Source organism: Winogradskyella psychrotolerans, from assembly GCF_018860565.1.
In the GTDB taxonomy this organism is placed as follows: domain Bacteria; phylum Bacteroidota; class Bacteroidia; order Flavobacteriales; family Flavobacteriaceae; genus Winogradskyella; species Winogradskyella damuponensis.
Window position 1 is genome coordinate 57,672 of the sequence record NZ_JAHKPS010000018.1, and the last position, 455,718, is coordinate 513,389.

The following is a 455,718-nucleotide window of genomic DNA, read 5'->3' on the forward strand; positions in this document are numbered from 1 at the left end:
GAAGTTCGCCTTTAGAAGTCTTGCGTAAAGAAGGATAGTTGCTTTAAATATTGATTTTTGCTTGAAGTAGGAATGTCACTTCAGAATAATGAACTTCTGTAGCGATTTTTTAAGGCTTACTTTTATTAAAGTCTTTTCTGGTTTATACTGTTACTCTAAAAAAATAGGTATATTTAGAGCATCCTAACCTATTGATAATTAATGTTTAAGTATTACGCATCACTATTGCTTTTGTGCAGTATAGGCATACCACAGTTATGGTCTCAAGGCACAGCAATTACTAGTGAATTAGCTTTTAAGGAGTACCAACAGATTAGCGACTCTATGTCTTTTGTATTTCCAGAAGATGATATAAAAACATACCGACGCGCTTCATTTTCTGATGTCCAAATGCAAAGGTATTTATCTCTTCACTTTAAGCGTTTAGACATATTAAATCATATTGAAGGACACGTTAAATTTGTTTTAGATAGTTATCTACATTCGGGAAATTGGTTTAGAGAAGTAGGATTTCCTAAAGAGTCTATTAAATCTTATCTCAACTTTTTTAATTACTACGAAGATCATGAAAATGAATTAGATATAGCTGAGCGCAATAAATATATAGAAATGCGAAGTTATGCGCGAAGCATGCTTGCAGAGAGTTATGCAAAGCTTGGTTTATTAGATAGCGCAGCATTTCAACATAAAGCAAATATGGCGTTTACTAAGAATCTAAATTATATTTACCATCCGTCTTCAATAAACAATTATGGCCTTTTTTTTTATTGGCATAAAAAAGACCTTGATTCTGCGATGTATTTCTTTGAACGTGCCTATGCGCTTACAAAGTCTAAATTTCCAAAGCATACTTTAAATGGAAGTATACGCGATAATATTGCAGATATTTATATAGACCAGCAAGATTATAAAAAGGCACAGCCATTATATCAGCAAAATTTCGAGTATTTCAAAACAGCCATTAATGAAGCAACCTTAGCTAAAGATATTCCTCGGTTAATTAGTGCAGGATCACAATTAGTAACTACTAATACGCAATTAAGTCGGTTAGACGCAGCACAACGGATTTTTAAAGAGTTAGAAACCGTTGTAAAGCTTCAAGAATTGAATAATAATATAACGTCTAGTTCTAAATTAGAATTTTTAAGAGCTAAAGAACGTTTATTAAGTGCTCAAAACAATATTTTAGAAGCCTATGCTACAGTAAAGACGATAGAACGTTTTTCGGATAGTCTTCAAACCATATCTAATCATGCTGATAAAAAATGGCAAGAAGAATTGAATGATATTACGATAGACAAAATTGAATTAAATTTTAAAATAGATCGTATTCAAAAAGATAATATGATTAAAAATCAGCGTGCTAAACTTTGGTTTATTGGGCTTTTATCGTCTATTTTCATTATTCTATTAATGACGCTTATTATTAGTAGAAGGCAACACCTTATCAATGCAAAAAATAAACAATTATTAGCTGAACAGAAACTAGAAAACTCAGCCTTAAAGGTCGTGCAGCTTAATTCAGAGATTAAATCTAAAGAACGTGATTTGTCTGATTTTGCTATAAAACTTACCCAAGATCAAGATTGGGCAAAAGAATTAGCAGCGCAATTAGAGGCCATAAAGCAGACTTCATCAGAAGAACGCGAATCCTTAATAAAAACCTTAGATCACGCTATTGCCAATAAAATTAATGTAGATAGTGATACGCAAGATTTCTTTGAACGCTTAGACAAATTAAGTCATACCTTTTATAGTAAACTCACACACAGTTATCCAAATTTGAGTAAAAATGAAATTAGACTTTGCTCATTAATTCGCTTAAAAATTGAAAGTCGTAGTATTGCTACTCTTCAAAATATAACTTTAGCGTCACTAAATACGAGCCGTTACCGTTTAAGAAAAAAACTCAATCTCTCAGAAGATGTCGATTTAGACTTTTTTATTCAAAATTTATAAAACACTCATTAGCAGTATTTTAGTTTAGTTTTTATTCCGTTGTCTATTAATTGTCTATTGCTTGTTCATTAGCAGTCTATCTCAAATTTATGGTTAGAAGTATCATGTCTAGTAACTTCGTCATGTCCTAATATCTTATTAAGTATAGCCTGTTTATAAAACATCATTAATAATAAGTATAACCCATAAAATTGTATCACTCATGAAAAAATTTCTTCTTGGTTTATGTATTTTAGGTTTAACCAACCTTATCTCTGCACAGAATGACTTAGCTATGGCAACGGCTAATGATAACGACATTACTATTAAAACTTCAAAAATCAAAAATGAATCGTATGTAATGAATAATAGTAATGAAACTATGCATTTGGCTACACGTATTAAAAAATTACAAAAAATAGCCGCTACTTATGATATTTCTAAGGAGTCTATTTACAGTAATAATAAATCGGTTACTTATGATGTTGTATTTGAAGCCAACGAAAATTATATTAAAGCTGTTTATGACCATAATGGTGAGATTATAAAATCAGAGGAGTATTATGAAGATGTAAGAATACCTTATGATTTAACAAGTCAATTGGCTAAAGATTATCCAGGATGGTCTTTTAATAAGAGCAATTGCAAGATTTTTTATTCTAAGGAAAAAGCATCAAAATTCACCTATACAATAGTACTTAAAAAAGGAAATAAATCTAAATTAGTTACAAGATAACCTTAACCGTTATTAATAACTTGCTAAGAAGGCAACATCTTTTAAGGTGTTGCTTTTGTTTTGTTAATTCTCAAGAATGATATACCTATCTTTGTCCGATAATTCAGAAAGTTCTACGTCAGACAATTCTAAAACAAACAAAAAATAGCAATGGCTAATAGCATTAAAGATCAACAAGATATTCTCGAGAAATTAAACATATACGCACTCAATGCAATGCAAGAATCTGCTATTGAGGCGATTGAAAAAAACACAAACACTATTCTCTTATCTCCAACAGGAACTGGAAAAACATTAGCCTTTTTATTGCCTTTATTGGATGCTTTAGACCCAACCATTGAAGAAGAAGTCCAAGCTTTAATTATTGTGCCTTCTCGTGAATTAGCAATTCAAATTGAAACCGTAATTAGAAATATGGGCTCTGGTTATAAAGCTAATGCTATATACGGAGGACGTGCTATTTCAAAGGATAAAATAGAATTAAAACACACACCTACCATATTAATTGGAACACCAGGACGTTTAGCCGATCATTTTGAGCAAGCTCGATTTACTACTAAATTTATAAAAACTTTGGTGATAGATGAGTTTGATATTTCAATTGAAGTTGGAGCAGGAGGTGAGATGAAGTTTATAATGGGCTATTTGGCAAATGTTAACAAGCGAATTTTAACTTCTGCAACAGAGGGAGCATCAATTCCTGCCTATCTTAAAATGGATGGTGCCAAAACTTTAAATTTCTTAAAAGATAAATCAAGTCCAAAATTAACGGTAAAAACAGTGTTGTCACCATCGGCTAATAAACATAATACTTTAGTTGACTTATTATACCATTTAGGTAATGCGCCTGGTATTGTATTTTGTAATAAAAAGGAACGTTTAGAAGATTTAAGTCGTTTTTTAGACAAACGAAAAATTGCACATACATGCTTTCATGGAGGTATGGAGCAGCGCGATCGTGAACGTGCTTTAATTAAGTTAAGAAATGGAAGTGTAAATATTTTAGTGGCGAGTGATTTGGCTGCTAGAGGTATTGATATTCCTGAAATGAGTTATATTATTCACTATGAAATTCCTGAAGCTATTCAAGAATATACCCATAGAAATGGTAGAACAGCTCGAGTAAATGCTAAAGGAACAGCTTATCTTATTAAAGGAGATAGAGAAGTATTTCCTGAGTTTGTAGAAAAATCTAAAATACTAACGCTTAAAAAATCTGGGGAAATAAAACCTTCATTTTGGACCACATTATTTATTTCTGGAGGTAGAAAAGATAAAATATCTAAAGGAGATATTGCTGGTTTATTCTTTAAACAAGGAGGTATTAGTAAAGATCAATTAGGTGTTATTGAGTTAAAACAAGACTGTGCTTTTGTCGCTGTTCCCAAGTCAATTTCTGATGATTTAGTCAATAAGCTTAATAATGTACGCTTAAAGAAGAAAAAGGTTAGAGTTTATCCTATTTAATTGAATCTAAATATAAAATCTGACCATGCCAAAACCTAGCTCTAAATCTTTAATTATTATAGCGTTTATTGCTATTTACATTATTTGGGGTTCTACCTATTTGCTAAATAAAATTTCTGTAACAGAATTACCTCCTTTATTTCTAGCTGCTGTACGCTTTTCTGTTGCGAGTATCTTAATTTTTGGTATCGCTAAAGTCTTAAAATTTAGTCTTAAAATCACGAAAAAACAGTTCCTAAATTCAGCACTTGTTGGCTTTTTGTTTTTGGTATATGGTAATGGTGTTTTTGTATGGGCTTTAAAATATGTTGATAGTGGGTTTGGCGCGTTATTAGCCGCTACCCAACCACTGTTTGTGTTATTATTAATGCGATTAATAGATCATAAAAAAATGAGACCAAAATCCTTAATAGGAGTTGGCCTTGGTATTCTTGGCATGTATTTGCTAGTGAGTCAAAAAGAACTGGTAACAAACGAAGAAACCCTATTAGGTATTTTTATGATTTTTACTTGTGTTTTAAGTTGGAGTTATGGTAGTGTATATGTCGCCAAAGCAGACGTGCCTAAAAATTATTTTGTAAGTACAGGCTACCAAATGGGCATTGCTAGTATTATGCTAGCTTGCGGAAGTCTAACCTTGGGAGAGGATTGGACCTCTCCATTAGTTTGGAGTCCTAAAGTGCAACTCGCTATGTTGGCTCTTATTACATTTGGAAGTATTGCTGCTTTTACGGCTTTTAATTACCTATTAAAACAAGTCTCTACAGAAAAAGTGGCAACTTCAGCTTATATAAATCCTATTGTTGCTATGATTTTAGGATGGTATGTTTTAGATGAAACCTTGAGTACACAATCTATAATTGCTGCTGTAGTATTACTTACAGGTGTTTATTTTATTACAACTAGAAAGAAAGATATTGTTTAGAAATTGCAGAGATCTTCTTTTATATTGATGCTATTTAGTTTTTCCCATACGCGCTCAGTATAAGCTTTGCTTGAAATTTTAAATATGATGATGGATTTTCCTGTGGTATCGCAATGCTCTTGTTGACCTAAAATATAAACTGTTGTTAGTTTGCCAGTATGAAAGCCATCAAAAAAAAACATTTTCCCTTTAAAAATGAATCCGTTTTCTGTTGTTTCAGGCTCAAAGAATTCTACTTTTGGTTCAGGAAACTCATTAGCCCAATGATTAGGTTTCATTAATCCATCGAAATAATGTGTAAAATTAAATTGTAGTTCATAAAGAGGTAGCTCTGTCTCGGTTTTTACATTCCAAGACATCACAAGCGTCCAAAATTCTTCACTTGTTTTATCAGCCCAATTTGGTGCAAATCTGAGTTCCTCATAACCTTCAATAGTTAATTTGGAAGCCCAATCTATCGGGAATTCTATAATCTCTTTTCCCCAAGTACTATCAACTCTTACAATACTTAATTCATCTGTGTTTTGGGCAATAGCTGTTGATGAAATACCTAATAGAAACACTATTAGAAACATTACTTTTAAATCGAATTTTATCATAATTCATTTTCTTGGTACTAAAATTAATTAGCGCATTGGTATGCCGTATCAAAACCATGTCAAAATGGTGTAAAATGTTTCCTGAAATACTAGATTTCCATCAAACGTGATCGTAATATCTTCTGAATATCAATACTGTTTTTCTGTGGAATGAGGAAAGCGTTTAAATCATCAATATGGCTGATTTGTTCTTCCTTATCAACAAATCCGTAGCCTAAATATTCACCACCTTTTATCATTACAAAGGCTTCCTCATTGCTGTGTCGGCCTTTTTCTCTCATAATAACATCTTCTTTTTGGTTAGACATAGCGTGTATGGCTTCTAAAACTCTATTATTATAAGCTTCTACAGATTCTTCGTCTCTACAAACACCTTTACAATTTGTGATACTATAATGCGAACACTCAGAGACAGATTCTTGCAAATGACAATATTTTGGACACAAGTTGTATTGTGCACAAAGCTTTTCCATGTACGTACGCACATCTCTTAGATTAAAAAGCGTAATGATAGGATTTGGTGTCAGTCGTGCTTTATTACTAGCTAAATGTAGAATTCCATTTCGGTCTTCATAAGAAAAAATGGCAAAGGATTGAATGGTGCGTTTAGCGACTTTATTATACACAGGAAAGTGGTGCTTTATAGCAGCGTCTTCCATGAGTAATGCTATTAATTCACTTCCAGAGTTTTCAAAATCGATATCGCGTATTTCTCTTACCATATCTTGTGCCTTTTTAGTCTTGCTATAAAAATGGCTGAGGACTCTTTTTTTGATGTTTATGGCTTTGCCCACATAAATGACTGTTCCTTTTTTGTCCTTAAAATAATAGATACCAGCCGTATCTGGCAAGGCTTCAAAAGTTTCTTTAGGTAGGTTAGGAGGTAAGGTGGCTTCTTTAGAATTCTTGTTTAAAAATTCTTTAAATACTTCTGTCGCTTCTGGTTGTTGTAGTAATAACTCAAATAGAATGACTGTAGCTTGTACATCACCTCTGGCTCTGTGTCTATTTTGCAGATCTATATTAAGCGCCTTACATAGCTTTCCTAAACTGTAGGAACGATGGCCTGGCAATAGCTTTCTAGACAAACGTACTGTACATAGTTTCTTTCTGGTAAACTCTATACCAATACGTTCAAATTCTCCGCTAATCACTTTGTAATCAAAGTTAACGTTGTGGGCTACAAATATGGTACCTTCTGTAATATTAAGAATGTCTTGTGCTATATCTGCAAAACGTGGAGCATCAGCTACCATATGATCATCAATACCTGTAAGTGCTGTGATGTGCTGTGGAATGTAGGTTTCAGGATTTACCAATGATGTAAACTCATCAATTACAGTTTCACCATCGTATTTAAACACCGAAATTTCGGTCATACGATTGCTTTGTCCTGTAGTTTCAACATCAATAATAGTATACATCATGCTTGGTACTTGTACTTTTAGTGCCCACAATTTACAATATGTATGTGAGAACTTTTATAGAACCATCAAGATACTGCCTTTTAGTGGGAATTTAAAATCAAGATACAATCAACTATGCTTTTATCTTGATTGGTTTTAAACGAATAACACCAAAGGCATTAAGTAGTTTTATAATCACATAAGTCATATCTATTTCATACCATTTTACACCAAAATTAGCTCTGCTTGCAAACTTATGGTGGTTGTTATGGTAGCCTTCGCCCATCATTAGAAAATCGAAACGAAATAAGTTTTTGCTCGTGTTTTTCATCTTAAAATTAACATAGCCATAAATATGACCAAACCAATTAATAATCACGCCATGAATAGGTGCCATTAAAAAGGTTATTGGCAGTAATAGCCATTGCCACCAAGCGGTTACAAAAAGCGCAAAGAACAGTACATAGCTAGAAATCCATAAAAGTCTAGACACACGAGAACTTGCAAAAGTATCGAAGCTTTTCCATTGTGGGACATTTTTGGTAAAGCGTTCATCTACTGCAATACGTTGTTTGTTTATATCTTGATATATGGTTTTTGTTTTCCACATCATAGCAAAAAGATTGGCATCATAAGATGGAGAATGCGGATCTTTTTCGGTGTCTGTATAAGCATGATGCATACGATGCATCACTCCGTAACCATAAGCACTTAAATAACTAGAACCTTGAAAAATCCATGTTAAAATAAAGGTGATACGTTCCATGGTTTTGGACATTGTAAACACTTGGTGTGCTGCGTAGCGATGCAAAAAGAACGACTGAAAGAATAAGCCTCCATACCAAAGTACCACTACAAAAATAACTATTGTCATAATGTTTTTTTACAAAGATAAATTGATAAGAAGCACCAAACAATGAACCTAAATCAATAAAACACTATACCAATCGTTTGCGAATTCGGCTTAACGCTTGTGGTGTTACACCAATATATGAGCTCACATATTTTAAAGGAATGACTTTTAAGACTTCAGGTCGTTCTTTAAATAACTTAATATAACGTTCTTCTGCTGTGAGGTTTAGTAGGTTTTGTTCGCGCTTAGACTTTATTAAAAACAGACGTTCTGCTGTTAGCCTACCAATAAGATTTCCAATCTGTGTGGTATTATAAACGGCTTGTAAATCGTTATAGTTAATACTTAAAATGGTTGTTTCTGTTAATGCTTGTAACTCATATGCAGATGGCTGTTGGGTTAAAAACGAATCGTAAGCACTGATAAATTGGTCTTTAAAGCTAAAACCAAACGTAATCTCTTTTTCAGGATTATCTTTAGGAATAAACAAACGTACCACACCAGACTCTATAAAAGAGATGTGTTTTTCAATATCGTTACGTTTTAAAAAGATTGTTTTTTTTGGAATAACACGTCGTTCTAATTTAGACATAAAGTATTCCCAATCCGCATCAGATAATGTCGCAATTTGCTCTATATAAGCTTTAATTTGATCCACAAGTTTTGCATGTAATTATTGAAATGTAAAGATACATATTCTTCATATCTTCACTAATATTTTAAGCGATACCAGCAGACTTATTACATGTTTTTTTATTCGTGTTTGCATTAATATCTTAATGAATAGCGTTAAATAGTCCTTACGATTTCAAGTAACTTTATGGTAGTAAATCATAGTGGTTTACGTTGATAACTTAAAACTATAGAAATTATGTCTAAACCATGGCAAGATAAAGTAAAAGGCAATTGGAATATTGCAAAAGGAAAATTGAAACAAAAATGGGGAGAACTTACTGATGATGATCTGGATTACCGTGAAGGTAAAGAAGATGAAGTCTTAGGAAGAATCCAGAAACGCACCGGCGAAACAAAAGAAAGCGTTAATGCGTTTTTGAATGATTTAAAGTTTTAGGCTCATATATTTGATTGATTATGTTAAGAATCCCGCAATTGCGGGATTTTTTTATGTTGGTTACAGATCTATTCGTATTAGGCATTTTTCCATGTATCTTTTATAAACTGCAGATCTTTTTTCATATAATTAAACACTTCTTTTTTATCCATTGTGAGTTTGGAACGGCCTTTTTCGGCACCACCTAAATCGTATTCGAGGTGCAATGACACAGGTACATTAATTTTATAAGTTTTAAGTAACGAGAAATAACGTTTAAAATCTACCATACCTTCGCCAAGTGGTACATTAATAGGTTGCCATTTACCGTCTTTAATTCCCCATTTAAAATCTTTAATTACTATAGAGTTAATTAATGGTTTTATGCGTTGTAAACCGAGTTCCCAACTGCCACCACCTTCAACAACCGCATGTCTAATGTCGTATTGGCAACCTAAAAACTGACCTTTTGTAGCTTCTAAAATGGGTAGTAAATCCCAAACAGGAGCACCAACATGTTTACCCGAATGGTTTTGATAGCCACCAATAAGTCCGAATGTTTCATTAATGAGTTCTATGGCTTTGGCTTGTTTGGCAAACTGTTTCTGACTTTCTACTATAGATTGGGTTTCGGGATACTTTAACCAATCCGTACGGTAGTGGGTAATCCCTAATTGGCTTGCGGTTTTTAAAACATTAATGTTTACAGGATTATTCACATCCCAAACATTGGTAGACATTAGTTTTGGTTGCAGTCCATGGTTTTTCATAGCTTCTACAGCAATAGGTAAGTCTTGCTCAACGTTTTCTGGTAGTACGTGCCCTTTTCTTCTAACGGTAAGGTCTAAGCCATCAAAACCTAGGTTTGCTGCAGCATCTGACATGTTGTTATAATCAAGAAACTGTAAGTGTTTTGAGAATAAATGTATCTGCAGCTGCTCTTCTGTTGTTGCTGTGATTGGCGCTAATGGATTTTGAAATGATAGTAATGGTAATGCAGCAAAACCCATTGCTGAAAGTTTGGCAAAATCTCTTCTCGAATATTTGTTTGGAGGTTTAGTCATCTTGTTGTGTACTTGGTGCTAGATTATTGTGTACAACAAGTTACTGTGTTTTAGTGAGATATTGAAATTTGGGTATGGTTACTTTCTTTAATAGCTTTTGACTATTTGTAGGAATTTACCATAGCTCACCCGACGCATACCCGACGCATACCCGAAGGAGACCCGACGGAGCTCTGGCTGAGACCCGAATAAGCACTTTTAGATCTATTATCCGTTTTTACAACAAGCGTTCTGCGATTTCTAACCAGTTAGATACTCTTGTGTAGCCTGTGTCATTGACGTTATGAGGCGAATTGTAAAGCAAAGTATCTCCTTCAAATTTTTCTAAGTTGTAGGTTCTGTCGTCTATTAATAAATCTCCGTTTAAAATAAACTTATCTCCGCACATTATACGATGTTGCCATGTTATAAAGGGCATGTGCTCGTCTAACCATTCGCTTTTTTCTAATAAGGAATTAGGAAACTGTGTGGCTGCCGTTGCAATGTACACTTCATGTTTGTTGTACAAGGCTTCCATAACTTGTATGGCATCTTTAAACGGTTTTAAGTTTCTGAAAAAGCCTGGCTGTAAAGCGTGATCTTTTATGCTTTTTTTGTGTATTTCTGGAACGTTATGCCATATTTCACCAGAGGTGATTTGGTTGATATGTAAGTCTTGTTGATGTTCTTTATTATATAATTCTATGTGCTTACCGTAAGTGTCGGCTAACACATCGTCCATGTCTACAAATATTGTCATTGGGTTGTTTTTTTGCGAAGTTCTTGATTATGGATTGAAATGCCAAGGGGTGATGGGTTATTTAATATTTATTTAATGTTTTGGGTTTTAGTCTTGCTTAGATACTTCATATTGATGTATTAAAATGTGTAATATTCTATATGTTCATTTTGCCTTGATGCAAACTGCGCAGCATATCATGAGTTCCAAAATAAACAATAGATTTAGCCGAATAAACGAACCAAAAAGTACTCAATCTTCTATTTTAATACATTTGATTGCGTGAATCTTCGATTTCAAAACGATTTGTTAGGAAATTACTCATGGGTTTTTATTGTTTAGTCTGTTATTTTATATAACTTATTCCTAACGGTATTTCTTTCATTATTTATAAATCTATCAAGGCTTTTCTAGTAAAGGTTAAACCTATCTTAATTGATGCTTTTTGGTTCATAGTGGTGTTTGAAAATCGTAACTTTATACTTCAAATTAATACGAAAAAAACAGCATGAATACACAACCTTTATTAACACCCTATCATAAAAATATAACATTAAAAAACCGTATTGTTATGGCACCTATGACGCGTAGTCGTGCGGATAACAAGGAAAAAGTTGCTACTGACGATTTACAAGGCTTGTATTACGAACAGCGTGCTTCGGCAGGTTTAATTATCACCGAAGGTTCTCAGGTTTCTAAGGAAGCTGTGGGCTATATTAATACTCCTGGAATTCACTCCAAAGCGCAAGTGGAAGGGTGGAAAACGGTCACCAAACGTGTACATGATAAAGGAGGTACTATTTTTATTCAGTTATGGCATGTTGGCCGTATTTCGCATCCCGATTTTCATGATGGTGCGTTGCCTGTATCTGCGTCTGCTATCAATCCGAATGCCCAGTCTTTTACTCCAAATGGTTTTAAGGAGACTGTCACTCCAAAAGCCATGACACTTGGAGATATTAAACGCACCATTAACGATTTTAAAAATGCAGCTGCAAATGCTGTGGAAGCTGGCTTTGATGGTATTGAGTTGCATTCGTCTAATGGGTATTTGTTTCAGCAGTTTTTTAATGGCTGTTCTAACACCAGAACGGATGCGTATGGTGGCTCTATTGAAAACAGAGCGCGTTTCTTTTTTGAAGTTTTAGACGCTATGAAAACTGTGATTCCACAAGAAAAAATTGGAGTACGTTTTAATCCGTCGTTACATGGACTGTTTGGTATTACGGTAGATGAAGATACCATTCCGACCTTTGAATATATTATTAAAAAACTGAATGCCTATAATTTGGCTTATGTGCATTTGTCAGAACCGTTTACCGATGTTTCTGAGGTGCCGTTTGCTGTGACTGATATTGCTAAGCATTTTCGTCCGTTGTATAATGGAACGTTAATGATTAATACTAATTTTGATCAGGAAAAAGGGAATAAGGTGCTTGCTAATGGTGATGCAGATTTAGTGGCTTATGGTAAGCCTTTTGTTTCTAATCCGGATTTAGTGGAACGTTTTGAAAAGCATTTAGCTTTAGCAGAATGGGATAAGGATACGTTTTATACTCCTGGTAAAAAAGGGTATACGGATTATCCGTTTGCTTCTGAGTAATTTTGGTTTTTTTTGGTATTAGTATTGGCATTGTAGAGCTTTTGTTTTGCGATGCCTTTTTATTTGCTTTTAATTTATATCTGTTCATTTTAGTTCACTCGATTTCTATTTTATTAAATCGGTGTTCATAAATGCTATCGTATTTGTCTTGATGCAAACTGCACAGCGCATTATGAGATTCATAGGCGAATAAACGAACCAAAAAGTACTCAATCTTCTATTTTAATACATTTGATTGCGTGAATCTTCGATTTCAAAACGATTTATTAGAAAATTACTCATAAATTTTTATTGTTTTAAGTTTGAATTCGTGAATGCTATCGCATTTGTCTGTGCGCTATTCGCAATAGGTTGTTCTATTTTATAAAAATTTATAGATCCTTGATTTGGGTTTTTAACAGTGTTTCTTGCTCATTATTTCTGAAAATCGTTGCTTCCGACGCTGTCGGCATTTGGGTTTTGATGGTTTACTTGTGATTTATTTTGATTTCCATTAGTATTTCTATCATATGCGACAATTGATTTAACCGTTTGATTGTAAATTGGGTGTATCTATAATGAAGTATAATTTAAAAACAAAACCTTATGAAAGTACAACCATATTTAGCCTTTAAAGGCGATTGTAAAAATGCATTAGAATTCTATAAATCTGTTTTAGGTGGAAGCATTCAAAACAAACAAACCTATAACGATGTTAAAATTGATATTCCAGCTAACTACAGAGACAAATTACAGCATGCAGAATTGAAAGGAAAAGGGTTTCATATTATGGCTTATGATGCCTCACCAGATACACCATTAACCAATGGTACTAATATTAATATGAGTATTGATTTGGATTCTAAGGAAGATGCAGTGTCTATTTTTAATCAATTGAGTGCACAAGGAACCGTGCATACACCATTTCAAGAAATGTCTTGGGATGCTTTTTATGGTAGGTGTTCTGACCAATACAATGTGAGCTGGATGGTGAATTATAAAAAGTAATACACTATTGGGGTGAAAACGTTTATCATAATCGTGTTTACATACAAAAAGCACAGTGTAAAAACTGTGCTTTTTTGATGAAGAAATGTTCTAAGATTACCTTATGATCTATTAATAATGAGCTTATGATCTTTCATGTTTCAATTGTTTAGATTTATTTTTATTATGAATACGTTCGCTTTAAATAATATAAAAAAAGCAACGCTTTGAAACGTTGCTACACTAGTTGTTTATAGTTTTAGTAAGCCTTTAATTGATGCGATACTATGTTTTATCTATTGCTGCACTGTCAGGATCTAAAAACTCTAACACATTAGATGGATTTTTAATCTGCTCTGCTTTATTTGTTGTAAATACAATTGCTCCATTTAAAGCATCTGGATTTTCACGAAGGATTTTGATACAATCGTCGTCACTAAAGCTTTCTATTGCACCTTCAATTTTTTCGGAATTGATTAACGAATTCAGACTTTTGTTGAGTCGTGTAGATACTTCTGCCCACTGTGTTCCTGTTAATTTCTGATTGGATATATCGATTGGTGAAAGGCTTTTTTCTGAAGCACTTAAATAACCAAACGTTTGTTTATCTCTTTTGTCATTGGTATTATAAATAATTGTAATTTCTTTTTTATCGTCGCTTATCACTCCCATTTTAATATGTTTTAACTTGTTCTTTTCGTTTTTGTAATTGTTTTTTTAGTTCATTAATACTTTCTGAAACAGCATCTTGAAAGGTATCGTGTGAAGCTTCTGCAAATAGGCGAGGACCTGGTGCGCTTAATCTAATACCGCATTTCTTTCCTGTTTCGTCTGAACTTGTGTTTTCAGTTTTAAAAAATACATCTGCTCGATGTACAAAATCGAATCGTGTAAAAATGGTTTCTAGTTTTTCTTTTGTGAAATTTTCTAAAGTATCGCTGGCGTTAACATCATGATATTCGAAAATGATTGTGTTATTATCCATAATTTTTTTGTGTTTAAGGTTATACTTAAAATTAAGGCTAATGCTAGTGTTTGCTTAACTTATATGCGATAAATGTTCGCTTGTTTGGTTTGGGACTGTTTTTTCTAAATTCGTATTTTACAGCTGTTTAAAGTTTTATCGCTTGATGCTGGGGCTAGTTGTTTGTTTATGGATGTGTAGCTTATTTTTATACATTCAATTTTATTCGTAGATATTCATTGTATAAGAACTCATGATATACTTCGTAGTGAAGGACCAAAAACGTACCAAAACGTCCTTTGCTGTTGAAGGTATTTTTAATAGCACTTTGGTGCTATTAAAACCATAATAAAAATCCTAAATAGCTTCCAAGGCTTCAGTTATTTTTAACGAATTTTGATTGTATATGCTTTTATGGTGGTTGGCCTTGTTTAGATTTCGGTAAGACTTTTAAACTATTTGCTGTTTTCAATATCTAACTCAAGATTTTCATTATGATCGCTTCCTAGACTGTAATGTTGGTTTTCTTCATCTGCTTTGTTTAGATTAGGCAGCAATTTTGAATTTTTACTACCAGGTATATCCAAATCTTTAGCAGCAAAATCGGTTTCAGATTTTCGATTTTTTAAGAGTTCGTCATCACCATTGTCTTGTCTTAAGTTTCCGGATTTATCTCCTAGAATCTTTTCGTCTTCTTTTGTTATATCTGAATTGTACGGTGTTTTTTTGTCTTCGCTTTTCATATTTTTTTTATTTTTAAGATGTAATCAAAATTAAAGATTACAAACTCTAGGTGTTAACTGAGAAGAACAAAATCTTAATGGTTTTGCTGTAGTTAACAACTTTGCAACTTTGTTGCTTTAAAAATCAATTAGAATACAAAATCAGAAAAACTCCAATCATAATACCTGCTAAAGGCACTAATTTTTTACGTTTGTTTTGCTCTTTAAAGACTAAACCACCAACAACTACAGCTATTAATATTTGACTTCGTTTAATGGCTGACAATAGCATAATTAAGGCATCAGGATCTTGCAACGCTTTAAAATAGAAGTAATCTGCGGCTTGCAATAAAATACCAACTGCAATTATAGACCAACGGAATTTAAAAGCTTTTCGTTTTTCGGCATAGGGAAACCATGTGATGCTTAGAATGACGAGTAAAATCAGTATGGTGTATAGACAAAACCAGAATTGAAGGGTTTGTGGGTTAAGGCTTAGGTTTTGGATTAAGAATTTATCGTATAAACCACTAGAAGCGCCTAAAAACGTAGCACCAATAATAGCGAAGATCCATTTGTTGCGCTTAAAATTAATGCCTTCTTTCTTTCCAATTTTGGAGTAAAGCATGACAGAGAATATAATGAGGAAAAAGCCAAGCCATTGTAAAGTGTTTGGTTTTTCTTGGTAGATTAAAATCGCACCAATAAAGGTGAAAAACGGTCCTGCGGAACGAATAGGAGTGACAATAGTAATGGGTAAATGCTTCAACGCTTGGTAAGCTAATATCCAAGAACTTGCCATAATTACTGATTTTATAAAGATAAAACCATGAGTTTGCAACGAAATATTTTGAAAATTATAACCGTGTTCAAGTGCATAATCTGGATAAAAAACAGAGAAGCCATAAAACGCCGCTATAAATAAAAAACCACTTGAAACTGTACCTAAAAGCACAGGAAATACTTCGTTTCCTTGTACGGCATGTTTTTTACATAAGTTGTGTAATCCTAAGAAAAGAGCAGCTAATAAACCAAGATACATCCACATAATGGGCGCGAAGATAGTATTTAGTTTTATTTAAAGACTTCTAATGATACTGCTTTTTTGTTAGGATTAATTACTTTGAGCTTTCTGAATATATTAGCCAAATACTAAATGCTGATTAAATAGTTTTTTTGAAATATTTTATCGTAAACATCTTTGCTAAACATATAAAGTTGTGCGGGTTTTTTAGAAACACCCACTTGCTTTTCATCTAAGGGAATGATGTACTTTTTATTAATTAACTTTCTCCTAAAATTACGATTATCTATTTCTATACCTAATATAGATTGATACGCGTCTTGTACCTCGTTAATTGTGAATTTATCGGGTAACAATTCAAAAATAATAGGTTCAGCTAAACATTTTATTTTTAAATCTTCGTATGCTTCTTTTATAATTTGTTTGTGATCAAAACCTAGCTCTGGTAAATCATCTACTGGAAACCATTTCGCTTTAGAAGCATTATCTGTAACCTCTACATCTTCAGTTTTTAATAAAAAGTAATACGCTATTGTAATGGTTCTTAAGTTAAATTTCTGACTTTCAATCCATATTAAGTCTTTAGGGTTGGTTAATCGGTCTGGATCTCCAAAGGCTTTAAATTGTTTTTTGTATAAATTATTTAATCCAGTAAGCTCTTTAAGTACACGTTCCGCTGCCTTATCTAGTGTTTCATCTTCAAAAACATGATATCCGGTAAGGACATAATCATTGACTAGTACATCCTTTTTATCTTCAGATTCTAAATAACGCTTAATTAATAAAACGTTGAGCGATTTGGTAATAATATCATACCCAAAGACAACACAATCAACAGATAAATTAGAGATTAATTCAGACTTCATAAGCAAAATTAGATAATAATTAGTATTAAAATATATTAATAAACGTCATTTTGACATCTTTTAGGTTTTTCTTTAAAACCTTTTGTTTATAGGCTTAAAATATCAATATAGCATATTTTAAAGCTAAAATAACACATTTTTTTAAGTGAAATAGGAAAAGATATAAAAATAATTTATACATTTGAAAAATAAACGTAATAATGACGTTTAATAAAAGTAACTGATAAACTATAAAAATGGCAACGTACAAAACACTCTATTTCGTAAGGTTTGTTTTTAGAAGTATCACTTCTAAATATTTTGAGTTTCAAAACGTTAAACTACCTAAGGCCACGAGAAGCATCAGCGTAATTATTCTTATTTTTATTGCACAAGGCGGGGTCTTTGCCCAAGAGACAAAAGATGATTATACCCCTTTTGTGGTTCATGGCCATATAAAAAACATGCATACATGGCATGGCTTTTTAGTGCACCCTGGAGCTGTGTTTGCTACCAGTTTGGAATATAATTCTCGAAACACAAAGTTTACATTTGGTGTTTGGGGTGGTGCTAGTTTTTCAAGCATTGATGTAAAAAATTATAACACAGGAGAATTAACAAGCGCCAACTATAAAGAGTTTTCTATATATACTAAGTACAAATTTAACGAACGCTTTTTTATAGAAGCGGTTTCTCATAATAATTACACAGGAGTAGAGGAGCGCGGAGATAAATTACACTATTGGAGTTACGATAAAACACAAGGCTACAATTTTGTTGATCTTAATTTTGGTTACAATGTCACACCTAAGACCTTATTGTATTTTGCTACAATATTAGGAGGTGGTTCTGGGGATTATGAAGTACAAGCGGATGGCACTTTAAAAAACTCATGGACTCATTATTTTGAAGTTAAGCATAAAGTTTGGGAAAAAGACGCGACTAGCTTATCGTTATTTACAGGAGGGGCTTGGTCTTTTATTACAGATAAAACCTTTTATACAGCTGGAGTTGGAAACATTATTAATGTAGGTGCTACACTTAATAAAGAGCTTAAAATTGGTAATTACAGTGTTCCTGTAGAAGTTATGGCTATGTGGAATCCGGAACAGGAGAGAACCGTACTACAGCTAGATATAAGACTTTTTTAAATTGAGACAAAACACGATTTAACTACTAAATAATAAGACTATGAACTTTAAACACCTTGCTACCGTTTTCAATTACCGTATAGGGATTATTGCCCTTATCTTAGGTATTAATTTAATGAGTTGTGTAGAAGAATTAAACACTGTACAAGCTAACACTAATAATAGTGATGCTGCTGGAGAACTCATAGAAAGTAAAATAGACCTTACAGGAAAAAAAATAGGTTATTGTACTCCTTCGTTAAATGCTCCGTATTACCAGGCTTTGTTTCAAAGTATAAAAAGTACAACTGAAGCAAATGGCATGCAGTTTTTATCAGCAGATGGTCAAAATGACATTACAAAACAAGTCGCCGCAGTTGAGGATTTAATTACAAAAGGTATTGATGTTTTATTATTAAACCCTTTAGATCCGGATGCCTTAGTTGGAGCAACCAAAGCTGCAAAAGTAGCAAATATCCCTGTGTTTATTATTGATAGCGCTATTAATCCTTCTGCAGATTTTGTGACCATTATACAGTCTAATAATCTAGCAAATGGTGAGTTAGCGGGAGAATGGCTGGCTAAAAAATTTGGAAGATCCAATATGAATATTGCATTATTGAGCGGAAATGCAGGTAATCCTGTTGGCCGTACACGTAAACAAGGTTTATTGCAAGGCATTACTGAAGAACAGTTGAGAAGTTTAGGATATATTAATCTTAATATAAAAACACAAGCCTATACCAATTGGTCGTATGCTGGAGGATTAAAAGCTATGGAAGACATATTAGTAGCACATCCAGATATTAATGTAGTAATTACAGAATCTGATGTCTGCGTATTAGGTGCCATTAAAGCAATTGCACAAGCTGGTAAAACTGATGATATTTTAATTGTAGCGGCAGCAGATGGCCAAAAAGAAGCTATAAAATACATCATGGAAACAGATTTTTATGGATGTACAGCAATGAATAGTCCTGTGCAAATAGGAAGAAAAGCAATTAAACATGCGGTAGAATATTTAAACGGTAAGCGAGAATTTTCTAAAACTACATATACGCCACCTTTACTTATTACCAAAGAAAATGCTGCTAAGTATTATAACCCGAACGCCTTGTTTTAAAATTAATACCCGAGCAAATATGAAAGATACAGCGAACAACTACCGATTAGAAATGACTGGAATTGAAAAAAGTTTTGGTTTAGTTTCAGTATTAAAAGGGGTTAATTTAAAGGTAAAGCCAGGTGAAATACACGCATTACTTGGAGAAAATGGAGCAGGAAAGTCTACCCTAATAAAAATATTAAGTGGTGTTCATCAAAAAGATGCAGGTAACGTGCTTTTGGACGGCGAAACCATACAACCCAAAAATACACACGAAGGCCAAATGTTAGGCATTAATGTGGTATATCAGGAGTTGTCTTTAGTTAATGATTTGTCAGTTGCTGAAAATATTTATTTGCACAAACTAGGTGCTAATAAAGTTTGGATGAATTGGAAAAAGCTTATCTCTGAAGCTAAAGCGCTAGTAGATTCTTTAGGGTTTTCAATAGATGTCACTGCTAAAGTGAGAAATTTAAGTATCGTTCAGAAACAAGTGGTAGAAATTGCTAAAGCTATCGCTGAAGATACAAAGGTTTTAGTCTTAGATGAACCTACAACCGTTTTTGATCCTAATGACATTAAGAAGCTATTCAACAATCTAAGACGTTTAAAACAAGATGGAGTTTCTATCATATACATCTCTCATCATTTGGATGAAATATTTGAAATAGCAGATACCATTACGGTTTTAAGAGATGGAGTAGATACAGGTAGTGTAGCAGTTTCTGAGACTAATACCGATGCCGTAATTCATTTAATGATTGGCAGAGCCTTAGAAGATTTATATCCAATTCGTACCATAGAAATAGGAAAAAAACCAGTGCTCGTTGTTAAAAATTTAGAAGGCAAACGAGGCATTGTAAAAGATGTGTCTTTTTCGGTAAATGCAGGAGAAGTTTTAGGCATTGCAGGTTTGGGAGGAAGTGGTAGAACCGAAACAGGAAAATTAATTTTTGGTGCCCATAGAAAGAAGTCAGGCATTATAACTTTAAATGGAGTTGAAATACACGCTAAGAGCCCTGTTGATGCTGTAGGATATCAAATTGGATTTGTGTCTGAAGATCGAAAAGAAGAAGGCGTCTTTTTGCCTTTATCAATTCGTAGAAATATTAGTGTTACAAATTTTGACTCTATATCAAGCAAACTCGGTTTTATAAACACTAAAGATGAATACAAAAATATTTTAGACCTCATACAACGCTTAAATATTAAAACACCTCATTCTGAAGTTGATGTTAAGAATTTAAGTGGAGGAAATCAACAAAAAGTCGCCTTAGCCAAATGGTTAAGTATAGACAGTAAAGTTATCATTATAGATGAGCCTACACGAGGAGTTGATGTAGGTGCTAAAATTGAAATATACAACCTCATTAATGAAGTCGCTAAAAAAGGAGTTGCTGTTGTAGTCATCTCTTCAGATATGCCTGAGATTATGGGAATATCAGACCGTATTTTAGTCATGCATGAAGGTCGTAATTATGGTGAACTTTCTAAAAAAGAATTCTCAGAAGAAAATATTTTACGCTATGCCATTGGCAAACCTCTAAAACAAGAAACATTAATCTCTTAAAAAAATTAAGTTATGGCTTTATCAATTAAACAGCAACTCAATAGTCCAGGTGGTTTACTTAAGTTTTTAGTAAAGTACAATACCATATTTATTTTTGTACTACTGGTTATATTTTCAGCTATTATATCTGATGTTTTTTTTACATCTGCTAATCTCTCAAATTTATTAAAACAAGTTTCGGGTATTGGTATTATAAGTATAGGAATGCTTATTGTGATTCTTACAGGAGGTATAGATTTATCCGTAGGTTCCATGGTCGCGCTTTTAGCGGTGATATTTGCCATGTTAATCAACGTTATTATTTTACCATTAGCCATACTATTTACCATCTGTATTGGTTTTGGTTTGGGAAGTATATCGGGTTACTTAGTCGCATTTCAAAAAATGGCACCCTTTGTAGCAACCTTAGCTTTAATGACCATTGCCAGAGGATTAGGGTTTATTTACTCTAACGGTTCGCCTGTTACATTTAAAACAGCAGGTGGTGTATTTATGTCTGATTTTGCAAACAATTCTACTTTAGGATTACCAAATATTTCCATCATATTTTTCTTAGTGGTTATTATCGCCATGATCATGCTAAAATACAATGTGTTTGGTCGACTAGTAATAGCCATTGGTAGTAATGAAGAAGCAGCAAGATTATCGGGTATTAAAGTGAATAAATACAAGTTTCTGGTGTATGCCATTTCTGGTGCTTTAGCAGCAGTTGCGGCTATTGTTGTGGCTTCTAGAACCAATTTAGGCTCGCCAAATATGGGTATGGCTTGGGAACTCGACGCTATTGCAGCTGTAGTTATTGGAGGAGCGAGTTTAAATGGAGGTAGAGGTACCGCTATAAACACATTAATGGGAGTTTTAATTTTAGGTTTAATAGGCAATATTTTAAACCTTTTAAATGTGCCTTCATATCCACAGCAAGTGGTAAAAGGCGCTATTATCATTTTTGCAGTATTACTACAACGATTTGAAAGCAAATAACACAACTAAAGCATAAAAAATCATGACAACATATACACTGAATCAAGAAAATTTAAATGCTATTTCAGAACGTGTTTCTACACCTAAATACAATAGAACGCAATTAACAACAGGTATTGTACATATTGGTATTGGTGGGTTTCATCGCGCTCATGAGGCATTTTATACGGATCAATTATTACACGACACATCCATAACTAATTGGGCTATTTGTGGAGTGGCTTTATTACCGCACGACACCAAAATATACCAAACTCTTAAAGCTCAAGATGGCTTGTACACCCTTATGGTTAAGGAATTTGACGGTTCTTTAAGTAAGCGTGTTATAGGCGCAATTACAGAATTACTTTTTGCTCCAGAAGATCCTTCCAAAGTGATAGAAAAGATAGCGAGTCCAGAAGTTAAAATCGTTACTTTAACTATTACTGAAGGCGGATATAACTACAATGAAGCTACAGGTGCTTTTGATGATAAAAATCCATCTATTTTATATGATATCGCACATCCAACACAACCTAAAACGGTGTTTGGGTATTTAACTCAAGCTTTAAAGCTAAGACAGCAAAAAGGTTTAAAAGGCATCACAATTCAATCTTGTGATAATATTCAAGGTAATGGTGATATGACTAAGCAAATGTTATTGAGCTACGTAAAACTAGCAGATCCAGCATTAATCCCATGGATAGAACAGCGTGTTGCATTTCCAAATAGCATGGTAGATCGTATAACACCAGCAACAACAGCTGCAGATATAGAACAACTAAAAACAGAAGAAGGTATTGTAGATGCTTGGCCTGTTGTATGCGAACCTTTTAAGCAATGGGTTATAGAAGACCAATTTAGTAATGGAAGACCTCTTTGGGAAGTTGTAGGCGCACAATTTGTAAAAGATGTCGAACCTTATGAGAAAATGAAGTTAAGCCTTTTAAATGCAGGACATTCGGTTTTAGGGATTTTAGGAGCTTTAGTTGGATATATAACTATTGACGAAGCCGTAAATGATAAGAATATCAACGCGTTTTTAGAACATTATTTAAAACAAGAGGTCGTTCCAACGCTTAGTGATTTAGAAAATGTTGACTTAGAAGCCTATATAGCATCATTATTACAGCGTTTTGGAAATGTTAGTATTAAAGACCAAATAGATCGCATTTGTTCAGAAAGTTCTGCTAAGTTTCCAATATTTATTTTGCCTACCGTTAAAGCTAATTTAAAGTTATCTAGACAAACTGAATTAGCTGCTTTTGTTGTAGCTGCTTGGGCTATTTATAGCTTAGGTACTAATGAAAAAGATGAACATTTAAATATTAAAGATGCTCTAAAAGATACCTTGCATAAACAGGCAGAGTTGGCATCCCAAAATCATCCCGAGTATTTTCTAGAAATTGAATCTGTTTTTGGAAACTTAAAAACGTATAAACCTTTTGTAGATGCTTATGTTAAAGCGTATAAAACAATTACAAAAGAAGGTGTAATTATAGCTGTTCAAAACATTAACCTTAGCCAAATTAATTCTATATAAATGAAAAATATTGTTTGTTTTGGAGAAGTGTTATGGGATGTGTTTCCTAACCATAAAACCATTGGAGGTGCTCCATTAAATGTGGCATTGCGGCTACAGTCTTTTGGACATAAAGTGGCTATGATAACCAAAATTGGAAAAGATGCATTGGGGGAAACCATTTTTGAATACATTAAAACAAATGGAGTTGAAGTCGATTATATTCAAAAAGACGACCATTTAAAGACTGGTGAAGTTGAAGTCTCATTAAATGAAGAAGGTTCTGCAACCTATGTCATACATGCACCAAGAGCTTGGGATGCTATTGAACTAACAGAAGCGGCAAAACAAATAACTGCGACGTCAGATGCCTTTATTTTTGGAAGCTTGGTGGTAAGAACAGCAGTTTCTAAAGCAACGTTATATCGTCTTATTGATTGTGCTCCATATAAAATATTTGATGTTAATCTTAGAGCCCCTTATTACAGCTTAGAAGAATTGAATTATTTGATGCATGCTGCTGATTTTATAAAATTTAATGACGATGAAATCTTTGAAATTTGTAACAGTTTATATGGAAAAAGCATTGCTTTAGAAGAATGTATTCGACTCATATCAAAACAAACCTCAACAGCATCAATCTGCGTGACCTTGGGTGCTAAAGGAGCTGTGTTATTTGTGGATAATGAGTTCTATTATAATGCTGGTTATATCGTAAACGTCATAGATACTGTTGGAGCAGGAGATGCTTTTCTCGCTACACTAACACATAAATTATTAACAGGAAGTACACCACAGAATGCCATAAATTATGCTTGTGCAGTAGGAGCTTATGTCGCAAGCCAAGCAGGTGCAAACCCAAAATTTGAAAAAGAAGATATTGAAAAATTAATGCTTAGCATTTAAACGGAAACGCTAAGTTTACTTGGTTGTTTAATAGCACTTAAGAGCTTCACAAAAATGGTGAGGCTTTTTTGTAGTATAAGGTCTGTGTAGAGACTTAAAAGTAATCAATATCCTCATTGTTTTAAGCAATAAAAAAGCCTGCATACATATTATGTTATACAGGCTCTCTCGCTATCAATCAAATCAAAATCAAATCATTATACTAAGCCTTTTTAAGCGCTTCTATTAATTTCTCTGCAACCAAAGTTGAAGATGCAGGGTTTTGCCCTGTTATAAGGTTGCCGTCTTGCACAGCATAAGCTGCCCATTTATCAGCATTAGAATAATGTGCTCCATTTTCAATAAGCATATCTTCTAATAGTAATGGTACAACTTCAGTTAAGCCCACAGCTGCTTCTTCTAAATTTGAAAAACCAGTTACTTTCTTACCTTTTACCAATGCTGTTCCGTCTTCATTTTTTACATCTTTTAATACAGCTGGTGCATGACATACAAAAGCAATTGGTTTTTCTTGGCGATCAAACTTTTCAATCAATGCCACTGAATTAGCATCATTGGTTAAATCCCATAAAGGGCCATGTCCGCCTGGATAAAACACAGCATCAAAATCATCTGGATTTATATCTGCTAATACTTTAGTGTTTGCAATTTTATCTTTGGCTTGGGCATCTTTGTTAAAGCGCTCAGTAGCCTCGGTTGCTGCATCTGGCGAATCGCTACTTGGATCTATTGGCGCAGCACCACCTTTTGGTGTCGCAATAGTAATAGTTGCTCCTTTATCTAATAAGGTGTAATATGGACTTGCGAATTCTTCAACCCAAAATCCTGTTTTCTTTCCTGTATCTCCTAATTTATCGTGAGATGTTAATACGAATAATACGTTCATTTTCTTTTTTAATTTTTTTTATACTTCTGAAATGGTTTCAGAAGGTATGCTTACTTTTAAATCTGGTCTCAAAATCAATTGTACTGACCTTCAGTTTAAATTAATACGCCATTTTTACAATTTTCTCTACCTTATCTGGTGACAGTGATTGGTGTTCACCTAATCCCAACCATCCACGATCAGTAAAACGTTTTGCTATTTTTTCAGCAGTACCTTCATAATCTTTAGTGTAATCAGATAACTTAGTATCGATACCTAATTGATGAAAGAAAGCTGTTGTTCTTTCAATGGCTGCATAGGCCTTATCGTCTGTGCTACCTTCCGTAATATTCCAAACACGCTCTGCGTATTGTGCTAATTTTTCTTTCTTCGCTTCAAAATTAAACTTGTAATGGCTTGGTGCAATTACCGCTAAAGTACGTGCGTGGTCAATACCAAACATGGCTGTTAATTCGTGTCCCATAGCATGAACGGCCCAGTCTGAAGGTACTCCTTTTTGTATTAATCCGTTTAAGGCCATAGTACAACTCCACATAAAGTTAGATGCCGCTTGATAGTCTGTAGGATCCTCTAATACTTTTGGTGCTACCTCAATTAAGGTTTGTAGAATACTTTCCGCAAAACGATCTTGTAACAAGGCTCCAATAGGATAGGTCATGTATTGTTCTAAAACATGTGTAAACGCATCTGTTAATCCGTTTGCCAATTGACGTTGAGGAATAGACGTAATCACTTGAGGATCTAATATGGAGAACTCAGGAAATAAACCAGGTCCACCCATAGCTAATTTCTCTTGGGTTTCAGCTCTTGTAATTACAGCTCCAGAATTCATTTCAGATCCTGTAGCAGGAAGGGTTAAAACGGTTCCGAAAGGCATTCCTTTTTCAGTTCTAATATTTTGGGTTAAAATATCCCAAGGAGTCTCACCATCATACACTGCTGCAGCTGATAAAAATTTAGTGCCATCAATTACAGATCCACCACCAACGGCTAATAAATACGTAATGTTTTCGTCTTTAATTATTTTTAAAGCCTCCATTAACTTAGCGTATTCTGGATTTGCAGGAATTCCGCCAAATTCAATAACCTCTACTTTAGCTAAAGCCGTTTTTACTTGATCGTAAATACCATTTTTTTTAATGCTTCCACCACCATAAAGCATTAGTACTTTGGCGTCTTTAGGGATTTCGTTTTCTAGTTTTTCTATAGTGTCTTTACCAAATATGATTTTGGTAGGATTTTTAAATTCAAAATTATTCATCTTCTTTTCTTTTTAATTATTAATTCTTGTTATTCAACCACGCTCAATATTCCTTTAGATAGTATACACTCTAAATAGGACGATTAGAGAGCAGTATTGTCTTAAATTTTAACAACCATTTTTCCTTTATTCTTACCTTCAAATAAGTCTATAAAAGCTTGAGGTATATTATCAAAACCTTCAACTATGGTTTCAGAATAGGTGAGTTTACCTTCTGCTAACCAAGACGTTAATTGTGTCATTGCTTCTGGAAATTTCTCAGCATAATTAGAAACAATAAACCCTTGCATTAAGGCACTGTTTTTTACTAAGAACGGTTGTACGCTTAAACTTTTTGGTGCTTCTGTATTATTATAAACCGAAATAGCACCACAAACTATAATTCTGGCCAATCGGTTAATATTAACTAATACCGCATCTGAAATAGGGCCACCTACATTATCAAAATAGATATCCACTCCGTTAGGAGCCGCTTCAGCGATAGCCGCTGTCATATCTTTAGTAGTGTTGTAATTAATACCAGCATCGAAACCAAATTTCGATTTTAAGAGCTCAATTTTTTCATCTGAACCTGCAATTCCAATAACTCTTAGGCCTAATATTTTACCTATTTGTCCTACAACAGATCCTACAGCACCAGCAGCACCAGAAACCACTAAAGTTTCACCTTTTTTTGGTTGCCCTATTTCTGTTAATCCGCAATAAGCTGTTAGGCCTGTCATACCTAGAATTCCTAAATAAGCACTTAATGGAGCTTTAGAAGGATCTACTTTATTTAAGCCTTCACCATTAGACACTTGTTGTGTTTTCCAACTGAGCATACCAGAAACATAATCTCCTTCTTTAAAATTATCGTTTTTAGATGAGATAACTTTAGCAATAATTCCGGATTGTACAGGTTGGTTTAATTCAAAAGGTGGTACGTATGATTTAGCATTACTCATACGCCCTCTTAAATACGGGTCAACCGATACATATTCTGTCTCTAAGAGCAGTTCGCCCTCTTTAATTGTTAGTTCTATATCTTCAGTTTTAAATTCAAAATTAGATACAGAGGGTTTTCCTTCAGGTCTACTATTTAATAAAATGGTCTTAATCATAATGTTTTGTTTTTTTACTTCATTACAGTTACCAAATCTTCCATAGGTTTTCTTACCTTAACTAGATTTACTAACCAATCTTCATTTTCTTTTCTATAACCAATAGGCATTAAAACAGCACTGCGTAATCCTTTTTCGCGTAATCCAAGAATTTTATCTACAGCATCTGGATCAAAACCTTCAATAGGAGTGGCGTCTACACCTTCAAAAGCCGCTGCTGCTAAAGCTTGTGAGAATGCAATATAAGCTTGTTTTGCAGCGTGGTTAAAGTTCTCTTCAGCATCTTTCTGTGGATAAGAGCTCAATAACATTTGTCTATAATTTTCCCAACCTTCATTTTTAAAACCACGAATATCATTGGTTAAATCGAACATGTAATTTATACGTTCCTCGGTATAAGTATCCCAAGCCGCAAAAACGAGTAGGTGAGAGCAGTCTGTAATTACCGATTGATTCCAAGCTACTGGTTTAATCTGTTCTTTTAATTCCTTATTTTCAATAACAATAATTTCAAAAGGTTGTAAACCACTTGATGTAGGCGCCAAACGTGCTGCTTCTAAAATATTTTGAAGTTTTTCATCAGGAACAGTGTCACCATTCATTGCTTTTGCAGCGTATCTCCAATTTAATTTATCTAATAATTCCATAATTCTATTTTCTTTTTAAGCGTTGTTTCCTAATTTGTTTATGTGTTCTGAAGTGATAATCACTTCTGAATATTTGGTATTAGCTAAGCCTATCATAGCTTGCGCTATGGTCTCTGCATTCACTATTTTATACTTTTTTAGTTTCCCGATAAATAGGGGCTGAATGACTTTGAAGATCACTAATCCTATTTTTTCTAATAATCGAGTTTCTTGTCTATCACCACCAATTAAAGATGGTCTTAAAACATATGTATTTTTAATCTGCTGCTTTAAGACGCTGTTTTCCATTTCGCCTTTGGTCTTGTTGTAAAATACCGTGCTATTTTTATTCGCTCCCATTGCAGAAATGACTAAAAATGTATCAATATGGTTTTCTTTTGAAAGTTTAGCAGCCGCAACCGGAATTCCGAAATCTATTTTTTTATAAAGCGTTTTGTCTGGTGTCTTTTTCGCTGTGGTACCAATACAGCAATACACGTCGTCTGCTGTAAAATCAGTTTTAAACTGGTTAAGCTCTAAAAGATCACCAATAAACTGTTGGACTTTATCAGGTAGACCTTCAATTTTAGAGCGTGAAAACAATTTTATAGTGTCGTAACGCTCATCTTCAATTAATTTTTGAAGTACAAAACCACCCGTTAAACCAGATGCACCTAATATGATTGCTGTCTTTTTCATATTATTGACACATTTTTATACTGCTCCAAGCAGATTGATAAGCTTCTTCTAAATGTGTTTTATCTAATGTAAATGCGCCTCGTTTTTGAGTCATCATTAAAAACGATAAAGGGTTGATAGCATAAGCATACAATAGGTAATCTGAAATCGGTTTTATAATCCCTTCTTTTTTGCCACGTTCCCAAAGATCGAGTAGAGGCTGTAAGTGCTTAATACCTTCTTGTCTACTTTCCTCGTCAATCATTGGAGTATTATCACACTGTGCTAAAAACATGGCATGTTCACTTTCTTTCAGTTTAAAATCTGCAATACGTTTCCAAATCATTTTAAATCCTTCTTCAATAGGCGTAGTGGGATCATAATTAGCAAATGCATACTTGGTGTATTCTGCCTTCACATCTATGTATGTTTGATTCACTAAATCTTGTTTGTTTTCAAAGTATAAATAAATAGTTGCAGGTGATACATTAGCCATTTTAGCAATTTTACTCATAGGCGTTGCATGAAACCCATTATTGTTAACCAACTCTATAGTTGCTTTAACAAGTGCATTACGTTTATCTATACTTTTTTGAAGTTTTGCCATCGTGTTTAAATTCTGATACAAATATACATTAAAAATGAACGTTCATTCTTTTTTTAACAAAGGTTTAAACATTCAAATAAAAAAATGGTAGGGAATAACAAGAGTTAGATTGATTGGTTGATGTGTAGAAAAGGAGCGTTGTTTTTAAAAACGATGCTCCTTTTTGAATTTTATAAATAGCACTCAAAAAAAATAGCTTAAATAATCATAAAATAAAGACATAAAAAACAATAGAAATGGAAATGTATTTACCTTTGTAACTCGTAAGTAAAAAAAAGCGACTAAAGCAGTCTTAACACACTTACTTAGACCCCAATTATACAATTGATAACGTTATGAGCACTAAACATACATCATATTCTATATTAGATCTGGCTTTAGTATCAGAAGACCATACATTACAAGAAACCTATACTAACGTATTAAAACTAGCGCAACATGCAGAGGCTTATGGTTATTCACGCTATTGGTTAGCAGAACACCATAACGCAGCTAATATTGCTAGTAGTGCAACTTCTATATTAATTGGTTATGTAGCGCAAGGCACTAAAACCTTAAGAGTAGGTTCTGGTGGTATTATGTTACCTAATCATTCACCTTTAATTATTGCCGAGCAGTTCGGGACTTTAGGAACCATATATCCCAATAGAATAGATTTAGGATTAGGCAGAGCTCCTGGCACAGACAGAGAAACGGCTGAAGCTATTCGTACCGATTTTATGCAAGCCGCACACTCATTTCCAACTGAAGTAGACAAAATACAAACCTATTTTTCATCCGAAAATGACGAATCTCAAGTAAGAGCTACTGTTGCCGAAGGCGTCAACGTACCATTGTATATCTTGGGATCTAGCACAGATAGTGCGCATTTAGCAGCTAAAAAAGGACTGCCTTATGCCTTTGCAAGTCATTTTGCAACCACACATCTATGGGATGCTATAGCTATATATCGTAAAGAATTTAAACCGTCGGAAGCCTTACAAGAACCATATTTTATGGCAGGTGTTAACATCATTATTGCTGATACAGACGAAGAAGCAGAACGCTTAGCTACCTCATTAATCCGAATGATTGTTGGCATATTTACAGGAAGACGGTCTAACGTGCAACCACCAACAGAAATGACCGAAGATTTAAAGGATATCATGCGTAATCCGCAAGTCCACCAAATGCTGAAGTACAGTTTTATTGGTAGCAAAGCTACAGTTAAAGCACAGGTTAAAGAATTTTTAGCGCAATCAAACGCAGACGAACTCATTGCAGTAACGCATCTGTATGATATCAATGCCAGAATTAGATCTTACGAATTATTTTCAGAAATTATGAATGAGTTAAACTAAAAGCAAAACATATAATGCTTGCCTAAATATTTATTTAGTTTCCGAATTCGAACGCTTAAACTTATAAATTATACCAAAGTTAACACCAAAGGAAGAATACGGTACTTTTACGGCTAATTTTTTTGACGAATCGGTATTTCCACTAGGTAACTCATCAACATAAGTTGTGGTTTTATTTATACCTGCAGGTAAATTATCTAAAGAATAAAGCCCCTTTACAGCAACCGTTCCGTCAGGTAAAACAACATTAGTATTAAACTCCGTGATTTCAGAATCTTTTCGTTTTAAACTGATACCGTAATACTCAGCTTCTACAAAAACACTAAACGATGTGCTTAAGTCATGTCTATAACCTATAGCAGCAACAAAGCCTAAAGGAAACTGACCGTGAAAGTCTTCTACGTAATTGGTTTCAGAGTACGATCCTAATGGGACACCAAAAGCATCTGCTTCTGCTTGCGAAAAATTAACTTTCTGATGTACAACAGCTTCTGTTTTACCTCCTAATTTAACAAGCGCACCAATACGACCATATACATTATCGTTAAACCTGTAAACTAATGAAGCAGAAGCACCATAAGCACGAGCTCTTGCAATAGCATCTACTTCATAACCTGGCAAACGAACTTCAGAGACCGTTTGATCAGAACCATGTAAATACCCTAAACTCAAATCTGCACCAAAGCGCTCATTAAAAAAATATGTACCACGTAATTGTGTGTTAAATCCTTCTCCATAACTACCATAGGTGTTTTCGGTACCACCAGTCGTTTGTTTTTCTCCTATTTTCATTCCAGCGCTTCCAATGGCGTAACCACCACTTACCGAAATTTCAAATTGTGCATAAGATGTTGTGCTTAATAATAAGGCTGTAAATACGATAAATATCTGTTTCATAATTGAAGATTTTATAAAAATAAATTGAAGATTTGGACTTCAAATGACAATGGTTACAAAGGTACTTGTTTTTAAGTTTTATTCTGTTAACCTTAACATAATTTAAGAACCATATTATACATCAAATACAAGTGAATGCAACCAAAATTATATAGTATATTTGAAGCTGTTATAATTCCTACTCAGCTATTGAAAACGTCTTCCATCAAAAGCCTCAGCATAAGTGATATTATTCAAATTCTTGGAGATTTAGACCAAGGTGATGGGCTTTATATTCATATTTCAGAAAATAGATTTAAGCAAATCCCTAATTATGATTTTACATATTTAATAAACCATTAAATATAGAGAGAAATGATTGTTTAAATCACTGACTCTAAAAAAATGCTAAGATAATCTTCATTAACTTTTTATACATTTGTGCATGTAAACCAATACTTTGATTAACCAAAAATCTATAGCTGTATTACCCTTTGTCAATATGAGTAATAATATTGACAACGATTATTTCTGTGATGGAATTACAGAAGAAATCATTAACGCACTAACTAAAGTAAAAGGTCTTAAAGTTATAGCAAGAACGTCTTCATTTTCGTTTAAGAATAATAATGTCGATGTACGCCATATAGGCAATCAATTAGGTGTGTCCACAATTTTGGAAGGGAGTATTAGAATATTTAAAGATAGGATTCGAATTAATATTCAATTAATCAGAACAAATGATGGCTTTCAGGTATGGTCTCAAAATTTTAATCGCAAATTGGACGATATTTTTGAGCTTCAAGATGAGATAAGTTTAATAATTGCAGAACAGATAAGAGAAAATTTCGGTCACTTTGATATTTCTAATAACATTTCTATCATTGGAACCAAAAATATTAATGCCTACAAGCTCTATTTAAAAGGGAGAGCATATCAACTTAACTGGGTTTTAGAAGATTACATTGAAGCCATCAATTACTACAAACAAAGTATCGCCATAGATAAAGATTTTTATGATGCCTATTTTGCCTTATCTAGGTCTTACAGTATTTTATCGGGTTGGGGATGTATTGAAAGAAAGACCGGAGAGTATCATACGAGACAGTTTTTAAATCAAGGTTTAAAGATTAACTCTAAATCTTATTTGAGTTATTTTTCTCAATCATCACTAAGTTTTTGGCTGAATTGGAATTATACAAAAGGGATAGAATTTTTAAAAAAAACACTTTTAATAAATCCAAGTTACGCTATTGCTTATGAAGGAATAGCAGAAGTTTACATGGCTACAAATCAATTAGATAAAGCATTGCTAAATATTAATAAAGCCATAGAAATAAGCCCTTTATCACCTAATCATCTTTTTACCAAAGGCAATATTTACTTTTTAGATAAGGCGTATAATAAAGCCATAACGTATTTAGAGGAATGTTTAAGAATTGATCCTAATTTCACCTTAGCAATCGAGACAAAGTTAGCTTGTTATATGCTTCTAAATGACTCCTATAATTTTAGAGATTACATTGCTAAAATGCCTCAACTTATTGCCCCTGAGGTGTGTGAAATACTATTCTGTCTTATTAATAAAAAACCATTATCTAATCCGATTGAATCCATCACAATTAATATTGAAGAAAGTTTTAAAAGTATTTATCCTTGGCATTTCTATTTCCTTATACATATTGGAAAAACAGACCAGGCCTTACAACTATTTGAAGACAAAATAAATTTAAAAATAGGACAATTAGTTAATTTCCAATTAGATCCTTTTTTAAATCCATTACGAGAGTATAAACATTTTCAGCTAATTGAACAACAAGTTATATCGTCTGGCTTAGTAACTGTAAACAAAGGCACTGCTTATAATATACCCAAGGAAAATTCAAAACCTCTAAATACAGCCGAAATAGCTAAATATAAGTTAATTTTAGAAAATTTCATAAATAGCAGTGAACCTTATTTAAATCCAAACCTTTCTTTAAAAGATCTCGCCAAAAACATTGCTTTGCATTCTAATAAATTGTCTTGGTTATTAAATGCTGAATTCAATAAGAACTTTAACGATTATATAAATCAATTTAGATTAAACCATTTTAAAACCATCGCATTAAACCCAGATTTTAAACACATTACCATTTTAGGATTGGCTTACGATAGCGGTTTTAATTCCAAAAGTGTCTTTAATACCTACTTCAAAAAAACAGAAGGTATAACTCCTAGCCAATGGGTAAAACAAAACAGCAACTAACTGTTTTATAGCTCATTTTTTCTTTTACAATAAATAACACTTTATAGACTGCTATTCCTACCTAGCAGAACATAGCGTATCTTAAATTCAGAGGAAAGCACTAATCAATAAGAGCTTAAAAAAAACTTCAAAACCGTAATTCCGAACGTCCTAATTTATAATCTCGGACGATTGAAATCCTTTTATACAGGAACTTTGCACTATCCAATAATTATATATCAATCAAAAAATAAACAGTCATGAATACTTTTCATCCCACATCCAAAAAAGACAACTCTAGTAAACTCAAAACTATCGGTAACGGTGTTGTATTTATCTTTTTTCTAGGTATCACCACCTTAATATCCTCCTGTTCTAGTGACGATGATACTAATGCACCAAGCACTAACTATACAACTGCTGAACAACTATTAACCGATATCGACTTTCAAGGGTATGCTATTATCACTGAAAACGGAAATGATCTCGTGCGTCAGGGCTTCGGATTAGCTAATGAAAGTACAACATTGGCTCAAGATGATAATTTAGCCTACAGAATAGGATCTGTAACCAAAACCTTAACGGCAGCTGCAATTGTACAGTTAAAACGCGATGGATTAATTACAAGCTTTAATCAAACCTTAAGTGAGTTTGATGATACATTTCCTAATGGAGATCTAATTACAATTAAGCAATTATTGTCGCATCAATCTGGTATTCCTGATTATCAATTTGTAGTTGAAGATGCTTACGAACAAGGAGAAACTCTAGATGAAGCAGATATCTATGAGGTAATTATGGAAATAATTTCAGAAAACGGCCTCAATTTTACACCCGGTTCTAGTAAACAATATAGCAATTCCAACTTTCTTATCGCAGCATTATTGATTGAAGAATTAGCTCAGGTGTCTTACCACGATTATATACAACAACACATTTTAACGCCTTTAAACATGACAAACACGTACAAAGGCACCAATGTTATCGATACCAATATACATGCCGAAGGCTATAACAATGGTAGCAGTAATAGTACCTATCCTATGACTATTGCATTTGGAGTGGGTGATTTTAGTAGCACACCTAACGATATGGAAATTTGGACAAAGGCTGTTAAAAATAATTGGTTTACTGCGTCTGAAAAAGCTGAAATATTTGCCGAAGACGTCCCAAGCGGCTACGTTGATTTTGGTCTCGGTTGGTTTACCACACAAGAAGGAAACACCACAATGTATTGGCATGGAGGCGACATAAACGGCTATTGGAGCATGATTGGGTTTATACCAGAATACAATGCTACAATCGTACTATTAAGTAACCAGCAAGACGATAGTGGTGCACAACGTAGTACCATTATTCAACAATTATTAACCAATGAATTCAATTAAACATATAAACCAAACATTAAAACTTGTACACATGAAACAGTTATCAACTATACTCATTCTATTCTCACTATTAACAAATGCTGTGTTTGCACAAAGTCAGCAAGAACATCTCAAAGATCAAACACCAAATCACAAATACAGAGTTAGTTTTCCTGCTATAATTCTAGGTAATATTGGTGATGGTGGCAAAAGAACAAATACTAAACACATCGAATTGCATGTGAAGCGCGAATTAGACGCTAAAAATATTATAGGTATAAAATTTGCCACCTGGCGATTATTTCAACCTATGGGCATTCAGTGGTGGGACGGACTTTTAGACAAAATAGATTCTGAAAGTGAGTTCTATCCTGGCTACCTAAAGGAAACCGGAATAGGGGTGTCCTATCAGCGTATGTTATGGAAAGGGCTATTTGCGTCTGTAGAAGTGTTGCCACAATATAAAACCTATGTAGATCTTGATAATAAAGAAATAGCCAATGGCTTTAAATTATATACCTCTTACCATGTGGGCTATCATTTCGCTTTTGGAAAAAAGAAACAATTCTTTATAGAACCCCAATTTCATTGTCAAAATTGGATGATTGATACCAATACTCCTGATGAATTTAAACAACTAGACAATAAATGGAAATCTCATTTTCTATTTGAACCCAACCTTTATATTGGTATTAAGTTTTAAGGAAACTTATGATTTAACTAAAGCAGTCTATTATTATGAAAATCATTATTTTAACAACAGTACTAATTATTACCGGATGTCTCGGGTTTAGTCAACAAACTATAGATGAGAACATACAGAAGCTATTTACAACTGCATTAGAAACAGAACATATTAAAAGTAGCATGCTGCACGTGTATTCTGAATCTCGAGGAATTGATATACAACTGGCCAAAAGTAAAGAAGATAGTATTAATAACAACAGCCCATTTTACACCGCTAGTGTTACCAAGATGCTCACAGCAACAGCTATAGGAATTTTAAAGGATGATAATAAACTGAAGTTTGAAGACAAAATTGCTCAGTATTTACCTAAATCCTTACTGAATAATATCCATGTTTTAGATGGTGTCAAATATTCAAAAGACATTACCATTGCACACCTGTTGCAACATACTTCAGGTTTACCAGATTATTTTACCGACCACACCACAGATGGAAGTCCTAATATTATTAATCAGTTATTATTAAACCCTCACAAATCATGGTCTGCTGAGGAAATGATTGCCTTTACTAAACAAAAAATGACACCACATTTTAGCCCTGGTATAAGCTATCATTACACAGATACAGAATATGTGCTCTTAGCATTGATAATAGAAAACATAAGTGGTTTATCTTACCATCAGTTCTTGCTGCAGCATATTTTTCAGCCGTTACAAATGAATAACTCTTATATCAACTTAAAATCAGCGCCTATAGAAAATACATTTTCAATGACTGAGTTTTATGCAGGCGATATAAAGTTAGCATCGCTTAAAAGCTTAAGCGCTGATTGGGGTGGTGGCGGATTAGTTTCAACAACTAAAGACTTAATCACATTTCTTAAAGCTTTTAATACTAATCAAATTGTAACCAAAGCAACCCGTTTAGCCATGCAAAGTTGGACACACGAAACAAAAGGTATGACCTACGGATTTGGAATAAGAAAGGTTTCAATTAAAGATTTAACGGATACTAACTCAGACGTACAACTGATTGGACATCCAGGAAGTACAGCATCTTTTTTATGGTATTGCCCACAGTTAGACACCTACATATCTGGTACTTTAAATCAATTAGAAGCTTCCAAAAGCGCATTAATATTAGTTTACGACGTACTCCAAATCATAGAAAATAAAAATTAGTATAGTCTTAATTTTCATGTTAAACGTGTCGCACTAAGGCTCTATCTAAACGCTATTTTAGAGCGGCATGTTTTACAAATGATTTCTATCGTCATAAATAAACCATTCTTACGGGATTATTTCCTTTAATTATAATTTAAAATAGATGTATAATGAATATAACAAATACTCAAACCGTTTTACTTGCTGGATCTACAGGCTATTTAGGTGGTCATATAGCTAAAGCTTTAGTAGAAAATCAATATAACGCTAAACTTATCGCAAGATCAGTTCAAAAACTACAAGATTTAGAACGTAAAACTGTTAAAATTATTAAAGCAGAAGTGACACAACCCGAAACTTTAAAAGGTATTTGTGAAGGGGTCACTACTGTCATTTCTACGGTTGGCATTACAAGACAAAAAGAAGATTTAACTTATATGGATGTCGATTATCAAGCGAATCTAAACCTATTAAGAGAATCCCAAAAAGCGGGTGTAAAAAAGTTTATTTACATCTCTGCAATTAATGGTCATAAATATAGACATCTTAAAATATTTGAAGCCAAAGAGAAGTTTGTAGATGCTGTAAAAAACTCTGGATTAGATTATACCATTATTAGACCAAATGGTTTTTTTTCTGATATGAAAGACTTTTTAGACATGGCAAAACGAGGTAAAATATACCTTTTTGGTAATGGTGAGCAAAAGTTTAATCCCATTCATGGAGAGGATTTGGCAATTGTGTGTCTGCAAGCTATTAGTACAAAAAATACAGAAATAGTAGTTGGTGGTCCGGATATTTTAACATTAAATGAAATAGGTGAGATGGCTTTAGATGCTTGGCAAAAACCGTTAAAAATAATGCACCTACCAGATTGGATAAGGCGATTTGCTATATCGAGCTTACGCACCTTTACGTCGTCTAAGGTATATGGTCCAATTGAGTTCTTTTTAACCTTAATGGCAGAAGATAATATTGCACCAAGATTTGGCACAAAACGCTTGCATACGTTTTTTAAAGATGAAGTTTCATCGTTACAATAATAACCTACAACCGTCTAAAACAAATTAATACACATCACATGTTTAAAAAGTATAAAATTTTAAAATGGCTTTTATCAAGTTTAGGTATCATTATTGTACTTATAGTCGCATTAGGTCTATATATTGCAAGCCTTTTACCAGAAGAAAATACCAATATTAAAAATAGTCAAGCCAGTGACATCGCCTATATCAATGACACCATGCCATCGTATCGTGGAAAAATATTAGTAGTAGTTACCAGTACGGACACTATGGGTTTAAGTGGAAAAGCGACAGGCTTCGAGCTTACCGAATTAGCGCGAGCCTACTACGTCTTTAAAGCTAATGGTTTTGATGTCGATGTGGCAAGCCCTTTGGGAGGAAAGCCTCCTATGGTTCTAGACGATGACGATATGGGGGTATTTGATTATGCCTTTTTAAATGATAATATACCTCGTCGTAAACTTAAGCATACAATTGCATTGCAAGAGGTTAAGTCCGAAACATATGAAGCGGTCTATTTTGTTGGCGGAAAAGGAGCCATGTTCGATTTTCCAAATAACAAACACATACAGATTTTAATACAAGACTTTCATAAATCTAATAAAGTAATTGGAGCTGTCTGCCACGGACCAGCGGCATTGGTTAATGCAACCTTAGATAATGGAGAATCGTTTTTAAAAAACAAACAAGTCAGTGGATTTACCAATAAAGAAGAGCTATTGCTCATTCCTGATGCAAAATCAATTTTTCCATTCTTGTTGCAAGACAAATTAACAGAACAAGGAGCCCGATTTAATGAAGGTATTATCTATTTAGAAAAGATAAGTCATGATAATAATTTAATCACAGGTCAAAATCCATGGTCGGTTTGGGCATTAGCTGAAGCTATGGTAAAACAAATGGGCTATACACCTAAAGCACGTACCATAACAGCCGAGGAAAATGCAGTTAAAATTCTATATGCTTATGAAACGCAAGGAATTAATAAGGCTAAGGCCTTAATTAAAGAACGTATTCAAAAGAAACAAAATATCTCTAGAAGCTTATTTATAGATCATAGTGCCATCGCTGTACTTACTGGTAAATTGAATAAATTTTATGATATGTTACGTTTGGCAGCTTATACAAAAGAAATCGAAGAACATCATACGGCTTAGGTACTTATATGTAAGTTAATGAAAATGATAAACTAAAATGAAATACTTAATTGTTTCCATAATATACATCGTTGTTTTTGGATGCTTTTGTAATGCTCAAAATAGAAAGGAATGGCTAGAAGATATTGCGTATTATCAAAAGACATTAGAAGAAAAGCATATTAACCTGTATCATACAATTTCAAAAAAGGAATTGAATTCTGAAATTGAAAACTTGAAGCGTAAATTATCTAGCTTAAATGATTTTCAAGTTATAGTTGAACTCATGCGAATTACGCAAAAAGTGGGTGGAGGAAAAGGAGATGGACATACCTCAGTGCCTTTATGGAATAAGGAGCTCACAAGATATCCAATAGAGCTTTTTAATTATGATGGAGATATAAGAGTGATTAGTATTACAAAAGCACATCAACAGTTTCTTGGTAAAAAACTAAAAAGTATTAATGGTATACCTATTGAAGATATTTATAAAAAAGTCTTAAAACTAACACCATTTACCGAAAATAAGTATTCAGCAATGGATAGAACTTGTAGTTATATGCTTGTTTCTGAAATATTAAAAGCATTAAATATCATAACAAATTTAGAACAAACAGCATTTACATTTACAGATGCGCAAGGTATAGATAAGTCCATCAAATTAAAATCATACCATAAAGATGCATTGGCTAGTATTAACTATGAAAAATTAAAATATACACACCCAAATATTACTCCGCCTCAAGATGCAAAGAATAAAAACCTTTGGTTTTCTTCATTAAACGATTCCAAGACTATTTATATAAACTTTAAAGCATATCCTTCAGAAGATGAAATGAATAATTTCTCAAAACAAATTTATCAATTCATCGAAGAAAACAAGTCGGAACATCTCATCATAGATTTACGAGATAATTATGGTGGAGACTTTTTTAAAGGATTAATTCTTACTAGCTATTTAAACACTTGCGACTCTATTAATTGGAATGCTAATGTTTATGTACTAATCAATAGAAAAACATACTCTGCGGCAATGGTAAATGCGATGCAATTTAAACAAATCTTAAATGCCAAACTTGTAGGCGAAACTACAGGCGCAAACCCTAATGGATATCAAGATTTAGGTCAATTTAGTCTTCCAAATTCTAAATTATTAATAACATATTCTAAGCGTCTCTTTCGTTTTCAAGAGCCAAAAAACAAAGGGGTTCAACCAGATATAGCCATTTCTTCAAAATGGACGAATCAAAAAAACAGCATAGATGCAGTTTTAAATTGGGTTTTAAAAGACATTTCTAATGTAGATGTTACAAGAGATTAAGGTCAACATTATTGTAAAGCGTCTTCATTGCATACCATTTCTGTATACGATAAACACAATATAATCACAAATAAAAACCAACTCTTACACCGTAGGGCCGCCTTGTTCTTCAACAACAAAAACACCCCAATCTGCAATAGATTGTACTACAGGCTTTAAGGTCTTACCTAAATCGGTTAAAGAATACTCCACTTTTAAAGGTGGTTTAGGAGTATAAACCTTACGTTTTATAATCCCATCATCCTCTAATGTTTTAAGTTGAAGGCTTAAAGTACGCTCAGTAACTGTTGGCATTTTTTTTCTCAACTCGCTATATCTCAAAGCCTTATCTCTTAGGTGAAATAATATCACGGTTTTCCACTTCCCACCAATAATTCCCATAGTTAAACTGGCGCAACAGGGATATTCTTTTCCTTTAAATTGATACATATAGCGGCTATTAAATTTTAGTTCTTAGACAAAAGTAGAATACTATACTAAGTTATACAACTATATTTTTTATAGTTATTTTAACTTTTCACAAAAAGTCTTGAATACATTGACTTTAACCTTCAAATAGGTGGTTAAATTATATACTATCCTTTTTGACCGTTATTGTCAGGAATATACACTATATATATATTTGTCACTATACTTTTTATAGTATTATATAATCAATTAAAAAAAAGACATACAAATGAATTTAAAAGACATTTTAAACAGGAGATACACAACTAAGGAATACGATGCAACCAAAAAAATATCTGATGCAGATATGGCTGATATCAAAAACTTGTTAAGAATGAGTCCTTCAAGCGTCAACCTACAACCTTGGCACTTTATAGTTGCAGAAACTACAGAAGGCAAAGCACGTATGGCAAAAGGAACACAAGGCTTTTTCAGTTTTAATGAGCCAAAAGTAACCAATGCTTCAGCTGTGGTACTTTTTTGTGCAAAAACTGATGCAGATGATGCATATTACCAACATATTGCAGATACGGAAGATAAAGACGGAAGATTCCCAAATGAAGATATAAAAAACGGATTTCTCGGTGCTGTTAAAGCATTTGCAGGAATTCATAAATACGATTTAAAAGATTTACAACACTGGATGGAGAAGCAAGTATATCTTAATATTGGTAGCTTTTTATTAGGTGTTGCTAGTTTAGGAATTGATGCTACACCAATGGAGGGTATTGATGTGAAAGCTTTAGACGAAGAATTCGGATTAAGAGAAAAAGGATACACATCTTTAGTAGCTGTGTCTTTAGGATATCATGCAGAATCTGATTTTAATTCAACTGATAAAACACCAAAATCTAGATTACCAGTAAGTGAATTATTCACTGAAATATAAATTGAATCAGGTATTAAAATCAGAGTGATGAAAAAAATTATAAAGGTTGTTTTGCTACTAGCAGTAATTGGAGTCAATGCACAAACACCAACAACAGATACTATTAAGTCTGTAAACGAAGTTGTAACAGCTGACGATGTAGAATGGGGTTGGTTGAATCCATTACGAGGCGATAAAAGTCCAGCTGCCGGAAAACTTTGGGGCGACAGAACCAAAAATGAACCTGCTGGATTCCTAGTTAAATTTAAAAAAGGATTTTCTTCACCACCTCACATTCACAACATTACGTATCGTGGTGTAGTCATTAAAGGTTTATTACATAATGATGATGAAAATGCTGAAAAACAATGGTTAACACCAGGCTCTTACTGGCAACAACCTGCTGGCGAAGCGCATATTACTGCTGCTAATGCCGATGATAATTTAGCGTTTTTAGACATTCAAGAAGGGCCTTATTTGGTACAACCAACTTCTGAAGCATTTGATAATGGCGAAAGACCAATTAATGTTGATAAAACCAATTTAGTGTGGTTAAACGCTAGTGATATGGCATGGGTTTCAGAAAAAAGTAATGTAGAAACTGCTTTTTTATGGGGAAGTCACGAAAAAAATCAACTTAGTGCGTCATTAATAAAATTACCTGCCGGATTTAAAGGAAAAATAAAAAACTTAAGTCCAAACTTTAGAGCTGTGGTTATCTCTGGTAAAGTAACCCATCAATTTTCTAAAAAAGATGACGAAAATGTGTTAGAACCAGGTTCTTATTTTGGTGTAGAAGAAGGTGCTTCACCACGTTTGAAAACAGATGTTGAAACGGTTATTTACATCCGTTCTAATGGTGTATTCAAAATAAAATGAAGCTGAAACCTAATGAAATATTTAATTAAAGTTTAGTTTGATTGATTGGTTAATAGCAGAAAAAGCCACCAAATGTAATATGCATTCTGTGTGGCTTTTTCATTTTTAAAAGGTTAAATTAGTTATAATTATGGCAAGAACAATTCTTGAAAATATCGTCATTCAGCAGTACAAAGACCAAACGTTTTTTTCGTTTTGTGAATATACCAACATCCGCTTTTTCGAGATTTTATATTTTGAAAAAGGCAACGGACGCATTAAAATAAACGGGAAAACAGTTAACTATTCATCAAATAGCATTTTTGTATTTGTTCCAGATGATATTTACATCGTTGAAGCCGAAACTGCCACAAGTAGTATTGCTATTAAATTTTTGAAGAGTTTTTTCAGAAATACCAGTTTACATCACCAAGAATTACCAGTAAACGATTGGTTTCGTAAAATTGAAGAAATTTTAAATAGCGAAAGTCATCAATTGCGTGAAATGCAGTTTGAAACAACTTCAGATAGGTCGCATTTAGTGTCTTTAGTAAATATAGTCGCTACCGAATATCTAAATAAACATTCTCACGATATTTTCATCATTCAAAATTCGTTATCAATAATTCTTCATTTAATTGCCCGCAATATTCAGTTTATAAACACATCAGAAGTTAAAGAGATTAAGTCCTCTAAAATTCAGCAAATTATAAATTACATTCATTCTAATATTTATAATACTGAATTATTGACAACCAAAAGTTTAGCCAATGAATTTTACATGGCAGATAATTACATAAGTGAATATTTTAAAAAGCATACCGATGTACCCTTAAAGAAGTACATTATTAACTACAAATTAAAGTTGGTAGAAACACGCTTAAAGTACACAGATGCACAAGATTCAGAAATTGCTTTAGAGCTTGGTTTTACCGATTCTAGTCATTTAAACAAGACGTTTAAAACCTATAAAGGCATCAGTTTAAGTGTCTATAAAGCTGGTTTAGCCTAGTTTTTTATCAGAAACCTTATTTTTTACCAATACCACATTGTTTTTTACCAAAAAATAGCTTCTTATCTGGAATACCTTTGTATTGTAAATAAGAAACAATAAAAAATTTATTATGAAAACAATAGAATATACCAATGCACTGCTAGAAGCTCGTGCTTTAGAAGTGCCATCAAGAGAATTATCATTAAGACGCGACGCATCGGTTTCAAAATTTTGGAATGATAACCGAAAATTATTAGAAGAGGCTTGGGCTGAGTGGGAATTAGAGAACAAAGACAATTTACTATTGCCAAACGAATCTTTACTTGACCCTAAATTACGTAAAGCCATAAACGACGCTTGGGAAAATCCAGAAAAAGAAAATGCTGTAGCCGATTTATGGGAAGAAATTATTCCTGGCGTTTACGAAACACAGTTTTTTGATTTGGAGCGTTTAGCCGATTTTCGTCAGTATTTAGAAGACGTAGTAAATTCTGAAATTCCAAAACGTGCACCTTACGGTATTCAATTAAATCGTTACGGAATGATGCTAGATCCACGATCTGAAGGTCATTTGGCTGCACCAAGCTTTCAAGCATTTTATAACGCTATTATGGACCGTTATATGCGACCAATTTCTCGACTATTATTGGGAACTTACGGTTATGACAATCAAACTTTCGGGTTTTCAATACAGTACAATCCAGATAAAGACAAAGATTTACACGCGCATACCGATGCATCATCAGCAACCTTAAATATCAATACTAATTTACCTGATGAAACATTTACAGGCTCAGTAGTAGATTTTTATGATAAAGCTTCAGGTAAAACCGTGCAAACCAAGTTTGAACCGGGTAAAGCTATAATTCACCGTGGTAATGTCCCGCACGCAACGCACCCAATTATTAGCGGACAACGTAGTAATTTAGTAGTTTGGTTGTATGGTGATAATATGCAAATACCACGTGGAAACACAAGTAGCTACGGAAATATCAGTAGTAGCAGTAGTATTAAAGATGTTGCATTAGAAAATGTTACCGCTCGCCAACGTTGGAGTCTGCCTGATGGGCCAAAAGATACTGTTGCACCATTTTAATTATTAGAATATATTACAAATGAAGATGAACGTCAGTTCGAGTGATTAAAACGATAAGAAATTAAAAATAAAACAAATGTCACCTTGAGCGCAGTCGAAAGGTCTTAATAGTTATCGACTGTGTTCGAACTGACATATTTCAACTAAATAGCACAAAAAAATGAAAACCATATTAATTACAGGAAGTACCGACGGTATCGGGAAACTTACGGCTTTAAAACTAGCCAAAGAAGGACACGATATATACCTTCACGGTAGAAGTGAAGAAAAATTAAATGCAGTCATTAACGAACTAAAAGAAGTTTCAAACAACCCAAACATCAAAGGTTTTGTAGCTGATTTTTCAGATTTGAAAGCAGTAACACAAATGGCTAAAAACATTAAAAATGACGTTAAAAAACTAGATGTTCTTATCAATAATGCTGGTATTTATAAAACGTCATCAAGCAAAACTATAGACGGTTTAGATATAAGAATGGCTGTAAATTATTTGGCGCCATTTATCTTAACAGAAAATATTATTTCCGTTTTAGAAAAAGGATCAGAACCTAGGATTGTAAATTTAAGTTCGGCAGCACAATCTACAGTTCAAAAAGGAGTATTAACAGGCAATGCAACTGTAAACGCCAGTGAAAGCTACGCACAAAGTAAGTTGGCATTAACCATGTGGTCGTTTCATTTTGCGAAACAACACCCCAGTATTACAACCATTGCTGTAAATCCAGGGTCGTTATTAAACACCAAAATGGCTAAAGAAGCCTACGGACAACACTGGTCGCCTGCAGAAAAAGGGGTAGACATTCTTTACGATTTGGCAATGTCAGAACCACATAAAAACCAATCAGGTACATATTTTGACAACGATAAAGGAAGTTATAATAATGCACATCCCGATGCTTATAATGATGATAAAATTAAATTATTACTAACTTTAACCAAAACCATTATAAGCAATTAACGTTTTTAATACCAACCAAAAAAGCTCATGAAAAAAGTACTGATACTTTTTGCACATCCAAAGTTTGAAAAATCGAGAGTTAATGCAACACTTATAAAGCGTTTAACAAGTAAAAATCACGTGACCTTTCATGATTTATATGAAGAATATCCCAACTTTCATATAAACGTGCAGCGCGAACAAGAATTATTACTTCAGCATGATATTGTAATTTGGCACCACCCAATGTATTGGTATAGCTGTCCTGCAATTTTAAAACAGTGGAAAGATTTGGTGTTAGAATTTAATTGGGCCTATGGTCCAAACGGAAAAGTACTTCGAAACAAAACCATTTTTAACGTAATAACCACAGGTGGTTCACGTGAAGTGTATTGTAGCGAAGGTTATAACACCTACACAATTAATGAGTTTTTAAGACCATTTGAACAAACAGCGAATTTATGCGGTATGAATTATTTACCGCCATTTGCCGTCATGGGAACCCATAGTTTATCTAACGACGATTTACTAAATTACGCCAACCAATACGAACAATTAATTGATTTACTTCAAGGCAATTTTAAAGCTACGCAGTTATCCAATTGCTTTTTTCTTAACGATTTAGAAATTTTAACCGCTTAATTATGTCTGGAAGTTTATTATTCGATGCGATTGTTTTTCTTGCTGGTGCCATTATTTGTGTATCAATAGCAAAACGACTAGGATTAAGTTCGGTGATTGGTTATTTATTAGCTGGTGTACTAATTGGTCCTTATGTTTTAGGATTTATTGGAGAAGAAGGTGAGGACATTCTGCATTTTGCAGAGTTTGGTGTTGTAGTGATGTTATTTTTAATCGGATTAGAAATCGAGCCCAAAAACTTCTGGAACATGCGAAAATCTATCCTGGGTATGGGAGGCATTCAAGTCGCATTAACTGTTGGTTTCACCTATGTGTTATTCGCATTTTTAGGATACGAATGGTATGTAGCATTAGCGATAGGTATGGCTGTATCGCTATCATCTACGGCTATTGCGTTGCAAACCATTAAAGAAAAAGGTTTGATGAACACCACCTTTGGTTCAAGTGCTTTTTCAATCTTATTGTTTCAGGATATTATTGTGATATTTATGATTGGTGCATTGCCACTTTTAAGTAATTCCGAAGAACAAGTAAGTAGTACAGAGTTAGAGGCCTCGGCAACTTTAATTGAAACTTTGCCCATAGGCTTACAAACCTTAGCAATTATATTGTCGGTAGTTTTAATTATTGTAACAGGTAGATTTGTGGTGATACCAATGCTTCGAAAAGTGGCTAAAACAGGCGTTAGAGAATTATTAATTGCAGCAGCGTTTTTAATCGTTTTCGGAATTTCATACCTCATGGAATTTGTTGGTTTAAGTCCTGCATTAGGCGCTTTTTTAGGCGGAGTAGTATTATCAACGAGTGAGTTTAAACACGAACTAGAAAGCACTTTAGAACCCTTTAAAAACTTATTATTAGGGCTCTTTTTTATGGCCGTTGGTGCATCTATTAATTTTGTGGTGATTGCGAATAATCCGTTAACTATTGGCGGTATTTTACTCGCCATTATTATCATAAAAGCCTTGGTGTTGTTCATTACCGGTCGCATATTCAAATTGAAATTAGACCAAAATGTATTGCTAACCTTCAGTTTAGCCCAGGTTGGAGAATTTGCTTTTGTATTGCTGTCGTTCGCATTTCAGCTTAATATTTTAGAACAAGAACAAATGGATATGATGCTGGTAGTTACCGCTGTTTCCATGTCCTTAACACCAATTTTGGCTTTGGTAAATGAGCGCTTAATTCTTCCTAGTATTGGCACTAAAGAATCTATTAAACGACCGATGGATCATATTGCGAAATCGCAAAAAGTAATTTTGGTTGGTTTTGGTCATTTTGGTAGTACAGTAGGCCGATTTTTACGTTCTCATGGTGTTGAAGCTACGATTTTGGATTTCGATTCTAACCGTGTAGATTTTCTTCGTAAAATGGGATTTGAAGTGTATTATGGTGATGCCACGCGTGAAGATTTACTAGAATCTGCGGGTATTGCCGAAGCTAAATTATTGATTTGTGCTACCAATAAAGTATCGGTTGCCAAAGCCATTAGTAAAATTGTTAAAGAAAAACACCCACATGTTGAGCTTTTGGTACGTACCAAAAACAGATATGATGCCTATGAATTGTTAAACCTTAATGTAACTCATATTTATCGTGAAACATTAGATACTTCGTTGGCCTTAGCAAGCGATGCCTTACATAAATTAGGCTTTAGAAAATACACACTAAATCGTCAGGTTCAGAATTTTATTAAGTATGATGAGGCAAGTTTAAAACGATTGGCTGCAGAGCCAAAACGAGACGAAGACTATGTATTTATAGCTAGAAAAGAAATAGAACAACAAGAAAAATTACTCGAAAATGATTTTAAACGCGGCATTGTAACTTACGACAATCATTGGGATAGTGAGCATATTAGAAAAGTATTGAAAAATTCTAATACAAAGATGTAACACTAACGAAAACAAATAATAAAAAAAGTAAATCTTATGAATTTAGAACAAAATAAACAAAATGCCATTGCCTTTTATAAAATGGCTTACGGAGGAAATCCTGAAAAAGCCATAGCACTTTATGTAGGTGATACCTATATTCAGCATAACCCGGCAGTTGCAGATGGCACACAAGGATTTATTGATTATTTTGAGCGTATGCAAACAGAATTCCCTAATAAGTCCATAAACTTTGTACGCAGCATTGCCCAAGGAGATTTAGTCGCCTTGCACACCCATCAAATTTGGCCTGATGATGATCAATATATCACCATGGATTTTTTCAGATTTGATGAGAACGGAAAAATAGTTGAACATTGGGACGCTATCCAACAGATTCCTAAAACAGCAGCGAATGAAAACACGATGTATTAAGTTTTAAAATGTTTTATTTTTGGAGAAACTAATCGGTGCAAACGATTCTAATAAAACAAGCCGTTTTGTAAATCTTATTTTTGTAATAAGCATAGAAATAGTATATTCGAAAAAGGAATGATACACCATCTTAAATTACGCTCTGTCCCATGAAAAAAGAAAGCCTGCCGAATTCAAAACACGGTTTTAACCAATCAAAAAAAGATAAAATCATTGAAAGACAGCTGCGGTTTCAAGACTTATTAATTAGTGTATCTACAACCTATATCAATTCAGACTTATCGGATATCGATAAACTCATCAAAGAATCATTACAACAAATTGGAGAGTTTGTAGAGTGCGATCGCAGTTATATTTTCAATTACGATTTTATAAACAATACCACTTCCAATACTTATGAGTGGTGTGCTAAAGGCATAGAGCCAGAAATAAAAAACCTACAAAACATTCCTATAGATTATATCCCTCAATGGATAGCAGCGCATAAAAACGGAGAGGCTTTTTACGTAGAAGATGTCAGTGAGCTACCAAATGATGGTGAAATGGGCTTACGTGCTGTTTTAGAACCACAAGGCATTAAGAGTTTAATCACCATTCCAAAAATTAAAAACAACGAATTAATTGGATTTATAGGCTTCGATGCGGTTAAAAAAATAAACAAGTACACCGAAAACGAAAAAGATATCCTCTTTGTTTTTGCTAATATGCTGGTTAACGTGATTCAAAGAAAGGAATATGAAGAACGTATCAAAGCTCAGAAAAAGAAAAAAGAAGAACTTCTTCAAAGTTTATACCTTCAAAACGAAGAACTCAACGAATATGCACATGTGGTGTCGCACGACTTAAAAGCTCCACTCATCAATATTCACACCTTAATCGGCTGGTTTATGGAAGATCATAAAAATACCTTAAACGAAACCGATCTTAAACCATTACATCAAGTCTTATTTAACGTCGAGAAAATGGATTTTCTCATCAAAGGTATTTTAGATTATTCCACCATTGATAAATTAGAGGCAGAAGACAAACAAGTCAATTTTAATACACTTGTCGATGAGGTCTTACAAACACTTCTCGTACCAGATCATATTAGCATCACCGTACAAGACAACCTACCAAGTATTTTCGGGAATCCTTGGCGCTTTAAGCAGGTCTTTCAAAACCTCATTCAAAATGCTATTAACTATAGCGATAAAGACAAAGGCCTTATTGAAGTCGGCTACACAGAGCATAACAATCATTACGAATTCTTTATCAAAGACAACGGAGTGGGCATTAAACCTGAGTACTTCGAAAGAATCTTTAAAGTCTTTACCAAATTAGAAAGCACCAGTTCCTCATCTGGTATCGGACTCTCCATTGTAAAAAAAATCATTACCTATTACAAAGGCAATATCTGGTTAGAAAGCCAAGAAGGTAGTGGTACGACGTTCTATTTTACCTTGTTGAAGGCCTAATCCCTATCAAAATCCAAATGCCAATTCTAATGTTTCTTAATATGAACTAAAACACAGAATTAAGAAATGTATCCCAAACCATAGTCATACAATCTCCCTCATTTTTTTTCCTAAAAAAATGTTATTTATAAAACAAGGTTGAATTTTAGGCGTTATCATTACAACATCATAACCTTATCAATCAATCATCCATGCCAACTAAACCACTATCTCTTTTGTTATGCTTAATAATATCATTTGCAAAAGCCCAAAACAATCAAACAAACACCACGTCATCAGAAACTATCAAAGGTACCGTTGTAGATAAAACCGATGGCACTCCATTACCTTATGCTTATTTAAAAATAGATAAAGTAGGTTTAGGTACTGTAACAGAAGGTGATGGTAAATTTCAAATCACCATTCCCAAAAGATACGATACCTACACCATTAGCATCAGCTACTTAGGCTTTGAAGATTTAAAACTTAACATCTCAGATTTTAAGGCCCTTAATGGCACCACCTTTAATATGACGCCAGAATCTGTCTCTCTAGATGAAGTCTTTGTAGAAGAGAAAAAAGAGAAACTGCCTAGCGCCAAGGCTTTACTTAGAAAAGTGATTAAAAACATACCCTCTAATTACTCCAATGCTCCAAGCCTCGTTACAGGTTACTACCGAGAAACCATGAAAGAAAATGGGGTATACATCAAATACACTGATGCTGTTTGTGAGTATTACGAAGCTCCATACCGTAAAAAGAAATACAAATGGAGAGACTACCAAAGTCCTTACGACTTTTCCGCAAGTGTGGGCACCTTTAGTTTCGATGCTAGCTCTTTACATCGCCTTCACTTTCATTATCAAACCTTAAAAGAAGAGCAGGTCAACATTATAGATTCTAGATCTAGTGCTAGTTTGAGCAAACGCGATTTTAACGGTAATATTGAAGGTGGTCCTTTAGGGTTATTCGGCCGAAATCGCGTGAAATACCAAGAGAGTTTTTTAGGTAAAAAAGCAACACGCGATTTCAACTACACCATTTCTGAAGAACTAGACGACTCAGGCAATTGGGTATATGTCTTAGAATTTCAGACCAAAACCACTAAAGACGAACTTGATGATTTAGCGTCTCCAAACCCAAGAAATAGAAAACAATGGCGCAAGGCCAATAACCGTAAACTACTCAAAGGTAAAATCTATATCAATCCAGAAAATTACGCTGTGGTTCGTTACGAGTGTATGGTGCCTAACCAACTTAAAGAATACTTCTGCGGCTACAAATACAACCATGTCAAGCATTTTGATTACAAACTCGATGTACGCTTCAAGAAAAAAGGTGCAAAATATTACATTGATAATATGCGACATGAAGACGAATTCATCTATAAAGACAGCACCAACCAAACCACAACTTATTATTCGGCAATATCCGAATTTAAGACGTCTAAAATCAACACCACCAAAGTCAAGAAATTCCCAAGAGAAGACAATTTCGCCAATACCATGTCTAATCACTTATACGAGTTTCCATTAGACTACGATACGGCATACTGGCAAAATTACACCCTCAAGAATCCAGTAGCCATCATCGATACCATTATTAGAAAGGATATGGAATTCGAAAAACCTTTAGAACAACAATTTAGAGATAAACACATTCGTAATGATTCAATGCCACAGCCTAAAGCTGATATCATAAGCTCTAGTTTTAAAATCCATGGCGAAACCTATACCGATAATTACGCTTGGCTAAAAGATACCAAAGCTCCACAACATAATAAAGCCGTTATGGAATATCTGCGCCAAGAAAACAAATACACCGAAAACTATAACATTCCGCTCAAAAAAGCACAACGTATTATTTACAAAAATTTGGTACAAACTGTCGAGAAAAATACCAGTTCACTACCTGTTGAAAAAAATGGTTACAGCTATTACAGCAGCTACACCGAAGATGACGAATATCCCGTCTATTACAGAAAAAGTATCGACAAAGATACCCTTACAGAAGTCTTATTAGATGTCAATGCAATGGGTAAAGAGAAAGACTACTATACCGCAAGTCTCGGTTCTGTAAGTCCCAACAACCAATTCATCACCGTTTATGAAAACACCACAGGTACAGATGCCTACATGCTCAAAATAAAAGACCTTAGCAACAAAACGTTTTTAAACGATTCTATTAATAGCGTAGGTGGCACCGTTTGGTTAGATAACACCTCTTTTTTATATGTAGATGTAGAAAAAGGCACCTACCGTTCATCTCAAGTAAAACGCCACATCTTAGGCACCAATCCAAATACCGATGCCATCATCTACGTAGAAAAAGATCCAAAATTTAGTGTCTCTATCGCTAAATCAAAATCTAAAGACTATATTTTCTTAAACACATCAAGTAGCACCTCTTCCGAAAATTGGTATCTAAAAACAGATAACCCAATGGGCGAATTTAAAATCATTCGTCCACGCGAAAAGAATCATATCTATGCCATAGCACATCATAAGAACCTATTCTATATCCTCACCAATAAAAACGCGCTCAACTATAAAATAGCCACTGTGCCTGTTAATGACGTCGAATCTGGAACATGGACCGATATCATACCGCATCAAAAAGGCGTACTGATTCAGAATTTTGCGGTCTTCGATAAGTATGTCGTCATTAATGAAAAAGAAAACGCACAAGCACGACTCAAAATCATTGATCAAACCACACAAAAAAGCCATATTATTAAATTCAAAGAAGACTTTTACAACATTGGTATGGGTTATAATCCAGAGTTTGCCACAGATAGTTTACAGTTTACATACAGTTCCTTTGAAACGCCAGCAACCACCTATAAATACCACATGGCCACCAAAAAGAAACGCCTGGTAAAACAACACAGCAAACCCCTTACGCATCCGTATTACAAATATGTGGTAGAACGCAAATGGGTAACCGCTAAAGACGGACAACTAATTCCCTTAACGCTCATCAGACACAAATGGCGAACCAACAAAGGAAAAAACCACAAAGTCTACCTCACGTCGTATGGTTCTTATGGTTCTGGACAAGGTATTCCTGGTGGCGCATCCGTTCATCATTTGGTTAACGCAGGTTACGTCTATGCCATTGCACATGTTAGAGGTGGCAATGATAAGGGGAACGAATGGTACGAAGATGGTAAACTATTCAATAAGAAAAATACCTTTACCGATTTTATAGCCTGTGCAGACTACCTCATTGCAGAAAATTATGCCGCCAAAGGTAGCATAGTAGCCCAAGGTGGAAGCGCAGGCGGTTTACTCATGGGAGCCGTAATTAATGAGCGACCAGAACTTTTTAATACTGTTATCTTAGACGTCCCCTTTGTAGATGTCATTAACACCATGTTAGATGAAAACCTACCGCTTACCGTTGGCGAATTTGAAGAATGGGGTAACCCAAAAGACAAAAAAACTTACCAATACATCAAGTCTTACAGTCCTTATGATAACGTCAAAGCACAAGACTATCCTAATCTGCTATTCTTCACCGGACTCAACGATACCAGAGTAGGGTATTGGGAACCTGCTAAAATGGTCGCTAAACTAAGAGCAATAAAAACCGATGATAACATCCTCTTACTAAAAACTGATTTTGCAAATGGTCATGGTGGTGGATCCGGACGCTTTGCAGGTTTTAGAGATAGTGCTTATAAATTAGCTTTGATTTTTGAATTAGATCGTTTAAGACGCGCTGAGTAAGTTAAAGGTGCCGAAGCCTTAAAACTAATTCATCCATAATAAATCACAGTTCAGTAAGTAAGTCCCTATGTAATGCTAACCTAAATTACAATATATTTGTTTTTTTATAACAATCTAAACATGTGTCTAGTGTAGTAAATTTCAAAATTATAGAAGACACCACTATAACGGCATTTAGACCAAACTAAAAATACAGTATTAAGGTAAACATTAATCACAAGATTTCTATTTTAAATAATCGATTTTTATACCTCTTCAATTTGTTTATAGCCCTATTTTTCTTTTATTTCTAAACTTAGTTAATGATCTGCGCAACAATCTTTGGATCCCATAGTTCTAAAGTTTTAATTTTATACATTTGTGTGATTAATTCAACACTTTGATTAACGAGAAATCTATTGCTGTCCTACCTTTTGTCAATATGAGTAATGATATTGATAACGAATCTTTCTGTGATGGTATTACTGAAGAAATAATTAATGCCTTATCAAAAATAAAAGGCTTAAAGGTTATTGCAAGACGGTCTTCGTTTGCGTTTAAAAATAAAAATATTGATGTTCGACATATAGGCAATCAATTAGGTGTGGCTACTGTTTTAGAAGGAAGCGTTAGAAAATCAAACAATAGCATTCGCATAACAGGCCAATTGATAGATACAAAATACGGTACACAATATTGGTATAAAAAATTCGATAGAGAATTAATAGATATCTTCGAATTGGAAGATGTAGTGAGTCTTGCCATAGCAGATGAAGTCCGAAACAATTTTGGGCATTTTGAAGTGCAGGACCATTTAATTAAGCAACCAACAAATAATGTCGAGGCTTATCAATTATTTTTAAAAGGGCGTTCATTGCAATTAAAATGGACACCTGAAAGTCTAAATCAAGCAATATCATACTATAATCAAGCTATTAACTTAGATAAAAATTACGCTAAAGCTTATTATGCCAATTTACAATGCTATGGGTTATTGGCCATTTGGGGTTATATGCCTTACCAAGAAGCTATGGATTTAGCTGTTGGCAATCTGTTAATAGCCAAAGAAATAGAAACAGCACTACCCGAATATCCGTTATCTTTTGTAGGGAAGTTTCTTTGGGGTGAATGGGATTTTAAAAATGCATATATACATATAGAAAAAGCTTTAGATATTAATCCTAATTATATTGATGGATTAGAAGCTATGACAGAGCTTTCTATAGCGCTTGGCTTTTTTGATAAGGCTTTAACGTATGCAAACAAATTATTAGAAGTAGATCCGCTATCCGCAAATAATCATTACACATTAGCTAGCATTTACTACTACCAACGTAAGTTTAAAAAAGCATTAGAAAATGTAAACTACGCTCTAACACTTAATACTGATTTAGCATTAGCGCATCATTTGAAATGTTTCTGTTTAATATGGCTAAACAGAAGTCAACAGTTTCAATATTGTATTCAGGATACTACCTTAAAAGAGGAGAAAAATTTATTATTTCAACTTATCAACAATAAGGATGTTGAAGTTCCGGAACAAATGATGACAAAATGGTCACAATTTCAAAACGAAAAAACGATGCCAGTACCCTATGATGTGTTTATTTTAAGCAATTCAAGTTATATAGACCAAGGGTTTACACGTTTAAAAGAAATGATTGAGCAAAGACGTGGGCAAGTGATAAACTATAGGCAAGAACCTTTTTTACAACCCTTACATAATACCAAAGCATTTTCAGAGCTACACAAGTCCAATTTGTCCATTGAAGACGTTAATTACCATCAAATAGACGAAGAAAAACCATCGTCAATCATTTTAGATGCTCAACAAATAGAAACGCTTAAAGAGGAATTGTGTTCTTATTTTGAAGAGGACGAACCTTTCTTAAATCCGCAATTGAGTTTAAAATTCGTGGCTGATGTGTTTGAATTAAATACCAATAAAATGTCCTACGCAATTAATAAAGCTTTTCATCTTAATTTTAATGACTTTGTGAATTCGTATCGCTTAAATTATTTTAAATCATTAGCCATAGACCCAAAAAATTCGCATATAACTATTCTTGGCTTAGCTTATGACAGTGGTTTTAATTCTAAAAGTGTATTTAACACCTACTTCAAAAAAACAGAGGGCATTACACCTAGTAAATGGGTGAAATCTAATACTAAATAAAGAAAAGTCATAGGTCTTTTATCTCAGTAAAACTCGCTAAATTAATTTTTAGACGCTTTCCCCTTTCTTAATATTTAGATTTAAAAATTATTTTATTCCTATACGCTACTAGAGTTAGCCTAACAAATTGAAAATTCAAAAAGTTTTCATTTTAATACTTGAATTGGTTCGAGATTATAATTTCGGACGTTTACAGTCTTCTTATACCTCAAATTTGCACCATCAAATAATTATAAATCAATTAAAATGAAAACAATCAAAAAACAAATTTTATCAATACTGGCTTGTGTAGCCTTTGCATTAGTATCTGGTATGGCATACGCACAAAATACAAATTCAGAAACCACAACCCAAAGAAAAGGATTCATATTTGAATTTGTAGTTGGAGGAGGCATTATCAGTATAGAAGATAGTGCTGGTATTCAAACCTTTGACAAATCTCAGGGAACCTTTGTTTTTCCAGATCTAAAGTTTGGCTATATGTTAAACGAAAGACTTGCTATTACTGCCTCTTTGCCAGGAAATATCTACGAATTTCAGGATAATGACAGAAATTTTGGAGCGTTTATTCCGTCTTTACAATATTGGGTAAAAGACCGTTGGTGGATTCATGGCGGAATTGGTTTAGCCATAGATTCGCCTGCACTATATGATATTAAAGACGATGTCAATGACGATTGGAACTTTGGTTGTGCTGTTATGGCAAGTACAGGTTACGAGATTTATAAAAAGAAAAATTTCGCACTTAATGTTCAGTCTAAGTTAGTTTTGGGTCGTACGTCTTTAGATGGAGATGCCCATAGAGATGCAGTAATTTTTAATGTAGGGTTAGGATTTAGCTGGTTATAAGATTGAATTTATAAATTCACTTAAATCTAAAATTATTATCATGAAAAAAACTTTAATAACCTTGTTTTTTTTGTGGACTAACATTAATCGCGAAATGTCAAAATACAAGTGTAGAAAAATCAATATTCGGATTACAAACTGGAGTTTTAGGAATCTGGGCATATAATGAAGCAAAACTATCAAATACCATAGCACTGAGAACAGAACATGGTTTTTAATTTTGGTATTTGGGAATCTACTTTTTATGATGATTATGATTCACCAAAATGCTAAGTCAAAAAGCAGAATACCAATGTAAACTTGTTAAACCCTGCAATAAATAGGTGATCTGTCTTTTATATTAATTACAAAACATTAAACGGTATAAATTTGTCTATTAATATAAAAATGAATCATCATGAACTAGTTATGCCCAAGATTTTACACGACAGACTGATAGTTTAAAAAATAAAAGATGCTGATGCCTGCATTATAAAAATATTATGCAGCCTTATCACAAAAACCCTCAAAAGATACGTCCTATGAGATATTGATTCAAGTTACGCTCTTTTATGAACTGCTCAAGCTCGGGACTCTGCATTTGTTCATTTAGTAATTGCGCTCAAAAAATAATACTACCTTAAAAGCTCTCTCTATGACTCAAAATTTTTAAGTAAATGTGTAATATTTCTAATATTATGACACTATCCATTAAAAACAGAAAGAGCTAAAGTCTAATTTAGAAATAGTAACATCAATTAAAACAATCAAAAAGAACACTCATGAAATCAATTAAAATGAAAAAAATCAAACAAACTTTAATAAAAATGGCTTGTGTAGCCTTTGCATTAGTGTCTGGTATAGCATACGCACAAAACACAAATTCAGAAACCACAACCCAAAGAAAAGGATTCATATTTGAATTTGTAGTTGGAGGAGGCATTATCAGTATAGAAGATAGTGCTGGTATTCAAACCTTTGACAAATCTCAGGGAACCTTTGTTTTTCCAGATCTAAAGTTTGGCTATATGTTAAACGAAAGACTCGCTATTACTGCCTCTTTGCCAGGAAACATTTATGAATTTCAGGATAATGACAGACATTTCGGAGGTTTTATTCCATCGTTACAATATTGGGTAAAAGACCGTTGGTGGATTCATGGCGGAATTGGTTTAGCCATAGATTCGCCTGCACTATATGATATTAAAGACGATGTCAATGACGATTGGAACTTTGGTTGCGCTGTTATGGCAAGTACAGGTTACGAGATTTATAAAAAGAAAAATTTCGCACTTAATGTTCAGTCTAAATTAGTTTTAGGTCGTACGTCTTTAGATGGAGATGCCCATAGAGATGCAGTAATTTTTAATGTAGGGTTAGGGCTTAGCTGGTTATAATGAATACCACAAATCATCATTTAAAATCTGTTATGGAGCCTTATGAATTCTATATTTTTTAGGGTACCACAAGCGAAAATTTATAAAAAAATCAAAAATGAGATATCTTTTATCATTGTGTTTAGTATTGCTGCTCAATTGCACGAATAAGACCAATTTTAAAGAGTTATCGTCACTACAAACGTGGTTTGGGTAGGTATAATTATTACAGCAATATGTTTTGGTGTAATCCACTTACCATTATCAAAAAACTTTTCAAATCTCACTTTTGTAACTTTTAGCGCTACTATAGTTGGCAATCTTATTACAGAATCTTTCTTTGGTTGGGTATATTGGAGACGTGGTTTATTAGTTGCTATAATTGTTCATGTTGTTTGGGATTGGGTTTTTCATGTGGTTGGCTCACCATATTTATAGAAATTGTGTCCGCTTATAAAACACAAACCTTTATTAATTTAATTAAAATCAACTTTGCTAAAAATACAATAATTATGAAAGCAGCAATTTATACAAAATACGGTTCGCCAGAGGTTATTCAGATAATTGATGTTGAAATTCCCACACCCAAACCCAATGAGGTTTTAATAAAAATTAAAGCCTCTTCTGTAACTAGAGCAGATACAATGATGCGCCAAGGTATACCGAAATTTGGTAGATTGTTTTTAGGTTTATTTAAGCCCAAAAACACAGCTTTAGGAACTGGTTTTTCAGGTGTTGTAAAAGCTATAGGTTCGCAAATCACAAAATTTAAAGTAGGTGATGAAGTTTTTGGAGAAAAACTATTTAGTACTGGTAGTAATTCGGATTTCCTATGTATGAGCGAAAATGAACTTCTAGAAAATAAACCAAAGAATATTTCTCATATAGAAGCAGCACCAATTTGTGATGGTTTTTTAACCTCATATAACTTCTTAAAGGAGCATGCCAAACTTAAAAAAGGTCAGCATGTTTTAATTAATGGAGCTTCTGGTAGTTTAGGTTCAGCTGCAGTACAATTGGCAAAAATAATGGGTGCAAAAGTTACAGGTGTTTGCAGCACTAAAAATATTGATTTTGTACTATCGTTAGGTGCAGACGAGGTATTAGATTATACTATAATAAAAGTGAATGAGCTGCAAAGTAAATATGATGTAGTATACGATACTGTTGGTAAGCTTTCTTATAGCAACACTAAAAATGTATTAAAAGCAAATGGTATTTTTATGACACCTGTATTACGTGTTGGAGTACTATGGCAAATGTTACGGCATCCAAAAAAAGTAAAGTTTGAGGCTACTGGTATAAAGAAGACCGAAGATTTAAAACGTTTATTAAACGATTTAGTAAATTTCTTTAAACAAGGAAAATTGCATACACATATCGACAAAAAATATCACCTTATGGATATGAGATATGCACATCAACATCTTGATACAGGTCGTAAAGTAGGTAATGTAGTTATCATCAATCCATAAATCATTAATCTATACATGAAAAATAAAAGTTTTGAAAAAGCAAAAGAGCAAAGCAAGTTATTAGAAAATGATTTGTATAAGAATCCTCAAAAGTACCGCGTATTAACAGGAGATAGACCTACAGGTAATTTGCATCTTGGACACTATTTTGGCTCAATTATAAACCGATTAAAATTACAAAGCTTGGGAATTGAGACTTATATTTTAATTGCTGATTATCAAGTGTTGACAGATAGAAATGTTTTTAATGAAATTTCAAAATTCACCTATGAACTAACTTTGGACTATTTAGCCTGTGGATTAGACCCTGAAAATTATAAAACTCATATTTTTCCACATAGTCATATTCCTGAATTAAATCAACTAACTATTCCATTTCTGACATTAGTTTCCAGTTCAGAATTAAACAAAAATCCAACTGTTAAAGAAGAAATTACTGCTTCAGGACTGAGTAATATTAATGCAGGAATGTATATCTATCCAGTTCATCAAGCTGCTGACATTTTGTTTTGTAAAAGTAATGTGGTTCCTGTTGGAAAAGATCAATTGCCTCATATAGAATTAACTCGGAAAATTGCAAAGCGCTTTAATACCAAATTCAATAAAAATATTTTTACCGAACCTGTTGCATTTTTTACTGATACCCCTACTATTCTTGGGTTAGACGGTATTCAAAAAATGAGTAAAAGTCGTAACAATTCAATTATGATAAAGTCAACAGCAGACGAAACAGCAAAACTAATAAAATCTGCCAAAACTGATTCAAGTCGTTACATATCTTACGACCCCGAAAACAGACCAGAGGTTTCCAACTTACTTAAGTTAGCTTCCTTATGTTCAGATAAAAGTCCAACAGATATTGCTGATCAAATTGGCGACCAAGGTTCAGGAAAACTTAAACAGCTAACAGAAGAAGCCATAAACACATATTTTGAGCCTATTAGAAAAAAAAGAATAGAGCTTGAAAAAAATAAAGATTATGTCAGAGATATTTTGCTTAAAGGTATAAGTAAAGCGAGAGAAACAGCTATTGAAACGTTGAGTGAAGTCACTGAGGCAATGAATATGAAAATATAATAGGACTACATCCAGCAAAGAACTAAAATCGGACTCGATTCAATCTTTTTATTTTGAAAGAACAGATTTGATTTTAAATGGAATCTCGAAGAACAAATAAAGCGAACGGAAGCATTTCAAAAAAAAGAAAATAACTAAAACTATTATTTAATTCTACTTTTTCAAGAAGGTAAACTTCATACAAATATCAATCAATAATCATCATTAATCAAAAAACATCATCATGAAAAAAACTTTAATTACTATGACTTTGTGCGGACTAACATTAATCGCCAAAGCTCAAAACACAAGTGTAGAAAAATCAATATTCGGATTACAAACTGGAGTTCTAGGAGTCTGGGCATATAATGAAACAAAACTATCAAATTCTATAGCATTAAGAACAGAAATTGGTTTTGATTTTGGTATTTGGGAATCTACGTTTTATGATGATTATGATTCTCCATTTCTACTCACACCTGTAATAGTTGTGGAGCCAAGATTCTATTACAACCTTAAAAAACGGTCAGAGAACTCAAAACCAATTGATGGAAATAGTGGCAATTTTATTGCTTTAAAGATGGGTTATCATCCAGAATTGGCACTGTTCAATACTGACGATGCGCCTGTAGTAAGTGACTTTTCCATTATACCCACTTGGGGAATTAGGCGACATTTAGGGAAGCACTTTAATTTTGAAGCAGGTCTTGGCGCAGGATATAGTTACACATTTGCTAAACGTGCTGGTTATTTAAAGAATAAAAGTGAACTGGAATTAAATATGCACTTACGAATAGGGTATAGACTTTAACATAAAAAAACAATTTCAATATCAATCAAAAAACGAACAGTATATGTTTTTCAAATCAAAAGAAGGAAAAGACAAAATTTTATCCCTTTACAACCAGAAGTTAAATGAGCTCAATATTGAATATTCCGAGGAATCGGTGGAAACAAAGTTTGGCGTTACAAATGTTATTATTACAGGAAACGTAAAAAAAACACCACTACTCCTTATTCATGGCACAGGTGGTTGCTCCCCTCTAATTTTAGAATCATTCCCTAATTTATCCTCAACATACTGTGTTTACGCCATAGACGTGCTTGCGCAACCTAATAAAAGTGCTGAAAACAGGTTAGATATGAAGTCTTTAGATTATGGAGAATGGTTAACTGAAGTTATTATTTTACTAGGCTTAAAAGACGTTACTTTAGTTGGATTTTCATTTGGAGGCTTTATTTCTCTCAAGACTTTAGAATTTAACCAAAGACTCATAAAGCACGTTTTTTTAATAGCGCCAGTTTACATCGTAAATGGTAATCCTTTTGTAGGCTTATTTAAGATGTTTATGCCTTTAAAGAAATTCATAAAAACGGGTAATGATAATTATCTACAAAAAGTCATTAAAGCTCTTTTTAGTGAAGCTGATAATTTTGCCATCCAATTTATGGGAACCACTTTTCAAAATTGTAATATGGACTTTTCACCATTACCTGTAATAGCTAAAAAATCTGCTCAACAAATTGAAACACCTATTACTATTTTCGCCTGTGAAAACGATATTATGTTTCCTGGTAGAAAATTGATTAAAAGAGCCAAACGAATATTTTCTTCTATAGAAGACGTTGTTATGATTGAAGATGCTAAACACGTACCAAGTTCAAAGAATTTCAAAAAAATAGAGGATTTAATTATTGATAAAAACAGATACTAAAATGATAGCAGAAATAAAATCTTTAGAATTCCCTAGTCCTAATATAATTTCAATAAATGGAATTGAGTTAGAAGTATTTGAAGCAGGTAAAGAAAATATGGGCAATCCAATTGTCCTTTGCCATGGTTTTCCCGAACATGCCTTTTCATGGCGTCATCAAATCCCAGCACTTGCTAAAGCTGGTTATCATGTCATTGTTCCAAATCAAAGAGGATATGGTAATTCGTCATGCCCTAAAGACGTAACAGCATATGATATCACCCATTTAACAAGTGATTTGGTGGCTTTACTTGATTATTACAACTACAAAGATGCTGTTTTTGTAGGGCATGACTGGGGTGCAAATGTAGTTTGGAACCTTGCACTCTTATATCCAGAGCGTGTCAATAAAATTATAAATCTTGCATTACCTTATCAAGAACGCGGTGAAAAACCATGGATTGAGTTGATGGAAGCGTTTTTTGGAGACGATTTCTATTTTGTTCATTTTAATAAAAAACCAGGAGTTGCAGATGCTGTGTTAGAGAACCAAACAGAAAACTTTCTTCGTAATTTATTTCGTAAGAATGTACCTCTTGCACCACCAGAGCCAGGAATGTTAATGATAAATCTTGCAAAAGCAGTAAAGCCTCTTGGTGACCCTATTATGAACGACGATGATTTGTCTGTTTTTGTAAAGGCCTTTAACAATTCCGGATTTAATGGCGCTATTAATTGGTATAGAAACCTCGACCGGAACTGGCACTTATTAGCAGATATTAACCCAATCATCAAACAGCCTACACTTATGATCTATGGTAATCTAGATATGATACCAAAATTTGAAAGACTACAGGATTTTGTTCCGAATTTAGATGTGATTAGTTTAGATTGTGGCCATCACATTCAACAGGAATTACCACAAGAAACAAATGAATCGATTTTAAAATGGTTGGCAGAATTTAATAGTTAAAAAAAGAAGTAGGAACAAGAATGGTAATTTTATAGAGAGGGATCAGAATTTGCTAGAGACTATAAAACAAGCATTAATTTTTGAATCTATTTTATAAATGTAAACTCATTAATAAGTCTCTCTTCAATAACTTCAATATTTTATATTATGAATATAAACGATCAACTTAAAACCATAAAAGACTACTATTCTCCAAAAATAATAGGTGAAGTAAATGATGTTTTTATAAAACTTGTAAAAATACAGGGAAACAAAGTGCCTTGGCATCAACATAAAAATGAAGATGAATTATTTTATGTGCTTAAAGGAAGTCTTGTTTTTGAAATAGAAAACCAAGAACCATTTACAATGAAAAAAGGGGATTTGTTCATTGTAAAAAAAGGAATTAATCATAAAGTCAGTTCTAAAAAGGAAAGCCATTTAATGCTTATTGAAAATAAATCAGCTTTGCATACAGGAAATGTAACTCATGAGATTACAAAATCTATTAAATATCAATTAGATTGATTTTTCAGTTTAATTTGGATTACATAACCCTGAAACACGACTCGACTTACAAGTTAGATATGAGGTATGTTATTCAACAAGCTAAAATTGCTGATTCCTTATAAAATTCTGTTATATATCGCTTTTCATATTTTTCAAATCAAAATATGAATATTTTAGCTTTAGGTTTAACGTTATGAAAAAAATTAATACATCGCACTAACACATTAATATCAATTATGAAAGCCAAAATAAGAAGGGTTAAAGACAATTACATGACCAAAGGATTAAAAATAGTATTGACAATAGGACTCCTTATTGTCTTTCAAGAAATATCGGCACAATCGAAGTTGAATCAATCGAGTGAATTTCAAACAGAAATTATTGATTCTGTTTATTCAGAGGTATTCAAAGAATATCGAGAGTTTTGGGTTAAACTCCCTGATAATTATAACCCAAATAGTAGTGTAAAATATCCTGTTGTTTATTTGTTAGATGGATTTTCTCTGAGAGAAAATTTAGAAGAAATTTATGATAATTATTGGGGACATTATTTGCCTCATATGATTCTAATTGGAATTTCTAACAAAACTAACAGGATACGGGACTTAACTACTTCTCAGATTAAAATGAGGCGTGGGCAGGCAATGAATAAAGAAACTGGTGGTGCGGAAAACTTCACCCAAAGTATTGAAAAAGAACTAATCCCATACATTGAAAATAAATATCCAACCACGGCCTACCGTACCTTAATTGGGCATTCTTATGCCGGTTTGTTTACGGTAAATATGTTGGTTAATCATAAGCATCTCTTTCAAAACTATATAGCCATAGATCCAAGTTTGGATTGGGACGACCAAAAATTATTGAAGGAGGCAAAAGAAAAGCTGAGTTTAGAAAGTTATAAAGGTAAATCTCTTTATGTGTCTTTAGCAGCAGAACAGCTACATATGTGGAATGAAGAAATAACCATGGAGAATATTATGGACGACGCTTCAGAATTCACTTTGTTTGCACGTTCAATCATTGACTTTTCAACTTTTGCGACCTCTCAAAAACAGAATGGATTAAATTTCTCATGGAAGGTGTACAATGAAGATTTACATGGTACTGTTCCGCTCCCAACGATGAGAGATGGATTGATTTTTCTTTTTAAATGGTACCAGTTTAAATCTCCGCAAAAATATAATAATCCTGAAACAAAAGTAGAAGAATTGGTTAAGCTATTGGAAAAACAAGAAGAAATCTATTCAACGCATTTCGGTTATCCCTTCCCTCCAATGATTGAGGAAATGTTTAGTGGCTATGGCTATATGAATTTAGAAATGGGGCAACCTGAAAAAGCATTTATGTTTTTCAAATCGAATATTGATTATTACCCCAACAGCGCAAGTGCCTACAATTCAATGGCAGACTATTATGAAACTCAAAATGATATTACTAATGCACTAAGGTTTGTGAAAAAAGCTGCTGAATTAAGTAATGACGAATACTATAAAAACAGAATTCAAGAACTAAAAAACAAATAACAAAGGCTAACATTTTGTATAACCTGCATTATCACAATAAATCAGGATGTTAGATTTGAAAAGCATAGCATCGCTATGGTTAGAGAAAATAACGAAACGAAGTGGCTGATTTGCAGTATTTTTGGTTCGTAATAGATTTTCTAATTCATAATGCGGGTTTAAGTAATACCAAAGTAGAAGTAGAAGTATTATTAGGAAACTACCACGTAATCTACCACTACTCATGCAACTTACCGTTCGCACTTATTTGAGAAAAAAATGAAACGATTAAGAAAATTCATAGAAAAGAATATTTCGGGCAAAAAGGTTTTAGGACTTTTTATCTTGACCAATCTGGTTTACACCTTTATGCTCACTGTCACCATTCCCAAAACAATGGAATTCTCTAACGGAATGAAATTATTGGATATGATGCCCACAGGATATGATTTGAATTATGTCAATGAATTATTCATTTCGCTTGAAGAAAATGGCCGTTTGACGTATCTGACCAATCAAATACCTGTTGATATGATTTACCCACTGCTATTTGGACTTTCTTACTGTCTGCTTTTGGGTTATTTCTTGAAAAAATTAAACAAATTAAATTCCCCATATATTTATCTCTGCGTAATACCTATTATTGCCGGAATTGCAGATTATTTGGAAAATATCGGGATTATCACAATGTTAAAAAGCTATCCTGATTTGACAGAGATTTCAGTAGAAACGATTAGCATATTTTCAGTTATAAAAAGCATTTCAACAAGTATATTTTTTATTGCATTAATAATAATCTTAATAACACTTGGAATTAAAGTATTAAACAGAAAAAAAACTGCTGACACCGTATAAAATTAATTGCTTGTTTTAGCCTATTTACGAAAGTCCTCGCGGACTTTCTACCTGTAATTTATTTGCGAAATTAGTTGCTTAAACCACGCAACTGATCTTATACATAACCGTTACCAAACATATAAAGCAAACTATGAAAAATTTGACATTTGTAATTTTATATATTCTTCTTTCAGGAGTACAAACCATATTTGGACAGAATGAAACAGATATTATAGTAGGAAGTAAGTTCGTTATTAAATCTAATATTTTAGATGAAGAAAGAACCTGTTTAATAAGTCTTCCTGATTCATACAATAATTCATCTGAAGTTGGTAAAAAATATCCAATTATCATATTATTGGATGGATATACTCATTTTAAAACAGCATCTGGAATAGTACATTTTATGAGTTCTAATAGGAATCGAAACAATTTAATGCCTGAAAGTATTATTATAGCCATAGAGAATGTTGACCGAGAACGAGATTTTACAGTTACAAAAATTAAAACCAAACGACCGAATAATATGGGAGGTGGAAGGATTTTTTTGAATTTCATTGAGAAAGAACTAGTACCTTATATTGATAAAAAGTATAAGACAGAACCGTTTAGAAATCTTGTTGGGCACTCTTTAGGAGGACTACTTACACTAAATTCCTATATGGATGAAAATAGCGTATTCAATGCTTACATTTCTATAGACCCAAGTATTTGGTGGAATGAGGAGATGATGAAAAACAAAGTTGATTCTATTTCCTCAATATCATTAGATAAAAAACTTTATATCGCTACTGCCAATCAAGGGGAGGCTAATTACGAAAGGAATAAACAAAGACACGACTCTCTTTATACTTTAATAACAAAGAAATCGGATAAACCTCTAAATATCGAAATAGAATATTTTGAAAAAGAAAACCATCGCTCTGTACCATTAGTAGCTTTATACGAAGGGTTAAAATATATTAATAAAGAGGAATGATTTCGAAACTGGTAATATCAACAAATACATTAATTAAAAACTGCAACAGTTTAATTAATTTATAGTCTTTCAGTAAAATTTCAAAAATGAATAGAATAAAAACGCTCTTTTTTCTGACATCAATAATCGTTTTCACAAACTGTCAAAATAAAAACAATCCGACGGTAAAGTATTTGTCTGAAACAACAATAAACCAAATAGACACATTGATGGAGGTGTCATATAAACGTGGATTGTTCAATGGGAACATCCTTGTGGCACAGGGCAATAATATTATATATCAAAATGAATTTGGATATTCAGATGCCTCTAGATCAAAAAAACTTAGTAGAAACTCAATATTTAACATTGGTTCTATAGCAAAAGAATTCAACGCTGTTGCGATAATGATTTTAAATGAAAGAGGGTTACTTAATCTGGATGATAAAATCTCAAATTTTGAATTGCAATTACCAGAATGGTCAAATACCATTAGCATTAGGCATCTACTTCAATATACAAGTGGACTGCCAAGAATCAACTGGAACAATATTAAGAATGACCAAGACATCTATAATGATATAAAGAATATTAAACGTCTAAATTTTGAACCTGGTACAGATTACTTGTACAGCAACAATAATATTTTTCTGCAAAGAAGAATTGTTGAACAAGTATCTGGAATGAGTTTTAATGATTTCATTCAAAAAAACCTACTTATTCCTGGCGGTATGACAAATGCTATTATTGACGCGGATACTCAAAACCCTGAATTAGTAACCGCATTTAATAATACTTTTGTAAATGATAGAGCAATGGATATCGAATTCTCTGGCTGGGTAAACCCTACTGCAAATGATATGTATAAATGGATAATCAACTTACATTCAGGACAGTTTATATCTAATAAATCGTTAATTACTTTATTTGATTCGCATTCTAAGGAGAGTTCTTCTGCTTTAGGAATTGGGGTCATTGAGAATGACACTTTGCTAATTCATCAACATCATGGATCATCTTTCAATTATGAATCTTTTATCCATTATAATGTGAAAGAAGATTTATCAATCGTTTTAATGACAAATAATAAAAACCGCAAGCTTCGAGAAATAACTGATGCAGTCGAAAATATTTTAAAAGGCAATCCCTTTTCAATACCACAGAAGTCTATTTATTTCGCAATTAGAGAAAAATGTTATGATAATGCTAATGAGGGAATTGAGCTTTATAAAAACTTAAAAAAACAAAATTTTTCTGAATATAATTTTTCGGATGAAAATGAATTAAATCAACTTGGCTATGATTTGATTAAGAAAGGTCAAATAGAAGAGGCTATTAGCATTTTTAGATTACTTATCTCAGAATTCCCAAATTCATCAAATGCATTTGATAGTATGGGCGAAAGTTATTTCTTAAATGACCAATTTGAATTATCAAAAATAAGCTATCAAAAATCTTTAGAACACAATCCTGAAAATACAAATGCAGAAGAAATGATAAACAGAATTGAAAAAATAAATGTAAAAACAAACTAATGGCAACAACGTATAAAATTATTTGCTTGTATTAGCCAATTTACGAAAGTCCTCGCTGACTTTTGCTGCGCACAGTTCGCAAAGCTCGTGTCTATCTGTGATTTATTTGTTAAATCAGGTGCTTAAACACATAATGAATCTTATACAATCACATTAAGCGCAATGTAACAAAACTACGGACTCATCGTCTTCCATTAACAACCAATCAGAAAATTAAAATGCAAGAAAATTTAACAGAACAAAAAAAAACTTGGAATACGATCTTTCTATTTCTGGCTCTCGTATTTGCGCTTACTTCACCTTTCCATTATGCCATAGTTAATTTATATCCATCACGAATATATGTTGGAGCAATCATGTGGTGTCCTGCAATTGCCGCATTTATTACCTTAAAAATAAAAGGGCGTAAAATTTCATCTTTAAATTGGAATTGGGGAAATTGGAAATATATCCGATTGTCTTATTTCATTCCTGCCTTATATGGGGTAATCACTTATATACTAGTCTGGAGTTTCGGATTTGGAAGTTTAGCCAATGAAGAAGTCATTATAGACTGGGGAAAAGAACTTGGTTTATTTGGAATAGGATCATTAAATCCAACGGCAATAACAATAATAGCCATTATTTTAATAGGTACTGTAGAAGTAATAAGAGCCTCAGCAACAACTTTAGGAGAAGAAATTGGGTGGAGAGGTTTTTTTATCTATGAATTGAGAAAGGTACTTTCCTTTACTGGTGTATCTATTTTTAGTGGATTTATTTGGGCTGCTTGGCACTGGCCGCTGCTTGTTTACTATAGTAATAATGTATTATTGGAATTTATAACATTCTTCATCGTAATTATTTCTATGTCTTTTATTATGACGTATTACACATTTAAATCTAAAAGTCTATGGCCAGCAGTAATTTTTCACGCCGTAAGCAATGTATATATTCAAAAAATATTACCTGAATTAACCATTAAAAATGAAGGAACGGAACATTGGCTTGGCGAAAACGGAATTATGTTTGCAATTGTGACTTGTGTTTTTGGAATTTACTTTTGGAGAAAAGCAATTAAAGAAAAATTATAACTAAAAAACACAGCGGCTAATACCGTGTATAATTGCTTCGCCAGTTCGCTAAGCTCTTGTCATTGCTGGTTATAGCCTACTTACGAAAGTCCTCGCTGACTTTTGCTGCGCACAGTTCGCAAAGCTCGTGTCTATCTATGATTTGTTTGTTAAATCAGGTGATTAAACACGCAACGAATCTTATACAATCACATTAAAGCCATTATAGATCAACATATGAAAACAAAAATCACAATCTTACTATCAATACTAACTTTGATTTTGTCATGCCAACCATCAATCGAAGACACTGTTGATTTAAAGGTTCAAAATTGGATTCATGGTTCTGAAAACTGTGAAGATAATATGGACCCACCAATTCAGGTCGTTAAGTACAATAGCCATACTTATATTTTACGTCAAAACAAGTGTACAAATTATGAAGCGCCTTTTATGTTTTTGTTTTTTGGTGAGAACAAAGCGCTATTAATGGATACTGGAGCTACTCAAGAAGATGATATTTTTCCGCTTTATAAAACTATAAATAAAATTATTAACGATTGGTCTAAAAAGAATGGAGAAGTTGAATTAATTGTTGCTCATACGCATAAGCATGGAGACCATTATGCTGGCGATGGACAATTCAAAGGAAAACCAAACACTTCTGTAATCGGTCTTGAGGTTAACGATGTACAAGATTTTTTTAAGATAGCAAACTGGCCTGAAGAAGTTGTAGATTATGATTTAGGAAATCGCATGATGAAAATAATACCAATTCCTGGACACCAAGCGTCTTCAATTGCGGTTTATGATACTTCGACGAAAATTCTCTTGACTGGAGACACTTTTTATCCTGGTAGACTATACATAAATGATTGGATTGCTTTTAAAATGAGTATTGAAAGACTTGTAAAATTCACCGACATTAATGAAGTTTCAACCATACTTGGAAATCACATTGAAATGACTCAAACAGCTGGAGTTGATTATCCCATGGGAAGTATCTACCAGCCTAAAGAACACCAACTTCCGTTAAGTGTGCTCACATTAAAAGAACTTTCAAATGCTCTAACAAAATTGGGAGATACACCGACAAAACAAATACATGATAGCTTTATAATATATCCAGTCAATTAAAAATACTGACACTAACAGTGTGCAGTTTGCGTAGGTATATCAATAGACGGTAAATACCTTTTCTTTAGCAGAAATGTAGGTACAGACGATTTTGAAAATGTAGATATACTTTGGGTAAGCGCGGAGGTAATAAAAAAACTAAGGAAATAAAACAACAACTTCTGCCAACAAATATATATACATCTTACAACTAATTAGTTACATAGTTAAAGTTAAAGCATATTTGGAAAAAACAGATTTATCTTTCATTAGAATCTATAATTTCATAAAATTCTTTCTTTCCTTTTACAGTAAGATAAGGATAAAGTATACTTAATAAAGTATTTGCTTTTTTTTCTATTACACTCTCATTAATTTTCCCTCCATATAATACGGTAGAATACAACCAAGTATTACTATAAAGAATCATTTGTTCGGCAAGATTTTGGCATTCCCAATCCAGTATAGATACTTTCATTAATTTATTCTTTTTTAATTGAGTAAATAAAAAGATATAACTCTCATATCTTGAATCATATATTTTATGAAAATGAGTTTTAATATTATCATTTAAATTTAATATATTGTATAAGTCTGTCCAGAAAAATTGATAATCAATCATTCGCTTCATGGTTAACTTAATTTCAATTTTTATTTGATTTATAGAAACTTCCATCTCAGAGAAACTTGAGAGTCTATAGTCAAATTCTTTTGTCATTTCAAAATATAAAGCCTCCAAAATTTCTTCACGTTTTTTAAAATGATAATTTAAATTCCCTGAACTCATCTTTAATGTTTTTGCAATCATTCTAATAGTTACTGAACTATAAGATTGCTCATTAAATAAGTGCCTTGAATTATCCAATATTTTTTCTTTTGTTGATTTCATTAGTAAACTTGTCCTAATTTAAATTATTATTAGTAAATTTGTCCTAAAATTACATAAAAACAATTAGATGAATGATATGGAACCACAAAAGAAATCCTTTAATATTAAAATACTTGTAGAAATAACAATTGTATTCCTAACTATATTGAGCATAAAACACCTTGCGGATTATTTCGACGTAATTGGTGCTGGCTCAATAGCAATTTGGTGTGGTATTATAGTTAGTACGATTTTCATGAAACAAAAAAAAATAAACTGGAAAGAGTTTGGGCCTAAGATTCCAAAAGGTACAAAAAATTGGATGATTAATATATTGATAGCACTTGGCACTGTAATACTAGTTTTTTCAATTATGGGACTAATTGTAAAACCAATATTGGAAAGTTTTGGTCTAACGAACCCAGCAGGTGCAGCTGATAGATTTGCTTTTTTTATGGGTAAACCTCTTGTGTTTATAGGTTACCTAATTACAGTTGTTTGGTTTGGTGCAGCCTTAGGTGAAGAATTGTTATTTCGTGGATATTTACTAAATAGATTGGTTGATTGTACTGGAAATAATACATTGGGAATAATTATAGCATTAATTATACATGCTGTAATATTTGGAATGTTACACATTTACCAAGGATTAGCAGGTGTTATTGCCACTGGTTGTATTGCCCTTATATTTGGTTCAGTCTATTTTACAATTAAGCGAAAACTTTTTCCTATAATAATTGCACATGGAATTATTAACTCTCTTAGTCTTATTGGATTATATTTTAATAATGGCGTTATAAGTTAGAGATAAAGAATTGTATAAAACCTACAGCCAACAAAGATGTATATAAAAAAAAGCAATCCTCTGCTGAGACTATCATGAAGAAAGACAATATTTAAGTCATAAATTCTCTTGTCTTAAATCTGTATTTTTTTTAGCAATTAATCCAAGCCTTAAATATTCCATAGCCTAAATTCCTAAAATAAATAACAAACGCTTATCGCTTCTTATTCGCGCTCATGTATTTCTTTTTTCTATTTTTAAAGAAAATACGTTGCTTTGTTATTCATATGAGTTTAAGTTATACCAAGAAAATATCAAAAACCCGTTTGTATTGGCTTTGCCAATTGATGGGCTGGTGCTTGGTATCAACTTATTGGGCATACACAGTATATAACAGAGATAATTATGGTATTTTCTATACATTTTCAAATTATGTTTTAGATGTGGCAATTGGAATTTTCTTAACACATATGTATAGAATATATGCATTAAAAGCTAACTGGAGTCAGTTGCCAATTAAAAAGTTATTTATTCGTGTTATTCCAAGTATACTTTTGTTAGCGCTTCTATACGTGTTAATAAACAACTTAAAATGGTATACGTATTGGACTTTTATTGCAGGTGAGGATAAAAATTTCTTTGAAGCCATCATGTACTGGGATCCAATTTTACTGACAGGACTGCGACTAATGTCTATTTGGATATTGGCATATCACTTGTATCATTACTATCAAAAAGAAGTGGTTACGGCAAGAGAGAATGCGCAACTTTCCTTAATCGCAAAACAAGCCCAGTTAGATAATTTATCAGCGCAATTGAATCCTCATTTCTTATTCAACTCTTTAAATTCGATTAAATCACTAGTTATTGAAAACCCAAACGTTGCCAGAAGAGCTATTGATTTATTATCAGATTTATTGCGGTCATCATTATATGAAAAAGACAAAGATCTAATTAGGATTAAAAATGAATTGGCTTTAGTTTATGATTACATTGAATTAGAAAAGATGCGTTTTGAAGAACGACTTCAACTGAAAACTAATATTGAAGAAGACGTTATTAATTATAAGATTCCAGCGTTAAGTATTCAGTTATTGATAGAAAACGCCATTAAACATGGCATCGATTTAAAAGTTGATGGTGGCGTTATTAACTTAAAAATTAAAAAGAAGGATAGTCATATTCATATTACGGTTGAGAATCCTGGTGTACTTAGTGAAAATAAAAGTGTTGGATTAGGTCTCGAAAATTTAAAAAAACGCTTAGAAATTCAATATAAAGGTAAGGCTGGTTTTAGTTTAACAGCGACTGAACTTAACCATGTCTGCGCAGAACTCATAATTCCAATGCATATAAACGATGAAAAGATTTAAAACCATAATCATTGATGATGAACGTTTAGCAAGAGAAGAAGTAAAACGTGCATTAGAAAAACATAATGAGTTTGAAATTATAGGCGAGGCTAGTCATGTAGATGAAGCCATAACTTTAATTGAAGATTTACAACCAGACCTATTGTTTTTAGATATTCATATGCCTGGAAAATCTGGATTTGATTTACTGGAAGAACTAACAAATGTACCTGACGTCGTTTTTACAACGGCCTATGACCAATATGCTGTAAAAGCGTTTGAGATGAACGCTTTAGACTATTTGGTAAAACCTTTAAGAGATGAACGTTTTTCTAAAACTATTGAAAAGGTAAAGGAAGAACTTTCTAATAGGGTAAAATTAGAACCTACAACATTACCGATGCATCAAAAGATATTTATAAAAGATGGTGAAAAATGTCATTTTATTCCACTCACAGAGATTCATTTTATTGAATCTTTAGAAAATTATGCACGTCTTTATTTTGGTTCGGATAAAGCAATGATAAAGCGTTCTTTAAATTTATTAGCAGAAAAATTAGACCCTAAAGTCTTTTTCCGTGTGAATCGAAGTCAAATGATTAACATACATTACATCAAAGAGATTCACCCATACTTTAATAATAAATTACAAATTATATTAATCACTGGTGAAAAAGTAGAAGTGTCTAGCAGGCAGTCCGTTAAGTTTAAAAACTGGAATAGTTTATAAAGAGAAAATCGCTGAGTTTTCTAACGTTCATTGACTTTTATTTACGCTCATGTATTTTTCCTTTTTTGATAAAAATTCTCACCTTTACTTTGTACTATCATTAATTTAAAACTCTTATTATGAAGTATTTAAAAGTTGCATTCGGAATAGTAAAAATCGTGTATTTAGTTATGATTTCATTGTTGATGTCTTGTAGTGAAAACACTGATTCATTAGCAGAACAACCAACGTTAAGCGATTATGCCGTTGGTGAAACATGGACTTGGAAATATAAAGGCGTAACCACTGAAGGCGAAGTGCGTTCAGAAGGCAAAGATACAAGAGAAATAGTACATATAGCTGACGGCTTAGGTATGGTCATTGCAAAAGATACGATTCCAGTTTCGGACATTGTAAAGCCAGAAGAAAGCGAAACACCAAGATACAAATGGCCTTTAGAGGTTGGTAAAACGTGGCGATATGAAAAAAAATGGACAAGTCAAGATGGTACCACAGGAACACAAAGTCAAGATGCAAAAGTGTTATCCTACAAAGAAGAAACAGTAGACGCTGGAACCTTTATGGCGTATACCATAGAATACAAGGGAACGGTTTCAAATTCTAGAGGATACAACGCACAAACAGATGAAGTTTGGTTGTATGCACCAGAACTAAAAAACTTTATTAAAATGACGCAAACCCAAGACGGCTTTTTGTACAATGAAGAGTTAATCCATTACATAAACCCAAATAGAAAATAGTTAGTTCTTTATCAATTTTCAAACGTAAAACAATGAAAAAGTCAGTCCTTTTATTATTTCTAATTGCAATTAGTAGCACTTCTTTTGCACAAGAATTGCCATTTAAAAAGGTGAAACTATCAGATTCAATAGCGCTTGAAAACCAAATGCAGCAATTAGCCGCAATCTGTGATACTCAAAATTTATCAGAATTAGACCTGTTTAAGTTCCAGTTAATAAGAGGTGAATATGAAGACGCATTAGCTTCAATAAAAAAAAGAGTAGCAGAAACACCAATAGATCAAAGGCAGTATTTAGATGTATACATCCATTATGTAGAGGCAAAGCTATCTACGAACTTCAAAGACGCGTTTAAAAAATCTTACAACAAATACGTAAAGAATTCTGATGACATACAAGTTCTTAATTTAGATAAAGCCTTGATAGTTAGAGATCCTACAGATTATTATGTTGACAATTTTTATAATACATATAATACTATTAAATCAGAAAAAATAACACAGGCAACAGCTACGGATTTAGTAAAAAAATATTTTTTAAGCACTGTATTTTCATCAACTAGAGCTATTTATTTTGATGAAATTAAACAAGACCATAATCGTAGGTATATAATAAATGATAGTATTGTAATCCCTATGAAAGATGGTGCCGAAGTTTCCATAGTATTAATACAGCGAAAAGGACATGCAACAGCTAAAAAATCTGCCATATTAGTGTCTTCTGTTTACGCAGGAACTAATGAAGTTGGTGCGATGTTATCAGCATCTAAAGGCTATATAGGCGTGATTGCCAATACAAGAGGAAAGAGATTGAGTAATAGCGACATAAAACCACTTGAATATGAACATACTGATGTGTATGAAGTCATTGATTGGATTAGTAAACAATCTTGGTCTAATCAAAAAGTAGCCATGTTTGGAGGTAGTTACAATGGTTTTACACAATGGGCTTCTATGAAACACAACGTGCATCCTGCATTAAAAACCATTGTTCCTATGGTTGCTATTGCACCAGGTATTGATTACCCAATGGAAAATAATGTCCTACACAATTATTCGTATTCCTGGAATTTTTATGTAACCAATAACAAGTTTTTAGATTTTGAAGCTTCAAATGATTTTAAGCGTTGGAATTCTTTAAAAAACACCTGGTACAAAACAGGAGTAGCGTTTAACAAATTAGATAGTTTAGATGGTCGGGTAAATACATTATGGAATAGGTATATGCAACATCCTAGTTATGACGACTTCTGGAAAAAAATGATACCATACCAACAAGAATTTGCAAAAATTGACATTCCTGTTTTAACCATTACAGGGTATTATGATGACTCACAAAGAGGAGCCATATATTATTACAATGAACATCATAAATATGCAAAAAATCCAAATCATTATTTGTTAGTTGGGCCCTATGATCATTGGGCTGCACAAACGAAACCAGAAGAAAGTCTAAGAAATTACAAATTAGATAAAGCTGCTTTGATAAACATCGAAGAAGAACTAATTTACCAATGGTTTGATTACATTTTGAACGGAAAAGCAAAACCGAGTATTTTAAAAGATAAAGTCAACTTCCAAGTCATGGGTACCAATACATGGATGCATAAACCAAGTTTAAATGCCATGACCAATGATACCTTAACCTTTCATTTAAGCGCTGATAAAATCAACGATTTTTATGCCTTAAAATCAAAACCAACTAATTCAGAGATTCAAATGTCTGTTGATTTTAAAGATCGAAAAAATATGACCAACACAGACTATTATCCTTGGCCTTTAGAAAAGGAGAATATCAATTTAAAAGATGGATTGATTTTTAAATCTGAAGTACTAAAGAATGATGTTATTATTAACGGTTCTTTCTTGGGAAACCTTGAATTTAGTATCAATAAAAAAGATGTCGATTATTCTGTGATCGTATACCAATTAACACCAGAAGATAAATACTTTCATTTAAGCTATTATATTGGCAGAGCGAGTTATGCTAAAGATAGAGAACACAGAAATTTATTGACACCGAATCGAAAGACGCAAATATCTTTCGACAATTCAAAACTAATCAGTAAAAAATTAGAAAAAGGGAGTCGCATTGTAGTGGTGGTTAATGTCAATAAAAACAATAATGCTCAAATTAATTATGGTACTGGAAAGGATGTTAATAAAGAAAGTATTAAAGATGCTGAAATTCCATTAGAGATAATTTTTACAGGAAACAGCAGTATTTCTTTGCCAATTTGGAACTGATTTCAATAACTGTTAGAATCTCATCTCTTAAGTAAAATAAAGTTTAAATGTGCCTTTATTTAAAGGAATAAGCGCAGATGTCATAAAGATGTCATAAGCTTGGCGCAAGTGCCAGTAAGGTTTGTATTTAATTTTGTCCCATGAACATTAAAAACAAATCAATGAATAATTTTTTTACAACACTCACTTTTCTTTTCATTACATATTTTAGCGTTAGTCAGAGCTATGAATCAAAAATAGATTCCATAGTTGCTATAAGTTACAATCAAAACGAACCTGGTATTTCAATTCTGGTAGCAAAAGAAGGAGCATCTATTTATAGTAAATCTTTTGGAAAAGCTAATTTAGAATTAAATACACCTTTACAAAAGAGTAGTGTATTTCAGATTGGTTCAATTACAAAACAATTTACCGCAGTTTCAATTTTAATGCTAGCAGAGCAAGGCAAACTGAATATTGAGGATAATATTGGAAAATACATTCCTGAATATGTCGAGATTGGAAAAGATATTACCATTCACAATCTATTGAATCATACTTCGGGAATAAAAAACAGAACACCTGTTGGTGACAAGGGTTTTATTTCTAAAACTAATATGTCACCTACAGAACTTATTGCATATTTTAAAGATGAACCTTTGGAGTTTAAACCAGGAGAGCGTTTTAAATACAGCAATGCCGGCTATACCACAGAGGATCTTTTAAAATGGCAAAACGCATTACTTTCAAACACACTTTTAAAAGCTTCTAGTATAAAACAAGCTATGACACCAACCTCATTAAACAGTGGGAAAAGAGTACCTTATGGATATGGTTTTCGATTTTCGAAATTGGGGAATTCTCCTGTAATTGCCCACACAGGAAGTACGAAGGGGTTTACCAGTATTGCGCTGTTTTTACCTAAAGAGAAACTGTATATAACTGCATTAACCAACTGTAATTGTAAGAATGTAAATAACGTGGCGAAACAAGTTGCTGAATTATTTGTAAGTATACCAGATGATAAAATAACAGAGGCTAAGCATAATCAACCTGAGAGAAAATCAATTAATGTACCTTCTGAAATATTAAGTGACTATACAGGTACTTATGAGGTTAAACCAAATGTAAACCTTACTATAGGATTGGATAACACAAATCAATTATACTTATTAGCTCCAGGTCAAACTAAAAAGGTTGAATTATTTGCTGAAACTCAAAATCATTTTTTTGTAAAAATTGTAGATGCAGAAATCACGTTTAATAAAAATGAAGCGAATAATGTTATTAGCTTAACGATGAATCAATCTGGTCGTAAAATTATCGCAAAAAAGAATTAGGATGAAAAACAAGGAAAAAACAGCTTTACAGCAAGCCATTTATTATGCTAAAGCACCCATCATAATTGCATTAATTTTAACTCCAGTTAGATATGGTTTAGAATTATTGGGATTGCCTGAAAATGCTATTTTTATTATCGGGCTACTTTGGCTTACCTTAGGGATTGCTATATATCTAGGTATTAAATTAGGTAATCAAAAACAAGCTTACAAGATTCTTTTATTAAGCTTACTTATTTACTCACCTATTTCAAGGATTCCTGTTGCGATACTTTGGTGGGTAGATACAAAATGGGAAATAGGTACACATTATGGATTATATTTTGATAATTTTGGACAAGCGCTATTAAATCATGTGATTTATGGGTCGTTAGTTCAATTGGTTCCTGGATTTTTATTAGGAATAGTAACCATAACAATAATGAGGTACAGAAAAACTTTAACTAAAAACAAACCTTTAGAAAATGGATAATAACTATTTAGCTTTAAGAGTAAAAGAATTGAGAAACCAGAAAGGGATGTCACAAGAATTTCTAGCAGAAGAATCTGGTTTAAGTTTACGAACTATTCAACGCATCGAAAAAGGGGAATCAAACCCTACAGGTGAGTCATTGAAGCGATTAGCCAATGCCTTAAATGTAAGTCCAGATGAGTTGATAGATTGGTCCGTAAAAGAAGATAAAAAGTATTTAACGTATCTCAATCTCTCTGCACTGTTATTTCTGGTCTTTCCATTGCTAGGGGTTTTAATTCCATTTATACTTTGGACATCAAAAAAAGGTAAGATAAAAAATAGTAATAAGTTGGGTAAAGATTTAATCAATTTCGAAATCACGTGGACCATTCTGTTATTTTTTATCCCAATAGTATTGTTCACCATATCAAAAATTGGACTCACAGACCAAATAACGTTAAGTACATTTTTTATGGTTATTGGCTTTTTGTATGTCGCCAATTTAATTTTAATATTGATCAACACACTGAGAATAAACAATGAAAAAGAGGTGATATATAGTCCTCGATTTAAGTTTTTAAAATAAAAGGCAATGAATATCATCGTTAATCATTTACAGCCATATAGTATCAACTCAAAAAATATAAAACTATGAAATACAAATGTCCGAAGTGTGATAATACCACTTATGAAATTGGAGAAATGAAAGCCACAGGTGGTACGTTGTCGAAAATATTTGTTACCAAACATATAAAGTAAACTATGAGAACTTTTACATTTGTGATTTTATGTATTCTTCTTTTTGGAGCACAAACGACGTTCGGACAGAATAAAACGGATATTATAATTGGAAGTCAGTTCATTATTAAATCTAGTATTTTAAATGAAGAAAGAACTTGTTTAATAAGTATTCCTGATTCATATAATGATTCAACTGAAGTGGCGAAAAAATATCCAATTATCATATTATTGGATGGATATACTCATTTTAAAACAGCATCTGGAATAGTACATTTTATGAGTTCCAATAGAAACCGAAACAATTTAATTCCAGAAAGTATTATTATAGCCATAAAAAATGTTGACCGTGAACGAGATTTTACCGTTACAAAAATTAAGACATTAAATTAATTACTTCCATGCCATTTTGCCCAATCTTGCAGGTTTCCAAATAAAACGTTTTTTCCATTAGAGCCGTTGGTAAGGATAATAATACCTGATTTTGATTCAAAATCGAGCATAAAACCAGATTGCCATCCTTCATTAGAACCACCATGACCAGATAATGTAAAATCCCCAAAACGATTCATAATCATATAACCCATTCCGTAATTCCCTTTGGATAGTTCGGTAGGTTTTATCAAAAGAGCAATGCTTTCTTCTGACAAAACAGGATTTTTTGAAAATGATGCTTTTGCAAAAAGAATAAGATCATCTATTGTTGTATGCAAACCTGCTGCTGCTTGCGCATTAAAAAGGCGTAATGGGATTTCATTTCCTTCTTCATCATAGGCCTTTGCAGAATTTTTTAAAACCTTTTTACTAATATTAAAACTTGTTTGTTTCATTTTTAAAGGCTTAAAAATATGTTCTTTCATGTAATCCGCAAAAGATTTCCCACTAACGTCTTCAATAACTAATTGCAATATAGAATAACCACCACCTGAATATTTCCATTTGCTTTCTGGTTCCATAACGAGTTCTACTTTCTCATCTAGATTAGTAGTTCCGGATAACGATGCATCAATTGAAGTTAATTCATCTTTAGTTTCATAACCGTTGTAACCATGAACAGACAAACCTGCAGTATGTTGCAATAGATTCCTGATAGTTACTTTATCTGAATCAAATTCACTAGATGGTAATTTCCAATTCAAAAGATATTTTGAAGCTGGAGCATCTAAATTAAGTTTTTGGTCTTCTACCAATTTCATAATTCCCCAAGCTGTAAACATTTTTGATATAGAACCAATATTAAAGCCTGTTTTACTATTTACAATCTCGTTTTCTGATACATCAGAAAACCCATATTCTTTTTTAATAATAACGTCGCCATTTTTAATAATAGCCAATGCCAATCCAGGTACTTTATTGTCTTGCAATGCCTTTGGTGTAGTTTCATTTAAAGTTTTTAATAGTTCTTTCTCAGAACTCGTTTGAGCATTTACAAATAAGGTTGATAATGCGATTGTAATAATTGTAATTAAAGTTTTCATATGTATTTAGTTTTAAATTCGATGTAAACCTAGAGCTGAATATTCGTTAATTAGAACTATTTTGATGAAGCTAGCGTATCAAATGGCAATCAACTCATTATGATATTTAAAGTACCTTTATCATTAAATTTGATACGTTTACAATATGAAAAGAGACGTTTATAAAATAAAAGCTGTAACCTTGAATATGCAATATAGATTTGTGTCAAAATCATAAATAAATTAAAATCATGACACATAAAAAACTTTATAAAGCAGCAGCAGTTCTATCTGTAATCATTATTATTTTGATGCTAATCTTAAGAAACGCTCAAAGCGAAATATTCGCAGTGCTTTCAAGTTCATTGGGTTTAGTAGTCTTTTACACCCTTTTGAATTATCTCTTTCAAACTGAAAAAATAAAATTTGGGACTTCTAACCTTCGATTAAAATATCTCTTTTTAGGAATAAGTATTCCGCTTTTAATATTTGCTATTGATGCTACTACAGATTTAGATGGAGGCTTTCTAAAGAATAGCGTAAGAATTCTTTTAGCAATTGCAGTTGCTTATTTAATTTTCTATTGGACCCACGAATACCGAAAAAGTATTCAAAAACTTAAAAAGGATAAATTAGAAGCCGAATTGATGCTATTAAAAAATCAAATAAATCCTCATTTTTTCTTTAACACACTTAACAATTTGTATGCCTTAATAAAAAAGGATGCTGATGCAGCTCAAGACTATGTCCTAAAATTATCAGATTTAATGCGATTCACTATTTACGATAGCGGAAAGGAAAACGTGCAGTTAAAAGATGAAATAGATTATTTAATAAATTTTATTGATTTACAAACTGCCAGATACCATAAAGACATTGATGTGAATTTTGAAAAATCAATTAAAAATCCAGAAACAAAAGTGGCACCTTTGTTATTCATTATTTTGCTAGAAAATGCTTTTAAACATGGCATTGAAAAAGCAACAGATAATGCATTTGTTCATTTACAACTTATTGAAGATGAAAATAAAATAAGTTTCACAGTTAAAAACAATTATGATGCTGAAGAATCATCAGAAGACAAAGGTATTGGGCTCAAAAATTTAAAAGATCGCTTAAATTTATTATATCCAAACACACATCAATTGTATAATAAAATTGAAGAAAACACCTATTCAACAACATTAGATATATATAAGAAATGATAAAATATATAATTGTAGACGACGAAACTGCCTCTCATGATAATATTAAAGATTATGCGAGTAATTTGTCTTATCTATCATTCCAAAAAAGTTGTTATAATGCTTTTGAAGCCCTAGACTATTTAAATAAGCATTCTATTGATCTAATTTTTTTAGATATAAATATGCCAAAGCTTTCTGGTTTAGAGTTTTTAAAAACACTTTCTAATCCGCCAAAAATTATCATTACTACAGCCTACAAGGAATTTGCCTTAGAAGGTTATGAATTGAATATTGACGATTATTTATTAAAACCATTTAATTTCAGTCGTTTTGTAAAATCTGTTAGTAAAGTTTCCGATGCATTATCAATTAAAGCCAGCCCAATACAAAATACGGAAACCATAGAAGACACTAAGATTTTTATAAAGGAAGATAAAAAATACTACCAGATAAAGTTAAAGGACATTCTGTTTTTAGAAGCCTATGGAAACTATGTAAAAATTAATATGGTTGATAAAGTGATTGTTTCTCATCAAACGCTAACATCCTTTACACATAATTTACCAGAGACACAATTTATAAGGATTCACAAATCTTTTATTATCTCAATAGATAAAATAGAATTAATTGAAGGTAATAGAATACATCTAAGGAATCACAAAATTCCAATAGGGAAAATGTATAAGCTTAATGTAAATCGATTAATAAAATAAAATCAATTTTGACATTAACCTGTAATAATTCTTAATTTAAGACACTAAACAATAAAAACAACACTATTGAGTAGCGATTTTTATAAATCATCCATTTTACCATTTGCAGGAATAATTATCAAATTATGTCGAGCGTATACTAACTCGCAAGAAGATTTTGAAGATTATTACCAAGAAGTGTGTTTACAAATTTGGAGAAGTAAAGACAATTTCCGTGAAGAATCGCAATGGAGTACTTGGGTATATCGTATTTCATTAAACGTTTGTTTAACCTTACTCAAGAAAAAGAAAAATAATGTTCAGCATTTTGTGTCTGATTCTATAACTGCCGAAGAAACCGAGGACAATTACGCGTTTTCAGACGAATCTCTAAATTTATTATATGATGCCATTAGAAAACTATCGGAAATAGATAGAGCCGTTATCATGCTTTATTTGGAAGAAAAATCGCAAAAGGAAATTGCTGAAATTATAGGAACGAACCCAAATAATATTGGTGTACGTGTTAAAAGAATTAAAACTAGATTAAAAAAATTATTAGATGGAAAAATCAATTGAAAACATCTGGAAAGAAGGTTTTCTCAAGAGTGACGCACTAGTAGCCCCAAAAATAAACAATCTTTACAACCAAAAATCAATTCATATCATTGATAAATTTAAAAGAATGTTTAAAATAAATTTGATTGCCATTGTGGCATTCTCGTTTGCTTTTTTAGTCGTCGCTTTCATTATAGGAATTCCAATAACAGGTATCATATTTTTTGTTACGCTTTCAGTTCTTGTTGTTATTAATAAGAGGTTATTAAACGATTTAGAGAAAATCGATATAGGTATTAGTAGTTATCAATACTTAAAAGCATTTAACCAATGGATAAACAAACAGGTATCTATCAATAAAAGGTTTTCAAGATTTTTGTACCCAATTATATTCATGTCATTGGTTTTAGGCTTTTGGTTTAAAGATGCCGAAGGCATGCCTTTGGGAGAAAGACTTGTTGGTGAAATACTTGTTGGTTTTCCAGACACCTATTTAATATTTGGAATCCCACTCATAGGCATTGTTATCGTGGCAGTCATTTTGGTTTTGCTGTTCCTTGTTGGAGGTCGAATTTATAAATGGGATTTAAACATCGTTTATGGAAGACTATTCAAGAAACTAGAAGAACTAATGACAGACATAGAAAGTTTAAGAAGTTAAACACCTGATATTAAAGTGTTTTTTCTGTAGTTTTTTAAAATAAATAAATTTTAGGTGTAATATTTTTTGATTTGGGCCACTAACCAAGAAAACAGTAAAAATTATGACACTATTAAATGCAATTAACTTTTTTGAAAGTTTAAAAACGGAATCCTCTAAAAAATCTGAAATCAAGGTTTATACGCAATTTATTGATATTCTAAAAAAATTAGAAAATAGAGCATTCACCAATGCTGACATTCAATCTATAGAAATAGAACTGGATAGCTTAAAACTCAACTCAAATCCAGACAACAGAAAAAAATTCTTTAAAAACGCACTGCGTAAATTTGAGACTTACTTAAAGGACACCTTTTCTTTGACTTCTCAAGGCTACTATACAAACCTTAGTATAACTTTAGGAATGTTATTCGGAGTTATAGCTGGAATTCTAATAGGTGAGCGTTTTGAAAGGTCATTAGGGATATCCGTTGGCATTTCTATGGGACTATTTATTGGCGTAATAATAGGTCGCCTTAAGGATGCTCAAGCTAAAGAAGCTGGAAACGTGCTCTAATAAATCTAACTAAATCTCTCTTCAAATAGCTTCAATTACTAAATCAGTAATACTATTTTTTAATACCACAAGGCTAACGAAAATTTGGCCTAAACATCATCAATCAAAATTTAACGAACATGAAAACATTAACAATTATCATACTTATAAATTTACTCGCCATTACTAATGCACGTTCTCAAGATATTTCAGGACATTGGAACGGAACAACCAAAAGAGGCGATAAAGAAATCACTTTTGTTTTTAAAATAAAACAAGAAAACGCTACGTATGCAACGACTATGGATATTCCTACGTTTAGAATTGCTGGCATCAAACCATCAGCGACAACTTTTACAAATGGAAAGCTAATAATTGATGGCTCTAATGTTGGAATGAACTATACGGGAGTTTTTAATACTGAAGCACAACAATTTGAAGGCACTTATAAGGAAGGTGGCATAGAAATGGTTCTAAACTTAAAAAAAGGAACCATAAAAATAGAAGATTCTAGACGGCCACAAGAACCGGTAAAACCCTATCCTTATTATGAAGAAGAAGTCGTTTTTAAAAATAATGAAGCCAACATATCATTAGCAGGTACTTTAACCTTACCCAATACAAAAGGAAAATTTCCAGTAGTTATTTTAATTAGTGGAAGTGGTCCACAAGACAGAGATGAAAGTTTTATGGGGCACAAACCGTTTTTAGTGTTGTCAGATTATTTAACAAGACAAGGCATTGGCGTATTGCGTTTTGATGATCGTGGAGTTGGAGAATCTACAGGAAATTTTGGTAAAGCAACCACAGAAGATTTTTCAAAAGACGTTTTAAGTGCCATCGCATACTTAAAAACTAGAAACGATGTAGATATTAAAAATATAGGTTTGATGGGGCATAGTGAAGGTGGTATTATTGCACCTCTAGCGGCTAACAACTCTAAAGATGTTGCTTTTATGGTGTTATTGGCTTCTACCGGAATTTCAGGAACAGAACTATCTGTAATGCAATCTAAAACATTGAGAGAATTTCCTGTTAAAGATGAAGTAGCCTATGAAAAAAACACCAGAAAAGCGATTGCCATTGTAACCTCTAATAAGAGTAAAACAGAAATTAAAAACGAATTAACAACTCATTATAATGCGTTTTTAAGACCCATTTTAAAATCATTAAACGTACCAGAAAAGAATATCAATGCATTTATAGAAAGCCAACTTAAAACAAGTTTACAACCTTGGTCACGCTATTTTTTACAATACAATCCTGCTGATGAAATTGAAAAATTACAAATCCCAGTGTTGTCATTAAATGGCAGTAAAGACACGCAAGTAAATGCAAAAATTAATCAAAATGCTATAAGACAAGCACTAATCAAAGGCCAGAATAAAGATTATAAAATAGTAGAATTGGAAAACTTAAACCACTTCTTTCAAGAGTGTGAAACTGGAAAGATGGATGAATATAGAAAAATAGAACAAACATTTTCCCCAATAGCATTGAACGAAATAAAAAATTGGGTAATAGAACATCTGAAATAAGATATAAAATACTTGTAGTAACCTCTTGAATAATTCATTGCTGTACTTATCTATTCATGAAAATCCGTTAGGATTTTCATGAATAGATTATATATTGACATGGCAAAAGTAAATTACTTCAATAATTGATTAATATTTGCCTTATAGAGCTTACCAATAGGCACCATATAATCGCCAATAAAAATCCTATTTCCTTTTATACTAACGATGTGCTTTTTTGCAACCGCAAATGATTTATGAACCTGTATAAAATCATTATCAAAAAGCAGTTCAATGGTGTCCGAAATTTTTTCGCGAATACTTATAGTAGTAGTACTTGTAACAACTTTGGTATAATTGCCTGAAGCTTCAATAAATAATATGGAATCTATATCTACCTGAATATAACTATTATTTTGCTTTAAAAAAATTTGCTTTCCTTCAGGTTTTATAGTCTCTTTATGGTCTTTACCAATTGGACTAGTGCTAGGAGAGGGCACTTTATTCACAGCACTCAAAAAGCGTTCAAAACTAAAGGGTTTTAATAAGTAATCGACAACGTTTAATTCGTAGCCTTCAATCGCGAATTCACTATAGGCTGTCGTTACAATAACGTTTGGTGGTGATGAAAGCGTTTTTAAAAATTGAAATCCTTTTAATTTAGGCATGTTCAAATCTAAAAAAATAAGATCTATATCATGTTTGCTTAAGTAGTCAATAGCTTCTATAGCATCATAACAATTGGCTTTGAATTCTAAATTGGGAAGCAGATCACAATAGCCTTTTATAATATCGTGTGCAATATGCTCGTCGTCTATAATGATATATGTAATCATAAGCCTTTAATATTCAATGTAGCGTTATAGGTAGTTTCTGTTTTGGAAATTGTTAAGGTATGATTTTTTGGATATACCAATTCTAATCGCCGTTTTAAGTTTTTTAAACCTATTCCTGTTTCAGGATGATCTTGTACTTCTTCAAAATTATTTTCTATTGCAAAGGTCACTTCATTATTATGTGCTACCAAATTGACATGAACATACGCATTTTCTCTTAAATTTTCAACACCATGCTTAAAGGCATTTTCTAAAAGAATAATAAACAGAAGCGGCATGATCTCATAATCAGTAGGGTTTGTATCAATGTTGAATTGTATATCAATTGCTTTATGATAACGCATTTTATGAAGCTCAATATAATTCTCGAGATAGGTGATTTCTTCAGACAATAAAACCTTGTCTTTTTCGCCATCATAAATACTATAACGCATCATATCAGAAAGTTTAAGAATGAGCTGTTGAGCTTTCTTTGAATCTTTATCTACTAAACCATATAAGTTATTAAGCATGTTAAAAAAGAAATGTGGATTAACCTGACTTTTTAAGTGCATCAATTCTGTTTTTGCTTTTTCGTTCTTTAATCTTATAAGTGCTTTGATTTGTTTAAATAGCCAGTGTGCAATGGTGATAAATACAAGGATAAAGTACAACGCAATAAATTCTACAAACCCTTCTAATTTACCAAAAGTATCATTAAAAATGACGAGGATAAGACCAATAAGTATGAGCGCTATGTTATAAAAACGCTTTATAATTCTCTTTTTGCTGTCTGATATATTCAACTTCATAACTCAATATTACTTAAATAAAACACCTCAAGCAAATTAGTTGATAAACAGTATCTCATCAGTGACAAACCATCGCAAAGCGGTGTTAAGACGCTTTTATAACAGAGAATAATCTGTTTATCACTCAAACTTATACGTGTGTCACAAACATTTTATACAAACCAAAATCACATATATGTTTGCGTCAATCAATCAAAAAACGAACAATTATGGATCTCATTATCAATAATCTATCTAAAACCTATGCTAATGGTGTTAAGGCATTGCAAAACATTTCATTAGAAATCCCAACAGGTATGTTTGGCTTATTGGGTCCAAATGGTGCAGGTAAATCTACTTTAATGCGAACCATTGCAACATTACAAGAAGCAGACTCAGGACATATATCACTTGGAGACATCGATGTATTAAAACAAAAAAATGAGCTGAGACAAGTTTTAGGATACTTGCCACAACAGTTTGGCTTGTATCCTAAAATTTCTGCCGAAGTATTACTCAATCATTTTGCGGTTCTCAAAGGAATTACGAATAAAGGGGAACGTAAAGACCTGGTAGAGGCATTATTGCACAAAACGAATTTGTACGACGTTAAAAAACAAAATCTTAAAGGCTATTCTGGCGGAATGAAGCAACGCTTTGGTATTGCACAAGCCTTACTTAATAATCCGAAACTATTGATTGTAGATGAACCAACTGCTGGATTAGATCCTGTAGAACGTAACCGGTTTTATAACGTGTTAAGTGAACTGGGAGAGCAGACGGTGGTCATTTTATCTACACATATTGTTGACGATGTTAAAGAACTCTGCACAAATATGGCAATCATTAATCAAGGACAGGTTTGCTTAAAGGGTAAGCCACTGCAAATACTAGAAAACCTAAAAGATAGAGTCTATAAAAAAACAATTGAAAAGTCAGAATTAAAAGCATACAAACAAAATTATAACGTCATTAGTGAAAAGTTATTCCTAGGAAAACCAACCATTCACATCTTAAGTGATGCCAATCCTGGAGATGGCTTTTCACTTATTAATGCCCAATTAGAAGATGTGTATTTCGCTGAAATATTCAATACTACGAACGCTAAATCTATATAATTATGTGGTACACTATTTTTAAGTTCGAATTACAATATCGTAGTAAACGTGCAGACACGTATGTGTTCTTCCTTTTTTTATTTCTATTCTCAATTGTAGGCGTAGATTTTATTTTTCAAGGGTCTGAAATGGGGCTCATGAAAAAAAACTCACCTATAGTCATTGCTAAAACAATGGGAGCAATCACAGGATTATTCATGATTTTAGCATCCATGATTATGGGAGTTTCAGTGTTAAGAGATTTTGAATACAACATAGAATCGCTGATGTTTACAACGCCAATACACAAAAAAGACTATCTATTAGGTCGCTTTTTAGGAGCCTTTACAGTGTTACTATTTGCATTTACCGGAATTTTAATTGGGATGATGTTGGGCGAATTTATGCCATGGCACAATCCGGAAGATCTAATGGCATTTAATGCAATGCTTTATATAAAGACCTTTCTACTAATAACCTTGCCTATCTTATTTTTTGGGGCATCACTATTTTTTGTCACTGGTGCTTTAAGTAGAAACCTGGTGGTTGTCTATACACAAGGTATTATTGTCTTTGTCATTTTTATGCTAACCAAAGCCATTTCTAATGAGTTTTGGCAAGCCATAATAGATCCATTTTCTCTAACAACAACTACTTTTATTACAAAATCCTGGTCTGCTTTAGAAAAGAGTACACAAGACCTTCCGTTGTTTGGTCCATTGCTATATAACAAATTATTTTGGGCTGCTCTCGGTGTCATTGCATTGATTTATGGCTATAAAAAATTCAATTTTAATGTGGTTAAAGAAAAGCGTTCTAAAAAAACAAAGTCACAATTAGTCACTCATAAAACCGCTACAGACGCTAGTGATATTATAATACCCAAGGCTAACAAACACTATGGTTTACTGTCAAAATGGAATCAATTAAAACAATTTACCTGGTTTTATTTTACAGGCATTTTTAAACAAGCATCATTTTGGGGCATTGTGATTTGTGGTATGATTATTATCCTGATTAATTCAGTTAACCTTGGGACTGTTTATGGCGTAGATAGCTATCCAGCAACCTATTTTATAGTAGAAGAGCTTAAAGAAACATCCATGTATTTCTTTATCATCCTGTTAGTGTTTTATTCTGGAGAATTGGTATGGAAAGAACGAAGTGCCAAACTAGATCTTATCTACGACGCCACACCAATGTCTAATTTTATAAAGCTATTGGGCAAGTATATGGGATTAAACTTAATTTATGTCGTATTAATGTTGGCTTTAATGGGTTCAGGGATTATATTTCAAACCTTAAGGGGTTACTATAATTATGAATTTCAGGTGTATGTGTCTGGCTTCTTTCTAGAAATTTTACCGTTTTTAGCCTTATACACATGCATAGCCTTTTTTATTCAATCTGTTGTAAATCATAAGTTCTTAGGCATTATGTTGGTCATCGTATGCTTTATTGCCAATATCGCTTTAGGATTATTTGGGTACAATCACGATTTGTATTTCTTTGGAGGAAGTGCTCTAGGAGCCTATTCAGATATGAATGGTTATGGGCACTTTTTAAAACCTTATCTCATTATTAAATCGTATTGGTTGCTTTTCGGAATGCTGCTACTAATTATGAGTGCTTTAGTCAACGTAAGAGGTACTGAAACTAATTTGTTAAAGCGTCTTAAAGCGAGCAAATACAGAGTAAGCAAACCGCTTTTTAAACTAACAGTTATGGTCTGTTTATTATTTATAACCATCGGAAGTTTTATCTTTTACAACACCAATGTTCTAAACACTTACTGGACAAATTCTGAAGCTACAGATTTTAGAATAGCTTATGAAAAAGCACTTAAACCATTTGAATACATACCACAACCTAAAATAGTAGATGTCAACTTACAAGTTGAACTCTATCCTGAAACTAGAGATTATACCGTAGAAGGGTATTACATTTTAAAAAACAACACTAAAGAAGACATCACATCCATTCACATTCAAAAGCTTCTCGAAGAGAATGTAACATTAGATGCTATTGCTTTTGAAGGTGGATTTACAACCAATTCTAAATATAAAAAGTTTGAGTATTCCATTTTTAATCTTAACACCGCTTTACAACCTGGAGATGTGGTAAAAATGCATTTTAAACAAAGCTTTACCACAAGAGGCTTTGAATCGGGAAACTCTAATGTAAACATCAATTATAATGGCACATTTTTTAATAATTCAGATTTGCCAACCATTGGTTATAATAAAAAATATGAACTGAATGATGCTGATGAACGTAAAGATTACGGTTTGCCTGTAAGAATTCAAACGGCAAACAGAGCGGATCTAAATGAGCTTAAAAATGCAAGAAACGGAAGTGATTCTGATGGGATAAATTTTGAAATGATTATAGGAACTTCAAATAATCAAACAGCGCTAGCCCCTGGGAGTTTATTGAGAAAATGGACAGCTAATAATCGTAATTACTTTCATTATAAAATGAAAAAACCAATGATTAATTTTTATGCCATTGTTTCCGCCGAATATGAAACACAAAAAGAACAATGGAAAATATGTTACGATTCTGTAGCAAAACCAGTAGATCTTGAAATTTATTATCATAAAACACACCAGTATAACATAGACCGAATGATGATGGCTATGAAAGCCTCATTAACCTATTTCAGTACTAATTTTAGTCCTTATCAATACGAGCAATTACGTATTATGGAGTTTCCGCGTTATGCAAAATTTGCACAATCATTTCCAGGAACCATTCCATTTTCTGAAGCTATTGGTTTTGTATTAGATATCGATGATGAAAAAGATGTTGACATGGCATTTTACGTCACAGCTCACGAAATTGCACACCAATGGTTTGGCATGCAGGTAGAAGCCGCAAATGTTAAAGGACGACTAACCATTTTAGAAACCTTATCGCAATACGCAGCCATGATGGTCTTAAAACAACACTATTCCGAAGAAAAAGTATTACAGTTTATAGAAACGCAAAAAGAGGAGTATAAAAAAGGAAAAGATAAAGAAGATGCCACAGAACCATCTTTAGCTTTGGTAGAAAATCAGGACTATATCTATTATGCCAAAGGAGCCATTAATATGTATGAGTTTCAAAAAGCAATAGGAGAGGAGCAAGTAAATAAAGCATTACAACGTTTTATCGAAGACTGGAATACCACAAACGGTAAATTAAAAATGAATACAGATAGATATGCAACAACACAAGATTTATTAAGGTATTTTAAAGAAGTTACACCAAAAAATCTACAGCATATTATTGTCAATCTTTTTGAATCAGTTAAGCCTATAACCTTGTAACAACCTCCAAAGTCTTAAATATAAATAGTAAAAAATCTAATCCCAATATGCCAAGTCTAACCATCTAACCATCTAACCATCTAACCATCTAAAAATCTAGATATGCAAGAACCAAAATACCCAGCCGTCAGGTCGAGTGTTTGTTAATTCAAAGTGCAACGACGAATTAAGAAATGTATCGAAAACCAAATAAACAGCATTTTTAAATTGCAATGTTAAAAGTATTAATGAAATTAGTATTACCAATAAAAACCTGTCATTCCTGCGAAAGCAGGAATCCACTATATCAAATTGACATCTAATTATAAAATAGAGTAGTCGGTTACGGCATTATAAAAACGACTAACAGTCTAACAATCTAACAGTCTAACAATCTAGATATGCAAGAACCAAAATACCCAGCCGTCAGGTCGAGTGTTTGTTAATTCAAAGTGCAACGACGAATTAAGAAATGTATCAAGAACGAAATAAACAGCATTTTTAAATTGCAATGTTAAAAAGTATTAATGAAAATAGTATTACCAATGAAAACCTGTCATTCCTGCGAAAGCAGGAATCCACTATATCAAATTGACATCTAATTATAAAATAGAGTAGTCGGTTACGGCATTATAAAAACGACTAACAGTCTAACAGTCTAACAGTCTAACAGTCTAACAGTCTAACAATCTAGATATTCAAGAACTTAAATACCCAGCCGTCAGGTCGAGTGTTTGTTAATTCAAAGTACAACGACGAATTAAGAAATGTATCGAAAACCAAATAAACAGCATTTTTAAATTGCAATGTTAAAAGCATTAATGAAAATAGTATTACCAATGAAAACCTGTCATTCCTGCGAAAGCAGGAATCCACTATATCAAATTGACATCTAATTATAAAATAGAGTAGTCGGTTGTGTAAAAAAACGAGTAGCTGTTAAATTACCTAATCTCGAAAACAAAACATAACAAGCTCTTACAATATCAATACTTTCTTTTTTTTCATTTTTGGTTAGAAATAATAACGATGCAAAACGCTGAGCTCTTACTTTATGATTTATATCAGTACTACTTGCCAATATAGAACAAATCCATATTGCTTTTTTTAATTTAGAATAATCAAAATCTATATTTGTATTTTCAGTATAAGAAAAATGATTACTGTTTAGAAATTTTAAATTTAGAATTGAAAACATTTCTAATAGCACAGGATGATTAAAAGACTGGTTAGTTAAATTTCTATTTTCCGACATATCTTATAAAAGTTTATCATCCATTGCACCTCTAAATTTAGAGACGTCATCTACAGGAATGAGAAAGAAATCTAAAAAGGAATGCTCTAGTTTTTGTTCTATAACATGTTTATTGACTAAATCAAAAACCTCCTGCTTTCGTTTTAATCTATTAGTTAGTTCAATAGAAATCATTTCATTAAACTCTTCATAAGTTTTCGCTTTTTTCTGTATGTTTTTAATGAAAGATCTCTCGTACATTAAGATAATTGGATGAACAAGAAGCTGTTCTTTATAATCTTCAGAAGTTGGGTCTAATCTCTCATAAAGATCGTCTATATCATCAACATTGTATTTATGTATATGTTCACGAGCAATAAGAAGTTCGTGGTCTATATTATGCGCTCTTTCAGAATTATTATGATATCTATTAATTGATTCTAATGCATCAACTATAGCCCCAGACATGCTCTGCATAATCTTTGATTCACCAAATAATATTGCTTTATTTTCATTATAGTTACCAAGAAATACACCATCACTCCCTTTTATTTCATCATTAACGTTAGTCAAGTGCTTTATTTTATGAGCAACCATTTTACATTCTAAAACCCCTTCTACCAAAGCAAATAACATCAATTCACCATACTTTCCCCCAATATAGTCTTCTCCTTTCTTTTTGAAAAAAATACGGCTTTGATTAAAGATATCAATCCAAGTTTCATTTTTAACTCGTTCTTTTTCCTTAACGATTATTTCTATCAATTCATGTTCATCTAGTTCTGCATTTGATTTACGAATAGCTTTCTCATTGCGTCTCAACTGTCTTTCAATATCATCTTCAATTTCCTTTATGCTGTACACATAATGAGGAATTATTCTAGTTAAAAAATTACTTAATGAAATAAAATCCATTTGAGTGGATGAAGGTTTCACAGTATAAACCCTCATACTCACTTTATCTCCAATTTTTTCAGTAAGATGAGAGATTAACTCCTTCTCCATCCAACTTTTATCAATCTTGAATAAATCTTTATTTATCATACACTTTATAAGTAAAAACTATAACTCAATTTGTTCTTTTTCATAACAAAAACTTCAAGAAAAACAATAGCTGTTAACCTGAAACCTGAAACCAAAAACTAAAAAAATAATTATTAATTAAGGGAGTGTTTAAATATAGTAAAATTTGTAAGAATTAGATTTGAGGAAAACCGTAAAAGTTTGAAAATTATCAACTTCTAACAATTTCATATATATTAATTATACATGTTCATTGTTTAAAAGGTTCTAGATACATCCCGACGAAAAAGTCGTGACACTCGAACTGACGGTTGGGTTTTTAGGTTCTTAAATATCTAGACTGTTAGACTATTAGATGGTTAGATATTTAGATTTTAAAGTGTTAGTCGTGTTTATAATGCCGTAACCGACTACTTTATTTTAGAATTAGATGTCAGTCTAGTATTGTGGATTCCTGTCTTCGCAGGAATGACAGGTTTTTATTGGTAATACCATTTTCATTAATACTTTTAACATTGCAATTTAAAAATGCTGTTTATTTGGTTTTCGATACATTTCTTAATGCTTCGTTGCACTACTCATTAAGAACCACTTGAACTGAGGTCATTGAAAACAAGTTGAAATATCTAAATAATCAGAGTAATTTTACATGTGTAGTTGAGAGGTTTATCATAATATCTTTTCAGAAAAATGACGTAATTAGTCTGTAATGTTTGTCGGTCTTTAGAAAACGACTACCTTTATTATTCCCTTATACTTTGTACCATGACCAACCCTATTACCTCCATAAACGTTGTTAATTTAGATGGTGTTCCTGTAGATTTGATGCAAGCCTATAAACACAAGATTCTGTTGCTAATTATTTATAATAATGATTGTTTAGGCTGCACAGGACGCGCTATTCCCTTGGCCTATGAGTTTCAACAGACCTATCCAAACATACAAGTTGTAGGGATTCATGCTGATTTTCCGGGTAGAATAGGAACCAAAGCTAATATTAAAAGTATTTTTACTAGTGGCGACATTCCGTTTCCTATTTATATAGATAAAAACCACCATGTATTTGATCAATTTCAATCTGAAGGGACACCACAATGGATTTTAATTTCTGAAAATGGTGTGCTATATCGTTCAATTTTTGGTTCTCAAGCCAATGCTAAAAACCGTTTGTTCTATGCATTAGAAAGTCTTGTAGAAAAATGATACTGAATAGTATCGCTTTATCCAAAATAATATGAGGCCAGGCTAAACATTTAAACCCAGTTATTACTCATTAAGAAACACTCGAACTGACGGTTGAGTATTTAAGTTCTTGAATATCTAAATTGTTAGATTTTTAGACTGTTAGACTGTTAGTCGTTTTTATAATGCCGTAACCGAGTACAGGAATAAATGGTTCAAACCACTCAGTGAACTATGATTATGATGGTTTATTATCGTTAGAGTTAATACTACAAAGACAGAGTAAGACAATTAAAACTACTAATGGCTCTATTTTGGTTACCTCGTTTCAAAAAGGATTATGGAATGGATTAAATGATATTAATAATCTAGCTGTTTCAGCACCCACTTCGTCAGGTAAATCATTTATAATAAAACAGTATCTATCAGAAACGTTTGCTACACAAGAATTTTACAAAGCACTTTATATTGTTCCCAGTCGCGCACTAATAAACCAAGTGAGTGAGGAGTTTAGAATTGAATTGAAAGGTACTAACACCTTAATTAGAACAGCATATATTGAGGATAATGACAAAGGAGATATTAATGATTCGAGAAAAGAGATTTTTAAAGAGAAAAAAATATTATATGTATTAACACCTGAGAGATGTATAAAATTATTGACAGCAGATTTGGAGGAAAAAATACCAATGGATTTTATTTTTATTGATGAAATACAAGGTGTAGAAAATGATCAAGGAAGAGGAGCTACGTTTGAAAATGTTTTCGAAGACCTTTCATCACAGTTTTTTAAAGCAAAATTGGTTACTGCTGGACCTCATATATTAAATCCTGAAAAAACATACCAAGAACTTTTTAGTAAAAAAGCTATTCCTTTCAAAACAAAACTTTCTCCAGTTATTCAGTTTAAGAAAATAATTAGATCAGATAGTAATGGTGATTTAGAAATTGAGGTTAGGGATAATATCAATAAACCATTGTTATTAAATATTCGAACTTCTTTCAATGCAGATTCTTTAATGAAGAATCAACGAAATGGTTCGATCTTGGAAAAGGTTGTAAACTTAATTGCTCCAAATAAATCAAATTTGATTTTTAGTAATAGAGGTGATTATGCAGAAAACTGGGCAATAGAATATCAAGAGTCTATTGGTAATATCGAGATTTCCAAACGAGTAAAGGAGCTTATTGATTTTTTAAAAGATGAGTTTAATAAAGATTATTATCTTATTGATTGCCTTGAAAGAGGTGTTGCGTTTCATCATGGGAAATTACCTGATATCATAAGAAAAGAAGTAGAGGAATTGTTTCAAGATAGAGAAATAAATAATCTTTTTTGTACTTCTACATTAATTGAGGGAGTTAACCTTCCTGCTAATAACCTTTTCATTATCATTCCAAAAAAAAATATTGCGAATTTGACAGATTTTGAGTTTGGCAATCTTATAGGTAGAGCAGGAAGACTAAGCGAGTCCCTTTATGGAACTATATATTTTATTGAGAAACCAGATTATAAGGGCAAAAGTGCGATTGAATATTTTGAAGCTGATTACGAAAAAGAGATAACAACATATTCTACTGAAAATATACCTGAATATGATTTTAAACATTTAAAGAGTAATATCAATGAAATAGAAATATTTAAGGAAGATGGTAAAAGAGATATTAAATCTATTTTAAAACAAAAACAGTTAACATTATTTATTCGAAATAAATACATTAAGAATGAAAACAGTATTAAAAATTACCTAATTAAAAAAGGCATTTCTAAATCTAATGTAGAAAATTATATTATTGATTTGAAAGAGACTTTATCAGATATTACAATACCTAAAAAAATTATATTTGAAAACCAATCTATAGATCCTATACTTCAAAATGAACTCTATCGAACAATTAAAAATGGGGAAATTGAAAATTGGGTAATTACACCAAATAGTATATTAGAAAAAAGAAGAAGAAAAGAAGACGCACTAGAGAAACCTAATAGTGAAAGACCATTTTTTTGGCAATTACTCACAATTTTTCAAGGGTTAGATGAGATATTTAATATAAGTCAAGAAGCATTTGAAAAATATAAAATCCGAAGTATAAATCCTACAGTCATGGCGATTCATGCAACAACTTGGCTACAAGGACTGAGCTATAAGCAGCTAATAGAAAATGATATACGCTTTTATTCAACAGATGAACGAGTTTCTGAGGAATATAAATTAGATCCTAGAGACAAAAAAGAGGTTAACAAACTTATAAATAAAGTAATTAAAATTAATTCATCAATTGTTACTTATTTGTTGGTTAAATATGTAAAATTATTAATAGACATCCTTGATATAATATTAACAGAAGAACAAAAGGAAAAATATAAAATCACAATGGGATTACCCACTGCTTTGGAATTAGGGACAAGAGATAAAAATGTTAAAAACCTAATCTCAAGCGGAATTTCGAGATCAGTAGCTATTAGTGTAGTTAAGAAATATAAAAATAGCACAACAGAAGCTTTTAGAGAAAACAACTCTGTTTTAGATTGGTTATCCACTGAAGACGAAATTGCTGGTTTAAAACCTATATATAACAGGTATTTAAAGAGAATTAAGTTGCTAAAAACCAATTAATAATAATAATTCTCAATATACCTAAGAGCCAATTCGTCTAAAGTAAACAGTGATACATTTATATTTAAATCTCATAAAACTTTATACCAAACCCCTAAAAAAATCAAAACCATTCCATTAATTTCGCACTTTACAAACATCGCCTAAATTTAAAAGCTTGCTAGAAAAAAAACCACAACTACCCCAAGAACAGATTACAGAAACAGAGTATTTTATTTATTGCTTAGAAGGAGTAGATGATGTAGACGATACCACGGTAACCGAAGCACAACACAACTTAGAGCAATTGGCCCTAAACTATGGCATAGCAAGTATATACAAAACCTGCGATACCATTGAAGGCCTGGAAGATAGCCTAAACGCACTGGTAGTAGAGGATCATTATTTTAAGGACTATGAAATCATTTATTTAGTGATGAGGGGAGAAGCCAATACCATTTGTTTAAATGACTACTACTATAGTTTACAAGAAATTGCAGAGCTTTTTGAAGGCCAATTAAACGGAAAGATTTTACATTTTTCAAATGCCAAACTTCTAGATTTAGACGAAGAAGAAGCACAATATTTTTTAGATATCACAGGAGCCAAAGCACTTTCTGGCTATGGACATGCCTATAATGGCATAGCTAGCTCAAAACTAGATGAGGCTTTCTTTAATCTATTTAAAGAAGATGATGATATGTTTGCTGTGGTAGAAGAATTGCACCAAAAACATTATAGCGCCTGCAAATTATTGGATTTTAGATTGTATTATTAAAGCCAATAACTTCTCATAGCTCACAACTCATAACTCACAACTCACAACTCACAACTCTTGGCTCTTGGTTCTTAATTCTAATCTTCACACTTCAATCTTGCAACTCCTACAACCCCTCAATCACAGCCTTAAGCTTCAAAGTAATCTCCTCAGCAATCCCTTTTAAATCGGCATTTTCCACCGCTTGCATAGACGCCATAGGATTCACAGCAGCCACTTCAATATCCCCAGAATCTAATTCCTGCACAATAACATTACAAGGCAGCATAGTCCCAATTTTATTCTCCGCTAATAAGGCTTTATGAGCATACGGAGGATTACAAGCTCCTAAGATTTTGTAATTATTAAAATTAACATCCAGCTTCTTTTTAAGCGTGGCTTTAATATCAATTTCCGTTAACACACCAAACTGTTCCGTTTTAAGTGCAGCAGTAACCTTTTCTACGGTATCGTTAAAATTACCTTTTAAGATTTTGCTAAAATAATAGTCCATAATACGTTAATTTTTAAGATGAATAAGGATTACAAATCATAAACCATAAGTTACAAAAAACCACTGTAACATACGAAGCATTAACGTGTTAAATAAGTCCTAAAAGCGATGATGTATCCACCAACCAAACCAACACAACAACAGCTTTAGAAATTAAGATTTACATTCTAATCCTTATTTTTGTAAAAACAGAACCCATTTTAATGTTCAAATACATTCAGAAACATGCCATTTTATTTATTTCTGTGGCCATCATTTTCAGCTGTAGCATACTGGTCTTTTTTGCTACCGAAACAAGTTATAACGTTATTGATAAAGCGTCACTATGGGTCCGCAATTATTTTGGGTATTTCTATCTCTACTTAGGGTTTGCATGTGTTTTAGCATTATTGGCGATAGCATGTTCGCGTTACGGAAATATCAAACTAGGCAAACCATCTGCCAAACCTGAATATTCCCTCTGGGCATGGACGGCCATGCTGTACAGTGCAGGTATGGGATCTGGCATTTTGTTGCGTGCCGTACAAGAGCCTGTTTTTATGCAACAGAATCCGCCTTATACATCTAATTTACCAGCAAATACCTTAGCATTAGAATTTACCTTTTACCAATGGGGATTAACAGCTTGGGCGTTTTATGGCCTTTTTGCCTTAATTATTGGTTATGGCTTATACATAAGAAAAAAGAAAGTGAGTATTAGCTCCACCATAGAGGATCATATAAAAAGTAATACGGCCAGAAATGCAGTAGATATTATCACCATCATTACAACCATTTTTGGCTTAATTGCAGCCATAGGCTTGGGAACAACCCAGATAAAAGGTGGTATTAATCATATAATGGGGGCTAACTTCGGATTAATCGCAACCATTTTACTTTGTATACTCATTTCTGCTGTAGCTTGTTATTCTGCTTGGCAAGGCGTAAACAAAGGAATTCAAATGTTTTCTAAATTAAATATCATAACCACTTTTGCTATCCTGATGTTTATATTTATCACTAGCGATATGAGTGCTATTTTAATGGCTTTTGCTACAGCGACGTTTTATTATATCATAGATTTTATACCAATGAGTCTGGCCATTGGAAATTACAATCCTGGAACGGAGTTTTTAACGGGGTGGACGTTCTATTATTGGGCATTCTGGTTGGCTTGGGCGCCTTTTACGGGCATTTTTATTGCACGTATTTCCAAAGGTCGTACCATACGACAATTGCTATTAGGAGTCTTAATTATTCCTTGCTTAGGAACCTTCTTTTGGTTTTCTGTGTTTGGCACCGCTGCTTTTAATTTAATTGACGAATGGGGAGTCTACAACAATGAATTCGGTAACGTATTTTCTTCCATATTTACCTTTTTTGAACACTATCCGTATGCCACCTTTTTAAACATAACATCGGTTCTCTTATTAATCAGTTTTTTAATCACTTCTGTAGATTCTGCCGTATTTGTTTTAAGTATGTTTACGGATAATGGCGCTAAAAACCCGAGTAAAACCCATCGTGTCATTTGGTCTATTTTCATTTTATTAGCCACAATAGCTTTAGTGTTATTAGGTAATGTAAAAGCAAATATTAATGTTTTAGAGGCCGTACAGCGACTGTTAATTATAACCTCATTACCATTTGCCTTTTTTATCATCATTATGTTTGGCTATTTTATGAAAGACCTTAGAAAAAGCAAGATCGAAGAAAACAAATAACACAAATAACGAGTAGTATGAGTCAGTAAGCCTCAACATTAAGATGAAATAGTTGCTCCATGATTATGATATTAGACCTATAAATTTAACAATCAACAAGTTAACAAATAACTTTCTAAACAAAAAAATCTTATACTGTCTTAATTCTTACCTCCAGGTTCTTGTATCTTGATTCTAAAAACCTTCCCACTTTACACACTTCACACTTTACACACTTCACACTTTACACACTTCACACTTTACACTGAACCCTGAACCCAATTCTAGAAATCCAAAAAATTCCGTATTTTACTACCTCTAAAAAGCTCAAAACCAAATGTCCAGACAAAAAGGCATCCTAAAACTCGTAGGCACCTTAAATGGAAAGTGCTTTTACCAACTCAATGGCCAATACATTGTACGCAAAGCCGTTGGGCCTTCAAGAGAGCGCATTAACAACGATCCAGCCTTTGTAAACATAAAACGCAACAACCAAGAGTTTGCAGCAGCATCACAATTATCTAAAGCCATCAGAAAAGGTTTAGCAGACAAAGCCAATCAATTCAAATACAACTATATGGCGAGTCGTTTAACTGGTTGTTGTCGTAAAATCATTCAAAAGGGGAGTGGTCCCTTAGGAGAAAGAGAGGCCAATCTATTCAATAGCCCTTCAGACCTCATAGGTTTTCAACTTAATAGTAACTTAGCGTTCCACCACTTACACAACTCAAATACGAAAGTTTCAGCCAATACACAACGGACTGTAATTACAATAAAGTGTCCACAAAGCACAGCAAACCAACATCATAAAGTTCCCCAAAAAGCCACACATTATCAGCTTTCAGCAGCCATCAGTTGTGTATCTAAATGGCAATGGCATGCCAAAATAAAAGCGTATAAACCCACACATCCAAAACATAACACCTTAGGTGGCATTGTACAAAGTCAACCATTGGAACTACATACAACACACCACAATATCAGTCTGCAGTGGCAGGCACCAACACCAAGTGGCATTCCAACAGATGTGGCCATTACAGTATGGTTAGGCATCGCATATCTAAAACAGCAACACCAAGCATACCAAGCATACCAAGTATACCAAACCCCACAAGCCATGCAATGTATAGCCATAATCTAAGCTCATAAAAATAAAAACAACGCTACATAATATTATGTAAAATAGAATACAGGCCAACTAACAACGCTTAAAGCCAGTAATAGCGTGGGCGCAATAGCAATCTGTTGTCATATCAAATATGAGGTTCACCCGTAGTTCCTTCGGGTGTCATTCGGGTATGCGTCGGGTGTGCTTCAGATAACACTCGGATAAGCTGTGTATCTAGTTAAAAACGAAATCAAAACAATATAAACGGTATAACAGATGTAAGACACTACAAGTTCAAAACATATTAGACCAAACAACAAATCCATTTTACTTGCTTTTTTTATCAAACTATAAAGACACCATAAAACATCTACAAGAAACTGAAGTGTAATAATTAGAATCACAACAAACCAAAAGTTTTAATCGTCCTGAGAATCGCGTAAAAAGAAATAAACCGTACAAATACTCAAATACGTAAAATATACCGCATAGACATAAACACCTATAATCAACTAAATATCCAAATCATCACTGTATAATTCTAAAATCTATTTTGTCCTATAATTTATATTATGTAAAATAGTATTTAAAACCATTAAAGCTGTCTTACTTCTAATAAAGTATCAAGTATAACTTATGTATTCTGGGAAATAAATAAAAATAAAGGCCTATACGATTCCTATAACTTATTTAGAAATCTTGCTCACATTTACAGCAACTGGTCCTTTATCACTTTTTTCAACATTAAACGAAACCTTATTACCTTGTTTAATTCTGGTTTTAAGATCAGACTTATGTACAAAGATTTCCTCGCCAGAATCTGTAATGGTTATAAAACCAAACCCCTTTGCATAGTTGAAAAATTTAACGGTGCCTTCTTGTTGAGCCGTTTCTTTATGAGATGAAAATAATTTCTTAAGTAGTTTTAACACAGTAATTGTTTTTATTCAAAATAAGCATGAATTAGGTTACTATTCGTATCCAATTATAATACCAATGCTTCTATGTGCGGCAAAACTAACCATTTTACAGCAATTATGACAGCTATTAGAAACAAAAATGCGTTTTATAAATGTTAAGGATTATAAAAACAACATCTATAAAGACAACAAATCCTAATCCTTGCCAGTTATGTAATCTCCTGAAACATAATCATCAGCATAGGCTTTGGTAAAATGTGCACCATATAATAAAATTAAACTCGAGTAAGATACCCAAAGCATAATAAGTATAATAGAACCTGCAGCTCCGTATGTAGATCCCGGTTCCATAGTATTAAAATAAAGGGCTAACAAATATTTACCTATGAGAAAAAACAACGTTGTTAGTGCAGCTCCTACTCTTACAGACGGCCATGATATCTTGGCTGAAGGTAAATATTTGAACATCGTAGCAAATAAAATATAAATGAATCCTACCGATACTAAAAAGTCAACTACAAACACATAATCAAAGAGATTATCTGGCAAAAACCGATTCAATTGCTTGCTAAACGTACTGAGTAATGACGTTAATATAAAACTCGTCAATAATAAAAACCCTAGTATCAGAATAAAACCAAAACTCTTTACACGACTCATTAAAGTTGCAACAACATCGTTTTTATAAGAGGGTTCTTGTTCCCAAATGCTATCTAAAGCAGACTGTAACTGAAAAAACACACCTGTAGAACCGTAAAGCAACGTACCAATACCTATAACAGTAGCAAAAACAGAGGTTTTCGCGCCACTTTGATTCGCAATCATAGTTCTAATTGCATCAGCAGCATCTGGACCAATAGCTCTCGAAATTTCACTAAGCAACTCCCCTTGTACAATATCTTCACCCCAAAAACTACCAACTACTTTTAAAATAATAATCACCAAAGCCGGTAAAGATAACACCGCATAATACGCCACAATAGCACTACGCTGAAACGGTGCACCATCAAACCATGATTTACCAGCAGCTACTAATAAACGTGGCAAATGTTGAATCTTAAAATTTTGTGTTTCACTCATGAAATCCAATGTCGTTAATTTTCACCTAATCCCTAATCCCTAACACCTAATCCCTACCTCCTAATCCCTGCGACCTACTACCTAAAATCAAGCCTCACCTCTAGCCGGATAATCCTTATCCAATACAAATTTGATGGCATTAATCACATCATCCAATCCTGGTCGTGCAAAAGGCATCGTCTGTATAGAAGCACAATACAACTCCTGATTTGGTCGTATAACAAACAATCCTGGTTCTATAAATGTATCAGGCTCATCCTTAATACCTTTAGATATAAACAATCCCCATTGACGTGCTTCTGCTATAGGAAACGCATAACCTAAAGGGACATCAGCAATAGCCCATTCCTTATAGGTTTGCTTTGCTTTGGCTTCAGTATCACTACTTACAGCGATAACCTTAACTCCCAAATCTTGAAATTTAGATAGTTTGCTCTGTAACGTTTCTAAGTATGTTTTACACACCGGACAGTGAAGACCTCTGTAAACAATAAGTAATGTAAAGGCTTCGGGCTGCTGTTTACTTAGCTCCCATTCTGCTCCATTAACTAAATTAATCTTTAAGTCTGGTGTTTGCTGTCTTGGTTTTAACATCTTGTATTTGTTTTTTAATATTCAACTTAATTTTTAAGCGTCTTAATGTTATAAAATTAGAAAGAACACTAACCATACATTACCGCATTTAATAATAATCTTAATGGTATCGAAAGAAACACTTAAAACAGAACGCTTATAACGTAAAAAAGCCCATCACATAGTGATGAGCTTCCATAATTTAGGTTAAGTAATATATATTAGATAACTTTTACATTTACTGCGTTTAAACCTTTTTTGCCTTCTGTAAGATCAAATTCTACGTCATCGCCTTCACGAATTTCATCGACTAATCCAGAAATGTGGACAAAATGTTCTTTGTTTGAACCTTCTTCGGTGATAAAACCAAAACCTTTAGCATCATTGAAGAATTTTACTGTTCCTTTACTCATTGTATTATATTTAATTTTAATAATTACTTAATAGCATTCAAATATGATGCCACAAATTAAATACTGTTAATTATCGGATTTATAAGCGATTAAAAACAGCTTACCGATAAAACCAATCCCTACAACAAACAAGTTTGAGTCCAAATAGCTTTGCACATACCTTTGCTGTAGATTTCCCTCTATCTATTAAATCTAAATATTATGGAAACAAAATTCTCTTTGTTTAACCAGATTAATAGTTTATGTTACTGGTTATTAGTATCAAGCGATTACAGAACTTCAGTAAAATTAGATGCAGAAAATGACACTTATAGTGTTTGTATAAAACATTGTGGTGTAGAACTATACTCCAATACCATTAAAGGGTTTAGCAAAAGAAACGCTAACTTCTTAGAACACGAATTAGATGGTATGGTCGTTGGTTTATTACATTTAAAACAAAATGTAGAACAGAAATCTGCTTAAGTGTAGTGCAAAAAATAACGTCAGTTAGAATGAAATCCTAAAAAGGAACCGCATTCAAACTGACGTCAATATATGTATTTAATTTCTGAGCTTATACTGCCGCTAATAGTTAACTAATTACCTAGCCAACTTACGAAGCGCGACCCATTGTTTTAGCATTTCTCTAGAATCTACAGCAGGATAACCTAATACCGTTTTCCCTGCAGCAACATCATTCATGACACCAGAGCCTGCTCCTACAGTAGCTCCTGAATGAATAGTAGTATGATCTTTTATAGAAGCCGAGCCTCCAATAATAACTCCATCTCCTAAGGTTACAGAACCCGCTAGTCCTGAGCTTCCTGCCATAATACAAGAACGTCCTAGCACACAGTTATGTGCTATTTGAACCAAATTATCAATCTTACATCCGTCACCAATAATCGTAGAACTAAATTTACCACGATCTACACAAGTATTGGCACCAATCTCAACAGCATTACCAATAACCACGTTTCCAATATGTGGAATCTTTACTAAGCCTCTACCATCATCACTCGGGCGATAACCAAAGCCATCAGCTCCAATACTCACATTATTATGAAAAATACAATAGCTGCCAATTACAGAACGCTCTCTAATCACAGTACCAGACCAAACTACAGTGTGATCTCCTATGGTCGTTTCATCTAAAATAGTCACGTTAGGATAAATGATAACATTACTTCCTAAAACCACATCTTTACCAATATAAGAACCAGCACCTACTTTAGTGCCTTCCCCTATTTTAGCAGACTTATCAATAGTGGCTGAAGGATGAATTTCGGTTTCAAAATGTGGAGGTTTTGGAGTAAACGTCTCTAACAATTTAGCCATGGCCAAATCGGCATTCTTAACTTTAATAAACACACGGTTCTCTCCAGGATCAATATCTATATTATCATTAACAATGGCTAAACTGGCTTTAGAAGTAGCCCATAAACCTGCAAACTTCCGATTACCAATAAAGGTTGCTTGGTTTTCGTTTGCTTTTTGAATTTGTTCTAATCCTTTTATTTTATTGGTGGTTTCACCTATAACTTCACCTTGTACAATGGCGTTTATATCTTCTATTGAAAATGATTTCATGAGTATTAAAATTGTGTGTTAATTAATTAATTAAAGACACAATATAATACTAAAATATGAAAGTGCTGTATTATGAATTTGAAGAGTTTTAAGAACTACACTTATTTAAAACAAACCTTTGGTCCTTATGCTTTTTGATAAAATTCCATCAAAAACTAAAACTTTTGGTTTTAGTTTAAAAGTTTAGTGAACTCTATTTTTTACATTGTAAGTTCTTTAAACGTAATTCCTAAAGCTTTTTGTATCTCTAATACCTTCTGCATTTCACCAGGAATAATTAAAGCAATAGACTGCCCTGTTTTACCTGCTCTTGCAGTTCTTCCACTTCGGTGCGTGTAATAATCTAAATGCTCTGGTAATTGATGATGCAATACAAAAGCGAGATTATTAACATCAATACCTCGTGCAGAAACATCTGTAGAAATTAAAACTTGTAAACTTTCGTTTTTAAAAGCACGCATCACTTTATCGCGCTCCTTTTGTTGCATATCACCTTCTAAGGCGCCAACAGCAAAACCTTCTTGCTGTAATTGATGTGCCAATGCTTGTGTTCCCGCTTTGGTTTTACAGAAAATAATGCCTCTTTCATCTTGACGCTTGTCTAAGATGCGAATAATCATATTCAACTTATCCTTAATACTCGTATTTATAAAATGATGAGAAATGTTTTCATTAACTAAAGCATTTTTATTCACTTCTATTTTAACTGCATCTGGAGACATATACGTTTTTACAATACGCTTAATTTCTTCTGGCATCGTTGCCGAAAACAACCACGTATTACGTTTAGACGTATTGAATTTAAGGATTTTAGTTAAATCTTCTTTAAAGCCCATGCTTAGCATTTCGTCAGCTTCATCTAAGACTAAAATCTTAACTTTAGAAATATCCACATCACCACGTTCTACTAAATCAAGCAAACGCCCTGGAGTTGCTACAACAATATGTGTGGTTCTTTTTAAGGCTTTAATTTGTTTGTCAATTTTTTCACCACCATAAACACCTTCAGCAAAAATCTTTTGGTCAATATATTTTGTAAATCTAAAAAGTTGCTTTTGTATTTGTTGTACTAATTCACGTGTTGGCGCAATAATTAAAGCTTGTACATCAGAGTTATTGGTATCAATAGCGTGTAACACAGGTAAGCCAAAGGCTGCTGTTTTACCCGTTCCGGTTTGTGCTAATCCTATTAAATCGGTTTTAGATTTTAATAAAATAGGAATTACGGTTTCTTGTATCTCTGTAGGATTTACAATATTAAGTTCTTTTAAACCTTTGATGTAATTCTTATGTATTCCTAATTCTGAAAATGATGCCATAGTCTTTTATTATGTTGCAAAGGTAATTTGTACTTTGGATAATCTGAAAATTTAAGTACAAAATTAAAATTTAGATAATGTTTGAAGTGTAATTACCAACTAATAGGTCGGTAGTCTTTTAAGAATTTACCAGACCAATGTTTACCTGTATTAATACCATCAAATAAAGGATCCAGTACACGTGCTGCACCATCAACAATATCTAAAGGTGGTTGAAAATCGTGTAATTCTTGTTTTCGTTTTGCTAATTCCGCAGGATCTTCGTCAGTTACCCAACCTGTATCCACAGCGTTCATATAGATACCTTCTTTAGCTAAACTACCAGCAGCGGTATGCGTTAACATATTTAAAGCAGCTTTGGCCATATTGGTATGTGGGTGACGGTCTTCTTTAAAAAAAGAATGAAACTTTCCTTCCATAGCTGAAACATTGATAATGTGTTTCTTACCTGTGTTCTCTTTCTTCATTACTTCAGATAGACGATTACACAAAACAAATGGTGCTACAGAATTGACAAGCTGTACTTCAATCATTTCTGTGGTTTCAATTTCACCTAGTTTTAATCTCCAACTGTTGGTTTTTCTTAAATCCACTTGTTGTAAATCGGCATCTAATTTTCCTTCTGGAAAGACTTCTTGAGCTACTAAAGTATTATCAAAACTATACGGAATCTGCGATAATTTAGCAGACGCTCTTAAACCAATACCTGGTTCTGGTCCATGCCAAGTTACTGGCATATTTTTATTAGAGGATGCTCCAGAAGTTAATTGTTGTAACTCTTGTAAACATTCGGTATGATCGTTTAGTAAATCGCGTGCAAACTTAGGTAACTCTTCTATTGGGCGTTCTTCGTTTGGCATTAAATGACTGTAAAAACCTGCTGGTCGCCTTACGGTCTGTGCTGCATTATTAATAAGAATATCTAGTTTTTCGTAGCGTTGTTCTATAAAGTTACAGAAAATTTCTACACTAGGAATATGTCTTAAATCAAGACCGTGAATCTTTAAACGATGTCCCCATTCTGTAAAGTCTTCTTCTTGAGAAAAACGCAAGGCAGAATCTACAGGAAAACGTGTGGTTGCAATAACTGTGGCACCACCACGTAATAACATTAATGTGATATGGTATCCAATTTTTAAACGCGACCCTGTAATGACAGCAACTTGACCTTTAACATCTGCCGTTTGAAAACGTTTGGCATAGTTAAAATCGCCACACTCTTCACACATGGTATCATAAAAATGATGTAACTTGGTGAAAAGGGTTTTACAAACGTAGCAGTTTCTTGGGGATTCTAATTCTAACTGTTCTTTAGCTTTTAAATCGGCTTCAGGTAACAATTTAGGGGCTACAAAAATATGTGCTTCTCTTGCACTTCTGATACCTGTTACTTTTCTAGCATTTTTATCTCTAGCCGCTTGCTTACGTTTTGCTGCTTTTTTGGCGTCTTTTTTACGTCGCGAAAATTCCTCTCTACTTGGACGTGATAATTGTCCTGATGCTTTGATTAAAGCCGTACGTTGGGCTTTAGGAATTTCAAAAATTTGATTTGTATTAGCAACTAATCGTTCTAATATAGAAATACAGTTTTCAATCTCATGGATTGAAATGTCTTCTTTTGTATCGGAATTTTCGTTGCTCATAACTATATTTTATACTAAGTCTACTCTTTTCTAAGCTTCCTGAAGCTCTTTTTTAGATTTTCTGTACAAATACGAATTGAAAATACTTCGCCTTGCAAAACGCATTTGTTTATCTGAATTTAAGAATTTAATAAAAACTCCTTTAGGAACACCAAAATACTCATAAGTGCTGCCATCTAAAAATGTAATTTCTAAAAGCTGTCCTTTATGCTGAAAATCTAAAATGCTAGAATCTGTAATAGTAGCCGTATATTCTTCAAGGTTTGCAGCTTTAGTTTCTGGCGCAATGCTCACTAAGAAATGATACCCATCAATGATTTCAACACTCTTTAATTCAGCTTCTTCCTGTCCGGCGTCACCATCTTGAAATTTATCTGGATGCCATTCTTTAACTAAGTTTCTATAGGTCTTTTTTAAATCTTTAAGATTAATTGAATCTTCTACAGAAAAAAGCTTTTTGTATTGATTAATACGTTTCATTTATAGTGTTTTAAAATAAGGCGCGAAATTACGCTATTTTATAACACAAAATCATTTTAATTCTGTTTATTATAAACCTTTAATCCTCAGGAGGAAATCCGTGGATTTCTTCAAATTTCTCATCAAAATTAGTTCTTAAATACGAGTTTAATTTCTTCTGATAATCGTCTTTTAACCATTTTAAGAAGTTATAAGTACTTCTACTAATACATTTGGCATAAGTTTCAATACGTTGATTGATATCGTCCTTTAATAGTTTCGCTAATGCCAAAGCATCGTAAACATCTTCACTATTTTCTATACAAATTTTAGCGTGTTGCTCTATAGAACGTTCAAGTACTACTTTTGAAGATTCTCCACTATCTACAGCATCTTTGTACGTTTGCTTAATATCAAAATAAGTCTCTTCAGACTTAGAGAATTCTTCTTTGATTTCATCGGATAAATCGTGTTTAAAGTTTGATTCAATCGCTTCATCATCCTTAATACGATCTGCATACCAGTTTGGCGACTTAAAGATTAATTGCCAATCTAAATCTGCACCCCAAGGTCCAAATCTATACAGGTTATTTCCTAAATCTATAGTTGTAAATTTCGATTTATTATTTAAAATACGAGAGCCACGACCAATCATTTGGTAATATAATGTCAAGGATTTGGTTGCTCTGTTTAAGATAATGGTATCAATAGTTGGCTCATCAAATCCCGTAGTTAAGATACTTACCGATGTTAATATAGCATCTGGAGTTTCATGAAACCATTGTAAAATTTGCTTACGTTGTTTCTTTGTCGCGGTGTTATCCAAATGCATAATTGGTAAATCTGCTTCTTTAAATGCATAATACACACTAATAGACGTGTTAATACCATTATTAAAGATTAAGGTCTTCTTCCCTAGCGAATGTTTTTTATACGCATCAATTAGTTTTTGCAACATTGCTGGACTAGAGTATAAATCTTCAGACGATTTTACGGTATAATCACCATTAGAACCCACTTCTAAAGACGTTAATCCCATATCGTATGCATAAGTCTCTGCTCTTGCCAAAAACTCATTTTCTATAAGATTCTCAATCGTTTCACCTGTAATAAGTTCATCGTAATTATCCTTCATTGGCAAATCCTTATTTGAACTTAAAGGTGTTGCAGTTACTCCTAAAATAAACGATTTTTCAAAAAACTTAAAAAGTTTGGTAAATGAATTGTAATGCGCCTCATCAATAATGACTAAGCCAACATCAGAAATATCTAACATGTCATCGTTTAGTCTATTATTTAAGGTTTCAACCATGGCCACAAAACAAGAATAGTCTGCTTGATCATCTAAATTTGCCTTACTATTGACCACTTTATTTGTCACACCAAAACCATCCAACATCTTAGACGTTTGGTTACAAAGTTCTACTCTGTGCGTCATAATCACAACTTTCTTTTTGTGATTTTTAAGGTATTGACGTACAATTTCAGAGAAAATTACTGTTTTTCCACCACCTGTTGGTAATTGGTATAACAAGTGATAATCTTCGCGCTCTGTGTCAAACTTTTCGAAAATTTGGCTTATGGCTCCTTGTTGGTAGTCGTATAATTCTTTATCGGTTTTTTTTTCTTGAACTGCTTGATTTGTTACAGACATAAATTTAGTTTCGGGTTAACTTTTTAGAAGTTGCAAATTTACAACACTTTGGTTCACAAAAAAAGTCTCAGAACAATAGATACCTATTCAATTTTATGAAAACGATCTTTTTGTTAGAAAAATTCGCAGGACTTTCAAAAATTTAATTTTCAAATAATATTTATTATATATTTACGTTTCCAAAGTTTGTTAGATTATTTGCCCTCTATGAAATACATTGTTTTCTGTATCACATTTTTCTACTGTACAATTCAAACATTCGCCCAAGAAGATTCAATTTCTAAGTCTTTAAAGATAGAATTACAAACAACTAAATTTAAACGGGTTGTTATTGAAGCTATTGAAATACCTCTAATAACAAAAAAAGCCGAAGTTGTAGATATTAAAGCTGAACATTGGGATACGACACTTTACAATCCTTATGCCAATACCTTTCAAGAGTTTCCACTTGAATTAAGTTTTACAGATAGCACTTATGCCTCTCCTGTTCCTCATAAAAAAGTCGTTACATCACGATATGGTTGGCGCAGAGGGCGACCTCACAAAGGAATTGATATTGATTTGGTAACTGGAGATACTGTAGTTACTATACTTGATGGTATTGTGCGTTTTGCAAAATATGCAAATGGGTTTGGAAATGTAATTGTTGTACGCCATTTTAATGGCTTAGAATCTACATACGCACACTTATCACACATTGGTGTTAAAGCTAACGATACAATTTATAAGGGTCAGTATATAGGCAAAGGTGGCAATACTGGAAACTCTAGAGGTAGTCATTTACACTTAGAACTCAGTTATAAAGGTGAATACATTCATCCGGAATACCTTTTAGATTTTTCATCTAAAAATGCCATCAGATCACAACACGTTTGGGTGACACAAAAATGGACGCATGCTAGGTTTCACAACTCAAGGCGTGTCAGTAAAGTAAAAGTTATTAAATCTGCCGATGAAGCTGCATTGGTTAGTTTAATTAAGACTCCAAAAGTGTATGTGGTAAAAAAAGGAGATACGCTTTATGGTATTTCGAGACGAAATAATATGTCTGTATCACAACTTTGCAAAACCAATTCCATTAAACAATCGTCTCCATTAAAAATTGGGCAAAAATTAGTTTTAGAACTCTAAAAAAATAGCCTTTTCATTTATAAATTTCTGTATTTTCGCACTCATTAAATTCATTTTAATTGAAAGTCTGTATTGCCGAAAAACCAAGTGTTGCTAGAGAAATTGCCTCTGTACTAGGAGCTACCACAAAACGTGATGGCTACTATGAAGGCAATGGCTATGCTGTGACATACACTTTTGGGCATCTTTGTACCTTATTTGAGCCTGCCGACTATAAACCTTATTGGAAAAGTTGGGATTTAAACAACTTACCTATGCTTCCTGAAAAGTTTGAGGTTAAGGTGGCTAACAATGATGGCATAAAAAAGCAATTCAAGATTGTAAAAAGTTTATTTGATAAAGCAGATGTTGTCATTAACTGTGGTGATGCTGGCCAAGAAGGAGAATTAATTCAACGTTGGGTAATTAATAAAGCTAACTATAAAGGAAAAGTAGAACGGTTATGGATTTCGTCGTTAACTACTGAAGCTATAAAAGAAGGATTTAAGAATTTAAAGCCTTCAGAAAATTATGATAACCTGTATTATGCTGGTTTTTCGCGTTCTATTGGAGATTGGCTTTTAGGTATTAATGCCACACGCTTATATACGGTAAAACATGGAGGTTATAAGCAAGTACTATCTGTTGGACGTGTGCAAACACCAACCTTGGCAATGCTTGTAAATCGGTTTAAGGAAATTGAAAACTTTGTACCACAACCGTATTGGGAATTACAAACACTATATAGAGACACCCTTTTTAGTTATGAAGAAGGCCGTTTTCTTAAAATGGAAGATGGTGAAATTTTAGCTAATAAAGTCAAAGAACACGAGTTTGAGATTGTATCCACCACTAAAAAGAAAGGGACAGAATACGCACCAAAACTGTTTGATTTAACAGGATTGCAAGTTTATTGTAATACGAAATTTGGATTTTCGGCAGACGATACGCTTAAAATAGCTCAGAAATTATATGAAAAAAAAGCGGTGACCTACCCTAGAGTTGATACCACTTTTTTACCTGATGATGTATATCCTAAAGTAAAAAACATATTATCTAAACTAACTGATTATTCGACTCTTATAACACCTCTTTTAAATAAAAAAATAAAGAAATCTTCTCGTGTTTTTAATGATAAGAAAGTAACAGATCACCATGCTATTATTCCAACCGGAATGCAAACCCATTTGCAATACAATGAGCAACAAGTTTACGACATTATTGTAAAGCGTTTTATAGCTGTTTTTTATGACGATTGTAAAGTATCAAACACTACAGTTATAGGAAAAGCGGCTGATGTTAATTTTAAAACCACAGGAAAAGAAATTTTATCTAAAGGATGGCGTGTTGTTTTTGAGTCTGAAAAGTCCAACAAAAAAGAGGATGCCTTACTGCCTACTTTTGTAAAAGGTGAAAAAGGACCTCATGAACCTTCATTTATAGAGAAACAGACAAAAGCACCAAATCAATATACAGAAGCGACTCTCCTACGAGCAATGGAAACCGCAGGAAAGCAAGTTGAAGATGAAGAGCTTAGAGATTTAATGAAAGAAAATGGTATTGGACGTCCATCTACACGAGCCAATATTATTGAAACACTGTTTAGACGGAAATATATAAAGCGAAATAAAAAACAAATATTACCTACGGTAACAGGAATTCAACTTATTGATACAATTCAGAATGAATTGCTTAAATCTGCCGAACTTACGGGTTCTTGGGAAAAGCAATTAAAAGATATAGAAAAAGGTGAGTTTAGCGCAAGTGCTTTTATTAGGGGAATGAAACGCATGGTTGATGCCCTGGTTTATGAAGTCCGAAGTGAAAAGGTACAAACTCGAATTTCGGCGGTAAATAATAAACCTGTAGGAAAACCAAAATCGAAAGCAAAAACGAAATCAAAGTCCCAATCGTTAGTTGGTAATTCTTGTCCTAAATGTAAAACGGGTTCTTTATTAAAAGGGAAATCGGCTTATGGCTGTAACCTTTATGGTAAATCTTGCGATTTTACCTTACCATTTCGATTTGGTGACAAGAAAATTTCTGAAAAACAATTTATTAGATTATTAACTAAAGGATCTACTGTAAACTTAAAAGGCTTTAAAATTGAAGGCAGTTCTCAGGAAGGTTTATTACGCTTTGATACTGATTTTAAATTAAAATTTGAACCAAAGCAAACCGTAAAAAAATCAACAATTAAAACCGGTGATGTTTGTCCTAAGTGTAAAACAGGGAAAATACTACAAGGCAAAACAGCTTTTGGTTGTAGTAATTATAAGGTAGGTTGTGATTTTAGAGTTAATTTTTAATTCATCTTACAGGAACATAAAAGTCCTCTTCAGAATCCGGACTTCCATTTTTATACTTTTCGCCCATAATTTGAAAATGTGGTCTATTATCAATTGTGTATCCAGAATGTGGTAACCATTTCTTCATGATTTGCTCATAGGTTTTAGAAGCATCCATGCCTTTATGAAGACACAATGCGTACGCACCTTTAGGAATTGTAAACGACTTCATACCTTCTGGTATGTGATCTAAATTTTTAACTTCAACACAAGCCCAAATATCAAATGGTTTTTCTATAGTATTAAAATCATTATAAACTTGTAACGCTATAAATTCGTTATTCAACCTATTATGAATTTCTCTATGTCTTGGCATAAAACGTTTCCATAAGGCAACAATATTACCAAACTCATTATGATGCATAGCGCTTTTTATTCCAACGACTATTTTGCTTTCAATTGTTATTATTTGTGGATGCATAAAAAAGAAATATAAAAAAACCATCATAAGTATTAATTATGATGGTTCTACATATGATATTTAAGGTATACTATTTAACTAGTTTTACTCTAACGGCATTCATACCACGTTGTCCTTTCTCTAACTCGAAAGTAACCTTGTCGTTTTCTGCAATTTCATCAATAATACCACTGACGTGTGTAAAGTGCTTTTCGTTAGTTTCTGTATCTATAATAAAACCAAAACCTTTTGAACTGTCGTAGAAAGAAACTTTCCCGTTTCTGATTGGATCAAACGGATCTTCGTCAGATTCTTCTTTTGTAGGAATACCTATAACAATATTTTTTGCTTTTACTTTAACCTTCATAGAAGGATCTGGAGGTGTATCTGTAAGGTTTCCGTTATGATCTACATAAGCCAAAGGGATACCACCTGTTCCGTGTTCTTCTTTTTCGAGTTTACGCGCTTCCATTTTCTTACGCTTATCCTCTCTCTTTTTTAATCTCTTTTTTTCTTTTTCGCTTTTACTAAAAGTTTGTTGTGATTTAGCCATTCGTTGTTTTAAAAATTAATATGTGTGTGCTTATGAAAATATTGCTAATGCAGACAAGTTAATTAACTTAACAATGAATCGTATTAAAATCTAGTAAAATAACTTAAGAAAAAAGTTACTTGTGTAGTATATTTTCAATAAACTAGTTGCAAAGATACAATTTATATCCTTTCAATCTTTCCTGTTTGAGTAATATTATTAACACCAGACTTTAAGGTTAAAAATGCATTGCCATTTGCTTTAATTATAATGTGAAACTTGTCTTCTTCAACATTAAACTCAATCACAATTTGCTGTGCATCATCATTAAAAGATGTTTTATAATTTGTGATTTTATTCTTTGAGGTATCTGTTAAAAATGTGTAAGTACCTAATGAGCTTAGTGTTCCGCTAATATTATCAGACTCAATTTTTAGCGTATTAGAATCTGCTTCTAACCTTTGTCTTTCTTTATTGTTATAAACAACTAAACCTACAAATTGATATTGTTGTGCTTTAATAGCTGTTTTAGAGCTGTGATATGTTGAAGCAAATATTTCCTTTTGACTTGGTTTTGATTGCGCACTTGTAATGGTTGTTGCAGAAAAACATAGAAGTAAGGCTAAATAAATAATTTTTTTCATGATTATTTTAGGTCTAAAATTAAATTAATTCGTTCGATACCATCTCTATAATGGTATTTGGTTTCTGTGTTTACATTAGTTTTTGAAGCTGAAGTAAGCATACGCTTTACTATATTTAACTCACCTCTAACCAGAGCTCTAACATCAGACTGATTAACATTGTAATACTGTCTGCTGCGATTTGAATCTAAATCTTTGGTCATTAAATTTGCCATAGTATCTAAATACACACGCTGCAAGTTACGTCTAAAAACTGAAACATTCAATCCTGAATCTACTTCAGACCATATTCCTGAACGTAAATCTCTTAACATTTCTAAAGCCGAATAGCTATTAGCATCCATTGCATTATGATGTATTAGCCTTCCTAAACGTTCAAAATGCAATAAATTATTTAAATGTCTAGACTGTAAACTTCTTATGCGATCTGTATAACCAGCATAATTTATATTCTGAAGTATGGACTTATCAATTAGCCATGTTGGAGTTTCAAATGCGTTTTTATGCAACCATTGTATTGCCGACTTTTGATATGTTTTAGATACAGGATTATAAACCATGCCTCCTTGTGACGGATTTTTAGTTTCTTCTACTACTCCACCAACATGTGTAACCACATGACCAATATATCGACTCCATACGCTAAGCATTTCACCATAAAGCTCTTCTAAGTCTTCATAATTATCTGTTTGATCACTTGTCCAACTTGGTAAATTTTTAGCGACTATTTTTAAATTTTTAAGTCCATATGTACTCGCCTTAATACTATTGTTTCCTATATCTTCCGTTTGTGCTGTAGGATCATAACTACCGCGACCTCCAAATTTGTAAATAGGATTACCTGCCTTTTCCATCACCCAACCATTTAATATGGCTTTTTCATCGTCTGCAGATTTTGCTCCGTCAATATATCTATACCCATAATTAATTGCGTATTCATCGTAAGGTCCTAACTGTCTTACAAATCTTATATTTTCGTCACCAGGTTGCGCTATATAATTATATCGAGCATAATCCATAATGGTTGCTGCAATACCATATTTTTGCGTAAACGCACCATCTCTATAACTTTCTACATCATAGGCGTAACTTGCACTCATATTATGTGGTAAACCCAAAGTATGACCAACCTCATGAGCAATAACCATTTTCATCATTTCACCAATTTCTTCATCTGGAGTATTTAAGGTTCTTGCTAATGGATTTGCTGCACCAGTTTCTAATAAGTAACGGTTACGGTACGAACGTAAATGGTTATGATACCAAATAATATCACTTTCAATAATCTCACCACTTCTTGGATCTGAGACGCTTGGTCCTGTGGCATTTCTTGTAGTACTCGCTACATATCTTACTACAGAATATCTAATATCTTCAGGACTAAAATCCGGATCTTCTTCTTTAGTCGGTGGATCTTTTGCAATAATTGCATTTTTAAATCCAGCAGCTTCAAAAGCTTTTTGCCAAAGCTCTATACCTTCTTTCATATACGACCTAAACTTCATTGGAGTTGCTGGGTCTAAATAATAAACAATAGGTTTTACAGGTTCAACTAACTCTCCTCTATTATAAGCTTCAATATCTTTAGGGATTAATTTCCAACGTCTTAAATAAGTTTTTCTATCCGATTTTAATTCTTCGCTACTGTAGTCGTATTTACTTAAAGTAAACCAACCTACACGATCATCATAAAGTCGTGGTTGCATTGGCGTTTCTGGCAAAAGAATCATAGATTGATTCATTTGTATACTAATTGTTTCATCTCCTGTATTTACTGGAGGGTTTGAAGCGTTATAGGTAAAATCTTGTATAACTTCTATATTTTCCGGGAAGCTCTTAACCGAATTGATAAAACTTCTTGATTTATCTAAATTCTTAACTTTGTAAGTCGATCTTAATCTTGACGATAATCCACTAATGGCTTTCACATCTGATCCATAAAAGCTGGTTACATCTATAACTACAGCAGAAGAATCTTTAGAAAACGCAGCAATGTCAAAAGCATATAAGGTGGGCTCGTAATTATTAGACTTTACAGATACGTTAATAGGTAAACTATCTGCAGCAACAGCGCTAGATGATTTTTCTTTAATGAGAATTTTATCTTTAAAACGCTCCCAATTAATCATACGTGTATTGGTTTTTGTCCCAGCATTTACATAACCACCACCTAAGTTTGAAGGTAATTTAGAAAAACGACTTACCAACAACATATCTGTATTTAAATATGCCATTGGGATTTCAAAATAGTACTTCTCTCCCACTAAATACACATCAAATAGCCCTTCATCTGAAATGGCTTCTTTTGTAATGACTTTATCGTAATCTTTTATTTTTTCATTACTTTTTTTAGATGGTTGTGTTTTTACCTGTGCTGTGTTGTTTTTTGTTTTTTTCTTGCTTGCCGTTTGCGCTGTTGCACAGGACAATATAGATGAATGAACAGAGTGTTAGTGTTAGAGTTTTTCTCATGAATTAAAATGCTAATAGATTAAAGATATTGCTAAATATAAATAATAGAATTTTAGTTTTACCAAATTTCTTAAAAGCTGTTAAAATCTTCTCTTATTACTTAATTCTAAAGTATTTTTGCACAAAATTTAATATCATGCTAAAATTATTGCCTGTCTTTAGAATTGTGGCTTTACTAGAAGGTGTTTCCTATATCTTATTATTGTTTATTGCTACTCCAATAAAGTATTTATATGAAGACCCACAATATGTGAAATTATTAGGAATGCCACACGGTATTTTATTTATGGCTTATGTTGTAATAGCCGTTTTAATTAGCTCAGACATGAAATGGCCAACAAGAACACTTTGGATTATTTTATTGGCTTCTATTATTCCTTTTGGAACTTTTTATATTGAAAAAAAATACTTAAACAAGTCTAAACGTGCTTAATATTAAACACATCTTATACGATATTTTAATAGAAAATGGCTTATCTGAAGATACTGCAATGTATCTTAATATGCTTGGACTTCTCCTGGCTCTTTTAATTTTAGCCTTTATTGTTGATTATATTACCAAACGTCTACTTTGGCGGTTCTCGGCAAGTGTAGCTAAACGCACTAAAACAGATTTCGACAATATACTTATTACCAATAAGTTACCTAGAAATGTAGCACATATAATTCCTTTATTAATTTTAATTGAATTTGTACCTCAGGTATTTTCGGATTTTGAAACTGCAAATAATATAATTGAAAAAACCTTGGTAATTATTACCATTGTATTAACACTTCAAATTATAAGAAGTTTTTTAAGTTCTATTAAAGATTACCTTAAAACATTACCTAATTACAAAGACAAGCCTATTGACAGTTATGTACAAGTCTTTATGATTTTTGCTTGGCTTCTTGGCTTATTTTCAATTTTAGCCATTATAACAGGTGTCTCTTTTATTAAATTTGCGACGACATTAGGTGCTGCTTCTGCTGTTATAATCTTAATTTTTAAAGATACCATTTTAGGTTTTGTAGCCAGCATCCAAGTCTCTATAAACGATATGGTAAGGATTGGAGATTGGATTACCTTTGAGAAATATGGTGCTGATGGTGATGTTATTGAAATTAACTTAGCCACTGTAAAAGTTCAAAACTGGGATAAAACAATAACAACAATTCCTACTTATGCTTTAATTTCAGATTCGTTTAAGAACTGGAGAGGTATGATGGATTCTGGCGGACGACGAATTAAACGCTCAGTGATTATAAAGACCTCTACCATTAACTTTTTATCTGCTGAAGACATTGAACGTTTTAGCAAGATTCAATTGGTTTCAGAGTATTTAAAAACACGTTCTACAGAAATAAATACTTATAATGCACAACACAATATAGATAAGTCTGTTTTAATTAACGGACGAAACCTAACCAACTTTGGTGTGTTTAGAAAATACCTTCAAACGTATATTGAAAACCATTCTGCCATAAATAAAGATATGACATTAATGGTGCGTCAACTAGAACCCACTTCACAAGGATTTCCGTTGGAAATCTATGCCTTTAGCAGTGATCAACGATGGAAAAATTATGAGTATATATTAGGTGATATCTTTGACCATGTCCTCGCATCTGTAAACTATTTTGATTTAGAAATTTACGAGCTGTCTTTGGGTAACAAAAGTTAAGAACAGATTTATAATCTATCTTTAACATACTCCACTTGTGTTTTGCCATGTGGTGCAGGTTTTCCGTCGGCTCCCAAATTAACCATAACAATATTATCTACGGTTAGTATGGTTTCTCTGGTCATTTTATTTCTGGCTTCGCATTTTAATGTTAGCGATGTTTTACCAAATTTTAGTACTTCAATTCCTAGTTCTACAATATCTCCTTGTACCGCAGAACTCATAAAGTTGATTTCAGATATAAATTTAGTAACAATTTTTGAATTTTCGAACTGAATGATGGTATAAAGCGCAGCTTCTTCATCTATCCATGCTAAAAGTTGTCCTCCAAATAAAGAACCATTAGGATTTAAATCTTCGGGTTTCACCCATTTTCTTGTATGAAATCTCATATTTTTATTGTTGTTATTAGCCATCTTAATATGTTTTATAAAAGTTTTTGTTGTCTATCTGAATCGTCGTTTGGGATTTTTAAATGAGTCCCTAATTCGGCATTTAATTGTTTTATCAAATAAGCAGAAAGTAATGGTGATTCTTTTTCGATATTTTGATGTACAAAAAAGTCTATTTCTTCAATGCCATTAGCTTTCCATAGTTTTAAGCGTTCTACCCAATCATCTAACCTTGCGTAATCACTTTGATGATTAGCTCCAACATAACGTACAAAAGCTCTAGAGTTGGTTAAACGCATATGCATAATATCGCGTCTGCCAGCACTATCTACTATAATATTTGAAATATTATTTGCTTCTAAAAGTTGATATAAATCTTCGGCTACGGCTTTGTCGTTATACCAATTGGTATGTCTAAACTCCATAGCTAATGGAATTTCTTTTGGCCAACTCTCTGCAAAATTTACAACACGATTAAAGTCTTTTGGTGCAAAATTGTTATGCATTTGAAGAAACACACAACCCAACTTTTCTTTCAAATTTACGGCACTGTAGAGGTAATTGTCTACAATAGGCGTAATAGCGTCACTCAACCGTTTCCAATGGCTAATTTCTTGGTTTAGCTTTGGAAAGAACTTAAAATTATCAGGCGTCTTATCGTACCATTTTGCAAATTGCTCTGGAGGAAATATTCTATAAAATGTAGCGTTGAGTTCAATAGAATTAAACTGACGCGAGTAATATTCTAATTCGTCTTTAGTACCTCTAGGATAAAATCCTTTTAGATCTGCTTTATTCCATTTTGCACAACCAACAAAGACATTACACCTTTCTGATGGTTTGTTCTGCAACACTTTTAAAGTATCTGGATGATCTGCTGGTAAAGTAAAATCTATATCGCTTGGATTATCGACACTTCCGAATTTCATGAATTTACGTTTATTCAAAGATAAGTGTAATCACTTTATTTGAAAATAGAAAATCATTAGAATATTGAATACAATAATCACCATTGTTAATAACCACGTTAACAAGATAATTGCACTTCAATTAAACGAGGTAAGTTATTGAGTAAATTTAATTCCGAATTCACCTTAATAACCTCATTATGACTTCTAGAACCGAAGATTTATTAGCTATTCGTCCAAATATTACATCTGCAAAAATCTATGACACCATAGGTTCTGAAGAGTTATTTCAAAATAAAACGATACGACCAATTGTAAAACTTCAACACGATTTACTCATCGTTGTTTTTAAAAATTACATTACGAAACATAAAAACGTGTTTTATGAACTTTCTTTAGAAAAGCAATTGGCATATATAGATAATACAATTCATAAAGACACAAAATTCAGAAATGCTGTAAAAGGCATGCTTATTGGTCAGTTTACGGTTGAAGAGTACGCCTTATATATTCAGAATTCATCTTCTTTAAACAAACGTATGATGACTATTGTAAAGGAACGACTAATTGATAGTATTCAAGTATTTACTAAACCTGATGTTTTACAAGCCGTTTAAATTTACAACAACGATTCGCCGTTTAAGTTTGTTGTAAGGACATCACTCATATAGTCAAAATAAGGTCTAATTTTTTTAAAGGCATCATCAACATCATTTAGGAAACCCTCTGCTAGAACGTCTTTATCTGTGTATTTTTTAGTGAATATAAATTGTTTTTTTCTTATTAAATCTATAGCTGCATGTTCTTTATCGAAACCTTTAGGTGCTGTTTTTAGTTCATCACCAACAAAATTTCCCCAAGTCGCTTTAAAGCTTTTATTGTTAAGAATTGTTCTTATTTCGCTATCATCCATTTCAAATTCTTTTCTAATACGTAATAGATCTTCTTTGTTTGGGTCCCAAAAACCTGTAGCAATAAATGATTCGTTATTAGGCTGAATATGCAAATAGTAACCACCTCTTAATTCTGGCTTTTTTCTGGCAAATGAACCTCCAAAGTGGGTTTTATATGGCAATTTATTTTTAGAAAATCGCACATCTCTATAAATTCTGAATATCTTGATTTTTTCAATCTGATCATGTGCACTCATTAACTCACCCAAATGATTATAAGCTATTTTCATTTTAGCTTCAATCGCTTTAAATTCAGGTTTATGTGCATTAAACCAATCTCTATCGTTGTTTTTTTCTAACTTTTTAAAGAACGTAAAGACGTCTTTGGGTACAGGATAACTCTTCATATTATTTTTTTGTATAAAAATAAAAAAAGCCATCTCAATTGATGGCTTTGTTTATATAAATATCAGAAATATTACTTATTGTCGTCTACTACATCTTCAACTTCATCCGAAACATCATCTGCAGCATCATCAATAGCATCTCCTGTGTCATCTACTGCTTCTTCAATTTTATCTCCTGTAGATTTTTGCTCTCTACAGCTAGTTGTGAGTAAACTTAAACTAAATAAGGCTATAAATAAAAAACTTAATTTCTTCATCGTTCTTGGTTTTTAGTGATTAATATATAGGACAAATATCGTTATCCTTATGCCATTCCTTTTGCTCTTATCCTATCAGTTTTAACTCAATTGAATGTTTAGTACTAGTTCTTAGCAAAAGTCTCTTTGATATCAGATGTATTAACATCTAATTTACTATCAAATTGTAAGGTTCTAATTGGGAATGGAATGTTAATACCTTCTTTATCATAGGCTTTTTTAATCTCGATAATAGCCTTGGTTTTAGCTCTTAATTTTTCGAGCATATTTTCTGCATCTATCCAAAATCGGCATAGATAATTGATAGAACTATTACCAAATTCTGTATAATAAAATTCTACATTTTCAGCAGTTTCTACTTGGTCAAACGTATTAGCAATAACTTCTTTGGTAAGTTGCTCTACCTTCTCTAAGTCAGACTCATAACCTACTCCACATTCTATAAACACTCTCATTTTTGTTGTTAAAGAATAGTTTTTCAAAGGATTATCTAAAATTGTTTTATTAGGAATAATAACAATATTATTATCGGCTTCCTTAAGTGTAAAATCTTTAAGATTAATATCCATTACTTCACCTGAGTATCCTGTGGTTTCAACCCAATGCCCTATTTGTATTTTCTTTCTAAAGGATAATATAAGTCCAGCAAAGGTATTAGCCAATGTACCTTGTAATGCCAAACCAATAGCCAAACCAACAACACCTGCACCTGCAAGTAAGGAGGTTAAGGCTTTACCTAAATTTAAAACACCTAGTGCCATAAATAAACCTAAAGCCACAACAATAACAGCACTTACTCTTGAAATTGCTCCTTTAATAGACTCCTGCTCTACACGTTTATCAATAAGTCTAATAACTAATCTGCTGACGTATTTAGCCGTAAAATATGCTGCAACCATAACCAAAATAGCCAAAATTAAATTAGGAATACTTTCTATAATAGCATTAAACCAACCTATTAATTTATCTACAAGGTTGCTTAATGCTGTATTAAATTGCTCTTTCATGTTGAATATATTTATGTTGTTATTTGAAATAAATTTTGAGTATTTGAGTTCTAAATTAGAACTTTTCACTCTTAGAATTCAAATATCGGAATGATTAATGATTGTCTTTAGCTCTTATACCATAGGTTTTAACCTTATTCAAATTGCGAGTCTATTATTTTACTTTAACACAACCTACCCACTGATATCCAAGCTGTTTTATAAATAGCTTGAATTATTGAGCCTTAAAATATTGCTATACTTATTTAGTAAAGTACTGATTGTTAAACATATTTTAACAACGTGGATAACTACATTAATAAATGTTATAAAATAAACTTGTGAGTTATCATATTTTTCCCTATCATGCACTAATTTATAAACAGATATTATATTTATTATTTATGGGTAGACCAGCAACAAGACCAACAGCACTTAAAGACGGTTTTTATATTGAAATTAGAAACAAAGGCTCAAGATCAGGTGTGAAATTATACAGTGGTACTAAATTACAGATGCATCGCGCTATTAAAATGTATGAGCGCTCTAAAGAAGTGATCATTTTAGGTGAGTCTGTAAACGGAAAATTTTTAGATAAAGAGCCAAAACATCATGTGGCTGATTAATTCTTGAATTCATTTTTTTCTTATTGAAAAGAGAATGATCATAACAAATCTAAAAGAAGGCATTAAATAAAAAAATTAATGCCTTCTTTTTTTATTCAAAATCTACAGCATGTAATATTAACCCTGAAGCTGGCGCAATATAATCCATAACTTCAGTGCTTTCGTGTTTTAAAGTATTTTCTATATACTCAAGTGTTACTTCTCCTCTACCCAATTTTATTAAACATCCAAACATTAGTCGGATTTGGTTTCTCATAAACCCTTTTCCAACCACTTTAAAAACATACGATTTTTCTGGGAAAAAATTAGCCGTGTAAATATCATTATTGACTATTTCTGAGGATTCAATGGTTCTAATGTACTCACCTTTATCTGTAGCACGATAACAATAGGTTTTAAAATTATGAGTACCTTCAAATAATTTGGCACCTTGTTTCATAAGATCAACATCAAGAGGCTCTAGAATTGTAGTGAGAATTGGTGCGCAAAATGGATGATTTTTTTGACCTTCAGAAAACACATAATGGTACTCTTTTAACTTAGAGTCTTGAATAACATTAAACGTTTTATCGACTTCCTCTATTGATAAAGCACGTATATCTTGAGGTAAATTATGATTAAATAAACCTAAGAACTCCTCAAAATCTTGAATAGGTTCGTTGTAAATAAATAATTCTAAAGCTGCTTCGTTGGCCGAGACCATAGCGTCAGTTCTGCCAGCACCTAAAGTCTTAAATCGTGTATCTTGAAGAATATACTTTAATGTACGATCTATCATTAAATGAACCGTTTTTACATCAGGTTGCTTTTGCCAACCATGAAAACGATAGCCTAAATATTGTATTTTAATAAGATAATAGTAGCGTTTGTCAAACATAATGACAAGAACGTAATTTTATTGACGATTCCAAAAGCAATGCTTACTTTTATAGTTCAAAACTTGAAATTTGAAAAGACTTTACCCCTTTGATCCGATAATAAAACATCATATTATAATTAGTTTGCTATTGGCACTTTGGGTATTTATATTTTTGTACTTCACAGAACCTTTAGATGTTAGCGAATTACCAAACAATGAGAAACTAATTTATTTACCTGGTTATGGTTTAGTTGCTGGCTTTTGCTATTTGTTGTTCTTACCTTTTCAGAGCTATTTATATCGTAAGTTTCAAAATCAATGGAACATTTTTAACGAATTAACATTTATTATTACCTTTTCTATAGTTAGCATTGCGATTGCGCGATGCTATTATTTATTCATCGTGGTAGCCAATGAGCCTAATCCTAACACCTTAGGTTATATGCTTGCAACTATATTTCTTCCTGCAATTGCTACCATATTGCCTATTATATTAATTGGCCGTTTTGGATTTGGAAAATATTATGAAAAACAATTAGAAGATCAAAAAATTGAAATTAAAGGCGAAGGTAATTATGAAGGGTTACGCTTACAGCTAAATGAAGTCATTAGCATTCAATCTTCAGATAATTACATCGAAGTTTTTTATCTATCGGGACATGACTTGAAGAAAACATTAATTAGAAATAAACTTTCAGTTATTGCAAATGAATTTCCAGAATTGCGTCGTGCACACCGTTCTTATCTTATTAATCCGTTTCATTTTCAACAATGGAAAACAGAAAATGGTAAACTTTACGCCATACTAAATCACCATATAGAAGTCCCTATTTCTAAAACCTATCAAAAAGATATAAAAGCGACCATTACTTCTACCACAAACTAAGGTCATTTCACCCCAAACACCTATTATTATTGAGTTTTGAGCCATTTCATAATTAAGTTTGCTCTAAGAAAGTTTAACATCAAAAACACATTAATTATGAAAACGCTAATCACTTTTATTATCGCATTATGTATTTCAACACTAAATGTAACAGCACAAGATTCACAAAAAGAAATTTTAATTGTAGGCACAATGCATACTGTTCCAAATATTGTAAAGCGCAGTTACAAACCAATGCTAAGACGTGCCAAAAAATATAATCCTACTGCAATCTATGTCGAAAGTCCTAGAGGAAATGACACCTTAAGTTGGGAATATTTAAAAGATGGCTGGTCTAAAAACTATAAAGCTTTTTATTATTTATCTGATTCTATTCAAAAGGTATTTACACCAAATCTAAAAACATACAATTCTATTCTAGAAAAATCTTTTTCAAATATGACAACTGAAGACTTAGATTTTATGATTACTACGTTTGCCTATAATAGAGATAATGCTAATCATGAATTTTACACTTATATAAAGAAACATGGTGTTGAAGGCTCAAAAAAACCGACACAACATGAAGATGGCGACCTTACTTTTAAACTCGCATTACATCAAAATATAAAATTATTGACGTCTATGGACGACCAACGAACCAATAAAGAATATCATGAGGCTTGGACTAAATGTGGTAAAGAAGGACAATCTAACGGTAATAATGCCATTAACAACAAAATGAATAAAAAGGCATACAATTCGGCTATAATTCCTGCTATTTTTAGAGGATTAGGAAAACATACTAATAGAAGAAAATCATTAGAACAATTACATAAATCTAGTTCATTTACCTATGTCGCTGTAAAAACAGAAGGTTGTACAGAAGGTGAACGTTATTGGAATGAGCGTAATATGAGAATGGCAAAAAATATAGGAGAACAAGTTATGGCTTCAGATTCAGAACGTAATATTGTTATTGTAGGAGCTTCTCATGTTATTGGTTTAGAAAAAGAACTACAGACTAGTTATCCTGATTTAAAGATTGTGCTTGCTGGTGAATAAACTTTCTTAACAATTACCGCAAAAACAGAACAGCCATAATCTTACAATTATGGCTGTTTCTTATAAAAACATTGTTTTACAACATACAACTTGTTATCTAATTATTAGTTTTTCAATACGTCTTTCGTTTGTTTTACTATCTAATTCCATTATATAAATACCAGCACTTATATGACTAACATCTATAGTTTGTTTAGCACTATTGGTATTTAATGTATTAGTTAAAACTACACGACCATTAACATCATACAATCTGGCTTTAGTTTCACTCAATAATTGTCCGCTAATGTTAATTGTTTTATCATGAGACCAAATATTAACCGTTGTAAAGTTTGACTTATCAACACTTAGTGCATCTCCACTAAATCTAAGGTAAAAACGACCTGTACCTGTTAAATTATCATGAATAGTAAACACATAATCGTTGGTGTTTAATAAAGTAAACGAATTATTAGAGGTATCCTCTAAATATATATTGACATCTTCTGGCATATCTGTTTCAGTAATACTAAGTGTTACTTCTTGTCCTTGACTTGCATTAACTCCTAATGGTATTACAACATCATACATTGCTATTGGATTAAATGTTTGAACAGCAAGTGGAGTTCCTGAATTATCTTCAACCAAATGAGAATAAATAGAAAATGCAGGAGGATTTTCACTGAATAAAGCAGAATCATAACCAGGATCAAAACCCTGTGTTGCATTACTATTAAAATAAAAATCTGTACTAAAGTTAGACTCGCTAGACGATGATTTTAATTTTATATGTCCATGGTGTGGAGATGACGATGACCGTCCTAAAATGAAATCATCAGAAGATCCTTCACAACGCATTGTGGTCGTAAAATCAACAAGTCCGCCACCCGATTTTGATTTCACAAAAAAGGCTTGACCTGGAGCAATTAATTCATTTATTACAGGCGAATCAATACTTGCCTGGTTCCAAACTGTCCATCCATCAGATGCATCACCATCATAACCATATATGGCTTGATAAGTACCTGTATTAAATTGAGATTTATTTAATATAAAGAACGTTTCAAAATCGATATATGAAGGATAAGGGTTTCCTATTAAATTCCACGCAAAACCTGCTGATGCATCTGAAATTGAAATATCTAAAACATCATTAGTTCTAGGAATACCAGTAAAAGTTAATGTGCCTCCATCTGTTGTTGCTGCTCTATAACCTTTTCCCGCTTCAAGAAGGGTTGATGCATTTGAAAGTATACCATAGTTCTGATAAGCTCCAGCTACTGTATTATATGGAGCAAACGCTCTTATAAAACCACTATGACCTAAGTTTAAGTTTTCTGCTGCAAATTCAGGAAAGAGCTGACCAGATATTGGTGGCGAAATTAAGTCATTGATTCCTAGTTGCTCTGTATACTTATGGTAAGATATTAGCCCAACAATAGTGCCATCTGAAATTAAACTCGAATATTGCTGAGAAGTAGATTCTAAATTTAATACATCAGTCGTTAGTGTAATACCTGAAGCCACATATAATGCTGCACCAGGATCTACGGTTAAAATACTACATAGCGTATTTATTGTAATATTAGCAATACCCGACTTAATAATAATATTATCAAGTGACGTGGCTATACCCAAAGGATTACTTGGTAACCATCCATTATCATAAGTAAAGGTAATAGAGGCATTTTCGCTTTCTACAGAATTTTGATCTTGTCCTTGTACTTTTGACAAATTAAAAATGCACAACAGAAATAATAAAGTTAAAGTAGGTGTATAGTTTTTCATAAATTTGGGATTACGATTTAGTTAATAGTTTCAGTACCACAAACTTATAAAAACAATAAAATTAATCGCCAAAACACATATTTAATCGTTTAAATTACTTTTTATCCGACAAAAACAACAATTTAAACGATTAAGTGCTTTTTTTATTTTTTATTTAAAGTTGAACCTCTATTTCACTCAATAAAACACCTTAAATTAAGGATAAAAAAACAGCCCTAATCATAGATTAAGGCTGTTTTATTTTCAATTAAGTTTTTAATTAATAATTATTTTTTTTGTTTTCACTTTAATAGCATCAGAAACCTTAACAATATAAATCCCTGAAGACAAAGTAGACACATCAATATAATTTGATGCATTTGTAGTTTCTAAATTAGTATACAAAACTAATCGACCTTGTAAGTCGTAAATTTTAGCTTCTGTCTTAGTACCTAATGTACCACTGATGACTATTTCTTTTGGTTTTGAAGTCGCATAAATATGTAAATGATTAAATTCATTTGCTTTTGTACTTAATACAGCAGACGAATATCGTAAATAAAAACGACCTGTTCCATTTAATTCTGATGGCGAATTAAACGTATAAGCATTATCATTTAATAAGGTTAAACTTTTTTCAAAACTATCTTCTAAATAAATATTAACACCAACAGGTAATGCCGAAATATTGTCAATAGAAATAGTTAAGTCTTCATTAGCATTAGCCTTTATACCAAGAGGGATAATAATATCATTAAAATCATTGTAAGGTAAAGACTGTATTGTCATATTTACACCAGTATTATCTTCGACTAAATTTGAAAATATTGAAAAATCTACACTACCTGCATTATAAGAACCTGCATCATAACCAACATCTAAGCCTCTAGTGGTACCTTCAATAAAGTAAATTTGTGTTGATGCTTTTTTAGACGTGCTAGTTAAATTTAATTGAGAGGCAACAACATTTGCTGAAGAGTTTCTACCTACAATAAAATCATCAGAACTACCTGTACGACGCATTGCTTTGGTAAAATCAACCATACCACCTCCTGATTTAGATTTAACAAAAAACGCTTGTCCTGGCGCAATTAACTCGGTAACAGTTCCATCTGCTATAGTTGCTAAATTCCAAACGGTCCAACCATTAGAAACATCTCCATCATAACCATAAATGGCTTGAAACGCACTATTGGGATCAAACTCACTTGCATTAGTAGTAAAAAAGGTTTCAAAATCAATATACGAAGGATATGGATTTCCAATTAAGTTCCACGCATAACCTGCGGCTGCATCAGAAATAGGTACATCAAGTACGTCATCTGTTCTAGCAATACCTGTAAAAGTTAAATTACTTCCATCTGTTGTTGCTGCTCTGTAACCTGTTCCTGCATCAATTGTAGTTAATGCATTTGCAGCTACATCATAATTTTGATAAGCTCCAACCGATGTATTATAAGGTGCAAAAGCTCTTATTGTAATAGCAGCTGCTGCCAAGTTTGTATTTAAAGCAGCAAAAGCAGGAAACAATTGTCCTGAAATTGGTGCAGAAATTAAATCGTTTGTTCCTATTTGCGACGTATACTTATGATAATTTACAACACCCGTAATTGTACCATCAGATATTAAACTTGAAAAAAGTTGTGATGTCGAGTTTAAATCTACCGTGGCTGACGTAAGCGTAACACCTGAATCTATAGTTAAAGCCGCACCAGGATTTACAGTTAATGTATTACAATTAGTATCAGCTGAGATATTAGCAGTACCAGACTCAATTATAATGGTATCACTAGAATTAGATACACCTATTGGATCACTAGGCAGCCAACCATTATTATAAGTATAGGTAACAGGACCTCCTGGTTTTATATAAATGGTGTAATCTTCATATTGACCATAAACTAAAGAAGGAGGACATGCCGAACTTAATACCGGGAATCCATATCTGTCATCCAATTCTGTGATTAAACGTACTCTTACATATTCTCCATAAGGAATCACTGTTGGATAGGCTAAAGCAACAGAAACTGCACCATAATCTTCTATATCTTGTGAAAGATGTTGTTGCTCTGCTTCATCATCAAAATCTCCATCATCATTCCAATCTATCCATATACCAAGCTGATGAAAATTAATCCAAAGATCAACATTAATAGTATTAGAAATAGCCGTGTCAATTTCAAAATAATTATTACAATTAGCAGCATTATTAATATTACCACCATCTTCGCCTGTTGTGCTAGAACTAAATGTTACACCATTTAACTCAACATTTACGATACCTGCAGAATTGGTTAAATTTGTTGCTGTATTTATTGCACATACCGAACTTGGAGGTGTATAACTTAAATTTGGTAACTCTGAAGCTTTAGAATTAGCAATCGATGTACCTTCCATAGCAGCTCTTACTCTTGTTTTTTGATCATTAGTAAGTCTATCAGCACAATAATAATAACTCATTATATTATTTATGGTATTATTATCTACCCAAGGCGCAAGCGTACAACTATTTATAGTAGGACATGTACTTGTCTCTCTTTTGTGAGGTACTGTATCTGCACAACCATCACTATCTGTACCAACAACATTGTCTCCAGGACATGTTCCTCCTCCATCATCACCTTGAAACGTATGAAATAAGTGAAAATAATGACCTGCTTCATGCACTACAGTGCTATTATCTCTAGCAGAATGTAATGGCCAAGACGGATTCGCATTAGTAGGGTCATAACCAAAAACAGAGTACATCATTACAGAACCTTCATACGCACTTCCATAATAAAAATTCGCATAACCTTGATAACCAAAACCACCATTATTACCGTCTATTTCTGTGACAATCCAAATATTAAAATAGTCTGTTTCTGGCCAACGGCTTAAATCTTTTAAAACTCCTTCTTCTGCTCCTGCGCCTTCAAAAGAAACACCATCTGATAAATAGCCTGGCACTCCAGAAGCATCTATTCTATTTATACCTGTTGTAGCGTTGCAACTAGGGTCACTCTGTGCTAATGCAAATTGAATTTCAAAATCAATAGGGCTAGTTGGAATTTGACCTCTATAATAATCATTTAGATTATCTATACTACTTTGTATTTGAGCATCAGAAATATTAGTACCGGATCCAACAGCTTCCCCCAAATGTAAGACATGTACAACCACAGGAATTGTTATTACAGAACCAGCTGTACTTCTTGAGTAAAAGTCAGGACTCTGAATGGCGCTTTTTATTTTTTCTTCAGCGCGTCTTTCTAACTCAACAAAATTTGAATTTTGACGCTGTTGCTGTCTTATAACATCAAAAGCACATTGTTGTTCTTGAGCTTTAGACATAAAAGAAAAAAACAGTAATACAATTAGTAGGTTTATCGGTTTCATAAGATTTGGGATTCATTAAACATGTACAAAATACATTTTTTATATATAAAAAACACAAAATCCTCAACTTAATCGTTAAAAACATACATTTAACCTAGCGCATTATTACCATTAGTTATCATTTTTTATTTATAAAAAAAAGAAAACCCTAATGATATCTCAAAAGGGTTTTAATATAAATAGTGTAATTTTGTTCTACTGATTACCTAATATAATTGGCATTCCACTATCACCAGATCCTATAACAATAACTTTACTATTTGGTGATTCAGATAATTTTACTGTTGCTTCAATTCCTTTGTCTTGTAAGATTTTATCTGTTAAAGATGCGCTTAGAATTCGGTTAGCATCTGCTTTACCTTGTGCTTCAATAATTACTTTTTCAGCTTCTTTTTGCGCCGTTACCAATCTAAATTCATATTCTAAAGATTCTTGCTCTTGTTTTAATTTTCTTTCAATAGCTTCCTTTATTGTTGGTGGTAAAGTAACGTCTCTAATTAAGATATCATTTAGTTGAATAAATTGTGGCTCTACGATTTTTTTAGTTTCTTCATAAATTTCTTCTTGAATTGCATCTCTTTTACTAGAATACAACTGCTCAGGAGTATATCTTCCTACGACACTTCTAGCTGCACTTCTAATAGCAGGTTGTAAAACTCGACTCAAGTAACTTTCACCCTTTTGGTTGTGTAATCGTCCTAAATTTTTAATATCTGGTTGGTATAACACAGAAGCATCTAGTTTAATATCTAATCCATTTGAAGATAAAACAGACATCTTTTCAGGTACTTCTTGCTGACGTGTTTCATAATCAATTACACGATTCCATGGTGCTATTATATGAAAACCTGGACCTAATGGATCTCTATCAGGATCTACACCTCCATTAAGCGTTTCATATAATATACCTGCATGACCAGAATCTAAGGTTACAGCAGATTTAGCTAAAACTATAATTAAGAGTATTATCCCTATTAAAATTGGCAATCCTATTTTTGGTAATTTTTCCATTATTATTTATTTAAATTAATCCGTTATATTTTCTAATAAACCACTCAATGAAAAGGCTTAAAGCTATTAAACCAAGTAGATATTTCCAATCAATCAAAGATACGATATTTTTAGTGCTTTTCTGAATGGTTTTATAACGATTGTCACTAAGTATATTGGTTGTTAATAGCTCTAGTTGAGATATAAAATACGCTTCACCATTACTATTATTTGCTAAGGCATTTAACTTAGTAACATCTGCATTTAAAAACTGCTGTTCTACATTGTATTCTAAAATTTGAAAACTTCCAGATGCAGCAACAGATTCTAAATTATGTTTAACCGTAAAATCATACAAACCAGCATCAATACCACTTAAATCTACGCTATAATTTCCATTATTTAATAACAGCGGAACTTCTTTAACACTTTCAGTATCCTTATTTTTTAACACAACACTTAACGATGCCGAATTATCAAACTCAAAATTCTTATTAAAATACTGCGCAGAAATAATGACATCATCATTACCATTATAAAACGATTTATAATCGATATTAATTCTTTTTCGTTTCTTGTTTGAGCTTAAATACTGAACGAGTTTATTTATAAACTCATCAAATGCATTAAAACCATTGGTGTTAATAAATGATTGAGCTCTCCATCTCCAAATATCTTCTCCATTTAAAATGGCGTGTTTAGTAGCATCTGCTTCAAAAGTGGCTAATAATATATCTTCCGTTGTAATACCATTGACGGTTTTATATAATAAAGTTTCATGCGGAACTGAAATTTGAAGTGCACCAAACTCTGATTTCAAAGGAGGAAAACTATTGAAGTCTAAATTTTCAACAATAAAAGTGCCATAATTTCTATTTAAACTTGGCTGGTAATTCTCTGTTTGATTGGTGATTTTTTGTTTAAAATAATCTTGACTTTCATTTAAGATATTCCAATTGGTTGTAGCTCCAGAAATAATGAACGTATTGACTTTTTGTTCCTTAATTTCTTTTAAGACTACATTAAAGCTATTATCTGGCTGATATAATATTGCTAATTGAAAGTCATTAATTTTATTTAAATATGCTTTGGGTTTTATAAGCGTAACACTTCGCTGTTCATTACTTTCAATCGCTTTTTTTAAAGCTCCTAAATCTGGATGCAACCGATTGTAAACTACTGCAATATTTGTTTTTTGATCAATAACTTCTACACCAAAATTTTTAAAGTTATTTACGGTATTTTTTTCACTGTCTAAAGCAACTAATTCTACTCTATATGTTTTAACACCTACACTATTTGCTAACAATGCAGTAGAGATAATTTCAGACTGTTTTGAAGCGTTAAACTGCACTGTTTTTCTAAAGACTACAGTATTTCCCGACCAAATCTTAAGCTCAGTATTTATAGATGCGTTACCACTATAATTAGCAATAATTTCTACAGGAAACTTATTTTTTAAATACACATAGCGGTTAACATTGAGTTGTTTAATGCTTAAGTCTGAATGAATAGTAGAATCTCCAAGGATAATAGGATAAATGGGTTGCTTAACTCCTTTTGCTATATAACTATAATCTGAACCATAGGTTTGATTCCCATCGCTTAATACTATAATTGGAGCCGTTTGATTGGCATAAACTTCTCCAAACTGCTTTAGAGCCATTGCTAAGTTTGTTTGACGCTCCTTAAAATTTAAACTATCTAAGGTCGAAACAGATTTACCAAAGCTATAAGACTGAACATTAAAACGTTTATTTAATTCTGAATTCCCTTTTAGAGCAGCAACCACTTCCCTAGCCTTTTCATCTTGTTTTAAATATGAGACAGATTCCGAATTATCAACAGCTATAACTAAAGTTGGTTTTTCGTCGAAATAGCTAAAGGATTCAAACTTAGGGTTAATAAGCAATAACAAAATGCCAAAGATTGAAATGCTTCTAAGTGTTATAAGTATATATCTTAGATTAGACTTTAATTTCGATTTATACAAATACTGAAACAGCGCTAATAAAAGCGCTGTAATTGCAGCAATTGTTATGTATATTATTGTTAGTTTATTCATTAAAATCTCGAGAAATATCATAAGCTTCCTACTTTCGAAGGAATGACAGTTTAAGTTAACATACCACCATCTACATTAAGCGTCTGTCCTGTAACATAAGCACTTAAATCACTTGCTAAAAACACACATGCATTAGCAATATCTTCTGGTGTACCGCCTCTTTTTAAAGGAATGGCACTTCTCCAACCTTTTACAGTTTCTTCGTCTAGTTTTGCTGTCATTTCAGTTTCAATAAAACCTGGTGCAATGACGTTACTTCTAATATTACGCGATCCTAATTCTAATGCTACAGATTTAGAAAAGCCTATGATTCCTGCTTTAGATGCTGCGTAGTTAGTTTGTCCGGCATTACCTTTTACACCAACTACAGAACTCATATTAATAATTGAACCTTTTCGTTGTTTTAACATGGTACGCTGTACGGCTTTAGTCATGTTAAAAACTGATTTTAAGTTCACTTCTATTACTTTATCAAAATCTTCTTCGCCCATTCGCATTAAAAGATTGTCTTTTGTGATACCTGCATTGTTTACTAGGATATCAATAGAACCAAATTCTGCTAAAACATCTTCGGCTAGTTTTTGAGATTCATCAAAATTAGCAGCATTACTTTGGTAGCCTTTGGCTTTTATGCCCTTAGAGTTTAATTCTTTTTCTAGCGCGTTTGCCGCTTCAACTGAAGAACTATATGTAAATGCAACATTTGCTCCATGATCTGCAAAAACTTCTGCTATTCCTTTTCCAATACCTCTACTTGCTCCTGTGATTATGGCTGTTTTTCCTTCTAAAAGTTTCATAATTTAATATGTTTGGTTAGTTATTTCTAAGTTAGTCTTTTAAACGTCTTTTTCTAAATAATGTACTCTATACTATTTTCAACTTAATAAAAGTTAAAAAAAATCATTAGAACTAACGTTTATAAGAGTATTTAAACAGTTTCAAATATACCAATTACTAACTGTATGAAATAAAAAAAACCTCATATTTTAACATAAATATGAGGTTTAATTTTAATGCTAAATATATTGTTATTGCTTCAGTGCTTCAGGTTGATTGTAATTGAAAAGATAATCGATATCTAATTCTTTTATCGTTCCTAATTTACTTAAGGCATCAAAATCCATATCCTTTTTATTTCCAATAACCATGACATTATATTCTTCTCCTTTAATGTTATCGTTAAAGAATGTTTTAAGATCTTCCATGGTCATGTTTTTAATCGTGTTATAAATTTCTTCACGATTATCATTATCTATTCCACGTTTTTTTAAGCCTTCATACGTCCAGAAAATATTAGATTTAGTGATACGTTGTGAGGCAATTTTCTTTAAAGTTGCTTCTTTAGCTTGGTTAAACTGATCTTCTGCTTCTGGCATATTAGTCATTAATTCCATCATAGCACTAACGGCTTGCTCCAATTTATTGGCTTGTGTACCAACGTAAGCCATTGTATAATTTGGTTTTCCTACTTCTGCAGCATTGTTATAGCTTGAAAAAGCGGAATAAGCTAAAGACTTAGATTCTCTAATTTCTTGAAATACAATTGATGATAAACCGCTACCAAAATAAGTATTAAACAATTGTGAAGCTGCCATTTTCTCTGGGCTGAACTCCTCTCCTTTGGCTACCAATAAAATTTCACTTTGTACCATATCATAATCTACAAAGTAAACATTACCTCCTGTTTCTAAATTGGTGTATTCTACTTTTTCAGGATAATCTAATAACGTTTCAGGAATTTTATGATGTGTATTTAAAGCTACTTTTGCTTCATCTAATGCATTTCCATAATAAAAGATACGTTGTTTGTAAGCACGCATTTCTTTTATCTTGTTAACTAACTCTGTTGGACTCATTGCTTTTAATTCTGCTTGAGAATAAATATTTCTTAACCTAGAGTTTTCTCCATATTGTCCGTAACTCATTAAGCCATTCCAAAAAATATTTCCTTTTTGTGTTTTACCATCTTCTCTATTTTTTAAAATACTTTCAACATATTTATTGTAGGTTTCTTGGTTTGGTTCTGCATTATTCCATAAGTGCTCTAAAAGTGCTAAACCTGCATCTAGGTTTTCTTTAAGTCCAGAAATACCAACATAAGTTTTATCACTAGAAGAAAATACATTGTAGCTAATTCCAATTTTATAAAACTCTTGTTTTAATTGTTCTGGTGTGTATTTGTCAGTACCTAAATAATCTAAATAACCAGCTGCAAGAGAAACCATTCTATCATTATCTTGACCCATATCAAAAATAATATTTAGATTAAAAATATCATTATTAGGGTTTTCGATATACGACATTTTAAGTCCATTGTCTGTTTTAGTTTCTTTAATAGCCGTTTTGTAATCTACAAATTGAGGTTTCAAATCTGGAGACTCTATCTCGTTTAATGCTTTTAAAAACTCAGATTCTTTACCTCTATTTAATTCAATTGGAGTAATTCCTGGATTTTCAACTTTTACAATAGAAGTATCTTCTCCTTTTTGCTTATGCACTTCTACATAATTGTTACCATAAAATGAATTAGCAAAATCAACAACATCTTGCTTTGTGATTTTTTTCATTTCATCTAACATTTTAAGACGATTACTCCATTCTTGTTCACCAATAAAAGCATCTAAATAAGCATATGCTGTTGCAGATCCGTTTTCGTATTGACGAATTTGAGATAGACGCATATCATTAATCACAGCATCTAATAACCAATCTTCAAATTCTCCTTTTTTGATTTTCTCTATTTGTGACAATAATAAATCTCTTACTTCGTCTAAAGTTTGATCAGCTTTTGGTGACCCATAAAGCATATGGAAACCGTAATCATTATCAAAATTTGTAAATGACGATGCATTCTGTACCATTTGTTTTTGGTTAAGGTTTAAATCTATTAAACCTGCTTGAGAATTAGATAGCATATAATCTACTAAACTTAATATAACTTCTTGGTCAGATCCTTTTCCTTTTGATCTAAAAGCAACGTATATAGATTCTGATGTTGGACCTAATACTACTTTTTTCACAGGAGCTGTAATTGGCTCTAATTCTGGAAACGTAGGATGTGTTACTTCTTTTTTCTCATAACTTCCAAAAGCATCATTTACCTTTTTTATAGTGGTATCGAAATCTAAATCACCAACCATGATTACAGCCATATTATTTGGCACATAATACTTGTTGAAATAAGCATTAATCGCTTCCATTGATGGATTTTTTAAATGCTCTGATATACCTATTGTAGATTGTGTTCCGTAAGGATGTGTTGGGAATAAACCTTCTAGTGTTGCAAAGTATTGCTTACGACCATCACTGTCTTGTCCTCTATTAAATTCTTCATAAACAGCTTCTAATTCTGTATGAAATAAACGTAATACGAGTTTGCTAAAACGTTCACTTTCTACTTTAAGCCATTTATCAACTTCATTAGATGGTATTTTGTTAACATAAACCGTTTGCTCATTAGAGGTAAAAGCATTTGTACCTTCAGCTCCTAATGAATTTACCATTTTGTCATACTCATTAGCAATAGATAATTTTGAAGCTTCTAAAGAAATTTCATCAATCTTTTTATAAATTTCTTTTTTCTTTTCAGGATCTTGTTCTTTTTTATGCTCCTCATATAAATCAGAAATCTGTTTAATTAATTTAGATTCTTCTTCATAATTAGTTGTACCAATTTTGTCGGTACCTTTAAAAACCATGTGTTCTAAATAGTGTGCTAACCCTGTATTATCGGCTGGGTCATAAGTAGAACCAGCTCTAACAGCAATAAGCGTTTGAATTTTTGGTTCTTCTTCATTTTTACCCAAATACACTTTAAGACCATTATCTAAAGTATAAAGTCGTAAACCTGTTGGGTCATTTGCAACAGTTTCATAATTAAAACCATTAGCGTCTTGATTAGTTTCTATGGCATAAGCCATTTTTTTGTCATTGTTTTCGGTCTTACAGCCAAAAACGACTGCAATCATGGAAAGCAGCATTAGTGTTTTAGTGATTTTCATTTTTTGATTTTAGTTGATTAATTGAATAAAAAAAATCCATTAGCTAAATGTATAGCCAATGGATTAATAACGTTATGTATTTAAATATATTTTAACAGAAGTTTAGCCTAAAACTTCAGCAACTTTCTTTCCTATTTCAGCAGGAGAATCTACAACGTGAATTCCACAAGCTCTCATAATTTTCTTTTTGGCTTGTGCTGTATCATCGCTTCCACCTACAATAGCACCAGCATGTCCCATTGTACGACCAGCAGGAGCAGTTTCACCAGCAATAAAACCAACAACAGGTTTCTTACTTCCGCTTGCTTTGTACCATTGTGCTGCATCTGCTTCTAATTGACCTCCAATTTCGCCAATCATAACAACAGCTTCTGTTTCTGGGTCGTTAATTAAAAGCTCTACAGCTTCTTTAGTAGTTGTTCCAATAATTGGATCACCACCAATACCAATAGCTGTTGTAATACCTAAACCTTGTTTCACAACTTGATCAGCGGCTTCATAAGTTAATGTTCCAGATTTAGAAACGATACCTACTTTACCTGATTTGAATACAAAACCTGGCATAATTCCAACTTTAGCTTCACCTGGAGTAATAACACCTGGACAGTTAGGACCAACTAAACGACAGTCTTTATTTTTTATATAATTTGAAGCTTTAATCATATCTGCAACAGGAATACCTTCTGTAATTGTAATAATTACTTTGATACCTGCATCAGCAGCTTCCATAATGGCATCAGCAGCAAAAGCAGGTGGTACAAAAATAATGGTTGTATCTGCACCTACTTTCTCAACAGCTTCAGAAACTGTATTAAAAACAGGCTTATCTAAATGTGTTTGACCACCTTTACCAGGCGTTACTCCGCCTACAACATTTGTACCATATTCAATCATTTGCTCAGCGTGAAAAGTACCTTCACTACCTGTAAAACCTTGAACTATAATATTGGAATTTTTATTAACTAAAACGCTCATTTGATATTGTTGATTTTAAGTTTTATAATTTTGTTGTACAAAAATAAGAGATTTAATACGCAAAAGCGAGCTCTTTTTATATTTTTCTTTCAGCATAAGAATTCATGCATTCTAAATCCATTTCATTTGCTTGCTGACTTATCTCATAACCACGATAGAGTTTGTTATCCTTAACTTCCCAAATGGTTGAATAGTGTGCTAATGGTTGTTCAAAATTTGGATCCTCTATTGTATTTGCAAAGAGCGTATGCCTTGACGTTACCAATGCATCTGCCTCTATTAAATGTGTAAATTCAAAACGAATATTATGATATGATTTTCTTGTGTTCTCAAAAAAATCTTCAATGTCATTGTAATTTAATAATCTAAATCCATGACTACTATTCCAATGCATTTTACAGTCTTTATGAAAAAACCTAGGTACGATTGTAGCGTCATTAGCTAAATCGGACTCATAAAATGCTTTAACAAGCGCTTTTGCTGTCATTGTAAGTTTTTTAATTTTTGAAGAATCTCAGGAATTTTTTTTATGTAAGCCATTTCCTTAAATTGATATCTAGCTTCTTGTGCTGGCGAACCAAAATAGGTTTTGCCTTCGGCTGTAGAATGTCCCAATCCAGATTGAGCATACAAAACCGTGCCTTTTGCAATAGTAATACCACTTTTTACACCTACTTGTCCCCAAATGGTAACATTATCTTCAATGACAACACAACCTGCAATTCCTGTTTGCGATGCAATTAAACATTTTTTTCCAATTAAGGTATCATGACCAACTTGAATTTGATTATCTAATTTTGACCCCTCACCAATAGTGGTATCTCCCGTAACTCCTCTATCAATAGTACAAAGCGCTCCAATATCTACATGGTCTTTAATAATAACACGACCACCAGATTTTAGCTGGTCATAGCCTTCTGGTCTGTTTTTATAATAAAATGCACTTGCGCCTAAAACCGTACCTGAATGAATTGTGACATGATCGCCAATGATAGCGTCATCGTAAATACTAACATTGGCATGAATAATACAGTTTTTACCAATTTTTACATTATTTCCTATAAAACAATTAGGTTGTATTATAGTACCTTCACCTATTATGGCGTCATCTGCAATAGCACTATTTGAGGCTTTAAAAGGTTTAAAATGCTCTGTGATTTTATTAAAATCTCTAAAAGGATCATCTGAGATAAGAAGTGCTTTTCCTTCAGGACAGTCTACATCTTTATTAATTAAGACTATTGTAGCTGCAGATTGTAGCGCTTTATCATAGTATTTAGGATGATCTACAAAAACAATATCACCTGGTTCAACCACATGAATTTCATTAATACCTAAAATTTCAAAATCTTCTGCACCTTTGAAATTGCAATCAATTAGTGTAGCGATTTGTTTTAAGGTGTGAGGTTTTGGGAATTTCATTTATCAGTATTCAGATTAGAAGTCTACAGTTTACAGACCTCAGTAAGCACTGCTAACTGTGGACTGAAGACGGCCTACTTATTTGTTATTCTTTAATACGTTCTTTGTAAGTTCCTTTATCTGTTTCAACTTTAATTTTATCTCCTTCGTTGATAAATAATGGAACATTAACTTCTGCACCAGACTCTACCGTTGCTGGTTTAGTTGCATTAGTTGCAGTATTTCCTTTTACACCTGGCTCAGTAGCTGTAACTTCTAATATTACAGAAGCTGGTAAATCTACTGAAAGCGGCATGTTATCTTCCGTATTAATTTGAATAGTTACAATTTCTCCTTCTTTCATTAAATCTGGTCTATCTAATGCAGACTCTAATAATCTAATTTGTGTGTAATCCGATTCATTCATAAAATGATAGAATTCGCCATCATTGTATAAATATTGAAATTTATGTGTTTCAACACGTACATCTTCAATTTTATGACCAGCAGAAAATGTGTTATCTAATACTTTACCTGTAGTAACACTTTTCATTTTAGTTCTTACAAAAGCAGGACCTTTTCCTGGTTTTACATGAAGAAATTCAACAATTTTATAAATATCATTATTATATCTTATACATAATCCGTTTCTAATATCTGAAGTACTTGCCATTATTTTATTGTTAGTTGTTAATTTATAGTCTTAATTGTTTTTAGACATTCAAATAAAACTATTTGTTTATTTCTAGTTTAAAGTCTTAGTTGTTTAATTTGATTTAAAGTAGCCTTTCATAATTCCACGATGCGAATTCTTAATAAATTGAAGAATTTCGTCACGTTCTGGAGTAGCCTCCATTTCTGCTTCAATTAAATCTGAAGCTTGTGTATTGTTATAATTTTTTTGATAGAGCATTCTATAAATATTCTGAATCTCTCTAATTTTTTCTGTACTGTAACCTCTACGTCTTAACCCAACTGAATTAATTCCTACATAAGATAATGGTTCTCTACCTGCTTTAACAAATGGAGGCACGTCTTTTCTAACTAAGGATCCACCAGTTACAAAGGCATGATTTCCTATAGCACAAAATTGATGTACAGCTGTCATTCCTGCTAATACCACATAATCCCCAACAGTAATATGACCTGCTAATGTGCTATTATTTGAAAATATACAATTGTTACCAACAATACAATCGTGAGCTATATGGCAGTAAGCCATAATCAAACAATTATCACCAATTACGGTTTTCATTTTGTCTGATGTACCACGATTTATAGTTACACATTCTCTAATGGTAACGTTATCTCCTATTTCTACTGTTGTGTCTTCGTCATTATACTTTAAATCTTGAGGTACTGCTGAAATGACAGCTCCTGGAAAAATATTACAATTTTTTCCGATTCGAGCACCTTCCATAATAGTTACATTACTTCCAATCCAAGTACCTTCACCTATTTTTACATTATTATGAATCGTTGTAAAAGGCTCTATAACTACATTCTTTGCAATCTTTGCACCAGGATGTACGTATGCTAACGGTTGGTTCATTTATCTAATTTTTATTTTAATAAAGCGGCAAAAATGTGTTCGCTATTGAACTTAACATACACTTTGTCTACAATAGATTTTGCTCGGTTTATTTTTTTATTTTATAATTTGAAGTAAAACGATAATGCTTCTTAATTTCAATAGCCTTAAGCTATACCATTATTTTTTACTTAACTTTTGATATTTGTGCCATCAATTCTGCTTCTGCGCATAATTTACCATTGGCATAGGCATAACCTTGCATATGGCAAATCCCCCTTCTTATTGGGGAAATTAATGAACATTTAAATATTAATGTATCACCAGGAACAACCTTCTGTTTAAATTTCACATTATCCATTTTCATAAAGAATGTCAAATAATTTTCTGGATCTGGTACTGTACTTAATACTAAAATCCCACCTGTTTGAGCCATAGCTTCTACAATTAAAACGCCAGGCATAACTGGTGCTCCAGGGAAATGCCCTTTAAAGAACTCTTCGTTCATGGTGACATTTTTCATACCAATAACATGGTTATTAGTTAGTTCATAAACCTTATCTAATAACAAAAAGGGTTGTCTGTGTGGTAACATGTCCATAATTTGATTCACATCCATTAATGGTTCTGAATTCAAATCTATCTGAGGCACATTATTTCGTCTTTCGTTCTTTATAAGCTTAGACATCTTTTTTGCAAATTGTGTATTTACAAAATGTCCTGGTTTATTTGCTATAACTTTTCCTCTTATACGTGTACCAATTAAAGCTAAGTCACCAACAACATCTAATAGTTTATGACGTGCTGCCTCGTTAGGATGGTGCAATGTAAGATTATCTAAAATTCCATTAGGTTTAACAGCAATATTATCTTTATTAAACGCTACTCTTAATTTCTCCATAGTTTCTGGAGACAATTCTTTATCTACATAAACAATAGCATTATTTAAGTCACCACCTTTTATTAGTCCATGCTCTAAAAGCATTTCAATCTCGTGTAAAAAACTAAAGGTTCTTGCGTCTGCAATCTCTGATTTAAAATCTGAGACTTTATTTAATGTCGCATTTTGAGTACCTAAAACTTTGGTACCAAAGTCTACCATAGTTGTAATTTGATAAGTACTAGAAGGCATTAAGATTATTTCGCTTCCCGTTTCTTCATCGCAATAAGATACAACCTGTGTTACTTCATATTCTTCCCTAAAAGCATCTTGTTCTACAATACCAGCTTTTTCTATTGCCTCTACAAAGAATTTAGAAGAGCCATCCATTATTGGTGGTTCAGAAGCATTTAGTTCTATAGTAGCATTGTCTATATCTAAACCTACTAAAGCTGCTAAAACGTGCTCGCAGGTTTGTATAGTTACTCCATTTCTCTCTAAGCACGTACCACGTTGTGTATTTGTAACGTAATTAGCATCTGCTTCTATTTTAGGATTGCCTTCAAGGTCAACTCTAACAAATACAAATCCTGAATTCTCTAAACCAGGTTTAAATACTAATTTAACATCTGCACCAGTATGAAGTCCTACACCTGTTAGTGTTACTTCCTTTTCAATGGTTTTTTGTCTCGTTTCCGTTTTAATTATTGCCATCTACTTTTTTTTCTAATTCATTAATAGTTTTTACGAGTTTTGGTAAATTTTTAAAATAAACATACGATTTATTCCAATCGGAATACCCAAAAGAAGGAGAACCTTGTAAAACCTCGTTATCTTTTACATTTCTTCCTATACCAGATTGAGCTTGCACTTTAACATTATTTCCAATAATTAAATGTCCTGCAATGCCTACTTGTCCGCCAATCTGGCAATGTTCTCCAATTTTTGTAGAACCAGCCACTCCGGATTGAGCAGCTATAACCGTATTTTTTCCAATTTCTACATTATGCGCAATTTGTATTTGATTATCTAATTTAACACCTGTTCTTATAATTGTAGAACCTATTGTTGCTCTATCTATAGTTGTACCAGCACCAACATCTACATAATCTTCTAAAATAACATTACCTGTTTGTGGGATTTTAGTGTAACCACCATCTTTTGTTGGAGCAAAACCAAAACCATCGGCACCAATTATAGCGCCAGAATTGATAACACAACTATTTCCTAAAATACAGTCTGAATAAATCTTTCCACCAGGATAAACAATTGAATTGTCTCCTATTTTTACATTATCTCCAATAAATGAATGTGGATAAATTTTAACATTATCTCCAATTTCTACATTATGACCAATGTAAGCAAAAGCACCTATATATATATTATCTGGAACCTTAACGCTTTCTGAAATAAAACAAGGTTGTTCTATACCCGATTTATTTGATTTTATACGATCGTAATATTCTAACAATTTAGAAAAGCCTTCATAAGCATCTTCAACTTTAATTAGCGTCGTTGAAATAGGTTTTTCGGGTTTAAAATCTGTATTTACAATAGTAATTGATGCTTCTGTGGTATATATATAAGGTGTGTATTTAAGATTAGATAAAAAAGTTAATGAGCCTTGCGTTCCTTCTTCAATCTTAGAAAGTTTAAAAACTTCAATATTAGGGTCACCAACAACTGTTCCTTCTAAAATACCTGCGATTTGTTCTGCTGTAAATTTCAATGATTAGATTTTAAAGTCATGTTGCTTTCCGCAAAAATAGAAAAAAAGGATTACATTTTCTTTTTAGGGTAGCACATATAATATTTAGTGATGGGTTTACTCAGTGCTTTTAGGTTTAATTGGTCCGATGCTTTTACGATATCTTTTATTTTTCCTGATTTAAATAAGATATTGATTTTCTGAAAGTTATTCTGATATGCTTGGTTTGTTAACTTCCCTTGAAACACAAAATATGAGGCTTCATGATTAGTAATTTTATGTTTTTTTATTAAAGCTTCTGAGTGCATTTTTAATTCTGAAGATTTAATGGGCTTATTTTTCAGCTTTACTTTTAATAAGTTTCTATTTAATATCATTTGGCAAAGGTTACTCAATACAAAATCTTCATGGTTTTGCCAATCTTTCATAGCTGCTACAATATCATAATCGTCTAATTTTGAAAAAACAGTTAAAGTTTCATTATTAAAATTTTCGGCATTAATTTCAGAAAAAAGAAAATAAAATAAAGCATCACTACAATTTAGCTTTACTCCTTGTTGCACTAATTCTTTTGCTCGCTTTAATGTTCCCATTAATAATTGTTCGGCAACGACACCTGTTTTATGCATATATACTTGCCAATACATAAAACGTCTAGCTATTAAAAACTTTTCTACGCTTAAAATCCCTTTTTCTTCTACTACTAACTGGTCGTTAACGACGTTTAACATGGTGATTAATCGCTCACTATTTATATTACCTTCTGCAACTCCTGTATAAAAACTATCGCGCTTTAAATAATCTGCTCTATCCATATCTAATTGGCTAGAAATGAGCTCACACATAAATTGTCGTGGGTATTCTCCTTTAAAAATAGAAATAGCTAACGTTAAACTTCCGTTAAACTCTGCATTGAGTTCTTCCATAAAACGCAATGAAATTTCTTCGTGAGAAACATTATTTACGATACTATGTTCCATGGCATGAGAAAAAGGACCATGACCAATATCATGTAACAGAATGGCTATTAACAATCCGTTTTCTTCATCCTCACTAATTGTAACTCCCTTAAAACGAAGCACATTAACAGCCTTTTGCATTAAATGCATACAACCTAAAGCATGATGAAAACGCGTATGATGTGCACCTGGATAAACCAAGTAAGACAATCCCATTTGGCTAATGCGACGTAATCTCTGAAAGTATTTATGTTGAATAATATCGAAAATTAACGAATTCGGAATCGTAATAAATCCGTAAATTGGATCGTTAAAGATTTTAAGCTTATTTTTTGTAGGCAAAATTTTAAAATTCAAAAATTAATAAACAAATATACCATAACATGATAAATATTCTCTGGGTTGACGATGAAATAGATTTATTAAAGCCTCATATTATCTTTTTAGAGCAAAAAGGTTACACTGTTACCAAATGCCAAAGTGGAACTGAAGCTTTAGAAATTATAACTGACACAAACTTTGATATCGTCTTTTTAGATGAGAATATGCCTGGATTGACAGGGTTAGAAACTTTAAACGAAATAAAAGAACGACGTGCCAATTTACCTATAGTAATGATTACTAAAAGTGAAGAGGAATATATTATGGAAGAAGCCATTGGTAATAAAATTGCCGATTATTTAATAAAACCCGTAAATCCAAATCAGATATTATTGAGCTTAAAGAAAAATTTAGACCACTCTCGTTTAATATCAGAAAAAACAACCTCTAATTACCAACAAGAATTCCGAAAGATTGCTATGGATTTATCTATGGTTAATTCGTATGAGGAATGGGTAGATTTATATCAGAAATTAATTTACTGGGAACTACAATTAGAAAGTATTGAAGATGCTGGGATGACTGACATTTTAGAGTCTCAAAAAAACGAAGCCAATATGCAATTTGGTAAGTTTATTGAGAAAAACTATGAAGACTGGTTTCAACCCAACACAGATGCGCCAGTAATGTCGCATACCTTATTTAAAGATAAAATTGTTCCTGAATTAAGTGATAAACAACCAACAGTTTTAGTGGTGATAGATAATTTACGTTATGATCAATGGAAAGCGTTTGAACCTATTGTAAACAATTATTACAAAAAAACTTCTGAACTGGCATTTTATAGCATCTTACCTACAGCAACACAATACGCGCGTAATGCTATATTTTCGGGATTAATGCCTGCTGATATGGAAAGTTTATTTCCTCAATATTGGAAAAATGATACTGATGAAGGCGGAAAAAATTTACATGAAGCCGATTTTCTAAGAGAACAATTAAAACGCTTAGGATTAGGTCACTTAAAACATGAATACCATAAAATCACTAATCTTAAAGCTGGAAAAAAATTAGTTGAAAATTTTAGGTCTTTAAAAGATAATGACCTTAATGTGATTGTCTATAATTTTGTGGATATGCTTTCGCATTCTAAAACCGAAATGGAAGTCGTTAAAGAACTAGCATCTAACGACAAAGCATATCGTTCGCTAACGGTAAGTTGGTTTAAAAACTCACCATTATTAGAAATGATTCAATTATCACAACAGCTCGGTTTTAAACTAATATTGACTACAGATCATGGCACTATAAATGTAAAAGCTCCTACTAAAGTTATTGGAGATAGAGACACTAGTTTAAATCTGCGATATAAAACAGGCCGTAGTCTAACATACCAAGACAAAGATGTTTTAGCCGTTAAGAATCCTAAATCTATACATTTACCTTCGTTAACAATGAGTAGCTCGTTTATATTTGCAAAAGGAGATCTATTTTTAGCATATCCTAATAACTTTAATCATTATGTAAGCTATTACAGAAATACATATCAACATGGCGGTGTGTCTTTAGAAGAAATGGTTATTCCGTTCGTAGTAATGGATCCTAAATAATTACTATTATATACAAGATTAAGTTGTCCAACTAAAACCTGTATTTTAACGAGATACTCATATTAGACGATAACAAAAACCCCTTTAAAATGCAAAAATAACCGACGAAATGCACTTTTCTTTAGGTTTTTCAAAATTTTATACCTAATATTGTAGTATTAAATTTTTAAAAAACATTGAAAACTATAGAGTTTACATACCATATTAAAGATATTAATGCTACTGCAAGCCGTGTTTTAGGATATTTGGATGCTAAGACAGTGTTATTTAATGGCAGCATGGGAGCTGGCAAGACTACATTTATTAATGCACTTATTAAAGCAATGCAAAGTGATGATATAGCAACGAGTCCAACCTTTTCTATTGTAAACGAATATACTTTACCAAATGATAAAGTATATCATTTTGACTTCTATAGGATAGAATCTATAGATGAAGCTTATAGTTTTGGTATAGAAGACTATTTAAATAGTAATCATTGGTTATTTATGGAGTGGTCAGAACGTATTGAAGAACTCATACCAGAAGATTCACAAACCATTACCATTACTCATTTAAACGATAATATTAGATCCCTCAAATTAACTGTAAATACTAAACATTTTACCGAGAACGAAGCCATGACAGTATCAAAATTTTAAAAAAAGATTAATACTATTCCTACAAGAAGACACTAGTATTACGGAAAAACCGTAATTGAAGCCTCATAATTTATTGGACTTTAACAATTTCTCATTTGTAAGCACTATACAATGCTCTTACATTTGTTGCAATTAATTAATTAAATCCCTTAAATTATGAAGACTAAAAAAAACTTAGTATTAGCGATTGCAATCTTCGGAGGAATGTTATTTACTGTACAAGCTACTAACATTATTGACTTAGATGGACAAACAACAACACAAATTGAAAAGAAAAAATTTAAGAAGCCAAGAAGCTTATAAAGCTAGTTTCAAGAAAGGTGCTCTGCTTGCGATTATTATAGCTAGTGTACCATTCTTATTTTCTTTACATGAAAGTATTCCAAGTAAAAAAATTTGGAGTACTTTTTTGTTTACATATGACAGTAAAGTATGGGAAGATGCCAACTTGGTAATGTGGATCTTTACAGGCAAAGCCATACCTTTATTACTTTTACTAATTTGGTTTTTCACATGCCGTCACTGGTGGCACCATGCATTAATTGTTCCTATTATAATGTATACTTACCAAATTTTTGATTTATTCAATGAAGACCAAGGGTATTTTGACGAATATCAAATAGTCGTATTACTACCAATTATGGCATTTGTTGTGCCTTCCATTTATTTAATTAGAGCTAAGGCATTTAACAAAATAAATAATGCAGATAAAACACTTGAAGAACTTGAAGAAGAATTCATGATTAAGCCTAAAGGTGTTTGGAGTAAGGTTAAGCAATATTTTTAATCTTCTATTTTACATTGATTGAGATATTATTCGTAATTTGAAGTTAATTTACGTATCGTAATATTTATAGCGTTTCGTTATATTGCAATTACTATTAAAATTGACCAATTAAATGAGTAAATCTTTGTCACCATTTACAAGAGCCCAATTATTACCTCAAGAAGAGACTTTAGAAATTCTTAAACAAAAAGGAGAACTATTTATTGGAATTCCTAAAGAAGCTCATTTTCAAGAACGGCGTGTATGTTTAACACCAGATGCAGTATCTGCATTAACAGCCAATGGCCATCGTGTACTATTCGAATCTGGCGCAGGTGAAGGTGCAAATTTCAAAGATAAAGACTATAGCGAAGCAGGTGCAGAAGTTACAAAAGATACCGCGAAGGTATACTCCTGTCCTATTATTCTTAAAGTAGAACCTCCTTCTATAGATGAAATAAAACTCATTAATCCGCAAACACTTTTAATTTCTGCGCTTCAAATAAAAACACAAAACAAATCTTATTTTGAAGCTTTAGCAAAAAAACGAATTACAGCATTAGCATTTGAATATATTAAAGATGATGACGGTGCATATCCTGCCGTAAGCTCTCTTAGCGAAATTGCAGGTACGGCTTCCATATTAATCGCATCAGAGTTATTATCTAATGTTAATGGTGGTAATGGTTTAATGCTAGGTAATATTAATGGAGTACCACCTACAGAAATAGTTATTTTAGGAGCTGGTACTGTTGGAGAATTTGCAGCACGTTCTGCTATTGGCTTAGGTGCTAATATTAAAGTATTTGACAGTTCTATCACTAAACTCCGTCGACTTCAAAATAATTTGGGCCGTACTGTTTACACCTCGACTATGCAGCCTAAAAATCTTTTAAAAGCCTTAAAACGTTGTGATGTTGCCATTGGAGCTGTAAGAGGTCTTAATCGTGCACCAATTGTAGTTACAGAGAGTATGTTAAGCCATATGAAAGCAGGGTCTGTTGTTATAGATGTTAGCATAGATATGGGAGGTTGTTTTGAAACTAGCGAAGTTACTACACACGACAAACCTACTTTTGAGTATAATGGTGTAGTTCATTATTGTGTACCTAATATTCCAGCGCGATATTCTAGAACAGCCTCAGTTTCAATTAGTAATATTTTCACTCCGTACCTATTAGAAATTGGAGAATATGGCGGTATTGAAAATGCGCTTCGATTTGATCGCGGTTTAAAAAATGGGTTGTATTTTTACCACGGCATTTTAACTAACAAATCTGTTGCAGAATGGTTTGGCTTAGATTACAACGATGCCAATTTATTAATTTTTTAACCTATTCTCAACGATTAACAACCGAATAGAATTATTTGCGCTACTATGAAATTTATACATCGTTTAGGCTACTATCTTGGTGGTTTTGCTATTGGTTTAATTCTTCTAATGTTTTTTTTAAACGGAAAAGATGCTTCTTGTGATTATGGACCTAATGCTAGAACAACAAAAAACATCAGCTCTAAACCTATACAATATTCTAATAAAGCCTCTGTATTTATAGCAAACCAAGCTTTAGATTCTACAACAATAATCAATTTAGTAAAATTTGGAAGTGTTGATTTTTCTAAGAGCAAAACAAAAATAGATTCGTGTAAAATCTATTATATAGAAAACAGTTATAAAGAACAAGAATTAGCATTAGAGATTAAAAATTGTGACTCCATAGCGACACTCCTCGATATTAATTATACAAACAACTAATTTGTTGAAATTGTTTGGTGTAGAATTTAGACGTTTCATTCTAAATTCACATATTTGAAGCTATTTCCAAAACTTAAAAATCATAACATGAAAATATTAGTAACAGGTGCCGCAGGATTTATAGGGTTTTACACCTCTAAAGTTTTACTTTCTAAAGGTCATCAAGTCGTTGGTTTGGATAATATTAATGATTATTATGATGTTAATTTAAAATATGACAGATTAACTGAATTAGGTATTTCTAAAGATGAAGCTTCAGAATTTAACACACTTTGTAATAGTAAATCTGAAGATTTTTCTTTTGTAAGAATGAATCTTGAAAACAGAGATGAACTTCCTAAATTATTCAAAAACGAAAATTTTGATATTGTATGCAACCTTGCTGCACAAGCAGGAGTAAGATATAGTTTAGAAAACCCTGAAACTTATGTCGATTCTAATTTAGTTGGTTTTTTAAACATATTAGAATGTTGTAGAAACAACAATATTAAACACTTAGTTTATGCTAGTAGTTCTAGTGTATATGGTATGAATAAGAAAATACCGTTTTCAACTGATGACAATGTAGATCATCCAATAAGTTTATATGCTGCCACTAAAAAAAGTAACGAACTTATGGCACACACCTACAGTCATTTGTTTAAAATACCTACTACAGGTTTAAGATTCTTTACAGTATACGGCCCTTGGGGAAGACCAGATATGGCTATGTTTTTATTTACAGACGCCATCGTAAACGATAGACCGATTAAAGTCTTTAACCACGGTAATATGGAACGGGATTTCACTTATATAGATGATATCGTAGAAGGTGTGGTTAGAATAATTGAAAAAACACCTAAACAACGAATTGAATCTAATGAACTATACAAGATTTATAATATTGGAAACAACAATTCTGTAAAATTATTAGACTTTATCAAGGAAATAGAAGTCAACCTAGGTAAATCTGCAACTAAAAATATGATGGAAATGCAACCTGGAGATGTAGAACGCACTTGGGCAGATGTTGATGAACTTATTAAAGATTATGACTACAGACCTAACACATCTATAAAACATGGGGTTAAATCTTTTATAGATTGGTTTAAAAACTATTACAATTAAGAATAAATTTTGAACAAAAGTTCTTATTTTCGAAGCCTAAATGATACTTATCGTAAAAATATGCCATTGATATGTAATAATTACTTCAATTCAATTATTTCTATCAAATTTGCTGTCATTTACAATATTTAACTCAAATCTAAACAAACTTAAAAAACGAAGCGAGTATGTTAAGAATCTAGCATCTTGTTAGTTTAAAAAATAAAAATAAACACATGAAAATCACAAATATCTGTTGCATTGGGGCTGGCTACGTAGGAGGACCTACAATGGCGGTAATAGCAAAAAAAAATCCACACATAAAAGTTACTATTGTAGATATAAATGCAGAACGTATTGCAGCATGGAATAACAAAGACGTATCAAAACTACCAATTTACGAACCTGGATTAGCAGAAATCGTAGAAGAAACTAGAGGAAAAAATTTATTCTTCTCTACTGAAATAGATAAAACGATCGCAGCATCTGAAATGATTTTTATATCAGTAAATACACCAACCAAAACTTATGGTAAAGGAAAAGGTATGGCTGCTGATTTAAAATACGTAGAACTATGCGCAAGAAACATTGCCGAAGTAGCGACAACAGATAAAATTGTTGTAGAAAAATCAACCTTACCAGTAAGAACAGCCCAAGCTATAAAAAGTATTTTACACAATACAGGAAGTAATGTAAAATTTGATATTTTATCTAATCCTGAATTTTTAGCTGAAGGCACAGCAGTTCAAGATTTATTAAGTCCAGATCGTGTACTTATTGGAGGTGAATCTGAAGATGCTATTGAAAGTTTAGCCGCTATTTATGGAAGTTGGGTACCACAAGACAGAATTTTAAGAACTAATGTCTGGTCGTCAGAATTGTCAAAACTAACCGCTAACGCATTTTTAGCACAACGTATATCTTCTATTAACGCTATATCAGAATTATGTGAACATACAGAAGCTAATGTAAACGAAGTCGCAAAAGCAATTGGAATGGACTCTAGAATTGGACCAAAATTCTTAAATGCATCTATTGGTTTTGGAGGTTCTTGTTTTCAAAAAGACATATTAAATCTTGTTTACATTGCTCGAAGTTACAACCTTAATGCTGTAGCAGACTATTGGGAACAAGTGATTATTCTAAACGACCATCAAAAACGACGTTTTTCTGATAACCTAATCAGTACACTCTACAATACGGTTTCTGGTAAAAAAATCGCAATGTTAGGTTGGGCCTTTAAAAAAGATACCAACGATACAAGAGAATCTGCTGCTATTTATGTTGCAGACCACTTATTAAATGAACAAGCTAATATTGCCGTTTACGATCCTAAAGTAAATAGTGAAAAAGTGCAAGCAGATTTAAATTATCTTAATACAAGATCTGATGAGGAAAACAAAGATTTAGTCAAATATTATGACGATCCTTATGAAGTATCTAAAGACGCCCATGCAATTGCAATTATGACAGAATGGGATGAATTTAAGACATACGATTGGCAAAGAATATATGAGCAAATGAAAAAACCTGCTTTTATTTTTGATGGAAGAAATATTCTTAACAAAAAAGAAATGACTAAAATAGGTTTTGAATACTCCTCAATTGGCCAATAATTTATTAATTATTATATAAAAAAAGCACCAAAAAAAATTAATTTTTGGTGCTTTTTTCTTGAGGTCGTTTTATTATTCTACGATTAGTTTTTTAGTTACATCTGTTTCTTCACCAATAAATTTTACAAAGTAAACACCAGATTGAAGTGAGCTTATATCAACTTGAATCGTTGAGCTCGTACTTATATTTTCATTAGATATTTGAGTACGTTGGATTAATTTCCCTGTGACATCATAAATATGCAAATCTGAAACAACCAACACTCCAGAAAATTTTATGTTAACTTGATCATCTGCTGGATTTGGGTATAAATTAAATTTAAAGTCTTTTGGGATATCTGTTGGATCCGTTGTTTGAGCTATACAATCCGCATCTATTTCTACTCTTACTGTAGCTTCATCAAAATCTAAAGGATTGAATACAGTAACCGTATAATCTGTTGTTACATCTGGAGACACCTGAATAGTTGGAGTTGTTTCTCCTGTACTCCACACATATTCATCTCCACCTGTAGCCGTCAATGTTGTCATTTCGTTTAAACAAATTACAACGTCTTCACCTGCGTCAGCATTAACATAATCAAATACATTAACAGTGACTAGTTTTTCGTCATAACAGTCGCCTATATAACCTTTAACTTCATAAGTTGTGGTTGTAGAAGGACTCACAGCAATATTAGGTTGTGTAGCGCCATTACTCCATTCATAAGTATTTGCTCCCGAAGCTGATAAGGTTACAAAGTCACCATTTAAAATCTCAACACTATCACCATTTGCAATTACCACTTCTGGACTTGGATCTACATGAACCATAACATCGTCAGTATCTTCTTGTCCATTATTAAAAACTGTAACAGTATAAGATGTTGTAGAAAATGGACTTACAACAATACTTTGTGTTGTTTCTCCTGTACTCCATAAGTAACTATCACCTTCATTAGCTGTTAAAGTAACTTCATAAGTTTGGTTATCACAAACATAAGTATCTTCACCTGCTGAAGCTAAAAATACAGGTGTAACTGTAACCACTACCTCTACGACATCACTACTACAAGTATTTGTTGAACCTATCACTGTATATGTTGTTGTTTGAGTTGGGCTAACTACTATAGAATTAGAAGTGTCCCCTGTGCTCCATAAATAAGTTTCAGCACCATTAACAGATAAAGTTGTGCTTTCTCCTTCAACTATTGTAATATTTTCACTTGCTGTTATAACTGGTATTTCATTTACTGTAACCGTTACACTGTCTGTATCTGAATTCCCTAAATCATCAGAAACCGTAACTGTATAAGTGGTTGTTTCTGTTGGTGTAAATGTTGGATTGGCACCTGAACCACCAGTATTCCAAATATAACTTGTACCACCTGAAGCATTCAAGGTTACACTCTCTCCAATACAAATAGAAACATCGTTCCCTGCATTTGCGATAACCTCTGGTATTACGGTCACATCAACTTGTGCCGTAGTTTCACAACCATTAACTGAAAAACCAGTGACCATGTAAGTCGTAGTTTCTAATGGACTTACAACAATTGAGCTTGAAGAGTCACCTGTATTCCAAAGGTAAGTTTCTGCACCATCAGCAATTAAGTTTGCACTTTCTCCTTCAAATATGGTAATATTTTCACTTACTGTAATACTTGGTAATTCATTTACTGTAACCGTTACACTGTCTGTATCTGAATTTCCTAAATCATCAGAAACCGTAACTGTATAAGTTGTTGTTTCTATTGGAGTGAATGTTGGGTTAGCAACTGTATCACCTGTATTCCAAGAATAGTTAGAACTTCCTGATGCATTTAATGTTACACTCTCACCTATACAAATTGAAACATCGTTACCTGCATTTGCTATAACCTCTGCAGGTATTACTGTCACTACAACTTGTGCTGTAGTTTCGCAACCATTAATAGAAAAACCAGAAACCGAATAAGTTGTAGTTTCTAAAGGACTTACTAAAATTGAGCTCGATGAGTCGCCTGTACTCCAATGATAAGTTTCTGCTCCATCAGCAACTAAGTTTGTACTTTCTCCTTCAAATATCGTAATGTTTTCACTTACGACAAGGTTTGGTAATTCATGTACAGTAACTGTTACACTATCAGTGTCAGAATTACCAAAATTATCAGATACTGTAACAGTATAAGTTGCTGTTTCTGTTGGGCTAAATGTTATTGATGCACCTGTTTGCCCGGTATTCCAAGAAAAATTAGATCCTCCACCACCTGTAGCGTTTAGCGTTACACTATCACCAATACAAATAGCGACATTGCTACCTGCATTAGCGACAACTTCTGGCACTACCGTAACAGTCACTTGCACTTCTTCACTTTCACAACCATTTGAAGAAAAACCTGTAGCTGTATACGTTGTGGTTACATTTGGACTTACAGAAATAGAATTAGAATTCTGACCAGTACTCCATAGATATACATGAGCTCCACTCGCTGTTAATGTAGCGCTCTCTCCTTCTATAATTGTAATATTTTCACCAATAGTTACATCCGATAAATCAGGTACAACAACTGTAACACTATCTGAATCAATATTTCCATAATCATCACTTACAATAACCGTATATGTTGTTGTCTCTGTAGGACTAACAACGATTGAAGCACTAGTTTCGCCTGTATTCCAAGAAAAATAAGAACTACCTGAAGCAGTTAAAGTTACACTGTCGCCACTACAAATAACCACATCAGGCCCTGCATCTGCAATTACTACTGATAGTACTACAACCAATACCTCTTTAATAACTTGACAGCCATTTTCTGAAAAGCCAGTAACACTATATGTTGTTGATTCTGTAGGACTAACTGTTATTGATGCCGTTGTCTCGCCTGTTTCCCAAAGGTATGATTCAGCTCCACTTACAACTAAATTTGCGCTTTCTCCTTCTAATATGGTAATATCTTCAATTAAGGTTAAGCTAGGTAAGTCATTTACTATAACGGTAACGCTATCAGTATCAGAATTTCCGTAATCATCACTAACTGTAACCGTAAGTGTTGTAGTTTCTGTTGGACTAAATGTTATTGAAGCACTATTTTGACCGGTACTCCATAAAAAATTAGAACCTCCAGTAGCGCTTAAAATTACAAATTCACCTTGGCAGATTGCAATATCATTGCCGGCATTTGCTATAACTTCTGGTATTACAGTAACTGTAACTTGTAATGTAGTTGAACAACCATTACTTGAAAAACCTGTAACAGAATAGGTCGTTGTCTCTAAAGGGCTAACGTTAATAGAGCTAGAACTTTCTTCAGTACTCCATAGATATGTGTCCGCTCCATCAGCAATTAAATTTGTACTATCACCTTCATTAATAATAACGTTTTCACTAACAGTTAAATTTGGCAATTCATTTACTGTAACTGTAACACTATCGGAGTCAGAATTACCATAATCATCCGTTACAGTAACAGTATATGTTATTGTTTCAGTTGGACTAACAGTTATAGTACTACTTGTATCTCCAGTATCCCAAAGGTATGTTACACCTCCTGAAGCATTTAAAACAATACTTTCTCCACTACAAATAACAACATCGTCACCTGCTTCTGCAACTACTTCTGGAATTACCGTAACAGTAACTTCTGAGGTACTTTCACAACCATTTTCCATAAAAGCAGTAACAGTATATGTTGTTGTTTCTGTTGGATTTACTACTAAAGTATCTGTAGTTTCACCAGTATTCCATAAATACGAATCTCCTCCTGAAACTTCAAGTGTTGTAGAGTTACCTGTAATGATAACAGTATCTTCACTTATAATAATTTCAGGTGTTGGTAACACAGTAACCATAACATCATCAGTAGACGAACAATTATTAGCAGTTACTTCAACACTATAAGTTGTGTCTTCATTAGGGTTTACTGTAATAGATGCAGTAGTATCTCCCGTACTCCACAAATATGAATCACCACCTTCTGCTGTTAAAACAACAGATTCTCCATTACAAATTACTTGATCATCACCAGCATTAGCTATTGGTAAAGGATTAACGGTTACGGTCACTTCATCCGAATCAGAATTTCCAAATCCATCTTCAACTGTAACTGTATATGTTGTTGTTTCTAAAGGTGCAAACGTTGGAGATGAACCTGTATTTCCGGTATTCCATGTATAAGTTACACCACCTGATGCATTTAAAGTAATACTTTCTCCTAGGCATATTGAAACATCTTCGCCTGCATTAGCACTTAAAACATCCACTACAGTTACTAGTGTCTCAATAGTATTTTGACAACCATTTTCAGAAAATCCAGTTACTGAATATGTTGTATTTACTTCTGGACTTACTGTTATTTCTGCTGTTGTTTCACCTGTACTCCATAAATAAGAAACTCCACCGCTAGCTGTAAGCGTTACAGAGTTTCCAAACATAACAAACACATCTTCATTGGCTGTAATACTTGGAATTTCATTTACAAAAACCGTAACGGTATCTGTATCTGTAAAACCAAAATCATCTTCAACTGTAACAGTATAAGTTGTTGTTGTTTCTGGACTAACAACAAGATCCGAAACTTCTTCACCATTATCCCACAAATACATTGAGCCACCTGAAGCAGACAGTGTAATAGTTTCTCCACTACAAATAGTCGTATCATCACCTGCATTGGCAATAACTTCTGGCACTACAGTAACTGTAACATTTACAGTAGCTATACAACCATTAATACCAAGAGAACTAACAGAATAAGTTGCTGTAACGTCTGGTATTACTGTAATAGACTCTGTTGTTTCACCAGTATTCCATTCATAATTGTCTCCTCCATTTGCTGTAAGTGTAGTTGACTCACCTTCAACAATTACAATATCTTCAGTAACTATAATAGTTGGAGCTTGATTAACAAAAACTGTAACTTCATCTGTACTAGAACAATTATTAGAAATTACTTCTACACTATAGGTAGTTTCTAATTCGGGATTTACTTCAATTGAAGCTGTTGTTTCACCAGTACTCCATAAGTATGAAGTTCCACCTGACGCCGTAAGTATCGTTGATTCACCTTCACAAATGATTTGATCTTCACCTGCATTTGCAACAGGTAAGTCATTTACTGTAACCGTAACACTATCTTCATCTGTATTTCCTTCATCATCAGAAACGGTAACCGTATATATTTCTGTTGTAGTTGGATTAACGTCAATTGAAGCTGTGGTTTCACCTGTGCTCCATAAAAAATTTGGACCGCCTGACGCTGTTAACGTGACTGTTTCCCCGCTACAAATAACTTGATCTAAACCTGCATCTGCGACTGGAAGTAAATCAAAAAAAAAGTTTATAGAAAAATCATCAATAGCTACAACACTACCAGAACCTCCATTTCCACTATAATAGGTTACTGTAAAGTTATAAGTACCTTCTTCAACCAAGTATGGTTCGAAATTTAAACCAACGTGTCCATTTGGAAGTCCTGCATAAATAGCATCACTCTCTATCCAGCTTCCATTAGTTGGTCCAGTCCACGTAATACCTACACTTTCAACTTCTGTACTATCGTCTCCTCCTTGAGGAATACACCTAAAATTTATTCTATCCCCTTCATCTTCTAAATTAATTGCAACATCGGATTCGATATTTTGAATAATCAAATCTGTTTCTGCATTATAAAGAACATAAGTTCCATAAAACTCATCTACTACGGTAATGACTGAACTATTAGTAATACCACCATCATTTGCAGTAAATAGTATTTCTACTTCACCTTCAGAAACTGCTGAAACTAAACCGTTGTCGTTTACAATAGCAATTGATTCATCACTACTTGACCAAGTACCTGTAACATCTGAAGTGTTAGAAGGAAAAAACTCTGTTATTAATTGAACACTTTCACCGAGTTCTAAAGTCGAATTTTCGGGTGTAATTAATAAAGATTCTAATGAGATTACAACATTTGTAACTGTTAATTCTGTAGAATCTGTAAATCCACCATCCATAGATGTAAAAGTTATAGTTACTACACCTTCAGAAACAGGTGTAACTACTCCATCTGAATTTACTATAGCAACAGTTTCATCACTACTACTCCATGTACCATTTTGGTTTGTAGCTTCTTGCGGAAGTATTGTTGCAGTTAAATTAATTGTATTTGGAATATTTACTGTTGCTATTTCTGGAGTTACTTCTACTCCTGTAGCTTCAATTATCTCAATTCCATTAAGATCAATTTCATTTAAATATTCTTCTACACCAATATATCCGCTTGGCCAAACATAATTAGATATATCTTCATCTGCTGCAAAGCCTCTAGCTATTTTCCATACGTCTGGAATTCCATCGTTATTAGTATCAAAGCTTGATGGTCTTGTATTTTGAGGCACAGTTGGGTAAGGTATTGAAGTCTTGCTATCATAAAAACTACCTTCATACGTATCATTCTGAATCATTAAAATATCACTTGCATCTTTATCATCGCGATATGGGTAAATAGAACCATTTGCATTTAGCGTTTTATCGGCACCAACATCATCAAGTAAAGTATTGTAAACCTCACTAGCTGGTCTTATTGTAAAATTATGACCTGCAAGAGAAAACTGAGAACTCGTAAAATATTGTTCTGGCACTTGAGAATTTTCTGGTAAATGCGAACCAGCAAAAACTGACCACATATCTGAGTCATCTCCTAATGGTATTTCGCGCTGTTCTTCTATCAGGCTTCCTGCTGCGTAAATTAATGGGGTATAACCTGGCTGTGTCTGCAATTTCTGTAAAAACCTTGCTGTAATATCTACATTATTAAACCATCCTGGTTGTCTTATTCCATTAGCCGAACCTTTGTAGTAATTATTTACTACGTTATATGTTCCGCTACCAGTAATTCTTATTAATCTATATTTCCAATTATAAACTATATTATTTATGATATCGTAATGACCATTACCTTTTGGATTTGGAAATCTATGTGAAATATTGCTAAAAACATTGTTAACAAATGTAAAATCACCATCTTGAGTTTCTGTACCTAATATAGAACCTGTTTTGCTATCCTGAAAGAAACAATTTTGCACTGTAATATTACCCATTATAACAGTAGGATCTTGAGGTCTACCATAACCAGATGCTAAACTTCCTGATTCATCTCCACCATGACTAAATGTACAATGATCAAAAATTATGTTGTTTCCACCCGTAAACCATAATGAATCTTGTATACTATTTTCTGCATTCCTAAACCGAATATATCTTATAATTACATTACTAACCTCTCTAAACATAAATTCAGATGTTTTAATACTTATACCACCTGCAGGAGCAGATTGACCTGCTATTGTTATGTTGTCATAATCAGATCCGCTAATAATAGGTGTATAATTCCATTCGCTGGTTGCGTCAATTTCACCACTCACATCAAAAACAATGATACGAGGACCAGGTGTCTGTATCGCTTCTTTTAACCCGCCTGGCGCATCCCAATCTAAAGTTGTGACATGAATAACTTGTCCACCACGTCCACCAGTTGCGTATGCTCCTGCACCTTTAGCTGTAGGAAATGCTAACTGTTGAGCATTTAAATTAAATACTAAAAAGAATAAGAATAAAACAGGTAAATAATAAAATGATTTTAGGGTAATTTTAGGAAACTTCATAAATTCTTGGGTCATTATAACTTTAAGTAGGGATTGCAATCTATAAAAATAAAATGTTTTACTATGTTCAAATGCTTTATTATTCGACGAAATGCAGTCGAATGTATTTTTTTTCGATGAAATGTAAAAAAATGTAGGTTAAAACATACGATGAATATGAATAAATATTTTAATTCATCTATATACGGACATTTAATACAGTTTAGACGTATCTAAATGTGACATTTAACACTTTATCGGATTTTTTTACAAAAATAACTATGAAATGCAGTAACTTTTAAAGTCTTTTTCCATAGTTATACAGAGTTATTAACATATAAAACTAGTAAAATAAGATGGTCCAAATATTAATATGAAAATGACATACCTTTAGCTATAATGTAGATTGAAGCGGTAATTAAAATAACTGTATTAGCTTAAAAAATATTATTATTCCTTTAAAATTATTTAGTTTAGGTTAAAAATTGTTTTTTTGACTTTTATTAAAACAAAAATTAACAGTAACATTTTTTTCTTTTAGGTATTGATATGAAAAAACTAAGAATTGCATTAATTGTAGATCATAGAAACTATTTTGCTTGGCAGGATGCAATTGTCAAAGACTTAAAGGATTCTAAATCTGTAGAAATAGTTTTAAAAATAAATTTGGACGAAGAAATAAAGAAAGCAAAAAATTCTGAAAAAAAACTTCCTTTATTATGGAAACTGTTTTTAAAAATAGATTCAAAAATTTTTAAACCTAATCCTAATGCTACAGCAATACTTGATAACGATATAACATTAAATGATATACCTTCATATCAAATTACAGATAGCTTTATACCAAGTGATTTAGATACATATAATTTAGATATTATTTTAAACCTAACTGAAACAAATTCTAATTTAAAAATACAAGATGCGGCTAAATATGGCGTTTGGTTTTTAAATCATTGTGATTTAGATGGCATTAATAAAAGGCCATATGGAATTTGGGAAATGCTAGATCAGAAACCACAAGTCGCAGGTGTACTTAGATACCTGAAATTAGGAATGTCATCGCCAAAAACTATTGATCTCACATTTTCTTGTAAAGATGGATTAAGCTATAAAAGAAATCTCAATGAAATTTTATGGCAAACCCATTTTTTAGTTAAAAATAATGTTGAATTATTAGCAACAAACGAAGAACTTTTTAATAAAAAGCTAAATTCTAAATCTCACATCTATGAATCCAAAGCGATTAATGTTCCTTTATTACCTCCTTCTAATTTAAAAATCTTAAGTTTTGTACTCAAATTATATAAAAACAAAATATTACAACTTATTAAAAGTCAATTTTATTTTGATCAATGGGCTTTAATCTTTTTTAACAACAAAAACGCTAATGATCCATTTAACCTAAAGTCTTACACAAAAATATTACCGCCTAAAGATCGTTTCTGGGCCGATCCTTTTTTAATAAAGCATAACGACAAAACATATTTATTTATAGAAGAATTAATTTATAAAAATAAATTGGGACATTTAGCTGTAATGGAAATTGACGAGCAAGGAAATTACACTAAACCAGAAACAATTTTAGTTAAAGACTACCACCTCTCCTACCCTTTTGTTTTTGAAGATAATGGCTCTTATTATATGATTCCCGAAACTAGCGGAAACAATGACATCCAACTATACAAAGCTACAGACTTTCCATTAAAATGGGAATTTCAACAAGTACTAATGAAAGATGTAGTTGCTGTAGACACAACTATTTATAAAGAAAATGACACCTATTGGATGTTTACCAATATGAAAAAACACAAAGGTGCATCCAAACATGTAGAACTTTTTCTCTATTCTTCTAAAAGCTTATATACAGATCAATGGATTGAGCACCCTTTAAACCCAATAATCACCGATATTAAAACGGCTAGACCAGCTGGCAAACTTTTTATTAATAATGGCAAACTATATAGACCTTCTCAAAACTGCTCTAATCATTATGGATATGGATTAAATATATCTGAAATTACCTCTTTAAGTAATAATGATTTTAAAGAAACGATAATTACTGCTATTAAACCAGACTGGAGCAAATCTATTAATTGTACTCATTCTTTTAATTCTGCTGAACAATTATATATAAGTGATATTAAAATTAAGAGAAAACGATTTTAATCTGTATTCTTAAACAATTTACAATTACCTAGTTATTAGCAAATAAATGAGTTTATCCCAAAAAAAATGACGTTAATGTGATATTAAGATACAGTTTAATTTATTTTTCACATATTTGCTCAGCATATTGATTAACCCAAATCTAAATGATTAAAGTCTTAAATATTACATTATAATAAAACAGCTATTTCATTTTCTATATTTCTAGAAATCATGGAGTCACGATATAATTTTTATTTTAAAGAAGTAATATTTATAAATTTAATTTTTAGGCTTTCAAGCATTAATATTTAAACCTTTTTTTACAAGCCAACTCCCCTACCTATAATGTCCATTTTTAAATTACAATACATAAGAAATAAAATTAATGATGCCTTACACAATCCTCTTGTAAAAAACATGATGATTGTTGCTATCATAGCAATCCTTATTAAGGTTATTGCTTTTTATAAAGAAACGATCATTGCTGGTAATTTTGGTTTAGATGAGGTAATTGACACCTTTCTTGTCGCCATTTTAATACCTACATTTATACAAAGTGTCTTTGTGAGTTCTCTTAACAATCTTTTTATACCTAATTACATAGCAGAATTAAAAAGTAACGGCAATAAAGGAGGTTTTCAATCTTTAATTATAACTATTACAGTTGGCATTTCATTATTCTCTTGTTTACTAGCTTATTTGGGTACAGATATGTTTTTAAACATTGTTTATTCTGAATTCCCAGATAACTACTATGCCCTCATAAAGGAACAATTATATTTTGTTATGCCCTGTTTATTTTTTTGGGGAATCTCTATAGCACTCCGTGGACTCTTAGAAGTATCTAATCGCTTTTTAGTAGCGACACTTTCTGAAATAATACCATTACTTACCATGATTTTCTTTTTACTATTTTTAAAAGATAATTTTGGATATATGGTATTAGCCTATGGTACCTTAGCTGGGAGTATATTAGGTTTTGCTTATTTGTTGTTTTTTTCGATAAAATACAATGATTTAACACTTAGCAAACCTGTTCTAAATGATAACTCTCGTTTAATGATTAATCAGTTACCACCTAAAATATCATCTAGTTTTTTATCTGCAATGAATAATTATATTGATCAATTTTTTGTAGGTCAACTTGCAGTAGGTTCACTAGCTGCTATTAGTTATGGAAATAGATTGCCTGCTTTTGGTGTAGCTATTGTAATAATGGCTTTAGGTAGTGTTTTATTACCCCATTTTTCTCGATTAGTTAATGAAGATTTAAAAGCGGCATATCATCAACTCTTTAGAGCTCTAAAATTAATCTTAGGTATAGGCATAATAATTGTTATAATTAGTGTTTTTATGTCAGATTGGATTGTTGAACTATGGTTAGAAAGAGATCAATTCACACATAAAGACACCTTAAAAGTTTCTACTATTCAGCAGATTCTATTAATTAGTGTACCTTTTAATTTATGTACATTGATAATGGTTAAGTTCCTTACCAGTATTAACAAAAATAGATTTATGGCATGGGTTTCTTTAGCAAATTTAATTATTAATATTACGCTAAACTTTATTCTTATAAAATATTACGATGTTTATGGGCTTGTATTAAGTACCACTTTGGTATTTATATTGGGTAGTGTGTTTTATTTCTCTTATACTTACAAACAATATAAATTGATTAAGTAATGAAAATAGATTTTGTCGTCAATTCCTTAGTAGCCGGTGGTGCCGAACGCGTGCTAATTCTACTTGCAAATCATTTTGATAACAAGGGGCATGATGTTACCATTATTACATTCAATGAACCTGAAATATTTTCAGCTAATCCAACAGTTAAACGTATTAAATTACATGATGGTAAAATAAAAAATCATACGATAAGAAGTATTATAAACCTATACAAGATCTATTCAGATAAAAAAAACAGGCCTGATATTCTAATGCCTTTTATGACACAAACCAACTTTATAGGTGCACTAATAGGAAAGCTTAGAGGTATTAAAGTGGTTTCTGCTGAGCACAATAACCATTTAAGGAAAACCGATTTTATTGGAAAATTAGCTAGAAAGTATATGTATAGTAAATCTGACGCATTAACAGTACTTACCAAGTTTGATGAAGAATATTATAAAAGTAAAGGTGTTAATGCCTATATAATGCCTAATCCTTGTACGTTTGACATTTATAAAGAGACAGAAAGAAATAGAAAAAAAATAATATTAGCTGTTGGTGATTTAAATAGATATCACCATAAAGGATTTGATAACCTCATTCCGTTGATTGCACCTGTATTAAAGAAAAATAAAGATTGGAAACTAAAGCTCGTTGGTGGTGGTGATGAAGGCACAAAGTTACTAAAGAACCTAACTAAAGAACATGAAATTGAAGATCAGGTTATTTTTGAAGGTTATTCAACAAAAGTTTCTGAAATTATGGCAGAATCAGAAATCTATGTACTTTCATCAAGAACTGAAGGCTTACCTATGGTAATACTAGAAGCCTTTGCACGTGGAGCCGCTTGTATTGCTTTTGATTGCATTACTGGTCCTTCAGATATTATAGACTCTAACAAAAATGGCATTCTTATAGAGGATCAAAACTTTCAGGCAATGTCCGAAGGGTTAGATAAGTTAATAAATAATCCTCTTTTAAGAATTAAATTAGCTAATGAAGGTGCTAAATCCTTAGAAAAATATAATATAGATACTATTTATAATAATTACTTAAATATTTTTAAAAATATTCTATAATTATGAAAAAGAGTCTTCTAATTCATATTTGCTTTTTATTACCCTTTGTACTTACGGTTTTCAACCTACAAGTTTTTATTACAAGATTAGTATCTATGGCGATAGCTCAAGTTATGGCATATGGAAATTTAGGATTATTAATACTAGGCGTTGCTTTATGTATTAAAAATAAAGGTCCATTATCAAAAACTGCTCGTTTATGGATTATTTTTTATCTCTTATATTTTACTTTTGCAATTTTAGCTAGTGCTATTCATTTTAATCCAGCTAATATTTTAGTTGCAATTATTCCATTTATATATGTTTTAGCTTTCTATGTTTATTTAAGTATACCGGAAAACCGCAAGGTTTTTGGTAACATAGCTGTTTTAGCATTTGTTTTATCTGGAATTCTAAGTATCTATTTATATAGTATAAATTTTGATTTAGATCGTGGAGGCACTTATGCATATAAGGACAGATCTGGTGGTGTTTATGCAGATGCTAACAATACAGCATTAGCAGCAATAATTTCTGTTGTTTTAATTTTTAAGCTGTACAACCCTAAGAAAAGGATATTTAAACTGTTTAAATTATTAACTATAGGGATTATGGTTTACGGTTTGATTCTTACATTCTCTAACACAGGTTTTATGGTGTTTATTATTTGCTTAGCGATACTTAACCATAAGTTTTTCAGCGGATTAAGATTGATTCTAGGTCTCTCATTACTTCCTTTCGTATATTTAGCTTTAGCTAATCTAAATACATTAACTGCAGATTTAAATTTAATTGGTCAACAGCGAGCTAAAATTGATAACATTGTAAACATTGTCACTTTTAATACAGACAAGGTTGATACTTCTGGAAGAAATGAACTCTTAATGAAACTCATAACTAATTATGTATTTGAAAACCCTATATTAGGTAATGGTGTAGATTTTGCTAATTCTCAAAGCGCACATAATACAATTATTGGTGTCTGGGCAGATGCCGGGATTTTTGTTTTATTATTTTTCTTATTTATGTTAGGTAAATATTTCTTAGAAGCTATAAAAAGCCCTCCTGATATAAGATATTTTGTACTACCAATGCTATTAGTTCTATGCATATTTATGTTAAGTTTGCAAAGTGTAATAAATCAACCATATTTCATGGCTTTATTTGTGTACATGGGATATCTTGTTGATAATAAAAACATAAAAATAGCTTAAACATTAAGCTTTTTATATTTCCTCATGCCAAGTTAAAAAAGTACAACAAATAAAAAAATTACATAGACAACTGAATTTAATTTCAACAACTCATTTTCAACCGATTAAACACTTACTCTATACTGTTGTCTAGTTTACATTTAATCTCTAATTAATATTTCTAACCGTTTTTAAACACTCGAATTTATATTATTTAAAGAAATAGACGAATAATTCATCTTTCTTTTTACTAATTCATGCAGATAGTAGTATATAATGTCCATTCAAAGAATAATTTTGATACTTTTACACACTTGTGACATCTTTACATTTCGGATTTATAACCTATTATAATGAAGACCCAAATTTTAACCATATATGTTTTTTAATTCAATAGAATTTTTCATATTTCTACCTATTGTTTTTGGGCTTTATTGGCTCATTGGCGGTAAAAATATTAAAACCCAAAATCTTCTTGTTGCAACTGCTAGTTACGTTTTTTACGGCTGGTGGGATTGGAGATTTCTGTCACTCATATTATTTAGCTCTTTAGTTGACTATTCTGTAGGAATAGCACTTGGTAAAAATGAGAAACCAACTACTAGAAAAACATTACTTTGGATTAGTATCTGCGTTAATCTTGGCTTCTTAGGTTTTTTTAAATATTATAATTTCTTTGTAGATAGCTTAATTAATTCCTTCACGTTTTTTGGCTCAGAACTCAGTATAAATACACTTAACATTATATTACCAGTAGGAATTAGCTTTTATACGTTTCAAACGTTAAGTTATACTATAGATGTTTACAATAGAAAACTAGAACCAACTAAAGATTTTGTAGGTTTTATGGCTTTCGTTAGCTTTTTTCCACAATTAGTAGCTGGTCCAATTGAAAGAGCGACCAACCTATTACCTCAATTTTCAGTTGAACGAAAATTTGATTATAGAAACGCGGTCGATGGCTTAAGACAAGTACTTTGGGGATTATTTAAAAAAATAGTAATCGCAGATAATTGTGCTAAATATGCTAACCTAATATTTAATAACCATACAGATTACAATGGAAGCACACTGTTACTGGGGGCTTTTTTCTTTGCATTTCAGATTTACGGAGATTTCTCAGGATATTCTGATATTGCTATTGGTATTTCAAGATTATTTGGTTTTAATTTAAAAAGAAACTTCGCGTTTCCTTACTTCTCTAGAGATATCGCAGAGTTCTGGAGACGTTGGCATATATCACTTTCTACATGGTTTAGAGATTACTTGTATATTCCATTAGGAGGAAGTAGAGGAGGCACAAGTATGAAGGTCAGAAATACATTTATCATCTTCATTGTTAGTGGTTTTTGGCATGGAGCAAATTGGACCTTTGTAATCTGGGGAGCTCTAAACGCTATATACTTTTTACCGTTATTGCTAGCTAATAAAAATAGAGTTAACACAAATTTAGTTGCTGAAGGAAAATATTTACCTAGCATAAAAGAGCTTGGTCAGATGGGATTTACCTTTTTATTGACGTTAATAGCTTGGGTGTTTTTTAGAGCAGATAACGTTACACATGCATTTTCTTATTTAAAAGGTATCTTTTCAGAATCTCTATTTTCTTGGGTAGAAATTTTCCCGAGTACAATTTTAGGTTTAGTATTCTTTTTTATCATTACAGAATGGCTAGGAAGAAGTGGAGAATATGCTATTGAAAAAGTAGATTTTATAAACAGACCTATACGTTGGGGGTTTTATCTGCTACTAATTATATTAATGTTTGCTTTTACGGGAGAAGAACAACAATTTATCTACTTTCAATTCTAAATCATGAAGAAATTCTTAAAAAATATAATAATATTTTTTCTTCTAGCTTTAATAGTTGGAGAAATTGTTGTTAGAGTGACACACACAATGTCTGATATCCCACAAAGAGTTATTGACGAGAATGGGATACAAAAATATTACCCCAACCAAGAAGGTTACTGGAAAGGTGGTGATCATAAATGGAGTATTAATAAATTAGGTTGGCCTGGAGAATTACCAAATAGTTATGATAATCTAATCATGATTATTGGAGATTCATATATCGAAAATTTTATGAATCCTAATGATTGTCACCAATCAGCATTCTTAAAGAAAAACATGAAAACGTTTAATTTCATGGAAGCCGGTCGTTCTGGTGTATCGCTTATTGAAGCTATGGAAATTAGTAAAAACTTAGATTCTTTAAAACCTGTAAAAACATTAGTTTACGTAAACAATAATGATTTTTACGAAAGCATTAGAGACATTAAACCCCTACAAGATATAACGCAAGTTAATCTTAAAAATGGTACAATTGTTTACGGTAAAATGAAAGCACCTTTATTTAAAAAGATTTTATATAATTGGAAATTACTTTACTATTTCTATACTCGATTTCCACTAAATAATCAATCAGAAAACGCAGAAGCACCTATTGTTAATGAAGCTATTGAAGAGAATAACGATAAATTAAAATCAAAGTCCGAGGTATTTGATTTAATTAATTACATAAAAGATAATTATTCCATTAAAGATAAAGTCTTTGTATTTCACCCAAATAGTAATACAGAAATCATTAAACAATGTAAAAATCTTGGCTTCAATGTAATCGTTTTAGACTCTAGCAAAGATGATAAAAAATGGGTATTTGATCACGATAGCCACTGGACTTGTTACGGACATGAACAAGTGGCAAAGCAAATTTCTAATGCTTTATTAAAATAGAATAATCTATAATTTAGATTTCAATTAATATCAATGAGCAATCAACCCAAAATAAAAATAATGTTTATTCTTCCTTCTCTAAGTGCTGGTGGTGCAGAACGCGTTATTTCATTTGTCTCTCAAAATATAGATAAAGAAAAATTTCACCCCCTTTTAGTTATTGCTGGTTTCGAAAAAGATGCAGCTTATGATGTAAGTAATGTAGAAGTTACTTACCTTAATAAACCTAGAATTTTAACTGCATTACCTTCAATAATAGGTAGTATTAAAAACCGTAAACCGCAAATAGTAGTAAGCTCTATTTCGCATGTTAACACAGCAATGTCCATGCTCTCTCCATTTTTCAAAAAAACGAAATTTATAGGTAGAGAAGCTACAGTATTGAGTAAACGCGGCAATGAAAAGAAAATAAGACAATGGTCGCCTTTTAGATTATTACCTAATGGGTTTAAAAATTTAGATGCCTTAATTTGCCAATCTCAAGATATGGCAAAGGATATGATTACCAATTTCAATATTCCTAAAAAGAACATCTACGTCATCAACAATCCTATTTCTAATTTGCCAGAGGTAAAACAAACACAACCTACTACTAAAATTAAAAAGTTTATTACTGTAGGACGATTAACCGAAGTAAAAGGTCATCTGAGACTTTTAAATATCCTTTCTAAATTAGATCAACCATTTAGTTATACTATTATTGGTAAAGGCAATCTTAAAGATGAAATTTTCGAAAAAGCAAAAACTTTAGGAATATATGATAATATTAAGTACGTCCCTTTTACAAACAAAGTCAATGATTATATCACAGAGCACGACTTATTTTTACAAGGTTCTTATGTCGAAGGCTTTCCCAATGCCTTATTAGAAAGTTGTGTCGTTGGCACACCTGTAATCGCATTTAAAGCTCCTGGAGGAACAAAAGAAATTGTAGAAAATGGTATCAATGGTTTTTTAGTCGAAAACGAAGAAGAATATCTTCAAAAACTAAAAGACTCTAAAACATGGAATCCTAAAGATGTTAGAGCATCTGTTTATAAAAAATTCAATAAAGATGTAATTCTTCAACAGTACGAAGACTTATTTGAAAATATTGTAAAACACTAAACGCATAAATGAAACTTGGTATTTTAATATATTCATTATCCGGAGGTGGCGCAGAACGCGTCGTCTCATACCTTGTGTCTTATTGTATAAAAAACAATATAGATGTTCATTTAATTTTAATGAACCCTACCATAAAGTACGATATTCCAAAAAATACTAAGATTCATTATATTGAAAAATCCAATCCTAGCGAAAGCGGTATAAAAAAAGCTTTAAAAATACCTGTTCTAGCATATAAATATGCCAAACTCGTAAAACAACTCAAACTTACTCATAGTTTAAGCTTTTTAACCAGACCATCTTTTATTAATGTCCTTGCCAGTAAGCTAACAACATATAAGTTTAAAGTAATAACAAATGAGAGAGCCTTCCCTAGCCTACAATATAGCTACAAAGGATTTCAATCGTCTTTTAACAAAACCTTAATTAAAGCACTATACAAGAAATCAGATTTAGTAATCTCTAATTCTTATGGAAATGCGGGTGACTTGGTTGATAATTTTGAAGTCCCTTCAGAAAAAATGAAGGTCATTCATAATCCCATTGACCTAAGTAAAATTGAAAACATAGAACCAAATTTATCATTCTTTGATTCTGAAAAATTCAATATTATTACACTTGGCCGTATAGATATTGGAAAGAATTACGAAATGTTGATAAGAGCCATTCATCAACTTCAAAATCCTTTATTGCAATTATACATTTTTGGTGTTGGCGATTTACATGAAGAATTTGAACAACTTATTGAAGCACTAGAATTAAAAGAGCAAGTTTACTTAATGGGCTTTAGTCCAAACCCTTATCAATATCTTAAATCTGCAGATTTATTTATATTTGGTTCAAATCACGAAGGGTTTCCAAATGTATTATTAGAAGCTATGGCATGCAGATTACCAATATTAAGTACCAATTGCCAATCTGGACCAAGTGAAATCATGGAATTAGAAACGGTAAAAGAAGATATAATGATTACCGATTATGGCATTTTAGTACCAATTAAGAATACAGACCTAATGGCTAAAGGCATTAGCTATTTTATAGATCATAAAACTTACACTGAAACGTGTAAAACAAATAGTAAAAGTCGGATTAAAGACTTCGAAAAAGATACCATTTTAAAGAAATATATAGATCTAATAAATAGCACAAACATAGCTCATTAGATAAAACGAATTAAAGTATGTGTGGAATTAACGGCATTATAGCAAAGACCAATAGAAACAAAGACGAAATCACATCGGTTCTTAACGCAATGAATAATTTAATTATTCATAGAGGACCAGATCAAGATGGTTTATTTGCTGAAGAAAATGAGCAATTCACTGTTGGTATGGGCATGCGAAGATTATCTATTATAGATCTATCTTCTGGTAAGCAACCTATATTTTCAGACGATAAGCAAATTGTTATTGTTTTCAATGGAGAAATCTACAACTATAAGGTTTTAAAAGCTAAACTACTAGCCGATGGCGTAACATTCAACACTTCCAGTGATACCGAAGTCATCTTAAAAGCCTACGAAAAATACGGTGTAGAATCCTTTCAATGGTTAGATGGCATGTATGGTTTTAGCATTTATGACAAAAACATCAACAAACTATTTATTGCTCGTGATTTCTTTGGTGAAAAACCGCTGTATTACACACACACAGATAACGAATTTATTTGGGCATCTGAATTAAAGTCAATTATTAAAACTATTGATTTTACTCCTAATATTTCAAAAAAAGGATTGAATCTTTATTTTAGATTAACCTACATTCCTGCTCCTCACACTATATACGATAACATATATAAATTACAAGCCAATCACTATATCACATATGATTTAGCGTCACACAATACAACAATTCATAAAATCAACGCTGAACCAAAACCAAAGCCAATCAATATTTCTTTTGAAGATGCAAAAGCAAAAACAAAAGATTTAGTGTACAAAAGTGTCGATAGCAGATCTATTGCAGATGTTGGTTTAGGTACCTTTTTATCAGGAGGCGTAGACTCTTCTATCATTTCACTATGCTTAGCACAGTCTACAAACAGAAAAATAGACACCTTCTCTATAGGATTTAAAAAAGCATCTTACGATGAAACGGATAAATCTAGAGTGGTTGCAGATATGGTAAATAGTAATCATCACGAATTTATTATTGATGAAGACGATCTTAAAAACAATATTCACGAAATTCTAGTCAATTTCGACGAGCCTTTTTCAGATACAGCTGCGCTACCAACACATTTGCTTTCAGAAAAAACAAGAGAACACGTTACGGTGGCCCTAACAGGAGATGGAGGCGACGAAGTATTTGGCGGCTACAATAAGTACTACATTGGCAAAATGAACAACAGGTATACAGGCATTGTCCCTAAAGGTTTTCATAAAACTATTGCCGGATTAAGCAATAAATACCTCATTAATAAAGATGATACACGTGGAAAAAAATTCCAAATCAACAAACTGTTAAATGCTATTGATTACGATGGCGATTTTTATTGGGATATCATTTCATTAGCAAACACAAGTGCACAGCTCGAGGAAATTATGTCACCAGATTTTTATGATTCAAATATTTTTCAAGAATATAAAGATGTTTTAGGCAAACAAAAGATTGAATCTTTAACCGATTTTAGATTGGTCGATAAAATCTTAAGTCTAGAAGGCGGAATGCTAGCCAAAGTAGACAGAACAAGTATGATGACCTCTCTAGAATGTAGAGCCCCTTTCTTAAACAAAGAATTATGGGAGTTTGCTAATACACTACCAGAAAACTATTTAATGAAAGGCTGGAACAAAAAACACATTTTAAAAGAAGCCTTTAGAGATCAGTTTCCTGATGAGTTTTTAGAAAAAAGCAAAAGCGGATTTGGATCTCCAACAGGAGATTGGTTAAGACAAAGTCTTAGAAAAGAAATAGAAAGCTACATAGAACCTGAATTATTAAAGTCCCAAGGCATATTTAATGTCGAAGTAATCACTAAATTAGTTCAAGATCATTTAGACAGTAAAAAGGATAGCACGTTTAGAGTGTGGTCTTATTACTGTTTCCAAAAATGGTATAAGTTTAATTTCTTGAAGCAAAACTAAATCGAAATGAATAAAAAAAGAATTTTACTTATAGCTTCTTATGATGGTTCTCTCATTAGATTTAGAGGAGATTTTATTAAAAGCCTTGTCGATGATGGATTTGAAGTATTCACCGCAGCTCCAGATTATGCTGATGAATTTCGTCAAAACATCAAAGACCTCGGAGCAACACCTTTAGAGTTTAAATTACAACGTACAGGTCTTAACCCTTTTAAGGATTTTAAATCCATTTTAGAATTAAAATCCTTAATGAAAGAGAACAAAATAGATTTGGTTTTTCCATACACCGTAAAACCTGTAATCTATGGCTCAATGGCGGCCAATATGTGTAAAACACCTGTAATTTCATTAATCACAGGCTTGGGTTATGCGTTTACAGGCTTAACAGCAAAAGCACGATTATTACAACGCTTTAATGAAACATTATACAAACTTTCAATACGAAAGAATAAGGTTATAGTGTTTCAAAATAAAGATGATTATCAACTTTTTTTAGACCGAAAAGTGATTTCTAAAAAACAAAAAGTTGATTTCGTAAGTGGCTCTGGTGTAAACCTTAAACAGTTTTCATTTAAAGAAAAAGATGCATCAGAAAGCGTGAGCTTTCTTTTAGTAGCAAGACTAATAAAAGAAAAAGGAATTGCACTTTATATGGAAGCTGCTAAAATCTTAAAAGCCAAATACCCTAAAGCCGAATTTCATTTAATAGGCGCCCCAGAAACATCACCTTCTGCCATTAGTGAAGACGAACTAAAAGTACTACACAAAGAAGGAGTTATTATCTTTCACGGAAGTCAAAATAACATCCCAGAACATTTAAACGCTAGAGATGTTTTTGTTTTACCAAGTTATTACAGAGAAGGCCTACCAAGAACCACATTAGAAGCTTGTGCATGCGGAAACCCAATTATTACAACAGATTCTGTTGGCTGTAGAGAATCTGTAAAAGAAGGTGTAAATGGTTTTTTAATAAAACCGCAAAGCCTTGAAGCTTTAGTAGAACCTATGGAATTTTTCATTAATAACCCTGCTAAAATTAAGGAGATGGGAATAAACAGCAGAACATATGCAGAAGAACGATTTGATGTAAACATCATTAATAACGATCTCATCAACTTAATTAAAAAAGAGCTATAACAAATTGCTATAATTTTTTTTAATGAAACTCATTCTTAAAATCCTAAACAAACTTCCGATTGTAATTATACTAGTTTTAGTACTAGGTGTTTTAAGTACGTTTATGGATTTTGGCATAATATCTGTTTTTTTTAGCATCACAATGCCATTAATTTTTATTGCTAACGCCATAATAGCTCTATATGGTATATTCAAAAAAAAATACATATACCTAATTGGGGTTATCGTGTTTTTCCTTTTCAATAGCTTCTTTTATCAATTCTCTAAAACTTCTAACGTAGAAACAAAAGACTCAATTAGTCTATTAACTTACAATGTGAGATCCTTTAGCCAAGCTCTATACACTTCAAAATCAAATCAAAGTCCGTTTACTGAAATAGAAAAGTTTATTAACTCTTTAAGTCCTGATATCTTAGTTTTTCAGGAATCTTCCTATAAAGAAAGTAAGAAAATAAAAGATTACCCTTACCGCTTTATTGGCTACAAAGAAAATTCAGAAAAATCGCTTCTTACCATTTTTTCCAAGTACCCAATAGTTAATAAAGGGTATGTAGACTTTCCTAATTCAAAAAATGATGCCATTTATGCAGATATAAAAATTCAACAAGACACTATCAGAGTTTATAATACACATCTGCAATCTTATGTTATTTCACCATACATAATCGCTAATAGATTTAGTGGTTTTAACTATTGGGAAAACTTAAATAACACCATCACAAAACAAGTAAAACAGGCTAATTTAATTAAAGATCACGCGAACAAATCAAATAAAAAAACCATTATTGCAGGAGATTTTAATGCAACTCCATATAGCTTACCTTATAGAAAACTAAAAACAGGATTCAATGATTCTTACATAACCAATGGTAATGGAATTGGAAAAACATATGCTCACAGAAGGTATCCATTACGCTTAGATTACTTTCTTTATAATAATCAATTTAAAGTATTAAGTCATGATAATTTTAATTTAAAACTATCTGATCACGAACCAATATTTGTTCAATTTAAAATTAAGTAATATAGTACTAGGTTTTGCTGTAACAATATCTTCAAAAAGATATTAATATAGACAATAGATATTTGGAAAGTTTAAACTTAAAATTATTTCATTAATTTTCTAAATGGCCATAAAAGAATAAAAATTGATTTTATAAAATAAGAATCAATAGATTTTATATAATCTTTTAAGGGGTATTCTAGATATAAAGTTGAACGTATAGTTATATAAATTGTTTTAAGAAAAAATATTGGAGATTTAAAAAAATATTTATCAAAAAACCAATCAAATACAGCTAAACCTTTAAGAACAGTACCAAATGCACTTCTTGCCGTCATTGGTGTATTCATAATAGACCCCTCTACTCCTACATGATAAATTCTAAGAATTTTATTTACACATTTAGTTAAGAAACCATTACTCGCTACAGGATCCCATATCATACTTTCAGGTACAAAACCATAATTAAGCATCCTTGGATTCACAATAATACTCCTTAATACATCTGTTTTTGTAAAGCCCCATTTTTCACCAATTATTTTACCAGCAATACGAGCCTCAAATGTGTTACAATAAAAAGGGTCTTCTGGAAATAAATCACCAACACGTGCTCCATACTGATCTTCACACAAAGCTGTTACAGCTGCCACTTTTGGTTTTAATTCATCTGGAATTTCTTCATACTCGTTATTAAAAAATTCAAGCGCATTTGGATAACATTCATCATCACCATCAAATGTCAATAAAAATTCGCCTTTAGCTAATTTTATGGACTGAATGAAACAACTCATCTTATGCTTGTTCTCTATATTATTTACATAATTTATATTTAAAGGAGATGTTTCAACTATTTTAGAAATAACTTCGTGTGATTCATCTGATGAAGCATCATTTATTACAAGCCATTCAAAATCTTTAAATGTTTGTTTAAGTAACGAATCATGAACTTTCTTTATTGAATTTTCGCAATTATAAACAGGTGTGAATACCGTAAATTTATATTTGTATGATGTTGATGGTTGCTTCCGATATACAGGTATTAACTCTTTAAAATTCATATTATCATATATTAGTATCAAGATTAAAAATAATCTCGAGAAAAGACATTTAAATATCGTATATCTCTAATCTAAAAATCTAAGTTATAGGTTAATCTTAATATCAGCAACAAAACTAGATGAAAAGACAATAAACCCTATAATAAACGTCCCGCTTTATTAACTTACCTACCTAAATTACACAATCATTTTTCTTAAATTCCCAGAGTACTACTTTATAAAAAACAACCTATAACTTTATTTTTTTATATCAGATCTCCGTTTTAGCTATCATAAATTTTAAATTTGAGCTAAACCTATAGCAAACTTCACATGGTAAATCCTAATATATCATTGCTCTCTAGTAAAGTAATAAAAATTCTTAATTTTGATATTTATAAAATGTAAAACTATTTGTAGCAATTTTAATCATTAAAAAATTAAGAGCAACACCAAAATCAAAAATAAAAACAGTTTATTTGCATTGTTTTGGGAATTATAACAGATAGAAAAATAAGAAATATGTACACTGTAATTATTAAACGTTTATTAGATTTTACAGCAGCTTTAATTGGGCTAATTCTAATTTCACCACTTTTTATAATACTTATAATTATCTTAAGTATCTCAAACAACGGAAAGCCTTTCTTTTACCAAAGAAGAACAGGAAAGCATGGTGAAATTTTTACAATTATCAAGCTAAAAACCATGACCGATAAAACAGATGCTAATGGAGAACTATTACCAGCATTAGAACGTGTTACTAAAACTGGTGATATTTGTAGAAAATACTCACTAGACGAAATCCCTCAATTACTTAATATACTAAAAGGAGATATGAGTCTAATAGGTCCTCGCCCACTTTTGCCAGAGTATCTAAAACACTATAATAAAGAACAAAACAGAAGACACGACGTAATGCCAGGTATTACAGGTTGGGCTCAAATTAATGGAAGAAACACAATTACCTGGGAACAAAAATTTGAATATGATGTTTATTACGTTGATCATCTATCCTTTTTACTAGATTTAAAAATCTTATGGCTTACCTTCTATAAGGTCATAAAGAAAAGTGACATCAATAATTCTGAAACACTAGACATGCCTATGTTTACAGGAACAAAAACAACACAAGACCAATAACTTCAATCATAAAGCTAAAGATTTAATGATGAAAGAAATCACAAACAAAAAAGAGTGGAATGCTATTTTAGAACAAATAGAAAACTATGATTTTTACCACACATACGACTACCATAACATTTCTAAAAACGAAGACGAAACCCCTATTTTATTAACCTATACAAAAGACAAAGCTACAATAGCCTTACCTATTTTACTCCGTAAAATCCCTAATACAATATATTCCGATCTTACATCTGTTTATGGTTATGCAGGCCCACTTTGCAATGTAGACGTAAACATGTATGACTTTAATGATTTTAAAACAACTTTTAATGCTTACTTAGATTCTAATAACATCGTGTCTGTTTTTAGCAGATTACACCCTTACATTCAACAAGATAGGATATTAGAAAATTTAGGAGATACCGTAAGCTTAGGTGACGTTGTAAATATTGATGTGTCATTACCAATAGAACAGTCGCGTATGGCTTATGGAAAATCTAATAAAAACCAAATAAACAAACTAAGAAAACAATGTGAAGTTGTTAAAGCGGAAACTAAAGAAGAAATCCTTGAGTTTGTAGATATCTATTACGAAAACATGAAACGTCTAAATGCTAAAAAAAACTACTTTTTTAGCAAAGAGTACTTTCTTAACTTCATGGAAATTAGCGATTTTGATACCGATATCCTTTTAGTTAGACACCTAGAATCTAACACTTTTGTGGCAGGTTCAATGTTTGTAAAAACAAAACAAATTGTACAATACCACTTGTCTGGTACACGCACAGAACACCTAAGACTAAAACCTTCAAAATTATTCTTAGATGAAATGCGACTACAAGCTACAGAGCAAGGTTTTAAGGTTTTTAATCTTGGTGGTGGACTAGGAAGTGAACATGACTCTTTATTTGAATTTAAAGCTTCTTTTTCTAAGGATTTTAAAACTTTTAAAGTATGGAAATACATTGTTAATCAAGATATTTACGACGAATTATCTCAACAAAAAGATGAAACAGATTTTTTTCCTAAATATAGATCGTAATAATTCATTCTTATACACAAGCCTCTCTTTTCATTATTGATTTTAAAACTCGTACTAACACTGAATAAGCTTATGATTTTTAAGCTTATTAAGATAGTATACGAGACACAAACCTAATTTTAATCTCAAACACTAATCAAACGATGAAATTAGAGTTTTAGAGTGTTTTTTATCTGATTTTTATACCTTTAAAAATCAGATAAACCTTATATATCGTGTAAATTTAGCAGTTTATCGTAAATTTATATTTTTGTTTCTTGGTTTAAACTATTAGGACTTATATTAGCACCATAAATACTAATTAATTTTAGGTCCCAAATACCTCTAATTAACAACTTTAGGTACTAAACTAACTTAAAGAATTAACCTATGAATACTAAAATATGGCTCTCATCACCGCACATGAGTGGTAATGAACAATCTTACATAAAAGAAGCTTTTGACTCTAATTGGGTAGCACCTTTAGGACCAAATGTTAACGGCTTTGAAAACGACTTACAATCTTATCTCAATGAAGATATTCATGTTGCAGCTTTAGCATCAGGTACGTCTGCCCTTCACTTAAGCCTTATTTTATTAGGTGTTGGCCATGGAGATGAGGTAATATGCCAAAGCAAAACATTTTCAGCTTCTGCTAACCCTATTGTATATCAAGGAGCTACCCCTGTTTTTGTAGATAGCGAAAGGGAAACATGGAACATGTGCCCTATTCAATTAGATATCGCAATAAAAGATAGAATTGCAAAAGGAAATAAACCAAAAGCAATTGTTGCTGTGCATTTATACGGAATGCCTTATAAAGTAGACGAGATTAACAATATCGCATTAAAATATAACATTCCTGTTGTAGAAGACAGCGCTGAATCATTAGGAAGTACTTACAAAGGTAAAAATTGTGGCACTTTTGGTGATTTTTCAATACTATCCTTTAATGGTAACAAAATTATAACAACCTCTGGAGGTGGTGCTTTAGTTACAAAAACGCAAAAACAGAAAGAGCAAGCTGTTTTCTTAGCCACACAAGCAAGAGATAATGCTCCACATTATTTACACTCTCAAATAGGCTACAATTATAGAATGTCTAATATCGTTGCTGGCATTGGCCGTGGTCAAATGACTATTTTAGACAGTCACGTAGCTAAGCGTCGTTCAAATCACGAATTTTACGTAAATGCTTTTAAAAACAATACTAAAATCACATTTTTAAACGAACCTGAAGGTTATTTTTCTAACCGTTGGCTATCTTGTATTCTGTTAGATTCTGAAAGCACACGAGAAGGTTTAAGACTCGCTTTAGAAAAGGAAAACATAGAATCTAGACCTTTATGGAAACCAATGCACCAACAACCCGTTTTTAAAGATGCACCTAGCTATCTTAATGGAGTTTCTGATGAATTATTCGAAAAAGGCTTATGTTTACCTAGCGGATCAAATTTAACTGATATTGAATTAAATAGAGTAGTTTCTGCTATAAATACGTATTTTGTATCATGATAGTTAAATATCTAAATAAAATATCTAAGAAATATGCCTCAAAATGGCTAGTGCTGTTATTTGATATATCAATAATAGTTGCTACATTTTTTATGGCATACCTTATCAGGTATAATTTCATTATAGAGTTTGACTTCTCTACCCTTTTAATGCAAATTCCATATGTCATTGTTGCAGCTACAATTAGTCTGGTGGCTGTTGGCACATACAAAGGCGTAGTTCGATTTACAGGATTTAAAGATATTGTCAACATTATAATCGGTGCTAACATTTTAGCAACCATACTTATCTGCTGTACTTTTGCGAGTAGAAAGTTTATGAGTGAGGGTAGCCTTTTTGACATCTCTGGCTCAATCATCTATATCCACTTATTACTTAACATATTATTCTTAATTGGAGCTAAATTGTTTATAAAGTCTCTTTATAACCATATCACTCAAGACTTTCAATCTATTTCTAATGTTTTAATTTTTGGAGCTGGTAATTCCGGCATGCTAACCTATGATGCTATTCAAAACGACACTAAAAATGGTGTTGAAGTCGTTGGTTTTGTTGATGATGATGAAAGAAAAATTGGAAAAAAAATAAACCTATTAAAAGTTTACAACATTGATTCTATTGACGAGAATTTTATTAAAAAGAATGATGTTGAAGATGTAATCATTTCAATTCAAAATATAGACCCTACAAGACTACTTCAAATTACTAGTAATCTTTTTTCGCTCGGACTTAAAGTTAAAATTGTACCTCCTGTTCAAAGCTGGATTGATGGCGACTTAAGTGTTGGACAAATTAAAGAAGTTAAAATTGAAGATCTTCTTGGAAGAGACCCAATCAGTATTAAAAACCCAGATTTAGAAGAACAGTACGATAATAAAGTAATTTTAATTACTGGTGCGGCCGGATCTATTGGAAGTGAAATTTGCAGAAAAGTTAGCTTATATAATTATAAAAAGTTAATCCTTGTTGACAATGCAGAATCCGCACTTTACGATATTCAACAAGAATTCAGACAACAAGGTTTAGAAAACATTGATGCTGTTGTAGCAGATGTGCGAAACAGAACCAGAATAGATCAAATTTTTAATCAATATAAGCCTAAAATTGTCTTTCACGCCGCAGCGTACAAACACGTGCCTTTAATGGAAAACAATCCTTTTGAAGCAGTTAGTGTTAATATTGGAGGTACTAAAAACGTTGCAGACATCTCTGTAAAACACAGTGTAGATAAGTTTGTTTTAATCTCTACTGACAAAGCAGTAAACCCTACAAATGTCATGGGAGCAACTAAACGAATTGCAGAGCTTTATGTAACCTGCCTTAAAGGAAAAGGACACACAAAGTTTATAACTACAAGGTTTGGAAACGTTTTAGGATCTAACGGATCTGTAATTCCGTTATTTAAAAAACAAATTGAAAAAGGAGGACCTCTAACAGTAACTCATAAAGATATTACACGTTATTTTATGACTATACCAGAAGCATGTCAGCTTGTATTAGAAGCAGCAGCTATGGGTAATGGTGGCGAGATTTTTGTTTTTGACATGGGAGAACCTATCAAGATATTTAATTTAGCTACTAACATGATTATCCTTTCAGGATTAAGATACCCTGAAGATATAGATATCAAAATAACAGGTTTAAGACCTGGTGAAAAAATATACGAAGAACTTTTAGCTGACGGTGAAAACACAAAAAAAACATATCACGACAAAATAATGATAGCTAAATCAAGACACGTTGACATTATAACAGCTGAAAACCAAATTAATAAGCTTACTAAGATGAACTCTTTAACCCAACCGTTAGAAATCGTTTCTTCAATAAAGTTTTTAATACCTGAATACATCTCTAACAACTCTACTTTCGAAGTATTAGATAAAAAAAAATAATCCCATTTTTACTAAACCCATAAATTAACTCAAATGAAAACACGTATCCTTATTATTTCGATATTAGCGATTATTAACGCTACATCATGTGCGTCTAGAAAAGATATTGTATACTTTCAAGATAAACCACTAGAAGAAGGACTAATTGCCTCAGAAGCAACTCAGTTAATTTATAAACCAGACGATATCTTAACAATTAACGTTTCAGCATTAGATCCTGATACCGTTAGACCTTTTAATTTACCTACCGTATCTAACAATATAAGTGATTTAAGAAGTGCCCAAGGAGTGACACAACAGCAAACATACTTAGTAGATCACAATGGTAATATAGAATTTCCCGTATTAGGCACCATAAAAGTGGAAGGTTTAACACGTACAGATTTAACAGCATTATTAGTTGAGCGTATTAAGAGCATGGTAAACAACCCTATCGTTAATGTAAGATTAGCGAATTTTACAATCACAATTATTGGTGAAGTTTCTAATCCTGGAACATTTACAATGCAAGATGAAAGAGTGACACTCTTAGAAGCTCTTGGTTATGCAAATGATTTAACTATATTTGGTAAACGAAAGAATGTAAGACTAATTAGAGAAATAGACGGTAAAAAGAAATTTGCTGAAATTGATTTAACATCCATAAACACCGTAAATTCTCATTTATACTATTTGCAACAAAATGATGTCATTTATGTTGAACCAAATAATGCTAAAATTAGATCGTCTACTTACAACCAAAACAATGGAGTATTAATCTCTGCAATAGGCACATTAACAACTATATTAGCTGTATTCTTAATAAAATAAGTACCAATTAAAATATTATATGGAATCCAACCCTGTTTCAAAACCGAATGAAATTAGACAAAGTGTAGATTTATTCCTATCTAATTGGAAAATTCTGCTTTTCTGTAGTGTCGTTGCTCTATTTCTAGGTTATACTTATTTGCGTTACACCACTTATGAATACAATGCTAATGCAACTATTAAAATAAGAGACGAAAAGCAATCTAAAAAACTTCCTTCTATTGGAGAAATGACTAGTGGCGGGTTATTCTCGGAAGGTACAGATAAGATTAAAGATGAAATTGAAACTATTCAGTCTAGAACCCTAATATCTAATGTTGTAAAGGCTTTAGATCTTAATATTAGATGTTTCGCAGAGGGCAACATAAAAGAACGTGAAATTTATAAAAACCCACCAGTAAAACTAAGTTTTTTCGCAAGTGATTCTATCATACATAAAGTAGACACAACCTTATACATTAAGATAAAATCTCCAACTCAGTTTTTAGCATTTAAAAAGGAAGGCAAATCTTTAATTGACAGGGACGAACAAACAGGCGTTCCATACACTTTTGGTGAAAAAATAAAAACGAGCTTTGGAGGTATGGTACTCATACCAAATATTGGAGACCACGCCCCTATTATTGGAAGTAATTTAAAAATATCAATAACCTCTGTTAGCAAAATCGTAAACAGCTATCAACGAAAAATAAAAGTATCAACAGACAAAGGCTCTAGCGTCATAAAATTAGACCTTAACGAAAGTAATTCCTATAAAGCTGTTGACATTTTAAATCAAATCATAGATGAGTACAACAATGATGTACTCTTAGACAAAGAATCTGTTGTTAAAGCGACTTCTGACTTTATAAACAATAGACTAAAGCAAGTTTCTAAAGAATTAGAAAAAGTAGATTACACTGCTGAAGATTTACAAAAGAAAGAAGGACTAACAGCTTTAGATTCTAGAGCCGACTTAAATCTTCAAACAGGACAACAACTACAATCTCAAATTTCTTCAACTGCTAATAGCATCGAAATGTTATCGTTTTTAGAAGAGGAAATTAACAGCACAAACAAAAGTAACGACATGCTACCTGCCGATATAGGAATTGGCGACTCTAACACCTCTCAAGTTATAAAAAGGCACAATGAGCTAGTAGCAGAACGCGATAGAATTCTAAGAAACTCAACAACTAAGAACCCTGTTGTTATTCAACTGAATAACCAGATCCAATCCTTAAAATCTAACCTTCTCAATTCAGTAAAGAACATAAAACAAACATCCTTACTTACTCTTAACAACCTAAGCAGAGACAATGCTCGAATACAAGGTAGACTTTCAGCTGCACCTAAAAAAGCGCGCCAGTTTAGAGATATTAAAAGACAACAAGACATTAAAGAGTCTCTATACCTTTATTTATTAGAAAAACGAGAAGAATCAGCAATAAGGTTAGGAATGTACACTCCTAATGCAAAGATTATTGATAGTGCTTATTCTTCACACAAACCAGTAGCACCAAATAGAATGATCATATACATTGCATCATTATTATTTGGTCTAGGTATTCCTATTGCCTTTATCTATATATCAGATTTACTCAATACAAAAATCTATAAAAAAGAAGATTTAGTAGATACTTTAAACATTCCTTATTTAGGTGACATACCAAAAAGTTCTAAGAAACAAAAATTAGTAAAGAAAATTGATTATTCACCAAAGGCAGAAGCTTTTAGAATTGTAAAGTCTAATATCGATTTTATGCTAAGAAACATAAAAGGTCGCTCTAAAAAATTATTTATCACCTCTACTGTTCCGCAAGAAGGAAAATCGCACACAAGTTCAAACCTTGCGGCATCAATTGCTTTTTCTGGCAAATCTGTACTCCTTATAGAAACAGACATTAGAGTTCCTAAATTACTTGAGTATCTTAACATCAAAGATCAGTCAAAACAAGGGCTTTCAGATTACATTGCAGATACATCTTTAAAGCCTAAGGATATTGTCATAAAACACGAGGACAATCCACTCTTAGATATTATTTCATCTGGAACAATTCCTCCTAACCCATCTGAATTATTAATGAATGAAAGAGTAGAAGAGCTATTTAACTATTTTGACACTAAGTATGATTACATCATTGCAGACACTTCTGCTGTAGGTATTGTTAGTGACACACTACTAATTTCACATTTAGCGGACATGTTTATCTATGTTGTAAGTGCGGATAATATAGACAAACGCTTACTTCAACATGTTGCACTACCATTATACAAAGAAAAAAGATTGCCAAATATGACAATGCTATTAAATAGTGTTAGCTTAGGCAAAAAAGGATACGGCGGTTATGGTTACGGCTATGGCTACGGAAATAACCCTCAAAAAAAGAAAAAATGGTATAAATTTGGTAAGTCATAACAAATCACACCAAAACATATTAATATAAAAAAAGCCACTAAATAAAATTAGTGGCTTTTTTATATAACAAAAACGAAAGTTTACAATTTTCGTCGTTTTCGTTCCGTTTTTAATAATGACAACTCTCTACTCGTTTGCCCCGAAACTGAAGTGTTTTCCTCTGCCCTTCTAATTAAATAAGGCATCACATCTTTTACCGGTCCAAACGGAATATACTTTGCTACATTATAACCTTGAGCCGCTAAATTAAAACTAATATGATCACTCATACCATATAACTGCCCAAACCATATCCTATTATCTTCTTTAGAGATGTTATGAGTTTTCATAAGATCCATAGCTAAGTAGCAACTTAATTCATTATGTGTACCGATAAAAACTGATATATCTTTTAAATTTTGAAGTATATAATTTAAGGTTTCATCAAAATTATCGTCAGTCGCTTTTTTATTTTCACAAATTGGAGAATCATACCCTTTATCCAAAGCACGTTCGCGCTCCTTCTCCATATATGCCCCTCTAACAATCTTCATTCCAATTTTAAAACCGTCTGCTTTAGCACGTTCATGCAATTGCTTTAAATAATCTAAACGATCCCAGCGATACAACTGTAAAGTATTATAAACTACAGCAACATCTTTATTATAGCGACGCATCATTTCTTCTACCAAATCATCTGCAGCATCTTGCATCCAACTTTCTTCTCCATCAATTAAAACTTCAACATCTTTTTCCTTAGCTAATTTACAAACAGCATCAAACCTTCCTACTATTCTATCCCATTCATCCTCTTCTTCATTTGTTAAAGCAACACCTTCTGTCTTTTTCTGATACAATAAAAACCGACCAAAACCTGTTGGTTTAAACACCACTATTGGCATTGCTTCCCGTTCATCACAGAAGTTTATAATCTTCAATATTTTTGCTAGCGCATTATCAAATTGATTTTCTACAGATTTACCTTCTACAGAATAATCCAAAACCGAACTCACTCCTTTTGTATAAAGCTTATCTATTACTGGCAAACAGTCATCTTCATTAACTCCACCACAAAAATGATCAAAGACAGTAGCTCTAATTAACTTTTCTACGGGCAAATGCGCTTTTAAAGCAAAGTTTGTTGCAGCCGTACCAATACGAACCAAAGGTTCAGATGATATCATTTTAAATAAAAAGTAGGCACGTTCTAATTCTGAGTCCGACTTTAATTCAAAGGCAGTCTCTGTATTTTCAAAGAGTGAGCGATCAATCATTAGCTAAATAATATATGTACAAATATATTTATTAATCATTTACTTTTTCTGAAAAAGGAAGTATTTTCACATCATCAATTTAGATATTTTAAAATGGATTCTATTTCTACAAAAAATGCCACAGTTTTTTTTAATTCTGAAGTCTATAAAGCATTAAATAATTACCTAAAAACCGACAAACCTTCCAAGATATTTATTCTTGTAGATACCAATACTCACGACTATTGTTTACCTGCGTTTTTGGAACGCATAGAGTCTAGCGACATAGTCATTGAAGTCATGGAAATACCAAATGGTGAAGACCACAAAACCATAGACATCTGTACAGGTGTTTGGGAAGCTCTATCTGAATATAACGCAGATCGCAAAAGTTTATTAATTAACTTAGGCGGTGGAGTTGTTACAGATTTGGGTGGTTTTGTAGCAAGTACATACATGCGAGGCATCGCTTACATAAACATTCCAACAACACTATTAGCCATGGTAGATGCTTCAGTTGGAGGAAAAACGGGAGTTGATTTAGGCGCCTTAAAAAATCAAATAGGAATTATAAATGAAGGAGTAATGGTTGGAGTTGACACCTCTTACCTAGATACTTTACCTCAAAATGAAATGGTTTCTGGTTTCGCAGAAATGCTAAAACATGGTTTAATTTACGATAAAACCTACTGGAACACCTTAACACATCTTGAAAAATTAGACATTTCCGATTTAGACCAATTGATTTATGACTCTATCATCATCAAAAATGAAGTGGTAACATCTGACCCAACAGAGAAAGGCCTAAGAAAAATTCTAAATTTTGGTCATACTTTAGGTCACGCAATTGAAAGCTACTTTCTAGAAAACGCAGATAAGACACCATTATTACACGGAGAAGCTATTGCAATAGGCATGCTATTAGAAAGCTACCTATCAACTAAAATATGCGGCTTAAGCCAAGACGAATTTGAGATAATTTCTTCAGGAATACTCAAAACATTCTCTAAAGTTGAAATCAATAAAAACGACCAAAAAGTAATCATAGATCTATTACAGTACGACAAAAAGAATAGTTATGGCGTTGTAAAATTTGTATTGCTTGAAGCCATTGGCAAACCCAAAACCGACTGTGTAGTTCACAACGACCTTATTTTAGAAGCTTTTGATTATTATACCCATTAGAGATAACGGTCTTTTACAATTTGAGTATGGTGATTTTCATGACCTGTTAAAATATATCCTAATGCCCTCACAGAAATGGGACAGCCACTCGCCTCACCCACTTGTTCTAAAGCGGCTGAATCAAAACTTCTATACAACGCTATAGAAGCCTGCCTTACAGCCTTATACTCATCTATTATGTTGACTAAAGAACGTTTGCTTGCGTTAGCTGTAATAGCATAATCGTCTTGTTCATACCCAGCCAATGGCGTTTTATCCTCTCGCGCTATTCGTAATGCTCTATATGCAAAAACACGTTCAGTATCTATAATATGAAGCAACACATCCTTTGGAGTCCATTTCCCTTCTGCGTAAGCATAATTATGCTTGTCTTGCGCTAAGCCCGAATAAAACAACACCACAGAATCTAAATTTTGTTCTAAACCCTCAACGATATCTATGCTTGCCGCATTATCAATATACCGTTTATAATACGTGTCATATTCGTTATTATTAAGTGTATTAGAAATCATAATTATATAAATTAAAAAAAAGCCCTTCGTAAACTAACTAAGGGCTTTTGTATATTGTATTGTTTTAATTACAACTCATTAAAAATGGTATGCATTAAACGTTTTTTATCATTAAGACTTTCTTCTAAAGAAATCATAGTTTCAGTTCTGTAAACACCTTCTATATCATCTAACATAAAGATAATTTCTTTAGCATGCATAGTATCTTTAGCTCTAATCTTACAGAAGATATTAAATTTCCCTGTGGTAATATGAGCAACCGTCACATAAGGTATATTATTAATTCGCTCTAAAACAAACTTAGTTTGCGATGTATTTTGAAGAAAAACGCCTACATATGCAATAAACGAATAATCTAATTTTTGATAATCTAATGTTAAAGAAGATCCCTTAATAATTCCCGCTTCTTCCATTTTTTTAACACGCACATGAACAGTACCAGCAGAAATCAATAATTTTTTCGCAATATCTGTAAATGGAATACGTGTATTATCAATAAGCATATCGAGAATTTGGTGGTCAATCTCATCTAATTTAAATTTTGCCATAATCATATAATCTTTAAAGTAAATGCAAAAATAGAACATTTACACTAACGATATTGCATAAAAATTGAATTATTTTAAGGTTTCAATAAGATTTCCTCATTATTTAACATTGCGAAAACGATTTCGTTACCCAAAATTAATTCCGAATTTTCTGTAGTTTTAAGAACTCTACCTTTTGCATCAACTTCTTTATGACCAAAATGATTAAGCAGTTTTTCTAATTTTGCTATTTTAGGAACAAAATGCAGTTTTTTGTCCACCAACACTTCTTCATACTGAATAGCTACATCTATTAAATCGGTGTCTCCTGCTTTTAATTTCGTATCCCTAATAATAATATCATAAAAACATTTTGCATTTTCAGGAATATCAAAATAACGCTCATAACCTCCAATAACAACCTCCTTAGCAATCGTAAACAATCCTGATAAAATAGCAATAAACATTAAACGCCTTACCTCTTCCCTTTCATAATCATTTGTATAATGACCAGCTTCATAAAGCAATGTTGGCACTCCTAAATTTTGAAAGGTATCACCAACACAACTAAGACTAAAACCATCATCATAACGCCCAATCCCATTTGGAATTTCATTTTGCAGTACAGTATTTATCTCCGCAATAATAGCCATAGCTACCTTTCTATTATCTGTTAAAGAACGCTCTTCATCTTGCGAAGGTGATAAAAATGAAAGTGTAGCAACGTTGTTTTTTTTTCCAGCACTAAAAATAGTACGCTGTCCATGAAGGTTAAAACAATAATTTGGCATAAAATCGTCATAAGCCTGACGTAAAATCTTACTTTCTGGCTGAGATAAATTTTGTGCGTCCCTGTTTAAGTCTACTAGATTCGCATTTAAACGCGTATATTTTTCAGCTCCATCAGGATTTAATATAGGAATAACCACTAACGTACATTGCACTAATATACCTTTTGTGAAATTATTTTCAGTTTCAAACAAATTAAAACAATCAAAAAGCGCCTTAGTAGATGTCGATTCGTTTCCGTGCATTTGAGACCATAATAAAATTTTGATTGGTCCATGCCCAAATTTCAAACTGTAGATTGGTCGTTTTTCAACAGAATATCCAAGCGTAGAAATCTTAGATTTTGGTAATTTTTCTAAACACTTTTCTATATCAGAATTGGTTATATAACGACCATATAATTCTGTTGTTTTTACAGAAGAAAACACATCATTTAAAAGCTCTAAATTCATATCATTATTTTGATGTTACAAATGTAATCATTTGAAATTTTACATTTGTAAACAGTAATTGTTCTAATTTTTGTTACAATGTTAAACAGATAGTATTAAAAAACACACAGCTATTTATATGCTTTTTGAAAATAATTCAACAAACAATACATTTTAAACCCAATAAACATATTATCAGAACTTTATATCAAAAAATCAAACCTAAAGTTTAACTATAATAAAATATAAACAAAACCTTTAGCTACAATTACAATACTATTGATTACATTTGTAACATCACAAAAACAAATCTAAGGTTTACAATGATAAACTCATCAGAATTTACACAACGCCTACAAAAGGTCATGGATTTTTACAGTGAAACAGCATCTAGTTTTGCTGAAAAAATCGGAGTACAGCGCTCTAGTATTTCTCATATTTTGTCTGGTAGAAATAAGCCAAGTTTAGACTTTGTAATGAAGGTACTTCACTCCTATCCTGAAGTAGAATTATATTGGCTAATGAATGGCAAAGGTCATTTTCCTAATGAGCCTAAAATTTCAGAATCACCAAACTCAAACATAACCGAACAGCCTATTGCAAAACCACAAATCCCTGTTTCGGACTCTAACTCTAATTCTGAAATTGAAAAAATTGTTATCTTTTATAAAGACGGTACTTTTAAAAGTTATAAGCCTTAAAACTAATTGCACTATTCATTATCTTTGAAAAAAGATTTTAAATGAAGCATTTTTCCTCACTTTTGTTACTATTACTTTTAACAAGCTGCTATACTATAGAGCGCAATTGTACAGATTTTAAAACAGGTACCTTTGAATTTACCTACACTATTGATGGTATTGAGAAAACCTCTCGTTTTAAACGAACAGAACACTTTAACATTGATTATCATGAAGAAGTAGCAGACTCTTCTTCTATTCGCTGGATTAATGATTGTGAATTTATCCTTAAGAAACTTCACCCTACCAATAATTCTGAAAAAAATGCCATCCACATGAAAATCCTCTCTACAACGGAAGATTCTTATATGTTTGAATACAAGCTTGCTGTAAAACGACCTAATAAACCATTAAACATAGAAAAAGGCATTGCTAAAAGAGTTAAATAGCATTAACGTACTGTTTTTATTTACCAGCTAAGCTATAGAGCGTTGTTTTTATTCCGCTTAACTAAAATTACTGTATTTTATTGGATGCGCTAATTTGGTTTCACTGGATTTCACAAAAATTAGCACGTTTTTAACAAGACCCCAAATCTAAAAAACTCTCGGTTAATGCTTTTTAATTCGTTAGAATATCTTCTTTTTTCACCTATAGTCTTTGTTGCCTATTGGTTACTAAAGAACAGCTACAAGAAGCAGAATATCTTATTACTCATATCTAGCTATGTATTTTACGGCTGGTGGGATTACAGATTCCTGTCTCTTATTATATTCAGTTCTTTTTTAGATTATTTTGTTGGTCAAAAAATAGAAGAAGCAATAGGCAAAAAAAACAAAAAACGCTGGTTACTAGTCAGTCTTTTTTCAAATTTAGGCCTACTTGGTGTTTTCAAATATTACAATTTCTTTGCAGATTCTTTTACAAGTACAATGTCTGCCATTGGATGGGAAGTTAACAACCTTACATTAAATATTATATTACCCGTTGGAATTAGCTTTTACACCTTTCAAACTCTAAGTTACAGTATAGATATATATCGCAATCAAATAAAAGCAAGCAGAGATATTGTAGGCTTTTTTTACGTTTGTAAGCTTATTTCAGCAGTTAGTAGCTGGCCCAATTGAACGTGCTTCCAATCTAATTCCTCAGATAGAAAAGAAACGAAACCTTAATATTACCTTAATAAAAACAGGACTATTTCAAATTTTTATTGGTTTATTTAGAAAAGTTGCCATTGCTGATAATTTGGGTATTTATGTAGATTCTGTCTATGGAAATTACGAAATACACAACAGCTCTACACTTTTAGTTGCAACAGTTTTTTATGCCTTTCAGATTTATTTTGATTTTTCCGGTTATTCTGATATCGCTATTGGTAGTGCAAAACTCTTTGGTTTTAATTTTAATAGAAATTTCAATTTCCCCTACTTTTCAAGAACGTTATCCGAATTCTGGAGGCGCTGGCACATGTCACTATCGTTTTGGCTAAGAGATTACCTTTATATTTCACTAGGCGGAAACAGAAAAGGCATAATAATTACTTACAGAAACTTATTACTTACTATGTTAATTGGTGGACTATGGCATGGTAGCTCTTGGAATTTTGTGATTTGGGGAGGAATTCACGGCTTATTTCTAAGTTTAGAAAAATACACCTTCTCTGCTTTTAAAATAAAAACTTTTAATGCATTTGGATACATCTACACATTCATTGTTGTTCTTATTGCATGGATTTTCTTTAGAGCACCAGACTTTCATTCAGCCTCTACAATCCTAACTAAAATATTCAGCTTCAATTACGGCATATTATTTATTGGTAACATCAATGCTTTTGTCAATGCCTTACTATTGCTTTCACTTGGCATTTTAATTGATTTAAAGATTTTTAGATCAGGTACATCACTAGAAGAATATGGAGTTCGTTATAGCGCTATAAAACTTTCGATGATTATGGCTGTTATTATCTTAATGCTTTGTCTGTTCTATTCAACAGCTGAAAACTTTATTTATTTTCAATTCTAGATTATGAACTCGGAAATCACTAAGAAACTTATCAAAATCATCATACTTACGCTATTAATTAGCTATGGCTTAGACAAATTAGTTTTCTTTGGCTTAAATAAAATTAGCAACAACGTAAAGACTGGTCAAGCCATTGGTAAACTCAATCATTTCCTTGAACTAAAAGACAATACTGATTTTTTAGTTTTTGGAAACTCTAGAGCTAATAGACATATAAATGTTGATTTATTTAGCGACAACAGTTACAACATGGGAATTGATGGTGTTGGTATTGCTTACAATAGCACACTTATTAATACATTACAAGAAAACAAAGAACAATTCATATTAGTACATATTGACACTAAAAATTTCTTTGATACAACTTATGACGGTTCTGATATAAGAGGCCTAAAAACCAAATACAAAAGAAACCCCATTATTACTTCTGCTCTTGATGAATCTGGTCAATTATCAAAATTACAGCAGATTTACTACAGCATGAATTACAATGGAAGCGCTATTGGAATCATAAAAAACTACTTTAAACCTAGCTACGACTACAAAGCATACAATGGTTACGATCCTATTTCGGTAAGCGAAGACCAAGAAGACATGAGAGATATTGTATTATCTAATTTTAGCACCGACAACGAATGTACAGATAGCCACGACGTAAATAGTATTGCATTAAACTATTTAAAAGCCATAAAATCCTTTACAGAAAAATCACCAAATAAAACCTTTTTATTTGTTACCTCGCCAATGTACAATGACACTTGCAGTACAGACAACACTAAACTAGCTAAGATTATGCTAGACCTAGGATTAAACTATATGGATTTTACAAATCTCTACAAGGATAAAAAAGACAATTCCTTGTGGAAAGACGCTACACACATGTCACAAAAAGGATCAGAAGCTTTTTCTAAATTATTAGTTAATAACATTAAAGCTTCAAAATTCTAGAAGAGCTTAGCTTGCCCTGTATCATCAACATCTATATCATCGTCGTTATCTCGAGATGCGCTATTTGACTTTTGTTTAGTATCCGTTTTTGAGCCTTCAGCTTCTAAATTTTCAGAAACCGTTTCTTCATCAACCACCTCTAACTCATCTGCATGCACTTCTTCCGGAGCCTCATAAGGCAATGCTTCTAACAAGTTTATCTGATTAATTTTATCTTTTGTCAACTGATTTCCTAATGCCGTAATACCTTTAATAGAAATAAACTCTTCAAGATTTACCTCCATATTTGGTTTTCGGTCTTTACCACGCTCTTTAGTGAATTCCACCTCTACCATTGGCCTCCAGTCTGTTGAAACGATCTCTAATTGCGAATCCATATGATCCGAAATAAAAGACTCTTCCTTTCCTTCTTGTTCTATTACAAAACGTTTTACATAGTAACGCTCCTTTTCTCCATCATAGTAAATGGCCGATATTGGTTTTTTAGGAATCCATTTTTCTAAGACAATCATATCACTATCAAAATGCGTCGTCAATTCTGGTATAATAGTTTTAACCACTCCAGACTGATTGATAACAAGAAGCCTATCTTCTCCTCTAAACTCACCTATCAATTCACCTCTTCCATCAACATTTAACCTCTGCACTGTATCGTCAAACCAAATTTTGCGCGGCTTTAAGGTAGATACTCCTTTTTCTTTAAGCTCCACACGCTTAATAGCATATTTAGTAACTTGATTTCCTTTAGATGCTCTTCCTTTTATAAGAATATCTGCAAAATCTAAATCCCATTTTAACTTCTTAATACTTCCTACTTGTCTCAACATTATTGTTACTACTTCAGCTTCACCATTAGGATTGGCAGAAAAATACCATAATACAGAACCTTTACTACCGTTAGTTAAATCGTACTCACGATCTCTAGTCATACTCGTTACCGCAAATCGTTTTACGTAAGAAGGTCCACTTTTACCATCACGATAAATCATATTATAAATGGTACGCTTATCTTTCTTCTTAAATACAGCAACATGAATAATGTTTTTACCTATAAAAGTTTTAGAATCTACTTTGGTAACCATCATCTTACCTTCTTTAGTAAACACAATAATATCATCTATATCGCTGCAGTCGCACACGTATTCATCGCGTCGCAATGACGTACCAATAAAACCTTCTTCCCTATTTACGTAAAGTTTTGTATTCCTAATAACAACCTTTGTCGCATCTACATCATCAAAAATTCTTATTTCTGTTTTACGCTCTTTACCCTCTCCGTATTCCTTTTTTAAACGTTCAAAATAAGCTATAGCGTAATCAATTAGATTCGCTAAGTGATGTTTTACTTCAGCTATTTGATCTTCTAAAGCATCTATTTTTTGTTGTGCTTTATCAATATCAAATTTAGAAATACGCTTAATTCTAATTTCGGTTAAGCGCGTAATATCTTCAACTGTAATTTTTCGTTTTAAATGTTTTATATGTGGCTGAAGTCCTTTGTCAATAGCATTTATAACACCATCCCAAGTTTCTTCTTCTTCAATATCGCGATAGATTCTATTTTCAATAAAAATACGCTCTAATGACGCAAAGTGCCATAGCTCTTCAAACTCACCAAGTTTTATTTCTAATTCACTTTTTAAAAGCTGAACGGTATTATCTGTTGAGCGACGCAACATTTCTGTGACACCAACAAAATACGGCTTGTTATCTTCAATAACACAACCCAATGGAGAAATTGACGTTTCACAACTCGTAAAAGCATACAATGCATCAATGGTTTTGTCGGGAGACAAACCTGAAGGCAAATGAATTAAGATCTCTACATTAGCAGCTGTATTATCTTCAATCTTTTTTATCTTAATTTTCCCCTTGTCGTTTGCCTTAAGTATAGAATCTATAAGCGACGATGTTGTAGTACCATAAGGAATTTCAGTAATAACTAAAGTATTCTTATCACGTTGAGAAATTTGAGCTCTAACTCTAACCTTACCTCCACGTAAACCATCATTATAATTGGTAAAATCTGCAATACCAGCTGTTGGGAAATCTGGCAATAAGGTAAAGCGCTTTCCTTTAAGATGTTTTACAGAAGCATCAATAAGCTCAATAAAATTATGCGGTAAAATCTTTGTAGACAAACCTACAGCAATTCCTTCGCCTCCTTGCGCAAGAAGCAAAGGAAACATTACGGGTAAATTAATAGGCTCTTTTCTTCTACCATCATAAGACGCTTGCCATTCGGTAATCTTAGGATTATAAACAACATCTAAAGCAAACTTAGAAAGTCTAGCTTCAATATATCTTGAAGCTGCAGCACGATCTCCCGTTAAAATATTTCCCCAGTTTCCTTGGGTATCTATTAATAAATCTTTCTGGCCAATCTGCACCATAGCATCAGCTATACTCGCATCGCCATGCGGATGATACTGCATAGTATGACCAACAATATTCGCTACTTTGTTATAACGACCATCATCTAAATCTTTCATAGAATGCATTATACGACGCTGAACAGGTTTAAAACCATCTTCAATGGCAGGTACAGCACGTTCTAATATGACATAAGAAGCGTAATCCAAAAACCATTCCTTGTACATTCCAGTAACCTTAGTAATGGTTTCCTGGCTACCTTCGTCCTCATTTAACAACTCATCATGTTCTTCTATCATCTATCCAACTTTATGCTTTATGTTTTCTTTTATAATCTTTCTTAAAGACTGCTTGACATACTTTAATTTTTTTCGCTTTAACAATGTTATATTAAAACGCTCTTTAGATATTGTTCCATCACTATTCTCTTTAGCAATTACTAAGACATTATATACGATGTAATCATGAACCTTATAACCTATTAATTCATGTTTAGAAATCTCAACTTTGTTTTCCCTGTAATTAATGAATTCTGTCAGTATTAATCCACTATTAGTAATTACAATTTTTGCTCCATCACTATCATACTCAAAATATCTCGCTACAAAATGAACTATAACAACTGCAACGATTAACCCCAGTATGACATAAAACCAACTTCCTTCAAATAATTCAATAGACTTAAACACAGTTCCTAACAAAACTGCTGCTACGACCAATAAAAAATATAAGGATATTATAGTATTTTTTACTTTTCTATTATCTGTTCTCATATAGCATCTTCTACGACATCTAATTCAACTTTAAGATTGTCAATAATAAATTCTTGACGTGTAGGTGTATTTTTTCCCATGTAGAAAGACAATAACTCTTCTATAGACATGTCTTTATCCAACATTACAGGATCTAAACGAATATCTGCACCAATAAAATGCACAAACTCATCTGGCGAAATTTCACCCAAACCTTTAAATCGAGTGATTTCTGGTTTTGGTTTTAATTTTTCCATAGCATCTTTACGCTCTTGTTCCGAATAGCAATAAATAGTTTCCTTTTTATTTCGCACCCTAAACAATGGCGTCTGTAGAATATAAAGATGTCCATCTTTTATAACTTCTGGAAAGAATTGCAAAAAGAACGTAATTAACAACAAGCGAATGTGCATACCATCCACATCGGCATCTGTAGCAATAACGACGTTGTTATAGCGTAAATCTTCTAGAGATTCTTCAATATTTAATGCAGCTTGAAGCAAATTAAATTCTTCATTCTCATAAACAATTTTCTTACTCAATCCATAGCAATTTAGAGGCTTCCCTTTTAAACTAAAAACAGCTTGTGTATTTACATCTCGCGACTTTGTTATACTACCTGATGCAGAATCTCCCTCTGTTATAAACAAGGTTGTTTCTAAATAGCGTTCGTTTTTAGTATCTCCAAAATGCACACGGCAATCGCGTAATTTTTTATTGTGAAGACTTGCTTTCTTTGCTCTATCTTTTGCTAGTTTTCGTATACCAGATAACTCTTTACGCTCACGTTCTGCTTGAAGAATTTTACGTTGAATTTTTTCTGCTGAATCAGGGTTCTTGTGCAAAAAGTTATCTAAGTACGTTTTAACAAAATCATTGATATAGGTTCTTACTGTAGGCAAGTCACCTCCCATATCTGTAGATCCTAATTTGGTCTTAGTCTGACTTTCAAAAACAGGCTCCATAACTTTTATAGCAATTGCAGCAACTACAGACTTTCTAATATCTGAAGCTTCGTAGTTTTTGCCATAAAATTCTCGTATCGTTTTTACCAAAGATTCTCTAAAAGCAGCTAAATGCGTTCCACCTTGTGTCGTATTCTGACCATTGACAAACGAATGATACTCTTCGCTATACTGTGTTTTGCTATGTGTTATCGCAATTTCTATATCATCACCTTTTAGATGAATGATTGGATACAACATATCTGATTCGTTAATATTTTCAGATAATAAATCCTTTAAGCCATTTTCACTAAAATATTTTTCTCCATTAAAAACTATGGTCAATCCTGGATTAAGATACACATAGTTTTTAAGCATTTTAACAATATACTCACTTCTGTATTTGTATTTTTTAAAGATGATTTCATCCGGAATAAAACTAACCTTAGTTCCTTTTCGTCTAGATGTATCATCTAACAACTCTTGATGAGTTAAATTTCCTTGCTCAAATTCCGCAGAAGCAGATCGTCCATCTCTTGTAGACTCTACTCTAAAATAAGAAGACAAAGCGTTAACCGCCTTAGTACCTACACCATTTAAACCAACAGATTTTTTAAAGGCTTTAGAATCGTACTTTCCACCGGTATTCATCTTAGAAACCACATCTACCACTTTTCCTAATGGAATACCACGACCATAATCTCTAACAATAACACGATCTCCTTGCACAGAAATTTCTATAGTCTTACCTGCGCCCATGACATACTCATCAATAGAGTTGTCTAGAACTTCTTTTAGTAAAATATAGATACCATCATCTGGCGAAGATCCATCGCCTAACTTTCCAATATACATACCAGGTCGCATTCGGATGTGTTCTTTCCAATCGAGTGAGCGTATGTTATCTTCTGTATAGTTAGACTGTTCTGCCATAAAATTTAGGTCAATTTTTTTGTTGGAACGCTAATATAAGATTATACCGTAAAAAATGAAATACGGATAGCGTAAAGTAATTAACAATAACCACCTAATATTGTTGAGAACATCACAGTTTTGTCAAATATGAGATAATTTCTATATTTTTTGTTTTAAAAATGCATTTCTAGCAGCAAAAAGGTTTGCCATATAGCGTCTAAAAAAACACACCTACGAATCTCTACACTAATAGAGGAAACGCCATAAAAAGCCAAGAGCTAAGAACTAAAAGCCAAACTTTACACGTTAAATAAAAAGTGCATGATATCACCGTCCTTAACAATATAATTTTTACCCTCTACACGCATTTTACCAGCTTCTTTAACTTTAGCTTCACTTCCATACGCAATGTAGTCTTCATAAGCAATAACCTCAGCCCTAATAAATCCTTTTTCAAAATCGGTATGAATAACACCTGCAGCCTGTGGACCAGTTGCTCCAACATTAACTGTCCATGCTCTTACTTCTTTTACACCTGCTGTAAAATAGGTTTGCTGATTTAATAATTTATATGCAGAACGAATTAGTTTTGCAGAACCTGGTTCCTCTAACCCAATATCTGCTAAAAACATTTGACGTTCTTCATAGTCGTCTAATTCATTAATATCTGCTTCGGTTCCCACAGCTAAGACTAAAACCTCAGCATTTTCATCTTTTACAGCCTCTCGTACTTTATCTACATAAGCATTACCTGTAGTTGCAGCACCTTCATCTACATTACACACATACATTACTGGCTTATCTGTAATAAACTGCGATGGCTTTACGTAATCTTCATAATCTTCTTCAGAAAACTCAATAGCCCTAACTGAAATACCAGCTTCAAGCTTTTCTTTTATAGTTAAAAGTACGGCTTCTTCTTTCTGTGCTTCTTTATTGCCTGTTTTGGCAGCACGCTTAACCTTATCTAGTTTCTTTTCAGCAGTTTCTAAATCTTTAAGTTGCAATTCCATATCAATGGTTTCCTTATCTCTAATAGGATCTACAGAACCATCAACATGCACAATATTTTCGTTATCAAAGCAACGTAACACATGTAAAATAGCATCAGTTTCTCTAATGTTAGCTAAGAATTGATTTCCTAGTCCTTCACCTTTACTAGCACCTTTTACTAAACCTGCAATATCAACAATCTCTACAGTTGCTGGTAATACGCGCTCTGGATTCACCAATTCTTCTAATTTCTCTAATCTAGGATCAGGTACATTTACCACACCAATATTAGGTTCTATAGTACAAAACGGAAAGTTAGCACTTTGCGCTTTAGCGTTAGATAAACAGTTAAATAAGGTTGACTTTCCTACGTTTGGTAATCCTACTATTCCAGCTTTCATCGAAAAACTTGTTTTGCCCTCCCTTAAAGAAGGGAATCTTGTTAATTTTTAATCGCAAATTTTGCGAGTGCAAATGTAAGTAATTCGTAGAATAGTTATGAAAAAAAGTTTATTTACTTCAAGAATTAAAACAAATAAGCAAAGCTCAACTTTCTCTTTTATCTTTTAGGTTTTATTCGCTATGTTATTTTTATTCATAAGCTTTAAATTTAAACGTGATTCAGTTCGTACATTCAGAAATTAAATACGCTCATCTGGCGTAATCCAATCTGCATTTCTTACAAAAAACACATATTGCGCATAGTCTGTAGTTACTGTTCCCTCTAAAATATCATAGCCCTCCCAAATGGTGATTAGCTTCTTCACTTTGGTGCCTCGTGTAGAATTTAAATACGGCGAATCTTTAGCGTCTAATTTCAACAAACTAATAGAATTTGGTTCCGTTACGCGTTTGTAATCCGCTATACCCTGAATATACATAAACAATCTATTATCTTGAGAGTATTTGAATCTTGTGAAATCCTCACCTTTATCTTGCATAAATTTTGGAAGCGCTCTACTATCTACTGTTAATCTCGAGTCTACATATAAGGCATTCATACTCACCATTTTGTCAAAATACGGCATAGACGTATCATTTTTAATTCTTCCTGCTAACATATAATCGTAAGCCTGTAACGTATGTGCGAACCCAAACCCTCCATAGATATTTTCATCTTTCCACTCGTTTTGCGTGTAATATCTCTTAAAATTGAGATACATAAATTGATCGCGTGATCTTATATTCTTGTGGTTTGCTAAATTAAATTGAATGTTTTTTAAGAGACGTGCATCCTCAGTTGCTAATTCTAATACTTCGGTTTCTAGAATAGTCTTTAATTCGGCTTCAGACCATGCAATTAACGCTTCTTCACTTACTGGAATAGCTGAATGATAAGCTGTTGGTAATTTTTCTTTTAGCAATTCTCGTAACAGGTTAAAATCTGAAATTTTATCAATAGCCACGAGCTTAAACTTATAAGCTTCTGGAAGTTGCGCATAATAAGCGCGCATTTTCACCCATTTATTGCGGTATTGCTCAGAAATACTCCCAATATAAACTACCCATTTTTTTAGAATATCCTTTAATTGGCGATCATCAGAGCCTTCAAGATATTTCTGTAGGTAATAACCTTGTGCAATATCCATTTCTGCTAAGTAGATATCGATGTTTACCTTCTCATTAAGTTGCGCAAACATCGCATAATCTATTCTAGGTGACGACGCTACCTCATGAACCTCACCTACCAAAAAGAGTTTATTCTTATAAAACGTCTTATCTAAGGAATTAAACTGAAGCGTATCTGTCATTTCTACGACCTCGGTATGATCTTTTAAATAACTAACATATTTACGCGAAGAACAGCTTGTTAATACTACGATTAAAATTAAAAAGCTAAAAGTTGTGAAATTTTTCATTGGTGTTGTTTTTAATGTTCCCTACAAATAGAAAGCATAAAAACCACCTAAAAAAAAGAGTGTGATGAACCTGAGGTTTTTGTGTCGAAATTGAAACTTCAGGGCTAATCTTGAAGGTCTTGGGACGAATTTGAAAGCCGCTTAGACAAGGCCGCATAGTACTTCTGGGAAATAGGAATACTATCTTCTATATTAGAAATTTTCATAAAACGCTTCCTCGCATTTCCTTCTACAGCAGTTAAATAATCTAAATTCACCAAATAAGAACGGTGAACTTGCCACGCATTTGGCAATTGTTTTATAATGTTAGAAAGAGTACTTCTAAACATTTTCTGCTGTACTCCGTCTTTAGTGAGATAATAGACTTCGACATAGTTTTGTTGGGATTGCGCATAGATAAAATCCGACTCAAAAATGGTGAGGATTTCAGATTTACTTTCGCCCTGAATCATTATACTTTTTTCTTCTATGACGTTCTTTTTATCTTGAAGCGGCACTTCAATAATACCATATTTTGAACGCAAATACAACCACAAAGGCACAATCAGCGGTGTAAACGGCAATCCGAACGTTCCTATAAAACCCCAGATGTAAGACGTATTTAGAATTGAACTACCACTAACTACATAAAAATGATAAAAAAAACAACATACAAATATTGAGAACAATGTAAAAAGTATATATAGAAACTCATTAATCACAAACCAACGATTAGCTTGCCGTATATATACATAGTTCTCTAATGGATGTACGACTAATATAGGTAGCGCAATGCAAGCCGCATAACCTGAAAGCTTTAGATGTTTATAAGAAAATTCATTACTCGTATCAAAAGGTTCTAACAATATAAGTAACAATGGAAGAATTGCACCAACTAATACCGCAATCCACAATGTGTGTTTCCAACTTTTAGTATAAGCAATTGTCTTATTAAATGCAATCATTTGCGACTTGTTGATAGTTTTGTTGGTGATAAAAATAATAAAACCCTGACTATGAAAAAAGATTCAAAACAAAATGAGCTTATACAATATTTTTAAACGTCGGAAAGCTTTCCGCAATACTACCAACACCTTTTTTATTTACTTTAAATACAACATCTTTTTCCGTAGAGAATAGCAAAACAGACAGAAAGGCACTTTTTAAATGAGACTTCACAATGATTAAAGCATCATCCAAGCTCATTTCTTCCTCTATATCTTCAGTTTCCCTTGGTCTAAAACTATATTTAAGCATAACCTTAAAATCGCTATCAGAATATATTGGCCTAATAAATATATTCTTTAATTCTGGCTTACCTATAGTCTTAGCCATGGTTAATTTTGCAAAAGTACAGTCCGCTATACTTTCTTTTACCAGTTCCCAGAAAACAATAAATTCATCTTGATATGTCATAAATTTAAAAATAAATAATACTACTAACGTTTTAGGATAAACACTTAATTAAACGGGCTAAAAAAAAAGAGATAAACCCCATACAATTAACGGCTACAATATTAAAAACCCCAAGTTAAAAACTCAGGATTTATATCTCAATTAATAATACAAATAACACTACATTACTCTCGCTCTAACAGCTTTTTAGAAACCTTAAAAGTTGCAGAATACAACAAGCCTTCTTGGCGTTTTTTAAAATCTGAGAATGCTTTAATATACCATTTAGAATCCGTGGCTTTCTTTTTAAAAGCATCGTGATTAGCAACATCATATACCTCTGATTCAAACCAAGGCTCAATTTTATAAACTGATATACCAAAATGCTCTACACGCTTTAATACGGTTTCAAAATCTGATGCTGAAAAATAGTGTGTAGATTCACTATCAAATCCATCGTTTACATTTTCTAAATCGTTAAATACATTTTTTTCTAAGAATTCAGTTTGTGTCATATTATATGAGTAATTTTTATGGAACATATCCTTTTATAATGAAGCACTAAAACATGTTTAGCACAATGAGGCGAAGTTAGCTTATCTATATACAACAGCAATACAGTCGCTCTAATTAATTTTTAAAAGCAAAAAAAATCCCAAGCTAAAGACTTAGGATTCTTATAATATCTATGGTTAAGACGATTTAATGGCCATCAGGATGCATAAAACGTTGTTTTCCTAACAGCTGTTCTTCCGTTTCTACATGGTCTTCATCCGGAACACAACAGTCTACAGGACAAACAGCCGCGCATTGCGGTTCTTCATGAAAGCCCATACATTCCGTACACTTATCTGGTGCAATGTAATACACTTCGTCACTTATAGGTTCTTGTGTTTCTTCTGCGTCCACTTCTTTACCGTTTGTTAAAACTATCTTGCCTTTTAAGCTGGTACCATCGGAATAGCGCCAATCGTCAGCACCTTCATAAATAGCAGTATTTGGACATTCTGGCTCACACGCTCCACAATTTATACATTCATCTGTGATTATTATTGCCATAACATTATTTTAATCTATTATTTTTATAACTAATTAAGTAATTTTAAGACCGCATCAAAAATTAATTCAACAACAATCTAAAACTTTTATTTAGCTCATTTCTCTTTATTGCGTAAATTTGCAATTGCAAAAATAGAGCCAAAACATCGTATAACCAAACAGTATATGGATTTACAACAAAGAATTAACGCTTTTGTAAAATTAGGCGAATTTATAAATCAATTTCAGCAAAATAAAATCAGCAAAAACGACAAGATTGAAGCTAACGATTTATTCTTTGACGGATTTAAACACCAAATAAAATTGGCTCAAGAACACAACGGCTGGTTTACACAACAAAACATTACATTTACTTTAGAAAACTGGTCTAATGTATTAAGTAACAAAAACATTAACCGCTGGATAGAAAAGTATCAGTTTAACATTAATAATCCCAAAACTGTAGCCATAATTATGGCAGGGAATATTCCATTGGTTGGTTTTCACGATTTTTTATCTGTCTTAATTTCCGGTCATAATGTCTTGGTAAAACAATCCTCTAACGACAAACATTTATTACCGTTTTTAGCCAAATATTTAGAAGTTATAGAACCTAATTTTAAAGGTAAAATCAAATTTACTGAAGAAAAACTAGAAAACTTTGATGCAGTTATCGCTACAGGAAGTGATAATACTGCTCGTTATTTTGAATACTATTTTAAAGACAAACCTTCTATAATAAGAAAAAACAGAAATTCGGTTGCTATATTAACAGGTAACGAAACTAATGAAGAACTAGAAGCCTTATCTCATGATATATTTAGATATTATGGTTTAGGCTGCAGAAATGTATCAAAGTTATTTGTACCTAAAGACTATGATTTTGACGCCTTTTTTAATGCTGTTTACAAATGGCATCCTATTATTAACGAATCTAAATACGCAAATAATTACGACTACAATAAGGCTGTCTATTTAATGAGTGAATTTGATATGTTAGAAAATGGTTTCCTAATGATAAAGGAAGACGAAAGCTATGCCTCACCTATCGCAACGCTATTTTATGAGTATTATGATAACAAAACAGATTTAGAGCATAAGTTAAAAACAGATGCAGATAAAATACAATGTATTGTTGCAAATAATTTTTCTACTGATGAAATTATTTTTGGTAAAACTCAAAAGCCACAGCTTTGGGAATATGCAGATAATATAGATACTGTTGAGTTTTTGTTAAAAATGTAGCCTAAAAATTATTAATTTAATAACATAAAATAACCAATTAATTAGCACCTTTGTAGCTGTTTTAACTTCAAGATTAAATTCAGTATACAATGAAAAAACATAATTTTAGTGCAGGACCATGCGTATTACCAAAGTCAGTAATAGAACAAGCAGCAGCAGCTGTTTTAAATTTTGATGATGGCTTATCGCTTTTAGAAATTTCACACCGTAGCAAACCTTTTGTAGATGTTATGGAAAACGCTAGATCCTTAGCATTAGAATTATTAGGTCTTGAAGGTAAGGGTTATAAAGCTTTATTTCTTCAAGGTGGTGCAAGTACACAATTTTTAATGGTAGCCTTAAATCTTTTAGAAAAAAGAGCTGGTTATTTAAATTCAGGTACTTGGGCAGACAAGTCTATTAAAGAAGCTAAAATCTATGATGATATATATGAAGTAGGCTCTTCAAAAAGCGCCAACTACAACTATATTCCTAAAGGATATGATATTCCAGAGGATTACGATTATTTTCACTGTACCTCTAACAATACCATTTTTGGAACACAGATGAAGAGTTTCCCAAACTCACCTGTTCCTTTAGTATGTGATATGAGTAGTGATATATTTTCACGTCAATTAGATTTTTCAAAATTTGATTTGATTTACGCAGGCGCTCAAAAAAATATGGGACCTGCCGGAACAACTTTAGTTGTAATAAAAGAAGACATCTTAGGAAAAGTATCGCGTAAAATTCCTTCTATGATGGATTACAAAATACATATCAGTAAAGGCAGTATGTTTAATACTCCACCTGTTTTTGCTGTGTATACATCTATGCTAACCTTAGAATGGTTGAAAAACTTAGGAGGTATTAAAGCCATTGAAGAGCTAAATGAAAAGAAAGCACGTTTAATGTATTCTGAAATTGACTTAAATCCACTATTTAAAGGTTACGCTGTAAAAGAAGATCGCTCTATGATGAATGCAACATTCACTTTAGAAAACGAAAATCTTAAGGAAACGTTTGAAGCTATGATTAAAGAAGCTGGTATTAATGGCATTAATGGTCATAGAAGTGTTGGTGGCTACAGAGCTTCAATGTACAACGCTCTATCATTAGATAGTGTGAAGGCCTTAGTTGAAGTCATGAGTGAATTAGAGAGCAAAGCCTAAAGTGAGCTACCATACAAATGGAAATCGCATCACAAAATAATTATAACAAAATTTAATGTTTCCGTTTTACGGAAATAAAAAAACAAGTTTTTCAATGAAAGTATTAGCAAACGACGGAGTTTCTCAAAGTGGAATTAACGCTTTAGAAGCAGCTGGTTACGAAGTATTAACAACCACAGTCGCACAAGAACAATTAGAAAACTATATCAATAAAAATAACATTACTGTTTTATTAGTAAGAAGTGCTACAACGGTAAGAAAAAATATTATTGACAACTGTCCAAGCCTTAAAATTATAGGACGAGGCGGTGTTGGTATGGATAATATCGATGTAGAATACGCACGTAGCAAAGGTTTAAAAGTGATAAATACTCCTGCAGCATCATCACACTCAGTTGCAGAATTGGTATTTGGCCATTTTTATGGTTTAGCACGTTATTTACATAATTCTAATCGCGATATGCCATTAGAAGGTGATGCTAACTTTAAAGGCTTAAAAAAATCTTATGCTAAAGGCACCGAATTAAAAGGAAAAACTTTAGGTGTTTTAGGTTTTGGACGTATAGGACAAGCAACAGCTAAAGTGGCTATTGGTGCAGGAATGAAAGTCGTAGCCTTTGATCCGTTTTTAGAAAAAGCAGACTTACAATTAGATTTCTTTGATGGTCAGAAACTAAATTTTGAGATTACAACCATTTCAAAAGAAGAAGTTTTAAAACAAGCCGATTTTTTAACCTTGCATGTACCAGCTCAAAAAGACTACGTAATTGACGAAGCCGAATTTAACCAAATGAAAAACGGTGTAATTATAGCCAATGCAGCACGTGGTGGAGTTGTTAATGAAGTTGCTTTAGTAAAAGCAATAGAAAGCGGTAAAGTTGCTAGAGCAGCTTTAGATGTATACGAAAAAGAACCTAAGCCTGAAGTACAATTATTAATGAATCCTGCGTTATCATTAACACCACACACAGGAGCAGCAACCAACGAAGCACAAGACAGAATTGGTACTGAATTAGCAGAACAAATTATAAATATTTTAGGTTAAGCATTTAAATGTGACCAAAGCAAATAAAATGAGTCCTACTAACGTGGGACTTTTTTTGTACCTTACACAATGCTTAATTTTATTAACCTTAATTATATACAACAAAATGGCAGGAATTTTAGATTTATTAAACAGTGACTTAGGAAAAACCATCATTAGTGGTGTTTCTGGTTCTACAGGTACCGATCAAGATAAAACAAGTAGCGTATTAACAATGGCGTTACCAGTATTAATGAAAGCAATGGAGCGTAACGCTTCTACTCCAGATGGAGCAGCTGGACTTATGGGAGCATTAAGCAGCAAGCATGATGGTAGCATTTTAGATAACCTCGGAGGTTTGTTTGGTGGTGGTGTTGATGACAATGTAAAAGATGATGGAGCTAAAATCCTTAATCATGTATTAGGAAGTAAGCAGCAAGGTGTAGAACAAGTTATTGGTCAAAAAGCTGGTTTAGATGCAGGATCTGTCGCTAACATCTTAAAAGTAGCAGCTCCAATACTAATGGGTGTTTTAGGAAAACAAGCCAGCCAAAACAATGTAAGCTCACAAAATGATATTAGTGGCCTTTTAGGTGGTTTACTTGGAGGTAACGATACTGCCAATGAACAAAGTTTCCTAGAAAAAATATTAGACGCCGATGGTGACGGTAGCGTTATCGATGATGTCGCTGGTATGGTTTTAGGCGGAGGAAATAAAAGCTCAGGAGGAATTGGCGGTCTTTTAGGCGGTTTATTCGGAAAATAAAATGCCATTCAAAATAAAAAAAAGCAGCTCAAACGAGCTGCTTTTTTTTATTCTACAACATTTACCTTTCAGAAAAGTTACGTTAACGCACTCAAATGATCAGTTCACATAATTTAGGTTGTAAAAACAGTAAATATCACCTTGCTTTGTAGTGTTAATTTGAAGTAAAAACATAAATACACTAACAATTTTTAATACCTTTAATATTTATGGAACGAGGCCGTTTAATATATTATCATAAAAAAATGAGTAATAGTAAACCTCTCTATCCATCAAAAAAAACAAAAAAACATGAAAAAGATTATTCCATTTATTATTGTGCTCGTTTTAATTGCTAGTTGCAAATCGTATAACACAAACCAAACCATTAATAATGAGAACAAAAATAGCATAGTGCAAAGCGATACCGTTTATATAAATAGTGATGAAAACGATTACGAAATTATTATTATAGAGCCAGGATTTAACACATGGTTAGCGAGTACTGCAAGACCTGAAGGTTATTATTCTCAAGAATTTTTAGAATCTAGAAATGCCATATTTGTACAATCATGGAATCAAAGAAATATGCAACCTCAAACTTACGACCCAAACCTTTATGAATTACGTATAGATTATGATACACGTACAGATTATGGATATGAAATAAACTATAAGCTATATAACTACTTTATCTATTTCCAATTAACATACAAACAAAAACTATCTTCTTTTACACCTAGAATTTAGCATAGAAAACCATCATAATTTACTAATTTTGCAGCACGATATTCGTGCTATGGAAAAATTTAAAAAACATTGGGAAATTCAACACAATTGGCAGTTGTTATTTCCCTTTTTTGGTTTGGTTATTTTAGGGTATTCTGCTTTTAAAATTTCTAATGCCTTTTTAGAAAACTACGGTTTAACGCTGAGTTTGGTCGCTTCTATTTTTGTTTTCTTTCTGTTATTAAAATTAACGTTATTCATATTTAAAAAATTAGAAAAGAAATGGATTCTCGATTATAAATGGGAAATGATCCGTGTCTTTATGGTATTTGCCTTTACAGGTACATCATCCTTATTTGTTGGAAGACCTATAATAAAACTTATTGGAATTACTAAAGAAAACTTAAACCCTATTCTCTATTGGTTTTTATTTATTATTATTGGGCTCATTTTCTACCAAATTCTATTAGTAATGTTTGGATGGCTTTTTGGTCAGTTTAAATTTTTCTGGGAATTTGAAAAGAAAATGCTACGAAGGTTCGGATTTAAACGCTTTTTAGATTGACAACAAAAACAGTAATAACATCACTTTTTAAAACATTAGCAATTGTGCTAATGCTTTTTGTGTTGTTACCTTCTGCTGTAAAATTAACTCATGTTTTTAATCATCATTCGCATCAGGTCTGTGATTCAGACAACGCGCTTAAAACTCACTTTCATGAATCTGATTTAGATTGTGATTTTTATAAATTCAAACTCACAAACAACTTATTTCTAGTCTGTAACAACTACGAAATAATTACAAAAATAACAGCGACAGAACAGCTGTCTTCATATTATAATTCTTTAAAAAGTTATCAGCATTCCACACGATTTGTAAGAGGACCTCCTCATGTGAGTTAGAATAAAAATTTTCTAATACTCTCATAAAATCTATTTGAATGAAATCAATAATTATTGGCTTAGTTATAGCTATTTCTGGCTTTAGCTACAGTCAAAACTGCAGCTATATTTTTTTAGGTGAAGTCAAAGATTTTCATGATGGCACCCCCATAGAATCTGCTACTATTTACATTAAAGAAAGTGATAAATATATAATTTCAGATTTTGATGGTAAGTTCAGAATTGAAAACCTTTGCTCTGGCACTTTAACATTAACTATTTCTCATATTGGATGTGAAACAAAAACTGTTTCATATACCATTGACAATGATGTTTTTAAAATTATTTCCTTAGAACACCATTTAGAAGAACTAAATGAAGTTGTGGTGAATTCTCATTTAAAAACAGAAGGTACTAGTATAGAGAAAACTATTAATAAAGCAGATTTAGAAAAATACACCGATAAATCCTTAGGTGATGCTTTAAATTCGGTAAGTGGTGTGTCTTCACTAAATACAGGAAATACTATTGTAAAACCCATGATACACGGTTTACACAGCAGCCGTTTATTAATTATTAATAATAATGTACGCATGTTTGACCAAGAATGGGGAGATGAACATGCACCAAACATTGATATTAATTCTAGTAATAAAGTTGAAGTGATTAAAGGAGCTAACACTTTAAAATACGGAAGTGATGCTATTGGTGGATTAATTCTTATCCAGCCTAAACGTTATGTTGCTCAAGATAGTTTATTTGGTAGCACTATGTTATCATTAAATTCAAATGGACGTGGTGGTAATGTAAATTCAGAACTGGTTAAAACCTATAAATCTGGATTTTATGGTAGAATTCAAGCAAGCTACAAACAATTCGGAGATTTTAAAGCACCTGACTATTATTTAACCAATAGCGGTTTAAAAAATAGCAATGCTTCTGCTAGAATTGGCTATAGAACTTTTGAAAAAGGTTTTGATGCCTACTATAGTGTTGTGAGTAATGAGTTCGCTATTTTACAAGCATCACACATTGGTAATGTCGGAGATTTAGTTGCTGCAATAAATAGCAGAGAACCACGTGTCATTGAAGATTTCTCATATAATATTGATTACCCGAAACAAAATATTTTGCATCATTTAGCAAAGATTGAAGCCTATAAGCGGTTTAAGAACTTTGGGAAATTATCGGTACAATATGATATGCAAATTAACAGACGAAAAGAATTCGATTTAAGAAGAGGTAATTTAGCAGACACTCCTGTTATAGATCTTAGATTATTCACAAATTCTTTACAGACTAATTTGAATATAGATGCTATTGATAATCTTAAAATAGATACAGGCTTATTAGTGCGTTATCAGCAAAATGATGCTGTTTCAGGTACTGGAATAAGTCCTTTAATTCCTGATTTTCAAAAGTATGATGCAAGTATTTATATGATTGGAAATTATGACTTAAATGAGTCTTCTGAAATAAGTGCTGGAGCGCGTTACGATTTTACAAGAATTGAAGCTGAAAAGCGGTATAATTTAACAGATTGGAATGACACGTATAATTACGATGAGTTATTTCCGCAATTTGAAACTAATAATATAGATAATTCTAAGATTTTAACACGTCCGGAATTTACATTTCATAACATTTCTGCCAATTTGGGATATTCTAAGCAATTTAATAGCGACATATCCTTATTTGTTAATTATGGTTTGGCAACGCGAGTACCTAACCCATCAGAATTGTTTAGCGACGGTTTACATCATAGTGCTGCGAGAATAGAAACTGGTTTATTAACCCTTAATAAAGAAATCGCGAATAAGTTCGTGGCGTCTTTAGAAAGAAATAATCAGAATTTTGGATTTTCAATCAGTCCGTATTTTAAAGCTATTAACGATTATATTCAACTTATTCCTGTTGGTATTACCACAACCATTAGAGGAGCATTTCCTGTATGGGAGTATAATCAGGTTAATGCACAAATTTTCGGTATTGATATTGATGTCAATAAAAAAATCACTAATAAATTTAATTACAAAGGCAGTATAAGTCTTTTAAAAGGTGAAAACCTTAGCCAAGACATACCACTTATACATATGCCTTCAACAAATTTTACGAATAGTATATCCTATTATAATGACGAGTTAAATCAATTATCCATTAATTTAATTCACAAAACTGTATTACAACAAAATAAATTTCCAGATTATAACTTTTATACATTTAACCCAATACTACAAGAAGATGTGTATGTAGACATTAGCTCTACTCCACCTGCGTATTCATTATTTAGTTTTAATAGCTCTGTTAGCTTTAAAGCTTTTAAAACAGGAACATTAAAATTAGAATTAAATGTCGAAAATCTATTTAATACAAAGTACAATGAGTACTTAAATAGACAAAGGTATTTTGCTCATGAATTGGGCAGAAACATTAACTTAAAAATAAAGATCAATTATTAACTCAAAAATTAAAATGATGAAAAATATCAAATCAACAAATACAATTAAATTATTAGCCTTACTTTTTGTTTCAAGTTTAGCATTTGTAGGCTGTTCTAGTGACGACGATGGACACCATGATGATCATGATCATGAAGAAGAACTTATCACTACAGTACGCTATACACTTACTAACGGTACAGATATTGTTACTTTAGAGTTTCAAGATTTAGACGGAGAAGGTGGTGCAGATGGAACTTATGATGTCTCTGGTCCATTAACAGCAAACACAACATATACAGGTGCCATCAAACTATTAAATGAAACCGAAAATCCTGCTGATGATATTACCTTAGAAGTTGAAGACGAAGGCGATGATCATGAGTTCTTTTACACAACTACAATTTCAGACATTACAATTAGTAAAAATGATATAGATGAAGATGGTAATCCTATTGGAATAGCAACAACATTTGTTACTGGCGATGCCGGAACAGGTTCATTGATTATAGAATTAATTCACGAACCAACAAAACCAAACGATGGAACCTCTATAAATGCTGGTGGTAGTACAGATGTAGAAGTAACATTTCCAATACAAGTTCAATAATCTTATTTTGTAATACAGTTAAAGAAAGCACTCATTTTGAGTGCTTTTTTTATGTTTTATTTTCAATTTTCTCTCTTTTAAAAACATAAGTGTAAAACCACATTAATGTAAATGTTGGTATCACATCAAAGCCTGGCAACGCTTCTTCTACTAAGGTAATAAGTCCTGCTACCTTACCTGCCTTACCGGCATATAATTTAGTCATTAGCCAACCCGAAACTGGTGCCCAAACGATATCTGAAAATTCTCCGACACCTGGAATTATAAATGAAACCAAACCTAAACCATCAAGGAGAATACCTATTATTAATTTTTTGTATTTATTCATATACTCTATTAGTTACTAGCTAATTTAAAGCAATAATTATTCCAAATAATATATGAATATCATTTTCTAGTACTAAACGGTAAGTGGCTTACGCACTTTATATTTAACGTTTAATTAAGAGTTTTGCTTAATTTGAGAACTTAGCTTTGTGGCGATACAGATGTAATAACCGCTAAATAATGACATCTGTATTCTAAACGACTAAACAATTATGACCGCTCGCTCTTTAACGCTTTTGCTTACATTTTTATGTTATGTACAAATCAGTATAGCTCAAGATAAAAAAGTATTAAATATTCAACGTACAGCAATAGCACCAAAAATAGACGGCATTTTAGACGATACTATTTGGAAAAATACTGAAACGGCTACTGGTTTTATTTCTAATAGACCCGAAATTGGAAAAGAAGCTCCACATAACGAACGTACAGAAGTAAAGATGACGTTTGATGATAAAGCCATCTATGTTGCAGCTTACCTATATGATGATCCTACTAAAATAATGAATCAACTCACTAGTAGAGATAATTTTGGACAAACCGACTACTTTATACTTGTTCTAAACCCCAATAACGATGCTCAAAATGATACTTCGTTTTATGTTTTTAGTTCTGGCCAGCAAGCAGATGCTATAGTTAATCCAACTATTGGAGAGGATTTTGGTTGGAATGGTGTTTGGGATAGTGCTGTTAAAATGATGGACGACGGTTGGGTTGTAGAAATGAAAATCCCATATAGAACATTGCGTTTTGCAGATCAAGAAGAACCGACTTGGGGAGTTCAATTTCATAGAGAATTTAGACGATCTAGATCGCGATTTACTTGGAATCCCATTGACCCTACCCAAGGTAATTCAGGATTATATCATGGTGAAATAAAAGGACTTAAAGCTATAGAACCACCTGTTAGGCTAAACCTCTACCCTTTTACTACAGGTATCGTTAATAGCTTTGATGGAGAAACTAATACCGACTTAAAATTTGGAATGGATGTTAAATACGGACTCACAGATAATTTTACCTTAGACGCAACATTGGTCCCCGATTTTAGCCAAGCAGGATTTGATAATGTCGTTTTAAACCTTGGTCCTTTTGAACAAACCTTCTCTGAACAACGTCAATTTTTTACAGAAGGTGTGGATTTATTTTCTAAAGGAGGTTTATTCTTTTCTAGACGTATTGGAAATAAACCAAGCGGTAAAATTGTTCTTAACGAAAATGAAGAAGCTAACACACCAAATGAGGTTAAAGTTTTAAATGCCGTAAAAGTGTCTGGTAGAACAAAAAATGGTCTTGGTATAGGCTTTTTTAATGCTATTACAGAAAAAACCACAGCTACCATAAAAAACACACTAACTAACGAAAAACGCAAAACCATAGTTGAACCGTTTGCTAATTACAATATTTTAGTTGTAGACCAACAATTTAACGGCAACTCTTCTGTTAGTTTAATTAATACTAATGTACTTAGAGAAGGTCACTTTAGAGATGCTAATGCAACAGCTTTAGTTGCTAACCTAATTAATAAACGCAATACATATAGTGTAGCGTCCGATTTACGAATGAGCAATGTAAACTACCAAAACTCTAATAACGAAACAGGCTTTAGTAGTTATTTAAAACTGGCTAAAATTCATGGTAATTTACGCTATAGTGTAGAACACAGTTTTGCAGACACTAAATTTAATATCAACGACCTTGGACTTCTGTTAAGAAATAATTACAACACCTTTAGTTCTGATATATCGTACCAAACCTTTGAGCCTAGCGGAAGTTTAAATAATTATAGCATCAATGCCTTTTTTAATTATAATAAATTAGTAGATCCTAATGTATATGCGCAGTCTAATTTTGGCATCACATATCAAGCTACAACAAATAAATTAGATGGTTTTGGTTTTAGATTAAACATAGAACCAGGCAGACAGAACGATTACTTTGAATCTAGAGATGGCAGACCATTTATCTATGAAAATTTTGTAAGCACTGGCGGATGGATTTCATCAAATTACAACCGAAGATTTGCCCTAGATTTAAGCGCCAACATTGGTGCCTTATTTGAAAATGGCAGAGACTTATTTACTTATGATTTTGATTTTAAACCACGCCTTAGAGTTAACAATAAACTCTTACTTATTTACGAACTGAGTTACGACTTTGCTAACGGTGATCGTGGTTATGCAGCAGAAGCAGATGAACAAACTATTTTTGGAGAACGAAACAGGCAAATTGTAACCAATAGTATTTCTGCTAACTACGCCTTCAATCCTTTTAACTCTTTAGTACTTAGCTTTAGACATTATTGGGATACTGTAAATTACGACAACGATTTATTTACCCTTTTAGATACTGGTCGTTTAACAACTGCTTCTGGTTATACATTAGGTAATATTGAAGAATCTCCAAATATTAATTTTAGTACTTGGAACATCGATTTAAATTACTCTTGGCAATTTGCACCTGGAAGTTTTTTAACCGCTTTATACAGAAACCAATTGTTTAACGCTAATTCTATTGCCCAAAACAATTATTCTGAAAGCTTAAACAATCTTTTTGAACAACCTATACAACACACGTTTTCATTACGTCTTCAATATTTTATTGATTTTAATGGCATTAAATCTGTATTTAATAAAAACAAATCTGCATCTTAATTTTGTGGATTAATGCATTAAGTATTATTTTCACCTCTTATGAGCAATATCGTAATTTCAGCAAAACAAATTAAGAAAGCCTATAAAGATCTTCAGGTCTTAAAAGGTGTTGACCTAACCATTTTAGAAAGCGAAATCATATCCATAGTTGGAGCTTCTGGCGCTGGTAAAACAACCTTACTTCAAATTTTAGGTACTTTAGATAAACCAGATTATACATCTGAAACGGAACTCATTATTAACAACCAATCTATAAAGTCTTTAAACGATAAAGCTTTAGCTAAATTTAGAAATAAAAATATTGGTTTTATATTTCAGTTTCATCAATTATTACCTGAGTTTTCGGCTTTAGAAAATATATGTATTCCTGCTTTTATTAATAACACACCTAAAGCTGAAGCAGAAAATCGTGCAAAAGAATTATTAGACTATTTAGGACTTAGCGAACGCATTCATCACAAACCCAATAGCATGTCTGGTGGCGAACAACAACGTGTAGCTGTTGCTAGAGCTTTAATTAACAGACCAAATATCATTTTTGCTGATGAACCTTCAGGAAATTTAGATAGCGAATCTGCAGACCAACTTCATAACTTGTTTTTTAAACTTAGAGATGAATTTAATCAGACGTTTGTTATTGTTACGCATAATCAAGAATTAGCAGAAATGGCAGACCGAAAGCTGACTATGGTTGATGGGAAAATTGTTAATGAATAATAAAAACACTAGCTCTTCTTTAACATTCTTAAAGTAAAACCTCCTAACAACAACATCACAACACCTATAATTCCCCAAAGCCAATAACTATTTTCAAATAATGGCTTTACTTTTTCTTGTTTAGGTTTTACAATTAATTCCTCTGCTCCTATTGTTAAAGTTTTTAAATCTTTTGGTACTTTGGTTTCAAACCTATTAATATCATAGACTGGCTGGCTAGCAGAAGGATTTCCATAAACCAACATATAATCTGCAGACTCTGTAAATCTTCCTATCATTTGAAATTCATAACCTTTTACAGAAACACCAGCAATTGATAGTGGTTGATTATTATCATTATAAATGGTTACTCTTAAATGCTTAGCAATTGTATTAGGAAGTTTAAACAGATTAACCTCTAAAGAGTTTAATGTACCACTAGCTACTGTTTTATAATCATATTTCCACCCTTTTTCAATTTTTACACTGTCTCTTCTATATTCAATTTTTACAGGTCTGTAATAATCAAATGTATTGCTAACATCAATATTTAATTGACTTAATGCAACAGGCTGCTTTAGTTCTAAATTTACAATAGTTGCTTTCTGCTCTTTATCATCTATTGTTTCTAACTTTTTTATGCTATAATTAATAGAAGTACCTTCAGTAGTTTCGTATTTAGAAAGTTGTGCAGAATTTAATTGTGGCTGCTCATCATGCTTTACAATAAGTCTATAAAAACGAAATTTAGAATTTGGAAATTCTAGCTTTGTAAATTTAAAGTTTGTCGATTTATTTTTAATAGACATAATTCTATAATCTTCTAGTATAGTAAACCATTCTTGCTGATTTTGACTGCCTTGCAACTCTACTTTCCAATCAAAATTATGCTCATTAAAATCTAAACTAATTTGATTGATGACCACTTCTGAATGCAACTGAAATGTAAAATAATAGCCTTTATCGCCTTTGGTTTTATTAATAATATCAAAAGAACTAGATCTATGCATTATTCTCTCTGACAATACTTTAAGATAATAAGGAGCTTCAATAGTGTCATTTTTAGTAACTCCATAAATTCTAAGATCTGAAAAATCTGATTTCAAACTTCCAAAAACAGCTTCTGGTATAATTAATTGATGCCATTCGTTAGTAACCTCATTAAGAGCTCGTTTATAATTATACGTTTCCATTTGAGCCGAACAAAAAGTTGTAAATCCAATAAATAAACCTATAAATAACTTATTCGTTAACGTCATCTGTAATCTGGTTTTTGTATTTGTTATATAAAAATGAAATAATTAAAAGTAGTACACCTAGTGACACAAACACTATAGTTTTTGAAATGGTATTAAGATGTACAATATCGTAAAAGAAGAGTTTTATTAAGGTAATTCCAAAGAAAGCCATACCTCCAATTCGTAAATAAATTTTATTTTTCCAAATTCCAAAAGCAATTAATAAAAACGAATAAACTCCCCAAAGTATACTTAAGCCTAGTTTATATGATTGCGTAGATTCAAACATATTCATCCAATGAATAAGCTCACTACTTAGCACCCAAATAAGAGACACATGAAGTAAAATATCGTATGCCATTTTATAGCCTTTGGTTATACCCTCACGCTTTATAAACCTATAACATGTATATAATGCTAAGGCCAAGAATATAAACGACACATATCTAATCCATAAATAAAAACTGTTTTGCGCAAAATATTCTGAAGGATTTAAATAACTTTCTCTTAAGTCACTTAACGCTAATAAACCTTGTGTTAAGAAAATAAATATACTCACCACTGTTAAGCCTAAAATGATTTTCTCTAATATTTTATTTTTTATAAGCTTAAAATTAATAAAAGCTAACAACGCTACAAATACTAAAGAATAATTAAGAATCCAGATGGTCTTAAAATCTCTTAAATCATAATTAAAGATGGGCTCTTTATAATTACCCTCAGTAGTAATCAATAAATCTGTAGTATGATATAATTGATCCCAATACATTTCAATTTCTAACCTAAAGGCATAATAAGCACTAAACACCAATATTGAAGGAATTACATAAGACAACAAACGGTACCAAATTGAAGTTGGTTTTAATGCAGAAGTATATTCCTTATTTATAGATAACCAAACAATAACTCCAAATGCTGAAACAAATAACAACGATGTTAAAAAATGAATATTAAAAATTGAGGTCACTTTATTTTCTATGTCAATTCCATAAAATGAATCATACGCATAAGACCAATCTTGTAGAATACTTAAAAATGCTAGAAACATTAATGGATACGATAATTTTTCGTAAACCTTAATACCTTTTGTTCTTCCTAACCAAAATAGTAAGGCTGCTTCACTTACCCATAAAAGCGTTACCCAATTGCCATTTAACTGAACCGGAATTGTAATTGTAATAAATACTAAAACCATTGCAGAAGCTAAATAAAACAAGTTTTTATCTCCCAGTTTTTTCTTGTAAAATATGACACTAACAATAAAATGAATAACAGCATTACCAAGCGTAAACACCCCTAAAAGTTGTGAGCCAATGCTATTACGATCTAGAATAGCATAGCCAAATCCAAAAAACAAAAAGGAATTAAACAGTAATAATACAACATCACTCTTTTTAAACACCTCTCTTTTAAGCATCTTATAGGCTAAAAATGTGATGTAGAAAATAACAAAAAATAAGCTCAGAAAAACTAAAGCTAAACTAAACTGTTCGACTTCGTAATATTCAAAAAAGAACCAAGTCCCGAAAATTAGCCATGTAAATATAAAGGCTGAATAGTATAATGATTTCCAATATTTCTTAAATGAAAGCACTAATATGCCAATATTAATTATAGCCATATAACCAAACAGAACTTCAACTTGCCCAGAACCATCACTCAATAAAAACGGAACTGCATACGCACCAACTAAACCAATATGTGCAATCACTTGTTTATTGTAACTTGTAGCTGCAACGACTGTAAATGCGGTAAAAACCACCATGAGCGCAAACGTAAATAGTTGCGGAATAAGATCATAAAAGCTATAAGCAAAAAAGGTGATAAAATACAAAATAACGATAGAACCACTTACCAAAACTGCGCTGTAAGATTCGTATTTCTTTTTAAGTTTTATTCCAAAAGCAAGTAAACCAATAGCTGTTAGATAACCTAAAACAATTCGTGTTAGCGGACTTATTAAATCATTTTCAATGGAGTATTTTGCACCAATAGCAACACCAATAATTGTGATAATAATTCCTATTTTATTCAGAATGTTTTCACCTATAAACTTTTCTAAACTCGATTTTGATTTTGGTGTATCATAAGAAACTTTTGGTGCTTCTTGTTCAATAAATTCTGTTGTATGTTTTGTTTCTAAAACAGAATCTGATTCTAACACCAAAGGCTTATCAACCTCATTATCAAGTTTAATCTCAGGTTCTAATTCTACCGCTTTCTCAACTTCAATTTGTTTTTCTGTAGTTGCATCAGATTTTAAGCGATACAATTCTTCTTTAAGACTATTAATCTCTGAAGAAAACTCAGCTTGCTTTTTAAAAAGCAATTCTAATTTTTCAATTAGCTTATTAATAAGTTCCTGATTTGTTGCCATATACTATTGATTTGGATATCTTCTCAAGTAAAAAAGACTAGGCTAAAATAGTTTTAAAAAACTGAACGGTCAACTTTGTGCATTGAAGTTCTGTTTTTACCATATTATATAGTTGTCATATATTACTTGTGCTTCATCTATAAAACCTACTCCTTTTCTTTTTAAAAATATTGAACGTAGCTAGACTAAAATCAACATTTATTTCCCCTTCTTACACAACACTCATTAAATTGAAAACAATGGAGAGTTATATTTTTAATGATGATTTAGGATATCATAAGACCATTAAAATAGAATTGATAAAATGTTTTATAAGCAATAAAACTTATTAACTATTTAAATAAAAAGCTGTTCAAATAAAACCATACATTATATCCTATAAAACTCATAAAACCTTTAATTTTGTAATGCAATAAATACAATACACATGAATTACAGAATAGAAAAAGACACCATGGGCGAGGTAAAAGTGCCTGCAGACAAACTTTGGGGAGCACAAACAGAACGTTCTCGCAACAACTTTAAAATTGGAGCATCTGCATCTATGCCTTTAGAAATAGTACATGGCTTTGCTTATTTAAAAAAAGCAGCGGCATATACAAACTGTGAGCTAGAAGTATTATCTAAAGAAAAGCGTGATTTAATTGCTCAAGTTTGTGATGAAATTTTAGACAACAAGCACAACGATCAGTTTCCTTTAGTTATTTGGCAAACAGGTTCTGGTACACAAAGCAACATGAATGTTAATGAAGTTATTGCTAACAGAGCACATCAAATTGTCGGAAAAGTTATTGGTGAAGGCGAGAAAACAATTCAGCCTAACGATGATGTAAACAAATCGCAATCCTCTAACGATACCTTTCCAACAGGAATGCATATTGCCGCCTACAAGAAAGTGGTAGAAACTACAATTCCTGGAGTGATTCAATTACGTAATACACTACATAAAAAAGCTCAAGAATTTAAAACGGTTGTAAAGATTGGTCGTACACACCTAATGGATGCAACTCCTTTAACTTTAGGACAAGAGTTTTCTGGTTATGTATCGCAATTGGACCATGGTCTTAAAGCTTTGGAAGCTACTTTGGCACACCTTAGCGAATTAGCATTAGGCGGAACAGCAGTAGGAACAGGACTAAACACACCAGAAGGATACGATGTTTTAGTTGCTAAATACATTGCCGAATTTACAGGTTTACCTTTTGTAACAGCTGACAATAAATTTGAGGCTTTAGCAGCACATGATGCCATTGTAGAAACTCATGGAGCGTTAAAATTACTAGCCGTTTCTTTAAATAAAATAGCCAATGATATTAGAATGATGGCTTCTGGTCCTCGTTCTGGAATTGGTGAAATTATAATTCCGGCAAACGAACCAGGAAGTTCTATTATGCCAGGAAAAGTAAACCCAACACAATGCGAAGCCTTAACAATGGTTTGTGCCCAAGTTATGGGTAACGATGTTGCTATTTCTGTTGGTGGTACACAAGGACATTATGAACTAAATGTGTTTAAACCAATGATGGCTGCAAATATTTTACAATCTGCACAATTAATAGGAGATGCTTGTGTGAGTTTTGAGGAACACTGTGCTAGTGGCATTGAACCCAACCACCAAGTCATTAAAGAATTATTAAACAACTCCTTAATGCTAGTGACGGCCTTAAATACAAAAATTGGCTATTACAAAGCTGCTGAAATTGCAAATACAGCACATAAAAACGGAACTACATTAAAAGAGGAAGCTGTAAATTTAGGTTACGTTTCTGCCGAAGATTATGACGAATGGGTAAAACCAGAAAATATGGTAGGAAGCCTAAAATAACGTTAAAGTGTAAATTATTATCGACAAAATGCATCTACTACGAAATAATTTATATATTAGCACAAACTAAAATCATTATGAAAACAACATTACTAGGCTTATTATCAGCATTTTGTATTACTATAACCGCAAATGCTCAAACTGATTGGGCACCAAAAACAACAATTGATAATGCTACAGGAGACACTCCTTACGCTATTGACTCAGGTCTAATGGATAATGATGGTAACATCGATATTTTAATAGGTACAGAAGCCGATAACATAATAGTATGGTATAAAGGTAACGGTGACGGTACGTTTTCAAAACAAGCTGAAATTACCAACACACTAATAAATCTTGGAAGTATTAAATTAGCTGACCTAAACAATGACACTCATATGGATATTTTGGCTGCTGGATACGGAAACTATACGGGTTCTATAGGCTCTGATTCAAAAATTGTTTGGTTTCAAGGAGATGGTACTGGATCTTTTGGTGCAGAGCAACTGATAACCGATGCTTATGATGGCATGAGTGGTATCTTTGTTGGTAATATTAATGCAGGAACAACTCCTGATATTGCTCTAACGTCTAATGCTGATAACCAAGTCGTATGGCTTTCTAATGATGGATCTGGCAACTTTACAGTTGGTGGCACAATAGATAACACATTGTCTGGACCTGGAGTTGTTAATATGAAAGATATTGATAACGATGGAGATTTAGATGCTTTAATAGGAACAACAAATTACGCTGGAGATGTTTTAGAAATTTTTAGAAACGACTTAATTCCAGGAGGTGCAGTTGCATTTACAAAAGATGCCACATCTGTTGCTACTGGAAAAGCAGGCCTTTTTTATGTCTCTTTTGAAGATTTAGACGGAGATGCAAACTTAGATATCTTAGCTACTGAGATTTCTTATGGAAGTGGCCCTACTGGTCATTTATACTGGTACGAAGATAATGGTGCTGGTTTTACTGAAACAACATTTACGACCTCTACAAACAACCCTTCAATGGCTCAAGCTAAAGATTTAGATAATGACGGATTAGTTGATATTATATTAAGTAGTGGTGCGCTAGGAGATGTTATTGATTTGGTGTGGTTTAAAAATAATGGTGATGGCACTTTTGGTCCTGAACAAATTATAAACGATACACAATCTCAAGTTTATGTATTTACTGTTGCAGATTTTGATGGTGATTTGGATTTAGACATTGCAAGTAATGCTTATGGTGCAGACAATCTAAATTATATTGAAAACCTTTATGAAACATTAAGTGTTGCAGATTTTGATGCAACTTCAATAAAGATTTTTCCTAATCCTACAAAAGATGTTTTAACCTTTGAAGGTTTTAATGAAACTATTAAAATTTCAGTTTTTGATATTTTAGGAAAGCAAGTATTAGAACAAACATTAAATTATGGAGAAACACTTAACGTATCTCAATTAGTAAGTGGTCTATACACCATTAAGTTTAATAATAAATTTGCTTTAAAATTTATAAAAGAATAAGAAATTCGACATTATAAAATCTAAAAACGCTAGTAAATTACTTCTAGCGTTTTTTTTTGTTCAAAAAAATAGCAATCTTTACAAAAATACCAATCCATATGTCTATCCTAATTACCAACATTAAACAATTATTACAAGTTCACGACTCTAACGTTACTATTGTAAAAGGTGATGCTATGAAAAATTTACCTGTTATAGAAAATGCGTATGTCTATATAGACCACGATACTATTATTGAATATGGTAAAATGGAAGACTACAGGCCTATTGAAGCAGATACTGTTATAGATGCCACGGGAAAAATTGTGCTACCATCTTGGTGCGATTCTCATACCCATGTTGTTTATGCAGGTGATAGAACATCTGAATTTGTAGATAGAATTAACGGATTGTCTTATGCTGAAATAGCTAACAAAGGTGGAGGAATTCTAAATTCTGCAAAGAAACTTCAAGACACTTCTGAAGACGATTTATTTGAACAATCAATAAAGCGATTAAATGAACTTATAGCCATGGGTTCTGGTGCTGTAGAAATTAAAACAGGCTATGGTTTAACCACTGAAGCTGAACTGAAAATGCTACGTGTTATTAAGCGAATTAAACAAGAAAGCTTAGCCAAAATTATACCTACACTATTAGCTGCACATGCTATTCCTGAAGAATTCAAATCTAAAAAACAAGACTATATTAAATACATCACAGAAGAGTTAATCCCACAAGCTGCTAAACTAAATATTACACATTATGTCGATGTATTTTGTGAAGAAGGTTACTTTGACATTAAAGACACTGAAGCTATTTTAGAAGCTGGAAAAAAATACAATTTAAGACCAAAAATACACGTCAATCAATTTAATATTTTAGGTGGCATAGCACTTGGAGTTAAACACAATGCACTTTCTGTAGATCATTTAGAAGAATTAAACGATGACGATATTAAAGCTTTAAAAGGAAGTGATACCATTTCAGTTGCTTTACCTGGTTGCTCCTACTTTATAAGTATTCCTTACACTCCAGCTAGAAAAATTATTGACGCAGGTTTACCATTAGCCATTGCTACAGATTACAATCCTGGTACTGCTCCTAGTGGAAACATGAACTTTGTTGTTAGTGCTGCTTGTGTAAAACTAAAACTAACTCCAGAAGAAGCAATAAATGCAGCAACTATAAATGGTGCTTATGCTATGGGAATTAGTAATATGTACGGCAGTATCACGAGAGGAAAAAAGGCAAACCTTATTATTACAAAACCTATGAATCATTATAGCGAAATACCTTATGCTTTCGCGCACGATCCTATAGAACAGGTCATCATAAACGGTCAATTGTTATAACAAAAAAATCCAAAAGCGTACTTTTGGATTTTCTTACTATTAATTAGTCAATATTCATCTCTTACTTCATTGTAAACTCTGAAGAGGAAATTAATTCTTTATCGTTAAATACATTAATCTTATAACGTCCTTTTTCAAACTTAGAGTCTTCTAATTCATTGATGTATTCACAAATATTTAAGTTTCTATTCTCGTAGTTAAATCTACTAATTAAGCTGTAGTTTAACACTTGATCTTCAAACTCAATTTGGTCGTTAGAACCTAGTACATTATTTTTTGGATCAATTACTTGTATATACAATTCCTTATCTCCTGCCTCAGCTAAGGTATTTTTAGCGACTGTAAAACATACTTTAAGTTTATCACTTCTACTCGCTCGTTCAGTTGGAATTTGCTTTCCGCTTCTTCTTTCTATCACACCCAATCCTACTAGACCTACTGTTTGCAATGCTGCAGCATCTCTAACAACTGTAGCTAATTCTGTGTTTTGTACCAAAAGTGAATCTGTAAACATCGTACGTTCGGCTAATTGAACATTTGTACTATCTAACGATGTTGCTAAATATTCATTTTCAACTTTTAAACGGTCATTTTCAGTTAACAAAATATCCATTTCCTCCTGTAAGGCTAGATATTTCTTTTTGTACCTCCATAAGCTACCAACACTATTTTGAGAAATTTTTAAAGAATCCATTAAACCTTGAATACGCTCTCTAGCAGCAATGATTTCTTCATTTTTTATTTCACTTTCAGCAATCGCTTCGTCATAATCTTTAGCCATATTACTAAGATCATTCATTACTTGTTGCTTTTCGCTAACTAATAATTTTTCGTTCTCTTGCTTTTCATTGTAAAGCTTAGATGTATAAAATGCAGTACCTAAGAATAATACCGCAAGTATAACTAAGCCAACTTTTAATCCTGTGTTTGATTTTTGTGCACCTTCCATAAACTGTTTGGTTTTAAGTATTGTTAAATCTAATTTTTTTAATTGTTAATTTGAGATCAAAGTAATTAAATAAATCTGTACTTTTATTCTAAATATATTAATTTTTTACCCAAATGGAACATCTTACCTTATTTACAGAAAAAGAACAACAACAGCTTTTAAAGAAACGTACAGGTGAAACAAAATTTGGAGAACATGTTCAGTTAACTACTAACCTCACTAACATATACGACGCTATTGTTAATTTAGATGTTGACTTTGTTTTATTTGGAATAAAAGAAGACATAGGCGTTTACGGAAACCTCGGACAAACAGGCACTTATAAGGCTTGGGAAGCCACTCTAAAAGTTTTGTTAAATGTCCAGAGTAATAGTTTTACACAAGCAAAACGTGTTTTAATATTAGGACATTTAGAGTATTCTGACAAACGTGAAGAACTACTAACATTAAATACCTCTAAAAAGAAAAATCTAAATAAAATCCGAAAATACACAGAAACCATTGATAAAGATGTGACTCATATAGTTTCTTCAATTATTAAAGCTGGGAAAATTCCAATAATAATAGGTGGAGGTCACAACAATGCTTATGGAAATATAAAAGGTTCTGCTTTAGCTAATAAGAAAAGAATCAATGTGATTAATTTTGATGCACATTCTGACTTTAGAGCTGAAGAAGGGAGACATAGTGGTAACGGTTTTAGCTATGCTTATGCTGAAGGATTCTTAAAAAATTATTTTGTATTTGGTCTTCACGAAAACTATACTTCTGATACCTTACTCAAAACCATGAAGAAAGTAAAATCTATTAAATATAACACTTACGAAGCTATTGAAGTTAGAAAAGAACTCGATTTTAATTCAGAAATGAAAAATGCATTAACCCATGTTTCTGAAAAACCTTTTGGCATTGAAATAGATTGTGATGCCATTAAAAACATACCTAGTAGTGCTATGACTCCCAGCGGATTTAGTGTAAAAAAAGCAAGACGATTTGTTAATTACTTTGGTAAGCATGAAAATGCTACATATTTACATATCTGTGAAGCCGCACCTACTCAAAAAACAGAAACTAAAGTTGGCAAATTAATAACTTACCTAATTACAGATTTTATTAGAGCTCATGGAAATTAAAATTATAGATTTTCATGCCAAGTATACCCAAAACTTCTACGATTTAAATATTGAATGGTTAAAAGCCTTCTTTTATGTTGAAGATTATGATGAGGACGTTTTAAGTCAACCAGAAAAATACATCATTAGTAAAGGTGGTTTTATTTTTTTAGCTATAAAAAATGACAACGTTGTTGGAACTGTTGCTTTAATGCCAACTGAGGAAACAGGCCTTTTAGAATTAACTAAAATGGCTGTATGTCCAGAACAACGCGGTAAAAAAATTGGGCAACGTCTATTACAGCACTGTATTGATTTTGGAAAAGCACAAAACCTAAACGGGCTACTACTCTACTCTAGCAGAAAATTAGAAAACGCTATTTATTTATATCGAAAATATGGATTTGAAGAATTACAATTAGAACGTAATTCGCCTTATGTTCGTTCCGATATTAAGATGTTATTAAAGTTATAAGACTATTAATTCCCAACCGCCTTTAAAGAATCGATTTGACGCTGTAATCTATCAATAGCATCTGTATTATCTTCTACTTTTGGAATACGCATTAAAGAATCCATTTCGCGTTCCATAATATCTTCATCTTTGGGCTGTTCGTTGTAATAATAGCCAATACCTTCACTGGCTCTCCAAGCTTCATTTAACTGATTATACACTTCCTCATCCCAAGTACTTGGATGTTTTACATCTATCCAAATCACATCTCTGTATTCGCTATCAATTAAAACCAAATCTGGTGTAGCAGAACCATCAAATTGCTGAGCATCTGAAGAACTAATAGAAGATATAGTTCCTAAGAAAAACATACGCTTTCTACCTGCAATGTCTTTAATATAAGGTCTAAACTCTACTGGTGTACTCGCATTCCAATCGTATTCTTTTCGAGATTCTTTTACTTTTAAAGGCATTGCAGAAACACCTGCATAACCTTGTTTTTTGGTTGCATGATCATAGTAATACATTTTATCCGTTCCATCTGCCGGAATAAAAACACTATAGCTTAAACTGGTTCGTTCATCTCCTACAGGCTCTAATCCAAACCAATGGTATAAGCCACTGTATGCATCAGAGTTTGAGCCTGCAAAATCAAAATCAGTAACATAAGGTTGTTGGTTTTGGTCTTTTGGCATTATTGGAATTTTTACAGCCGTTTCCATATTCCAAGGTAATGGATCACTAAAACCACCTAAAAACTTTAACGACTCTGCTTGCAACTGTGATACCTTTTCTGCTAAGGTGTTTTGTTTATTTAAAAACGGATAATTTTTAATATTATCTGGACTCACAAATGTGCCTTTTCCAATGGTAATACGCTCTATATAATCATTAATATCGTGCTCACCACTATCTATAATCATCACACCACCAAAACTGGGATATGGAAAAAAGAAACCTTTCCATTTTATTAAACTCACCACTTCTACCCAATTACCATCATCATTTTTCATGTAAAACGTATCACTTGGTTCATAATTAAATAACATCCAAGGATTAAAACGTTGTACAACAGCATTGTATGTGTTACGACTAAATTTTAAAGATTCTCCAATTGAAAACGTTACCGAAATACGATTTTCGTTAGAAAAACGAGGAAATGGAGTTGTACTACTCACAGCAAATACTTCTTCTGTGTTATCACTTATTTGCTGCATTACATACTTCTCACTTGGCTGAATAGCCATAGTCCATTTATTTTGATCATCTACTCTAACCAAATGCGGTAAAGACACATCTTTAGTTTCTCCAACACTTTCGTTGGCCATAGAAAAGATGTTTCTTAAGGGTTGGATACGTTCGTTTTGTGTTAATGGTAGTTCGTTAATTTCTACTTTATTAAGATTATTAAACACATTATAGGTTTTCATGTAGTCGTACATTTTATAATGCCAACCAACACCATATAGCAATCCAAAAAAGACAATTAGTAATGCTAAAATTCCTAAACGACTACCAACATGAGCAGAGTTTCTAAATTTACGCAAACCAAAATATAAAACTAAGCCACTAACTAATATGACGAAAATATACTTTCTTAGAAATAGCAAAACAGGTTGGTAATCGTCTCTAAAAAAGAACAATAAAATTAATAATAGCAACACTACGAAAATGGTGATTCGTTTTTGTTTACCTCCTTTATTCCAATATGATTTTATCATAGTATCAATTTCTCATTGCGAAGCCAACTTGTTTATTAACTGTAGCAATCTGTTTGTTTTATAATTATTAAGTCATGTTATGTAAAGCACTTAAACTTCATAACGCATTTCAACTACATTAGACCCTTATCTTTCAATCGGTCACGTGCACTTGTTTTTTCAACTTCAGGTTTAGATTTAATTTCTTGTTTCACTTCTGTTTCAACCTTAGCATCTTTTGATTCCAAATCATGAATAAAATCTTTTCCTTTTTCAACAGTATCCTTAACAGCATCTAAAAGCGAATCACTTTTTTCGTCAATAACCTCTGATGATTTAAATACAAAATTAGCCAAATACGTCCCTAATAAGGTACCAAAAATACTAGATGCGAATAATGATATGGTTGCTAAATCAATAGGAATTACAAATCTAACGACAACAATTCCAACTAAAAAAAGCACTCCAATATAAACCAAACGCATTAAAAAAGACTGCTGATATAGAAACCCTTTTGTACTACTTTTAGGCATCTGTAGCTCTTTAGAGTAAAATATCTTATTAAAAAAACGGTATACTTTGTTACTTTTAGATTCGCGCCAATACAATACAATTCCAAACAGTATGGCTGCAATAAAAACTATTATTTCGAGTGACATCATAATCTATGTTTTGGTTTCTTATAAAATTAGTCTAATTATATTAAATATTGTTACGAATACGCTCAATTACCCAATCCTTAAAAGAATCGTCCCAAGTGTCGTAATTTTTATAAAACTGTTCTTTATCATACCAATACAAGAATAACACATCCATTGGAGCAATATTAATTAACAGTTTATGAATTAAATCACGATGCTCTGACGACAACGACGAATGTGGCTGATGCAACGCAAAATATAAATCTTGATCTACGATATCTTCAATTTTATAAGCATTACTGCGTTCTAATTTTTCAAGATACAGTTCAACGCTCATTACTTGCTTCCTCGCATTGATATCAATTTTATTCAAATAACTTTTAAATAACACTTTATCATTCAAAATTGCTGCAATTGGGTGTTCTGTATCTTTTAAAAATTGTGCTAATTCGTATTTCTTAATTCTGTCGTAATTTGGTGTTTTTACAATCTGTTCTAAATCACATTCTATAATAATATGATCCTTTAATTTAGCAACTAATTCCGGTTGCGAGATATGATAAATTAGCACATCGTGAATGGTATCCTTTATGGCTTCTTTATAAAATTCTTTGCTTTCAAAAACAACAATTGGTTTTATAAAATCTCGAAGCAAATACACACCATCAAAAGCTCTTGTATAAAATGAGCCTGTTGTATATTGTAATGGTCCTAAGCTTAAATCTCTGCCTCTTAAATCGCCATAAGTTGTAGCAGAATTTAATAATAGCTGGTGAATATCTTCATCTATAAAATTATTACCCAGCCTAAACCTATCTACTAATCTTAATTGCTCCTTTTGCTTTTCTTCGAGATGATCAATTAAACGGAAAGTAATATTAACTTTGTCATACTTTAAGATATCTAAAGGTTCATAAAACACATCGATGTCTTGATCAAAATCAATACAGATAGCAGAATCTCTAGTAATATCATTGATTTTCTGGCCATGTGTTCTAAACACATGTTGCATCATATCTTTATCAAACGAATGAAAAGGTAAATACACAGGTTTTCCTTTTTGCAATGGAGAAATAATAATACCATGCGGATTTGCATCACCATGATTAAGGTAATGCATATTATTCATTTCTTCAGCAACTTCAGGACTCCAGCCAATACCATCTATAAAAAAAGAGGTCAATGTTGTTTCTTTAAACCCTAGAGTTTTTAAGCATTTATTGTAACGTTCTACTAATTTTCCACTGATGGGAATAAGTTCGCTTCTGTATAAATTTGCTTGTTTTAGTTTTTGCATCTTGTTGCCGCAAATGCGGTAATCTAAATTTTTCTTTTATTCTTTTTTGACATGAATTTTACTAATTCTCACTAATTCTAGTAATAATGTACAGTATTCAAATATATCAAAACTCTATATTTTATTTCAAATCAGGTTCCTATCTATACAGGAATTAATAATTCATTAATCTGAGCGTATTGCAATAACATAATCGTTTTTGCATCTATAATTTCTTCGTTTTTTACCAATTCTATAGCTTTAGAAAACGGAAGTTCTAAAATTTCAATATCTTCATCTTCGCTTTCTAATCCTCCACCCTTACTTACTTTCATGGATTCATTATATTCTGCAATAAATAAGAACATTTTTTCTGTTAAAGCACCTGGCGATGTATAAGCTGTAAGAACTTGCTGAGCATTGCTTATTTTATAACCTACCTCTTCTTCTGTTTCCCTAATTATGGTTTCTAAAGGCTTATCATTATTATCTATGGCACCTGCACAGGCCTCAATAGACATACCTTCATTTTTATTGTTTTCATAAGCTGGCATACGGAATTGTTTCGTTAGAATCACCGTTTGTTTTTTTACATTATACAGTAATATAGCAGCACCATTACCACGATTGTAACATTCGCGAGATAAACGTTTCCATTCTCCATTTTTAAATTGATAATCGTAATCAATTCTATCTAGTCTTGCCCATTCTTTAGAAAGGGTTGTTTTAGTTATGTTTTTTAGGTTGTCCATATTTTTACAAAACATTCTACTTTATGTCATTGCCAAGTTAACTTCTTTGTTAACTGCGGCAATCTGTTTATTGGTTAGGTTTTCCCTTTATGAGATTCCTCGTCGCTCGTGCCTCATTCTATCGGAACGACAAAGACTACACACTTTTTACTTTACACTTTTTCACTAATAAGTTTACTTCCCAAACTGCGCTCTAGCCTCTGTTTCAATATTCAGCTGGTTCACTCTCGCATCTACTTTTCGTTTAAAGTCTGTATCTGCAATGGTTGCCACATTATCTAAATAACGAATGACTTCTTGTCTCCTTATATCTGAAAAGTTTAAACCTTTCATATTCGATTTCATTAACTCTTGAAGCATATTAAACTTGGTATCATAATCCTTTTTAAAATAGGTTTCTGGATTCTCAAACCAATCGTGTTCTAAATCGAAATCGGTTAACCGTAATGAAATTGCAGATTGAATATTACGTACATCTCTTGAAGAGAAGAACGGAAATATCTTCTGAATTTCTTTATACAAAGCCGCATAAAACATATGGTCATCCGTTTCGTGAAGCTTTTCTACTTTATCAAAGGTTTCGTGAACACGTGCTTCTGAAGGATGCTCTATGGCATTCAGAATTTCTCCCATGCTGTTTGCCAAACCTTGATCTGACAAGTATTTATAGGTTTCAGGATCGTCCATATTTACGAAATCTGGCATGGTATTTTGCAATTTCTTCCACCAGATATAATCTTGATCTACAAAATCGTGCTCAGTACGTGCACCATCTATTTTAAATCGACCTTGCACACGAGAAATTACGGCTTTATCTAACATTTCTGGCAAGTTGGTAAACAAGCCAATAGAACTGTTACCATAATTAACGGCATAAGCACCTTCTGTGTATCTTAAAAACACACCAATGACTTCTTTTACTCCAGCTGAAACGCCTTGAGCTGTTCGTTCTTGCAAATTATTTTCGGCATCATCAATTGGTGCAAAAATTAATTTGGTTGGGTCTTGCAATGGCTTCATCCATTCTACCATTTTCTCGGCAGAACCACCCTGAAACGTACTAATTAATGTATCTGGCATTGGGTGAAATAAAAATGGAATATCAAGATTATCAGAGTGCTCTTTTAGCCTAGTTGCAATGGCAGCAATCAACATACTTTTTCCTGTTCCCGGAATTCCATAACCCATAAAAACAGGCATAAAACCGCCTAATTCTTGAAATGGATTTTTCTGAGCTTCAAAATCGTAACTCAGCATACGTTCGGTTAAACGACGTGCAAAATGTTTAGCATCTCTATTTCCAACAATTTGTTCAAACTGAATTTTATTAAACTCAACACTCTTTGCTGTACCAGAAAAAGCATTTTCCCAACCAGAAACGGCAAAGTCACTATTTTCTAGCTTGTACGTTCTATCAACAATAGTTTCAGTATATTCTAAACTACTTTTACGCAATTGAATTTCACCAATTAAAGCTTCAAAATACACCATTGTAAAATCAATAACATCTTTATCTGATTTAATGATTTCTGGGTGACCTAAATACTTATCGTAATAAAACAGCTGACACGAAATTCCTTTTAAAGGTGTAAGAAACGACACTTCAGGAATGCCTGCAAACTTCTGCTTCATTACCGATAAATCGTCTGAAGCATGTGGTTTTAAATCGTGTAGAATTTTATACGCTGTAGAAAACAACATAAAAGCAGTTGCTGTATGCATTTTACTTTCGTATTCGCGTCTTCCTGAATTATCTAATGCCGATTTATTTTCACTTAAGGACGATAAGCCTGACGCATCATAAAAACTATCTTTTATCCAAATACCTAAAGTTATTGCTTCTTGTACAGCAAATAAAGTATGATTTAACTTTACAGGAAGTGCTACTGATTCTGGCAATAAACGTTTCTTTAAAGCCAAAATAGTTTTAGAAACAGAAATGACATTGACGTTACTTCCATTATTTGCCCTAGATAAATACAACAAAATAGATTCATCTTTAGCATCATTGTCTTTGTTTTTGGCGCGTTGACTTTGCTCCCATTGTATGGATTTTAAATACGACGTGGCTTCATCGCGAAGCATATCTAATTCATTTTGTTTTATAGGGAAAGTTGAGTTGTGTTCCATTTTTTAGTCTTCAGTTTAAAGTATGCAGTCTTCAGTATTTACTGTTGCGGCTTACTCTTGCTTTTTATTTAATCTTCAGTTGGTAGTCTTCAGTCCTAAGTACTTACTCATACGACTTAGACTTGACAAATATTATTAAAATTTTATAATCCGAATTTATCAGGATATTTCATCATGTAATTGATAAGCTTTCCTATTTCTTCACTTTTAAATTGTAATTCATTTTTCTTTTCTTCTGAAATATAATCACATGCTAAAGCAAAATCTAGCCATAATTGAGTTTCAGAGTTTTCACTGTCAGCGTCAGACAATTTGCTTTTAAAATGTTTCTCGTACTGACGTTTTCTATAGCCTTCAGCTATATTAGAACAAACAGATCTACTCGAACGTACCATCTGTGATGTTAATCCAAACATTTCAGATTTAGGAAACGCTTTAGTTAAATGAAATATTTCCATTGCTAAATCGAATCCTTTTTGATAAGCCAATAATGTTTTAAACGACATATTAATATTTACTGATTCTAACTGCTAACTGAGGACTGCACACTGCAGACTCATTCCATTTTTAATTCAGAAATCTGAACTGGTGACATTGCCAACTTATTCATAATTTCAGGTGTTTTATTATATAGTAACTGTATGATTCGATGTGGCGCAAAAACGTAGCGTTGCCTAAACATAGCGTCCCAACGTTGATACGTTTGTTTACTAAAAAAACCACCTTCTTTAAATTCGCTTCCCGATTTTAATTCGTCTACTTTTAGTGAAATCGCATAAGATTCTAAAGGAATTTCTTTATTTGCAATGCCTTGTAAAATGGCATGTGTCACTTTATTTTCATCCTTAGCAAACACATTATGAATTGGTCCTAAATCTACACGTTTTATCAGTTTTGGTAATACTTTTGGCAAACGCTTATCTATACCGTAAGCCATAGTATCTAAAGCCATTTCTCGGTCTGCAATAGACTTTAAAGCACTGTATATTTCACTGCGTTCTTTTAGAGGATCTTTGCCATCGTAATCAAAATACATGTAGCAAATGAATGGTCTGTTGTGAGACACATCATAGAAGCTCCAGCTTACTAAATATTCAGCCGCTGAACCTTCTGGTGCTGCTATTATTTTACCTTGAACAAAACGATTAAAAATATATTCTTTTTTGGCCGAGGTATAATACACTATTGAAGCTGCCTGAAAGAGCTTACGTTTAGCAATAGGTTCTTTCTTTCGCATCAAAGTGTCTAGAAATTCTTCTTTTAGCGTTTCTACATCTGTAAGCTTACCTAAGTAATCTTCTCGTAATGCTAAATCATTAAACAAATAGCGGAATTCTAAATAATTAGGAAAGCTAGAGTCCGTTAAATCTACTTTCATGTTTTCCTCTTCGTCATACATATATTTTACACGCATGGCTTCAATGGAATACAGCAACAAATCACTGTATTGCTTAAACAAGAGTACTTCTTGTTGATTTAGAATTTGTTTTTGTTGTACAGCTACAATAAGCTCCTTTAATGCAAAATCTATCATTCTGTGATAGAACACATATTGTTCTTTGGAATCTAATATGGCGGAATCTAATGGTGTTACTATCATTTTTGTAGGCCGTTGGCAGTATTCAGTTTGTAGTATACCAAGAATACCTGAAAAGTATTATTTAAAAATATATTGAATATATAGTATTAGTCACAGTATTCAGTCTTCATTTGACTGTTAACTGAATACTGCTGACTTACAACTTATTATTATCCTAAAAGGTCATCTTCGTTTGCTTCTGGTTTTGGTTCGCCAGCTGGCTCTCCTCCGTCACCTGAAGGTGCGTTTGCATCTGCTGCGTAGTAATCTTCAAAAATTTCTTTCATATCAATGCCGTAACGCTCAGCAAAATTCTTTTGAATAGACTTATCCTTTTCTCTAATTTCACTTAAAGCTTCAGCATAACTTCCGTAAACGCCCTGCATAACTTTTTCGTGCACTGGAATATTATCCATCATTTCTTGACGTGCTCTAGCACTTGCCGTATGCATTGCGGCTAAAGTTTCACCAATATGCTCGTCTGTCTTAACACCTAAATGCTCTAAAATTGCTGCGAATTCCTGATCTGTACGTGCTTTTAAAGCTACCACATAACCATCGTAATATTTAAGACGCTCGTCTGTATCTGACTTTAATTTTGCACGATGCGTTTGTAAGTTACTACGTAAAGATGTTAATACTTTAATGGTTAAGTTATGTTTATGAACAAAACTATCTTTAGAAGCTGCTAATGTGGTATAAGCATTTTTAAGGCCTTCTAATTCTTCAACTTTTTGCTCTAAGGTGGTTACTTTACTTAAAGCATCTGAATAATCTGTAGATTGTTTATCGGCCACTTCTTCTAAAGCTTGACGTGCTTGTTTTAGTAGCGCATATTGCTCTTCAAGCTTATCCTCTACTTCTTTTTTCTTTTGAAGTGCTTTGGTATGATTGTTAGACGCTTCAACAATAGCTGTTTTAAGACTTTCTTCGACTTCTTTTATTTCGATTTCTCTATCTTTTAAACGCTTAATTGCAGCCTGACTCTTAAATGATAATTCATTTAATAAGGTTTGAACATCTGCCGTTTCAATACGTTGTTGAAACATTGCTTTTGCTTTATTGTCTGATGCATCACGTTCTTTTTGAGCATTTTGAAGTTCTTGCTCAGCATCTTTAATCTTACTTTTACGTCCCCAAAGATTGTTCCACCACGTGTCTGGTTTATTATTTGCATCTTCAAGTTCTACTTTTGCGCGCTCTAAACGCTTAACGGCATCATCAATGATTTTTTGCTCAGCTGCGTTTAATGCTGAAAAGCCTTCAAACATAATACCAACTTCGTCCTGATAATCTGTTAAGTCTTTAATGGCATCTAATAAAGTAGTTCTATCTTTTTCGGCCATATCTACCACATTATCTAAGGTGGCATTTAATATTTTCTGACGACTTTCAGGATCATCTTCTTGTGCCAATTTAGACTTCATTTGGTCTATGGCTTTTCCCCAATTGACATCAACTTTCGCTGCTTTTTCGTTGGAACTTGTTTCTAATAAATCAAAATCATCAGACATATTGTGTGTGGTATTTGGTTGAACTATTTTCTGTAAAGCAATTTCGGTATTTTTTTAAGACTATAAAAACTTTACTTACTAAAATATATGTAGTCATACTTTTAACATTGTTACAACTTTCTTACTATTTTTTTAATATCTATGACACTACACCTACCAAATCTTATTAATACCATATTTGTCATTTTATGGCATTATAACGAATTGTAGAACTGTTAAAATTTGATTTATTAACAAATAACTTAATGTTGATTTTCGCTTAGAAACACTGTGTTTCGTCGGACATTATAAACGCTTAATCGATAAATTTGTTGATTAAAAATTGTAAATATTTTAATATTAAGTATTTAACATTAAGTTTTTTTCTATCTTAGCATTCTAGAACCCAATTCTAAAACCATACTTATATGTTTAGTAACCTGCTTTCCAAAGCCTTAATTGTGACGACTACGCAACTTACTATGATTTTAATAGCTGTAGCGTCCATTTTTCTCGTTTTTATTCTTATAGCTATTTTGAAGATGTATAAGTTAAAAGCTGAAAACAAAAAATTAATGCAAACCAATGCTTATAAAGATTACGAAGAATCCAATCAAGATATTCCTAGTGGACATCTTTATGGAGACAACTAAAGCAGTTATTTAAAAACTAAATTTATCCGTTTTTATGGGCTGTTTTAACAAAGGCTACTTATAACATCGTTACTACTTATAAGTTAGATTTGGTCATTTCTCTTAAATCCCACAAATTAAAATCAATACTAAAACATTTAGAAAACAATCTCATTTATATATCATAAAAAAAGCCAGCAATTTTGCTGGCTTTTTTAGTTTATAACATTTAGTATTATCGTACTAATTTCTTATACTTAATTCGTTTTGGCATTAAATCTCCACCCAAACGTTTCTTCTTATTTTCCTCGTATTCACTAAATCCTCCTTCAAAGAAATAGACTTGAGAATCTCCTTCAAAAGCTAAAATATGCGTACAAATTCTATCTAAGAACCATCTATCGTGACTAATAACAACAGCACAGCCTGCGAAGTTTTCCAAACCTTCTTCCAGAGCTCTTAATGTATTAACATCTAAGTCGTTAGTAGGCTCATCTAAAAGTAACACATTACCTTCTTCTTTAAGTGTCATAGCCAAGTGTAAACGGTTACGTTCACCACCAGAAAGTAGTTTTACCTTTTTATTTTGTTCACCACCAGAGAAGTTAAAACGGCTTAAATAGGCTCTAGAATTTACTTCCTTTCCTCCCATCATTACCAACTCTTGCTCATCACTAAAGTTTTGCCAAATTGTTTTTTCAGGATCTATATTAGAATGCTTTTGATCGACGTAAGCAATCTTTGCTGTTTCACCAACTTTAAATTCTCCTTTATCAGGATTCTCTTCTCCCATTATCATTCTAAAAATAGTAGTTTTACCAGCACCATTAGGACCAATAACACCAACTATTCCTGCTTGAGGAAGATTAAAATTTAAGTTGTCGTATAACAATTTATCATCATAAGCTTTAGCAACTCCAATAGCTTCAATTACATTAGTTCCTAAACGTGGACCGTTAGGAATATAGATTTCTAATTTTTCGTCAAGTTGTTTTTGATCTTGACTCATTAATTTATCATAGTTCTTCAAACGTGCTTTTTGCTTTGTTTGACGCCCTTTTGCTCCTTGACGTACCCAATCTAGCTCACGTTCTAAAGTCTTTTGACGTTTAGACGCTGTTTTACTTTCTTGAGCCATTCGTTTTGATTTTTGATCTAACCAAGACGAATAATTTCCTTTCCAAGGAATTCCTTCTCCTCTATCGAGTTCTAAAATCCAACCTGCTACATTATCTAAGAAATATCTATCGTGTGTTACAGCGATAACAGTACCTTTATATTGTGCTAAATGATGCTCTAGCCAATGTACAGACTCTGCATCTAAGTGGTTGGTAGGCTCATCTAATAACAATACATCAGGCTCTTGTAATAACAAGCGACATAAGGCTACACGACGACGTTCACCACCAGATAGCACTCCAATTTTCTTATCACCATCAGGAGTTCTTAGCGCATCCATTGCAATTTCTAGCTTGGTATCTAACTCCCAAGCATTAGCTGCATCAATCTGATCTTGCAGTTCTGCTTGGCGATTCATTAGCTTTTCCATCTTATCGGCATCGCTATATACTTCCTCTAATCCAAACTGGTCATTGATACTGTTGTATTCATCGAGAATGGCTACAGTTTCAGCAGCACCTTCTCTTACAATTTCCATAACCGTTTTATCGTCATCCAGTTGCGGCTCTTGCTCTAAGTAGCCAACCGTATAACCTGGTTGAAAAACCACATCTCCTTGGTAGTTTTTATCTACACCTGCTATGATTTTTAAAAGCGTGGATTTACCAGAACCATTTAGACCTAGAATCCCAATCTTAGCACCATAAAAGAAACTTAAGTATATATTTTTTAAAACAGGAGTATTTTCTCCTGGAAAGGTCTTTGTGAGACCAGACATTGCAAAAATTACTTTTTTATCGTCACTCATAATTGTTCGTTTATTTATTGTAAAGTTAAACTATTGAACATCACAAATTAATTACACACGTCCTTTTAAAGCATTAAAAACCCATGCTATACAGAAAAAACCACCACCAACAGCAGCAAATCCCCAACCTGCAACATCATCGTATCGGAATGCGCCAAGCGCAATTAATCCAAATCCTACAAAAAGCATAATCCATGTAGCCCAAGCTAATACTGTATTTTTATTCATTGCCATAATCAATCTTAATTTTAATCGTTAGTTAGTTTACAAATATCGTATTTTAAATAAAAAAAGCATCACTATTTGTGATGCTTCTAATGTAAATTATGTCAAAAACTAAAAATTAATCATAGGAACTTCAATAAACAATAGCTCATTATCGGTTTTGGCGGTTATATTAAAACTATCCGTTTCTGAAATCCCTATAGCATCTCTAGACGCTAAAATATCTCCTTCAATTTTGGCTTTACCAGAAATCAACATCACATAAACACCATGAGCCTTTCCTTTTAGTTGATATGTGAATGCTTCGCCTTCTGACAAATCAATTCTTGAAAGCTTAGCATCTTGATGAATTTTAAGACTTTCTGTATCACTATCATCAAAAGCTGTTACTAATGTTTGAAGCTGTCCTTTTCGACCTTCAGCTTTAAATGTTTTTTGATCATAACGTGGCGCAACATTTCGTTTTTGTGGAATTATCCAAATTTGAAATAAACTTAAATGCTCATCAAGCGATCCATTAATTTCAGAATGTTGAACGCCTGTTCCTGCTGACATCACTTGTACTTCGCCTGGAATTACAGCTTGCCAATCATCATTCATATTATCGCGATGTTTTAAAACACCTTTTAATGGTATGGTTATAATCTCCATATTATCATGAGGATGTGTTCCAAACCCCATTTTTGGTGCTATAATATCATCATTTAAGACTCTTAATGCACCAAAATGCACGCGTTCAGGATTATTCCAACTTGCAAAACTAAAGGAATGTTTAGCTTGTAACCATCCATGATCTGCAAAACCTCTAGTGTTTGCTTTATGTAGTACTTTTTTCATGATAATGTCCTTTTATTGATTTTAACTAGCGCATTTTATCGAGCAGATCACTTAATTGTTCCGCTTCAGCCTCACTTAAATTTTGAATTAACTCTTTATTCATATCATCAGGAATTGTGTTTAACAAATCCAAACCTTGCTCTGTGATTTCAATTTTAACCACACGCCTATCGTGTTCTGATGGCAAACGTTTAATTAATTGCTTAGCACAGAGTTTATCCATTAATCGTGTAGCATTAGGTGAACGTTCTAACATTCTATTTTTAATAGTCTGTACTTTCAAAGGTTCGTTAGCTCCTCTTAAAATTCTTAAAATATTATACTGTTGCTGTGAAATTCCAAAGGCTTTAAAAGATTCGCTTTGAATACTCGTAATCCAATTAGCAGTATAAATAATGTTTAGAAGCGCCTTAACTCTATTGTTTTCAAATTTTGAATTAATATCTTTAGATAAGTCTCCCATATTTAATAGTCTTAGAATTCTTTTTAAGCTTTAATGTCATCATATTGCGTAGTCTTACCAAAAACTTTGGCGACATAAGGGCAACTTGCTGTAGCTTGTAATTTGTTTTCTCTTGCGAAATCTGCAACCGCTTCTATTAATTTATGACCAAGATTTTGCCCTCTGTAATTCGGGTCAATCTCTGTGTGATTGATATCGATAAGACCTTCATTAACGTATGCATACGCAATTTCACCAATTTCTTTTTCATTATCTAAAAGATAGAATCTATTGTTCTTATTTGATGTGTCGTGTTTTAATTCCATGATTATAGACTGTTTTTAAAATGTTCCACTTTATTCAACAATTCTGTATTTAAATCGTCATTAGTAATCTTACCATCAGAAAAATTATCATAAAATGACGGTAGAGAAAACTGCCCTACAATATTAGCATCATGTCTTGGAAAACGATCAGCAGCCAATTCTAAAACCGAAGCTCCACCTCTAGCTCCTGGCGATGTTGCCATAAGTAATAACGGTTTGCTTAAAAACGTTTTTTGCTCTACTCTAGAAGCCCAATCAAATATGTTTTTGAACGCTGACGTATATGCACCATTATGTTCTGCTAAAGCGATTATAAAACCATCAGCTCCTTTTAAATGATCTACAAAAGCTACAGCTTGCTCAGGAAAACCTTGAGCCTGTTCTTTGTCTGAACTATAAATAGGCATTTCAAAATCGTTTAAATCTAATACTGTTGTACTAACTCCATCTACTAATTGGGATGCGTAAGTGGCTAATTGTTTATTAATTGAAGTACTGCTATTACTTCCTGCAAATGCGATAATATGCTTCATTGATTTCTTATTTAGGTTTAATTTATTTTTTTATAAAAGATATATGATACCATTAGTAAAACAAATGCTAATACTGCTGCCATTTGCTCACCATCGCCAATCATATAATGAGCAAAAAAGGCCAATATAAATGCAAAAAAGAAGCCTGAATACGCCCATTCCTTCAAAGTTTTTAAACCTGGTGCCCAAAGCACTATCAACCCTAGTAATTTAACAACAGCATAGGGATATATAATATAAGATGGATATCCAAAATTTGTGAATGCCATTACCATATCGTCATGTTTAAAAAAGTACATGCTAATGGAAAATAACATTAACAAAGTTAATAAGCCTGTAGCTACATAATAAATAATTTTATTTTTTTTCATTTTTTCTATGTTTTAATGATACAAATCTACAACAAAACAAATTAGTTTCCAAGGAAAATAATTCCATGTAATATTATTTAGCAAAACATTCGCTTTCCAAACATCGTTTCGTTTTGTAAATTCGTGCAAAACAAATCTGTATTAATGGATATCAAATTCAACCAAAACGAAGACCACAATAAACTTTTAGTTTCTGATCTAAAAAAACGCTTTGCAAAAGTAAAGCTAGGTGGTGGCGAAAAAAGTATAGAAAAACATCACGCAAAAGGCAAAATGACAGCTCGAGAGCGTATAAACTATCTGTTAGACCCAAAATCTAAATCTATAGAGATTGGTGCTTTTGCAGGTGAAGGCATGTATGAGCAATATGGTGGTTGTCCTTCTGGAGGTGTCGTTGTAAAAATGGGCTATATTAAAGGTAAACAATGTATTGTTGTTGCTAATGATGCCACAGTAAAAGCTGGAGCCTGGTTTCCTATTACAGGAAAAAAGAATTTACGTGCTCAGGAAATTGCCATAGAAAACCGTTTGCCAATTATATATTTGGTGGATAGCGCTGGAGTTTTTCTACCAATGCAGGATGAGATTTTCCCAGATAAAGAACACTTTGGGCGTATTTTTAGAAATAATGCTGTAATGAGCAGTATGGGAATTACGCAAATTGCCGCTGTTATGGGAAGTTGTGTTGCTGGTGGTGCTTATTTACCAATTATGAGTGATGAAGCTTTAATTGTAGATAAAACCGGAAGTATTTTCTTAGCGGGAAGCTATTTAGTAAAAGCTGCCATAGGTGAATCTATAGATAATGAAACCTTAGGAGGAGCAACAACACACTGTGAAATTTCTGGAGTTACAGACTACAAAGCTAAGGATGATAAAGATGCTTTAGATAAAATTAGAAACATCGTTGATAAAATCGGTGATTTTGATAAAGCAGGTTATAATAGAACTGATTCTAAAAAACCAAAAGAGAATCCGGATGATATCTATGGAATTCTTCCAAAAAGTCGTGCTGACCAATACGATATGAAAGAAATCATAAAGCGTTTGGTAGATAACTCTGAGTTTGACGAATACAAACAGGATTATGGCAAAACTATTATCACAGCTTATGCTAGAATTGAAGGTTGGGCTGTTGGAATTGTTGCCAATCAAAGAAAATTAGTAAAAAACAAAAAAGGTGAAATGCAATTTGGCGGTGTTATTTATAACGACTCTGCTGATAAGGCAACGCGCTTTATAGCCAATTGTAATCAGAAGAAAATTCCTTTGGTCTTTTTACAAGATGTCACAGGATTCATGGTTGGTAGTAAATCTGAACATTCTGGTATTATAAAGGATGGTGCTAAAATGGTAAATGCAGTTAGTAATTCTGTAGTTCCAAAATTCACTATTGTTTTAGGAAATAGCTATGGTGCCGGAAACTATGCGATGTGTGGAAAAGCTTATGACCCAAGGTTAATTGCAGCTTGGCCAAGTGCCGAACTTGCTGTGATGAGTGGTAATTCTGCGGCTAAAGTTTTATTACAGATTGAAACGGCTTCGCTAAAGAAAAAAGGCGAAAAAATAACAAAAGAAAAGGAAGAAGAATTATTTAATAAGATTAAAGATAGATACGATGATCAAGTATCTCCTTATTATGCTGCTTCTCGTATTTGGACCGATGGTGTAATCGATCCTTTAGATACCAGAACGTGGATTTCTATGGGCATAGAAGCCGCAAATCATGCTCCTATTGAAAAACCATTTAATATGGGTGTGTTACAAGTTTAAAGTAATTTGTAAATATAACCACATAAAAAAAGAGCGCAAATTGCGCTCTTTTTTTTATATAATAATATGCTATTAAAGGGTTAACCCTTCACGTTTAGCTTTCTTTTCTTCTCTAATTTCTTTTAGACGTTCCATTGATGCTCCAAAAATCCAATAAGGAATAACGAAAGTTAAAAGGAAAATCATTAACCAAAATCCTATAGTTAATATGGTTAAAAATGCTAAAAATCCTAAATATTGATCAAAGTCGAACATAATTCTTGTATCGTTTACGTTTTGTTAGTACAAAGATATAACCAAAATATAAGTTTTACAACAGGTAATCTTAGTTTTATTAACAGGTTATTAAAAAATTTATAGAGACTTCATTAATAAATCTGCTGTAGCCGGATTTGTAGCCAAGGGCACATTGTGTACATCACACAGTCTCATTAACATAAGAATATCTGGTTCATGCGGATGGCGATCTAATGGATCTCTAAAAAACAAGACCATATTACACTGTCCTTCTGCTACTCGCGCTGCTATTTGAGCATCTCCTCCTAAAGGACCAGATAATAACGCATTAACATTAAAACCTGCTTTAGAGACTTTTTCTCCAGTTGTTCCTGTAGAAACTAGGTTGATATTTTTGTGATGTAAAATTTCGCTATGCTCATTTAAAAATTGAACCATTTCTGCTTTTTTTCCATCGTGAGCTATTATAGCTATTTCCATATTAAAGATTTTTAACGTGATACTCGACTAAACCTTCTATTGGTCGTCTTACAAAATTACCGACTTTAAATCCGTATTCTTTGGCTACTTGCTTAATTTCATCTTGTCCAAAATAGGCAATAGAACCTGCAAAATGAACTGGAGTTCCTGCTTTTAATTCTTCTTTATATTGAAGAATCATATTTTCTGCAAACAGACGAATTCCTTTAGTTATGATATTACTAATATATTCAGAATCCTTATTAATAAACATAAACTCTGCATGGTCTGCTAAATAAGCACTAGGATTGGTTTGCTTATAAAGGTTATACTTAATATAATCAGCATCCAGATTATGTTTGTGAGCAAAAGCCACGCTAATAGTATCTGGCATCTTTTTAAAATAGTAATCCCTAATTAATTGCTTACCAAAATAGTTTCCGCTAGCATCATCCATTAGTATAAATCCAAGACTTGACACACGCTGATGTAGGTCTCTACCATCGTAATAACTACAATTTGATCCCGTTCCTAATATACAAACTACAGCAGCTTCATCATTTGAATTAATGCACGCTCTCACTGCAGCATAAGTATCTTCTCTTACTTCTACTATAGCACTTGTAAAGAACGATTCTAGTATCATTTTCAATAAAAGTCTAGGCTTTTCTGTGCCACATCCTGCTCCATAAAAGTAAACATGTGTAACCTCATTAGCTATTGCCATTAGCTCTTTACTTTTTCGGATCGTTTTATTGAGTTTCTTTTCAGCAACAATTGCCGGATTTAAGCCTTTAGTTCTTATTTTATCAACTGCTTGCTTACCGTTTTTATCTATCGCAATCCAGTCGCATTTTGTTGAACCTCCATCTGTAATTAGAATCATGATACTATTTTTATATAAAAATTCCGTAGCCTATGCAAACACATAATCCTACGGAATTTAAGAATTATATTATAAATTAAAGGTTATTAACCTTCTGTGCTAAATCTACAAGTTTATTAGAATAACCAAACTCATTATCGTACCAAGATACTAATTTAAAGAATTTAGAATTTAATTCTATTGCAGAATCTGCATCAAACACACTTGTTCTTTCTTCACTAACGAAATCTTGAGATACTACAGCATCTTCTGTATAGCCCATAACTCCATTCATAGAGCCTTCTGCTGCTTTCTTAACTGCTGCTTTAATTTCTGCTAATGAAGTCTCTTTTTTAGTTCTTACTGTTAAATCTACTACAGATACATCTACAGTTGGTACTCTAAATGCCATACCAGTTAGTTTTCCATCTAATTCTGGAATTACTTTTCCTACTGCTTTTGCAGCACCTGTAGAAGTTGGTATAATATTGTTAATAGCTGAACGACCTAAACGGTAATTTTTACGAGAAGGTGCATCTACTGTAAATTGCGTAGACGTTGCCGCGTGAATTGTTGTCATTAACGCTTCTTCAATTCCAAAATTATCTTCAATCACCTTAGCTAAAGGAGCTAAACAGTTTGTTGTACAAGAGGCGTTAGACACAATTGTATTATTCGCTGTTAATTTATCATCATTTACACCCATTACAAACATAGGAGCATCTTTACTTGGCGCAGAAATCACTACTTTTTTAGCACCACCATCTATATGATATTGAGCCGTTTCTAGAGTTGTAAAAATACCTGTACATTCTGCAACCACTGTTGCTCCTGCTTCATCCCACTTTAAATTCTTTGGATCTCTTTCTGCTGTTACACGAATTGTTTTTCCGTCTACAACTAAGTTACCATCTTTTACTTCAACTGTTCCATCAAATCTTCCATGAACTGAATCGTACTTTAATAAATACGCTAAATGTTCTACATCTAATAAATCGTTTATTGCTACAACATCAACATCATTACGTTTTACTGTTGCTCTAAATACAATTCTTCCTATTCTACCGAATCCATTGATTCCTAATTTTAAATTTGCCATTACTCTATCTTTGTTTTTATTTTTGTTCTTAATTATATTGACATTATATCTGAAACTCTTAAAAGCTCCATGTTTATTTTAGATTTCCCTTTTACAGCTTGATCAAATGGTGTTAAATCCATAACATCATTTTTAATACCAACCATATAATTACTTTTACCTGTAATTAAACTTTCTACAGCTTTTACTCCCATTCTACTTGCTAAAACACGATCAAAACAAGAAGGTGCTCCGCCACGTTGCATATGTCCTAAAACAGAAACTCGTACTTCGTATTCTGTCATGTTTTCATCAACATAATCTTTCAGTTCAAAAACACTTTTACCTATTTTATCTCCTTCTGCAACAACAACGATACTAGAAGATTTACCAGAAGCTTTACTTCGTCTTAAAGATTCTACTAAACGATCTAATCCTAAATCTTCTTCAGGTATTAAAATTTCTTCTGCACCTGCTCCAACTCCAACGTTAAGAGCAATATGTCCAACATCACGTCCCATAACTTCTATAAAGAATAATCGGTTATGTGAACTTGCTGTATCTCTAATTTTATCTATAACTTCTACAACGGTATTTAAAGCTGTATCATAGCCAAGTGTATGCGTTGTACCATAAATGTCGTTATCTATAGTTCCAGGAATTCCCATTACAGGAAAATTAAATTCTTGATTAAAAACCATAGCACCTGTAAAACTACCATCACCACCAATAACCACAAAGGCATCAATACCTGCTTTTCTTAATTGATTGTAGGCTGTTTGTCTACCTTCTTTAGTTCTAAACCCTTTTGAACGCGCAGACTTTAATATTGTACCTCCTTTATTGATTATTCCTTTTACACTTCGTGCGTCCATCTCAATAAAATCGCCATCGATCATTCCTTCATAACCTCTATAAATTCCGTAGCATTTTATATCATGAAAAGCACATGTTCTAACTACAGATCTAATTGCTGCATTCATTCCTGGTGAGTCTCCACCAGATGTTAAAACACCTATTTTTTTAATTGTATGTAGCATTGTCTTAATTATTTATAGTAAAATTAAGAAACTATACATATAATAATGTGACTATTATCATAAAAAAAATAGCATTAAAGTAATTCAAACGTTTTCGTTAATAAGTATTTTAATATAAATGAAGAATTGAAGGTTTTAAGACTGAGTTTTCGTCTTTTTTTTCTTCATTGTCATGTAATTTGGCATCATTTTTTCCTCGTCACGCTCTTTTTTTTGTGACTTATTTTTAGCCTTTTCATCTTTTTTGTTTTTACCCGAAAAGATAATTTGAAGGAGTTCTTTAAAGGTATCAAACTCGACATTATAAGAGAGACCAACACCTTGTGTATACCCTATTTCTTCTCCAAAATTTCTAATACTATTTTCTCTATTAAAAACTTTGGCTTTAAGTGTTCCGTCTTCATTTAATAAAAGATCTATTTGAACATCTCCACTAATAACTGTTTGACTAGCGCTTCCGAATGGCACACCAACTTTACCATTAACTAAAATCTTATCACTTATTTTAGTTTGAAGTGTAACTCCTACTTTATTATTGGTTTGTAATTCTGGTGTGTCTTGTCCTAGTTCTAAATCGATACCAACATCTAAATTCCCATTATTTGTACCAAAAAGATTATTGACAATCCCTGTTAATCGTTCTGAAATGGTACCTGTAAAATTAGCACCTCCTAAACCACTAGAAAACCCTCCTGTTGCTAAGAAAATTAAAGCCTGATTGTCACGTTCATCTTTAGAGGACAGCCTGTAATCTAACTCTGACTTTACTGTAGAACTTACATTAGGAAATCTAAAATCGAATTGAGGGTCTGGTTGTTCTAATTGACCTGTTAAATGAATTTCGACTTCTACATCTATACTCTGATTAATAGGATTGTCTAATAATACAGAAGGATTAGCACTACCTTCATACACTGCTTTTAAGTTTAACTCCGCGTTCATTGGATCTCCTTCCCAAACAATACTTCCTCCTTGTTCTACTTTAAACTTTTTTTCTACAACACCTCCATATTTAAAGTTGTATGTTCCGTCATAAACCACAAAATCTCCCCACATATTAAAGGCGCCATTGGTATTAATTAAAAAGTTTAAACCTCCTACACCTCTACCTTTAATTGTACTACCTGCCTCTTTATCTATAACTATTTCAATAACGGCATTTTCATTTACATTTAAATCAAAATCTAAGACTAAACCTTTAACTTCAATTAAATCTGAAACCTCTCCTTTTATTCTGGCGGCTTTTTCTTCTGGACTTAAAAAATGAATAAAAGAGTTGTCTCCAAAACTTTCAGAATCATTTAATGGAATATAAAACTCTGTTCCAGCTTCTGTTCGTCCGTTTATAACTTTAATAACCAGCTGATCTGTTGGTCCTTTTATTTCTGCTTTTCCTGAAATAAAACCTGTACCATAATACAGCTCATCTTCTGTTTCCTCAGTGTTTAACACTAAAAGACGATCTGTATTTAATTCTAAACCTAATTTCCAATCCGAAAAATTATCATGTGCTATAAACCCATTGAGACTCCCCTTTGAAAAGTATTTAGAATCCGTCATTGAAACGTCATTAAAAACAAATTGCTGCCCTCTTAATGATACCTTAGAGTCAAAATCAAAACCATAATCTACATTAAGATATGGAATAGACAAACCTGCCCTATCTAACAGTAACTCACCATAAATTGCTGGTTTTTTTAAGCTTCCAGTTACATTAGCATAACCAGATACTAAGCCTCTAATATTACTAATAACCCCTTCACCCAAAGGGTTTAATGGATCTAATAAAAATTCTTCAAACACTACATCTAAATCTATAATAGGATTATTTTCTGCAACATCAATAACACCTTTAGCGTCTAACGATTTTAAATTGTCATTAATTAGTGTTACATCTACATTATAGTTTGTAATAGAGTTATTCCCTTCAATTTTAGCTTTTAAGTTTCCTAAATCATAATCATTAACAAAAAGACCACTTACTTCTACATTAGATTTAGGCAAGTACACTCCATTGTTTTGAACCACATCAAGTTTACCATTTACAATACCTTTTAAAGCTAAACTGTCTATACGTGGCGTAATTTTAACAAGCTGTACATCTTTAAAATCTACATTAAAATCTTTGTTAACTGAATCCTTTACTTTACCAGAAAGCAAAATTTCTTCATTATCATGTGTAATTTTAATTGGTGAGATATCGAACGTTTTAAAATCTCTATCAAATCGAATTTTATTTAAGGTATCTTTTTTAGAATTTAAAAGCCAATCGTAACCTTTAAATAACACATCTGATTTTCTAAAACCAACTACAGATTTATTAGTTTCGTCAATAGTGTAAAATAAATTTAGGTTAAAATCGTCTGCATTGTTTTCTCCACCTTTAAACTCAGACTTGATGAGTAAAGTATCACGTTTTGTAACATTAATTAAGCTAAATTGAGAAGCGTTGTATATACCTGCACCAATACTATCTATTTCTATATACGTGTTATATATTGGGTTGCTATTATCTATGTTTATATTGATATTGTTAGCAAAATAGTCTTTAAATTTAATTTCTGGCGAATTAAACGTTAATTCAAATCCTTTTTCATCCGTTTCTATTCTACCTTCAATAAACGTGTTACTTCCTATAGTTAAATCCTTAAAAAATACCGCTGCTATTTTAGAATATATATTGAATCTAAAATTGAGGTATTGCCCTTCTTCTACAATATTTGGAACATAATTCGTGTAAATACTTCCTACTGAATTTTCTACTAATCCAATAATATCTTTAGTTTTAAACTGGCCTGAGACTTTTCCATCTATAATATCTGGGGAGTTTATAGTAATGGTACGTTCGGTATCTCTAAAAGAAGAGACAATATCAAAATCTTGAAAACCATAACTCTTATCTTGATTTTTATACGTTGTATTCTTTATATTAATAGCACCTGTAGCATTGTCTAGTGTTGTACCTCTAGCACTCATGGTTACTAAACCTCTAAATTCTGAAATACTATCTCGTGTAACAAAATTTAATTTATTAAGATTGGCATAACCAACATTAGCCTTAAAATCGAATTTTTTAAGATCTTCAGAAAAATCTACCAAACCATTAAAGTCGAGTTGTAAATTAAGATCTTCAGCTTTTACAATACCATTAAATATTTTATTTCCAAGATCTCCTGAAAGTGAAATATCTCTGTACGTATAACCGTTATAATCTAAAACATAAACATCTCCTTTTACATCTGTTTTTAAATTTTCAATAGTAAACCCTTTACCATCAACATCGAGATTTAAAGAAGCTGTTTTTACTGAAGGTTCATTAATAAGCTCTCCGAGATTAAATTCATCTAAAACAATATTCCCTATATAATTTGCATTGTCAATATTATCGATATCTGTAAGTTGTAAATTAGATTTTATAAACCCTAAATCCGTATCTATTTCTAAATCTGCTTCAACACGCTTAGTTGTAATAAAAGATGTGCCTTTGATATTAAAATTCCCAACCTTAGAAATAACGCTAGGAATAGAATTTCCCAATAGCCTTGGTAATAAAGCCGTTAAATCTCTATAATTTGAAGCTAAATTTTGAAAATTCCCTTGTAACGCAAAACTATCGTCGGCCTTACTAAATAAATTCTTAAACGTAATATCACCAATAATTCTTGTATTTCTAGAGGTACTTACATTAAGGTTTTTAGCAATCAAATTATTTAAAGTCCCCGATAAATCTGCATTAAAATTTGCATGTTGGCTCACCCCAAATTCATCAAAAAAGACGTTGAGCTCTGTTAATGAAATATCAGAATCCTTAAAACTTGCGGCTACATTAACTTTGTCTGTAAAATGTTTAAAATCTTCTCGATTATAATCAAATCTTAACTCTCCTTTTAGCTCAGACTGTTCGGTTTTAATATTAAGGTCTCCAAAAGACATATGATCTAATGTGTACTCAAAGTTTGCCATTAAATTCTTAACAGCAATACCTCTACTATCTCTAAAACTAAATGTATTAATTCGAGATCTTACCTCAGGCCCATTTATTAAAAAATTAGTCGTATTAGCATTAAGCTCAGTAAATTCGAAGATTTCTGGTGTTTCTAGGTTTTCGTCGATTAGTCTAAAAATTCCGTTTTCTATAGACACATCGCTAGAAGAGAATAAAAACTCACTTGGACCAACTCTTGGGTTGTCATCATCAAATTTTGCTACAAAAACATCTAAATTTGAGTCCTGTTCACCTTGATATGTTTTTAAGTTAAAAATGACATTTTGCAAATCTATATCGCCAAAATTCAACTTACTATTCAAAAGATTCTTAAAACTAATGATAGAACTATTTAACTCACCAACACTTATAAGTGTATCTTTTTTATAATCTCTAATTAAAATTTCTTTCAGTTCAACATCACCATTCAGTTGCAAACCTACTCTACCAACGTTAATATCCGTTTTAAAATCCTTATTAAGTGTATCTGTAACATACCGTCCTAACTTGGTTTGTACAGCAGGAATAGATAGTACCAAAAATAAAATGAAAAAAAGTAGCAGTATTATTGCTACTATTTTTCCTAATATTTTAAGTATCCGTTTGATAAAATTAATGCGTTTTAAAGTTTTAAATCTTCACTACCTTTGCAGCAACACTATGCTGTTAATTATGGCAATGAGCTATAACTAACAAAATTAACAATTATTGTGCCTAATATCTACTATGGAAAAAGAAAATATTTATATCCTCGGAATTGAGTCGTCTTGTGACGACACATCTGCTGCCATACTATGCAACGACCAAATTTTAAGTAACGTTGTTGCTGATCAAAAAATACACGCAGAGTACGGAGGCGTAGTCCCAGAATTGGCATCTCGAGCGCATCAACAAAATATTGTTCCAGTAGTACACCAAGCCCTAGAAAAAGCAGGAATAAAAAAAGAGCAATTAAACGCTATAGCTTTTACTCGTGGTCCAGGTTTAATGGGATCGTTATTGGTTGGCACATCTTTTGCCAAATCTCTGGCTTTTGGTTTAGATATTCCGCTAATAGACGTAAACCACATGCAAGCGCATATTTTAGCACATTTTATAGACGAAAAAGATCATAAAAAACCTCCTTTCCCTTTTTTAGCTATGACTATTTCTGGAGGCCACACACAGATAGTAAAAGTGAATACTCATTTTGATATGGAAGTTTTAGGAGAAACTATAGACGATGCCGTAGGAGAAGCTTATGATAAAAGCGGAAAAGTATTAGGCTTAGGCTATCCTGCTGGACCAGAAATTGATAGACGTGCACAACTTGGCAATCCAAAGGCTTATCAGTTTACAAAACCAAAAGTCGATGGGTTAAATTTTAGTTTTTCAGGATTAAAAACTAATATTTTATATTTTATTCAACGCGAAGTAAAAGCAAACCCTAATTTTATTGAAGAAAATCTAAATGACATTTGCGCATCTATTCAATATACCATCATAGGTATTTTAATGGCCAAATTAAAACTAGCGGTAAAGCAAACAGGCATTAAACACATTGCCATTGGCGGAGGTGTTTCTGCTAATTCTGGTATTAGAAAAGCTTTAAAAGATGCCGAACAAAAATTTGGCTGGACGAGTTATATTCCAAAATTTGAATATACTACAGATAATGCCGCAATGATTGCTATTGTTGGTTATTTAAAATATTTAGAAAAGGATTTTTCAGATTTTAATGTTATGGCTACTGCCCGATTAAAAATATAAACGAAGAGTAATTCCAAATTTCTATTATTTAATAGCGATGTTAACTTTAAATGATATGTGCCTATCTTAACCTTTTTTATTGGTTATACCTCAATTTCTTTTTTCTTTTAAAGGGTTTTAAATTTATTTAAAAATTTAATTTAATTACCAAAAAGTAATCACTTCTTTAAAATTGTTAAAACATCTGTTAACATCCTTACAACTATTCTCCTCTATTGTATCTTAAAATTTAGTTGTTTTGCAGTATCCAAATCACTTTAAACAAAATTTAACATGAAACATTTATTTACGCTATTGCTTTTAATTCCTTTCTTAGGTTTTTCTCAAATAGCATTAGAGCAACAATTAGATTCTATTTCTACTTCAGATGAAGCCACCACGTTTTTAAAAAAAAACAAGCCCAAACAAGGTAAACTTTTTACTTTCAATAAAGAAAAGCATAAAACCAGATTAGCTAATGACTTATTTAACCTTTCTAAAGGTGGCAAAAAAGTAATTAGAACAGATTTTAAAAAAACCTACTACAAAGTCATTGATAAAGCTGAAATAGATTATTTAAAATTTAGCATTATTGTAATAGACGCCTCAAAAATGTCTGCTGAAGAAGCCATAAAAAAGCGTAACAAGGTAATAGCTCAGTATAAAGAAGGTTACCGTTTTAAAGACTTAGCAAAACACCACTCTACTGATCATACTGCAAAAAAAGGAGGAGATACAGGTTGGATTAAAGCCGGAGAAATGCCAGCTGCTTTTGACCAAGTTGCTTTTGGTAAAAACCATGCTATTGACGAAATATTTTCAATAGACGATATTGAAAATCAAAAATATTATCTCGCTATTAAAACAGAAGACAGAACAGCTATTGAAGAGATTACAGTTTTAAAATTTTCTGAAGACATAGATTAATGCAATTATTCTACAATTCAAATATTTCGGAAACCGATACTAGTTTTAGTTTCGACAAAGACGAAAGCCGACACATTGCTAAAGTTTTACGTAAAACAACTGGCGACAAACTACACATTACCAATGGTAAAGGCTGGGTTTTTGTCGCTGAAATTATATTAGCTGAACAAAAAAAATGTGTCGCTTCTATACAGTCTAAAAGCTTACAACCTAAACGTAATTACAATTTACATTTAGCTGTTGCACCAACTAAAATGAACGATAGGTACGAATGGTTTTTAGAAAAAGCTACTGAAATTGGCGTTGAAACCATAACTCCTATTATCTGCGAACACAGTGAAAGAAAAGTGGTAAAGATTGAACGTTTTGAAAAAATCATTCAGTCTGCAATGAAACAATCCCTGCAATATTATTTACCAAAACTTAATAAGCCCATTGCTTTTAAAGATTTTATAGATCAAAATTTTAAGGCTCAAATTTTTATTGCGCACTGCGAAGAAACAGATAAAAAATCTTTAAAATCACAATTAAAAACAGCAACGGATTGTACAATCCTCATAGGTCCTGAAGGCGACTTTAGCGTTAAAGAAATCGAAATGGCCTTGCAACGTAACTTTATTCCTGTAACTTTGGGTGAGACACGTTTGCGAACAGAAACAGCTGCAATTGCAGCTTGCCATTCTGTTGCATTTTTAAACGAATATTAATGAAACTATTTATTTCCTTCTTCTTTTCTCTTTTTTCAGTGTTCTTATTTGCACAAGACCTCGCTATTTTAAAATACAAAGGAGGAGGTGATTGGTATAGCAATCCAACAGCATTACCTAATTTAGTAAAATACTGCAACGATAACATAGATACCAACATTAACGAAAGTATTCAAACCGTTGAAGTTGGTAGTACAGATATTTTTCAATTTCCTTTACTACACATGACAGGTCATGGAAATGTATTCTTTAGTGATGATGATGCCGAAAACTTAAGGAATTATCTAATTTCTGGTGGGTTTCTTCATATTGATGATAATTACGGCATGGAGCCTTATATTACTAAAGAACTCAAAAAGGTATTTCCTAATAGTGATTTAGTTGAACTTCCTAAGGATCATAACATATTTAGTTCAGCTTTTGAATTTTCTAACGGTTTACCTAAAATCCATGAGCACGACGGAAAAGCACCACAAGCTTTTGGGATTTTTCACGAAAGTAGATTAGTACTATTATTTACTTTTGAAAGTGATTTGGGTGATGGTTGGGAAGACCAAGAAGTACACAACGACCCAGAAGATGTACGAGAAAAAGCACTTAAAATGGGCGCCAACATTGTAAAGTACGCTTTTGAAAATTAATTTTGACTTTCCCATTTTATGCAACTAAACCACTACAATTCTAACTTTCAAAAGCAAAAACATCCTATTACAGTAATTTGCGATAATGTAACCAACGCACCAAACATTGGAAGTTTATTTAGAATAGCAGATGCCTTTGGTATTGAAGAGCTTATTTTTTGTGGTTCCAATATTCCATTGGGTAAACGAATGACAAAAACATCGCGTTCAACTGAAAAGTACGTAACACATAGCATAAACGAAGATATTGAAACACAAATCAAAACTTTAAAAGCTAAAAACTATTATTTGATTGCTTTAGAAATCACAGAGAATAGTCAGGATTTATCAACTTTTAAATTAAAAAACCATCAACCAATTGCGCTAATATTAGGAGATGAAAACTTTGGAGTTTCAGAACCACTATTAAAAAGCGTTGATGCTATTGTACACATTAATATGTTTGGCAATAACAGCAGTATGAATGTGGTACAAGCCACAAGTATTGCGCTTTACGAAATCACAAAACAACTAAATGCTTAAATTTGCCATGCTGAATTTATTTCAGCACCTTTGAGTAAATATGCAAGAGATGAATTCAAAAACAATAGCCAACGGTATTTTAAGAGCATTGGGTATGATTCTAGCTATAATGTTAGTCTTATATTTTCTTTTTAAAATTCAATCCGTAATCGTTTATATTGCTGTTGCTGCAGTTATTTCTCTAATTGGACGACCAATCATACTATTTTTAAGAGAGCGATTAAAATTTAATAACACCGTTGCAGTTGTAGTGACCATGACCCTTCTTTTAAGTCTTTTAATTGGCTTAGTCGGACTTTTTATTCCGCTAATTATCGAACAAGGTCACAATTTAGCCTTACTAAATATTGATCAATTACAATTAAATATTGAAAATCTATACGATCAAATTATTACTTATTTTCAATTCAACAATATAGATCTCGAACAATCTATTAAAGACTCTCATGTACTCTCTAAACTCGATTTTGCAATCATTCCTAATTTTCTAAATAGTTTTATTAGTGGTTTAGGTACTTTTAGCATTGGTTTATTCTCAGTACTATTTATTTCGTTCTTTTTCCTAAAAGACAGTAAGCTTTTTGAAGATGGTATTATGACCTTTGTGCCAAGCGGTAATGAAGAACGCTCTAAACGCTCTATCACCACAATAAAAGATTTATTATCACGCTATTTCGTTGGACTTATATTTCAAATATTAATTCTTTTTGTTATTTACACCATTGTATTATTAGTGTTTGGAATAGACAATGCCATTGTTATTGCTTTTCTGTGTGCGCTTCTTAATTTAGTGCCTTATATTGGACCTTTAGTTAGTGGTTTTTTAATGCTTTTGTTAAGCATGTCTAGTAACTTAGGCGAAAATTTTAGTGAGGTCATTTTACCAAAAACCACGTATGTAATGATTGGGTTTATCTTCGCGCAATTGGTAGATAATTTCTTTAGCCAACCTTATATCTTTTCTAAAAGTGTAAAATCACACCCTTTGGAAATTTTCTTAATTATCATTATTTCTGGAATTTTATTTGGTGTTGTTGGAATGATTGTCGCCATACCAACATACACAGCCATAAAAGTTATCTTGAAAGAATTTTTATCGGATTATAATATAGTTCAAAAACTAACCAAAGGCTTATAGCTAATGTTTAACAAAAACCTGTTAAATACTGAAATACAAAATTTTATAAACAATAACCTAAATTCTGATGTTTCAGAATTATTGCTAAAAGGTATACCGTTTAAAGTTGTAGATTCAAAATTAATTATTGAACAAATTGAAGCAAAAAAACGCTGTAAAAAGAAACTACCAACATGGTTTAGTACTGAAAATATATACTTTCCCAATAAGCTTAATATAGAACAAACCTCTTCAGAAATTACTGCTCAATATAAATCTAGTTTAGTTTCTGGTAAGCAGATTATGGATCTCACAGGTGGTTTTGGTGTAGATGCATTTTACTTTTCAAAACATGTTGAAAACGTAATACATTGTGAAATTAACCCAGAACTTTCAGCATTAGTTAAACATAACTTAAAAGCACTAAATACTTCAAACATTACATGCTATAATGCAAATGGAATTGACACTTTAAAAGAAGTTACCCAAACTATAGATTGGATATATATTGACCCTTCGCGCCGTGATGATTTAAAGCAAAAAGTATTTTTATTAGCAGACTGCGAACCTAATATTAAAACACATCAAAACTTATTGCTACAGTGCGCAAAAAATGTGATGATTAAAACATCACCTTTGTTAGATTTATCAGCAACGCTATCAGATTTACAGCATGTAAAAGAAATTCATATTGTAGCCGTTAACAATGAAGTTAAAGAATTATTATGGATTTTAGAGCGGGGTTTTAAAGGAGACGTTCTCGTAAAAACTGTTAATTTACAAAGAGATAAAGCTCAATATTTTAAATTTAACTTTAAAGAAGAAGCTAAAGCTGAAGCAAATTATAGCAAGCCACTCACCTATTTGTACGAACCAAATTCTGCCGTTTTAAAATCTGGTAGTTTTAATTCTGTTGCTAACATTCTAAATATTGAAAAACTACACAAACATTCGCATTTATACACATCTGACTCACTTATAGAATTTCCTGGAAGAAGATTTAAAATTGAAAAAATAGTACCCTTTAATAAAAAAGCATTTTCCAAAGAAAAAATATTAAAAGCTAATATAACTACAAGAAACTTTCCGTTATCAGTACATGATATTCGCAAAAAATTCAAAATTAAAGACGGCGGAACACTCTATTTATTTTTCACAACAAATGTAGATGAAGACAAAATTATTTTGATTTGCTCAAAAGTTCATTAATCACAAAAACCTTTCTGAGCTACAATCATCTCATTACCCCAAAGCTTCATTAAAAAAGAAATATCAATAGGAAAAAAAGAAGAAGACCTATCTACATTATACTTTACAGGGCATTCAATTCTTTTATTATTTACAATTTCGCACTTATGCTTTTTGTTATCTGAAATAAAAATGGCTTTGGAATCAATCTTATCATAGACTTTTTTTAAATCTATTATGGCATATTTTATAAATCCTTTAGCTGTATTCACCTTACTTTTAGCACAATCAATAATGCCATAGGTAAAATAATGTGCTTTCATTTTATAATATTCAGATTCTTGTCGTTCTTTAAATTTATTATCATCACGCCTATACCTAATGGTAAAATCTGAATAGTCTTTATATTGCGCTTCCCTAAATCGCTCTTGTACGCTCATAATTTCATTTCCCTTTCTAAACACATAATCAATACCATCCATCATATCTATATATTGAGCATAGTCCTTTCGCAATCTAACCTCTTGCCACCCTAAAGCCTTATATATTAAAGGTAATGCTAATTGCTGATGCACGTAGTCGGAAAAAGCTCTATCTTTTTTGTAACTAGACATATTTTAAAGTTTAGAACTTAGTTTATACTTTATTTAAACATTTTTTAAAACTTATAAAGTTGAGTAAAACACTTTTATTTGCCTGATAAATATACACTTAAATATACAATCAAAAATATTCAAAAAAAACTCAAAAAAATTGTTGCGTTCTTTAAAATGTTGCCTTACATTTGCATCCGCATTTAAAGGAATGTTCATATAAATATTGGAGAGGTGCCTGAGTGGCCGAAAGGAGCGGTTTGCTAAATCGTCGTGGGTGGAAACACTCACCCAGGGTTCGAATCCCTGTCTCTCCGCAAATTTACTACAGCATATGCGACTGTAAGTAATATTTAAAAAGATAATCAACTCGGGGTGTAGCGTAGCCCGGTTATCGCGCCACGTTTGGGACGTGGAGGCCGCAGGTTCGAATCCTGCCACCCCGACTTTTATTGAAATTTTAGAGTTTTACTCTAATTGGTCGCATAGCTCAGCTGGATAGAGCACCTGCCTTCTAAGCAGGCGGTCCTAGGTTCGAATCCTAGTGCGATCACAAGAAGCCTTAACATTTATGTTGAGGCTTTTTTGTGTATAATTATATATTATCTAACACATATTTCAACTCTAAATCTATAGATAATTTCTACGTTCAACCTACGGTAAATTTTATAGCCTAAAAAAAGAAAAATTAAGGCATTTTTAAAAAATATTTATATATTCGCGACCGCTTACCAAAAATGCGAGAGTAGCTCAGTTGGTAGAGCGTCAGCCTTCCAAGCTGAATGTCGCCGGTTCGAACCCGGTCTCTCGCTCTAAAGACATCTTGTGCTGAGTGGTCTTTTTAGTTTGAAATATTGAATAAAAGTATTGGGGAGATACTCAAGCGGCCAACGAGGGCAGACTGTAAATCTGCTGACTACGTCTTCGCAGGTTCGAATCCTGCTCTCCCCACAAATGATTTTTAAATGCAGCTTTACAAAAACTCACTTTTGTAAAAACTCATTTGGATTGAGTCACCAATCCAGAATACTCAGCGAAACGAAGTAATCTAAAATAAACGTAACGATTCTACATATTGAAATACCATTAATTAAAGCAATTTAATTACAAAATACGAGAGTCGCTCAGTTGGTATAGAGTGTCAGCTTTCCAATTATGCGGTCCTAGGTTCAAATCCTAGCGCGATTCCAAAAAGCCTTAATAGAAATAGTGAGGCTTTTTTGTTTAAAAACATAATAGGATTACTAATATATAATATCCCACCGTTAAACTTAAGATTTTTTTTGATAAATTGGATGTTTGTACAAAGCTAAAACATTATTGGACACGTCTCAGTCGTTAGTCACCTCTAAAACAAACGCTGCTAACAACAAAACCCTGATAGAAATAGTAGTTTTTTTTTATTATTCAGGGTACTCTATTCTTAGATGGTAAATATTCGCTAATTTATGTTTAAGCACTTTTTTGATAGATTGAATTTCTTTAAACGTAATATTCGCATTTAAAAACTGACCACTCTCCATTTGCTTATTGATTATGTTTTCAACAAAATCATTAATCTTTGTACTTGTAGGATCTTTTAAACTTTTTGAAGCAGCTTCTACACTATCACACATCATTAAAATTGCTGTTTCTTTACTAAATGGTTTTGGACCTGGATAAGTAAAATCGCTGATATCAACATTTTCATTCTCAGCTTTTTCTTTCATATAAAAATAATACACTAAACTGGTACCGTGATGTGTTCTAATAAAATCTATAACACGATCTGGTAAATTGTATTTTTTAGCAATTTCAATTCCTTTAATTGTGTGATCAATAATAATTTTCGCAGATTCTTTATTCGATAATTCGTCATGAGGATTAATACCTGTACTCTGGTTTTCTGTAAAATACGTTGGATTATTCATCTTGCCAATATCATGATACAAGGCTCCTACTCTAATTAACATAGCATTAGCGCCAATTTCATTAGCTGAAGCTTCAGCCAAATTAGCCACATTTAATGAATGATGAAATGTCCCTGGAGCTCTGTTTGATAATTCTTTTAGCAATTTTGTATTTGTATCAGACAATTCTAATAAAGATACGTCAGACACCAGTCCAAAAATCTTTTCATAAATATAGATTAAAGGCTGAACAAACAAAGTCGCTAAACCACAAAGCACAAATAAACCAAAAGTTTCCCATTTTAACCCTGTTAATTGCCCTTCGTGAATAACGAAAAATGCAAAATAAGCAATGATATAAATAAATGTTATTTGTCCTACTGATATAAAAAGGTTAGCTCTTTTATATAATTCTGAGACCGTTAAAATCGTTACCATTCCTGCAATAATCTGAAGAAACATATACTCGTAACTATTAGGTACAATAAAACCTAAAAGTAATACCGTAAGTACATGTGTAAAGAGACCTAATCTTGCATCGAAAAAAGCTTTTAGTACGAGTGGTAAAATACATAATGGCACCACATAGATATACTGAGAATTAAAGTTAATAACCAAAGTGCTTAACAATATCATTAATGCGATATTAAAAAATATAAACGTCACTTTAGTGTTGTTTAAGAAGACTTCGAGTCTATATTTTCTTAAAAACAATAATAACATGAGTAATGCCAATGCCACCAATAGTGTGTAAGCTACGAGAACCCAATTATAATTAGCAGAATTCCATACTTGAGATTCATATTCGGATTTTAAAGAACTTAAAATAACGTATTGATCTTCCTCTACTACTTGCCCTTTAGAAACTATGAGTTGGTCTTTTTCAATACGTCCTCTCGTTAAAGAAATTTTTGACAACTCCTCTTCTAAAGCTCTATCACTAAGACTTTTATTGAGTTTTATATTAGGTTTAATAACATCGAAAAAAATAGAGACTATACGCTTTTTTGTATCTATAGATAATGTATTTCCTAAATCCTTCTCTACTAGTGCTCTCCATTCACTTAACTCATACAAACTGCCATATTGCAACTCTTTTTGAATGGTATTAGATGACGTTAAAAATACAGGTCTATCTTTATCATAATTATAATCTAAATCTAATATTCCAGAATTATAAAGCTTGTTTACAATTGATTTACCATGATTAAATAACGTTGTATTTTCAGTTCTAAGAGTACTAGAGTCTTTAAATACTTGGTTAAATCTCATCGTAAAATCTAATATAACATCGTCTTCAACACCTTTAGTGACCTCAAAATACAAAGGACTATGATTTTTAATTTCGCGTTGTTCTTTGTCTATTTCACTTTGGGATTTCTTTATCGCAAAATTAAATGGAGCATATAGGTTTTCGGATTGCCATGGCTTACCCTTTTCAAAAGAGTATCTAAACTTCCCTGTTTTAGGAAACAAGTAAACAATAAACAATGTGGTTAATAAGAATAATAATATCTTATAAACTAAAGCATGATTCTTATACCATTTATTGAGGAATACATTCATATACAATCAAATGTAATAAATATTAGAATTTTAGATTGCTAATATCATTAATACATTCTAAAATCTCTTAAAAAATGTTTAATTTCGCTCCAAATAACATCAAATATAATCACAATGAATAAGGACGTCGTTATAGTTTCAGCAGTTAGAACACCAATTGGAAGTTTTTTAGGAAGTTTATCTACAGTACCAGCACCTCGATTAGGAGCTGCGGCTATTAAAGGAGCTTTAGATAAAATTAATTTAAAACCAGAGCTAGTAGATGAAGTCATTATGGGAAATGTTGTGCAAGCTGGCACAGGACAAGCTCCTGCAAGACAAGCTGCTATTTACGCAGGATTACCAAACACAATTCCATGTTCTACAGTTAACAAAGTATGTGCTTCAGGAATGAAAGCTGTAATGCAAGCTGCTCAAGCTATACAATTAGGTGATGCAGAAATAGTTGTTGCCGGTGGAATGGAGAACATGAGTTTAATTCCACATTATTATCATGCAAGAACTGGTACAAAATTTGGACCAGCAACGCTTGAAGACGGTATGCAAAAAGACGGATTAGTTGACGCTTATGACAATAATGCCATGGGGGTTTGTGCCGATTTATGTGCAACTGAATATAAATTCTCTAGAGAAGATCAAGATGCTTTTGCTGTTCAGTCTTATGAACGTTCTAAAGCGGCTTGGGATGCTGGAAAGTTTGAGAATGAAGTTATTGCTGTTGAAGTTCCTCAACGTCGTGGAGAACCTGTAATTGTTAACAAAGATGAAGAATATACGAATGTGAAAATGGATAAAATTCCTGCATTACGTCCTGCATTTACTAAAGACGGAACAGTTACTGCTGCTAATGCCTCTACAATTAACGATGGAGCTGCAGCCATGATATTAATGAGCAGAGAAAAAGCTAAAGAATTAGGCTTACAACCTATTGCTGTTATAAAAGGGTATGCAGATGCTGCACATGAACCAGAATGGTTTACAACAGCGCCTGCTAAAGCTTTACCTAAAGCATTAGCTAAAGCGAATATTGATATAAAAGACGTTGATTTCTTTGAATTTAACGAAGCATTCTCTATTGTTGGATTAGCTAATATGAAAATTTTAGGATTAGACGACAGTAATGTAAATGTTAATGGTGGTGCCGTTTCTTTAGGACATCCACTTGGATGCTCTGGCGTAAGAATTTTAGTGACCTTAATCAACGTATTACAACAAAATAACGCCAATATTGGAGCAGCTGCTATTTGTAATGGCGGTGGAGGTGCTTCTGCAGTGGTATTAGAACGCGCTTAACCAAACTCTATGCAATACGGCATTTGCAATCTTGGCATTGTACCTATACGATTAGAACCTAGCGATACCAGTGAAATGGTAACGCAAGCTCTGTATGGTGACTTTTTTAAAGTGCTTGAGCAACGAAAAAAGTGGAGTCGCATCCGTTTTGCCTTTGATAAATATGAAGGTTGGATAGATAATAAGCAATACTTAGAAATTGACGCGTCTAGTTATAATGACCTAAATAAATCTGGTGTTAATTTATCCAAAGATTTAATTGAATTTGTATCAGATGCTTCAAATAATTTATATCCTATTCCTGTTGGTTCAGATTTAAATGGGTTAAACATACTTAAGCATAACTTTGATGGTACTGCCTTAACCTCAAAAAGCGCTAAAGAAAATATTGTTAAATCATCTTTTTTATTCTTGAATGCCCCCTATTTATGGGGTGGAAAATCACCTTTTGGAATTGACTGTTCTGGGTTTACACAAATAGTATATAAACTCAATGGGTACAAATTATTTAGAGATGCTTCTGAACAAGCAACACAAGGGGAAGCTCTGAGCTTTATTGAAGAAAGTGAACCTGGTGATTTAGCCTTTTTTGATAATGCAGAAGGCAACATTACTCATGTAGGTATTATCATGAAAGATAATTACATTATCCATGCGCATGGCAAAGTAAGAATTGATCGTTTAGATCATAGTGGTATTTATAATATTGATAAGAATACACATACCCACAAACTGAGAGTTATTAAAAAAATAGTATAAAAAAAGCCGCTTTTTTTATACTATTTTGAATCTAATTTTAATTTCCACCTGCTGCAGAAGCTTCCATTTTTTCAATCCTAGCTCTCATAGCTTTAAACTTATCAGTTTCACCTAAAGCGCTATATATGTTCATTAACGTTTTAGCCGCATCTATATTAGTATTTCTCAACTCTAAAGCTTTCTCTAAAAAAGGAATAGCTTGATAATACAATTGTGAACGTTTTTCTTTTAACTCATCATATTTTCTGTTATCTGCAGAACTATTTCCTAAGCTATTCATCTCTTCAACAATCTTAGCTTCACCTTCTAACATTACAACTGCAATATTGTTATAAGCATCTACATAACCAGGGTTAATAGAAATAGCTTTTTCATAATACTTTATAGCAGCTTCTGGGTTACCACCTTCAGCAGCTAACACACCTAAATTATACTGTAATTCAGCGTTATTAGGATCTTTAGTAGTTGCTTCTTCCATTAATTCTTTAAATCTTTCTCTGTTACCCATTTTTAGGTAAACATTAGCTTCAGATAATAATAAACCTAAATCATCAGGATTTTCTGCTCTAGCATCAGCCATAGCTCCTAAAGCTTTTTCATTATCTCCTTGTGATACATATATTAAAGCGATGTTCTTTACAATTTCAGCTGTTTTAGATTCGCTTTTAGCATCTCTAGGTTTAGTATGAGCTTTAGATTTTACAGAAAAATTTCTTGTTTGCTTATTAGCAAACAATTCTTCTTCACCAGTTTCTACATTTGTAGCATAGTAATTCATTTGGATACCTGTATATCCCATGTTTTTTAATTCAACATAGTAATCTAAAGCAGTATCATAATCTTGAGAAGTTACAGCAGCTGAAGCAGCGTAATAAAGATATAACGTGTCTTTAGGAGACATTCTATAAACTTTTTCAAAGCCTTTTGCAGCAACAGTATAATTCTTACTACTAAACGCATTATTAGCTTTAGTTAGAAATGTATTAACCATTCCTAATGACATTTCATTAGCTTCTTTGGTATATTTTAATTTCCCCATTTTAGATTCTAATTCTTTCAAGTCATCTAAACTTACTATAGCTTCATCGATATCTTTATCAGAACCTTTTCCTTCTGCATAAAGTGCTTTAGCTTTAAGGAAATAGAATTTGGCTTTAGACTTATCATCCATATTTCCTATTAATGCTTCTGCAGCTGATACTGCAGATTTAGCATCTCCAAAATTCGAATTTTTTAGTGCTTTTTCAATGGCTTTAATCTCGTTCTTTTGTGCAAAAGACATTGAGGAAACAATTAAAAGTAACACTAATGTCAGTAATTTTTTCATCTTGTAATAAATAGTTTTGTTGTTAATTATTCGTTTTCAGTTTCATTATTATCAATAGCCGTGCCATCTTCATTATCAATTGATTCAGAATTAATTACTTCAGCATCATCAATACCTTCAATATCTTCTTCCTCATCTTTCATCACTTTAGCAACTGCTGCAATAGAATCATTTCCTTTAAGGTTGATTAATTTAACTCCTTGTGTTGCTCTTCCCATTACACGTAAATCAGCCACAGCCATACGAATAGCTATTCCAGATTTATTAATAATCATTAAATCATCTTCATCGGTTACATTCTTAATAGATACTAAGTTTCCTGTTTTTTCTGTAATAGAAATGGTTTTTACACCTTTACCTCCTCTATTGGTAATTCTATAATCTTCTAAACTAGAACGTTTTCCGTATCCATTTTCAGAAACCACAAGAATATTGCTATCCATATCGTCTACAGCAACCATACCTATAACCTCATCGTTTTTTTCATCTTGAAGACGAATACCACGTACACCAGATGCATTTCTACCCATTGGTCGTGTTTTCGCTTCTTCAAAACGTATGGCTTTACCAGATTTTAAAGCTAACATCACTTGGCTTTCACCTGTTGTTAATTTTGCTTCTAATAAAACATCGTCTTCCTTAATGGTAATGGCATTAATTCCATTAGATCTTGGTCTTGAATATTGCTCTAAAGCCGTTTTCTTAACCTGACCTTTTTTGGTCGCCATTATTACATAATGATTGTTAATGTAATCTTCGTCTTTTAAATCTTGAGTACAGATAAAAGCCATGACTTTATCATCTTGCTCAATATTTATTAGGTTCTGAATTGCTCTACCTTTAGACGTTTTAGCTCCTTCTGGAATTTCGTAAACTCGCATCCAGAAACATTTTCCTTTTTGCGTAAAGAATAGCATGTATTGATGGTTAGTACCAACAAATAGGTGTTCTAAGAAATCCTCATTACGAGTCGTTGACGCTTTCTGGCCTACTCCTCCTCTATTTTGTGTTTTATATTCTGAAAGTGATGTACGTTTAATATAACCTGCGTGAGAAATTGTAATTACCACTTGTGCATCAGGAATCATATCTTCAATACTCAAGTCTCCTCCTGCATATTCTATTACTGAACGACGATCATCTCCATATTTATCTCTAATAACTTCAAGCTCTGCTTTAATAATATCCATTCGACGTTCTTTCTTGTCCAAGATATCTTTAAGGTCTATGATTGTTTTCATAATTTCCTCATACTCATTTCGCAGCTTATCTTGCTCTAAACCTGTTAACTGACGCAAACGCATCTCAACAATAGCTTTTGCCTGAATCTCAGATAATTTAAAACGTTCTATTAAGCTATTACGAGCCTCATCTGCATTTGATGATGCACGAATAATTTTAATAACCTCATCAATATTATCAGAAGCTATAATTAAGCCTTCTAATATATGAGCTCTTTCTTCAGCCTTACGCAATTCGTAAGTGGTTCTCCTAACAACTACATCATGTCTGTGTTCTACAAAATAATGAATAAGTTCTTTTAAGTTTAGTAACTCTGGACGCCCATTTACTAATGCAATATTATTAACACTAAATGACGATTGTAAAGCGGTATATTTAAATAACTTATTAAGTACAATATTAGGAATTGCATCACGCTTTAAAACGTAAACTATTCGCATACCATTTCTATCAGACTCATCTCTAATAGTAGCAATACCTTCTAGTTTTTTATCATTAACCAAGTCAGCAGTTTTCTTAATCATATCTGCTTTATTGATTTGGTAAGGAATCTCTGTAACTACAATACACTCTCTGCCTTGCACTTCTTCAATAATAGCATTACCACGCATTACAATACGTCCACGGCCTGTATGAAAAGCTTCCTTAACACCATCGTAGCCATAAATGGTTCCTCCTGTTGGAAAATCTGGTGCTTTGATATGTTGGATTAATTCATCTATTTCAATATCGTTGTTATCGATATAAGCAATTGTTCCATTGACTACTTCCGTTAAGTTGTGTGGTGGCATATTTGTTGCCATACCTACAGCAATACCTGAAGCTCCATTAACTAATAAACCTGGAATACGTGTTGGAAGAACTGTTGGCTCTTCTAAAGTATCATCAAAATTTAATTTATGATCTACGGTTTCCTTATCAATATCTGCTAACATATCTTCAGATATCTTACGCATTCTTGCTTCTGTATAACGCATTGCAGCCGGACTATCTCCATCTACAGACCCAAAGTTACCTTGTCCATCAACTAACATATAACGCAAACTCCATTCCTGAGCCATACGTACCATAGCGTCATAAACTGAAGTATCACCATGTGGATGATACTTACCTAAAACCTCACCGACAATTCTTGCTGATTTTTTATGTGCTCCAGTTGCTCTAACACCTAATTCGTGCATACCGTAAAGTACACGTCTATGAACTGGTTTTAAACCGTCTCTAACATCTGGTAGCGCACGTGACACTATGACCGACATTGAATAATCAATGTAAGCCGATTTCATTTCATCTTCAATGTTAATTGGAATGAGTTTTTCTCCTTCTGCCATATATAAAATTAATTAGTTTTTTTTGTGAATTTTCATAACGCGCTAATATAACCAAAATACCACTGTTTTTAGACAAACACTACTTGCTTTTTGGTATTTTTTATTAACAATATTTAATATCTTTTTCGTTAATAAGTATCTGCAATTTTCCTTTGATTTAAAAAGCATTTTTACTCTCTTCGTTTACGACATATAATAATCATATAATTAAGGTACGGTTTTTGACTTATACTCAATATGTTTTTATTATTTTTAAAGCAGAAAGGAATATAGTATGGATGATAATTTTTCCCCAAGAGTTAAAGATGTAATTGCTTACAGCAAAGAAGAAGCTTTACGTTTAGGTCATGATTTTATTGGTACTGAGCATTTAATGCTTGGACTTTTAAGAGATGGAGACGGTAAAGCTATAGATATTTTAAGCGCCTTAGATGTAGATCTAAATCACCTAAGACGTAAAGTAGAGATTTTAAGTCCTGCCAACCCAAATATCGTAACAACATCGAACGAAAAAAAGAACTTGCACTTAACAAGGCAAGCAGAGCGTGCACTAAAAACAACATTTTTAGAAGCAAAACTATTTCAGAGCACCTCAATAAACACAGCACATTTATTATTGTGCATTTTAAGAAATGAGAATGATCCTACAACAAAGCTTTTAAACAAGCTAAAAGTAGATTATGATAACGTAAAAGAAGAATTTAAATCTATGGCAACTAACGAAGATGATTATTTAGAAACCCCAAAAGCAGAATCGTTTTCTGATGATGATATGAACGAACAAGAAGATGCAAAACAGAATCCGTTTGGAGGCCAATCTAGTAAAACAAACAAGAAATCAAAAACACCAGTTTTAGATAATTTTGGTAGAGACTTAACTGTACTTGCTGAAGAAGACAAATTAGACCCTGTTGTAGGACGAGAAAAAGAAATACAACGTGTCTCTCAAATTTTAAGTCGAAGAAAGAAAAACAACCCTTTATTAATAGGAGAACCTGGTGTTGGTAAATCTGCCATTGCCGAAGGTTTAGCATTACGCATTGTAAAACGAAAAGTATCTCGTACCTTATTTAATAAGCGTGTCGTCACTTTAGACTTGGCAAGCTTAGTTGCAGGCACAAAGTATAGAGGACAGTTTGAAGAACGTATGAAAGCCGTTATGAACGAGCTTGAAAAGAATGATGATATTATTCTTTTTATTGATGAGATTCACACTATTGTTGGTGCTGGTGGTGCCACAGGAAGTTTAGACGCCTCTAATATGTTTAAACCAGCTTTAGCAAGAGGTGAAATACAATGTATAGGTGCAACTACTCTAGATGAGTACAGACAATATATTGAAAAAGATGGTGCTTTAGAACGTCGTTTTCAGAAAGTCATTGTTGAACCAACTTCTGTTGAAGAAACCATCGAAATCCTTAATAATATTAAAGGGAAATATGAAGAGCATCATAATGTCGACTATACAGATGAAGCTATTGAAGCCTGTGTAAAGCTAACTAATCGCTATATGACAGAGCGTTTTCTTCCTGACAAAGCTATCGATGCTTTAGATGAAGCAGGTTCTCGTGTACATATCACTAACATAGATGTGCCAAAGCAAATTCTTGAATTAGAAAAGAAACTTGAAGAAGTAAAAGAAACAAAGAATAGCGTTGTTAAAAAGCAAAAGTACGAAGAAGCAGCAAAGCTTAGAGATGACGAAAAACGATTAGAAAAAGAACTGGCAACTGCCCAAGAAAAATGGGAAGAAGAAACAAAGCAACATAAAGAAGTTGTTACCGAAGAGAATGTTGCTGATGTTATTTCTATGATGACAGGAATCCCTGTAAATAAAATTGCTCAAACAGAAATCACTAAACTATCTAAATTACCAGAATTAATTAAAGGTAAGGTTATTGGGCAAGATCAAGCTGTTGCTAAAGTTGTAAAAGCGATTCAACGAAACAGAGCTGGACTTAAAGATCCTAACAAACCTATTGGATCATTTATATTCTTAGGGCAAACTGGTGTTGGAAAAACACAATTAGCCAAAGTATTAGCTCGCGAGCTATTTGAAAGTGATGATTCTTTGGTAAGAATAGATATGAGTGAATACATGGAAAAATTTGCTATATCGCGTTTAGTTGGTGCACCTCCAGGATATGTTGGATATGAAGAAGGTGGCCAATTAACAGAAAAAATAAGACGTAAGCCATATGCTGTTGTCCTTTTAGATGAAATTGAAAAAGCACATCCAGATGTCTTTAATATGTTATTACAGGTTCTAGATGACGGATACTTAACAGACAGTTTAGGTCGTAAAATTGATTTTAGAAATACTATCATAATTATGACGTCTAACATTGGAGCCAGAAAGCTAAAAGACTTTGGTACTGGTGTAGGTTTTGGTACTTCTGCAGCAATAGCTCAAGAATCAGATCATGCAAAAGGGGTTATTGAAAATGCACTTAAAAAAGCGTTTGCACCTGAATTTTTAAACAGAATTGACGATGTTATTGTCTTTAATGCTCTAGAGAAAGAAGACATTAATAAAATTATTGATATTGAACTAGTTAAACTTATTAATAGAATTAAAGATTTAGGTTACGATCTTAAACTTACAGATAACGCTAAAGGTTATATCGCCGAAAAAGGATTTGACAAACAGTATGGCGCAAGACCATTAAATAGAGCCATTCAGAAATATGTTGAAGATGCTCTAGCTGAAGAAATCATTAATTCTAAAATTCAAGAAGGAGATATTATCACTATGGATTTAGATAAAAAAAATGATGTCTTAAGCATAAAGATAAAATCAGCGGGTAAGACTACAGAATCATAAATAACGATTTTTAATATTTTAAAAGTCATTCATAATAAAAAACTCCTTTATAATTAAAGGAGTTTTTTGTATTTTGTAAGAACGATAAGTACTTTTTTTATGCAAAAAATTATTGATATAGACTTCTGTACATTAAAATTCTACAAAAATTATATGATCACAACGATAAAAGAAGGTGTTCATGTAGATAAGGAACAAAATGAAGCACTCATCAAAATAGCTGAAAACTATTATTCAAACCAACCTTTTGTATACATTAGCCACAGAGTAAATTCTTACTCCGTAAATCCCAATATTTACGCAAGGACTTCTGAAACTAAAAATTTAGCTGGTTTAGCCGTAGTAACTCACGATTATAAAGCCAAAAGGAATGCTCAAATCGAAAAATTATTTCTTCACAAACCTTTTGAAATTTTCGTCACTTTAACAGAAGCTTTTAATTGGGCTGATGAGCTAATTAGCAATAACTAATGCATCCTTATTTTAAATCGTAATCATTTAAAAACAACTCCTCTATTTCAATATCAACATCTTTTAGAAACTGAATAGAAGCCTCAATAGAATCATGTAACACCTCATCTACTTTTATAAATGGCACTACTTTTCGGTATTGCTCTAAAAATGACTCTAAAAAAGGAGAAGTTTTCAAAGGTCTTCTAAACTCTAAAGCTTGTGAAGCATTCATCAATTCAATAGCAATAACACGATCAACATTTTTTATTAAAGTATAAGCCTGTGTCGCAGCATTGGCGCCCATACTCACATGATCTTCTTGCCCATTACTAGAGACAATACTATCTACACTAGCAGGAGATGCCATTTGTTTATTAGCACTTACGATACTTGCTGCTGTATATTGCGGAATCATAAAGCCCGAATTTAAACCAGGATTATCCACTAAAAATGCAGGTAAACCTCTTAAACCAGACACCAATTGAAAAACACGTCGTTCTGAAATATTACCTATTTCAGCCATAGCAATCTTCAAATAATCCAAAGCTAATGCTAACGGCTGACCATGAAAATTTCCTCCAGAAATAATTAAATCTTCTTCATGAAAAATATTAGGATTATCTGTTACAGAATTAATTTCCGTTAAAATCACTTTCTCAACAAAATCTAAAGTGTCTTTTGTTGCACCATGCACTTGCGGAATACAACGAAACGAATAAGGATCTTGTACATGTTCTTTTTCGCGCGTGATTAATTCACTTCCGTTTAAAAATTCATTAAAGCGTCTTGCTACTTTTCGTTGTCCTGGATGTGGTCTTACTGCATGTACCAAATCATGAAAAGGATCTAAGCGTCCATCAAAAGCATCTAAAGAAATACTAGCAATAATATCTGCCAAATACGATGTTTTATGAGACATTAGCAACAAATAAACACCATAAGCGCTCATAAATTGCGTGCCATTCAACAAAGCTAAACCTTCTTTAGCTTCAAGTGTTATAGGCTCCCAATTAAACTCTTCTAAAAGTGTTGCTGCATCATATTCCTTATTGTTATGCATCACTTTTCCTTTTCCTAATAAAGGTAATGCCAAATGTGCTAAAGGTGCTAAATCTCCTGAAGCTCCCAAAGAGCCTTGCGTAAACACAAATGGAAAAATATCGTTATTAAAAAATTCAATCAATCTTTCTACGGTTGCTAACTGCACTCCACTATGGCCATAACTTAGGGACTGAATTTTTAAAAGTAGCATCACTTTAACAATAGATTCTGGCACACGCTCACCTGTTCCACATGCATGAGACATTACTAAATTTTCTTGAAGCTGACTAAGATCCGTATCAGAAATCTTTACATTATATAACGATCCAAAACCTGTATTAATTCCATACATAGGTTTTTTTTCATTTGCCAATTTATTATCTAAATACGTTTTACATTTTTGTATCTTATGTTTAGATGCCTCTGAAAGTTTTAGCTTTTTATTCTTATAAAAAATATTATAAATCGTTACAATATCTAAAGCATCTGAAGAAATTATATGAAAGTTATCCATTAGGAAGAATTTTAATGTTTTTTTCAAAATTGAGAATATTTTTGGATTCTACAAGGTTTTGTTAATAATTCATTTCAATATTAATTTTATTTTTTAATGGTTATTTTTGCAATCGAAAAAAAACAAAATTTATGAAACGATTATTAGTGCTTTGCTTAGCTACAACTATTTTAGCTTGTAAGGGAGAACCTAAAGATTACGCAACAATTTCTGGTAAAATTGAAAACCCAGATAATAGTAAAACTCTAAAAGTTTTTAAAGGTAGCGAGTACGAAAAAATAATTAAGCTTAATGATGATGGTACGTTTAAAGATACATTAAAAGTTGTTGAAGGAGATTACACCTTTTTACATGGAAAAGAATACGGATCAATCTATTTAAAAAATGACAAAACGTCTGCTTTTGAAGTAGACAACAACTCCTTTTTAGAATCAATTGTTTTTAAAGGTGATAATTCGGATATTAATAATTTTTCTGTTAGATCATACTCAATTTCTAAAGACTATTTTACAGAAGACCTTATTAATTATGGTACAAAAGAAGATTTAGAAAAAGCAATTGACGACTACAAATCGGCATATAATGATATAAAAATCAGATATCCTAAAGTAGACTCAACTCGAGTAGCACTAATGGATAGAAATATTGAAGGTTCAATTGTACAATTAAATAGGTTTATGGCGTCTAAAATAGCAACACGTGCTGCTTTTCCTAAAGGATCGCCATCTCCTACTTTTGAAAATTATGAAAATTTTGCTGGTGGTGACTTATCGCTTTCAGACTTAAAAGGAAAATATGTTTACTTTGATATTTGGGCGACTTGGTGCGGACCTTGCATTAAGGAAATTCCTTCTCTTAAAAAGATAGAAAAACAATTTGAAGGCAAAAACATAGCTTTTGTAAGTATTTCTGTAGATAATGGTCGTGGCTATAAAAATGATGCCGCTGCAGCATACCAAGGTTGGAAAAAAATGGTTGCCAATAAAGAACTTGGAGGCATTCAATTAATGGCAGATAATGGTTTTGCTTCTGACTTTATTAAAAGTTACAAAATCAATTCAATTCCAAGATTTATTCTTGTAGATCCTAATGGAAATATTGTTGATGCAGATGCGCCAAGACCATCAAGCCCTCAACTTATTAAATTATTTGAAAAATTGGGACTATAACTTCAAATCTCAATTAGTAAAAGCCTGTTTCAAACATTCTATTGAAACAGGCTTTTTTTTTATTATTTGTTTTGTTTTTCTTCTTCCTGAGGTTGCTCTGGCTGTTTAAACAAATCAATATAAGCCTCGCCAATGGTTGCTACAATATGACTAGCAATTAAACTTTGGTAACCGTAATCTTCTAATGAAATATCTGCAGCTTTTCCATGGAGGTAAACTCCAAAAATAGTTGCTGCTAACGGTTCGTATGCTTGCGCTACTAATCCGGAAATAATCCCTGTTAAAACATCGCCACTTCCCGCTGTTGCCATACCAGGATTTCCTGTGGTATTCACATAAAGTTTTTCATTATAAACAGTTATTGAATGTGCACCTTTTATAAGAACTATAGCATTATATTTTTTTGAAAATGCTTTTACCTTTCTTAGCTTTTCAAAATCATCAGACCAAGCTCCTACTAAACGCTCCAATTCTTTTGGATGTGGAGTTAAAATAGATTGCTCTGGTAATAATTTTAATAAGGCTTTCTTTTTTGAAAGCAAGTTGAGAGCATCTGCATCTATTACTAAAGGACTTTTATTTTGTTTTAAAAAGGCCTCAAATGCTTTTGCTGTTCTTTCTGAAGTTCCCAACCCTACTCCAACGCCAATTACTGTTGGTTCTATTTCAAATTGAATATTAGAAATATTAGTTTCATCTTCATCTGTAATTACCATAACCTCTGGAATAGCCGTCTGTAAACTTTGATAACCACATTTAGGAACATAAGCTGTTACCAAACCACACCCAGAGCCTAAAGCTGATCTACTAGCTAAATTAACAGCGCCTATTTTACCATAACTACCTCCTAACATTAAAACATGCCCAAAATCTCCTTTATGTGCAAATTTTTGTCTTGGTTTATAAATTGGCAAAACTTCATGTTTAGATATAAGCTCTACTTCTGTTTCTGTTTGCATTAAATAATCACGATCTATACCAATATCTAAAGCTTCCCATTGTGATGTATACTTGGCTGTTTCTGGTAAAAAGAAGACCAATTTGGGAGATTGAAAACTCAGTGTATAATTAGCATGAACAACTGCTTTACTATCTTCTACAGCTTTATCTGTATAAAGTCCCGAAGGAATATCTATAGATAATGTAAACGCTTTAGAATCCCTAAACTTTTGAAATAATTCTTGAACCCAAGTATTAGGTGGCCTATTTAATCCTATTCCAAAAACAGCATCTACAATAATATCATCTACTCCAATAACAACATCTTCAAAATCGCTTTTGCAACTTAACATTATAGGCCATTTTTTAGTAACGTTTTTTATATGATCATAGTTAAGCAAAAAGTCCTTAGTACGTTTATCACTGCAATTTACAATGTAGGTCACCACATTATAGCCATGAGTAATTAAATGTCTAGCCAAAACTAAACCATCTCCACCATTATTACCAATACCACAAAATACATGAATAGGCACCTGCGCACCTTGCATGCGCATATGCATCCAATTAAAAATTTGTGTTCCTGCTCTTTCCATCAATTCTGTTGATGATATTTTTTGGCGTTCTGTAGTTAATTTATCGCCTTCATAAATTTGTTCTTTTGAAAATAATTTCATGTATTGTCTATATTTATTTTTTATAAGTCACATGGCACTCTCTATCAATTCATTTTATTGGTAATAGAATTTTGAACATGCTCGCTTCATTTGTATTTTATTTGTCAGATTAAATTCAGTTAATAAGAGATCACAAATCATTCTTACTCTATAGGAAACATTTGTCACAAAATGTTACATGTGAATAATTTAATACTGGACCATATTTATTAATTATAATTCATTTTTTTAATAAAGATTACCTCTTTTTTACTAATTCCCTAAAAAGCTATGATTAGTTTTTTTATTGTTATAAAAATAATACTTTTGGTATGTAATGAAAACAAATCTTAAAATAACATCACATACAATGGGTAATGCTAACAGCATGTGTATTTCTATGGTTTTCATTTCAACTATTATTACCCTTTGGGGTAATTTATAATATGCTCTCCGTCCCTTATTGTCTATTTAGACATTTTATTCTCTTAAATTACATAAACACATGAAAATTCTAAAATTTGGCGGAACGTCTGTAGGTTCAGCCGAAAACATAAATAAAGTTATTTCTATTTTAGAGCAACAATCTAAAGACACTAATATTGCTGTAGTTGTTTCTGCCGTTGGCGGTATTACAGATAAATTATTAGAAGCGGCTAACTTAGCTTGTAATAAAGACTTAGAATATAAACAAACCTATAATGCCATTTGGTCTCAACACAGTAAAGTTATTGAGGGGCTTTTTGAAAATTCAGATCATGATAAAAACCTCAAAAAGTGCCATGAAGCCTTATATGATTTAATTTCAGAAAAATTAAATGAATTAAAAAGCCTTTTAGATGGTATCTATTTAATTAATGAATTGTCTCCCAAAACTAAGGACAAATTATTGAGTTTTGGTGAAGCCTTATCATCAACTATAATTTACCACACTTTAAAATCTAGACAGGTTGATGTTGCTTACAAAAACGCACAAGAGTTAATTGTAACAGATTCTAACTTCAATAATGCCACTGTTAATTTTGAGATTACCAATATTAATATTCAATTATATTTTAATTCAAATTCAAACGCTATAGTCTTATTACCAGGTTTTGTTTCTAAATCTGTACGCGGAGAAATAACGACTTTAGGTCGCGGAGGATCCGATTATACTGCCGCAATAATTGCAGCTGCCATAGATGCAGATGAATTACAAATTTGGACAGATGTTAGTGGTATGTACACCACCAATCCAAAATTGGTAAAACAAGCTGCGCCTATTGTAGAACTATCATACCAAGAGGCTGTAGAATTATCACATTTTGGAGCCAAAGTTTTATATCCACCAACAGTGATGCCTGTGCTTAAAAAGAAAATTCCTATTGTGATTAAAAACACTTTAGATCCTGAGGCATTAGGAACTACAATAACAGAAAACACACAACCAAATGGATCACCTGTTAAAGGTATTAGTAATATTGAAAATATAGCATTACTGACTTTACAAGGTAATGGTATGGTTGGTGTTCCGGGGTTTGGAAAACGCTTGTTTGAAACTTTAGCTCAAGAAAAAATTAACATTGTTCTAATTACACAATCTTCTTCTGAGCACTCTATTTGCTTCGGAATTTCAGATAACGATGCCAAACGTGCCAAAGAAGTTATAGATACTGTTTTTGAATATGAAATTCAACTTTTAAAAATAGATCCAATCATTGTTGAAACCGACTTATCCATTATTGCTGTTATTGGAGATAAGATGAAAAACCACCAAGGCATTAGTGGCAAAATGTTTAGTACACTAGGTAAAAACAATGTTAATATTAGAGCGATTGCCCAAGGAGCTTCTGAACGTAATATTTCTGCTATTATTCATAAAAATGATGTAAAAAAAGCACTAAACAGCTTACACGAGCAGTTTTTTGAAATTAAAACAAAACAAATCAACTTGTTTATTACAGGTGTTGGTAATGTTGGTGAACGCCTAATTGAACAGATTCATCAACAAAAATCTTACCTTAAAGAAAACTTTAAAATCAGTTTAAAAATTGCTGGCCTGTCCAATTCTAGAACTATGGTTGTTAATGACGATGGTATCAATTTAAAAAACTGGAAACAGCAGCTAGAAAACGGAGAAAAAGCAAGTTTAAAAGGCTTCTTAAATCATGTAAAAAAACTAAACTTAAGAAACTCTGTCTTTGTAGATATTACAGCTAATGATGCCGTTGCTAATATATACGGAGATTATCTTAAGCATAGTATTTCAGTTGTAGCTTGCAACAAAATTGCTTGTTCTGGAAACATTGAATACTACAATGAATTAAAAACATTGTCTAGACAATACAACGCAGCATTTTTGTTTGAAACCAATGTTGGCGCAGGACTACCTGTCATAGACACCTTAAATCATTTAGTTACCTCTGGAGATAAAGTAAATACTATACAAGCCGTTTTATCGGGGAGTCTTAACTTTATATTTAACAACTTTAATGCTAAAACTACATTTTATGATGTGGTAAAACAAGCCCAAGAAGAAGGTTATACCGAACCAGATCCTCGTATTGATTTAAGCGGAATTGATGTTGCAAGAAAAGTTCTAATTCTGGCTAGAGAAAGTGGTCATGCTTTAGAACTATCTGATTTGGAATCTGATAATTTCTTAACCAATGATGCCATGGAAGCAGCTTCTGTAGAAGACTTCTTTAAAACATTAATAAAAGATGAAACCTATTACCAAAGCTTATTTAAATCGGCTGAAGATAAAAATTGTCAACTAAAATTTGTTGCCGAGTTTAATAACGGAAAAGCTAAAGTTGGACTTCAAGAAATTCCTGAAGGGCATCCATTTTACAACCTTAAAGGTAAAGACAATATCGTTATGTTTTATACACAACGTTACCCAGAACAACCCATGATTATTAAAGGTGCTGGTGCTGGTGCAGACGTTACAGCTTCCGGTTTGTTTGCAGATATTATAAGAATCGCTAATAATTAGATGACCGCTATTGCGGCAAATAGATATGAAAAACGAAATCAAAATATTTTCGCCTGCAACAGTAGCAAACGTGGCATGTGGATTTGATGTCCTTGGTTTTTGCTTAGACACCATTGGTGATGAAATGGTCATTAGAAAAACAGAAAAAAAAGGTATTAAAATTACCAAAATTGAAGGTTACGATTTGCCCTTTGAGGCCGAGAAAAACGTTGCTGGTGTTTCAGCATTAGCGATGTACAATGCTTTACAACCAGATTGCGGTTTTGAAATTGAAATCTACAAAAAAATTAAACCTGGCAGTGGTATTGGAAGTAGCTCTGCAAGTGCAGCTGGAAGTGTTTTTGGAATGAATGTTTTACTAGGTTATCCATTAAACAAAACACAGCTAACTAACTTTGCTATGAAAGGTGAAGCCTTAGCCAGTAAATGCGAACATGCAGATAATTTAGCGCCAGCTATTTTTGGTGGTTTTACACTGGTAAAAAGTGCCTGTCCATTACATGTTTTAGAATTACCTACACCTTCAGATGTATTTGCGACTCTAATTCACCCACAGATTGAAATAAAAACATCCGAATCTAGAGCAATTCTCCCAAAAGACATTCCATTAAATAATGCCATTACGCAATGGGCAAATGTTGGAAGCTTGGTTCATGCCTTACACACATCGGATTATAAGTTATTAAAAGACTCATTAAACGATGTGGTTATTGAACCGTATCGCAAACAACTGATTCCACATTTCGACGCTATCAAAAAGGCATCATTACAAGCAGGAGCTTTGGGCTGTGCAATCTCAGGTTCTGGACCATCAATTTTTATGTTAAGTAAAGGAGACGCTACTGCTCAAAATGTAGAAAAAGCAATTAGAGATGTCTATGCTAAAACAGATATTGCATTCGAAACTTATGTTTCAAAAATTAACACAGAAGGTATAAAAATTTTAAAATAAACACGAGGTCACTCTTAACTCCATTAAAATATTGGGATGAACCTTACCAATAAATCATTCTTCTGAACATAATATAAAACAACTAATGAACTACTATTCACTAAACAGAAAAGCACCAAACACAACTTTTGAAGATGCTGTTGTAAAAGGATTAGCACCAGATAAAGGCTTATATTTCCCAGAATCTATTACACCTTTAGAGGCCTCTTTTTTTGAAACGATTGAAGACAAATCAAATACAGAAATCGCATTTGAAGCAATTAAACAATTCATTGTTCCTGAAATTCCTGAAGATGTCTTAAAAACGATTGTGGAAGAGACCTTAAGTTTTGATTTTCCCGTAGTTGAAATAAATGAAAACATTTCAACATTAGAGTTATTTCATGGACCAACTATGGCTTTTAAAGATGTTGGAGCACGTTTTATGGCGAGGTGCTTAGGGTATTTCAACAAAACCAATACTAATGATGTCACAGTATTAGTAGCTACTTCTGGAGATACAGGTGGCGCTGTTGCTAATGGTTTTTTAGGTGTAAAAGGTGTAAACGTTGTGATTCTTTACCCAAGTGGAAAAGTGAGTGATATTCAAGAAAAACAATTAACAACACTTGGTCAAAATATTACAGCTTTAGAAGTTGATGGCGTTTTTGACGACTGTCAAGACATGGTAAAACAGGCCTTTATGGATGAGGAGTTAACTAGTAAAATGCAGTTAACTTCGGCTAATTCTATAAATATTGCACGTTGGTTACCACAACTCTTTTATTTTATGTTTGCATACAAGCAATTAAAATCTAAACACAAAGACATTGCTTTCTCTGTTCCTAGTGGTAACTTTGGAAATATTTGTGCTGGTATGGTCGCTCAAAAATTAGGATTACCTATTAAACATTTTATAGCTTCAAACAACGCTAATGATACGGTTGTAAATTATATGACCACACAATCTTACGACCCAAAACCATCTGTACAAACTATTAGTAACGCCATGGATGTTGGTAACCCAAGTAACTTTATACGTATCCAAGAATTACATAATAACGATTTTGATGCGCTAAAAACTAATTTATCATCTTACAGTTTTACAGATGCTGAAACTAGAACGGCATTACTAGAGTTATACAAAGAATTCAACTATGTCGCTGATCCACATGGTGCTGTTGGATATTTAGGTGCTAAAACCTATTTAGAAAACAATGATGCACATGTGGTGTTTTTAGAAACAGCACATCCAACAAAGTTTTTAGATGTTGTGGAAGATGTCATTAAAAAAACGTTGCCTTTACCTTCTCAAATTGAAGCTGTAATAGATAAAGAAAAAGTATCCAATAAAATTGCTACTTATGAAAAATTAAAAAGCTTTTTACTGAGCTAATACTATTCTTTTCTTCATATTTGAGTTTTAAAGCTTATTTAATTTTAATTATGCCTACAATCTGAATATGAAAAACATACATATCCTTTTTTTTAGCTTATTTACTTCTGTTATTTTCAGTCAAAATAATACTCCTGAATTGTTAACTAAAAATAAAATCACTAAGATTATAATTCAAGGGTATGAATACCAAGACAATTCACTAATAAAACAGACATATCACGTTAATGAAATTGATAATTATGGAAATACAACAGCATTTAAAACATACGATTTAAACGACTCTTTAATTAAAGAAACAAATTATAAAATTTCTGATGATGGGAAGACACAATATAGCACAACATTAGATGAAAAAGGAGCGGTAAATTACTCACACATTATTACTAAAGATTACGAAAATCGCTCTATACGAAGATTACAATTAAATGCCGAAGGCGACACTTTAGTACATCAACTTAGAATTAGAGATAAAAACCTAAAGGACAGCATTCTATATAATATCATAAAAAACAAACGTATTGTTAGTTACACTTGGAATTACAATGATGGTGGAATGTTAATTTCCAAAGCAAAATTTGACAAAAACGGAAATCTAATAAACAAAGATTTTTACACATATCATATAAATGGGAACTGTGTAAAAATGAGGAATGAAAACAGGACTGTTGTGTCTAATAAATGTACCGAAGGAAACAAAGAAATTAGAAAATTTTCAACAAATCGTACAGGTTATATGTCGGGAATAAAGTTAGTATTAGAAAAAGGCGGTAAAAGTATAGAAACAAGATTAGACAATGGACTCGTAGAAAAAAAAGAGTATTTTTCTAAAAAAGGAAAATTACTAGCATTACTTAAATATACATATCACTAGCTATTAAATCATTTAAAATTCATTATTTTAAACAGTGAGAAATCTAGTTTTCCTAAAATGTCTAAAACTCTATATACCATATATGTCATAGAACTTTCCAAACGCGTGTTTACTGAAAACACTAAGTTTAGAAAAGCAAATCCGCAGTTTAATGGTGTTTTAGAGTGTTTATATGTTGGAATGACAAGTAAAACACCTAAAGAACGCTTTTTACAACACAAAGCAGGACATCGGAATAAAAAAGGGTATAAAATATCTTCAAATATTGTAGAGCGATATGGTGCCTATTTACGTCCTAGCCTTTTTAATCATATTGACCCTTTTTTTACCAGAGCTGAAGCCTTAAAAGCAGAGGAACAAATTGCTTTAGAATTAAGAAGAGATGGTTATGCCGTTTGGTTTAATTAACCTTTTATCCCTTGCTTCTATTTAATATAGAACGCAAAAAAGTCATTTTAAGAATTTAAAAAACTTAATTATTTTTGTTTTTACTATCCTCAAAATGACATTTTATTAAACTAAACCGACTACAACTTAAGTTAAAACTGTTATTAAAATCATTGTGTTTCTAACTTAAAATTAATTGGAATACTGTAAGGTACAGCTACGTTCATATCTCGCTGTCTTCCCGGTTCCATTGTTGGTAGCAAATTAATAATTCGCTCTGCTTCAGTTTCTAAAAGTTTGTCTGGACCTCTACTTTTCACTTTAGTCACCTTTCCGTATTTATCTATTAAAAAGAATACAAATACTTTACCATGAATATTAAGTTCTGCCGCAGTTTCTGGGTATTTAAAATTTTTCTGCAAATGTTCTTGTATTTTTTTTTCAAAACAAGCTTTTAACTCTGCATTGCTTCCTGTACAGCCTGGAAATCTTGGCACTTTTTCAATCACCGCAAAAGGGACTTCTACTTCTTCTTCAACTTCCACAACAGCAACATCTTCAATACCAACTTCTCGTTCATCAATAATATCATCTTGACCAATTTCTGTACTTTCTATAACACTCTCTTCAACATCTTCAACATCTTCAACAATAGTTATGACTTCTGTTACAATTTGTTTTTGAGCTGGAGGTGGTGGCGGAGCAATTTCAATAGTTGTAATAGGAATATCCTCATCTATTAAATCATCTACCATTAAGACATCAATCTTTGTAGCTTCTCTGTCGTAAGTCTTATGTTCTAATCCTATATATGTTAGGAGTAACATTACGTTTAAGCCAACAGCAAAAAATAAACTACTGTTTCGACCTACATTGGCTTTTGGGTTTTTCTTGAGTTCCATGACGTTTAATTTTGTTACATAAATTTACGCATCATAACGTTTAAAAATTATGACATATATCATGTTTCTCTTAGAATCAACACCTTAAGCATTACAGATTGTCTAATTGATTCTCTTTTCCGTCTTCACTTATGGTCCAAAAGAATCCAACAAAAAAGAACTGATCGGCTGCTGAAGTTAAAGCACGTCTATTAAATTGTCCATTAAAATCTGGTGTATTTGCATATTGGTAACCATTAATATTTTTAAAGCCTAAGACATTATTAACAGAAAAATATAAGATCTTTTGTGGGCTTAACAAATACGCCCAATTAACACTTAAACTATTGAATGCTTTTGTGCGCTCACTTAATAATGCATTAGTATTAGGATTGGTATAGGGACGACCTGAAGAAAATCCATAAGATAATCCTACTTGGCTTTTCCAATTTTCAATCCAATATTTACCAACAATAGATAAGTTATGGTTTGTAGCGTAACTTGGCTGGGCAGCAGTTGTATAGTTTCTATAATCGCGTTCTGTATCTAAATAAGAATAACTTACCCAATAATCTACTGCTTTTATACTCGTATTATCTCTCCAAAAGAAATCAACTCCTTGTGCATAGCCTTGTCCTGATGTATTAAAATTGCTATCAAACTGGGCAATATCAGTATCAAACTTTACTAAATTGTCATAATCCTTTCTGTAAGCCTCTGCTCTAAATAGTTTACCATCATTTACATACTGATAGTTAAATATATAATGTGATGTCTTTTGTACTCTTAAATCTTGATTAAACTTTAAAACATTGCTATTGGGATTCTGAAAAAAGTTACCATAAGCTAAAGAAAACTGTCCGTTTTTAGAACTTTTATAAGCCAATGCTGCTCGTGGAGCCACATCTATAGCATTAAAAATTGAACTATGGTCTGCTCTCACTCCTATCTTTAACGCCAAAGCTTTAGAAAAAAGGACATCTGCTTCAGCAAATCCAGCGGTTATATTATTGTTAAAGCCATAGGTTTCGTCAATAAAACCTTCATTATAATTTTCCTTAAAATCCGTAATAAACTGTTCGGCACCGAAACTCAATTTAAACCGACTATTAAATCGTTTTTTTAATTTCAACTTTAAATGAGCGGAATTTTCAGTATCATTAATTGTACTAGTTTGAATGCCTATTTTATTTTTAGCATAAGTATAACTCACTCCTGAAGTTAAGGTCCAATTATGTCCTAAAACACCTTTATAAGATGTATTGAGATAGAAGTTATTATTCTTCAATTTAAAATCGATGCCTTGTTCATAATTAATATCTTCTTGATTTAATTCAAATTTTGAAGCATCAAAAGCCGCATAAAATTTCAACATGCCATTATTTAGTTTTTGTCTAAAAACAGTTTCACCTTGCGCTCCAGAAACAGGAGTTTTCCATTCGTTTCTATCTTTAAAAACAGCTAAATAAGGAGCCAGGTTAATATAACTAGCATTAAAACTTAAAGACGATTTGTCCCATTTCTGTGTATTACCTATACTTGCTCCAACACTCATAATACCAATATCTGTCTTCTCTTGGTCTGGTTCGTCAATGGTATTTAGAAGTAATACACTCGATAAAGCTTGTCCGAATTCTGAAGAATAACCTCCTGTTGAAAATGTAATACCATCAAATAAAAATGGAGAATAACGTCCACGTGTTGGCATATTATTAGTCGTTGGTGTATACGGTGTAAACACACGAATGCCATCTATAAAAATTTGAGTTTCATCTGCATTACCTCCACGTACAAATAAACGGCCATCTTCTGCCACATTTGACGTTCCTGGCAGCGTCTGTAAGGCTCCAACAAAATCGCCTAAGGCACTTGCTGTTGTTACCACATCTAACGGTTTTAAAACAGAAACCTTAGAATTATCACCTGCTTCAAAAGTACCAGCACTAATAATTACAGTATCTAAGGATTCAATGTCTTCTCGTAATTTAATTTGAAGGTTTGAAAATTTAGAAACATCTCCGATAATTGTTTTGGTTTCAAAAGACAAAAAAGAAATAATTAAGGTTTGTACACCTTTTTCATCAGTAGAAAACGAAAATTTACCCTGTTCATCTGAAGTGTCGCCATCATAAGTCCCCTCTAAATACACATTGGCACCAATAATTACTTCACCCTTATGATCTGTTACTTGTCCTGAAACGGTAGTTTGTCCAAACGTAATTATACTTATAAAGAGTGTAATGATTGTAACTAGCATTTTACCCACCACATTTCTATGGTTCTTTAGGTATTCGTAAGTCTGTGATTTCATAATGTGATTGGTCATTAAAAGTTCGTTTTTGTTGATAGTACAAATTTGACCGATTTTAAAACCGATATGAATTCTATTGTACTGAACTGTATAATATCAATGACGAATTGAATATATTTGGTTCTGGACATAAGACATCCTTATTAAAAATCAACAGATATGTTAACTTCTACCGAAAAACAATTCAGCATTCTCTTCTTTATAATTGTACTTGTTGAACTTGTAACAGGAAGTGTAACATGGTTAAACAGCATCCATTACATAGCCAAACCAGCAATTGTGATTAGTCTTATTGTTTTGTTTTTAAGAACATCTGAATCACTTCCTAAGGCCATAAAACAGACAACGCTATTGGCACTCGCCTTTTCCGTTTTAGGAGATGTATTATTGATGTTTGTAGACCATTCAGCTCACTTTTTTACATTGGGATTGGTTGCGTTTTTAACAGCTCACGTCATGTATGTCATCGTATTTTTAAAACATAGACATAAACACAAATCACCTTTAGGATTTATAGCCGTATTGCTCGTTTATGCAGCGAGCTTATTCTATTTTTTAAATGGAAATTTAGGTGAACTATTTATTCCTGTTCTTGTATATATGTTGGTCATATTAAGTATGGCCACAACAGCATATTTACGAAAAGACCAAGTAAATATACTCAGTTATGGACTCGTTTTTTTAGGAGCCTTATTATTTATGGTATCAGATAGTATTTTGGCGCTCAATAAGTTTTACACCCCTATTCCATGGTCTAATATAAGCATAATGCTGACCTATGCTTTAGCGCAATATTTAATTGTGATTGGGATTTTAAAACTAAAAAATGAAGTCATTCTAAAGTAACTGCTCCGTTAAAGAATTATTGAAACATTTCAAATACACTAACAATAATATTACCTTTTATTTTTTAAAGGGCCTAATTATAAGTCGTGCTGCCTTATCAAAATTGATATAATTGTAGGTCCAATTAAACAGTACAATAACGCGATTTCTAAAACCTACTAAAGACATCAAGTGTACAAACATCCAAATAAACCAAGCAAAGAAGCCTCCGAATTTATAATGCTTTAAATCTACAACCGCTTTATTTCTACCAATCGTTGCCATAGAACCTTTGTCTTTATAAACAAAGGGTTTCAAAGGTTTGTTTTCTATTAATCGCAATATATTTTTCCCTAATAATTCCCCTTGTTGTATGGCTGGTTGTGCAACTTGAGGATGCCCTTTTGGATACTCCTCAGATGTCATTAAAGCAATATCTCCAACGGCAAAAATATTAGCGTAATCTTCTACTTGATTAAATTGGTTGACTTTATAACGGTTTGCTCCGGCTATTACAGCATCTGCTTTTAAACCTTGTACAGGAGCACCAGTAACACCTGCTGCCCAAATTAAGGTTTCAGATTCCATTGTTAAATCTGAATTTGTCGTTACCGTTAAGCCATCATAATGTTTTACAAACGTATTGCAATGCACCTTTACACCTAATTTGTTCAAAAATTTAGCTGCTTTTTTAGAGGCATGTTTGCTCATAGGAGGTAATACACGATCTGCACCTTCTAATAAATGAATATGCATATCATCAGGATTTAAATCGTGATAATCTCTTGGTAAAATATTATTCTTCAACTCTGCTATGGCACCAGCGAGCTCTACTCCTGTTGGTCCTGCTCCTACAATTACAAAATTAAGAAAGGCTTCACGTTCTTCTTTAGAATCGGCAATAGCTGCTTTTTCAAAATTTTGTAAAATCAAACTTCTAATGTCTAAAGCTTGAGGAACCGTTTTCATTGGCATACTAGATGACTCAATGGCCTTATTACCAAAGTAATTGGTTTTTGTTCCTGTTGCAATAACCAAATAATCATAAGTTAAATGACCTATAGAAGTAATAATTTCGTTCTTATCAGGTAGAATTTGTTCAACTTCTGCCAAACGAAAAAAAGTAGTTTTATGTTTTTTTATAATTTTCCGCAATGGATAAGCAATAGAATCTGGTTCTAAACCAGAACTAGATACTTGGTATAATAATGGTTGAAACGTATGGTAATTACGTTTGTCTATTAAAACAACTTGAAGATTTTTATTTGCTAAGCGTTTAACTAAATTTATACCTGCAAAGCCACCTCCTACAATGACAACTCTTGGCAGGTTAGACTGTGGAATATTCATTAAATATCTATTGTAATTTCTCATACAAAAATACGAATTATCAAGCCTAAAAATTGTCTTTTAAAACAATAGTTAAATAAATTTGTAACAAAACACAATTAGCTACTACTAATAAAATAACTAACCAATTTCATCAATTGAACAAAGAACTAGAACATAGTTTTGTAGAACAGTTACAAAAGCATCAAAACATTGTGCATAAGGTGTGTCGTTTGTATACCAATAATGCTGATGCCCATAACGATCTGTTTCAAGAAATTACCATACAATTATGGAGAGCTTATCCAAAATTTAGAGGTGATTCTAAATTTAGCACATGGATGTATCGTGTAGGGCTTAATACAGCAATTACGTTATACAGAAAATCGAAAAGACGCATAAACACACAAGATTTTGATGCTGTACAGTTTAAAATTAAAGCAGAAGAATATGACGATACTGAAGAACAACAATTAAAACTCTTATACCAAGCTGTACATCAATTAAATGATATAGAAAAAGCCTTAGTATTCTTGTATTTAGAAGATAAAGACTATAGGGAAATTAGCGCGACTTTAGGTATAACAGAAGTGAATGCACGAGTGAAAATGAATCGTGTTAAAAAGAAATTAAAAACCATACTAAATCCGTAAGATTATGGATGAATTAGAATTATTAAAAAAGGATTGGAAGAGATCCGATAACCAATATAAATCATTTTCGGATAGCGATATCTATAAAATGAGTCACAAAAAATCATCTACTATTGTAAAAACGCTGTTTTATATCAGTGTGGCTGAATTAGTCTTTTGGGTACTCATCAATTTTCTACCTTATGTCCTTTCAGAGAAAATGAAGGCGCACTTAGAAGAAATGAGTCATAGCTGGATATATGTAAGTTTAAATATCATTAGCTACCTTGTTATCATTTTATTTGTGTATTTACTTTGGAGAGCTCACAAAGCAATATCTGTTACTGATAATGCAAAGAAACTCATGGAAAGTATTTTGAAAACAAGAAAAATAATTAAGTATTATGTGCTTTACAATCTATCAATTGCATTAATCAGTATACCTATTTCGCTGTATTTTTCAATAAACGAACATCCTGAAATATCAGAACAACTAAGCAATGCTTCTACCGAAAAATTAGTTATTATGTCTTTAGTCGCTATAGGAATTACAATCGCATTTTTAGGACTTATATGGTTGTTTTACAAGTTAATCTATGGCATTCTAATAAGACGATTAAACCGAAATTATCAAGAGTTAAAAAAATTAGAAATATAAATTACATATCTCTAAGTTCTCTATTCAATCGTTCATTTTCTTCAAGTACATCTTGTGGAATTACTTTTAAAAATGAAGGGTGTTGCTCAATAGCATACTCTATTTTTTCAACAATACTAGCAATAGATTCATTTTCATAATCTATTTCTAAAGGGGGTTTTATTTCAAAAGATTGAAAAATATTTTTCTTTTTAATTCGCAATCCTTTCTTATCAAACGATCGTCTAAAACCATCAATAACAATAGGCACTACAATTGGCTTATAGGTTTTAATGATATGGGCTGTTCCTTTTCTAATAGGTTTAAAAGGAGTGGTTGTACCTTGCGGAAATGTTACTACCCAACCATCATCTAAAGCGGTTTTGATCATGGTAATATCACTCATTTTTACTTGGCGATTAACATCTTTACCTTGAGATCTCCACGTGCGCTCAATACTAATAGAACCTGTGTAAGCAAATATTTTAGGAAGTATACCAGATTTCATGGTTTCCTTTGCTGCCACATAATACATATTTAGCTTGGGATTCCACAAATAACCTACATTTTTAATGCTGTCTAATCGTCCGCTTAAACTAGCGTTGAATACATGAAACATAGCAATAACATCTGCAAAATAGGTCTGATGATTAGAAATAAACAGCACATTAGTATCTGGAAGGTCCTTAATAATCTCAGACCCCTCTATTTGTAAATCATTAAACCCTCTAAAACGTCTGTGTGTAAAAGCTCCAAGAATTCTTATAAGCCATTTTTTAACCCAAAGTATATGTCCGAAAGGATTTCTTTTGAATAATCCCATAGTTAATTTTTCAAATTTTGTCAATTACAAATGTAACCATTAAGTTAAATTATAAAACTTGTTTTAACAAGTCTTTTATTTCTCCAAGCATCATTGCAGTTGCTCCCCAAACAATATGGCCATTAAATTTAAAAGCTGGCACATCTACCTGTTCATCAAAAGAGGTTGGTACTGTTGTAGTTATAGTGCTATTATCGTTTAAAAAGTCAGTAAGTTTTACTTCTATGATTTCTTCAACCTCTTCATCTTGTTTTGTAAAAATTAAATATTCTTTTGAAATTCCAATATAAGGATGCACCATAAAATTACTTGGTGGTATATAAATAGGAGACATTGTTTTTAAAACATCAATATGAGTCCTTGAGACTCCAATCTCTTCTTCTGTTTCTCTAATGGCAGTTTCCATTAAATCGTTATTATCATTATCTTCATATTTTCCTCCAGGAAACCCAACTTGAGCAGAATGTACTCCTTTATAAGTTTTACGTAGAATAAGAACCAAGTGAGTTTCATCGTTAGTATTAGGATAAAACAAAGCCATAACTCCTGCCCTTTTAGCCGCTTTAGACTTCTTTTTCATTTTTTCTGCTAATTCTAAACGATAAGGAGGAGACATTTTAGCATGAGAGTCTTCGCCAAAAAGCTCTAGATGTTTTATTTTTACTACAGATTCTAAAAACGTATTAAATAACATTTATGAAATTTCGATTATTGTTTCCAATGGTTATTGGAATTGGATTATTACTTCTGAATTGTGAAGATAAACAAACTTCAAAAAAAACAGATACAACAATTGCAAAAGATTCTACAGTTACCCAAACCAAAGTTACACCTAAAAAGAAACAAGAAATAGACCACCCTAAACTAACAGATGCTAATGCGATGGAATTTTTTTTAGAATACGAAAAAGAAAACAAAGAAAATAAAGTACGAATTACCACAGATTTTGGCATTATAGAAATCAAGCTCTATGATAAAACAAAATTCCACAGAGCAAATTTCGTTTACCTTACTAAACGCAACTATTTTGATGGCACACAGTTTTACAGAGTCGTAAAAAACTTTGTAATACAAGGCGGAAGCAGTGACGATTATAACATTGCTAAAAGACGTCAAAATATAGGACATTATTTATTACCTCCAGATACCAAACGCGGCTACACACACAAAAGAGGAGCCGTTTCTATGCCAAGTAGCGAAATAGAAAATGCCTATAAATTAGCCTCTCCATTTCAGTTTTTTATAATTCAACGTGAAGGTGGAGCCCATTATTTAGATGGTGAGTATACCGTTTTTGGCGAAGTCACAAAAGGCATGGATGTCGTAGATCAAATTAATACTGTTAAAACAGACGAAGGAGATTGGCCTTTACATAATGTTTATATTAGAAAAGTTGAATTGATTGAGTAACGCATATTGCGCAAATAACTTTAAGATATCACTTATTTTTTAGCTTTATTTGAGCCTATATAATCCCTGTAATCTTAGAGTGATTACCTTCAAAAAATTATAAAATATTTAAGAGAGTTTATTCCTATTTTCAGTATTTTGATGACTTGATAAAACAGCAACCATTTTTCATAAACTAAACAATTAATTATGATTTCTAATTCCCTTAGAGCAACCTTAATTTGTAGCATTGTCCTTTTTTCAAGTTGTAAAGAAGACATAAAAAAACCCACAAAAAAAAACATGAGTGATAATGTATTAATCCAAGAATGGACAGGACCTTACCAAGGTGTTCCTGCTTTTGATAAAGTTTCTGTTAAAGCTATAAAGCCTGCAATGGAAGAAGCCATGAAGCTTAACCTTGCCGAGATTGAAGCTATTGCTAACAACACCGAACCTGCCACCTTTGAAAACACTATTGTAGCCATGGAAAGTGCAGGTAAAGCATTGAGCAGAGTCTTTGCCTATTATGGTATTATGGGAAGCAACGTATCCTCAGCAGAATTTAGAAAGGTACAAGCCGAATTAGCACCAAAACTTTCAGATTTTAGGTCTCAAATTTCGCAAAACGAAAAACTATTCCAACGTATAAAAACGGTTTATGAAGCGTCTCAAAAAACACCTTTAGAACCGCAAGCACAACGCGTAGTTGATTTAACCTACAAGCAGTTTGAAATGAATGGCGCAAATTTAAATGCCGAAAAGAAAAAACGCTATGCCGAAATCAACAAAGAATTATCATCGCTTTACACCGATTTCGCAAACAATGTACTGCACGATGAAGAAAACTACATCACCTATTTAAACAAAGATCAGTTAGGTGGTTTGGCTGAAGGCTTTATTAAATCTGCAGCTAAAATTGCTACAGATAAAGGTGAAGAAGGAAAGTACGCTATTACTAATACACGCTCATCAATAGATCCCTTCCTTACCTACTCTACAGAACGCGAATTACGTAAGCAAGTTTGGGAAAACTACTACTCTAGAGGCGATAACGGAGACCAATACGACAATAACAAAATCATTGCTCAAATTTTAAAATTACGTAAAGAACGGGTAGGCTTAATGGGCTATGATAACTATGCCGAATGGAGATTACAAGACCGTATGGCAAAAACGCCAGAAAACGCAATGGATCTAATGATGGCCGTTTGGCCAGCTGCAACCGCTAGAGTTAAAGAAGAGGTCGCAGATATGCAAACTGTAGCTAACGAACTTGGAGATAACATAACCATAGAACCATGGGATTATAGATACTATGCAGAAAAAGTGCGCAAAAAGAAATACGATTTAGATAGCGACGAAGTAAAACAATACCTACAGTTAGATAAACTAACAGAAGCCATGTTCTTTACCGCTGGCGAATTGTTTAATTATAAATTTACACCAGTAGCAGAAGGTGCTGTTCCTGTGTTTCATGAGGATGTAAAGGTTTGGGAAGTTACCGATAAAGATTCTGGTAAGCATATTGGCTTATGGTATTTAGATCCTTTTGCGCGCGAAGGTAAACGCTCTGGCGCTTGGGCAACAACCTATAGAAGTTCAGATTCTTTTGAAGGCGAAAAAAATGTGTTAGCATCAAACAATTCCAACTTTGTTAAACCAGCACCAGGAGAAGCGGTTTTAGTATCGTGGGATGATGCCACAACGTTTTTCCATGAATTTGGTCATGCCCTTCACTTCTTCTCTGCCGATGTAAAATACCCAACTTTAAATGGAGGTGTTAGAGATTACACAGAATTCCAATCGCAATTATTAGAACGTTGGTTATCTACAGACAAAGTTATCAATCAATTTTTAGTGCATTATAAAACAGGAGAACCAATTCCTGCGTCCTTAGTTGAAAAAATAAAGAAAGCCTCAACATTTAATCAAGGGTTTGGAACAACTGAATATTTAGCTTCGGCTTTAATTGACATGAAGTTACACTTAGCAGCCCCAACAGATATTGATATTGATAAATTTGAACGCGAAACACTTGACGAATTAGGCATGCCTAAAGAACTACCAATGCGTCACAGAACACCGCAATTTGGTCATGTGTTTTCTGGTGAAGGCTATGCTACAGCCTATTATGGCTATATGTGGGCAGATGTACTAACTAGTGATGCTTCTGAAGCCTTTAGAGAAGCCGAAGGTGGTTTTTATGATAAAGCCGTTGCAGATAAATTGGTAAAATATTTATTTGCTCCACGCAACGCTATGGATCCAGCAGAAGCCTACAGAAAATTTAGAGGTCGCGAAGCTAAGATTGAAGCTCTCATGAGAGACCGAGGATTCCCTGTACAGAAGATCTAAAAATTAAAAAGCACGCTTATCCATGTTCATTTAATGGATAAGCGAATTTTTTATATGGATATAACGAATTACCCAACATTTAAGACAAACATCGAAAATGATACGAAATTATTGGAATGAACAATGGAAAGAGGTCGTATTTGATGACAAGATTTCTGAAAATGAAAAATTTAAAATATCAAATTACGGCAGAATTATAAATTGTAAAACTGACGAGGAATTTTTGGTTAAAAAATACTTTATAAACGGATATCAGAATTTACCAGTAAAACAAAAAAAGAACGGAAAACAAACCAGCAGATACGTACACAAACTTGTTGCAGAACATTTTCTGGAAAAAAATGACGGAGTCTGTGTTATTCATCTGAATTATGATAAAACCGACAATCGAATGGAAAATTTAAAATGGGCTACGAAAAGAGAAAAGGAATTGCATCAATTTAGCCATCCAGATTGGAACGAAATTGTAAAAAAAAGGAGTAAAAATATTGGTAAACTGAACGCGGGAAAAGTAAAAATTATCAAACGCCAATTAAAAAATAAAAATAACAGGCTTAAAATGATTGCCAAACGTTTTGGAGTTTCTGATATGCAAATACATAGAATAAAAACAGGCGAAAATTGGAGTTCTGTAACTGAATAAAAAACGTTGGGTAACAACGAACTGAATTAAATAACAAGTAACTTTAAGCTAATTTTGAAACATAGTTTACATCATAAGCAATCCGCTTTTTGCAATGGCAATCGGAATAAAAAAATACGAAAACAAATATGTGTTTGACCAAGTTAAGATTAAGCATTATCCGATTAAAAGCAGTCAAGTAAAAAAAAGAACTAAATATTATAAAGAATTTGTTTTTGTTTCTGATGTTAGAGACAATTTTGTACGATTTGGAACTGAAAGAGACGAATCGAAACAAGGTTATGCAATTAAAAATCCGATTACATTAAAAACAGAAAAAGGCGATTATGGAGCTTATCGATTTGAAGTGTTTCGCTATACTCAAAAATATGAGGCTTTAGACTAAATCTGTAGAACAATTTTAATAGTACCTTAGTAGGTATAACCTTGTAAATATTAAATCTAATGATTATGTTTGTAACTCATTATATTTAATACCAATGGCAGCAATTTATGTTCTATATCTTAAAAAAAATCCTCACGGATTAGCGCTATCATTATCTTATTTACATGACGATATTTTTTTAAAAAACTCAAAAGAGTTTATTAATTAATCCCTGTTACGACTCAAAACAGGGATACTCTCGATTATTCTTAAAATTTAATCTTATTTTATTCTTAACACTATTACTAGCATTCAAAAAATAGCAGCTCCATTTACTGTACACTATTTTGGATGATTGAGTCACAACTATACATAGTATTAAGAAAGAAATTCAAAAAAGATATTATGTCAAAAAATGTAATTTTAACAACCGGAATATACGATATGATTAAAGATCATGTTCGAAAAAAAAAAGTAACTAAACAAGAAGAAGAACTATTACTTTTAGAATTAAAAAACGCCAAACAAGTACTTAGGCGAGACTTACCAAATGATATCGTTACAGTTAACCGACGTGTAAAAATTAAAGATCATACAGAAAATAAAGAAAAAGAATATACGTTTGTGTCAACCACAAAAGCAAATAACAAAAAAGGAAAATCATCTATTTTATGCGATGTTGCGGTTGCTACAATTGGCAGACAGGTAGGCGATATAATAAATTGGCCTTTTAAAGATGGAGAAAGAAAACTAGAAATTTTAATGGTTGAAAATCTTTAAACTTATAAAAAGAGTCTTTGTTCTAATAACACAAAGACTCTTTTTATTTTTTTATACAATTAATATACTTGCAGGCTAAGAAAAAGATAATCCCTCTTTAATCTGAAGATCAGAATTATATTAACCTCACCTAGAATAAAAAACAACTCACATCACCATGCGTCATTATTAACTAGATCTCAACTACTTGGAAATTCTAGCAGAATTTCCTTTAGTTCGTTTCATTTTTGCTAAATTAGTTTTATAAATACATCACAACCCCTATTGAGACCGTTGTCGCCAATTTAAAAACTGACAGATGAAACAAACAATTTTACTTTTATGCCTTTTATTTTTAAGCTGTAATACTAAAAATGAATCGCAGGAATTAAAAAATAAAAGCTTAACCGAACAAAAAAGTGACAAAATAAAAGTTCTAAACTTTGGAACATTTCACTTTGGTTATACTCCTGATGCCAACAAAACAGAATTTGATGAACATAGTGATGATGCACAAAAAGAAATTAGAGAAATTTCTAAAATGTTAGCGGAATTTAAACCTACAATAATATGTATCGAGAACTTACCAAAATTTAATGACGAGATCAATAAAGCCTACCAAGAGTTCTTAAATACCCCTTCTACATTAAATACAAATTATGGGGAAAGTAGTATGATTGGATTTGATGTAGGTAGGCTAAGTAATGTAAAAAAAATATATGGGATTGATAATCATATGGGCTATAATTACAGCGTCGGAGATTTTATTGAAAACAGTCCCGATCATGAAAACGCTATTGATTCAAAAACCTATTTACAATTTACAAACGAACCATTTAAAGAATATCCCGAAATGGCTAAACGTGAAGCTAACTATGACAAATTATCTTTACTCGAAAAATTAAAATTAATTAATGAGCCATTACACCTTGACTACTCAATAAACACCAATGCAGACAAACTACTTTACGTTGGAATAGATGATGGATTTGAAGGTGCTGACAATGCTGCCATCTTTTATCATAGAAATATGAAAATATATTCTAATCTAAACAGAATTCCAATGACAAAAAAAGATAGAGTATTTATAATTATGGGTGCAGCGCATACTGCTTTTTTAAGAGAGTTTATGAGAAGAAGCCCAAAGTTTGAAATGGTAAACACTCTTGAATATTTAAAATAAAAAACAATCTCTGAAGTAATTGCTGGTACTCGCCTACTTATAATCCCTTGTAGATGTTGCTTCTCATGTTTGCTACACTTGGGGCTATTCGGTTTTATTTCCTAAATTGGGTGCTTATTCATGCCACAAATTTTATCCAACACCCATTGTAAACTATGAGAAAGACACTACTCCTTACATTAATAATTACTTTTTCAATATGTCCTATTAATGCTCAAAACTTTCTTAAAAGCTTATATAGTTTAGAACAGTTTCCTAAAGAAATGCAAAAAAGCAAAGCATTTATAGAGGAGGTTTGTTCTGATGTTTTGATATATAATTATATCTATGGCGGAAATAACAGCTCACAATTTGATATTAAATCTAAAAATGGTTTAAAAATTAACTTCCCTTTTAATGATGAATTTTATCTAGATTTCCTTGATAAGACAACAAAAGAAAATTTAAAAACGTATACATTTCATATAGATTATGAATTTAAATATTTGAATTACTATGATGAATTTGAATTAGATGAATCAATATTTTCATTGTCTTCCATTTTTAATTTAGCCACCACATATTATGATTTAGATGAATATAGTTTGATAACTAAAGTTTTATTTTATTACAAACCAGAACTCGACTATAAAACGAAACGACCTGTTTTCTTTAAAGATTTATCCCATGTTTTGAAATTAGAAGTTATACCTGATTTTGACGACATATTGGATGAGGCAAAATCTGAAAACCTTATGAATAAGGAAATTGAAGAAATAATGCTAGATGCCATACTCGAAGAAACAGAATACGAATATGAAGAAATTACGTCTCTGATTTTTGACTTTTTTATTTTAAATAAAAAAAGCGACACAAAAACTATTGAAAATTTAAAACGAATATTTGAAAACAACAACCTTATTAATGAAATTGAAACAAATATCCTTCAACCTAAAATAAATATCACATTGAGTCAAGGAGGCTATTTTAATATTCCAAAAAAATATGTAACAATTAATCAATCTGAGTTTAAGGCATTACCCATTAACACTATTGAAATCAGAATAGATTTTAAAAACAACAAAATTTTAATCGATTTTAAAAATAAAGCATCTACCAATATAACCATACAAAAGGCTTTATTAGGGTCTAAAGAAATTAAAGATGTTACAATTGACACTAGAAAAGTCAGCTTAGAAATATCAGATGATGATTTAAAATTTAAGATATTAAAATACAATCCATACAAGCCTTTAGATAATGAGATGTATGAAATAAAATTGAAACAATAAATACGTTTATAAAGTAGGTTTCAAAAAAACACCTATTACAGCAACGCTATTATGTATATAGACACAAAAAAACCAGAACATAGATATATTCTGGTTTTTTATTGAAATATTTAACCTATTATTTTGAGTTGATAGGCTTAGGTTATTTTAAATTTTAAAATAATCCAATGTAAGAAGCATCAGTTGTTCCTGTTTGTAATGTAGCACCTTTGGTGTAACCATCTGCACTAGTAGAACTAGGATCAAAAATATAAACATTACCTACACCTCCTAAAGAAGCTAAAGCCATATATAATTTACCATCAATAACACTTGCCCACTGGTATTGACGCAACCATAAATCTATAGGAATATTCATTTTCACTGCTGTTTTATTGTAAACATCAACTCTTACAATATACCAATTAGAACTTGCACTGTCCCCTAAATCTGTATTTAAAACAGGAACATAACCAATACCGTTACCTACATAAAACCAACCTGTATTTGCTTCGGCATTATGACCTAAAAGCGATTTAATATCAAATTTACCATAAGCTGTATCATAAGCACCATTGCTAATTTTCATAATTGAAGCATCACCAGATGTTATTAATTGGTAAGTATCACCTAATTCATCTTTATGTGCAACAGGTGTTCTATAACCATTTGTAGAACCTTGAGCTAAGGTTGACACAATTGTAGTTTCATTTTCTAAAGAAGGGTAATCTACAACTAGAGTTTCTACATTATCATTAACCATAGTACCATTTTCTCCTGTTAAAGCATCATAAAAACGCTTTGCAACTCCGTAGTAAAGTTTTCCGTTAGCAATTACTGGGGCATCAATACGAAAAGTATGAATACCATCGCCAGAATTATCTTCGTTATAAGGAAATTCAAAAGACGTATTTTCTAATACACTCATTGTATTTAAATCTACACGAGCTAAAGTAACAGTGGCTTTAGTTCTTACGTAAGGCGACGTTTCTTCATCTGGATTTTCATAGATATTTTCTGTAGTTACATTGTGTAACATAGCATAATTATCATCAATCTTTGTCCAACGTGGATAGGCTGTTCCCATCACTGCTTGGATATCTGTTGTTAAAACTAAGTCGTAATTTTGTCCACTGATATAATCATATTTAGCAATATCACCACCTCCATAATTTAAATTGTAAACCGTTTCACCATCATCAGAGGTATATAAACGTGCTGTACGAGTTGACGGAACTTCTCGGCCATACCCATTAAAAGTAAACGTTTTATTTGGGTCATTAAGTTCTTCTACTGTAGTCCCTTGTATGTACGTTTCAGATTCACCAGTTGGGCTAGAACCTATTACCAAATGATATGGTCTGTAATCAGATGTATTTGATGGATCTGATGACGGTGTATCGTCTTCACTACATGAAAACGTCATTAAAGATAAAGCTGATAAACAAGCAATACGAGATAAATATTTAAAATTCATAAGTATTAAATTAATTGATTTATAAAATTGAAAAAGTAAGTTTCCCATAAAACCCTCTTCCTGGTTTTTGAAGGGCATAATTATCGAATAACTGATGATTTAATATGTTTTTTACATCAAAGCTTAGTGATACCTTGTTTTTTGGAAATGTAAAAGCAAAACCTGCATCTAAAGAAACTTGAGCAGGAATGACTGTTTTTCCTGAGCCACCAAGTACACTACTGTGTCTAAAAAACTCGTGGACATATAATAAATTGGTATAAGTTGATAAACGCGCTCCTTTCTGAATAAAATTCTGTACGTTATATTTTAGATTATAGTTCATCGTAAAATAAGGAGTGTTGGCTAATCTTTCATAGGTTGGTGTAATAGGATTTCCATTCACATCATACGTAACATTGTGATCTCTAGCATTAAAAAATGATGTGTTTGCACTAAAAAACAAACGCTCTTTATAATTATAATTTAATGTGAAATCGATACCTTCTGTATAAATTTTACCGACGTTAGAGTTCTCAAAAAACTCTTCATTGCTACCTGTAGGAAAAGGCATAATTAAATCTTCTGTATCTCTAATAAACACATTGGTAGTCACGCCAAACGTATGTTCTTTAAACTGTAAATTATCGTACGTAAACCCTAAGTTGTAGTTATTACTATGCTCAGGCTTTAAATTAACTGAAGCATTTAAATTAGCTGCGACATTACCAAAAACCTCATTGGCCTCTGGTAAACGAATCGCTTTTTCAGCAGAACCAAATACAGAAAATTTAGGAGAGAAGGAATACGAAATTGATCCCCCAAAACCAAAATCGTTAGAGTTGATGTTATTCTCCTCAATAAATATAGTTGACTCCGAAGTGTTTGAACTTCGCGTACGTAATTTTGAAGTTCTGTCCATATAATACGATTTACCAAAAATTGAAGTCCTCAACTTTTCATCAAAAGCACTATTTTCATATGAAAGTGTTAATATAGATTTTAAATAGCCGCGTTCTTCTCTTAATGCGTTTTCTGCAGCAGGAAGCATTGGGTCATCAGAATCTCGTGTAAATGTGTTTAGTAAATGATTTAGCTGAATGGTATTATTATCATTAATATGGTACGCAACATTAGAGCGCATATTAATAGTCTGATCAATATCTTTTTGAAGTGTTGGGACACTTGCTTCTGCGCCTGTAGCCCAAACATCGGGATCGTTATAGTAACTTGTAGGATGACCTAACCAACTGTATTGTGTCGCAATAGTATCTATGGTTTTTCTGTTGAGACGAGAATAGGACGCAAATGCACTTACGTCTAAGTTCTTAGCAATACCTTTTTTTGCATACTCTAAACTATACATATTAGTGCTTTGCTCTGTAAATCGGTTACCATATACAATTTCCATTGTAGCACCTGTTTGAATCTGTTGATCCATATTAGAGAGTAAAACACCAGCCAATAATTTATCTGCCCAAGATACATGAGTATAACCAAACTCTGCCTTTCCGCCTTGCGATCTATAGCGATCATGAAAGCGTTTGGCTTTAATATACACATCTGGTGTTCCTGCAGAAAGCGCTACAGCTACTTGGTCTCCCCAAACTTCATAATCGTTATCTGCATAATTCACAAAAGCAGAACCTCTTGCCGTAAAACCATTTTTGTTATTTCTATAACCACCATTAACGTCGGTTCTATAGGTTCCAAAAGATCCTGCAGAAACAGACACTTTTAATTCATTTTTGGTAATGTCGTTTAACACAATATTAATCGCTCCACCCATAGCATCATCAGATAAATGTGGAGGTACAACACCTTTATAAACTTCAATGCGTTTAATTAAAGATGGAGGAATACTGTTTAATGAAAAAGAAGGTCCAAAATTCCGAATAGGCACTCCATCAATAAAAATCTTAACAGAATTACCTGTCATCCCATTAAGGTTATAATGTGCATGCGAGCCCAAACCACCTGATTGGCGAACTCTAACACCAGCAGATTGGTCTAGTAATTCATTAACTTGTATCGATTGAATAGCGGCTTCTTTCGTTTCTATAACATTAACCGCAAATCCTTTTTCTTCAATTTTTTGCTGCACCGTTTTAGATTTTACAAAAACTTCGTCTAATGCTGCAACTTCGAGAGTAACATTGACCTCTTTATTTTTTTCTTCTAACTGAACTGTAACGGTTTTAGGAAGGTCATTTAATGAATAAAATGCTATTGTATATGTCCCGTAAGGAAGATCTTTAAAATTATAAGCTCCATTTATATTGGAATTGGTTTCTTTAGTTATAGCATTTCCCTTTAATACAATGAATGTAGAAACCGCAGGTTCATTAGAATCATATTTCACCTTTCCGTAAAAATTTCCACTTTGACTAAAGCCTAAAATGCTAAAAAATAGAAATACGTAAATAAAAAATAGTTTGAATTGGAACACGTCTAAATTTTTGACAAAATTATTCTTATTTATATTTATTCCAAATAAAAATAATAATAATTTATCATTATTTTTATAGAGCTCTGGCAGCTATACTTTTACATCAATTTTCACAAATCAAGCCCCAAAAAAACACACTGCTGATTTTTAATTTATTGATATGGATTTAAAGCTTGTAGCTACATATATAACAGCATCACACCTACTATATTTAGTTTGACAACGACAGCATTATACTCAATTTCGTTACCTTTGTAAACAACAAATACTACAGTTTCTATGATTTTTATTGATAATGAAGGCCACACAAATCCGAAATTAAATTTAGCTTTAGAGGAATATGTTTTAAGACATTTTGATGCTTCTACAGATTATTTACTGTTTTACATTAATGAGCCCTCTATTATCATAGGACGCAATCAAAATACCTTAGAGGAAATTAACCAAGAATATATAGAGGCTAACAATATTCATGTCGTACGTCGGGTTTCTGGCGGAGGAGCTGTTTATCATGACCTAGGGAATTTAAATTTTAGTTTTATTACTAATCACGATGGAAAAAGCATTAGCAACTTTAAGAAGTTTACAGCGCCTGTGATTAGAGTATTAAACGCTATGGGTGTTTCTGCCGAATTAAAAGGGAGAAATGATATTTTGGTTGATGAGAAGAAAATTTCTGGAACAGCTCAATTTTCTACAGGAAAACGTATGATAAGTCATGGGACTTTATTATTTGATACAGATATGGGTGAAGTTGCTAAAGCCCTACAAGTAAAAATGAGTAAAATACAATCTAAAGGTCATAAATCTGTTAGAAGCCGTGTCGCAAATATTAGTGAATTTTTAGAACAACCTATTTCAATGGCACATTTTAAAAAGCAATTACTCACAGGTTTATACGAAGCTAGCGAGCCTTTTGAAACCTATAAATTAACGGAAGCTGAATGGAAAGCTGTACACGATTTAAAAGCCGAAAAATATGATTTATGGGATTGGAATTTTGGACGTTCACCTAAATTTAATATCCAACGCAATAAACGATTCGCTATTGGTGAAATAGACCTTCGTATTTTTGTAGAAAAAGGTCATATTTCAGACTTTAAAGTCTTTGGTGATTTTTTTGGAAGACAGCCTATCTCAGATCTAGAAGACTTACTTATTGGCATTCCTTATGATAAACATGAAATTAAGAAAGCGCTACAAAATGTTGCCATAGAAAATTATTTTGGCACATTAGAAAAGTCTGATTTTATAGATCTTGTCTATGGCAATGATTAACGATAAAAAATAGATTAAACAATTAGAAACAATCCTAATATGTTGTTTCTATGCGACTACAAAATAAGATCTAATAATGTCTTAAATGACATTATATCACATGAAGATAAATCATAAAAAAATGGCAAATGGCTCCGCCTAAAACAAATAAATGCCAAATCACATGATTGTAAGGAATTCTACGAATGGCATAAAAAACAATTCCGACAGTATATAATAAACCTCCTGCGTATAACCACAATATCCCATTTGATCCAAGGGCTTCAGACACATTTGTAAAGTCAAACACGATAAGCCAACCCATTACCAAATATAATAATGTTGAAAAAACTTCAAACCTTCCTGTAAAAAAGAGTTTTAACACCACACCAAAACCCGCAATTCCCCATACAACCCAAAACAAAAGCCAGCCTAAACTGTTAGTTAGTGAAATGAGTAAAACAGGCGTATAAGTACCTGCAATAAGTAGATAAATACTGATATGGTCTACAATTCTAAAATAATGCTTACGCTTCTCCCCTTCTACTGCATGGTAAAATGTTGAGGCTAAAAAAAGAATAATTATAGATAGTCCGTAAACAATAACACTAAATAAACTCCAAGGTTTTAAGTGATTAGCATCTACAATCAATAACACTAAAGCTATGACTCCTAAGAGTGCACCAAAACCATGTGTCCAAGCATTTAATTGTTCTTCTAATTTTGTTTGAGCGCGCATTATTTAACCTTTTGAATTCTTTGGTGTTTTGGGTTTAGACCATTTATTTAAGCTTTCATAAAAATCGATTTCAAAAGCAGGTTCTTGCCGTTTTAAACGTTCATTCTGAAACGCACGTTGCAAAATATCTTCAATTAAATAGTCTTCTTCATCATCAATAGGACTAAACTCCTTCTTCAAAGAAATATCAAACAAACTGGCTGTACTATTAAACCAAAAAGCTCGCCAACCATTCCGTAACTCCTTAATAAGATCAAAAGTTGTTTTTCCCGTTTGCCTATGAATTAACTTCACCAAAATCTGACCTTCGGTTTTAGTTAACTTCTTTAGTTCCGCTGAAAATTCATCTTCAATATAATTCTGAATAATCTTAGCATAACGTTTTTTATCACGTTTACGCTCTAAGCCATCGAGTCGTTTTTGTAAGGCTTCTAAACGTTCTGCCGCAAGTTTTGCGTAAGGATATACTTTTAAGGTTTTTCGTCTTAAAATTAGATATCTAATTCGAGCCTCTTTAGTTTCAAATTTTAAATTAGGTAGTACCAAAACTTCGTTTAACTCTACAGAGGTTACAGGTATAGAATCTCCTTCAATATACATGTAATGTACTTCTGTAGAATCTTGTTTAATAGGGTTTTCTTGAGCAAAAATTGCCACTGAAAAAAACAAGGCTATGTAAATAATATATTTCATCTATTACAACTGTACCAAAACCATTCCAAAATTAATAATATTAAAGCCTATAACCTTAAAATCGTATTAATATTATTATTTTTATTGAAAATTTAAACAGATGGCAAAAAAACAATTACTGAACAAAAAGTCTATGGACTTTTTAGAAAAATATTTAAATAACGCTTCTCCTACAGGTTATGAATGGGAAGGGCAAAAAATTTGGATGAATTACCTTAAACCTTATGTTGATGAATTTATAACTGACACATACGGAACTGCTGTTGCTGTAATTAACCCAAAAGCAAAGTTTAAAGTAGTGATTGAAGGACATGCTGATGAGATTTCTTGGTATGTCAACTATATTTCTGACAATGGTTTAATTTATGTCGTTAGAAATGGAGGTAGCGATCACCAAATTGCTCCTAGTAAAATTGTAAACATTCACACCAAAAAAGGCATTGTAAAAGGTGTTTTTGGTTGGCCTGCAATACATACAAGAAGTAAAGCTAAAGAACAAGCACCAAAACCCGATAATATATGTATTGATGTTGGAGCTAAAGATAAAGCTGAAGTTGAAAAAATGGGAGTGCATGTTGGTTGTGTTATAACGTACCCAGATGAATTCCACATTCTTAATAAAGACAAATTTGTATGTCGCGCTTTAGATAACAGAATGGGTGGTTTTATGATTGCTGAAGTAGCAAGATTACTACACGAAAACAAAAAAACATTACCGTTTGGACTTTATGTTACCAATTCGGTACAAGAAGAAATAGGCTTACGTGGTGCCGAAATGATTACACAAACCATTAAACCAAATGTGGCTATTGTTACTGATGTAACACACGATACAACCACACCAATGATAGAGCAAAAAACACAAGGTTATGCCGAAATTGGAAAAGGTCCTGTTGTTGCCTATGCACCAGCTGTACAGCAAAAACTACGAGATTTAATTACAGATACAGCCGAAGAAAAGAAAATTCCTTTTCAGCGTGCCGCGTTATCTAGAGCTACAGGAACAGACACAGATGCTTTTGCATATAGTAATGGCGGTGTTGCTTCTGCTTTAATCTCATTACCGTTGCGTTACATGCATACAACGGTAGAAATGGTTCATAAAGATGATGTAGAAAACGTTATTAAGTTAATTTACGAAACATTACTTAAAATAGAAGACGGAGAAACATTTAGTTATTTTAAATAAAACCAAAAAGACCTGTTAGCATAAAAACTAGCAGGTCTATTTATATATGGACGAATATCTTGACATAGTAGATAAAAAAGGGAGACCAACAGGAAAAACAGCTTTAAAATCTGAAGTGCATAAAAAGGGTTGTCTACACAATACTATTCATGTATGGTTTTATACTTTAGAAGGCGAAATTCTTTTACAACAACGCTCACATAAAAAACTCATTTGTCCACTACTTTGGGATGTATCTGTTGCTGGACACGTTGATGCTGGTGAAACCATAGAAGAAGCTGCTGTTAGAGAAACTAAAGAGGAAATTGGTTTAAATATTCATGCCAACGACTTAAGACGGATTGCCACACATTTTCATGAAGGGTCTTATAATAACGGAGCTATTCAAGATAATGAGTTTCATCACATTTTTATCTCAGAATTAAAAGTACCTCTAAAAAACTTAGCGCCACAACCAAATGAAGTTGAAGCGCTTAAATTGGTATCATTAGACGTATTTTCAGAATTAGTTTTTAATAGTTCTAAAAACATGCATTTTGTTGAAAGTAATAGCGATTACTACCATTACATAGCTGGGGAAATCTATAATCAAATTTTTGAATGAATCTACTCTTACTAGCTGTTGCTCCTGTCTTTGCTATTCTTCTATATATTTATATTCAAGATAAATATGAAAAGGAACCCAAAAGCATACTAATTTCTAGTTTTCTATTTGGAGCTATTGTTAGTATAATTATTGTCTTTATTCTATACTTTTTCACCGGAAGATTTATTCCTATTACTGATAATTATAGCATTTGGCAACAATTTATCCAAGCATTTATAGTCGTTGCCTTGTCAGAAGAATTTAGCAAATATGTCATTGTAAAATATTACGCACAACCCAAAAAAGCATTCAACGAACCTTATGATGGAATCATCTATGCCGTTATGGTATCTATGGGGTTTGCGTGTACAGAAAACATCATGTATGTCATAGAAGGAGGTTATCAAACTGCTATTTTAAGAGCATTTACGGCAATACCTGCTCATGCCACTTTTGGTGTATTGATGGGCTTCTATATGGGAAAAGCAAAATTTTCAAAAAATCGTACCTTATTCAATTTAACAGGCTTATTATTAGCCGTTTTGTTTCATGGAGCCTATGACTTTTTCTTGTTTATTAATTTCGTTCCTGGCATTTCAATTGGAGCATTTGTTTCTTTAGCTGTTGGTATCATTCTTTCGAAAAAAGCGATAAAAAAGCATCAGGAAAATTCAAACTTTAAATCTTTATAAAATTCAGATAATAGATAAAATAAACCTTAATAATTTCATATTTTGCAGGAAAATTACAAACTGCTAATCATTAACAAACTCAATTTTATGTATAAAATAAAAGTAAATACTTCTCATACTTTTGATGTCACTAAAGAAAGCATGGAACAACTAGATGTTATAGAAACATCAACCAATAAATATCATATACTTCAAGATAATACAACGATAAAAGCAGCAATTTTAAATACTGATTTTAATCAGAAAACCTATACTATAAAAGTAAATAACACGGCTTATGACGTCGATATTTATGATGCGTTAGATCAACAAATTGAAGCTCTAGGTTTTGAAATAGGCGCTTCAAAACAAGTTAATGATGTAAAAGCACCAATGCCTGGATTAATTTTAGAAATCAATGTTAATGTTGGAGATGAAGTTAAAGAAAATGATGATCTTCTAATTTTAGAAGCTATGAAAATGGAAAATGTATTAACCTCACCAAGAGAAGGCGTTATAAAAGCTATTGAGGTTAAACAAGGTGAAACTGTCGATAAAAATGCACTCTTAATAGAATTTGAATAATATGAAAAAACTACTAGTAGCAAACAGAGGAGAAATAGCCATAAGAGTAATGCAAACAGCAAAAAAAATGGGCATCAAAACAGTGGCCGTTTTTTCAGAAGCTGATAGAAACGCTCTTCATGTAAAATATGCAGATCAAGCTGTTTGTATTGGCCCAGCACCTTCTAACGAATCGTACTTAAGAGGAGATAAAATTATAGAAGTTTCTAAATCGCTTAACGTAGATGCCATACATCCTGGTTATGGCTTTTTAAGTGAAAATGCCGATTTTGCAGAATTATGTGAAGCAAATAACATTATATTTATTGGTCCACGTTCTAAAGCCATAAAAGTAATGGGAAGCAAATTAGCGGCAAAAGAAACCGTTAAAGCTTATGATATTCCTATGGTTCCTGGTACAGATGAAGCCATTACCGATATTCCTGAAGCTAAAAAAATAGCCGAAGACATCGGTTTTCCTATTCTTATTAAAGCCTCTGCTGGCGGAGGTGGAAAAGGCATGCGTATTGTTGAAAAAGAAGCTGAATTTGAATCACAAATGGACAGAGCAATTAGTGAAGCTACGAATGCTTTTGGAGATGGCTCTGTGTTTATTGAAAAGTATGTTGCATCGCCAAGACATATCGAAATCCAAATCATGGCAGACACACATGGTAATGTCATCCATTTATTTGAACGCGAATGTTCTATTCAACGTCGTCATCAAAAAGTAGTTGAAGAAGCACCATCAGCGGTTTTAACACCAGAATTGAGAGAAAAAATGGGGCAAGCAGCTATTAATGTTGCGCGTTCTTGTGATTATATAGGAGCTGGAACTGTAGAATTCCTTCTAGATGAAAATTTGAATTTCTATTTCCTAGAGATGAATACAAGGTTACAAGTTGAGCACCCTGTTTCTGAATGGATTGCTGGAGTAGATTTGGTAGAACTTCAAATACGCGTTGCTAGAGGCGAAAAATTAAATCTAAAGCAAGAGAATCTAAAAATTAATGGTCATGCTTTAGAACTCAGAGTTTATGCCGAAGATCCTATGAACGATTTTCTTCCAAGCGTAGGAAATTTAGAAATTTACCAACTACCTGAAGGTAATAATATTAGAGTAGATAATGGTTTTGAAGAAGGTATGGACATCCCAATTTACTACGACCCAATGCTATCAAAGCTAATTACTTACGGCAAAACACGTGAAGAAGCAATTGAAGTAATGGTAAATGCCATTGACAATTACCATATAAAAGGAGTACAAACTACTTTAGCCTTTGGTCGTTTTGTTTTTGAACATGATGCTTTTAAAAGCGGAAACTTTGATACACATTTTGTAAAAAAGTACTACTCACCTAGCCTTTTAGAAGAACAGCAAAAGTTAGAAGCAGAGATTGCTGCAAAAATTGCCTTAAAACATTACTTAAAGGCACAAAAATTATTACGAGTACCGAATTAACACTGTCATTCTAAACCGTATATATAAATTTAAAGATTCAGCACAAACTAATCTACATTACCAATTAGATTCTGAATCAAATACTGAATGACAAAACAAAAAAATTATGGATTCTAAAATAAAAACACTTAATGAAAAACTAGCCTTAGCCAAATTAGGAGGTGGACAAGCTAGAATAGACAAACAACACCAAAATAAAAAATTAACAGCAAGAGAACGTGTGCTTTACCTTTTAGATGAAGGTTCCTTTGAAGAGATTGGCGCTTTAGTTACCCATAGAACTAAAGATTTTGGCATGGCTGACCAACAATTTTATGGCGATGGTGTAGTTACAGGTTACGGAACGGTTAACGGTAAACTAATTTACGTTTTCGCTCAAGATTTTACTGTTTTTGGTGGTTCATTATCAGAAACTCATGCCGAAAAAATCTGTAAAATTATGGACATGGCCGTTAACGTTGGTGCTCCTATAATTGGATTAAACGACTCTGGTGGAGCACGAATTCAAGAAGGTGTCCGTTCTTTAGCGGGTTATGCAGATATATTTTATAGAAATGTTCAGGCCTCTGGTGTAATCCCTCAGATTTCTGCAATTATGGGTCCTTGTGCAGGTGGAGCCGTTTATTCGCCTGCTATGACAGATTTTACACTTATGGTTCAAGATACAAGCTACATGTTTGTTACGGGCCCTAACGTTGTTAAAACAGTAACTAATGAAGAAGTAACAAGTGAAGAACTTGGAGGCGCAAGTGTACATTCTTCTAAATCTGGTGTAGCCCACAAGACAGCAACTAATGATGTAGAATGCTTAGAAGACATCAAAAAACTACTAAGCTATTTACCACAAAGCAATAAAGAAAAAGCAGATGATCTTCCTTTTGAACTTAAAGAAGAAGTTAGAGAATCGTTAGCAACTATTGTTCCTGACAATCCTAATAAGCCGTACGATATGCATCAAGTTATTGAAGGCATTATAGATAACGACTCTTTTTATGAAATTCATAAAGACTACGCCGAAAATATTATTGTAGGTTTTGCGCGTTTAGGTGGAAAATCTATAGGTATTGTTGCCAATCAACCCATGTTTTTGGCTGGTGTTTTAGATGTAGATAGTTCTAAAAAAGCAGCACGTTTTGTACGTTTCTGTGATTGTTTTAATATTCCGCTACTGGTCTTAGAAGATGTCCCAGGATTTTTACCAGGAACAGATCAGGAATGGAATGGAATTATAGTAAACGGAGCAAAATTATTATATGCATTTAGTGAAGCTACAGTGCCTAGAATAACCGTTATTACGCGTAAAGCTTATGGAGGAGCTTACGATGTAATGAATTCTAAACACATTGGAGCTGACATGAATTTTGCATGGCCAAATGCAGAGATTGCAGTTATGGGCGCAAAAGGTGCTGCCGAAATTATCTTTAAACGCGAGATTTCAAAAGCTGAAGACAAAGAAGCCAAATGGAAAGAAAAAGAAGCTGAATATGCTGAGTTATTCGCCAACCCTTATAGCGCAGCCGAACGTGGTTTTGTAGACGATGTCATTTTACCACAAAACACAAGACGTAAATTAATTAAAGCCTTTAGCATGCTTGAAAATAAAGATGTTGTAAGGCCTAATCGTAAGCACGGGAACATCCCTTTGTAAGCAATAAGGCAAACTTATTCTATAGACTTCACAGGTTATAAAATCTGTGAAGTTTTTTTTTATCTGCTATTTTTCAATTAACCGTCTATGATAATTCACCTGTCCTAAATGATATGCAAGATGCGTACTTAAATGAACTAGAAAATACGCTGTAGTCATAGGTGCATTAAGAACCTGAAGTTTATATTCCCTTTGTAAATCTTCAACAGTTAAATTTTGTAAAGTATTCTCCACAATACTAATAGTATCTTCAAGTTGTTTTATCAATTCAGATTTAGAAACGTCTGTTAATGAGAATTCTAAATTGCGTTGTCTTATATATCCTGAATGCCCTAAAACAGAACCTATAAAGTGATTTAAGTTTCCTATAAGATGCACACATAAACTTCCAGCAGAATTGCTCACCAAACCATCTATTTTCCATAGATTAGATGCATCCTTATATTGATTAATCTCTTCGATTAATTTACTAAGATCTCTTTTAAATAACGTTATTAGTGTATCTGTAAGCATCTATACAATTATTAAATATTAGTATTATTTCTAATCAAAAATAGATAATAATTCACTTACTTTTGCCCAATGCAAAATCAAAAAAGGTCTCAATTAGAGTTTGTGGTATTAATGGCCGCGTTAATGTCTATTGTCGCACTTTCAATAGATGCAGTTTTACCTGCTTTACCTAAAATTGGTGAATATTTAAGCAGTGTAAATGAAACAGAAAATCAGAAGCTTATTACAGCTATTTTTTTAGGCTTAGGTTTTGGTCAGCTTATTTTTGGTCCACTGTCTGATAGTTTTGGACGTAAACCCATGGTTTATTTTGGCTTTGGTGTATTTGTTATTGCCTCTATTATATGTATCACAACAAGAAACTTTGAAATGATGCTTTTTGGACGAGTTTTACAAGGTGTAGGTTTATCATCACCAAGAACCATGAGTACTGCTATAGTTAGAGATTCTTATAGTGGTGACCATATGGCAAAAATTTTGTCTATCGTTACCATGACCTTTATTTTAGTACCCGTAATTGCTCCCATGTTAGGTCAGTTTTTATTGAACCATTTTGGATGGCACTCAATTTTTACAGTAAACTTAGCTTTTGGATTGTTAGTAATGCTATGGTTTTGGAGGCGACAACCAGAAACACTTCATGAAAAATATCAAAAGACATTTAAATTATCAAATTTTAAATCTGGTGTAACCACCTTTTTTAGAATAAAGTCTGCCATTGTTTACACATTGCTTTCTGGTTTAATTACGGGCTCTTTTATGGTGTATTTAAGTACATCGCAACACATCTTTCAAGTGCAGTACAATCTAGGAGATTTGTTTCCTTATATTTTTGCTAGTTTGGCTATTACTATTGGTCTTGCTACGTTTTTAAATAGCGCAATAGTAATCCGGTTTGGTATGTGGAATTTGGTTAACATTGCTTTAATCGTATTTGTTGTTAACGCTCTTATATATGTGATATTATTCTGGTCTGGTGTAAACCCTCCTATAGAAATTTTAATGGTGTTCTTAATGCTTCAATTTGCAAGTGTTGCATTCTTATTTGGAAATTATAGAGCTTTAGCTATGGAACCTATGGGACATATTGCAGGAGTTGGAGCTGCCCTAAACGGGTTTATTTCTACCGTTATGGCTGTACCAATAGCGAACTTTATTGGTAGTTTTATAAAAACTTCTGTATTACCTCTATTTATAGGTTTTTTAGTAACAGGTGTTATAGGTCTAATTTTATTTTACAGTGTAAAGAAACCTGTAAGAGAAAACCTGAACAAGATTTAAAAAATTTCTAAACCACCTTTACCCTCTCTAACAACTTCTGGAGGATCTACAGATAAGTCTACAATGGTTGATGCTTCATTGTCTCCATAACCGCCATCGATAACAATATCTACTAAATTATCCCATTTTTCAAGGATTAATTCAGGATCTGTTGTGTACTCTAAGACATCATCATCATCTCTTATAGATGTTGAAACAATAGGATTACCTAAAGCAGCTACTATGGCTAAAGCTATAGAGTTATCTGGAACTCTAATACCAACCGTTTTTCGTTTTTTGAAAGGATTTGGTAAGTTTTTAGAACCTGGTAAAATAAAGGTATAAGGCCCTGGCAATGCGCGCTTCAGAATCTTAAATGTTGTTGTATCAATCTGTTTTACGTAATCACTTAGATTACTTAAATCCTCACAAACAAATGAAAAATTAGATTTTTCTAACTTTACACCCTTAATTTGAGCAATACGTTCTAAGGCCTTTATATTAGTAATATCACAGCCTAATCCGTAAACAGTATCTGTTGGATAAATGACTAAACCACCACTTTTAAGTACTTTAACAACTTTCTGAATCGCTTTAGGATTCGGATTCTCAGGATATATTTTAATAAATTCTGCCATAATGAGTGTCCATAAATTATCGCATTATTTGGAGCTTAGCAAAACGCAATAATAGCTTTTTTGTATCTCCTTTTTGAAATTTAATTTCGGCTTTGGCGTCTGCGCCTTTACCTTCAATTTTAATTACTTCTCCTCTACCAAAACGTTGGTGGTTTACTTTATTACCAACTTCTAATTTTTTATCAAAAGAATCAGTGTCGCTTTCAGCTTCACTTACTGGAACCATTTTTTTAGGTGCACTGATTTCAAAATTTTCTGGTTTCGTTTTTGTCTTCTTTTTTGGCATTTTTGCAGTTTTTGGTTTTGCAAATCTAACACGATTCGGCTCTATATCTCCAAATATGGAGGCATCTAACATTGGATTACGTCGTTCTTTTAAAGGTGTTGTTATATTTATAAACTCATCATCAATTTCTTCGATAAATCGACTTGGTTCTGCATCTATCAATTTTCCCCAACGATATCTAGATAATGTATAAGTTAAATACGCTTGTTTTTCGGCTCTTGTCAAAGCTACATAAAATAATCGACGTTCTTCTTCAAGCTCGCTTCTTGTATTCATACTCATGCCACTTGGAAACAAATCTTCCTCCATGCCAACTATAAATACATGTCCAAATTCTAGACCTTTTGCCAAGTGAATCGTCATTAAAGCCACATGGTCTGGATCTCCTTTGTCGCCATCTAAGTCTGTTGCCAATGCCACATCCTCTAAAAATTCGGCTAGAGAATCACCTGCATCAGCTAATTCCATTTGTCCTTCAACAAAATCTTTAATACCGTTTAATAATTCTTGAACGTTATCTGTTTTTGTTACACCTTCTGGTGTTCCATCTTTGCCAAGCTCTCTAATTAGTCCACTGGTTTTAGAGACATGCTCGGCTAAATCGAATGCATTTGCGGTCTGATTCATCACCTTGTAACTCTCTATAAGTGTTACAAAATCGCGTAATTTATTTTTTGTACCATTATTAATGTTGATATTAACCGAATCAATATCCTTCATTACATCATACATGGTTTTTCCTGTAGCATTGGCCGCAACAACCAAACGATCTACTGTCGTCTGACCAATTCCTCTTGCCGGATAATTGATAACACGCTTTAGAGCTTCTTCATCTGCAGAATTTAAAATTAAACGCAAATAAGCCGTAACGTCTTTAATCTCTTTACGTTGGTAAAACGATAAACCTCCGTATATTCGATATGGAATATCACGTTTTCTCAAAGCATCTTCAATGGCTCTAGATTGTGCATTGGTACGATACAACACAGCAAAATCGCTATTGTGTAATTGTTCGTTCATTTTAGTTTCCCAAATAGTACTAGCGACATATCTCCCTTCATCACCATCAGTTAATGCTCGGTGAACTATTACTTTCTCACCTTCGTCATTTGCTGTCCAAACAATTTTATCTAATTTGGTTTTATTGTGCTCTATAACCGAATTGGCGGCACCAACAATATTTTTAGTAGAACGGTAATTTTGTTCTAATCGGAACATTTTTACACCATCGTAATCCTTTTGGAAATTTAAAATATTATTAATATTCGCACCACGGAAGGCATAGATACTCTGAGCATCATCTCCTACCACACAAATATTTTGAAAACGGTCTGCTAAGGCTCTAACAATTAAATATTGCGAATGATTGGTATCTTGGTACTCATCCACTAAAATATATCTAAACTTATCTTGGTATTGTGCCAATACATTAGGAAAACGCGTTAATAACTCATTTGTTCTCAATAACAAATCGTCAAAATCCATGGCACCTGCTTTAAAACAGCGGTCTACATATTCTTTGTAAATTTCACCCATTCTAGGTCGCCTTGCCATGGCATCGGCTTCCATAAGTTCAGGGTTTTTAAAATAAGCCTTAACAGTAACTAAACTGTTTTTATACGATGAAATTCTACTAAACACTTGCTTCGTTTTGTAGATATCTTTGTCGAGTCCCATTTCTTTTATAATGGCACCGATTAACTTTTGGCAATCTTGAGTATCGTATATTGTAAAATTACTTGGATAACCAAGATGGTGTCCTTCGAAACGTAAAATCTTAGCGAAAACAGAGTGAAATGTTCCCATCCACAAGTTTTTTGCTTCACTTTCGCCAACGATATCAGCAATTCTACTTTTCATTTCTTTAGCCGCTTTATTAGTAAAGGTTAAGGCTAAAATATTGAAAGAATCAATACCCTTACTCATTAAATAAGCGATACGATACGTAAGCACACGTGTTTTACCAGAACCTGCACCAGCAATGATAATCATTGGTCCATCGACCTGAATTGTAGGTTCTAATTGTGCGTCATTAAGTTGACTGAGATACTTTTCCAAACTAAAAATTTTTGAAGGAGTAAAATTACGGATACTCTTATAGTTTTCCGCATCTAAATCCGATAAATTACAAACAATATTTTAATGGCTATATATTAATCAGTTTTCCTTCTTTCCGTCTCCTGTCATTACAGAAAGTAAACCGCTTCTTATATTTAACCAAACATAATTAAATACAGATTTGGTAACATCGCGCTCTACACCTTCTGCTTGCCCATAACGAAATACTTTTTTTTCGTCGTCACTGTCTTTTGATATAAACAAATTAACAATAGTTGATAGAAATTTATTTTTCTCTTTTCCATCTTTTTTTAAGATCAAAACTTCAAAATCATCATATTTCATTTTCATATCTATTCGAGATGTACTTGGGTTGCCGCTAATTGTGAAATAAGTTTGTTGTAACTCTCCATTGAGATCTACATTAAGGTTAGGTTTTGTAAACTGATCCATAGTTACAGCTTTAAACAATCCTAAATCGGCTTTAAATACAAATTGATCTGTAGTATCTGCAACTTTAAAATTCCAATTGACTTCGATTGATGAATTTTCCATAAAAGTTGAATTCACTTTTATCATTGTTACGTCCTTAAGATATGTATTACCTAAGTTTGTTATAGTGGCATTCATATTTGTAAAGTCTAATCGCCCTGCTTTTTCATCGTCTTTTACTTTTTCTAAATATGAAATTTCTCCATTTCGTATTTCAACTGAATTCAACCCCAAATCAAACTCCAAATTTCTAAGAGAAGTACCATACAGTTTTTTATAAGTCTCATCATCTGCAACTAATTTATCTCTATAAATTTCTGCTTTAAGTGAATTTAAAAGTACTTTTTCCGATTTAAAATAAAACGTTTTATCATCATTAAACCCAAAATTCATGTCTAAAAATTTCACTTCGTTTATATGAAGGTCGAAATGATCGCGTTCCGTTTTAAGAATTTCTGAATATTCCGCTTTATCATATTTTGTTTTGAGCTTAAAATCACTAAAAGTCGCATTATCATTAGTAATCTGAATTGAATTCACCCATAAATCATCAAACTCATTTATTGTCCATTTTAGATTTTTAGCTACCAAGGTAAAATCGCCATACCTAATTTTCTTATCCTTTTTTGAAGCTTTAGGATTAATTTGAACATCGTTTAATTCAAAATTAAATTTAGGCATACTCAAAAGTGTACTATCTGTATCATATTCGGTTATTAACACATCTGCATTAGTGATGGCTATTTTTTCAACAGCAATAATTTGTTTTATTTGATTTAGAAACCCATTTTCATAGTCGTCGTTATTCACCTTTGGATTGTGTTTATATGTTGCCACTAGCCGATTAATAATTAACGTTTCTACCGAAATCTTATCATTAAAAAGATAATCCCAATATCCCAAATTATTAATTTCAATAGTTTTAAGCGTTGCGTCTAAAATGGTCTTATTAGTAGTTTTTCCTGAAACAACTACTTTTGGTGATGCTAATTCTAAATTTCCTGTCCAAACATTAACATCTATTGATTTGTACGCTACCTTTACAGATTTAGGCAAGTCATCAATAACTGTTGCTATTTTGTTTTCAATAATTAAATTCAAAGCAAAGGTTGATGCTACAATTACCAATAAAACAATGGCACTAATAATTCCTATTTTTTTTTGTTTACGACTCATAGTTTTAGTGATAAATTTTCAAAATCTTTAAAATAAATTAACTTTACAGATTGGATATTGAATTTACATATAAGACTATGTCATTCTTAACCAATAACAAATTAATCTTAACTCAAAAAAATCAATTTTAATGGATATTGATAATATTATAGAACTTCTTTTTAGTATTGCTCCTGCAGTAATTGTTGGTACTATTGCCTATTACTTTTTTAAGCAACATATTGAAAATGAAAACCGTATGAGGCGTTTCTTATTACAAAAAGATTTACAAAAAGAAAGCTTTCCTTTACGCTTACAAGCTTATGAACGTATGACTCTTTTTTTAGAACGCACATCACCTTCTAAACTGCTTACTAGAGTACTCCCAACCTCTTCTAATAAAGAAGATTACGAAAGTTTACTTATTGCCACAATTGAACAAGAGTTTGAACACAATTTATCACAACAAATTTATGTTAGTGACCAATGTTGGTCTATTACTCAAGCCGCAAAAAATGCAACGATACAGTTGATTAGAAAGGCTACTATACAAGAGCAAACAGATACGGCAAACAAGCTTCGCGAAATCATTTTAACAGATCTTATGGATAAACCTGCGCCTAGTAATGCAGCACTGGCTTTTATTAAAGAAGAAGTTAGTGAAATGTGGTAGGTTACAAAAAGATGTCAATTTGTGAAGTTGAAAGACGACTACTTAATGAACCATAAATTGCTTTAACGTTTTTTCATATACACTTTCGTACATAGGTACAATATTACGCAAGTCGAATTTTTGAGACTGTGCTTTTGCGTTGGCTTTAAACTGCTTTAAGGTTTCTACGTCTGATAAGATTTTTATGGCATTTGCCGACATATCTTTTACAGCTCCAACATCGCTTAAATAGCCAGAAAAACCATCTTCGTTAACTTCTGACAAACCACCAGTATTAGTTGAAATTACAGGAACTCCACTTGCCATAGCCTCTAAAGCTGCTAAGCCAAAGCTTTCGGTTTTAGATGGCAACAAGAACAAATCACTAAAACATAGAATTCTATCAATTTCATGGCTATTTCCAAAGAAAATCACACGATCAGAAATTCCTAATTCTTCAACCAAGCGTTCTGCACCTTCTTTTTCTGGTCCTTCACCAACCAACATTAACTTAGCTGGTAATTTCTTTTGAAGGTTGTAAAAAATCTTAATTACATCTGGAATACGCTTAACTTCTCTAAAATTACTGATGTGTGTTATTATGCGTTCATCATCTTCTGCCATCATACCCCGTTGACAGTCGGTAAAATTATGCTGCTGTTTTTCTAAATCTATAAAATTTGGTACAACATAAATGTCTTTTTTAATATCAAACAACCGCATCGTATCTTTCTTTAAGCTTTCAGACACTGAGGTTACAGCATTAGATTTATTTATGCTAAAGGTTACTGCTGGTTTATAAAACGGATGACTTCCTACCAAAGTAATATCAGTACCATGTAAAGTAGTTACAATAGGAATATAAATCCCTTCATCTTTAAGCATTTGCTGCGCCATATATGCTGCATAAGCATGAGGAATAGCGTAATGCACATGCAACAACTCAATACCATACAACTTTACCATATCTACCAATTTACTAGACAAAGCTAACTCATAAGGCTGATAATGAAATAATGGATATTCTGGCACATGAACTTCGTGAAAATGAACATTGCTACTCAGCAATTCTAAACGAACAGGCTGACTGTAAGTAATAAAGTGAATCTCGTGACCACGTTTTGAAAGCTCTAAACCTAATTCCGTAGCAACAACTCCACTTCCGCCAAATGTTGGGTAACAAACTATTCCTATTTTCATGTGTATAAAAACTATTATTAATGATGTTTTCTTGAGTACAGTCGGAAAACTTTTAAAATTTAAAACGAAGTTAATTCCGATTATGTATAATCTATGATTCTAATTAAAATAAAGTCTCATACATTCAAAAATCCTTACATTTTTTAAACGATTAAATTATTCAATAATCGCCTCATAAATTAAACGCTGAATTTCAGTTCTAATATTCTCTCTGAGCAACAAATTCTTACCTGCCTGAGGATACGTTCTATTTGCCAAAAAGACATATATAATTTCTTCTTCTGGATCTGCCCAAGCATAAGTCCCTGTAAATCCAGAATGACCAAAACTGGTCATAGATAAACAACCGCAAGTTGGGCCTTCTTCTCCCAATTGTGGTTTATCAAACCCAATACCACGACGATTATTATTACCACAGTAATAACAGTAATTAAATTTGTCTATGGTTTCACTTTTTAGATAACGCTTGCCACCATAAAAACCTTTCTGTAAATACATCTGCATTATTTTAGCAACATCATTAGCATTACTAAAAACACCTGCATGACCACCTACTCCATCTTGCATTGCTGCTCCCATATCATGTACATAACCATGTACTTTTTTATAGCGATAATAATTATCTATTTCTGTGGGTACAATATCTTTTAGGCTAAACTTTTTTCGTGGATTATAAGTTGTGTAATTCGCACCAAGAGATTTATAAAATCTATCTTCTGTAATTTCATTTAAAGGTTTATCATAAAACCCTTCGAGGTAATTTTTAAGAATATAATAAGGTAAATCACTGTAGCGATAACGTAAACTAGACAACAAATCACTTTCTCTAATAATTTTTTGAATAGAATCTTTGTAATCATTTCGCATAAAAAGCGTATTGGTTACCTCTACTTCAAATCCTGCGGTTTTAGTTTTTCTATAATACTTAGGGTCTGGTTTTTTTGTAACCGTATCTAAAGTGGCATAATAAAAAGGAATCCAAGGTTTAAGTTGCGCATAATGTGACAACATCTTCTTTAAGGTTACATTCTTCTTATTTGTGTTTTTATATTCTGCCATTAAATCGCCTAACTTATCATCTAAAGACAAAGAACCTTGTTCTTCTAATTCCATTAAAACAGGAAGTGTGGCTAGTATTTTGGTTAATGACGCTACATCATAGATATCATCAAAATCTACTTTATTTTTTTTGTCATAGGTGTGATACCCAAAATTCTTATTGTAAATCACCTTACCTTTTCGTGCTACTAAAAGTTGAATTCCGGGTGTCATTTTCCCGTTTACAGCGTGATTTGCTACAGAATCTATTCGACTTAATAATTTAGAATCCATCCCAACACGTTCTGGCAGCCCATAACTTAAGCTCAGTAAACTATTATAAGTTATACCTGTACCAACTGGGAAAAACTGACCTGTACTTACTGGTAATTTTCCTTTTGCTGGAATCGCTCCAAAAATAAGTTGTGCTGATTTTTCTTGAGCGATTTTACTGTTTTGATAGCTCATTACAATGCCTTCAATATTTTCTATTGATAGTAAATCATTTAAGGCATAAGGTCTTGCAAAGACATCTAAGATTACAGTGTTGGTCCTCGCAATTTCATAGAGCCATGCCATTTCTTTTTGCGAAAATTTAAAGTTTTTCCAAGGATTGGCATTAGACTTATGAAAACCAATAACAACCGTATTATAATTATGAAGCTTCGTTATAACTCCATCTAATTTATCTGCTGTTATCTCGTGAACTTTTGTGTATTTTTTTAATTCATCTAAAAAAGCCGAACCATCATCATCACCAAGTGATACATAGGCAATTTTCTTAGTTTCTAGATCTCTTAATGGTAATATATCATTGGTATTTTTAACCACTGTAATGGCATTTTCCATGAGTTCTTCATAAAGGGCGTCGTCTTTAAGTCTGTTTAAGTCTTTTTCTAAATCGTAGATTCCAATAGGCGAATAATTATTGAGTCCTACTTTGTATTTAGCCATTAAAATTTTCTTAACAGAATGTGCTAATCGTTCTTCTGTTATAGTGCCATTATTATAAGCTTCAACAAATTTAGCAATTCCTTTAGCTGGATCTTCAGACATAAGCATCACATCATTACCTGCTAAAAATGCCATTAAATCAATTTCTCCTCCTTTGATTAAACTTTTTGTTCTGTTCCCATCTACAGCTTTAGCAACATAATCGGCGGCACCTTTCATGGTTAAGGCATCTGTAAAAATTAAGCCATTAAAGCCTAATTGTTCTTTTAAAATATCTGTGACAATATGCTTAGATAATGATGAAGGAAAATCTCTTCGCGATTCTAAACTTGGTACATTTAAGTGTGCTACCATAACACTTGCCAAACCTTGTTTTATTAATTTCTTATAAGGATACAACTCTATAGAATCGATTCGTTTTGCACTAAAATTTATAGTTGGCAACTTTAAATGCGAATCGTCCTCTGTATCTCCGTGACCTGGAAAATGTTTGGCATTGGCTAAAGTTCCTGCACTTTGCATACCTTTCATAAATGCTAAGCCTTTTTCTGTAACATTGTCTCTATCTTCCCCAAAAGAACGATTTCCAATAATTGGATTTTTAGGATTGGTGTTAATGTCTACAGCAGGAGCAAAATTAAAATGCACTCCTAATCGTTTACAATGTTCACCTATTTGTCTTCCTGTTTGCTCTACTAATTTATTATCAGTAATTGCTCCAAGTGTCATATTCCATGGGAACGCATAAGTAGAATCTAAACGCATACTTAAACCCCATTCTGCATCCATCCCTACTAATAAAGGGATTTTAGAAGCGGCTTGTAATTCGTTGTTTAATTTGGCTTGGCGTATTGGTCCGCCATTAGAGTAAATTAAACCTCCTATATGATGACCTGTAATTAATTTTGCTATACTATTTTCGTGTGCTTTTCCCTTGTCTGAAAACACTTGTACCATAAATAATTGTCCTATTTTTTCTTCTATAGACATAGAACTGTAAAGACTATCAACCCATTTCTGTTGCTGAACAACATCTTGAGACTGAAGTGGATTAGCAGAAAGGTCTTGTGCAAAGTTTATTTGAAAACAAGCACATATAAGAATAAGGGCAAAATAACGCATTAGCAATCTTTTATCGTTTTAGATTAAGTACACAAAGTGATAACGAATATTATGCCAAAATAGCATATTTAGCAGTAAGTAAAAAGACTTTAAGATAGTTTTATAAACTAGGCGATAAACATTTTAATTTTTGAAAATTAAGAAAGCAAATCAATTTGACGGTCATGATAGCCTAACAAATACAACACACCATCTAACCCTATGCTAGAAATAGAACTTTGTGCACTGTCTTTTACTTTTGGTTTGGCATGAAACGCAATTCCTAAACCTGCAAGGTTAAGCATTTGCAAATCATTTGCTCCATCACCAACAGCTATAGTTTGACTGATATCAATTCCCATTTCATCTGCTAATTGTTGTAAATATTCCGCTTTTTTGCTTCCATCAACAATGTCACCTAAATACCCTCCTGTTAAAACGCCATCTTTAATTTCTAACTGGTTAGCAAACACATAATCGATATCTAATTTTTTCTGAAGATAATGTCCAAAATAAGTAAAACCACCAGATAAAATAGCAGTTTTAAAACCGTAATAATGTAATGTGCCTATTAGACGTTTAGCTCCTTTTGTAATTGGCAAACGTTCGGCAACTTCTTGTAAAACAGTTTCACTTAGGCCTTCTAAGAGTTTCATTCGTCTTTTAAAGCTTTCATTAAAATCTATTTCACCTTGCATGGCAGATTCTGTGATTGCTTTTACCTCGTCACCTACTCCTGCTAACTCTGCTAGTTCATCAATAACTTCGGTTTGAATTAAAGTTGAATCCATATCAAAACAAACCAAACGTCTGTTTCTTCTAAAAATATTATCTTCTTGGAAAGCTATATCAGCATCTAATTCTCTTGAAATTTCCATGAATTTCTGAGTAAAATCGGTCTTATCTCCTATTTTTCCTCTAATAGATAGTTGAATGGATGCTCTTGGGTATTCTTCTTTTTTAACGAGAGATAAACGCCCTGTTAATCGTTTTATCGAATCGATATTTAAATTCTTTTCAGAAATTATTTTAGTGACTTCAGAGATTTGTTCTGCGGCCAATTTTTCGCCTAAAATAGTTATGATGTAACGATCTTTACCTTGTTGATTTACCCAGTTCTCATAATCTTCAAGCGATATTGGTTTGAATTTCGCTTTGATGCCTAGTTCGTAGGCCTTAAACAATAAATCTTTAAGAACTGCTGACGATTTTTTACCTGATTTTATTTCAAACATGATTCCTAAGGATAAGGTATCATGAATATTAGCTTGACCAATATCTAAAATTTTAGCATCATATTCTGCTAAAACACTAGTAAGAGATGATGTTAAACCCGGTTTATCTTGTCCTGAAATATTTAATAAAAAAATGTCTGTAGCCACAATTTAAAGTTTGTCGTTTTTGTAGAACGTAAAAGTGACTATTCTATCTGAAATATAAAAGTTTTTTAGACAAAGTGTTATTTAATAAATCTATTATGCCAACTTTCACTTGCTGGAACTTCCCAATTTTCATTGAACTCAGCAATATTAGTTACTAGATTATTAAAAACAATGGTATTCTTAGACACGGCTTTTTGCTGTGCCATTTTTTTGAAGTCCGTTAATGGTTTATACGCAATGAATTCTCCTTGTTTATAAGATACATTCATTTTATCCATTAAATCTACATTGTATTGCTGCTCTAATTGTTGAATAAAATTGACAGACGCATCAATTGAACAACCTGTTGCACTATTTAAACTTTGATCCATAGCAATAACGATAAATCGTTTATACACTAATTTATAACCCGCTTTTAGATCTTTTCCATGTGCTGTCCAAGCTTCAATAAATGTATCTAATTGGCTTTTTAATTGCTCTAGTTCTTCTTCTGAAAATGAACGATTAGCTTGGTAAATCCAAACTCTAGATTCTTCTGGTAAGGTATTAAAATCGACTAGCATAAATTTCTCTTATTTCTGAATGCAAAAATACGATTTTACATCCAATCTCTATCCTGAGATTCGACCTTATATAACAAGAAATTATAAATAGATAAAGCCTCTAGTTTTGAAATATAAGGAATAGTAACCGATTTTGATGCTGTTGAAACAACCAGAGAAGCAATGTCGCTTCGCTGCTGAAACAGTGTTTGTTTTAATTCAACTTCTTGTATTTTATGAATTTCGAGAATATTTGTGGTCGTATCAATTACACCACTTCCTATAGTTAAAAAATTGTCTGAAATTTTATAATAGGCTTTCTTGTACGCAAAATAAACATATAACACTGCAAAAGGCACAAAGACAACATTAATCCACAACATCTCTATACCAAATAAAAATAGAGACAAAGCATTAATTACAATTCCAAAAGCTAACATTTCTAGTACAGAAATTCGCATAAAGTAAGGTCTTGGTTTGGCAACTTTTCCTTCGTTATTATAATTTAATAATAGTTTATTAATAAGGTGATTAAGCTGTTCTTTTTCTAAAGCAACAATTTTAAAATTCTTTTGTTGCTTAGCATTTACCATCGCTTGCTTTACAGATAAGCTATGCAAGTTAAAATATTGCTTTACGCGATTGGTTTTAATAACCAAATTCTGAATACGGCTTGGTGTTAAACTCAGGGATACTTTATTAAAAAGTCCTTTGTTAATTTCTATCGTTTTTTGATGCTCAACAACTTCGAGATTAAAATTGATGATAAACGTTGTAACTATTGAAAATACAAATGAAAACAATACAACCACAAGAATAATTACCACATTAGTGATTATTAGGTTTAAAATGGTGTCCTCATCTAACTTCACTAAACCCTCAATCTGTTTTTCTAATTCTAAATCTTTTAAAAAGTCTTTGAATTCACTATATATCCCATAAGCAAAAGTTAGTATCAGTAAAAAGCTCTTAAAGTGATTTTGAGATATACCTTCTAATAACAAACGTTTAGGTGTAACTTTAAAGAATACTTCTGATGCTTCAATAGTGTCTATTTGCTCTGCATGTTCATTTTCAACATTGGCTTTATTGAATAACTTTTTCTTTAACAATAATGCTGTTGACTTATCTAGGGCGCTAATTTCAATTTCAGACTTTTTATCGCCTGCTGTCTCAATTTTAACAGAGACCACATTTATAATTTGCTGTAGAAAATTTTGTTTTATGTATACATTCTGGATTTTAGACTTTGGAATAATAGTATTGTCTTTATTTATAATTCCAGTTGCCAAATGAAAATCATCTTTACTCAAATGAAACTTGAAATTAAGATATTTTAAAATGGCAATAATTAATATAATAATTAGAACTCCCAACAATGCTAATAACATCATTGTTGGTGTTATACCACCAAAAGATTTTTGACTCATTATAGAAACACCAAATGCGATAAAAAGCACAAAAAACTTTTTAAAAAATGAAAAAGCATTAAATGCAAAAATGATAATAATACCTTTAGAAGACTGCCTTATAGGTTGCGAAAAATCAGTTGTTTCCATTAACCTTGTCGCTAATTATTTCTTTTATCTGCTTGGCTTCAATATACGGTAACCCTTTAATGCTTAAGTCGCTACCAGCTTCTCCTGCTGTAAATATTTTAAGTGTAGCTAAACCAAAATGTCTTGCTAACCAACTTCGAGATTCTTCTACGTGTTGGATTCTAGATATAGGAACTGTAGTTATAGAATGCACCAGCAATCCTTTAGCATATACAACATCGTGTTCTCGCATAGCGTATTTTCGCTTTTTAAAAGCTAATAAACTAACAATGAAATTAAAAACACAGAACACCACTACAGCAGATAGCATGTACCATAAATTAAGTTGAAGCTCTTCTTTTTTCTCAATAATGTATTTTAAACCAAATACTAATCCTATTACCCCTATATAAAGAGCTAATTTATTTAGCAGAATAATCTTTAGGTATGATTTTGAAATGGGTTTTAAAACGACATCCTCAACTTTAGGTAATTGCTCTGTTTGAATTTGAAGATTTGTGAAGTTCATTGTTTAAACATATTATTAATCTTTCTTTTTTGTGATTTTATACCTAAAGGCATAACTCATTACAAGTCCAAAAAAGAAAGCATTAAATAGAAACTTTAGCAAAGAAAATGGTTGGTCTGTAAAATAATCTAAACCTGCCATTAATGAAGCATATAACAAACCAGTGCCAATACCTGAAATAACTCTCTTTTTTAACGGTAGTTTTTCAATATTGTTTCCCACAACTTTATTGTTTTATGCATTAGCAATTAACTCAGCAATATCCATCACCTTTATGTCAGCTTCTTTTTCTTTAAACTTTACACCATCTGTCATCATAGTATTACAATAGGGACAGCCAGTGGCAATAATTTCTGGTTGGGTTTCTAAAGCATCTTCTGTTCTAAGAATATTAATTTCCTTATTTCCTGGTTCTGCATCTTTAAACATTTGCGCCCCTCCCGCTCCACAACATAAAGCAGTTCCTTTATGTCGCTTCATTTCTATTAAAGTTGCATTGGTTTTTTTTAGTACATCTCTTGGTGCGTCATAAACACTATTAGCTCTTCCTAAATAACAAGGGTCGTGAAAAGTAATACGCTTGCCTTTATAGGTATTGCCATCTAATGTTAAGCGACCAGATTTAATAAGTTCTTCTATATATTGTGTATGATGAATAACCTCATAGTTACCACCAAGACCTGGATATTCGTTTTTGATACAATTAAAGGAATGAGGATCACATGTCACAATACGTTTTACGTCGTAAGCGTTTAAAACTTCAATATTCATAACCGCTTGCATCTGAAATAAAAATTCATTGCCCGCACGTTTAGCGACATCACCAGTATTACTTTCTTCAGTTCCTAATACAGCAAAATTTACGTTTGCTTTATTTAGAATTTTCACGAAAGCTCTTGTTATTTTCTTTGCTCTATCATCGTAACTTCCAGCAGAACCAACCCAAAATAAAATTTCTGGTTGCTTGCCTTCTGCCATCATTTCTGCCATAGTTGGCACATTAAGTTGCTCGCTCATTCTATTAAATTTAATCGTTTTTGGGTTTTACTTAAAAAAAGTGTTAGCAATCATAAATTGTATTAAACCTTTCTATTTTAACCTTTAAACTATTTTTAATTTTCGTCTTTCCAATTTAAACGATCCATTTGGTTGTAAGGCCAAGGTGCACCGTTATTTTCTATATTAGTCATCATGGTATTCAATTCCATTGGTGCAGCACTTTGCTCCATAACTAAATAGCGACGCATTTCTACAATAATTGATAACGGATCTATACTAACTGGACAAGCTTCTACACAAGCATTACAAGTTGTACAAGCCCAAAGCTCTTCATTTGTAATATAATCTCCTAAAAGTTGTTTACCATCGTCTTTAAATTCGCCGTTATTCGCATCTATATTTTTACCAACTTCTTCTAATCGATCTCGCGTATCCATCATAATCTTACGAGGAGATAATTTTTTTCCTGTAAGGTTTGCAGGACATTCACTTGTACAACGCCCACACTCTGTACATGTATACGCATTAAGCAGCTGCACCTGACTCAAATCCATAACATCACTTGCACCAAATTTAGCAGGTACTTCATCCTCAGAAGTTTCAGGAGGTGCGGCGTAAGGATCGGCATCTGGATCCATCATTAATTTTACTTCTGCTGTAACAGCTTCAAGATTATTAAACTTTCCTTTTGGTACAACTTTTCCAAAGTACACATTAGGAAATGCTAAAAGAATATGTAAATGTTTTGAAAAGTATAAATAGTTTAAGAATATTAGAATACCAACAACATGTAACCACCAAGCAGATCTTTCTATAACAGAAAGTGTACCTTCTGAAAGACCGTTGAACCATGGTGCAATGAATTGTGAAATTACATTTCCTGCTTCCATATTCTGAAATGTAGTATCTGTAGCGTTCATTATTAAGAATAAACACATTAAAACCACTTCAAAATAAAGAATAATATTACCATCACTCTTTGGCCAACCTTTCATTTCTGAACTTAGGAATCGTTTTATTTTAATAACGTTTCTTCGTATCCAAAACACTATTACAGACACTAAAACTAAAACCGCTAAAACTTCAAACGATCCAATTAAAAATCCATATACAGATTCTGGTAAAACAGATAAACCTATTCTATGTGTTCCAAAAAGCCCATCGATAATGATTTCTAAAACTTCAATATTGATAATAATAAAACCAACATAAACAATGGCATGAAGAAACCCAGAAACAGGTCTTTTTACCAATTTACTTTGGCCTAAAGCGATATTAATAACGTTTTTCCAGCGCTCAGATTTATTATCATTAGCATCTACTTTATGTCCTAATTTAATATTACGAATTAGCTTTTTTACGTTGCTTGCAAAATAGCCGATACCTGAAATTAAAATTATGGCAAAAATGATATTTGGTAAGTATTCCATATCTTAGAAAGGTCTAATTATTATTTAATTGCTCTTGCGTTGGCGCCTCATAAGGAATTTCCTTTTTGGATAAAATACGTCTGTATCTCGCAGGATGTAATTTAATATCTAAAAGTAATAATTCTAATTCTTTAGATGCATTTTCTAGATTATCATAAAGAGCATCGTCTTTTAACAATTTACCCATAGAACCTTTCCCTGCTTCCAAGCCAGCTGCTAACTGATTAAACTTTAAAAGCATTTCATCTGCATTCTTAATGGTATTAGAAAGTTTTGCTTCATTAAGATCTTTGATTAAAATAGCTAATTCTGCACTGGTTTTATCAAAATTATCTAATACTGACGTTAATTTTTCGTCATTTGCTTTTATAAGGTTGTTCGCAGAAAATGCGACACTCTTAAACGACTTTAATGTTGCGTTGAGTTCTGCAATAGTTTGTTTTAAACCCTCTTCAGACTCATCAGTCACCAAGGTATTTAAGTTCCCAACTAAAGTATCTGTAGAACGTAGTGTTGTTCCTAAATCTTTACTAATATCCGAAAAATCATCACCTAAAGAAGTGATTAAGCCTTCTTTTACCTCTGACTGAATAAAATCACCTGCTTGTGCCATTTCTCCATCAGCAGCATCAATTATAGCTAAGGCATTGCCGCCCATTAAACCTGTTGGATATAATCTAATTTTACTGTTTTTAGAAAATTTTAATTTAGGATTAACCGAAAAAGACACACGGGTTTTACCAGAATCAAAATCATAAGAAATATCTTCAATTTTGCCTATCTTATTTCCTTTAACAGTAACAGGGGAGGATGCACTTAAGGCATTATAATTAAACTCTGTATAATAGGTTTGGGTATTAGAAAATAAATCTTCACCTTTTAAATATGAAAATAAATATATAAAAAGAGCGATACCAGATAAGACTAATATGGCAGTTTTAACTTCTCTTGAGACTTTCAATGGGCTTTACTTTGGTTTAAAACAAAATTAGGAATAAATATATTAATAATGTTTCTAATTAGAAGCAGATTTTAAGGCTTCCGTCATACTAATTCTTTTACCTCCTTTGAATGCTACAATAAATGCGCCTGAATAACTCTTTTTAGCGTCTTCTTGTAGTTGAATAATCTTATTATAATCGGAAGTATTTCCGCTGTAATATTTATAAATATCACCTATTTTTTCTCTCGAAATTTCATCAAGCCCCTTAAAATTATACGATTTTGCCTCTAATTCTCTAGAACTTGCAGCTATTTGTACTTTAAATGTTACACCCTCTATAACTCTAGGAGTAATAACTTCATCGACCTTTGTTTCGGTTTGCTCTCCAACAAAGATATGGCTACCAACATTTTGGTCAAGTTCTTTTTTATATTCTAGAATAGCTGTTTTAATTGCAGTTGCCATTTTAGTTTGCCCAGCCTTAGTATTAAGATAGCTCCCTTCACTTTTATTGGTTAAAAAACCAACTTCTACCAATACACTTGGCATATATGTATTACGAATAACCAATAAACTTGCTTGCTTTAACCCTCTACTCTTACGTTTAGCTTTATGAATAAAATTATCTTCAATTTTTCGAGCTAAAACAATACTCTGCTCTACATATACTTCTTGTTCAATACCAATAGCTATAGTAGATTCTGGAGAGCTAGGATCAAAACCCGCATAATTTTCTTCGTAGTTATCTTCTAGAAAAATTACTTCGTTCTCACGTTTTGCTACATCAAAATTACGTCCTGTATTCTTTTCTCCTAATACAAATGTTTCTGTTCCACTGGCTTGTGAGCTATGCGCATTACAATGTATAGACACAAATAAGTCTGCATCTGCTTTGTTGGCGATGTTAGCACGTTCGTGTAACTCAACAAAAACATCAGTTTTACGTGTATAAATGACTTTTATATCTGGATTTTTCTCTAACTCTTTTCCTACTTCTAAAGTTACTTTTAGTGCAATATTTTTTTCACTATGTCCATTTCCAACATTACCAGAGTCATGCCCTCCATGACCTGCATCTAATACCACTACAAACTTATTATCTTGCGCATTTAAAGCCGTGAAAGATGTTAAAGTAGTTATAAATAAAAGGCCTAAAAATACTATTAGGGGATTTTGCTTCGTTTGCATATTTAATTTTAACGTTTTATTTTCTCGGTTTATTATACATTACTATTTGTTACCGAGTATTTTTCAACTTTATGATTTTAATAATTTAATCACAAAAAAATAACTGTACTTTTGGCGTTTCAAAAACCGAGCCATACTTTTACAAAAATACATTTAAAAGGATTGCGTACAAATAGCTTTTACATACTTTTTACCTTGAGTTTTACAGTGTTTATCAACACTTTTAGCTTCGCCCAGGAATTACCTAAAAAGAACGGCTCAATTCCAGCTGAGCAACGCAAGGACTCCACAACAATAGTCATAGATTCTATTGTTAAGCCACTTATAAATATAAGAGAGATTGACTCTACTCAAAAAGATTCTACAAAAAAGGAAAGCTTTTTAACTGATGCGGTAAAGTATAAAGCTAAGGACTATGTCTCTTTAAATCAAAAGCAAAAAAAAATATATCTATATAATGAAGCCGAAGTGATGTACCAAGACATGGAAATTAAGTCTGGCGTTATAGTAATTGATTATAGTAAAAATTTGGTGTATGCTGGTCGTATAAAGGACTCAACCGGCTATTCACAACGTCCTGTATTTAAGCAAGGAGAAAATATTATTGAACCAGACTCCATTGTTTTTAATACCGAATCTAAAAAAGCTCTAGTTTTTAACTCTAGAACTGAACAACAAGGCTTTAAAGTCTATTCCCCAAAAACAAAAAAGGAAAATGACTCTACTTATTTTATGGCTAATGCACGCTTTACAACAGCCGAAGATGAGGAGGATCCTGAATACCAGTTTGTAACTTCTAAAATGAAAATGGTACCTAACAAAAAAGTAATTGTTGGTCCTACTTACATGGAAATTTACGGTGTACCAACACCTATAGCCTTACCTTTTGCCTTTTTTCCGATGACAAAAAAACAGACCTCTGGTATTATATTTCCTTCTTTTGGTGAAGACAATAATAGAGGTTACAACCTACAAAATGGTGGTTATTATTTTGCTATTAGCGATTATTTAGATTTAGCTGTTCTTGGAGATTACTACACTAATGGTAGTTATGGTTTGCGTGTAGAAAACAATTATGCAATGCGTTACAAATATAGAGGTAATGTAAGTTTTAGATACGAAAACTTATTAAGTAGCGAACGTGGATTCCCAGACTTTAGTAAAAGTACGGTTTACAATATTAGATGGTCGCATAGTCAAGACACAAAAGCAAACCCGAATTCGCGTTTTTCTGCATCTGTTAACTTAGGAAGTAGCTCTTATTTCCAAGAATCTATAAATCAATTAAACCAATCTAGTTTTTTAAATAACACACTTGCTTCTTCTGTATCTTATTCTAAAACACTACAAGGTGACCCTCAAGTAAACGTTAGTCTAACAGCTACGCATAGACAAAACACAAATACAGGAGACATTGATTTAACATTGCCAACCATGCAAGTTTCTATGGGTAGAATTTATCCTTTTGCACCCAAAACTGGAACAAAAAAAGGAGCTATTCACAACATTAACTTTCAATTAAACACCAGAGGAGAATACAGTATTAAAACCAACGATACTATATTTGGTAAAAGCGAAATGTTTGATGATGCAATAACAGGAATAAAACATAGCATACCTGTCACTACAAATTTTAAAGTATTTAATCATTTTAGTGTTAGTGCTAATGCTAATTTTGAAGAAAATTGGACACTTAAAACCGTAAAAAAAATCTACGATCAATCTTTAGAAAAGGCTGTATCTATAGACCAAAATGGTTTTGACCGTTTTTTAACATATAATGTTGGTGCTAGTGTTGGAACTACGATTTATGGTATGTATAATTTTGAAGAAGAGGGTGAGGATAAAAAGCTAAAAGCAATCCGTCATGTCATGCGACCTTCTATAAGCTACTCTATTAGTCCAGCTTTTAACCAATATTACGAGACTTACGACGTCATAGATGCAGACGGAACAACAACAGACCAAGTAGAATATACAAGATTTGAAAACTCCTTATATGGGAGGCCAGGAAACACTTACTCTAGTCGTGTTGGTCTTTCTTTAGGCAATAATCTTGAAGCTAAGATACGTGCTAAGGATTCTACAAAAACAGAACCTGAAAAAATATTTATATTAAATAATCTTAACTTTTCAACAGATTATGACATTGCCGCAGACTCACTAAAATGGAGTCCGGTTCGTGTAAGTGGTGGTACTCAAATTTTAAACAAAAAAATGAGTATTAACTTTGGGATGACACTTAATCCCTATGCTTTAGACAGCAACAACAATGTTATTAACACATTTAATATTGACAATGGCGGAAGTTTATTTAGACTAACCTCTGCTAATGTAAACATGAGCTATACCTTATCTAATGATAGTTTTTCTGGTCCTGAGTCTGACAGTGACAAAGCCTCTGCCCAAGAGTCTGCTCGTTCTGGTGGACGAACAGATGATTTATTTGGAAAATCCCAAGATTTTGCAGACCAACGACTTTCAGATAGAGATAAAAACAAAGACGATAAGGAAGAAGATAATGAATTCTACAATTATAAGATGCCATGGAGTCTTAGATTAGCCTACTCTGCTAACTATACTAATACAAGACGTGAAGACAAAATATCTTCACATTCGTTAATGTTTTCTGGCGATGTAGATTTATCACCACGCTGGAGTGTTGGAGCCTCTTCTGGTTATGATTTCTTAAACAAAGGATTTACATACACTCAATTGCGTTTTGAACGCGACTTATTAAGTTGGCGTATGAATTTTTCTTGGATCCCTTTTAGTGATCGTAGCTCATGGAATTTCTTTATAGGTATTAAATCTAGTTTACTTAAAGATTTAAAATACGACCAACGTAAAAGACCTGACCAACAACTTTAAACGCTTAAACAACTCATTTTAAGCTAAAAAAAAGGTATAATCCCCATTATTAATTAAAATGCTTCTTACATTTTTTTAACCATTACATCGCTCATTTTTTTTATAACCGCAGCAATTTTATTATTATAAAAAACATTAAATTTGAATTATTGTTCAACCTTTAATAAGATTTCAGTTTCTAAAAAAAAGATACTGAAATAAGTTTAGTATAAAATGAAAAAAATAATAAACACTACCAAAGCACCTGCACCAATAGGACCATATAATCAAGCCGTATTAACAGGGAACACATTATATACCTCTGGTCAAATAGCCTTAGATCCTAATACTATGGAATTGGTTTTAGATGATATTAAAACCGAAACCAGACAAGTTATGGAAAACATGAAAGCCGTTTTAGAAGCTGCAGACATGACGTTTGAAAACGTAATTAAGTCATCAATATTTATTAGTAACATGAATAACTTTAAACAAATAAATGAGGTTTATGGTGAATATTTTGAAGAAGCAACTGCTCCTGCAAGAGAAACTGTTGAAGTCGCCAATTTGCCTAAGTTTGTAAATGTTGAAATTAGTATGATTGCTGTTAAACAAGAACAAAAGACTTTATATAAAAAATCACATAGGATGTACAATTAATTAGAATATATTCGTCATATTTTAATTAATAGCATCTGTTTAGGCACTTATTGTCTTAGTTTTTTTCTAAAAAACTCTCTCCAATTTATAGCTTCTAAATTTGGAAAAAATGGTCCTTCTTGTCTTGGTCTTCCAAATAATTGCGGTACATACTTATTTAACGAATTTATTATTGGATAGCACACCAATAAAGATAGTATTGAAATAACTAATGCATAACCTGTAATTTGCCACCATATGTCATTATCTGGATATAAACTACCTAAGTATTTATTAAGAAACGCATAAAAAACACCATTTAGACCGATTAAAATAAGTGTGTTTTTTCCAATAAAATCAAATACTTTATTAGATTTCAATAGTATAGATAAACTAATAATACCAAGTATCCCTAAAAACGATGAAATTAAAAACCATAATAAACTACCATACTGAGCATAAATCATATTAACATTAAACCCTTCAAAAGGACTATTAATATTATAAGTAAAAAACAAGCCCACAAAACCCACGAATACTAATGGCATAAATGCCCATTTAGCCGTATTCACAAGCTTATTTATATATGGGTATATAACATATCCTAATAGATAAAAACCAATTGCAATTATTGCAGTATGAATAAACCACACATTTTTATCAACACCTGTTAAAGCCGAAAATTGTTCTATTCTATTACTAATTATAACACCACTTACAAGAAATACAAACCCAATAATAAACAGTATAAATGGTTTTTTAAATATCGTCGTAATTGCAGCGATTATAACCTCTGCAACAAACAAGCACACTAAAAACCAAGTAATAATATTTAATTGTGGGTTACCTCTACCGTAACTCAATATTTGTTTTACAATAGTTCCTAACTTTAGACTATCATAACTAATAAAATTATAAATCAACCATAATGGCAATGACAATAATGCAAAAGAAAATACAGGCAGTAATCGTCTAAGAAAAAGCTTTTTAAATTTTAAACTAAAACTCGTAACTGGTTTAAAATAAAATCCCGAGATAAAGAAGAATAAAGGCATATGAAATGCATAAATATACTTATGTTGCAGAAAAGCAATATCATTAGTTTCAGAATATAGGTTTTTAACAAAATGTCCGTAAAAAACCAAAAACATTCCAATGGCTTTAGCTGTATCTACCCACTCTATTCGAGACTTCGATTTTTTATTTAACATAATAACAAGAGAATCACATAATTACCATTTAGACTAAAAAGCACGAGAACATTAAGTCTTAAAATGTCATCAAAAGTAATTAAGCAAACATAAAAAAAATAATACATAGTTTTATGTATATAAAAATAATTACTTTATTTTTAATCTTAAAATTGTTTACCTCCTTGAAGCTTAAAAAATCTGAACTAAAAGAATTCCTTGACCCAAAGGTAGTTCTCTACAATAATCCTAAATTTATTGATAGTGATCCTATTCAAATTCCGCATCAATTTTCTAAAAAAGAAGATATTGAAATTGCAGCATTTTTAACAGCAACTATTGCTTGGGGAAATAGAAAAAGCATCATTAAAAATGCAAATAAGATGATGGATTTGCTAGACCACTCCCCTTTTGAGTTCATCACTCAACACCAAGACACCGATTTAGAGCGTTTAAAGCCTTTTGTGCATCGTACATTTAATGGAAATGATTTTATGCAGTTTGTTGAAAGCTTACAACACATATACAAAAACCATAATGGCTTAGAAGCCCTGTTTTTGAAGTATGCTGAAAAAGATTCCCTTCAAAACAGTATTCATCAGTTCAAAAAAGTATTCTTCGAAATTCCGCATTTAGAACGCACACGAAAACATGTTAGTGACCCTCTTAAAAACTCAGCTGCAAAACGTATTAATATGTTTTTACGCTGGATGATAAGAAACGATAATGCTGGAGTAGATTTTGGAATTTGGAAATCCTTATCTCCTTCACAGTTAAGCTGTCCTTTAGACGTACATTCTGGTAACGTGGCTCGTAAATTAAAACTTCTTAATCGTAAACAAAATGATAGTAAAGCTTTAACCCAATTGGATAAAGCCTTACGAAAATTAGACCCTAAAGATCCTGTAAAATATGATTTTGCCTTATTTGGTCTAGGAGTTTTTGAAGGCTTTTAAATTTAGATACTATTCAAAAAAAAATAACTATAGAATACAACATTACGTCTGTAAAATCATTTGACAGGCGCCCTAAATCAAGACCTTACTATAAACAATTGTTAATAAAACATTGTAAGACAAACACAATTCTAAACTTCCTTTTTCAAAGAACTTGTATTTTTGGATATAACCAAATATTCCTCAAAGATGCATATAGAACACGATATAAAATTAGGCTTTAAAGATGTCATGATTCGTCCAAAACGTTCTACATTAAAAAGTAGATCTCAAGTCACGTTAGAGCGCAATTTCACTTTTTTAAATAGCAAAGCAACTTGGGCTGGTATACCTATAATGGCTGCAAATATGGATACTGTGCGCACTTTTGAAATGGCTCTAGTTTTATCTCAACAAAAACTATTCACAGCAATACACAAACACTACTCTTCCCAACAATGGCAAACTTTTTTAAATACAGCTCCCAAAGATATTGTCAACTATATCGCTATAAGTACAGGAACGGGAAAAGCCGATTCTAAAAAACTGAAAACAGTATTTGAAAATCACCCAGAATTAAAATTTATATGTATAGATGTTGCTAATGGTTACTCTGAGCATTTTGTGGAATTTTTACAACAAACACGAGAACAATATCCTGATAAAGTAATTATAGCAGGTAATGTTGTTACTGGCGAAATGGTAGAACAATTACTGCTCTCTGGTGCAGATATTGTCAAAGTTGGGATTGGTCCTGGTAGCGTGTGTACTACACGTGTTAAAACAGGAGTTGGTTATCCTCAGTTATCTGCAATTATTGAATGTGCCGACGCAGCTCATGGCTTAGGCGGACAAATTATTAGCGATGGTGGCTGTGCCACACCTGGTGATGTTGCTAAAGCATTTGGAGCTGGAGCCGATTTTGTAATGCTTGGAGGTATGTTTGCTGGCCATACCGAAAGTGGAGGTGAACTTATATCACGAAACGGTGAGCAATTCAAACAATTTTACGGCATGAGTTCTTCTACTGCTATGGATAAATATGTTGGAGGTGTTGCAGAATACAGAGCTAGTGAAGGCAAAACCGTAGAAGTTCCTTACAAAGGTGACGTTAAAGCTACTTTACAAGATATTTTAGGAGGCTTACGTAGTACTTGCACCTATGTTGGCGCAGAACGTTTAAAAGAGTTAACCAAACGTACAACGTTTATTCGTGTTGCTGAGCAAGAAAACCAGGTTTACAATGGTTAAACTGTTTTTACATATACCATAGATACACTTTTAGTTTAGGCATAGTAAAAGCATTCCAAATTCAAGGTTCATTTTAGTATCTTTAAACTTTTCAACTAAATTCCAATCCATATGAAAAACCGTCTTATTATCCTTATGTGTCTTAGTTTTACCATTAGCTTTTCTCAAGACTTAAAAATCCCAACAGATACTGCATACGTTACCAACCATTCTGTTACGATTAAAGGAAAACAAATCAATTACAAAGCTGAAACAGGGTTTCAACCTGTTTGGGATAACAATGGTAAAATAATTGCATCACTTTACTATACATATTACAAACGTACCAATGATCCAAAAGGAAATGACAGACCTATCATTTATTCGTTTAATGGAGGTCCAGGATCTGCTTCACTTTGGATGCACATTGCTTATACGGGACCAAAAGTTCTTAATATTGATGATGAGGGCTACCCAATACAACCTTATGGAGTTAAAGACAACCCTAATTCTATTTTAGACGTTGCAGATATTGTATTTATAAACCCTGTAAATACAGGCTATTCTAGAAAAGTAGCAGATAAAGGTGGTAAAATGCCTGATAACAAATTGTTTTTTGGTATTAATGCAGATATAAAATATTTAGCAAGTTGGATGAATACTTTTACAACAAGGCAAAACAGATGGCAATCCCCTAAATATATCATCGGTGAAAGTTATGGTGGCACGCGTGTTATGGGGTTATCCTTAGAGTTACAGAATAGACAATGGATGTATTTAAATGGTGTCATCATGGTATCTCCTGCAGACTATAAAGTTTTAAGAGTTGGAGGACCATTATCCTCTAGTTTAAATTTACCGTATTACACAGCAGCTGCTTGGTACCATAAAATGCTTAGCCCTGAGCTTCAGCGTAAAGATTTGTTAGAAATATTACCAGAAGTAGAACATTTTGCAATTAATGATTTAATGCCTGCTATTGCAAAAGGTGGCTTTATTTTAGATGCAGAAAAACAAGCCATCGCTAAACAAATGAGCAAGTATTCTGGTTTATCTGAAAAAGTAATCTTACAACAAAATTTAGATGTCCCAACACGTTTTTTCTGGAAAGAACTACTTCGTGATAAAACCGGAGAAACTATAGGACGACTAGATTCTAGATATATTGGAATAGATAAGGTAGAAACAGGCACCAGTCCTGATTACAATGCTGAACTCACTTCTTGGTTACATTCTTTTACTCCTGCTATAAATTATTATATTCAGAATGAATTAGGTTTTAAAACGGATGTAAAATATAATGTTTTTGGCAATACAGGGCGTTGGGATAATTCTAATGATAATACTAGAGATGATTTACGTCAAGCTATGGCACAAAACCCGTATTTAAAAGTGTTGACTCAATCTGGATATTACGACGGAGCTACAACCTATTTTGCCGCTAAATATTCGCAATGGCAAGTAGATCCTAGTGGAAAAATGAAGAATCGTTTTTCATTTAAAGGCTACAGAAGTGGCCATATGATGTATTTGAGAAATGAGGATTTAATTAAAGCTAATGACGATTTAAGGAATTTCATAGAAGGATCTCTTTCAAAAGGTCAATCGGCAAAATATTAATGTATTTTTGCACGTTATAAAGAATATCCTACTTTCTTTATTTTAGTACACATGACCTCAAATTAATTTTACATTTATGAAGACCCCAAATTTTCCTAATAATGAAGAAGAGCGTTTACTGGCAGTCAGCGCTTATAATATTATTGACACCGCATCAGAAAGGGACTATGATAATTTAACAGAATTAGCTGCTACCTTATGCGATATGCCTATTTCATTAATAACGGTATTAGATAAAAATCGTAATTTTTTTAAATCGCATTACGGTATTGCTTTAACAGAAACACCAAGAGATGTTTCGTTTTGCGGTCATACCATATTAGAAGATGACATATTTATTGTTGAGAATGTGAGTAAAGATAATCGCTTTTACGATAATCCCTTAGCGTTGTTACATAATATTGGCTTCTACGCAGGTGTTCCACTTATCAATGCTTCCGGCTATAAGTTAGGTACAATCTGTATATATGATTTTAAGCCAAGAAAATTAAGCCCTTCACAAATAAAGGCCTTAAAAACCCTTGGTCAACAAGTTGTAAACTTGTTCGAATTAAAAAAGAAAAATGACAATTTAAATGCGTTAACATCAGAACTCCAAAAACGCAACGATCAATTAAAATCATTTGCTAGCTTAGTCTCACACGATTTAAAATCTCCGTTATCCAATATTATTTCGTTAACCGATTTATTAAAAGAAGAAAATCAAAATAATTTATCTGACGATTCACTTCAATACTTAGAATATATAGAAGACTCTACAATTATTCTCAAAGATTATATTGATGGTATTCTAAAATACTACAGCGCAAACGAACTTTTAACATCAGCAAAAGAAGATATTAGATTACATATAATTGCAAAAGATATTAAACAAATTCTTTTCTCAGAGAATGAGCAACTCCTTTTTGAGGATGTTGAAATTAAAAGCGTTAACAAAGCTGCATTATCTCAAATTCTTATAAACTTAGTGGACAATGCCCTCAAATATAATAACAAGGATAAACGTATCGTAGAAATAACATACGAATTACAACCTACGCATCACAAATTTAGTGTTATCGATAATGGCATCGGAATTGCTTCTAATCAACACGAGCAAATTTTTGAAATTTTCAAAACTCTAAATAATGATCTTTCCAAATCTAATACAGGAATTGGGTTAAGTACAGTAAAAAACTTAGTTGAAAAACTTGATGGTACAATTACTGTAAATTCTGAACTTGGAAAAGGCAGTACGTTTAGCTTTACAGTAAAAAAATAATTATTATAAAAAAAGCTGGTAATCTAAACAAGATTATCAGCTTTTAAAATATCTAAACATTTAACGGTCTCTATCCTTTTAACCAAGCTGCTCTTAATGCTTTTTGAGCCGCTGTTGCATTTTCATCTTCAACAATAGATTCGTCTGCAGCATATGCTTTAGTCAAGGTTGTTTTAATTTCAACAGGCTTACCATCACGTTCTAAATTCATTGTAATTTCCTGACCTTCTTTCCATCCAAACATACCACCAATAATTTGTTGCGCATTAACTAAAGTTAAATCTGTTCCATTAACTTTTTTAATCACGTCGCCTGCCTGAACTCCTTGTGATTTCCAAAACGAGTTCTTTAATGCCATCGGTGAAAAGAAAATAGTGCCTTTCTCCTGGTCTCCATCAAAAATAATATTCTGTCCACCAGCAAAAATATAATTAGTTTCAACTTGAGTTTCACCTTTTGTTAAACCAACCATCTCAAAAAATTCATTGTAGTTAATTGGCACATCACCTTCGACATGTGTTTTTAAGAATTCACCAACGCTTGGATAAGTCATTGCAGTAATTTCAGCAATAAGGTTATCATCTACAAAAGGTTTTTCTTTACCATATTTTGCAGATAATTCTTTCATTAAAGATAACATACTTCTATTTCCATCACTTTCCTTTCGCATTAAAATATCAATACACATTCCTATTAACGCACCTTTCATATACACATTATAATATTGAGACGCATAAGGTTCGTCTAAAACATTTTCACTCATAATGGTAAAACTCATGGCATCATCTAAATGCTGTGTAGATGTCGCTATTTTTGACATCATAGTATTGTAAAAAGTGGCTTCATCTGACAAACCTTCATACACTTGAAAATGTTGTGCAAAATATTCTGTTACACCTTCGTACATCCACAAATGCTTTGAGAATGTTGGTTTATTATAATCAAAATAATGTATATCTTCAGAATGTACAGATAATGGTGTTACAATATGAAAGAACTCGTGAGCAACAACATCAATAATTGAGGCTTTAAGTCCTTCTAAAGAACTATTTTCACTAAAAACAGCAACTGTAGAGGTGTGATGTTCTAAGGCACCAAAACCTTTTGGAGACGTTTCGTCCCCTTTAGATAAATACACATAAATATCATAACGCGGTGTCGTATTTACATCTCCTAAATAGTTTTTTTGAGCTTCCATCATTTTATAAACCGTCTCTTTTAAACTAGCCGCAGTGTGTTTACCTGTAGGAGAATAAAGACTTAAAACAATTTTAATATCTCCAACCATAAATTCTTCAACATCCAAATTACCATACATCATTGGGTTATCTGTAATATCAAAATAACGTTGTGCAAAATAACTACTCGTTATAGCTGTACCATCTGCACTAGATTTCATCCCTTTATTTTCTAAAGCAGATGTTCTTTTAAAAGTTGCAGGTGCTGTAACATCCAAAGCATATTGACTGTTCTTTAAAGAATCGAAATAACCTATAAATCCATGAAGATTTAAAACATAATTATCTTCTTCTATATTTGTTCCTGCAGGAGAAAACGGCTGCTCTCCACCTATTCCACCATTGGTTTCAATATCAAATGTATCGTTAACATAGTATTGAAGTTTATCTAATTTAGTTGCCTCTGCAATTGTCCAAGTGTTATCATCAACTTTAGTTACTGTTAACTCATTTCCGTCGTAATCTAAAGCTTTAAAATCGTCTATATATTTACCAAAATCACTTACAGAATAGGTTCCTTGCACTACTCTTGGCAATCTGTATGTTACAGTTTCAGTGGTAAAACGACCGGGATTAATGGTCACAGGGACTCTATCATTATTTACAGCTGTTAAATCTAGAACAGTTTCGATAGGATTGCTTATTGCCAAATCATCTACTGTTGGTTTTGCAGATCCACAGCCTACTAAAACGACACTCAAGCCAAGAATGGCTAAATAATTCTTCATGTTTATACTTTTATTTTTTTAGACGCACAAATCTACTATCTGTTACTGTTAAAAACCTAAAGGTTTTGTTAAATTCGCAATATGTTGAAACCATTAGTTAGCATTTTAGTTCCTTTTAAAAACACAGAAGTATTTATCTCTGAATGTTTAGACACAATTCTGAAGCAATCTTATTCCAACTGGGAAGCTATTTTTATTGATGACAACTCTAATGATAACTCTTATAACATTGTTAAAAATTATACCAAAAAAAATACGAGAATACAACTTTATAAAAGTGAGGGTAACGGCATTATAGAAGCTTTAAGAACAGCTTACAAACACAGCTCTGGAAATTATATTACAAGAATGGATAGCGACGATATAATGACGCCAAACCGACTTGAAGTTATGGTTAGTAATCTTGAAAAGCATGGCAAAAAACATTTAGCTGTTGGACAAGTAAAATACTTTAGAGCAGATGGATTAAGCGATGGGTTTTCACGTTACGAGCAATGGCTGAATAAATTGACCGTTACAGGCAATAACTATTCTGAAATTTATAAAGAATGTGTTATTCCGTCTCCTTGTTGGATGCTTCATCGTAATGATTTAGATGCTTGTGGAGGATTTAATTTGAATATTTATCCAGAAGATTACGACTTGGCATTCCGGTTTTATAAAGCGGGTTATACTTGTATTCCTTGTAATAACGTCCTACTCCATTGGCGAGATTACAGTACGCGTACGTCTAGAACTCACGAGCATTATGCCGAAAATTCGTTTCTAGACCTTAAAGTACACTATTTTTTAGAGTTAAATTATGATACTTCTCGTCCTTTAACAATTTGGGGAGCAGGACACAAGGGGAAGACACTTGCCAAAATTCTTTTAAAGGAAAATATTCCATTTTTTTGGATTTGCGATAACCCTAAAAAAATAGGCAAACATATTTACGACCAAGAACTTTATAATTTTGATTATTTATCAAAACTTAAGCAACCTCAAAGTATTGTGACCGTTGCTAATACTAAAGCTCAAGAAGAGATAACTCGTTATTTTAAAAAACAAAACATGCAATCTATGATTGATTATTTCTTTTTCTGTTAAAATTCTCAAAATCAAAATCTCTTTATCGTTTTGCATTTTCTATATTTGAAGCATAAAGACCTGTCAGGTTTTAAAAACCTGACAGGTCTGTAAAAAATAAAGAATGCAGTTTAAAAATCCCGAATTACTTTACGCCTTATTTTTGCTGGTTATTCCTGTCCTTATACATTTATTTCAACTTCGTCGTTTTCAAAAAGTTGAGTTTACCAATGTTAAGTTTTTAAAATCTGTTAAACTTCAAACTCGTAAAAGCTCGCAACTTAAAAAGTGGATAACCTTACTAACGAGGATGCTCTTGTTGGCTTGCGTCATTTTTGCATTCGCACAACCTTTTATCCCTAATACAGAAGATTTTAACGAAACCCAAGAAACCGTTATCTATTTAGACAACTCTTTTAGCATGGAAGCTAAAGGCAGTAACGGAACTTTACTAAATGAAGCAGTTCAAGACGTTATAAATACGTTACCAGAAGATGAAAGAATAAGTTTATTTACAAATAATAAAACCTATAGAAACACTACGGTTAAAGCCTTAAAAAATGATTTAATTCAGCTAACACATTCTCCTACACAGCTTAATTATGATGCTGCTTATTTAAAAGGAAAGCAATTATTTTCAAATCAAGGTGGTGCCACTAAAAATTTGGTTTTGGTTTCCGATTTTCAACAAAAAGAAAATCTTTTAAATTTTGAAACAGATTCTACCATTCAACTTAAATTGGTGCAACCAAAATCTACTTTAGTGTCTAATATTAGCATTGATAGTATTTTTGTTTCTAATACAACAGCCGAAACTTTAGATCTTATTGTAAAACTATCTAACGAATCAAAACCCATTGATAATGTTACTATTTCTTTATTTAATGATGATGTTTTACTAACCAAAAGTGCTATTGATATAGACAAAGAAGCTGAAGCTACATTTACCATTCCTAATAATAAAGTGCTTAATGGAAAATTAATGATTGATGATGCTGGTTTACAATATGACAACACATTCTATTTTAACATTAATTCTAAACCAAAAATTAAAGTTTTAGCCATTAATGAATCTGCCGATGATTCGTTCTTAAATCGGATTTATACAGATGATGAATTTGACTATAAAAGCTTTAAACTAAATGCACTCAATTTTAATTTAATTCCTAATCAAAACCTTATTATACTTAATGAGTTAAACACCATTTCAAATGCCTTAAAAACAGCTTTAGTCGCTTTTAAAAACGATGGTGGAAAACTAGTAATTATTCCTTCAAACGAAATCGACATAAACACTTATAATCAAGCACTTAAAGATTTAAACATTAATTCTTTTTCTAATCAAAATACAAATGAAAAGCGTATTACAAGCATTAACTATAACCATCCCCTTTTAGCAAATGCATTTTACTCTAAAGTTACAAATTTTCAATATCCTAAAGTTGAAACATCGTATCGCTTTTCTTCAAATTCAAATCATGTTTTATCCTATGAAGATGGCAGTCCTTTTTTAGTTGGCAACACCAATACTTATGCCTTTTCTTCTTCCTTAAATTCGGATAATTCAAACTTTAATAATTCACAATTAATAATTCCCGTATTGTATAATATGGGATTGCAGAGTTTGAAATTTTCAAAATTATACTACACTATTGGTCAGTCTAATTCAATTGCTATTCAAACGATCATTGGGCAAGACGATATTTTAACCTTAGATTCTGAAGATACTTCTGTAATCCCTCTTCAAAAAACTTACAGTAAGTCTGTGGTTCTAGAAACGGAAGACTTCCCGAATACGGCTGGAATTTTAAGTGTAAAAAATAAAGAAAATACACTTCAAAATTTAAGTTTCAATTATAACAGATCAGAAAGCAATCTCAGTTATTACGATTTAAATACTTTAGCTAACGCAAATATTGAATCCAGTTTAGCAAACACAATTAACAATATAAAAAGTAGCACAAATGTTAATGCGCTATGGAAATGGTTTGTTATTTTTGCACTAGCATTTTTAATATTTGAAATGTTACTTCTAAAATATCTTAAATGAACGCACTCATAAAATCTGCAACCATCGTTGATTCTAAAAGTGATTTTCACAATGAAATGGTTGATATTTTAATTGAAAAAGGTCGTATTTCTAAGATCTCTAAACACATCGCCAACCCCAACAATTACAAAGAAATAAAACGAGACAACTTACATATATCGCAAGGTTGGTTTGACAGTAGTGTTTCTTTTGGCGAACCTGGTTACGAAGAACGCGAAACCATTGCCAACGGTTTAAAGACGGCTGCAAATTCTGGCTTTACTTCTGTGGCTTTAAATGCCAATTCTAATCCTGTAATTGATAGTTATGCTGATATTACATTAGTAAAATCAAAAGCCAATGACCATGCCGTTAGCCTCTATCCTATTGGCGCATTAACACAAATGAGTAAAGGTGAAGATTTAGCGGAGTTGTTTGATATGACGAATGCTGGAGCTGTTGGATTTTATGATTATCAAAAGCCAATTTCTAATCCAAATTTGATGAAAATTGCATTGCAATACGCAAGTAATTTTGATGGTTTAGTCTGTTCATTTCCTCAAGAATCCAAAATTTCTGGACTTGGTGTCGTAAACGAACATATTAATAGCACTAAGTTAGGCTTAAAAGGAAATCCGGCTTTAGCGGAAGAATTGCAAGTGGCTAGAGATTTATTCTTATTAGAATATACAGAAGGTAAGCTACATATTCCGACAATTTCAACCGCTAAATCTGTAGAATTGATTAGAGCAGCTAAAGCAAAGAAACTAAATGTAACTTGTAGTGTTGCTATTCATAATTTAGTATTTACAGACGATGTTTTACAAGAGTTTGACACCAATCATAAAGTGCTCCCTCCACTAAGAACACAAACCGATTGCAATGCTTTAATTGAAGGTCTAAAAGACGGCACGATTGATATGGTGACTACAGACCACAATCCTATTGACATTGAGCATAAAAAAATTGAATTCGATTACGCTAAATACGGAACTATTGGCTTAGAATCTGCATTTGGAGCTTTACAAAACATCTTTACCACAAAAAAAGCCGTTAGTCTTTTAACACAAGGAAAATCTAGATTTAGCGTTTCTGAAACATCTATAAACGAAGGAGAATTGGCAGATTTAACATTGTTCAATCCAGATACAACTTACAAATTTAACACTACTCATATTTTGTCACGATCTAAAAATAGTATGTTTTTAGGCTTAAAACTTAAAGGCGAAACCTATGGGATTATTGCCAATAATAAAATTGTTTTAAAATAATGGATCAGAATACTATAAACGAAGGAAAAACGTTAGGTTTAGTAGCCTATTTAACATTGTTTGGTACTTTAATTGCCTTTTTCATGAACCAAGACAAGCGAAATCCATTTACGGCTTTCCATATTAGACAAGGTTTAGGATTAGGGTTTACTTATATTCTAATTGCATTTGTTATCAGTAGTTTAGACAGTATGATGATTAGCATGTCCTTTTGGATTTTCTTTTCTGTGTTATACCTCTATGCCATATATGGTGCAATAACAGGCAAGCTAAATAAGATACCTCTACTAGGTGATTTTTTTCAAAAAATTTTTAATACCATCGGACAATAATTATGTCGAAATTACACTACATCACAAGACCTTCTTCTCTTAAAGAAAACGCACCACTTTTAATAATGTGCCATGGCTATGGAAGTGACGAAAATGATTTATTTTCCTTTGCTTCAGAATTACCAGAAGAATTAATGATTATCTCATTGAGAGCACCTTATACAATGCAGCCATACGGCAATGCGTGGTATGCTATAAATTTTGATGCAGACAAAGGTAAATGGAGTGATAATGAACAGGCAAAACAATCGGTAAATTTAATAGCAGAATTTATTGATTATGCTTGTAACACATACGCTGTTGATTCTAAAAATGTAACCTTATTAGGTTTTAGTCAAGGTACTATATTAAGCTATGCTGTGGCATTAACTTATCCTGAGAAAGTTAAAAATATTATAGCTTTAAGTGGTTATATCAATGAAGATATTTTACCAGAATCTATAGACGAAAGTGATGTTTCACATCTAAACTTTTTCTGTTCTCACGGTACTGTTGACCAAGTGATTCCTGTAGATTGGGCTCAAAAAGCACCAGTGTTTTTAAAAGCTTTAAATATTAATTGTGTGTATTCAGAATATCCTGTAGGACATGGTGTTGCGCCACAAAACTTCTATGATCTAAAAGACTGGTTGTCTAAACACATTAATTAATTGAAGGGTACATTAAATACTCGACCAATTCATATTTAAGATTGTGCTTCTCATCAATAGTGTAAGACACAATAATTTCACCCCAAAATTCGCCATCTGTAAAGTTGGCTATAATCCATTTGTGATTTAAAATTCTAGCTTTATTAATTAATAATTTAGAATCTGTCATAGACACATAAGGTACAATAGGGTGTTCTTCGCCTTCATATATGTTCATATCATAAAGACCATCCAAAATTGCAGGTATTAACTGTTCTGTATCGTAACCTTGAGCTTCAAAATAAGTTAAAGCATCTTCATTTTTATCAATATTGAAATAATTGAGTTCAAAATTTTGTTCTTCTAAAGCTTCTATCTTTTTTTCACTTTTTGAGAGCTTAGACTTCATTGTAACAATATCTTTTTCGTATTTGTCAATGATGTTTTTAGAATTTACATACTGAAAAATAAGTAACAATACTGAAAAAATAAATAAGTACATTAAAATTTTGTTCTTCATATCTAAATGGTAATTTGTAAGTTATCGTAAGCTAAAAAAACGTTTTCTGGTAATTTTTGTTGCACGTCATCATGAAAACCTAACAGATGACTAATATGTGTTAGATAAGTACGCTTTGGTTTTACTTTTTTAATAAATTCGAGTGCTTCTTCTAAATTAAAATGCGACATATGTGGCTTTATTCGTAATGCATTCACCACTAAGACATCTAAATTTTGGAGTTTTTCAATTTCAGAATCTTCAACCGTTTTCATATCTGTTAAATATGCGAAATTATGAAATCGATATCCAAAAACCTGAAGCTTATAATGTAAGCCCTCAATAGGAGTAACATTAAGGTTTCCTGCTAAAAAAGGTTCATTCTTAACTTCAATTTTAGTTACACTTGGAACTCCTGGATATTTATTTTCGGTTGTAAAAATATAATCAAAACGTTTTTCTAAAGCTTTAAAAACGCGTTGATGTGCATATAATGGAATATCACCTTGTCTAAAAAAAAACGGTCGAATATCATCTAAGCCCATGGTATGATCTGCATGCTCATGTGTAAAAATTATACCATCTATTCTAGAAACTTTAGCATTGAGCATTTGTTGCCTAAAATCTGGACCACAATCTATAACAAAAGTATACTTCTCCCATTCTACTAAAACTGAAACACGAAGTCTTTTGTCCTTTGGGTTATTGCTCAAACATACAGGGTGATTACTTCCTATTATAGGAATTCCTTGTGATGTACCTGTACCTAAAAATGTGATTTTCAAAACTATTATATTAGTAATATGAATTGAAATTATTATAATCGTAAAAAACCGTTTTTTTCACTTTCTAGAAATAGAATAATGAAAAAAAATACCCAATATAATTACTGTATTTTCAATTCGAATATCGTCCAACAAAAATAAACTTATTTTTTTGTTTACAATAGTAAAACTGTACCTTTGCTTTAACGATATAAACCCAATTCTATGAAGGACATAACGTATACAGGCGACTCGGATTTTGAAAATATTCCGTCTCTAAAAGACAAAGCCTTGCGGATTAACCTTAATGCAGATATTTATGGTACCTTTTCTGAAATTGGAGCAGGACAAGAAACTGTGCGTCAGTTTTTTAGAGCTGGAGGTGCTTCTGGTACCATTGCCAAAGCCATGTCTGCTTACGATAAAGATTTTAGTGATGCTATTTATGGTATTGAAGATGACAAACGCTATGTTACAGAAGCTAGGCTTCGTAAAATGTTAAATCACGAAGTTGGTTTAATGGAAAAGCGTATCACAAGAGATAAACATCCAAATAAAATATTTTTCTCTTACGCTAATACTGTTGCAACCATAGATTTTGCTAAAAAATACAAAGGCCATGGTTGGGTTGGTATAAAATATCAAGTTGGCCCAGGAGAAGATTACAATGAGATTGTACTTCATATCCGTTTTAAAGAAACAGATGCACGTTTACAACAAGAAACTTTAGGTAAATTAGGTACAAATTTAATTTATGGTGCTTTCTACAAATACAATCAACCCCGAAAATTATTACGTTATTTATATGACCATTTAGATAAAGATCAATTAGAAATTGATACTATTAATTTCTCTGGCCCTGTATTTGAAGATGTAGATAACCGTTTAATGAGTTTACAACTAGTTAAAAACGGAATGACAGATGCCGTAATGTTTGCACCAGATGGTAATAATGTATTACCTGCTCGTGTGTTATACAAAAAAAATATACTAGCCCTTAGAGGAAGCTTTAGACCTGTTACTAAAGTAAATATGGATATGTTTGAGAAATCTTACGAAATGTTCATTAAAGAAAATAAAGTAGATAAAGAAAAAACACAAGTTATTTTTGAAATTACATTATCTAACTTAAGAGCTGAAGGTAAAATTGATGAGCAAGATTTTATGGATCGTGCTAAATTACTATGTTCTTTAGGACAAACGGTATTAATTTCTAACTTCCAAGAATATTACAAGTTAGTTGAATATTTCTCTCAATATTCTAGAGCAAGAATGGGCTTAGCCATGGGAGTAAATAACCTTGTAGACATTTTTGACGAGAAATATTACCGCCATTTAAGTGGTGGTATTTTAGAGGCCTTTGGAAAACTATTTTACAAGGATTTACGTGTTTATCTATATCCTATGGAAAACAAAGATGGTAGCATAACCAACAGCGAAAACCTTAAAGTACATCCACGTATGAAAGAACTCTATAAATTCTTTAAATACAATGGCAAAGTTGTAGATATATCAGATTACGACAGCTCTAACTTGTCTGTTTTCTCTAGAACTGTTCTTAAAATGATTTCAAATAATGAAAACGGTTGGGAAACAATGTTACCTGAAGGGGTTTCTAAATTGATAAAAGAAAAGAGCTTATTTGGATGCGAATCTGAAGAAGTACTGCATAAAAATTGATATTATATATAAAGTAAAAAAGCGACCATTTACCTACTAAACATAGTGTAATGGTCGCTTTTTTTTATTCTAATTCTGTATTATTCTCCTAATATCTGCTCAGAATGAGCCTTTGTTTTTACTTTTGAAATAACATCTTCAATAATACCGTTTTCGTCTATAACAAATGTCGTACGGTGAATACCATCATACACTTTCCCCATAAATTTCTTTGGTCCCCAAACTCCAAAAGCTTCAATAACAGCTTTATCTTCATCTGCTAATAATGGATACTGAAATGTATATTTATTTTTAAAATTAGACTGCCTTTTGGCACTATCTGCACTAACTCCTAAAATCTCATAACCGTTTGCTATAAAACGCTCGTAATTATCATTTAAGTTACAAGCTTCTGCTGTACAACCTGGAGTACTTGCCTTTGGGTAAAAAAACAAAACTAACTTCTTTCCTTTATAATCATTGAGTGTGATTGTATTTCTATCTTGATCTAAAGCTGTAAAATCTGGAGCTTTATCTCCTGCCTTTAAGTGTGTCATATTATGTAAATTTGTATTTCTGTAAAAATACAATGAATGACTAAGCAAGAAAAGGTAGAGTTTGTTATAAATACGTTAAATCAGCTCTATCCAGAAATTCCAATTCCATTAGATCATAAAGATCCATACACATTACTAATTGCCGTTTTAATGTCTGCACAAAGCACAGATGTTCGTGTCAATAAAATCACTCCTTTACTCTTTGAAAAAGCAGACAATCCTTATGATATGATTAAACTTAGTGTTGAAGAAATACGAGATATCATAAAACCTGTTGGTCTATCTCCAATGAAAAGCAAAGGTATTCACGGCCTATCGCATATATTAATTGATAAACATAACGGAAAAGTGCCTCAAACTTACGAGGAACTTGAAGCATTACCAGCTGTTGGACATAAAACGGCAGCTGTAGTTTTATCACAAGCTTTTGGTATTCCGGCCTTCCCTGTAGACACACATATTCATCGTTTAATGTACCGTTGGAACTTAACTAATGGCAAAAACGTTGTCCAAACTGAGAAAGACGCTAAACGTATATTTCCAGAAAAACTTTGGAACGATTTACATCTTCAAATTATTTGGTATGGTAGAGAATATTCGCCTGCTCGTGGTTGGGATTTAGATAAAGATATTATCACCAAGACTATTGGTAGAAAATCGGTGCTAGATGACTATTATAAAAAGAAAAAATAGAATGCTATGGAATAGTTATTGATGTATAAATTTAAATTCATCAATCCATGAAAAAACTCACCATGTTACTTTTGGCTTTTGCTACATTATCTTGTATTCCGGTAAAAATTGCACCTAGATTCAAAAATGAAGATTATAAAATAATGCAAGCAAAGAAGTTTCAGCGCAAAATGCCCAGAGAAACATCTTTTATATTTAAAGACCCTAAAGACGCAGGTGAATTCTATAACTATATTAATAAAAAGTACAAGCTAAATGATATTGATGTTGGTATTAATGTACCTTTTCAACTCAATAATCAAAGCCTTTATTTGTCGTATTATGAAGCAGAACGCACAGACGAAAGTGTAAACCTTCCTCTCGCTTTAATCGATGCTAAAAGAGAAAGTAACGGAAATTCTCGTTTGTTTGAAGGGCATTATTCCAGTAGAACCGGTCATTGGTATGTTATCATAACTATTTACGATGAAAACATAACAAACTGCTTAAGAGATAAGCATCCTTTAAAGGAAAAGACCATTCAATATTTAAAAGATTTAAAACACGAATATCTAACCACACAAAACTATGAAGAGTTACTTTTTACAAAAAAATCCTGACGTTTTAACATCAAGATTTTCTTTCCAATTTAATTAAGAAGTGCTTCAAACTTCAATTTATTATAATTTATAACACTTAAAGCCTTAGAATAATTCAAAAGGAAACCTATAGTTTCATCTTTTGGATTTAGGTTATGTTGTTTTGGGGAAGCGTTAGAGTAAATTTTTGCCATTTTTTTATTTTATGAGTTTATATATAGCAAAAACGCAACTTTATACACTATATTGTATCAATTAGTTAAAACAATATTATTTTGCTCAATTACTTTACGCATATTAATAAGTGCATAACGCATTCTTCCTAAAGCTGTATTAATACTCACACCTGTTCGTTCTGAAATTTCCTTAAAGCTCATATCTTGATACATACGCATCAAAAGCACCTGTTTTTGATCTTCTGGTAATTCTTCAATAATACGTCTTACATCAGTTTCTACCTGATCTTTTATAAGCACTTTTTCTGCATTTAAAGTAGAATCGCTTAACACAGAAAAAATACTAAATTCGCCAGTGTTATGAAACTTAGGCATACGCTTATTCTTTCTAAAATGATCTATAACCAAATTATGAGCAATACGCATTACCCAAGGTAAAAATTTACCTTCTTCGTTATATTTTCCACGCTTTAGCGTTTTTATTACTTTAATAAATGTGTCTTGAAAAACATCTTCAGTAACGTCTCTATCATACACCTTAGAATAAATAAAGCTGTAAATTTTCTGCTTATGCCTTTCTATTAATACTGAAAGTGCACTTTCGTTACCATTAATGTAGTTGGTTACTAATTCCGCGTCTTGGATAAGTTCTGTTTTCATAATAATTACTTTTAAACTTAGCAGTTGCCTACTAAAGTTTGGGGTTAAAAGCTGTTCTTTTTTAAAGTAATATTATACTATACGCAGTTATTTTTTAAATGAATAAGTTTCAAATATAACAACAATCATTCCGAATAAACAAAAAATAGTACTAAAATTTAACATTTTATCGAATAAAAAGTTACTTTAATAGATAAAATAACTATTAAATTAGTGTTAATTGAATATCATTATTTCTAATTACAGTATCCTAAGCGAATTATATCACATATTTTAATCTTTCCTCGCTATTATAGTATCTTTGCAAACTTATACATCGAAAGGAACCTATGAATACTACTGTTTTAGACGTTAGCCCAAAGGAAAACATTATTATAAAAGGAGCAAAACTGCACAATCTAAAAAATATTGATGTGGTTATTCCTAGAAATAAATTAGTGGTTATTACTGGTTTATCTGGTTCAGGAAAATCTAGTTTAGCATTCGATACACTTTATGCAGAAGGTCAAAGACGTTATGTAGAAAGTTTAAGTAGTTATGCACGTCAGTTCTTAGGTCGACTTAACAAACCCAAAGTAGATTACATAAAAGGTATTGCTCCTGCTATTGCTATTGAGCAAAAAGTAAATTCTACAAATCCACGATCAACAGTTGGTACCACAACTGAAATCTACGATTATCTTAAATTATTATTTGCTAGAATAGGAAAGACCTACTCTCCTCTTTCTGGTGAGGAAGTAAAAAAACATACGGTTTCTGATGTTATAAACTTTATTTCTCAGTTTGAAGAGCGCACCAAATTATTACTCTTAGCTCCTATTATCTTAGAAGAAGGCCGAACTTTAGAAAACAAACTTCAAACCTTACAACAACAAGGTTATGCACGTATAAAAGTAAAAGATGATGTTGTTAGAATTGATGATGCCTTAAAACAAAATATTTCTTCAGCTGATGATTTATTCTTAGTTGTAGATAGAATTATCTTTAAAAACGATGAAGACTTTTTAAACCGATTAGCAGATGCTGTAGGAACGGCTTTCTACGAAGGTGTTGGCACCTGTATAATAGAATCTCTTTCAGACAAGAAACAAACCATATTCAACAATAAGTTTGAACTTGATGGGATGTCTTTTTTGGAACCAAATGCACATTTATTCAGCTTTAATAATCCTTATGGAGCCTGCCCTAAATGTGAAGGTTATGGCGATGTTATTGGTATTGATGATGATTTAGTGATTCCCAACACGGCTTTATCTGTTTTTGAAAACGCTATTTTTCCATGGAGAGGGGAAAGTATGAGTTGGTACAGAGATCAGTTGGTAAACAACTCTCACCATTTCGATTTCCCTATTCACAAGCCTTATTTTCAATTAAGTGATGCTCACAAAGCACTTATATGGAAAGGGAATAAATATTTTGAAGGTTTAGATGATTTCTTTGCTGAATTAGAATCGAAAGCCTATAAAATTCAAAATCGTGTGATGTTATCGCGCTATCGTGGTAAAACAAAATGTAATGTTTGTAAAGGTAAGCGCCTACGCGTAGAAGCGAGTTATGTAAAAATCAATAATGCAACTATCACTGATTTAGTAGATTTACCTATAGACGAACTCACAGTCTTTTTTGAAAACTTAAAGCTAAGCGAAAGTGATACTAAAATCGCAAAACGCCTTCTAACAGAAATCAATACACGATTAGAGTTTTTATCTAATGTAGGTTTAAGTTATTTAACCCTGAATCGAAAATCGAATACCTTATCTGGCGGTGAAAGTCAACGTATAAATCTAGCCACTTCCTTAGGAAGTAGCTTAGTAGGTTCTATGTATATTTTAGATGAACCAAGTATAGGCTTGCATCCAAAAGATACCGAGCGTTTAATAGACGTTTTAAAATCCTTACGAGATCTAGGTAATACAGTTATCGTTGTAGAACATGATGAAGACATTATGAAAGCAGCAGATGCCATTATTGATATTGGTCCAGAAGCCGGAACTTTAGGTGGTGAAGTCGTTGCTGTTGGTAATTTTGAAGACATTCTATCTGCAGATACACTCACCGCAAAATACTTAAATGGTGACTTAGAAATAGAAGTACCTAAAAAACGAAGAATTTCAAAATATAATATTGAAATTGTTGGTGCACGTGAAAATAACTTAAAAAATGTAACTGTTAATTTTCCTTTAGAAATGCTAACGGTTATTACGGGAGTTTCAGGAAGTGGAAAAAGCACCTTAGTAAAAAAGATTCTATTTCCTGCCATTCAAAAGAAACTCACAGGATTTAGTGATAAAATTGGTCAGGTTTCAGAAATAAAAGGCAATCATAGCAATATTCAGCATGTAGAATTTGTAGATCAGAATCCCATTGGGCGTTCATCACGGTCCAACCCAGTGACTTACATTAAGGCTTATGATGATATCCGAGCATTATTTGCCTCTCAAAAATTAAGTAAAATTAGAAACTACGCAGCCAAGCATTTTAGTTTTAACGTCGATGGTGGGCGTTGTGAAACCTGTAAAGGTGAAGGAGAAGTTACCATTGAAATGCAGTTTATGGCCGATGTGCATTTAACATGTGATACCTGTGGTGGTAAACGCTTTAAAAAAGAAGTTTTAGAAGTTAAGTTTGAAGGCAAATCTATCGATGATATTTTAAATCTTACAATAGATGATGCTATCGATTTCTTTGAGACTCATAAAGAAACTAAGATTAAAGGCAAGTTACAACCGCTTCAAGATGTTGGTTTAGGCTATGTTACTTTAGGGCAATCCTCTTCTACCCTTTCTGGTGGAGAAGCGCAACGTATAAAACTGGCGACGTTTTTAGGCAAAGGAAGTAAAAGCGATAATGCGCTTTTCATCTTTGATGAACCTACAACTGGGCTTCATTTTCATGATATAAAAAAGTTACTCAAATCATTTCAAGCTTTAATTGCTAAAGGCCATTCTATTATAGTGATTGAGCATAATATTGATTTAATAAAGTGTGCCGATTATATTATAGATCTAGGTCCTGAAGGAGGAAAACATGGTGGACAACTCGTTGCGGCAGGCACTCCTGAAGACATTGTGAAAAATAAGAATTCGGTTACAGGAAAATATCTAAAAGAAAAATTATAAGATGGATTTACCCGAAGGTTTTCATAACGAAGTTATTGAAGCTAGAGAAAATGCGCTTAGTAATACTAATAGTACAGAATCTAAAGTTTCAACGTCTCCTTTGAAACCTGGTGGAGCCAGTTTTAAAACGCATGTTTTAATTCAAGCATCTCCTTCAAAATTAATTTACAAACCTTCCATTGGAGCTGCCATCTTCAGCTTTATATTTTTAGCTGTTGGTTTGGGTGTTTTATTTTTTAATCTCGTTCCATTATTTAAAGGAAATTCAGAATCTATTTCCATCAATTGGTTTCTCATCCTTTTTGGGTTAATTTTTGCTGGAGCTGGTGGTTTTATGTTTTATATATTTTACAAACCAAGAGTATTCGACAAGCAACAAGGGTTATATTACACTACTTACCAATTCAAACTACATAAATCGAGAAGGCAACAATCTAAAGACTATTTATCTTTGAAATCAATTGTGGCCATTCAAATTATTGGAGAGTACGTTCAAAGTGATGACGGTTCCTACAAAAGTTTTGAACTCAACTTAATTTTAGATGATGCTTCTAGAAGAAACGTCGTTGATCATGGTAATTTAAAATCTATTATTAAAGATGCTGAGATGTTGAGTGCATTTTTAAATGTTCCAATTTGGCATGCTGGTTCTATTAACGGCTAATAAAACAAAAAGGCAAATACCATTATTGTTATTGTAGAAATTAAAACCACCGGAAAAAAGAGCATTGTAACTAAAGACGTTTTAATAAAACTCAAAAACCAACCTTGACGGTAAAAGCGTTTTATAGCGATAAAAAAGTATATAAAACAAGATAAGGTAATTAAGAAATCTATCCAATCTGGTATTTCATAAATTAAGTTGATGCCAAATATGATACTCAAAACGGTAAAAATAAACGAGAAATAATAAAAACTAAAGACCAAATGATGTGCATACCTCCCTCTAATAAAATAGAATAGTTTAAGTATTAATGAAAAAATTGGTAGTACAAAAAATAAGGCAATCGGTATAGTATCGTAAAATCTACTTAAAATATTACCTGCGTCTTTGGTTTTATAGAATTTAAGAATCTGCGTATATATTTTTCGCGTTAACCAACCATCATCTTCTTCTAATCCCATGGCTATATAGATATCTTTATCAGAAGCATCTACACCTATTAAAGAATCTATTTGTGACTCATCAATACCAAAGAAATCATCTTTCCGCTTGTAAAGGTTTTCTTGATTTGTGATAGAATCTATTTCTTTATCACTCATACCAGTAATAAATTTATTCTTCTTAAGTGCAAGACCAACTTCCTTTCTAGCTATGGAATCATTTATATGCTTTAACGAATCTCTTTTTCTTGTTTGCACAGAATCTAAAACAACAGTTCCATCTTTATCAAAAATCTCTAGAAAATTATTGTTGAGATCAGAAACTTGTTCTCTAACTGTAAACGAAAAAATAAAAAAGAATACTACAGAAATAAACAAATACATCTGGGCAGGATGTAAATACAACAAACGCTTTCCTTTTATAAATTCTTTTGGCAAATACCCAGGTTTAAACATTAAAGGCACAAAGCTTTTAAAGAAACGCGCATCAAATGAAAAGTAATTACTAATGGTATTATAAAATAATACACCTATGGTAAGTTCATCATTTGCTTTTTGACCACAATGCGGACAAAACTGAAAATTGTCATCAAAAGGTTGTTCACAATTCTGGCAATGTATTTGATTCGGTTTCATGGTCGATTGTTGGTCTTGGTTTAAAAGTAATAAAATTTACAACATCTCTAGTATTAATAATAAAACACATACCACTAATTATAGTTATTTCGGTTACATTCAATATTAACAAACTAACAATCAAAGATTTATATTTTTGGCACGTTGTTTGTTTTATACTAACCGAGTTTAATTTAAAACCCAATTATTATGAAACGAATTATATATTTATTTGCAGCTTTAGTCGCTATAAGCACAACTGCATTCGCAACCAACACAACATCGTCTGAAGCAGAGTCTTCAATTAATAACTACGTGAGAGGTTATGGTAATTCTTTCATATTTAATGAAGCGGGAATTGAATTTTCTGTGTTCGCTGATGGTCAGTTCGATTTTTACTTACCTAATTATGGTCCAGATGTAAGCGTTGGAATTAATACTCCTGGTTTTAGTTTGAGTTTTAATACAGGGTATGACTATAATCCTTACGTACAATATGATGAATTTGGTGCTATTATTCAAATTGAAAACACACCTATTTATTACGACTATTACGGACGCGTAAACCAAATTGGAAACATCTTTATTAACTATAACAATTTTGGTAGAATTAGTCGTATTGGCGGTCTAAATGTGTACTACAGAAACAATGTATTTTACAGATATGATGGTTTTATTAATATATACAACAGATCTTATGTTTACAGACCTTGGCACCGATTTTATGCGACACCACATGTTAACTTCTCTATTGTTCATATTAATCCATACAGACAGTTTTATACACCTGTAAGACATATTTATTATAGACCATATACAAACAATGTCAGATATTATAATATTGGAAGACGTGATAATGGACATGCCGTAAGAAGATCTACTACAACAAGAAATAGAGTTAGTTATGCTCAAACACCAAGAAATAGTAGAGAAAGAGCTATTAGAACTAATGCAACACGAAACAATGCTACAATTACAAGTACAAGAACAGCACGTTTAAGAGCAGCTAATACAGCTACAACAAGAACAACACGTAATGCAAATACAGCTACCAGAACGAGTGCAAATCGGGTTTCTAATGGAATAACAACGACACGTTCTAATACAAGAGCTACAACTCCAACAAGAACCACTCGTAGTAATACAGTATCTACAAGAAACACCAATAATAATGTGACCAGAAGTAATTCAAGTGTGTCTAATAATCGCACAAGAACAACTTCGGCAAGAAAACCAATTGCGACTTCTTCTCGTACATACAACAAGACGAGCTCGCAAAATACAAGACAACGAAGTACCGTTCAGAATAAAAGTAAATCATCGTCTGTAAACAGTAGATCTACAGCAAGAACAAGCAACCAAAGTTCTACAAGATCTAGTTCAAGACGAACAAGAGGATAAACGTTTTTTTTTGGTTGGTTAGGAATTCCCGTATGAAGTGTGCCTCAAAGCAACTTACGGGAATTTCTTTTTTTTAAACGTTTTTAAAATTTTAAATACTTTTTTATTTGTTCTGAAATATCCTTAGATACATTTAATTTATAAATTAACACAAAGTAAATGAGACCTATTAATCCAGATTTCAAAATAATATTCATTACAGGATGAAATGGAAAATCCCAAAAATAAAATGCTAATGATAATACTATTAATGCCAATATAACCTTAGCAGAACCTATAGTAAAAGGCAACATATTAAATTTTCGTTTTACAAATATAATTTTGATTGTATTATAAATAAAAACAGCCAAGAATGTTGCAAAAGCAGAACCTTCAATACCATATACAGGAATAAATACGGCATTTAATACAATTGCCATCAACGCGAGTAACACTCCAAAAAACAAAACCATTCTATAATAATCACTATTAAATAATATGGCATTATTATTTCCTAAACTGTTATCATATAGTTTAGCAAGACTCACGATGAGTACCACAAAAAGACCTCCCGTAAATTTTTCTGGAAGAATTTGATACAATTGATTAATGTTTAAAATTATAAGCAAAAAAATAAAACCACTTACCACCAACAATGTTATAGAGCTCCGTTTGTACAAATCTTCTAAAGCGATTTTATCGCTTTCATTAAGATATTTAGCGGTTAATGGCAACATAATTTGATGCATTGCACGTTGCGGAACGGCAATAACAGTAGCTATAAAAATAGCAACACTGTAATAAGCCACTTGCTCAATATCTGGTAGCATTACACCAATCATAAACTTGTCAATATCTAGAATAAGCATCGCAACAGAACCTGCAATAATCATAAGTCCTGAATATTTTAGTATTGAAAATCTATTTTCAACTTTCTGAAATTTCAACTTCGGAAATCTTACCGAGTAGGCATACAGTTTCATTATAACCATTCGTAAAACATAAACGCCAACCAACGCAACTATAAAATTACCTACCGTTAACCAATCGAAGAAAACTGCAATAAGTAATAGCATAATACAAACGCGGTGAAAAATTTCTTTCATTAAATTCCCAAAAACGGTTTGCATCTGCACTTTAGTCCACGCAAAAAATATTTCGAAATAAGCCATAGCAACAGCCAAAATAAAAATATGCCAGACATAGTTTTCTACAATGGGATTTTCTCTCGAAAGCCAATCTACTAAAGTATCATAAGCAAAATAACCTATAAACGCTGTTGGAATTATAAACAATAATGGCAAAAATAACATCAAGGTTAAAAAACTATTGATACTGTTTTTTGATTTGAATGTCGAATAAAATTTCACAATCGCATTGTGTACACCAAACGCCATAAATGGCATCATAATATTGGCTGCAGAAAGCAAAAACGCAACCAAACCATAGTACTCGTCCGATAAAAAGTTAGTATAAAGAAATAGTGTGTTAATAGCACCAATGCCAAAACCCAAATACGTAGTGATTGTGTTTTTAAACGATTGATTTAATACAATTCCCATAGTCTAACAAATTACAATTATAAGGTTTTAAATTCTTAAACGAATTTTAGAAATTACCCCTTCAAAATTATTGCACTTAATTTTTGAGTTAGGGCTTTGCGACTGTAAGGCTGCAAACCTATAGCATTTACTTTTAAAGTATTATTCTGATAAGCATCAAAATAGTTTAAAAGCTGAACCTTTAATTCGGCTTTCTGTTGGTAATTAAAATACGATCCTGTATTTGTAGATGTTATTATTTGTGCTACATCGGCATCTTTTGGTCCCATAGCTAATATTGGTGTTTCCGAAATTAAATATTCAAAAACTTTACCTGCTATAATAGCTTTGGTATCTTCTGAATCGATTTCTATGAGTAGTAATAATTGTGATTTCATTTGAAATCTTAAGGCTTCATCATGGCTCACATAACCCACAATATTAACATGATTCTTTAATCCCTTTTGGTGAATAGACTCAATAACATCATCACTAACCACACCTATTAATTGCAAGCTAAATGCTTCAGAAAAAGCACTATTTTCTTTAATTAATTCCGAAAGGGTTTCCCATAAAACCAAAGGGTTACGTTCAGACAACAACGAACCAATATGAGATAAAGTAAATTTTTCATCCTTCCCTTCTACCCTGACTGAATGCGAATCGTAGCCATTTGTAATTACCGAAATTGGTTGTTTGGTTTTGGTTTGAAATTCGTTTTTGGTATGATTACTAGTCACTATAATTTCATCGGCAGCATTTAAAACCTTTTGTTCTAAATCAATATGTTTTGCTTTTGAAGCCGCTGTTAGTTTTAAATCTTTATGATAACCAATCGTGGTCCATGGGTCTCTAAAATCGGCTAACCACTTTACTCCTATTCTTGCTTTTAATTGCAAGCCTATTAAGTGTAAACTATGAGGTGGTCCTGTAGTAATTATCGTTTCAATTTGATGCTCTTTTATATAGTTTGAAAGAAACTCAACCGAAGGTTTTATCCAATTTTTCCGAGCATCAGGAATAAAGAAATTCCCTCTTACATAAAGCATGGCTTTTTCAGTTAACGACTGCTTTTTGGCTTTAGGAATAACACCTGAACTAATTTTTTTAGATTTTCCTTTTGAAAACACACTTGCCAACCCATAAGGTTCATTGATAGGTTGTTTTATAATGGTAATGTTCTTTGGAATCTCATTTACCAAACTCTGATCCAATATCGGATAATTTGGATTTTCAGGACAATACACAATAGGCTCAATACCAAATTCTGGTAAATACTTCACAAATTTTAACCAACGTTGTACACCTGGCCCTCCTGCTGGTGGCCAATAATAGGTAATTATGAGTGCTTTTTGTTTGCTCATGTCTGTCATTCCTGCAAAAGCAGGAATCTATTTATTTATTACTAATTATGGATTCCTGATTTCTCAGGAATGACAATTCAAGCTTTTTGTTTTTTCACCTCAAGAAATAAACCAGCTAATAACAAGAGTCCTAAGACAATAGAACTTGCCAAGGCTACTTTACTTCCTGTTTCTACTACCTGCGGCTCAAACTTAAATTCTATGGTGTGTTTACCTTTAGGTAATTCTAATGCTCTTAATACGTAGTTTACTCTAAAGTGTGGTGTTAAAGCACCATCAATATAAGCATTCCAACCTTGAACGTAATAGATTTCAGAGAATACAGCTAAACCTTCGTTAGAGTTGTTAGATTCGTATTTTAAATAATTGGGCTTAAACTCTTTTAATTGAATTGAAGCTGTAGAATCAACTTGATACGTGGTTTTTAAATTATGCGCTGCTTGAAACTCATGATCTAAAACAGCCGTTGTTTTTGTATTTAAACTATCTAAAGCTACGATTTCTTCATTAGCATTTGCAACAAACTTAAGTGCTGAAACAAACCAAGCATTGCCATTAGCTTCTGTGTTTGTATATGGGAAAATTTGCCCTTGATCTTCTGCAATAATATATTTTGTATTAAGCATGTTTAGGACATTCATATTGTTTTTATACACATGAAACTCTAATAACTCTTCTACACGTCCTAATTTGGCAGCACTATAGCCCATTAATGAATTGTGATAATAAGCCGCTTTTGCTGGCATACGCTGACCTTCAGAAGACATATCCATTACTCTAAAATGTTCTTTGTCTTTTAAGATTTCTTTATCAGCTTGATTAGGTTGGTAGGGTTTATCTACTTTAATAGCTGAGATAAAATCATCGTTGTTTACATATTGTTTATCAACAGTAACCAAATCAAAAAGGATTAAAACAGCAAATACAACAACCACTAAATTTTCTGATAATTTCTTCTTTAAGAATAAGTAAATCGTTCCTGCCGAAAGTAGAACCAAGATTAAGGTTCTTAAGGTGTCTGTGGTCATTAAGGATTTTCGGTCTTCAATAACAGCATCCATAAATGCTTGCCCATAAGCACCTATATATTGATCGTCTCGTAAACCTTCAAAATCAAATAATGTGGATTTAAATAGTAAAAAGATGATAGCTAAACCTGCTGTGATGCCAACAGAACATAACAAGGCTTTTAGTTTTTCTTCATCTTTCTGAAAGCTATTAAACAAACGTGATAAAGCAAAAATGCCTAAAACTGGAATACACAATTCTAAAATTACTTGAATTGAACTTACCGCTCTAAATTTGTTATAAAAAGGCACATGATCGATAAAGAAATCAGTTAAAAATCCAAGGTTTTTTCCATAAGACAATAAAAGTGATATCAAGGTTCCTCCAACGAGCCACCATTTTAATCGTCCTTTCACTAAAAATAAACCTAAAACAAACAAAAAGATAATTACCGCTCCAACATAAGCCGGCGCTTCTACAATAGGTTGATCGCCCCAATACATTGGTGCATTTCTAGCAGCATCTAATGCTTCCATTGGAGAAGCTCCTAAATTAATATAGGCTTCGTAAGTTTCTGAATCTTTACCAACATCTTCGTAGTTACCGCCTCCCATAAATTTTGGGATATATAGATTGAAAGTTTCTAGAATACCATAACTATATTCTGTAATATAATCTTTGTCTAAACCCGTTGTCACTTCCTTTGGTGAACCATCTGGGTTTATGGTTAAATCACTTTGACCACGCGCACTTTCTTTAACGTATTCTTGCGTTGCCATTATATTGGTCGCATTTAAACCAACAGCTAAAATGGCAGCAATAGATAGTAAACCCACAGATTTAAAGAAGTGCGGTAATACCTTTTTCCGATAAGAATCAATCAAATAAGCTAAGCCCAGAACTAATACCAATAATAAAAGGTAATAAGTCATTTGGAAATGATTAGCAACAAGCTCTAAACCTAAAGCTATAGCTGTCAATATAAATCCGAGTATATATTTCTTTCTAAACGTGAGTACAATACCTGCCAATACTAAAGGCATATAAGCAATAGCATGAGCTTTAGAATTATGACCAACACCAAGTATAATAATGAGATACGTTGAAAACCCAAAGGCTATTGCTCCTAAAGCGGCAAGTTTAAAATCAACTTTTAAAGACAAGAGTAGAATATAAAACCCTATAAAATATAGGAAGAGATAATCTGCTGGCCTTGGTAAAAATCGTAAGGTTAAATCGAGTTTTTTAATATAATTGTGCGGATATTTTGCCCCTAATTGATAAGTTGGCATTCCACCAAAGGCACTATTGGTCCAATACGTTTCTTCTCCTGTGGTTTTGGCAAACTCTTTTTGTTGTTCTGCCATACCAATGTAGTGCATAATATCACTTTGATTGATTTTTTTACCTTGTAAAACAGGACTAAAATAAGCTAATGACAACGCTACAAATCCTACTAAAATTAAGATATGTGGCAAGAAACGTTTTATAGAAAATGACATGAGAATGCTTTAAATTGAATGATTCTGAAAAGTAGTTATTTTTTTTGAAACATCATTAGAGTTTCCTCTATGTGCAAAAAAATAGATTAATCAATTTCTTCGTAATCGATATACTCTCCTACTTTTGGGTTAGAAGAACCATTTTTATTAGGCATTTTATCAATTACTGTTTCACCTTCTTTTTGCTTTTGCGCCTGTCTTTGTTGATTCGGGTTTTGGAATCCGCCAAATTGTTCGCCAAATTTTTGTTCTGCTTTTTTTGCTACAAATTTCACCAATAAAGGAGCAAAAAGTCTGGCTAAAATCTTAAAGCCGAAGTAAACCAGTAAAATAATTAAAATAGTTTTCAGTAATCCCATGATAAACATAATATAATTATCAAAAATACAATTATACTCATTTATAATCCGATATAATTCCTTAAAAAAACTATAAAATATCTATATTTGACTTAAGTCTTCAATAGACCGAATGGTTTTAAATCCTTAAATAATGCGAATACTCAAATCAATACTTATATTAATTCTTATTATCAGTTTTAATTCTGCCTATGCTCAATATACAGAAGTAATTAACTCTAATCGTCCTGGCGTATCTAAGAGTGCTTTCTCTGTTGGCACTGGAGTCGTTCAACTCGAAACTGGCGCCTTTACCGTTAAAGAAGAACATGCACTTGCCAATTACAAAGTTTCGGGATTTGGCCTTGATTTTGCTTTGAGATATGGCTTATTATTTGAAGAGCTAGAATTATCACTAGATGGTGTTTATCAAAACGATACACAAACTCTTAATTTAAATGGTGCTATTCCTGCAGAAAACAACCGCTCTAATTTCAAAAACTTTACATTAGGTGCTAAATATTTGGTTTATGACCCTTATAAAAATGCAGAAGAAGCTAAACCTAATATTTACAGTTACCACGCCAATAGAAAATTTAATTGGAAATCATTAATACCTGCCGTGTCAGTTTATGCTGGTGCTAATTTAGACACTAAAGAGAATCCGTACACCGCAGAAGGCATTGAAGGTTTTAGTCCAAAGGTGATGGTAGCAACTCAAAACAATTTCAATAATGGATGGGTTTTTGTAATGAATTTAATAATGGACAGAATTGGCACTGATCAATCCGATTTTCAATATATACTTACTTTAACACACTCTTTTACTCCGCAATGGGTTGTATTTGGAGAAACACAAGGTATTCAAAGTGATTTTTATGCCGATAACATTTTTAGATTTGGAGGAGCTTATCTTTGGACTAAAGATTTTCAATTAGATGCCAATATTGCATTTAATACTAAAGATACACCTTCGGTTTTTAATATTGCATTTGGAGCTTCCTACCGACTAGATTTTCATGAGGATAAAAAAATAGATAATGGTACTTCTGCAAAAGATGAAGGCAAGCGTAAACAACGAAAAAAGAAGAACAAGAAGAAAAAAGAAAATGACTTTGACTCTTAATATAGCTTTCCCTACTACATGATTACAATAAAAGAAGCCATATCCAAAAAGGATTTGAAAACATTTGTAAAGTTTCCTTTTAAACTTTATAAAGACTCAAAATATTGGGTACCACCAATTATAAAACAAGAACTAGAAACTTTTAATAAGGACAAAAATCCTATTTTTAATGATGCTGAAGCACGTTTTTTCTTAGCTTATAAATCAGGTGAAGTTGTTGGTAGGATTGCCGCTATTGTAAATTGGTTAGAAGTTGATAAACAAAACATAAAAAAAATGCGTTTTGGTTGGTTTGACTTTATTGACGATTTAGAAGTTAGTAAAGCATTAATTGAAACTGTTGAACACATTGGTAAAACGCACCAACTGAGTTATAGCGAAGGTCCTGTTGGATTTTCTAATTTAGACAAAGTTGGCGTGATGACTGAAGGTTTTGATCATTTAGCAACGATGATTACTTGGTATAACCATCCTTATTACGTTAATCATTATAAGGCTCATGGTTATACTATTGAAAAAGAATATGCAGAAAGTAGCTTTCCTTTTGAAAATGTAAAACCAATATTTTTTAAGAAAGCTCAAGAACTCATTAAGCGTCGTTATAAACTTAGAGCATTAAAATTTACTAAGACAGAAGAAGTCATGCCTTATGTAGATCGTATGTTCGATTTGTTTAACGAAAGCTATGCCTCCCTTTCTTCTTTTGTAGAAATTACAGACATTCAAAAAGAGTATTTTAAAAAGAAATTTATCAGTTTTATCAACCCTGAATATATCAAATTTGTAGTAGATGAAAATGATAGACTTATAGGGTTTGCCATTGTTATGCCTAGGTTTGCAACAGCCTTACAAAAAGCAAATGGTAAGTTATTTCCTTTTGGTTTTACGCATATTCTCAAAGCAAAACGAAATAGCAAAGAAGTTATTTTCTATTTAATAGGAATTCTTCCTGAGTATCAAAATAAAGGTGTACATGCTGTTATCTTTAATGAATACTATGAGACTTTTAAGAAAAAAAACATAAAAACCTGTTATAGAACTCCAGAACTTGAAGATAATTACGCCATAAAACAAATATGGAAACATTTTGATCCTAAAGTTTATGCAAGGCGTAAAACATTTAAAAAGGACTTAAATTAGACCCCATATAAAAATGCTTCATTTTTAGAATAAATGAGCTACACAAACAAAAAAAATGGTTATCACTATTTCTAGCGATAACCACCGTTTTTGATATACTTAATAGTTTCTAATTATTCTCCCATTGCTGCAATTAAAGCTGCAGACATTCTTTTGTAAGTTCCGTTTTCTAAACGACTTCTAATAGCGTCAAAAGCATCTAAAGTTTCTCTTACATCTTCTAAGGTATGTGTTGCTGTAGGAATCATTCTAAGCAAAATTAATCCTTTAGGTATAACTGGATAAACAACTATAGAACAGAATATTCCGTAGTTTTCACGTAAGTCTCTTACTAAAGCCATAGCTTCAGGAATACTTCCTTTTAAATATACAGGAGTTACACAACTTTGAGTTGTTCCAATATCGAAACCTCTATCTTTTAAACCTGACTGTAATGCGTTAACAATAGTCCAAAGATTTTGTTTTAATTCTGGCATTGTGCGCAACATATTCAAACGCTTTAATGCTCCCACTACGAGCTGCATTTGTAAAGACTTAGCGAACATTTGCGAACGCAAGTTATATTTTAAATAATCTATAATTTCTTGATCGGCTGCAATAAAAGCACCTGTACTTGCCATAGATTTGGCAAATGTTGCAAAATAAACATCAATTTCATCTTGTACACCTTGCTCCTCACCTGTTCCTGCACCAGTTGCTCCTAGTGTTCCAAATCCGTGTGCATCATCTACAAAAAACCTAAAATTGAATTTTTTCTTAAGGGCAACAATTTCTTTTAAACGTCCTTGCTCTCCTCGCATTCCAAAGACTCCTTCAGAAATAACTAGGATCCCTCCACCTGTTTGCTCTGCCATTTTAGTAGCACGCTCAAGGTTTTTTTCAAGGCTGTCCATATCATTATGCTTATAAGTAAAACGTTTACCCATATGTAAACGCACACCATCAATAATACAAGCATGAGAATCTACATCATAAACAATAATATCATCTTTGGCCACCAAAGCATCAATGGTTGAAACCATACCTTGATATCCAAAATTTAATAGGTATGCTGCTTGCTTATTAACAAACGCAGCTAATTCGTTTTGTAATTGCTCGTGTAACTCTGTATGACCTGACATCATACGTGCTCCCATCGGATAGGCAGAACCGTATTTAACACCTGCTTCACCATCTACTTTTCTAACTTCTGGGTGATTTGCTAAACCTAAGTAATCATTGATACTCCAAGTAATAACATCTTTACCTTGAAACTTCATTCTATTAGAAATCTCACCTTCAAGCTTTGGAAATACAAAATATCCTTCTGCTTGAGCGGCCCATTTACCAAGCGGTCCTTTGTCTCTATAAATCTTTTCAAATAAATCCTTCATGCGCTAAGTTTGCTGTTAATCAATTGTTTTATGCAATACACACTGCATAATCAATCAATAATTATTTAGTTAATTTAATCTTGTTAGTGCTCGCAAAATTAATTAATAATATTATGACTGCATAATTTATTTAATTTAAGTATTAACTAAGTTTTAAACAAAAAAAGTATAGACAACATTAGAAGAAAATAAAAACACCTATATAAAATTCACCACTAAGCGCTTATGGTCTCAAACACATCACTTAAGGGTTTAAACGCTACAAATCTAAATTGACTGTATTCTATCGTTAAAATGCAATTTATTTAATTTTTTTTGTCGTTTATATAAAACAATTAGAGGCTTATCCTATTCAGTAATAGAGTATCTAACACTTAAAAACACAACAAACAAACTATACATCTTAGCATTAATCCCATTTGAATCTTAAAACGCATTCCTGATTCTATCTGGTTTTTAATTACTAAATTATGTACCTAAATAAGATTGTCTAAATTGTAATAAGGATGATAAACGATCAAGCAGCACATAATTTATATCCACATAAACATTAAAGACGTACTTATAAAATCAATCCTATAGTATGCAACATATAAAAGTTTGTTTTTTACTGAAGTACCTCTACGATTTAAAATGATAAATTTAAGAAAAGCGACACCATACAAAATTTACCTATGAAGGTTTTAAAACGGATTTTAAATTATACTATAACAACACTAATATCCTTCTTGTGTGCATTTGCTTATATGCGAATTATACTCGGTTCTAAATCAAAAAACACAGATTGGATGGCAAAATTATTTAATACAATTTATGATTTAGCATTTGTTTATGCGAGTCTCACCTTAGGCAGTATTATCGCATTACTATACATTTTAAGCGATCTGTTTTATTTCAATACCAAACTAAAAAACAATACAAAAGCTATAGGTATTCGTTTACTAATAATTATAGTTATAGCCATTTTTGTCACAGCAACGCATTACATATTAGAAAAGGTAATAGATGTTATTTAATGAGCTAATACCTATTTGAAAAAAATAAAAACCACAACCAAAATGAAGAATCTACTTACAATACTAATGTTCATCGTTTTACCAAGTCAGAATAAACCTGTTACTTAAAAAATGATTGTTAAACTCCTACGAAACACTTAATATGACTACATATTTGCTTAATACCTTGTATTTCTATAACAAAAGAAGTTAAAAAAATAGAATTAATACTAACCTTAGAACACAACAAAACCATGATTATACTCCCACTGTTTTTAATTATAGTAATTCCATTTTGCTTAGTCCTTTTCAATGGTCTCTTTTAGAAACAGCAAAAAAAAACCTATCATAATTTAATATGATAGGTCCTATTTTTTAGATGCTAAGTATAATTTATTTTACGTACTCTATAGTTGCTTGAACAGCACTTTTAGTATCAAAAAAGCCTTGATCTTCCATCCATTTATCATTATAGACTTTACTCATATAACGTGATCCATGATCTGGAAAAATAACTACAATTTTATCTGTAGGTTTAAACTCACCTTCTTCTTGTAATTGTTTAATCGCTTGCATTGCAGCACCACTTGTATAACCTACAAAAAGACCTTCGGTATTTGAAATTTCTCTTGCAGTATGAGCACTTTCTTCATCTGTAACTTTTACGAATCTATCAATCGCATCAAAATCTGTTGCAGAAGGAATTAAATTTTTACCTAAACCTTCAATTCTGTATGGATAAATTTCTTTATCATCAAACTCACGTGTTTCATGATATTTTTGTAGTACAGAACCATAAGCATCAACTCCTATAACTTTTACATTAGGGTTTTGCTCTTTTAAATACTTAGAGATTCCAGAAATTGTTCCTCCTGTTCCACTACAAGCAATTAGGTGAGTAATTTCACCTCCAGTCTGATCCCAAATTTCTGGACCAGTAGAGTTGTAATGTGCATCAATATTTAATTGATTAAAATATTGATTGATATAAATAGAACCTTTATTCTCTTCGTGTAAGCGCTTTGCGACTTGGTAATAAGAACGAGGATCATCTGCTTTTACATGTGCAGGGCAAACATAAACCTTTGCTCCCATAGACTTTAACATGTCTATTTTATCTGCAGAAGATTTAGAACTTACAGCCAAAATACACTCGTATCCCTTAATAATACTTACCATAGCAATACTAAAACCTGTGTTACCAGATGTCGTTTCTATAATAGTATCACCAGGAGTCAAGATACCTTGGCGCTCTGCTTCTTCTATAATATGTAATGCAATCCTATCTTTTGAAGAATGACCAGGATTAAATGCTTCGACTTTCGCGTAAAAGTCACCATCAAAGTCAGCTGTCATTCTATTTAATTTGATTAAGGGCGTGTTACCTATCAATTGTAACACGTTATCAAATACATTTTTATTATTGTTCATAAATGAAAATTTTCAGTAGTCATTATTTATTAGACACCTAAAACCTCACAAAAGTAACATTTTTTTTTGAATTAACTTGAAATTCCTTCTAAATCAAGTAGAAATGCAAACTCTTCAGCATCCTCTTTTAAACTTTCAAAACGCCCAGAAGCACCACCATGACCAGCATCCATGTTTGTTTTTAAATATAATTTATTAGAATCTGTTTTCATCTCTCTAAGTTTAGCAACCCATTTTGCAGGTTCCCAATATTGCACTTGTGAATCGTGAAGTCCTGTTGTAATTAACATATTTGGGTAAGCTTTTGCCTCAACATTGTCATATGGCGAATACGATTTTATATAATCATAATAAAGTTTATCGTTTGGATTTCCCCATTCATCATACTCTCCTGTCGTTAATGGTATAGAATCGTCTAACATTGTAGTAATAACATCTACAAAAGGGACTGCTGCAATAATACCGTTGTACAATTCTGGTGCTTCATTAATTATAGCACCCATTAGCAAACCGCCGGCACTACCTCCCATAGCATATAAGTGTTCAGAAGATGTATAACGTTCTTTTATTAAATGGATAGAGCAGGCAATAAAATCTGAAAATGTATTTTTCTTATTCAGTAACTTTCCATCTTCGTACCAATCACGTCCTAAATATTCACCACCTCTAATATGTGTAATTACATAGATAAATCCGCGGTCTAACAAACTTAATCGTACTGTTGAAAAATAAGGATCTACTGTAGAACCATAACTTCCGTATGCGTATTGTAACAATGGGTTTGAGCCATCTTTTTTAATCCCTTTTTTATACACAACAGACATTGGAATTTTAGTACCATCCTCTGCTGTGGCCCAAATACGTTCAGAAATATAATTGTCCTTGTTAAAATTCTTATCTAGAACCTCTTGCTCCTTTAATACTGTTTTAATTTTAGTACGCATATTAAACTCAATAACCGAAGATGGAGTCGTCATGGCATTATAACCATAGCGTAACACTTCGGTATCAAAATCTACATTGGTACCTGTATAAGCTGTATACGTTTCATTATCAAATGGCAGGTAATAATCTTCACTTCCATCCCAACGCTTTATTCGTATTTCATTTAAGCCATTTTTGCGCTCACTAATAACTAAATAGTCTTTAAAAATATCGATACCTTCTAGTAACACATCTTCTCTATGAGCTATAACTTCTGTCCAGTTTTCAACTTTAGTATCTGTTTCTAACGTTTTCATTAGCTTAAAGTTGGTCGCCTTATCCTTATTCGTCAGCATATAAAAATGGTTATCATAATGTGATATGCTATACTCCAACCCTCTTATTCGTGGTTGAAAAACCTTAAATTTCCCTTCTGGATTATTAGCATCAAGAATATGATATTCATTTGTCAATGTACTATAACATGCTATAATGATATATTTTCTAGATTTTGACTTATAAACAGCAACTCCAAACGTATCATCTCCTTCTTCAAAAACAAGTTCATCTTCAGAATTATCCCCTAAACGATGTTTATATATTTGAAACGCTCTAAGCGTAACCTCGTCTTTTTTAGTGTAAAATAGAGTTTCATTATCATTGGCCCAACTTGAAGATCCTGTCGTGTTTTTAACTCTATCTGAAGCTACTTCATGCGTTTCTAAATTCTTAATATGAATCGTATAATTTCGTCTTCCTGTGGTATCAATACCATAGGAAACTAATTTATTATCTGGACTAATACTTATACCTGCTAATTTAAAATAGCTTTCCCCTTCTGCCATTTTATTACAGTCGAACAATAGCTCTTCAGGATTATCTAAACGCTCTTTTTTACGTGTATATATAGGATAATCTTTTCCTTTTTCAAATTTCGTGATATACCAATAGCCATTATATTTATAAGGTACAGAAGAATCATCTTCTTTAATTCTGGCTTTCATTTCCTCAAACAAATCGGTCTGAAAATCTTTTGTATGAGCCATTTCAGAATTACAATATTCGTTTTCGGCATTGAGATAATCTATAACTTCAGGATGTTCTCTGTCTTTCATCCAAAAATAATTATCAATACGAATATCACCATGTTTTTCTAACTGATGTGGAATCTTCTTGGCTATTGGAGGTGTTATATCTGGATTTTTTATCATTTGATGTGAATATTTAGTCTAAAAAAAGGCGCAATTTAGTAATTTTGCATCGTAAAAATTTAAAACACAAGATTATGTTTGGAGATATGATGGGTATGATGGGCAAATTAAAAGAAGCTCAAAAAAAAGTTGAAGCAACTAAAGAACGTCTACATACCGTTTTAATTGATGAAACAAGTAACGACAACAAACTTAAAGTAACCATCACAGCTAACAGAACAATAAAGTCTATTGACATTGCTGATGAGTTGCTTGAAGACAAAGACATGTTAGAAGATTATTTAATCTTAACATTAAACAAAGCAATAGAAAAAGCAACCAACGTACATGAAACAGAAGTTGCTGCTGTTGCTAAAGAAGGCATGCCAAGTATTCCTGGCATGGATATGTTTAAATAGAATTTAATTCTGTTAAAAGCTTGTCATGCATTTGGTCTGTATAATCCAAATGCGTGACCATGCGTAATTTATGGCTTCCCATTCCTATAATATGAATATGCTTTTCTTTTAAGTTATTTAAGAATTGTGCTTCATTCACACTGTCATTTAATTCAAAAATGACAATATTGGTTTCAATAGGTTCTACTTTTTTAATTATTGATAAGGTTGAAAGCAACGCTCCTATTTCTTTTGCTTTTTTATGGTCGTCCGCAAGGCGATTTATATTATGATCTAAAGCAAACAAACCTGCTGCTGCCAAATAACCAACTTGACGCATATTTCCACCAAAGAGTTTTCTTAAACTCAGTGATTGCTTCATTATTTCCTCATCACCTATTAGAACAGACCCCACAGGACACCCTAAACCTTTACTTAAACACACTGAAATTGTATCGAATGTATTGCCGTATTGAAGTGCCGATTCATTTTTAGCCACCATCGCATTCCACAGACGTGCTCCATCTAAATGAAAACCTAAATTATTGGTTTTACAGACTTGTTTTATGGCTTCAATCTCTTTAAAATCCCAACAAGCTCCACCTCCTTTATTTGTCGTGTTTTCAACCTCAACTAAACTCGATTGGCTATAATAATATTCTGATGGATTAATAGCCTCTTCAACCTGCGCAGCAGTAAACATACCGCGATCTCCATCTATCAATTTACAAGTTGCGCCACTGTGAAAAGCGACACCACCCACTTCATAATTATAGATATGTGCATATTTATCGCAAATAACTTCCTTGCCAGGATTGGTATGTAATTTTATAGCGATTTGATTTGCCATGCTTCCAGACGGAAAAAATAAAGCCTTTTGTTTCCCAAACATTCTAGCCAATCGTTCTTCCAATTCATTCACTGTTGGATCTTCTCTAAAAACATCATCTCCAACCTGAGCTGACATCATAGCGTCTAACATTTCTTTTGACGGTTTAGTAACAGTATCACTTCGTAAATCTATAATCATTTGTATTGCATATTTCAGACGATAAAATTACGGAATTTCCAAAAAACCGATTCAAAATTATGGCACTTTAACAACGCACCTTATATTTGTATAAAAATCTACTATTTATGATTACATCAGATCAAATAAAAGATCTTAATTCCCGTCTAGACGTACTTAGACAATATCTTTGACTTAGATGCTAAGCTCATAGAAATCGCTAACGAAGAAGAACAAACTTTTGATCCAAATTTCTGGAATGATTCTAAAGCCGCCGAATTGGTTATGAAATCTATTCGAGAGAAAAAAAGTTGGGTTAACGATTATAACAACGCCAAATCGCTTTTTGAAGATTTAGAAGTCATATACGAATTCTATAAAGAAGATGAAGCGCCTATGGAAAATGTGGAAGCACGTTATGCTACTGCAATCAATGCCATTGAAAAGCTAGAGTTTAAAAATATGCTTTCGGAAGAAGGTGACAGTTTAAGTGCTGTTTTACAAATTACAGCTGGCGCAGGAGGAACTGAATCTTGTGATTGGGCAAGTATGCTAATGCGTATGTATTTAATGTATGCCGAAAAAAATGGTTATAAAGTAAAAGAACTTAACCTTCAAGATGGTGATGTTGCTGGTATAAAAACGGTAACCTTAGAAATTGAAGGTGATTTTGCTTTTGGTTGGCTTAAAGGAGAAAACGGCGTGCATCGTTTAGTACGTATTTCTCCATTTGACAGCAACGCAAAACGCCATACGAGTTTTGCTTCCGTTTACGTCTATCCCTTAGTTGATGATACAATTGAGATTGACATTAATCCGGCAGATATTGAAATCACAACAGCACGTTCGAGTGGAGCTGGCGGACAAAATGTAAACAAAGTAGAAACAAAAGTTCAATTATTACATAAACCATCAGGCATACAAATTCAATGTTCAGAAACACGTTCTCAACACGATAACAGAACAAGAGCCATGCAAATGTTAAAGTCGCAATTATATGAAATTGAGCTACAAAAACAAATGGCACAGCGTGACGATATTGAGGCTGGAAAAATGAAAATTGAATGGGGAAGTCAAATTAGAAACTACGTAATGCATCCTTATAAGTTAGTAAAAGACGTCCGTTCTGCTTACGAAACAGGAAATGTTGATGCTGTTATGGATGGAGATATAGAACCCTTCTTAAAAGCGTATTTAATGATGATGGGACAAAAAGAAGATTCGGCATTATAATTGCAATACATCTAAATAGATACTGAACTAAATTCAGCATAAAATGATTAAAATATACCACAATCCACGATGTTCAAAATCTAGACAAGGTCTTTCTATATTAGAAGCATCCGGAAAAGAATTTGAAATTATAAAATATTTAGAAGAGGAATTAACATCTAAAGAACTTCTGTCAATTATTTCTAAATTGGGTATAAAACCAATGGACTTAATCAGAAAAAATGAAGCCATTTGGAAATCTGATTACAAAGGTAAAACACTGTCTGATCAGGAAATTATTGAGGCTATGCTTAAACATCCTAAATTAATAGAGCGACCAATTGTAATTAACGAAGACAAAGCAACTATTGGCAGACCTACAGACAACATTATAAAAATCCTATAATATGAAAAACACATTTTTAATTATTTTCTTATTGTTTATTAGCTTAAATGCTTTTAGTCAAAGAAATAGAGACATAGGTAGAATACCACAAGCAACCAACGAACCCACAGAGCAAGAAATTGCTACACGAGAGCGTGAAGTGGAGGAACGCAAGGATGAATATATTAATAACTTCTTATCTACTTTAGAAGGAGACGAATTTCAAAAACACATTACAAAACAAACAATAGTTAGTTTTTTTGATGCTAAACTTGCTATACTTAAAATAAAATATGAGCATTATCTTGATCGTAAAGCAGCAATAGAGCACTTAGAAAAAACGCATTTCACTGAACTAAAAGAACTTATATCAGAAAGTGACATGACCAAGATCACAGAAATGATTAAAGGCGAATTTGATGAAAAGGAAGTTGTAAAAAAGAAGAAAGAAAAACGTAAAAAAAAGAAGCGAAGAAAGAACAAAGACTAATTTTTTTTTAGGAAAAAATTCACACATTTTTAACAGATGTCTTTAACAAAAGATTAACCAATTTCGGTTAAACTAAAGGTATTTTTGCACGTCTAACAAGCACTAACCTTATAAACTTTTGTAATGAAATCACATCTTTTTACGGCTCTTTTATTAATATTCTCCCTCTCTTTTTCTTTTGCTCAAAAAGATGTTAAAATAGAAGGTACTGTTCTTGAAGAAGACACCAATATTCCTTTAGAATACGCAACAGTTGTTGTTAAGACAAAAGCAGATAATAAAATTATAACAGGAGGTATTACAGACACTAAAGGGAAATTTAAAGTTGAAGTTCCTGCTGGCACATACATTATATCTGTAGAATACATTTCATATAAAACAAAGACTTTTCCAGAACAGACCATTTTAGAAAACACTAATTTAGGTACGATTAATCTTGCCTTAGATGTTGCTACTCTAAATGAAGTTATGGTTGTAGCAGAACGAACTACCGTAGAGATTAAACTAGATAAAAAAGTTTATAACATTGGTAAAGATTTAACCACAGCTGGTGGAACTGTCAGTGACGCTCTTAACAACGTCCCTTCTGTAACAGTAGATGTAGAAGGAGCCATTAGTCTTCGAGGAAATGAAAATGTACGTATTTTAATTAATGGTAAGCCATCTGCAATGGCTGGTTTTGGAGATAGCAATGTATTAAGTCAATTACCTGCAGAAGCTATTGAACGTGTCGAAGTGATTACCTCTCCTTCTGCTAGATACGATGCCGAAGGTACAGCAGGAATATTAAACATTATTTTAAGACAAAAAGAAACCCTTGGCTTTAATGGCTCTGTAACCTTAACCGCTGGTAATCCAGATAACCTTGGAGTTTCAGCTGCATTAAATTACCGTAAAGAAAAATACAATCTGTTTTCTAATTTTGGATGGCGTTACAATGATGCACCACGTAATACATACACCGATGTTAACTACTTTGATAACACAGATGAAAATGGTCAACTTTTAGAGCCTACATACAGAAGAATTATTGAAACAAAAAAAGTTGAACGCTTAAATAGAAACTACAACGCCAACATAGGCATGGAGTATTTTTTAAATGAATCCTCTTCGCTAACAGGTAGTTTATTTTATAATTTTGGAAATGATGCAGATACATCTATAAATTATAGTGAGCGTTTTAATGCTGGTAGTATTGTTGAAGAAACACTTAGAAGAGAAAAAGAAACAGAAAAAGATCACAGATATCAAATTGCACTTAATTATGAAAAACGTTTTGGTGACGATCGCGACCATAAATTAACTGCCGACTTTCAATTTGAAAAGGACAGTGAAGATGGACTTACCTATTTAAATGAAGATTATATTTTCACTAATCAAACTGAGCCAGACCCTTTCCAAATAGAACAAGAATTCACTTACGAAAAACAAAAAGAATACTTGTTTCAAGCTGATTATGTGTTGCCCTTAGGTGAAGATTCTCGTTTTGAAGCTGGATACCGAGGAAATTTTAAAAACAGCAATACAGATTACCAACTCGACCAAGAAGACACAGACACAGGAATTATTACAATCAATGAAGAAATTTCGAATATTTTCGATTACACTGAAAACATAAATGCTCTATACACGCAATACGGTTCAAAACTTGGTAAGTTCTCATTTCTATTAGGGCTAAGATTAGAAAACACCCAATTAAAAGGAAAAATTGACTCACGCTTAACCGAGCAAGAATTAAATGAAACTTTTGGATTCCCTATAGACACAGATTTTGACAAGAACTATTTAGGCTTATTCCCTACGGTAAACCTTATCTATAATCTTTCATCTGCTGATTCTGATATTGAAGAAAGCATAACGTTAGGTTACAATAGAAGAATTAACCGCCCACGTGGTTGGTATATAAACCCATTCCCTTCACGATCTAGTAGAACCAATGTCTTTCAAGGAAATCCAAATTTAGATCCTGCATTCTCTAGCACATTTGATTTAGGCTATCTAAAACGTTGGGAAAAGTTTACGCTAACGTCTTCTATTTATTACCAACACGAAACAGATTCATTTGAACGGGTACAAGAAAACACTGGACAGCCAACTACAGATGGTATTAATATTATTAGAACCATACCAATTAACCTTTCAACAAACAAACGTACAGGTGCCGAACTTGGTTTAATGTACAACCCTGAAAAATGGTTGAGATTGAACTCTAGTATTAATTTCTTTCAATTCGAAACCGAAGGAAAATTTAATGATAAAGATTACGGTGCAAAAAACACAAGTTGGTTCGCTCGCTTTAGTTCTAAAGTCACTTTACCTCTAGCTATAGATTGGCAAACAAGTGCATTTTACAGAGGTGCTAGACAAAACGCCCAATCTGACACCGAAGGCATTTTCTCTTTAGATCTTGCGTTTAGTAAAGAAATATTAAACAAACAGGCAACAATATCTGTTAATGTTAGAGATTTACTCAACTCTAGAAAATACAAATCATTAACTACCACTGATTTCTATGATCGTTACAGCGAATTTCAATGGAGACAACGTCAAATTAATGTCTCTTTTATCTATAGATTTAACCAAAGATTAAACAATAAAGACCGTTCTAGACAACGCGGAAATGGTGGAGACGATATGGAATTTGAAGGCTAAAACTTAGTCATTAAACTGATATTACAAATAACAAAAGGCACATTTAAAAAACTGAATGTGCCTTTTTTAATTAAAATCAAAATAGTTATATGATAGTATTACCTACTTACGCTACCTCGCTTAATTTTTGATTGGTTTTATCATTCTTAGATTTTACTTCAAATTGGTTTGAGGTATTATTTACTCCACTCGCTTTTAAAGCTTTTTCACCTGCAAAAAATGTTTTATGATCATCACCAAGATCAGAACCTGCCATTCTTTGATGTTTTACACAAGACACGCTTTTACGAATCTCTTGTCGCTGTACACCTTTAACATAAGCTAACATACCTTCTTCTCCAAAATACCCTTCAGTTAAATCGTTCATATGAAGTGCTGTAGTATGATACGTTGGTAAGGTAATTAAGTGATGAAAAATACCAGCTTCTCTAGCGCCATCTATTTGAAACGTTTTAATTTTCTCATCTGCTCTATGGCATAATTCTGAATGATCGTATTCTGCATCCATTAAATTATTTCTATCGTAAGCCGTCATATTTTCACCTTCTGCAAGCATTTCATCAAAGACCTGATTACGGAAGTTTAAAGTCCAGTTAAACGATGGTGAATTATTATAAACCAATTTAGCATTTGGCACCACTTCTCTAATTCGGTTTACCATGTGTGCAATCTGTTTTACATTTGGTGTTGGAGTTTCAATCCACAATAAATCTGCACCATTTTGAAGACTTGTTACACAATCTAAAACAACACGATCAATATTAGAGCCCTCTTTAAACTTATACAAACCATTTGCTAGTCTAATTGGACGTACTAATTTACCATCACGCTTCAATAAAACATCGTCTTCTTTAGCGTTTTCTATCTCCACTTCTTCTGCATCAACAAACGCTAAATATTGCGAAGCTAGATCTCCTGGTTCTTGGCTTACTGGTAGTTTTTGAGTTAATCCTGCTCCTTCAGAATCTGTTCTTGCCACTATAATACCATCTTCTACACCTAACTCTAAAAAAGCATATCTCACCGCATTTAATTTTGCAATAAAATCTTCATGAGGCACAGTAACTTTCCCATCTTGATGCCCACATTGCTTCGCATCAGATACTTGGTTTTCAATTTGAATAGCACAAGCTCCAGCCTGAATCATCTTTTTTGCTAGCAAATACGTCGCTTCTTCATTTCCAAAACCTGCATCTATGTCTGCAATAATTGGAACGATATGTGTTTCAAAATTATCTATTTGATCTTGCACATCTTCTCCGTTCTCTTTCCTTCTAAACAAATCATTTAATTCAATAGCATCTGCTTGGCGTAAGAAATCATAAATCTCTTCAATAAGTCCTGAAACAGCAGTTTTCTCATGCATAGACTGATCTGGTAAGGGGCCAAATTCTGAACGCAATGCAGCCACCATCCAACCTGAAAGGTATAAATATTTTTTATTGGTTGTCTTATGATGCTTTTTTACAGCAATCATTTTTTGCTGCGCCACAAATCCATGCCAGCACCCTAAAGATTGTGTGTATTGTGATGTATCTGCATCGTACTCAGCCATATCTTTTCGCATAATTGCTGCTGTGTATTTTGCAATACCTAACCCTGTTCTAAATTGATTTTGAGCAACCATTCTAGCTGCACTTTCCGGATTAATGGCAGCCCAAGTTTGCCCGTACTTTTCTTTAAGATCTCTTACCGTTTGTAATGCTGAACGATAGTTAGTTTGTGCTAAATTTTTCATAATTTTGTTTTGATTATTAATGTTTATTCCAAATTTTGATAATTAGGTCTCGTTAACTATTCCAGTAGTTGCGAGACATTTTTTTAAATATATTGATAAGCTGAAAGTGTTAAAAACTCTTCAAATTCTTCTTGAGTCACTAAACGTTTAAAAAGTGCAATAGCTTCTGAAAACTTGGTACTTTTAATATGGTCCTCACCTACTTCTGTGATTAATTTTTCAACTTCATCATCAAACAAAGTGTCAAACAGCTCTTTATTAAAAGTTCTACCGTCTTCCAAAAAGGCTTCATTTTTTAACCATTGCCAAACTTGTGTTCTAGAAATTTCTGCTGTTGCCGCATCTTCCATTAAATTGTAAAGCGCCACAGCACCATAACCTCTTAACCAAGCTTCGAGATATAGAATACCGACATTAATGTTTTTTCTAATACCTGTTTCCGTAATCGTACCTAGTGGTAGTTCTACTAAATCCGCTTCAGTAACCACAACATCTTCGCGTTTATTAAAAATTTGATTTGGCGTTGGCATATATGTATCAAATTCTTTCATAGCAACTTCTACTAATGCAGGATGCGCCACCCAAGTACCATCGTGTCCGTTTTTTGCTTCACGTTCTTTATCAATTCGTACTTTTTCTAGTGCTGCTTTATTGGCTTCTGGATTATTTTTAATTGGAATTTGTGCCGCCATACCTCCCATAGCATGAATACCTCGCTTATGACAACGTTGAATCACTAAGTTAGAATAAGCTGCCATAAACGGTGTTACCATTGTAACCTGATCACGGTTTGGCACTATAAATCCATCGTGATTTCTGAATTTCTTAATGTATGAAAAAATATAATCCCATCGTCCGCAGTTTAAACCTACAATGTGCTCTTTCAACTCAAAAATAAATTCATCTAATTGAAAACTTGCTGTTATCGTTTCTACAAGCAAAGTAGCTTTAAATGTTCCGTTTGGAACGCCTAAATAATCTTGAGCGAACTCAAAAACAGCATTCCACCAACGGGCTTCCAAATAGTGTTCTAATTTTGGTAAATAGAAATATGGAGCAGAACTATTAGTTATTAATGCTTTGGTATTGTGAAATACATACAATCCAAAATCAAATAAACTCCCAGACATTTCCTGGCCATTAACTAATAGATGACGTTCGTTTAAATGCAATCCTCTAGGTCTTACTATTAGCACCGCCGTTTTATCATTAAGTTTATAGTGTTTTCCTCGCGCTTCGTCAATTAACTCAATAGTTCGATCGTTAGCATCTTTTAAGTTTTGCTGTCCCTCTAAAGTATTTTTCCAACTTGGAGCATTGCTATCTTCAAAATCTGCCATAAAGGTTTTTGCACCGGAATTTAATGCGTTAATAACCATTTTTCGATCCACAGGTCCTGTAATCTCTACTCTACGATCTAATAAATCTTTCGGAATGTCTGACGCTAACCAATCGCCTTCTCTAATCGCTTTTGTTTCTACAGGAAAAGAGGGAAACCCACCTTTATCAAACAGAGTTTGCTCTTTTTCTCTCCGCTTTAACAATTCTAAACGCGGTGTGTTAAATTTTTCTTGTAATGCTGAAAGAAAACTCAAAGCTTCCTCAGTTAAAAGTTCTGGATAGAAATGAGTTACCTCTGGTACAAATTTCATTGTTTGTTGTGTTGTTATTTCCATACTGATATATTTTGATGAAACAATGTTACAATCTATTTTTCAAAAAAACAAGCGAACGTTCGCTAAATATTTTTATTCGCTAAAAAATTATATTCGCAAATAGTAGTATATTTGTCACTATGGAACAAGAGTACATTAAATTAATTTTTGGCTTAAAACTGAAGCAAATCCGTACAGACAAAGAGCTATCACTATTTGGATTATCTAAATTATCGGGACTTTCAAAATCGTATTTAAACGAGATTGAAAAAGGAAAAAAATATCCTAAGCCAGATAAAATTGCCGCTTTATCTGAACATTTAGATGTACCATATGATGAAATGGTATCTTTAAAGCTTGATAAAAACTTAGCTCCTATTGGTGAGATTTTACAATCTAAATTACTAAAAGAAATTCCCTTAGAGCTATTCGGAATTCAAGAAAGTACTATGATTGATATTATTTCTAATGCACCTTCAAAGGTTACAGCATTTATAAGTACTATCATTGAAATTGCAAAAAATTACAGCTTTAGTAAAGAAAGTTTCTATTTAGCTTCTGTTAGATCTTTTCAGGAAGCCAACAATAACTATTTTGACCATTTAGAGCAGGCCGTTATTTCATTCTCAAAAACATATCAAGTTGATTTAACACAACCTCTTAATTCTAAAGAACTCGAAGAAATTTTAATCGAAGAATACGGTTATACAATTAACAAATCTGAATTAGAGTCGCATACAGCACTAGACAATTTACGTTCTATATTTATTCCTAAAACCAAAACATTATTATTAGCTAAACACATAGATGATGCTCAAAAAACATTTATTTACGCTAAAGAAATCGCCTATAACTATTTAAAAATTAGCGAGCGACTTTATACGTTTTCTTGGATTAAATTTGAAAATTTTGACCAGGTTCTTAATAATTTCTACGCCTCATATTTTGCTGGTGCTTTAATTATTCCAAGAACACGATTAGTTGCCGATTTAAAATTATTATTTTCTAAAAAATCCTTTAAGAACAGAGATTTTGAGCGCATTTTAAACAACTACAATGCCTCTCCAGAATCAATATACCAAAGATTAACCAATATTTTACCTAAAGATTTTAACCTTAAAAGCTTATTCTTTTTAAGATTTTCTCACAAAAAAAATAGCGATAATTACATATTAAATAAAGAGCTACACCTCTCTAAACAGCAATCTCCTCATGCCAATGAGACCAACGAACATTATTGCAGACGATGGGTTTCTCTAAAAGTATTAAAAGACATAAGCAAAACCAATAACACTCACGAATTTGACATCCAAATTTCTAATTATCCGAATGAAGGAAAAAGTTATTTAGTCCTATCTTCTGCTACAGCAGACCCTTTTATTTCAGACAGCTACAGAAGTGTTACAATTGGCATTCAAATTAACAATCAGTACAAAAAAAGAATTGCTTTTTCCAAAAGCAAATCTATACCTTCAGCAGAAGTTGGTGTTACTTGCGAACGTTGCACTATAAGTAACTGTGAAGTAAGACAAGTAGAACCAATAGTTGTTTTATCAAAACTGAAAGATGAGAAAATTGCACATGTTGTAAATGAATTACAAGAAAAGTTTAGCAAATTATAGAAGCCTATTAAATAAAAAAGCACAAACTGCATGATTAATTGCAATTTGTGCTTTTCCCCACAAGCCAAAGACGCGTTAACTATTTTATCTCTTTAAGTGCATTATCAATTAATGTACGTAAATGCTGCTTATGAGCTTTACTAGATATATTACCACTTGGTGCAGCCATAGTTCTAATTTGCTTTAAGTTGTATAACGCCATTGACTTAGCATTATTTGTAAAACGACTACTTTGCTTACCTGTAAGCATATCTATAAGCCTATTAGTATAAGATATTTGTAAGTTTTGTCTAAACGAATTTACGTTACCGTAAATATCTGCTTTAAAAATCGCACTATTTAGATCTGACATATATTTAGACAAGGTGTACTTATTACCATACAATTCACTATCTGTAATTCTCTGCAAGGTATTAGGATGTAAAATATGACTTAATACATTCTGTTGGTATGTTAATACTTGCTGGTGAATTTTTGGATCTTCTGGTCCTCTAAAAAAATTATAACCTCGACGCTGCATTGCTAAATAACTATACAAATCATTTGGCGCACTAAAGGCATCTGGTGAAAACGCATATTTAGATAAAGCTGTCATTGCTCTTTTTTGATCTTCTAAACTAACGGGCGTATAAGGCTGCGCAGCTCCTTTTTGTCCCACCATTGCTCTATCGACATATACACCACCTATAAACCTAGAAATTACATTTGCCGCTACTGCACGTTGACCACTTAATAAATAATAAGCACGTCTTAATTCTTGATAAGACTCACCCGTTTTAGAAAATTTAGTTTTAACATGATTCATCATACTATCCACCAACTTAATTCTATCTATAGAATACCCAATTTGATCGTTAGACAAATCTCCAATCATTACTCTAGGATCGATTGCTTTTCCTGGTGCGCGCATATCATCAGCATCATTACCAAATATTAATTCTGGCTCTGTAGATCTATTAAGTAAAGCTATTTTTTCTGCTTCAGACTGAAAAGGTGTGTATCCAAATTGAATTGCCCAAACATCATAAGGACCAACAGATGTATCGTAATACTGACCTTGTTTAGCTCTATTATTTGTAAGATTAATACCTGCATAATCCATTACAGAACCTGTTAAACATTTACCTTCAATAAATTCCTTATCAGCTAATTCTTCAGGTGAAAACAACTGACTTGCTTTCATGTTGTGGTTAAGCCCTAAGGTATGCCCAACCTCATGCATAATTAAAGCTAACATAGCTTCCTTTTTCATACGAGCCATTTCTAAATCTGAACCTCCTGAAGCCTCAACTACAGCTTGTCCAAACATGGTGTTTTCGTGCATTACATGACCAAAAGAACATAATACTTTATTCTTTTTTAAATAATCTGATGCATTAAATTCTGCGTCAGCTTTTGCCAAATCAAATAACTGATCATAAAATACTCTATTTGTAAAATGCACATATTCTAACATAATATCTGCACCAATTATTTCTCCAGTTTTTGGGTTTACAAAACTTGGTCCATAACCTCCAAATGGTGGATTTGGTGAAGATGTCCAACGCAATACATTATAATTAATATCTCCAGCATCCCAATCTGCATCATCTGGCTGTAATTTCACAACCATAGCATTTTTAAATCCCGCTTTTTCAAACGCTTTATTCCATTCTAAAACACCTTGTTTAATTGTCTCTCTCCACTCTATAGGTGTAGAGTTTTCCATCCACCAAGTAATTGGTTTTACCGGTTCTGAAATCGCAGCATTTGGATCTTTTTTAACCAAATTCCATCGGTGTACCAAATCTTTATATGGGGCAGAGTTAGTCGCTGTTTGGTCATTAACCTCAGTGGTAAAATAACCAACTCTAGGATCATCAAAACGAGGAGTATAATCATTATCTGGCATAGCAATTAAACTATGAAACACCTTAATGCTTACATTTCTACCATCAGTAACCGCTTGAGATCCTCCATTTAATACTGAAGGGTTTGAATAAACATATTCTACTTCAAGATTTGTATTATCATCATAGTTTTTAATACTATTAATTTTTGTTTTTGTCTTATCAAGATTACCAAGTGTAAAAGCCATAGGACTTGAACCTGGGAAACGAGGCGGCTTTATTTGAGCAAAAGTTTCTCTTAAAAACAAACCATCTGCTTTTATTAAGTATAACCCTTCTTTTTTATCATAGGCTTCTATCTTTACAGTTGCCATAATGCCTTCACTTGTGTTAGCATCTTTAGATTTAGAAATAGCATTTTCTGGATCGAAATAGAAGGACGTATTTTGAGATACAAATTCAATTTTATCATAAAACTTTTTTACTTTAAAAACTTTTGAACCTCCATAAGCTCCTCTAAACCTTCCTGCATCAACAACACCATTTGAAACTTGATTAAAATGAATATAATCTTTATCCAGATGCTCGTCACTAATTACCATTTGCAAAGCACCCGTAATAGTATCCCTATACATTGTAAAAAGGCCTTCTATTTTTTTACTTGACTTAGTAAGGTCTTTTATTGACTTTTCTTTTGATTTAGGCTTTGCAGCAGGAACTTCGGTTTTACTTTTTTTGTTTTTCTTTTTACGCTGGGCTTCTAGATTTTGAGGTGCCATAAAAGCAAACACAACAAATGCTAGAGACAAGAGTCTTAAAACATTTCGTTTTTTGATATTCATAATGATTAATTATTTATTAGTATAAATTTGATGACACACAAGATAAGGAATATCTTTCTAATAGTTTTAAAAACCTCAGAACTCTAATTTATAGAGGGTTTACTTCGTTTTTATAGCTAATAAAACAAAAAAATACGCGCTTTAACTACACAAAGATTAGAGCGTGGACTAAAATATAAGTTCCAAATTATGTTAGCTCAGAAAAAAAGGAGTGTTGTTTTGAAAATGCTAATGCATCAAAACTAGAAACAACAACATTTGCTAAGGTATAGTCTTGACCAGAAGAGTGTTTACTTTTAAAGCCTGCACAAAAAATACCTGCAGCATAAGCCGCTTTTATGCCATTTGTTGAATCTTCAATAACCATACATTCTGACTTATCAAAACCTGTATGCGCTGCTGCTTTTATAAAAATTTCGGGATGTGGTTTTGATTTTTCTAAATCGGCTCCACTGAATTTCCCTATAAAAAACGGATTCAAATTAAAACGATTAAAAATACGTTCTATATTTGGCATAGAAGCAGACGATGCAACAACTAGCTTTATACCATTGGCATGATAATCTTTTATGCATTCTAAAACCCCTTCTATTAAGGTTAAATCTGAATCATTTTCGAATAAATACTTAAAATGTTTTCGTTTGATATTTACTAAATGTTCTGGCTCTTCATTTAAATTAAAATAATCGACTAAACGGTTACATATATTAATGGTAGATTGCCCTGTAAAAGACTCGTAAAGCGTATCATCGACTTCAACATTTACATCTTTAAACATTTGATAGTAAGCTTTGCGATGTAAAGGCTCTGTGTCTACAATAACACCATCCATATCGAATAAAACAGCTTTAAGCATAGGTTTTCTTGTTTTCCGCTAAATTAGAAAAGTATTTTTTAAAACCAACTCTTAAACACCAATAAGCAATACCATTTTTTTAAATAAAACCGACAAAACCTAAAGCTTTATAATGAACTAAAATTCCTGTTTGATTATTTCAATTTAAAAAATGCTTAGTTTTACAATCTTATATTATTTCAATTATGGCGAAAAAAGGAAAAGAAAAAAACACCAATAACAAAGCCAAGCACAGCAAACTTATTGCTCAAAAAAAGAACAAAATCAAATCTAAATCAGAGGAACGAAAAGCGCGATTAAAAGCGATAGTTGCACTTGCAAAAACAACTAAGAGTACCGAGTGATTTTTTTTTATATTCTAAAAAAACTTCAACACGCTAAATAGCTTTAGCTCAACCATTCCACATATTAGATTTGATTTTGAAATTTAATTCTATTTATTTCACATTATCAATAATATGTTGAACAACCTCTGGATTTAAAAGTGTACTTGTATCTCCCAACTGATCAATTTCATTTGCTGCAATTTTTCTTAAAATTCTACGCATAATTTTACCAGACCTTGTTTTAGGTAAGCCTTCTGTAAACTGAACTTTATCGAGTTTAGCAATTGGTCCAATTCGATCTGTAATCAGCTGATTAATTTCCATTCTTAAGTTATCATGGTTTCTGCTTTCTCCAACATCTTTCAACGTAACATAACCATATAAAGCATTACCTTTAATATCATGTGGGAATCCTACAATTGCAGATTCGGAAACTGCTGGGTGCTCATTAATGGCATCTTCTATTGGAGCTGTTCCTAAATTATGTCCAGAAACGATAATTACATCATCTACACGACCAGTAATTCTGTAATAACCAACCTCATCTCTTAGCGCACCATCACCTGTAAAATATTTATTATCGTAGGCAGAAAAATACGTATCCTTATAGCGTTGATGATTTCCCCATATTGTTCTTGCCATTGCAGGCCATGGAAATTTAATACACAAACGACCTTCAACTTGGTTGCCTTTTATTTCTTCACCATTTTCGTCCATTAACGCTGGTTGAATACCTATAAATGGTAAGGTTGCATAAGTTGGTTTTGTTGGTGTAGAAAACGGAATTGGTGTAATCATAATACCTCCTGTTTCAGTTTGCCACCACGTATCTACAATTGGGCTTTTCTTTTTTCCAACGTTTTCATTATACCAATGCCAAGCTTCTTCATTTATTGGCTCTCCAACAGATCCTAATACTTTTAATGATGATAAATCATATTTATCTACAAAATCTGAACCTTGCTTCGCTAAAGCTCTAATAGCCGTTGGTGCTGTATAAAATTGTGAGACTTTATGCTTTTCAACAATCTCCCAAAAGCGTCCGTAATCTGGGTAACTTGGCACGCCTTCAAACATTACAGAAGTGGCTCCATTTGCTAATGGTCCATAAACAATATAGCTATGCCCTGTAATCCAACCAATATCTGCAGTACACCAATACACATCATTATCTCTATATTGAAACACATTTTTAAAGGTATAAGCCGTATAAACCATATAACCACCAATAGTATGAACCATACCTTTTGGCTTTCCTGTTGAACCAGATGTATATAGAATAAATAAAGGGTCTTCAGCATCCATAACTTCTGCCGCACAATCAGCATAAGCTTCTTCTAAAAGTGGTTTTAACCAAAAATCACGACCTTCTTCCATATTAATTTCTGAATGAATACGTTTAGCAACTAAAACAGACTCTATACCTGGAGTATCCTTTAAGGCTTCGTCTACAATACCTTTTAAGTCAATAGTTTTAGAACCACGATAAGAACCATCTGAAGTTATAACCATTTTAGCATTACAATCATTAATTCGCGACGAAACAGCTGTAGATGAGAAACCTGCAAAAATAACAGAATGTATAGCACCTATTCTTGCACAGGCTAAAACTGAAATTGCTAATTCCGGAATCATTGGTAAATAAATACAAACAACATCGCCTTTTTTAATTCCTTTATCTTTTAATACGTTGGCAAACTTACAAACCCGCTCATGTAATTGCCTATATGTAATATGCTCTGTCTCTTCTTCTGGATTATTAGGTTCAAATAAAAGCGCTGTTTTATCTCCTCTGGTATGTAAATGTCTATCTAAACAGTTTTCTGTAATGTTAAGTTTTGCATCTTCAAACCACTTAAATTCAGCTTTACTAAAATCATAGCTTAAAACGTTAGACCATTTCTTTTTCCATATAAAATGCTCTTCAGCTATTTCTTCCCAGAATTGTTCTGGATTTCTTACTGATTTTCTATAAACCTGAAAATATTCTTCAAATTGTTTGATGTGATAATTACTCATGTTTTATTAATTTAGTAGTATTAATTAGATTTCAAACCCCTAATAGATTCGCATGAAAATCTAATTTTTATTAGTTTATGTTATTTATTATGAATTCCAATATTATGTTTTTGATATACTGATTTTATCTCTTCTACTATAGCAACATCATCAATTGTTGATGGTATATTGAATTGTTGTTCATCTGCAATATTTCGCAATAATTTCCGAAGCGTCTTACCACTTCTTGTTTTTGGCAAACGTTCTACAACAAGCACATCTCTAAAAGATGCCACAGCACCTATTTCGCGCCTTACGTCTTGTATAATTTCTTTTTGAACTAAATCTTCAACATAAGCCTTATCAGACTTTAAAACGACCAAACCTAAAGGTTTTTGCCCCTTAATTTCACAATGTACACCAAACACAGCACATTCTGCAACCGATTGGTGGGAAGCTACTATTTCTTCCATTTCTGCTGTTGATAGACGATGACCAGCTACATTAATAATATCATCTACACGACCTGTGATAAATACGTAACCGTCTTCATCGATATAACCACCATCTCCTGAAAAATAACACCCAGGAAAACGATGTAAATAACCAAACTTGAAACGCTCTGGATTTTCCCAAAGATTACTTAAAGTACCTGGAGGTAATGGCAGTTTCACTGCTACATAACCTTCGACAGTAGGTTCAACTTCTTCTCCGTCTTCGTTTAAAATTTTAATATCATATCCACAAACAGGTAGGCCTGCCGATCCTGGTTTTATAGGCTGCAAACCTACTCCTACCATATTCGCCAACATTGGCCAGCCACTTTCGGTTTGCCACCAATGATCTATTACAGGAATGTTTAATTGTTTTTCTGCCCAAGTTAACGTCGATACATCACATCGCTCACCTGCCAAAAATTGGTATTTTAGGCATGATAAGTCATATTGTTTAAGCATATCTCCCTCAGGATCTTCTTTTTTAATGGCTCTAATTGCTGTTGGCGCTGTAAACATAGCTTTTACATTATGTTCACTAATAACACGCCAAAACGTTGAAGCGTCAGGTGTTTTTATAGGCTTCCCCTCAAAAACGATACTTGTATTTCGATTTAATAAAGGTCCATAAACAATAAAACTGTGACCAACAACCCAACCGACATCACTAGCAGCCCAAAACGTTTCTCCTTCATCTACTCCATAAATATATTTCATTGAAAATTTTAACGCCGTAGCATAACCTCCCGTATCTCTAATAATTCCTTTTGGTGTACCTGTTGTTCCTGAAGTATACAACACATAAGAAGGGTGTATGGACGCTACTGAAACAGCTTCAACAGACGGCGAATCTTCTACTAAAGTTTTATAATCTACATCATAAGCTTTCTTAGGTATTTCGACACCTAATTGTCTATCAAAAACAATAACATGTTCTGGCTTATTTTTAGATTTGTCTATAGCTTCGTCTACAAATGGCTTATAAGGAATAATACGTTTAATTTCTACTCCATTTGATGCTGTAATAATTGCTTTAGGTTTACAATCATCAATACGAATAGCTAACTCATGCGGTGCAAAACCACCAAATACTACAGAGTGAATAACACCAAGTCTTGCACAAGCTAACATTGCATAAGCAGCTTGCGGAATCATAGGCATATAAATAATACAGGTATCTCCTTTTTTAAGGCCTAAATTCTGTAAGCCTCCAGCTAACTTAGAAACTTCGTGGTGCAACTGATTAAAGGTAATGTGCTGTTTTGTATTGGTAACTGGAGAATCATAAATTAATGCGTTTTGCTCTCCAAAACCATCGTTGATATGCTTATCAATACACAAATAACTTAAATTAAGTTCGCCATCTTCAAACCATTGATTATAGTCGTATTCATCTTTAGACAAAATCGTCTGAGGAGATGTAAACCAATCAATTTCATTGGCTTGATTCTTCCAAAATTGTTCTGGATTATTAATGCTTTCGTTGTAAAAATTTTGGTATTTCATGACTTTACTTTTTTAGAATTAAGCAAGCCAAACCAATTAGGATTAAGCACCTTCAGCTTGATAAGGGCCCAAATAATAACCACAAAGCAAATGCCCACAACTATAGAAAGCACAGGAGTTACATTCGTAATGTTTTCGTATTTAAACCTAATAAAAAGCGTAGCTATAACATAGATGCTTATAATTATATCTGACGCTAGTGGATTAATGTGAAATTTCATGTCTTTAAATTTTAATTAAACTTAGTTTGTTTGCACACAGAACTAATTTAAAAAAGACCTAAAAGACTGTTTCTTAAGTCACAAGTTCCAATATTTCTGAAACTATTTTTTTTACTGAAAAAGGTTTGGTTAAATATTTATCTGCTCCAAGTTTTAAACCCTTTTCAATATCTGAAGCTTTATTTTTTGCTGTTAAAAACACCACTTTAATGTGCTTTAAACTTTCAGATTCTTTTATATACGATAATGTCTGATAACCATCTACATTAGGCATCATAATATCTAACAAAATGACATCAGGAATATGATGTTTTAATATTTCTAAAGCCTCACTTCCGTCTCTTGCAATAAACACTTCAAATCCTTGTTTTTTAAAAGTGTATTCTAACGACATGACAATATTTGGCTCATCGTCTACAATTAAAATTTTCTTCGTCATACTTTAGGGTTTCAATTTACTTAAAAGGGATTGTAAAAACAAGTGTTGCGCCGTTTTTTATATCTTTTTTTGCCCAAATTTTTCCGTTGTGCTTTTCTACAATTTGCTTTGTTATCGCCAAACCCAAACCACTCCCTTCTGGTTTTCTTGTGTTTTGGTCTTGTGATTGATAAAATTTATCGAAAATATAAAGAAAATCTTCTTCTAAAATTCCTTTACCATTATCTGAAACTGAAATTTCTATAAGTTGATTTCCTAATTTATAATCGACTATAATTTTGCCCGTTTTAGCCTCACAAAACTTGATGGCATTAGACAATAAATTGGTTAACACTTGAAGAATACGATCTTCATCATAACTAAGCATAAAAGAGTGCACATTATTATTTACAATTTGAACTTCTTTTTTTGCTGCAATTTGAGAAATACTAGAAATTGCTTTTGCAATTGTTCTCTGAATATCTTGTTCTTTTAGGTCTAACAATAAGCCTCCTGTTTCTAACTTTTCAAAATCTAAAATATTATTAATTAAGCGTCCTAAACGGTCAGAATCCTGTAGAATATTCTTTAAAAACTGCGCTTTTATCTCTTTGGGCATATCTTCATCATCCATAATAACTTCGGTTGCTGCTCGTATGCCTGTTATTGGAGTCTTAAGCTCATGTGCCACAGTATCCAAAAACTCATCTTTCTGTCTGTCTTTACTAATTAACTCCTCGTTAGCTTCTTTTAATCGGGATGTTAACTGAGATAACTCGTTTGATTTTTCTAGAAGTACTTTATTACTCACAATATTTTCTTTGGATTCTTCCAAAATCTTTAAAACCTCAACCAAACTAATCTGCTCCTCCTTTACCACACTTGCAATTAATATTTTTGCTGAAGCCGAACCAATGCTTCCCGTTAAGAGTTTTTCAGAAAAGTTAATTAAACGTGCATCTGCCAACTGTGTATCTTGTGATAGTTCATACTTTGTAAAAAAGATTCTCAGCGCACGTGCCGCTCTTTGCTCTCCCAAAAATCGGGCTAAAACATTTTTAATATCTGTTACATAAGCTTCACCTTTCCACACCAAGGCACTATCTTGAAGATTTGTAAAATTCTTACTATCCACAAACATCTCTGCGTAATTACGCTCTCTATAATTTCCTTTAGATAGTAACGAAAACGTTAAATAACAGAATAAATTTAGAGTCATACTCCAGAAGAAAGCATGTGATGGCGGACTTAAAAAATCGATTCCAAATAAAGCATAAGGCTTTAATGCCTCTATACCCAACAATCCATATTGTCGAAAATCATCCGTACCAGAATACACTTCTAATGTAAACGGTAACACCAAGGTATATATAGCAATACAAAACCCGACAATCATACCAATAATTGCTCCTTTTGAAGATCCACGATTCCAATACAAACCAATAAAAAACGATGGTGCCAATTGAGAAATAATCACAAATGAGATTAAACCAATAGAATATAACGATAAGGCTTTTGAAAACAAGACATAAAAGAAATACGCTGTAATAATGATGGTAAAAATAGAAATACGACGAATGGTCTTAATGTATTTGGAATTACGCTCAGGTTGATTTTTAATAAATTTATCTAGAAAACCATATGGAATCACCAAATTATTACTCACCATGGTAGACAAGGCTAATGTTGACACCACTACCATAGAAATCACCGCTGAAAAACCACCTAAAAACACAAGTGTTGCCAAAAAGGTATTGCCGTGTTCTAAAGGCAATAACAAGGTATAATATTCGGCATTTTCTGTAGAACCAAAAGTAAGCTTTCCTGCCCAAGCAATAAAAATCACGAAGCTATTAAATAACAATAAATACAATGGAAACAACCAAATCGCTTTCTTAAGATGCTTCTCCCTGTTATTTTCCAAAACAGTAACCTGAAATTGTCTTGGCAATAAAAAAACAACCATAAACGACAAGGCAATCATAAAAAACCAATTAAAGCCATCTTCTACCTTACCCAGGGTTGTTAAGTCTTTAAAGTTATCTGATACAGAAATTTTTTCATAAATATCAGAAGTACCATCAAACAAATAGAATGTAATATAAGTCCCGATGATTAGAAAGAAAATCAATTTCAATATAGATTCTAATGCCACAGTAGCGACAATCCCTTTATGTTTTTCAGAGGCATCTGTATTTTGAGTCCCAAAAAATGCAGCAAATATCGCCAGTAATAACGCCACATAAAAAGTAGAGTCATCAATAACAACCGTTGAGATATAACTATTATCTCCAGATATAATCTCAAAGGTTTCTGAAACAGCCTTTAACTGTAAAGATATATACGGCAAGGTTCCAAACAAGCAAATTACTGTAACCAAAGCACCTAAAAACCTATTATTTCCGTAGCGTAAAGAAATAAAATCGGCAATTGATGAAATTTTATGATGTTTTGAAATTCTTATAATTTTCCGAAGCAACACAATCCACAAAGGTGCTGCAATTACAGGACCTATATAAATGGGTAAAAAATGAATTCCCGAATTTGCAGCAATACCAACACTTCCGTAGTATGTCCAAGCAGAACAGTAAACGGCCAAAGACAATGTATAAACATAAGGGTTATTTACCCACTTACTTTGTCGTTTTTTTTCAGCAAGAAAAGCAATGTAAAATAACACCGCTAAATAAATGATAATAATAAAAACTAAGGAGTAACTATTCATAGTGACGTTTTAAAACGATATACGAAACCACAATAGATATTACCCAAAACGTAAATAAGGAAAAGTATAATATTGGAATCCCAAATATGGCGCCTTCAATATTAAAAATGAGGACAAAAGGAATATTAAACACAAAAAACAAAGCAATAGATAAAACTACTAATTTTTGTTCGTGACGTTTTTTCATGAATTCGTAATTATAAGCAGAAACAACTAAATATCTACTAATATAAGAAATCAGTATTACAAAAATTGCAATACTGATTCTCTAACTAAATAAAATTAAAATAATGATCTATAAAAATTTTACAAACACTATTGTTTTAATGGTCTTGAGCTTCACCAGCTCCAGAAGGTATTCTAATACTTTCAACCATATCTTGAACCTCTTGAGGTGGTGCTACTGATACTCTGGAAATCACAACAGAAACTACAAAATTAACGCACATCGCAATAGTTCCGAAACCTTCTGGCGATGTACCAAACCACCAATCTTCACTGGTTCCACCACCAAACATATCGAGTTTAAAGCGCATCATGTAATACATCATCAATGTAATACCAACAACCATACCTGCAATAGCTCCTTCTTTATTCATTCGTTTATCAAAAATGCCTAAAATAATGGCGGGAAAAAAGGAAGCGGCTGCGAGCCCAAAGGCGAGCGCGACGACGGCGGCGACAAACCCTGGCGGATTAATCCCAAAGTAACCTGCAATTAAAATCGCTACAAAAATTGAAATTCTTGCTGCCATTAATTCGCCTTTATCAGAAATATCTGGTCGTAATTGCTTTTTAATTAAATCGTGTGAAACTGATGTTGATATAACTAATAACAATCCTGCTGCGGTTGATAATGCTGCCGCTAATCCACCTGCTGCCACCAAGCCAATAACCCAGTTTGGTAAGTTAGCTATTTCAGGATTTGCCAATACCATAATATCTCTATCAACATATAACTCATTTACTTCATCACTATTATTGGTAACGAGACGCTCACCATGCTCACCTCTTGCCTCTGCATATTCTGGTTTACTACTCGACAATGAATTTCCGGCAACATATTGAATTTTACCATCTCCGTTTTTATCAGACCAAGCAATTAAACCTGTATTTTCCCAGTTTTTAAACCATACAGGAATATCTGCATAACGCTTATCACTTACCGTTTCAATTAAATTGGTTCTTGAAAAAACCGCTACAGCAGGAGCTGTGGTGTAAAGAATTGCAATTAAGAATAAAGCATATCCAGCAGATTTACGAGCATCTTTTACTTTAGGCACTGTGAAAAAGCGAACAATAACGTGTGGTAAACCTGCAGTACCAGCCATTAATGCTAAGGTAATTGCAAAAACATCCCATGTACTTTTAGTGCCACTTGTATATTCATGAAACCCTAATTCGGTATGTAATGTATCTAGCTTATCTAATAAAAAGGCACCACCTTCTACTTTACCTCCCATTCCTATTTGAGGAATAATATTTCCTGTCATTTGAAATGAAATGAAGAATGCTGGTACCATAAAAGCAAAAATCAATACGCAATATTGAGCCACTTGTGTATATGTAATACCTTTCATACCTCCCAATAAAGCGAATATCAAAACGACTGTCATCCCAATAAGAACACCTAAAGTAATATCTACTTGTAAAAATTGAGAAAAGACAATTCCAACTCCACGCATTTGACCTGCTACATAAGTAAATGATACAATTAAAGCACAAATTACAGCAACAGTCCTTGCCGTGTTAGAATAATACCTATCTCCAATGAAATCAGGCACAGTAAACTTTCCAAACTTTCGAAGGTAAGGCGCCAAAAGCAATGCTAACAACACATAACCTCCTGTCCATCCCATAAGATAAACAGACCCATCATAACCTGCGAATGAAATAATACCCGCCATACTTATAAAAGAGGCCGCACTCATCCAATCTGCAGCAGTTGCCATACCATTTGCCAATGGAGATACTCCTCCACCTGCAACATAAAATTCTTTTGTTGAGCCTGCTCTTGCCCATATTGCGATTCCGAAATACAGCGCAAAAGTAATGCCGACCAATAACCATGTCCATGTTTGTACACTCATAATATTTTTATTTAATGTTGTTAGTTATGGCTTACTCGTCGAAACCGTATTTTTTATCTAGTTTGTTCATTAGTCTTACGTATACGAATATTAATACCACGAATACATATATAGAGCCTTGTTGAGCAAACCAAAACCCAAGTTTGAAACCTCCAAGTTTAAACTGGTTTAACTCTTCTCTTAAAAGAATGCCACATCCAAAGGACACCACAAACCATATGGTTAGAAGTATAAATAAATACTTCACATTTTCTTTCCAGTACGCTGTTGCGTGTTTCTGCTTATCACTCATAGTTTTTTTCGTTTTATAGATAAATCATAGCTTGAAGTGAAATCGTATTTGCATCCATTTCACCATAACTCTGATTCATGTATTCTAATGTTAATTTTGAATTGTGTCCACTCATATACGCATTGATTCCTACACCTAAGGTAGACCTGTTATCATCAATAGCATCATAACTATGAGTTCCGTAACTGAGGTAAGGTTGAAATCTTGTCTTTAATTTGTCTCCATTTAAAACATAACCAACATGACCATAGAGCATACTTCCTGTTCCGTAAACTTTGTATAAATAATTTTTTCCGTAGTTGTTATTCTGATAAACCGCATAAGCTGTAATAGCACTTCCGTTTTCACCAATTGGTGCATCGTAAAAAGCATCTACTGCAAATATGGATACATCTTCTCCAACAATAGCTGTACCTGTATCTATCACGGCACCTTTAGGATGTAGAAAGAAGCCAGCACCAATATTGAATACTTTTTTCTCACCTAAATAAGTTCCAACTTTGTAAGGTAAAAAGTTAGACTCTTGATCTAAAAAATGGTAATCAAAATAACCAGCGTAAGTTTTCCCTGCTGCTTTAGATCCAAGACTAGAACGTCCATTATAAACCGCAGCACCATCAACAACAGCAGTTTGAGTATCTAATGAAGCCACAGAAGCATCATTAATAGCTACTCGATATTGCAGCTTATTGAAACTTCCTTTCATAAAGACGCCTAAATGTCTCGCAAATTGGTCTGATAAACCAAGAGTTGCCCATGACTGACGATTGTTGTCTAGCGTCATGATATTTAGCGTACTCTGATTGTTTAGTCTTGAAATTCCATTAAAATAATGTAAACCACCACCTACAGTATGATTTTCACCTAAACTGTATTGTGCCCAAACATCGTGAAAAAAAAGCTGAGAGCCGTCACCTTCACCGGTTAGACTTAAGGTAGTGCTCGTTAAACTGTTTAATCCAAAATGTGTAAGAATTAAAAAGTCTTTATTTATTTGAGCAAACATTAAAACCCTAGCGCGACGTAAATTAAAGTTTAACTTACTGTTTTCATTACCATTACTATCAAAAGTTTTATCGGTATTGTAATTGGCTTGAACTTGCGCCCAAGAAATTAATCGGAGATATTTTGAGCCATCTTCGTTAAATTTAAATTTAAGGCCACCCGAATAATCAGGAGAACCTTGGGCAATCATAAATTGAAAGAACATTATAAACAGTCCTATCAACAAAAAAGTTGATTTCTTCATGGTTTAAAAAAGATTAGTTAGTACTTAAATTAATTCTGTGTGCCCTACTAAGCTCTTAAAAACATCTGTTTAATTAATAAATTATATACTTATTTGTTAATTTGATATATTAATCCTTAAAACGCTCCCATTTAATGAGCATAAATTTATCTCCTAACTCAGTCACAACAACACCTGCGCCTTTTATATTTTCAGTTTCTAAAAAATACTTACCAAGTTCACTAGCATTTAAAATCTTATATGTTGGATGATAGTTTGTATTATATGGGCGCTTAATATTGTATTTTTTCACCCAATTCATCACACTTACATGCGAAACCCCAAGAATCCTTTCAATTTCTCTATAAGTAAGACCTTCTAAGTAAAGCTGCAATGATTTATTAACATAATAGTCATCTATCTTCTTACCTATTTTATTAACCGTAAAATAATAGTTGCATTTTTTACATCTATACCGCTGTCTTTTATTGACAATTCCGCTTTTAACGTACTGATCGCTACTACAATTTGGACATAAATCTATAGTCATATATATTTATTTAGCATAAATATACCAAATTAGCAATAAAAATAATCAGGAATAGTTAAAATATTTCATTTTTACTAAAAATAAGCCCTAAAACATATCATATTAGCTGTAATTTGAAATAAAATTATGAAAACACAAAAAGCCCACATACATCGTATATGGACTCTTTAGATATATATTCTTGAAGTTATTCGTCTTTCATATTAAAGTAAGCGTTCTCTTCTTCGGTTAGTAATCGCGAATGAATTAAAAACCTGAGTCCCAAAGGAATCTCTAACGAAAAACTCGCTCCTCTACCTTCCGTAACGTCTACAGTTAAGTGGGTATGTTTCCAATATTCAAACTGATCTTGATTCATATAAAAACTAACCCCTTCAACTTCACCTAAAAGTATATCACTTTCATCTAGATACATGTCTCCTTTTTCAAAAATCATTGGTGCAGAGCCATCACAACACCCCCCACTTTGATGAAAAATTAATTCACCATGTTTCGCTTTTAATTGTCTTACAACCTCTGCAGCTTTATCTGTTATTTCTACTCGTTTCATAATTTATGGTATAAAAAAAGGCTGAATTACATCTATTAATCCAGCCTTAATCAGCTATTAATTAACTTCTAAAAGAAGCCTAATTTGTTCTTATCGTAAGAAATTAACATGTTCTTGGTTTGTCTATAATGACTCATCATCATTAAATGATTCTCTCTACCAAACCCAGATTTCTTATAGCCTCCAAACGGTGCATGAGCAGGATAAGCATGATAACAGTTTACCCAAACACGACCTGCTTTTATAGCTCTTGGTATTTGGTATAATTGGTGAGCATCACGTGTCCAAACTCCAGCTCCTAAGCCATAAAGCGTATCATTTGCAATTTCTATAGCTTCAGCTTCATCTTTAAACTTTGTCACACACACCACTGGACCAAAAATTTCTTCTTGAAATACACGCATTTTATTGTGACCTTCTAAAATTGTAGGCTTAATATAATAACCGTTAGCCAAATCACCTTCTAATTTATTAGCTTCTCCACCTGTTAAAACTTTAGCTCCTTCTTCTCTTCCAATTTCAAAATAAGATTGTATTTTTTCATATTGATCATTAGACGCTTGTGCTCCAACCATAGAATTCACATCATAAGGACTTGTTTGCACAATAGCCTCTGTTCTTGCTACAACACGCTCCATAAACGCATCATAAATATCTTCTTGCACTAAAATTCTAGAAGGACACGTACAAACTTCACCCTGATTAAAGGCAAACAAAACAGCTCCTTCAATAGCTTTATCTAAAAAGGCATCATCTTCATCCATTACACTATTAAAGAATACATTTGGGGACTTTCCACCTAATTCCATGGTCACTGGATTTAAGTTTTTAGAAGCATATTGCATAATTAACTGTCCAGTTGTAGTTTCTCCTGTAAAAGCCACTTTATCCACTTTAGAACTCGACGCTAAAGGCTTTCCGGCTTCTGGACCAAAACCATGAACAATATTTAATACACCTGGAGGAAACACATCTGCAATTTTCTCCATTAACAATGTTGCAGATGATGGAGTTTGTTCTGCAGGTTTTAAAACCACACAGTTACCAGTTGCTAAAGCAGGAGGTAATTTCCACGATAACATTAATAAAGGAAAGTTCCATGGAATAATTTGCCCCACCACACCTAAGGGCTCTTTAATATTCATAGACAAGGTGTTCTGATCTAATTCTGTAGCACTACCTTCTTCTGACCTAATACATGCTGCAAAATAACGCCAATGATCTACAGATAAAGGGATATCGGCATTTAAGGTTTCACGAATTGGCTTACCATTATCACAAGTTTCAACAACGGCGAATTCTTCTAAATTAGCTTCAATAATATCTGCTACTTTATTTAAAAGCGTAGCACGTTCTGTTGCCGAGGTATTTCCCCAAGCCTCTTTAGCTGCATTTGCTGCATCAACAGCATTTTCGATATCTTCTTTTTGCGATCTAGGATATTTTGAAATTAATGTCCCATCTACAGGAGAGGTGTTTTCAAAATATTCTCCACCTACGGGTGGCACAAATTTTCCATTAATAAAATTGAAATACTTTTCTTTAAATTGTGGTTTAGAATAACTCATACCTTAATGTGTTTATTTATTAGTTTATAATTTTAATAGCCAAAAAACTGACTATTTAATAATTTTGATAAAGTTATTTTATCATATTCCAAATAACTTGAACATATTTATTATATTTTTGAACATATCTATTATTAACAATTTTTAAGACTATTTTTTTGTAATATTGAATATGAGCAACTTATTATCTCAACATAAAAGCCACAGAAAACTAACTACTTTAGTAGAGAATAGAACGACTTATAATGCTGAATATGCAGAGCTTAATATTTATGAAACACATGCTATAGCAGAAAAAGTATCATTAAAATTTGACTTCCCTATTATTGCAAGTATGCTCACCGGAAAAAAAGTAATGCACCTAGAAGGTTTTGATGCTTTTGATTTTTTCCCTGGAGAATCTGTTGTAATGCCAACTAATAAGGAAATGATAATTGATTTCCCTATCGCAACTAAAAACAAACCAACCCAATGCTTAGCTCTAGGAATTGATGCCTTTAAAATAGAAGAAGTTGTAGGGAAATTTAATCACAATGTGGCTATTGAAAATGAAAACAATAATTGGGATTTAGACGAATCTGCATCACACCTTATAAATAATGTTGATGTCAACCATTTAATAGAACGACTAACTTACACATTTACAAACACTAATAAATCTAAAGATGTCTTATTAGATTTAATGATTCAAGAATTAATTATAAGATTACTTCAAACCAAAGCCAAATCTCTAATTACTAATGACACTCATATTTTTACAGATACTAGAATCGGGACTGTCATTAAATTCATTAAAGAAAATTTAACCAATAAGGATATCTCAGTAGACCAATTAGCAGAGAAAGCTTATATGAGCACCTCTCATTTTCACAAACAGTTTAAAAATACTTTAGGCATCTCGCCCATTGATTATATCAATTCAGAAAAAATTAAATTTTCTAAAAAACTCATCAAAACATCTCAGAATTTAAGAATGTCTGAAATTGCATTTAAATCGGGGTTTAACAACACCAGTTACTTTAACCGACAATTTAAAAAAATGGAAATGATGACACCTCATCAATTTAAAGCATCTATAAGTAAATAGACCATCTATTTTAGTTTTAGCAAACATTATCACATATTAAGGCAATTATCTTTTTATTTCTAGCATGGTTAATTATATTAGCATTCTAGACATCCCTTTTACATGATCAAAAAACTACTTGCCTGCGCTACTATCCTCTTGTTTATTTCCATATCCTATAGCCAACGAAAAATAGCACCAGACGCTTCCGATATTGCTAAAGCCAAAGCTCTGAAAGAAAAATTTGACCACAAAGACGACGAGATAGCACTCGAAGAAAGTACTGATTATGTCACCTTTGATTTTGATAGCAGAAACAAAAAAGTAACGGTTAATCATGATTTAAAAGAAAAAATGATAAACATGATTTCTCGTGCTGATATTCAGAAGTATTCTTTTTACAATGACCAATCTACAATAGAAGAATTCGAAATCTTATATAAAAATAACAAAAGTGCTGGTTTTTATATTAAAGATGAAGCCTCGATAAGTAGCGATTTATTTCATGTAGATTCTAGAGTAAAATTTACAAATGTAGATTTTCCGTTGCAAGGATACCGTTACGGCACTCATATTTTAAAAACTTACAAAGACATTAAATATTTTACCAAACTCTATTTTAATGATTCTTATCCGATTGAAAAAAAGGTGATTTCTGTTGAAATTCCCGATTGGTTAAACCTTGAGTTAAAGGAATTAAACTTTGAAGGTTATACTATTGAAAAAACCATAACACCCAACTCAAAAAACAAATCTAAAATTTACACTTACACATTTAAAGATGTACCTGCAATGCATAAAGTTTCAAATGCTCCAGGACCAACTTATGTATATCCTCATTTATTAATCTTAGCAAAATCGTACACCAAAAAAGGTGAAACTCAACCAATATTTAACTCTACTCAAGACCTTTATAATTGGTATAAATCTCTAGTAAACAGTTTAGAAAACGACAATACAGATCTAAAATCTAAAGTTACAGAGCTAACCAAAGATGCTAAAACCGACGAAGAAAAAATAAAAAATATTTATTATTGGGTACAAGACAACATTAGATATATCGCCTTTGAAGATGGTATCGCTGGGTTTAAACCAGACGAAGCAGCTAATGTGTTTAACAAAAGATATGGTGACTGTAAAGGCATGGCAAATTTAACCAAGCAAATGCTAATTGAAGCAGGCTTTGATGCTCGACTAACTTGGATTGGCACCAAACATATTGCTTATGATTATTCTACCCCAAATTTATCAGTAGATAATCACATGATTTGTACGTTGTTTAAAGATGATGACATCCTATTTTTAGATGGAACAGAAAAATTTAATGCTCTTGGCGAATACGCCGACCGTATACAAGGCAAGCAAGTTTTAATTGAAGACAACGATGCCTTTATTTTGAAACACGTACCAACAAGCGATGTTGCTTTTAATAAAGAATTCTACAATTATCAACTCACTTTAGATAACGAAACACTAACTGGTAAAGTAAAAAAGGAATTTAATGGGGAAAGCAGATCTAGTCTCTTATACTATTTTGATCAGTTAAAAACGGATAAAAAAGATGAATTCTTAGAAGCTTATTTAAGTAGCGCTGACAGCAACAGAAAAGTGAGTAACATTACCACATCAGATTTAACTAACAGAGAACTTAACGTTACTATTTCCCATGATCTTACGGTAAAAAATGCCGTTTCAACCTTTGACAACTCTATATACATAGATCTCGATTTGGATAAGGAATTTAGTAATTACGAATTAAAGGAACGTGATGTGGACTTTATATTCAGTTCAAAAAAATATTTGGAATCTACAACAGAATTAAAAATTCCAAATGGCTATAGCGTTACTCACCTTCCAAATGACATTGAGGTGTCAAGTAATAATTACGACTTATCCGTAAGCTTTAAAAACGAAAACAATACGTTGACATACAAAAAGCTATTCCAAATTAAGAATGCAAAAATCGAAACTAAGGATTTTGAAGAGTGGAATACATTTATAAAAGATCTCAACACCCTTTACCAAGAACAAATAATCCTTACTAAAAATTAAGGACACCAAAAGCACATGTTTACACCAACAGCATGTAATATTAAAAATTAAATAAATTAAAACACATGAAAATTAAAGGACTAACCGCTTTCCTATTATTTTTTTCTATTTCTATTTTTTCACAAACTAAAGAAGAATTAGCAGCAAAAGACTTTTTTTGGGGAACAAACGACACATATAAAAATGTTACTGAGGTACCAAAAAAATGGACTAACGAATCTGCTGTAATACTATACAAAAACGAAAATTACGATTTTCATAAATTTGGAAAAAACGTAACCTACACAAGCTCTATAAGACAACGTATAAAATTATTAGACAAAGCTGCCGTAGAAGAGTTTTCAGAATTTGCATTTAAAAAACGTTTTAGATCAGATAAAGGTCGTTTTTCATGGAAAGAAAAAGGGAACAATTATATTGGTGTAAAAATTGTAAAACCAAATGGTACTGAAATAGAGATTGATGTTGAAGAAGAATCTGTTGAAGTTGATGGTGAAACCAAAGTTGCTATTGCTAATTTAGAAATAGGAGATATTATTGATTACTATTTTTACCGATTAGAACCCTTTAAAACAACTTATGCTTTTGGATTTAATCCCGTTGAAACTTATTTAGGTGAAGAATATCCTGTCGTAGATTTTAAGCTGTTTTTTGAAACTGAAAATGATTTTTTCATCAATTTCAACTCTTTTAATGAAGCGCCAAAGTTAACTGAAATTCCAACAGAAAAACGCAGTATAAGACGTTATGAACTTGTCGCTTCAGATATTGAAAAAATTCAATCTACGCGTTGGTCTTATCCACTTTTAGAATTACCCTCTTATAAATTTCAGGTCTATTTTGCAAGATCTGGGAAGTTTGAAGATAGAGCCTTAGCCTTTTTACCAGAAAAAGAAGATATTATTAAAACATCTGTTTCAAAAGACGAAGTTTTAGAACTTTATGACAACCGCTTTAAACCAGACGGAGATGTTGGAGATGTTAAGCGCTTCTTTAAAAAGAAAACCTTTGCTAATGATGCCGAAAAAGTAACTGAAGCTTATTATTTTATGCGTCATTATTACTTAACACGTTTTGTGGAAGCTATGATTGTAAAGGATGCAGAAATCATGAGCTATCCGTTTATGAACTATGGTAATCCTGTGTTTATTCAAAATCAGAAACAATTTGTACGCCATTTCACAGAGTTCTTAAAACGTGAAAAAATTAAATATGAAATTGTCGTTGCTAAAAAACGCTATGATGGTAGTATTGACGATTTATTAATTGAAAAAAATGTCAACGTACTTATTAAAGTAAAAACCGCTACTCCTCTTTATGCTGAGCTATTTAGTATACACACTAATATTAATGAGTTTTCACCTTTAATAGAAGGCACTGATGTTTACCTACTTTCTCCAACTAGAAATAGAATTGATGTCATTAAAAAAGGAAAGCTTCCTGTATCAAGACATTTAGATAATGAAACAAAAAAAGATATCACCGTTAGTTTAAATGATGATTTCTCAGGAATGAATCTTACATCTGTAAACAGTTACAAAGGGCATTCTAAAAAAGACGAACAATATGAGCGTTTAATGTTTACAGATTACGTTACCGAAGATTACGCGAAATACGAAACCGCATCATTTATAGAGCTTATAAAACGTAAAAAAGATAAAATTAGATATAAAAAAGAGTTAGACGCTGTAGCCGAAAAAATTAAGGCAAAACAAGTGGAACGCTTTGAAAAAAGCGCCAAGGCAGAGTTTCAAGTTGAAGACATTGAAGATTACACATACGAGATTAATGAGACAGGACGTTACGCTTTAGATTCATACCTAAAGTTTACCGAAAGTTTTAAAATCAAAAATGCATTAATCAAAAAAGCAGGTCCAAACTATATTCTTGAAATAGGAAAACTTATCGGAGGTCAAATAGATCTTGAAGAAAAAGAACGCCAACGTACTTCAAACATATATACGACTAATGCAAGAAGTTTTAATTATAACATTACTTTAAACATTCCAGAAGGCTATACTGTTAATGGTTTAGATAAATTAAATAAAACTATTGATAATGAAACTGGAGCTTTTATAAGTAGCGCTAAAGTTGAAGGAGATCAACTTATCATTAACACTTCTAAACAATACAAGCACAATTTTGAACCTAACATTAATTGGAGCAAAATGATAGCATTTTTAGACGAAGCAAATCAGTTTACTAATGAAAAAATATTACTGAAGAAAAAGTAATTTTTTAGAAACAATTTAAACGACCTCTTATAATTTATCTCCAATTATAAGAGGTTGTTTTTTAACTCAATTTTTATCTTGTTTTAGTTGACTGATATAACGTTTCAATTCTTTAATTACTCTTGGCGCTAAAAGAATTGTTGCAACCATTGTTGGAATTGCCATTAAAGCAAACACACCATCAATGAGATTAATCATCATACTTAAACTTGTAGTCGCTCCAATAAGAATACTTAAAATATAAAAGTAATTATAATAGTGTTTTTTATCGGCTCCAAAAAGAAAGGACATACATTTAGTTCCATAATAAGAATATGAGAATAATGAACTCATACTAAAAACGGCAATACAAATTAGTAATAAGTATTTACCATAGTTTGGCATTACATCTGCAAAAGCAGAAGCCGTAAGACTAACTCCATTATCAGAAGTAGTTTCCCAAACTCCAGTCACCAAAATAGCCAAAGCCGTTAGTGTACATACAATTATTGTATCTATGGCAGGTCCTAGCATGGCCACCAAACCTTCTCGTATAGGCTCGTCCGTTTTTGCTGCTCCATGTGCCATTGGCGCTGTACCAATTCCGGCTTCATTAGAGAACGCCCCACGTTTAATACCATGAAGAATTAAAGCGCCTAAAACACCTCCTAAAAAAGTATCATCTTTTGGATAATAATTAGCAGCAAAAGCATCTGTAAATATCAGTTTTAAATAATACAATAGCACATCGCTATGTGCCACAAGAATAACAATAACCAACACAAAATACAAAGCCACCATACTAGGCACTAAACGAGACGCTACGTTTCCAATGCGCTTAATACCACCTAAAATAACTAAAGATGTAATACTTATTAAAACAGCACCTATAATTAGGTTAGATTTCAACCCTACTTCTACTCCATTTGGAATTAATAAAATATCATTTAAGGCTTGCGTCAATTGATTCACATTAAAAACAGGCAAAGCACCTATAAGACCACAAAAACTAAAAAATACAGCTAAAGGTTTCCAAGATTTACCTAAACCTTCCATAATAAAATACATTGGACCACCTTGAATTTCACCAGCACTATCCTTACCTCTATACATAATTGCTAAGGTTGATGTAAAAAATTTGGTAGACATACCAACCACTGCGCTAATCCACATCCAAAACACAGCACCAGGTCCGCCTACAGATATAGCTACAGCAACACCTGCAATATTTCCCATACCAACAGTTGCCGACAATGCTGTTGTTAAGGCCTGAAAATGTGAAATTTCACCAGGATCATTTGGATCATCGTATTTTCCGCGAAGCACATTCAAAGCGTGACCTAAATACCGAAAAGGTAAAAAGTGAGACCGTATTAATAAATATAAACCTCCACCAATTAATAAAATAAGCAAAGGCAAACCCCAAGCTAATGATGAAAAGTCACTGAGTAGTTGATTTAAAAATTCCATAGATGATAAATGTAGTAAACGGTTTGAATTTATGGTATAATGTTTACAATTAATTTAACAACAGGAATGTAAGTTGCTGATTTTAAAATAGTAAAATACCAACTTTACCTGTTAGTGGCTATAAACCTTTAAAATGAAACGATATCTTAATGCTAGGCACAAGTCCAAAAAAGTATCACAGTATTTTATTCCAACTCTAAAATAGTACATTTGCATACCAACCAATTTTAACTTGAGCGCAAACCGTTTATATTTTATAGATGCTGTAAGAGCATTCGCTATCTTAATGATGCTACAAGGGCACTTTATAGATACACTGCTAGAAACTTCATACAGAAGTCATAGTTATACTGCTTTTAAAGTTTGGGAATACTTTAGAGGAATTACCGCACCTACCTTTTTTACGATTTCGGGACTTATTTTTTCATATTTATTGATACGAGCTAAACAAAACGGAACAATAAAAAAACGTATGCACAAAGGCATAATACGAGGCTTAATGCTAATTAGTATTGGTTATTTGTTGCGTGCACCTATTTTTGAATGGCTAATGGGTAAATTCTCTAATTATTTTTTAGTTATTGACGTGCTGCAATGCATTGGCCTATCACTTATACTCATTGTATGCATCTACAAACTCACCTTAAAAAAAACGTTACTATTTTCAATCGTAATGTTACTTTTAGGTTTGGCCATTTTTATAACAGAACCTTTGTATCGTTATTTAGAATTACCAGAAGTTCCTATATTAATATCAAACTACTTATCCAAGGCTAACGGTTCTATTTTTACCATAATACCTTGGTTTGGTTATGTAGCCTTTGGTGCTTTTATAGCCACATTATTTTATCGTTACGTCGATCGCCCAAAATTTAAAACAGCTATTGTCTCAGGTTTTTTCGTCTTTGGAATTGCACTCATTTTTGGGTCTTCTGAAGCATTAATGAGACTATATTACGCTTTAGACATTTCAATTTTAAAAGAGGTTGCTTATTATAATTATTTGTTTACTCGCCTAGGCAATGTACTAATTCTGTTCTCTTTATTTTATTTAGCAGAAAACTACATCAAACAACCATTAATTCTAAAAATTGGTCAAAAAACGCTATCTATTTATGTTATTCATTTTATCATCATTTATGGTAGTTTTACAGGTCTTGGACTGCACCAACTTATTGGCAAAACTTTAGAACCTTGGCAAGCTGTTATTGGTGCCGTACTATTTCTTTCTGTAGTTTGTTTTATCTCGTTTTATTACGCTAAGACCAATGAATTTGTCTATTCTAATTTGCAGAAAATTATTGATAAGATTAAGAAATATTCACGTTAGATTCCTTTAGTTTATTTATTTTTATAATTATAAAAATGGTTAGCAAAATGAAAATTCACCAATTAACAACTCTAATCCTTCTGTTAAGCTTTTTCTCTTGTGACAGAATAGCCAACAAAACAAAAGAAGGAATAAACAGAGGTGGTGAAGTTGTTGGAGAAAGTGCCACGGAGTTTTTTGAAGGTGTTTCTGAAGGAGTTGACAAAACATTGGAATGTAAAATTATACTTTCAAATAACTTATAAAAAAACGGTATAAAAACTGGCGCTTACGTTATTGATAGTCAATCTAGCAGCAATAAAAATAAACTCACCTTATATATCATGTTTGATACAGATTTTAATAAGGAAGTTATCGCTAAAGCTTATAACAAATCTGAATTGGAAATCGGTAGAGCAAAAACGACAATACAAGGACAAGAAGGTGATGCTGGTTATTACGCGTTTTTGTTTAACAAACAGACTGACATCGGTTTTAAAAATACAATTATCATCGAATAAAGAAGCTCATCTCATTATGGCTTTTCTCTTTTATGGCAATTAAATCTCATTCAAATAAAAGAATATAAGCTAAAAGCACTCCGTTTTATTTCATTTGTTTGTAGCCTAAATTTCAATTAGCTTAGCTTTTCTTAAATTACAAGCAAATACTATTTATGGGTTTTACCGACGCTATTACCGCTTTAGTACCATTTTCAGAAGATGAATTAAATGATATCCTAAATCATTTTAAAACGAAAGCTGTCTCTAAAAATGAAATTCTAGTTCATGAAGGTGAGGTATGCAAATACTTATACTTTATAGAACAAGGTATGTGCCGGAGTTATTACCTTAACGAAAATCAAAAAGACATTACGCAATGGTTTTTTTCAAATGGTAAATTTATGTCTAGTGCTGATAGTTTTTTTCAAAAAAAACCTAGCTTATATTACTTAGAAGTTCTTGAAGATTCTGTTTTATATTTCATCTCTAAAGACAACTTAGAAATCTTATTTGCAAAATATCCCAAAATGGAAAAATTGGGCCGACTCGTCATTACCGAAATGTTAAGCAATGTTGTTCATAAACTCAATGCCATTCAATTTCAAACCGCAAGAGAACGCTACGATTATATGCTAGCCGAATTTCCCGATATTGCCTACCAAGTTTCACTAGGTCATATAGCATCTTATTTAGGCATGGCACAAGAAACCTTAAGTCGTATTAGAAACCACGATGCTAGCCATTAAAACCTCATATACACTCACTTTTTGATATAAGTCAAAAATAAATTCCGAATACATTAATATCTTTGTATAGTAATTAAAAGCTATGCAAAATGAACCTAAAAAAAGTCATACTAAATAGTATCATCATTACACTTATTGGCATATTTCCAACGGTCATTTCGGCACAAGAGTTAGACCCAATTTTAAATGATTTAATCCACAAAGGACTTCAAAAAAATCACACTATAAAAAGTAATCGTATTGAATCAGAACAAGCCAAAGTAGATCAACAAATGGCAAAATCTGTTTTCTTACCTAGAATCACCTTTAGCGGAAGCTATACGCGTTTAAATGACGACATTACTTTTGACAATGACACCAAAGCGTTATTAATAGAAACTCAAAAACTTATTATTAAAGATGCTATAGGTCTACCTTTTAATTCGCCTTTTCCTGAAGATATTCCATTACAGGAAGCCGCCAACTTGCAGGACAAGAATATCCTAAAATCCTCTGTGGATTTAGATTGGGTATTATTCAGTGGTTTTGAAGCTAGCCATGCACTTAAGGCTAGTAAACATAAAGAATCTTCTTTACATTATGTAGGTCTAGCCGAAGCCGATAAAATCGCTTTACAAATTATTGAAACTTACGATAAATTAGCACTTGTAAAAGCCTCAAAAAAAGTTTTAACCACCACAGAAAACTATTTAAATGAGCAAACTTTTTATGTCAAAAAAGCCATTAAAAATGGTTTAGCGACACCAATTAGCAGAAAAAAAATTGAACTCGCCCAACAACAATTAAAAGCTAAACAAATCGATTATGAACATAAAACCACTCTATTAATAGAAGTGCTTCATCAATTAACAGGAGAACCCAAAGCCAACTTGCGATTACTTAATCCAGAATTACAATTGTTTGAATTTAACGCTGCTTCAAACACAAAAAAACGAAATGAAATTAAGGCCTTAGAAGAAGCTAAAAAAGCCACCAACTATAAGGCAAAAATGGAAAAAAGTAATTTTATACCTAAGGTTGCACTTAAAGGCCATTATGAGTTTATTGAAGATAATCTGTCCTTATTAGATCCCAAATGGTTTATAGGCGCAGGTATTAAATGGCATGTTTTTGATGGTAACTCATCACGATTAAAAAGTAAAAAAACACGACTAGAAAGTGAAAAACTAAAAGAACAGATTGATGATGCCAACGAAAAAATTGCCTTAAGTATTACCAAAGCGCAATTAACTTACAAAGCTGCCATTGAAAACACTAAGGTGGTTGAAAAAGAAATTGAATTAGCTCAAGAAACTTATAATTTAGTTAATCAACAATACAAAAATAATTTGGCTTCAATAAATGAGGTTCTCGATGCTTTAAACGATGTAGAAAAAGCCAATTTTAAACTACAAGAATCATTCTATAATGAGCGAAGAGCTGTTACAGAACTGCTTCATGCTAAAGGTATACTTACATATTAATTCAATAACGCTATACAATGAACACTTATAAAACTCTCATCTTCAGTTTTTTTACACTGTTACTCCTTCAATCGTGCAAGCACGACCAAATTACACCTTTAAGGGGAAAAGTAAAATTTGAAACCATTGCTGTTAGTAGTAAAATACCTGGACGTATTAATGCCATATATGTTGAAGAAGGACAAACGGTAAAAAAAGGTGATACTTTAGCTTTGCTTAATATTCCTGAAGTGAATGCTAAACTACTACAAGCTAATGGTGCAATTACAGCAGCACAAGGCCAATTAAGCATGGCTCATAATGGTGCCACATCTGAACAATTAAATCAGATTGAAGGTCAATTAGAAGCCGGAAAAGCCCAATTAGAGTTTGCACAAGAATCTTACCAAAGGCTACAAAACATGTATCAAGACTCTTTAGTTAGCCAACAGCAATTTGACGAAGTAAAAATGAAATTAAAAATGGCAAAAGCTCAAGTTGCTAGTTTAGAAGCCAAACGCGATGAAGTAAAAAAAGGAACACGAACTGAACAAATAGAACAAGCTAAAGGACAATTAGAGCGAGCACTTGGTGCAAAAGAAGAGGTACTTTCGGCTTCAAATGAACAATATGTCATTGCGCCTGCAGCGATGTCTATAGAAACTATTAGCTTAGAAGAAGGCGAATTATTAACTGCTGGATTTACCTTATTCAACGGTTATAAAACCGAAAGTGTTTACTTTAGGTTTACAGTTCCTGAATCAAAAATTTATGATTTTGAAGTTGGAAAAAACCTCACCATAATTAACCCATACACAAAAATAGAAACCACAGCTAAAATCGTTGCTATAAAACAATTGGCCCAGTATGCAGACATAACAAGTACAGCACCTCTGTACCAATTATCGGAGTCTATATACGAATTAAAAGTAGTACCAACAGTCGATGTTTCTGAACAAAAGTTTTTCAGTAATGCGACCATGCTTATAAAAAATTAAGTAATGAAAACATTTATAAGCTTACTTAAAATTGAGTTTAAACGCATTTTTTCAAATGGTGTTTTACTTGCTATTTTTTTTGGTGCACCTATTGGCTACGGTATTTTATTTGGCTATGTATACCAACAAGCAAAAGTTGTAGATTTACCTATTGTTATTGTAGATCAAGACCAAAGTCCAACAACAGATAAAATTATTGATGCTTTTGAAGATAATGAAGTGTTACTTGTTGTAGATGTGCGGTCTTCTGACGTCAATATTATAAACGAAATGCCTGTAGAACAATATGCTGCGGTTATTACCTTACCTTCAGATTTTGAAAAAAATATTCTACAGAAAAATCATCCTGAAATACGTATTGATCTTAATATGGCTAATATTTTAAATGCCAACACGGCAAGCAAAAATATAAGTTCGGTTTTAATGACATTAAATGCAGGCATAGAAATCGAAGGACTTAAAAAGCAAGGTCTGCATCCTACACAAGCAAAAGCAGCTTATGAAAGCTTTAAAATAAATTTTAACAAGCTCTACAATTCTACGGGGAACTATATTACGTTTATGCTACCAGGTTTACTAGCTGCAATTATGCAACAGGTTATTTTCTTAGCAATGGCATTGGTGTTTTCTAGAGATTTTGAAGATGGTTACTTTATTACCTTAACCCAAAAAAGCAAGTCGTCATTTTATCATGTTATGTTAAAAGCCACTCCATTTCTTATAATGCTTCCTATAATGTGGTTATTTGTTAGTCTGCTCTTTCCGTATTTTAATATTACAGCAGCTATTTTTAATATCCCAATGCTAATTTTAACTCTATTATTAACACTAGCTTCTATGGGAATTGGCATGCTCTTTTCTATTGCCATACCAAGTCAACTAAAAGCTACAGAGTTATTAATGGTTATTTCTACACCAGCATTTATACTAAGCGGATTTACATGGCCAACGATAGCTATACCAGATTTTATTACTAGCATAGCACAATTTATTCCTGTGACACAGTTCTTAAGTGGTTTTAGAACAATTGCTTTTTACGATGGAGATGTTTTGGCTATAGCTTCGGAAATTAAAATGTTAATATTAATAATTATTGTCACTTTTGTTGCGATGATTGCACTCCTTCAATTTAAAATTAATACCTCTGTAAAAAAACAAAACATGGCTTAAAAACTACTCAGAATCAAAACCTTAAAGTAGAACCGTATTAAATTTATAGCAAATTATAGTTTTTGAAGTATTATGAGATAATCTACAGACTATAACAAGTTACTTAACCATAAAAAAAGCCAATTCATTATAGATAATCTTTCTTTAGCATAACAATTAAATTCACTCTGATGAAAGAATATGAGTTAATAGCATTCTACTTACGTACTTTTGTAAGGAATGGTTTTACACCTCTTTAAACTAATTGTAATCCTATGGAACACATCGTTGAAAAATTTTATACAGCTCTAAGTAATTGTGATGGCCCAACCATGATATCTTGTTATCATAAAGACATCGTTTTTGAAGATCCTGCCTTTGGAACATTAAAAGGAGAACGTGCTAAAGCCATGTGGTTAATGTTATGCGAATCGCAAAACGGAAAAGGGTTTAACGTTGAGTTTTCAGCTATAAAAGCTAATGACAAATCAGGTTCTGCACACTGGGAAGCTATTTATAACTTTAGCAAAACAGGAAGAAAAGTACATAATAAGATTGATGCTAAGTTTGAATTTAAAGATGGTTTAATAATTAAACATACAGACAAATTCAATTTACATAAATGGGCCAAACAAGCTATGGGAATTAAAGGTTTTTTCTTTGGAGGGATGACCTTCTTTAAAAACAAGCTTCAAAGCCAGACCAATTATACTTTAGATAAATACATAAAAAGTAAAAAAGCCATCTAACGAATTAGATAGCTTTTGGGACAATGTTTCTTTTTAGGGACTTGGAGTTTACTTTATGTTTCATTGCTATTTTTAACACTTCAAAATTAATGCCAAAACGTTAAAGTACGGTCCATTAGCTGTATTCTTTTACCTTTCCTACAACTCCTTTAAAAAAGGATTTCATATATTTAAAATCTGCCTCAATATTGTCAGTAGGATAAAATGGTTCTGACACCTTATTCTGTTTATTCTCAAAATCAAAAGTGTACATTATAATTGGAACATTGGCTTTTTTTGCGATATAGTAAAATCCTGTTTTCCATTTTTCTACTTTTTTTCTGGTCCCTTCTGGTGATAATGCCAACCTAAACTCGTCTTCTCCTTCAAACAACTTAGCTATAGTTTCTACTTTATTTTGACCAGAAGTTCTATCTAAAGCTTTTCCGCCTACTGCTCTAAAGTAATAACCAAATGGCCATACAAAAAGCTCTTTTTTTCCAACAAAATTAGTTTTCACTTGTGTTACACTCCTTAATAGCAGAGACAAATAAAAATCGACCCAACTGGTATGTGGTGCAGCAATGATAACAGCTTTCTTAATGGTATCTTTAGAAAAGTTGGTATTACCAACCACTTTCCAACCCATGATTTTAAAATATATAATTTTAGCTAACCAACGCATCTAGCACTATTATTTTATTAATATTTAATAATTTTTTAAAGTGTAATGCCGATACAATTGACTTTAAATAAAAACTAAAATGATTTTAATGAATACAATTAAAGCCGTATCGGTATTACATTTTTTTGTAGAGCTCTAATAGCTTTTCTCTAGTAATAACCGTTCTCCAGTTCTTACCAATGGCATTTTCCCATAGTGGCTCTAAACTCAAAGCAACATCTATCATAATATCAAACTGATCTTGTTCTAAATCGGCACAAATACCTTGTGGTAATTTAATATTATGTTTGGCTTTCATCTGTTTAAAAATGGCAACACCTTCTGGATAATATTCTTCTAAATGATCAAATACAATACAATTTCCAATACCATGTTTTACTCCTAAAAGGTAACCTAAACCATAACTCATAGCATGTGCAACACCAACTTGCGAATAGGCAATACTCATACCTCCATGCCAAGATGCCATCATTAATTTGTCTTGTGATTCTTCAGGACTTAATGAATCTCCTAAAAATATTTCCTTACAAAGTTCATATGCTTTTTCGCCATAACTTTGGCTAAATGCATTTAAATATGTTCCTGTAAGCGACTCTACACAATGTACAAAACAATCCATACCAGTGTAAAACCACTGATCTTTTGGAACATCTTTAGTTAATTCTGGATCTAATATCACTTGGTAAAAAGGGGTATGGTCACTGTTAATACCAAGTTTACGAACAGGACCAGTTAAAATTGTAGTCCTAGACACTTCTGCGCCTGTTCCTGAAATTGTTGGAATTCCTACATGATAAATTGCAGGATGTTTGATTAAATCCCAACCTTGATAGTCTTTAGATTCACCTTTATTGGTAAGCATTAAAGACACTGCTTTTGCAATATCTAAAACCGTACCTCCTCCAATACCTATGATACCTGACGGCAGCTCACTATATTCTAATATAATATCTTCTACCAACTGATCTATTTGATCTGTTCTCGGTTCCTCTTTGGTAGGTATATATATTATTTTATCCTTGTAGGACAATGTTATACGAGAGGTTAACCAATGATTGCCTTTAAAGACATCATCAACATAAAATATAAATGGTGCGTTTCTTCCTTTGCGCTTTGGGGCGAGAATCTCATCGAGTTGATTAAAACTTCCTCGTCCAAAAACAACTCTGGACACCATTGGATAATTTTTGAATATCATTTACTTTATATCTTTAACAAAAATAATAACTTAGTTTATATTTAATAACTATTTAAATGAAATTGTAATTTTTCATTAAATAGTCCAATATGATAGCCATCTACCAAGGCGTGGTTAACACTGATAGCGACTTGCATTTCTTTTTTTGACTCTACACATTCCATTCTGCTAAACGCTAATTTTGGTATAGAGTCTTTATCTCCTTTAAACGGTTCTTTATGACCTGTAAAATTGACCCATGGCAAAGATGAACAATGCACACAATCCATTGAATTCACAGGTGGAAATAAATCATTAGAACCAAATATTCTTTCTTTTTCTTTTAAAAAATTATTCTGAAATTTAAAAATATCTTTATCATAGTTTACAAACGAGAACCCAAATGTTTTATTAGGTCTTAAAATTGTTGGTGATGCATGAATGGTATCAAACATAACAACCTCGTTAAATTCATTTATTCTGTATTTTAGATTTTCAACCTCATTTATAGCCTGCATTGTGGCATGTAAATAGGTTACAAAAAAAGATGTTGCATTATCATGTGAAAACTCATAAGCATTTGTGACATCTACTTTAAATGTAACCGCAAAATAAGGGTCCACAAACGTATTAAAGAACTCAAAATGAGCTTGCCTATTCCATGTATGCTTATCTAGTATTTTCAATTTTTTAATTAAAATATTTTAAAATTTCGGTTAAACTATGCTCCGTTTCATATTCTACCCCATTAGATTCGTGATTAGATACTTTTTCATGTTGCCATGTGGTATGAAAAGGCACATGAATCGCTTTTGAACCTATCTTTACAAGAGGTAAAATGTCTGATTTTAATGAATTACCAACCATTACAAACGCTTCTGGTTCAATATCCAATCGTTTTAATAACTGCTTATAATTAACTTCTTGTTTTTCACTTAACACTTCAATATGATGGAAATACTTTAACAGTCCTGATTTCTCTAATTTTCGTTCTTGGTCTAATAAATCACCTTTTGTAGCAACAATTAACTTGTAATCTTTAGATAAGGTTTTAAGAACATCTTCTACTCCATCTAACAGCTCAATAGGCTTATTAATCATATCCTTACCTATCTCTAATATTTCGGCTATTATAGTATTTGACACCTTACCATTAGACAACTCTACTGCCAATTCAATCATTGATAATATAAAGCCCTTAACTCCATAACCATAGATAGATAGATTTTTCATTTCCATCTTAAAAAGCTCTTGGTCTATTTTGTTTGGTGTTTCATAATGCGACAATAAGAGTCCAACTCTCTCTTCTGCTTCTCTAAAATAGGTTTCATTGACCCAAAGCGTATCATCGGCATCAAAACCAATTACCTTTATGTTACTGTAATTTACTTCCACAAACGTTTCGCTTTTTCTAAATCTTCAGGTGTATCAATTTCTACTCCTTGTATTTTAGTTTCTACCATTTTTATACGCTTACCATATTCTAGGTACCTGATACATTCAATCTTTTCAGAAGCCTCTAAAAATTGCATTGGTAAAACCGTAAAATCTAATAACGCTTGTTTTCTAAAGGCATAAACACCTTTGTGCTTAAAGTAACGCGCACCTACATTTTTATCTCTTGGAAATGGTATTGGACTTCGTGAAAAATACAAAGCGAAATTTTGCTGATCTACAATAACTTTAACGGTATTGGGATTATTAATTTCTTCTAAATCCTCAATTTCTACCATTAAAGAGGCTAAGTCGATTTCTTTATCCTTATCATCCTTAAATACATCAATAACTTTCGCTAAACTTTCGCCCTCTGTAAACGGTTCATCACCTTGTACATTTATAACAATATCACAATCTATATTAGCAACAGCTTCGGCAATTCTATCACTTCCCGATTCGTGTTCTTTTAAACTCATAATGGCTTTTCCGCCATTATTAACAATCTCATTAAAAATAATATCACTATCAGTTACCACATAAACTTCACTAAAGAGTTGCGTGGCAACCGTGGCTTCATAAGTTCTTAGAATTACAGATTTCCCTGCTAAATTTTGCATCAATTTACCTGGAAATCGTGACGCACTATAACGTGCAGGAATCATGGATATAATTTTCATTTAATAAGATATATGTAATGAAGGTATTTAATTTCAAAAATAAGATTTAAAAGCTGATTTCGGTCAATTTGATCGTAACTTTTTATAGAGTTTAAATATCAAATAAAATATGAATACTACTAAAATTATAGCTAAAATGGGTAAAAAGATAGAGATTATAGACATTACAACCGAAGTCCCTGTTTCTATAGTTGATACAATTGGATTTCCAAAACCAGCAGTAGATACAGTAGCCCCCAAACGTGTTGCACTTGCAGAACTTTTAACAGCTGCTGCAGTACCTCCTCCTGCTATAATTGCTAATGCCCAAGTAATTACCGGACTTAAATCTGCAACGGTAGATACCATAACTGCTGTTCCGGCAATAGTCGCTAACGGAATGGCAATACTATCTAATAAGTTATCTACAACAGGAATGTAGTACGCTACAATTTCGACCAAAGTAGCGATACCCAATGTAATTACAGCTGCTGTGCTTCCAATCCATTGCCAAGATTCATTAAGCTCCCAAACATTAAAATAGGCTGCTAAACTCAAAGCAAACAATGGTAAAAAAACTCTAAAGCCTACGGAAGCCGAAAGACCAATCCCTAAAAAAATACTTAAAATTGTTTCTGTCATTATAGTTTAGTTTGACTCTTTTTCTACAAACATCTCATCTTTAAAACCTATTAAATACAGTTTTTCTTTCGCCCTTGTTATGGCCGTATACAACCATCTAATATAATCTCTGTCCATACCATTAGGTAAGTAAGGTTGCTCTACAAAAATGGTATTCCATTGGCCACCTTGCGATTTATGACAGGTAATCGCATAAGAAAACTTTACTTGCAAGGCATTAAAATACTTATTGTTCTTAACCCCTAAAAAACGTTTGTATTTTGTTTCTCCTTCATAATCTTTGGATACTTCTTGGTATAATCGGTTGGACTCTTCATAACTTAAAGATGCGCTTTCTACATCAATAGTATCTAAAAGTAATACGGTTTCAAACGGTTTCATATTAGGGTAATCTACCATTCGTAACTTAACTTCTGCAAATCTAAAACCGTATAATTCTTTGATGCTAAAAATTTCTAGCACTTCAATAATATCACCATTAGCAATAAAACCAGCTTCGGTATTAGGTTTTAACCAAAAATAATTATTCTTTACCACCATTAAATAATCGCCTGCCGAAAGTTCTGTTTCATTAAATAGAATACGTTGCCGAATTTGTTGATTGTAAGCATTTGCACGCTTATTACTTCTAACAATAATGGCTGTTTCCTCGTAACCATCGGCACTATAAGCATCATTAATAGCGTCCATAATTTCGTAGCCATCTATTAAACGCACACTATCTGTAAAGCCATTAAGGTCGAATTTAAAACTCTCATAAAAATTAGATTCTAAAACCGCTCTAAGTTCGGTGGCATTACTTAAAATCCCAGAACCTTGTTCTTGTCGCACCACTTCATCTAACTCAATTCCTACAACATCTTTATTATAGTTTAAACTGAGTCGGTTTTCATCTAAAGCAGGACTTAAATCGGACTTCACCGGAGGCAACTGTGCTTTATCTCCTATTAATAGTAATTTACAGTCGTGACCAGAATACACATATTGCATTAGGTCATCGAGTAACGAACTACTATCAAACGATTTTGTGTCCGAAGGAGTATCTGGTATCATGGAAGCTTCATCAACAATAAAAATAGTATTGCGATGTTTATTAGGTTGCATTACAAAATTGACACCTCCTCCTTTATCTTTTTTAGGAAAATAAATCTTTTTATGAATGGTAAATGCCTCCTTTTTAGAGTAATTTGAAATAACCTTAGCAGCTCGACCTGTAGGAGCTAATAAAACCGCACTTTTTTTTGCTTGCCACAAATTGGAAACAATGGTTCCAATTATGCTAGTTTTACCTGTACCTGCGTACCCTTTTAATAAGTAAATTGAATTTTTATTAGTGTCAAAAATAAATTGAGACAATTGCATTAACACCATGTCTTGCTTAGAAGTTGGTGCAAATGGAAATTTAGATTTTAATAACGAATAGAATGCAGAAGCATTAGAAACCATAACAGAAATAAATATATAGCAAGATACTATTATTCTCTATTTTAAAAGCTCATATTGCATTTAGTTCGCTTTTTTAATATTTTTTATTTTAGATAGTTTTAACGAACAAAAAAAAATTGTAGATTTGCGATAGACCTAATTAATAAAAACATTTATGAAAGTAATTATAGCAATTGTATTAATTATAGCATTGACCATAGGGATTGTGTGGGCAATTGATAAATTTGTTCCAAAAAAGATAAAGCCATTTATCAACTTAATACTTTGGGCTTTAATTTTTGTTTTAGGTTATATGACTTTTAATTCGGTTTACGATGAGATTAAATTTAATCAACTTAAAGTAGAACGTTATAAAGTGGTTATCGATCGTTTAATTGACGTAAGAGACTCACAATTAGCATACAAAGATGTAAATGGCGAATTTGCTGGAGATTTTGACAAATTAATCAAATTTGTAGAAAACGGAAAAGTTCCAATTACACAAAGACGTGACACATTAGTATTAGATGAAGAAAGAACAAAACTTTTTGGTGGTGTAGAAACCATGAAAACAATTACTTTAATTGATACACTAAGCTTTTACTCTGTAAAAGATTCTATATTCAAAGGAAGTGACAGATACAAAACAATGATGAATGTAGGTGTTGGTAAAGAAGGTGCTAAATTCACACTTAAAGCTGGTAAACTAGATGAGTTTCCTGTATTTGAAGTAAGTGTAGATAAAGCGGTTGTTTTGAATGACCAAGAACCTTACTTAATTGAAAAAGAAAATCAAGTTGTTTCTGTAGACGGTGTTAATGGTCCTACTTTAAAAGTAGGTTCTATGGAGGAAGTATTCACTAAAGGAAACTGGCCAAAAAGCTACACAAATAAAGAATAGTTTGAAAATAAACGATATTAAAGAACTGTCCATTCAAATTAATTTGAATGGGCTTTCTTTTTGTATTCTAAACAGAACAACAAATACTGTAGAGTATCTTAAAATTATTGATTTTGAGCAAAAATTAACACCAGATGCTGTTCTTAATCAACTAAAAACAGAATTAGGTAGCAATGCCGTGTTTTCAGAAGACTTTAATGATGTTTTAGTCATTCATCAAAATGAATTGGCAACACTTGTGCCTGAAGAATTTTACAATTCGGCTAATAAAACCGATTATTTAAAATTCAATTCAAAAATACTTAAAAACGATTTTATTACAGAGGATAACATCGCTATAAACAAAAGCGTAAATGTTTATGTGCCGTATGTAAATATTAATAATTACATTTTTGAAACCTTTGGAGAGTTTGTCTATAAACACTCTTCTAGTATACTTATTGATGCGTTTTTACAAAATTCTGAAACAGCAGAAGGTTCAAACGTCTATATCAATGTTAATAAAACTACAATTGAAATATTAGTTGTTGAAAACAGCACTCTACAACTATTTAATGTTTTTGAATACCATAGTAAAGAAGATTTTCTCTACTATATATTATTTGTTTTTGAACAACTAAAACTAGATGTAGAAACCACAGCAGTTCAATTATGTGGCAATATTGTCATTGGAGACGAACTCTTTGTTATGCTCTACATTTATATAAGACACGTTAGTTTTATAGAAGAAGCTTACGACTTTAAAATCGCAGCAGAAACAGACAGACGCTACCTACACCAACATTTTTTAATCTTAAATTCCTTTTAATGCGTATTATTTCAGGTTTGTATAAAGGCAGACGAATTACAGCTCCTAAAAAATTACCTGTAAGACCAACCACAGATATGGCAAAGGAAGCGCTTTTTAACATCATAAATAACCAGTATTATTTTGATGCTATTTCTGTTTTAGATTTATTTTCTGGAACAGGCAATATTAGTTACGAGTTTGCCTCAAGAGGCACTGAAGATATCACAGCTGTAGATGAAAATTACGGCTGCATTAAATTTATAAATGACACTTCTGAAGCTTTTGAAATGACTATTAGCACTGTTAAAAGTGATGTTTTTAAATTTCTTGAAAAATCAAAACAAAAGCATAGTATTATTTTTGCCGATCCGCCTTACAATTTTGAATTGGCTGCTTTTTCTAAAATTCCGGAATTAGTTTTTAAGAACGAATTACTTGAAGAGGAAGGTGTACTCATTGTAGAACATTCTAAACACACCGATTTAAGTCAATTAGAACATTACTCACATTCTAAAAGTTATGGTGGAAATATGTTTAGCTTTTTCACAAAGCAACTCTCTATCAGACCTATAGGTTAATTCCCAATCAATTAAATTCACTAAATTAGTAATCCTAAGTAACTTTCTTTTAATTATTATCACCCTACTGATTTTAATAGCCTCACGCATTAAGTGTTTTTGCTCCAAAATTGATTTGTAACTATTAATCAATTATATAATTTAAAAACAGCTATTATGAAAATCTCAAAAAAGGTTATTATTCTGTCATTTCTATGCCTAGGTATCAGTTTTATTAGCAGCGCACAAGAAAGTAAAGTGACTATTGAATTTAAAAATGCAGAAACAGCAGTAAAACTCATTAGAACTTACACTGAAGCATTACAAACACTATGAGCTCACAACTTCATAAAAAAGCCATCATATATGGCTTAGGCGGCGGCATAGACTCTTTAAACGTACAACAACACAAAGAATACTACACTAACAGTACAAACCAATTTAAACACTCTATTAGCAGAGATTTATATTTACCCGTAAAAGTTGAAAACAACTGGAATGAAGGAGAATGGATCTTATCTTGGGGAACAAACACAATTACGAATAAAAAAACAGGAAAAGAAGTTATAATCCCCTACCATACAGCTTCTTTGATACAAGATGATAAAATTATATATATACGCTACTACTACGATGTGCTCAACATATTAACAACTCAAGGTTATACTATTACACCACCAAAAAAATAACTATCATCTTTAAATAAACACAAAAACCATCTATTTCTAGATGGTTTTTTATGCTTAAGTAAATCTATAAGCCGAATTCTGTACTCTAATAAAAGAGCCCTTATCATTTATCTACGTTTACTGTTACCAGCAAACTTTAGCTGCCCACCCTCTAACAATCGCGCGTGCACGCTCAAACGTTAGTTTACATGACATTGCACCACATAGAGTTTACCTGGTTTCACTACAGCATTACCTGTACATACTTTCTGTTGCACTTTTCCTAGCCTTACGACTGGTGGCTGTTAACCACTATGATTACACTATGGTGTTCGGACTTTCCTACCCTAAATAAATTTAGAATCGATAAGGCGATTTACTTGTTGACAAAGTTAAAATATTAGAGCGAAGTGTGGGAATAAATATTATAAAAGAATTAATCCATTTTCTTTAATTCAGTTCTTGGGACTCTAAATAAAAGCACAATTCCTGCTATAAAAAAGATGACGAGAAACAAAATAGCATTTCTCATACTACCAGTAATTTGGTCTATGGTTGCAAAAATGACCATTCCAATAACAATACCTATTTTTTCTGCCACATCATAAAAACTAAAATAAGATGTAGTGTCTTCAGTTTGTGGTAAGAATTTTGAATAAGTAGACCTTGCTAATGATTGTACTCCTCCCATAACTAAACCTACAAAACCAGCAGCAATATAAAACTGCAATGCGGTTTCCATAAAATAGGCATAAAAGCAAAGTGCCATCCAAAAGAAATTAATAACGATAAGTGTCTTTATATTTCCAAATTTTGAAGATGCTCTAGAGGTTAAAAACGCACCAAGTATCGCTACTAATTGAATTACTAAAATACTAGTAATTAATCCTTGGGTTTTCGCATCAGAACTTCCCCAAGCAATCTCTTCTTCTCCAAAATAAACAGCCACCAACATGATGGTTTGAACAGCCATACTAAACACAAAAAACGCAACTAAATATCGTTTTAAGCGCAGGTTTTGTTTTAATTGAATCCAAACTTGTCTCAATTCTTGCAAACCATTAAAAACAACATCTCTTGTCACTTTTCCGCCATTTGAAACACCTTTTGGAAGTATATAAAAGGTGTATTGACTAAATAAAATCCACCATAAACCTACGGTTATAAATGAAACTCTCATTGCTTCAAATGATGCTTTATTCTTAGCCGTTTGCAGTGCTTCGGCAATTTCTTGCTCTGTACCACTTTCTGTTATAGTTTTAGCAATACTCATATCAAAACCAAACCAATCTGGTTTCATTACCATAGCTAAGTTTACGAGTAATAAAACAACACTTCCTAAATAGCCCATGCTAAAACCTTTAGCACTAATACTATCTTGTTGTTCAGGATAAGCGATATCTGGCAAATATGAATTATAAAACACCAAACTTCCCCAATAGCCTATTAATCCCATAAAATAAAATAACAGACTTATATGAATACTATCTAAACTAAACCAATACAAACCTATACAGCCTATACCACCAACATAGCAGAAAAACTTCATAAAGCTCTTTTTATTACCAACGTAATCTGCAATACCAGAGAGAATAGGTGACATAAAAGCAACCACTAAAAACGTAAATGCTGTAACATAAGTAATTAAAGCAGTGCTTTTAAATACCATTCCAAAAGCAGGAACCGTTTTTTCAACTTGAGATACAAATAGTGCAGAATAAAATATTGGAAATATTGATGATGCAATCGTTAAGGTATAAACAGAATTTGCCCAATCGTAAAATGCCCAGGCATTGAGAAGTTTTTTACTTCCTTTTTTAAGTTCACTCATAAATACTAAATAAAAAAAAAACTGCTCAAATTGAGCAGCTTCTAAAGTAATCAAATATTTATTAATTCAATATTAATTTATAGGTCTAAAACTCGTTATTCCAAATTTCTTAGCTTCTGCTTTTGCCTTTGGCGCTAATTCTCTTAAGTTTTTAATTCTAGAATCATTACTTGGGTGTGTACTCATAAATTCTGGTGGTGCTTCACCTCCACTATTTGCTTTCATACGCTCCCAAAGTACAGAGGCTTCATCTGGATTATAACCTGCAATTGCCATTAAATATAATCCTATTTCATCTGCTTCTGTTTCATGAGCTCTACTAAAAGGTAACATTCCTGCAACGTTAGAAACAACTCCATAAGACTGATTAAATATCCCTAAAGCTTGTTCATCATTTGATAAGGCTACATTTCCTGCTACAGCTAAACCTTGTTGAATGTACGATGCACTCATTCGTTGTTGACCATGATTAGCCAACGCATGTGCTACCTCATGTGCCATAATTGCTGCAATACCAGTCTCATTTGCTGCAATTGGCAAAATCCCTGTATAAAATGCAATTTTTCCTCCTGGCATACACCATGCATTTACTTGTTCTGATTCGATAAGTTTATATTCCCATTTATAATCGTCTAAATAACCATGATTCCCATTTGCGGTTAACCAACGTTCTGATGCAATTGCAATACGTTGACCTACACGTGTTATCATATCGGCATCTTCTGTTCCAGTTATGACTTTACTATCTGAAAGTACCTGATTATATTGTGCAAATGAAGATGGAAACAATTGATCATTACCAACAAATGCTAAGGTTTTTTTACCTGTAAATGGGTTTGTTGCACATGAAGCCACAAAAGCAACAATTGCAATACCCAATACTAATTTATTAAATTTCATAGCTAATAGTTTTATTAAGAGTTACACTAAAATACAAAAAACATTTTGTACTCTTTGGACACCAAAATAATTAATTAGTCACTAGAAAATCACTAGAATTAAGACTTATTTCCAATGATATGTAACTGAGAAAAATTCTTATCAACAACAATAGATGTTATACCATTTGCTTTCATGCTTTTAAGCGCTATTTTTTCATTATCTAATTGCACTTCTACAATATCAAATGGCAAGCCATGAAATTGAATATTAAAGGTGTCATATTTAGTTACAAATTTCCCTTCTTTATACTGATTAATTATTAGCTCTTCAGACTTCCCTCTAAGTGTAAAATTTCTGAGACTGTAACGTCCTTTAGTATAATCAAAACCATCATTGGCATCGCTATAAAGTTCGCTTTCTTCTTTTCCATTTTTATAATAAACATCTAAAGTAATTTCCTTTATTTCTTTTTCTCCAACATATTGTTGAATTGGAAATTTAGGAATTATCGCTCCTTCTTTTACAAAAATTGGCATACTATCAATGTCAGCATCAACCCACATTTCTTTGCCTCCTTTTATTATTTCATTGGTCCAGAAATTATACCAATTACCTTTAGGAATATACATACGTCTTCCTTTAGCATTAGGCTCTAATACAGGGCAAGCTAAAATTTGCTCACCAAAAATAAACTCATCCGTTCTATAATGAGTTTGTACATCTTCTTGATCAAAAAGCACTAAAGATTTTAATAATGGAGTACCATGGTCTACGTAATTCCAGAATGCTGTATATAAATATGGTAATATCTGGTAACGAATTTCAATAAACTTTCTTACAATATCTGTAACATCTTCATCAAAAGTCCATGGTTCTTGATCGCCATGATCACCAGAAGAATGCACTCTAAAAAATGGATGAAAAATCCCTAATTGAATCCAACGTGTAAACAACTCGCCTTGAGGTTGCTCTGCAAAGCCTCCAATATCACTACCAGCAAACGAAAACCCAGACATTGCCATACGTTGTGCTTGTATATTTGCAATCCATAAATGCTCCCAAGTAGCGACATTATCACCTGTCCAAGTTGACGTGTAACGTTGCGTCCCCGAATAAGCTGCACGTGTAATAACAAATGGACGTTTAGGGTATGAATATTTTTTTAAGCCTTGGTATGTTGCTCGCGCCATTTGCATACCATAAACATTATGAGCTTTTCTATGGCTACAAGGGTTACCATCATAATCATGACGCACATCGTCTGGGAAAGTTTTATTAGGCACTTCCATAACAGCTGGCTCATTCATATCGTTCCAAACACCTTTAATCCCGATATCTTCAATCAATTCTTGAAATAGTCCAGACCACCATTCTCTTACTTCAGGGTTTGTAAAATCTGGAAAATAACATTCTCCTGGCCATACTTTCCCTTTCATGTAATCTCCATCGGCTCGTTTACAGAAGTAATCATTTTCTAAAGCCTCCTTAAAAACAGAATAGTCCTTATCTATCTTAATTCCTGGATCAATAATAGCAACGGTTTTAAATCCATCGTCCAATAATTCTTTTACCATTCGTTTTGGATCTGGAAAATACTCTTTATTCCAAGTAAAACAACGGAAGCCTTCCATATAATCGATATCTAAATAAATAGCATCACATGGAATTTTTAATTTTCTAAACGTAGATGTAATTTCTTTTACTTTACTTTCTGGATAATAACTCCATTTGCATTGATGAAATCCTAATGCCCAAAGTGGAGGCAAATGGTGTGGTTTTCCTGTTAAATCTGTATAACTTTCTACAACATCACTCATTTTTGGACCGTAGAAAAAATAATAATTCATCTCACCACCTTGTGCCCAAAAACTAGTTACATTTCTACGCTCTTGTGCAAAATCGAAAGACGACTTAAACGTATTATCAAAGAAAATACCATAAGCCTTACCATGATGTAAACCTGTGTAAAACGGAATCGTTTTGTAAATAGGATCTGTATCTTTTCCGTAAGCATATGAGTCTGTTACCCAATTGCTATAGCGTTTCCCTTTTAAGTTAAGATGATTAGGTTTATCTCCAAGTCCATAATAACTTTCGCCATCATTAGACACTTTACTCATCTTTACAATGTTTCCTCCATGCTCATAGCTTTCTTCCCAATGAAATCCACCTTCATCTTGGTTAATAAGCGTACCATCATTAACATCGTAAATGGATTTTCTCATATCTTCTTTAGAAATTACGCAAAGTAATTTAGACGTTGAGATTTCATAAACATCTTCTTTTTCCTCTATTTCTAGCTTGTTGTAACCTGTACTTGCATATTTGGTAATGGCATAAGAAAAATCGTTATTAAAATTACCAACTGTAGTATACCTAAAGCGAAGTAAACTATCTCTAACAACCGTTAATTCTAAAATAACATCGTTTGCTGCTGTAAAATATAGTTTATCAACGTCTTTTTTAAAATCTATTATTTGCGAAGGAAATAAATCTCCTTTATTTTCTAATTCTGTATTTACAATCATGGGTTAACTTTTAGGCAAAAATTACTTGCAAAAAAACGGAAAAAATTAAACACTAAAAAGGGTTTATCCTAGTAATTACATGATTTAGCAACTATTACGTTTTCGGTCATAAATTTTACAATTATGATAATTTTTATACGATTTATTGACATAAACGCATATCTTAATTAACAAAATAAATAAAAAAGACCTGTTAGATTATAAAACCTAACAAGCCTGAATCATCTTGATCTTTTTTTCATTTATTTTGAGTACTTAAAAACAACCATACCTATAGGTGGAATATTAATTTCTAAAGAATTATCTCTATAATTCCAAGGTTCTGATTGCGTCGCTTTTTTTCTGTTTTTATAGTCTCCTGTTCCGAAATATTTTTTTAAATCACTATTAAAAATTTCTTTTAACTGGCCTTTTCTTGGCACTCCTATTCTATATTTTTCTTGTGGAACAGGTGTCATATTACAAGCTATAATAACATCATCTTCTTGATTATTTCCTTTTCTTATATATGTAAAAACTGAATTTTTAGAATCTCCATAATCAATCCATTCAAAGCCATCTGCTTCAAATTGTTTTTCATATAAAGCTGGCTCATTTTTATATAATGTGTTTAAATCTTTAATTAAGGCTTGCACACCTTTGTGTAAATCGTATTGTAACAAATGCCAATCGAGACTGTTTTTAAAATTCCATTCGCTACTTTGCCCAAATTCTGCTCCTTGAAACAATAGATTCGTTCCAGGATGTGTAAACATATACCCATAAAGCAGTCTTAAATTTGCAAAACGCTGCCATTCATCTCCTGGCATTTTCTCTAAAATAGATTTTTTACCATATACAACTTCATCATGACTTAAAGGCAACATAAAATTCTCGGTGAACACATAAGTCATTGAAAAGGTTAAATCATCTTGATGGAATTGTCTATATATTGGTTCTTTTGCAAAATATTGAAGTGTATCATGCATCCAACCCATCATCCATTTCATTCCAAAACCAAGTCCACCTATAAAAGTAGGTTTTGATACCATTGGAAACGCCGTAGATTCTTCAGCTATAGTTTGTACATCTGGAAATGAAGCATACACCGCTTCGTTCATTTCTCTTAAGAATGATATGGCTTCTAAATTTTCATTTCCACCATACATATTAGGCTCCCATTGTCCATCCTCTCTACTATAATCTAAAAATAACATGGAAGCTACTGCGTCTACCCTAAAACCATCTGCATGGTATTGGTCTAACCAAAAAATAGCATTACTAATTAAAAATGATTTGACTTCGTTACGTCCGTAATTAAAAATTAAACTCTTCCAGTCTTGATGGTACCCTTTCCGTTTATCTGGGTGTTCATAAAGTGCTGAGCCATCAAAGAAACCTAATCCGTGTGCATCTTCTGGAAAATGTGAAGGCACCCAATCGAGAATAATACCTATATCGTTTTGATGAAACTTATCTACTAACAATTTAAATTCTTCAGGATAACCAAATCGTGATGTTGGCGCAAAATACCCCGTTACTTGATAGCCCCAAGATGGATCATAAGGATATTCCATTATTGGCATTAATTCTACGTGCGTAAAGTTCATATCTTTTACGTACTTGACCAATTCATCTGCCAACTCTACATAAGACATAAAGCGATTTTCTTCAACATTCTTTTTCCAAGACCCTAAATGAACTTCATAAACAGAATATGGCGCATTTAAAGCGTTATTCTTTTTACGCTTTTTCATCCATTTTATGTCCTTCCACTTATAGTTATCTTCCCAAACGATTGAGGCTGTATTAGGATTATGCTCTGCTCGTCTAGCATAAGGATCTGCCTTTTCTGTTACAATATCGTTATTACTACTAAGAATCTTATATTTATACTTACTCCCCTTTCCAGCACCAGGAATAAAACCTTCCCAAATTCCGCTAGAATCCCAGCGTACATTTAATTTGTGTTCGCCTTCTGTCCAAAAATTAAAGTCTCCAACTACAGATACCATTTTAGCACTAGGTGCCCAAACAGCAAAATACACACCTTCTACTCCATCTACGGTTGTAATGTGAGACCCAAATTTCTCGTATAAACGATAGTGCTTTCCAGATTTAAAAAGATTGATATCAAAATCTGTAAAACGACTGTGTGTTATTACTTTTGCCATATTTATAGTACAAATCCCTTAGGAATTATAGCGTCTTTCCTTATAACAACTATACCATCTTTAATTACATATTCGTCTTTTTCTGTATCTGCTAAGTGAGCTCCACCGTTAATTCTTACATCGTCACCAATGCGTACATTTTTATCTATAATAGTATTCTTGATATAACACCTTTCTCCAATACCTAAAAGTATTTCTGTTTTATTGTTTTTTATATCATCTAACGATTCATAATCATCATTACCCATCATATAAGTATTTATGATTGTAGAATCTTTACCTATTCTAGATCGAATACCAATAACAGATTTTTCAATCTTAGCGGCATTTATTAAACAACCTTCAGCAATGACCGCTCTATCTAAAGCAGTACCTGTAATTTTTGAAGTTGGAAGGATCCTCGCATTGGTATAAGTACGTTGCTTAGAATCGTATAAGTTAAATTGCGGTAAATCATCTGTGAAACCAAGATTTGCCTCAAAAAATGAGTCTATATTTCCAATATCTGTCCAATACCCTTCATATTGGTAACTTAACGTTTTATGTTTGTCTATAGATTGAGGAATAATCTCTTTACCAAAATCATTAGTTTCGGGATTATTCATTAAATCAATTAACAATTTTCTATTAAAAATATAAATCCCCATAGAAGCAAGATGGTTACGACCTTGAGCTTTCATCTCTTCACTTGTTTCGGACGTCCAATCTGGTAATAAATCTGAACTTGGTTTTTCAACAAATGAGGTAACAACATTATTTTCATCTGTCTTAAGAATACCAAAAGAAGTAGCATCTTTCTCATTTACTGGTATTGTTGCAATAGAAATCTCTGCATTAGATTCTCTATGCGCTTTAATCATTTCATTAAAATCCATTTGATATAACTGATCACCTGATAAAATTAAAGCATACTCAAAATCGTGAGCTTTAATATGATGCATACTTTGTCTCACGGCATCTGCTGTTCCTTGAAACCAAGATTTACTTTCTGGTGTTTGTTCTGCCGCTAATACATCTACAAACGCAGAACTAAAAAAACTAAAATGATAAGTGTTTTTTATATGTCTATTTAATGAAGCTGAATTAAACTGCGTTAACACATACATGCGTTTAATATCAGAATTAATACAATTAGAAATAGGTATGTCTACTAATCTATATTTACCAGCTATTGGCACTGCAGGTTTAGATCGTTTTTCTGTTAATGGATATAGTCGAGATCCTTGGCCGCCACCAAGTATAATGGACAATACTTTATCGTTTATCATAGCTTTAGTTTAGTTTATTGAATTGTATAAGTTTATATATGCTTTAGCTGAAACCTCCCAAGAATGATCTATGCTCATTATATATTTTCGGTTCGCTTTAAATTCTTTTTGCTGAGTATAAAACTCTTTCCCTCTATTAATTGCAACCACAATATCCTGTTCGGAAACTTCATTATGACATATACCAAAACCATGGTCTCCAATATCTACAACAGTGTCTTTTAATCCTCCAATGCGTCTTACAATTGGCACAGTTCCGTACCTTAAGGAATACATTTGGTTTAATCCGCATGGTTCTACACGAGATGGCATTAATAAAAAATCTGCTCCAGCATAAATAATATGAGACAGTTTTTCGTCATAACCAATAAACGCATTATAATTTCCTTTATGCTTTAGTATTAAATCAAACAATTCTTTCTCTGTTTCTTTAGCTCCAGATCCTAAAACAATGACAGCTATATCTTTAGAACGCAACGCATAGTCTAGCGCATGTGGCAGAAGCTCTGCTCCTTTTTCACCAACTAAACGTCCTATAAAAGCAAATAAGGGTTTACTTTTATCCAAATTAAACTGAGAACACAACCATTCTTTATTCGCCTTCTTCCCTGATTCTACAGTCGTTTTTTTATAATTTTTTATAATGAATTTATCCGTTTCCGGATTCCAAACAGCCGAATCTATGCCATTTAAAATTCCAACTGCTTTAGAACTTTCGTGAGACAATAAAGACTCGAGTCCGTTGGCACTATATTTTAATTCTTCCATATAACTCGGCGACACAGTAGTCACGCGCCAAGCACATTTTATTGCTGCAGCTAGTGGATTTATCATGCCATCCCACATTAATAATCCTACATTTTCAATATTAAATTCAGGTATCTTATATAAGTTATCGTAAGACATCCATCCTTGATATTGTGCATTATGGATTGTAGTAATAATAGGTATTTTATTTAGCGACTCATATTTATAACTTTCTTGTGCCATAAATGGAATTAGACCTGTATGATGGTCATGACAATGGATATAGTCTGGTTTTTTCTTTAAAGTTAATATCCAATCTAAAGCCGCTATTTGAAATGCTAAAAAACGATTGGTATCATTATCTGTATAAACACTTTCTGTATATAACAAATCTTCAACATGAACGAAGAAAACATCAAATTCTAAAACAGCGTCTTCAATTTTTAAAATATCGAAATTTAATTCTTGGTTTCCCAAAATTAAATTAGCCTGATAAACCAAAGTAAACTTATGCGATTGCGTAAATTTAGTGTTATAAAATGGCATTATAACAGCACTATTAGCACCTATTTCATTTTGGTACTTGGGCAAAGCGCCAACAACATCAGCTAAACCACCTACTTTAGCAATTGGGTAACATTCTGCACTTATATGTATTATTTTCATTAATATGGACTCGTTTATTGTTGACGTTGTTAAATTTAACAATAATAAAAATAAAGTCAAGAGTATTTTGAATGTAATTTCAAATAAAAACATATACTATTTCGTAATGAACAAAACATGATAACGACCAAGCCAACAACCCTAATTTTTTTAAAAAAAATTAATTTTGAAAAAGATAATATTACTTACCCTTATTAGTTTGTTTTTTAGCTGTAACAGCTCAGCCCAAAAAAATGAAACTAAAGAAACATTTCCTGTTACTAAAACAGACGCAGAATGGAAAGCACAACTTACCAAAGAACAATACTACATTTTAAGAGAAGCTGGAACTGAAAGACCATTTTCTAGCTCCTTAAATAAAAATTACGAAAAAGGTGTTTATCATTGTGCTGCTTGTAATACTCCTTTATTTAAAAGTGAACATAAATTCGATTCAGGAACAGGATGGCCAAGTTTTGACCGTGTAATTGAAGGTAATGTTGCCTTTGGTACAGATACAAAAATTGGTTATACAAGAGACGAAGAACATTGCGCAACTTGCGGTGGTCATTTAGGACACGTGTTTAATGACGGCCCAAAAGAAACCACAGGTAAAAGACACTGCATTAATGGAGATGCTTTAAAATTTGTTGCTTCTAAAGAGTAAAATCTGTAATAATACATAAGCTAAATAGCGTTATTACATCTATCTATTTTTTATAATAGTTTATCAGATGTTATATCGCTATTTTTATAGGTATTAAATTTAAGCTTTATGGATTCTTCTTATTTACCTAGTACAATTAAACAATTTGAATACTACAAATCCCTTGGCGATAAAACCATTGCACAATTGACTTTTGACGAATTAAAAAAAGAATTTGCTCAAGATTCTAATTCCGTTTCTATCATTGTAAAACATCTTGTTGGTAATATGCTCAGCCGTTGGACCAATTTTTTAACCGAAGATGGCGAAAAAAAATGGCGTAAACGTGATGAAGAATTTATAGATGATTTTAAATCAAAAGATGAATTACTAGATGCTTGGAACAAAGGTTGGAATTGTTTGTTTACTGCCATCAAACCACTATCAAATCATAACTTAGAGCAAGTTATCTATATTAGAAACCAAGGCCATTCTGTTACCGAAGCCATCAACAGACAAATGATGCATTATGCTTATCATATTGGGCAAATCGTATATATTGGCAAATTAATTAAAGGCGAACATTGGAAATCACTATCTATTCCCAAAGAACAATCAAAAGCCTATAATAAAGACAAGTTTATACAGGACAAAAGCCGCAAACATTTTACAGAAGATCTCTAATTAAAATGACAATACTATAAGGCTTCAAACCTCAAAGATCTACTTAGAAAAGACATCAGATGATTTAAAGCTTTGGTGATTTAGAATTTCATTTTGCTATTTGGAGTTTTCTTTTTGGAATTTGTTACTTTTGTAACTTCAAAATTTCAACTAAAATAACTTACCCATGAGTAAATACGATATTATAGTATTAGGAAGTGGTCCTGGTGGCTACGTAACCGCAATAAGAGCATCGCAATTAGGATTTAAAACTGCCGTTGTAGAAAAAGAAAGCCTTGGTGGTGTATGCTTAAATTGGGGCTGTATCCCTACGAAAGCACTTTTAAAATCTGCTCAAGTATTTGAATATCTTAAACATGCTGAAGATTACGGACTTAAAGTTTCTGGTGCTGAACACGATTTTGATGCCGTTGTAAAACGTAGTCGTGGTGTTGCTGAAGGCATGAGTAATGGTGTAAAATTCTTAATGAAAAAGAATAAAATAGACGTTATTGAAGGTTTTGGAACACTAAAAACTGGAAAGAAAATAGATGTTGATGGTACAGAATATTCTGCAGACCACATCATCATTGCTACCGGAGCACGCTCACGCGAATTACCAAGCTTACCACAAGATGGTAAAAAAGTAATTGGATACAGACAAGCCATGACTTTAGAAAAGCAACCAAAAAAGATGATTGTTGTAGGTTCTGGAGCCATTGGAGTTGAGTTTGCTTATTTCTACAACTCAATGGGAACAGAAGTGACTATTGTAGAATATTTAGATAAAATCGTTCCTGTTGAAGATGATGAAGTCTCAAAACAATTAGAACGTAGCTTTAAGAAATCTGGAATTAAAATTATGACTTCTGCAGAAGTAACTTCTGTAGATACCTCTGGAGTTGGTGTAAAAGCCACAGTAAAAACCAAAAAAGGAGAAGAAGTACTAGAAGCTGATATTGTATTATCTGCGGTTGGTATAAAGTCTAATATTGAAAATATAGGTCTAGAAAATGTTGGCATCGCAGTTGACAGAGATAAAATTTTAGTTAATGATTATTATCAAACTAATATTCCTGGCTATTATGCGATTGGAGATGTTACTCCAGGCCAAGCATTAGCACACGTTGCATCTGCAGAAGGTATTCTTTGTGTAGAAAAAATTGCTGGTCAGCATGTAGAAGCTTTAGATTATGGCAATATTCCTGGTTGTACCTATTGTTCTCCAGAAATTGCTAGTGTTGGTTTAACTGAAGCTCAAGCCAAAGCACAAGGCTTAGATGTTAAGATTGGTAAATTTCCTTTCTCTGCCTCAGGAAAAGCAAGTGCTAGTGGCGCAAAAGATGGTTTTGTAAAAGTAATTTTTGATGCTAAATATGGCGAATGGTTAGGATGCCATATGATTGGTGCTGGAGTAACAGATATGATTGCTGAGGCTGTTTTAGGTCGTAAATTAGAAACTACAGGACATGAAGTGCTAAAAGCGGTACATCCTCACCCTACAATGAGTGAAGCGGTTATGGAAGCTGTTGCAGCGGCTTATGATGAAGTGATTCACCTATAACAAATTATAGTTAAAAATTTAGAGTTATACGTTTTTACAACTGAAACACTAAACATTTTATATTTAAAATGCGATTCTAACGAATCGCATTTTTTTGTTTCTACATTTTTCTTATTACTACCCTTTTACTAAAGCTAGACATAAAAAAAGGGCAACAAATTGCCGCCCTATAGTATATAAATAACTAAAGTTTAATCTACATAATGTGGATCTCCAAGTTGTTCGTAAGACGTTAAAGAACATCCACCTCCAATACTTTGATTAGAACCGTAAACAACATTGTCTTCGTTTAAATACGTTACAGTAAATGGCACACTTGTTTCACCTCTTACATAAATTGCAGATAAGCTAGAATCTGTCCACTCCCATTCTTGAAGATAAGTAGGAGTACCATTTATTCCGCTCTTAGAATACATAGACCCATCAGGATAAAAAGCATAATACCCTAAACCATCATAAGAATAATCTTCTCCTTCTTCACCACAACCAGAAAAATCAAAATCACTAGTTGTATGAGACCACCATTTTTGAGATCCTTCATTTCTGCTTAAACCACTAAACCCAGTTAAAGTCTCATTTCTTAATTCTAAGGCAACAATTTCGCCAGATGGTACACCATCTAAATTACTACTATCTCCACTATCATCGCTAGAACATGACATAAAGATAGCTCCAACCATAAAAAAGGCCATTAAAATTTTTGTTTTAGGTAAGTACATTCTCATAATTATATTTGTATTAAATTGGTTACACTTTATAGATTCTAGTATTAACTAACGCATTATAAAACGATTAGAAGTAACTCCAATGTTTATATGTTAAAACTATGTTAATGATTACTAAGTAAAAAAAACCTCCGTTAAACAACCAATAAAAAAGTTTAACCTCTTTTTTTGCTTAAAAAACATACATTAAACTACCTAAATAGCGTAATTACAATTTACAGGCTAAACCTAAAAAAACGTCATTAGGTGCTATTTCCTCAAAACCAATAGTGTATTTCATATGTAAATCTAATCTTGAAGTAAAAGTGTAAGCAAATCCTAAATCTGCTCTCACCTTTAATTTAGCATTATTAAAATCGAAGAAATAATTTAAACTCGGACCTACAAGAATATCAAAGCGATCCTTTATTTTATATTTTAAATATATAGGAGCATTTAAAAAATCAAAATCTCCTAGATTTATATAAAGTAATTCTGGTTGTAAAAGAAAACCGTTTTCTATTTCAAAATCTACAAAGCAACCTATATAATACCCTAATTCTACATCTGGAGTCTCTCCAAAACTCCCCTCTTCTACTTTAAAAAAGGTAAAATTCAATCCGCCTTTTACACCAAAACCTGTTTGGGCTTGTACATTAGATGTACTAATTATAACAATAAAAATAAAGAACGTTTTAATAAGATTCTTCATATAAACAATTTTAAGCATTCATAACATTAGAAACCTTTACCTTCTACATCTTTGTTACGAACTTCGTTTAAATAAAACTCTCAATTGCTAATTCATAACTTTGCAAACCAAAACCTAAAATAACCCCTTTAGCATTAGGCGAAATATACGACTGATGTCTAAATTCCTCTCTAGAAAATGTATTAGAGATATGTACCTCTACAACAGGAGTTGTAATGGCTTTAACTGCATCACCAATACCAACAGAAGTATGCGTATAAGCTGCAGCATTTAAAACAATCCCATCATAAGAAAAACCTACATCTTGTAGTTTATCTATAAGTTCACCTTCTATATTAGATTGAAAGTGCTCCAATTCTACATCAGGATATTTTTTCACTACTGTATCAAGAAACTCCATAAAAGTTAAACTACCGTAGATATTAGTCTCGCGTTTACCTAGTAAATTAAGATTAGGGCCGTTGATAATCATTATTTTCTTCATGTAGTAAATATATTAAAATATGCGCATAAAAAAACCGAAGCGTTTGCTTCGGTTTTAATATATAATTAAATGTTTTGTATGTCTTATAACTTGAATAAGATACCAAAAGCAGCATTACCACCAAATGGGTTAGCAACATCACCAAAACCTAAGTTAAATTCTGATACAGCTTCTGCACCATCAGCATCAAATTTACTAGTTGAGAAAGATAATACGTTCTTTAAACCAAATGTTAAAGCGATTTTTTCAGTAACGAAATAGTTAATACCTAAATCTAAACCTGCTCCGATAGTATTTTCTTTTACATCTGCAAGATCATAATTAGTACTAGCATATCCTACACCAAATTCAGTATAAGTCTTAAAACGCTCACCTAAATCTAAAAAGTAATAACGAGCAAAAGCACCAACACCAAAAGTAGATTGATCTGCTGTATCTGTACCAGCAACTTCTTCTTTAGCTGACCCAAAAGATAACTCACCACCAATAGCTAAATCTTCGCTAATGAAATAACCTAATTTTGGGCTAATTTCAAATCCAGAAGTTTTTTCTTCAGTGTTTTTGTCATTTGTACTGTTAAATCCAACCATTCCTTCAATGAATAGATCACCTTCAGCAAAACCAAAAGTTTTAGCTTCTTCTTGTGCACTTACACTTGTAAATCCTAATACTGCAACTGCAGCTGTAAATAATAATTTTTTCATAATTAAAGTTTAATTTTTATAATTAAATTGGTCGGCAAATGTAGACTTTAGTTTTATACTAAAAATCTAAATTATGTTAAAAATAAGTGTATTTCAACGATATTTTTTAACACTTCGTCATGCATTTTGAGTGAATTACTTCTTTTTCAAACAATTATACAAATACAAATGTTAAAGCATATAGCCTACATACACATGTAAGACACGACTCTTTATTGTCCAATCACTAAAGCACTCAGTACCGTTAATATTAGTAGACCTAAATATAACACGCAAAAAGTTTAAACACTCCTTAATATGTAGCTAATACTACTATTAAAACCAAAGTCAGCTCCTTCTAAATTACCTTTTACATCGTTTTCTGTAGATTAAGAAAACAATACCTCTTATAAAGCCTTAGAAAATTACTTAACCACTCGCCAAAACAGATTCCTAACGTTAGTTACTATATAATGCTTATTTATAAACAAAAAAAAAGAGGCGAATCGCCTCTTTTTTAAATATGTAATTTTCTAGATTTAGAACTTGTATCCTACACTTGCAGCAAAACCAGAAATTTTAACTGAACCATCCCCTTCGCCAGTATAATGATCATTTAACTGAAAACCATAACGTGCTTGTACAAATAATTCTTCACTAATATCATAACCAGCACCTATTGCTAATTGTAAGTTTAATTTTGTTCCATCATCAAAAGAATCTATATAGTCACCAACATCTCCACCTACAAATCCAATTTGTGGTCCAGCTTGAATATTAAATTCATCTGAAATATTGTACTTAGCTATCGCATTAAGTCCAAACATAGAAAGGTCACCTGCAATTGTGTAAGTCAATTCAGGTTGTACTGCAAATTGATCAGATACTTCAAATTCAGCAAAAGCACCAAGATGAAAACCTGTTTCTGATTCTGTGGCATCTCCAAATCCACCACTATCAACTTTAAGAGACATCATTGATAATCCACCTAAAGCACCGAAAGTTTGTGCATTGATGCTTGTGAAAGCAAATACTGCAAAAGCAGCCAAAAATAATTTTTTCATAATATTCTAATTTTTAGATTAATAGATACAAACTAAAGTCTTTTTTCTTAGATATAAAAATTTCTTTTAACAGTTATTAACAATTTTATACACAAACACCTGCAGAAATCTAATTATCAACCACATACAAACACACTTATTAACAATTAAAATTAAAATTACGATAAATTGCGTACTAATTTTAGGAGTAATTCAGTATTTAAATCATTATTTTTAACCATGAAATGGCAACAAGCAATCACAGATTACAGACATTATCTTCAAATAGAACGCGGTTTATCTAATAACTCAATAGAAAACTATAGCTATGACATAAAAAAAATGATGTCATATTTAGAGGATCATTCGATAAACGTTTCCCCTATTACTATAGATAATACTATTATTAAAACGTTTATTTATTCAGTTTCAAAATCTTTAAACCCAAGATCGCAAGCACGTTTAATCTCCGGACTTCGTAATTTTTTTGATTATTTAATTTTTGAAAATTACAGAAGTACTAATCCTGTAGATTTAATTGAATCGCCAAGAATTGGAAGAAAATTACCAGACACCTTATCTATTGAAGATATTGACAACCTAATTAACGCCATTGATTTAAGTTACCAATATAATGGTGTTAATCTAGGAGAGCGTAATAGAGCAATTATTGAAACGTTATACAGTTGTGGTTTACGTGTTAGCGAGCTTATAGGTCTTAAAGTTTCAGATTTATTCTTTGAAGAAGGCTTTATAAAAGTTACAGGTAAAGGCAATAAGCAACGTTTTGTTCCTATTAGCCCTTCCACACAGAGTTATATAACTATTTGGATAACCATAAGAAATCATATTGAAGTACAGCCTGACTCTAAAGATGTTCTCTTTTTAAATTATAAAGGGAAACAACTCACACGAGCCATGATTTTTACCATTATAAAAAAACTTGTAGAAACTACAGGATTAAAAAAAACAGTCTCTCCTCATACGTTTAGACATTCTTTTGCTACACATTTATTAGAAAACGGAGCCGATTTAAGAGCTATACAAATGATGCTAGGTCATGAAAGCATTACAACAACTGAAATCTATATGCATGTAGATCGGTCGCATTTAAGTGAAGTTCTAAACAAGTTTCATCCTAGAAAATAAGCAAAAAAACACCCTATTTAATGTGACATTTTCTTACAAATAGTGTCCAAAAATAAAGCAAAGATTAATGAAATTCCCTAAATTAAACTTAAGAAACTACAAATCAAACACTTCTAAAACTACGTTTGAAGATCAAAAACACAAAACGGCATTAGAAATTTCTAATGTTGGGCTTTGGGACTTAGATATTACCTCTAATAAAGTATTTTATTCAAAAGAATCTAAACAAATTATAGGCTATGCAGATGACGATTTAAAAAACACTTCTGAAGTTTGGGATAGCAAAGTACATCCCGATGATAGCGATGTTTACTATAAAAATTTCAATTCTCATTTAAAGGGTGAAATAGATTTGTACGAAAACGAATATCGTATAAAATGTAAAGACGGCAGTTACAAATGGATTTTAGATAAAGGAAAAATTGTAGAGCGAGATAACAATGGTAAACCTTCTCGTATTATTGGCACACATACAGACATTACAAAACTAAAAAATAACGAAACACAGCTCAATAAAAGTCTTCAGCTTATTACAAGCCAGAATAAAAGATTATATAGTTTTACTCATATCGTTTCTCATAATTTAAAAACTCATATTGGGAATCTAAAAAACATTTTAGAATTTTATGACGAAGCTTCTTCGGAAACAGAAAAAAAAGAACTGGTTGGTCACTTACAATCTATTTCAGAATCCTTAACCACAACCATTGAAGATTTAGATGATATTGTCAGTATCAAGTCTAAAGTTCACACTAACCAACTTAACGAACGTGTAAATCTTTATGACTTAAGCAATAAAGTTATAGAGAGTTTAAAAATAGAAAGCGATAAAAGAAGCGTTACCATACATAATGCTTTAAGAAAAGACGAAGTATTATTAACTAATGCAGCGTATTTAGAAAGTGTGTTTTATAATTTAATTTCTAACGGCATAAAATATTCGGATCCAAATAAAAAGGCCCAAATAGTTATTCAATCTATTCAATCTAAAGAAGCTGTAAAAATTCTAATTTCAGATAATGGCATAGGAATAGATATGACCAAATTTAAAGATCAGGTATTTGAAATGTATCAAACATTCCATGGTACAGATAGAAAAGATTCTAGAGGTATTGGACTATACATAACGAAAACACAAGTTGAAGCTTTAAATGGTGTAATTTTAATGGAAAGCAAGCTCAACGAAGGAACTGCTTTTTCTATTACATTTAAAAAGCAAAAAGGACTCTAAGTTTATGCCTTTGTTTTTTTAGCGACTTAAAGTAATGACAGTTATATTTCTTATTTACTTATAATTATTTTACAATAATCCAATACTTGATTATTTAGAAAATATTAGTTTTTCTAAAGGAATATCTATTTCTGGTGTCTGTAATAGAAAGTAACTGTCATTAATACTCAAAGTTGATGAAACTTCCGTTTTATTAAATCTAACGTTTCCTAAAAAACGGCAACTATTAAAACGCGTTGTTTTGTTTTTAGTGCTTATAAAATCAAAATCCTGAAGAAATATAGAGTGGCTCAAATCGGCTTTATCCATAAACTCTGTATAATTAAAAAGTGACTGCCCTTTACAATCTATTAAAGTAACCATAAAAATACTTTAATACTTAAAAAAAAATTACTTTGTGAGCTTACAGCTACTATTTGGAGTATAAAAAAAGTGCCCTTATTTCTAAAGGCACTTTTTTCATTATAATTTTACTTAATTATTTTGCAATATTCACTGCTCTTGTTTCTCTAATCACAGTAACCTTAACCTGACCCGGATAAGTCATATCTGTTTGGATTTTTTGAGAAATCTCAAACGATAAACTTGCTGCTTTTTCGTCCGTTACCTTTTCACTCTCTACAATAACACGTAGTTCTCTACCTGCTTGTATTGCATAAGCTTTCTTTACTCCCGTAAACCCGAAAGCTACATCTTCTAAATCTTTAAGACGTTGTATATAAGAATCTAATACTTGGCGTCTTGCACCTGGTCTTGCACCAGAAATAGCATCACATACCTGTATTATTGGCGACAATAAAGTTGTCATTTCTATTTCGTCGTGGTGAGCACCAATAGCGTTACAAACTTCTGGTTTTTCACCATGTTTTTCTGCCCATTGCATTCCTAAAATAGCATGCGGAGTTTCTACATCTGTTTCAGAAGATGGCACTTTTCCTATATCGTGTAATAATCCTGCTCGTTTAGCTAACTTAGGGTTTAAACCTAATTCTGCAGCCATTACACCACAGAGTTTAGCAACTTCTCGAGAGTGCTGTAATAAGTTTTGTCCGTAAGACGAACGGTACTTCATACGACCTACCATCTTTATTAATTCTGGGTGTAGACCATGAATTCCTAAATCGATAACCGTACGTTTTCCAACTTCTATAATTTCTTGTTCTATTTGTTTTTCGGTCTTTTTTACAATTTCTTCAATTCTTGCAGGATGTATTCTTCCATCAGTCACCAACTTGTGTAACGATAAACGTGCTATTTCACGTCGTACAGAATCAAAACACGATAAGATAATGGCTTCTGGAGTATCATCTACAATAATTTCAACTCCTGTTGCAGCCTCAATTGCTCTAATATTTCTTCCTTCTCTACCAATAATTCTACCTTTAACATCATCAGACTCTATATTAAAGACAGAGACACAGTTATCTACAGCCTCCTCTGTTCCAATACGCTGAATTGTATTGATAATTATTTTCTTAGCCTCTTGCTGAGCTGTTAACTTAGCCTCTTCTACATGATCTTGTATAAAAGCCATGGCATCAGTTTTAGCCTCTTCTTTAAGCGATTCTATTAATTGCTCCTTAGCTTCTTCCGCAGATAATGAAGAAATAACTTCTAGTTGTTTTATTTGGTTTTTGTGAGCCTTTTCAACTTCTTCTTGTTTCTTTTCTAAAAATTCTAATCTAAAATCGTAATCCTTGATTTTAGACTCTAAAGATTGATTTGTTTTTTTAGACTTAGAAAGTTCGTTAGATATTTGAGACTCTTTATCTCTAATTCTTTTTTCAGATTCAGCCATTTTCTTATCACGAGATAGTATTACTTTTTCGTGCTCAGATTTAAGCTCAATAAATTTTTCTTTTGCCTGAAGCATTTTATCTTTTTTAATAGATTCTCCATCAGACTTTGCTTGCTTTAAAATAGATTTAGCTTCCATTTCTGCATTTGCAATTAGTTTAGAAGCTTTTCCTTTTTCTAAAGATTTTGCTATAATATATCCTAGTATTACTCCTAATACTACTCCGCCAACTATATATATAATTGTGTTAGTGTCCATTTTTCTTATTTAGTTTATTTAGATTGGTGGTTCTTTTTTAAATTTCTACCTAAAGTTGAAATATAAAAAAAGCCTATATCAGTTATCGGTTTTGTATAAACTCCTTAAAAACAAGTTTAGGGCTAACAAGCTGATCAAAAATCTGTCTAAGATACTGAAACGAGTTCAGCACTAACAGCACGATTTTACAACTTAAACTCACCCTTTTTAAAGAATTGATCGTTGAGTTTATCAAAAAATGTAACTAATATAGGCAGTAACCTTATTTTATTTTAAAGAACGTACGAGTTAAATATGTGCTTGTAAAAGTTCATTCAAAGCTTCTAACTTTTCTTGAACCTCTTCATTTACATACTCTTTATCTATTGATTTTTGCTCTACTTGAGCCGCAAATTGCAAGGCACACATGGCCAAAACATCTTGCTTATCTCTTACAGAGTAATTCTGCTCAAATTGTCCAATCATAGCCTCAATTTTCTTTGTGGCTTTTCGTAAACCTTCCTCTTGACTCGGGTTTATCGTTAACGGATAAACTCTATTTGCTATAGAAAGTTTAATTTTTAATTGTTCTGACATATCACGTCTAAATTTACAACTTTATTCTGAGAGTTGCCCAATACAATGGTCAATATCTCTTATAAGTGCATTTATTTTGAGCTTCGTTTCTCGTTTATTTTCGTCACTACCAAGCATTGAATTTGCCATTTTGAGTGTATCATGTTTTTCTATCCAACCAGCAATTTCTTCCTGCTGATCTAAAACCTTTTGTTGCTGCTGTTGTAATTGTTCTGAGAGCTTAGCGTTGGTCTGTTTTAAAACCTCTTGCTTATGTAAAATCTTACTGATTTTATTCTCTAACGCGTCAACAATGTCTTCTATTTTACTCATTAAAGCAATTCAATACTATTGAAACAAAGTTAACATACCAAATGAAGAAATACAATTCTTTTACAATTATTTTTTATTTATATAACTTTAAAGGGTTTAAAGCATTAAGAAAAATAATGCACTTTTAACGTTTGATTATCGTTATCAAATTAATATTTTAGCAGTAATAGTACAACATATGAAACAATTTTTGATATTTTTTTTACTAACCTGCTCTGCTTATGGACAATCAGAATATCCTCAAGATTATTTTAGAAATCCACTAGATATTTCTTTGGTTCTTGCCGGAACATTTGCAGAATTAAGGTCAACTCATTTTCATGGTGGTTTAGATATTAAAACACAACAAAAAGAAGGCTTAAAAGTTTATACCGCTGCAGAAGGTTACGTAAGCAGGATTAAAGTTTCGCATTTTGGCTACGGAAAAGCCTTATACATTACACATCCTAATGGGTATACAACCGTTTATGGGCATCTTAAAAAATTCTCAAAGCGTTTAGAAGACTATATTAAAGAATGCCAGTATGAAAAAGAGAGTTATGAGGTAGAAATGTTTCCAGGAGTCGAAGAAATCTTAGTAGAACCTAACGAAGTTATTGCCTATTCTGGTAATACAGGTAGTTCTGGCGGACCACATTTACATTTCGAAATTAGAGATAATCAAGAACGCCCTATGAACCCTTTGCTTTTTGGATTGGAAGTAAAAGACTCAAAAGCACCTTATGTCACTGCTATTTTTGCATACCCTAAAGATGAAAACGCAACTATTAATGGTAAAAACGAAAGAACTGAACTACGATTAATCCCAAGAAAAACAGGAGATTATATGGTTGAAGAAATTAAAGCCCATGGAGCTATTGGTTTTGGTGTTACTTCTAATGACAAACAAGATTTAGCTCCAAATAAAAATGGCGTTAGTAATATCCAGTCATTCTTTAACGGTAATAAAAGTTTAGAAGTCGATTTTAAACGTTTTAGTTTTGATGAAACTAAACATATAAAAAGGTATGTAGATTACGAATACTACAAAAGTAAAAAATCTAAAATTCAGAAGTTATTCATTGAAAAAAATAACCCTTTAAGTCTTTTTAAAGACCCTTATGACAATGGTTATGTTATGGTTAAAGACAGTACATCTTCTGTTTACAAAATAAGAATAAGAGATTATCATGATAATGAAACATGGGTAACAATACCGATAAAAGGAAAACTTGAAACCATAAAAAAGGACAGTATTGATAATGTCACTACAAAATCCTTAGTTTATAGCAATAAACCTACAACTCTAACCTCTGGATTAGTGACTGTTAATTTCTATGAAAACACATTATACGATGATACCTATATAGATTTTAAAGTAAGTTCTGACACCCTTTTCTTAGGTGAAGACCGCATTGCTATGCAAAAGAACTTTTATATCAATTACGATTTAAGCAACTATAAAAGTGAACATCAAGAAAAATTATTTATTGCTAGGTTTTATGGCAATTATTGGAAACCTTATTACGTTACTAGCTCACGTAAAGGCAATGTGTTAACGGCTAAAACTAAAGCATTAGGAACTTTTGCTTTAGCAACTGATCTTACACCACCAACCATAAAACCCATTAATTTTCAGGATAAAAAATGGATAAGTAAATACCGTTATCTTAAAGTTAAGATTGAAGACGACCTTTCTGGCATCAGTAAATACAGAGCTACAGTTAATGGAAAGTGGATTTTAATGGAGTATGATTATAAAACCAATACCTTAACACACGATTTTAATGATAATATCGTTAAGGATACTAAGAATGAATTAAAAATAATTGTGACGGATAATGTTGGAAATAGTTCTACATTTGAAGCAACATTTTTTAGAAAATAGAAAAAGACCATAGACCGCTTCGCTTTTAGAACCTAAAACAAAGATTATTAAAGTTCAAGATCTAAAACTTGGCATATAAAACTAAATTATTTGAAACGCTTATATTTCTCAGTCCTACTCAGCTTACTCTTTAGTTTGCTATCCTTTTCTCAATCTGCCATTATTAGAGGTGTTATTTTAGATGAAGCTCAAAACCCAATAGAAGGGGTTAATATAAAAATAAATACAGGTGAAGGAACTGCCACAAACAGTAACGGATTTTACGAACTTAAAATTCCTTATGGAGTTGAAATAACTGTTGAGTTTACCCATGTTTCACACAAACGTATAGAACAAAAGTTTAATTTAAAAAACGGTCAGGAAATAGAATACAATCCTGTAATGTTAATTGAATTTGAACAAATTGCCACTGTTGTTATTAATACAAATACCAGACAATCTGTTGATGGAGTCACCTCTATTTCTCCACAAATGATAAGAACTATAAAAGGTGCACAACCAGGTGTTGAAAATATTTTAAAAACCTTACCTGGCGTTAATATCTCTAATGAATTAAGTACACAATACTCTGTAAGAGGTGGGAACTTTGATGAAAACCTTGTTTACGTCAATGAGATTGAAGTGTATAGACCTTTTTTAATTCGCTCTGGAAATCAAGAAGGTTTAAGTTTTGTAAATACCGATTTGGTTCAGAATGTCGATTTTTCAGCTGGAGGTTTTCAAGCCAAATACGGTGATAAATTATCCTCTGCTTTAGATATTACATACCGAAATCCGGTAGATTTTGGAATAAGAGCAGATTTAAGTTTACTAGGCGGAAGTATCGCTGCAGAAACCGTTTCCAAAGACGGAAAATTTTCTGGTATTGCAGGAGTTAGATATAGAGACAACAGTTTATTATTAAATAGTTTAGAAACTGAAGGCAATGTTGAACCTGTTTTTGCTGACGCACAAACCTACTTAACATATCGTTTTTCAAGTAAATTTCATCTAAATTTTTTAGGAAACATATCTTTAAACAAATACAATTTTCAACCAGAAAATAGACAAACCAATTTTGGTACCTTAGAAGATCCTGTGGCACTTTTAGTGGTTTATGAGGGACAAGAAAAAGACAAATACCAAACTTATTTTGGAGCCTTTAAAGCCAATTATTTTGTTAATGATGATTTAACTCTTAAACTCATTGCTTCAGCCTACCATACTACAGAACAAGAATACTTTGACATATTAGCCCAATACCGTTTAGGTGAAGTAAATACAAATATAGGAGATGAGAATTTAGGTGAAGTAGAATTTAGTGAAGGTATTGGCTCGCAATTAACACATGCACGTAATGATTTAGATGCTTTAATCTTTAATGCAGAACACAGAGGAGATTACAAAATTGATGACGAAAGTACTGTAGAATGGTCTGTAAAATACACTCACGAAGATATTAGAGACCGCTTAGTCGAATATGAAGTTATTGATTCTGCAGGTTTTTCAATTAGACCTCCTCGTTTTAGCCAACCTAACCCACAACCTTACACCCCGTTTACTGGACCATTAACGGCTTTTGAAAACATAAAATCTTTAAATTTTGTAAAAATAAACAGACTACAGTCTTTTGTACAATACAGCAAACAAACCGATTGGAATGGACACGAGATATTTTACAACGCAGGTGTAAGAACACACAGCTGGTCTGTTAGTGGTGATGGTATTTCTGATAATAAAACTCAAACTGTTATTAGTCCAAGAGCTCAGTTTGCCATTAAACCAAATTGGGAAAAAGACATGCTTTTTAGAGTTGCAGGTGGCCTGTATTATCAACCTCCGTTTTACAGAGAGTTAAGAGATTCTTCGGGCACAGTACAACCTAACGTTAAAGCACAACAATCGTTTCATGTTGTTTTAGGTAATGAATACAGCTTTCAACTATGGGAAAGACCATTTAAACTGGTTAGCGAAGCTTATTTTAAAGGGATGACAGATGTTAATCCTTATACCTTAGAAAACGTTAGAATACGATACAGTGCGGACAATAATGCTAAGGCCTATGCTTATGGACTAGATTTACGACTTAATGGTGAGTTTGTACCTGGAACGGAATCTTGGTTTAGTTTTGGTTATTTAAAAACAGAAGAGAACATTGACAATCGAGGGTATATTGCAAGACCAACCGATCAACGTTTAAAATTTGGAGCTTTATTTCAAGACTATGTGCCTAATATGCCTGATTTAAAAATGTACTTAAATCTTGTTTATAATACAGGTGTTCCTGGTGGTTCGCCTAGTTATGCAGATCCATATATTTATCAAATACGCTTAAAAGATTATAGACGTGCAGATTTAGGCATCTCATTTGAAGTTGTAAATCCAGAAAAAACATATAATGCTAAATGGAAGAAATCGTTTAGAGAGTTAGCTATTGGATTTGAAATCTACAATATGTTTAATAATCAAAACTCTATTACCAATACATGGGTTAGAGACGTTTATTCTAAGGCACAATATGCTATTCCAAATTATTTAACACCTCGCGTTTTTAATTTGAGATTATCCGCTCGCTTTTAGATTAAATCTAATTTTCACAATCTAGCTATACCTTTTTTTAGTGGAATAACCTATATTTCCGATATTCAGCACTTATATCATGTTTTAATTTATTAAATTTGTAACTATCTAATTCGCTTTAGATTACCCTACTAAACTTCAGCATTAAAATTTAAGAACATGAAATTTTCTTTCTTTACATGCCTTTTGCTATGCTCTAGTATTGCTTTTGCTCAATTAACAGTAACAAACAATTCTTATGTTTTTGTTGACGGAGATGGGTTTACAGCCGCTCCAGATATAGCTCCTTTATACGTTACAAATGCCGTAAACTTAACAGGAACTAATAGTCATATCTATTTAAGAAACGAAGCACAATTAATTCAAGATTTTGGAGCTGCTACAAGTACAAATTCTGGAACAGGACAATTAAGCGTTTATCAAACAGGCACTGTAAATCAATGGGCTTATAACTATTGGTGCTCTCCTGTTGGTAATAATTCTGCAGCAACTGGAAATGAAAATGCACGTGTCAATTTAATTGATGATGCTACAGGATTAACATCTAGTACAGATGCTGCATTTACTACGGCTTTTAATGGGAGTTCAAGTCCTTTAACAATTTCTGATCGTTGGCTATGGACCTACCAAACATCCGATCAATATCTTGATTGGGTTTATGTAGGTGCTACCGGAAATATTAGACCAGGACTTGGCTTTACAATGAAAGGAAACGGAACTGGTTTAACTGGTAGCCAAGTTTATGATTTTAGAGGTAAACCTAATAACGGCACCATTACTAATGATGTGGCTAACGGCTTAAATACTTTAATTGGTAATCCATATCCAAGTGCTATGGATTCTGCTCTATTTATTCATGATACAGATAACCAAGCATCAATTACTGGGACACTACTTTTCTGGGAACAAGATGGAACAGTAGCCTCGCATACTTTACAAGATTATAGAGGAGGTTATTATTCGTTTACTATTAATGCCTCAGGAACAGTAATTACGGATACTCCTGCACAATTTATGACTTATGACGAACAAGACAACACCTTTCCTTTAGCTATACCAACTAATGGTTCTAAATCTGCTGGTAGATATATTCCAATCGGACAAGGCTTTATGGTTGAAGGCATTGCAGGTACACCAGGAACTCCTGCTACTGTTTACACTAAAAACTCACATCGTGTATTTGCCAAAGAATCTGATGGTGACAGTTATTTCTTTAGAAGCAGTACTGACAATGGAGATAACAATGCTGAAACTACAGGCATTCAATATCAAGAGAATGGACTTTCTATTGTGCCTGATGATTTTAAACGTTTTAGAATCAATGTAGATTTCACTGTTGAAGAAGCACAATATACTAGACAATTGGTTTTAAATTTTCATGAATCTGCCACTGCTGGTTTTGATTATGGTTTAGAATTAATTCATTCTGAACCTACGCCTTCAGATGCTTATTTCTTATTGGATGACAAAATATACAATGGACAAGCTTTTCCTTTTGAAGAAACACTCATCATCCCTTTAACTATAGATATTGAACAACAACAACAACAACA

General features: G+C 32.4%; 400 protein-coding genes, 5 tRNA genes and 2 other RNA genes (1 of these 407 cut by a window edge). 222 read left to right on the plus strand and 185 right to left on the minus strand.

All coding sequences use genetic code 11. The features are described 5' to 3' along the window. The 5 genes from KO504_RS06815 to KO504_RS06835 form a co-directional block, all read left to right on the plus strand. On the plus strand, window positions 1-38 hold the end of the coding sequence (locus KO504_RS06815; protein ID WP_215926054.1) for an ABC transporter permease. 2,458 nt of this gene lie to the left of the window's left edge; the window shows 38 of its 2,496 coding nt (coding positions 2,459-2,496); its start codon lies beyond the left edge, outside the window; its stop codon occupies window positions 36-38. 163 nt (window positions 39-201) lie between these two features. Then, window positions 202-1,959 carry a helix-turn-helix transcriptional regulator gene (locus KO504_RS06820; RefSeq protein WP_215925587.1) on the plus strand — a complete coding sequence of 586 codons (1,758 nt, stop codon included), beginning with the start codon at window positions 202-204 and terminating at the stop codon, window positions 1,957-1,959. Window positions 1,960-2,161: 202 nt separating this feature from the next. Then, a complete protein-coding gene (locus KO504_RS06825) occupies window positions 2,162-2,674 on the plus strand; it encodes a hypothetical protein (RefSeq protein ID WP_215925588.1) in 513 nt (170 codons plus the stop codon). A gap of 150 nt (window positions 2,675-2,824) precedes the next feature. Beyond that, window positions 2,825-4,141, plus strand: a complete 1,317-nt coding sequence (locus KO504_RS06830; protein WP_215925589.1) for a DEAD/DEAH box helicase — start codon at window positions 2,825-2,827, stop codon at window positions 4,139-4,141. A gap of 25 nt (window positions 4,142-4,166) precedes the next feature. Further along, the gene (locus tag KO504_RS06835) at window positions 4,167-5,066 is read left to right on the plus strand and encodes an EamA family transporter (RefSeq protein WP_215925590.1); all 900 of its coding nucleotides are present in this window, start codon (window positions 4,167-4,169) and stop codon (window positions 5,064-5,066) included. On the opposite strand, the gene KO504_RS06840 is transcribed toward KO504_RS06835, so the two are convergent. The 4 genes from KO504_RS06840 to KO504_RS06855 all read right to left on the minus strand — a co-directional run bounded on the left by KO504_RS06840 (window position 5,063) and on the right by KO504_RS06855 (window position 8,582). Beyond that, on the minus strand, window positions 5,063-5,665 hold the full coding sequence (locus tag KO504_RS06840; protein ID WP_215925591.1) for a hypothetical protein: 603 nt from the start codon (window positions 5,663-5,665) through the stop codon (window positions 5,063-5,065). The two genes, KO504_RS06835 and KO504_RS06840, sit on opposite strands and share 4 nt — an antisense overlap. 89 nt (window positions 5,666-5,754) lie before the next feature. Then, a complete protein-coding gene (locus KO504_RS06845; RefSeq protein WP_436840193.1) occupies window positions 5,755-7,122 on the minus strand; it encodes an exonuclease domain-containing protein in 1,368 nt (455 codons plus the stop codon). Window positions 7,123-7,204: 82 nt separating this feature from the next. Further along, the gene (locus tag KO504_RS06850; protein ID WP_215925592.1) at window positions 7,205-7,945 is read right to left on the minus strand and encodes an acyl-CoA desaturase; all 741 of its coding nucleotides are present in this window, start codon (window positions 7,943-7,945) and stop codon (window positions 7,205-7,207) included. 64 nt (window positions 7,946-8,009) lie between these two features. Then, window positions 8,010-8,582: a Crp/Fnr family transcriptional regulator gene (locus tag KO504_RS06855; RefSeq protein ID WP_215925593.1), complete on the minus strand. Its 573-nt coding sequence runs from the start codon at window positions 8,580-8,582 to the stop codon at window positions 8,010-8,012. A 213-nt stretch (window positions 8,583-8,795) separates the two neighbouring features. On the opposite strand from KO504_RS06855, the gene KO504_RS06860 reads away from it, so the two are divergent. Then, entirely contained in the window at window positions 8,796-8,996 is a 201-nt protein-coding gene (locus tag KO504_RS06860; RefSeq protein WP_215925594.1) for a CsbD family protein, read from the plus strand. 77 nt (window positions 8,997-9,073) lie between these two features. On the opposite strand, the gene KO504_RS06865 is transcribed toward KO504_RS06860, so the two are convergent. Beyond that, window positions 9,074-10,039, minus strand: a complete 966-nt coding sequence (locus tag KO504_RS06865) for a sugar phosphate isomerase/epimerase family protein (RefSeq protein ID WP_215925595.1) — start codon at window positions 10,037-10,039, stop codon at window positions 9,074-9,076. Window positions 10,040-10,256: 217 nt separating this feature from the next. Next, window positions 10,257-10,778: a 5' nucleotidase, NT5C type gene (locus KO504_RS06870; RefSeq protein ID WP_215925596.1), complete on the minus strand. Its 522-nt coding sequence runs from the start codon at window positions 10,776-10,778 to the stop codon at window positions 10,257-10,259. Between the two features lie 487 nt (window positions 10,779-11,265). Between KO504_RS06870 and KO504_RS06875 the strand changes: the two genes are divergently transcribed. After that, the gene (locus KO504_RS06875) at window positions 11,266-12,360 is read left to right on the plus strand and encodes an alkene reductase (RefSeq protein WP_215925597.1); all 1,095 of its coding nucleotides are present in this window, start codon (window positions 11,266-11,268) and stop codon (window positions 12,358-12,360) included. 585 nt (window positions 12,361-12,945) lie between these two features. Then, the gene (locus KO504_RS06880) at window positions 12,946-13,347 is read left to right on the plus strand and encodes a VOC family protein (protein ID WP_215925598.1); all 402 of its coding nucleotides are present in this window, start codon (window positions 12,946-12,948) and stop codon (window positions 13,345-13,347) included. A 264-nt stretch (window positions 13,348-13,611) separates the two neighbouring features. Here the strand turns inward: KO504_RS06880 and KO504_RS06885 are convergent, their stop codons facing one another. The 5 genes from KO504_RS06885 to KO504_RS06905 form a co-directional block, all read right to left on the minus strand. Then, window positions 13,612-13,998: an arsenate reductase family protein gene (locus tag KO504_RS06885; protein WP_215925599.1), complete on the minus strand. Its 387-nt coding sequence runs from the start codon at window positions 13,996-13,998 to the stop codon at window positions 13,612-13,614. Between the two features lies 1 nt (window position 13,999). Then, window positions 14,000-14,311, minus strand: coding sequence for a ribosome hibernation-promoting factor, HPF/YfiA family (gene hpf, locus KO504_RS06890; RefSeq protein WP_215925600.1), 312 nt, complete (start codon window positions 14,309-14,311; stop codon window positions 14,000-14,002). Between the two features lie 434 nt (window positions 14,312-14,745). Further along, entirely contained in the window at window positions 14,746-15,033 is a 288-nt protein-coding gene (locus KO504_RS06895; protein WP_215925601.1) for a hypothetical protein, read from the minus strand. Window positions 15,034-15,157: 124 nt separating this feature from the next. After that, a complete protein-coding gene (locus tag KO504_RS06900; protein ID WP_215925602.1) occupies window positions 15,158-16,060 on the minus strand; it encodes a DMT family transporter in 903 nt (300 codons plus the stop codon). 104 nt (window positions 16,061-16,164) lie between these two features. Continuing rightward, on the minus strand, window positions 16,165-16,902 hold the full coding sequence (locus KO504_RS06905) for an NUDIX hydrolase (protein WP_215925603.1): 738 nt from the start codon (window positions 16,900-16,902) through the stop codon (window positions 16,165-16,167). Window positions 16,903-17,138: 236 nt separating this feature from the next. Here KO504_RS06905 and KO504_RS06910 point away from each other — a divergent pair, with 236 nt between their 5' ends. Genes KO504_RS06910 through KO504_RS06935 form a run of 6 tightly spaced genes read left to right on the plus strand, consistent with a single transcriptional unit; the run spans window position 17,139 to window position 24,074 of the window. Then, complete coding sequence (locus KO504_RS06910; RefSeq protein WP_252723634.1) at window positions 17,139-18,032, plus strand: hypothetical protein; 894 nt, start codon at window positions 17,139-17,141, stop codon at window positions 18,030-18,032. 40 nt (window positions 18,033-18,072) lie between these two features. After that, window positions 18,073-19,134, plus strand: coding sequence for a substrate-binding domain-containing protein (locus tag KO504_RS06915; protein ID WP_215925604.1), 1,062 nt, complete (start codon window positions 18,073-18,075; stop codon window positions 19,132-19,134). Window positions 19,135-19,153: 19 nt separating this feature from the next. Next, window positions 19,154-20,686, plus strand: a complete 1,533-nt coding sequence (locus KO504_RS06920) for a sugar ABC transporter ATP-binding protein (RefSeq protein ID WP_215925605.1) — start codon at window positions 19,154-19,156, stop codon at window positions 20,684-20,686. 12 nt (window positions 20,687-20,698) lie between these two features. Further along, window positions 20,699-21,667 (plus strand): ABC transporter permease, encoded by a 969-nt coding sequence (locus tag KO504_RS06925; RefSeq protein ID WP_215925606.1) that lies wholly within the window; start codon window positions 20,699-20,701, stop codon window positions 21,665-21,667. A 22-nt stretch (window positions 21,668-21,689) separates the two neighbouring features. After that, complete coding sequence (locus KO504_RS06930) at window positions 21,690-23,189, plus strand: mannitol dehydrogenase family protein (RefSeq protein WP_215925607.1); 1,500 nt, start codon at window positions 21,690-21,692, stop codon at window positions 23,187-23,189. Then, window positions 23,190-24,074 (plus strand): carbohydrate kinase family protein, encoded by an 885-nt coding sequence (locus KO504_RS06935; RefSeq protein WP_215925608.1) that lies wholly within the window; start codon window positions 23,190-23,192, stop codon window positions 24,072-24,074. A 202-nt stretch (window positions 24,075-24,276) separates the two neighbouring features. Here the strand turns inward: KO504_RS06935 and KO504_RS06940 are convergent, their stop codons facing one another. The 6 genes from KO504_RS06940 to KO504_RS06965 form a co-directional block, all read right to left on the minus strand. After that, window positions 24,277-24,960, minus strand: coding sequence for a type 1 glutamine amidotransferase domain-containing protein (locus KO504_RS06940; RefSeq protein WP_215925609.1), 684 nt, complete (start codon window positions 24,958-24,960; stop codon window positions 24,277-24,279). A 100-nt stretch (window positions 24,961-25,060) separates the two neighbouring features. Further along, entirely contained in the window at window positions 25,061-26,221 is a 1,161-nt protein-coding gene (locus KO504_RS06945) for an iron-containing alcohol dehydrogenase (RefSeq protein WP_215925610.1), read from the minus strand. Between the two features lie 101 nt (window positions 26,222-26,322). Further along, complete coding sequence (locus tag KO504_RS06950; RefSeq protein WP_215925611.1) at window positions 26,323-27,321, minus strand: NADP-dependent oxidoreductase; 999 nt, start codon at window positions 27,319-27,321, stop codon at window positions 26,323-26,325. A gap of 14 nt (window positions 27,322-27,335) precedes the next feature. Beyond that, window positions 27,336-27,968 carry an NAD(P)H-dependent oxidoreductase gene (locus KO504_RS06955; RefSeq protein ID WP_215925612.1) on the minus strand — a complete coding sequence of 211 codons (633 nt, stop codon included), beginning with the start codon at window positions 27,966-27,968 and terminating at the stop codon, window positions 27,336-27,338. Between the two features lie 15 nt (window positions 27,969-27,983). Beyond that, window positions 27,984-28,646 (minus strand): NAD(P)H-binding protein, encoded by a 663-nt coding sequence (locus tag KO504_RS06960; RefSeq protein WP_215925613.1) that lies wholly within the window; start codon window positions 28,644-28,646, stop codon window positions 27,984-27,986. A 1-nt stretch (window position 28,647) separates the two neighbouring features. After that, window positions 28,648-29,232 (minus strand): TetR/AcrR family transcriptional regulator, encoded by a 585-nt coding sequence (locus KO504_RS06965; RefSeq protein WP_215925614.1) that lies wholly within the window; start codon window positions 29,230-29,232, stop codon window positions 28,648-28,650. Window positions 29,233-29,567: 335 nt separating this feature from the next. Between KO504_RS06965 and KO504_RS06970 the strand changes: the two genes are divergently transcribed. Further along, window positions 29,568-30,572, plus strand: a complete 1,005-nt coding sequence (locus tag KO504_RS06970) for an LLM class flavin-dependent oxidoreductase (RefSeq protein WP_215925615.1) — start codon at window positions 29,568-29,570, stop codon at window positions 30,570-30,572. Window positions 30,573-30,602: 30 nt separating this feature from the next. Here the strand turns inward: KO504_RS06970 and KO504_RS06975 are convergent, their stop codons facing one another. Then, window positions 30,603-31,469 carry an outer membrane beta-barrel protein gene (locus KO504_RS06975; RefSeq protein ID WP_215925616.1) on the minus strand — a complete coding sequence of 289 codons (867 nt, stop codon included), beginning with the start codon at window positions 31,467-31,469 and terminating at the stop codon, window positions 30,603-30,605. A 135-nt stretch (window positions 31,470-31,604) separates the two neighbouring features. Between KO504_RS06975 and KO504_RS06980 the strand changes: the two genes are divergently transcribed. The 8 genes from KO504_RS06980 to KO504_RS07015 all read left to right on the plus strand — a co-directional run bounded on the left by KO504_RS06980 (window position 31,605) and on the right by KO504_RS07015 (window position 40,375). Continuing rightward, window positions 31,605-31,811 carry a hypothetical protein gene (locus KO504_RS06980; protein ID WP_215925617.1) on the plus strand — a complete coding sequence of 69 codons (207 nt, stop codon included), beginning with the start codon at window positions 31,605-31,607 and terminating at the stop codon, window positions 31,809-31,811. A 139-nt stretch (window positions 31,812-31,950) separates the two neighbouring features. Continuing rightward, on the plus strand, window positions 31,951-33,696 hold the full coding sequence (locus KO504_RS06985; protein ID WP_215925618.1) for a helix-turn-helix domain-containing protein: 1,746 nt from the start codon (window positions 31,951-31,953) through the stop codon (window positions 33,694-33,696). 239 nt (window positions 33,697-33,935) lie between these two features. Next, a complete protein-coding gene (locus KO504_RS06990) occupies window positions 33,936-35,063 on the plus strand; it encodes a serine hydrolase domain-containing protein (protein WP_215925619.1) in 1,128 nt (375 codons plus the stop codon). Window positions 35,064-35,094: 31 nt separating this feature from the next. After that, complete coding sequence (locus tag KO504_RS06995) at window positions 35,095-35,745, plus strand: hypothetical protein (RefSeq protein WP_215925620.1); 651 nt, start codon at window positions 35,095-35,097, stop codon at window positions 35,743-35,745. A gap of 35 nt (window positions 35,746-35,780) precedes the next feature. After that, window positions 35,781-36,911, plus strand: a complete 1,131-nt coding sequence (locus tag KO504_RS07000) for a serine hydrolase domain-containing protein (RefSeq protein WP_215925621.1) — start codon at window positions 35,781-35,783, stop codon at window positions 36,909-36,911. A 152-nt stretch (window positions 36,912-37,063) separates the two neighbouring features. Next, window positions 37,064-37,936: an SDR family oxidoreductase gene (locus KO504_RS07005; RefSeq protein ID WP_215925622.1), complete on the plus strand. Its 873-nt coding sequence runs from the start codon at window positions 37,064-37,066 to the stop codon at window positions 37,934-37,936. A 38-nt stretch (window positions 37,937-37,974) separates the two neighbouring features. Further along, window positions 37,975-39,075, plus strand: a complete 1,101-nt coding sequence (locus KO504_RS07010) for a type 1 glutamine amidotransferase domain-containing protein (protein WP_215925623.1) — start codon at window positions 37,975-37,977, stop codon at window positions 39,073-39,075. Between the two features lie 37 nt (window positions 39,076-39,112). Then, window positions 39,113-40,375 carry a S41 family peptidase gene (locus KO504_RS07015; protein ID WP_215925624.1) on the plus strand — a complete coding sequence of 421 codons (1,263 nt, stop codon included), beginning with the start codon at window positions 39,113-39,115 and terminating at the stop codon, window positions 40,373-40,375. 84 nt (window positions 40,376-40,459) lie between these two features. Here the strand turns inward: KO504_RS07015 and KO504_RS07020 are convergent, their stop codons facing one another. Beyond that, window positions 40,460-40,804, minus strand: coding sequence for a winged helix-turn-helix transcriptional regulator (locus KO504_RS07020; protein ID WP_215925625.1), 345 nt, complete (start codon window positions 40,802-40,804; stop codon window positions 40,460-40,462). Between the two features lie 247 nt (window positions 40,805-41,051). Here KO504_RS07020 and nfsB point away from each other — a divergent pair, with 247 nt between their 5' ends. From nfsB to KO504_RS07150, 26 genes are all read left to right on the plus strand, one after another. Beyond that, window positions 41,052-41,711, plus strand: coding sequence for an oxygen-insensitive NAD(P)H nitroreductase (gene nfsB, locus KO504_RS07025; protein WP_215925626.1), 660 nt, complete (start codon window positions 41,052-41,054; stop codon window positions 41,709-41,711). A gap of 27 nt (window positions 41,712-41,738) precedes the next feature. Continuing rightward, the gene (locus KO504_RS07030; protein ID WP_215925627.1) at window positions 41,739-42,569 is read left to right on the plus strand and encodes a DUF4437 domain-containing protein; all 831 of its coding nucleotides are present in this window, start codon (window positions 41,739-41,741) and stop codon (window positions 42,567-42,569) included. Between the two features lie 130 nt (window positions 42,570-42,699). After that, window positions 42,700-43,560, plus strand: a complete 861-nt coding sequence (locus KO504_RS07035) for an AraC family transcriptional regulator (protein ID WP_215925628.1) — start codon at window positions 42,700-42,702, stop codon at window positions 43,558-43,560. A gap of 112 nt (window positions 43,561-43,672) precedes the next feature. Further along, window positions 43,673-44,638, plus strand: a complete 966-nt coding sequence (locus tag KO504_RS07040) for a 2OG-Fe(II) oxygenase (RefSeq protein ID WP_215925629.1) — start codon at window positions 43,673-43,675, stop codon at window positions 44,636-44,638. A 160-nt stretch (window positions 44,639-44,798) separates the two neighbouring features. Then, window positions 44,799-45,596, plus strand: coding sequence for an SDR family NAD(P)-dependent oxidoreductase (locus KO504_RS07045; RefSeq protein ID WP_215925630.1), 798 nt, complete (start codon window positions 44,799-44,801; stop codon window positions 45,594-45,596). 27 nt (window positions 45,597-45,623) lie between these two features. Further along, window positions 45,624-46,217, plus strand: coding sequence for an NAD(P)H-dependent oxidoreductase (locus tag KO504_RS07050; RefSeq protein WP_215925631.1), 594 nt, complete (start codon window positions 45,624-45,626; stop codon window positions 46,215-46,217). A 2-nt stretch (window positions 46,218-46,219) separates the two neighbouring features. Beyond that, window positions 46,220-48,112 carry a monovalent cation:proton antiporter-2 (CPA2) family protein gene (locus tag KO504_RS07055; protein WP_215925632.1) on the plus strand — a complete coding sequence of 631 codons (1,893 nt, stop codon included), beginning with the start codon at window positions 46,220-46,222 and terminating at the stop codon, window positions 48,110-48,112. Between the two features lie 36 nt (window positions 48,113-48,148). After that, window positions 48,149-48,526, plus strand: coding sequence for a nuclear transport factor 2 family protein (locus KO504_RS07060; protein WP_215925633.1), 378 nt, complete (start codon window positions 48,149-48,151; stop codon window positions 48,524-48,526). Window positions 48,527-48,675: 149 nt separating this feature from the next. Continuing rightward, entirely contained in the window at window positions 48,676-49,983 is a 1,308-nt protein-coding gene (locus tag KO504_RS07065; protein ID WP_215925634.1) for a GAF domain-containing sensor histidine kinase, read from the plus strand. Window positions 49,984-50,174: 191 nt separating this feature from the next. Next, window positions 50,175-53,693 (plus strand): prolyl oligopeptidase family serine peptidase, encoded by a 3,519-nt coding sequence (locus KO504_RS07070; RefSeq protein WP_215925635.1) that lies wholly within the window; start codon window positions 50,175-50,177, stop codon window positions 53,691-53,693. A gap of 379 nt (window positions 53,694-54,072) precedes the next feature. Continuing rightward, the gene (locus KO504_RS07075) at window positions 54,073-55,848 is read left to right on the plus strand and encodes a helix-turn-helix domain-containing protein (RefSeq protein ID WP_252723635.1); all 1,776 of its coding nucleotides are present in this window, start codon (window positions 54,073-54,075) and stop codon (window positions 55,846-55,848) included. Window positions 55,849-56,094: 246 nt separating this feature from the next. Then, window positions 56,095-56,697 carry a hypothetical protein gene (locus KO504_RS07080; RefSeq protein ID WP_215925636.1) on the plus strand — a complete coding sequence of 201 codons (603 nt, stop codon included), beginning with the start codon at window positions 56,095-56,097 and terminating at the stop codon, window positions 56,695-56,697. 776 nt (window positions 56,698-57,473) lie between these two features. Next, window positions 57,474-58,073, plus strand: coding sequence for a hypothetical protein (locus tag KO504_RS07085; RefSeq protein WP_252723636.1), 600 nt, complete (start codon window positions 57,474-57,476; stop codon window positions 58,071-58,073). 183 nt (window positions 58,074-58,256) lie between these two features. After that, window positions 58,257-58,490 carry a CPBP family glutamic-type intramembrane protease gene (locus KO504_RS07090; RefSeq protein WP_215925638.1) on the plus strand — a complete coding sequence of 78 codons (234 nt, stop codon included), beginning with the start codon at window positions 58,257-58,259 and terminating at the stop codon, window positions 58,488-58,490. Between the two features lie 74 nt (window positions 58,491-58,564). After that, window positions 58,565-59,527: an NAD(P)-dependent alcohol dehydrogenase gene (locus KO504_RS07095; protein WP_215925639.1), complete on the plus strand. Its 963-nt coding sequence runs from the start codon at window positions 58,565-58,567 to the stop codon at window positions 59,525-59,527. Window positions 59,528-59,542: 15 nt separating this feature from the next. Next, a complete protein-coding gene (gene trpS / locus KO504_RS07100; protein WP_215925640.1) occupies window positions 59,543-60,604 on the plus strand; it encodes a tryptophan--tRNA ligase in 1,062 nt (353 codons plus the stop codon). Window positions 60,605-60,827: 223 nt separating this feature from the next. Continuing rightward, a complete protein-coding gene (locus KO504_RS07105) occupies window positions 60,828-61,394 on the plus strand; it encodes a hypothetical protein (RefSeq protein ID WP_215925641.1) in 567 nt (188 codons plus the stop codon). Between the two features lie 43 nt (window positions 61,395-61,437). Next, window positions 61,438-62,298 (plus strand): alpha/beta fold hydrolase, encoded by an 861-nt coding sequence (locus tag KO504_RS07110; RefSeq protein WP_215925642.1) that lies wholly within the window; start codon window positions 61,438-61,440, stop codon window positions 62,296-62,298. 1 nt (window position 62,299) lies between these two features. Continuing rightward, entirely contained in the window at window positions 62,300-63,250 is a 951-nt protein-coding gene (locus KO504_RS07115; RefSeq protein ID WP_215925643.1) for an alpha/beta fold hydrolase, read from the plus strand. A 147-nt stretch (window positions 63,251-63,397) separates the two neighbouring features. After that, on the plus strand, window positions 63,398-63,757 hold the full coding sequence (locus tag KO504_RS07120; RefSeq protein WP_215925644.1) for a cupin domain-containing protein: 360 nt from the start codon (window positions 63,398-63,400) through the stop codon (window positions 63,755-63,757). Between the two features lie 278 nt (window positions 63,758-64,035). Further along, window positions 64,036-65,265: an alpha/beta hydrolase gene (locus KO504_RS07125; RefSeq protein ID WP_252723637.1), complete on the plus strand. Its 1,230-nt coding sequence runs from the start codon at window positions 64,036-64,038 to the stop codon at window positions 65,263-65,265. 258 nt (window positions 65,266-65,523) lie between these two features. Further along, window positions 65,524-66,099, plus strand: coding sequence for a hypothetical protein (locus KO504_RS07130; protein WP_215925645.1), 576 nt, complete (start codon window positions 65,524-65,526; stop codon window positions 66,097-66,099). Window positions 66,100-66,232: 133 nt separating this feature from the next. Beyond that, the gene (locus KO504_RS07135) at window positions 66,233-67,060 is read left to right on the plus strand and encodes an alpha/beta hydrolase (RefSeq protein WP_215925646.1); all 828 of its coding nucleotides are present in this window, start codon (window positions 66,233-66,235) and stop codon (window positions 67,058-67,060) included. 86 nt (window positions 67,061-67,146) lie between these two features. Next, window positions 67,147-68,574 (plus strand): serine hydrolase, encoded by a 1,428-nt coding sequence (locus KO504_RS07140; protein ID WP_215925647.1) that lies wholly within the window; start codon window positions 67,147-67,149, stop codon window positions 68,572-68,574. Between the two features lie 218 nt (window positions 68,575-68,792). Next, complete coding sequence (locus KO504_RS07145; RefSeq protein WP_252723638.1) at window positions 68,793-69,647, plus strand: CPBP family intramembrane glutamic endopeptidase; 855 nt, start codon at window positions 68,793-68,795, stop codon at window positions 69,645-69,647. Between the two features lie 216 nt (window positions 69,648-69,863). Further along, window positions 69,864-70,763 (plus strand): MBL fold metallo-hydrolase, encoded by a 900-nt coding sequence (locus KO504_RS07150; protein WP_215925648.1) that lies wholly within the window; start codon window positions 69,864-69,866, stop codon window positions 70,761-70,763. A gap of 238 nt (window positions 70,764-71,001) precedes the next feature. Here the strand turns inward: KO504_RS07150 and KO504_RS07155 are convergent, their stop codons facing one another. Beyond that, window positions 71,002-71,631, minus strand: a complete 630-nt coding sequence (locus KO504_RS07155) for a TetR/AcrR family transcriptional regulator (RefSeq protein ID WP_044634113.1) — start codon at window positions 71,629-71,631, stop codon at window positions 71,002-71,004. Between the two features lie 76 nt (window positions 71,632-71,707). Between KO504_RS07155 and KO504_RS07160 the strand changes: the two genes are divergently transcribed. From KO504_RS07160 to KO504_RS07205, 10 genes are all read left to right on the plus strand, one after another. Next, window positions 71,708-72,415 (plus strand): CPBP family intramembrane glutamic endopeptidase, encoded by a 708-nt coding sequence (locus KO504_RS07160; protein ID WP_215925649.1) that lies wholly within the window; start codon window positions 71,708-71,710, stop codon window positions 72,413-72,415. 266 nt (window positions 72,416-72,681) lie between these two features. Next, window positions 72,682-73,767 (plus strand): sensor histidine kinase, encoded by a 1,086-nt coding sequence (locus KO504_RS07165; RefSeq protein ID WP_215925650.1) that lies wholly within the window; start codon window positions 72,682-72,684, stop codon window positions 73,765-73,767. Continuing rightward, entirely contained in the window at window positions 73,754-74,476 is a 723-nt protein-coding gene (locus KO504_RS07170; RefSeq protein WP_215925651.1) for a LytR/AlgR family response regulator transcription factor, read from the plus strand. Before KO504_RS07165 ends, KO504_RS07170 begins: the two co-directional genes overlap by 14 nt. 119 nt (window positions 74,477-74,595) lie before the next feature. Beyond that, window positions 74,596-75,216 (plus strand): hypothetical protein, encoded by a 621-nt coding sequence (locus tag KO504_RS07175; protein ID WP_215925652.1) that lies wholly within the window; start codon window positions 74,596-74,598, stop codon window positions 75,214-75,216. 32 nt (window positions 75,217-75,248) lie between these two features. Then, window positions 75,249-77,462, plus strand: coding sequence for a CocE/NonD family hydrolase (locus KO504_RS07180; protein ID WP_215925653.1), 2,214 nt, complete (start codon window positions 75,249-75,251; stop codon window positions 77,460-77,462). Window positions 77,463-77,623: 161 nt separating this feature from the next. After that, the gene (locus KO504_RS07185; protein WP_215925654.1) at window positions 77,624-78,781 is read left to right on the plus strand and encodes a serine hydrolase; all 1,158 of its coding nucleotides are present in this window, start codon (window positions 77,624-77,626) and stop codon (window positions 78,779-78,781) included. A gap of 1 nt (window position 78,782) precedes the next feature. Then, window positions 78,783-79,253, plus strand: coding sequence for a hypothetical protein (locus KO504_RS07190; protein ID WP_215925655.1), 471 nt, complete (start codon window positions 78,783-78,785; stop codon window positions 79,251-79,253). Then, window positions 79,246-79,821, plus strand: coding sequence for a helix-turn-helix domain-containing protein (locus KO504_RS07195; protein ID WP_186844072.1), 576 nt, complete (start codon window positions 79,246-79,248; stop codon window positions 79,819-79,821). The genes KO504_RS07190 and KO504_RS07195 overlap by 8 nt, the downstream gene beginning before the upstream one ends. Window positions 79,822-79,886: 65 nt before the next feature. Next, complete coding sequence (locus KO504_RS07200; protein ID WP_215925656.1) at window positions 79,887-79,994, plus strand: zinc ribbon domain-containing protein; 108 nt, start codon at window positions 79,887-79,889, stop codon at window positions 79,992-79,994. A 3-nt stretch (window positions 79,995-79,997) separates the two neighbouring features. Continuing rightward, on the plus strand, window positions 79,998-80,366 hold the full coding sequence (locus KO504_RS07205) for an alpha/beta hydrolase-fold protein (protein WP_215925657.1): 369 nt from the start codon (window positions 79,998-80,000) through the stop codon (window positions 80,364-80,366). On the opposite strand, the gene KO504_RS07210 is transcribed toward KO504_RS07205, so the two are convergent. Beyond that, window positions 80,363-81,451, minus strand: coding sequence for a serine hydrolase domain-containing protein (locus KO504_RS07210; RefSeq protein WP_100818301.1), 1,089 nt, complete (start codon window positions 81,449-81,451; stop codon window positions 80,363-80,365). The genes KO504_RS07205 and KO504_RS07210 overlap by 4 nt on opposite strands. A gap of 230 nt (window positions 81,452-81,681) precedes the next feature. Between KO504_RS07210 and KO504_RS07215 the strand changes: the two genes are divergently transcribed. From KO504_RS07215 to KO504_RS07240, 6 genes are all read left to right on the plus strand, one after another. After that, window positions 81,682-82,635 (plus strand): sensor histidine kinase, encoded by a 954-nt coding sequence (locus KO504_RS07215; protein WP_252723639.1) that lies wholly within the window; start codon window positions 81,682-81,684, stop codon window positions 82,633-82,635. Further along, the gene (locus tag KO504_RS07220) at window positions 82,632-83,330 is read left to right on the plus strand and encodes a LytR/AlgR family response regulator transcription factor (RefSeq protein ID WP_044633815.1); all 699 of its coding nucleotides are present in this window, start codon (window positions 82,632-82,634) and stop codon (window positions 83,328-83,330) included. The genes KO504_RS07215 and KO504_RS07220 overlap by 4 nt, the downstream gene beginning before the upstream one ends. Before the next feature lie 66 nt (window positions 83,331-83,396). Further along, the gene (locus KO504_RS07225) at window positions 83,397-83,888 is read left to right on the plus strand and encodes an RNA polymerase sigma factor (protein ID WP_215925658.1); all 492 of its coding nucleotides are present in this window, start codon (window positions 83,397-83,399) and stop codon (window positions 83,886-83,888) included. Further along, the gene (locus KO504_RS07230) at window positions 83,872-84,528 is read left to right on the plus strand and encodes a hypothetical protein (protein ID WP_215925659.1); all 657 of its coding nucleotides are present in this window, start codon (window positions 83,872-83,874) and stop codon (window positions 84,526-84,528) included. The genes KO504_RS07225 and KO504_RS07230 overlap by 17 nt, the downstream gene beginning before the upstream one ends. Before the next feature lie 103 nt (window positions 84,529-84,631). Further along, entirely contained in the window at window positions 84,632-85,084 is a 453-nt protein-coding gene (locus tag KO504_RS07235; RefSeq protein ID WP_215925660.1) for a hypothetical protein, read from the plus strand. A 119-nt stretch (window positions 85,085-85,203) separates the two neighbouring features. Beyond that, a complete protein-coding gene (locus KO504_RS07240) occupies window positions 85,204-86,601 on the plus strand; it encodes an alpha/beta hydrolase family protein (RefSeq protein WP_215925661.1) in 1,398 nt (465 codons plus the stop codon). 113 nt (window positions 86,602-86,714) lie between these two features. Here the strand turns inward: KO504_RS07240 and KO504_RS07245 are convergent, their stop codons facing one another. Both KO504_RS07245 and KO504_RS07250 read right to left on the minus strand, forming a co-directional pair. Further along, window positions 86,715-87,416, minus strand: a complete 702-nt coding sequence (locus tag KO504_RS07245; RefSeq protein WP_215925662.1) for a LytR/AlgR family response regulator transcription factor — start codon at window positions 87,414-87,416, stop codon at window positions 86,715-86,717. After that, on the minus strand, window positions 87,413-88,207 hold the full coding sequence (locus tag KO504_RS07250) for a sensor histidine kinase (protein WP_215925663.1): 795 nt from the start codon (window positions 88,205-88,207) through the stop codon (window positions 87,413-87,415). Before KO504_RS07250 ends, KO504_RS07245 begins: the two co-directional genes overlap by 4 nt. 209 nt (window positions 88,208-88,416) lie before the next feature. Between KO504_RS07250 and KO504_RS07255 the strand changes: the two genes are divergently transcribed. Together KO504_RS07255 and KO504_RS07260 are read left to right on the plus strand one after the other, a co-directional pair. Next, entirely contained in the window at window positions 88,417-89,304 is an 888-nt protein-coding gene (locus tag KO504_RS07255) for an ABC transporter ATP-binding protein (RefSeq protein WP_215925664.1), read from the plus strand. 2 nt (window positions 89,305-89,306) lie between these two features. Further along, window positions 89,307-92,597: an ABC transporter permease/M1 family aminopeptidase gene (locus tag KO504_RS07260; RefSeq protein WP_215925665.1), complete on the plus strand. Its 3,291-nt coding sequence runs from the start codon at window positions 89,307-89,309 to the stop codon at window positions 92,595-92,597. Window positions 92,598-93,468: 871 nt separating this feature from the next. Here the strand turns inward: KO504_RS07260 and KO504_RS07265 are convergent. Both KO504_RS07265 and KO504_RS07270 read right to left on the minus strand, forming a co-directional pair. Continuing rightward, window positions 93,469-93,831 carry a hypothetical protein gene (locus KO504_RS07265; protein WP_215925666.1) on the minus strand — a complete coding sequence of 121 codons (363 nt, stop codon included), beginning with the start codon at window positions 93,829-93,831 and terminating at the stop codon, window positions 93,469-93,471. A 3-nt stretch (window positions 93,832-93,834) separates the two neighbouring features. Then, a complete protein-coding gene (locus KO504_RS07270) occupies window positions 93,835-94,854 on the minus strand; it encodes a Hachiman antiphage defense system protein HamA (protein ID WP_215925667.1) in 1,020 nt (339 codons plus the stop codon). 744 nt (window positions 94,855-95,598) lie between these two features. Here KO504_RS07270 and KO504_RS07275 point away from each other — a divergent pair. The 3 genes from KO504_RS07275 (at window position 95,599) to KO504_RS07285 (ending at window position 99,390) form a co-directional block, all read left to right on the plus strand. After that, window positions 95,599-96,036: a TlpA family protein disulfide reductase gene (locus KO504_RS07275; RefSeq protein WP_215925668.1), complete on the plus strand. Its 438-nt coding sequence runs from the start codon at window positions 95,599-95,601 to the stop codon at window positions 96,034-96,036. A 206-nt stretch (window positions 96,037-96,242) separates the two neighbouring features. Further along, entirely contained in the window at window positions 96,243-98,633 is a 2,391-nt protein-coding gene (locus KO504_RS07280; protein WP_215925669.1) for a DEAD/DEAH box helicase, read from the plus strand. Window positions 98,634-98,790: 157 nt separating this feature from the next. After that, window positions 98,791-99,390 carry a DUF6642 family protein gene (locus KO504_RS07285; protein ID WP_215925670.1) on the plus strand — a complete coding sequence of 200 codons (600 nt, stop codon included), beginning with the start codon at window positions 98,791-98,793 and terminating at the stop codon, window positions 99,388-99,390. Window positions 99,391-99,496: 106 nt separating this feature from the next. On the opposite strand, the gene KO504_RS07290 is transcribed toward KO504_RS07285, so the two are convergent. Then, the gene (locus KO504_RS07290) at window positions 99,497-99,883 is read right to left on the minus strand and encodes a DUF302 domain-containing protein (protein ID WP_215925671.1); all 387 of its coding nucleotides are present in this window, start codon (window positions 99,881-99,883) and stop codon (window positions 99,497-99,499) included. A 203-nt stretch (window positions 99,884-100,086) separates the two neighbouring features. Here KO504_RS07290 and KO504_RS07295 point away from each other — a divergent pair, with 203 nt between their 5' ends. After that, window positions 100,087-101,586: a BCCT family transporter gene (locus KO504_RS07295; RefSeq protein WP_215925672.1), complete on the plus strand. Its 1,500-nt coding sequence runs from the start codon at window positions 100,087-100,089 to the stop codon at window positions 101,584-101,586. A 316-nt stretch (window positions 101,587-101,902) separates the two neighbouring features. Then, a complete protein-coding gene (locus tag KO504_RS07300; RefSeq protein WP_215925673.1) occupies window positions 101,903-102,706 on the plus strand; it encodes a hypothetical protein in 804 nt (267 codons plus the stop codon). Window positions 102,707-103,359: 653 nt separating this feature from the next. On the opposite strand, the gene KO504_RS07305 is transcribed toward KO504_RS07300, so the two are convergent. From KO504_RS07305 to KO504_RS07320, 4 genes are all read right to left on the minus strand, one after another. After that, window positions 103,360-103,605 (minus strand): cold-shock protein, encoded by a 246-nt coding sequence (locus KO504_RS07305; RefSeq protein ID WP_354667389.1) that lies wholly within the window; start codon window positions 103,603-103,605, stop codon window positions 103,360-103,362. Between the two features lie 183 nt (window positions 103,606-103,788). Continuing rightward, complete coding sequence (locus KO504_RS07310; RefSeq protein ID WP_215925674.1) at window positions 103,789-104,673, minus strand: YihY/virulence factor BrkB family protein; 885 nt, start codon at window positions 104,671-104,673, stop codon at window positions 103,789-103,791. Between the two features lie 87 nt (window positions 104,674-104,760). After that, window positions 104,761-105,267, minus strand: coding sequence for a redoxin domain-containing protein (locus KO504_RS07315; protein WP_215925675.1), 507 nt, complete (start codon window positions 105,265-105,267; stop codon window positions 104,761-104,763). A gap of 200 nt (window positions 105,268-105,467) precedes the next feature. Continuing rightward, entirely contained in the window at window positions 105,468-105,659 is a 192-nt protein-coding gene (locus KO504_RS07320) for a cold-shock protein (RefSeq protein WP_215925676.1), read from the minus strand. Between the two features lie 201 nt (window positions 105,660-105,860). Here KO504_RS07320 and KO504_RS07325 point away from each other — a divergent pair, with 201 nt between their 5' ends. Continuing rightward, entirely contained in the window at window positions 105,861-106,124 is a 264-nt protein-coding gene (locus KO504_RS07325; RefSeq protein WP_215925677.1) for a hypothetical protein, read from the plus strand. A 117-nt stretch (window positions 106,125-106,241) separates the two neighbouring features. Here the strand turns inward: KO504_RS07325 and lpxD (KO504_RS07330) are convergent, their stop codons facing one another. The 5 genes from lpxD (KO504_RS07330) to KO504_RS07350 all read right to left on the minus strand — a co-directional run bounded on the left by lpxD (KO504_RS07330) (window position 106,242) and on the right by KO504_RS07350 (window position 112,306). Continuing rightward, entirely contained in the window at window positions 106,242-107,231 is a 990-nt protein-coding gene (lpxD, locus tag KO504_RS07330; protein WP_215925678.1) for a UDP-3-O-(3-hydroxymyristoyl)glucosamine N-acyltransferase, read from the minus strand. A 200-nt stretch (window positions 107,232-107,431) separates the two neighbouring features. Further along, window positions 107,432-108,550, minus strand: a complete 1,119-nt coding sequence (locus tag KO504_RS07335; protein ID WP_215925679.1) for a DEAD/DEAH box helicase — start codon at window positions 108,548-108,550, stop codon at window positions 107,432-107,434. A 92-nt stretch (window positions 108,551-108,642) separates the two neighbouring features. Then, window positions 108,643-110,193 (minus strand): SDR family NAD(P)-dependent oxidoreductase, encoded by a 1,551-nt coding sequence (locus tag KO504_RS07340; protein WP_215925680.1) that lies wholly within the window; start codon window positions 110,191-110,193, stop codon window positions 108,643-108,645. A 30-nt stretch (window positions 110,194-110,223) separates the two neighbouring features. Further along, window positions 110,224-110,673, minus strand: a complete 450-nt coding sequence (locus KO504_RS07345) for a KTSC domain-containing protein (protein WP_215925681.1) — start codon at window positions 110,671-110,673, stop codon at window positions 110,224-110,226. 79 nt (window positions 110,674-110,752) lie between these two features. Further along, window positions 110,753-112,306, minus strand: a complete 1,554-nt coding sequence (locus KO504_RS07350; protein ID WP_215925682.1) for a DEAD/DEAH box helicase — start codon at window positions 112,304-112,306, stop codon at window positions 110,753-110,755. A gap of 207 nt (window positions 112,307-112,513) precedes the next feature. Between KO504_RS07350 and KO504_RS07355 the strand changes: the two genes are divergently transcribed. Next, on the plus strand, window positions 112,514-113,437 hold the full coding sequence (locus KO504_RS07355; protein ID WP_215925683.1) for a M23 family metallopeptidase: 924 nt from the start codon (window positions 112,514-112,516) through the stop codon (window positions 113,435-113,437). Between the two features lie 59 nt (window positions 113,438-113,496). Continuing rightward, a complete protein-coding gene (locus KO504_RS07360) occupies window positions 113,497-115,725 on the plus strand; it encodes a type IA DNA topoisomerase (RefSeq protein WP_215925684.1) in 2,229 nt (742 codons plus the stop codon). 1 nt (window position 115,726) lies between these two features. Here the strand turns inward: KO504_RS07360 and KO504_RS07365 are convergent, their stop codons facing one another. The 4 genes from KO504_RS07365 to KO504_RS07380 all read right to left on the minus strand — a co-directional run bounded on the left by KO504_RS07365 (window position 115,727) and on the right by KO504_RS07380 (window position 119,769). Next, window positions 115,727-116,185, minus strand: a complete 459-nt coding sequence (locus KO504_RS07365) for a GyrI-like domain-containing protein (RefSeq protein WP_215925685.1) — start codon at window positions 116,183-116,185, stop codon at window positions 115,727-115,729. 70 nt (window positions 116,186-116,255) lie between these two features. After that, on the minus strand, window positions 116,256-116,717 hold the full coding sequence (locus KO504_RS17325; protein ID WP_252723640.1) for a cold-shock protein: 462 nt from the start codon (window positions 116,715-116,717) through the stop codon (window positions 116,256-116,258). A 161-nt stretch (window positions 116,718-116,878) separates the two neighbouring features. Continuing rightward, a complete protein-coding gene (locus tag KO504_RS07375; RefSeq protein WP_215925686.1) occupies window positions 116,879-117,340 on the minus strand; it encodes a hypothetical protein in 462 nt (153 codons plus the stop codon). A gap of 2 nt (window positions 117,341-117,342) precedes the next feature. Then, window positions 117,343-119,769 carry a zinc-dependent metalloprotease gene (locus KO504_RS07380; protein WP_252723641.1) on the minus strand — a complete coding sequence of 809 codons (2,427 nt, stop codon included), beginning with the start codon at window positions 119,767-119,769 and terminating at the stop codon, window positions 117,343-117,345. A gap of 179 nt (window positions 119,770-119,948) precedes the next feature. Here KO504_RS07380 and KO504_RS07385 point away from each other — a divergent pair, with 179 nt between their 5' ends. Both KO504_RS07385 and KO504_RS07390 read left to right on the plus strand, forming a co-directional pair. Next, the gene (locus KO504_RS07385; RefSeq protein ID WP_215925687.1) at window positions 119,949-120,245 is read left to right on the plus strand and encodes a DUF3817 domain-containing protein; all 297 of its coding nucleotides are present in this window, start codon (window positions 119,949-119,951) and stop codon (window positions 120,243-120,245) included. Then, window positions 120,238-121,476 (plus strand): mechanosensitive ion channel family protein, encoded by a 1,239-nt coding sequence (locus KO504_RS07390; protein WP_215925688.1) that lies wholly within the window; start codon window positions 120,238-120,240, stop codon window positions 121,474-121,476. Before KO504_RS07385 ends, KO504_RS07390 begins: the two co-directional genes overlap by 8 nt. Window positions 121,477-121,484: 8 nt before the next feature. Here the strand turns inward: KO504_RS07390 and KO504_RS07395 are convergent, their stop codons facing one another. Together KO504_RS07395 and KO504_RS07400 are read right to left on the minus strand one after the other, a co-directional pair. Continuing rightward, window positions 121,485-121,868 (minus strand): acyl-CoA thioesterase, encoded by a 384-nt coding sequence (locus KO504_RS07395; protein ID WP_215926074.1) that lies wholly within the window; start codon window positions 121,866-121,868, stop codon window positions 121,485-121,487. Window positions 121,869-121,903: 35 nt separating this feature from the next. After that, complete coding sequence (locus KO504_RS07400) at window positions 121,904-122,797, minus strand: DUF72 domain-containing protein (RefSeq protein WP_215925689.1); 894 nt, start codon at window positions 122,795-122,797, stop codon at window positions 121,904-121,906. A gap of 179 nt (window positions 122,798-122,976) precedes the next feature. Between KO504_RS07400 and KO504_RS07405 the strand changes: the two genes are divergently transcribed. Continuing rightward, window positions 122,977-123,393: a glyoxalase gene (locus KO504_RS07405; RefSeq protein WP_215925690.1), complete on the plus strand. Its 417-nt coding sequence runs from the start codon at window positions 122,977-122,979 to the stop codon at window positions 123,391-123,393. 2 nt (window positions 123,394-123,395) lie between these two features. On the opposite strand, the gene KO504_RS07410 is transcribed toward KO504_RS07405, so the two are convergent. The 3 genes from KO504_RS07410 to KO504_RS07420 all read right to left on the minus strand — a co-directional run bounded on the left by KO504_RS07410 (window position 123,396) and on the right by KO504_RS07420 (window position 125,340). After that, complete coding sequence (locus KO504_RS07410; RefSeq protein ID WP_215925691.1) at window positions 123,396-124,076, minus strand: DUF2461 domain-containing protein; 681 nt, start codon at window positions 124,074-124,076, stop codon at window positions 123,396-123,398. A 71-nt stretch (window positions 124,077-124,147) separates the two neighbouring features. Continuing rightward, window positions 124,148-124,333 (minus strand): hypothetical protein, encoded by a 186-nt coding sequence (locus KO504_RS07415; RefSeq protein WP_215925692.1) that lies wholly within the window; start codon window positions 124,331-124,333, stop codon window positions 124,148-124,150. Between the two features lie 104 nt (window positions 124,334-124,437). Further along, window positions 124,438-125,340 (minus strand): mechanosensitive ion channel family protein, encoded by a 903-nt coding sequence (locus tag KO504_RS07420; RefSeq protein WP_215925693.1) that lies wholly within the window; start codon window positions 125,338-125,340, stop codon window positions 124,438-124,440. A gap of 383 nt (window positions 125,341-125,723) precedes the next feature. Here KO504_RS07420 and KO504_RS07425 point away from each other — a divergent pair, with 383 nt between their 5' ends. Beyond that, window positions 125,724-125,945: a hypothetical protein gene (locus tag KO504_RS07425; protein ID WP_215925694.1), complete on the plus strand. Its 222-nt coding sequence runs from the start codon at window positions 125,724-125,726 to the stop codon at window positions 125,943-125,945. 91 nt (window positions 125,946-126,036) lie between these two features. Here the strand turns inward: KO504_RS07425 and truA are convergent, their stop codons facing one another. Next, the gene (truA, locus tag KO504_RS07430) at window positions 126,037-126,822 is read right to left on the minus strand and encodes a tRNA pseudouridine(38-40) synthase TruA (protein WP_215925695.1); all 786 of its coding nucleotides are present in this window, start codon (window positions 126,820-126,822) and stop codon (window positions 126,037-126,039) included. A gap of 70 nt (window positions 126,823-126,892) precedes the next feature. Here truA and KO504_RS07435 point away from each other — a divergent pair, with 70 nt between their 5' ends. Continuing rightward, window positions 126,893-127,690: a LytTR family DNA-binding domain-containing protein gene (locus tag KO504_RS07435; RefSeq protein ID WP_215925696.1), complete on the plus strand. Its 798-nt coding sequence runs from the start codon at window positions 126,893-126,895 to the stop codon at window positions 127,688-127,690. A gap of 96 nt (window positions 127,691-127,786) precedes the next feature. After that, window positions 127,787-128,734 carry a DUF5694 domain-containing protein gene (locus tag KO504_RS07440; protein WP_215925697.1) on the plus strand — a complete coding sequence of 316 codons (948 nt, stop codon included), beginning with the start codon at window positions 127,787-127,789 and terminating at the stop codon, window positions 128,732-128,734. A gap of 93 nt (window positions 128,735-128,827) precedes the next feature. Here the strand turns inward: KO504_RS07440 and KO504_RS07445 are convergent, their stop codons facing one another. The 14 genes from KO504_RS07445 to KO504_RS07510 form a co-directional block, all read right to left on the minus strand. After that, a complete protein-coding gene (locus KO504_RS07445) occupies window positions 128,828-130,501 on the minus strand; it encodes a T9SS type A sorting domain-containing protein (RefSeq protein ID WP_215925698.1) in 1,674 nt (557 codons plus the stop codon). Between the two features lie 255 nt (window positions 130,502-130,756). Then, on the minus strand, window positions 130,757-133,858 hold the full coding sequence (locus tag KO504_RS07450; RefSeq protein WP_215925699.1) for a T9SS type A sorting domain-containing protein: 3,102 nt from the start codon (window positions 133,856-133,858) through the stop codon (window positions 130,757-130,759). 195 nt (window positions 133,859-134,053) lie between these two features. Then, window positions 134,054-134,869 (minus strand): prohibitin family protein, encoded by an 816-nt coding sequence (locus KO504_RS07455; RefSeq protein WP_215925700.1) that lies wholly within the window; start codon window positions 134,867-134,869, stop codon window positions 134,054-134,056. Window positions 134,870-134,879: 10 nt separating this feature from the next. Next, window positions 134,880-136,913 carry a VWA domain-containing protein gene (locus KO504_RS07460; RefSeq protein ID WP_215925701.1) on the minus strand — a complete coding sequence of 678 codons (2,034 nt, stop codon included), beginning with the start codon at window positions 136,911-136,913 and terminating at the stop codon, window positions 134,880-134,882. Window positions 136,914-136,963: 50 nt separating this feature from the next. Further along, entirely contained in the window at window positions 136,964-137,710 is a 747-nt protein-coding gene (gene fabG, locus KO504_RS07465) for a 3-oxoacyl-[acyl-carrier-protein] reductase (protein WP_215925702.1), read from the minus strand. Between the two features lie 231 nt (window positions 137,711-137,941). After that, window positions 137,942-140,914, minus strand: coding sequence for a M16 family metallopeptidase (locus tag KO504_RS07470; RefSeq protein WP_215925703.1), 2,973 nt, complete (start codon window positions 140,912-140,914; stop codon window positions 137,942-137,944). 102 nt (window positions 140,915-141,016) lie between these two features. Next, window positions 141,017-141,889, minus strand: a complete 873-nt coding sequence (gene sucD / locus KO504_RS07475) for a succinate--CoA ligase subunit alpha (protein WP_215925704.1) — start codon at window positions 141,887-141,889, stop codon at window positions 141,017-141,019. Between the two features lie 76 nt (window positions 141,890-141,965). Further along, window positions 141,966-142,376 carry a nuclear transport factor 2 family protein gene (locus KO504_RS07480; protein WP_215925705.1) on the minus strand — a complete coding sequence of 137 codons (411 nt, stop codon included), beginning with the start codon at window positions 142,374-142,376 and terminating at the stop codon, window positions 141,966-141,968. After that, a complete protein-coding gene (locus KO504_RS07485) occupies window positions 142,373-143,311 on the minus strand; it encodes a UDP-3-O-(3-hydroxymyristoyl)glucosamine N-acyltransferase (RefSeq protein ID WP_215925706.1) in 939 nt (312 codons plus the stop codon). The genes KO504_RS07480 and KO504_RS07485 overlap by 4 nt, the downstream gene beginning before the upstream one ends. Before the next feature lie 85 nt (window positions 143,312-143,396). Then, window positions 143,397-143,963: an elongation factor P gene (gene efp, locus KO504_RS07490; protein ID WP_215925707.1), complete on the minus strand. Its 567-nt coding sequence runs from the start codon at window positions 143,961-143,963 to the stop codon at window positions 143,397-143,399. A 93-nt stretch (window positions 143,964-144,056) separates the two neighbouring features. Then, window positions 144,057-144,842 (minus strand): acyl-ACP--UDP-N-acetylglucosamine O-acyltransferase, encoded by a 786-nt coding sequence (gene lpxA / locus KO504_RS07495; protein ID WP_215925708.1) that lies wholly within the window; start codon window positions 144,840-144,842, stop codon window positions 144,057-144,059. Window positions 144,843-145,008: 166 nt separating this feature from the next. Further along, the gene (locus KO504_RS07500) at window positions 145,009-146,415 is read right to left on the minus strand and encodes a bifunctional UDP-3-O-[3-hydroxymyristoyl] N-acetylglucosamine deacetylase/3-hydroxyacyl-ACP dehydratase (protein ID WP_215925709.1); all 1,407 of its coding nucleotides are present in this window, start codon (window positions 146,413-146,415) and stop codon (window positions 145,009-145,011) included. Next, entirely contained in the window at window positions 146,402-147,430 is a 1,029-nt protein-coding gene (gene lpxD, locus KO504_RS07505) for a UDP-3-O-(3-hydroxymyristoyl)glucosamine N-acyltransferase (protein ID WP_215925710.1), read from the minus strand. The genes KO504_RS07500 and lpxD (KO504_RS07505) overlap by 14 nt, the downstream gene beginning before the upstream one ends. Window positions 147,431-147,480: 50 nt before the next feature. Next, window positions 147,481-148,710, minus strand: coding sequence for an HD domain-containing protein (locus KO504_RS07510; RefSeq protein ID WP_215925711.1), 1,230 nt, complete (start codon window positions 148,708-148,710; stop codon window positions 147,481-147,483). Between the two features lie 41 nt (window positions 148,711-148,751). Here KO504_RS07510 and KO504_RS07515 point away from each other — a divergent pair, with 41 nt between their 5' ends. The 8 genes from KO504_RS07515 (at window position 148,752) to KO504_RS07550 (ending at window position 156,164) form a co-directional block, all read left to right on the plus strand. Continuing rightward, complete coding sequence (locus tag KO504_RS07515; RefSeq protein WP_215925712.1) at window positions 148,752-150,299, plus strand: bifunctional response regulator/alkaline phosphatase family protein; 1,548 nt, start codon at window positions 148,752-148,754, stop codon at window positions 150,297-150,299. Window positions 150,300-150,475: 176 nt separating this feature from the next. After that, a complete protein-coding gene (gene tsaE, locus KO504_RS07520; protein ID WP_215925713.1) occupies window positions 150,476-150,940 on the plus strand; it encodes a tRNA (adenosine(37)-N6)-threonylcarbamoyltransferase complex ATPase subunit type 1 TsaE in 465 nt (154 codons plus the stop codon). A 156-nt stretch (window positions 150,941-151,096) separates the two neighbouring features. Continuing rightward, complete coding sequence (locus KO504_RS07525; RefSeq protein ID WP_215925714.1) at window positions 151,097-151,243, plus strand: hypothetical protein; 147 nt, start codon at window positions 151,097-151,099, stop codon at window positions 151,241-151,243. Further along, a complete protein-coding gene (locus tag KO504_RS07530) occupies window positions 151,206-151,727 on the plus strand; it encodes a hypothetical protein (RefSeq protein ID WP_215925715.1) in 522 nt (173 codons plus the stop codon). Before KO504_RS07525 ends, KO504_RS07530 begins: the two co-directional genes overlap by 38 nt. A 112-nt stretch (window positions 151,728-151,839) precedes the next feature. After that, window positions 151,840-153,039 carry an alanine dehydrogenase gene (locus tag KO504_RS07535; protein ID WP_215925716.1) on the plus strand — a complete coding sequence of 400 codons (1,200 nt, stop codon included), beginning with the start codon at window positions 151,840-151,842 and terminating at the stop codon, window positions 153,037-153,039. Window positions 153,040-153,084: 45 nt separating this feature from the next. Further along, window positions 153,085-153,462: a hypothetical protein gene (locus KO504_RS07540; RefSeq protein WP_215925717.1), complete on the plus strand. Its 378-nt coding sequence runs from the start codon at window positions 153,085-153,087 to the stop codon at window positions 153,460-153,462. Between the two features lie 87 nt (window positions 153,463-153,549). Further along, on the plus strand, window positions 153,550-154,569 hold the full coding sequence (locus KO504_RS07545) for an NAD-dependent epimerase (RefSeq protein ID WP_215925718.1): 1,020 nt from the start codon (window positions 153,550-153,552) through the stop codon (window positions 154,567-154,569). Between the two features lie 215 nt (window positions 154,570-154,784). Then, window positions 154,785-156,164, plus strand: a complete 1,380-nt coding sequence (locus KO504_RS07550; protein ID WP_215925719.1) for a nucleotide sugar dehydrogenase — start codon at window positions 154,785-154,787, stop codon at window positions 156,162-156,164. Window positions 156,165-156,236: 72 nt separating this feature from the next. Here the strand turns inward: KO504_RS07550 and KO504_RS07555 are convergent, their stop codons facing one another. After that, window positions 156,237-163,766, minus strand: coding sequence for an Ig-like domain-containing protein (locus KO504_RS07555; RefSeq protein ID WP_215925720.1), 7,530 nt, complete (start codon window positions 163,764-163,766; stop codon window positions 156,237-156,239). Window positions 163,767-164,294: 528 nt separating this feature from the next. On the opposite strand from KO504_RS07555, the gene KO504_RS07560 reads away from it, so the two are divergent. The 11 genes from KO504_RS07560 to KO504_RS07610 all read left to right on the plus strand — a co-directional run bounded on the left by KO504_RS07560 (window position 164,295) and on the right by KO504_RS07610 (window position 178,904). Further along, window positions 164,295-165,911: a glucosamine inositolphosphorylceramide transferase family protein gene (locus KO504_RS07560; RefSeq protein WP_215925721.1), complete on the plus strand. Its 1,617-nt coding sequence runs from the start codon at window positions 164,295-164,297 to the stop codon at window positions 165,909-165,911. A 327-nt stretch (window positions 165,912-166,238) separates the two neighbouring features. Continuing rightward, entirely contained in the window at window positions 166,239-167,579 is a 1,341-nt protein-coding gene (murJ, locus tag KO504_RS07565) for a murein biosynthesis integral membrane protein MurJ (RefSeq protein ID WP_215925722.1), read from the plus strand. Continuing rightward, window positions 167,579-168,643 carry a glycosyltransferase family 4 protein gene (locus tag KO504_RS07570; protein WP_215925723.1) on the plus strand — a complete coding sequence of 355 codons (1,065 nt, stop codon included), beginning with the start codon at window positions 167,579-167,581 and terminating at the stop codon, window positions 168,641-168,643. Before murJ ends, KO504_RS07570 begins: the two co-directional genes overlap by 1 nt. Window positions 168,644-168,645: 2 nt before the next feature. After that, on the plus strand, window positions 168,646-169,836 hold the full coding sequence (locus tag KO504_RS07575) for a hypothetical protein (RefSeq protein ID WP_215925724.1): 1,191 nt from the start codon (window positions 168,646-168,648) through the stop codon (window positions 169,834-169,836). A gap of 357 nt (window positions 169,837-170,193) precedes the next feature. Beyond that, window positions 170,194-171,627: an MBOAT family O-acyltransferase gene (locus KO504_RS07580; RefSeq protein ID WP_215925725.1), complete on the plus strand. Its 1,434-nt coding sequence runs from the start codon at window positions 170,194-170,196 to the stop codon at window positions 171,625-171,627. 3 nt (window positions 171,628-171,630) lie between these two features. After that, on the plus strand, window positions 171,631-172,551 hold the full coding sequence (locus KO504_RS07585) for a hypothetical protein (RefSeq protein WP_215925726.1): 921 nt from the start codon (window positions 171,631-171,633) through the stop codon (window positions 172,549-172,551). A gap of 33 nt (window positions 172,552-172,584) precedes the next feature. Further along, window positions 172,585-173,658, plus strand: a complete 1,074-nt coding sequence (locus KO504_RS07590; RefSeq protein ID WP_215925727.1) for a glycosyltransferase — start codon at window positions 172,585-172,587, stop codon at window positions 173,656-173,658. An 8-nt stretch (window positions 173,659-173,666) separates the two neighbouring features. Further along, window positions 173,667-174,821 (plus strand): glycosyltransferase, encoded by a 1,155-nt coding sequence (locus tag KO504_RS07595; RefSeq protein WP_215925728.1) that lies wholly within the window; start codon window positions 173,667-173,669, stop codon window positions 174,819-174,821. A 17-nt stretch (window positions 174,822-174,838) separates the two neighbouring features. Beyond that, window positions 174,839-176,743, plus strand: coding sequence for an asparagine synthase (glutamine-hydrolyzing) (gene asnB / locus KO504_RS07600; RefSeq protein WP_215925729.1), 1,905 nt, complete (start codon window positions 174,839-174,841; stop codon window positions 176,741-176,743). Between the two features lie 6 nt (window positions 176,744-176,749). Beyond that, the gene (locus KO504_RS07605; RefSeq protein ID WP_215925730.1) at window positions 176,750-177,880 is read left to right on the plus strand and encodes a glycosyltransferase family 4 protein; all 1,131 of its coding nucleotides are present in this window, start codon (window positions 176,750-176,752) and stop codon (window positions 177,878-177,880) included. Window positions 177,881-177,902: 22 nt separating this feature from the next. Beyond that, window positions 177,903-178,904 carry an endonuclease/exonuclease/phosphatase family protein gene (locus KO504_RS07610; protein WP_215925731.1) on the plus strand — a complete coding sequence of 334 codons (1,002 nt, stop codon included), beginning with the start codon at window positions 177,903-177,905 and terminating at the stop codon, window positions 178,902-178,904. Window positions 178,905-178,987: 83 nt separating this feature from the next. Here KO504_RS07610 and KO504_RS07615 read toward each other — a convergent pair whose 3' ends face one another. After that, entirely contained in the window at window positions 178,988-179,941 is a 954-nt protein-coding gene (locus KO504_RS07615; protein ID WP_215925732.1) for a glycosyltransferase family 2 protein, read from the minus strand. A 501-nt stretch (window positions 179,942-180,442) separates the two neighbouring features. On the opposite strand from KO504_RS07615, the gene KO504_RS07620 reads away from it, so the two are divergent. The 6 genes from KO504_RS07620 to KO504_RS07645 all read left to right on the plus strand — a co-directional run bounded on the left by KO504_RS07620 (window position 180,443) and on the right by KO504_RS07645 (window position 188,684). Then, a complete protein-coding gene (locus tag KO504_RS07620) occupies window positions 180,443-181,063 on the plus strand; it encodes a sugar transferase (RefSeq protein ID WP_215925733.1) in 621 nt (206 codons plus the stop codon). 25 nt (window positions 181,064-181,088) lie between these two features. Then, window positions 181,089-182,090: a peptidoglycan bridge formation glycyltransferase FemA/FemB family protein gene (locus tag KO504_RS07625; protein ID WP_215925734.1), complete on the plus strand. Its 1,002-nt coding sequence runs from the start codon at window positions 181,089-181,091 to the stop codon at window positions 182,088-182,090. Between the two features lie 369 nt (window positions 182,091-182,459). Further along, window positions 182,460-183,584 (plus strand): DegT/DnrJ/EryC1/StrS family aminotransferase, encoded by a 1,125-nt coding sequence (locus KO504_RS07630; RefSeq protein ID WP_215925735.1) that lies wholly within the window; start codon window positions 182,460-182,462, stop codon window positions 183,582-183,584. Then, entirely contained in the window at window positions 183,581-185,476 is a 1,896-nt protein-coding gene (locus tag KO504_RS07635; RefSeq protein ID WP_215925736.1) for a polysaccharide biosynthesis protein, read from the plus strand. The genes KO504_RS07630 and KO504_RS07635 overlap by 4 nt, the downstream gene beginning before the upstream one ends. Before the next feature lie 33 nt (window positions 185,477-185,509). After that, window positions 185,510-186,286 (plus strand): polysaccharide biosynthesis/export family protein, encoded by a 777-nt coding sequence (locus KO504_RS07640; RefSeq protein WP_215925737.1) that lies wholly within the window; start codon window positions 185,510-185,512, stop codon window positions 186,284-186,286. A gap of 19 nt (window positions 186,287-186,305) precedes the next feature. Then, window positions 186,306-188,684 carry a GumC family protein gene (locus KO504_RS07645; protein WP_215925738.1) on the plus strand — a complete coding sequence of 793 codons (2,379 nt, stop codon included), beginning with the start codon at window positions 186,306-186,308 and terminating at the stop codon, window positions 188,682-188,684. Window positions 188,685-188,764: 80 nt separating this feature from the next. On the opposite strand, the gene KO504_RS07650 is transcribed toward KO504_RS07645, so the two are convergent. Continuing rightward, a complete protein-coding gene (locus KO504_RS07650; RefSeq protein WP_215925739.1) occupies window positions 188,765-189,937 on the minus strand; it encodes a proline dehydrogenase family protein in 1,173 nt (390 codons plus the stop codon). 93 nt (window positions 189,938-190,030) lie between these two features. Here KO504_RS07650 and aroB point away from each other — a divergent pair, with 93 nt between their 5' ends. Further along, complete coding sequence (aroB, locus tag KO504_RS07655) at window positions 190,031-191,101, plus strand: 3-dehydroquinate synthase (protein ID WP_215925740.1); 1,071 nt, start codon at window positions 190,031-190,033, stop codon at window positions 191,099-191,101. Here aroB and KO504_RS07660 read toward each other — a convergent pair. The 3 genes from KO504_RS07660 to KO504_RS07670 all read right to left on the minus strand — a co-directional run bounded on the left by KO504_RS07660 (window position 191,098) and on the right by KO504_RS07670 (window position 193,381). Beyond that, window positions 191,098-191,613 carry a DinB family protein gene (locus KO504_RS07660; RefSeq protein ID WP_215925741.1) on the minus strand — a complete coding sequence of 172 codons (516 nt, stop codon included), beginning with the start codon at window positions 191,611-191,613 and terminating at the stop codon, window positions 191,098-191,100. The two genes, aroB and KO504_RS07660, sit on opposite strands and share 4 nt — an antisense overlap. A 68-nt stretch (window positions 191,614-191,681) precedes the next feature. Further along, window positions 191,682-192,161 (minus strand): Lrp/AsnC family transcriptional regulator, encoded by a 480-nt coding sequence (locus KO504_RS07665; protein ID WP_215925742.1) that lies wholly within the window; start codon window positions 192,159-192,161, stop codon window positions 191,682-191,684. Window positions 192,162-192,235: 74 nt separating this feature from the next. Continuing rightward, a complete protein-coding gene (locus tag KO504_RS07670) occupies window positions 192,236-193,381 on the minus strand; it encodes a M14 family zinc carboxypeptidase (protein ID WP_215925743.1) in 1,146 nt (381 codons plus the stop codon). Between the two features lie 302 nt (window positions 193,382-193,683). Between KO504_RS07670 and KO504_RS07675 the strand changes: the two genes are divergently transcribed. From KO504_RS07675 to KO504_RS07690, 5 genes are all read left to right on the plus strand, one after another. Next, complete coding sequence (locus KO504_RS07675; RefSeq protein ID WP_215925744.1) at window positions 193,684-194,061, plus strand: helix-turn-helix domain-containing protein; 378 nt, start codon at window positions 193,684-193,686, stop codon at window positions 194,059-194,061. 41 nt (window positions 194,062-194,102) lie between these two features. Further along, window positions 194,103-194,489, plus strand: a complete 387-nt coding sequence (locus KO504_RS07680) for a hypothetical protein (protein ID WP_215925745.1) — start codon at window positions 194,103-194,105, stop codon at window positions 194,487-194,489. 165 nt (window positions 194,490-194,654) lie between these two features. Continuing rightward, complete coding sequence (locus KO504_RS17330) at window positions 194,655-195,167, plus strand: hypothetical protein (RefSeq protein ID WP_252723642.1); 513 nt, start codon at window positions 194,655-194,657, stop codon at window positions 195,165-195,167. Next, window positions 195,163-196,065: an MBOAT family O-acyltransferase gene (locus KO504_RS17335; RefSeq protein WP_354667391.1), complete on the plus strand. Its 903-nt coding sequence runs from the start codon at window positions 195,163-195,165 to the stop codon at window positions 196,063-196,065. The genes KO504_RS17330 and KO504_RS17335 overlap by 5 nt, the downstream gene beginning before the upstream one ends. Before the next feature lie 3 nt (window positions 196,066-196,068). Continuing rightward, entirely contained in the window at window positions 196,069-197,013 is a 945-nt protein-coding gene (locus tag KO504_RS07690; RefSeq protein ID WP_215925746.1) for a hypothetical protein, read from the plus strand. Here KO504_RS07690 and KO504_RS07695 read toward each other — a convergent pair. From KO504_RS07695 to KO504_RS07735, 9 genes are all read right to left on the minus strand, one after another. Further along, window positions 197,010-199,685, minus strand: coding sequence for a DNA gyrase/topoisomerase IV subunit A (locus KO504_RS07695; protein WP_215925747.1), 2,676 nt, complete (start codon window positions 199,683-199,685; stop codon window positions 197,010-197,012). The genes KO504_RS07690 and KO504_RS07695 overlap by 4 nt on opposite strands. After that, window positions 199,686-200,159: a hypothetical protein gene (locus KO504_RS07700; protein ID WP_215925748.1), complete on the minus strand. Its 474-nt coding sequence runs from the start codon at window positions 200,157-200,159 to the stop codon at window positions 199,686-199,688. Further along, window positions 200,156-202,015 (minus strand): DNA topoisomerase IV subunit B, encoded by a 1,860-nt coding sequence (locus tag KO504_RS07705; protein ID WP_215925749.1) that lies wholly within the window; start codon window positions 202,013-202,015, stop codon window positions 200,156-200,158. The genes KO504_RS07700 and KO504_RS07705 overlap by 4 nt, the downstream gene beginning before the upstream one ends. 281 nt (window positions 202,016-202,296) lie before the next feature. After that, entirely contained in the window at window positions 202,297-203,391 is a 1,095-nt protein-coding gene (gene ychF / locus KO504_RS07710; RefSeq protein WP_215925750.1) for a redox-regulated ATPase YchF, read from the minus strand. Between the two features lie 240 nt (window positions 203,392-203,631). Beyond that, window positions 203,632-204,849 (minus strand): hypothetical protein, encoded by a 1,218-nt coding sequence (locus KO504_RS07715; RefSeq protein ID WP_215925751.1) that lies wholly within the window; start codon window positions 204,847-204,849, stop codon window positions 203,632-203,634. Window positions 204,850-204,953: 104 nt separating this feature from the next. Further along, complete coding sequence (locus KO504_RS07720) at window positions 204,954-205,793, minus strand: LytR/AlgR family response regulator transcription factor (RefSeq protein WP_215925752.1); 840 nt, start codon at window positions 205,791-205,793, stop codon at window positions 204,954-204,956. A gap of 79 nt (window positions 205,794-205,872) precedes the next feature. Then, complete coding sequence (locus KO504_RS07725; RefSeq protein ID WP_215925753.1) at window positions 205,873-206,244, minus strand: hypothetical protein; 372 nt, start codon at window positions 206,242-206,244, stop codon at window positions 205,873-205,875. 164 nt (window positions 206,245-206,408) lie between these two features. Next, complete coding sequence (locus tag KO504_RS07730; RefSeq protein WP_215925754.1) at window positions 206,409-206,738, minus strand: hypothetical protein; 330 nt, start codon at window positions 206,736-206,738, stop codon at window positions 206,409-206,411. Window positions 206,739-206,925: 187 nt separating this feature from the next. After that, a complete protein-coding gene (locus KO504_RS07735) occupies window positions 206,926-207,282 on the minus strand; it encodes a 4Fe-4S dicluster domain-containing protein (protein WP_215925755.1) in 357 nt (118 codons plus the stop codon). A 165-nt stretch (window positions 207,283-207,447) separates the two neighbouring features. Between KO504_RS07735 and KO504_RS07740 the strand changes: the two genes are divergently transcribed. The 9 genes from KO504_RS07740 to KO504_RS07780 all read left to right on the plus strand — a co-directional run bounded on the left by KO504_RS07740 (window position 207,448) and on the right by KO504_RS07780 (window position 216,085). Then, on the plus strand, window positions 207,448-208,506 hold the full coding sequence (locus KO504_RS07740) for an acyl-CoA reductase (protein ID WP_215925756.1): 1,059 nt from the start codon (window positions 207,448-207,450) through the stop codon (window positions 208,504-208,506). Window positions 208,507-208,595: 89 nt separating this feature from the next. Beyond that, the gene (gene serC / locus KO504_RS07745) at window positions 208,596-209,657 is read left to right on the plus strand and encodes a 3-phosphoserine/phosphohydroxythreonine transaminase (protein WP_215925757.1); all 1,062 of its coding nucleotides are present in this window, start codon (window positions 208,596-208,598) and stop codon (window positions 209,655-209,657) included. Between the two features lie 94 nt (window positions 209,658-209,751). Beyond that, entirely contained in the window at window positions 209,752-210,702 is a 951-nt protein-coding gene (locus tag KO504_RS07750; RefSeq protein ID WP_215925758.1) for a D-2-hydroxyacid dehydrogenase, read from the plus strand. Between the two features lie 106 nt (window positions 210,703-210,808). Further along, on the plus strand, window positions 210,809-211,447 hold the full coding sequence (locus KO504_RS07755; protein WP_215925759.1) for a DUF937 domain-containing protein: 639 nt from the start codon (window positions 210,809-210,811) through the stop codon (window positions 211,445-211,447). A 291-nt stretch (window positions 211,448-211,738) separates the two neighbouring features. Next, window positions 211,739-212,176, plus strand: coding sequence for a DUF6146 family protein (locus KO504_RS07760; protein ID WP_215925760.1), 438 nt, complete (start codon window positions 211,739-211,741; stop codon window positions 212,174-212,176). Between the two features lie 49 nt (window positions 212,177-212,225). Then, on the plus strand, window positions 212,226-212,720 hold the full coding sequence (locus KO504_RS07765; protein WP_215925761.1) for a DUF6787 family protein: 495 nt from the start codon (window positions 212,226-212,228) through the stop codon (window positions 212,718-212,720). Beyond that, window positions 212,717-213,058, plus strand: a complete 342-nt coding sequence (locus tag KO504_RS07770; RefSeq protein WP_215925762.1) for a hypothetical protein — start codon at window positions 212,717-212,719, stop codon at window positions 213,056-213,058. Before KO504_RS07765 ends, KO504_RS07770 begins: the two co-directional genes overlap by 4 nt. A 38-nt stretch (window positions 213,059-213,096) precedes the next feature. Continuing rightward, window positions 213,097-215,496 carry a TonB-dependent receptor gene (locus tag KO504_RS07775; RefSeq protein ID WP_215925763.1) on the plus strand — a complete coding sequence of 800 codons (2,400 nt, stop codon included), beginning with the start codon at window positions 213,097-213,099 and terminating at the stop codon, window positions 215,494-215,496. A 13-nt stretch (window positions 215,497-215,509) separates the two neighbouring features. After that, the gene (locus KO504_RS07780; RefSeq protein WP_354667390.1) at window positions 215,510-216,085 is read left to right on the plus strand and encodes a type 1 periplasmic binding fold superfamily protein; all 576 of its coding nucleotides are present in this window, start codon (window positions 215,510-215,512) and stop codon (window positions 216,083-216,085) included. Window positions 216,086-216,134: 49 nt separating this feature from the next. Here KO504_RS07780 and KO504_RS07785 read toward each other — a convergent pair whose 3' ends face one another. After that, window positions 216,135-216,413, minus strand: coding sequence for a hypothetical protein (locus KO504_RS07785; protein ID WP_215925764.1), 279 nt, complete (start codon window positions 216,411-216,413; stop codon window positions 216,135-216,137). A 211-nt stretch (window positions 216,414-216,624) separates the two neighbouring features. Here KO504_RS07785 and KO504_RS07790 point away from each other — a divergent pair, with 211 nt between their 5' ends. Beyond that, window positions 216,625-219,066 (plus strand): DUF5916 domain-containing protein, encoded by a 2,442-nt coding sequence (locus tag KO504_RS07790; protein ID WP_215925765.1) that lies wholly within the window; start codon window positions 216,625-216,627, stop codon window positions 219,064-219,066. A gap of 39 nt (window positions 219,067-219,105) precedes the next feature. Then, on the plus strand, window positions 219,106-219,783 hold the full coding sequence (locus KO504_RS07795) for an ABC transporter ATP-binding protein (RefSeq protein WP_215925766.1): 678 nt from the start codon (window positions 219,106-219,108) through the stop codon (window positions 219,781-219,783). A gap of 8 nt (window positions 219,784-219,791) precedes the next feature. Here the strand turns inward: KO504_RS07795 and KO504_RS07800 are convergent, their stop codons facing one another. Further along, window positions 219,792-221,021: a DUF3999 family protein gene (locus KO504_RS07800; protein WP_215925767.1), complete on the minus strand. Its 1,230-nt coding sequence runs from the start codon at window positions 221,019-221,021 to the stop codon at window positions 219,792-219,794. Continuing rightward, the gene (locus KO504_RS07805) at window positions 221,005-223,377 is read right to left on the minus strand and encodes a DUF2339 domain-containing protein (protein WP_215925768.1); all 2,373 of its coding nucleotides are present in this window, start codon (window positions 223,375-223,377) and stop codon (window positions 221,005-221,007) included. The genes KO504_RS07800 and KO504_RS07805 overlap by 17 nt, the downstream gene beginning before the upstream one ends. A 427-nt stretch (window positions 223,378-223,804) precedes the next feature. On the opposite strand from KO504_RS07805, the gene fumC reads away from it, so the two are divergent. The 3 genes from fumC to hutI all read left to right on the plus strand — a co-directional run bounded on the left by fumC (window position 223,805) and on the right by hutI (window position 228,035). Further along, window positions 223,805-225,202, plus strand: a complete 1,398-nt coding sequence (gene fumC / locus KO504_RS07810; RefSeq protein ID WP_215925769.1) for a class II fumarate hydratase — start codon at window positions 223,805-223,807, stop codon at window positions 225,200-225,202. Between the two features lie 77 nt (window positions 225,203-225,279). Continuing rightward, the gene (locus tag KO504_RS07815) at window positions 225,280-226,701 is read left to right on the plus strand and encodes a T9SS type A sorting domain-containing protein (RefSeq protein WP_215925770.1); all 1,422 of its coding nucleotides are present in this window, start codon (window positions 225,280-225,282) and stop codon (window positions 226,699-226,701) included. Window positions 226,702-226,799: 98 nt separating this feature from the next. Continuing rightward, complete coding sequence (gene hutI / locus KO504_RS07820; protein WP_215925771.1) at window positions 226,800-228,035, plus strand: imidazolonepropionase; 1,236 nt, start codon at window positions 226,800-226,802, stop codon at window positions 228,033-228,035. A gap of 61 nt (window positions 228,036-228,096) precedes the next feature. Here hutI and KO504_RS07825 read toward each other — a convergent pair whose 3' ends face one another. Then, complete coding sequence (locus KO504_RS07825) at window positions 228,097-228,984, minus strand: chromosome partitioning protein ParA (RefSeq protein WP_215925772.1); 888 nt, start codon at window positions 228,982-228,984, stop codon at window positions 228,097-228,099. Between the two features lie 113 nt (window positions 228,985-229,097). On the opposite strand from KO504_RS07825, the gene KO504_RS07830 reads away from it, so the two are divergent. Further along, window positions 229,098-230,117, plus strand: a complete 1,020-nt coding sequence (locus KO504_RS07830; protein WP_215925773.1) for a formimidoylglutamase — start codon at window positions 229,098-229,100, stop codon at window positions 230,115-230,117. Continuing rightward, window positions 230,107-230,571, plus strand: coding sequence for a GNAT family N-acetyltransferase (locus KO504_RS07835; RefSeq protein WP_215925774.1), 465 nt, complete (start codon window positions 230,107-230,109; stop codon window positions 230,569-230,571). The genes KO504_RS07830 and KO504_RS07835 overlap by 11 nt, the downstream gene beginning before the upstream one ends. Before the next feature lie 5 nt (window positions 230,572-230,576). Here the strand turns inward: KO504_RS07835 and KO504_RS07840 are convergent, their stop codons facing one another. The 8 genes from KO504_RS07840 to KO504_RS07875 all read right to left on the minus strand — a co-directional run bounded on the left by KO504_RS07840 (window position 230,577) and on the right by KO504_RS07875 (window position 240,142). After that, window positions 230,577-232,271 (minus strand): hypothetical protein, encoded by a 1,695-nt coding sequence (locus KO504_RS07840; RefSeq protein WP_215925775.1) that lies wholly within the window; start codon window positions 232,269-232,271, stop codon window positions 230,577-230,579. Between the two features lie 113 nt (window positions 232,272-232,384). Next, window positions 232,385-232,912, minus strand: a complete 528-nt coding sequence (locus KO504_RS07845; RefSeq protein WP_252723643.1) for a hypothetical protein — start codon at window positions 232,910-232,912, stop codon at window positions 232,385-232,387. 40 nt (window positions 232,913-232,952) lie between these two features. Next, entirely contained in the window at window positions 232,953-234,188 is a 1,236-nt protein-coding gene (locus KO504_RS07850; protein ID WP_215925776.1) for a DUF6638 family protein, read from the minus strand. A 143-nt stretch (window positions 234,189-234,331) separates the two neighbouring features. Further along, window positions 234,332-234,919, minus strand: coding sequence for an NUDIX domain-containing protein (locus KO504_RS07855; protein WP_252723644.1), 588 nt, complete (start codon window positions 234,917-234,919; stop codon window positions 234,332-234,334). Between the two features lie 174 nt (window positions 234,920-235,093). Then, window positions 235,094-237,049, minus strand: a complete 1,956-nt coding sequence (locus KO504_RS07860) for an AAA family ATPase (protein WP_215925778.1) — start codon at window positions 237,047-237,049, stop codon at window positions 235,094-235,096. A gap of 143 nt (window positions 237,050-237,192) precedes the next feature. After that, entirely contained in the window at window positions 237,193-237,555 is a 363-nt protein-coding gene (locus KO504_RS07865) for a four helix bundle protein (RefSeq protein ID WP_215925779.1), read from the minus strand. Between the two features lie 50 nt (window positions 237,556-237,605). Continuing rightward, window positions 237,606-238,649 carry a hypothetical protein gene (locus tag KO504_RS07870; protein WP_215925780.1) on the minus strand — a complete coding sequence of 348 codons (1,044 nt, stop codon included), beginning with the start codon at window positions 238,647-238,649 and terminating at the stop codon, window positions 237,606-237,608. A gap of 149 nt (window positions 238,650-238,798) precedes the next feature. Then, on the minus strand, window positions 238,799-240,142 hold the full coding sequence (locus KO504_RS07875; RefSeq protein ID WP_215925781.1) for a microtubule-binding protein: 1,344 nt from the start codon (window positions 240,140-240,142) through the stop codon (window positions 238,799-238,801). 407 nt (window positions 240,143-240,549) lie between these two features. On the opposite strand from KO504_RS07875, the gene KO504_RS07880 reads away from it, so the two are divergent. Then, window positions 240,550-240,774: a hypothetical protein gene (locus tag KO504_RS07880; protein ID WP_215925782.1), complete on the plus strand. Its 225-nt coding sequence runs from the start codon at window positions 240,550-240,552 to the stop codon at window positions 240,772-240,774. Window positions 240,775-240,988: 214 nt separating this feature from the next. Here KO504_RS07880 and ettA read toward each other — a convergent pair whose 3' ends face one another. The 7 genes from ettA to KO504_RS07915 form a co-directional block, all read right to left on the minus strand. Beyond that, window positions 240,989-242,680 carry an energy-dependent translational throttle protein EttA gene (gene ettA / locus KO504_RS07885; RefSeq protein ID WP_215925783.1) on the minus strand — a complete coding sequence of 564 codons (1,692 nt, stop codon included), beginning with the start codon at window positions 242,678-242,680 and terminating at the stop codon, window positions 240,989-240,991. A 51-nt stretch (window positions 242,681-242,731) separates the two neighbouring features. Further along, complete coding sequence (locus tag KO504_RS07890; protein WP_110475140.1) at window positions 242,732-242,914, minus strand: CAL67264 family membrane protein; 183 nt, start codon at window positions 242,912-242,914, stop codon at window positions 242,732-242,734. A 102-nt stretch (window positions 242,915-243,016) separates the two neighbouring features. Next, window positions 243,017-243,742: a pirin family protein gene (locus KO504_RS07895; RefSeq protein WP_215925784.1), complete on the minus strand. Its 726-nt coding sequence runs from the start codon at window positions 243,740-243,742 to the stop codon at window positions 243,017-243,019. Between the two features lie 25 nt (window positions 243,743-243,767). After that, a complete protein-coding gene (locus KO504_RS07900) occupies window positions 243,768-244,205 on the minus strand; it encodes a MarR family winged helix-turn-helix transcriptional regulator (RefSeq protein ID WP_215925785.1) in 438 nt (145 codons plus the stop codon). A gap of 23 nt (window positions 244,206-244,228) precedes the next feature. Beyond that, entirely contained in the window at window positions 244,229-244,510 is a 282-nt protein-coding gene (locus tag KO504_RS07905; RefSeq protein WP_215925786.1) for a GNAT family N-acetyltransferase, read from the minus strand. Between the two features lie 2 nt (window positions 244,511-244,512). Further along, entirely contained in the window at window positions 244,513-245,043 is a 531-nt protein-coding gene (locus KO504_RS07910) for an NADPH-dependent FMN reductase (protein WP_215925787.1), read from the minus strand. Window positions 245,044-245,060: 17 nt separating this feature from the next. Then, entirely contained in the window at window positions 245,061-245,414 is a 354-nt protein-coding gene (locus KO504_RS07915; protein WP_215925788.1) for a DoxX family protein, read from the minus strand. 144 nt (window positions 245,415-245,558) lie between these two features. Here KO504_RS07915 and KO504_RS07920 point away from each other — a divergent pair, with 144 nt between their 5' ends. Then, window positions 245,559-247,187 (plus strand): acyl-CoA carboxylase subunit beta, encoded by a 1,629-nt coding sequence (locus tag KO504_RS07920; RefSeq protein WP_215925789.1) that lies wholly within the window; start codon window positions 245,559-245,561, stop codon window positions 247,185-247,187. A gap of 72 nt (window positions 247,188-247,259) precedes the next feature. On the opposite strand, the gene KO504_RS07925 is transcribed toward KO504_RS07920, so the two are convergent. From KO504_RS07925 to KO504_RS07950, 6 genes are all read right to left on the minus strand, one after another. After that, on the minus strand, window positions 247,260-247,442 hold the full coding sequence (locus tag KO504_RS07925; protein ID WP_215925790.1) for a hypothetical protein: 183 nt from the start codon (window positions 247,440-247,442) through the stop codon (window positions 247,260-247,262). Between the two features lie 99 nt (window positions 247,443-247,541). After that, window positions 247,542-247,904 (minus strand): methylglyoxal synthase, encoded by a 363-nt coding sequence (locus tag KO504_RS07930; RefSeq protein WP_215925791.1) that lies wholly within the window; start codon window positions 247,902-247,904, stop codon window positions 247,542-247,544. A 1-nt stretch (window position 247,905) separates the two neighbouring features. Further along, window positions 247,906-248,769, minus strand: a complete 864-nt coding sequence (locus tag KO504_RS07935; protein WP_215925792.1) for an N-acetylglucosamine kinase — start codon at window positions 248,767-248,769, stop codon at window positions 247,906-247,908. Window positions 248,770-248,845: 76 nt separating this feature from the next. After that, window positions 248,846-249,847 (minus strand): type I glyceraldehyde-3-phosphate dehydrogenase, encoded by a 1,002-nt coding sequence (gap, locus tag KO504_RS07940; RefSeq protein WP_215925793.1) that lies wholly within the window; start codon window positions 249,845-249,847, stop codon window positions 248,846-248,848. Window positions 249,848-249,879: 32 nt separating this feature from the next. Further along, window positions 249,880-250,866 (minus strand): 6-phosphofructokinase, encoded by a 987-nt coding sequence (gene pfkA / locus KO504_RS07945; protein ID WP_215925794.1) that lies wholly within the window; start codon window positions 250,864-250,866, stop codon window positions 249,880-249,882. 135 nt (window positions 250,867-251,001) lie between these two features. Continuing rightward, window positions 251,002-255,390, minus strand: a complete 4,389-nt coding sequence (locus KO504_RS07950) for a translocation/assembly module TamB domain-containing protein (protein ID WP_252723645.1) — start codon at window positions 255,388-255,390, stop codon at window positions 251,002-251,004. A gap of 187 nt (window positions 255,391-255,577) precedes the next feature. Here KO504_RS07950 and tsaD point away from each other — a divergent pair, with 187 nt between their 5' ends. The 7 genes from tsaD to KO504_RS07985 all read left to right on the plus strand — a co-directional run bounded on the left by tsaD (window position 255,578) and on the right by KO504_RS07985 (window position 261,702). Further along, window positions 255,578-256,600 (plus strand): tRNA (adenosine(37)-N6)-threonylcarbamoyltransferase complex transferase subunit TsaD, encoded by a 1,023-nt coding sequence (gene tsaD / locus KO504_RS07955; protein ID WP_215925795.1) that lies wholly within the window; start codon window positions 255,578-255,580, stop codon window positions 256,598-256,600. Window positions 256,601-256,873: 273 nt separating this feature from the next. Beyond that, entirely contained in the window at window positions 256,874-257,506 is a 633-nt protein-coding gene (locus tag KO504_RS07960) for a peptidylprolyl isomerase (RefSeq protein ID WP_215925796.1), read from the plus strand. Continuing rightward, window positions 257,506-258,213, plus strand: a complete 708-nt coding sequence (locus KO504_RS07965) for a 16S rRNA (uracil(1498)-N(3))-methyltransferase (protein WP_215925797.1) — start codon at window positions 257,506-257,508, stop codon at window positions 258,211-258,213. The genes KO504_RS07960 and KO504_RS07965 overlap by 1 nt, the downstream gene beginning before the upstream one ends. Further along, window positions 258,213-258,854, plus strand: coding sequence for a DUF4159 domain-containing protein (locus KO504_RS07970; RefSeq protein WP_215925798.1), 642 nt, complete (start codon window positions 258,213-258,215; stop codon window positions 258,852-258,854). The genes KO504_RS07965 and KO504_RS07970 overlap by 1 nt, the downstream gene beginning before the upstream one ends. Window positions 258,855-258,872: 18 nt before the next feature. Then, window positions 258,873-259,376: a TrmH family RNA methyltransferase gene (locus KO504_RS07975; RefSeq protein ID WP_215925799.1), complete on the plus strand. Its 504-nt coding sequence runs from the start codon at window positions 258,873-258,875 to the stop codon at window positions 259,374-259,376. 49 nt (window positions 259,377-259,425) lie between these two features. Continuing rightward, window positions 259,426-260,514, plus strand: coding sequence for an AI-2E family transporter (locus tag KO504_RS07980; RefSeq protein WP_215925800.1), 1,089 nt, complete (start codon window positions 259,426-259,428; stop codon window positions 260,512-260,514). 3 nt (window positions 260,515-260,517) lie between these two features. Continuing rightward, on the plus strand, window positions 260,518-261,702 hold the full coding sequence (locus tag KO504_RS07985) for a THUMP-like domain-containing protein (protein ID WP_215925801.1): 1,185 nt from the start codon (window positions 260,518-260,520) through the stop codon (window positions 261,700-261,702). Here the strand turns inward: KO504_RS07985 and KO504_RS07990 are convergent. Beyond that, the gene (locus tag KO504_RS07990) at window positions 261,699-262,295 is read right to left on the minus strand and encodes a hypothetical protein (RefSeq protein WP_215925802.1); all 597 of its coding nucleotides are present in this window, start codon (window positions 262,293-262,295) and stop codon (window positions 261,699-261,701) included. The genes KO504_RS07985 and KO504_RS07990 overlap by 4 nt on opposite strands. 207 nt (window positions 262,296-262,502) lie before the next feature. On the opposite strand from KO504_RS07990, the gene KO504_RS07995 reads away from it, so the two are divergent. The 5 genes from KO504_RS07995 (at window position 262,503) to KO504_RS08015 (ending at window position 263,225) form a co-directional block, all read left to right on the plus strand. Next, window positions 262,503-262,591: transfer RNA gene (locus KO504_RS07995), tRNA-Ser, on the plus strand. A 54-nt stretch (window positions 262,592-262,645) separates the two neighbouring features. Beyond that, window positions 262,646-262,720: transfer RNA gene (locus tag KO504_RS08000), tRNA-Pro, on the plus strand. Between the two features lie 33 nt (window positions 262,721-262,753). Next, window positions 262,754-262,827: transfer RNA gene (locus KO504_RS08005), tRNA-Arg, on the plus strand. 186 nt (window positions 262,828-263,013) lie between these two features. Next, a tRNA-Gly gene (locus tag KO504_RS08010) sits at window positions 263,014-263,086 on the plus strand. A 57-nt stretch (window positions 263,087-263,143) separates the two neighbouring features. Continuing rightward, window positions 263,144-263,225, plus strand: a tRNA-Tyr gene (locus KO504_RS08015). A 452-nt stretch (window positions 263,226-263,677) separates the two neighbouring features. On the opposite strand, the gene KO504_RS08020 is transcribed toward KO504_RS08015, so the two are convergent. Continuing rightward, on the minus strand, window positions 263,678-265,729 hold the full coding sequence (locus KO504_RS08020) for an HD family phosphohydrolase (RefSeq protein ID WP_215925803.1): 2,052 nt from the start codon (window positions 265,727-265,729) through the stop codon (window positions 263,678-263,680). 114 nt (window positions 265,730-265,843) lie between these two features. Between KO504_RS08020 and KO504_RS08025 the strand changes: the two genes are divergently transcribed. Beyond that, the gene (locus KO504_RS08025) at window positions 265,844-267,022 is read left to right on the plus strand and encodes an acetyl-CoA C-acyltransferase (protein WP_215925804.1); all 1,179 of its coding nucleotides are present in this window, start codon (window positions 265,844-265,846) and stop codon (window positions 267,020-267,022) included. 9 nt (window positions 267,023-267,031) lie between these two features. Beyond that, entirely contained in the window at window positions 267,032-267,781 is a 750-nt protein-coding gene (locus KO504_RS08030) for a C40 family peptidase (RefSeq protein WP_215925805.1), read from the plus strand. 37 nt (window positions 267,782-267,818) lie between these two features. On the opposite strand, the gene KO504_RS08035 is transcribed toward KO504_RS08030, so the two are convergent. Together KO504_RS08035 and gyrA are read right to left on the minus strand one after the other, a co-directional pair. Continuing rightward, complete coding sequence (locus tag KO504_RS08035; RefSeq protein ID WP_215925806.1) at window positions 267,819-269,108, minus strand: tetratricopeptide repeat protein; 1,290 nt, start codon at window positions 269,106-269,108, stop codon at window positions 267,819-267,821. Between the two features lie 26 nt (window positions 269,109-269,134). Next, on the minus strand, window positions 269,135-271,681 hold the full coding sequence (gyrA, locus tag KO504_RS08040) for a DNA gyrase subunit A (protein ID WP_215925807.1): 2,547 nt from the start codon (window positions 271,679-271,681) through the stop codon (window positions 269,135-269,137). A 274-nt stretch (window positions 271,682-271,955) separates the two neighbouring features. Here gyrA and KO504_RS08045 point away from each other — a divergent pair, with 274 nt between their 5' ends. Next, a complete protein-coding gene (locus KO504_RS08045) occupies window positions 271,956-274,505 on the plus strand; it encodes an ATP-dependent Clp protease ATP-binding subunit (protein WP_215925808.1) in 2,550 nt (849 codons plus the stop codon). Between the two features lie 99 nt (window positions 274,506-274,604). After that, window positions 274,605-274,976, plus strand: coding sequence for a hypothetical protein (locus KO504_RS08050; protein ID WP_215925809.1), 372 nt, complete (start codon window positions 274,605-274,607; stop codon window positions 274,974-274,976). 7 nt (window positions 274,977-274,983) lie between these two features. Here KO504_RS08050 and hutH read toward each other — a convergent pair whose 3' ends face one another. Further along, window positions 274,984-276,513, minus strand: coding sequence for a histidine ammonia-lyase (gene hutH / locus KO504_RS08055; protein ID WP_215925810.1), 1,530 nt, complete (start codon window positions 276,511-276,513; stop codon window positions 274,984-274,986). A gap of 131 nt (window positions 276,514-276,644) precedes the next feature. Between hutH and KO504_RS08060 the strand changes: the two genes are divergently transcribed. Further along, window positions 276,645-277,682, plus strand: coding sequence for a TlpA family protein disulfide reductase (locus KO504_RS08060; RefSeq protein ID WP_215925811.1), 1,038 nt, complete (start codon window positions 276,645-276,647; stop codon window positions 277,680-277,682). 62 nt (window positions 277,683-277,744) lie between these two features. Here KO504_RS08060 and KO504_RS08065 read toward each other — a convergent pair whose 3' ends face one another. Then, window positions 277,745-279,298, minus strand: coding sequence for an NAD(P)H-hydrate dehydratase (locus KO504_RS08065; RefSeq protein ID WP_215925812.1), 1,554 nt, complete (start codon window positions 279,296-279,298; stop codon window positions 277,745-277,747). Window positions 279,299-279,782: 484 nt separating this feature from the next. On the opposite strand from KO504_RS08065, the gene thrA reads away from it, so the two are divergent. From thrA to KO504_RS08090, 5 genes are all read left to right on the plus strand, one after another. Next, window positions 279,783-282,254, plus strand: coding sequence for a bifunctional aspartate kinase/homoserine dehydrogenase I (gene thrA, locus KO504_RS08070; protein ID WP_215925813.1), 2,472 nt, complete (start codon window positions 279,783-279,785; stop codon window positions 282,252-282,254). 25 nt (window positions 282,255-282,279) lie between these two features. Further along, entirely contained in the window at window positions 282,280-283,206 is a 927-nt protein-coding gene (locus KO504_RS08075) for a homoserine kinase (protein WP_215925814.1), read from the plus strand. An 85-nt stretch (window positions 283,207-283,291) separates the two neighbouring features. Continuing rightward, window positions 283,292-284,581, plus strand: a complete 1,290-nt coding sequence (gene thrC, locus KO504_RS08080; RefSeq protein ID WP_215925815.1) for a threonine synthase — start codon at window positions 283,292-283,294, stop codon at window positions 284,579-284,581. Window positions 284,582-284,648: 67 nt separating this feature from the next. Continuing rightward, the gene (locus tag KO504_RS08085) at window positions 284,649-285,455 is read left to right on the plus strand and encodes a hypothetical protein (protein ID WP_215925816.1); all 807 of its coding nucleotides are present in this window, start codon (window positions 284,649-284,651) and stop codon (window positions 285,453-285,455) included. A 57-nt stretch (window positions 285,456-285,512) separates the two neighbouring features. Next, complete coding sequence (locus tag KO504_RS08090; RefSeq protein WP_215925817.1) at window positions 285,513-285,863, plus strand: GIY-YIG nuclease family protein; 351 nt, start codon at window positions 285,513-285,515, stop codon at window positions 285,861-285,863. 149 nt (window positions 285,864-286,012) lie between these two features. Here the strand turns inward: KO504_RS08090 and KO504_RS08095 are convergent, their stop codons facing one another. Then, window positions 286,013-286,744 carry an energy transducer TonB gene (locus KO504_RS08095; RefSeq protein ID WP_215925818.1) on the minus strand — a complete coding sequence of 244 codons (732 nt, stop codon included), beginning with the start codon at window positions 286,742-286,744 and terminating at the stop codon, window positions 286,013-286,015. A 91-nt stretch (window positions 286,745-286,835) separates the two neighbouring features. Next, window positions 286,836-288,980 (minus strand): TonB-dependent receptor, encoded by a 2,145-nt coding sequence (locus tag KO504_RS08100; protein WP_215926083.1) that lies wholly within the window; start codon window positions 288,978-288,980, stop codon window positions 286,836-286,838. Between the two features lie 213 nt (window positions 288,981-289,193). On the opposite strand from KO504_RS08100, the gene KO504_RS08105 reads away from it, so the two are divergent. Further along, the gene (locus tag KO504_RS08105; protein WP_215925819.1) at window positions 289,194-289,880 is read left to right on the plus strand and encodes a lysoplasmalogenase; all 687 of its coding nucleotides are present in this window, start codon (window positions 289,194-289,196) and stop codon (window positions 289,878-289,880) included. 57 nt (window positions 289,881-289,937) lie between these two features. Here the strand turns inward: KO504_RS08105 and KO504_RS08110 are convergent, their stop codons facing one another. Next, window positions 289,938-291,209 (minus strand): NAD(P)/FAD-dependent oxidoreductase, encoded by a 1,272-nt coding sequence (locus tag KO504_RS08110; RefSeq protein ID WP_215925820.1) that lies wholly within the window; start codon window positions 291,207-291,209, stop codon window positions 289,938-289,940. A 137-nt stretch (window positions 291,210-291,346) separates the two neighbouring features. Here KO504_RS08110 and KO504_RS08115 point away from each other — a divergent pair, with 137 nt between their 5' ends. Further along, window positions 291,347-291,841, plus strand: coding sequence for an RNA polymerase sigma factor (locus KO504_RS08115; RefSeq protein WP_215925821.1), 495 nt, complete (start codon window positions 291,347-291,349; stop codon window positions 291,839-291,841). Window positions 291,842-291,845: 4 nt separating this feature from the next. Beyond that, the gene (locus KO504_RS08120) at window positions 291,846-292,478 is read left to right on the plus strand and encodes a hypothetical protein (RefSeq protein WP_215925822.1); all 633 of its coding nucleotides are present in this window, start codon (window positions 291,846-291,848) and stop codon (window positions 292,476-292,478) included. Between the two features lies 1 nt (window position 292,479). Here the strand turns inward: KO504_RS08120 and KO504_RS08125 are convergent, their stop codons facing one another. Together KO504_RS08125 and KO504_RS08130 are read right to left on the minus strand one after the other, a co-directional pair. Next, complete coding sequence (locus KO504_RS08125; RefSeq protein WP_215925823.1) at window positions 292,480-293,280, minus strand: lysophospholipid acyltransferase family protein; 801 nt, start codon at window positions 293,278-293,280, stop codon at window positions 292,480-292,482. Window positions 293,281-293,329: 49 nt separating this feature from the next. Next, entirely contained in the window at window positions 293,330-293,974 is a 645-nt protein-coding gene (locus tag KO504_RS08130; protein ID WP_215925824.1) for an NUDIX hydrolase, read from the minus strand. 2 nt (window positions 293,975-293,976) lie between these two features. Here KO504_RS08130 and KO504_RS08135 point away from each other — a divergent pair, with 2 nt between their 5' ends. The 7 genes from KO504_RS08135 to KO504_RS08165 all read left to right on the plus strand — a co-directional run bounded on the left by KO504_RS08135 (window position 293,977) and on the right by KO504_RS08165 (window position 301,247). Further along, window positions 293,977-294,690, plus strand: coding sequence for a peptidylprolyl isomerase (locus KO504_RS08135; RefSeq protein WP_215925825.1), 714 nt, complete (start codon window positions 293,977-293,979; stop codon window positions 294,688-294,690). Window positions 294,691-294,879: 189 nt separating this feature from the next. Continuing rightward, complete coding sequence (locus KO504_RS08140) at window positions 294,880-297,027, plus strand: M3 family metallopeptidase (protein ID WP_215925826.1); 2,148 nt, start codon at window positions 294,880-294,882, stop codon at window positions 297,025-297,027. A 97-nt stretch (window positions 297,028-297,124) separates the two neighbouring features. Beyond that, window positions 297,125-297,670: an HNH endonuclease gene (locus KO504_RS08145; RefSeq protein WP_215925827.1), complete on the plus strand. Its 546-nt coding sequence runs from the start codon at window positions 297,125-297,127 to the stop codon at window positions 297,668-297,670. A gap of 94 nt (window positions 297,671-297,764) precedes the next feature. Continuing rightward, entirely contained in the window at window positions 297,765-298,055 is a 291-nt protein-coding gene (locus tag KO504_RS08150) for a hypothetical protein (RefSeq protein ID WP_215925828.1), read from the plus strand. Window positions 298,056-298,439: 384 nt separating this feature from the next. After that, on the plus strand, window positions 298,440-298,814 hold the full coding sequence (locus tag KO504_RS08155) for a GreA/GreB family elongation factor (RefSeq protein WP_215925829.1): 375 nt from the start codon (window positions 298,440-298,442) through the stop codon (window positions 298,812-298,814). Window positions 298,815-299,112: 298 nt separating this feature from the next. Further along, complete coding sequence (locus KO504_RS08160; RefSeq protein WP_215925830.1) at window positions 299,113-299,976, plus strand: DUF5694 domain-containing protein; 864 nt, start codon at window positions 299,113-299,115, stop codon at window positions 299,974-299,976. Between the two features lie 155 nt (window positions 299,977-300,131). Then, on the plus strand, window positions 300,132-301,247 hold the full coding sequence (locus tag KO504_RS08165) for a hypothetical protein (protein WP_215925831.1): 1,116 nt from the start codon (window positions 300,132-300,134) through the stop codon (window positions 301,245-301,247). 154 nt (window positions 301,248-301,401) lie between these two features. Here KO504_RS08165 and KO504_RS08170 read toward each other — a convergent pair whose 3' ends face one another. Further along, a complete protein-coding gene (locus KO504_RS08170) occupies window positions 301,402-302,703 on the minus strand; it encodes a hypothetical protein (protein WP_215925832.1) in 1,302 nt (433 codons plus the stop codon). Window positions 302,704-302,722: 19 nt separating this feature from the next. Further along, window positions 302,723-305,131 (minus strand): TonB-dependent receptor, encoded by a 2,409-nt coding sequence (locus KO504_RS08175; protein WP_215925833.1) that lies wholly within the window; start codon window positions 305,129-305,131, stop codon window positions 302,723-302,725. Between the two features lie 279 nt (window positions 305,132-305,410). Here KO504_RS08175 and KO504_RS08180 point away from each other — a divergent pair, with 279 nt between their 5' ends. Continuing rightward, window positions 305,411-306,409, plus strand: a complete 999-nt coding sequence (locus KO504_RS08180) for a lipoate--protein ligase (protein ID WP_215925834.1) — start codon at window positions 305,411-305,413, stop codon at window positions 306,407-306,409. 91 nt (window positions 306,410-306,500) lie between these two features. On the opposite strand, the gene trhA is transcribed toward KO504_RS08180, so the two are convergent. Further along, on the minus strand, window positions 306,501-307,127 hold the full coding sequence (trhA, locus tag KO504_RS08185) for a PAQR family membrane homeostasis protein TrhA (protein WP_215925835.1): 627 nt from the start codon (window positions 307,125-307,127) through the stop codon (window positions 306,501-306,503). Between the two features lie 3 nt (window positions 307,128-307,130). Further along, complete coding sequence (locus KO504_RS08190; RefSeq protein ID WP_215925836.1) at window positions 307,131-307,820, minus strand: DUF4294 domain-containing protein; 690 nt, start codon at window positions 307,818-307,820, stop codon at window positions 307,131-307,133. 100 nt (window positions 307,821-307,920) lie between these two features. On the opposite strand from KO504_RS08190, the gene KO504_RS08195 reads away from it, so the two are divergent. From KO504_RS08195 to KO504_RS08220, 6 genes are all read left to right on the plus strand, one after another. After that, the gene (locus KO504_RS08195; RefSeq protein ID WP_215925837.1) at window positions 307,921-309,009 is read left to right on the plus strand and encodes a M42 family metallopeptidase; all 1,089 of its coding nucleotides are present in this window, start codon (window positions 307,921-307,923) and stop codon (window positions 309,007-309,009) included. Between the two features lie 46 nt (window positions 309,010-309,055). Further along, the gene (locus tag KO504_RS08200) at window positions 309,056-309,613 is read left to right on the plus strand and encodes an NUDIX hydrolase (RefSeq protein ID WP_215925838.1); all 558 of its coding nucleotides are present in this window, start codon (window positions 309,056-309,058) and stop codon (window positions 309,611-309,613) included. Next, the gene (locus KO504_RS08205) at window positions 309,610-310,287 is read left to right on the plus strand and encodes a PrsW family intramembrane metalloprotease (protein WP_215925839.1); all 678 of its coding nucleotides are present in this window, start codon (window positions 309,610-309,612) and stop codon (window positions 310,285-310,287) included. The genes KO504_RS08200 and KO504_RS08205 overlap by 4 nt, the downstream gene beginning before the upstream one ends. 87 nt (window positions 310,288-310,374) lie before the next feature. Then, entirely contained in the window at window positions 310,375-310,851 is a 477-nt protein-coding gene (locus KO504_RS08210; protein WP_215925840.1) for an acetyl-CoA carboxylase biotin carboxyl carrier protein subunit, read from the plus strand. A gap of 1 nt (window position 310,852) precedes the next feature. Next, the gene (gene accC, locus KO504_RS08215; RefSeq protein ID WP_215925841.1) at window positions 310,853-312,292 is read left to right on the plus strand and encodes an acetyl-CoA carboxylase biotin carboxylase subunit; all 1,440 of its coding nucleotides are present in this window, start codon (window positions 310,853-310,855) and stop codon (window positions 312,290-312,292) included. A gap of 106 nt (window positions 312,293-312,398) precedes the next feature. After that, the gene (locus KO504_RS08220) at window positions 312,399-313,940 is read left to right on the plus strand and encodes an acyl-CoA carboxylase subunit beta (RefSeq protein WP_215925842.1); all 1,542 of its coding nucleotides are present in this window, start codon (window positions 312,399-312,401) and stop codon (window positions 313,938-313,940) included. A 66-nt stretch (window positions 313,941-314,006) separates the two neighbouring features. On the opposite strand, the gene KO504_RS08225 is transcribed toward KO504_RS08220, so the two are convergent. Next, entirely contained in the window at window positions 314,007-314,453 is a 447-nt protein-coding gene (locus KO504_RS08225) for a DinB family protein (RefSeq protein WP_215925843.1), read from the minus strand. A 69-nt stretch (window positions 314,454-314,522) separates the two neighbouring features. Here KO504_RS08225 and KO504_RS08230 point away from each other — a divergent pair, with 69 nt between their 5' ends. Then, a complete protein-coding gene (locus tag KO504_RS08230) occupies window positions 314,523-315,734 on the plus strand; it encodes a multidrug effflux MFS transporter (protein WP_215925844.1) in 1,212 nt (403 codons plus the stop codon). Here the strand turns inward: KO504_RS08230 and KO504_RS08235 are convergent. The 3 genes from KO504_RS08235 to KO504_RS08245 form a co-directional block, all read right to left on the minus strand. Next, complete coding sequence (locus tag KO504_RS08235) at window positions 315,731-316,351, minus strand: L-threonylcarbamoyladenylate synthase (RefSeq protein WP_215925845.1); 621 nt, start codon at window positions 316,349-316,351, stop codon at window positions 315,731-315,733. The genes KO504_RS08230 and KO504_RS08235 overlap by 4 nt on opposite strands. A gap of 16 nt (window positions 316,352-316,367) precedes the next feature. Then, window positions 316,368-318,695: an ATP-dependent helicase gene (locus tag KO504_RS08240; protein ID WP_215925846.1), complete on the minus strand. Its 2,328-nt coding sequence runs from the start codon at window positions 318,693-318,695 to the stop codon at window positions 316,368-316,370. 99 nt (window positions 318,696-318,794) lie between these two features. After that, window positions 318,795-320,363 (minus strand): hypothetical protein, encoded by a 1,569-nt coding sequence (locus KO504_RS08245; RefSeq protein ID WP_215925847.1) that lies wholly within the window; start codon window positions 320,361-320,363, stop codon window positions 318,795-318,797. A gap of 130 nt (window positions 320,364-320,493) precedes the next feature. Between KO504_RS08245 and KO504_RS08250 the strand changes: the two genes are divergently transcribed. Further along, entirely contained in the window at window positions 320,494-321,015 is a 522-nt protein-coding gene (locus tag KO504_RS08250; protein WP_215925848.1) for a hypothetical protein, read from the plus strand. Window positions 321,016-321,057: 42 nt separating this feature from the next. Here the strand turns inward: KO504_RS08250 and bshA are convergent, their stop codons facing one another. From bshA to KO504_RS08305, 11 genes are all read right to left on the minus strand, one after another. Continuing rightward, window positions 321,058-322,194: an N-acetyl-alpha-D-glucosaminyl L-malate synthase BshA gene (gene bshA / locus KO504_RS08255; RefSeq protein WP_215925849.1), complete on the minus strand. Its 1,137-nt coding sequence runs from the start codon at window positions 322,192-322,194 to the stop codon at window positions 321,058-321,060. Window positions 322,195-322,350: 156 nt separating this feature from the next. Continuing rightward, a complete protein-coding gene (locus tag KO504_RS08260; protein WP_215925850.1) occupies window positions 322,351-325,308 on the minus strand; it encodes a glycoside hydrolase family 3 N-terminal domain-containing protein in 2,958 nt (985 codons plus the stop codon). Between the two features lie 137 nt (window positions 325,309-325,445). Then, window positions 325,446-326,669, minus strand: a complete 1,224-nt coding sequence (serB, locus tag KO504_RS08265) for a phosphoserine phosphatase SerB (protein ID WP_215925851.1) — start codon at window positions 326,667-326,669, stop codon at window positions 325,446-325,448. 77 nt (window positions 326,670-326,746) lie between these two features. Then, on the minus strand, window positions 326,747-327,232 hold the full coding sequence (locus tag KO504_RS08270; RefSeq protein ID WP_215925852.1) for an ABC transporter ATPase: 486 nt from the start codon (window positions 327,230-327,232) through the stop codon (window positions 326,747-326,749). A gap of 35 nt (window positions 327,233-327,267) precedes the next feature. Then, on the minus strand, window positions 327,268-328,770 hold the full coding sequence (locus tag KO504_RS08275; protein ID WP_215925853.1) for a PH domain-containing protein: 1,503 nt from the start codon (window positions 328,768-328,770) through the stop codon (window positions 327,268-327,270). Then, the gene (locus tag KO504_RS08280; RefSeq protein ID WP_215925854.1) at window positions 328,757-329,278 is read right to left on the minus strand and encodes a PH domain-containing protein; all 522 of its coding nucleotides are present in this window, start codon (window positions 329,276-329,278) and stop codon (window positions 328,757-328,759) included. Before KO504_RS08280 ends, KO504_RS08275 begins: the two co-directional genes overlap by 14 nt. Before the next feature lie 15 nt (window positions 329,279-329,293). After that, entirely contained in the window at window positions 329,294-329,500 is a 207-nt protein-coding gene (locus tag KO504_RS08285) for a hypothetical protein (protein ID WP_215925855.1), read from the minus strand. A 12-nt stretch (window positions 329,501-329,512) separates the two neighbouring features. Continuing rightward, the gene (locus tag KO504_RS08290; RefSeq protein WP_215925856.1) at window positions 329,513-330,295 is read right to left on the minus strand and encodes a (Fe-S)-binding protein; all 783 of its coding nucleotides are present in this window, start codon (window positions 330,293-330,295) and stop codon (window positions 329,513-329,515) included. Window positions 330,296-330,390: 95 nt separating this feature from the next. Next, window positions 330,391-331,707: a (Fe-S)-binding protein gene (locus KO504_RS08295; protein ID WP_215925857.1), complete on the minus strand. Its 1,317-nt coding sequence runs from the start codon at window positions 331,705-331,707 to the stop codon at window positions 330,391-330,393. A 13-nt stretch (window positions 331,708-331,720) separates the two neighbouring features. After that, on the minus strand, window positions 331,721-332,668 hold the full coding sequence (locus KO504_RS08300) for an MlaD family protein (RefSeq protein ID WP_215925858.1): 948 nt from the start codon (window positions 332,666-332,668) through the stop codon (window positions 331,721-331,723). A gap of 54 nt (window positions 332,669-332,722) precedes the next feature. Then, the gene (locus tag KO504_RS08305; RefSeq protein WP_215925859.1) at window positions 332,723-333,838 is read right to left on the minus strand and encodes an N-acetylmuramoyl-L-alanine amidase; all 1,116 of its coding nucleotides are present in this window, start codon (window positions 333,836-333,838) and stop codon (window positions 332,723-332,725) included. Window positions 333,839-333,949: 111 nt separating this feature from the next. Here KO504_RS08305 and KO504_RS08310 point away from each other — a divergent pair, with 111 nt between their 5' ends. Further along, on the plus strand, window positions 333,950-336,709 hold the full coding sequence (locus tag KO504_RS08310) for a putative LPS assembly protein LptD (protein ID WP_215925860.1): 2,760 nt from the start codon (window positions 333,950-333,952) through the stop codon (window positions 336,707-336,709). A gap of 213 nt (window positions 336,710-336,922) precedes the next feature. Continuing rightward, window positions 336,923-337,348: a RidA family protein gene (locus KO504_RS08315; RefSeq protein ID WP_215925861.1), complete on the plus strand. Its 426-nt coding sequence runs from the start codon at window positions 336,923-336,925 to the stop codon at window positions 337,346-337,348. Window positions 337,349-337,395: 47 nt separating this feature from the next. Here the strand turns inward: KO504_RS08315 and KO504_RS08320 are convergent, their stop codons facing one another. Then, window positions 337,396-338,538, minus strand: a complete 1,143-nt coding sequence (locus tag KO504_RS08320) for an acyltransferase family protein (RefSeq protein WP_215925862.1) — start codon at window positions 338,536-338,538, stop codon at window positions 337,396-337,398. 164 nt (window positions 338,539-338,702) lie between these two features. Between KO504_RS08320 and KO504_RS08325 the strand changes: the two genes are divergently transcribed. The 4 genes from KO504_RS08325 (at window position 338,703) to KO504_RS08340 (ending at window position 343,563) form a co-directional block, all read left to right on the plus strand. Next, on the plus strand, window positions 338,703-339,473 hold the full coding sequence (locus KO504_RS08325) for a TIGR02757 family protein (RefSeq protein ID WP_436840194.1): 771 nt from the start codon (window positions 338,703-338,705) through the stop codon (window positions 339,471-339,473). A 189-nt stretch (window positions 339,474-339,662) separates the two neighbouring features. Then, complete coding sequence (locus tag KO504_RS08330) at window positions 339,663-340,703, plus strand: GMP reductase (RefSeq protein ID WP_215925864.1); 1,041 nt, start codon at window positions 339,663-339,665, stop codon at window positions 340,701-340,703. A 111-nt stretch (window positions 340,704-340,814) separates the two neighbouring features. Beyond that, complete coding sequence (locus tag KO504_RS08335; RefSeq protein ID WP_215925865.1) at window positions 340,815-342,302, plus strand: S10 family peptidase; 1,488 nt, start codon at window positions 340,815-340,817, stop codon at window positions 342,300-342,302. Between the two features lie 76 nt (window positions 342,303-342,378). After that, window positions 342,379-343,563, plus strand: coding sequence for a GAF domain-containing sensor histidine kinase (locus tag KO504_RS08340; RefSeq protein WP_215925866.1), 1,185 nt, complete (start codon window positions 342,379-342,381; stop codon window positions 343,561-343,563). A gap of 70 nt (window positions 343,564-343,633) precedes the next feature. Here the strand turns inward: KO504_RS08340 and KO504_RS08345 are convergent, their stop codons facing one another. Beyond that, window positions 343,634-345,529, minus strand: a complete 1,896-nt coding sequence (locus KO504_RS08345) for a peptidase M61 (RefSeq protein WP_215925867.1) — start codon at window positions 345,527-345,529, stop codon at window positions 343,634-343,636. Window positions 345,530-345,610: 81 nt separating this feature from the next. Here KO504_RS08345 and KO504_RS08350 point away from each other — a divergent pair, with 81 nt between their 5' ends. From KO504_RS08350 to KO504_RS08370, 5 genes are all read left to right on the plus strand, one after another. Next, complete coding sequence (locus KO504_RS08350; protein WP_215925868.1) at window positions 345,611-346,618, plus strand: glycosyltransferase family 2 protein; 1,008 nt, start codon at window positions 345,611-345,613, stop codon at window positions 346,616-346,618. Window positions 346,619-346,721: 103 nt separating this feature from the next. Continuing rightward, complete coding sequence (locus KO504_RS08355) at window positions 346,722-348,647, plus strand: BatA domain-containing protein (RefSeq protein WP_215925869.1); 1,926 nt, start codon at window positions 346,722-346,724, stop codon at window positions 348,645-348,647. Continuing rightward, window positions 348,644-349,897: a dihydroorotase gene (locus KO504_RS08360; protein ID WP_215925870.1), complete on the plus strand. Its 1,254-nt coding sequence runs from the start codon at window positions 348,644-348,646 to the stop codon at window positions 349,895-349,897. Before KO504_RS08355 ends, KO504_RS08360 begins: the two co-directional genes overlap by 4 nt. Beyond that, on the plus strand, window positions 349,897-350,229 hold the full coding sequence (locus KO504_RS08365; RefSeq protein ID WP_215925871.1) for a hypothetical protein: 333 nt from the start codon (window positions 349,897-349,899) through the stop codon (window positions 350,227-350,229). Before KO504_RS08360 ends, KO504_RS08365 begins: the two co-directional genes overlap by 1 nt. Window positions 350,230-350,231: 2 nt before the next feature. Further along, on the plus strand, window positions 350,232-350,879 hold the full coding sequence (locus KO504_RS08370; RefSeq protein WP_215925872.1) for an alpha/beta hydrolase: 648 nt from the start codon (window positions 350,232-350,234) through the stop codon (window positions 350,877-350,879). Here KO504_RS08370 and KO504_RS08375 read toward each other — a convergent pair. Next, window positions 350,872-351,378: a hydrolase gene (locus KO504_RS08375; RefSeq protein WP_252723646.1), complete on the minus strand. Its 507-nt coding sequence runs from the start codon at window positions 351,376-351,378 to the stop codon at window positions 350,872-350,874. The two genes, KO504_RS08370 and KO504_RS08375, sit on opposite strands and share 8 nt — an antisense overlap. 2 nt (window positions 351,379-351,380) lie before the next feature. Further along, a complete protein-coding gene (locus KO504_RS08380; RefSeq protein WP_215925873.1) occupies window positions 351,381-352,142 on the minus strand; it encodes an MBL fold metallo-hydrolase in 762 nt (253 codons plus the stop codon). Window positions 352,143-352,346: 204 nt separating this feature from the next. On the opposite strand from KO504_RS08380, the gene KO504_RS08385 reads away from it, so the two are divergent. Next, window positions 352,347-353,801, plus strand: a complete 1,455-nt coding sequence (locus KO504_RS08385; RefSeq protein WP_215925874.1) for a TonB-dependent receptor — start codon at window positions 352,347-352,349, stop codon at window positions 353,799-353,801. An 80-nt stretch (window positions 353,802-353,881) separates the two neighbouring features. On the opposite strand, the gene bcp is transcribed toward KO504_RS08385, so the two are convergent. Beyond that, window positions 353,882-354,337 carry a thioredoxin-dependent thiol peroxidase gene (gene bcp, locus KO504_RS08390; RefSeq protein WP_215925875.1) on the minus strand — a complete coding sequence of 152 codons (456 nt, stop codon included), beginning with the start codon at window positions 354,335-354,337 and terminating at the stop codon, window positions 353,882-353,884. Window positions 354,338-354,373: 36 nt separating this feature from the next. Here bcp and KO504_RS08395 point away from each other — a divergent pair, with 36 nt between their 5' ends. Together KO504_RS08395 and KO504_RS08400 are read left to right on the plus strand one after the other, a co-directional pair. Further along, window positions 354,374-355,030, plus strand: a complete 657-nt coding sequence (locus KO504_RS08395) for an endonuclease III domain-containing protein (protein WP_215925876.1) — start codon at window positions 354,374-354,376, stop codon at window positions 355,028-355,030. Window positions 355,031-355,077: 47 nt separating this feature from the next. Next, window positions 355,078-355,629, plus strand: a complete 552-nt coding sequence (locus KO504_RS08400) for a hypothetical protein (RefSeq protein ID WP_215925877.1) — start codon at window positions 355,078-355,080, stop codon at window positions 355,627-355,629. A 29-nt stretch (window positions 355,630-355,658) separates the two neighbouring features. Here KO504_RS08400 and KO504_RS08405 read toward each other — a convergent pair whose 3' ends face one another. Further along, complete coding sequence (locus tag KO504_RS08405; protein WP_215925878.1) at window positions 355,659-355,802, minus strand: hypothetical protein; 144 nt, start codon at window positions 355,800-355,802, stop codon at window positions 355,659-355,661. Between the two features lie 57 nt (window positions 355,803-355,859). Then, window positions 355,860-356,444: an RNA polymerase sigma factor gene (locus KO504_RS08410; protein ID WP_215925879.1), complete on the minus strand. Its 585-nt coding sequence runs from the start codon at window positions 356,442-356,444 to the stop codon at window positions 355,860-355,862. A gap of 329 nt (window positions 356,445-356,773) precedes the next feature. Between KO504_RS08410 and uvrA the strand changes: the two genes are divergently transcribed. Together uvrA and KO504_RS08420 are read left to right on the plus strand one after the other, a co-directional pair. Then, window positions 356,774-359,563, plus strand: a complete 2,790-nt coding sequence (gene uvrA, locus KO504_RS08415) for an excinuclease ABC subunit UvrA (RefSeq protein ID WP_215925880.1) — start codon at window positions 356,774-356,776, stop codon at window positions 359,561-359,563. Window position 359,564: 1 nt separating this feature from the next. Continuing rightward, window positions 359,565-360,227 carry a hypothetical protein gene (locus tag KO504_RS08420; RefSeq protein WP_215925881.1) on the plus strand — a complete coding sequence of 221 codons (663 nt, stop codon included), beginning with the start codon at window positions 359,565-359,567 and terminating at the stop codon, window positions 360,225-360,227. Here the strand turns inward: KO504_RS08420 and KO504_RS08425 are convergent. After that, a complete protein-coding gene (locus KO504_RS08425; protein ID WP_215925882.1) occupies window positions 360,224-361,303 on the minus strand; it encodes a DUF3667 domain-containing protein in 1,080 nt (359 codons plus the stop codon). The two genes, KO504_RS08420 and KO504_RS08425, sit on opposite strands and share 4 nt — an antisense overlap. A 189-nt stretch (window positions 361,304-361,492) precedes the next feature. Here KO504_RS08425 and KO504_RS08430 point away from each other — a divergent pair, with 189 nt between their 5' ends. Continuing rightward, window positions 361,493-362,683, plus strand: coding sequence for a hypothetical protein (locus tag KO504_RS08430; RefSeq protein ID WP_215925883.1), 1,191 nt, complete (start codon window positions 361,493-361,495; stop codon window positions 362,681-362,683). Window positions 362,684-362,766: 83 nt separating this feature from the next. Here KO504_RS08430 and KO504_RS08435 read toward each other — a convergent pair whose 3' ends face one another. The 4 genes from KO504_RS08435 to KO504_RS08450 all read right to left on the minus strand — a co-directional run bounded on the left by KO504_RS08435 (window position 362,767) and on the right by KO504_RS08450 (window position 368,436). Continuing rightward, window positions 362,767-364,224, minus strand: a complete 1,458-nt coding sequence (locus tag KO504_RS08435) for an oligosaccharide flippase family protein (RefSeq protein ID WP_215925884.1) — start codon at window positions 364,222-364,224, stop codon at window positions 362,767-362,769. Between the two features lie 53 nt (window positions 364,225-364,277). Further along, window positions 364,278-365,567, minus strand: a complete 1,290-nt coding sequence (locus KO504_RS08440) for a glycosyltransferase (RefSeq protein WP_215925885.1) — start codon at window positions 365,565-365,567, stop codon at window positions 364,278-364,280. A gap of 77 nt (window positions 365,568-365,644) precedes the next feature. Beyond that, window positions 365,645-368,077: a YfhO family protein gene (locus KO504_RS08445; RefSeq protein ID WP_215925886.1), complete on the minus strand. Its 2,433-nt coding sequence runs from the start codon at window positions 368,075-368,077 to the stop codon at window positions 365,645-365,647. A gap of 86 nt (window positions 368,078-368,163) precedes the next feature. Beyond that, window positions 368,164-368,436 (minus strand): DUF4834 family protein, encoded by a 273-nt coding sequence (locus KO504_RS08450; protein ID WP_215925887.1) that lies wholly within the window; start codon window positions 368,434-368,436, stop codon window positions 368,164-368,166. A 133-nt stretch (window positions 368,437-368,569) separates the two neighbouring features. On the opposite strand from KO504_RS08450, the gene KO504_RS08455 reads away from it, so the two are divergent. Together KO504_RS08455 and KO504_RS08460 are read left to right on the plus strand one after the other, a co-directional pair. Further along, window positions 368,570-369,541, plus strand: a complete 972-nt coding sequence (locus tag KO504_RS08455) for a transporter (protein ID WP_215925888.1) — start codon at window positions 368,570-368,572, stop codon at window positions 369,539-369,541. An 18-nt stretch (window positions 369,542-369,559) separates the two neighbouring features. Further along, the gene (locus KO504_RS08460; RefSeq protein ID WP_215925889.1) at window positions 369,560-370,681 is read left to right on the plus strand and encodes a GTP cyclohydrolase; all 1,122 of its coding nucleotides are present in this window, start codon (window positions 369,560-369,562) and stop codon (window positions 370,679-370,681) included. Window positions 370,682-370,794: 113 nt separating this feature from the next. On the opposite strand, the gene KO504_RS08465 is transcribed toward KO504_RS08460, so the two are convergent. After that, the gene (locus tag KO504_RS08465; RefSeq protein WP_215925890.1) at window positions 370,795-372,054 is read right to left on the minus strand and encodes an aminotransferase class I/II-fold pyridoxal phosphate-dependent enzyme; all 1,260 of its coding nucleotides are present in this window, start codon (window positions 372,052-372,054) and stop codon (window positions 370,795-370,797) included. 788 nt (window positions 372,055-372,842) lie between these two features. Between KO504_RS08465 and KO504_RS08470 the strand changes: the two genes are divergently transcribed. Further along, a complete protein-coding gene (locus KO504_RS08470) occupies window positions 372,843-373,070 on the plus strand; it encodes a hypothetical protein (protein ID WP_215925891.1) in 228 nt (75 codons plus the stop codon). A gap of 372 nt (window positions 373,071-373,442) precedes the next feature. On the opposite strand, the gene KO504_RS08475 is transcribed toward KO504_RS08470, so the two are convergent. Then, entirely contained in the window at window positions 373,443-374,480 is a 1,038-nt protein-coding gene (locus KO504_RS08475; RefSeq protein WP_215925892.1) for a PLP-dependent cysteine synthase family protein, read from the minus strand. A 71-nt stretch (window positions 374,481-374,551) separates the two neighbouring features. Continuing rightward, on the minus strand, window positions 374,552-376,615 hold the full coding sequence (locus KO504_RS08480) for a S9 family peptidase (protein WP_215925893.1): 2,064 nt from the start codon (window positions 376,613-376,615) through the stop codon (window positions 374,552-374,554). A gap of 74 nt (window positions 376,616-376,689) precedes the next feature. On the opposite strand from KO504_RS08480, the gene KO504_RS08485 reads away from it, so the two are divergent. Continuing rightward, entirely contained in the window at window positions 376,690-377,013 is a 324-nt protein-coding gene (locus KO504_RS08485; RefSeq protein ID WP_215925894.1) for a YbaB/EbfC family nucleoid-associated protein, read from the plus strand. Here KO504_RS08485 and KO504_RS08490 read toward each other — a convergent pair. Beyond that, a complete protein-coding gene (locus KO504_RS08490; RefSeq protein WP_215925895.1) occupies window positions 377,006-378,022 on the minus strand; it encodes a threonine aldolase family protein in 1,017 nt (338 codons plus the stop codon). The genes KO504_RS08485 and KO504_RS08490 overlap by 8 nt on opposite strands. Window positions 378,023-378,129: 107 nt before the next feature. Here KO504_RS08490 and prfB point away from each other — a divergent pair. The 4 genes from prfB (at window position 378,130) to KO504_RS08510 (ending at window position 382,740) form a co-directional block, all read left to right on the plus strand. Next, a protein-coding gene (gene prfB, locus KO504_RS08495) for a peptide chain release factor 2 (RefSeq protein ID WP_215925896.1) occupies window positions 378,130-379,234 on the plus strand; the annotation gives its coding sequence in 2 pieces (ribosomal slippage) (window positions 378,130-378,192 and window positions 378,194-379,234; 1,104 coding nt in all). Between the two features lie 43 nt (window positions 379,235-379,277). Next, window positions 379,278-379,619: an arsenate reductase (glutaredoxin) gene (gene arsC / locus KO504_RS08500; protein ID WP_215925898.1), complete on the plus strand. Its 342-nt coding sequence runs from the start codon at window positions 379,278-379,280 to the stop codon at window positions 379,617-379,619. Between the two features lies 1 nt (window position 379,620). Next, window positions 379,621-380,088: a hypothetical protein gene (locus KO504_RS08505; RefSeq protein WP_215925900.1), complete on the plus strand. Its 468-nt coding sequence runs from the start codon at window positions 379,621-379,623 to the stop codon at window positions 380,086-380,088. 123 nt (window positions 380,089-380,211) lie between these two features. Then, window positions 380,212-382,740: an outer membrane beta-barrel family protein gene (locus KO504_RS08510; protein WP_215925902.1), complete on the plus strand. Its 2,529-nt coding sequence runs from the start codon at window positions 380,212-380,214 to the stop codon at window positions 382,738-382,740. Between the two features lie 106 nt (window positions 382,741-382,846). On the opposite strand, the gene KO504_RS08515 is transcribed toward KO504_RS08510, so the two are convergent. Beyond that, on the minus strand, window positions 382,847-384,478 hold the full coding sequence (locus KO504_RS08515; RefSeq protein WP_215925904.1) for an isocitrate lyase: 1,632 nt from the start codon (window positions 384,476-384,478) through the stop codon (window positions 382,847-382,849). Window positions 384,479-384,561: 83 nt separating this feature from the next. Beyond that, window positions 384,562-386,154: a malate synthase A gene (gene aceB, locus KO504_RS08520; protein WP_215925906.1), complete on the minus strand. Its 1,593-nt coding sequence runs from the start codon at window positions 386,152-386,154 to the stop codon at window positions 384,562-384,564. A gap of 119 nt (window positions 386,155-386,273) precedes the next feature. On the opposite strand from aceB, the gene KO504_RS08525 reads away from it, so the two are divergent. Continuing rightward, window positions 386,274-387,755: a helix-turn-helix domain-containing protein gene (locus tag KO504_RS08525; protein WP_215925908.1), complete on the plus strand. Its 1,482-nt coding sequence runs from the start codon at window positions 386,274-386,276 to the stop codon at window positions 387,753-387,755. Between the two features lie 79 nt (window positions 387,756-387,834). Here KO504_RS08525 and KO504_RS08530 read toward each other — a convergent pair whose 3' ends face one another. Further along, a complete protein-coding gene (locus KO504_RS08530) occupies window positions 387,835-390,426 on the minus strand; it encodes a zinc-dependent metalloprotease (RefSeq protein WP_215925910.1) in 2,592 nt (863 codons plus the stop codon). Window positions 390,427-390,613: 187 nt separating this feature from the next. After that, window positions 390,614-391,282: an HAD family hydrolase gene (locus tag KO504_RS08535; RefSeq protein ID WP_215925912.1), complete on the minus strand. Its 669-nt coding sequence runs from the start codon at window positions 391,280-391,282 to the stop codon at window positions 390,614-390,616. A gap of 185 nt (window positions 391,283-391,467) precedes the next feature. On the opposite strand from KO504_RS08535, the gene KO504_RS08540 reads away from it, so the two are divergent. Continuing rightward, the gene (locus KO504_RS08540) at window positions 391,468-391,626 is read left to right on the plus strand and encodes a hypothetical protein (protein ID WP_215925914.1); all 159 of its coding nucleotides are present in this window, start codon (window positions 391,468-391,470) and stop codon (window positions 391,624-391,626) included. Between the two features lie 93 nt (window positions 391,627-391,719). Here the strand turns inward: KO504_RS08540 and acs are convergent, their stop codons facing one another. The 11 genes from acs to KO504_RS08595 form a co-directional block, all read right to left on the minus strand. Beyond that, complete coding sequence (acs, locus tag KO504_RS08545) at window positions 391,720-393,627, minus strand: acetate--CoA ligase (RefSeq protein ID WP_215925916.1); 1,908 nt, start codon at window positions 393,625-393,627, stop codon at window positions 391,720-391,722. An 80-nt stretch (window positions 393,628-393,707) separates the two neighbouring features. Beyond that, entirely contained in the window at window positions 393,708-395,606 is a 1,899-nt protein-coding gene (locus KO504_RS08550) for an AMP-binding protein (RefSeq protein WP_215925918.1), read from the minus strand. 294 nt (window positions 395,607-395,900) lie between these two features. Beyond that, on the minus strand, window positions 395,901-396,266 hold the full coding sequence (locus KO504_RS08555; protein ID WP_215925920.1) for a response regulator transcription factor: 366 nt from the start codon (window positions 396,264-396,266) through the stop codon (window positions 395,901-395,903). Window positions 396,267-396,282: 16 nt separating this feature from the next. Continuing rightward, window positions 396,283-398,970, minus strand: a complete 2,688-nt coding sequence (locus KO504_RS08560) for a sensor histidine kinase (protein WP_215925922.1) — start codon at window positions 398,968-398,970, stop codon at window positions 396,283-396,285. After that, window positions 398,963-399,157 (minus strand): hypothetical protein, encoded by a 195-nt coding sequence (locus KO504_RS08565; protein WP_215925923.1) that lies wholly within the window; start codon window positions 399,155-399,157, stop codon window positions 398,963-398,965. The genes KO504_RS08560 and KO504_RS08565 overlap by 8 nt, the downstream gene beginning before the upstream one ends. Window positions 399,158-399,293: 136 nt before the next feature. Continuing rightward, window positions 399,294-401,060, minus strand: coding sequence for a sodium:solute symporter family protein (locus KO504_RS08570; RefSeq protein ID WP_215925925.1), 1,767 nt, complete (start codon window positions 401,058-401,060; stop codon window positions 399,294-399,296). 31 nt (window positions 401,061-401,091) lie between these two features. Then, entirely contained in the window at window positions 401,092-401,352 is a 261-nt protein-coding gene (locus tag KO504_RS08575) for a DUF4212 domain-containing protein (protein ID WP_215925927.1), read from the minus strand. Between the two features lie 13 nt (window positions 401,353-401,365). Continuing rightward, window positions 401,366-402,601 carry a hypothetical protein gene (locus tag KO504_RS08580; RefSeq protein ID WP_215925929.1) on the minus strand — a complete coding sequence of 412 codons (1,236 nt, stop codon included), beginning with the start codon at window positions 402,599-402,601 and terminating at the stop codon, window positions 401,366-401,368. 109 nt (window positions 402,602-402,710) lie between these two features. Beyond that, on the minus strand, window positions 402,711-403,130 hold the full coding sequence (locus KO504_RS08585; RefSeq protein WP_215925931.1) for an IS1/IS1595 family N-terminal zinc-binding domain-containing protein: 420 nt from the start codon (window positions 403,128-403,130) through the stop codon (window positions 402,711-402,713). Window positions 403,131-403,317: 187 nt separating this feature from the next. Continuing rightward, window positions 403,318-403,680, minus strand: a complete 363-nt coding sequence (locus KO504_RS08590) for a DUF779 domain-containing protein (protein ID WP_215925933.1) — start codon at window positions 403,678-403,680, stop codon at window positions 403,318-403,320. Between the two features lie 68 nt (window positions 403,681-403,748). After that, window positions 403,749-405,248 (minus strand): aldehyde dehydrogenase family protein, encoded by a 1,500-nt coding sequence (locus tag KO504_RS08595; RefSeq protein ID WP_215925935.1) that lies wholly within the window; start codon window positions 405,246-405,248, stop codon window positions 403,749-403,751. 172 nt (window positions 405,249-405,420) lie between these two features. Between KO504_RS08595 and KO504_RS08600 the strand changes: the two genes are divergently transcribed. From KO504_RS08600 to KO504_RS08610, 3 genes are all read left to right on the plus strand, one after another. Further along, window positions 405,421-406,335: an AraC family transcriptional regulator gene (locus tag KO504_RS08600; RefSeq protein ID WP_215925937.1), complete on the plus strand. Its 915-nt coding sequence runs from the start codon at window positions 405,421-405,423 to the stop codon at window positions 406,333-406,335. Between the two features lie 102 nt (window positions 406,336-406,437). Continuing rightward, on the plus strand, window positions 406,438-408,366 hold the full coding sequence (locus tag KO504_RS08605) for a transglutaminase-like domain-containing protein (RefSeq protein ID WP_215925939.1): 1,929 nt from the start codon (window positions 406,438-406,440) through the stop codon (window positions 408,364-408,366). Window positions 408,367-408,431: 65 nt separating this feature from the next. Continuing rightward, complete coding sequence (locus KO504_RS08610) at window positions 408,432-410,600, plus strand: DUF3857 domain-containing protein (RefSeq protein WP_215925941.1); 2,169 nt, start codon at window positions 408,432-408,434, stop codon at window positions 410,598-410,600. 66 nt (window positions 410,601-410,666) lie between these two features. On the opposite strand, the gene KO504_RS08615 is transcribed toward KO504_RS08610, so the two are convergent. Continuing rightward, complete coding sequence (locus tag KO504_RS08615) at window positions 410,667-412,049, minus strand: alanine/glycine:cation symporter family protein (protein WP_215925943.1); 1,383 nt, start codon at window positions 412,047-412,049, stop codon at window positions 410,667-410,669. Between the two features lie 232 nt (window positions 412,050-412,281). Between KO504_RS08615 and KO504_RS08620 the strand changes: the two genes are divergently transcribed. The 8 genes from KO504_RS08620 to KO504_RS08655 all read left to right on the plus strand — a co-directional run bounded on the left by KO504_RS08620 (window position 412,282) and on the right by KO504_RS08655 (window position 418,945). Beyond that, window positions 412,282-413,379, plus strand: coding sequence for a heparan-alpha-glucosaminide N-acetyltransferase domain-containing protein (locus tag KO504_RS08620; RefSeq protein ID WP_215925945.1), 1,098 nt, complete (start codon window positions 412,282-412,284; stop codon window positions 413,377-413,379). A 47-nt stretch (window positions 413,380-413,426) separates the two neighbouring features. Then, window positions 413,427-413,624, plus strand: a complete 198-nt coding sequence (locus KO504_RS08625; RefSeq protein ID WP_215925947.1) for a hypothetical protein — start codon at window positions 413,427-413,429, stop codon at window positions 413,622-413,624. 78 nt (window positions 413,625-413,702) lie between these two features. Continuing rightward, the gene (locus tag KO504_RS08630) at window positions 413,703-413,879 is read left to right on the plus strand and encodes a hypothetical protein (RefSeq protein WP_215925949.1); all 177 of its coding nucleotides are present in this window, start codon (window positions 413,703-413,705) and stop codon (window positions 413,877-413,879) included. Between the two features lie 155 nt (window positions 413,880-414,034). Further along, window positions 414,035-414,607, plus strand: a complete 573-nt coding sequence (locus tag KO504_RS08635; protein WP_215925951.1) for a Crp/Fnr family transcriptional regulator — start codon at window positions 414,035-414,037, stop codon at window positions 414,605-414,607. 89 nt (window positions 414,608-414,696) lie between these two features. Next, entirely contained in the window at window positions 414,697-416,070 is a 1,374-nt protein-coding gene (locus tag KO504_RS08640) for a TolC family protein (protein WP_215925953.1), read from the plus strand. A 17-nt stretch (window positions 416,071-416,087) separates the two neighbouring features. Then, on the plus strand, window positions 416,088-417,047 hold the full coding sequence (locus tag KO504_RS08645) for an HlyD family secretion protein (protein ID WP_215925955.1): 960 nt from the start codon (window positions 416,088-416,090) through the stop codon (window positions 417,045-417,047). A gap of 3 nt (window positions 417,048-417,050) precedes the next feature. Beyond that, complete coding sequence (locus KO504_RS08650) at window positions 417,051-418,217, plus strand: ABC transporter permease (protein ID WP_215925957.1); 1,167 nt, start codon at window positions 417,051-417,053, stop codon at window positions 418,215-418,217. Window positions 418,218-418,471: 254 nt separating this feature from the next. After that, window positions 418,472-418,945: a nuclear transport factor 2 family protein gene (locus KO504_RS08655; protein ID WP_215925959.1), complete on the plus strand. Its 474-nt coding sequence runs from the start codon at window positions 418,472-418,474 to the stop codon at window positions 418,943-418,945. 115 nt (window positions 418,946-419,060) lie between these two features. On the opposite strand, the gene KO504_RS08660 is transcribed toward KO504_RS08655, so the two are convergent. From KO504_RS08660 to KO504_RS08690, 7 genes are all read right to left on the minus strand, one after another. Beyond that, the gene (locus tag KO504_RS08660) at window positions 419,061-419,609 is read right to left on the minus strand and encodes a 1-acyl-sn-glycerol-3-phosphate acyltransferase (RefSeq protein ID WP_215925961.1); all 549 of its coding nucleotides are present in this window, start codon (window positions 419,607-419,609) and stop codon (window positions 419,061-419,063) included. 115 nt (window positions 419,610-419,724) lie between these two features. Beyond that, a complete protein-coding gene (locus KO504_RS08665; protein WP_215925963.1) occupies window positions 419,725-420,807 on the minus strand; it encodes an iron-containing alcohol dehydrogenase family protein in 1,083 nt (360 codons plus the stop codon). A gap of 41 nt (window positions 420,808-420,848) precedes the next feature. Continuing rightward, window positions 420,849-421,472, minus strand: a complete 624-nt coding sequence (locus tag KO504_RS08670) for a CatA-like O-acetyltransferase (RefSeq protein WP_215925965.1) — start codon at window positions 421,470-421,472, stop codon at window positions 420,849-420,851. A gap of 4 nt (window positions 421,473-421,476) precedes the next feature. Continuing rightward, window positions 421,477-422,181, minus strand: a complete 705-nt coding sequence (locus KO504_RS08675; RefSeq protein ID WP_215925967.1) for an HAD family hydrolase — start codon at window positions 422,179-422,181, stop codon at window positions 421,477-421,479. Next, a complete protein-coding gene (gene kdsB / locus KO504_RS08680) occupies window positions 422,172-422,900 on the minus strand; it encodes a 3-deoxy-manno-octulosonate cytidylyltransferase (RefSeq protein WP_215925969.1) in 729 nt (242 codons plus the stop codon). Before kdsB ends, KO504_RS08675 begins: the two co-directional genes overlap by 10 nt. A 63-nt stretch (window positions 422,901-422,963) precedes the next feature. After that, window positions 422,964-423,524 carry a DUF4126 domain-containing protein gene (locus KO504_RS08685; RefSeq protein ID WP_215926087.1) on the minus strand — a complete coding sequence of 187 codons (561 nt, stop codon included), beginning with the start codon at window positions 423,522-423,524 and terminating at the stop codon, window positions 422,964-422,966. Window positions 423,525-423,527: 3 nt separating this feature from the next. Continuing rightward, window positions 423,528-424,967, minus strand: a complete 1,440-nt coding sequence (locus KO504_RS08690; protein ID WP_215925970.1) for an ATP-dependent DNA helicase — start codon at window positions 424,965-424,967, stop codon at window positions 423,528-423,530. A gap of 154 nt (window positions 424,968-425,121) precedes the next feature. Here KO504_RS08690 and KO504_RS08695 point away from each other — a divergent pair, with 154 nt between their 5' ends. From KO504_RS08695 to KO504_RS08715, 5 genes are all read left to right on the plus strand, one after another. Next, a complete protein-coding gene (locus tag KO504_RS08695) occupies window positions 425,122-425,847 on the plus strand; it encodes a hypothetical protein (RefSeq protein WP_215925972.1) in 726 nt (241 codons plus the stop codon). Window position 425,848: 1 nt separating this feature from the next. Beyond that, the gene (locus KO504_RS08700; RefSeq protein WP_215925974.1) at window positions 425,849-426,655 is read left to right on the plus strand and encodes a DUF3822 family protein; all 807 of its coding nucleotides are present in this window, start codon (window positions 425,849-425,851) and stop codon (window positions 426,653-426,655) included. Then, the gene (gene rsmD, locus KO504_RS08705) at window positions 426,655-427,215 is read left to right on the plus strand and encodes a 16S rRNA (guanine(966)-N(2))-methyltransferase RsmD (RefSeq protein WP_215925976.1); all 561 of its coding nucleotides are present in this window, start codon (window positions 426,655-426,657) and stop codon (window positions 427,213-427,215) included. The genes KO504_RS08700 and rsmD overlap by 1 nt, the downstream gene beginning before the upstream one ends. A 156-nt stretch (window positions 427,216-427,371) precedes the next feature. Beyond that, window positions 427,372-427,530, plus strand: a complete 159-nt coding sequence (locus tag KO504_RS08710) for a hypothetical protein (RefSeq protein WP_215925978.1) — start codon at window positions 427,372-427,374, stop codon at window positions 427,528-427,530. Next, entirely contained in the window at window positions 427,527-427,883 is a 357-nt protein-coding gene (locus KO504_RS08715; protein ID WP_215925980.1) for a hypothetical protein, read from the plus strand. Before KO504_RS08710 ends, KO504_RS08715 begins: the two co-directional genes overlap by 4 nt. 51 nt (window positions 427,884-427,934) lie before the next feature. Here the strand turns inward: KO504_RS08715 and rnpB are convergent. The 7 genes from rnpB to KO504_RS08750 all read right to left on the minus strand — a co-directional run bounded on the left by rnpB (window position 427,935) and on the right by KO504_RS08750 (window position 437,937). After that, window positions 427,935-428,245: RNase P RNA component class A (gene rnpB, locus KO504_RS08720), an RNA gene on the minus strand. Between the two features lie 53 nt (window positions 428,246-428,298). Beyond that, entirely contained in the window at window positions 428,299-429,693 is a 1,395-nt protein-coding gene (locus tag KO504_RS08725; protein WP_215925982.1) for an MFS transporter, read from the minus strand. A 72-nt stretch (window positions 429,694-429,765) separates the two neighbouring features. Next, entirely contained in the window at window positions 429,766-430,593 is an 828-nt protein-coding gene (locus KO504_RS08730) for a M48 family metallopeptidase (protein ID WP_215925984.1), read from the minus strand. A gap of 98 nt (window positions 430,594-430,691) precedes the next feature. Beyond that, window positions 430,692-433,103: a glycoside hydrolase family 31 protein gene (locus KO504_RS08735; protein ID WP_215925986.1), complete on the minus strand. Its 2,412-nt coding sequence runs from the start codon at window positions 433,101-433,103 to the stop codon at window positions 430,692-430,694. Window positions 433,104-433,345: 242 nt separating this feature from the next. Further along, window positions 433,346-435,256 (minus strand): 1,4-alpha-glucan branching protein GlgB, encoded by a 1,911-nt coding sequence (gene glgB, locus KO504_RS08740; protein WP_215925988.1) that lies wholly within the window; start codon window positions 435,254-435,256, stop codon window positions 433,346-433,348. 2 nt (window positions 435,257-435,258) lie between these two features. Continuing rightward, window positions 435,259-436,524: a glucose-1-phosphate adenylyltransferase gene (locus KO504_RS08745; RefSeq protein WP_215925990.1), complete on the minus strand. Its 1,266-nt coding sequence runs from the start codon at window positions 436,522-436,524 to the stop codon at window positions 435,259-435,261. A gap of 9 nt (window positions 436,525-436,533) precedes the next feature. Continuing rightward, window positions 436,534-437,937, minus strand: a complete 1,404-nt coding sequence (locus KO504_RS08750) for a glycogen synthase (protein WP_215925992.1) — start codon at window positions 437,935-437,937, stop codon at window positions 436,534-436,536. 166 nt (window positions 437,938-438,103) lie between these two features. On the opposite strand from KO504_RS08750, the gene msrB reads away from it, so the two are divergent. From msrB to lpdA, 3 genes are all read left to right on the plus strand, one after another. After that, window positions 438,104-438,583: a peptide-methionine (R)-S-oxide reductase MsrB gene (gene msrB, locus KO504_RS08755; RefSeq protein ID WP_215925994.1), complete on the plus strand. Its 480-nt coding sequence runs from the start codon at window positions 438,104-438,106 to the stop codon at window positions 438,581-438,583. Window positions 438,584-438,691: 108 nt separating this feature from the next. Further along, window positions 438,692-439,246 carry a DinB family protein gene (locus KO504_RS08760; RefSeq protein WP_215925996.1) on the plus strand — a complete coding sequence of 185 codons (555 nt, stop codon included), beginning with the start codon at window positions 438,692-438,694 and terminating at the stop codon, window positions 439,244-439,246. 166 nt (window positions 439,247-439,412) lie between these two features. Further along, window positions 439,413-440,789 carry a dihydrolipoyl dehydrogenase gene (lpdA, locus tag KO504_RS08765; RefSeq protein WP_215925998.1) on the plus strand — a complete coding sequence of 459 codons (1,377 nt, stop codon included), beginning with the start codon at window positions 439,413-439,415 and terminating at the stop codon, window positions 440,787-440,789. A 191-nt stretch (window positions 440,790-440,980) separates the two neighbouring features. On the opposite strand, the gene KO504_RS08770 is transcribed toward lpdA, so the two are convergent. The 5 genes from KO504_RS08770 to KO504_RS08790 form a co-directional block, all read right to left on the minus strand. Beyond that, window positions 440,981-441,514 (minus strand): hypothetical protein, encoded by a 534-nt coding sequence (locus KO504_RS08770; protein ID WP_215926000.1) that lies wholly within the window; start codon window positions 441,512-441,514, stop codon window positions 440,981-440,983. A gap of 208 nt (window positions 441,515-441,722) precedes the next feature. Next, a complete protein-coding gene (locus KO504_RS08775) occupies window positions 441,723-442,205 on the minus strand; it encodes an outer membrane beta-barrel protein (protein ID WP_215926002.1) in 483 nt (160 codons plus the stop codon). A gap of 67 nt (window positions 442,206-442,272) precedes the next feature. Then, on the minus strand, window positions 442,273-442,689 hold the full coding sequence (gene aroQ, locus KO504_RS08780; protein WP_215926004.1) for a type II 3-dehydroquinate dehydratase: 417 nt from the start codon (window positions 442,687-442,689) through the stop codon (window positions 442,273-442,275). Between the two features lie 83 nt (window positions 442,690-442,772). Continuing rightward, window positions 442,773-443,393 (minus strand): outer membrane beta-barrel protein, encoded by a 621-nt coding sequence (locus KO504_RS08785; protein WP_215926006.1) that lies wholly within the window; start codon window positions 443,391-443,393, stop codon window positions 442,773-442,775. A gap of 518 nt (window positions 443,394-443,911) precedes the next feature. Further along, window positions 443,912-444,436: an outer membrane beta-barrel protein gene (locus tag KO504_RS08790; RefSeq protein ID WP_215926008.1), complete on the minus strand. Its 525-nt coding sequence runs from the start codon at window positions 444,434-444,436 to the stop codon at window positions 443,912-443,914. 219 nt (window positions 444,437-444,655) lie between these two features. Here KO504_RS08790 and xerA point away from each other — a divergent pair, with 219 nt between their 5' ends. Both xerA and KO504_RS08800 read left to right on the plus strand, forming a co-directional pair. Next, a complete protein-coding gene (gene xerA, locus KO504_RS08795) occupies window positions 444,656-445,564 on the plus strand; it encodes a site-specific tyrosine recombinase/integron integrase (protein ID WP_215926009.1) in 909 nt (302 codons plus the stop codon). Window positions 445,565-445,631: 67 nt separating this feature from the next. Then, entirely contained in the window at window positions 445,632-446,795 is a 1,164-nt protein-coding gene (locus KO504_RS08800) for a PAS domain-containing sensor histidine kinase (RefSeq protein WP_215926011.1), read from the plus strand. A gap of 90 nt (window positions 446,796-446,885) precedes the next feature. Here KO504_RS08800 and KO504_RS08805 read toward each other — a convergent pair whose 3' ends face one another. The 5 genes from KO504_RS08805 to KO504_RS08825 form a co-directional block, all read right to left on the minus strand. Further along, a complete protein-coding gene (locus KO504_RS08805) occupies window positions 446,886-447,158 on the minus strand; it encodes a pentapeptide repeat-containing protein (RefSeq protein WP_215926013.1) in 273 nt (90 codons plus the stop codon). A 115-nt stretch (window positions 447,159-447,273) separates the two neighbouring features. Beyond that, entirely contained in the window at window positions 447,274-448,851 is a 1,578-nt protein-coding gene (gene rny, locus KO504_RS08810) for a ribonuclease Y (RefSeq protein WP_215926015.1), read from the minus strand. A 97-nt stretch (window positions 448,852-448,948) separates the two neighbouring features. Continuing rightward, window positions 448,949-449,079: non-coding RNA, 6S RNA (gene ssrS / locus KO504_RS08815), on the minus strand. Window positions 449,080-449,139: 60 nt separating this feature from the next. Continuing rightward, window positions 449,140-449,427 carry a cell division protein ZapA gene (locus tag KO504_RS08820; protein WP_178987955.1) on the minus strand — a complete coding sequence of 96 codons (288 nt, stop codon included), beginning with the start codon at window positions 449,425-449,427 and terminating at the stop codon, window positions 449,140-449,142. Window positions 449,428-449,448: 21 nt separating this feature from the next. Continuing rightward, window positions 449,449-449,739 carry a hypothetical protein gene (locus KO504_RS08825; protein ID WP_215926017.1) on the minus strand — a complete coding sequence of 97 codons (291 nt, stop codon included), beginning with the start codon at window positions 449,737-449,739 and terminating at the stop codon, window positions 449,449-449,451. Window positions 449,740-449,917: 178 nt separating this feature from the next. On the opposite strand from KO504_RS08825, the gene KO504_RS08830 reads away from it, so the two are divergent. The 3 genes from KO504_RS08830 to KO504_RS08840 all read left to right on the plus strand — a co-directional run. Then, window positions 449,918-451,606 carry a M23 family metallopeptidase gene (locus tag KO504_RS08830; protein ID WP_215926019.1) on the plus strand — a complete coding sequence of 563 codons (1,689 nt, stop codon included), beginning with the start codon at window positions 449,918-449,920 and terminating at the stop codon, window positions 451,604-451,606. A 90-nt stretch (window positions 451,607-451,696) separates the two neighbouring features. Continuing rightward, entirely contained in the window at window positions 451,697-454,165 is a 2,469-nt protein-coding gene (locus KO504_RS08835; RefSeq protein WP_215926021.1) for a TonB-dependent receptor, read from the plus strand. Window positions 454,166-454,324: 159 nt separating this feature from the next. Then, the coding region (locus KO504_RS08840; protein ID WP_215926023.1) for a hypothetical protein at window positions 454,325-455,718 on the plus strand (1,394 nt) is incomplete at its 3' end.

Excerpts from the sequence above, each read along its gene's own strand:
- KO504_RS07800 (WP_215925767.1), bottom strand. The coding sequence starts at position 221,021 with ATGACGTTAACGAATAAGTTATTTATAGGTTTATTTATTGGATTTACA.
- KO504_RS08270 (WP_215925852.1), bottom strand. The coding sequence starts at position 327,232 with ATGCTAGTCGATTTTAATACCTTACCAGAAGAATCTAGAGTTTGGATT.
- KO504_RS08375 (WP_252723646.1), bottom strand. The coding sequence starts at position 351,378 with ATGAAGAACAAAATTTTAATGTACTTATTTATTTTTTCAGTATTGTTA.
- KO504_RS07590 (WP_215925727.1), top strand. The coding sequence starts at position 172,585 with ATGAGCAATCAACCCAAAATAAAAATAATGTTTATTCTTCCTTCTCTA.
- KO504_RS08655 (WP_215925959.1), top strand. The coding sequence starts at position 418,472 with ATGGAACACATCGTTGAAAAATTTTATACAGCTCTAAGTAATTGTGAT.
- KO504_RS07915 (WP_215925788.1), bottom strand. The coding sequence starts at position 245,414 with ATGAAAAAAAATAAAATTATTTATTATGTAGCTACAGGCTTATTAACT.
- rny (WP_215926015.1), bottom strand. The coding sequence starts at position 448,851 with ATGGACACTAACACAATTATATATATAGTTGGCGGAGTAGTATTAGGA.
- KO504_RS07920 (WP_215925789.1), top strand. The coding sequence starts at position 245,559 with ATGGATATCAAATTCAACCAAAACGAAGACCACAATAAACTTTTAGTT.
- KO504_RS07060 (WP_215925633.1), top strand. The coding sequence starts at position 48,149 with ATGAATTTAGAACAAAATAAACAAAATGCCATTGCCTTTTATAAAATG.
- KO504_RS08535 (WP_215925912.1), bottom strand. The coding sequence starts at position 391,282 with ATGCTTAAAGCTGTTTTATTCGATATGGATGGTGTTATTGTAGACACA.
- KO504_RS07215 (WP_252723639.1), top strand. The coding sequence starts at position 81,682 with ATGACACATAAAAAACTTTATAAAGCAGCAGCAGTTCTATCTGTAATC.
- KO504_RS08360 (WP_215925870.1), top strand. The coding sequence starts at position 348,644 with ATGAACGCACTCATAAAATCTGCAACCATCGTTGATTCTAAAAGTGAT.
- KO504_RS06930 (WP_215925607.1), top strand. The coding sequence starts at position 21,690 with ATGACAACATATACACTGAATCAAGAAAATTTAAATGCTATTTCAGAA.
- KO504_RS07700 (WP_215925748.1), bottom strand. The coding sequence starts at position 200,159 with ATGAGAACAGATAATAGAAAAGTAAAAAATACTATAATATCCTTATAT.
- KO504_RS08585 (WP_215925931.1), bottom strand. The coding sequence starts at position 403,130 with ATGACTATAGATTTATGTCCAAATTGTAGTAGCGATCAGTACGTTAAA.
- KO504_RS07310 (WP_215925674.1), bottom strand. The coding sequence starts at position 104,673 with ATGAGTGAAACACAAAATTTTAAGATTCAACATTTGCCACGTTTATTA.
- KO504_RS08530 (WP_215925910.1), bottom strand. The coding sequence starts at position 390,426 with ATGAATATCAAAAAACGAAATGTTTTAAGACTCTTGTCTCTAGCATTT.
- KO504_RS07070 (WP_215925635.1), top strand. The coding sequence starts at position 50,175 with ATGCCAACTAAACCACTATCTCTTTTGTTATGCTTAATAATATCATTT.
- KO504_RS08625 (WP_215925947.1), top strand. The coding sequence starts at position 413,427 with ATGAAAATTCACCAATTAACAACTCTAATCCTTCTGTTAAGCTTTTTC.
- KO504_RS07615 (WP_215925732.1), bottom strand. The coding sequence starts at position 179,941 with ATGAATTTTAAAGAGTTAATACCTGTATATCGGAAGCAACCATCAACA.
- KO504_RS08200 (WP_215925838.1), top strand. The coding sequence starts at position 309,056 with ATGGACGAATATCTTGACATAGTAGATAAAAAAGGGAGACCAACAGGA.
- lpdA (WP_215925998.1), top strand. The coding sequence starts at position 439,413 with ATGAGTAAATACGATATTATAGTATTAGGAAGTGGTCCTGGTGGCTAC.
- KO504_RS07385 (WP_215925687.1), top strand. The coding sequence starts at position 119,949 with ATGCTAAAATTATTGCCTGTCTTTAGAATTGTGGCTTTACTAGAAGGT.
- KO504_RS07030 (WP_215925627.1), top strand. The coding sequence starts at position 41,739 with ATGAAAAAAATTATAAAGGTTGTTTTGCTACTAGCAGTAATTGGAGTC.
- KO504_RS07535 (WP_215925716.1), top strand. The coding sequence starts at position 151,840 with ATGAGTAAATCTTTGTCACCATTTACAAGAGCCCAATTATTACCTCAA.
- KO504_RS08540 (WP_215925914.1), top strand. The coding sequence starts at position 391,468 with ATGGCGAAAAAAGGAAAAGAAAAAAACACCAATAACAAAGCCAAGCAC.
- KO504_RS07515 (WP_215925712.1), top strand. The coding sequence starts at position 148,752 with ATGATAAATATTCTCTGGGTTGACGATGAAATAGATTTATTAAAGCCT.
- KO504_RS07255 (WP_215925664.1), top strand. The coding sequence starts at position 88,417 with ATGGATCTCATTATCAATAATCTATCTAAAACCTATGCTAATGGTGTT.
- arsC (WP_215925898.1), top strand. The coding sequence starts at position 379,278 with ATGATTAAAATATACCACAATCCACGATGTTCAAAATCTAGACAAGGT.
- KO504_RS08100 (WP_215926083.1), bottom strand. The coding sequence starts at position 288,980 with ATGCTAGTTACAATCATTACACTCTTTATAAGTATAATTACGTTTGGA.
- KO504_RS08790 (WP_215926008.1), bottom strand. The coding sequence starts at position 444,436 with ATGAAAAAATTATTTTTGGCTGCTTTTGCAGTATTTGCTTTCACAAGC.
- KO504_RS08180 (WP_215925834.1), top strand. The coding sequence starts at position 305,411 with ATGATTTTTATTGATAATGAAGGCCACACAAATCCGAAATTAAATTTA.
- KO504_RS07660 (WP_215925741.1), bottom strand. The coding sequence starts at position 191,613 with ATGATTTCTAATACACTTAATAATAACGAATATGACACGTATTATAAA.
- KO504_RS08425 (WP_215925882.1), bottom strand. The coding sequence starts at position 361,303 with ATGAAACCGAATCAAATACATTGCCAGAATTGTGAACAACCTTTTGAT.
- KO504_RS07785 (WP_215925764.1), bottom strand. The coding sequence starts at position 216,413 with ATGAATAAATACAAAAAATTAATAATAGGTATTCTCCTTGATGGTTTA.
- KO504_RS07715 (WP_215925751.1), bottom strand. The coding sequence starts at position 204,849 with ATGAAAAATTTCACAACTTTTAGCTTTTTAATTTTAATCGTAGTATTA.
- KO504_RS08405 (WP_215925878.1), bottom strand. The coding sequence starts at position 355,802 with ATGGCAAAAATTTACTCTAACGCTTCCCCAAAACAACATAACCTAAAT.
- hutI (WP_215925771.1), top strand. The coding sequence starts at position 226,800 with ATGTCTATCCTAATTACCAACATTAAACAATTATTACAAGTTCACGAC.
- KO504_RS06875 (WP_215925597.1), top strand. The coding sequence starts at position 11,266 with ATGAATACACAACCTTTATTAACACCCTATCATAAAAATATAACATTA.
- KO504_RS07265 (WP_215925666.1), bottom strand. The coding sequence starts at position 93,831 with ATGTCGGAAAATAGAAATTTAACTAACCAGTCTTTTAATCATCCTGTG.
- fumC (WP_215925769.1), top strand. The coding sequence starts at position 223,805 with ATGAATTACAGAATAGAAAAAGACACCATGGGCGAGGTAAAAGTGCCT.
- KO504_RS07175 (WP_215925652.1), top strand. The coding sequence starts at position 74,596 with ATGAAGTATTTAAAAGTTGCATTCGGAATAGTAAAAATCGTGTATTTA.
- KO504_RS08355 (WP_215925869.1), top strand. The coding sequence starts at position 346,722 with ATGCAGTTTAAAAATCCCGAATTACTTTACGCCTTATTTTTGCTGGTT.
- KO504_RS07085 (WP_252723636.1), top strand. The coding sequence starts at position 57,474 with ATGAAAAAAATCAAACAAACTTTAATAAAAATGGCTTGTGTAGCCTTT.
- KO504_RS08020 (WP_215925803.1), bottom strand. The coding sequence starts at position 265,729 with ATGAATGTATTCCTCAATAAATGGTATAAGAATCATGCTTTAGTTTAT.
- KO504_RS08600 (WP_215925937.1), top strand. The coding sequence starts at position 405,421 with ATGAGCAACTTATTATCTCAACATAAAAGCCACAGAAAACTAACTACT.
- KO504_RS08510 (WP_215925902.1), top strand. The coding sequence starts at position 380,212 with ATGAAATCACATCTTTTTACGGCTCTTTTATTAATATTCTCCCTCTCT.
- KO504_RS08660 (WP_215925961.1), bottom strand. The coding sequence starts at position 419,609 with ATGCGTTGGTTAGCTAAAATTATATATTTTAAAATCATGGGTTGGAAA.
- KO504_RS08135 (WP_215925825.1), top strand. The coding sequence starts at position 293,977 with ATGAAATTTCGATTATTGTTTCCAATGGTTATTGGAATTGGATTATTA.
- KO504_RS06880 (WP_215925598.1), top strand. The coding sequence starts at position 12,946 with ATGAAAGTACAACCATATTTAGCCTTTAAAGGCGATTGTAAAAATGCA.
- KO504_RS08220 (WP_215925842.1), top strand. The coding sequence starts at position 312,399 with ATGGATTCTAAAATAAAAACACTTAATGAAAAACTAGCCTTAGCCAAA.
- KO504_RS08725 (WP_215925982.1), bottom strand. The coding sequence starts at position 429,693 with ATGAGTGAACTTAAAAAAGGAAGTAAAAAACTTCTCAATGCCTGGGCA.
- KO504_RS08090 (WP_215925817.1), top strand. The coding sequence starts at position 285,513 with ATGTCTAAAACTCTATATACCATATATGTCATAGAACTTTCCAAACGC.
- aceB (WP_215925906.1), bottom strand. The coding sequence starts at position 386,154 with ATGGAAATAACAACACAACAAACAATGAAATTTGTACCAGAGGTAACT.
- KO504_RS08155 (WP_215925829.1), top strand. The coding sequence starts at position 298,440 with ATGTCAAAAAATGTAATTTTAACAACCGGAATATACGATATGATTAAA.
- KO504_RS06970 (WP_215925615.1), top strand. The coding sequence starts at position 29,568 with ATGAGCACTAAACATACATCATATTCTATATTAGATCTGGCTTTAGTA.
- KO504_RS08635 (WP_215925951.1), top strand. The coding sequence starts at position 414,035 with ATGGGTTTTACCGACGCTATTACCGCTTTAGTACCATTTTCAGAAGAT.
- KO504_RS08195 (WP_215925837.1), top strand. The coding sequence starts at position 307,921 with ATGGCAAAAAAACAATTACTGAACAAAAAGTCTATGGACTTTTTAGAA.
- KO504_RS07720 (WP_215925752.1), bottom strand. The coding sequence starts at position 205,793 with ATGATTGCATTTAATAAGACAATTGCTTATACTAAAAGTTGGAAACAC.
- KO504_RS08570 (WP_215925925.1), bottom strand. The coding sequence starts at position 401,060 with ATGAGTGTACAAACATGGACATGGTTATTGGTCGGCATTACTTTTGCG.
- KO504_RS08085 (WP_215925816.1), top strand. The coding sequence starts at position 284,649 with ATGAAAAACATACATATCCTTTTTTTTAGCTTATTTACTTCTGTTATT.
- KO504_RS07425 (WP_215925694.1), top strand. The coding sequence starts at position 125,724 with ATGGGTAGACCAGCAACAAGACCAACAGCACTTAAAGACGGTTTTTAT.
- KO504_RS07050 (WP_215925631.1), top strand. The coding sequence starts at position 45,624 with ATGAAAAAAGTACTGATACTTTTTGCACATCCAAAGTTTGAAAAATCG.
- KO504_RS07650 (WP_215925739.1), bottom strand. The coding sequence starts at position 189,937 with ATGATTGATCGCTCACTCTTTGAAAATACAGAGACTGCCTTTGAATTA.
- KO504_RS08395 (WP_215925876.1), top strand. The coding sequence starts at position 354,374 with ATGACTAAGCAAGAAAAGGTAGAGTTTGTTATAAATACGTTAAATCAG.
- KO504_RS07555 (WP_215925720.1), bottom strand. The coding sequence starts at position 163,766 with ATGAAGTTTCCTAAAATTACCCTAAAATCATTTTATTATTTACCTGTT.
- KO504_RS06820 (WP_215925587.1), top strand. The coding sequence starts at position 202 with ATGTTTAAGTATTACGCATCACTATTGCTTTTGTGCAGTATAGGCATA.
- KO504_RS07450 (WP_215925699.1), bottom strand. The coding sequence starts at position 133,858 with ATGAAACCGATAAACCTACTAATTGTATTACTGTTTTTTTCTTTTATG.
- KO504_RS08650 (WP_215925957.1), top strand. The coding sequence starts at position 417,051 with ATGAAAACATTTATAAGCTTACTTAAAATTGAGTTTAAACGCATTTTT.
- KO504_RS08345 (WP_215925867.1), bottom strand. The coding sequence starts at position 345,529 with ATGAAGAATTATTTAGCCATTCTTGGCTTGAGTGTCGTTTTAGTAGGC.
- KO504_RS07845 (WP_252723643.1), bottom strand. The coding sequence starts at position 232,912 with ATGATGTCACTCGAAATAATAGTTTTTATTGCAGCCATACTGTTTGGA.
- KO504_RS06915 (WP_215925604.1), top strand. The coding sequence starts at position 18,073 with ATGAACTTTAAACACCTTGCTACCGTTTTCAATTACCGTATAGGGATT.
- KO504_RS08295 (WP_215925857.1), bottom strand. The coding sequence starts at position 331,707 with ATGGAATACTTACCAAATATCATTTTTGCCATAATTTTAATTTCAGGT.
- KO504_RS08235 (WP_215925845.1), bottom strand. The coding sequence starts at position 316,351 with ATGGCAGAATTTATTAAAATATATCCTGAGAATCCGAATCCTAAAGCG.
- KO504_RS07170 (WP_215925651.1), top strand. The coding sequence starts at position 73,754 with ATGAAAAGATTTAAAACCATAATCATTGATGATGAACGTTTAGCAAGA.
- KO504_RS08165 (WP_215925831.1), top strand. The coding sequence starts at position 300,132 with ATGAGAAAGACACTACTCCTTACATTAATAATTACTTTTTCAATATGT.
- KO504_RS07405 (WP_215925690.1), top strand. The coding sequence starts at position 122,977 with ATGACTTCTAGAACCGAAGATTTATTAGCTATTCGTCCAAATATTACA.
- KO504_RS08030 (WP_215925805.1), top strand. The coding sequence starts at position 267,032 with ATGCAATACGGCATTTGCAATCTTGGCATTGTACCTATACGATTAGAA.
- KO504_RS06950 (WP_215925611.1), bottom strand. The coding sequence starts at position 27,321 with ATGATTAAGACCATTTTATTAAATAGTAGACCTGAAGGAAAACCCTCT.
- KO504_RS07905 (WP_215925786.1), bottom strand. The coding sequence starts at position 244,510 with ATGGAATTAAAACACGACACATCAAATAAGAACAATAGATTCTATCTT.
- KO504_RS07065 (WP_215925634.1), top strand. The coding sequence starts at position 48,676 with ATGAAAAAAGAAAGCCTGCCGAATTCAAAACACGGTTTTAACCAATCA.
- KO504_RS06830 (WP_215925589.1), top strand. The coding sequence starts at position 2,825 with ATGGCTAATAGCATTAAAGATCAACAAGATATTCTCGAGAAATTAAAC.
- KO504_RS08330 (WP_215925864.1), top strand. The coding sequence starts at position 339,663 with ATGCATATAGAACACGATATAAAATTAGGCTTTAAAGATGTCATGATT.
- KO504_RS07470 (WP_215925703.1), bottom strand. The coding sequence starts at position 140,914 with ATGAAAATCACTAAAACACTAATGCTGCTTTCCATGATTGCAGTCGTT.
- KO504_RS07355 (WP_215925683.1), top strand. The coding sequence starts at position 112,514 with ATGAAATACATTGTTTTCTGTATCACATTTTTCTACTGTACAATTCAA.
- KO504_RS08825 (WP_215926017.1), bottom strand. The coding sequence starts at position 449,739 with ATGAGTAAAATAGAAGACATTGTTGACGCGTTAGAGAATAAAATCAGT.
- KO504_RS08315 (WP_215925861.1), top strand. The coding sequence starts at position 336,923 with ATGAAAAAAATAATAAACACTACCAAAGCACCTGCACCAATAGGACCA.
- KO504_RS08230 (WP_215925844.1), top strand. The coding sequence starts at position 314,523 with ATGCAAAATCAAAAAAGGTCTCAATTAGAGTTTGTGGTATTAATGGCC.
- KO504_RS07795 (WP_215925766.1), top strand. The coding sequence starts at position 219,106 with ATGAGCAATATCGTAATTTCAGCAAAACAAATTAAGAAAGCCTATAAA.
- KO504_RS07645 (WP_215925738.1), top strand. The coding sequence starts at position 186,306 with ATGGAATCCAACCCTGTTTCAAAACCGAATGAAATTAGACAAAGTGTA.
- KO504_RS08435 (WP_215925884.1), bottom strand. The coding sequence starts at position 364,224 with ATGGGAATTGTATTAAATCAATCGTTTAAAAACACAATCACTACGTAT.
- gyrA (WP_215925807.1), bottom strand. The coding sequence starts at position 271,681 with ATGGCAGAAGGAGAAAAACTCATTCCAATTAACATTGAAGATGAAATG.
- KO504_RS08615 (WP_215925943.1), bottom strand. The coding sequence starts at position 412,049 with ATGGAATTTTTAAATCAACTACTCAGTGACTTTTCATCATTAGCTTGG.
- KO504_RS06955 (WP_215925612.1), bottom strand. The coding sequence starts at position 27,968 with ATGGAATTATTAGATAAATTAAATTGGAGATACGCTGCAAAAGCAATG.
- KO504_RS08465 (WP_215925890.1), bottom strand. The coding sequence starts at position 372,054 with ATGAAGGATTTATTTGAAAAGATTTATAGAGACAAAGGACCGCTTGGT.
- KO504_RS08490 (WP_215925895.1), bottom strand. The coding sequence starts at position 378,022 with ATGATTATAGATTTACGAAGTGATACTGTTACTAAACCGTCAAAAGAA.
- KO504_RS06850 (WP_215925592.1), bottom strand. The coding sequence starts at position 7,945 with ATGACAATAGTTATTTTTGTAGTGGTACTTTGGTATGGAGGCTTATTC.
- KO504_RS07895 (WP_215925784.1), bottom strand. The coding sequence starts at position 243,742 with ATGAAAAAAGTACTACATAAAGCAAACACTAGAGGTTTTGCAGATCAT.
- lpxA (WP_215925708.1), bottom strand. The coding sequence starts at position 144,842 with ATGAACCAACCGTTAGCATACGTACATCCTGGTGCAAAGATTGCAAAG.
- KO504_RS07805 (WP_215925768.1), bottom strand. The coding sequence starts at position 223,377 with ATGGCAACAAATCAGGAACTTATTAATAAGCTAATTGAAAAATTAGAA.
- KO504_RS07850 (WP_215925776.1), bottom strand. The coding sequence starts at position 234,188 with ATGCAAAAACTAAAACAAGCAAATTTATACAGAAGCGAACTTATTCCC.
- aroQ (WP_215926004.1), bottom strand. The coding sequence starts at position 442,689 with ATGAAGAAAATAATGATTATCAACGGCCCTAATCTTAATTTACTAGGT.
- KO504_RS07410 (WP_215925691.1), bottom strand. The coding sequence starts at position 124,076 with ATGAAGAGTTATCCTGTACCCAAAGACGTCTTTACGTTCTTTAAAAAG.
- KO504_RS08460 (WP_215925889.1), top strand. The coding sequence starts at position 369,560 with ATGATTACAATAAAAGAAGCCATATCCAAAAAGGATTTGAAAACATTT.
- KO504_RS07880 (WP_215925782.1), top strand. The coding sequence starts at position 240,550 with ATGTTTAGTAACCTGCTTTCCAAAGCCTTAATTGTGACGACTACGCAA.
- KO504_RS08645 (WP_215925955.1), top strand. The coding sequence starts at position 416,088 with ATGAACACTTATAAAACTCTCATCTTCAGTTTTTTTACACTGTTACTC.
- KO504_RS07375 (WP_215925686.1), bottom strand. The coding sequence starts at position 117,340 with ATGAAAAAAATTATTTATTTAGCCTTACTTCTATGTTTTTCTGCAACA.
- KO504_RS07190 (WP_215925655.1), top strand. The coding sequence starts at position 78,783 with ATGAAAAACAAGGAAAAAACAGCTTTACAGCAAGCCATTTATTATGCT.
- KO504_RS08770 (WP_215926000.1), bottom strand. The coding sequence starts at position 441,514 with ATGAGAATGTACTTACCTAAAACAAAAATTTTAATGGCCTTTTTTATG.
- KO504_RS07270 (WP_215925667.1), bottom strand. The coding sequence starts at position 94,854 with ATGATAAATAAAGATTTATTCAAGATTGATAAAAGTTGGATGGAGAAG.
- fabG (WP_215925702.1), bottom strand. The coding sequence starts at position 137,710 with ATGAAACTTTTAGAAGGAAAAACAGCCATAATCACAGGAGCAAGTAGA.
- KO504_RS07735 (WP_215925755.1), bottom strand. The coding sequence starts at position 207,282 with ATGGCAATAATAATCACAGATGAATGTATAAATTGTGGAGCGTGTGAG.
- KO504_RS07365 (WP_215925685.1), bottom strand. The coding sequence starts at position 116,185 with ATGCATCCACAAATAATAACAATTGAAAGCAAAATAGTCGTTGGAATA.
- KO504_RS07575 (WP_215925724.1), top strand. The coding sequence starts at position 168,646 with ATGAAAAAGAGTCTTCTAATTCATATTTGCTTTTTATTACCCTTTGTA.
- hpf (WP_215925600.1), bottom strand. The coding sequence starts at position 14,311 with ATGGATAATAACACAATCATTTTCGAATATCATGATGTTAACGCCAGC.
- KO504_RS06865 (WP_215925595.1), bottom strand. The coding sequence starts at position 10,039 with ATGACTAAACCTCCAAACAAATATTCGAGAAGAGATTTTGCCAAACTT.
- KO504_RS06945 (WP_215925610.1), bottom strand. The coding sequence starts at position 26,221 with ATGAATAATTTTGAATTTAAAAATCCTACCAAAATCATATTTGGTAAA.
- KO504_RS07875 (WP_215925781.1), bottom strand. The coding sequence starts at position 240,142 with ATGTCTGATGATTTTGATTTATTAGAAACAAGTTCCAACGAAAAAGCA.
- KO504_RS06975 (WP_215925616.1), bottom strand. The coding sequence starts at position 31,469 with ATGAAACAGATATTTATCGTATTTACAGCCTTATTATTAAGCACAACA.
- KO504_RS08420 (WP_215925881.1), top strand. The coding sequence starts at position 359,565 with ATGGATTTACCCGAAGGTTTTCATAACGAAGTTATTGAAGCTAGAGAA.
- KO504_RS07275 (WP_215925668.1), top strand. The coding sequence starts at position 95,599 with ATGACCAACCCTATTACCTCCATAAACGTTGTTAATTTAGATGGTGTT.
- KO504_RS07910 (WP_215925787.1), bottom strand. The coding sequence starts at position 245,043 with ATGAAGCATATTATCGCATTTGCAGGAAGTAATAGCAGTACTTCAATT.
- KO504_RS07210 (WP_100818301.1), bottom strand. The coding sequence starts at position 81,451 with ATGAAAACTTTAATTACAATTATTACAATCGCATTATCAACCTTATTT.
- KO504_RS08065 (WP_215925812.1), bottom strand. The coding sequence starts at position 279,298 with ATGAAATTATTTTCAAAAGAACAAATTTATGAAGGCGATAAATTAACT.
- KO504_RS07860 (WP_215925778.1), bottom strand. The coding sequence starts at position 237,049 with ATGGAACACAACTCAACTTTCCCTATAAAACAAAATGAATTAGATATG.
- KO504_RS08035 (WP_215925806.1), bottom strand. The coding sequence starts at position 269,108 with ATGAAAAAATTACTGACATTAGTGTTACTTTTAATTGTTTCCTCAATG.
- KO504_RS08320 (WP_215925862.1), bottom strand. The coding sequence starts at position 338,538 with ATGTTAAATAAAAAATCGAAGTCTCGAATAGAGTGGGTAGATACAGCT.
- KO504_RS08400 (WP_215925877.1), top strand. The coding sequence starts at position 355,078 with ATGAAAAAACTCACCATGTTACTTTTGGCTTTTGCTACATTATCTTGT.
- KO504_RS08385 (WP_215925874.1), top strand. The coding sequence starts at position 352,347 with ATGAAGGACATAACGTATACAGGCGACTCGGATTTTGAAAATATTCCG.
- KO504_RS07335 (WP_215925679.1), bottom strand. The coding sequence starts at position 108,550 with ATGGCATCATTTTCAGAATTAGGAATACATAAGAATTACATCAAAGGT.
- KO504_RS08820 (WP_178987955.1), bottom strand. The coding sequence starts at position 449,427 with ATGTCAGAACAATTAAAAATTAAACTTTCTATAGCAAATAGAGTTTAT.
- KO504_RS07730 (WP_215925754.1), bottom strand. The coding sequence starts at position 206,738 with ATGACACAAACTGAATTCTTAGAAAAAAATGTATTTAACGATTTAGAA.
- KO504_RS08190 (WP_215925836.1), bottom strand. The coding sequence starts at position 307,820 with ATGAAATATATTATTTACATAGCCTTGTTTTTTTCAGTGGCAATTTTT.
- KO504_RS07340 (WP_215925680.1), bottom strand. The coding sequence starts at position 110,193 with ATGAGCAACGAAAATTCCGATACAAAAGAAGACATTTCAATCCATGAG.
- KO504_RS08555 (WP_215925920.1), bottom strand. The coding sequence starts at position 396,266 with ATGACGAAGAAAATTTTAATTGTAGACGATGAGCCAAATATTGTCATG.
- KO504_RS07415 (WP_215925692.1), bottom strand. The coding sequence starts at position 124,333 with ATGAAGAAATTAAGTTTTTTATTTATAGCCTTATTTAGTTTAAGTTTA.
- KO504_RS07325 (WP_215925677.1), top strand. The coding sequence starts at position 105,861 with ATGGAAACAAAATTCTCTTTGTTTAACCAGATTAATAGTTTATGTTAC.
- KO504_RS08445 (WP_215925886.1), bottom strand. The coding sequence starts at position 368,077 with ATGTCATTTTCTATAAAACGTTTCTTGCCACATATCTTAATTTTAGTA.
- KO504_RS07350 (WP_215925682.1), bottom strand. The coding sequence starts at position 112,306 with ATGTCTGTAACAAATCAAGCAGTTCAAGAAAAAAAAACCGATAAAGAA.
- KO504_RS06895 (WP_215925601.1), bottom strand. The coding sequence starts at position 15,033 with ATGAAAAGCGAAGACAAAAAAACACCGTACAATTCAGATATAACAAAA.
- KO504_RS07295 (WP_215925672.1), top strand. The coding sequence starts at position 100,087 with ATGTTCAAATACATTCAGAAACATGCCATTTTATTTATTTCTGTGGCC.
- KO504_RS06900 (WP_215925602.1), bottom strand. The coding sequence starts at position 16,060 with ATGTGGATGTATCTTGGTTTATTAGCTGCTCTTTTCTTAGGATTACAC.
- serC (WP_215925757.1), top strand. The coding sequence starts at position 208,596 with ATGAAAAAACATAATTTTAGTGCAGGACCATGCGTATTACCAAAGTCA.
- KO504_RS08610 (WP_215925941.1), top strand. The coding sequence starts at position 408,432 with ATGAAAATTAAAGGACTAACCGCTTTCCTATTATTTTTTTCTATTTCT.
- KO504_RS08095 (WP_215925818.1), bottom strand. The coding sequence starts at position 286,744 with ATGGAACTCAAGAAAAACCCAAAAGCCAATGTAGGTCGAAACAGTAGT.
- KO504_RS08560 (WP_215925922.1), bottom strand. The coding sequence starts at position 398,970 with ATGAATAGTTACTCCTTAGTTTTTATTATTATCATTTATTTAGCGGTG.
- KO504_RS06935 (WP_215925608.1), top strand. The coding sequence starts at position 23,190 with ATGAAAAATATTGTTTGTTTTGGAGAAGTGTTATGGGATGTGTTTCCT.
- KO504_RS07675 (WP_215925744.1), top strand. The coding sequence starts at position 193,684 with ATGATAAACTCATCAGAATTTACACAACGCCTACAAAAGGTCATGGAT.
- KO504_RS08575 (WP_215925927.1), bottom strand. The coding sequence starts at position 401,352 with ATGAGTGATAAGCAGAAACACGCAACAGCGTACTGGAAAGAAAATGTG.
- KO504_RS08695 (WP_215925972.1), top strand. The coding sequence starts at position 425,122 with ATGAAAGTAATTATAGCAATTGTATTAATTATAGCATTGACCATAGGG.
- KO504_RS08140 (WP_215925826.1), top strand. The coding sequence starts at position 294,880 with ATGATTTCTAATTCCCTTAGAGCAACCTTAATTTGTAGCATTGTCCTT.
- KO504_RS08105 (WP_215925819.1), top strand. The coding sequence starts at position 289,194 with ATGTTAACTTCTACCGAAAAACAATTCAGCATTCTCTTCTTTATAATT.
- KO504_RS07965 (WP_215925797.1), top strand. The coding sequence starts at position 257,506 with ATGCAATTATTCTACAATTCAAATATTTCGGAAACCGATACTAGTTTT.
- KO504_RS07480 (WP_215925705.1), bottom strand. The coding sequence starts at position 142,376 with ATGACAGCAAAAGCGCTTGTTAAAGCATTTTATGAGTCCGATTTAGCT.
- KO504_RS07445 (WP_215925698.1), bottom strand. The coding sequence starts at position 130,501 with ATGAAAAACTATACACCTACTTTAACTTTATTATTTCTGTTGTGCATT.
- efp (WP_215925707.1), bottom strand. The coding sequence starts at position 143,963 with ATGGCAAGTACTTCAGATATTAGAAACGGATTATGTATAAGATATAAT.
- glgB (WP_215925988.1), bottom strand. The coding sequence starts at position 435,256 with ATGGCAAAAGTAATAACACACAGTCGTTTTACAGATTTTGATATCAAT.
- KO504_RS08455 (WP_215925888.1), top strand. The coding sequence starts at position 368,570 with ATGCGAATACTCAAATCAATACTTATATTAATTCTTATTATCAGTTTT.
- KO504_RS07455 (WP_215925700.1), bottom strand. The coding sequence starts at position 134,869 with ATGGAAAAATTACCAAAAATAGGATTGCCAATTTTAATAGGGATAATA.
- KO504_RS08205 (WP_215925839.1), top strand. The coding sequence starts at position 309,610 with ATGAATCTACTCTTACTAGCTGTTGCTCCTGTCTTTGCTATTCTTCTA.
- KO504_RS07110 (WP_215925642.1), top strand. The coding sequence starts at position 61,438 with ATGTTTTTCAAATCAAAAGAAGGAAAAGACAAAATTTTATCCCTTTAC.
- KO504_RS08735 (WP_215925986.1), bottom strand. The coding sequence starts at position 433,103 with ATGATTGTAAATACAGAATTAGAAAATAAAGGAGATTTATTTCCTTCG.
- KO504_RS08350 (WP_215925868.1), top strand. The coding sequence starts at position 345,611 with ATGTTGAAACCATTAGTTAGCATTTTAGTTCCTTTTAAAAACACAGAA.
- KO504_RS08475 (WP_215925892.1), bottom strand. The coding sequence starts at position 374,480 with ATGAACAATAATAAAAATGTATTTGATAACGTGTTACAATTGATAGGT.
- ychF (WP_215925750.1), bottom strand. The coding sequence starts at position 203,391 with ATGAAAGCTGGAATAGTAGGATTACCAAACGTAGGAAAGTCAACCTTA.
- KO504_RS07245 (WP_215925662.1), bottom strand. The coding sequence starts at position 87,416 with ATGATTACATATATCATTATAGACGACGAGCATATTGCACACGATATT.
- KO504_RS08410 (WP_215925879.1), bottom strand. The coding sequence starts at position 356,444 with ATGAAAACAGAACTTATCCAAGACGCGGAATTAGTAACCAACTACATT.
- KO504_RS07605 (WP_215925730.1), top strand. The coding sequence starts at position 176,750 with ATGAATAAAAAAAGAATTTTACTTATAGCTTCTTATGATGGTTCTCTC.
- truA (WP_215925695.1), bottom strand. The coding sequence starts at position 126,822 with ATGTTTGACAAACGCTACTATTATCTTATTAAAATACAATATTTAGGC.
- KO504_RS08605 (WP_215925939.1), top strand. The coding sequence starts at position 406,438 with ATGATCAAAAAACTACTTGCCTGCGCTACTATCCTCTTGTTTATTTCC.
- KO504_RS07985 (WP_215925801.1), top strand. The coding sequence starts at position 260,518 with ATGTTTAACAAAAACCTGTTAAATACTGAAATACAAAATTTTATAAAC.
- KO504_RS07240 (WP_215925661.1), top strand. The coding sequence starts at position 85,204 with ATGAAAACATTAACAATTATCATACTTATAAATTTACTCGCCATTACT.
- KO504_RS08470 (WP_215925891.1), top strand. The coding sequence starts at position 372,843 with ATGGCAAAATTATTTAATACAATTTATGATTTAGCATTTGTTTATGCG.
- KO504_RS07925 (WP_215925790.1), bottom strand. The coding sequence starts at position 247,442 with ATGTTCGACTTTGATCAATATTTAGGATTTTTAGCATTTTTAACCATA.
- KO504_RS07740 (WP_215925756.1), top strand. The coding sequence starts at position 207,448 with ATGGATTTACAACAAAGAATTAACGCTTTTGTAAAATTAGGCGAATTT.
- KO504_RS08690 (WP_215925970.1), bottom strand. The coding sequence starts at position 424,967 with ATGGTTTCTAATGCTTCTGCATTCTATTCGTTATTAAAATCTAAATTT.
- KO504_RS08370 (WP_215925872.1), top strand. The coding sequence starts at position 350,232 with ATGTCGAAATTACACTACATCACAAGACCTTCTTCTCTTAAAGAAAAC.
- kdsB (WP_215925969.1), bottom strand. The coding sequence starts at position 422,900 with ATGAAAATTATATCCATGATTCCTGCACGTTATAGTGCGTCACGATTT.
- KO504_RS07115 (WP_215925643.1), top strand. The coding sequence starts at position 62,300 with ATGATAGCAGAAATAAAATCTTTAGAATTCCCTAGTCCTAATATAATT.
- KO504_RS08365 (WP_215925871.1), top strand. The coding sequence starts at position 349,897 with ATGGATCAGAATACTATAAACGAAGGAAAAACGTTAGGTTTAGTAGCC.
- bshA (WP_215925849.1), bottom strand. The coding sequence starts at position 322,194 with ATGAAAATAGGAATAGTTTGTTACCCAACATTTGGCGGAAGTGGAGTT.
- bcp (WP_215925875.1), bottom strand. The coding sequence starts at position 354,337 with ATGACACACTTAAAGGCAGGAGATAAAGCTCCAGATTTTACAGCTTTA.
- KO504_RS08505 (WP_215925900.1), top strand. The coding sequence starts at position 379,621 with ATGAAAAACACATTTTTAATTATTTTCTTATTGTTTATTAGCTTAAAT.
- KO504_RS08170 (WP_215925832.1), bottom strand. The coding sequence starts at position 302,703 with ATGAATTTTAAATATTTATCTCGTATTGCTTGTTTATCAGCTTTATCT.
- trpS (WP_215925640.1), top strand. The coding sequence starts at position 59,543 with ATGAAAAATAAAAGTTTTGAAAAAGCAAAAGAGCAAAGCAAGTTATTA.
- KO504_RS07765 (WP_215925761.1), top strand. The coding sequence starts at position 212,226 with ATGGAAAAATTTAAAAAACATTGGGAAATTCAACACAATTGGCAGTTG.
- KO504_RS07790 (WP_215925765.1), top strand. The coding sequence starts at position 216,625 with ATGACCGCTCGCTCTTTAACGCTTTTGCTTACATTTTTATGTTATGTA.
- KO504_RS08075 (WP_215925814.1), top strand. The coding sequence starts at position 282,280 with ATGAAAAACGAAATCAAAATATTTTCGCCTGCAACAGTAGCAAACGTG.
- lpxD (WP_215925678.1), bottom strand. The coding sequence starts at position 107,231 with ATGAAATCATTTTCAATAGAAGATATAAACGCCATTGTACAAGGTGAA.
- KO504_RS07665 (WP_215925742.1), bottom strand. The coding sequence starts at position 192,161 with ATGGCAAAATTTAAATTAGATGAGATTGACCACCAAATTCTCGATATG.
- KO504_RS07105 (WP_215925641.1), top strand. The coding sequence starts at position 60,828 with ATGAAAAAAACTTTAATTACTATGACTTTGTGCGGACTAACATTAATC.
- murJ (WP_215925722.1), top strand. The coding sequence starts at position 166,239 with ATGTCCATTTTTAAATTACAATACATAAGAAATAAAATTAATGATGCC.
- KO504_RS17330 (WP_252723642.1), top strand. The coding sequence starts at position 194,655 with ATGCTTTTTAATTCGTTAGAATATCTTCTTTTTTCACCTATAGTCTTT.
- KO504_RS07045 (WP_215925630.1), top strand. The coding sequence starts at position 44,799 with ATGAAAACCATATTAATTACAGGAAGTACCGACGGTATCGGGAAACTT.
- KO504_RS07560 (WP_215925721.1), top strand. The coding sequence starts at position 164,295 with ATGAAAAAACTAAGAATTGCATTAATTGTAGATCATAGAAACTATTTT.
- KO504_RS07040 (WP_215925629.1), top strand. The coding sequence starts at position 43,673 with ATGAAAACAATAGAATATACCAATGCACTGCTAGAAGCTCGTGCTTTA.
- KO504_RS08340 (WP_215925866.1), top strand. The coding sequence starts at position 342,379 with ATGAAGACCCCAAATTTTCCTAATAATGAAGAAGAGCGTTTACTGGCA.
- KO504_RS08130 (WP_215925824.1), bottom strand. The coding sequence starts at position 293,974 with ATGTTATTTAATACGTTTTTAGAATCTGTAGTAAAAATAAAACATCTA.
- asnB (WP_215925729.1), top strand. The coding sequence starts at position 174,839 with ATGTGTGGAATTAACGGCATTATAGCAAAGACCAATAGAAACAAAGAC.
- KO504_RS07755 (WP_215925759.1), top strand. The coding sequence starts at position 210,809 with ATGGCAGGAATTTTAGATTTATTAAACAGTGACTTAGGAAAAACCATC.
- KO504_RS08025 (WP_215925804.1), top strand. The coding sequence starts at position 265,844 with ATGAATAAGGACGTCGTTATAGTTTCAGCAGTTAGAACACCAATTGGA.
- KO504_RS07705 (WP_215925749.1), bottom strand. The coding sequence starts at position 202,015 with ATGGCAGAACAGTCTAACTATACAGAAGATAACATACGCTCACTCGAT.
- KO504_RS08250 (WP_215925848.1), top strand. The coding sequence starts at position 320,494 with ATGGATATTGATAATATTATAGAACTTCTTTTTAGTATTGCTCCTGCA.
- KO504_RS07035 (WP_215925628.1), top strand. The coding sequence starts at position 42,700 with ATGGCAAGAACAATTCTTGAAAATATCGTCATTCAGCAGTACAAAGAC.
- KO504_RS08580 (WP_215925929.1), bottom strand. The coding sequence starts at position 402,601 with ATGAAGAAATCAACTTTTTTGTTGATAGGACTGTTTATAATGTTCTTT.
- KO504_RS07545 (WP_215925718.1), top strand. The coding sequence starts at position 153,550 with ATGAAAATATTAGTAACAGGTGCCGCAGGATTTATAGGGTTTTACACC.
- KO504_RS07870 (WP_215925780.1), bottom strand. The coding sequence starts at position 238,649 with ATGATAGTAACACCATTAGATTCCGCCATATTAGATTCCAAAGAACAA.
- KO504_RS08480 (WP_215925893.1), bottom strand. The coding sequence starts at position 376,615 with ATGATAAAAAATCCAGATATAACACCTCCAATAGCCAAGAAGATTCCA.
- KO504_RS08430 (WP_215925883.1), top strand. The coding sequence starts at position 361,493 with ATGAAACGAATTATATATTTATTTGCAGCTTTAGTCGCTATAAGCACA.
- KO504_RS08745 (WP_215925990.1), bottom strand. The coding sequence starts at position 436,524 with ATGATAAACGATAAAGTATTGTCCATTATACTTGGTGGCGGCCAAGGA.
- KO504_RS07855 (WP_252723644.1), bottom strand. The coding sequence starts at position 234,919 with ATGGACAACCTAAAAAACATAACTAAAACAACCCTTTCTAAAGAATGG.
- KO504_RS07395 (WP_215926074.1), bottom strand. The coding sequence starts at position 121,868 with ATGAGATTTCATACAAGAAAATGGGTGAAACCCGAAGATTTAAATCCT.
- KO504_RS08805 (WP_215926013.1), bottom strand. The coding sequence starts at position 447,158 with ATGGTTACTTTAATAGATTGTAAAGGGCAGTCACTTTTTAATTATACA.
- KO504_RS07610 (WP_215925731.1), top strand. The coding sequence starts at position 177,903 with ATGAAACTCATTCTTAAAATCCTAAACAAACTTCCGATTGTAATTATA.
- KO504_RS07570 (WP_215925723.1), top strand. The coding sequence starts at position 167,579 with ATGAAAATAGATTTTGTCGTCAATTCCTTAGTAGCCGGTGGTGCCGAA.
- KO504_RS06905 (WP_215925603.1), bottom strand. The coding sequence starts at position 16,902 with ATGAAGTCTGAATTAATCTCTAATTTATCTGTTGATTGTGTTGTCTTT.
- KO504_RS07760 (WP_215925760.1), top strand. The coding sequence starts at position 211,739 with ATGAAAAAGATTATTCCATTTATTATTGTGCTCGTTTTAATTGCTAGT.
- KO504_RS06990 (WP_215925619.1), top strand. The coding sequence starts at position 33,936 with ATGAATACTTTTCATCCCACATCCAAAAAAGACAACTCTAGTAAACTC.
- KO504_RS07230 (WP_215925659.1), top strand. The coding sequence starts at position 83,872 with ATGGAAAAATCAATTGAAAACATCTGGAAAGAAGGTTTTCTCAAGAGT.
- KO504_RS07345 (WP_215925681.1), bottom strand. The coding sequence starts at position 110,673 with ATGAAACGTATTAATCAATACAAAAAGCTTTTTTCTGTAGAAGATTCA.
- KO504_RS08485 (WP_215925894.1), top strand. The coding sequence starts at position 376,690 with ATGTTTGGAGATATGATGGGTATGATGGGCAAATTAAAAGAAGCTCAA.
- KO504_RS07935 (WP_215925792.1), bottom strand. The coding sequence starts at position 248,769 with ATGATTCTAATTACAGATGGAGGTTCAACAAAATGCGACTGGATTGCG.
- KO504_RS06910 (WP_252723634.1), top strand. The coding sequence starts at position 17,139 with ATGGCAACGTACAAAACACTCTATTTCGTAAGGTTTGTTTTTAGAAGT.
- KO504_RS08565 (WP_215925923.1), bottom strand. The coding sequence starts at position 399,157 with ATGAAAAAACGTCACGAACAAAAATTAGTAGTTTTATCTATTGCTTTG.
- KO504_RS06870 (WP_215925596.1), bottom strand. The coding sequence starts at position 10,778 with ATGACAATATTTGTAGACATGGACGATGTGTTAGCCGACACTTACGGT.
- KO504_RS06985 (WP_215925618.1), top strand. The coding sequence starts at position 31,951 with ATGAGTAATAATATTGACAACGATTATTTCTGTGATGGAATTACAGAA.
- KO504_RS07890 (WP_110475140.1), bottom strand. The coding sequence starts at position 242,914 with ATGGCAATGAATAAAAATACAGTATTAGCTTGGGCTACATGGATTATG.
- KO504_RS06825 (WP_215925588.1), top strand. The coding sequence starts at position 2,162 with ATGAAAAAATTTCTTCTTGGTTTATGTATTTTAGGTTTAACCAACCTT.
- KO504_RS07460 (WP_215925701.1), bottom strand. The coding sequence starts at position 136,913 with ATGAATAAACTAACAATAATATACATAACAATTGCTGCAATTACAGCG.
- KO504_RS07975 (WP_215925799.1), top strand. The coding sequence starts at position 258,873 with ATGCAACTAAACCACTACAATTCTAACTTTCAAAAGCAAAAACATCCT.
- KO504_RS07550 (WP_215925719.1), top strand. The coding sequence starts at position 154,785 with ATGAAAATCACAAATATCTGTTGCATTGGGGCTGGCTACGTAGGAGGA.
- KO504_RS07680 (WP_215925745.1), top strand. The coding sequence starts at position 194,103 with ATGAAGCATTTTTCCTCACTTTTGTTACTATTACTTTTAACAAGCTGC.
- KO504_RS07690 (WP_215925746.1), top strand. The coding sequence starts at position 196,069 with ATGAACTCGGAAATCACTAAGAAACTTATCAAAATCATCATACTTACG.
- KO504_RS08450 (WP_215925887.1), bottom strand. The coding sequence starts at position 368,436 with ATGGGATTACTGAAAACTATTTTAATTATTTTACTGGTTTACTTCGGC.
- pfkA (WP_215925794.1), bottom strand. The coding sequence starts at position 250,866 with ATGCTACATACAATTAAAAAAATAGGTGTTTTAACATCTGGTGGAGAC.
- KO504_RS07960 (WP_215925796.1), top strand. The coding sequence starts at position 256,874 with ATGAAACATTTATTTACGCTATTGCTTTTAATTCCTTTCTTAGGTTTT.
- KO504_RS07990 (WP_215925802.1), bottom strand. The coding sequence starts at position 262,295 with ATGTCTAGTTACAAAAAAGATAGAGCTTTTTCCGACTACGTGCATCAG.
- ettA (WP_215925783.1), bottom strand. The coding sequence starts at position 242,680 with ATGAGTGACGATAAAAAAGTAATTTTTGCAATGTCTGGTCTCACAAAG.
- KO504_RS07020 (WP_215925625.1), bottom strand. The coding sequence starts at position 40,804 with ATGTATCAATTTAAAGGAAAAGAATATCCCTGTTGCGCCAGTTTAACT.
- hutH (WP_215925810.1), bottom strand. The coding sequence starts at position 276,513 with ATGGATAACTTTCATATAATTTCTTCAGATGCTTTAGATATTGTAACG.
- KO504_RS07440 (WP_215925697.1), top strand. The coding sequence starts at position 127,787 with ATGAAAACGCTAATCACTTTTATTATCGCATTATGTATTTCAACACTA.
- KO504_RS07165 (WP_215925650.1), top strand. The coding sequence starts at position 72,682 with ATGAGTTTAAGTTATACCAAGAAAATATCAAAAACCCGTTTGTATTGG.
- KO504_RS08550 (WP_215925918.1), bottom strand. The coding sequence starts at position 395,606 with ATGAAATACCAAAATTTTTACAACGAAAGCATTAATAATCCAGAACAA.
- KO504_RS08045 (WP_215925808.1), top strand. The coding sequence starts at position 271,956 with ATGGATGATAATTTTTCCCCAAGAGTTAAAGATGTAATTGCTTACAGC.
- KO504_RS07750 (WP_215925758.1), top strand. The coding sequence starts at position 209,752 with ATGAAAGTATTAGCAAACGACGGAGTTTCTCAAAGTGGAATTAACGCT.
- KO504_RS07970 (WP_215925798.1), top strand. The coding sequence starts at position 258,213 with ATGAAACTATTTATTTCCTTCTTCTTTTCTCTTTTTTCAGTGTTCTTA.
- KO504_RS17325 (WP_252723640.1), bottom strand. The coding sequence starts at position 116,717 with ATGGCTAAATCACAACAAACTTTTAGTAAAAGCGAAAAAGAAAAAAAG.
- KO504_RS07205 (WP_215925657.1), top strand. The coding sequence starts at position 79,998 with ATGAGAACTTTTACATTTGTGATTTTATGTATTCTTCTTTTTGGAGCA.
- accC (WP_215925841.1), top strand. The coding sequence starts at position 310,853 with ATGAAAAAACTACTAGTAGCAAACAGAGGAGAAATAGCCATAAGAGTA.
- KO504_RS07160 (WP_215925649.1), top strand. The coding sequence starts at position 71,708 with ATGGAACCACAAAAGAAATCCTTTAATATTAAAATACTTGTAGAAATA.
- KO504_RS08750 (WP_215925992.1), bottom strand. The coding sequence starts at position 437,937 with ATGAAAATAATACATATAAGTGCAGAATGTTACCCAATTGCTAAAGTA.
- KO504_RS07185 (WP_215925654.1), top strand. The coding sequence starts at position 77,624 with ATGAATAATTTTTTTACAACACTCACTTTTCTTTTCATTACATATTTT.
- KO504_RS07120 (WP_215925644.1), top strand. The coding sequence starts at position 63,398 with ATGAATATAAACGATCAACTTAAAACCATAAAAGACTACTATTCTCCA.
- gap (WP_215925793.1), bottom strand. The coding sequence starts at position 249,847 with ATGGCAAATTTAAAATTAGGAATCAATGGATTCGGTAGAATAGGAAGA.
- KO504_RS07000 (WP_215925621.1), top strand. The coding sequence starts at position 35,781 with ATGAAAATCATTATTTTAACAACAGTACTAATTATTACCGGATGTCTC.
- KO504_RS06940 (WP_215925609.1), bottom strand. The coding sequence starts at position 24,960 with ATGAACGTATTATTCGTATTAACATCTCACGATAAATTAGGAGATACA.
- KO504_RS08440 (WP_215925885.1), bottom strand. The coding sequence starts at position 365,567 with ATGAGCAAACAAAAAGCACTCATAATTACCTATTATTGGCCACCAGCA.
- KO504_RS06965 (WP_215925614.1), bottom strand. The coding sequence starts at position 29,232 with ATGGCAAAACTTCAAAAAAGTATAGATAAACGTAATGCACTTGTTAAA.
- KO504_RS07155 (WP_044634113.1), bottom strand. The coding sequence starts at position 71,631 with ATGAAATCAACAAAAGAAAAAATATTGGATAATTCAAGGCACTTATTT.
- KO504_RS08150 (WP_215925828.1), top strand. The coding sequence starts at position 297,765 with ATGGCAATCGGAATAAAAAAATACGAAAACAAATATGTGTTTGACCAA.
- KO504_RS07525 (WP_215925714.1), top strand. The coding sequence starts at position 151,097 with ATGAAGACTAAAAAAAACTTAGTATTAGCGATTGCAATCTTCGGAGGA.
- KO504_RS07250 (WP_215925663.1), bottom strand. The coding sequence starts at position 88,207 with ATGAAGTTGAATATATCAGACAGCAAAAAGAGAATTATAAAGCGTTTT.
- tsaD (WP_215925795.1), top strand. The coding sequence starts at position 255,578 with ATGGAAAAAGAAAATATTTATATCCTCGGAATTGAGTCGTCTTGTGAC.
- KO504_RS08715 (WP_215925980.1), top strand. The coding sequence starts at position 427,527 with ATGAGCTCACAACTTCATAAAAAAGCCATCATATATGGCTTAGGCGGC.
- KO504_RS08050 (WP_215925809.1), top strand. The coding sequence starts at position 274,605 with ATGCAAAAAATTATTGATATAGACTTCTGTACATTAAAATTCTACAAA.
- KO504_RS07130 (WP_215925645.1), top strand. The coding sequence starts at position 65,524 with ATGAAACGATTAAGAAAATTCATAGAAAAGAATATTTCGGGCAAAAAG.
- KO504_RS07930 (WP_215925791.1), bottom strand. The coding sequence starts at position 247,904 with ATGGAAATAGCTATAATAGCTCACGATGGAAAAAAAGCAGAAATGGTT.
- KO504_RS07005 (WP_215925622.1), top strand. The coding sequence starts at position 37,064 with ATGAATATAACAAATACTCAAACCGTTTTACTTGCTGGATCTACAGGC.
- KO504_RS08710 (WP_215925978.1), top strand. The coding sequence starts at position 427,372 with ATGAAAATCTCAAAAAAGGTTATTATTCTGTCATTTCTATGCCTAGGT.
- KO504_RS07400 (WP_215925689.1), bottom strand. The coding sequence starts at position 122,797 with ATGAAATTCGGAAGTGTCGATAATCCAAGCGATATAGATTTTACTTTA.
- KO504_RS07180 (WP_215925653.1), top strand. The coding sequence starts at position 75,249 with ATGAAAAAGTCAGTCCTTTTATTATTTCTAATTGCAATTAGTAGCACT.
- KO504_RS07300 (WP_215925673.1), top strand. The coding sequence starts at position 101,903 with ATGTCCAGACAAAAAGGCATCCTAAAACTCGTAGGCACCTTAAATGGA.
- KO504_RS08665 (WP_215925963.1), bottom strand. The coding sequence starts at position 420,807 with ATGATATTCAAAAATTATCCAATGGTGTCCAGAGTTGTTTTTGGACGA.
- KO504_RS08775 (WP_215926002.1), bottom strand. The coding sequence starts at position 442,205 with ATGAAGAATCTTATTAAAACGTTCTTTATTTTTATTGTTATAATTAGT.
- KO504_RS07260 (WP_215925665.1), top strand. The coding sequence starts at position 89,307 with ATGTGGTACACTATTTTTAAGTTCGAATTACAATATCGTAGTAAACGT.
- KO504_RS08305 (WP_215925859.1), bottom strand. The coding sequence starts at position 333,838 with ATGCAAACGAAGCAAAATCCCCTAATAGTATTTTTAGGCCTTTTATTT.
- KO504_RS08760 (WP_215925996.1), top strand. The coding sequence starts at position 438,692 with ATGGATTCTTCTTATTTACCTAGTACAATTAAACAATTTGAATACTAC.
- KO504_RS07980 (WP_215925800.1), top strand. The coding sequence starts at position 259,426 with ATGAATTCAAAAACAATAGCCAACGGTATTTTAAGAGCATTGGGTATG.
- KO504_RS08160 (WP_215925830.1), top strand. The coding sequence starts at position 299,113 with ATGAAACAAACAATTTTACTTTTATGCCTTTTATTTTTAAGCTGTAAT.
- KO504_RS07635 (WP_215925736.1), top strand. The coding sequence starts at position 183,581 with ATGATAGTTAAATATCTAAATAAAATATCTAAGAAATATGCCTCAAAA.
- KO504_RS08125 (WP_215925823.1), bottom strand. The coding sequence starts at position 293,280 with ATGGGATTATTCAAAAGAAATCCTTTCGGACATATACTTTGGGTTAAA.
- aroB (WP_215925740.1), top strand. The coding sequence starts at position 190,031 with ATGGATTCTATTTCTACAAAAAATGCCACAGTTTTTTTTAATTCTGAA.
- KO504_RS07010 (WP_215925623.1), top strand. The coding sequence starts at position 37,975 with ATGTTTAAAAAGTATAAAATTTTAAAATGGCTTTTATCAAGTTTAGGT.
- KO504_RS07500 (WP_215925709.1), bottom strand. The coding sequence starts at position 146,415 with ATGGCAATAATTAAAACGGAAACGAGACAAAAAACCATTGAAAAGGAA.
- KO504_RS07195 (WP_186844072.1), top strand. The coding sequence starts at position 79,246 with ATGGATAATAACTATTTAGCTTTAAGAGTAAAAGAATTGAGAAACCAG.
- KO504_RS07015 (WP_215925624.1), top strand. The coding sequence starts at position 39,113 with ATGAAATACTTAATTGTTTCCATAATATACATCGTTGTTTTTGGATGC.
- KO504_RS08290 (WP_215925856.1), bottom strand. The coding sequence starts at position 330,295 with ATGAGCGAGCAACTTAATGTGCCAACTATGGCAGAAATGATGGCAGAA.
- KO504_RS06995 (WP_215925620.1), top strand. The coding sequence starts at position 35,095 with ATGAAACAGTTATCAACTATACTCATTCTATTCTCACTATTAACAAAT.
- KO504_RS07835 (WP_215925774.1), top strand. The coding sequence starts at position 230,107 with ATGGAAATTAAAATTATAGATTTTCATGCCAAGTATACCCAAAACTTC.
- KO504_RS07630 (WP_215925735.1), top strand. The coding sequence starts at position 182,460 with ATGAATACTAAAATATGGCTCTCATCACCGCACATGAGTGGTAATGAA.
- KO504_RS08830 (WP_215926019.1), top strand. The coding sequence starts at position 449,918 with ATGAAACAATTTTTGATATTTTTTTTACTAACCTGCTCTGCTTATGGA.
- KO504_RS07670 (WP_215925743.1), bottom strand. The coding sequence starts at position 193,381 with ATGAATTTAGAGCTTTTAAATGATGTGTTTTCTTCTGTAAAAACAACA.
- KO504_RS07725 (WP_215925753.1), bottom strand. The coding sequence starts at position 206,244 with ATGACATATCAAGATGAATTTATTGTTTTCTGGGAACTGGTAAAAGAA.
- KO504_RS08515 (WP_215925904.1), bottom strand. The coding sequence starts at position 384,478 with ATGAAAAATTTAGCACAAACTAACTATCGTTCAGCATTACAAACGGTA.
- KO504_RS07695 (WP_215925747.1), bottom strand. The coding sequence starts at position 199,685 with ATGATAGAAGAACATGATGAGTTGTTAAATGAGGACGAAGGTAGCCAG.
- KO504_RS06860 (WP_215925594.1), top strand. The coding sequence starts at position 8,796 with ATGTCTAAACCATGGCAAGATAAAGTAAAAGGCAATTGGAATATTGCA.
- sucD (WP_215925704.1), bottom strand. The coding sequence starts at position 141,889 with ATGAGCGTTTTAGTTAATAAAAATTCCAATATTATAGTTCAAGGTTTT.
- KO504_RS08060 (WP_215925811.1), top strand. The coding sequence starts at position 276,645 with ATGAAACGATTATTAGTGCTTTGCTTAGCTACAACTATTTTAGCTTGT.
- KO504_RS08595 (WP_215925935.1), bottom strand. The coding sequence starts at position 405,248 with ATGAGTTATTCTAAACCACAATTTAAAGAAAAGTATTTCAATTTTATT.
- KO504_RS08110 (WP_215925820.1), bottom strand. The coding sequence starts at position 291,209 with ATGAATATTCCACAGTCTAACCTGCCAAGAGTTGTCATTGTAGGAGGT.
- thrA (WP_215925813.1), top strand. The coding sequence starts at position 279,783 with ATGAAAATTCTAAAATTTGGCGGAACGTCTGTAGGTTCAGCCGAAAAC.
- KO504_RS07420 (WP_215925693.1), bottom strand. The coding sequence starts at position 125,340 with ATGAAAGAGCAATTTAATACAGCATTAAGCAACCTTGTAGATAAATTA.
- KO504_RS07315 (WP_215925675.1), bottom strand. The coding sequence starts at position 105,267 with ATGTTAAAACCAAGACAGCAAACACCAGACTTAAAGATTAATTTAGTT.
- KO504_RS08275 (WP_215925853.1), bottom strand. The coding sequence starts at position 328,770 with ATGGAAACAACTGATTTTTCGCAACCTATAAGGCAGTCTTCTAAAGGT.
- KO504_RS07145 (WP_252723638.1), top strand. The coding sequence starts at position 68,793 with ATGCAAGAAAATTTAACAGAACAAAAAAAAACTTGGAATACGATCTTT.
- KO504_RS06840 (WP_215925591.1), bottom strand. The coding sequence starts at position 5,665 with ATGATAAAATTCGATTTAAAAGTAATGTTTCTAATAGTGTTTCTATTA.
- KO504_RS07620 (WP_215925733.1), top strand. The coding sequence starts at position 180,443 with ATGTACACTGTAATTATTAAACGTTTATTAGATTTTACAGCAGCTTTA.
- KO504_RS06980 (WP_215925617.1), top strand. The coding sequence starts at position 31,605 with ATGCAACCAAAATTATATAGTATATTTGAAGCTGTTATAATTCCTACT.
- KO504_RS08335 (WP_215925865.1), top strand. The coding sequence starts at position 340,815 with ATGAAAAACCGTCTTATTATCCTTATGTGTCTTAGTTTTACCATTAGC.
- KO504_RS07485 (WP_215925706.1), bottom strand. The coding sequence starts at position 143,311 with ATGAAATTCCCAAAACCTCACACCTTAAAACAAATCGCTACACTAATT.
- KO504_RS08630 (WP_215925949.1), top strand. The coding sequence starts at position 413,703 with ATGTTTGATACAGATTTTAATAAGGAAGTTATCGCTAAAGCTTATAAC.
- KO504_RS07780 (WP_354667390.1), top strand. The coding sequence starts at position 215,510 with ATGATGAAAAATATCAAATCAACAAATACAATTAAATTATTAGCCTTA.
- KO504_RS07200 (WP_215925656.1), top strand. The coding sequence starts at position 79,887 with ATGAAATACAAATGTCCGAAGTGTGATAATACCACTTATGAAATTGGA.
- KO504_RS08120 (WP_215925822.1), top strand. The coding sequence starts at position 291,846 with ATGGATGAATTAGAATTATTAAAAAAGGATTGGAAGAGATCCGATAAC.
- thrC (WP_215925815.1), top strand. The coding sequence starts at position 283,292 with ATGAACTACTATTCACTAAACAGAAAAGCACCAAACACAACTTTTGAA.
- KO504_RS07900 (WP_215925785.1), bottom strand. The coding sequence starts at position 244,205 with ATGGGAGACTTATCTAAAGATATTAATTCAAAATTTGAAAACAATAGA.
- KO504_RS07080 (WP_215925636.1), top strand. The coding sequence starts at position 56,095 with ATGAAAACAATCAAAAAACAAATTTTATCAATACTGGCTTGTGTAGCC.
- KO504_RS06960 (WP_215925613.1), bottom strand. The coding sequence starts at position 28,646 with ATGAAAAAGACAGCAATCATATTAGGTGCATCTGGTTTAACGGGTGGT.
- KO504_RS07775 (WP_215925763.1), top strand. The coding sequence starts at position 213,097 with ATGAAATCAATAATTATTGGCTTAGTTATAGCTATTTCTGGCTTTAGC.
- KO504_RS08260 (WP_215925850.1), bottom strand. The coding sequence starts at position 325,308 with ATGCGTTATTTTGCCCTTATTCTTATATGTGCTTGTTTTCAAATAAAC.
- acs (WP_215925916.1), bottom strand. The coding sequence starts at position 393,627 with ATGAGTAATTATCACATCAAACAATTTGAAGAATATTTTCAGGTTTAT.
- xerA (WP_215926009.1), top strand. The coding sequence starts at position 444,656 with ATGAAATGGCAACAAGCAATCACAGATTACAGACATTATCTTCAAATA.
- KO504_RS07865 (WP_215925779.1), bottom strand. The coding sequence starts at position 237,555 with ATGTCGTTTAAAACATTATTGGCTTATCAAAAAGGATTCGATTTAGCA.
- KO504_RS08785 (WP_215926006.1), bottom strand. The coding sequence starts at position 443,393 with ATGAAAAAATTATTATTTACAGCTGCAGTTGCAGTATTAGGATTTACA.
- KO504_RS06925 (WP_215925606.1), top strand. The coding sequence starts at position 20,699 with ATGGCTTTATCAATTAAACAGCAACTCAATAGTCCAGGTGGTTTACTT.
- rsmD (WP_215925976.1), top strand. The coding sequence starts at position 426,655 with ATGCGTATTATTTCAGGTTTGTATAAAGGCAGACGAATTACAGCTCCT.
- KO504_RS07830 (WP_215925773.1), top strand. The coding sequence starts at position 229,098 with ATGGAACATCTTACCTTATTTACAGAAAAAGAACAACAACAGCTTTTA.
- KO504_RS07095 (WP_215925639.1), top strand. The coding sequence starts at position 58,565 with ATGAAAGCAGCAATTTATACAAAATACGGTTCGCCAGAGGTTATTCAG.
- nfsB (WP_215925626.1), top strand. The coding sequence starts at position 41,052 with ATGAATTTAAAAGACATTTTAAACAGGAGATACACAACTAAGGAATAC.
- KO504_RS06885 (WP_215925599.1), bottom strand. The coding sequence starts at position 13,998 with ATGGGAGTGATAAGCGACGATAAAAAAGAAATTACAATTATTTATAAT.
- KO504_RS08245 (WP_215925847.1), bottom strand. The coding sequence starts at position 320,363 with ATGAGTCGTAAACAAAAAAAAATAGGAATTATTAGTGCCATTGTTTTA.
- KO504_RS07055 (WP_215925632.1), top strand. The coding sequence starts at position 46,220 with ATGTCTGGAAGTTTATTATTCGATGCGATTGTTTTTCTTGCTGGTGCC.
- KO504_RS07625 (WP_215925734.1), top strand. The coding sequence starts at position 181,089 with ATGATGAAAGAAATCACAAACAAAAAAGAGTGGAATGCTATTTTAGAA.
- KO504_RS07840 (WP_215925775.1), bottom strand. The coding sequence starts at position 232,271 with ATGATAAAATCATATTGGAATAAAGGAGGTAAACAAAAACGAATCACC.
- KO504_RS07580 (WP_215925725.1), top strand. The coding sequence starts at position 170,194 with ATGTTTTTTAATTCAATAGAATTTTTCATATTTCTACCTATTGTTTTT.
- KO504_RS06835 (WP_215925590.1), top strand. The coding sequence starts at position 4,167 with ATGCCAAAACCTAGCTCTAAATCTTTAATTATTATAGCGTTTATTGCT.
- KO504_RS08525 (WP_215925908.1), top strand. The coding sequence starts at position 386,274 with ATGGAACAAGAGTACATTAAATTAATTTTTGGCTTAAAACTGAAGCAA.
- KO504_RS08280 (WP_215925854.1), bottom strand. The coding sequence starts at position 329,278 with ATGAACTTCACAAATCTTCAAATTCAAACAGAGCAATTACCTAAAGTT.
- KO504_RS08225 (WP_215925843.1), bottom strand. The coding sequence starts at position 314,453 with ATGCTTACAGATACACTAATAACGTTATTTAAAAGAGATCTTAGTAAA.
- KO504_RS08145 (WP_215925827.1), top strand. The coding sequence starts at position 297,125 with ATGATACGAAATTATTGGAATGAACAATGGAAAGAGGTCGTATTTGAT.
- KO504_RS07235 (WP_215925660.1), top strand. The coding sequence starts at position 84,632 with ATGACACTATTAAATGCAATTAACTTTTTTGAAAGTTTAAAAACGGAA.
- KO504_RS07815 (WP_215925770.1), top strand. The coding sequence starts at position 225,280 with ATGAAAACAACATTACTAGGCTTATTATCAGCATTTTGTATTACTATA.
- KO504_RS08640 (WP_215925953.1), top strand. The coding sequence starts at position 414,697 with ATGAACCTAAAAAAAGTCATACTAAATAGTATCATCATTACACTTATT.
- KO504_RS07585 (WP_215925726.1), top strand. The coding sequence starts at position 171,631 with ATGAAGAAATTCTTAAAAAATATAATAATATTTTTTCTTCTAGCTTTA.
- trhA (WP_215925835.1), bottom strand. The coding sequence starts at position 307,127 with ATGCGCGCTCAAACAAAATTAGAAGAACAATTAAATGCTTGGACACAT.
- KO504_RS07135 (WP_215925646.1), top strand. The coding sequence starts at position 66,233 with ATGAAAAATTTGACATTTGTAATTTTATATATTCTTCTTTCAGGAGTA.
- KO504_RS08730 (WP_215925984.1), bottom strand. The coding sequence starts at position 430,593 with ATGAAATTTAATAAATTAGTATTGGGTATTGCAATTGTTGCTTTTGTG.
- KO504_RS07595 (WP_215925728.1), top strand. The coding sequence starts at position 173,667 with ATGAAACTTGGTATTTTAATATATTCATTATCCGGAGGTGGCGCAGAA.
- KO504_RS07825 (WP_215925772.1), bottom strand. The coding sequence starts at position 228,984 with ATGGAAGGTGCACAAAAATCAAACACAGGATTAAAAGTTGGCTTAGTT.
- KO504_RS07290 (WP_215925671.1), bottom strand. The coding sequence starts at position 99,883 with ATGGACTATTATTTTAGCAAAATCTTAAAAGGTAATTTTAACGATACC.
- KO504_RS07150 (WP_215925648.1), top strand. The coding sequence starts at position 69,864 with ATGAAAACAAAAATCACAATCTTACTATCAATACTAACTTTGATTTTG.
- KO504_RS08590 (WP_215925933.1), bottom strand. The coding sequence starts at position 403,680 with ATGAAACGAGTAGAAATAACAGATAAAGCTGCAGAGGTTGTAAGACAA.
- KO504_RS07640 (WP_215925737.1), top strand. The coding sequence starts at position 185,510 with ATGAAAACACGTATCCTTATTATTTCGATATTAGCGATTATTAACGCT.
- KO504_RS07140 (WP_215925647.1), top strand. The coding sequence starts at position 67,147 with ATGAATAGAATAAAAACGCTCTTTTTTCTGACATCAATAATCGTTTTC.
- KO504_RS06920 (WP_215925605.1), top strand. The coding sequence starts at position 19,154 with ATGAAAGATACAGCGAACAACTACCGATTAGAAATGACTGGAATTGAA.
- uvrA (WP_215925880.1), top strand. The coding sequence starts at position 356,774 with ATGAATACTACTGTTTTAGACGTTAGCCCAAAGGAAAACATTATTATA.
- KO504_RS08210 (WP_215925840.1), top strand. The coding sequence starts at position 310,375 with ATGTATAAAATAAAAGTAAATACTTCTCATACTTTTGATGTCACTAAA.
- KO504_RS07320 (WP_215925676.1), bottom strand. The coding sequence starts at position 105,659 with ATGAGTAAAGGAACAGTAAAATTCTTCAATGATGCTAAAGGTTTTGGT.
- KO504_RS07540 (WP_215925717.1), top strand. The coding sequence starts at position 153,085 with ATGAAATTTATACATCGTTTAGGCTACTATCTTGGTGGTTTTGCTATT.
- KO504_RS08800 (WP_215926011.1), top strand. The coding sequence starts at position 445,632 with ATGAAATTCCCTAAATTAAACTTAAGAAACTACAAATCAAACACTTCT.
- KO504_RS07220 (WP_044633815.1), top strand. The coding sequence starts at position 82,632 with ATGATAAAATATATAATTGTAGACGACGAAACTGCCTCTCATGATAAT.